At 59.4% G+C, this 454905-nt stretch carries 421 protein-coding genes and 13 pseudogenes (2 of these 434 cut by a window edge); 192 read left to right on the forward strand and 242 right to left on the reverse strand.

All coding sequences use genetic code 11. The features are described 5' to 3' along the window. Together ATI02_RS05475 and ATI02_RS05480 are read left to right on the forward strand one after the other, a co-directional pair. A protein-coding gene (locus ATI02_RS05475) for a LysR family transcriptional regulator (protein ID WP_100845677.1) crosses the window boundary here: on the forward strand, positions 1–590 show its 3' portion. Its footprint begins 310 nt before the window's first position; only the last 590 of its 900 coding nucleotides appear in the window; its start codon lies beyond the left edge, outside the window; the stop codon is at positions 588–590. A gap of 92 nt (positions 591–682) precedes the next feature. Beyond that, the gene (locus tag ATI02_RS05480; protein ID WP_100845678.1) at positions 683–1519 is read left to right on the forward strand and encodes a DUF2242 domain-containing protein; all 837 of its coding nucleotides are present in this window, start codon (positions 683–685) and stop codon (positions 1517–1519) included. Between the two features lie 359 nt (positions 1520–1878). On the opposite strand, the gene ATI02_RS05485 is transcribed toward ATI02_RS05480, so the two are convergent. Together ATI02_RS05485 and ATI02_RS05490 are read right to left on the reverse strand one after the other, a co-directional pair. Next, positions 1879–2919: an AraC family transcriptional regulator gene (locus tag ATI02_RS05485; protein WP_100845679.1), complete on the reverse strand. Its 1041-nt coding sequence runs from the start codon at positions 2917–2919 to the stop codon at positions 1879–1881. 3 nt (positions 2920–2922) lie between these two features. Continuing rightward, positions 2923–4053, reverse strand: a complete 1131-nt coding sequence (locus ATI02_RS05490) for a nitrilase-related carbon-nitrogen hydrolase (RefSeq protein WP_095189934.1) — start codon at positions 4051–4053, stop codon at positions 2923–2925. A 206-nt stretch (positions 4054–4259) separates the two neighbouring features. On the opposite strand from ATI02_RS05490, the gene ATI02_RS05495 reads away from it, so the two are divergent. Then, positions 4260–6299, forward strand: coding sequence for an NADPH-dependent 2,4-dienoyl-CoA reductase (locus ATI02_RS05495; RefSeq protein ID WP_100845680.1), 2040 nt, complete (start codon positions 4260–4262; stop codon positions 6297–6299). Positions 6300–6460: 161 nt separating this feature from the next. Next, a complete protein-coding gene (locus ATI02_RS05500; protein ID WP_100848430.1) occupies positions 6461–7387 on the forward strand; it encodes a 1-aminocyclopropane-1-carboxylate deaminase/D-cysteine desulfhydrase in 927 nt (308 codons plus the stop codon). 3 nt (positions 7388–7390) lie between these two features. Here ATI02_RS05500 and ATI02_RS05505 read toward each other — a convergent pair whose 3' ends face one another. Continuing rightward, the gene (locus tag ATI02_RS05505) at positions 7391–7939 is read right to left on the reverse strand and encodes a cytochrome b (RefSeq protein ID WP_100845681.1); all 549 of its coding nucleotides are present in this window, start codon (positions 7937–7939) and stop codon (positions 7391–7393) included. Positions 7940–8390: 451 nt separating this feature from the next. Here ATI02_RS05505 and ATI02_RS05510 point away from each other — a divergent pair, with 451 nt between their 5' ends. Beyond that, the gene (locus tag ATI02_RS05510; RefSeq protein ID WP_095191982.1) at positions 8391–9638 is read left to right on the forward strand and encodes an IS256 family transposase; all 1248 of its coding nucleotides are present in this window, start codon (positions 8391–8393) and stop codon (positions 9636–9638) included. 92 nt (positions 9639–9730) lie between these two features. Beyond that, positions 9731–10387: a hypothetical protein gene (locus ATI02_RS32375; RefSeq protein WP_157815130.1), complete on the forward strand. Its 657-nt coding sequence runs from the start codon at positions 9731–9733 to the stop codon at positions 10385–10387. 106 nt (positions 10388–10493) lie between these two features. Here ATI02_RS32375 and phnX (ATI02_RS05525) read toward each other — a convergent pair whose 3' ends face one another. Together phnX (ATI02_RS05525) and ATI02_RS05530 are read right to left on the reverse strand one after the other, a co-directional pair. After that, the gene (gene phnX, locus ATI02_RS05525) at positions 10494–11321 is read right to left on the reverse strand and encodes a phosphonoacetaldehyde hydrolase (RefSeq protein ID WP_095189930.1); all 828 of its coding nucleotides are present in this window, start codon (positions 11319–11321) and stop codon (positions 10494–10496) included. A 143-nt stretch (positions 11322–11464) separates the two neighbouring features. Next, positions 11465–12574, reverse strand: a complete 1110-nt coding sequence (locus ATI02_RS05530) for a 2-aminoethylphosphonate--pyruvate transaminase (RefSeq protein WP_095189929.1) — start codon at positions 12572–12574, stop codon at positions 11465–11467. Between the two features lie 112 nt (positions 12575–12686). On the opposite strand from ATI02_RS05530, the gene ATI02_RS05535 reads away from it, so the two are divergent. Further along, positions 12687–13547: a LysR substrate-binding domain-containing protein gene (locus tag ATI02_RS05535; RefSeq protein WP_100845682.1), complete on the forward strand. Its 861-nt coding sequence runs from the start codon at positions 12687–12689 to the stop codon at positions 13545–13547. 99 nt (positions 13548–13646) lie between these two features. Here ATI02_RS05535 and ATI02_RS05540 read toward each other — a convergent pair whose 3' ends face one another. Next, positions 13647–14525, reverse strand: coding sequence for a LysR family transcriptional regulator (locus ATI02_RS05540; protein WP_095189927.1), 879 nt, complete (start codon positions 14523–14525; stop codon positions 13647–13649). Positions 14526–14795: 270 nt separating this feature from the next. On the opposite strand from ATI02_RS05540, the gene ATI02_RS05545 reads away from it, so the two are divergent. Both ATI02_RS05545 and ATI02_RS05550 read left to right on the forward strand, forming a co-directional pair. Then, complete coding sequence (locus ATI02_RS05545) at positions 14796–16121, forward strand: MFS transporter (RefSeq protein WP_095189926.1); 1326 nt, start codon at positions 14796–14798, stop codon at positions 16119–16121. A 71-nt stretch (positions 16122–16192) separates the two neighbouring features. Then, a complete protein-coding gene (locus ATI02_RS05550) occupies positions 16193–17584 on the forward strand; it encodes an FAD-dependent oxidoreductase (RefSeq protein WP_095189925.1) in 1392 nt (463 codons plus the stop codon). 48 nt (positions 17585–17632) lie between these two features. Here ATI02_RS05550 and ATI02_RS05555 read toward each other — a convergent pair whose 3' ends face one another. Continuing rightward, entirely contained in the window at positions 17633–19024 is a 1392-nt protein-coding gene (locus ATI02_RS05555) for a type VI secretion system Vgr family protein (protein ID WP_100845683.1), read from the reverse strand. A gap of 220 nt (positions 19025–19244) precedes the next feature. On the opposite strand from ATI02_RS05555, the gene ATI02_RS05560 reads away from it, so the two are divergent. Further along, positions 19245–19949 carry a YebC/PmpR family DNA-binding transcriptional regulator gene (locus ATI02_RS05560; protein ID WP_100845684.1) on the forward strand — a complete coding sequence of 235 codons (705 nt, stop codon included), beginning with the start codon at positions 19245–19247 and terminating at the stop codon, positions 19947–19949. A gap of 57 nt (positions 19950–20006) precedes the next feature. Here the strand turns inward: ATI02_RS05560 and ATI02_RS05565 are convergent, their stop codons facing one another. Further along, a complete protein-coding gene (locus tag ATI02_RS05565; protein ID WP_100845685.1) occupies positions 20007–21320 on the reverse strand; it encodes a leucine-rich repeat-containing protein kinase family protein in 1314 nt (437 codons plus the stop codon). A gap of 102 nt (positions 21321–21422) precedes the next feature. Next, positions 21423–22562: a cell division protein ZapE gene (gene zapE / locus ATI02_RS05570; RefSeq protein ID WP_095189921.1), complete on the reverse strand. Its 1140-nt coding sequence runs from the start codon at positions 22560–22562 to the stop codon at positions 21423–21425. Between the two features lie 281 nt (positions 22563–22843). Here zapE and ATI02_RS05575 point away from each other — a divergent pair, with 281 nt between their 5' ends. The 7 genes from ATI02_RS05575 to ATI02_RS05605 all read left to right on the forward strand — a co-directional run bounded on the left by ATI02_RS05575 (position 22844) and on the right by ATI02_RS05605 (position 29292). Further along, on the forward strand, positions 22844–23365 hold the full coding sequence (locus tag ATI02_RS05575; RefSeq protein ID WP_425273599.1) for a Csu type fimbrial protein: 522 nt from the start codon (positions 22844–22846) through the stop codon (positions 23363–23365). 105 nt (positions 23366–23470) lie between these two features. Next, positions 23471–24004 carry a Csu type fimbrial protein gene (locus ATI02_RS05580; protein WP_100845686.1) on the forward strand — a complete coding sequence of 178 codons (534 nt, stop codon included), beginning with the start codon at positions 23471–23473 and terminating at the stop codon, positions 24002–24004. Positions 24005–24024: 20 nt separating this feature from the next. Then, positions 24025–24561, forward strand: a complete 537-nt coding sequence (locus tag ATI02_RS05585; RefSeq protein ID WP_095189918.1) for a Csu type fimbrial protein — start codon at positions 24025–24027, stop codon at positions 24559–24561. Positions 24562–24565: 4 nt separating this feature from the next. Continuing rightward, positions 24566–25066, forward strand: a complete 501-nt coding sequence (locus ATI02_RS05590) for a Csu type fimbrial protein (protein WP_095189917.1) — start codon at positions 24566–24568, stop codon at positions 25064–25066. 34 nt (positions 25067–25100) lie between these two features. After that, positions 25101–25889, forward strand: coding sequence for a fimbrial biogenesis chaperone (locus ATI02_RS05595; protein WP_095189916.1), 789 nt, complete (start codon positions 25101–25103; stop codon positions 25887–25889). Between the two features lie 77 nt (positions 25890–25966). Continuing rightward, entirely contained in the window at positions 25967–28324 is a 2358-nt protein-coding gene (locus ATI02_RS05600; protein ID WP_100845687.1) for a fimbria/pilus outer membrane usher protein, read from the forward strand. Then, positions 28321–29292 (forward strand): Csu type fimbrial protein, encoded by a 972-nt coding sequence (locus ATI02_RS05605; protein ID WP_100845688.1) that lies wholly within the window; start codon positions 28321–28323, stop codon positions 29290–29292. The genes ATI02_RS05600 and ATI02_RS05605 overlap by 4 nt, the downstream gene beginning before the upstream one ends. 122 nt (positions 29293–29414) lie before the next feature. Here the strand turns inward: ATI02_RS05605 and ATI02_RS05610 are convergent, their stop codons facing one another. Both ATI02_RS05610 and ATI02_RS05615 read right to left on the reverse strand, forming a co-directional pair. Further along, positions 29415–30161, reverse strand: a complete 747-nt coding sequence (locus ATI02_RS05610) for an anti-sigma factor family protein (protein ID WP_095189913.1) — start codon at positions 30159–30161, stop codon at positions 29415–29417. Beyond that, a complete protein-coding gene (locus ATI02_RS05615) occupies positions 30158–30664 on the reverse strand; it encodes a sigma-70 family RNA polymerase sigma factor (RefSeq protein ID WP_100845689.1) in 507 nt (168 codons plus the stop codon). Before ATI02_RS05615 ends, ATI02_RS05610 begins: the two co-directional genes overlap by 4 nt. A 158-nt stretch (positions 30665–30822) precedes the next feature. Here ATI02_RS05615 and ATI02_RS05620 point away from each other — a divergent pair, with 158 nt between their 5' ends. Together ATI02_RS05620 and ATI02_RS05625 are read left to right on the forward strand one after the other, a co-directional pair. Then, positions 30823–31917 (forward strand): catalase family peroxidase, encoded by a 1095-nt coding sequence (locus ATI02_RS05620; RefSeq protein WP_100845690.1) that lies wholly within the window; start codon positions 30823–30825, stop codon positions 31915–31917. Next, complete coding sequence (locus ATI02_RS05625) at positions 31914–32459, forward strand: cytochrome b (RefSeq protein ID WP_095189910.1); 546 nt, start codon at positions 31914–31916, stop codon at positions 32457–32459. The genes ATI02_RS05620 and ATI02_RS05625 overlap by 4 nt, the downstream gene beginning before the upstream one ends. Before the next feature lie 211 nt (positions 32460–32670). Here the strand turns inward: ATI02_RS05625 and ATI02_RS05630 are convergent, their stop codons facing one another. Further along, entirely contained in the window at positions 32671–33822 is a 1152-nt protein-coding gene (locus ATI02_RS05630; RefSeq protein WP_100845691.1) for a M14 family metallopeptidase, read from the reverse strand. Positions 33823–34297: 475 nt separating this feature from the next. After that, positions 34298–34639, reverse strand: coding sequence for a DUF6124 family protein (locus ATI02_RS05635; protein ID WP_095189908.1), 342 nt, complete (start codon positions 34637–34639; stop codon positions 34298–34300). A gap of 129 nt (positions 34640–34768) precedes the next feature. Here ATI02_RS05635 and ATI02_RS05640 point away from each other — a divergent pair, with 129 nt between their 5' ends. Beyond that, positions 34769–35428 (forward strand): LexA family protein, encoded by a 660-nt coding sequence (locus ATI02_RS05640; RefSeq protein WP_095189907.1) that lies wholly within the window; start codon positions 34769–34771, stop codon positions 35426–35428. Between the two features lie 39 nt (positions 35429–35467). On the opposite strand, the gene ATI02_RS05645 is transcribed toward ATI02_RS05640, so the two are convergent. From ATI02_RS05645 to ATI02_RS05660, 4 genes are all read right to left on the reverse strand, one after another. Further along, entirely contained in the window at positions 35468–37417 is a 1950-nt protein-coding gene (locus ATI02_RS05645; RefSeq protein ID WP_100845692.1) for an acetyl/propionyl/methylcrotonyl-CoA carboxylase subunit alpha, read from the reverse strand. Next, positions 37417–38232, reverse strand: a complete 816-nt coding sequence (locus ATI02_RS05650) for a gamma-carboxygeranoyl-CoA hydratase (protein WP_095189905.1) — start codon at positions 38230–38232, stop codon at positions 37417–37419. The genes ATI02_RS05645 and ATI02_RS05650 overlap by 1 nt, the downstream gene beginning before the upstream one ends. A 115-nt stretch (positions 38233–38347) precedes the next feature. Then, the gene (locus ATI02_RS05655) at positions 38348–39955 is read right to left on the reverse strand and encodes a carboxyl transferase domain-containing protein (protein ID WP_100845693.1); all 1608 of its coding nucleotides are present in this window, start codon (positions 39953–39955) and stop codon (positions 38348–38350) included. Between the two features lie 12 nt (positions 39956–39967). Further along, the gene (locus ATI02_RS05660; protein ID WP_077573652.1) at positions 39968–41131 is read right to left on the reverse strand and encodes an isovaleryl-CoA dehydrogenase; all 1164 of its coding nucleotides are present in this window, start codon (positions 41129–41131) and stop codon (positions 39968–39970) included. Positions 41132–41309: 178 nt separating this feature from the next. On the opposite strand from ATI02_RS05660, the gene ATI02_RS05665 reads away from it, so the two are divergent. Then, complete coding sequence (locus tag ATI02_RS05665) at positions 41310–43007, forward strand: AMP-binding protein (RefSeq protein ID WP_100845694.1); 1698 nt, start codon at positions 41310–41312, stop codon at positions 43005–43007. Between the two features lie 660 nt (positions 43008–43667). Here ATI02_RS05665 and ATI02_RS05670 read toward each other — a convergent pair. From ATI02_RS05670 to ATI02_RS05680, 3 genes are all read right to left on the reverse strand, one after another. After that, positions 43668–44567: a hydroxymethylglutaryl-CoA lyase gene (locus ATI02_RS05670; protein WP_095189901.1), complete on the reverse strand. Its 900-nt coding sequence runs from the start codon at positions 44565–44567 to the stop codon at positions 43668–43670. Between the two features lie 146 nt (positions 44568–44713). After that, the gene (locus ATI02_RS05675; protein WP_027614625.1) at positions 44714–45115 is read right to left on the reverse strand and encodes a MerR family transcriptional regulator; all 402 of its coding nucleotides are present in this window, start codon (positions 45113–45115) and stop codon (positions 44714–44716) included. A 198-nt stretch (positions 45116–45313) separates the two neighbouring features. Then, positions 45314–46243 carry a LysR family transcriptional regulator gene (locus ATI02_RS05680; RefSeq protein ID WP_100845695.1) on the reverse strand — a complete coding sequence of 310 codons (930 nt, stop codon included), beginning with the start codon at positions 46241–46243 and terminating at the stop codon, positions 45314–45316. Between the two features lie 185 nt (positions 46244–46428). Here ATI02_RS05680 and ATI02_RS05685 point away from each other — a divergent pair, with 185 nt between their 5' ends. Continuing rightward, complete coding sequence (locus ATI02_RS05685) at positions 46429–47658, forward strand: acyl-CoA dehydrogenase (protein WP_100845696.1); 1230 nt, start codon at positions 46429–46431, stop codon at positions 47656–47658. A 131-nt stretch (positions 47659–47789) separates the two neighbouring features. Here the strand turns inward: ATI02_RS05685 and ATI02_RS05690 are convergent, their stop codons facing one another. Next, positions 47790–49124, reverse strand: a complete 1335-nt coding sequence (locus tag ATI02_RS05690; RefSeq protein ID WP_100845697.1) for a substrate-binding domain-containing protein — start codon at positions 49122–49124, stop codon at positions 47790–47792. A gap of 189 nt (positions 49125–49313) precedes the next feature. Continuing rightward, complete coding sequence (gene xthA, locus ATI02_RS05695; protein ID WP_100845698.1) at positions 49314–50126, reverse strand: exodeoxyribonuclease III; 813 nt, start codon at positions 50124–50126, stop codon at positions 49314–49316. Between the two features lie 303 nt (positions 50127–50429). On the opposite strand from xthA, the gene ATI02_RS05705 reads away from it, so the two are divergent. The 3 genes from ATI02_RS05705 to ATI02_RS05715 all read left to right on the forward strand — a co-directional run bounded on the left by ATI02_RS05705 (position 50430) and on the right by ATI02_RS05715 (position 56544). After that, positions 50430–51080, forward strand: coding sequence for a GNAT family N-acetyltransferase (locus ATI02_RS05705; protein ID WP_095189894.1), 651 nt, complete (start codon positions 50430–50432; stop codon positions 51078–51080). 65 nt (positions 51081–51145) lie between these two features. Continuing rightward, the gene (locus ATI02_RS05710; protein ID WP_100845700.1) at positions 51146–52873 is read left to right on the forward strand and encodes an autotransporter assembly complex protein TamA; all 1728 of its coding nucleotides are present in this window, start codon (positions 51146–51148) and stop codon (positions 52871–52873) included. Beyond that, positions 52870–56544: a translocation/assembly module TamB domain-containing protein gene (locus ATI02_RS05715; RefSeq protein ID WP_100845701.1), complete on the forward strand. Its 3675-nt coding sequence runs from the start codon at positions 52870–52872 to the stop codon at positions 56542–56544. Before ATI02_RS05710 ends, ATI02_RS05715 begins: the two co-directional genes overlap by 4 nt. A gap of 135 nt (positions 56545–56679) precedes the next feature. Here ATI02_RS05715 and ATI02_RS05720 read toward each other — a convergent pair whose 3' ends face one another. From ATI02_RS05720 to ATI02_RS05755, 8 genes are all read right to left on the reverse strand, one after another. After that, entirely contained in the window at positions 56680–59223 is a 2544-nt protein-coding gene (locus ATI02_RS05720; protein ID WP_100845702.1) for a fimbria/pilus outer membrane usher protein, read from the reverse strand. A gap of 84 nt (positions 59224–59307) precedes the next feature. Then, a complete protein-coding gene (locus tag ATI02_RS05725) occupies positions 59308–60057 on the reverse strand; it encodes a fimbrial biogenesis chaperone (RefSeq protein ID WP_100845703.1) in 750 nt (249 codons plus the stop codon). Between the two features lie 72 nt (positions 60058–60129). Then, the gene (locus tag ATI02_RS05730; RefSeq protein WP_095189889.1) at positions 60130–60723 is read right to left on the reverse strand and encodes a fimbrial protein; all 594 of its coding nucleotides are present in this window, start codon (positions 60721–60723) and stop codon (positions 60130–60132) included. Between the two features lie 110 nt (positions 60724–60833). After that, complete coding sequence (locus ATI02_RS05735) at positions 60834–61481, reverse strand: response regulator (protein ID WP_095189888.1); 648 nt, start codon at positions 61479–61481, stop codon at positions 60834–60836. 22 nt (positions 61482–61503) lie between these two features. After that, a complete protein-coding gene (locus ATI02_RS05740; protein WP_100845704.1) occupies positions 61504–64668 on the reverse strand; it encodes a hybrid sensor histidine kinase/response regulator in 3165 nt (1054 codons plus the stop codon). 86 nt (positions 64669–64754) lie between these two features. Then, a complete protein-coding gene (gene pvrR / locus ATI02_RS05745; RefSeq protein WP_100845705.1) occupies positions 64755–65942 on the reverse strand; it encodes a response regulator cyclic di-GMP phosphodiesterase PvrR in 1188 nt (395 codons plus the stop codon). Further along, on the reverse strand, positions 65929–68730 hold the full coding sequence (locus ATI02_RS05750) for an ATP-binding protein (protein ID WP_100845706.1): 2802 nt from the start codon (positions 68728–68730) through the stop codon (positions 65929–65931). The genes pvrR and ATI02_RS05750 overlap by 14 nt, the downstream gene beginning before the upstream one ends. A gap of 54 nt (positions 68731–68784) precedes the next feature. Then, the gene (locus ATI02_RS05755) at positions 68785–69756 is read right to left on the reverse strand and encodes a fimbrial protein (protein WP_100845707.1); all 972 of its coding nucleotides are present in this window, start codon (positions 69754–69756) and stop codon (positions 68785–68787) included. 177 nt (positions 69757–69933) lie between these two features. On the opposite strand from ATI02_RS05755, the gene ATI02_RS05760 reads away from it, so the two are divergent. From ATI02_RS05760 to ATI02_RS05785, 5 genes and pseudogenes are all read left to right on the forward strand, one after another. Beyond that, positions 69934–71253 carry a hypothetical protein gene (locus tag ATI02_RS05760; protein WP_100845708.1) on the forward strand — a complete coding sequence of 440 codons (1320 nt, stop codon included), beginning with the start codon at positions 69934–69936 and terminating at the stop codon, positions 71251–71253. A 257-nt stretch (positions 71254–71510) separates the two neighbouring features. Next, positions 71511–71993: a MarR family winged helix-turn-helix transcriptional regulator gene (locus ATI02_RS05765; RefSeq protein WP_095189882.1), complete on the forward strand. Its 483-nt coding sequence runs from the start codon at positions 71511–71513 to the stop codon at positions 71991–71993. Continuing rightward, positions 71983–73451, forward strand: a pseudogene (locus tag ATI02_RS05770) (efflux transporter outer membrane subunit). Before ATI02_RS05765 ends, ATI02_RS05770 begins: the two are co-directional and overlap by 11 nt. A gap of 15 nt (positions 73452–73466) precedes the next feature. Beyond that, a complete protein-coding gene (locus ATI02_RS05775) occupies positions 73467–74669 on the forward strand; it encodes an HlyD family secretion protein (RefSeq protein ID WP_100845709.1) in 1203 nt (400 codons plus the stop codon). 155 nt (positions 74670–74824) lie between these two features. Continuing rightward, a complete protein-coding gene (locus tag ATI02_RS05785) occupies positions 74825–76354 on the forward strand; it encodes a DHA2 family efflux MFS transporter permease subunit (protein ID WP_100845711.1) in 1530 nt (509 codons plus the stop codon). Positions 76355–76481: 127 nt separating this feature from the next. Here ATI02_RS05785 and lpxH read toward each other — a convergent pair whose 3' ends face one another. Beyond that, positions 76482–77234 (reverse strand): UDP-2,3-diacylglucosamine diphosphatase, encoded by a 753-nt coding sequence (gene lpxH / locus ATI02_RS05790; RefSeq protein ID WP_100845712.1) that lies wholly within the window; start codon positions 77232–77234, stop codon positions 76482–76484. Then, entirely contained in the window at positions 77231–77737 is a 507-nt protein-coding gene (locus ATI02_RS05795) for a peptidylprolyl isomerase (RefSeq protein ID WP_100845713.1), read from the reverse strand. The genes lpxH and ATI02_RS05795 overlap by 4 nt, the downstream gene beginning before the upstream one ends. Positions 77738–77988: 251 nt before the next feature. Here ATI02_RS05795 and ATI02_RS05800 point away from each other — a divergent pair, with 251 nt between their 5' ends. The 4 genes and pseudogenes from ATI02_RS05800 to ATI02_RS05815 all read left to right on the forward strand — a co-directional run bounded on the left by ATI02_RS05800 (position 77989) and on the right by ATI02_RS05815 (position 83506). Continuing rightward, complete coding sequence (locus ATI02_RS05800; RefSeq protein WP_100845714.1) at positions 77989–79689, forward strand: glutamine--tRNA ligase/YqeY domain fusion protein; 1701 nt, start codon at positions 77989–77991, stop codon at positions 79687–79689. Positions 79690–79710: 21 nt separating this feature from the next. Continuing rightward, the gene (gene cysS / locus ATI02_RS05805) at positions 79711–81093 is read left to right on the forward strand and encodes a cysteine--tRNA ligase (protein WP_100845715.1); all 1383 of its coding nucleotides are present in this window, start codon (positions 79711–79713) and stop codon (positions 81091–81093) included. 373 nt (positions 81094–81466) lie between these two features. Further along, a pseudogene (locus ATI02_RS05810) lies at positions 81467–82207 on the forward strand (MFS transporter); the annotation flags it as partial. A 51-nt stretch (positions 82208–82258) separates the two neighbouring features. Continuing rightward, positions 82259–83506 carry an IS256 family transposase gene (locus ATI02_RS05815; protein WP_095191982.1) on the forward strand — a complete coding sequence of 416 codons (1248 nt, stop codon included), beginning with the start codon at positions 82259–82261 and terminating at the stop codon, positions 83504–83506. 80 nt (positions 83507–83586) lie between these two features. Here ATI02_RS05815 and ATI02_RS05820 read toward each other — a convergent pair whose 3' ends face one another. Beyond that, positions 83587–85425: a sigma-54-dependent Fis family transcriptional regulator gene (locus ATI02_RS05820; RefSeq protein ID WP_100845716.1), complete on the reverse strand. Its 1839-nt coding sequence runs from the start codon at positions 85423–85425 to the stop codon at positions 83587–83589. A 382-nt stretch (positions 85426–85807) separates the two neighbouring features. Here ATI02_RS05820 and ATI02_RS05830 point away from each other — a divergent pair, with 382 nt between their 5' ends. The 6 genes from ATI02_RS05830 to ATI02_RS05855 are packed head-to-tail and all read left to right on the forward strand — an operon-like array spanning position 85808 to position 91758. Continuing rightward, on the forward strand, positions 85808–86902 hold the full coding sequence (locus ATI02_RS05830; protein ID WP_095189648.1) for an ABC transporter ATP-binding protein: 1095 nt from the start codon (positions 85808–85810) through the stop codon (positions 86900–86902). Continuing rightward, positions 86902–88011, forward strand: a complete 1110-nt coding sequence (locus tag ATI02_RS05835; protein ID WP_100845717.1) for an ABC transporter ATP-binding protein — start codon at positions 86902–86904, stop codon at positions 88009–88011. Before ATI02_RS05830 ends, ATI02_RS05835 begins: the two co-directional genes overlap by 1 nt. Continuing rightward, positions 88008–88874 (forward strand): carbohydrate ABC transporter permease, encoded by an 867-nt coding sequence (locus ATI02_RS05840; RefSeq protein ID WP_095189650.1) that lies wholly within the window; start codon positions 88008–88010, stop codon positions 88872–88874. The genes ATI02_RS05835 and ATI02_RS05840 overlap by 4 nt, the downstream gene beginning before the upstream one ends. A gap of 9 nt (positions 88875–88883) precedes the next feature. Then, a complete protein-coding gene (locus tag ATI02_RS05845) occupies positions 88884–89684 on the forward strand; it encodes a carbohydrate ABC transporter permease (protein ID WP_100845718.1) in 801 nt (266 codons plus the stop codon). Between the two features lie 10 nt (positions 89685–89694). Further along, positions 89695–89967: a DUF2160 domain-containing protein gene (locus ATI02_RS05850; RefSeq protein WP_095189651.1), complete on the forward strand. Its 273-nt coding sequence runs from the start codon at positions 89695–89697 to the stop codon at positions 89965–89967. Between the two features lie 48 nt (positions 89968–90015). Further along, a complete protein-coding gene (locus tag ATI02_RS05855) occupies positions 90016–91758 on the forward strand; it encodes an ABC transporter substrate-binding protein (protein ID WP_042559890.1) in 1743 nt (580 codons plus the stop codon). Between the two features lie 238 nt (positions 91759–91996). On the opposite strand, the gene ATI02_RS05860 is transcribed toward ATI02_RS05855, so the two are convergent. The 4 genes from ATI02_RS05860 to ATI02_RS05875 all read right to left on the reverse strand — a co-directional run bounded on the left by ATI02_RS05860 (position 91997) and on the right by ATI02_RS05875 (position 95042). Continuing rightward, the gene (locus ATI02_RS05860; RefSeq protein ID WP_100845719.1) at positions 91997–92374 is read right to left on the reverse strand and encodes a type II toxin-antitoxin system VapC family toxin; all 378 of its coding nucleotides are present in this window, start codon (positions 92372–92374) and stop codon (positions 91997–91999) included. Then, on the reverse strand, positions 92371–92709 hold the full coding sequence (locus tag ATI02_RS05865; RefSeq protein WP_008083736.1) for a type II toxin-antitoxin system Phd/YefM family antitoxin: 339 nt from the start codon (positions 92707–92709) through the stop codon (positions 92371–92373). The genes ATI02_RS05860 and ATI02_RS05865 overlap by 4 nt, the downstream gene beginning before the upstream one ends. A 255-nt stretch (positions 92710–92964) precedes the next feature. Beyond that, positions 92965–94371 (reverse strand): heavy metal sensor histidine kinase, encoded by a 1407-nt coding sequence (locus ATI02_RS05870; RefSeq protein ID WP_100845720.1) that lies wholly within the window; start codon positions 94369–94371, stop codon positions 92965–92967. Beyond that, complete coding sequence (locus ATI02_RS05875) at positions 94368–95042, reverse strand: heavy metal response regulator transcription factor (protein ID WP_100845721.1); 675 nt, start codon at positions 95040–95042, stop codon at positions 94368–94370. The genes ATI02_RS05870 and ATI02_RS05875 overlap by 4 nt, the downstream gene beginning before the upstream one ends. 411 nt (positions 95043–95453) lie before the next feature. On the opposite strand from ATI02_RS05875, the gene ATI02_RS05880 reads away from it, so the two are divergent. From ATI02_RS05880 to ATI02_RS05905, 6 genes are all read left to right on the forward strand, one after another. Further along, positions 95454–96701, forward strand: a complete 1248-nt coding sequence (locus ATI02_RS05880; RefSeq protein WP_100845722.1) for a TolC family protein — start codon at positions 95454–95456, stop codon at positions 96699–96701. A 49-nt stretch (positions 96702–96750) separates the two neighbouring features. Next, a complete protein-coding gene (locus ATI02_RS05885) occupies positions 96751–97944 on the forward strand; it encodes an efflux RND transporter periplasmic adaptor subunit (RefSeq protein ID WP_100845723.1) in 1194 nt (397 codons plus the stop codon). A gap of 15 nt (positions 97945–97959) precedes the next feature. Next, positions 97960–101106, forward strand: a complete 3147-nt coding sequence (locus ATI02_RS05890) for a CusA/CzcA family heavy metal efflux RND transporter (RefSeq protein ID WP_100845724.1) — start codon at positions 97960–97962, stop codon at positions 101104–101106. A gap of 215 nt (positions 101107–101321) precedes the next feature. After that, positions 101322–101522 (forward strand): co-regulatory protein PtrA N-terminal domain-containing protein, encoded by a 201-nt coding sequence (locus ATI02_RS05895; RefSeq protein WP_100845725.1) that lies wholly within the window; start codon positions 101322–101324, stop codon positions 101520–101522. Positions 101523–101590: 68 nt separating this feature from the next. Next, positions 101591–101920, forward strand: a complete 330-nt coding sequence (locus tag ATI02_RS05900) for a DUF2790 domain-containing protein (RefSeq protein ID WP_100845726.1) — start codon at positions 101591–101593, stop codon at positions 101918–101920. Between the two features lie 381 nt (positions 101921–102301). Next, positions 102302–102682: a DUF6124 family protein gene (locus tag ATI02_RS05905; protein ID WP_100845727.1), complete on the forward strand. Its 381-nt coding sequence runs from the start codon at positions 102302–102304 to the stop codon at positions 102680–102682. Positions 102683–102894: 212 nt separating this feature from the next. On the opposite strand, the gene ATI02_RS05915 is transcribed toward ATI02_RS05905, so the two are convergent. Further along, positions 102895–104220, reverse strand: a complete 1326-nt coding sequence (locus ATI02_RS05915; RefSeq protein ID WP_100845728.1) for an OprD family porin — start codon at positions 104218–104220, stop codon at positions 102895–102897. Between the two features lie 489 nt (positions 104221–104709). On the opposite strand from ATI02_RS05915, the gene ATI02_RS05920 reads away from it, so the two are divergent. After that, a complete protein-coding gene (locus tag ATI02_RS05920; protein WP_100845729.1) occupies positions 104710–105177 on the forward strand; it encodes a GNAT family N-acetyltransferase in 468 nt (155 codons plus the stop codon). A 68-nt stretch (positions 105178–105245) separates the two neighbouring features. Here ATI02_RS05920 and nuoN read toward each other — a convergent pair whose 3' ends face one another. The 22 genes from nuoN to ATI02_RS06035 all read right to left on the reverse strand — a co-directional run bounded on the left by nuoN (position 105246) and on the right by ATI02_RS06035 (position 131517). Then, positions 105246–106709: an NADH-quinone oxidoreductase subunit NuoN gene (gene nuoN, locus ATI02_RS05925; protein ID WP_100845730.1), complete on the reverse strand. Its 1464-nt coding sequence runs from the start codon at positions 106707–106709 to the stop codon at positions 105246–105248. Between the two features lie 7 nt (positions 106710–106716). Beyond that, positions 106717–108249 carry an NADH-quinone oxidoreductase subunit M gene (gene nuoM, locus ATI02_RS05930; protein ID WP_095189664.1) on the reverse strand — a complete coding sequence of 511 codons (1533 nt, stop codon included), beginning with the start codon at positions 108247–108249 and terminating at the stop codon, positions 106717–106719. Positions 108250–108288: 39 nt separating this feature from the next. Next, positions 108289–110142, reverse strand: coding sequence for an NADH-quinone oxidoreductase subunit L (gene nuoL, locus ATI02_RS05935; protein ID WP_095189665.1), 1854 nt, complete (start codon positions 110140–110142; stop codon positions 108289–108291). Beyond that, complete coding sequence (nuoK, locus tag ATI02_RS05940) at positions 110139–110447, reverse strand: NADH-quinone oxidoreductase subunit NuoK (protein WP_003223790.1); 309 nt, start codon at positions 110445–110447, stop codon at positions 110139–110141. Before nuoK ends, nuoL begins: the two co-directional genes overlap by 4 nt. 3 nt (positions 110448–110450) lie before the next feature. After that, complete coding sequence (gene nuoJ, locus ATI02_RS05945; RefSeq protein ID WP_095189666.1) at positions 110451–110951, reverse strand: NADH-quinone oxidoreductase subunit J; 501 nt, start codon at positions 110949–110951, stop codon at positions 110451–110453. 9 nt (positions 110952–110960) lie between these two features. Beyond that, positions 110961–111509, reverse strand: coding sequence for an NADH-quinone oxidoreductase subunit NuoI (nuoI, locus tag ATI02_RS05950; protein WP_016987418.1), 549 nt, complete (start codon positions 111507–111509; stop codon positions 110961–110963). 11 nt (positions 111510–111520) lie between these two features. After that, positions 111521–112528 (reverse strand): NADH-quinone oxidoreductase subunit NuoH, encoded by a 1008-nt coding sequence (gene nuoH / locus ATI02_RS05955; protein ID WP_064390680.1) that lies wholly within the window; start codon positions 112526–112528, stop codon positions 111521–111523. Then, positions 112525–115239 carry an NADH-quinone oxidoreductase subunit NuoG gene (gene nuoG / locus ATI02_RS05960; protein WP_100845731.1) on the reverse strand — a complete coding sequence of 905 codons (2715 nt, stop codon included), beginning with the start codon at positions 115237–115239 and terminating at the stop codon, positions 112525–112527. The genes nuoH and nuoG overlap by 4 nt, the downstream gene beginning before the upstream one ends. 134 nt (positions 115240–115373) lie before the next feature. Beyond that, positions 115374–116729: an NADH-quinone oxidoreductase subunit NuoF gene (nuoF, locus tag ATI02_RS05965; RefSeq protein ID WP_100845732.1), complete on the reverse strand. Its 1356-nt coding sequence runs from the start codon at positions 116727–116729 to the stop codon at positions 115374–115376. Then, complete coding sequence (gene nuoE, locus ATI02_RS05970) at positions 116726–117223, reverse strand: NADH-quinone oxidoreductase subunit NuoE (protein ID WP_007920186.1); 498 nt, start codon at positions 117221–117223, stop codon at positions 116726–116728. Before nuoE ends, nuoF begins: the two co-directional genes overlap by 4 nt. A gap of 2 nt (positions 117224–117225) precedes the next feature. Beyond that, positions 117226–119010 (reverse strand): NADH-quinone oxidoreductase subunit C/D, encoded by a 1785-nt coding sequence (gene nuoC / locus ATI02_RS05975; protein WP_100848431.1) that lies wholly within the window; start codon positions 119008–119010, stop codon positions 117226–117228. Positions 119011–119083: 73 nt separating this feature from the next. Next, positions 119084–119758, reverse strand: a complete 675-nt coding sequence (locus ATI02_RS05980) for a NuoB/complex I 20 kDa subunit family protein (protein ID WP_003223809.1) — start codon at positions 119756–119758, stop codon at positions 119084–119086. 10 nt (positions 119759–119768) lie between these two features. Next, positions 119769–120182, reverse strand: coding sequence for an NADH-quinone oxidoreductase subunit A (locus tag ATI02_RS05985; RefSeq protein WP_003223812.1), 414 nt, complete (start codon positions 120180–120182; stop codon positions 119769–119771). A 647-nt stretch (positions 120183–120829) separates the two neighbouring features. Further along, on the reverse strand, positions 120830–122155 hold the full coding sequence (aceA, locus tag ATI02_RS05995; RefSeq protein WP_100845734.1) for an isocitrate lyase: 1326 nt from the start codon (positions 122153–122155) through the stop codon (positions 120830–120832). Between the two features lie 474 nt (positions 122156–122629). Continuing rightward, entirely contained in the window at positions 122630–123382 is a 753-nt protein-coding gene (locus ATI02_RS06000) for a secretin N-terminal domain-containing protein (RefSeq protein WP_100845735.1), read from the reverse strand. A gap of 257 nt (positions 123383–123639) precedes the next feature. Beyond that, positions 123640–124065, reverse strand: a complete 426-nt coding sequence (locus tag ATI02_RS06005; RefSeq protein ID WP_025108996.1) for a GNAT family N-acetyltransferase — start codon at positions 124063–124065, stop codon at positions 123640–123642. Then, complete coding sequence (locus tag ATI02_RS06010) at positions 124058–125227, reverse strand: ribosomal protein uL16 3-hydroxylase (RefSeq protein WP_100845736.1); 1170 nt, start codon at positions 125225–125227, stop codon at positions 124058–124060. Before ATI02_RS06010 ends, ATI02_RS06005 begins: the two co-directional genes overlap by 8 nt. Positions 125228–125313: 86 nt before the next feature. Next, a complete protein-coding gene (gene purB / locus ATI02_RS06015) occupies positions 125314–126684 on the reverse strand; it encodes an adenylosuccinate lyase (protein ID WP_095189674.1) in 1371 nt (456 codons plus the stop codon). Positions 126685–126811: 127 nt separating this feature from the next. Next, positions 126812–127435: a high frequency lysogenization protein HflD gene (gene hflD, locus ATI02_RS06020; protein WP_095189675.1), complete on the reverse strand. Its 624-nt coding sequence runs from the start codon at positions 127433–127435 to the stop codon at positions 126812–126814. Next, positions 127432–128556: a tRNA 2-thiouridine(34) synthase MnmA gene (gene mnmA, locus ATI02_RS06025; RefSeq protein ID WP_100845737.1), complete on the reverse strand. Its 1125-nt coding sequence runs from the start codon at positions 128554–128556 to the stop codon at positions 127432–127434. The genes hflD and mnmA overlap by 4 nt, the downstream gene beginning before the upstream one ends. Before the next feature lie 59 nt (positions 128557–128615). After that, positions 128616–129062 (reverse strand): NUDIX hydrolase, encoded by a 447-nt coding sequence (locus ATI02_RS06030; protein WP_095189677.1) that lies wholly within the window; start codon positions 129060–129062, stop codon positions 128616–128618. Positions 129063–129291: 229 nt separating this feature from the next. Further along, positions 129292–131517, reverse strand: coding sequence for an NADP-dependent isocitrate dehydrogenase (locus tag ATI02_RS06035; protein ID WP_100845738.1), 2226 nt, complete (start codon positions 131515–131517; stop codon positions 129292–129294). A 480-nt stretch (positions 131518–131997) separates the two neighbouring features. Here ATI02_RS06035 and icd point away from each other — a divergent pair, with 480 nt between their 5' ends. Then, on the forward strand, positions 131998–133254 hold the full coding sequence (icd, locus tag ATI02_RS06045) for an NADP-dependent isocitrate dehydrogenase (protein ID WP_007920207.1): 1257 nt from the start codon (positions 131998–132000) through the stop codon (positions 133252–133254). Between the two features lie 76 nt (positions 133255–133330). Here the strand turns inward: icd and cspD are convergent, their stop codons facing one another. Next, on the reverse strand, positions 133331–133585 hold the full coding sequence (gene cspD, locus ATI02_RS06050; RefSeq protein ID WP_100845739.1) for a cold shock domain-containing protein CspD: 255 nt from the start codon (positions 133583–133585) through the stop codon (positions 133331–133333). Positions 133586–133809: 224 nt separating this feature from the next. Between cspD and clpS the strand changes: the two genes are divergently transcribed. Continuing rightward, entirely contained in the window at positions 133810–134193 is a 384-nt protein-coding gene (clpS, locus tag ATI02_RS06055; RefSeq protein WP_016987405.1) for an ATP-dependent Clp protease adapter ClpS, read from the forward strand. A gap of 30 nt (positions 134194–134223) precedes the next feature. Continuing rightward, entirely contained in the window at positions 134224–136494 is a 2271-nt protein-coding gene (clpA, locus tag ATI02_RS06060) for an ATP-dependent Clp protease ATP-binding subunit ClpA (protein WP_095189681.1), read from the forward strand. A 124-nt stretch (positions 136495–136618) separates the two neighbouring features. Here the strand turns inward: clpA and ATI02_RS06065 are convergent, their stop codons facing one another. From ATI02_RS06065 to aat, 4 genes are all read right to left on the reverse strand, one after another. Next, on the reverse strand, positions 136619–137920 hold the full coding sequence (locus ATI02_RS06065; RefSeq protein ID WP_100848404.1) for an IS4 family transposase: 1302 nt from the start codon (positions 137918–137920) through the stop codon (positions 136619–136621). A gap of 1139 nt (positions 137921–139059) precedes the next feature. Then, positions 139060–139278, reverse strand: a complete 219-nt coding sequence (infA, locus tag ATI02_RS06070; RefSeq protein ID WP_002553999.1) for a translation initiation factor IF-1 — start codon at positions 139276–139278, stop codon at positions 139060–139062. 112 nt (positions 139279–139390) lie between these two features. After that, positions 139391–140098, reverse strand: coding sequence for an arginyltransferase (locus ATI02_RS06075; RefSeq protein WP_095189682.1), 708 nt, complete (start codon positions 140096–140098; stop codon positions 139391–139393). 57 nt (positions 140099–140155) lie between these two features. After that, entirely contained in the window at positions 140156–140836 is a 681-nt protein-coding gene (gene aat, locus ATI02_RS06080) for a leucyl/phenylalanyl-tRNA--protein transferase (protein ID WP_100845740.1), read from the reverse strand. A gap of 503 nt (positions 140837–141339) precedes the next feature. On the opposite strand from aat, the gene ATI02_RS06085 reads away from it, so the two are divergent. From ATI02_RS06085 to cysG, 6 genes are all read left to right on the forward strand, one after another. Further along, a complete protein-coding gene (locus ATI02_RS06085; RefSeq protein WP_095189684.1) occupies positions 141340–143748 on the forward strand; it encodes a DNA translocase FtsK in 2409 nt (802 codons plus the stop codon). A 66-nt stretch (positions 143749–143814) separates the two neighbouring features. Continuing rightward, positions 143815–144435, forward strand: a complete 621-nt coding sequence (lolA, locus tag ATI02_RS06090) for an outer membrane lipoprotein periplasmic chaperone LolA (RefSeq protein ID WP_095189685.1) — start codon at positions 143815–143817, stop codon at positions 144433–144435. Between the two features lie 152 nt (positions 144436–144587). Beyond that, complete coding sequence (locus tag ATI02_RS06095) at positions 144588–145910, forward strand: replication-associated recombination protein A (RefSeq protein WP_095189686.1); 1323 nt, start codon at positions 144588–144590, stop codon at positions 145908–145910. Further along, on the forward strand, positions 145910–146284 hold the full coding sequence (crcB, locus tag ATI02_RS06100) for a fluoride efflux transporter CrcB (RefSeq protein WP_095189687.1): 375 nt from the start codon (positions 145910–145912) through the stop codon (positions 146282–146284). Before ATI02_RS06095 ends, crcB begins: the two co-directional genes overlap by 1 nt. A 15-nt stretch (positions 146285–146299) precedes the next feature. Beyond that, positions 146300–147580, forward strand: coding sequence for a serine--tRNA ligase (serS, locus tag ATI02_RS06105; RefSeq protein WP_095189688.1), 1281 nt, complete (start codon positions 146300–146302; stop codon positions 147578–147580). Further along, entirely contained in the window at positions 147581–148975 is a 1395-nt protein-coding gene (gene cysG, locus ATI02_RS06110; RefSeq protein ID WP_100845741.1) for a siroheme synthase CysG, read from the forward strand. 116 nt (positions 148976–149091) lie between these two features. Here cysG and ATI02_RS06120 read toward each other — a convergent pair whose 3' ends face one another. From ATI02_RS06120 to ATI02_RS06155, 8 genes are all read right to left on the reverse strand, one after another. Beyond that, positions 149092–150093: a glutathione S-transferase family protein gene (locus tag ATI02_RS06120; RefSeq protein WP_100845742.1), complete on the reverse strand. Its 1002-nt coding sequence runs from the start codon at positions 150091–150093 to the stop codon at positions 149092–149094. 91 nt (positions 150094–150184) lie between these two features. Beyond that, complete coding sequence (locus tag ATI02_RS06125) at positions 150185–151186, reverse strand: glycosyl transferase family protein (RefSeq protein ID WP_100845743.1); 1002 nt, start codon at positions 151184–151186, stop codon at positions 150185–150187. After that, positions 151183–151518, reverse strand: a complete 336-nt coding sequence (locus tag ATI02_RS06130; protein ID WP_100845744.1) for a TusE/DsrC/DsvC family sulfur relay protein — start codon at positions 151516–151518, stop codon at positions 151183–151185. The genes ATI02_RS06125 and ATI02_RS06130 overlap by 4 nt, the downstream gene beginning before the upstream one ends. Next, the gene (tusB, locus tag ATI02_RS06135; RefSeq protein WP_100845745.1) at positions 151515–151808 is read right to left on the reverse strand and encodes a sulfurtransferase complex subunit TusB; all 294 of its coding nucleotides are present in this window, start codon (positions 151806–151808) and stop codon (positions 151515–151517) included. The genes ATI02_RS06130 and tusB overlap by 4 nt, the downstream gene beginning before the upstream one ends. Then, positions 151808–152164: a sulfurtransferase complex subunit TusC gene (gene tusC, locus ATI02_RS06140; protein ID WP_100845746.1), complete on the reverse strand. Its 357-nt coding sequence runs from the start codon at positions 152162–152164 to the stop codon at positions 151808–151810. Before tusC ends, tusB begins: the two co-directional genes overlap by 1 nt. A 1-nt stretch (position 152165) precedes the next feature. Beyond that, positions 152166–152558, reverse strand: coding sequence for a sulfurtransferase complex subunit TusD (gene tusD / locus ATI02_RS06145; protein WP_100848432.1), 393 nt, complete (start codon positions 152556–152558; stop codon positions 152166–152168). Between the two features lie 204 nt (positions 152559–152762). Then, entirely contained in the window at positions 152763–153467 is a 705-nt protein-coding gene (locus tag ATI02_RS06150; RefSeq protein WP_100845747.1) for a YoaK family protein, read from the reverse strand. Positions 153468–153492: 25 nt separating this feature from the next. Continuing rightward, positions 153493–153822: a DUF6388 family protein gene (locus tag ATI02_RS06155; protein WP_100848433.1), complete on the reverse strand. Its 330-nt coding sequence runs from the start codon at positions 153820–153822 to the stop codon at positions 153493–153495. Positions 153823–153956: 134 nt separating this feature from the next. Here ATI02_RS06155 and ATI02_RS06160 point away from each other — a divergent pair, with 134 nt between their 5' ends. Beyond that, positions 153957–154307: a hypothetical protein gene (locus ATI02_RS06160; RefSeq protein WP_100845748.1), complete on the forward strand. Its 351-nt coding sequence runs from the start codon at positions 153957–153959 to the stop codon at positions 154305–154307. Between the two features lie 99 nt (positions 154308–154406). Here the strand turns inward: ATI02_RS06160 and ATI02_RS06165 are convergent, their stop codons facing one another. Beyond that, entirely contained in the window at positions 154407–154832 is a 426-nt protein-coding gene (locus tag ATI02_RS06165; RefSeq protein ID WP_100845749.1) for a GNAT family N-acetyltransferase, read from the reverse strand. A gap of 149 nt (positions 154833–154981) precedes the next feature. On the opposite strand from ATI02_RS06165, the gene ATI02_RS06170 reads away from it, so the two are divergent. From ATI02_RS06170 to ATI02_RS06180, 3 genes and pseudogenes are all read left to right on the forward strand, one after another. Next, entirely contained in the window at positions 154982–155419 is a 438-nt protein-coding gene (locus tag ATI02_RS06170; RefSeq protein ID WP_095189699.1) for a hemerythrin domain-containing protein, read from the forward strand. Positions 155420–155641: 222 nt separating this feature from the next. Next, a complete protein-coding gene (locus ATI02_RS06175; RefSeq protein WP_100845750.1) occupies positions 155642–156283 on the forward strand; it encodes a lytic polysaccharide monooxygenase auxiliary activity family 9 protein in 642 nt (213 codons plus the stop codon). A 42-nt stretch (positions 156284–156325) separates the two neighbouring features. Beyond that, positions 156326–157327, forward strand: a pseudogene (locus tag ATI02_RS06180) (chitinase); the annotation flags it as partial. 130 nt (positions 157328–157457) lie between these two features. Here the strand turns inward: ATI02_RS06180 and pdxR are convergent. Beyond that, complete coding sequence (pdxR, locus tag ATI02_RS06185) at positions 157458–158921, reverse strand: MocR-like pyridoxine biosynthesis transcription factor PdxR (protein ID WP_161555380.1); 1464 nt, start codon at positions 158919–158921, stop codon at positions 157458–157460. A gap of 188 nt (positions 158922–159109) precedes the next feature. On the opposite strand from pdxR, the gene ATI02_RS06190 reads away from it, so the two are divergent. From ATI02_RS06190 to ATI02_RS06240, 11 genes and pseudogenes are all read left to right on the forward strand, one after another. Further along, positions 159110–160651 (forward strand): FAD/NAD(P)-binding protein, encoded by a 1542-nt coding sequence (locus ATI02_RS06190; RefSeq protein WP_095189703.1) that lies wholly within the window; start codon positions 159110–159112, stop codon positions 160649–160651. Beyond that, positions 160648–161859 carry an MFS transporter gene (locus ATI02_RS06195; RefSeq protein WP_095189704.1) on the forward strand — a complete coding sequence of 404 codons (1212 nt, stop codon included), beginning with the start codon at positions 160648–160650 and terminating at the stop codon, positions 161857–161859. The genes ATI02_RS06190 and ATI02_RS06195 overlap by 4 nt, the downstream gene beginning before the upstream one ends. A 47-nt stretch (positions 161860–161906) precedes the next feature. Further along, a pseudogene (locus ATI02_RS06200) lies at positions 161907–163100 on the forward strand (pyridoxal phosphate-dependent aminotransferase); the annotation flags it as partial. A gap of 209 nt (positions 163101–163309) precedes the next feature. Further along, on the forward strand, positions 163310–164089 hold the full coding sequence (locus ATI02_RS06205) for a YqcI/YcgG family protein (RefSeq protein WP_100845753.1): 780 nt from the start codon (positions 163310–163312) through the stop codon (positions 164087–164089). Next, complete coding sequence (locus tag ATI02_RS06210) at positions 164089–164928, forward strand: arginase family protein (RefSeq protein WP_100845754.1); 840 nt, start codon at positions 164089–164091, stop codon at positions 164926–164928. The genes ATI02_RS06205 and ATI02_RS06210 overlap by 1 nt, the downstream gene beginning before the upstream one ends. Continuing rightward, the gene (gene dapF / locus ATI02_RS06215; protein ID WP_238156256.1) at positions 164921–165778 is read left to right on the forward strand and encodes a diaminopimelate epimerase; all 858 of its coding nucleotides are present in this window, start codon (positions 164921–164923) and stop codon (positions 165776–165778) included. The genes ATI02_RS06210 and dapF overlap by 8 nt, the downstream gene beginning before the upstream one ends. Beyond that, entirely contained in the window at positions 165765–166727 is a 963-nt protein-coding gene (gene cysK / locus ATI02_RS06220) for a cysteine synthase A (RefSeq protein WP_100845755.1), read from the forward strand. The genes dapF and cysK overlap by 14 nt, the downstream gene beginning before the upstream one ends. A 48-nt stretch (positions 166728–166775) precedes the next feature. Next, positions 166776–167927 (forward strand): homoserine O-acetyltransferase MetX, encoded by a 1152-nt coding sequence (metX, locus tag ATI02_RS06225; RefSeq protein ID WP_100845756.1) that lies wholly within the window; start codon positions 166776–166778, stop codon positions 167925–167927. After that, complete coding sequence (locus ATI02_RS06230; protein ID WP_100845757.1) at positions 167914–168657, forward strand: SDR family oxidoreductase; 744 nt, start codon at positions 167914–167916, stop codon at positions 168655–168657. Before metX ends, ATI02_RS06230 begins: the two co-directional genes overlap by 14 nt. Before the next feature lie 48 nt (positions 168658–168705). Next, positions 168706–169620, forward strand: coding sequence for a D-cycloserine synthetase (locus ATI02_RS06235; RefSeq protein ID WP_095189711.1), 915 nt, complete (start codon positions 168706–168708; stop codon positions 169618–169620). A 107-nt stretch (positions 169621–169727) separates the two neighbouring features. Then, complete coding sequence (locus tag ATI02_RS06240) at positions 169728–170318, forward strand: NUDIX domain-containing protein (RefSeq protein WP_100845758.1); 591 nt, start codon at positions 169728–169730, stop codon at positions 170316–170318. A gap of 82 nt (positions 170319–170400) precedes the next feature. Here ATI02_RS06240 and ATI02_RS06245 read toward each other — a convergent pair whose 3' ends face one another. Beyond that, the gene (locus ATI02_RS06245; RefSeq protein ID WP_100845759.1) at positions 170401–170916 is read right to left on the reverse strand and encodes a methylated-DNA--[protein]-cysteine S-methyltransferase; all 516 of its coding nucleotides are present in this window, start codon (positions 170914–170916) and stop codon (positions 170401–170403) included. Positions 170917–171067: 151 nt separating this feature from the next. On the opposite strand from ATI02_RS06245, the gene ggt reads away from it, so the two are divergent. From ggt to ATI02_RS06270, 5 genes are all read left to right on the forward strand, one after another. Continuing rightward, positions 171068–172795 carry a gamma-glutamyltransferase gene (gene ggt / locus ATI02_RS06250; protein WP_100845760.1) on the forward strand — a complete coding sequence of 576 codons (1728 nt, stop codon included), beginning with the start codon at positions 171068–171070 and terminating at the stop codon, positions 172793–172795. A gap of 66 nt (positions 172796–172861) precedes the next feature. Continuing rightward, a complete protein-coding gene (locus tag ATI02_RS06255; RefSeq protein ID WP_100845761.1) occupies positions 172862–173395 on the forward strand; it encodes a cysteine hydrolase family protein in 534 nt (177 codons plus the stop codon). 193 nt (positions 173396–173588) lie between these two features. Beyond that, complete coding sequence (locus ATI02_RS06260) at positions 173589–174602, forward strand: lysozyme inhibitor LprI family protein (RefSeq protein ID WP_100845762.1); 1014 nt, start codon at positions 173589–173591, stop codon at positions 174600–174602. Positions 174603–174697: 95 nt separating this feature from the next. Then, positions 174698–175156: a GNAT family N-acetyltransferase gene (locus ATI02_RS06265; protein WP_100845763.1), complete on the forward strand. Its 459-nt coding sequence runs from the start codon at positions 174698–174700 to the stop codon at positions 175154–175156. 128 nt (positions 175157–175284) lie between these two features. Beyond that, positions 175285–175920, forward strand: a complete 636-nt coding sequence (locus ATI02_RS06270; protein WP_100845764.1) for a hypothetical protein — start codon at positions 175285–175287, stop codon at positions 175918–175920. Between the two features lie 35 nt (positions 175921–175955). On the opposite strand, the gene ATI02_RS06275 is transcribed toward ATI02_RS06270, so the two are convergent. The 3 genes from ATI02_RS06275 to ATI02_RS06285 all read right to left on the reverse strand — a co-directional run bounded on the left by ATI02_RS06275 (position 175956) and on the right by ATI02_RS06285 (position 178340). After that, positions 175956–177287: an IS4 family transposase gene (locus tag ATI02_RS06275; protein ID WP_100845361.1), complete on the reverse strand. Its 1332-nt coding sequence runs from the start codon at positions 177285–177287 to the stop codon at positions 175956–175958. Between the two features lie 111 nt (positions 177288–177398). Beyond that, a complete protein-coding gene (locus tag ATI02_RS06280) occupies positions 177399–177944 on the reverse strand; it encodes a hypothetical protein (protein WP_095189719.1) in 546 nt (181 codons plus the stop codon). A 96-nt stretch (positions 177945–178040) separates the two neighbouring features. After that, complete coding sequence (locus tag ATI02_RS06285; RefSeq protein WP_095189720.1) at positions 178041–178340, reverse strand: DUF7693 family protein; 300 nt, start codon at positions 178338–178340, stop codon at positions 178041–178043. A gap of 159 nt (positions 178341–178499) precedes the next feature. On the opposite strand from ATI02_RS06285, the gene ATI02_RS06290 reads away from it, so the two are divergent. Next, complete coding sequence (locus tag ATI02_RS06290; RefSeq protein WP_100845765.1) at positions 178500–179945, forward strand: SulP family inorganic anion transporter; 1446 nt, start codon at positions 178500–178502, stop codon at positions 179943–179945. Positions 179946–180129: 184 nt separating this feature from the next. Here ATI02_RS06290 and ATI02_RS06295 read toward each other — a convergent pair whose 3' ends face one another. Next, positions 180130–180642 carry a carboxymuconolactone decarboxylase family protein gene (locus ATI02_RS06295; RefSeq protein WP_095189722.1) on the reverse strand — a complete coding sequence of 171 codons (513 nt, stop codon included), beginning with the start codon at positions 180640–180642 and terminating at the stop codon, positions 180130–180132. A gap of 133 nt (positions 180643–180775) precedes the next feature. Here ATI02_RS06295 and ATI02_RS06300 point away from each other — a divergent pair, with 133 nt between their 5' ends. Next, positions 180776–181591: an AraC family transcriptional regulator gene (locus ATI02_RS06300; RefSeq protein WP_095189723.1), complete on the forward strand. Its 816-nt coding sequence runs from the start codon at positions 180776–180778 to the stop codon at positions 181589–181591. A 3-nt stretch (positions 181592–181594) separates the two neighbouring features. Here ATI02_RS06300 and ATI02_RS06305 read toward each other — a convergent pair whose 3' ends face one another. Then, complete coding sequence (locus ATI02_RS06305) at positions 181595–182488, reverse strand: DMT family transporter (protein ID WP_095189724.1); 894 nt, start codon at positions 182486–182488, stop codon at positions 181595–181597. 88 nt (positions 182489–182576) lie between these two features. Here ATI02_RS06305 and ATI02_RS06310 point away from each other — a divergent pair, with 88 nt between their 5' ends. From ATI02_RS06310 to ATI02_RS06320, 3 genes are all read left to right on the forward strand, one after another. After that, complete coding sequence (locus tag ATI02_RS06310) at positions 182577–183908, forward strand: aminotransferase-like domain-containing protein (RefSeq protein WP_100845766.1); 1332 nt, start codon at positions 182577–182579, stop codon at positions 183906–183908. Positions 183909–183960: 52 nt separating this feature from the next. After that, on the forward strand, positions 183961–184347 hold the full coding sequence (locus ATI02_RS06315) for a c-type cytochrome (RefSeq protein WP_095189726.1): 387 nt from the start codon (positions 183961–183963) through the stop codon (positions 184345–184347). Positions 184348–184463: 116 nt separating this feature from the next. Then, on the forward strand, positions 184464–184757 hold the full coding sequence (locus tag ATI02_RS06320) for a hypothetical protein (protein WP_100845767.1): 294 nt from the start codon (positions 184464–184466) through the stop codon (positions 184755–184757). Positions 184758–184844: 87 nt separating this feature from the next. On the opposite strand, the gene ATI02_RS06325 is transcribed toward ATI02_RS06320, so the two are convergent. Further along, positions 184845–185285, reverse strand: a complete 441-nt coding sequence (locus ATI02_RS06325; protein WP_100845768.1) for a phage infection protein — start codon at positions 185283–185285, stop codon at positions 184845–184847. A 123-nt stretch (positions 185286–185408) separates the two neighbouring features. Then, a pseudogene (locus tag ATI02_RS06330) lies at positions 185409–185978 on the reverse strand (chorismate mutase). A gap of 194 nt (positions 185979–186172) precedes the next feature. Between ATI02_RS06330 and ATI02_RS06335 the strand changes: the two are divergent. The 3 genes and pseudogenes from ATI02_RS06335 to ATI02_RS06345 all read left to right on the forward strand — a co-directional run bounded on the left by ATI02_RS06335 (position 186173) and on the right by ATI02_RS06345 (position 188922). Beyond that, positions 186173–187530 (forward strand): annotated as a pseudogene (locus tag ATI02_RS06335) (MATE family efflux transporter). A 96-nt stretch (positions 187531–187626) separates the two neighbouring features. Then, positions 187627–188184, forward strand: a complete 558-nt coding sequence (locus ATI02_RS06340) for a YceI family protein (protein WP_100845769.1) — start codon at positions 187627–187629, stop codon at positions 188182–188184. Positions 188185–188235: 51 nt separating this feature from the next. Next, positions 188236–188922, forward strand: coding sequence for a GNAT family N-acetyltransferase (locus ATI02_RS06345; RefSeq protein WP_100845770.1), 687 nt, complete (start codon positions 188236–188238; stop codon positions 188920–188922). 74 nt (positions 188923–188996) lie between these two features. On the opposite strand, the gene ATI02_RS06350 is transcribed toward ATI02_RS06345, so the two are convergent. From ATI02_RS06350 to ATI02_RS06365, 4 genes are all read right to left on the reverse strand, one after another. Further along, the gene (locus tag ATI02_RS06350) at positions 188997–189398 is read right to left on the reverse strand and encodes a hypothetical protein (protein WP_238156255.1); all 402 of its coding nucleotides are present in this window, start codon (positions 189396–189398) and stop codon (positions 188997–188999) included. Between the two features lie 282 nt (positions 189399–189680). After that, positions 189681–190055, reverse strand: a complete 375-nt coding sequence (locus tag ATI02_RS06355; RefSeq protein ID WP_095187490.1) for a DUF6124 family protein — start codon at positions 190053–190055, stop codon at positions 189681–189683. Between the two features lie 438 nt (positions 190056–190493). Beyond that, complete coding sequence (locus ATI02_RS06360) at positions 190494–191612, reverse strand: DmpA family aminopeptidase (RefSeq protein WP_100845771.1); 1119 nt, start codon at positions 191610–191612, stop codon at positions 190494–190496. Between the two features lie 159 nt (positions 191613–191771). Then, positions 191772–192875 carry a polyamine ABC transporter substrate-binding protein gene (locus ATI02_RS06365; protein WP_100845772.1) on the reverse strand — a complete coding sequence of 368 codons (1104 nt, stop codon included), beginning with the start codon at positions 192873–192875 and terminating at the stop codon, positions 191772–191774. A gap of 110 nt (positions 192876–192985) precedes the next feature. Between ATI02_RS06365 and ATI02_RS06370 the strand changes: the two genes are divergently transcribed. Continuing rightward, positions 192986–193759 (forward strand): helix-turn-helix transcriptional regulator, encoded by a 774-nt coding sequence (locus tag ATI02_RS06370; protein ID WP_100845773.1) that lies wholly within the window; start codon positions 192986–192988, stop codon positions 193757–193759. Between the two features lie 130 nt (positions 193760–193889). Here ATI02_RS06370 and ATI02_RS06375 read toward each other — a convergent pair whose 3' ends face one another. Further along, positions 193890–194831 (reverse strand): class I SAM-dependent methyltransferase, encoded by a 942-nt coding sequence (locus ATI02_RS06375; protein WP_100845774.1) that lies wholly within the window; start codon positions 194829–194831, stop codon positions 193890–193892. A 199-nt stretch (positions 194832–195030) separates the two neighbouring features. Here ATI02_RS06375 and ATI02_RS06380 point away from each other — a divergent pair, with 199 nt between their 5' ends. The 4 genes from ATI02_RS06380 to ATI02_RS06395 all read left to right on the forward strand — a co-directional run bounded on the left by ATI02_RS06380 (position 195031) and on the right by ATI02_RS06395 (position 198206). Then, positions 195031–195444: a response regulator gene (locus ATI02_RS06380; RefSeq protein WP_095187495.1), complete on the forward strand. Its 414-nt coding sequence runs from the start codon at positions 195031–195033 to the stop codon at positions 195442–195444. A 78-nt stretch (positions 195445–195522) separates the two neighbouring features. Continuing rightward, positions 195523–196191: an HAD-IA family hydrolase gene (locus ATI02_RS06385; protein WP_100845775.1), complete on the forward strand. Its 669-nt coding sequence runs from the start codon at positions 195523–195525 to the stop codon at positions 196189–196191. A gap of 139 nt (positions 196192–196330) precedes the next feature. Further along, a complete protein-coding gene (locus tag ATI02_RS06390; protein WP_100845776.1) occupies positions 196331–197563 on the forward strand; it encodes a M20/M25/M40 family metallo-hydrolase in 1233 nt (410 codons plus the stop codon). A gap of 340 nt (positions 197564–197903) precedes the next feature. After that, positions 197904–198206 (forward strand): hypothetical protein, encoded by a 303-nt coding sequence (locus tag ATI02_RS06395; RefSeq protein ID WP_034152534.1) that lies wholly within the window; start codon positions 197904–197906, stop codon positions 198204–198206. A gap of 133 nt (positions 198207–198339) precedes the next feature. On the opposite strand, the gene ATI02_RS06400 is transcribed toward ATI02_RS06395, so the two are convergent. From ATI02_RS06400 to ATI02_RS06435, 8 genes are all read right to left on the reverse strand, one after another. Then, positions 198340–199209 carry an oxaloacetate decarboxylase gene (locus ATI02_RS06400; RefSeq protein ID WP_016774123.1) on the reverse strand — a complete coding sequence of 290 codons (870 nt, stop codon included), beginning with the start codon at positions 199207–199209 and terminating at the stop codon, positions 198340–198342. A 230-nt stretch (positions 199210–199439) separates the two neighbouring features. Beyond that, positions 199440–200474: an arginine N-succinyltransferase subunit beta gene (astA, locus tag ATI02_RS06405; protein WP_095187498.1), complete on the reverse strand. Its 1035-nt coding sequence runs from the start codon at positions 200472–200474 to the stop codon at positions 199440–199442. Positions 200475–200535: 61 nt separating this feature from the next. Beyond that, positions 200536–201552: an arginine N-succinyltransferase gene (locus tag ATI02_RS06410; RefSeq protein WP_100845777.1), complete on the reverse strand. Its 1017-nt coding sequence runs from the start codon at positions 201550–201552 to the stop codon at positions 200536–200538. A gap of 118 nt (positions 201553–201670) precedes the next feature. After that, on the reverse strand, positions 201671–203020 hold the full coding sequence (locus tag ATI02_RS06415) for an APC family permease (RefSeq protein WP_100845778.1): 1350 nt from the start codon (positions 203018–203020) through the stop codon (positions 201671–201673). Positions 203021–203111: 91 nt separating this feature from the next. Next, entirely contained in the window at positions 203112–203864 is a 753-nt protein-coding gene (locus tag ATI02_RS06420) for an N-formylglutamate amidohydrolase (RefSeq protein ID WP_095187500.1), read from the reverse strand. Then, the gene (locus ATI02_RS06425; RefSeq protein ID WP_100845779.1) at positions 203848–205179 is read right to left on the reverse strand and encodes a type I glutamate--ammonia ligase; all 1332 of its coding nucleotides are present in this window, start codon (positions 205177–205179) and stop codon (positions 203848–203850) included. Before ATI02_RS06425 ends, ATI02_RS06420 begins: the two co-directional genes overlap by 17 nt. After that, a complete protein-coding gene (locus tag ATI02_RS06430; protein ID WP_095187502.1) occupies positions 205176–205820 on the reverse strand; it encodes a cysteine hydrolase family protein in 645 nt (214 codons plus the stop codon). Before ATI02_RS06430 ends, ATI02_RS06425 begins: the two co-directional genes overlap by 4 nt. A gap of 2 nt (positions 205821–205822) precedes the next feature. Continuing rightward, the gene (locus ATI02_RS06435; protein ID WP_095187503.1) at positions 205823–206677 is read right to left on the reverse strand and encodes a MurR/RpiR family transcriptional regulator; all 855 of its coding nucleotides are present in this window, start codon (positions 206675–206677) and stop codon (positions 205823–205825) included. 335 nt (positions 206678–207012) lie between these two features. On the opposite strand from ATI02_RS06435, the gene ATI02_RS06440 reads away from it, so the two are divergent. Beyond that, the gene (locus ATI02_RS06440) at positions 207013–207582 is read left to right on the forward strand and encodes a histidine phosphatase family protein (RefSeq protein WP_100845780.1); all 570 of its coding nucleotides are present in this window, start codon (positions 207013–207015) and stop codon (positions 207580–207582) included. Continuing rightward, positions 207582–208337 carry a precorrin-6A synthase (deacetylating) gene (gene cobF, locus ATI02_RS06445; RefSeq protein WP_100845781.1) on the forward strand — a complete coding sequence of 252 codons (756 nt, stop codon included), beginning with the start codon at positions 207582–207584 and terminating at the stop codon, positions 208335–208337. The genes ATI02_RS06440 and cobF overlap by 1 nt, the downstream gene beginning before the upstream one ends. A 13-nt stretch (positions 208338–208350) precedes the next feature. On the opposite strand, the gene ftrA is transcribed toward cobF, so the two are convergent. Then, positions 208351–209325 (reverse strand): transcriptional regulator FtrA, encoded by a 975-nt coding sequence (ftrA, locus tag ATI02_RS06450; protein WP_100845782.1) that lies wholly within the window; start codon positions 209323–209325, stop codon positions 208351–208353. 96 nt (positions 209326–209421) lie between these two features. On the opposite strand from ftrA, the gene ATI02_RS06455 reads away from it, so the two are divergent. From ATI02_RS06455 to ATI02_RS06475, 4 genes are all read left to right on the forward strand, one after another. Beyond that, complete coding sequence (locus ATI02_RS06455) at positions 209422–209850, forward strand: rhodanese-like domain-containing protein (protein ID WP_100845783.1); 429 nt, start codon at positions 209422–209424, stop codon at positions 209848–209850. A 266-nt stretch (positions 209851–210116) separates the two neighbouring features. Then, positions 210117–210896 carry an L-arginine-binding protein AotJ gene (locus ATI02_RS06460; RefSeq protein WP_095187508.1) on the forward strand — a complete coding sequence of 260 codons (780 nt, stop codon included), beginning with the start codon at positions 210117–210119 and terminating at the stop codon, positions 210894–210896. 189 nt (positions 210897–211085) lie between these two features. Further along, positions 211086–212198 (forward strand): succinylglutamate desuccinylase/aspartoacylase family protein, encoded by a 1113-nt coding sequence (locus ATI02_RS06470; protein ID WP_100845784.1) that lies wholly within the window; start codon positions 211086–211088, stop codon positions 212196–212198. 204 nt (positions 212199–212402) lie between these two features. Then, positions 212403–213119, forward strand: coding sequence for an alpha/beta hydrolase (locus ATI02_RS06475; protein WP_100845785.1), 717 nt, complete (start codon positions 212403–212405; stop codon positions 213117–213119). A gap of 3 nt (positions 213120–213122) precedes the next feature. Here ATI02_RS06475 and ATI02_RS06480 read toward each other — a convergent pair whose 3' ends face one another. Next, entirely contained in the window at positions 213123–213689 is a 567-nt protein-coding gene (locus ATI02_RS06480) for a DcrB/PsbP domain-containing protein (RefSeq protein WP_095187511.1), read from the reverse strand. A 113-nt stretch (positions 213690–213802) separates the two neighbouring features. Continuing rightward, the gene (locus ATI02_RS06485) at positions 213803–214588 is read right to left on the reverse strand and encodes a hypothetical protein (protein ID WP_100845786.1); all 786 of its coding nucleotides are present in this window, start codon (positions 214586–214588) and stop codon (positions 213803–213805) included. Positions 214589–214733: 145 nt separating this feature from the next. On the opposite strand from ATI02_RS06485, the gene ATI02_RS06490 reads away from it, so the two are divergent. Both ATI02_RS06490 and ATI02_RS06495 read left to right on the forward strand, forming a co-directional pair. Further along, positions 214734–215273 carry a chalcone isomerase family protein gene (locus ATI02_RS06490; RefSeq protein ID WP_100845787.1) on the forward strand — a complete coding sequence of 180 codons (540 nt, stop codon included), beginning with the start codon at positions 214734–214736 and terminating at the stop codon, positions 215271–215273. 62 nt (positions 215274–215335) lie between these two features. Beyond that, positions 215336–216655, forward strand: a complete 1320-nt coding sequence (locus ATI02_RS06495) for an Nramp family divalent metal transporter (protein ID WP_100845788.1) — start codon at positions 215336–215338, stop codon at positions 216653–216655. A gap of 250 nt (positions 216656–216905) precedes the next feature. On the opposite strand, the gene ATI02_RS06500 is transcribed toward ATI02_RS06495, so the two are convergent. Genes ATI02_RS06500 through ATI02_RS06510 form a run of 3 tightly spaced genes read right to left on the reverse strand, consistent with a single transcriptional unit; the run spans position 216906 to position 219487 of the window. Next, positions 216906–218087: an acetyl-CoA C-acetyltransferase gene (locus ATI02_RS06500; protein ID WP_100845789.1), complete on the reverse strand. Its 1182-nt coding sequence runs from the start codon at positions 218085–218087 to the stop codon at positions 216906–216908. 11 nt (positions 218088–218098) lie between these two features. Next, complete coding sequence (locus ATI02_RS06505; RefSeq protein WP_100845790.1) at positions 218099–218764, reverse strand: CoA transferase subunit B; 666 nt, start codon at positions 218762–218764, stop codon at positions 218099–218101. A 24-nt stretch (positions 218765–218788) separates the two neighbouring features. Beyond that, positions 218789–219487: a CoA transferase subunit A gene (locus tag ATI02_RS06510; protein ID WP_095187517.1), complete on the reverse strand. Its 699-nt coding sequence runs from the start codon at positions 219485–219487 to the stop codon at positions 218789–218791. Positions 219488–219683: 196 nt separating this feature from the next. On the opposite strand from ATI02_RS06510, the gene ATI02_RS06515 reads away from it, so the two are divergent. Beyond that, positions 219684–220559, forward strand: a complete 876-nt coding sequence (locus tag ATI02_RS06515; protein ID WP_095187518.1) for a LysR family transcriptional regulator — start codon at positions 219684–219686, stop codon at positions 220557–220559. Positions 220560–220563: 4 nt separating this feature from the next. Here ATI02_RS06515 and ATI02_RS06520 read toward each other — a convergent pair whose 3' ends face one another. The 5 genes from ATI02_RS06520 to ATI02_RS06540 all read right to left on the reverse strand — a co-directional run bounded on the left by ATI02_RS06520 (position 220564) and on the right by ATI02_RS06540 (position 225765). After that, positions 220564–221406, reverse strand: coding sequence for an NAD-dependent protein deacetylase (locus ATI02_RS06520; protein WP_100845791.1), 843 nt, complete (start codon positions 221404–221406; stop codon positions 220564–220566). A 54-nt stretch (positions 221407–221460) separates the two neighbouring features. After that, the gene (locus ATI02_RS06525; protein ID WP_100845792.1) at positions 221461–222507 is read right to left on the reverse strand and encodes a class I SAM-dependent methyltransferase; all 1047 of its coding nucleotides are present in this window, start codon (positions 222505–222507) and stop codon (positions 221461–221463) included. Positions 222508–222765: 258 nt separating this feature from the next. Next, positions 222766–223578, reverse strand: coding sequence for a hypothetical protein (locus ATI02_RS06530; RefSeq protein ID WP_100845793.1), 813 nt, complete (start codon positions 223576–223578; stop codon positions 222766–222768). A gap of 142 nt (positions 223579–223720) precedes the next feature. Then, a complete protein-coding gene (locus tag ATI02_RS06535; protein ID WP_100845794.1) occupies positions 223721–225028 on the reverse strand; it encodes an ATP-binding protein in 1308 nt (435 codons plus the stop codon). Next, on the reverse strand, positions 225025–225765 hold the full coding sequence (locus tag ATI02_RS06540; RefSeq protein WP_100845795.1) for a response regulator: 741 nt from the start codon (positions 225763–225765) through the stop codon (positions 225025–225027). The genes ATI02_RS06535 and ATI02_RS06540 overlap by 4 nt, the downstream gene beginning before the upstream one ends. Positions 225766–226070: 305 nt before the next feature. Here ATI02_RS06540 and ATI02_RS06545 point away from each other — a divergent pair, with 305 nt between their 5' ends. Genes ATI02_RS06545 through ATI02_RS06555 form a run of 3 tightly spaced genes read left to right on the forward strand, consistent with a single transcriptional unit; the run spans position 226071 to position 227880 of the window. Next, positions 226071–226337 (forward strand): DUF2790 domain-containing protein, encoded by a 267-nt coding sequence (locus ATI02_RS06545; protein ID WP_100845796.1) that lies wholly within the window; start codon positions 226071–226073, stop codon positions 226335–226337. Positions 226338–226364: 27 nt separating this feature from the next. Continuing rightward, positions 226365–226619, forward strand: a complete 255-nt coding sequence (locus tag ATI02_RS06550) for a hypothetical protein (protein WP_100845797.1) — start codon at positions 226365–226367, stop codon at positions 226617–226619. Between the two features lie 49 nt (positions 226620–226668). Beyond that, positions 226669–227880 (forward strand): cytochrome c biogenesis protein DipZ, encoded by a 1212-nt coding sequence (locus ATI02_RS06555; protein ID WP_100845798.1) that lies wholly within the window; start codon positions 226669–226671, stop codon positions 227878–227880. Positions 227881–227897: 17 nt separating this feature from the next. On the opposite strand, the gene ATI02_RS06560 is transcribed toward ATI02_RS06555, so the two are convergent. Further along, positions 227898–228359: a GNAT family N-acetyltransferase gene (locus tag ATI02_RS06560; RefSeq protein WP_095187527.1), complete on the reverse strand. Its 462-nt coding sequence runs from the start codon at positions 228357–228359 to the stop codon at positions 227898–227900. Between the two features lie 218 nt (positions 228360–228577). Between ATI02_RS06560 and ATI02_RS06565 the strand changes: the two genes are divergently transcribed. Next, on the forward strand, positions 228578–229390 hold the full coding sequence (locus tag ATI02_RS06565; protein WP_095187528.1) for a class I SAM-dependent methyltransferase: 813 nt from the start codon (positions 228578–228580) through the stop codon (positions 229388–229390). Between the two features lie 135 nt (positions 229391–229525). Here the strand turns inward: ATI02_RS06565 and pcsA are convergent, their stop codons facing one another. Then, positions 229526–230248 carry a phosphatidylcholine synthase gene (pcsA, locus tag ATI02_RS06570; protein WP_095187529.1) on the reverse strand — a complete coding sequence of 241 codons (723 nt, stop codon included), beginning with the start codon at positions 230246–230248 and terminating at the stop codon, positions 229526–229528. A 259-nt stretch (positions 230249–230507) separates the two neighbouring features. On the opposite strand from pcsA, the gene ATI02_RS06575 reads away from it, so the two are divergent. The 4 genes from ATI02_RS06575 (at position 230508) to ligD (ending at position 236374) form a co-directional block, all read left to right on the forward strand. Continuing rightward, entirely contained in the window at positions 230508–231263 is a 756-nt protein-coding gene (locus ATI02_RS06575; protein ID WP_100845799.1) for a tellurite resistance TerB family protein, read from the forward strand. Positions 231264–231426: 163 nt separating this feature from the next. Beyond that, positions 231427–232803, forward strand: coding sequence for an iron-containing redox enzyme family protein (locus ATI02_RS06580; protein ID WP_100845800.1), 1377 nt, complete (start codon positions 231427–231429; stop codon positions 232801–232803). Between the two features lie 11 nt (positions 232804–232814). Then, complete coding sequence (locus ATI02_RS06585) at positions 232815–233768, forward strand: methyltransferase (RefSeq protein WP_095187532.1); 954 nt, start codon at positions 232815–232817, stop codon at positions 233766–233768. 17 nt (positions 233769–233785) lie between these two features. Next, the gene (ligD, locus tag ATI02_RS06590; RefSeq protein ID WP_100845801.1) at positions 233786–236374 is read left to right on the forward strand and encodes a DNA ligase D; all 2589 of its coding nucleotides are present in this window, start codon (positions 233786–233788) and stop codon (positions 236372–236374) included. On the opposite strand, the gene ATI02_RS06595 is transcribed toward ligD, so the two are convergent. The 3 genes from ATI02_RS06595 to sodC all read right to left on the reverse strand — a co-directional run bounded on the left by ATI02_RS06595 (position 236375) and on the right by sodC (position 237829). Continuing rightward, positions 236375–236776: a hypothetical protein gene (locus ATI02_RS06595; protein ID WP_170947214.1), complete on the reverse strand. Its 402-nt coding sequence runs from the start codon at positions 236774–236776 to the stop codon at positions 236375–236377. Between the two features lie 81 nt (positions 236777–236857). After that, a complete protein-coding gene (locus ATI02_RS06600; RefSeq protein ID WP_016983279.1) occupies positions 236858–237172 on the reverse strand; it encodes a DUF2388 domain-containing protein in 315 nt (104 codons plus the stop codon). A gap of 135 nt (positions 237173–237307) precedes the next feature. After that, on the reverse strand, positions 237308–237829 hold the full coding sequence (sodC, locus tag ATI02_RS06605) for a superoxide dismutase family protein (RefSeq protein ID WP_095187535.1): 522 nt from the start codon (positions 237827–237829) through the stop codon (positions 237308–237310). Positions 237830–238072: 243 nt separating this feature from the next. On the opposite strand from sodC, the pseudogene ATI02_RS33225 reads away from it, so the two are divergent. Together ATI02_RS33225 and ATI02_RS33230 are read left to right on the forward strand one after the other, a co-directional pair. Beyond that, positions 238073–238831, forward strand: a pseudogene (locus ATI02_RS33225) (MCP four helix bundle domain-containing protein); the annotation flags it as partial. Between the two features lie 129 nt (positions 238832–238960). Beyond that, complete coding sequence (locus ATI02_RS33230) at positions 238961–239686, forward strand: methyl-accepting chemotaxis protein (protein ID WP_371857609.1); 726 nt, start codon at positions 238961–238963, stop codon at positions 239684–239686. A 53-nt stretch (positions 239687–239739) separates the two neighbouring features. Here the strand turns inward: ATI02_RS33230 and ATI02_RS06615 are convergent, their stop codons facing one another. From ATI02_RS06615 to ATI02_RS06625, 3 genes are all read right to left on the reverse strand, one after another. Then, positions 239740–240237 (reverse strand): hypothetical protein, encoded by a 498-nt coding sequence (locus ATI02_RS06615; protein WP_100845803.1) that lies wholly within the window; start codon positions 240235–240237, stop codon positions 239740–239742. Beyond that, the gene (locus ATI02_RS06620; protein ID WP_100845804.1) at positions 240234–241481 is read right to left on the reverse strand and encodes an AAA family ATPase; all 1248 of its coding nucleotides are present in this window, start codon (positions 241479–241481) and stop codon (positions 240234–240236) included. Before ATI02_RS06620 ends, ATI02_RS06615 begins: the two co-directional genes overlap by 4 nt. Before the next feature lie 164 nt (positions 241482–241645). Further along, positions 241646–242077 carry a nuclear transport factor 2 family protein gene (locus tag ATI02_RS06625; RefSeq protein WP_095187539.1) on the reverse strand — a complete coding sequence of 144 codons (432 nt, stop codon included), beginning with the start codon at positions 242075–242077 and terminating at the stop codon, positions 241646–241648. 538 nt (positions 242078–242615) lie between these two features. Between ATI02_RS06625 and mqo the strand changes: the two genes are divergently transcribed. Further along, positions 242616–244262: a malate dehydrogenase (quinone) gene (gene mqo, locus ATI02_RS06630; RefSeq protein WP_095187540.1), complete on the forward strand. Its 1647-nt coding sequence runs from the start codon at positions 242616–242618 to the stop codon at positions 244260–244262. A gap of 185 nt (positions 244263–244447) precedes the next feature. On the opposite strand, the gene ATI02_RS06635 is transcribed toward mqo, so the two are convergent. From ATI02_RS06635 to ATI02_RS06655, 5 genes are all read right to left on the reverse strand, one after another. Beyond that, entirely contained in the window at positions 244448–244876 is a 429-nt protein-coding gene (locus tag ATI02_RS06635) for a nuclear transport factor 2 family protein (RefSeq protein ID WP_100845805.1), read from the reverse strand. A gap of 117 nt (positions 244877–244993) precedes the next feature. Further along, positions 244994–245269, reverse strand: coding sequence for a hypothetical protein (locus ATI02_RS31935; protein WP_157815131.1), 276 nt, complete (start codon positions 245267–245269; stop codon positions 244994–244996). A gap of 169 nt (positions 245270–245438) precedes the next feature. After that, positions 245439–246017 (reverse strand): DUF4123 domain-containing protein, encoded by a 579-nt coding sequence (locus ATI02_RS06645; RefSeq protein ID WP_100845806.1) that lies wholly within the window; start codon positions 246015–246017, stop codon positions 245439–245441. Beyond that, positions 246014–248143 (reverse strand): type VI secretion system Vgr family protein, encoded by a 2130-nt coding sequence (locus ATI02_RS06650; protein WP_100845807.1) that lies wholly within the window; start codon positions 248141–248143, stop codon positions 246014–246016. The genes ATI02_RS06645 and ATI02_RS06650 overlap by 4 nt, the downstream gene beginning before the upstream one ends. Before the next feature lie 114 nt (positions 248144–248257). Further along, positions 248258–249031: an alpha/beta hydrolase gene (locus ATI02_RS06655; protein ID WP_100845808.1), complete on the reverse strand. Its 774-nt coding sequence runs from the start codon at positions 249029–249031 to the stop codon at positions 248258–248260. Between the two features lie 112 nt (positions 249032–249143). Between ATI02_RS06655 and ATI02_RS06660 the strand changes: the two genes are divergently transcribed. Beyond that, positions 249144–250088 (forward strand): aldo/keto reductase, encoded by a 945-nt coding sequence (locus tag ATI02_RS06660; protein WP_170947217.1) that lies wholly within the window; start codon positions 249144–249146, stop codon positions 250086–250088. A 6-nt stretch (positions 250089–250094) separates the two neighbouring features. Here the strand turns inward: ATI02_RS06660 and ATI02_RS06665 are convergent, their stop codons facing one another. Then, complete coding sequence (locus ATI02_RS06665; protein WP_100845809.1) at positions 250095–250988, reverse strand: LysR family transcriptional regulator; 894 nt, start codon at positions 250986–250988, stop codon at positions 250095–250097. Positions 250989–251083: 95 nt separating this feature from the next. Here ATI02_RS06665 and ATI02_RS06670 point away from each other — a divergent pair, with 95 nt between their 5' ends. Then, positions 251084–251560 (forward strand): (R)-mandelonitrile lyase, encoded by a 477-nt coding sequence (locus tag ATI02_RS06670; RefSeq protein WP_100845810.1) that lies wholly within the window; start codon positions 251084–251086, stop codon positions 251558–251560. A gap of 109 nt (positions 251561–251669) precedes the next feature. Here the strand turns inward: ATI02_RS06670 and paoC are convergent, their stop codons facing one another. The 4 genes from paoC to ATI02_RS06695 all read right to left on the reverse strand — a co-directional run bounded on the left by paoC (position 251670) and on the right by ATI02_RS06695 (position 257476). Continuing rightward, positions 251670–253868: an aldehyde oxidoreductase molybdenum-binding subunit PaoC gene (gene paoC / locus ATI02_RS06675; protein WP_100845811.1), complete on the reverse strand. Its 2199-nt coding sequence runs from the start codon at positions 253866–253868 to the stop codon at positions 251670–251672. Next, entirely contained in the window at positions 253865–254821 is a 957-nt protein-coding gene (locus tag ATI02_RS06680; RefSeq protein ID WP_100845812.1) for an FAD binding domain-containing protein, read from the reverse strand. The genes paoC and ATI02_RS06680 overlap by 4 nt, the downstream gene beginning before the upstream one ends. Continuing rightward, positions 254818–255441, reverse strand: coding sequence for an aldehyde dehydrogenase iron-sulfur subunit PaoA (gene paoA / locus ATI02_RS06685; protein WP_238156254.1), 624 nt, complete (start codon positions 255439–255441; stop codon positions 254818–254820). The genes ATI02_RS06680 and paoA overlap by 4 nt, the downstream gene beginning before the upstream one ends. 280 nt (positions 255442–255721) lie before the next feature. Further along, positions 255722–257476: an L-lactate permease gene (locus ATI02_RS06695; RefSeq protein ID WP_100845815.1), complete on the reverse strand. Its 1755-nt coding sequence runs from the start codon at positions 257474–257476 to the stop codon at positions 255722–255724. A 243-nt stretch (positions 257477–257719) separates the two neighbouring features. Between ATI02_RS06695 and ATI02_RS06700 the strand changes: the two genes are divergently transcribed. Continuing rightward, positions 257720–257929 (forward strand): hypothetical protein, encoded by a 210-nt coding sequence (locus ATI02_RS06700; RefSeq protein ID WP_100845816.1) that lies wholly within the window; start codon positions 257720–257722, stop codon positions 257927–257929. Between the two features lie 43 nt (positions 257930–257972). On the opposite strand, the gene ATI02_RS06705 is transcribed toward ATI02_RS06700, so the two are convergent. After that, complete coding sequence (locus ATI02_RS06705) at positions 257973–258248, reverse strand: hypothetical protein (protein ID WP_100845817.1); 276 nt, start codon at positions 258246–258248, stop codon at positions 257973–257975. A gap of 284 nt (positions 258249–258532) precedes the next feature. On the opposite strand from ATI02_RS06705, the gene ATI02_RS06710 reads away from it, so the two are divergent. After that, positions 258533–259612: a hypothetical protein gene (locus ATI02_RS06710; protein ID WP_100845818.1), complete on the forward strand. Its 1080-nt coding sequence runs from the start codon at positions 258533–258535 to the stop codon at positions 259610–259612. A gap of 2 nt (positions 259613–259614) precedes the next feature. After that, positions 259615–259968, forward strand: coding sequence for a DUF1428 domain-containing protein (locus ATI02_RS06715; protein ID WP_095187553.1), 354 nt, complete (start codon positions 259615–259617; stop codon positions 259966–259968). A 116-nt stretch (positions 259969–260084) separates the two neighbouring features. Here the strand turns inward: ATI02_RS06715 and ATI02_RS06720 are convergent, their stop codons facing one another. Further along, on the reverse strand, positions 260085–260279 hold the full coding sequence (locus ATI02_RS06720; protein ID WP_095187554.1) for a hypothetical protein: 195 nt from the start codon (positions 260277–260279) through the stop codon (positions 260085–260087). A 105-nt stretch (positions 260280–260384) separates the two neighbouring features. Between ATI02_RS06720 and thpR the strand changes: the two genes are divergently transcribed. After that, positions 260385–260903, forward strand: a complete 519-nt coding sequence (thpR, locus tag ATI02_RS06725) for an RNA 2',3'-cyclic phosphodiesterase (protein WP_100845819.1) — start codon at positions 260385–260387, stop codon at positions 260901–260903. Positions 260904–261139: 236 nt separating this feature from the next. Here the strand turns inward: thpR and ATI02_RS06730 are convergent, their stop codons facing one another. From ATI02_RS06730 to ATI02_RS06750, 5 genes are all read right to left on the reverse strand, one after another. Beyond that, complete coding sequence (locus ATI02_RS06730) at positions 261140–262237, reverse strand: polyamine ABC transporter substrate-binding protein (protein WP_100845820.1); 1098 nt, start codon at positions 262235–262237, stop codon at positions 261140–261142. Positions 262238–262392: 155 nt separating this feature from the next. Beyond that, positions 262393–263268: an ABC transporter permease subunit gene (locus tag ATI02_RS06735; RefSeq protein ID WP_100845821.1), complete on the reverse strand. Its 876-nt coding sequence runs from the start codon at positions 263266–263268 to the stop codon at positions 262393–262395. Next, on the reverse strand, positions 263265–264146 hold the full coding sequence (locus tag ATI02_RS06740) for an ABC transporter permease subunit (RefSeq protein WP_420875242.1): 882 nt from the start codon (positions 264144–264146) through the stop codon (positions 263265–263267). Before ATI02_RS06740 ends, ATI02_RS06735 begins: the two co-directional genes overlap by 4 nt. 29 nt (positions 264147–264175) lie before the next feature. After that, the gene (potA, locus tag ATI02_RS06745; RefSeq protein ID WP_095187559.1) at positions 264176–265318 is read right to left on the reverse strand and encodes a polyamine ABC transporter ATP-binding protein; all 1143 of its coding nucleotides are present in this window, start codon (positions 265316–265318) and stop codon (positions 264176–264178) included. Positions 265319–265693: 375 nt separating this feature from the next. After that, the gene (locus ATI02_RS06750; RefSeq protein WP_095187560.1) at positions 265694–266455 is read right to left on the reverse strand and encodes a gamma-glutamyl-gamma-aminobutyrate hydrolase family protein; all 762 of its coding nucleotides are present in this window, start codon (positions 266453–266455) and stop codon (positions 265694–265696) included. A 282-nt stretch (positions 266456–266737) separates the two neighbouring features. Between ATI02_RS06750 and ATI02_RS06755 the strand changes: the two genes are divergently transcribed. From ATI02_RS06755 to ATI02_RS06770, 4 genes are all read left to right on the forward strand, one after another. Next, positions 266738–268114 carry a glutamine synthetase family protein gene (locus tag ATI02_RS06755; RefSeq protein ID WP_095187561.1) on the forward strand — a complete coding sequence of 459 codons (1377 nt, stop codon included), beginning with the start codon at positions 266738–266740 and terminating at the stop codon, positions 268112–268114. 191 nt (positions 268115–268305) lie between these two features. Continuing rightward, positions 268306–269796, forward strand: coding sequence for an aldehyde dehydrogenase (locus tag ATI02_RS06760; protein ID WP_095187562.1), 1491 nt, complete (start codon positions 268306–268308; stop codon positions 269794–269796). A gap of 52 nt (positions 269797–269848) precedes the next feature. Further along, positions 269849–271132: an NAD(P)/FAD-dependent oxidoreductase gene (locus ATI02_RS06765; protein ID WP_100845823.1), complete on the forward strand. Its 1284-nt coding sequence runs from the start codon at positions 269849–269851 to the stop codon at positions 271130–271132. A gap of 849 nt (positions 271133–271981) precedes the next feature. Continuing rightward, a complete protein-coding gene (locus ATI02_RS06770; protein ID WP_007950154.1) occupies positions 271982–272530 on the forward strand; it encodes a type II toxin-antitoxin system RelB family anti-toxin in 549 nt (182 codons plus the stop codon). Between the two features lie 108 nt (positions 272531–272638). Here ATI02_RS06770 and ATI02_RS06775 read toward each other — a convergent pair whose 3' ends face one another. The 3 genes from ATI02_RS06775 to ATI02_RS06785 form a co-directional block, all read right to left on the reverse strand. Then, on the reverse strand, positions 272639–273232 hold the full coding sequence (locus ATI02_RS06775; protein ID WP_095187564.1) for a Fic/DOC family protein: 594 nt from the start codon (positions 273230–273232) through the stop codon (positions 272639–272641). A 2-nt stretch (positions 273233–273234) separates the two neighbouring features. After that, the gene (locus ATI02_RS06780; protein ID WP_095187565.1) at positions 273235–273726 is read right to left on the reverse strand and encodes a hypothetical protein; all 492 of its coding nucleotides are present in this window, start codon (positions 273724–273726) and stop codon (positions 273235–273237) included. Positions 273727–273991: 265 nt separating this feature from the next. After that, positions 273992–274279 (reverse strand): fructose-bisphosphate aldolase, encoded by a 288-nt coding sequence (locus tag ATI02_RS06785; RefSeq protein WP_095187566.1) that lies wholly within the window; start codon positions 274277–274279, stop codon positions 273992–273994. A gap of 670 nt (positions 274280–274949) precedes the next feature. Between ATI02_RS06785 and ATI02_RS06790 the strand changes: the two genes are divergently transcribed. Further along, positions 274950–276281, forward strand: a complete 1332-nt coding sequence (locus ATI02_RS06790) for an IS4 family transposase (RefSeq protein WP_100845361.1) — start codon at positions 274950–274952, stop codon at positions 276279–276281. A 48-nt stretch (positions 276282–276329) separates the two neighbouring features. Here ATI02_RS06790 and ATI02_RS06795 read toward each other — a convergent pair whose 3' ends face one another. Beyond that, positions 276330–276761: a hypothetical protein gene (locus ATI02_RS06795; protein WP_095187567.1), complete on the reverse strand. Its 432-nt coding sequence runs from the start codon at positions 276759–276761 to the stop codon at positions 276330–276332. Between the two features lie 163 nt (positions 276762–276924). Between ATI02_RS06795 and ATI02_RS06800 the strand changes: the two genes are divergently transcribed. The 4 genes from ATI02_RS06800 (at position 276925) to ATI02_RS06815 (ending at position 279448) form a co-directional block, all read left to right on the forward strand. Continuing rightward, positions 276925–277305: a hypothetical protein gene (locus ATI02_RS06800; protein ID WP_095187568.1), complete on the forward strand. Its 381-nt coding sequence runs from the start codon at positions 276925–276927 to the stop codon at positions 277303–277305. Between the two features lie 15 nt (positions 277306–277320). Further along, on the forward strand, positions 277321–277743 hold the full coding sequence (locus ATI02_RS06805; protein WP_095187569.1) for an HD domain-containing protein: 423 nt from the start codon (positions 277321–277323) through the stop codon (positions 277741–277743). 154 nt (positions 277744–277897) lie between these two features. Further along, positions 277898–278914, forward strand: a complete 1017-nt coding sequence (locus ATI02_RS06810) for an AbrB family protein (protein ID WP_100845824.1) — start codon at positions 277898–277900, stop codon at positions 278912–278914. 87 nt (positions 278915–279001) lie between these two features. Further along, complete coding sequence (locus ATI02_RS06815; RefSeq protein ID WP_100845825.1) at positions 279002–279448, forward strand: YMGG-like glycine zipper-containing protein; 447 nt, start codon at positions 279002–279004, stop codon at positions 279446–279448. On the opposite strand, the gene ATI02_RS06820 is transcribed toward ATI02_RS06815, so the two are convergent. The 3 genes from ATI02_RS06820 to ATI02_RS06830 are packed head-to-tail and all read right to left on the reverse strand — an operon-like array spanning position 279433 to position 283118. Then, the gene (locus ATI02_RS06820; RefSeq protein ID WP_100845826.1) at positions 279433–280458 is read right to left on the reverse strand and encodes a DUF2955 domain-containing protein; all 1026 of its coding nucleotides are present in this window, start codon (positions 280456–280458) and stop codon (positions 279433–279435) included. The genes ATI02_RS06815 and ATI02_RS06820 overlap by 16 nt on opposite strands. Continuing rightward, positions 280448–281572, reverse strand: coding sequence for an HlyD family secretion protein (locus tag ATI02_RS06825; RefSeq protein WP_100845827.1), 1125 nt, complete (start codon positions 281570–281572; stop codon positions 280448–280450). Before ATI02_RS06825 ends, ATI02_RS06820 begins: the two co-directional genes overlap by 11 nt. Then, on the reverse strand, positions 281565–283118 hold the full coding sequence (locus ATI02_RS06830; RefSeq protein WP_100845828.1) for an efflux transporter outer membrane subunit: 1554 nt from the start codon (positions 283116–283118) through the stop codon (positions 281565–281567). The genes ATI02_RS06825 and ATI02_RS06830 overlap by 8 nt, the downstream gene beginning before the upstream one ends. A gap of 120 nt (positions 283119–283238) precedes the next feature. Here ATI02_RS06830 and ATI02_RS06835 point away from each other — a divergent pair, with 120 nt between their 5' ends. After that, a complete protein-coding gene (locus ATI02_RS06835; RefSeq protein ID WP_100848435.1) occupies positions 283239–283757 on the forward strand; it encodes a transporter suffix domain-containing protein in 519 nt (172 codons plus the stop codon). A gap of 253 nt (positions 283758–284010) precedes the next feature. Then, positions 284011–284796, forward strand: a complete 786-nt coding sequence (locus ATI02_RS06840; RefSeq protein WP_095187574.1) for a DeoR/GlpR family DNA-binding transcription regulator — start codon at positions 284011–284013, stop codon at positions 284794–284796. Between the two features lie 103 nt (positions 284797–284899). Here ATI02_RS06840 and ATI02_RS06845 read toward each other — a convergent pair whose 3' ends face one another. The 5 genes from ATI02_RS06845 to moaA all read right to left on the reverse strand — a co-directional run bounded on the left by ATI02_RS06845 (position 284900) and on the right by moaA (position 291483). Further along, positions 284900–286183, reverse strand: coding sequence for an NAD(P)/FAD-dependent oxidoreductase (locus ATI02_RS06845; protein WP_100845829.1), 1284 nt, complete (start codon positions 286181–286183; stop codon positions 284900–284902). A 146-nt stretch (positions 286184–286329) separates the two neighbouring features. Continuing rightward, positions 286330–287694, reverse strand: a complete 1365-nt coding sequence (locus ATI02_RS06850; protein ID WP_100845830.1) for a glutamine synthetase family protein — start codon at positions 287692–287694, stop codon at positions 286330–286332. 419 nt (positions 287695–288113) lie between these two features. Next, the gene (gene chrA, locus ATI02_RS06855) at positions 288114–289457 is read right to left on the reverse strand and encodes a chromate efflux transporter (protein ID WP_100845831.1); all 1344 of its coding nucleotides are present in this window, start codon (positions 289455–289457) and stop codon (positions 288114–288116) included. A 92-nt stretch (positions 289458–289549) separates the two neighbouring features. Next, positions 289550–290449 carry a bestrophin family protein gene (locus ATI02_RS06860; protein ID WP_100845832.1) on the reverse strand — a complete coding sequence of 300 codons (900 nt, stop codon included), beginning with the start codon at positions 290447–290449 and terminating at the stop codon, positions 289550–289552. A gap of 35 nt (positions 290450–290484) precedes the next feature. Beyond that, the gene (moaA, locus tag ATI02_RS06865; RefSeq protein WP_100845833.1) at positions 290485–291483 is read right to left on the reverse strand and encodes a GTP 3',8-cyclase MoaA; all 999 of its coding nucleotides are present in this window, start codon (positions 291481–291483) and stop codon (positions 290485–290487) included. An 815-nt stretch (positions 291484–292298) separates the two neighbouring features. Here moaA and ATI02_RS06870 point away from each other — a divergent pair. Continuing rightward, complete coding sequence (locus tag ATI02_RS06870) at positions 292299–292757, forward strand: REP-associated tyrosine transposase (RefSeq protein WP_095187580.1); 459 nt, start codon at positions 292299–292301, stop codon at positions 292755–292757. Between the two features lie 802 nt (positions 292758–293559). On the opposite strand, the gene ATI02_RS06875 is transcribed toward ATI02_RS06870, so the two are convergent. After that, complete coding sequence (locus ATI02_RS06875) at positions 293560–294411, reverse strand: CAP domain-containing protein (RefSeq protein ID WP_100845834.1); 852 nt, start codon at positions 294409–294411, stop codon at positions 293560–293562. Positions 294412–294610: 199 nt separating this feature from the next. Here ATI02_RS06875 and ATI02_RS06880 point away from each other — a divergent pair, with 199 nt between their 5' ends. Continuing rightward, on the forward strand, positions 294611–295231 hold the full coding sequence (locus ATI02_RS06880) for a cell wall hydrolase (protein WP_100845835.1): 621 nt from the start codon (positions 294611–294613) through the stop codon (positions 295229–295231). On the opposite strand, the gene ATI02_RS06885 is transcribed toward ATI02_RS06880, so the two are convergent. Then, the gene (locus ATI02_RS06885; protein WP_095187583.1) at positions 295228–296115 is read right to left on the reverse strand and encodes a LysR family transcriptional regulator; all 888 of its coding nucleotides are present in this window, start codon (positions 296113–296115) and stop codon (positions 295228–295230) included. The genes ATI02_RS06880 and ATI02_RS06885 overlap by 4 nt on opposite strands. Before the next feature lie 103 nt (positions 296116–296218). Between ATI02_RS06885 and ATI02_RS06890 the strand changes: the two genes are divergently transcribed. Next, a complete protein-coding gene (locus ATI02_RS06890; protein ID WP_100845836.1) occupies positions 296219–297631 on the forward strand; it encodes an MFS transporter in 1413 nt (470 codons plus the stop codon). Positions 297632–297783: 152 nt separating this feature from the next. On the opposite strand, the gene ATI02_RS06895 is transcribed toward ATI02_RS06890, so the two are convergent. Further along, positions 297784–298497: a murein L,D-transpeptidase catalytic domain family protein gene (locus ATI02_RS06895; protein ID WP_095187585.1), complete on the reverse strand. Its 714-nt coding sequence runs from the start codon at positions 298495–298497 to the stop codon at positions 297784–297786. A gap of 150 nt (positions 298498–298647) precedes the next feature. On the opposite strand from ATI02_RS06895, the gene ATI02_RS06900 reads away from it, so the two are divergent. The 3 genes from ATI02_RS06900 (at position 298648) to ATI02_RS06915 (ending at position 302983) form a co-directional block, all read left to right on the forward strand. Next, positions 298648–300264: a L,D-transpeptidase family protein gene (locus ATI02_RS06900; RefSeq protein WP_100845837.1), complete on the forward strand. Its 1617-nt coding sequence runs from the start codon at positions 298648–298650 to the stop codon at positions 300262–300264. Positions 300265–300370: 106 nt separating this feature from the next. After that, positions 300371–301279 (forward strand): glutaminase B, encoded by a 909-nt coding sequence (gene glsB / locus ATI02_RS06905; RefSeq protein WP_100845838.1) that lies wholly within the window; start codon positions 300371–300373, stop codon positions 301277–301279. 201 nt (positions 301280–301480) lie between these two features. Beyond that, on the forward strand, positions 301481–302983 hold the full coding sequence (locus ATI02_RS06915; RefSeq protein ID WP_100845839.1) for an aldehyde dehydrogenase family protein: 1503 nt from the start codon (positions 301481–301483) through the stop codon (positions 302981–302983). Positions 302984–303034: 51 nt separating this feature from the next. Here the strand turns inward: ATI02_RS06915 and ATI02_RS06920 are convergent, their stop codons facing one another. Both ATI02_RS06920 and cynS read right to left on the reverse strand, forming a co-directional pair. Continuing rightward, positions 303035–303694, reverse strand: coding sequence for a carbonic anhydrase (locus ATI02_RS06920; protein ID WP_100845840.1), 660 nt, complete (start codon positions 303692–303694; stop codon positions 303035–303037). Positions 303695–303752: 58 nt separating this feature from the next. Further along, positions 303753–304220 (reverse strand): cyanase, encoded by a 468-nt coding sequence (gene cynS, locus ATI02_RS06925; protein ID WP_095187590.1) that lies wholly within the window; start codon positions 304218–304220, stop codon positions 303753–303755. A 120-nt stretch (positions 304221–304340) separates the two neighbouring features. On the opposite strand from cynS, the gene cynR reads away from it, so the two are divergent. After that, complete coding sequence (gene cynR / locus ATI02_RS06930; RefSeq protein ID WP_095187591.1) at positions 304341–305225, forward strand: transcriptional regulator CynR; 885 nt, start codon at positions 304341–304343, stop codon at positions 305223–305225. A 64-nt stretch (positions 305226–305289) separates the two neighbouring features. On the opposite strand, the gene ATI02_RS06935 is transcribed toward cynR, so the two are convergent. From ATI02_RS06935 to ATI02_RS06945, 3 genes are all read right to left on the reverse strand, one after another. After that, positions 305290–305619, reverse strand: a complete 330-nt coding sequence (locus ATI02_RS06935) for a hypothetical protein (RefSeq protein ID WP_095187592.1) — start codon at positions 305617–305619, stop codon at positions 305290–305292. Between the two features lie 510 nt (positions 305620–306129). After that, complete coding sequence (locus ATI02_RS06940; protein ID WP_095187593.1) at positions 306130–306633, reverse strand: GNAT family N-acetyltransferase; 504 nt, start codon at positions 306631–306633, stop codon at positions 306130–306132. 46 nt (positions 306634–306679) lie between these two features. Continuing rightward, positions 306680–308626 (reverse strand): DNA topoisomerase III, encoded by a 1947-nt coding sequence (locus ATI02_RS06945; RefSeq protein WP_100845841.1) that lies wholly within the window; start codon positions 308624–308626, stop codon positions 306680–306682. Between the two features lie 275 nt (positions 308627–308901). On the opposite strand from ATI02_RS06945, the gene ATI02_RS06950 reads away from it, so the two are divergent. Both ATI02_RS06950 and ATI02_RS06955 read left to right on the forward strand, forming a co-directional pair. Beyond that, a complete protein-coding gene (locus ATI02_RS06950; protein WP_100845842.1) occupies positions 308902–310308 on the forward strand; it encodes a serralysin family metalloprotease in 1407 nt (468 codons plus the stop codon). A 160-nt stretch (positions 310309–310468) separates the two neighbouring features. Next, positions 310469–310837: a DUF427 domain-containing protein gene (locus tag ATI02_RS06955; RefSeq protein WP_100845843.1), complete on the forward strand. Its 369-nt coding sequence runs from the start codon at positions 310469–310471 to the stop codon at positions 310835–310837. Between the two features lie 43 nt (positions 310838–310880). On the opposite strand, the gene ATI02_RS06960 is transcribed toward ATI02_RS06955, so the two are convergent. The 3 genes from ATI02_RS06960 to ATI02_RS06975 form a co-directional block, all read right to left on the reverse strand. Beyond that, positions 310881–312047, reverse strand: coding sequence for an SGNH/GDSL hydrolase family protein (locus ATI02_RS06960; protein ID WP_146166109.1), 1167 nt, complete (start codon positions 312045–312047; stop codon positions 310881–310883). Between the two features lie 404 nt (positions 312048–312451). Next, positions 312452–314074, reverse strand: coding sequence for an MFS transporter (locus ATI02_RS06965; RefSeq protein WP_100845845.1), 1623 nt, complete (start codon positions 314072–314074; stop codon positions 312452–312454). A gap of 134 nt (positions 314075–314208) precedes the next feature. Beyond that, positions 314209–315870 carry a GMC family oxidoreductase gene (locus ATI02_RS06975; RefSeq protein WP_100845846.1) on the reverse strand — a complete coding sequence of 554 codons (1662 nt, stop codon included), beginning with the start codon at positions 315868–315870 and terminating at the stop codon, positions 314209–314211. 133 nt (positions 315871–316003) lie between these two features. Between ATI02_RS06975 and ATI02_RS06980 the strand changes: the two genes are divergently transcribed. From ATI02_RS06980 to ATI02_RS06995, 4 genes and pseudogenes are all read left to right on the forward strand, one after another. Then, on the forward strand, positions 316004–316888 hold the full coding sequence (locus ATI02_RS06980) for a LysR family transcriptional regulator (RefSeq protein WP_100845847.1): 885 nt from the start codon (positions 316004–316006) through the stop codon (positions 316886–316888). Positions 316889–317140: 252 nt separating this feature from the next. Then, positions 317141–317461: pseudogene (locus ATI02_RS06985) on the forward strand (helix-turn-helix transcriptional regulator); the annotation flags it as partial. A gap of 68 nt (positions 317462–317529) precedes the next feature. Next, complete coding sequence (locus tag ATI02_RS06990; RefSeq protein ID WP_100845848.1) at positions 317530–318108, forward strand: LysE family translocator; 579 nt, start codon at positions 317530–317532, stop codon at positions 318106–318108. A 140-nt stretch (positions 318109–318248) separates the two neighbouring features. Then, a complete protein-coding gene (locus tag ATI02_RS06995; RefSeq protein ID WP_095187605.1) occupies positions 318249–319322 on the forward strand; it encodes an NAD(P)-dependent alcohol dehydrogenase in 1074 nt (357 codons plus the stop codon). A gap of 46 nt (positions 319323–319368) precedes the next feature. Here the strand turns inward: ATI02_RS06995 and ATI02_RS07000 are convergent, their stop codons facing one another. The 8 genes and pseudogenes from ATI02_RS07000 to ATI02_RS07035 all read right to left on the reverse strand — a co-directional run bounded on the left by ATI02_RS07000 (position 319369) and on the right by ATI02_RS07035 (position 326360). Next, positions 319369–319932 carry a GNAT family N-acetyltransferase gene (locus ATI02_RS07000; protein ID WP_100845849.1) on the reverse strand — a complete coding sequence of 188 codons (564 nt, stop codon included), beginning with the start codon at positions 319930–319932 and terminating at the stop codon, positions 319369–319371. Between the two features lie 128 nt (positions 319933–320060). Continuing rightward, positions 320061–321434: an ATP-binding protein gene (locus ATI02_RS07005; RefSeq protein ID WP_100845850.1), complete on the reverse strand. Its 1374-nt coding sequence runs from the start codon at positions 321432–321434 to the stop codon at positions 320061–320063. After that, positions 321431–322093, reverse strand: a complete 663-nt coding sequence (locus ATI02_RS07010; protein WP_047295015.1) for a response regulator — start codon at positions 322091–322093, stop codon at positions 321431–321433. Before ATI02_RS07010 ends, ATI02_RS07005 begins: the two co-directional genes overlap by 4 nt. Before the next feature lie 11 nt (positions 322094–322104). Then, on the reverse strand, positions 322105–322749 hold the full coding sequence (locus ATI02_RS07015; protein WP_100845851.1) for a tetratricopeptide repeat protein: 645 nt from the start codon (positions 322747–322749) through the stop codon (positions 322105–322107). Then, entirely contained in the window at positions 322746–323555 is an 810-nt protein-coding gene (locus ATI02_RS07020) for an SDR family oxidoreductase (protein ID WP_100845852.1), read from the reverse strand. The genes ATI02_RS07015 and ATI02_RS07020 overlap by 4 nt, the downstream gene beginning before the upstream one ends. Beyond that, positions 323542–324215 (reverse strand): annotated as a pseudogene (locus tag ATI02_RS07025) (iron-containing redox enzyme family protein). Before ATI02_RS07025 ends, ATI02_RS07020 begins: the two are co-directional and overlap by 14 nt. Then, positions 324212–325693 (reverse strand): AMP-binding protein, encoded by a 1482-nt coding sequence (locus tag ATI02_RS07030; RefSeq protein ID WP_100845853.1) that lies wholly within the window; start codon positions 325691–325693, stop codon positions 324212–324214. The pseudogene ATI02_RS07025 and the gene ATI02_RS07030 overlap by 4 nt, the downstream one beginning before the upstream one ends. Then, on the reverse strand, positions 325683–326360 hold the full coding sequence (locus ATI02_RS07035) for a thermostable hemolysin (protein WP_100845854.1): 678 nt from the start codon (positions 326358–326360) through the stop codon (positions 325683–325685). Before ATI02_RS07035 ends, ATI02_RS07030 begins: the two co-directional genes overlap by 11 nt. Positions 326361–326569: 209 nt before the next feature. Between ATI02_RS07035 and ATI02_RS07040 the strand changes: the two genes are divergently transcribed. From ATI02_RS07040 to ATI02_RS07070, 5 genes and pseudogenes are all read left to right on the forward strand, one after another. After that, positions 326570–327124: a cytochrome b gene (locus ATI02_RS07040; protein WP_100845855.1), complete on the forward strand. Its 555-nt coding sequence runs from the start codon at positions 326570–326572 to the stop codon at positions 327122–327124. Between the two features lie 284 nt (positions 327125–327408). Continuing rightward, complete coding sequence (locus ATI02_RS07050; RefSeq protein ID WP_095187614.1) at positions 327409–328407, forward strand: hypothetical protein; 999 nt, start codon at positions 327409–327411, stop codon at positions 328405–328407. Between the two features lie 172 nt (positions 328408–328579). Beyond that, a pseudogene (locus ATI02_RS32595) lies at positions 328580–328792 on the forward strand (cytochrome B); the annotation flags it as partial. Between the two features lie 215 nt (positions 328793–329007). Continuing rightward, the gene (locus ATI02_RS07065) at positions 329008–329223 is read left to right on the forward strand and encodes a DUF4287 domain-containing protein (protein ID WP_095187615.1); all 216 of its coding nucleotides are present in this window, start codon (positions 329008–329010) and stop codon (positions 329221–329223) included. Positions 329224–329236: 13 nt separating this feature from the next. After that, positions 329237–329716, forward strand: a complete 480-nt coding sequence (locus ATI02_RS07070; protein WP_095187616.1) for a GNAT family N-acetyltransferase — start codon at positions 329237–329239, stop codon at positions 329714–329716. Between the two features lie 279 nt (positions 329717–329995). Here the strand turns inward: ATI02_RS07070 and ATI02_RS07075 are convergent, their stop codons facing one another. Together ATI02_RS07075 and ATI02_RS07080 are read right to left on the reverse strand one after the other, a co-directional pair. Next, on the reverse strand, positions 329996–330733 hold the full coding sequence (locus tag ATI02_RS07075; protein ID WP_095187617.1) for a carbonic anhydrase: 738 nt from the start codon (positions 330731–330733) through the stop codon (positions 329996–329998). 416 nt (positions 330734–331149) lie between these two features. Beyond that, positions 331150–331344: a hypothetical protein gene (locus ATI02_RS07080; RefSeq protein WP_100845856.1), complete on the reverse strand. Its 195-nt coding sequence runs from the start codon at positions 331342–331344 to the stop codon at positions 331150–331152. A 580-nt stretch (positions 331345–331924) separates the two neighbouring features. Here ATI02_RS07080 and ATI02_RS07085 point away from each other — a divergent pair. The 4 genes from ATI02_RS07085 to ATI02_RS07100 all read left to right on the forward strand — a co-directional run bounded on the left by ATI02_RS07085 (position 331925) and on the right by ATI02_RS07100 (position 335287). Next, positions 331925–332287: a DUF6124 family protein gene (locus ATI02_RS07085; RefSeq protein ID WP_100845857.1), complete on the forward strand. Its 363-nt coding sequence runs from the start codon at positions 331925–331927 to the stop codon at positions 332285–332287. A gap of 137 nt (positions 332288–332424) precedes the next feature. After that, positions 332425–333966, forward strand: a complete 1542-nt coding sequence (locus ATI02_RS07090) for a phospholipase effector Tle1 domain-containing protein (protein ID WP_100845858.1) — start codon at positions 332425–332427, stop codon at positions 333964–333966. Further along, positions 333966–334619: a DUF2931 family protein gene (locus ATI02_RS07095; RefSeq protein WP_095187621.1), complete on the forward strand. Its 654-nt coding sequence runs from the start codon at positions 333966–333968 to the stop codon at positions 334617–334619. Before ATI02_RS07090 ends, ATI02_RS07095 begins: the two co-directional genes overlap by 1 nt. Positions 334620–334630: 11 nt before the next feature. Then, positions 334631–335287, forward strand: coding sequence for a DUF2931 family protein (locus ATI02_RS07100; protein ID WP_095187622.1), 657 nt, complete (start codon positions 334631–334633; stop codon positions 335285–335287). A 195-nt stretch (positions 335288–335482) separates the two neighbouring features. Here ATI02_RS07100 and ATI02_RS07105 read toward each other — a convergent pair whose 3' ends face one another. Genes ATI02_RS07105 through ATI02_RS07115 form a run of 3 tightly spaced genes read right to left on the reverse strand, consistent with a single transcriptional unit; the run spans position 335483 to position 337826 of the window. Continuing rightward, on the reverse strand, positions 335483–335962 hold the full coding sequence (locus ATI02_RS07105; RefSeq protein ID WP_095187623.1) for a YbaK/prolyl-tRNA synthetase associated domain-containing protein: 480 nt from the start codon (positions 335960–335962) through the stop codon (positions 335483–335485). Positions 335963–335978: 16 nt separating this feature from the next. After that, the gene (locus ATI02_RS07110) at positions 335979–336737 is read right to left on the reverse strand and encodes a sulfite exporter TauE/SafE family protein (RefSeq protein WP_095187624.1); all 759 of its coding nucleotides are present in this window, start codon (positions 336735–336737) and stop codon (positions 335979–335981) included. A gap of 3 nt (positions 336738–336740) precedes the next feature. Further along, on the reverse strand, positions 336741–337826 hold the full coding sequence (locus ATI02_RS07115; protein ID WP_095187625.1) for a TauD/TfdA family dioxygenase: 1086 nt from the start codon (positions 337824–337826) through the stop codon (positions 336741–336743). A gap of 109 nt (positions 337827–337935) precedes the next feature. Here ATI02_RS07115 and ATI02_RS07120 point away from each other — a divergent pair, with 109 nt between their 5' ends. The 3 genes from ATI02_RS07120 (at position 337936) to ATI02_RS07130 (ending at position 344983) form a co-directional block, all read left to right on the forward strand. Beyond that, complete coding sequence (locus ATI02_RS07120) at positions 337936–338868, forward strand: LysR family transcriptional regulator (RefSeq protein ID WP_095187626.1); 933 nt, start codon at positions 337936–337938, stop codon at positions 338866–338868. Positions 338869–339402: 534 nt separating this feature from the next. Next, complete coding sequence (locus ATI02_RS07125) at positions 339403–340560, forward strand: HD-GYP domain-containing protein (protein WP_100845859.1); 1158 nt, start codon at positions 339403–339405, stop codon at positions 340558–340560. A gap of 43 nt (positions 340561–340603) precedes the next feature. After that, a complete protein-coding gene (locus tag ATI02_RS07130; protein ID WP_100845860.1) occupies positions 340604–344983 on the forward strand; it encodes a response regulator in 4380 nt (1459 codons plus the stop codon). Between the two features lie 245 nt (positions 344984–345228). Here ATI02_RS07130 and ATI02_RS07135 read toward each other — a convergent pair whose 3' ends face one another. Next, complete coding sequence (locus ATI02_RS07135; protein WP_100845584.1) at positions 345229–346602, reverse strand: transposase; 1374 nt, start codon at positions 346600–346602, stop codon at positions 345229–345231. A gap of 143 nt (positions 346603–346745) precedes the next feature. Next, positions 346746–347024, reverse strand: coding sequence for an isochorismate lyase (locus tag ATI02_RS07140; RefSeq protein WP_100845861.1), 279 nt, complete (start codon positions 347022–347024; stop codon positions 346746–346748). A 66-nt stretch (positions 347025–347090) separates the two neighbouring features. Here ATI02_RS07140 and ATI02_RS07145 point away from each other — a divergent pair. Further along, positions 347091–348253 (forward strand): IS3 family transposase gene (locus tag ATI02_RS07145; protein WP_100845154.1). Its coding sequence is split into 2 segments (ribosomal slippage): positions 347091–347346 and positions 347346–348253, totalling 1164 coding nucleotides; the frame shifts between segments, so codons are not numbered across the junction. 142 nt (positions 348254–348395) lie between these two features. Here ATI02_RS07145 and ATI02_RS07150 read toward each other — a convergent pair. The 4 genes from ATI02_RS07150 to ATI02_RS07170 all read right to left on the reverse strand — a co-directional run bounded on the left by ATI02_RS07150 (position 348396) and on the right by ATI02_RS07170 (position 352758). Next, on the reverse strand, positions 348396–349643 hold the full coding sequence (locus ATI02_RS07150; protein WP_095191982.1) for an IS256 family transposase: 1248 nt from the start codon (positions 349641–349643) through the stop codon (positions 348396–348398). Between the two features lie 429 nt (positions 349644–350072). Further along, positions 350073–351179 carry a DNA alkylation repair protein gene (locus ATI02_RS07160; RefSeq protein ID WP_095187632.1) on the reverse strand — a complete coding sequence of 369 codons (1107 nt, stop codon included), beginning with the start codon at positions 351177–351179 and terminating at the stop codon, positions 350073–350075. A gap of 2 nt (positions 351180–351181) precedes the next feature. Next, positions 351182–351787, reverse strand: coding sequence for a glutathione S-transferase (locus ATI02_RS07165; protein ID WP_100845863.1), 606 nt, complete (start codon positions 351785–351787; stop codon positions 351182–351184). 62 nt (positions 351788–351849) lie between these two features. Then, complete coding sequence (locus ATI02_RS07170) at positions 351850–352758, reverse strand: MurR/RpiR family transcriptional regulator (protein ID WP_100845864.1); 909 nt, start codon at positions 352756–352758, stop codon at positions 351850–351852. 402 nt (positions 352759–353160) lie between these two features. Here ATI02_RS07170 and ATI02_RS07175 point away from each other — a divergent pair, with 402 nt between their 5' ends. The 3 genes from ATI02_RS07175 to ATI02_RS07185 all read left to right on the forward strand — a co-directional run bounded on the left by ATI02_RS07175 (position 353161) and on the right by ATI02_RS07185 (position 355712). Next, positions 353161–353565 carry a TraR/DksA family transcriptional regulator gene (locus ATI02_RS07175; protein WP_007935965.1) on the forward strand — a complete coding sequence of 135 codons (405 nt, stop codon included), beginning with the start codon at positions 353161–353163 and terminating at the stop codon, positions 353563–353565. A 606-nt stretch (positions 353566–354171) separates the two neighbouring features. After that, positions 354172–355395 carry a methyl-accepting chemotaxis protein gene (locus ATI02_RS07180; protein WP_371857610.1) on the forward strand — a complete coding sequence of 408 codons (1224 nt, stop codon included), beginning with the start codon at positions 354172–354174 and terminating at the stop codon, positions 355393–355395. A 113-nt stretch (positions 355396–355508) separates the two neighbouring features. After that, entirely contained in the window at positions 355509–355712 is a 204-nt protein-coding gene (locus ATI02_RS07185; protein WP_095187635.1) for a hypothetical protein, read from the forward strand. A gap of 6 nt (positions 355713–355718) precedes the next feature. Here ATI02_RS07185 and ATI02_RS07190 read toward each other — a convergent pair whose 3' ends face one another. Further along, the gene (locus ATI02_RS07190; protein WP_095187636.1) at positions 355719–355955 is read right to left on the reverse strand and encodes a DUF2789 family protein; all 237 of its coding nucleotides are present in this window, start codon (positions 355953–355955) and stop codon (positions 355719–355721) included. Between the two features lie 50 nt (positions 355956–356005). After that, positions 356006–356281: a hypothetical protein gene (locus ATI02_RS07195; protein WP_095187637.1), complete on the reverse strand. Its 276-nt coding sequence runs from the start codon at positions 356279–356281 to the stop codon at positions 356006–356008. A 402-nt stretch (positions 356282–356683) separates the two neighbouring features. Here ATI02_RS07195 and ATI02_RS07200 point away from each other — a divergent pair, with 402 nt between their 5' ends. The 3 genes from ATI02_RS07200 (at position 356684) to ATI02_RS07210 (ending at position 358505) form a co-directional block, all read left to right on the forward strand. Next, positions 356684–357154 carry a hypothetical protein gene (locus tag ATI02_RS07200; RefSeq protein ID WP_095187638.1) on the forward strand — a complete coding sequence of 157 codons (471 nt, stop codon included), beginning with the start codon at positions 356684–356686 and terminating at the stop codon, positions 357152–357154. An 8-nt stretch (positions 357155–357162) separates the two neighbouring features. After that, on the forward strand, positions 357163–357360 hold the full coding sequence (locus ATI02_RS07205; protein ID WP_095187681.1) for a hypothetical protein: 198 nt from the start codon (positions 357163–357165) through the stop codon (positions 357358–357360). A 128-nt stretch (positions 357361–357488) separates the two neighbouring features. After that, positions 357489–358505, forward strand: coding sequence for an ABC transporter substrate-binding protein (locus ATI02_RS07210; protein WP_095187639.1), 1017 nt, complete (start codon positions 357489–357491; stop codon positions 358503–358505). 89 nt (positions 358506–358594) lie between these two features. On the opposite strand, the gene ATI02_RS07215 is transcribed toward ATI02_RS07210, so the two are convergent. Together ATI02_RS07215 and ATI02_RS07220 are read right to left on the reverse strand one after the other, a co-directional pair. Next, on the reverse strand, positions 358595–360727 hold the full coding sequence (locus tag ATI02_RS07215; RefSeq protein ID WP_100845866.1) for a TonB-dependent receptor: 2133 nt from the start codon (positions 360725–360727) through the stop codon (positions 358595–358597). A gap of 92 nt (positions 360728–360819) precedes the next feature. Then, positions 360820–361206 (reverse strand): DUF2946 domain-containing protein, encoded by a 387-nt coding sequence (locus ATI02_RS07220; protein WP_100845867.1) that lies wholly within the window; start codon positions 361204–361206, stop codon positions 360820–360822. 93 nt (positions 361207–361299) lie between these two features. On the opposite strand from ATI02_RS07220, the gene ATI02_RS07225 reads away from it, so the two are divergent. Further along, positions 361300–361740, forward strand: coding sequence for a DUF3995 domain-containing protein (locus ATI02_RS07225; protein ID WP_095187642.1), 441 nt, complete (start codon positions 361300–361302; stop codon positions 361738–361740). 135 nt (positions 361741–361875) lie between these two features. Here the strand turns inward: ATI02_RS07225 and ATI02_RS07230 are convergent, their stop codons facing one another. The 7 genes from ATI02_RS07230 to ATI02_RS07260 form a co-directional block, all read right to left on the reverse strand. Beyond that, on the reverse strand, positions 361876–362238 hold the full coding sequence (locus tag ATI02_RS07230) for a Na+/H+ antiporter subunit G (protein ID WP_100845868.1): 363 nt from the start codon (positions 362236–362238) through the stop codon (positions 361876–361878). Further along, a complete protein-coding gene (locus ATI02_RS07235; protein ID WP_007910754.1) occupies positions 362235–362513 on the reverse strand; it encodes a K+/H+ antiporter subunit F in 279 nt (92 codons plus the stop codon). Before ATI02_RS07235 ends, ATI02_RS07230 begins: the two co-directional genes overlap by 4 nt. Beyond that, a complete protein-coding gene (locus ATI02_RS07240) occupies positions 362510–362998 on the reverse strand; it encodes a Na+/H+ antiporter subunit E (RefSeq protein ID WP_100845869.1) in 489 nt (162 codons plus the stop codon). The genes ATI02_RS07235 and ATI02_RS07240 overlap by 4 nt, the downstream gene beginning before the upstream one ends. After that, positions 362995–364674, reverse strand: coding sequence for a monovalent cation/H+ antiporter subunit D (locus ATI02_RS07245; protein ID WP_100845870.1), 1680 nt, complete (start codon positions 364672–364674; stop codon positions 362995–362997). Before ATI02_RS07245 ends, ATI02_RS07240 begins: the two co-directional genes overlap by 4 nt. Beyond that, positions 364671–365015, reverse strand: coding sequence for a Na+/H+ antiporter subunit C (locus ATI02_RS07250; RefSeq protein ID WP_007910763.1), 345 nt, complete (start codon positions 365013–365015; stop codon positions 364671–364673). Before ATI02_RS07250 ends, ATI02_RS07245 begins: the two co-directional genes overlap by 4 nt. Next, positions 365015–367933 (reverse strand): monovalent cation/H+ antiporter subunit A, encoded by a 2919-nt coding sequence (locus tag ATI02_RS07255; RefSeq protein ID WP_100845871.1) that lies wholly within the window; start codon positions 367931–367933, stop codon positions 365015–365017. The genes ATI02_RS07250 and ATI02_RS07255 overlap by 1 nt, the downstream gene beginning before the upstream one ends. Positions 367934–368151: 218 nt before the next feature. Further along, on the reverse strand, positions 368152–369090 hold the full coding sequence (locus ATI02_RS07260; RefSeq protein WP_100845872.1) for a DMT family transporter: 939 nt from the start codon (positions 369088–369090) through the stop codon (positions 368152–368154). Positions 369091–369175: 85 nt separating this feature from the next. Between ATI02_RS07260 and ATI02_RS07265 the strand changes: the two genes are divergently transcribed. The 3 genes from ATI02_RS07265 to ATI02_RS07275 all read left to right on the forward strand — a co-directional run bounded on the left by ATI02_RS07265 (position 369176) and on the right by ATI02_RS07275 (position 371832). Next, positions 369176–369739, forward strand: a complete 564-nt coding sequence (locus ATI02_RS07265; RefSeq protein WP_095187649.1) for a type II toxin-antitoxin system RelB family anti-toxin — start codon at positions 369176–369178, stop codon at positions 369737–369739. Positions 369740–369873: 134 nt separating this feature from the next. Then, positions 369874–370209 (forward strand): hypothetical protein, encoded by a 336-nt coding sequence (locus tag ATI02_RS07270; RefSeq protein WP_100845873.1) that lies wholly within the window; start codon positions 369874–369876, stop codon positions 370207–370209. Between the two features lie 213 nt (positions 370210–370422). Further along, positions 370423–371832, forward strand: coding sequence for an FAD/NAD(P)-binding protein (locus ATI02_RS07275; RefSeq protein ID WP_100848436.1), 1410 nt, complete (start codon positions 370423–370425; stop codon positions 371830–371832). Between the two features lie 205 nt (positions 371833–372037). Here ATI02_RS07275 and ppnN read toward each other — a convergent pair whose 3' ends face one another. Next, positions 372038–373411 (reverse strand): nucleotide 5'-monophosphate nucleosidase PpnN, encoded by a 1374-nt coding sequence (gene ppnN, locus ATI02_RS07280; RefSeq protein WP_095187651.1) that lies wholly within the window; start codon positions 373409–373411, stop codon positions 372038–372040. Between the two features lie 225 nt (positions 373412–373636). On the opposite strand from ppnN, the gene ATI02_RS07285 reads away from it, so the two are divergent. Further along, entirely contained in the window at positions 373637–374164 is a 528-nt protein-coding gene (locus tag ATI02_RS07285) for a DUF3087 domain-containing protein (protein WP_100845874.1), read from the forward strand. On the opposite strand, the gene ATI02_RS07290 is transcribed toward ATI02_RS07285, so the two are convergent. Continuing rightward, positions 374161–374547, reverse strand: a complete 387-nt coding sequence (locus tag ATI02_RS07290; protein WP_095187653.1) for a DUF2784 domain-containing protein — start codon at positions 374545–374547, stop codon at positions 374161–374163. The genes ATI02_RS07285 and ATI02_RS07290 overlap by 4 nt on opposite strands. Before the next feature lie 133 nt (positions 374548–374680). Here ATI02_RS07290 and ATI02_RS07295 point away from each other — a divergent pair, with 133 nt between their 5' ends. Together ATI02_RS07295 and ATI02_RS07300 are read left to right on the forward strand one after the other, a co-directional pair. Next, a complete protein-coding gene (locus tag ATI02_RS07295; protein ID WP_100845875.1) occupies positions 374681–375379 on the forward strand; it encodes an AzlC family ABC transporter permease in 699 nt (232 codons plus the stop codon). Continuing rightward, on the forward strand, positions 375376–375690 hold the full coding sequence (locus ATI02_RS07300; RefSeq protein WP_100845876.1) for a branched-chain amino acid transport AzlD family protein: 315 nt from the start codon (positions 375376–375378) through the stop codon (positions 375688–375690). Before ATI02_RS07295 ends, ATI02_RS07300 begins: the two co-directional genes overlap by 4 nt. A 97-nt stretch (positions 375691–375787) precedes the next feature. On the opposite strand, the pseudogene ATI02_RS07305 reads toward ATI02_RS07300, so the two are convergent. The 5 genes and pseudogenes from ATI02_RS07305 to ATI02_RS07325 all read right to left on the reverse strand — a co-directional run. Then, a pseudogene (locus ATI02_RS07305) lies at positions 375788–376690 on the reverse strand (IS4 family transposase); the annotation flags it as partial. Between the two features lie 106 nt (positions 376691–376796). After that, positions 376797–377069: a hypothetical protein gene (locus tag ATI02_RS07310; protein ID WP_095187656.1), complete on the reverse strand. Its 273-nt coding sequence runs from the start codon at positions 377067–377069 to the stop codon at positions 376797–376799. Positions 377070–377405: 336 nt separating this feature from the next. Next, entirely contained in the window at positions 377406–378086 is a 681-nt protein-coding gene (locus ATI02_RS07315) for an SOS response-associated peptidase (protein WP_095187657.1), read from the reverse strand. Positions 378087–378133: 47 nt separating this feature from the next. After that, the gene (locus tag ATI02_RS07320) at positions 378134–378976 is read right to left on the reverse strand and encodes an ABC transporter permease (protein ID WP_100845877.1); all 843 of its coding nucleotides are present in this window, start codon (positions 378974–378976) and stop codon (positions 378134–378136) included. A gap of 61 nt (positions 378977–379037) precedes the next feature. Then, the gene (locus ATI02_RS07325) at positions 379038–380024 is read right to left on the reverse strand and encodes an aliphatic sulfonate ABC transporter substrate-binding protein (RefSeq protein ID WP_100845878.1); all 987 of its coding nucleotides are present in this window, start codon (positions 380022–380024) and stop codon (positions 379038–379040) included. A 293-nt stretch (positions 380025–380317) separates the two neighbouring features. Here ATI02_RS07325 and ATI02_RS07330 point away from each other — a divergent pair, with 293 nt between their 5' ends. From ATI02_RS07330 to ATI02_RS07340, 3 genes are all read left to right on the forward strand, one after another. Next, positions 380318–381265: an ABC transporter substrate-binding protein gene (locus ATI02_RS07330; RefSeq protein WP_100845879.1), complete on the forward strand. Its 948-nt coding sequence runs from the start codon at positions 380318–380320 to the stop codon at positions 381263–381265. Positions 381266–381396: 131 nt separating this feature from the next. After that, on the forward strand, positions 381397–382296 hold the full coding sequence (locus ATI02_RS07335; protein WP_100845880.1) for a polysaccharide deacetylase family protein: 900 nt from the start codon (positions 381397–381399) through the stop codon (positions 382294–382296). A gap of 110 nt (positions 382297–382406) precedes the next feature. Continuing rightward, the gene (locus tag ATI02_RS07340; RefSeq protein ID WP_095187662.1) at positions 382407–382649 is read left to right on the forward strand and encodes a DUF1652 domain-containing protein; all 243 of its coding nucleotides are present in this window, start codon (positions 382407–382409) and stop codon (positions 382647–382649) included. A 3-nt stretch (positions 382650–382652) separates the two neighbouring features. On the opposite strand, the gene ATI02_RS07345 is transcribed toward ATI02_RS07340, so the two are convergent. Both ATI02_RS07345 and ATI02_RS07350 read right to left on the reverse strand, forming a co-directional pair. Next, positions 382653–383015 carry an NUDIX hydrolase gene (locus ATI02_RS07345; RefSeq protein ID WP_100845881.1) on the reverse strand — a complete coding sequence of 121 codons (363 nt, stop codon included), beginning with the start codon at positions 383013–383015 and terminating at the stop codon, positions 382653–382655. Positions 383016–383243: 228 nt separating this feature from the next. Continuing rightward, a complete protein-coding gene (locus ATI02_RS07350; RefSeq protein ID WP_095187664.1) occupies positions 383244–383483 on the reverse strand; it encodes a hypothetical protein in 240 nt (79 codons plus the stop codon). A 183-nt stretch (positions 383484–383666) separates the two neighbouring features. Between ATI02_RS07350 and ATI02_RS07355 the strand changes: the two genes are divergently transcribed. Both ATI02_RS07355 and ATI02_RS07365 read left to right on the forward strand, forming a co-directional pair. Further along, complete coding sequence (locus ATI02_RS07355) at positions 383667–384002, forward strand: hypothetical protein (RefSeq protein ID WP_095187665.1); 336 nt, start codon at positions 383667–383669, stop codon at positions 384000–384002. 353 nt (positions 384003–384355) lie between these two features. Further along, positions 384356–384961 carry a DUF6338 family protein gene (locus ATI02_RS07365; protein WP_100845882.1) on the forward strand — a complete coding sequence of 202 codons (606 nt, stop codon included), beginning with the start codon at positions 384356–384358 and terminating at the stop codon, positions 384959–384961. A 128-nt stretch (positions 384962–385089) separates the two neighbouring features. On the opposite strand, the gene ATI02_RS07370 is transcribed toward ATI02_RS07365, so the two are convergent. Then, positions 385090–385974, reverse strand: a complete 885-nt coding sequence (locus ATI02_RS07370; protein WP_100845883.1) for a LysR substrate-binding domain-containing protein — start codon at positions 385972–385974, stop codon at positions 385090–385092. 158 nt (positions 385975–386132) lie between these two features. On the opposite strand from ATI02_RS07370, the gene ydiJ reads away from it, so the two are divergent. Then, positions 386133–389159, forward strand: a complete 3027-nt coding sequence (ydiJ, locus tag ATI02_RS07375; protein ID WP_100845884.1) for a D-2-hydroxyglutarate dehydrogenase YdiJ — start codon at positions 386133–386135, stop codon at positions 389157–389159. On the opposite strand, the gene ATI02_RS07380 is transcribed toward ydiJ, so the two are convergent. The 3 genes from ATI02_RS07380 to ATI02_RS07390 all read right to left on the reverse strand — a co-directional run bounded on the left by ATI02_RS07380 (position 389092) and on the right by ATI02_RS07390 (position 391919). Next, positions 389092–389781 carry a paraquat-inducible protein A gene (locus ATI02_RS07380; protein ID WP_100845885.1) on the reverse strand — a complete coding sequence of 230 codons (690 nt, stop codon included), beginning with the start codon at positions 389779–389781 and terminating at the stop codon, positions 389092–389094. The two genes, ydiJ and ATI02_RS07380, sit on opposite strands and share 68 nt — an antisense overlap. After that, positions 389778–390374 carry a paraquat-inducible protein A gene (locus ATI02_RS07385; protein WP_095187670.1) on the reverse strand — a complete coding sequence of 199 codons (597 nt, stop codon included), beginning with the start codon at positions 390372–390374 and terminating at the stop codon, positions 389778–389780. The genes ATI02_RS07380 and ATI02_RS07385 overlap by 4 nt, the downstream gene beginning before the upstream one ends. A 153-nt stretch (positions 390375–390527) precedes the next feature. Beyond that, a complete protein-coding gene (locus ATI02_RS07390; protein WP_100845886.1) occupies positions 390528–391919 on the reverse strand; it encodes an aldehyde dehydrogenase family protein in 1392 nt (463 codons plus the stop codon). 105 nt (positions 391920–392024) lie between these two features. Here ATI02_RS07390 and ptrR point away from each other — a divergent pair, with 105 nt between their 5' ends. Next, positions 392025–392903 (forward strand): putrescine utilization regulator PtrR, encoded by an 879-nt coding sequence (gene ptrR / locus ATI02_RS07395; protein ID WP_095187683.1) that lies wholly within the window; start codon positions 392025–392027, stop codon positions 392901–392903. A gap of 39 nt (positions 392904–392942) precedes the next feature. On the opposite strand, the gene ATI02_RS07400 is transcribed toward ptrR, so the two are convergent. From ATI02_RS07400 to ATI02_RS07420, 6 genes and pseudogenes are all read right to left on the reverse strand, one after another. Further along, entirely contained in the window at positions 392943–393566 is a 624-nt protein-coding gene (locus tag ATI02_RS07400) for a glutathione S-transferase family protein (protein WP_100845887.1), read from the reverse strand. A gap of 43 nt (positions 393567–393609) precedes the next feature. Then, positions 393610–394203, reverse strand: a complete 594-nt coding sequence (locus ATI02_RS31940; protein ID WP_146166099.1) for a hypothetical protein — start codon at positions 394201–394203, stop codon at positions 393610–393612. Positions 394204–394581: 378 nt separating this feature from the next. Beyond that, on the reverse strand, positions 394582–395829 hold the full coding sequence (locus ATI02_RS07405; protein ID WP_095191982.1) for an IS256 family transposase: 1248 nt from the start codon (positions 395827–395829) through the stop codon (positions 394582–394584). 178 nt (positions 395830–396007) lie between these two features. After that, on the reverse strand, positions 396008–396985 hold the full coding sequence (locus ATI02_RS07410) for an IS5 family transposase (RefSeq protein ID WP_100845888.1): 978 nt from the start codon (positions 396983–396985) through the stop codon (positions 396008–396010). Positions 396986–397234: 249 nt separating this feature from the next. Continuing rightward, entirely contained in the window at positions 397235–398860 is a 1626-nt protein-coding gene (locus ATI02_RS07415) for a methyl-accepting chemotaxis protein (protein WP_100845889.1), read from the reverse strand. A gap of 73 nt (positions 398861–398933) precedes the next feature. Then, positions 398934–399240 (reverse strand): annotated as a pseudogene (locus tag ATI02_RS07420) (transposase); the annotation flags it as partial. A 379-nt stretch (positions 399241–399619) separates the two neighbouring features. Between ATI02_RS07420 and ATI02_RS07425 the strand changes: the two are divergent. From ATI02_RS07425 to ATI02_RS07445, 5 genes are all read left to right on the forward strand, one after another. After that, entirely contained in the window at positions 399620–400315 is a 696-nt protein-coding gene (locus ATI02_RS07425) for a hypothetical protein (RefSeq protein ID WP_146166100.1), read from the forward strand. Positions 400316–400319: 4 nt separating this feature from the next. Next, positions 400320–400628, forward strand: coding sequence for a hypothetical protein (locus tag ATI02_RS07430; RefSeq protein ID WP_100845891.1), 309 nt, complete (start codon positions 400320–400322; stop codon positions 400626–400628). A gap of 539 nt (positions 400629–401167) precedes the next feature. After that, complete coding sequence (locus ATI02_RS07435) at positions 401168–401596, forward strand: hypothetical protein (RefSeq protein WP_244196546.1); 429 nt, start codon at positions 401168–401170, stop codon at positions 401594–401596. A gap of 75 nt (positions 401597–401671) precedes the next feature. Beyond that, complete coding sequence (locus ATI02_RS07440; RefSeq protein ID WP_107647042.1) at positions 401672–402082, forward strand: hypothetical protein; 411 nt, start codon at positions 401672–401674, stop codon at positions 402080–402082. Positions 402083–402274: 192 nt separating this feature from the next. Further along, positions 402275–402601: a hypothetical protein gene (locus ATI02_RS07445; RefSeq protein ID WP_146166101.1), complete on the forward strand. Its 327-nt coding sequence runs from the start codon at positions 402275–402277 to the stop codon at positions 402599–402601. A gap of 272 nt (positions 402602–402873) precedes the next feature. On the opposite strand, the gene ATI02_RS07455 is transcribed toward ATI02_RS07445, so the two are convergent. Then, positions 402874–403917: an LLM class flavin-dependent oxidoreductase gene (locus ATI02_RS07455; protein ID WP_100845894.1), complete on the reverse strand. Its 1044-nt coding sequence runs from the start codon at positions 403915–403917 to the stop codon at positions 402874–402876. Between the two features lie 153 nt (positions 403918–404070). Continuing rightward, complete coding sequence (locus tag ATI02_RS07460; protein ID WP_003225754.1) at positions 404071–404556, reverse strand: flavin reductase family protein; 486 nt, start codon at positions 404554–404556, stop codon at positions 404071–404073. Between the two features lie 333 nt (positions 404557–404889). On the opposite strand from ATI02_RS07460, the gene ATI02_RS07465 reads away from it, so the two are divergent. Further along, complete coding sequence (locus ATI02_RS07465) at positions 404890–406287, forward strand: purine-cytosine permease family protein (RefSeq protein WP_238156227.1); 1398 nt, start codon at positions 404890–404892, stop codon at positions 406285–406287. On the opposite strand, the gene ATI02_RS31945 is transcribed toward ATI02_RS07465, so the two are convergent. Next, on the reverse strand, positions 406275–406523 hold the full coding sequence (locus ATI02_RS31945) for a hypothetical protein (protein ID WP_107647043.1): 249 nt from the start codon (positions 406521–406523) through the stop codon (positions 406275–406277). The two genes, ATI02_RS07465 and ATI02_RS31945, sit on opposite strands and share 13 nt — an antisense overlap. A 15-nt stretch (positions 406524–406538) precedes the next feature. Between ATI02_RS31945 and ATI02_RS07470 the strand changes: the two genes are divergently transcribed. Beyond that, entirely contained in the window at positions 406539–407639 is a 1101-nt protein-coding gene (locus tag ATI02_RS07470; RefSeq protein ID WP_100845896.1) for a polyamine ABC transporter substrate-binding protein, read from the forward strand. Positions 407640–407762: 123 nt separating this feature from the next. On the opposite strand, the gene ATI02_RS07480 is transcribed toward ATI02_RS07470, so the two are convergent. From ATI02_RS07480 to ATI02_RS07495, 4 genes are all read right to left on the reverse strand, one after another. Beyond that, on the reverse strand, positions 407763–408737 hold the full coding sequence (locus tag ATI02_RS07480; RefSeq protein WP_095191369.1) for a TerC family protein: 975 nt from the start codon (positions 408735–408737) through the stop codon (positions 407763–407765). Between the two features lie 387 nt (positions 408738–409124). After that, positions 409125–409589 carry a hypothetical protein gene (locus tag ATI02_RS07485; protein ID WP_100845897.1) on the reverse strand — a complete coding sequence of 155 codons (465 nt, stop codon included), beginning with the start codon at positions 409587–409589 and terminating at the stop codon, positions 409125–409127. Between the two features lie 208 nt (positions 409590–409797). Then, entirely contained in the window at positions 409798–411510 is a 1713-nt protein-coding gene (locus ATI02_RS07490) for an amidase (protein WP_100845898.1), read from the reverse strand. Positions 411511–411636: 126 nt separating this feature from the next. Next, on the reverse strand, positions 411637–412425 hold the full coding sequence (locus ATI02_RS07495; RefSeq protein ID WP_095191367.1) for an AraC family transcriptional regulator: 789 nt from the start codon (positions 412423–412425) through the stop codon (positions 411637–411639). Between the two features lie 84 nt (positions 412426–412509). Between ATI02_RS07495 and ATI02_RS07500 the strand changes: the two genes are divergently transcribed. Together ATI02_RS07500 and ppk2 are read left to right on the forward strand one after the other, a co-directional pair. Beyond that, positions 412510–413508, forward strand: coding sequence for a bile acid:sodium symporter family protein (locus ATI02_RS07500; protein WP_095191366.1), 999 nt, complete (start codon positions 412510–412512; stop codon positions 413506–413508). Between the two features lie 106 nt (positions 413509–413614). Further along, entirely contained in the window at positions 413615–414448 is an 834-nt protein-coding gene (gene ppk2 / locus ATI02_RS07505) for a polyphosphate kinase 2 (RefSeq protein ID WP_100845899.1), read from the forward strand. A gap of 422 nt (positions 414449–414870) precedes the next feature. Here the strand turns inward: ppk2 and ATI02_RS07510 are convergent, their stop codons facing one another. Continuing rightward, a complete protein-coding gene (locus tag ATI02_RS07510; RefSeq protein WP_100845900.1) occupies positions 414871–415476 on the reverse strand; it encodes a LuxR C-terminal-related transcriptional regulator in 606 nt (201 codons plus the stop codon). Positions 415477–415590: 114 nt separating this feature from the next. Between ATI02_RS07510 and ATI02_RS07515 the strand changes: the two genes are divergently transcribed. Next, positions 415591–417216, forward strand: a complete 1626-nt coding sequence (locus ATI02_RS07515; RefSeq protein ID WP_100845901.1) for an ATP-binding response regulator — start codon at positions 415591–415593, stop codon at positions 417214–417216. A 1-nt stretch (position 417217) separates the two neighbouring features. On the opposite strand, the gene yecR is transcribed toward ATI02_RS07515, so the two are convergent. The 5 genes from yecR to ATI02_RS31950 all read right to left on the reverse strand — a co-directional run bounded on the left by yecR (position 417218) and on the right by ATI02_RS31950 (position 421212). After that, the gene (gene yecR / locus ATI02_RS07520) at positions 417218–417526 is read right to left on the reverse strand and encodes a YecR family lipoprotein (protein ID WP_100845902.1); all 309 of its coding nucleotides are present in this window, start codon (positions 417524–417526) and stop codon (positions 417218–417220) included. Positions 417527–417598: 72 nt separating this feature from the next. Then, positions 417599–417874, reverse strand: a complete 276-nt coding sequence (locus ATI02_RS07525; RefSeq protein ID WP_100845903.1) for a hypothetical protein — start codon at positions 417872–417874, stop codon at positions 417599–417601. Positions 417875–418384: 510 nt separating this feature from the next. Further along, positions 418385–419557 (reverse strand): cystathionine gamma-synthase, encoded by a 1173-nt coding sequence (locus ATI02_RS07530; RefSeq protein ID WP_100845904.1) that lies wholly within the window; start codon positions 419555–419557, stop codon positions 418385–418387. Continuing rightward, entirely contained in the window at positions 419554–420930 is a 1377-nt protein-coding gene (locus ATI02_RS07535; RefSeq protein WP_100845905.1) for a pyridoxal-phosphate dependent enzyme, read from the reverse strand. Before ATI02_RS07535 ends, ATI02_RS07530 begins: the two co-directional genes overlap by 4 nt. Positions 420931–421050: 120 nt before the next feature. Then, the gene (locus ATI02_RS31950; protein WP_157815132.1) at positions 421051–421212 is read right to left on the reverse strand and encodes a hypothetical protein; all 162 of its coding nucleotides are present in this window, start codon (positions 421210–421212) and stop codon (positions 421051–421053) included. Positions 421213–421354: 142 nt separating this feature from the next. Here ATI02_RS31950 and metE point away from each other — a divergent pair, with 142 nt between their 5' ends. Both metE and ATI02_RS07545 read left to right on the forward strand, forming a co-directional pair. Then, positions 421355–423643 carry a 5-methyltetrahydropteroyltriglutamate--homocysteine S-methyltransferase gene (gene metE, locus ATI02_RS07540; protein WP_100845906.1) on the forward strand — a complete coding sequence of 763 codons (2289 nt, stop codon included), beginning with the start codon at positions 421355–421357 and terminating at the stop codon, positions 423641–423643. Positions 423644–423850: 207 nt separating this feature from the next. Beyond that, a complete protein-coding gene (locus ATI02_RS07545) occupies positions 423851–424357 on the forward strand; it encodes a GNAT family N-acetyltransferase (RefSeq protein ID WP_100845907.1) in 507 nt (168 codons plus the stop codon). Here the strand turns inward: ATI02_RS07545 and ATI02_RS07550 are convergent. The 9 genes and pseudogenes from ATI02_RS07550 to phnD form a co-directional block, all read right to left on the reverse strand. Next, positions 424341–424487 (reverse strand): annotated as a pseudogene (locus ATI02_RS07550) (histidinol phosphatase); the annotation flags it as partial. The gene ATI02_RS07545 and the pseudogene ATI02_RS07550 overlap by 17 nt on opposite strands. 111 nt (positions 424488–424598) lie before the next feature. Further along, entirely contained in the window at positions 424599–425534 is a 936-nt protein-coding gene (locus ATI02_RS07555; protein ID WP_095191356.1) for a Ppx/GppA family phosphatase, read from the reverse strand. 270 nt (positions 425535–425804) lie between these two features. Beyond that, the gene (gene phnX, locus ATI02_RS07560) at positions 425805–426632 is read right to left on the reverse strand and encodes a phosphonoacetaldehyde hydrolase (RefSeq protein WP_100845908.1); all 828 of its coding nucleotides are present in this window, start codon (positions 426630–426632) and stop codon (positions 425805–425807) included. A gap of 74 nt (positions 426633–426706) precedes the next feature. After that, positions 426707–427576 carry a LysR substrate-binding domain-containing protein gene (locus ATI02_RS07565; protein ID WP_100845909.1) on the reverse strand — a complete coding sequence of 290 codons (870 nt, stop codon included), beginning with the start codon at positions 427574–427576 and terminating at the stop codon, positions 426707–426709. Positions 427577–427586: 10 nt separating this feature from the next. Beyond that, positions 427587–428882 carry an MFS transporter gene (locus tag ATI02_RS07570; RefSeq protein WP_100845910.1) on the reverse strand — a complete coding sequence of 432 codons (1296 nt, stop codon included), beginning with the start codon at positions 428880–428882 and terminating at the stop codon, positions 427587–427589. 131 nt (positions 428883–429013) lie between these two features. Continuing rightward, positions 429014–430105 carry an iron-containing alcohol dehydrogenase PsrA gene (gene psrA, locus ATI02_RS07575; RefSeq protein WP_095191352.1) on the reverse strand — a complete coding sequence of 364 codons (1092 nt, stop codon included), beginning with the start codon at positions 430103–430105 and terminating at the stop codon, positions 429014–429016. A gap of 109 nt (positions 430106–430214) precedes the next feature. After that, positions 430215–431033 carry a phosphonate ABC transporter, permease protein PhnE gene (phnE, locus tag ATI02_RS07580; RefSeq protein ID WP_100845911.1) on the reverse strand — a complete coding sequence of 273 codons (819 nt, stop codon included), beginning with the start codon at positions 431031–431033 and terminating at the stop codon, positions 430215–430217. Positions 431034–431035: 2 nt separating this feature from the next. Then, entirely contained in the window at positions 431036–431827 is a 792-nt protein-coding gene (gene phnC, locus ATI02_RS07585; RefSeq protein ID WP_100845912.1) for a phosphonate ABC transporter ATP-binding protein, read from the reverse strand. Beyond that, positions 431824–432690 (reverse strand): phosphonate ABC transporter substrate-binding protein, encoded by an 867-nt coding sequence (phnD, locus tag ATI02_RS07590; RefSeq protein WP_100845913.1) that lies wholly within the window; start codon positions 432688–432690, stop codon positions 431824–431826. The genes phnC and phnD overlap by 4 nt, the downstream gene beginning before the upstream one ends. 109 nt (positions 432691–432799) lie before the next feature. Here phnD and ATI02_RS07595 point away from each other — a divergent pair, with 109 nt between their 5' ends. The 3 genes from ATI02_RS07595 to map all read left to right on the forward strand — a co-directional run bounded on the left by ATI02_RS07595 (position 432800) and on the right by map (position 434740). Then, positions 432800–433657: a LysR substrate-binding domain-containing protein gene (locus ATI02_RS07595; protein WP_100845914.1), complete on the forward strand. Its 858-nt coding sequence runs from the start codon at positions 432800–432802 to the stop codon at positions 433655–433657. Positions 433658–433724: 67 nt separating this feature from the next. Further along, a complete protein-coding gene (locus tag ATI02_RS07600; protein WP_007918027.1) occupies positions 433725–433952 on the forward strand; it encodes a ParD-like family protein in 228 nt (75 codons plus the stop codon). Next, positions 433949–434740: a type I methionyl aminopeptidase gene (map, locus tag ATI02_RS07605; protein ID WP_100845915.1), complete on the forward strand. Its 792-nt coding sequence runs from the start codon at positions 433949–433951 to the stop codon at positions 434738–434740. The genes ATI02_RS07600 and map overlap by 4 nt, the downstream gene beginning before the upstream one ends. A gap of 208 nt (positions 434741–434948) precedes the next feature. Here the strand turns inward: map and ATI02_RS07615 are convergent, their stop codons facing one another. Next, a complete protein-coding gene (locus ATI02_RS07615; RefSeq protein ID WP_100845916.1) occupies positions 434949–435842 on the reverse strand; it encodes an alpha/beta hydrolase family protein in 894 nt (297 codons plus the stop codon). 31 nt (positions 435843–435873) lie between these two features. After that, positions 435874–436671: a crotonase/enoyl-CoA hydratase family protein gene (locus ATI02_RS07620; protein ID WP_100845917.1), complete on the reverse strand. Its 798-nt coding sequence runs from the start codon at positions 436669–436671 to the stop codon at positions 435874–435876. Between the two features lie 149 nt (positions 436672–436820). On the opposite strand from ATI02_RS07620, the gene ATI02_RS07625 reads away from it, so the two are divergent. Further along, positions 436821–437396 (forward strand): TetR/AcrR family transcriptional regulator, encoded by a 576-nt coding sequence (locus ATI02_RS07625; protein ID WP_100845918.1) that lies wholly within the window; start codon positions 436821–436823, stop codon positions 437394–437396. An 81-nt stretch (positions 437397–437477) separates the two neighbouring features. After that, entirely contained in the window at positions 437478–438203 is a 726-nt protein-coding gene (locus ATI02_RS07630) for a transporter substrate-binding domain-containing protein (RefSeq protein ID WP_100845919.1), read from the forward strand. Between the two features lie 280 nt (positions 438204–438483). Here the strand turns inward: ATI02_RS07630 and ATI02_RS07640 are convergent, their stop codons facing one another. The 5 genes from ATI02_RS07640 to ribBA form a co-directional block, all read right to left on the reverse strand. Further along, positions 438484–439638, reverse strand: a complete 1155-nt coding sequence (locus ATI02_RS07640) for an ABC transporter ATP-binding protein (RefSeq protein WP_100845920.1) — start codon at positions 439636–439638, stop codon at positions 438484–438486. Between the two features lie 16 nt (positions 439639–439654). Beyond that, the gene (locus ATI02_RS07645) at positions 439655–440464 is read right to left on the reverse strand and encodes an ABC transporter permease (RefSeq protein ID WP_007918021.1); all 810 of its coding nucleotides are present in this window, start codon (positions 440462–440464) and stop codon (positions 439655–439657) included. Between the two features lie 6 nt (positions 440465–440470). Beyond that, positions 440471–441406: an ABC transporter permease gene (locus ATI02_RS07650; RefSeq protein WP_100845921.1), complete on the reverse strand. Its 936-nt coding sequence runs from the start codon at positions 441404–441406 to the stop codon at positions 440471–440473. Beyond that, entirely contained in the window at positions 441403–442428 is a 1026-nt protein-coding gene (locus ATI02_RS07655) for an ABC transporter substrate-binding protein (RefSeq protein WP_100845922.1), read from the reverse strand. The genes ATI02_RS07650 and ATI02_RS07655 overlap by 4 nt, the downstream gene beginning before the upstream one ends. 305 nt (positions 442429–442733) lie before the next feature. Then, positions 442734–443843: a bifunctional 3,4-dihydroxy-2-butanone-4-phosphate synthase/GTP cyclohydrolase II gene (gene ribBA / locus ATI02_RS07665; RefSeq protein ID WP_100845924.1), complete on the reverse strand. Its 1110-nt coding sequence runs from the start codon at positions 443841–443843 to the stop codon at positions 442734–442736. A 68-nt stretch (positions 443844–443911) separates the two neighbouring features. Here ribBA and ATI02_RS07670 point away from each other — a divergent pair, with 68 nt between their 5' ends. Next, a complete protein-coding gene (locus tag ATI02_RS07670) occupies positions 443912–444208 on the forward strand; it encodes a DUF1330 domain-containing protein (protein ID WP_100845925.1) in 297 nt (98 codons plus the stop codon). A gap of 123 nt (positions 444209–444331) precedes the next feature. Here the strand turns inward: ATI02_RS07670 and ATI02_RS07675 are convergent, their stop codons facing one another. The 7 genes from ATI02_RS07675 to ATI02_RS07705 form a co-directional block, all read right to left on the reverse strand. Beyond that, positions 444332–444895, reverse strand: coding sequence for an NUDIX hydrolase (locus tag ATI02_RS07675; RefSeq protein ID WP_095191049.1), 564 nt, complete (start codon positions 444893–444895; stop codon positions 444332–444334). Between the two features lies 1 nt (position 444896). Beyond that, entirely contained in the window at positions 444897–445649 is a 753-nt protein-coding gene (locus ATI02_RS07680) for a GntR family transcriptional regulator (protein WP_095191048.1), read from the reverse strand. Between the two features lie 58 nt (positions 445650–445707). Then, positions 445708–446097: a carboxymuconolactone decarboxylase family protein gene (locus tag ATI02_RS07685; RefSeq protein ID WP_007968634.1), complete on the reverse strand. Its 390-nt coding sequence runs from the start codon at positions 446095–446097 to the stop codon at positions 445708–445710. A 136-nt stretch (positions 446098–446233) separates the two neighbouring features. Then, positions 446234–446719, reverse strand: a complete 486-nt coding sequence (locus ATI02_RS07690) for a flavin reductase family protein (protein WP_095191047.1) — start codon at positions 446717–446719, stop codon at positions 446234–446236. A gap of 12 nt (positions 446720–446731) precedes the next feature. Beyond that, positions 446732–448213: an aldehyde dehydrogenase gene (locus ATI02_RS07695; RefSeq protein ID WP_100845926.1), complete on the reverse strand. Its 1482-nt coding sequence runs from the start codon at positions 448211–448213 to the stop codon at positions 446732–446734. Beyond that, positions 448210–449043, reverse strand: coding sequence for an alpha/beta fold hydrolase (locus ATI02_RS07700; RefSeq protein WP_100845927.1), 834 nt, complete (start codon positions 449041–449043; stop codon positions 448210–448212). Before ATI02_RS07700 ends, ATI02_RS07695 begins: the two co-directional genes overlap by 4 nt. Positions 449044–449074: 31 nt before the next feature. After that, entirely contained in the window at positions 449075–449665 is a 591-nt protein-coding gene (locus ATI02_RS07705) for an amino acid synthesis family protein (protein ID WP_100845928.1), read from the reverse strand. A gap of 461 nt (positions 449666–450126) precedes the next feature. Between ATI02_RS07705 and ATI02_RS07710 the strand changes: the two genes are divergently transcribed. Further along, complete coding sequence (locus ATI02_RS07710; protein ID WP_095191043.1) at positions 450127–451170, forward strand: WD40/YVTN/BNR-like repeat-containing protein; 1044 nt, start codon at positions 450127–450129, stop codon at positions 451168–451170. Further along, positions 451167–453551, forward strand: a complete 2385-nt coding sequence (locus ATI02_RS07715; protein ID WP_095191042.1) for an efflux RND transporter permease subunit — start codon at positions 451167–451169, stop codon at positions 453549–453551. The genes ATI02_RS07710 and ATI02_RS07715 overlap by 4 nt, the downstream gene beginning before the upstream one ends. Before the next feature lie 178 nt (positions 453552–453729). Here the strand turns inward: ATI02_RS07715 and ATI02_RS07720 are convergent, their stop codons facing one another. Next, positions 453730–454449, reverse strand: coding sequence for a FadR/GntR family transcriptional regulator (locus ATI02_RS07720; RefSeq protein ID WP_008088045.1), 720 nt, complete (start codon positions 454447–454449; stop codon positions 453730–453732). Between the two features lie 187 nt (positions 454450–454636). Next, on the reverse strand, positions 454637–454905 hold the 3' end of the coding sequence (locus ATI02_RS07725) for an IlvD/Edd family dehydratase (protein WP_100845929.1). The gene runs 1468 nt beyond the window's last position; only the last 269 of its 1737 coding nucleotides appear in the window; its start codon lies off the right edge, out of view; its stop codon occupies positions 454637–454639.

The raw sequence follows: 454905 nt of genomic DNA on the forward strand, positions 1-454905 counted from the left end.
TGGTGATGCCGGTCATGAACGAGTTCATGGCCCTGTATCCGCAGATCGAGCTGGACCTGGATCTGACTGATCGCATGGTCGATGTGGTCGAAGAGGGCTTCGATGCGGTTATCCGAACCGGTACACCGCGTGACTCGCGACTGATGGCACGACCGTTGGGTAAGTTTTACATGGTGCTGGTGGCCAGTCCCGCCTATCTGCGCGAGCGCGGTGTGCCGCAAACGCCCGGCGATCTTGCTGACCACGCCTGTCTGCGCCACACCTTCCATGCCACCGGAAAACTGGAGCCCTGGCCTTTGCGGCGGGAGCCGTTTACCGCGGAGCCATTATTGCCGGCGCGGCTTGTCAGCACGTCCATCGAGGCCGTCAGTCATGCGGCATTGGCCGGTATGGGCATTGCCTGCCTGCCGGACTTCATGACGCATGACGCGGTCGCTGAAGGGCGCCTGCAGCGGGTACTGGATGGGTATCTGGAACATACCGGTCAATTCTGGGTGTTATGGCCCTCGAGCCGCCACGCGACGGTGAAGTTGCGGGTTTTCATCGATCATTTATCGGCGCGACTTTTTCCCGACACTGAAGGTCGATAGCGTTGTAACTGTTTCAAGACACTAATCCATACGCCGCGGGGCCGCGATCTGTTGCACAATACGCCCCGGACTGTTTTCCCTCAGGATGTTCAATGTTGATTTCCACTCCCCTGCGTGTTGTCGGGTTGGCGCTGTTGTTGACCGCTGTTGCCGGTTGTTCGAAAGACAAGCCGATGTATGAGCATGAGAACTTCGATGACTCCGGTACGTTCTCGCGCAATTATCCAGTGACCGACTCGGTCAGCTGTGAAGCGGCCCGTCGCGCATTGCTCAGTCAGGGTTACATCATCACCAGCAGCGACCCGAAAGTGATCAGCGGCCACAAAAGTTTCCAGCAGACCGGCGATACTCACATGGAGATCAGCTTCAACGTGGTCTGCGCCGATGACGGCACTGCCGGGCACCATGCCACGATGTTCGTCAACGCCCTGCAGGATCGGTACGCGCTGAAGAAGACCAACAACTCGGCCAGCCTGGGTGTTGGTGTGCTGGGTTCGGTGTCGATGCCGATCGGCTCCTCCGACGACTCGATGGTCAAGGTTGCCAGCGAGACGGTGACGGCGCAAAAGTTCTATGAGCGCTTCTTTGCGCTGGTCGAGCAGTTCCTGCCGGCAGAAACCAAAAAAGCGGCGCATATCGAAGAGAAGCCGAAGACCGATCTTGGCATGCCTGAGCCGAAAGCGGCTCCGGCAAACCTGACGCCTGCTGCAGAGCCCGCTCCCGCCCCGGCGGTCACCGCACCTGCACCTGTCGAGACCGCTCCGGTGACCTCAGAGCCGGTAGCGCCACCCGCGGAATCGACGCCGATCACGCCTGCACCGAGTGCAGAACCTGCGCCGGCCACGGAAGTCATCACGCCACCGGCCAATCCGACGGACATCCCGCCGCCGTCCGAGCCGATTCCGGCGATGCCTGCCTCCGGCCAATAATCCAGAGACCCAATCCCCGTGTGGGAGCGAGCCTGCTCGCGAAGGCGTCAGTCCATCCGATATTGAGGTGGTTGAAAGAACGCTTTCGCGAGCAGGCTCGCTCCCACATTGATTTGTGTCTGATCAAAACATCTTCTTACGAAAAATCCCCGCGATAAATTCCTGACCGCCTGCTACGTTTTATCCATGAAGGCCGGATTTCATTTTTCCTTCACACGGGCACGTTATGCTCGGGACAAATCGAAGAGAGCAGTAGGGGGATTACGCAATGGATGACTATCAAGAAGAACTGCTCGAGTACCAGGCGTATGAACTGGATCAACCAGAGCCGGCCGAAGACGCCACCGAGCTTTAAAACCTCAGGCGGTTTTGCGATGGCTGCGGCGGAATTCGCCGGGTGTCTGTCCGCTCCAGCGTTTGAAGGCTCGCTGGAATGCTTCGGCTGAGGCAAAGCCCAGCAGGTAGGCGATTTCGCCGAACGCCAGTTCGGTGTCGCGGATGTAAGTCATCGCCAGGTCACGTCGAGTGTCATTGAGGATCGCGCGAAATTGCGTGCCTTCCTCGGCCAGTTTGCGCCGCAATGTCCAGGTTGGCAGCTTCAGGCGTGCCGCCACTTCTTCCAGGTCGGGTTCCCGGCCCCCATTCAATAGCGGTCCGAGCAACTGCGTGATGCGTTCGCGCAGGCTGCGGGTGCGGGTCAGTTGCTCCAGTTCCCGTTCACACAACTGGAGTAAATGCTTCCAGGTGCTTGGGCAATGTTCGGGATTGCGCTGCGCCAGGCTGCTCAGGCTCAGGCGCAGTTGATTGCGCTCGGCGCCAAACTGGATCGGGCTGTCACCCAGCACGCTGTAAGCATCGCGGTAATCGGGTGCGTCGAATTCGATTTCAATGCGCTCGGCCTTGAGCGGTTCGCGGCTGACGCTGGACAACTGATGCAGCCAACCGGCGATGATCGAGTCCACTACAAAGCGGTTATAGGCGTTATACGGGCTGATCGAGTAGAAGCGCAGCCAGGCGCCGTTGGTGTCCTCATGGAAACTCGACTGGCCACGGTAGTTGGAGCCGTAGAGGGGCTCGAAACGGATCAGGCAACGAGCCGCTTCACGCACGGTGGGTGCCTGTGATGCGGTGACGCCGGCCAGCCCCGCTTGACTCAGGCGACTGAGCAGACCCATGCGCAGGCCCAGCGCCGGATCAGCCGTCAGTTGAATCGCGCCATGGCCCAAACGCATATAACGCGGAATCGACAGCCGGGCCCCTGCCTCGGTCAGTCGGGCGGCGTCCAGACCATATTGTTCCAGCAACGGTTGCGGATCGCTGTCATGACTGCGCACGGCATCGGCGAGGCTATCGACGAAGCCCACCGACAGATCCCCGAGGCGCATCGGCAACGGCTTCATGGCTTACAACCAGATATTCAGCAAGCGCGCGCCACGGGCATCGCCATCGGCGAACTGTTGACCGTTGCTGCTGAGGAAACTTTGCCCCGAACCGGGCTTGTCCCAGAATTGCCCACGCAGGAATACACTCATGCCGGCAATCGCCCGACTGCTCGGCGGTTGCGCGGTCAGCGTCAGGCGATGCCAGGCCTGGCCCTCGCTGATTTCACCGGGTTTCAGGCTGACTGAACTCGGTGTACTGGAACCTTTGTAGCCCCCCCACGGTTTATTCCACACCCCGTGGCCGACCACGAACGCCGGCACGGCGACCAGTTGTGCGCCTTGTTCGTCGAGTTTTCGATAGTTGTCCGGATACCAGCTGTCGCTGCCGATCAGCACGCCAAGGCGCCCGGCCGGTGTGTCGACCACGTTGATCGCGTGCTCATCTTCGGCTTCGATCACGTCACGCTGTTCGAAGATCGGATGCATCTGCCGCTGTGGTTGACCGAGCGGCAAGCCATCACGGCCGAACACCACGCTGCTGTTGAACAGCGAACCGCTGCCGGGTTTGAGCTGGCCATCACGGATGCTCGGCTCGGGCAGCACGATGGAACCCGCCACCAGCGTGACGTGAAACTCCTTGGCCAGTCCGCCGAACAGCGCCTGATAATCCTTGGCCATGGCTTTGGATTTCATACGCAGATGGGCGTCATCCAGGCGGCTGCTGCCTTTTGCGCCGAGCCAGGCACGGGCAAAGAGCAGCGGATTGCTGGCTGCCAGCCAGTTCATCGCTTCGGCCAGAGTCGGGGCCTGATACAACTCGTCTTTCTCGCCGCTGATCATCAGCCAGGTGCCGACATGTTCCGGCAACACCACCACGGTTTTGTCATTCAACAAGCCCTGATCCTGCGCTTGCTGCAAATACGCGGCGAGTTTGCGGTGCAGGCGTTCGGAGCTTTGATAGTCGGTGGGAAACAGTTCTGGCTGGATGCCGAGCAGATTGCCCCGGTCGCCGGGCGTGCCTTCATCAACCGCGAGTTTGATACGCAGGTCCGACAGATAATGCCCCGCCGGCCGGTCCGCCGCCCACATGGCGTAGGTGGTGAGGGCAGCCACGATGGCCATGGAAAAAAACAGGTACAAAAGTTTGCGCATGAAAACCAACAACGACCGGGTACAGGGTGTGATGCCTAGGGTAGGGCCCATGGTCTTGCTTGCCAAGGGGCGCTGCGCATTTTGATCATTAAGTTGTCAGTTACGGTCATTGAGTGACAGCGATGCGACTCTTAGTCTGTCGAGCATGACTGACGGGGGACACAGAGCTCCCGCATTTTCCGTGATCGCTCGTTGTGGAGTTACCGATGACCGCCGCTCATTACCCGCACCTGTTGGCCCCGCTGGACCTGGGATTCACCACACTGCGCAACCGCACCCTGATGGGCTCGATGCACACCGGCCTTGAAGAGAAACCAGGTGGTTTCGAGCGCATGGCGGCGTACTTCGCTGAGCGTGCCCGTGGCGGTGTCGGCCTGATGGTCACCGGCGGTATCGGCCCGAACGACGAGGGCGGTGTGTATTCCGGCGCGGCCAAACTGACCACCGAGGAAGAAGCGCTCAAGCACCGCATCGTCACCCGTGCAGTACATGAGGCGGGCGGCAAGATCTGCATGCAGATTCTTCACGCCGGGCGTTATGCCTATAGTCCGAAACAGGTAGCGCCAAGCGCGATTCAGGCGCCGATCAACCCGTTCAAGCCCAAAGAGCTGGACGAGGAAGGCATCGAGAAGCAGATCAGCGATTTCGTTACCTGCTCGGTGCTGGCACAAACCGCCGGGTATGACGGCGTCGAGATCATGGGCTCGGAAGGGTATTTCATTAACCAGTTCCTTGCCGCGCACACCAACCACCGCACTGACCGCTGGGGTGGCAGCTACGAAAACCGTATGCGCCTGCCGGTGGAAATCGTGCGCCGCGTCCGTGAAGCCGTGGGTCCGAACTTCATCATCATCTTCCGCCTGTCGATGCTCGATCTGGTCGAGGGCGGTAGCTCTTGGGAAGAGATCGTCACCCTGGCCAAAGCCATCGAGCAGGCCGGTGCGACCATCATCAACACCGGCATCGGCTGGCACGAAGCGCGAATTCCGACCATCGCCACCAAGGTGCCGCGTGCGGCGTTCAGCAAGGTCACGGCAAAACTGCGTGGGTCGGTGAGTATTCCGCTGATCACCACCAACCGCATCAACACTCCGGAAATCGCCGAGCAGATTCTGGCTGAGGGCGATGCCGACATGGTCTCGATGGCGCGGCCGTTCCTTGCCGACCCGGACTTCGTCAACAAGGCTGCTGAAGGTCGTGCCGACGAAATCAATACCTGCATCGGCTGCAACCAGGCGTGCCTCGACCATACCTTCGGCGGCAAGCTCACCAGTTGCCTGGTCAACCCACGCGCCTGTCACGAAACCGAACTCAACTACCTGCCGGTGCAGCAGATCAAGAAAATCGCCGTGGTCGGCGCCGGGCCTGCCGGGTTGTCCGCTGCCACTGTGGCCGCCGAGCGTGGGCATCAGGTGACCTTGTTCGATTCGGCCAGCGAAATCGGTGGCCAGTTCAACATCGCCAAGCGCGTGCCGGGCAAGGAAGAGTTTTTCGAGACCCTGCGTTACTTCAACCGCAAGTTGCAGACCACTAACGTCGAGGTGTGCCTGAACACCCGCGTCGACGTGGCGAAACTGGTTGAAGGCGGCTATGACGAAATCATCCTTGCCACCGGCATTGCGCCGCGTCTGCCGGCGATTGCGGGCGTCGACAACGCCAAAGTGCTGAGCTATCTGGACGTGATCCTCGAACGCAAACCGGTTGGCAAGCGTGTGGCGGTGATCGGCGCCGGCGGTATCGGTTTCGACGTCTCGGAATTCCTCGTCCATGAAGGCGTGGCCACCAGTCTGGATCGCGCCGCGTTCTGGAAAGAGTGGGGCATTGATACTCAACTGGAGGCTCGCGGTGGTGTGGCTGGAATCAAAGCTGAGCCGCACGCGCCGGCCCGTGAAGTGTTTCTGCTGCAACGCAAGAAAACCAAAGTGGGCGACGGCCTGGGCAAAACCACTGGCTGGATTCACCGTACCGGTTTGAAGAACAAGCAAGTGCAGATGCTCAACAGCGTCGAATACCTGAGCATTGACGACGAAGGCCTGCACATCCGCATCGGCGAAACCGGCGAGCCGCAGCTGCTGGCGGTGGACAACATTGTGATCTGCGCAGGACAGGATCCGCTGCGGGAACTGCAGGACGGGCTGGTCGCAGCCGGGCAGAACGTCCACCTGATCGGCGGCGCGGATGTGGCGGCGGAGCTGGATGCCAAACGTGCAATCAACCAGGGCTCGCGTCTGGCTGCTGAATTGTAAGCACCACGGTATCCCCCTGTGGGAGCGAGCCTGCTCGCGAAGGCGTTGTGTCAGTCAACATTTGCATTGACTGACAATTTACTTTCGCGAGCAGGCTCGCTCCCACAAGGGCACTGTTTTTGGCTGTTAAGATGGCGGTTCATGTTTCGGAACTGCCATTCATGCTTTTCCCTTCCTGCGACTGGCTTCCCCAAGCCCCTCTCAACCTTCTTCATCTGGACTGGCTCACCAACGCCGGCATCGAAGTGGCGATCCTGCGCCTTGATCAGATCGACCCGCTGATCAGCGGCAACAAGTGGTTCAAACTCATCGAACACCTGAAAGCTGCCGACCGTGCCGGCGCTGAAGGCATCATCAGCCTTGGCGGGGCGCATTCCAATCACCTGCATGCTTTAGCCGCGGCGGGCAAGCGTCTCGGGTTCAAGACCGTGGGACTGCTGCGCGGCCATCCGCAGGAAACGCCCACGGTGAAGGATCTGCAAGCATTCGGCATGCAGCTGCATTGGCTGGGTTATGGCGGCTATCGGGCGCGGCATGAGCCGGGTTTCTGGCTGCCGTGGCAGGCGCAATATCCGACGCTGCAGGCGGTACCGGAGGGCGGCGGCGGACTGCCCGGGGCCCTGGGTTGCGCAGCGCTCAAGGTGCAGGTCGATGCGCAATTGAGCGATCTGGGCTGGAGCGATTACCACGGCTGGTGGCTGGCTTGCGGTACGGGGACGACCTTGGCCGGGCTGGCCCTTGCCGAGGCCGGCGCGCATCCGGTGTACGGCGCGTTGGCTGTGCCTGACGATCACGGCGTGGCGTCGCAGGTCGAGGCGATCATTCGCGAAGCAGGGCTGGCCACGGTGGATTACGAACTGATCGACGCCAGCCGGGGTGGTTTTGCGAAGGTCGATCCCGCGTTGCTCGGGTTTATCGACAGCACCGAACAAGCCAGTGCAGTGCCGCTGGAGCCGTTGTACACCGGCAAGGCGTTACTGGCGCTCAAGCAGCAGGTCGACGCGGGCCTGTTCGCCAGCGGCACGCGACTGATCTTCGTGCATACCGGCGGTTTGCAGGGGCGGCGCGGGTTTGCGGCCACCCCGTGAGCGTCAGCCGCGTTTGGGCATCATCCGCAGCAACGTGTTATCGCGCACCACGTAATGATGATAAATCCCTGCCAGCGCATGCAGCCCGATCAGCCAGTAACCCGCCGTGGCGATCAGCACATGCCAGCCTTCTACCTGTTTGGCGAACGCCTTGTCCTCGCTCACTAACAACGGCAGATCAAAGCCATAGAACATCACCTGATGGCCCTCGGCGCTGGTGATCAGCCAGCCGAGAATCGGCATGCTGATCATGAACAGGTATAACGCCCAGTGCATCAGCCGCGCCAGCAGGGTTTGCCACTGCGGCGAGGCCGGGAAGATTTTTGGCGCCGGGCCGACGCTGCGGGCCAGCAGGCGAAACCACACCAATACGAATACGGTCAGGCCGAGCATGTAGTGGGCTTCTTTGATCAGCGTGCGCCCACCGCTACCTTTGGGGAAGATACCGCGAAATTCCATGCTGGCGTACACCAGCACCAACAACACCAGCATCAACCAGTGCAGCAGAACCGATACGGTGCTGTAGCGAGATTCGGAACTTGTCCACGGCATACGGTGTTTCCTCACAGATCAGGGTCGAAACGGGCCGTTCTTGGCGACGGCATGCTTTAACTGTAAACCCAAAGGCTTGTTTTTGCCTTGAGCGGTGTTTTTATTTTTTGAGTGCTGTGAGTTGTATATTTTTGGACGTGAGGTATCGGGTTGGAGCGTTTATTAAGTTTGTATTAATTTGTTGTGGGCGGTCTTTTGAGTTGGGGGGTGGTGTAACGGCTTGTTGTTTATATTCTGTAGTTTACTTTGGCTTGAGTGGTTTTGGTGGTCTGGTTATTGTGTGGACAGGTCCTGGGGTGTTGTAGGTTCTCAAGGAATTTTAATGTCGTTTAATTATATATTTAATCAGGTGTACTAATGTTTTCTAAAAAAAATCAGAACGCATATATTGTAAAAAGGGGGGGTGTCAGAAATTTTGTGTTCGGGCATAACATGAGTAAGAGGTGCATGTATGCCAACCAAAAAGAAACCCCTGCGTGACCTACCAAAAATCCCCAAGGAGCTGCTCGAAGAGTTCGGTGAGGGGCTGATTACCGCAGAGGCTATTGAAGACGCTTCTGCGGCCTTCAAGAAGGCCTTGATTGAGCGAGCATTGAGTGCCGAGCTCGGTCACCACCTGGGGTATCCGCCGGGCGCGCAGCGCCCAGAGGATGAAACCAACCAGCGCAATGGCAAAACGGGCAAGACGATTTTGACGGGGGATGGCCCGCTGCGGCTGGAGATTCCCCGTGATCGGGATGGCAGTTTTGCCCCCATTCTGATCCCCAAGCATGAGCGGCGTTACACCGGTTTTGATGACAAGATCATCGCCATGTATGCCCGAGGCATGACCGTTCGAGAAATCCGCGCTTTCCTCTCTGAGCAATACGGGACGGACGTTTCCCATGACTTCATCAGCTCAGTCACGCACGAGGTGATGGAGGAAATTGGTGCGTGGCAACAGCGACCGCTTGAGCCGATGTACCCAGTCATTTTCTTCGATGCGCTGCGGGTCAAGATCCGAGAAGAAGGCCTTGTCCGCAACAAGGCGATTTACTTGGCGCTGGGTGTTTTACCCGATGGAACGCGCGATATTCTTGGTATCTGGATCGAAAACACCGAGGGTGCGAAGTTCTGGATGAAGGTCTTCAACGACCTCAAGACCCGCGGCGTAGAGGACGTGCTGATCGCCGTGACTGACGGTCTCAAAGGCATGCCAGAGGCGCTAAGCGCAGTATTTCCGGCAACAACGCTGCAAACATGCATCGTCCACTTGATCCGCAACAGCCTCGATTACGCGGCGTGGGACAAGCGCCGTGAGCTGGCCAAGGCGCTAAAACCGATCTATCAAGCCATCAACGCAGAAGCGGCTGAGGAAGCACTGGATGCCTTTGAAAATGGCCCTTGGGGTAAGCAATACCCAACGGTGGTGGCGGCCTGGAGACGAGCCTGGGATCGAGTGATTCCATTTTTTGTCTTCCCGCCTGCCATTCGAAAAGTGATCTATACGACCAACGCTATCGAAAGCATCAACGCTCAGCTACGCAAGATCATCAAGACCCGGGGCCACTTCCCGACGGATGACGCAGCGACCAAGCTGATCTGGCTTGGGCTGCGTAACATCACGGCAAACTGGGGCTCGGCGGCTCATGACTGGAAGAGTGCGATGAACCAATTTGCGATTCTGTACGGAGATCGATTTATCAGGCCGACCTGGTAAAACCCGGCCTGCCTGACGGCAGGCCATTACCGGCCCGCACACAAAAAATCTGACACTCTCTAAAAAGGGCAATGGCCAAGAAGCCTGTGACCATGCCTAAACCTGTCGTCAAGCCAAACCCTGTAACCAAACCTGCGCCGACCAAGCCAGTCGCTCCGATCAAACCACCGGTCAAGCCAGTCGCTCCGATCAAACCACCGGTCAAGCCAGTCGCTCCGATCAAGCCACCGGTCAAGCCCATTGCACCAGTCAAACCGCCAGTCAAACCGCCAGTCAAGCCTGTTGTGCCGGTCAAGCCCCCAGTCAAACCCGTTGCGCCAGTCAAACCACCGGTCAAACCGGTTACGCCGACCAGGCCTGCCAAGCCTGGCGAGACTACTCCACCTGTTGAAGTGAAGCGGCCGCCAATGCCTTGGCCGACCATTAACTTCAATATCGACCCGGTTGCCCTGGCGACACTTATTATCAGCCTGGGTGGCGTTGTTAATGCGGATGGCTCGACTTCGCTGCCCGATGGCAGCCTGATCGATGCCGATCAAAATTCGCTGAAAGGCCCGGATGGCGTTATTCACCATCAGGACGGACGCGTCGAATTTCCCGATGGACGGATTGTCTGGCCGGATAGTACGATCGAATATCCTGATGGGCGTATTGTTTGGAAAGACGGAACAGAAAAACTTCCAGATGGCAGTATCAGGTACACGGACGGTTTGGCTTACGATGCGGCAGGTAATCTGATTTCGGAATAATTTAAATATTCTTTAATGTGTCAAAGTTCGTGATTTTTTGCACCACGGCAGAAAAAAGAAACACCGCGGACTTGTCCTCAAGTCAGCGGTGCTTCTTGTTTTTCAGTTAGAAAGTTTGTGGCATCTCACCGTTGGCCAGACGCTTGTTGATGTCGGCAATCACTTCCGGCAGGTCGGTGATGGTGTCAATCATGTAGTGCGGGCGCGAACCTTCGAACAGGGCGTGGATACGCTTGCGTTCGCTGGCCAGTTCGTCGCTGCCCAAGGCACGGAAACCCTCGTAATCGAGCCCCAGCGCATTACCCGAGCAGATCAGCGCCACAGTCCACATGCCGGCGCGGCGGCCCTCGAGGATGCCCGGCACGGTATCGTCGATCTTCACGCAGGCCGCCACATCGTCGATACCCAGCGCAATCACGTTGGCCAGTGCCTGCGCCGGCCATGGGCGGCCGTTCGGCACTTCGTCGGTGGCGACGACGTGGTCGGCGATATAGCCGTTGGTCGCGGCCAGTTCGACGACTTTGTCCATCACCTGTTTCGGGTAGCCGGAGCAGGAACCGATCTTGATCCCTTGCTGGCGCAGGTTAGCGATGGTTTCGAGGGCGCCGGGAATCAGCGCCGAATGCTCGGCGATTTTTTCGATCTGCAGCGGCATGAAGCGGTTGTAGATCGCGGTGACGTCATCGTCGGTCGGGGTGCGGCCAAACGCCTTGCGATAACGCTCCGCCACCTGCGGCTGATCACACAGGGTGCGGATGTGATCCCACTTGCCCATGCCCATAGGCCCGCGCGCTTCTTCGATGGAGACCTGAACGTCGAATTCAGCGAAGGCTTCGACGAAGATCTGGGTGGGTGCGAAAGAGCCGAAATCGACCACGGTGCCGGCCCAGTCGAGGATGGCGGCTTGCAGCTTGGTTGGGTTTGCGTAGTTCATGGCAATCAAATTCCTGAGTTGGCAATGCAATTCAAACTGTGGGAGCGAGCCTGCTCGCGAAGGCGTCGTGTCAGTCGACATCAATGTTGAATGTGCGACCGTTTTCGCGAGCAGGCTCGCTCCCACAGGGATTGGTGGTGTTCTTAGATCTCGAGCACTTCCATCTCGCGCAGCACTTCACCTACCGCCGCGACTGCTTCGCGCATTTGCGCCGGGCTGACGTGGCCGATACAGCCGACGCGGAAGGTTTCGACCTGGGTCAGTTTGCCGGGGTAGAGGATGTAACCCTTGGCCTTGACCCGTTCGTAGAAGTCCTTGAACTGATAGCGCGGGTCTTCCGGCGCATGGAACGTGGCGATGATCGGCGCCTGAATCGCTGTTGGCAGGAAGCTGCGCAAACCGAGTTTGGCCATCTCTTCCATCAGCGCCTGACAGTTGGCCGCGTAGCGCGCATGCCGCGCCGGCAGGCCACCTTCTTCGTTGTATTGCAGCAAGGCTTCGTGCAGCGCGGCGACCACATGGGTTGGCGGGGTGAAGCGCCATTGACCGGTTTTCTGCATGTAGGCGTGCTGGTCAAACAGATCCATCGCCAGCGAGTGCGAATTGCCTGCTGCAGCGGCCAACGACTCTTTGCGAGCGAAGACGAAGCCCATTCCCGGCACACCTTCCAGGCATTTGCCGGAGGCGGCGATCAGCGCATCGAACGGCACGGTCTGCGCATCTACCGGCAGCGCGCCGAAGGAGCTCATGGCATCGATGATCAGGCGTTTGCCGTGTTGCTCGATAACCTGGGCAATTTCCGCCAGCGGATTGAGGATGCCGGTGCTGGTTTCGCAGTGGATCAGCGCGACGTGGGTGATATCGCCATCGGCGCGCAGCAGACGATCTACGTCGGCGGCAGTGGTCGGTTCGTCTTCAGCGGTTTCGAAAGTGCTGAAGGAGCGGCCGAGCACTTCGCAGATTTTCGCCAGACGCTTGCCGTAGGCGCCGTTGATCAGCACCAGCACTTTGCCGTCGCGTGGCACCAATGTACCGATCGCCGCTTCGACCGCAAAAGTGCCGCTGCCCTGCAACGGCACGCAATGGTGAGTGGCGGCGCCGTTGAGGATCGCCAGCAGTTGCTCGCAAAGGCTGGCGGTCAGTTGATTGAAGCGGTCATCCCATGACCCCCAGTCGACCATCATCGCCTGGCGGGTGCGGGCCGAAGTGGTCAACGGGCCGGGAGTGAGCAGGATGGGTTCGGCGATACTCATTCGTGTGTCCTCGGGAAGCGCTGTGGGATGAAGCTACGGGGCATACGTTGCAATTCGCCGTTGCATCAATCAAATTGTTTGTTGTTATGCCAGCCATCAGTGAGGGTTATTCATGAACCTGTTTCAACTCCGCGCGTTCGATGCCGTGGCCCGTGAAGGCAGCTTCACCCGTGCTGCTGCCCGCTTGTTCATCAGTCAGCCTGCGGTCACCGGGCATATCAAGGCGCTGGAGGAGCACTACCAGATCACCTTGTTGCGGCGCACCGCACGACGGGTGGAACTGACCGAGGAGGGCACCAAACTGGCGGCGATCACTCGGGCCATGTTTGGTCTGGCGGAAGAGGCGCAGGCGATGCTCGAAGCCAATCGACAATTGCTCACCGGGCGACTGGAGGTGGCGGCGGATGGCCCGCACATGGTCATGCCGATGCTGGCGAGTCTGCGTTCGCGGTATCCAGGGATCACGGTCAATCTGCGTCTGGGCAATGCGCAGGAAACCCTTGCCGCGCTGTTATCCGAGCACGCGGACGTCGCCGTGCTGACCGAAGTCGAGCCGCGCAAAGGCTTGCACCTGCAAGCGCTGAGCGAGTCGCGGATTTGCGCCTTGGTGCCGGCCGGGCATCCGTGGGCGGTGCGCTCTTCAGAGGTGAAGCTCAAGGAACTGGATCAGGTGATCATGGTGCTGCGCGAGCCGAGTTCGATCACCCGGCGCACCTTCGATCAGGCGTGTACGCAGGCTGCGGTTAATCCGCGAGTGTTGCTGGAACTCGATAGCCGGGAAGCGGTGACGGAAGCGGTCGCCGCAGAACTGGGCGTCGGCGTGGTGTCCTCCGTGGAAGTCAGCCACGACCCGCGCGTGGTGGCGATTCCGATTGTCGGCGAGGGGCTGGTAAACCGGCACATGATTGGCTGCATGGAGCGGCGGCGGGAGTTGCGGCTGATTCAGGCGTTCTTCGACTTGGCGCCAGTCTGAGACACCGCGGCGCCTCATTCGCGAGCAGGCTCGCTCCCACACTGGTCTTGCGGCATACACAAATCCCCTGTGGGAGCGAGCCTGCTCGCGAAGGGGCCATCACTGTTTCACAAGGCTTTCGCGAACCATATCGAGAAACGTCGCCACCACCCGTCGCGAACTCTGCTCACGCAAGCACACCAGTGTCTCGGTCAAACGCCGGGTGCAATCGGTAATCGGCAACGCACAGACCCGCGAGTCCGCACCAAACTCCGCAGCCGAAACAACCCCCACGCCAATCCCCACCACCACCGCCTCACGCGCCGCTTCCCGGCCTTCGACCTGAATCGCCGGACGAATGCGAAACCCGGCGCGGGCCATTTCCTCTTCCAGCGTCTGTCGCGTCACCGAGCCGTGCTCGCGCAAGACCAGCGGCGTGTCATCCAGATCCGCCAGGCAGATCGACTCGCGCTCGGCCCACGGATGATTGCGCGAAACGAACGCCACCATCGGGTCGTTGCGCAATGGCACGCTGAGCAAACGTTCATCACTGACATCACGCCCCAGTAGCGCCAGATCGGCCTGATAGTTGAACAACCGAAACAGCGATTCATCGGTATTGCCCGTCTCGATCTTCACGCTGATCCCCGGATAGCGCTCGCAGAACCGCGCGATCTGCGGCAACACATGCACCGGCGCATCCACCGCCAGAATCAGGCTGCCGGTCTGCAAGGCCTGGGATTCCTGAAGCAGTTCCTGGGCTTCGGCTTCAATCACAAACAGGCGCTGAGTAATCGTCAGCAAGCGTTCGCCGAGGTCAGTCAAACGCACGGAACGTTTATTGCGATGAAACAATAAAACGCCGAAGCGTTCTTCCAGTTTGCGCACCTGGTCGGAAATCGCCGGTTGCGTGAGGAAAAGCCGCTCGGCGGCCCTGGTGAAGCTTCCATGCACGGCCACGGCGTGAAAGGCTTTGAGCTGGGCGTGGGACACCGACATGAGGCCTCCAGTAACAAGCTGAGCTTATGAGTGAAATACGATAAATCGATTTTATTTATTAAACAGTAATTGCTTTGATCCGCTCACGCCATCGCTGACTGCCCGTTCGTGCAGCAACGCTGGCGATGAGCCTGTGCGTGCAACAGCAGGACTCATCTGACCGGTATCGCCATAGGGATGGGGTGATATCGCAGTGCTCAACAATAAAAAAACACAGGCGTTTACTTAACGATTCTGCCGGCACACTCACACCCTGAGGTCAGAACCACAATGAACAAGCACATCGGCACCATTGCGCGTTGGCGCATGCAGATTTTCGCTATCACCTGGCTCGCGTATGCCGCTTTCTACTTCACCCGCAAAGCGTTTTCGGTGGCCAAACTGGGCATCGGCGAAGACCCGACCTTCATGCTCGACAAGATGACGATGGCCAATCTGGATGCCATCTATCTGGCGGCTTATGCCATCGGCCAATTCACTTGGGGCATGCTCGCCGACCGCTTTGGGCCCAGGGTCGTGGTGCTCGGTGGTTTGCTGATTTCCGCTGCGGCGGCGCTGGTGATGGGCAGTTTCGCGACGTTACCGATCTTCGCCACCTGCATGTTGATCCAGGGGTTGGCGCAGTCCACGGGATGGTCGGGGTTGTGTAAAAACCTCGGCAGTTTTTTCCCCTCCGAGCAGCGCGGGCGAGTGCTCGGGTTGTGGAGTTCCTGCTATGCGTTTGGCGGTCTGGTTGCCTCGCCGTTCGCCGGATGGTGGGCCTATACGCTGGTCGGTAGCTGGCACGCGGCGTTTATTTCCAGTGCGGCGGTGGTCGCGGTCGTGGCGGTGTTGTTCTTTATTTTTCAACGTAACAAACCGGAAGACGTCGGCTTGCCGGCAGTGGAGCCAGAGCCGGAACTGAGCGCTGAAGAGACCGAAGCCAACAGCAAACTCAGCGTTTGGGAGCCGTTGAAGGAGATCCTGCGCAACCGCACGGTGTTGGTGCTGGGTCTGGCGTATTTCATGTTGAAACCGGCGCGCTACGCGATTTTATTGTGGGGCCCGGTGATCGTCTTCGAGCAGATGCCCAGTGTCGGCAAGGTGGGGGCGGCGATTATTCCGACCTCGTTTGAGCTGGCCGGGTTGCTCGGGCCGATCATGATCGGCCTGGCCTCGGACAAACTGTTCGGCGCCCGGCGCATGCCGGCCTGCGTCTTGAGTCTGCTGGCGTTGACCGTCACCCTGGCACTGTTCATGGGCGCCTTGCAGACCGGCAGTGTGTTGCTGGTGGTGGCGTTGCTGTTCGTTATGGGCCTGACCCTGTACGGCCCGGACTCGATGATCAGCGGCGCGGCCGCCATCGACTTCGGCAAAGCCAAGGCCGGCGCCACCGCCGCTGGATTCGTCAACGGTTGCGGTTCGGTCGGTGCGGTGCTCGGCGGTTTGCTGCCGGGTTATTTCGATACGGTGACGGTGTTCATCGTGTTCGCCGGTTGCGCGCTGTTCTCGGCGCTGGTGCTGATTCCGCACTGGAACAGCCGTCCGGTCGGCGTGATGGAGCCGCGCGCGTCCATCCCCAATAGCCCGTTGACGATCAAACCTCTGCGTTCTTGAAACCCCTTGCCTCGCGGCCTGCTGCAACGTTCGCGGCAGGCTGAGTCGTGGCCATTTGACTGGAGAATCCCATGAGACCGTTTTGGCTGGAGCAGGCCTTGCAGGCCGACGCATCCGAAACCTGCCCGTCGCTGCAAGGCGAAGTACGCAGCGATGTGTGCATTGTCGGCGGCGGTTACACCGGGTTGTGGACGGCGATCATGCTCAAGCAACAGGACCCGGAACTGGATGTGCTGTTGATCGAGGCCGACATCTGCGGCGCCGGTGCCAGCGGGCGCAATGGCGGTTGTGCGCTGTCGTGGTCGGCGAAATATTTCACCCTTGAACGCTTGTTCGGCGTCGAGGAAGCCGTGCGACTGGTCAAGGAATCCGAGCGCAGCATCCACGCCATCGGTGAGTTCTGCGAGCAATACGGCGTCGATGCCGATTATCGGCTCGACGGCACGCTTTACACCGCCACCAACCGTGCGCAGGTCGGTTCGACCGACGCGGTGATCGCGGCGCTGGAGCGCAACGGCATCAACTCGTTCAGCCAGCGCCCGGTCGCCGACGTGCAGCGCATGGCCGGTTCGAGCAAGCATCTGGAAGGTTGGTTCTCGCCGGCCGCCGCCAGTGTGCAACCGGGCAAACTGGTGCGCGGGCTGCGCCGGGTGGCGTTGCAACTGGGTGTGAAGATCCACGAGAACACGGCGATGACAGGGTTGCAGGAGGGCCGTCCGGCGCGCCTCCAGACGCCGAACGGCAACGTTGTCGCCGACCGTGTGGTGCTGGCGATGAACGCGTGGATGGCCCGCGCCTTCCCGCAGTTCGAGCGCAGCGTGGCAATCGTTTCCAGCGACATGCTGATCACCGAACCGCGCCCGGACCTGTTACAGGACATCGGTTTGACCAGTGGCGTCACCGTGCTCGATTCGCGGATTTTTGTGCACTATTACCACAACACCCCGGACGGCCGGATCATGCTCGGCAAGGGCGGCAACACCTTCGCCTATGGCGGGCGGATGCTGCCGGTGTTCGATCAGCCATCACCGTATGCCGGGTTGCTCAAGCGCAGCCTTGGCGATTTTTTCCCGGCGTTCGCCGACGTCAAGGTCGACGCAACCTGGAACGGGCCGTCCGATCGCTCGGTGACCGGTTTGCCGTTCTTTGGCCAGATGAGCAACAGCGGCAATGTGTTTTACGGATTCGGTTATTCCGGCAGCGGCGTTGGCCCTTGCCACATGGGCGGGCAGATTCTCGCGTCGCTGGTGCAGGGAGTGGACAACCCGTGGACGCGCTCGCCGCTGGTCAATGGGCCGCTGGGTTACTTCCCGCCGGAACCGATCCGCTATCTCGGCTCGTTGATGGTGCGTAACGCCATCCGCCGCAAGGAGCGTGCCGAAGACCATGGGCGACGGCCCCGGCATCTGGACGTGCACCTGGCGAAATTCGCCGCGGCGGCGGGCAAGGCCGACAAGGGTTGAGTCCCATCAGCAGTGAGTCTGTGTGGCGATGCCTCAGGCGGGGCAACACTATGTGCCGTTGAGCAGCCAATCAAGCAGCAAGCCGTTGTCCCGCGCAGCCAGTGTTTCGCGCGGCGCCGGATTGCGCGAATGGCCCAGGCATACAATCGGCCGGTCAGGATCGCTGTCGAGGAAGCTCACCCACACTTCACTGCCGGCGCAGGGCAGTTCAGCGGCGGCCATTCGGCCATTGGCGCAGGTCATGGCGATGGGCAGCCAGATTGCGTCGGATTCGACCGCTGGCGAGTGTTCCGACGGCCACAGCCGGACAGCGATGCGCCCGTGCTCGTCAAGGCGCGCCGGTTGCCCCGACGCGCCGATGACCTGCGCCAGGTGATACCCGGCGATGCTCGGGCGCAGTTGTTTGAGCGGGGGGCGAAAGTCGGTTGACCAGGGTTGTGCGGTGAAGTCGTTGTAGTAGCGATGCACGGTGGGCGTCGGGTCGAGAATCGATGGATGTTGCCCATGGTGGCGTAATGAGGTGATCCGCCATTGCTCATTGAAGTGGCTGATCGGATGCTCCGAAACCTGCAATAGATGCCCGCAGCGCAAACCGACGCAGTCGCTGCGACCATGGAATGAGCGATGCAGACAACGTTGTCGCTCCAGATGGCGACGACTGCGTTGCTCGTCATGGCGGTGTTCCGGTGCCGGCATCGGCGGCCGTGGCGTTGACGCGGTCTGATTGGCCGCATCCTCGGCCGGCGCCTTTTGCCCTCGATTGCGCACAACGTGCAGGGTGGGGATGGGCGCGGCGTGGTGATGCTGGTACAGCGCGCTGACGCTGGGTGAGGGTGTTGGTTCGTCGACCGTGAATGGCAGCAGTGTCGGCGTTTGCGGCAGACTCAGGCTGTCATCGGCGAACACAACGGTGTGGCCGCTGGCGTGATGCTCGAAGTGGTAGTGGATGCCTTCTTCTTCGCACAGCCGTTGCAGCAGCGCCAGATCGCTTTCCTCGTACTGGATGCAAAACGGTCGTGCGGGATAATGGCCCACGGTCATTTCAATGCGGTAGCTGTGCGCCGGCAAGGCGTTTTCGTCGAGCAATTGCTGAATAATCTGTGGCACGCTCAGTTGCACCAATACCCGTCGCCTTTCTGGTTGTGCCAACGTCTGCAGGTACGGCACCAACGTCAGCCGGTAGCCGATTCGATACGTCCCGCGGTGTTCGCAACGGGCGCTGTGGATCATGCCGTGGACCCCGTGATGGTCGTCCAGTTGCACATAGGCCGTCTGCTGCAACAGCGTAGCTGTCGCCATGGCCGGGGCCAGGCCGATCAGTTCGATGTCGAAGCGAAAAGGCTGGTTGAGCGCTTCTTCACCGACAAAACGCAACACGGGCAGGCGCAAGCCGCTGTCGATCAGGGTCAGGGTGAACGGACTTTCCTTGTCATTGAGCATTCGCACAGGCTCTGTCAGGCAATACGGGCCTCAGAGAGTACGAAACCGCGGCGCTGAATAGTCATCGCAAAAGGGTTTTTCAGAATCGCCCTACGAGCTCTGGCGAAGATGTCGATTTCACATTGGATTTTTTGGTCGATTGCCGACTTTAGGCCGTATAAACTTGGCGCCACGCGTCGGCCAATAGATGTCTCGGCGCCACAGATCAAGAGAGTGAGTAATGGGCGCACAGTGGAAGGTTAAACACAAAGAAGCGGCAGCCAACGCCAAGGGCAAGATCTTCGGCAAACTGGTGAAAGAAATCACCATCGCTGCCCGCAACGGTGCCGATACCGCCACCAACGCACACCTGCGTCTGGTGGTCGATCAGGCCAAGAAAGCCTCGATGCCCAAGGAAACCCTGGACCGCGCGATCAAGAAAGGCGCGGGTCTGTTGGGCGAAACCGTGCAATACCATCGTGTGACCTACGAAGGTTTTGCACCGCATCAGGTTCCGTTGATCGTCGAGTGTGTTACCGACAACATCAACCGCACCGTCGCGGAAATCCGCGTGGCATTCCGCAAGGGCCAACTGGGCGCTTCCGGCTCTGTCGCCTGGGACTTCAACCATGTGGGCATGATCGAAGCCTCGCCGGACACCCCGGACGCCGATCCGGAAATGGCCGCGATCGAAGCCGGTGCCCAGGATTTCGAGCCGGGCGAAGACGGCGCGACCCTGTTCCTGACCGATCCGACGGACCTCGACGCCGTGCAGAAAGCGCTACCGGAGCAAGGCTTCACCGTGCTGTCGGCGAAACTCGGCTACCAGCCGAAAAACCCGGTGAGCGGCCTGAGCGACGAGCAAATGGCTGAAGTTGAAGCGTTCCTCGAAGGCCTCGACAACCACGACGACGTGCAGGACATGTTTGTCGGTCTGGCTGGCTGATTTGTTTTATTTGTAGCACTGTCATCGCGGGCTTGCCCGCGATTGACCGCGTAGCGGTCACGGCTTTTTCAGTACCGCAACCACTTCACTGAACCCCGGTCGCCCCGGCACATCCGCCTGACAGCAACGCCGCTGCAGTTCCTCCAGCTCCCCACGCCGCTCATCACTCAACCCTGAGTCGATCCGCGCGAGCAACTCCCCAAGCAAAACCCCGAACGCGCGCACCTCAATGCGTTGCAGCGCCCGTGTTTCGACGTTGTCCGTGGTGGCATGGAACGACGCCGCGCCGAAATCCCCCAGCAAACAGTCCCCCTGATCATTCAACAGAATGTTGTGCCCGTAGAGATCGCCGTGGGTGATGCCTTGCTGATGCAGATGCTCGGCCGCCGAGGCGATGCCCTTGGCAATGCGCAGCACCACATCGGCGCTGAAGCGGCAATCCTCGGCGTACACATCCCGTGAGCAGGAGGCCAGGCTTGGCAACCCCGCCAGGTTGCGAAAGCTTGGATCAATCAGTTGCATCACCAGCCCCTGCTGTCCGTCGGGGTGGCCAGTGATGCGGCCTTCAACCCGGATCAGGTTCGGGTGCAGCCCGGCGGTGATGCAGGCGTTCATTTCGTGCAGCGGCGAGCCGTCGCTGGTCATCTCGCCTTTGTACAGCTTCACCGCGACTGGCTGCCGTGAACCATCGGCGCGCTGCCAGATCGCCCGGGAAATCACCCCGGAAGCGCCTTCGCCCAGTTGCTGCTCCAGGTGCAACGCCGACCAGTCGATCTGCGGCGTGGCTTCAAGGGCGGCGGCGTCGGCTTCGGTTTCCAGCGGATTGCCGGCGTAGGCCAGCCACGTCAGGCGCGGCAACGTCAGCAGCTGTTGCGGCAGTTCGGTGAGGCGGTTGGCGGCGATGCGGATCAGTTCCAGCCGGTTGCAGTTGCCCAGCGATGGCGGCAGCGATTGCAGGCGATTGCCGGCCAGCATGAGTTTCTGCAAGTAAGGACGTTCGCCCAGTTCGCCTGGCAGGGTCTCGATGCAGTTGTCGGTCAGAATCAGCCAGCGCAGCAGCGGTGGCAGGGCGGCACCGGGCACATTGACGATGCGGTTGGCCTTGAAGCCGACCATCGTCAGTGCGGCGCATTGGCCGAGGCAGGCGGGCAGTTCGCTGAACTGGTTGTCGGAGCAGAACAGTACGCGCATTCGGGTCAGTCGATGCAGGTCATCCGGCAGACGGTTCAAGTTGTTGCCGCTGAGGTTGAGCACCTCCAGAGAGTCGGCCAGATCAAAGATCTCCGGCGGAAATTCGGTCAGGCCGCAGGACAGATCCAGCCGCGTGATGCCCGACAACTCGCCGGCGCGCAATTGAGCAAGGGTGTGCATGAAGTTCTTCGCAATAGAGGGGTCGCAGGAATGGCCGACATGATAGCGGTAGATGCCTGCTCAGCGCAGAGGAAACCCTGTAGGCGCTGCCGAAGGCTGCGCCTACAAAGGGTGCGGTGCTGTGGTCAGATCCTGCAGTTGCCCCAAGCGGCTGCGCGTGCGGGCCAGATCGATCGCGTTGCCCGCCAGACTTTCGCCCAGCGGCAGTGTGCCGAGCAGGCTCAGGTGTTTGTCCTGATCGTAGAGCACGTCGATCAGATTGATGAAGCGCTGTTGCGCAGCGATCGAGCATTCAGCCAGTTCCGGTAGATCGTCGATGATCCAGTGGTCGAACCGCCGACACAGTTCCAGATAGTCCATCACTGCAGTTGGTTCTTCGCACAGATCAGCGAAGGTAAAACCGACGCGCCGGCCCTCGCACACACGTGCCTGAATCTGCCGGGTGCCGACCGTTAACGGCAGGGGCGGTGCATTCTGCGCCGGCAGATTCAGCGCCTGACGTTGAGCCGGTGTGGCCGGCCACAGGTAGCGTCCGTGGGTGAAAACCTGATGTGCGTGATTGCGCGCCTGACTGCGGTAATCGTGGGGGCCGCCGACTTCCATGATCTGCATGCGCGAATTGATCAGCTCGATCACCGGTTTGAACCGCGCGTGATAAAGCGGATTCGGCAGCAGGCCTTCCGGGGCATAGTTGGAGGTCACCAACAACAGAATCCCGCGCTGGAACAGTGCCTTGAACAACCGTGTAATCAGCATTGCATCGCCGATGTCATGCACATGGAATTCGTCGAAACACAGCACCCGACAGTCCTGCAATAACTCATCGAGCGTGAGGGCGAGGGCATCGTCCTGTTGGCGATGGCGGAACATGCCCTGATGCAGTTGGGCAAAGAATTCATGGAAATGCAGGCGCCGTTTCTGCTCCATCGGCAGGGCCTGGAAAAAGCCATCCAGCAGCCAGCTCTTGCCGCGTCCGACGGCACCGTACAGATACAGGCTCGGCGGTTTTTGCGCTGCGCCGCCGAACAACAGACTGGCCTGCTGCGCCATGCAATCGATGACGCGCTGCTGGCTCTGGCTGAGGATGTAACCCTGATCGTGGGCTTTGTTTCGCATGTAATCGCGGATCAACCGGGCACTGGCGTCATGGCCGGCGCTGGCGGGCAGACCTTTGCCGAACAAACGGCGCAACGCCAGCCAGCGCTGGGTCAGTGGCGAACGTTTCGGCGGGTGGGTGGGCACTCTGCGGTCACTCCGTATGCGTCAAACCGGCTCTGGGGCGCGGCAGCGTAGTGTAACCAGACGCACCGTCAGCCTTCTACCGCAGCCGCCCGAGAGTGGGCGGTCACTGAACAATAATGTGCGGCGTGTAGAGGAATTTTCAGCAACTGGATTCTCCGCATTGCCAACCTTTCGAAACATATCCCGGCGTTTGCGTGGATCCAATCGACTGGCGCAATCGCAGTCCGTTGCTAACCTGAAACACAATAACGACGACGCGAGCACCGACAAGGAAGGGCGCAGTGAATGTACGTGTGGTCATGGGCCTGCTGGGTGTGTGTGTTGCACCTGTATACGCGGCGGATCTCCAGGTCGAAGTACGGGTCGACGTGCAGCGCGGCTGTCAGTTGATTGGCCAGCAGCGCGAGGCCGGTATCGAACAACTTGGCGTGCTCGATTTCGGCAGTACCGCGCGCCTTGACGATCCTGCAGGGCCGCTGGGGGCGGCGTTGACCAATCAACGGCTGCCGCGCCTGGAATGCAACCCGGACACGCCGTATCAGATGCGTGTCGATGGCGGTTTGCATGGCGGCGTCGGCGAAGTTCGCTACATGGCCGGCGCGGCTGACAGCCAGCCGATTCCGTATCGCTTGTATCAGGACGCCGCGCGACGGGTGCCGTTGGTGGTGGATGTACCGGTCAGCGGTCGGGTGCCGGACAGCGGCACTGTGGAGTTGCCCTTGTACGCGCGGATCGAGCGCCTGGCGCAAGTGCCCAGGGTCAGCCGTTACTCCGATCTGGTGAAAGTGACGGTCACCTGGTGATCGCAAGGTTTTAACCGGCAATCCGCTGGATTCGGGTTGTTCATGGAAGGTGTTCAGCGATGAACGTGATGGTGAGTCATTCCTCAAGGAGCAGGGGCGGACACAATGACAGGCAGACACTGGATGGTCATGGCGGCAGGCACGCTGCTGTTGCTCGCGGACGAAGCGCAAGCGGCGGTCAGCGGGCAGATAAATGCGCGGCTGATCCTGATCGCCGGCTGCGAAGTGACCAATGCCAGCGATCCCTCCGGCCCGGTCAGCGACCTGGGCAAGCTTGATTTCGGCCGGCAGGGCCCGACCTGGGACGCGCCGATCAAGGCCAGCCTCGATGGCGATAGCAGCGGCAAACTCAACGTCGCCTGCAACCCCTCGGTCACCGGTTTCACCGTCACCATCGACGGTGGTGCCCACGGTGACGGCACCACTCGGCGCCTGAGCAACGGCCGCCAGACCCTTCCTTATCAGCTGTTCCTCGATGCCTCCGGCAACCAAAGCTACAGCATCGGCCAGCAACACAATTTCGCTGTCACCAGCGGTGCGCAGATACCCATTCCGGTATTTGGCTCGGTGGTGGCGAATACCCGCGCGGTTCCGGCAGGGGTCTATACCGACACCCTGACGGTGACGCTCGACTGGTAACCCCGTAGAGGACGGACACCATGCGTACGTTTGCATCAAGGATAGGTTTGTCGCTGCTCGGCCTGACGCTGGTTTCCAGTGCCAACGCCGCCACCACTGTCACCGGCCAGATCACCTCCAGCCTGATCCTGATCAGCAGCTGTCAGGTCAACGGCGCCGGCGGCTCCACGGGGCTGAACTTCGGTGCGTTGAACTTCGGCACCGCCAACAGCCTGTTCACCACCGCCACCGGGCAAGTGTTGGGCGGCGGCGGCGGGGCGTTGTCGATTCTGTGCTCGAGCGGCACCACGCCGACGGTCAAGGTGCGTGCCGGCTCCCACGACGGTATGTCGCCGGGCGGTACGCGCGCGCTGTACGACGGTGTCGCCAACTACGTGCCGTATGACTTGTATACCGATGCCGGGCATTCGCAGCTACTGGCGATCGACGGCACGATCAATCTGGCGGCCAGCACCGGCGTGGCGCAAACGGTGAACATCTACGGTCAGGCAGTGGGCAAGGCCGGTTTACCCGCCGGGACCTACACCGACACCGTCGCTGTTGAACTGACGTTCTGATGCCATGCGCCGTCAAGGCTGCATTGCGCTGCTCCTGCTCTGTGCGGGCAGTGCGCCGCTGCCGCTGACAGCAGCGACCAATCAGAGCTTTCAGGTCAGCGCTACGATCACGGCGGGGTGTCTGGTGGTGGGTGGGGTGTCGAACTATGGCGGGCTGAATTTCGGTTCGCGTTCGGCCCTGGCCACCGGCACGGTGCAGGTCGCACTGACCGGCGGTGTGCAGTTGCAATGCACACCGGGGGTGACATTGAACATGAGCGTCGATGGCGGCCAGTACAACAGCAGCGGCCGGCACATGCAGGTCAGCAGCGGCACTGCGCGGGTGGCGTATGCACTGTTTCGCGACGCCGCGTACAGTCAGAGCCTGGGGATTGGCCAGAGTGTGGCAGTGGCCTATAGCGATGCGAACAACATCAGCCTGCCGATTTACGGTCAGGTGCAATTGCCCGGCAATCAGCCGGGGGGGACGTACAGCGACGTGTTGCAGGTGCAGCTGTCGTGGTAGGGCGAAATTTGAATGGCCGACAAGGAGCAGGTAGATGGGGGCAGTTATGTCACGGCATTCGTGGGTGCAGTGCGCGATGTTGGCGCTGGTCATGCTCGGGGCAGGTCACACGCAGGCAGCCAGCTCGGTATTGATCTGGCCGATTGATCCGGTTCTTGAGGCCGACCAACAGGCCAGCGCGCTGTGGCTGGAGAACCGTGGTAACGAAACCGCCAATCTGCAGATTCGCGTCTTCGCCTGGAGCCAGAACGGTTTTGCAGAGCAGTACCAGAATCAGCGCGACGTGATCGGCAGCCCGCCCGTGGCGAAGATCGAACCGGGGCAGAAACAACTGGTGCGCCTGACCCGAACCAAAGACGTACCCCCCGGGCAGGAACTGGCCTATCGAATCATCATCGACGAAATCCCTTCCGCACAAACGGCCTCCGCCGAGGGTGGCAAGACTGCAGCGGCCATTCGCTTTCAAATGCGTTATTCAGTGCCGCTGTTTGCCTACGGCGCGGGGCTGTGGAGCAAAGAGGACAGCACTCGGCCGCGAGATCCCAAAGGCATCGGCCTGCCGCAGTTGAGCTGGCGCACGGTGGCGGTCGATGGTCGACCCTACGTGGAGGTGCGCAATCAGGGTGCGGTCCATGCCCGGCTGACCGATGTGGCGATCAAACAGGGTGGGCAGAGCAAGCCATTGGCTGAAGGCCTGCTGGGTTACGTGCTGCCGGGCGCAGTGATGCGTTGGCCGGCACCGGGTTCTCTGGCCGGCGATTCAGCGTTGCAGGTGCGGGTCAACGGTGCGACGCAGGTGCAGAGCGTGACTCCGTCGCGGTGATTGAGTCGAGCCCGGGTCTTTGACGTCGAGCAAGCAGTGTCAGGAGGATTGAGTCCATTGACGGATGTAAAGCGCGTATGAGCCCAGGATGGGCTCGCCGTATTCGGCGTCCGTTGTGGCTCGTGACCGGCGCGTGTTGCCTGGTGTTCGTTCAACCATCCGGGGCCGGCGAGCTGCCGCCGCCTCCGAGCGGCATGGAGGCCGTGAGTGATGCACAGCTGTTTCTGGAACTGGTCGTCAACCAGATGAATACCGGGCGCGTGGTGGCGGTGCAGCAGCGCGGCGGGCGGCTGTTCCTGCCGGCCACGGCGTTGCGCGAGACCGGGATGAAATTGCCCGATAGCCTTGGCGCGGAAGTCGATCTCGACAGCCTGCCGGGGCTGCACAGCGAGTACGACAGTGTCGGTCAGCGGTTGCTTCTCGACGTACCGCCGGACTGGCTGCCGGAGCAATTGATCGGCAATCGCCAGGCCTATCCACGAACCCCGGCGCTGAGCAGCTTCGGCGCGCTGTTCAACTATGACCTGTACCTCAACGACACCGACGATGCCGGCACCTATCTGGCGGCGTGGAACGAAGTGCGCCTGTTCGACAGCTGGGGCACGTTGTCCAACACCGGGCAGTACCGGCGCACCTTGTCCGGTGATTCCGTCAGTACGCTGAACAACGGCTACCTGCGTTATGACACCACGTGGCGTTACTCCGATGACGAGCGAATGCTCACCTACGAGGCCGGCGACGTGATCAGTGGTGCGTTGCCCTGGAGCAGTTCGGTACGCCTGGGCGGCGTGCAGTTCTCCCGGGATTTCGCGGTGCGTCCGGATCTGGTGACCTATCCATTGCCGCAATTTGCCGGCGAAGCGGCGGTGCCGTCCTCGGTGGATCTGTTTATCAATGGCTACAAGTCCAGCAGTGCCGACCTGCAACCGGGGCCGTATACGCTGACCAACATTCCGTTCATCAACGGCGCTGGCGAAGCGGTGGTGGTGACTACCGATGCGCTGGGTCGGCAGGTGTCGACCACGGTGCCGTTTTATGTCACTAGCAGCTTGCTGCAAAAAGGCTTGAGTGATTTTTCCGTGGCCGCCGGCACGTTGCGTCGCGACTACGCCCTGAAGGATTTCAGCTATGGTCCCGGCGTAACCTCCGGTAGTTTTCGTTACGGCGTCAGCGACAGTTTCACCCTCGAGAGCCATGCTGAAGCCGCTGAAAATCTCACCCTCGGCGGGCTCGGCGGCAACCTGCGCCTGGGCAATTTCGGTGTGCTCAACAGCGCCATCAGCCAGAGCCGTTTCGAGGGCGACGGTGGCGAGCAGTTAAGCCTCGGTTATCAGTACAGCAACCAGCGTTTCAGCTTTTCCTGGCAGCGCCTGCAACGTCACGATCAATACGCCGACCTGAGCGTGGTCGACAGCCCCTACATCAGCCTCAGCCGCCGCAGCGAACAGGCCACCCTGAGCCTCAATCTCGAGCGCTGGGGCAGCCTCGGTGCCGGTTATTTCGACGTGCGCGCGGCCGACGATTCGCGCACGCGGCTGCTCAATCTGAGCTGGAGCAAACCGCTGTGGCGCAACAGCAGTTTCTATCTGTCGGCCAATCGTGAAATCGGCGACAGCCATTGGGCAGTGCAGGCACAACTGGTGATTCCGTTCGATCTGCGCGGCAGCCTGGCGATCAGCAGCGAACGCAGCAAGACCGGGCAAACCCAACAGCGGGTCAACTACAGCCGCGCGGTGCCATCCGAGGGCGGGGTGGGGTTCAATCTGGGTTACGCCAAGGGGGACGGCGCCGATTACCGTCAGGCTGACGTGACCTGGCGTCTGCAATCGGTGCAGTTGCAGGCCGGGGTGTATGGCACATCGGAGGCCGAAACCCGTTGGGCCGATGCCAGTGGTTCGCTGGTATGGATGGACCGGCAGGTGTTCGCCGCCAACCGCATCGACGATGCTTTTGTCGTGGTCAGCACCGATGGCTTCGCCGACATTCCGGTACGCTACGAAAATCAACAAGTGGGGCAGACCGATAAAAACGGTCATCTGTTAGTGCCGTGGAGCAGCGCCTATTACCGCGGCAAATACGAAATCGATCCGCTGAACCTGCCGGCCAATGTGCGCAGCCCTAATGTCGAGCAGCGTATTGCGGTGCGGCGTGGAAGCGGTTATTTGCTTGAGTTCCCGCTGTCCCGAGTGATTGCCGCAAGCATCGTTCTGGTTGACCCTCAGCAACGTGAATTGCCGTTGGGCGCAGGCGTACTGCATGAGCAGAGCGGCACGCGCACGGTGGTTGGTTGGGATGGTCTGGTTTATCTGGAAAACCTGCAGGCGCAGAACGCGCTGCAAGTGACCCTGGCGGATGGCAAAACCTGTCAGGCGCAGTTCAATGTCGACATGAACCAGACTCAGGTGCCGCTGATCGGCCCGTTGGTGTGCCAATGATCGGCGCCCGTTTGTTTCTGTGGCTGGCGCTGATGCTGCCGGGGGCGGCGCAGGCCCTGTGTTCAGTGGTCGGTACAACGCCGGCGGCATTCGGTTCAATCAGCTCGATTGCGTTGCGCACCACATCGCAGCCCAGTTCGACACTCAATGGCGGTTTGAGCTGCACCGGTTCGCTGTTGTCGCTGCTCACCAGCAACGATCACTTCTGGGGAACAGTCTCTTCGGCCCAAAGCGGATTGCTCGGGCCGAGCGGCGATGTGATCAATTACACGATCTACGCCAACAACAGCACCAGTTACCCGCTGACCCGCGGCACCGCCTTTGACTTCGCCCGTAACGGCATCATCGATGCCTTGGGATTGCTTGGGGGGACGACGCCGAAAACCGTGCCGCTCTATTTGCGGACGACCATCGGCAGCAATGTCGCTGCGGGGGTGTACACCGAAACCCTGAGCATTTTCTGGAACTGGAATTACTGTTCGGGGATTGGCATCGGCAGTATTTGTCTGGGACGTGATATCAACAGCGGAACATCCACGTTGACGGTGAACCTGACGGTTTCCAACGACTGTACGATCACCGCGCCGAATATCGCCTTTGGCAGCGCCCCGGTGGTCAGTGCCTTCACACCGGTAACCGGGCAGACCATCAATCTGGCCTGCACCAAGGGCAGCGCCTACACCGTAGGCTTGAGCGACGGGCAGAACCCGGTGAGTGTCGGTGGGCGACGGCGAATGATTTCCGGGAGTAACTACCTGGCCTATGACATCTTCAAAAGCGCCGGCACCACACGGTGGGGCAGTGTGGGTGGCGCACGTCGTGCGAGCACCGATGCCGAGGTCAATCCGGGCAACGGGCTGGGCACTGGCAGCCAGATTTTCAATTTCAACGCCAAGATCTACACCGACCAGACCACACCGCCGGCGGGGACGTATCTGGACAATGTGGTGCTGGATGTCGGTTTCTGAGCTGGCACCGCACGACCCCCTGTAGGCGCTGCGGAACGCTGCGATCTTTTGATCTTGATTCTAAAAAACAGGATCAAAAGATCGCAGCGTGCCGCAGCTCCTACAACGGTTATGCAGTATTTTCAGAACTGCTTGAGCAGTGTGGCGGCCGGTGTATCAACCGGGCTGACAATCGCATAGTTATAGCCGCCCCCCGACCAATATTCGGCGCGCAAATCCCCATCACTGCGGCTGCCCCGAGGCAGAAAGGTGTTTTGCGGCCCAGGTGGCCGCACATAGAAACTCACCCTGTGCCCGCTGCCATCCTCATACATCACCATCGCTGCCGGCCCTTCATCGGTACTGAGCAGGCGTCCACTGACGGGCTCAAAACCGGCCGACTTCAGATCGGGCAAGCGACCCGCCTGAGTGAAATAGCGGTCGAGCCAGCGCTGCATATCGCCGTCGCCGTCGACCTTGTAATCGGCCGGCAACAGGCCTTGCTGGGCAATCAATCGATACGCCTGCAAGGCGTCGGTCATCGGCAGCACGGAGGAGCGCACGAGGGTCATTTCCCGGGCCTGCCAGCCGCTGAAACCGCCGACGCTCACCGCAATCAGCAACACCGCGGCGCTGGCCAGATGGCGGCGTGACTGCTGCTTGCGGCGCTGGCGAATCATCGCCGGATCGAGCGCCGGATTGGCCGGTTGCTGCAACGCGCCACTGAGGGCTGCGCGCAGTTGCTGGGCATCTTGTTGCCAGGCGCGCACTTGCGCGGCTGCATCCGGATGACTGGCCAGCCAGGTTTCCAGCACACGCCGGTCGGCGTCGCTGAGTTGGTGGTCGACGTAAGCGTGCAGGTCACGCTCGCTGGGAGGCAGGCTGATCATTTGAGTATCCGCAAAGAAGGGCTGTTGATTTCGCCTTCGCTGAGTTGGCGCAAGGCCTGGCGGGCGCGGGACAGGCGCGACATCACGGTGCCGATCGGGGCGCCGAGAATCTCGGCGACCTCTTTATAGGAAAGGCCTTCAACCGAAACCATCAGCAGCAGGGCGCGCTGTTCGGTAGGTAATCGGTCGAAGGCTTGCAGGGTCGATTGAGCGATCACGGTGCGCTCGACCGACGGTTCGGCATCGTCGCGACCGGTGAAAAATTCGAGCATCCGCGCATAGCGGCGCGAGCGGCGATGAGCATCGAGAAACTGTCGGTAGAGGATCGAAAATAGCCAGGCGCGCAGGTCGCCGTCGGCGCGTTTGTCGCCCCAACTCGACAGGGCCCGTTCAAGGCTCGCCTGCACCAGATCGTCGGCGCTGCTGCTGTTGCGCGTCAGTGACACGGCAAAGCGGCGCAATCTGGGAATGATTTCTCTCAACTGTTCGTCGAATTCGCTCATGAGTTTCTGCAAGTCACTACGCTGTGGACTAGGGAGACGTCCGTCGCTGGAGGTTATTCCACGATCGGAAAAATAAATACCGGGCCCGTGGAATAAACCTTGCTGGGGTGCGTCTTGCTGATTCTTCCTACTTGTGGCCGATGGCCCTGGAGTTATTCATGGTTGATCGCACTTCACCCACAGGCGGGCCGCAGCGTCCGCCACTGAGTGCCGCGAGCCTGATAGTGCGTCTTGGCGGCATTGCCGTCGTGGTCGCCGCCGTGGCCGGGGCGTTTGCCTACGTGCATGGCAACTTCGACCCACAACGTCTGACGCCCAAAGCGCTGGTCGATGTGCTGGAGAAGAACAACGGCGTGCATCCCGGATTTCGCCGCAATCACGCCAAAGGCGTGTGCGTGATCGGCCATTTCGAGAGCAGTGGCGAGGCGCGGGTGTTCTCCACCGCGCAGGTGTTCAACGAGCCACGCACTCCGGTAGTGGGGCGTTTTGCATTGCCGGCGGGCAATCCTTATGCACCGGATAGCGCCGTGCCGATTCGCAGTCTGGCGCTGCGTTTCACCCAGGCCAATGGTCAGCAATGGCGTACCGGCATGAACAGTATGCCGGTGTTCCCGGTGGGGACGCCTGAGGCGTTTTATCAATTGCAGCAGGCGCAATCGCCAGATCCGGCCACGGGTAAACCCGATCCGGGCAAGGTTCCGGCGTTCTTTGCCGCGCACCCCGAAGCCGTACCGTTCCTGACTTGGGTGAAGACCGCGAAGCCGTCGGCCAGTTACGCTACCGAAACCTACAACAGCGTCAATGCGTTTTATCTGGTGGACGCCAGCGGGGAAAAACAGGCCGTGCGCTGGAGCATGACACCGCTGGCCCAGGATGCTGCAGGTGCCACCGCCCCTGAGGGCAGCGACTTTCTGGAAAAGGATCTGGTGCAGCGCTTGGCTGCCGCGCCACTGCGCTTTGCGTTGAATATCACCTTGGCCAATCCCGATGATCCGGTGAACGACGCCAGCAAAACCTGGCCCGCCGGACGTAAGGTGTTGAACGCCGGCACGTTGGTGCTGGACAAGACCCAGCCGCAACTGAGTGGCGAGTGCCGCGATATCAATTACGACCCATTGGTGCTGCCGTCCGGCATTCAAGGCACCGACGACCCGTTGCTCGCCGCACGTTCGGCCGGTTACGCCGATTCCTATCTGCGGCGCACCAGCGAAGTCAGCCAGTTGCCCGCCGCCAAACAGGAGGCTCGCCCATGAGCACGCAACCGACACATTTCGCCCTGTTGGCGCGACTGCTGCACTGGCTGATGGCGGTAATGATCATCGCGATGCTGTTCATCGGTGCCGGCATGGTCACTTCGGTTTCACAGCGTCATGAATGGCTGATCCATCTGCACAAGCCGTTGGGCATCGCGATTCTGGCGCTGGTGATCGTGCGGATTGTGGTGCGCTTGGCGACGCGCCAGCCGCCGCTGCCGGCGGACCTGCCGGACTGGCAGGTGTTCGCGGCCAAGGCATCGCACCTGTTGCTCTACGGCTTGATGCTGGTGCTGCCGCTGCTCGGTTGGGCGATGATCAGCGCATCGGGTGAGCCAGTCATGCTCAGCACTTCGCTGCAATTACCGTCCATTGTTCCGGCCGATGCGCAGTTGTTTGCGTTGCTGCGCAAAGCGCATGGCTATCTGGCGTATCTGTTGTTCCTGACGGTGCTGCTGCACTTGGCGGCGGCGCTGTTCCATGGCTGGGTGCGTCGCGACGAAGTGCTCTCCAGCATGTTGCGTGGGCGCGATCGCGATTAACCCGTTGGGGCGGCGCATTGTGTGGATGCGCCACTTTCCCCGGCGCCACGGCGTTGATGCCTGCACCCAGCAGGCACACGCCGTACCAACCGGCCCATGCGGTTGTGCGAAGTACACATTGCCCACGGCAATACCGCAGGCAACGGCGAACAGCCGCACCACGCTAGATCGCAGACAAGCTGCGATCTTTTGGTATTGCGAGGGCAGAGGTTCAGCGCAGCGTACCGACCATGTCGGCAATGGTGGTCAAAACATCTTTACCCAACTGCATTGAGCGTTTGCCCGACCAACCGGTGTGCGCATTCGGTGCGTCGTCGTGATCCTTGAAGGGCATTTCCAGCGTCAGCGACAGGCAATCGAACTTCTGGCCGACGCTGTTGCATGCCAGCGTCATGTTGGCCTGGCCTGGTTCGTCGCGGGTGTAGCCATACTTGGTCTGGAAGTCTTTGGTGGTGTGCTTCAAGTGGCTGCGGAAATGCTCTTCGAGTTTTTCCAGCCGTGGTGTGTACCCCGGATTACCTTCGCAACCGGCGGTGAAAACGTGGGGGATTTCCTCATCGCCGTGTACGTCGAGGAACAGATCGACGCCGTACTTTTCCATCTGCTGCTGTACGAACAAGACCTCAGGGCTGACTTCCTGACTGGCACTCTGCCAGGCGCGGTTGAGGTCCTGACCCATGGCGTTGGTGCGCAGGTTACCGTGGAAGGCACCATCGGGGTTCATGTTCGGCACCAGGTAGAGGTCGGCACCGGCGAGCAATGTGTTCAGCACCGGGTCATCGTTTCTTTCCAGACGTTCGATCACGCCTTCCATGAACCATTCGGCCATGTGCTCACCGGGATGCTGCTGGGCGATGATCCAGACCTTGCGCTGACCCTGCGCACCGCTGCCTTTGCGCAGCAGCTGGATGTCGCGCCCCTCGACGCTTTTGCCGGTGGCCAACAGTTCGGTGCCGGCTTTGGTCAGCGCCTGCTCGATCAGCCAGTCGTGGCGACCACGGCTGTAAGGTTCGAAATAGGCAAACCAGGCGTGAGTCTGCGTGGCTTCAAGCGAGAAGCGCAGGCAGTCGCCTTCGAATATGGTCGGTACGCGGAACCAGTTGACGTGGTCGTAGGAGGCCACGGCTTGATAACCGGTCCAGGCCTTGTTGTACGAAGACTGGCTGGCGTTGTTCAGGCGAAACCAGTGTTCCTGGCCGACATGCAGGCCGCTGGCCTTGAAGTGGAACCACTGGAAATGCGCGCTGCGCATGTCTGGTCGAATGGCCAGAACCGGGTTGAGCGGATTACTGATGTCGATGACTTGGATATTGCCGCTGTCGAAGTTGGCGCTGATGTCGAACGAAGATTTGGCCACGGTCATAATCGGTTCCTGAATATGATTTTTATGGCGGCTACTTTAGCAGGCTGGGGTGAAACGGAGGAGAATCGCGGGGGTGTTGGCGGGGGCGTCCTCCATGACGCGGACGCAGCTTAGTGTCTGTGCGATTGATTCTCAAGTGCTAATTACCATTAGTTTGCCCCAATGGCGCCGAGCTTCTCTTGCCAAGCGATATTCTTTTGATATTATCCGCGCCATCGAATTTGCAACATCAAAGACTTCATTAGCCTGAAGACATAAGCCCGAAAAACGGGCAAAAAAAGACCCGGCAAAAAGCCGGGTCAAAAACCGTGATTAGCCTGATGAGGAGATAGTCCAGAAGACCGACCTAAGGTCTCTGGTCCATCGACTGATCTCGCGACCAGCTGCATGCAATAATAATCATTATCATTTGCAAGTCAAATGATTTTATCTGCTCGATTGGAAAATTCTTTCCTGTCCTCTCGAAATCTCTTCGTCACGCTTCTTCTTCGCCATCAAGCGAATGGTCGACCATCGCCCGCGCCATATCCACCATGTGTACTACCGAAAACGCCAGATCGCGACTTGCGCCTTGCAGGTTTTCGGCTGCCTTGAACGCGGTAGCGGCTGCGCAACGCAACAGATCCGAGGCATGCACCAGGGCTTCTTCACCGCTGAGGTGACGCCTGACGTCAAAAAAACGCTCATCAACCTCGGGTTCTGACACAGTTGGTTTCAAGTAGTAGTCCAGCGCACGCTGTGCTGCGGCGTTGCCTTGTGGCGAGGTGAAAGTGGTGTCCATCTGCAGGTCGGGCAAGTCTTTGCAGCTGATATTCATGGTGAAAGGTCACTCCTTGGTCGATTCAAATCCGTGATCTCAGAATAGTACGATTCGTAATTGTGACTTGAATTTAAATACTACAATATGTGTTTTGTCGGTCGAAGACGTACGCGTAAGGTGCCGCACATGGATAAATGGATTGAGTTGGTCAAGGCCAAGATGAGTGAACTCAAAATCACTCAAACAGAGCTCGGAGAGCGCGTCGGCATGTCCCAGGGCGGCATCGGCCATTGGCTGAACAAGCGGCGGGAACCGGGCATCACGGAAATGAATCGCGTGCTGCAGGCGCTGGGCATGGATTTTCTGGAGGTGGTGCTGGTGATCCGCGAGCCCCTGGACACGCCGGACGACGATATGCCGCTGGCGCAGAAATACAACCCGTACTTTCGCTACCCGGTCAGTGACTGGCGTACCCCCTGCGAGGCACGGGAGAGTGAACCGACGTCCTACGCCCCGACGCAAAGCAAACAACGCTTCGAACTGACGGATTACCACGCCCGAGGTGCGGCGTTCTGGCTGACAGTGACGGGTGATTCGATGACTGCGCCCACCGGCTCGAGCATTGCCGAAGGCATGCTGATTCTGGTAGATCCGGAGGTGGAAGCGCTGCCCGGAAAGCTGGTCATCGCCCAGTGGCCGAACAGCGATGAGGCGATTTTTCGCAAGCTTGACGAAGAGGGCGGCCAGCGTTATCTGGTACCGCTCAATCCGACCTGGCCCAAAGCCCTGTTCACCGACGAGTGTCGAATCATCGGCGTTGTGGTTCAGGCAACGGCGCGTTACTAGTCAGATCGATCCTCGCCAAGCGTAGGATCGATCCTTGATTCACACTTCTTCCAATTCGACCAAAGCGCTGCCTTCGCCGACCATCTCACCTTCCTGGCAATACAGTGCTTTGATCACGCCTGCGTGTGGCGCGCGGATGCTGTGCTCCATCTTCATCGCCTCCAGCACCACCAGTTGCGCACCGGCCTCAACCGATTGCCCGGCCTCAACCAGCACTCGCACGATGCTGCCATTCATTGGCGCGGTCAATCCGCCCTGATGACTGTGGCCGGCTTCGACGGCATTGATCGGATCGTACGACTCAATGCGCCGCAACTCGCCTTCCCATTGCAGATACAGTGAATTGCCCTGACGGATAGCGCGCAGGCTACGACGCACGCCGTCGCGCGCGACAACCAGCGCTTCAGCCGAGAGTTTGGCGTCGCCACCGGCTCCCAGCGTCAGCGCCCGATCCTGGCCCTCGCAACTCAAATGCAGGGCGATTTCTCGCGGCAGGCCAGCACGCAAACCGCAGCCCGTAACCCACGGCGAACCCGGATCATCCGCCCGGGAAACCTGCGGCAGACTCTGCGCAAACGCCTGCGCCGCCGCGTTCCAGAACGCATCACTTAACTCGCCCGGAGCCGGCAACAGTTGCTCCTGATAACGCGGGATAAACCCGGTATCCAGTTCCGCTGCGGCAAACGCCGGGTGCGCAATGATCCGCCGCAGGAAATTGATATTGGTTTTCAACCCGCCAATTGCAAATTCATCGAGCATGCTCAACAACCGCAGGCGCGCCTGTTCACGGTCCTCGCCCCAGGCAATCAGCTTGCCGAGCATCGGGTCGTAAAACGGCGAAATCTGATCACCTTCCTCAACGCCGCTATCGACTCGACGTCCCGGCCCTTCAGCCGATTCACGATACAAATCCAGGCGTCCGGTAGCGGGCAGGAAGTCATTCGCAGGATCCTCGGCATACAGACGCACTTCAATCGCATGCCCATTCAAAGGCACCTGATCCTGAGTGATCGGCAGCGCTTCGCCACGGGCGACGCGAATCTGCCACGCCACTAGATCCAGACCGGTGATAGCCTCGGTAACCGGGTGCTCAACCTGCAGCCGCGTGTTCATCTCCATAAAGAAGAATTCGCCACGCGAATCGAGCAAGAACTCCACGGTGCCCGCGCCGACATAACCAATCGCCTGCGCCGAACGCACGGCCGCTTCACCCATCGCCCGGCGCAGTTCCGGGGTCAGGCCCGGTGCCGGGGCTTCTTCGACAACTTTCTGGTGGCGGCGCTGAATCGAACAATCACGCTCATTGAGATACAGGCAGTTGCCATGCTGATCGGCAAACACCTGGATCTCCACATGGCGTGGCTTGAGCAGGTATTTCTCCACCAGCATCCGCGAGTCGCCGAACGACGACTGCGCTTCTCGTTGAGCGGAGGCGAGGGCTTCGGCCAATTGGCTGACCTCCTCAACCACTTTCATGCCTTTGCCGCCACCGCCAGCCGTAGCCTTGAGCAGCACAGGATAGCCGATACGTTCGCAGGCATCGCGGAAGGTATCGAGGTCCTGCGCTTCGCCGTGATAACCCGGCACCAGCGGCACACCCGCGGTTTCCATCAACGCCTTGGCCGCAGATTTGCTGCCCATCGCGTCAATGGCCGAGGCCGGCGGGCCGAGGAATATCAGGCCCGCCGCTTCGATAGCGCGAGCGAACCCGGCGTTCTCGGACAGAAAGCCATAACCCGGATGAATCGCCTGAGCGCCGCTGGCTTTGGCCGCCGCGATCAGTTTGTCGATTTGCAGATAACTGTCGGCCGCTTTGCTGCCGCCCAGGTCCACGCGAATGTCCGCCTCACGGCTGTGCCGCGCTTCGCGGTCGGTGGCGCTGTGCACGGCAACAGTGGTCAGGCCCAGGGCTTTGGCGGTGCGCATGACCCGGCAAGCGATTTCGCCACGGTTGGCCACCAGCAGGGTGGTGAGAACAGGTGCGCTCATCAACGCGGCTCCTTGGTGGTGGTTGCGGCCTGCCAGTTCGGCGGACGTTTTTGCAGAAACGCGCGCAAACCTTCCTGGCCTTCGGGGCTGACGCGGATACGGGCGATGGCGTTTTCGGTGTAGCGGCGCAGGGCCGGGGTCAGGGCGCCGTTGCCGACTTCACGCAGCAAGTCTTTGCTCGCACGCATCGCGGCTGGGCTGTTGAGCAGCAAATTGTCGATCCACTGTTCGACCTGTTGCTCAAGCTCCGCGACCGGATAGCTGTCGGACAATAAACCTATTTCCCGCGCCCGCTGACCGCCAAAACGTTCGGCGGTCAAGGCGTAACGACGTGCCGCGCGCTCGCCGATGGCTTGCACCACGAACGGGCTGATCACCGCTGGCGCCAGACCGATGCGCACTTCCGACAGGCAGAACTGCGCGTCATCGGCACCAATGGCCATGTCGCAGCAACTGATCAGGCCCAGCGCGCCGCCGAACGCTGCGCCTTGCACCACGGCCAGGGTCGGGATTTTCAGCTTGGCGAGGTTGTACATCAGCTCTGCCAGTTCGCGGGCGTCGTCGAGGTTGGTGTGGTAATCGAGTTCGGCCGATTGTTGCATCCACGCCAGATCAGCGCCGGCGCTGAAGTGCTTGCCGCGCCCGCGCACCAGCAGAAAACGCAGGCTGGCATCGCTGGCGACCTTGTCGAGGGCGAGGATCAGTTCGCGGATCATCTCGGCGTTGAAGGCGTTGTTCTTTTCAGCGCGGTTGAGCCACAGCGTCGCGAAACCCCGTGGGTCGCTCTGCAGTTCGAGGGTGTTGAAATCGCTCATATTCATCCGTCTCCACGTTTTCTGTGGGAGCGAGCCTGCTTGCGAAGAGCGATTGCGCGGTAAGACAGATGGACCGCGCTGAAGCTTTCGCGAGCAGGCTCGCTCCCACAAAAAATCACATCCGGAACACGCCGAAGCGGCTCGGTTCGATTGGCGCGTTCAGCGACGCGGACAAGGCCAGGGCCAGCACATCGCGGGTCTGCGCCGGGTCGATGACGCCGTCGTCCCACAGCCGGGCACTGGAATAGTAGGGGTGACCCTGTTCTTCGTACTGGTCGAGGATCGGTTGCTTGATCTCGGCTTCCTGCTCGGCACTGAACGCCTGGCCGCTGCGCTCGGCCTGTTCGCGCTTGACCTGCACCAGTACGCCGGCGGCCTGTTCGGCGCCCATTACGCCAATCCTCGCGTTCGGCCACATCCACAAGAAGCGCGGGTCGTAAGCGCGACCGCACATGCCGTAGTTACCGGCGCCAAAGCTGCCACCGATGATCACAGTAAATTTCGGCACCTTGGCGCACGCCACCGCTGTCACCAGTTTTGCGCCGTGCTTGGCGATGCCGCCGGCCTCGTATTTCTGGCCGACCATGAAGCCGGTGATGTTCTGCAAAAACAGCAGCGGGATGCCGCGCTGGCAGGCCAGTTCGATGAAGTGCGCGCCTTTTTGCGCGGCTTCGGCGAAGAGGATGCCGTTGTTGGCCAGAATCGCGATCGGGTAACCGTGCAGATGCGCAAAGCCGCAGACCAGCGTGGTGCCGAACAGCGCTTTGAATTCATCGAACACCGAACCGTCGACCAGTCGCGCAATCACTTCGCGTACATCAAACGGTTGCTTGGCATCGGCCGATACCACGCCGTACAACTCGTCGCTGGCGTACAGCGGAGCGATCGGAGTGCGCTGTTGCACTTCGCCGAGCTTGCGCCAGTTGAGGTTGGCGACACTGCGGCGGGCGAGGGCGAGGGCGTGTTCGTCGCTCTCGGCGTAATGGTCGGCGACCCCGGAAATCTTGCAATGCACATCGGCACCGCCCAGATCCTCGGCGCTGACCACTTCGCCGGTCGCGGCTTTCACCAGCGGCGGGCCGGCGAGGAAAATCGTCGCCTGATTGCGCACCATGATCGCTTCGTCAGCCATCGCCGGCACATAAGCACCGCCGGCGGTGCACGAGCCCATGACCACGGCGATTTGTGGAATGCCCATCGCGCTCATGTTGGCCTGGTTGAAGAAGATCCGCCCAAAGTGCTCGCGATCCGGGAACACTTCGTCCTGTCGCGGCAGGTTGGCGCCGCCCGAGTCCACCAGATAAATGCACGGCAGACGATTCTGTTGAGCGATGGTCTGCGCGCGCAGGTGCTTTTTCACGGTCAGCGGGTAGTACGAACCGCCTTTCACCGTCGCGTCGTTGGCGACGATCATGCACTCGACGCCTTCGACCCGGCCGATCCCGGCAATCACCCCGGCGGCCGGTACGTCTTCACCGTAAACGGCGTGGGCGGCCAACTGGCTGATTTCCAGAAACGGCGAGCCCGGATCGAGCAAGCGGTTGATGCGCTCACGCGGCAGCAGTTTGCCCCGCGAGGTGTGACGTTCCTGAGCTTTTGCGCCGCCACCCTGCGCCACTTGGGCGAGCAGGGTGTGCAGGGCGTCGACCTGTTTGAGCATCGCCGCGCTGTTGGCGGCGAACTCCGCTGAACGCGGGTTGAGCTGAGTGTGCAGGGTAGCCATGGCCAGCTCCGTTTAGCGGGTTTCGTTGAACAGTTCGCGACCGATCAGCATGCGACGGATCTCACTGGTGCCTGCGCCGATTTCGTACAGCTTGGCGTCACGCAACAAGCGCCCCGCAGGGAATTCGTTGATGTAACCGTTGCCGCCGAGAATCTGGATGGCGTCGAGGGCCATTTGTGTGGCGCGCTCGGCGGTGTAGAGGATCACGCCAGCGGCGTCCTTGCGGGTGGTCTCGCCACGCTCGCAGGCCTGGGCCACGGCGTAGAGATAGGCGCGGCTGGCATTGAGCTGGGTGTACATGTCGGCGACTTTGCCCTGGATCAGCTGGAATTCGCCGATGCTCTGGCCGAACTGTTTGCGGTCGTGGATGTACGGCACGATCAGGTCCATGCACGACTGCATGATCCCGGTCGGGCCGCCGGACAGCACGACGCGTTCGTAGTCGAGGCCGCTCATCAGCACTTTCACGCCACCGTTGAGCACGCCGAGGATGTTCTCTTCCGGCACTTCGACGTCATCGAAGAACAGCTCGCAGGTGTTGGAGCCGCGCATGCCGAGCTTGTCGAATTTGTTGCTGCGGCTGAAGCCTTTCCAGTCGCGCTCGACGATAAATGCGGTAATGCCGTGCGGGCCTTTTTCCAGATCGGTCTTGGCGTAGATCACGTAGGTGTTGGCGTCCGGGCCGTTGGTGATCCAGGTCTTGCTGCCGTTGAGGACGTAGCGGTCGCCGCGTTTGTCGGCACGCAGTTTCATCGAGACCACGTCGGAACCGGCGTTCGGCTCGCTCATGGCCAGTGCGCCGACGTGCTCGCCGCTGATCAGCTTCGGCAGGTATTTGCTTTTCTGTTCGTGGTTACCGTTGCGGTTGATCTGGTTGACGCAGAGGTTGGAGTGCGCGCCGTAGGACAACGCCACCGAGGCCGAACCACGACTGATTTCTTCCATCGCGACCACGTGCGCCAGATAACCCAGGCCAGCGCCGCCGTACTCTTCCGGCACGGTGATGCCGAGCAAGCCCATGTCACCGAATTTACGCCACATGTCGGCGGGGAACAGGTTGTCACTATCGATCTGCGCCGCGCGCGGGGCGATCTCTTTAGCGACAAAGGACTGAACCTGATCGCGCAGCATGTCGATGGTTTCACCGAGGGCGAAGTTCAGGGATGGGTAGCTCATGGGTCACCTTTTGGCTTTTTTGTAGGGTGGGGAGAAGGCTGTTTCAGTTCTCACCTTTACGTTAACGTAAGCCTGTGATGATTGGCTGTCAATCAACCTTTACGTTAACGTCAACTTGAGCCAGAGTAGGGGCAGTTCAAGATTGCTAAACCCACTAATAAAGACAATAGGGGTCGTCATGGATCAACCCGGTGCAAACCCGCAGCGCAGTTACACCCGCGGCTCCCAGGACCAAGCCTTGCTGGCGATGACCATCGGGCAGAAGTTCGCTCAGACCGTCGCGCAATACCCGGACGGCGAGGCGCTGGTGGTGCGCCATCAGCAGTTGCGCTACTCGTGGCGGCAACTGGCCGATGCGGTGGATCTGAATGCCAGAGCCTTGCTTGCACTGGGTCTACAGACGGGGGACCGGCTCGGTATCTGGGCGCCGAATTGCGCGCAGTGGTGCATCACGCAATTTGCCACGGCGAAAATCGGCGTGATCCTGGTCAACATCAATCCGGCCTACCGCAGTTCCGAACTCGAATACGTGCTCAAGCAAGCTGGCTGTCAGTGGCTGGTGTGCGCCGGGGCGTTCAAGTCTTCCAACTATCACGGCATGTTGCAGGGATTGGTGCCCGAACTGGCCGAACAATCCATCGGTGAGTTGCGCAGTGAGCGCCTGCCGGACTTGCGCGGCGTGATCAGTCTTGACGCCCAGCCGCCATCAGGTTTCCTGCCGTGGTCGCAACTGGCCGATCTGGCCGTTACTGTCTCTCCAGAACAGCTGCGTGAACGCAGCGACAGCCTGCACTTCGATCAACCCGTCAACATCCAGTACACCTCCGGCACCACCGGTTTCCCCAAGGGGGCGACCCTCAGTCACTACAACATTCTCAACAACGGTTACATGGTCGGTGAAAGCATCGGTCTGACGCCGCTTGATCGCCTGGTAATCCCGGTGCCGCTGTATCACTGCTTCGGCATGGTCATGGGCAACCTCGGCTGCATCACCCACGGCAGCACGATGATCTACCCCAACGACGCCTTCGATCCGTTGCTGACGCTGCAAACCGTCGCCGAGGAAAAAGCCACCGGCCTGTACGGCGTGCCGACCATGTTCATCGCCATGCTTGATCAGCCACAACGCACCGAGTTCGATCTGTCGAGCCTGCGCACCGGGATCATGGCCGGTGCCACGTGCCCGATCGAAGTGATGCGCCGGGTCATCAGCGAGATGCACATGAGCGAAGTGCAGATCGCTTACGGCATGACCGAAACCAGCCCGGTGTCACTGCAGACCGGCCCGAACGACGAACTGGAGTTGCGCGTGACCACCGTCGGCCGCACCCAGCCGCAACTGGAAAGCAAGATCATCGACGAGGCCGGCAACCTGGTCCCGCGCGGCATCATCGGCGAACTCTGCACCCGCGGTTACAGCGTGATGCTCGGCTACTGGAACAACCCGCAGGCCACCGCCGAGGCCATCGATGAAGCTGGCTGGATGCACACCGGCGACTTGGCCAGCATGAATGACGACGGCTACGTGAACATCGCCGGGCGTAACAAGGACATGATCATCCGTGGTGGCGAGAACATTTATCCGCGTGAGCTGGAGGAGTTTTTCTTCACGCATCCGGCGGTGGCGGACGTGCAGGTAGTCGGCATTCCGTGTTCGCGTTACGGTGAGGAGATTGTTGCCTGGATCAAGTTTCACCCCGGCCACAGTGCTTCGGAGCTGGAGCTGCAAACCTGGTGCAAGGAGCGCATCGCGCACTTCAAGACGCCACGGCACTTCAAGTTCGTCGACGAGTTTCCGATGACGGTGACGGGCAAGATCCAGAAGTTCAGGATGCGTGAGATCAGTATCGAAGAACTACGCGAAAAGCTCGCCTGACGAGGATTCAATGTGGGAGCGAGCCTGCTCGCGAATGCAGTGTGTCATTCAGCGCAGATGTGTCTGATACACCGCTTTCGCGAGCAGGCTCGCTCCCACAAGGGATATTCAGTGAAAACACAAATCGCAGAAAGCACAAAGGGGAGCCGAAGCTCCCCTTTAATTTTGTCGTCGCGTGCTCTTTTTTATTATTGAGGGGCGGTCTGTTGTTGTTTTTGGCAACCGTGGCCCTTTACCGCTGTTTTTGGCGACCCCCATCCGGGGTCAAGAGCAAACGTATTTTTTTGAGCGCTGATCTACTTTCTCGCTAAGCGATCCAACCGATTCGGGAGCTACCTGAAGGTAGTTTTATTGTTCTCTGCCCGGTTGCGGGTCACTCCTGAGAGCACCCTGAAAAGCACACCTTCTCCAAAAAAATCTGTTAGCTGCGTCTCTGCCGTGTTGTTTTTGTTATGTCAGAGTCGGTACGTCTTATTTTTATTGGTTTGCTGCTTTTTATTCTTGTTATGCCATAGAGATAGCAGAACGCGTGCCAACTTTATAAAAGCCTTATAAATCAAGGATTTGTGATTTTTGTGGGATTTTTCATTCAGGCAAAGCCAGACAATTTGTTTCCGTGTTACTCGCTTGTGCCCACATTTCACTCGCGGCGGTAACACCTCACTGTGCGCGGCGAGCCTTGGCCACGCGCGAACCGCTCGGTCGACCGAGCACGGCGCTGATTTGCTGACCCGCAGCAATCAAGGCGTCCAGATCGATACCGGTCTCGATGCCCAAGCCATTGAGCAGGTACACCACGTCCTCAGTAGCAACGTTACCGCTCGCACCTTTGGCATACGGGCAGCCGCCGAGGCCGGCAATAGAGCTGTCGAACACACTGATGCCTTCGAGCAGGCTGGCGTAGATGTTGGCCATGGCCTGGCCGTAGGTGTCGTGGAAATGCCCGGCGAGTTTGTCCCGTGGCACTTGGGCCGACACCACTTCGAACAGACGACGAGTCGCGCCCGCAGTGCCGGTGCCGATGGTGTCGCCCAGGGACACTTCATAGCAGCCCATCGCGTACAGCTCGCGTGCAACCATCGCCACTTGTTCCGGCGCGACTGTGCCTTCGTATGGGCAGCCGAGCACGCAGGAAACGTAACCGCGCACGGTAACGCCGTGCTGTTGCGCCGCTTCCATGATCGGCGCAAACCGCGCCAGGCTTTCGTTGATCGAGCAGTTGATATTGCGCTGCGAGAAGGCTTCGGACGCGGCGGCGAATACCGCAACCTCCTTGACCCCGGCCGCGACCGCATCTTCGAACCCGCGCAGGTTCGGTGCCAGCGCGCCATAGGTGACGCCGGGTTTACGCTGGATTTGCGCGAACACCTCGGCGGAACCGGCCATCTGCGGTACCCACTTCGGTGAAACGAAACTGCCGACTTCTATATAGCCAAGACCGGCGGCGCTCAGCGCATCGACCAGTTGCACCTTGTCGGCGACGCTGATGGGTTGCGCTTCGTTCTGCAGGCCATCGCGCGGGCCGACTTCGATCAGGCGTACTTGGGAGGGGAGGGACATTGGGCAGACCTGTGCTTTTGAATTCGAGGTGACCCCCTTGTGGGAGCGGGCTTGCTCGCGAATGCGCAGTGTCAGGCGACAAATGGGTATCTGATACACCGCATTCGCGAGCAAGCCCGCTCCCACCGGGGAAATGTTGTGTCCAATTACTGCGCTATTTGCTGGCTCTTGAGCGTCTGCTCCAACGCCTGCACACAGCGCTCTTCGGCGGTATCGAGTTCCAGCTTCATTTGTTCGATGTCGAGCAACTGTTGCTCCAGCTGTTCGCGGCGCTCGCCGATTTTCGCCAGCATGCTGTTGAGCTGTTTGGTGTTACCGCTGGACGGGTCGTAGAGTTCGATCAGCTCGCGACATTCGGCCAGCGAAAAGCCGATGCGCTTGCCGCGCAGGATCAGCTTCAGGCTGACCTTGTCGCGGGGCGAATAGATGCGTTCCTGGCCACGTCGCTCGGGGCTGAGCAGGCCTTGCTCTTCATAAAAGCGGATCGCCCGGGTGGTGATGTCCAGCTCGCGGGCGAGGTCGGAAATGCTGTAAGTCTGGCTGCTCATGAAAGCGCTCGGAAAAAGGTCTTGGCGCTAAGCTAATGGCGAGTTGACGTTTACGTCAAGCGGGATGATTTGTGTTGTATTTGATGGCCCCTTCGCGAGCAAGCCCGCTCCCACAGGTTGATTGCATTCCATCTGGATGAACGCGGTCAACTGTGGGATCGGGCTTGCTCGCGAAGAACGATGACGCGGTAAAAAGCCTTACACCTTATCCAGCTTCTTCTCATGCGCCGTCACCTGCTGGCACAACTCAATCATCTGCTCGCGCATCCAGCGGTTCGCCGGGTCTTGATCGGTTCTTTCATGCCAGTACAAGTGCGTCTCCACCGGCGGCACATCATTGACCGGCAGATTGAACGCGTGCAGTTCATGCCGCCGGGCAAAACGCTCCGGGACGGTCATGACCATGTCGGTCTGCTGCATCACCTGGGACGCCATCAGGTAATGCTGCGAGCGCAGGGCGATCTTGCGCTGAATGCCCATTTTGCCCAGTGCCAGGTCGACATAACCCAGGCCACTGCGACGGCTGGAAATATGGATATGGGTCAGCGACAGATAATCATCCAGCGACAGTTTTTCCTTGCCCGCCATCGGATGGCCCTTGCGCATCGCGCAGACGTAGCGATCTTCCATCAGCTTGACGTGGCGCACCTGTGGGTCGGTGTTGAGTGGCGCGTCCACAGCAAAATCCAGACGCCCGGCCGCCAGTTCCTTGGTGGTCTCGCGACGTTTCGACAGGAAACTTTCGATGATCACCGTCGGTGCCAGGCGGCGCAGGCGTTGGAACAGCGGCGGCAAAATCACCGCCTCGGTGAGGTCGGTCATGCTGATGCGGTAGGTCTTCACTGCCTGTGCCGGGTTGAAAATACGGCTTTCCTGAACCGACACCCGCAGCAGCGACAGCGCGTTGCGCACTGGGCCAATGATGTTCTGAGCCATCGGGGTTGGCACCATGCCTTGGGCTGTGCGCACGAAGAGCGGGTCGTTGAAGGTTTCGCGCAACCGCGCCAATGCGTTGGACACCGCCGGCTGAGTGATACCGACAATCTGCCCGGCGCGCGTCAGGTTGGCTTCGGTGTAGATCGCGTCAAAGACGATGAAAAGGTTGAGGTCGACCTTGCTCAGATTCATAACGCGGCTTCTCTTGTTATTAACGGCGGTGTTTTAGGGGCTGGCAATCAGCCGATCATATATCGGTGATGAATGTTTATACACGCCGAGAATAGGCTAGGTAAATTATCAGCGCTGTTCTAGCATCGATTGCATGACTTAAACAACCTCTGCTCAAGAACTGCCTCAACCATCGGGAGCTGCTCATGGATTTCGCTTATTCGCCCAAGGTGCAAGAACTGCGTGAGCGCGTAACCGCGTTCATGGACACTTACGTTTACCCGGCCGAAGCCGTGTTCGAACGCCAGGTTGCCGAAGGCGACCGCTGGCAGCCGACAGCGATCATGGAAGAGCTCAAAGCCAAGGCCAGGGCTGAAGGTCTGTGGAACCTGTTTCTGCCAGAGTCGGAACTCGGCGCCGGCCTGACCAACCTCGAATACGCGCCATTGGCAGAAATCATGGGCCGCTCGCTGTTAGGCCCGGAGCCGTTCAACTGCTCGGCGCCGGACACCGGCAACATGGAAGTGCTGGTGCGTTATGCCAACGAAGAACAGAAACAGCGCTGGCTCGAACCGCTGCTGCGCGGCGAGATCCGCTCGGCATTCGCCATGACCGAACCGGATGTCGCTTCTTCCGACGCCACCAACATGGCCGCCCGCGCCGTGCGCGATGGCGACGAGTGGGTGATCAACGGCAAGAAATGGTGGACCTCCGGCGCCTGCGATCCGCGCTGCAAGATCCTGATCTTCATGGGCCTGAGCAACCCCGATGCGCCGCGCCACGCCCAGCACTCGATGATCCTCGTGCCGGTCGATACCCCCGGCGTCAAAATCGTCCGGCCGCTGCCCGTGTTCGGGTACGACGATGCGCCGCACGGTCACGCCGAAGTGCTGTTCGACAACGTGCGGGTGCCGTACGAAAACGTCCTGCTGGGTGAAGGACGCGGTTTCGAAATTGCTCAGGGCCGGCTTGGCCCGGGCCGTATTCACCACTGCATGCGTTCGGTCGGCATGGCCGAGCGTGCGCTGGAATTGATGTGCAAACGTTCAGTGAACCGCACCGCGTTCGGCAAACCGCTGGCACGACTGGGCGGTAACGTCGACAAGATCGCCGACTCGCGGATGGAAATCGATATGGCGCGTCTGCTGACGCTGAAAGCCGCCTACATGATGGACACTGTCGGCAACAAAGTGGCGAAAAGCGAGATCGCACAGATCAAGGTGGTCGCACCCAACGTGGCGCTGCGGGTGATTGACCGGGCGATCCAGATGCATGGCGGGGCAGGTGTGTCGAACGATTTCCCGCTGGCTTATATGTATGCGATGCAACGTACTTTGCGTTTGGCTGATGGCCCGGACGAAGTACACCGTGCGGCGATTGGCAAGTTTGAGATCGGCAAGTATGTGCCGAAGGAAATGCTGCGTAGCGGTCACTAAGACCGCGTCGCCCCCTTCGCGAGCAAGCCCGCTCCCACATTCAACCGCATTCCAATTGGAGGAATGCGATCAAATGTGGGAGCGGGCTTGCTCGCGAAAGGGCCTGAATATTCAACCCATCAACGTCAGGCTCAATAAATCCATACCTCCACCCGCCGATTCTTGATCCGCCCCTCATCGGCACTGTTGGTCGCCACCGGCATCTGCGCGCCAAAACCGCGCACCTCGCGCAGCACCACACCGTGCTTGACCAACTCGCGCCGCACCGCCATCGCCCGCAACTTCGACAACAAATCTGCCCGCGCCGGATCGTCCTTGGCATCGCCAAACCCCACCAGCGTCACCGCTCGCTCGGTTTTGTCATGACGCTTTATATAGTCGAGCACCCGCGCCAGATCCTGGCGCGCCTTGTTGTCCAGGCTGGCGCTACCTTCCTCGAAGCGGAAGTTCACGGTAAGACGCTGGGCGTGACGGCTGAGGGATTGATAACCCTCGGGCATCAGCGCATTCGGTGCGACGGTCATTGCCTGCACGGTCTGACTGATAAAACCGTTGGCCGCGACAATCGTCTGGCCCTGACGACTTTGTGCGAACACCACCAACGCCTGCGCCCACTGATTTTTGCTGTCCGGCGGCAGATAGAAGAACAAACGGCGCGACAGCGGATAGTCTTCGGTGGCGATCAGACTGTTGAGCGGCAGCATCGACTGCGACGCACCATCGGCAATCGCCAGCGCTTTGGCCTGGCGCACGTAAGGCAAACCGATAAAACCAATGCCTTGGGGATCGGCGCTGACAGCGTCGGACAATTGCTCGCTGGATTCAAACCTTTTCGCAGCGCTACTCAGATTTTTCCCACGACGACTGAGGACCAACTCCTTAAACGTATCGTAGGTGCCGGACTGATCATCGCGTGCGTATAAATGAATCGCGCCGCCACGACCGCCAAGGTCTTCCCAGGTTTTTACCTCGCCACTGAATATCCGCGCCAGTTGTTCGGTGTCCAGTTGCTGCAGCGGATTGTCGGGGTGAAGGATGATTGCCAGGCCATCGATGGCGATGACTTGCTCGGCGGCGGGGCTTTTCAGATCACCCAGTAATTGCAGGGTCTGTAGCTCACTGTCCTTGATCTCGCGGGAGGACGCGGCCAGGTCGGCGCTGGCATTTTTCAACGCGGTGAAACCGGTGCTGGAACCGTGGGCGGCGACTTCAACGACCACGCGTTGACCTTCGCTGGTCTGGCCGGCGATGCGCAGTTCGTTGGCGGTGTCCGGGGTTTCGCGGTGGATTTTTTGCAGGCCTTGCTCGCGTAGCAAACCCTCAACCAGCGCCGGACCCAGTTCGGCACCGATGGTGTTCGACCCCTGAATGCGCAGTGCCGGGCCGTTTTCAGGGATGGGTAGGGCAGCGGCAGAGACCGTCAGCCATCCACTCAAGAGAAAAACGCACAAAACACGCAGGGTCATGCCGGCACCGAATCAAGCCAAGGGGATTGCCGGGGAGATTAAGTCAGAAAAGTTACTTGAAGATGACAACGATCTAAATGTGGGAGCGAGCCTGCTCGCGAAGCGGTGGGTCAGTTACAAAAATGTATCTGACAGACCGCGTTCGCGAGCAAGCCCGCTCTCACAAGGGGATTTCAGGTGATTCGAAGATCAGCTCAGTTCAAGCCAGATCGGCGCGTGATCGGACGGTTTTTCCATCCCGCGCAATTCGTAGTCGACACCGGCTGCCTTCACTCGCGGCAGCAAACCATGGGACGCCAGAATCACATCGATGCGCAGGCCGCGCTTCGGCTCATCCTCAAAGCCACGGCTGCGATAGTCGAACCAGCTGAACATGTCAGTCACGTCAGGGTTGAGGTAGCGGTAACTGTCGGTCAAGCCCCAGTTTTTCAGGCGGGCCATCCACTCGCGCTCTTCCGGCAGGAAGCTGCATTTGCCGGTTTTCAGCCAGCGCTTCATGTTGTCCGGGCCGATGCCGATGTCGCAGTCTTCCGGGGAAATGTTCACATCGCCCATCACCACCAGCGGCTGTTCGTTGTGGAACTGGCTTTCCAGCAGGGTTTGCAGATCGTTGTAGAAGCGCTGCTTGGCCGGGAATTTGGTCGGGTGGTCGCGGCTTTCGCCCTGAGGGAAATAGCCGTTCATGATCGTCACCGGCACGCCATTGGCATCGGCGAACGTGCCCCAGATGAAGCGGCGTTGGGCGTCTTCTTCGTCGGTGGCGAAACCTTTGTGGATGGCAATCGGTTCCTGGCGCGAAAGGATGGCCACACCGTAGTGACCTTTCTGGCCGTGGAAATACACGTGGTAGCCGAGGGCGCGGACTTCTTCGAGCGGGAACTGGTCGTCGTGGACCTTGGTTTCCTGCAGGCCGATCACGTCTGGCTGGTGTTTTTCGATCAGCGCTGCCAGCTGATGCGGACGGGCGCGCAGTCCGTTGATGTTGAAGGAAACGATCTTCATGGTCGGCAGTCCTGGCAAAAGGGCGATGCTAGCTGACATGTGGGATGGGGGCCAGTGTGGGGTGGGAGAAATCATTTTGGCCTGTGGGATTTGTATTGCCTGGGAGGGCCTCTTCGCGAGCAGGCTCGCTCCCACAGGGATGCGCATTCCAAATGTGGGAGCGAGCCTGCTCGCGACGAGGCCGGCAAAATCGATGAAGATCCCGAGTTGGTCTATACCTGTGGGGGAACTGCGCCGCCATCAAAAGGTTCGTACCAACAAGAGCGCAGTCATTTGAGCCGTGCCCCGGGGAGAATCCACGTCATGCCTGAAACCCAGACCGCCATCGCCGACATTCACATGCTCGATCGCGGCTACTCCCGCGAAGCCCGATCCCTGCTGTATCAGGCCTACCGCCACGAGCCGACTTTCGGTTACCTGTTCGAAGCCGAGCGCCCCGGCTACGAGCAGCGAGTGCGGGCAACGGTGCGTGAATTGGTCAAGCAACACTTCCTGCAGGATCTGCCCGCTATCGGCCTGCTGGTCAACGACCGCCTGATCGGCATCGCCCTGATCGCGCCTCCGCAGCGTCGTCTGGGGATTACCGAAAGTTGGGCATGGCGCCTGCGCATGGTGCTCAGCACCGGCTTTCGCTGCACCCGTCGCTACCTGGAATATCACGATGCCGTCTCTGCCTGCGTGCCGAGCGACTCGGTGCACATGCTGCCGCTGCTGGGGGTTCATCCGCAGTTCCAGGGCAAACACTTCGGTGAGCAGTTGCTGACGGCGGTACACAATTGGTGTGCGGTCGACGAAACCTCGCAAGGCGTGGTGCTCGACACGGGCAACCCGCGCTACCTGGAATTCTATAAACGTCAGGGTTATCAGGAGATTGGCGAAGTTGCCGTCGGCCCCGTGCGCGAACACGTGTTTTTCCACGCCAATCCGCAGGTGTTACAAACTGCAACAGCATAACAATCGAACTTCTTGGGAAATTTCCGCTTCTATTACGCTCCCAAGCCCGTGATAGCATTCGCGCCATGAAGTTTCCAGGAAGATTTACCAGTGGCGTGCTCATGCTGTTATCCAGCTGCACGGCGCTGGCGCAAAGTGAATTGGACGTGCGGATCAAACCGTCCAACGATGAACTTAAAGCCAATATAGAAGGCTATATTGGCAGCCTCGGCGACCGTGACGAAGAAGCCTTGCTGCGCTTCAGTCGCGGTGCCGAAGAGCAGGCGCGCAAAGCGGCTCAGGCGTTGGGTTACTACCAGCCGCAGATCGACAGTGACGTGAAGGGCGGCGACAAACCGCGCCTGGTGCTGAACATCGATCCCGGCGAGCCGATTCGCCTGCGCAACGTCACCATTCGCGTCGACGGCCCGGCTGCCTCCTTTAAATCCTTTCGCGTGCCGAAAGCCGACGTGCTCAAGCCCGGCGCGGTGCTCAACCATGGTCGCTACGAAGACGCCAAGCGACTGATCCAGAATCAGGCCTCGCGCTTCGGCTATTTCAGCGGCCATTTCACTAGCCAAAAGCTCTTGGTCGACCCGCGTGCCGGCGTTGCCGACGTTGAGTTGATCTACGAAAGCGGCCCGCGTTATGCGCTGGGCAACGTCAGTTTCGAGGGCGACACGCCGTTCGACGAAGACCTGCTGCAACGCATGGTGCCGTTCAAGGCCGGCGACCCGTATGACTCCGAACTGATCGCCGAACTCAACCGCGATCTGCAATCGAGTGGCTATTTCGAAGGCGTGCGGGTCGACGCCGCACCGACTGCTGCAAAAAATGACGTGATCCCGGTCGACGTCAAACTCGATACGCGCAAGCCACGCACCATGGGCCTGGGCCTCGGTTACTCGACCGACGTCGGGCCACGGGTCAAAGCCAACTGGACGCGCCACTGGGTCAATCCGCAGGGTGACAGCTACGGCTGGGAGGCCGAATTGTCGGCGCCACGGCAAAACGTCGGGCTGTTCTATGACATACCGCTCGACCCGCCACTGACCGACAAATTGCGTTGGGCCGGTGGTTATCAATTCGAAGACATCGAGGGTTCCGATACCCTGAGCAAACTGCTGACCTTCGGCCCGGAATGGCACAGCAAGTTGCCCAGCGGCTGGCAACGGGTGATCTCGCTGAAATGGCAGCGTGAGGAATACGAGCTCGGTGATGACTCGGGTTTGAGTACCTTGCTGATGCCCGGCATCAGTTATTCGTACCTGAAAAGTGACAACCGCATCGACCCGCACAACGGCTATCGCCTGACCTTTGAAAGCAAAGTGGCGAAAGAGGGCATCGGTTCGGACAACAACCTTTTATATGGCACGGCATTGGTCAAAGGCCTGACCACGGTGTTCGACAAACACCGTTTCCTCGGTCGCGTGCAGGTCGGTGGCAGTGCCACCAACGGTTATAACTCGGTGCCGCCGTCGCTGCGGTTCTTCGCCGGTGGCGATCAGAGCGTGCGCGGTTACGATTACCAGAGCCTGTCGCCGGAAAACGCCAAGGGCGACCGCATCGGTGGTCGCTACATGGTCGCCGGCAGCGTCGAATATCAATACTCGGTCGCCGAAAAGTGGCGGGTCGCGACCTTCGTCGATCAGGGCAACTCCTTCAACAAACTCGAACTGCCGAACCTTAAGACCGGGGTCGGTATTGGTGTGCGCTGGGTCTCGCCGGTAGGGCCGATCCGCCTCGACCTGGCCCACGCGCTGGACGACGATGGCGGCATCCGGCTGCACTTTTCCATGGGGCCTGAGCTGTGAAGCGTGGTTTGAAAATAACGGCACTGACGCTGCTGGCGCTGGTGTTGTTGATTGTCTTGAGCATCGTTGCGGTGCTGGGTACACAGGCTGGCAGCCGTTGGGTGCTGGGTCTGGTGCCGGGCTTGAGCGTGGAAAATTTCCAGGGCCGCCTCGGCGGGCAGTGGAGCGCCGATCACTTGCTGTGGCAGCAGGACAGCAGCCGCGTCGAGTTGCAGAAGCCGATTTTCGCCTGGTCGCCGCTGTGCCTGACGCGCATGACCCTGTGCATCGAGCAGCTCAAGGCTGATCAGGTCACCCTGCAATTTCCGCCGAGTGAAGAGACCACCGAAAGCGGCCCGATCAAACTGCCGGATCTGCAATTGCCGGTAGCCATCGAGCTGGGCGACGTACAGGTCGGCAGCCTGTTGTTCAACGGCAGCGAACAGCTCAAAGGCCTGCAACTGGCGGCGCACTGGACTGCTCAAGGTCTGCAGATCGACAGCGTGAAATTGCAGCGCGACGACCTCAGCCTGAATCTGTCCGGGCTGCTCCAGCCTACTGGCAACTGGCCGCTGAACATTGCAGGCGACCTGACCTTGCCGTCGCCGGGCACCGGCCCATGGACGCTGGCGTTGAAAGTCGACGGCGATCTGTTGAAAACCCTCAACCTGCACGCCGACAGCCGTGGCTACCTCGACGGCCAGTTGAGCGGTGAACTGCAACCGCTGGTGGAAAACCTGCCGGCCAAGGTGCGGATTACTTCCGAGGCGTTCAAGCCGAGCGCCGACCTGCCAGACACCCTGCAACTCAATCAACTGGTGTTGACCGGCGAAGGCGACCTGAAAAACGGTTACCAGCTCAACGGCAACGCCACACTGCCCGCTGATAAAGGCCCGGTCGCGCTGTTGCTCAAGGGCAAAGTCGACGCCAGCGGCGCACAGATTGCCGGTCTCGACCTGACGGCCAACGACAAGCAAAGTCTGAAACTCACCGGCAGCGTCGATTGGAGCAAAGGCATCACCGCGCAGGCCAATATCAACTGGCAGGATTTCCCGTGGCATCGGCTCTATAACGAAATCGACGAGCCACAAGTGGTTTTGCGTACTTTCACTGGCGAAGTCTCCTACACCGACGGCCAATACCTCGGCAACTTCGCCGCTGCACTGGATGGCCCGGCGGGCGCGTTTGCTCTGAGTAGTCCGTTCAGTGGCAGCCTGAAACAGATCGCCTTGCCGCAATTGAAAATGCAAGCCGGACAGGGCAAGGCCGAAGGTCATGTGAACGTACAGTTTGCTGACGGTATTGCCTGGGACACGGCGCTGGATCTGTCGGCACTCAACCCGGCGTACTGGGTCGCGGAGCTGCCGGGCACCTTGGCCGGACCGTTGAAAAGCAAAGGCGAAATGAAGAACGAGCGCCTGAGCCTGACCGCCGACCTCGATCTGAAAGGTAAACTGCGCGGCCAACCGGCGATTCTGCAAGCCAAGGCTGACGGCGCCGGCGAGCAGTGGAACCTCAACGCCCTGCAAATCCGCCTCGGCGACAACAGCATCACCGGCAAGGGCAGCCTGCAACAGAAACTCACCGGGCAGATCGACATCAAGCTGGCGCGCCTGGCTCAGCTCTGGCCAGAGCTGCGTGGGCAGATCAATGGCCGCGTCGACGTCGCTGGTACGTTGAAAGCACCGCAAGGCAAACTCGGTCTGCAAGGTTCGCAACTGGCGTTCCAGGACAATCGCCTGCAAAGCCTCAACCTCGACGCCACGCTCGACAGTGCGCAACGGGCGAAAATTGATCTGAAAGGCTCAGGGATTCAGGCCGGCGACACCAATCTGGGCACGCTGACCGCCAGCGCCCAGGGCGACATCAAGAACCAGAAACTCAACCTCGACCTGATCGGACCGAAGCTGAAACTTGCCCTCGGTCTGGACGGCAATCTGGACAAGGGCAACTGGCGTGGTCGCCTGGCCAGCGGTGACATTCAGGCCGGTGGCCAAGACTGGAAACTGCAAAACCCGGCCAAACTCGAGCGCCTGGCCGACGGCAAAATCAACTTCGGCGCGCATTGCTGGATGTCCGGCAGCGCCAGCCTGTGCGGTGAAGATCAACGGCTGATGCCCGATCCGAAGCTGCGTTATCACCTCAAGCAGTTCCCTATCGAAAGTCTGGCGCAATGGCTGCCCAAGGATTTCGCTTGGCAGGGCAAACTCAATGCCGACCTGCAACTGGATCTGCCGGCCAGCGGCCCGAACGGTGTAGTCAGCATCGACGCCAGCGGCGGCACCTTGCGCATGAAGGAAAAGGATCAGTGGCTGGACTTCCCGTACCAGACCCTGAAACTCACCAGCAAACTCACACCGAAGCGCGTCGACACTGAACTCAACTTCGTCGGCGGTAAACTCGGCGAGTTGATGGTGCAGGCGCAGCTCAATCCGCTGCCGAAAAACAAACCGCTAAGCGGCTCGTTCCGCCTCAGCGGGCTGGACCTGTCGGTGGCGCGGCCGTTTGTGCCGATGGTTGAAAAACTCACCGGGCGTCTGAACGGCAGCGGCACGCTTTCCGGTGGCCTGCTCGCGCCATTGGTCAACGGCACGGTGCAACTCAGCGACGGCGAAGTGTCGGGTGCCGAGTTGCCGATGGAGCTGCAGAATCTGCAACTTACCGCTGTGATTGCCGGCGAATCGGTACGCCTCGACGGCGGCTGGAAAAGCGGCAAGACCGGGCAGGGCAGCCTCACTGGCAATGTCGCCTGGGGCCAGGCATTGATCGTCGATCTGGCGCTCAAGGGCACGCAATTACCGGTCACGGTCGAACCGTACGCCAAGCTCGAAGTGGCGCCGGACCTGAAAATTTCCATGGCCGGCGACGAGCTGAAAATCGCCGGCAAAGTGCAGGTGCCCAGAGGCGAAATCACCGTGCGCGAATTGCCGCCATCCACGGTGAAAGTCTCCGACGACACGATTATCGTCGGTGCGCAGACCGAAGAAGGCAAACCGCCGATGGCGATGAAAATGGACATCGACGTGGTGGTCGGCGAAGACAAACTGGCCTTCGCCGGATTTGGTCTGACCGCCAACGTGCAAGGTCATGTGCACATCGGCGACAACATGGACACCCGTGGCGAGCTGTGGCTCAACGACGGCCGCTACAGTGCCTACGGCCAGCGCTTGTCGGTGCGCCGTGCGCGTCTGTTGTTCGCCGGCCCCCTCGATCAGCCGTATCTGGACATCGAAGCGATCCGTCAGACCGACGACGTGATTGCCGGTATTCGCCTGAGCGGCAGCGCCGAGCAACCGACCACGCAGATCTTCTCGGAACCGGCGATGAGCCAGGAGCAGGCATTGTCTTACCTCATACTCGGCCGTCCGCTGAGTACCAACGGCGAAGACAACAACATGCTCGCGCAAGCGGCGCTGGGCCTGGGCTTGATGGGCAGCGCCGGGGTCACCAGCAGCCTGGCCAAGGATCTGGGGATTCAGGACTTCCAGCTCGACACGGCGGGCAGCGGCGATGCCACCAGCGTGGTGGCCAGCGGCAATATTACCGAGAAGCTCAGTTTGCGTTATGGCGTGGGCGTGTTTGAGCCGGCCAGCACCATTGCCCTGCGTTACAAGCTGAGCAAGAAGGTCTATGTCGAAGCGGCGAGTGGCGTGGCCAGTTCGCTGGATATCTTTTACAAGCGCGATTTCTAGACCGTAACAGGTTATTTGAATCGAGGCGCAGCCTTCGCGAGCAGGCTCGCTCCCACATTCGATCTGTGCCAGGCATGGATTTGTGTTCGCTCGAAATCCCCCTGTGGGAGCGAGCCTGCTCGCGAAAGCGTCTTCTCATTCATCGATGATGCTGAGGTTGCCGACCTCTTCGCGAGCAGGCTCGCTCCTGATTTGATCTTTGGAATGGCACACCAGCGAGGCCCGCTCGTAGTTCAGCGCCTTGTTGCGTTCCGGCAAGGCATAAGGCGCCTCACACCGCTGGCCCTGCCAGTTGATGGTCAGGGTACCGGCGTCGGCTTCTACCAGCGCCAGTGCCTTGCCGCCCGGGTCGGAGATCGCCAGTTGCTTGCCGGCGCTGTCCTCCAGCGAGGCGCCAAACGGGATCGGCTGGTGTTGCGCGTCGAACAAGGCGAACTGCACGCGGCGTCCGGTCTTGCTGGTGTAACGCGCCAGCACCACCGCACCACGGCGTGGCACCACTTGCCGGGTCGCATTGTCGATCTCGATATCGCCGCCCAGATCGCGGGTGTCGAGGTTGATCCAGTTCACGCGATAGGGCTGCGCATTGGGCACCACGGCGAAGCCGTTACTGCCGGTCTTGGCCCCGGTGAAACTGCCGATTTTCACCCCTTCCACGCCTTCGACCTGCGCCAGCGCGAATGTCTCGCCTACGGTTTGTCCAAGGTTGATCCCGCCGCCGTGGCCGACGATCGAACCTGCCAGATTCAGGTTCTGCGAGTTATAGCCGCGTCCCTGGCTGTAACCGGCACTGATGTCCATCACCGAGGTGCGGGTGCTGAGGTTGACCGAGCCAGAGCTGCCGCCGGTGCTGCTGCTACCACCTTGCACCGAATAGTAAGTATCGCTGTCTTCCGTCAGGTAACCATTGATGCCCACTTGGGTGCTGTCGGTGGCTTTCTGTGTGCTCGCGGAAACAAAGGCACGGGGTGCACGAGGTTTCGAACCCAGCGGGAACGACAGCGACAGGTTGACCAGTGTGTCGTTGTTCGCCGGCCCATAGTTGCCGATATCCTTGGAGTAGGTGGCGCCGAGGTTGTAACTGACTTCGCCCCAATAGTTGCTGTAACCCGCCGACAGGCTTTGCGAGCCGCCGCGCCCCCAATAGCGCTGGTCACTGGCGTTGAGGTAGATGCTGCCATATTGCTGATCACGTCCCAGGCTCTGGTTGACGGTCAGGTCGGTGCGGGTTTTCGAGTTGCCCGTGCGTTTTTCGCCCTCGTGGCTCAGTTCCTCGACGTGGTCGCTGAGGGTGCGATAGCCCTCGGTCGAATAGCGATAGGCGGCGAGGGTGAAGCTGGTGTCGGTACCGGTGAACGTCTTGGCGTACAGCGCGCGCAAACTGTTGCCCTTGACCACTTGGCCAAAGGTACGACTGGCGGAATGGGTGACGTCGAGCGACACGGCACCAATCGGCGTATTGCGCCCCGCGCCCACGGACAACGCCTGGAAATCCTCGGTCGCCTGCACGCCGACGATGCCGGACAAGTTGCTGCTGATGCCATAGGCCAGCGTGCTGCTGACAAACTGCGGCGACTGTTGATCATCGCTGTTGCTGTTGTATCGGCCGGCCGAGACGCTGTATTTCAACTGACCCTGGCGCACCATGATCGGCAGGCTGGAAAACGCCTGCACCGTCACCCGGCGCTGACCATCGGCCTCGATGATCGTTATTTCCAGATCCCCGTTGGAACCGCTCGGATAGATATCGCTGATCTCGAATGGGCCCGGTGGCACGTTGGCGCTGTAGAGCATGTAGTTGTTCTGCCGAATTTCTACGGTGGCGCTGGACTGCGCAATCCCGCGAATCACTGGCGCATAGCCGCGCTCACTGTCGGCGCGCATGCCATCGTCAGAGGCCAGTTTCAGGCCGCGATAGCGCACGCTGTCGAACAGGTCGGCGTCGGAGAAAATATCGCCGGCACTGAACTGGCCTTTCAACGCGGTCAGGTCATGTTGCAGATAGCTGCGGTTGCTCTTGAAGGTGCTTGGCTGGCCCGTACTGCTGTTGAAGTTGGACTCGTTGCGCAGGCGCCAGCCACCGAAGTTGATGCCGTTGCGCAGGCCGATGTTATTGGAGATCGTATTGGCCGTTTGCGTGCTGTTACGGTTGCTGCTCAGCTGATAGTTGATAAACGCCGCAGGCACGCCGTCGTCCCACAGCGCCGGGTCGACATAACCCCGTCGGCCGCGCTCCATGGCGCTTTGCGGCACGCTGACCATCAGGCGCAGGCGCGGCACGTCGTAACGCACGCTGGCATGCTCGATCAGCGCGGGCAGGTCGAGGCAGGCCTGCGGATCGTCAGCATCCAGTTTGCCGCTGGCCTGCAACTTGGCTATGTCGACGCCCAACTGCTGGACCATTTCCAGGGTCAGGCAGGCCTGGATCTTGCCGTTGCCGGGGTGGCGACGGAAGTCGATGTCGCGACGACCGACCAGCGCGTCGTTGCTGTAGAGGTCAACCCGGTAGTTGCCGGGCAGGACGCTGTTGCTGGCGAGCAGCGATTGCACATCAACGGTCGACGCGGCGCCTTGCAGAAACGACGTGTTGAACTGTTCATCGCCGTCAGCCTGGCACGCCGTGCTGATGGCCGAGGCGATCAACAACGATGCCAGGCCGTCGCGTTTGAGTAAAAACATGCATGAACCCTATATCACCTCCGATACGAACTAACGGAGCGAAGAGAAATACAGTGAAAGTGTGCGATCAGAGCGATTCGCGAGTTATGGCGTTTCTTTCTTTGGACTGGCGCTGGTGTCAGCGCTATTGGAAAGTTGCGCGGTATAACGATCTTGGGCACCATAGTCGTTAATGCTGCTGAACAACAAATTTGCCGCATTAGTTGAATGAAGTTGTTTGAGGTCGAACTCTTTGCGTTCGCCGGGGGCGATCATCATCGAATCAAACGGGTGCTCGCTGAGTGCGCCGGATTGCAGGGTGATATCGGCAATCGACACGTGATAAAGACCGGGGTTGTTCACCACCAGCACGCTTTTGCCGGCGCGCTCGGCCAGGCGCCAGGTCAATTCACCCGGTGCCAGATAGGCGTTTTTTTTCAGACCGGCCGGACGGAAGAACACCTTGATGCGCTGGCGTACAGCAAGTTGCAGGGTGTTCTGGGTCTTCGCGTTCTGGGGGATTTCCTGCACGTTGAGCCAGACCACCGATTCGCGGTCGGTCGGCATGCCGGTGCCTTCGTAGATGACCCGCAGTATTTGCTGTTCGTCGCCGCTGACGCGCACCAACGGCGGTGTGACTGCAAACGGCACGGAAGCGGATTCGCTGGCATCGGTGTCGATCCACGACTGGACCAGAACATCTGCACCGCTGTTACGCACGGTGATGCCGGCTTCCTTGTGCTGGCCGTCGAAGATCAGGCGGGTGCTGCTCAGGGAAATGCCGGCCGTGGCCTGATTGACCACGAACAGGCCCAGCAGGCCTGCGCAAAAGGACAATGAGTGACGATAAAACATGATGGTTACCGCGCAAGTGATTGAAAGCGCGGGGCCGGGCGGCCCCGCACTGGGCTCGAGTATTCGCGCGGGTTATTCGTATTGCAGGGTGAACGGCAGGGTGGCATCGCCGCGACCGGCAACAGCCAGTTTCGGGTCAACCGTGGTGACGTAGGCGGCCGAAAATTTCAGCGTGGTATTGCTGTCCTGCAGGGTGTTTTCGATCTTCGCGGTGGCTGGCGAGCTCAAGTCGATCACGGCACCATTGGCGTCGAGCAAGGCGATACCGATGCCTTTTGCAGCCCCCAGGCCGCTGATCAGTCGCAGCACTTTAGTGCCAGGTTCGATGCCCGAACCGGCGCCTTTGGTCGGTTCGAAGAGCATCGCAACCTTGGTCCCGGCATTGCAGTTGATCTTCATGTCGAAGTTCTCGACGCTCAACGTGCCGTTGCCTTTAGGTGCGGTGGCGGTGCCCATGTCCTTGATCGACACTTCACCCATGGCGACCGAAATGGTCTTGTCCTTGCCAGCGCTTTCAACCGAACAGGCGTCGTTGTTGATGGTGCCGGTGAAGTTGATGGTGCCGCTGCCGGCCTTGGTCGGGGTCACTGGCGGGTCGGCTGCCAGGACATTGCCGGCGGCAGCGAAGATCGAAAGTGCGAGAAGCGTTCGGGACAACTTTTTCATGTTGCTTTTTCCATTGGTGGGGTTAAAGCAACACAATAAAACTCGTTTTACCGATGGAACATCAGACGATTCCTAGATGCGCGGAAGTTGTAGCGGAGTGTCCTGTTTTATCAGCTGAACAAGTTGCGTTCTATGCAATAAGTCAACAGTTCCTGGTCGCTGCTGACTTCCAGTTTGCGCATCGCCGAGATTTTCTGCGTGCTGATGGTTTTTGCACTTCTACTTAAGTTACGGGCAATGTCGTTGACGCCCTGGCCCTGAACGAACAAACGCAGGATTTCATGTTCCTTGGGCGACAGCCTTGAGAAACGTTCATCCAGATCAGCACCGTCGTTCACCACCGATGTCGGCGCGGGTACCTGCCAGCGCACCGGGCTGCCCTTGGCAATCGCTTTGAGGGCGGTCTCGATTTCGTCGTGCAACTGGTTTTTCTGAATGACTGCCAGCACACCCAGCTCCTGCAGGCGCGTCAGGATCAACGGATTGGAAATCATGGTCAGCACCAAAACCCGAACCTTGGGAAAGTGCCTTATCAGGTACTCCACCAGTTTCAGGCCGTCACCGTAGGTCGAATCGGCAGGCATGTTGAAGTCGGTGATCAACAGATCTACAGGCTTGGTCTCCAGCAGCTTGATCAGTTCATCGGAGCCGACGGCTTCGCCCACCACGCGAAAGCGTTGGTCACGCTCGACCAGTTCCCGCACCCCCAGCAGCACGATGGGATGATCATCGGCAATGACAACGTTGAAGGTTTCCATGAGTGATTTATCCAGAGTGAAGTTATTCGAGGGAGTCGAGCAGATCTTGCAGCCGCGTCAGATTTTGTCGCACCGCCACGGCCAGAGCGGGCGTCACGGCCATGCCGGTCAAGCGACATTCCAGCTCGACAAACGCGCTGGCCAAGGCATTGATCTGCACGGCCCCTAGCGCCCCCGCCATGCTGTGCAGTTGCTGCGCCACGCTGTTGGCGTCGGCCGCATCCAGTGCCGCCAGGGTGGTCTGAATATCCTGGCGCAGGGTGGTGACAAACAACTCGCGCATTTTTGCAGATAGCGACGGCGGGGCATCGATAACGGGTGCCACAGCGATTTTGCAATGCTGCTCAAGTTGCGTGCGCAGGGTAGCGAGGTTCAGCGGCTTGACCATCCACGCGTTCATGCCGACGGCGGCGCAGCGTTCGCCTTCTTCGCGCAGGGCGTTGGCGGTGACGCCGATGATCGGCAGCGTCGAGTCCTGCTGGCGTACAGCCTCGGCGAGTCGGTAACCGTTCATAACCGGCATGTTGACGTCGGTCAGCAGCAGATCGAAACGACGGGGCGCCCACTGTGCCAGAGCCTGTTCGCCATTCGCAGCGACGATCACCGTGCAGCCGAGGGCTTCCAGTTGCTCCCTGATGATCGCCGCGTTGATCACGTTGTCTTCAGCCACCAGCACCTGCAGATTCAGTGGGCGGGTCTTTGCCTGCAACGCGGCGGGGCGCTGCGCATTGGCGCCGTGTTGTGCCAGATAAATCGCCCAGGCAATTGCGCGCACATCGTCGGCGTCGACTGCCCAGTCTGCACCGCTTGGCTGCGCCGGATTGGGGCCGCCCGCAATGGCGACGATCCGCGGCCCGCTCCAGTGCGGAGCGTTGTCGAGAGGCGTGAGGTCCACCAGCAGCGCCGAGGATGGTGGCCTCTCGGTCGTCACCGAGCGGCAATCCAGACCAAAACGGTTGAGCCAGGCCATCAGGTGCAGCGCCAGTTCGCTGATCGGTGCACGTACATAAACGGCGGGGCTGCCGGCCTCGAACGCGGGACAGTCGGCCAATGCGCCCGGCACGTTCTCCAGCGCGAGTTGCAGGGTAAAACTGCTGCCCAGCCCCGGTTCGCTGACCACGCTCAACTGGCCGTGCATCAACTCGCACAGCCATTTGCAAATGGCCAGGCCCAGACCCGCACCGGCCTGGCTGTCGGCATCGTTGACCTGATAGAACGGGTCGAACAATTGCTGTTGCTGCGCGGGGGAAATCCCCACCCCCGAATCGCTGACCTGCCACTGAACTTGGGCGTTGCCGGCGGCGTTTTGCAGCACGCGTACGCGCAGGACCACGCGGCCGTTGTCGGTGAACTTGATCGCGTTGCTCAGCAGGTTGTTGAGGATCTGGCGGATGCGCAACGGATCACCGCGCAGTCGATCCGGCAAGGTCGAATCGATGCAGGCATACAGTTGCAGGCCTTTGGCGCGGGCGAATGCGCTGTAAGTACGCACAACCTCTTCAGTCAGCTCCAGCGCGCAGAAGTCCTGAAGCTCAAGGGTCATTTGCCCGGCCTCGATCTTCGACACATCCAGCACATCGCTGATCAGCTTGAACAGGCTGGCGGAGGAACGCTGGATGGTGTCCAGATAATCCTGCTGGCGCGGGGCGAGCGGTGTCAGACCGAGCAATTCGAGGGTGCCCAGCACGCCGTAGAGCGGGGTACGAATTTCATGGCTCATGGTGGCCAGGAAGCGGCTCTTGGCCTGGTTGGCCGAGTCGGCGGCCTGACGGGCTTCTTCCAGGGCGGCGGCGTCTTCGATATGCCGGGTCACGTCATGCAACGCACACAACCAGGCATCCTGGCCTTGATAGCGCGTCGAGACGAAAGCCAGATGCAGATGCCGCCCGTCGATCTCCAGATCGGCATGGCCGGACTCGCTGTGTGACTTGAGCAGGCTCATCAAACGGCTGCTGTCGTGCCATTGCTGGGCGCGCTGGTTTTCCAGGAGCACGTGGTGATCGCTGCGGCGAATCACACAGAGGCCGGTCGGTGCGGTGTCGATCACCGCACGGCTGAAGGCCTCGCTTTCGGCGATGCTCGCGTGCGCACTTTGCGCGGGGATGATCACGCGTGCGGTGTACCAGCGGTTGATGGCCCGACCGCAACCAAGCAACGCCAGCACCACCGCCACGAGGCACAGCAATGGCCACAGCGCATAGCTGAGAAAACTGCGCAGGCTGATGACGTAGATCGCTGTCCAGTGTTGCGCGCCGGGGCTGCTCAGTTTGAACACCAGGCCGTCGCGGTCGACATTTATTCCATCATCCAGTACCTGGGTGGACCTCGGTGCGCCGGTCAAAACCACGCCGGCCGGGGTGATCAAGGTGAAGTCATCGTAAATCGACCACTCCATCAAGCGCTCGATGTTGTTCACCTGAGACAGTTTCAGCAACGTGCCGAGCACCACCCAGGAATCGGCGCCCTCGATGGCCTGTATAGGCTGGAGCAGATTGATCCTGACGTAGGCCAGCAGCGTCGGCGTTGCCTCGTTGTCCTGAGTAGACGGGTAGGGCACCCAATGCACTTGATGATCAGCGACTGATGACTGCTCGCGTGCATGCTGGTTCACCTGGCTCATGACTTGGGCAAACGCGCCGATCTGCATCGGGCCGGCACCGCGCAAGCGCCCGGCGGAGGGCACAGCTACATCGAAATTGTCGGGACCATTGAGCAGGATCACTTGCGGCGACTGATAGTGCGATGCCGCCCAGAACGCGCTGTAGTAGGCGGCCAGATAACTGCCCAGTGCGAAAACCTTGGGGTATTGGTCGGCGGCGATTCTGTTCGGATCGATCTTTACACTGAACGGCAGTGAAAACGGCAAGCCGCGACCTTCATAGATATTCGGGCCTTCATCGGGCAGCAGCTTTTGCGAATAGGTGGGCAACACCACCAAAGGGAAATATTGACCCTTGGCACTGGCCTGGGAGATATCGCGCAGGAACACTTCCTGCTCATGGATATTTTCCATCAACCGGGCGAAGTGAAACTGCAGAGTGTCGCGCTGCTCTTCGAGCATGCGCAGCACCCCCAGATAGCTGATGCCCAACAGCAGCAACACCAGCGCGCCGAGCAACAACAGACTTTTGTTCAAGCGCAGCGAACTGCTGGCCAGTTTGTCCAGAAATGCATTGGTATGCGGCATTACAGCGCCTGACCAGCGGTGATGGGGCAGCCTTTGGACACGGTGACCTCGGTAGCGAGCGACGTTCAACAATAGCCACGTGCCGCTCAGTAGGCAGTCGCTGGCCCGTCGTGGGTCAGCAAGTGCTGGAACTGGTCGGCTGAAACGGCGTGGGAGATCAGGAAACCCTGAACCTGAGTGCAGTCGATTTTACGCAACAGAGCAAGTTCTTGTGCGGTTTCTACGCCTTCGGCCACCACCGTCAGGCCCAATTGGCGACCGAGGCTGACAATGCTGGTCAGCGCCTGCGCGAGTTCGGCGTTGGCGTTGCAGCCTTGCACCAGCGCGCGGTCGATTTTCAGTTCGGTGAACGGCGCCGACACCAGGTTCATGTACGAGCTGTAGCCCTTGCCGAAGTCGTCCTGCGACAGACCGAAACCCTTGATCCGCAAGCGGCACGCGCCGGCGTAGAAGTTGCTGATGTCGTCGGGCACCGAGCACTCCATCAACTCGAAACAGATCCGCGCGGGCAAGCCTTGATGGGCAAGCACGAAAGCGAGGATGCGGTCGGGCAGGTCGTGGCTGTTGAGCAGGTGCGTGGGCAGGTTGACCGAAACCGGAATGTCATAGCCCTGTTCGCGCCAGGTCGCTTGGGCGGCGATCGCCTGTTTCAGTACGCACCAGAGCAACGGCTCTTCGAGACCGAACGCAATCAACGCCGGCAAAAATACCCCGGGCAGCAGCGTGCCATGTTCAGGATGATTCCAGCGTACCAGCGCTTCGGCGGCGACGATCCGGCCATTGTTCAAAGCCTTCTTCGGTTGAAACCAGGCTTGCAGTTCACCGTTGTCCAGGGCGTTGCAAATACTCTGGCGATCGATGCCGGGATGGATCGCCGCCGGGACGTTTTGGCGCAACGCCTGCAATTGATCGATCAGGCAACGCAGGGCGGCTGCGTTCACTGGTTTGGAAATCAGCCCGATGACTTTCACTTGCAGGTTGCTCGCCACCAGGCTCGCGCCCATCAGCATGCGTCGTGAGGCGGCGCTCATGATCGCCAGTGCCGGGCGCGAACGTTGGGCGGCGAGGCCCTGAATAAATTGCACACCGTCCATGCCCGGCATCAGCAGGTCGGTGAGCACCAGATCGAAGTCGCGGTGTTTCAGGCAGTCCAGTGCTTCTTCGCCGTCCTTGGCGCACGCCAGATCGAAGTCACCCAACTCGCTGAACAGGTTCTGCAAGTACAGGTGCTGGAAGGGGTGGTCTTCGACAATCAGAATGCTACAGGGCTTCATGGGCGACTCGTTCGTAGGGAGCCAGGACAGCGAACAAGGCTCGTAGCGTAAAAGGTTTGACCAGGCAGTGATTCATGCCGGCAGCCAGGCACAGCGCGTCCTCACCGCGCAGGGCGTTGGCGGTCGCGCCGATGATCGGAATGCTGCAACCGAGGCGCCGCAGGGCTTTGGCCAGTTCGTAGCCGTTGAGGCGGGGCATGTTGACGTCAGTCAGGACGATGTCGAACGCAGCGTCGGGCCAGAGCGCCAAGGCCTCTTCGCCATCGCTGGCCAGCGCCACCGTGCAGCCCAATTCTTCGAGCTGATCGCGCAGGATCAACTGATTGATGACGTTGTCTTCGGCCACCAGAATGTGTAGGCGCAACGGACGCATCGCGTGGGTTTCACTGTCTTGCGGGCGGTGAACGATCTGGCCGCTCTGGGCCTGGCGAACGGCCCGTTGAATCGCCAGCAGATCATTCAGATTGACCTGCCAGCCGTCGCCGCTGAACTGCGGCTCATGGGCGCCGTCACCGCTGGCCAGTACGCGCGGCCCACGCCATGCCAGGTTCGGGCGCTGTCCGAAGGCTGCGGGATACAGCTCCAGCAGCAGCGCCGTCGAATCCGGCTCGATGCTATCCGGTGCGCCGATATGCGCGCGGGCGCCCCAGCGGCGCAACCAGCCACTGATGCTGTCGGCCAGTTCGCGCACGGGCGAAACGACATAGACGAGGTCCGCGGCCAAGGGCGGCAAAGCAGTAGAGGGAGCGTTGCCGCAGCGTTGCTCCAGCGGCACGCTGAGGGAAAAACTGCTGCCCAGGCCCGGCTCGCTGACCATGCGCAGGGTGCCATTCATCAAGTGCGTCAGGCGCAGGCAAATGGGCAGGCCGAGGCCGGTGCCGGCGACCACGTTGGTGTTGCCGGCGGTCTGGTAGAACGGCTCGAAAATAAACGCCTGATCGTCATGGGCGATGCCTTTGCCGGTGTCGGAAACCTGCCATTGCAGGCACACGCGTTCGCCTTCGCGAGCGAGCAGTCTGACCCGCAATACCACGCGCCCGGAATCGGTGAACTTGACCGCGTTGCTCAGCAGATTATTGAGGATCTGCCGTACGCGGCTGACATCGCCCAGCAGGCAATCGGGCAGTTGCGGATCGAGGCAGGCATAGAGTTGCAGGCCTTTGCTTTGCGCGGCGGCGGCATAGCCTTGCACCACTTCGTGCACCAGTTCCGGGACGGAAAACTCGCTCAGCTCCAGCGCCAGTTGCCCGGCCTCGATCTTCGATACATCGAGCACGTCGCAAATCAACTGCAGCAACGTCGCCGATGATCCCTCGATCGCACGCAGGTAACTTTTCTGCTGAGTGTCCAGATGCGTGCGCGCGAGCAATTCCAGGGTGCCCAGCACACCGTAGAGCGGGGTGCGTATTTCGTGGCTCATGGTTGCCAGAAACAAGGTCTTGGCTTCGTTGGCGGCATCGGCCGATTGGCGCGCCTGTTCCAGCGCTGCTTCGATCTGTCGCCGAGCGCTGATGTCACTGAACGCACAGAGCAAGACGTCTTCACCTTTGTAGCGGGTCGGCGCACAGCTCAGGTACAGGTGACGACCGTCGGCAGTCTCGAAGTAATCGGTCAGGCACGGCGAGTGTTGGTCGAACGCATCACGGATCCAGCCAGCGCCCAGTTGCTCGCTGCACTGGCCCAGCCATTGCCGGGCGAGGGTGTTATCCAGCACCACTTGGCCGTCACTGCGGCGCAACACGCATAGCGCCACGGGGGCGGTCTGAATCACGTCGCGGCTGAACAGTTCGCTTTCCACCAGCGCCTGAATGCGCTGGATCGCCGGGGTGATGAAACGATGTTCCAAGCGTCGGACCAACAGGCACACCAGGCTGATACTCAACACGCAGAACAGCAGCGCGCCGAGCATTTGTGGCCACAGGGCGCGCAGTACCGCCAGCAAGTCGATGGAGTAAGTCAGCTGCCAGTCCGAGGATTTCAGCTGCTTGCGCAGCACCAATTGCTCGGGCAGCCAGCCATCGCCGACGAAGCCGAAAAAATCCTGTTGTCGCAGCAACGGCAGGTGCTGTTCGGGCGGTGGTTTGTGGCTGTTGCTGAACAGCGGTTTGCCTTGTGAGTTGAACATGGTGAACTCGCCGGCACTGTGGTCGCTCAGGGCGCTGGAGACTTCGCGGTCGTCCATTTCCAGGCCGAGCCAGCCGGAGTTGATATCGCGCGCGTCTAGACGAATGAAGATGTATAGCTGCGAGTGGCCGTCGGCGGCATGGGTCAGCCACAGTTCCGACAATGTCGCCGTGAGCTTGAGCGCTTCCAACTGATCCAGCGTGGCCTGTGGCAAACCGACGACCAGCGGCGTCGCGTTGTATAGCCGCAATACATGACCGCCATTGCTGACATACAGCAGATTGAGCTGCTTGGCTTTCAGGTAATCGCGCATGCGCTGGGTCAGCCAGATGCTCCATTGCTTGCCCGGCGTTTGCCCCAGCAGCAGACGGATTTCTTCTTCGGAAACCGGCACGTTTATTTTCGCCTTACGTGTGGCCGACAGGCTCAGGCTTTCCAGCAGCGCTTCACGGGTGGTGAAAAACGTATGCGCCTCAGCGATGGCGCTGCTCATGTAGCTGCGCCGCTGGGAAATCTCATTGTTGAAGGTAAACAGCAGGAAACTGTAGACGCCGCCGAGAATGCCCACCAGCAGCACCAGGGCAAAAATGCGCAGCAGACGCCGCGCCGCATGGGGCGAGGACAGGAGCGGGCTGATCTGATGGAGGTAGTTCTTCAATCTCATCCCGGCACTCTAGGGAGGGCCGGGAGCGGGGAAAATCAGACGATCCTTAGAATGCTAAAGGTAGTTGACGATGAAGGTGACTTCGGTGTTCGCGCTGCCGGCCTTGAGTTCGCCCGTGGGCAGACGGTAGTACGCAGCGGTTAACGGGATCTTGAAGTCGGTGCCAGTGGTGGTGAAGGCGTTGAACGGGTAGGTGGTATCGAAGGCGATCGGCTGCCCGACATCGTTCATCAATTGCAGGCCGATGCCGCTGGCGGTGGAGGTGCTATTGAGCGCAACGATGCCCTTGGTCGCGTCGATGACGGGCGTGGTGGCCTTGAGCGAATAGGTGACTTTCTTGATGCCGGTCTGGCACTGATTCAGGGCAATGTCGAAGCGCACGGTGCGGGGTTTGGCGCCCGCGTCGCTAAAGTCCTGGAGTTGATAGTCATCTCCCATCGCGACAGGGACGGACGGGGTCTGGCAGGAGGCCGCATTCAACACCAACGCGTTGGCCAAATTGAAGTTATTCAGAATCAGTTCGCCGGCTTTCAGACTGCCGAGGTTGCCGGCCGGTATCGTGATCTGCGCCGCCAACGGGCCTGACTTGACGATTTCCAGGCGGATCGAGCCTGACATCACGCCGTAGCCTTTTGGGGCGACCGAAAAGAGCGAGGGCTCATAGCGATCCAGCATACCCATCCAGATACGGAACGACAGCCCGGTCTTGCCCAGCGGGAAGGTCGTGACGCTACTGGTCGGGGAGCCAAACGCGGGATTGACCGCTATTCCGTAGAAAGAGCTCGCATTGCACGACCAACTGTGCGAGCTCGATTGCTGCGCGGTTTCCTGATAAACCACCGTGCCATCCGGTGTGTCGGCGGGGATGGTCAGGCCGCCATTGGCCAGGCTGCCGCCATAACTGAGCGTTTGCGTGGAAGGGGAACTGTTGAAGCTACAATTCGCCGCCATTGCGTCCGTTGCACATGCCAGCAACGTCGCCACGGCAAGAGTGAGCAGGGGGCGCTGCAGAGTTATTCGCTTCATGAAAAGGGCTATACGTGTCGGCCAAAGAGCGGCGTACGTTAAACACGCCGTTTGCCGATGGACATCAGGCGATTCTTAGAACACGCTCCCGCGTCTGCGCAATCGCGGCGATGTATTAGACTCACCAAAGCCTGAAACCGTGCAGGTTGTGCGGCCCCGGCGCAGCAGGGAGGTCATATGGTCCGCTTGAGTATGGTCTTGCTCGGTCACGACTTTGTCCGCAAGCGTTGGTCCGCGCTGGCGCTGACGGGCATTGTCTGGGGCGCGGCCGGTGTGGGCATCTTCATTGATGCGTTGGACGGCGTTCTGTATTTCCCGCTGCATCTCTTCGGCTATCTGTTGTTGCTCGAAGCGCTGATCCTGCTGCTGGTGCCGGCACCGCAAGCCGGGACCGCTGCGGCCCTGCGCAGAGGGCGAGGACTGGCTTTTCTCTTGCTGGGACTGCTGATCGTCGACCGGCAACATGTCGCTGGACTGATTCTGGCGGTGCTGTTTGGCGGGGCTTTTCTGCTCGATGGCGGTTTTCGGCTGGCGGCGGCGCTGGTGGTGCGCTTTGTCGGTTGGCAAGTGTCGCTGCTGGCGGGGTTGTTCGAAATCGGCTTTGGCGTGTTTATCCTTGAGCCGTATCCGACGCTGTACAAGGGCACGGTGCCTTTTTGCATCGGCATGAGCCTCTTTCTCACCGGTTGCGCCTTGTTGCGGCAAGCCGTGCGCTTCAAAAACCAGCTGCCGCTGACCCGTACTGCTGCAGTGAGTGCGCCGACCAGCAGCGCCGCGTTAGTGATTCACGTCTGGACCCCCAGCGGCACCGTCGACGACACCTTGGTGCGCAATCGTCTGCTCAACCGCTACATCGCGGCGGTCGACATCAACGGCGTGATCTCCGCCGGCCATGCGGCACTGGAATGCGGCCCGGACATTTACATCAGCCATTACCCGCAGGATGACATTGATCGTTCGGCGGGGGATTTCGTGCGCTTGCTGCGGGCGACGCCGAACAACGATGTTGCCGGCAGGTTTTTGCCGGATTATGCCGGCGAGGTGGCGGACTGGTGTCCGTCTTCGGTGCAGGTCAGTTTTGCCCATTACGACGCCCGGCGACTCCATGCGTTCTGGGCGGACTATCGGCAAAACAGCACTTACAATCTGACCAGTCGCAATTGTTCCAGTGCTGTCGCTCATAGCCTCGAAGCGGCGCTGGAAGGGGCGATGAACCGGGGGCATTCGAGCATGCTGGATTTTGCCCGCGTCATCTTCAGCCCTGAGTTCTGGATCGCCGCGCAAGTGCGCAAACGCGCCGAGGCGATGGCCTGGACGCCCGGACTGGTGCTCGACTATGCGCGAGCGTTGCATGCTGCGATCGAACCGGCACCGCCGGGCTGGCACAGTATTTATGCGGTGGTCAAACGGGGCTGTGGCTATGCGGCCACTGCCTTGCGCGGGCGTGAGGTGCATCCCGTTCAGCCGCCATCTGCGCATCCTTCCGACGAATCCTGACCGACGTTACACCGAGTCGCTGCCTTCGCGAGCAGGCTCGCTCCCACATTGGATCTCTGAGCAACGCGGAATTTGTGTTCACTGGAGATCTCCGGTGGGAGCGAGCCTGCTCGCGAAGGCGTCAGCGCGGGCGCCGCAAAAACCCAGCCCATTGGTCAACTAATTGCAAAGCCACCTAACTATTACGTTGACATTCGCTGCCTAGGCAGTAACATCTCGACATACATTCACTGCCTAGGCAGTTATTAGGTGAGCAAATGAAGCATTTCACCCCGGACGAATTCAAACACTGCCATCTCGGCCTGTTGCTGGGCCGTGCTGCGCTGCTCAAGGACCGGATCATCGACACCCACATGGAACCCCACGGCATCACCGCCGCGCAGTTCAAGGTGTTGATCATCATGGCCCAGTTCGGCGTCGACACTCCGGCCGAACTGTGCCGGCACCTGTCGCTGGACAGCGGTTCGATGACGCGCATGCTCGATCGTCTGGAGCAGAAGGGCTTTCTGGCTCGCCACCGCAGCGAAGGCGATCGCCGTCAGGTGCAACTGAAACTGACCGAACAGGGCCAGCAACTGGCCGATCGCCTGCCGCACATCGGCGCCGATGCGATGAATGAACTGGCCGGCGCCGTCACTCCGGACGAGTTGAAGACCCTGGAATACATCCTCAAGAAAATTCTGCTGGCAGCCGGTGACCCAATCACCATCCAGCGCTTAGGTGAACACAATGAGCGGTAAAACCTTGCGCAGCAGCCTGACCCTGGTGCTGTCGGCAATGATCCTTGCCGGTTGCGCCAACTACAGCGGCCTCGACACCCAAGGCCAGAACCTTGATGCGCAAAGCCTGAAAGTCGGCCAGTCGCTGAACGGCGTGACCCTGTCGTCGGCCGCGTGGCCGAAAAGCGACTGGTGGACCAGCCTCGGCGATCCGCAACTCGACGGCTTGATCCGCGAAGCCCTGCACGACAACCCGGACATGCAGATCGCCGCAGCCCGCGCCCATCAGGCCAGCGCCGCCGCGTATGCCGCCGATGCCGCGCGTTATCCGACCCTAGACGCCAGCGCCGGTATCAGCCGTTCGCGCCTGGCCAAGGATCAGGATCCGCGAGGGCAGGGCGATGCCTACGCCACCGTGCGTAATGTCAGTGCCGGCTTCAATTACAACTTCGATCTGTGGGGCGGCCAGCGTGATGCCTGGGAAGCCGCACTCGGTCAGGCCCGTGCGGCCGAAGTCGATCGTCAGGCTGCACAGCTGACCCTCGCCGCCGACGTCGCTCGCGCTTACAGCGATCTTGGTCAGGCGCACATCGTTTATGACCTCGCGAACGAAGACCTCAAGCGCACCAGGCAAATGCTCGATTTGAGCCAGCGTCGCTTGAGCTCGGGGATCGACAGCCAGTATCAGTTCCAGCAAACCCAGAGCCTGGAAGCCAGCTCCGAAGCCAGCCTGATCGATGCGGAAAAACGCTTGAACAGCGCGAAAATCGCCTTGGCCGTGTTGCTCGGCAAAGGCCCGGATCGCGGCAATGAAATCGCCCGGCCGAAAGTGCTGCAGGCCAGCGCCGTGGCCGTACCGTCGGTGCTGCCGGCAGAACTGCTCGGTCGTCGCCCTGATCTGGTCGCCGCGCGCTGGCGTGTAGAAGCGGCGAGCAAAGACATCGACTCGGCGAAAACCCGGTTCTATCCGAACCTGAACCTCACGGCCTCGGCCGGTGCCGAGTCCCTGTTGGGTGATGCGATGTTCGGTTCGGCCAGTCGCTTCTTCAACATTGCCCGACCATTTCGGTGCCGATCTTCGATGGCGGTCGCTTGCGCGCCAACCTCGATGCGCGCGACGCCGATTACGATCTGGCGGTGGCGCAGTACAACAAAAGTCTGGTGAAAGCACTGGGCGATGTCAGCGACACGATCAACCAGTTGCGTGACATCGGCCGGCAGATCGGCGCGCAGCAACACGCCACCGACATTGCTCAGGATTCTTACAACACCGTCGTCCAGCGTTACGGTTCCGGCATCGGCAACTACCTGGACGTGCTCAGCATCGAGCAGCAATTGCTCCAGGCCCAGCGCCAACTGGCCACCCTCAATGCCGAGCAGATCGACCTGTCGATTCAACTGATGCAAGCGCTGGGCGGCGGCTTTCAGGGGCAGACCCTGACCGCAGCCAACGCCACCCCAGCCACGTCGCACAACTAATTCAAGGTATTTGTCATGGCCACTGCCGAAAACACTCAAGCTCAAGACAACACCCCCGACACCGGCAATCCGCGCAAACGCAAAGTGATGCTGCTGGCGCTGACCGTTATCGTCCTCCTCGCGTGTGCGGGCGTCTGGGCTTATCACGAATTCATCGGGCGCTTTAACGAAAGCACCGACGACGCCTACGTCAACGGCAACGTCGTCGAAATCACCCCGTTGGTCACCGGCACCGTGGTCAGCATCGGTGCCGACGATGGTGATCTGGTTCACGAAGGTCAGGTGTTGATTAACTTCGACCCGAACGACGCTGAAGTCGGCCTGCAAAGTGCCAAAGCGAAACTGGCGCGCACCGTGCGTCAAGTGCGTGGCTTGTACAGCAACGTTGATGGCATGAAAGCCCAGGTCAACGCGCAACAGGCCGAAGTGCAGAAGGCGCAGGACAATTACAACCGCCGGAAAAACCTGGCGCAGGGCGGGGCGATTTCCCAAGAAGAACTGTCCCACGCTCGCGATGACCTGACCTCGGCGCAAAACGCCCTGGCCAATGCCAAACAACAGCTGAAAACCACCAGCGCACTGGTCGACGACACCGTGGTGTCGTCGCACCCGGACGTGATGTCGGCTGCTGCGGATCTGCGTCAGGCCTACCTGACCAATGCGCGCAGCACCTTGATCGCGCCGGTCACCGGCTATGTGGCCAAACGCACCGTGCAGCTCGGTCAGCGTGTGCAACCGGGTACTGCGCTGATGGCGGTGATTCCACTGGATCAACTGTGGATCGACGCCAACTTCAAGGAAACCCAACTGCGTGACATGCGCATCGGTCAGCCGGTCGATATCGAATCCGACATCTACGGCAGCGACTTGAAATACAGCGGCACCGTCGACAGCCTCGGCGCCGGCACCGGCAGTGCGTTTGCCCTGCTGCCTGCGCAGAACGCCACCGGTAACTGGATCAAGATTGTTCAGCGTGTGCCGGTGCGCATTCACATCAACGCCGAAGAACTGGCCAAGCATCCGTTGCGCGTCGGTCTGTCGACCAACGTCGAGGTCAATCTGCATGACCAGAGCGGCCCTGTGTTGGCTCAGCAGCCGCCGCAAAAAGCGTCGTTCAGCACCAACGTCTATGACCGTCAACTGGCCGAAGCCGACGCGATGATCGCCCAGCTGATCCACGACAACAGCGCTGCGGCCAGCAAAACCGCGCAACGCTGAATCTTTCCCTGTGGGAGCGAGCCTGCTCGCGAATGCTGCCTGACATTCAACATAGAAGTGGTCTGACACACCGCTTTCGCGAGCAGGCTCGCTCCCACAAAGGGCAGTTGCATCTGTAACAGATGCGGCGCTAATCAGGTTCCATAGGATTCACAATGAGCAATAACGCCTCTTTCACGCCGCCCAGCCTGTTGCTCAGCACTATCGGCCTGTCGCTGGCGACGTTCATGCAAGTGCTCGACACCACCATCGCCAACGTGGCGTTGCCGACGATTTCCGGCAACCTTGGGGTGAGTTCGGAGCAGGGCACCTGGGTGATCACCTCGTTTGCCGTGAGCAACGCGATTGCGCTGCCGTTGACTGGTTGGTTGAGCCGGCGCTTCGGTGAGGTGAAGCTGTTTCTCTGGGCCACGATTTTGTTTGTGCTGGCCTCGTTTCTCTGCGGTATCTCGACCTCGATGCCCGAGCTGATCGGCTTTCGCGTGCTGCAAGGCCTGGTGGCCGGGCCGCTGTACCCGATGACGCAAACCCTGTTGATCGCCGTGTATCCCCCCGCGAAACGGGGGATGGCTTTGGCGTTGCTGGCCATGGTCACGGTGGTTGCGCCGATTGCAGGCCCCATTCTCGGAGGCTGGATCACTGACAGTTACAGTTGGCCGTGGATCTTCTTCATCAACGTGCCGATTGGCATCTTTGCGGTGATGGTGTTGCGTTCACAACTGGCCAAACGTCCGGTGGAAACCAGCCGTCAGCCGATGGACTACGTCGGTCTGATCACGCTGATCATTGGCGTCGGCGCGTTGCAGGTGATCCTCGACAAGGGCAATGATCTGGACTGGTTCGAATCGAACTTCATCATCATTGGCGCAGCGATTTCGGGGATCGCGCTGGCGGTGTTCGTGATCTGGGAAATGACCGATCAGCACCCGGTGGTAAATCTGCGTTTGTTCGCCCACCGCAATTTCCGTATCGGCACACTGGTGCTGGTGTTGGGTTATGCCGGGTTCTTCGGCATCAACCTGATCCTGCCGCAGTGGCTGCAAACGCAAATGGGCTACACCGCAACCTGGGCGGGTCTGGCCGTGGCGCCAATCGGCATTCTGCCGGTGCTGCTGTCACCGTTTGTCGGCAAGTACGCGAACAAGTTCGATCTACGTTTGTTGGCGGGGCTGGCATTTCTGGCGATTGGCCTGAGCTGCTTCATGCGCGCCGGGTTCACCAACGAAGTGGACTTCCAGCACATCGCCCTGGTGCAGCTGTTCATGGGCATTGGCGTGGCGCTGTTCTTCATGCCGACCTTGAGCATTCTGATGTCGGACTTGCCGCCGAGCCAGATTGCCGACGGCGCGGGCCTGGCGACTTTCCTGCGGACATTGGGCGGCAGCTTCGCGGCGTCGCTGACCACGTGGATCTGGATCCGCCGGGCAGACCAGCATCATGCGTACATGAGCGAGAGCATCAGCACCTATGAGCCGGCCACCCGTGAGACGTTGAATCAACTGGGCGGGGCGAGTCACTCGGCTTATGCGCAGATGGATCAGATCCTGACGAGTCAGGCGTACATGCTCTCCACCGTGGATTACTTCACGTTGCTGGGGTGGGGGTTTATGGGGTTGATTCTGATTGTGTGGCTGGCGAAGCCGCCGTTTGCTGCCAAGGCCGGGCCGGCGGCCAGCGGTCACTGAGTAAAACGCGGTCAAAAAAGTGGGAGCGGGCTTGCTCGCGAAAGCGGTGTGTCATTCAGTAGAGATGTCGACTGAACCACCGCATTCGCGAGCAAGCCCGCTCCCACATTGGTTTTGTGTTTGAGCTTTAGGGAGCGGGGGCGGGCAGGGCTGGCGGCGGGGCGAAGTCGAACGGCGCTAACGCATAGCCGTTCTCATCCACCTGCAACGCCCAACCCTGCCGATCCCAATCCCCCAGCACAATCCGCTTCGCCGCTTGCTCACCAAGCTGCAACTTGTGAATCGCCGGGCGATGGGTGTGCCCGTGAATCAGGGTTTTCACGCCAAACGCCTGCATGATCCGCGGAATCTCCTCCGGCGTGACATCGACAATGTCATTGGCCTTCATCCGCGTCTGCGCCTTGCTCTCGCTGCGCAGTTTGCGCGCCAGTTTATGGCGGCTGCTGAGCGGCAGATTGCGCAGGATAAACAGCGTGATCGGATTACGCAGATAACGCCGCAGCTTCATATAGCCGACGTCGCGGGTGCACAGGCTGTCGCCGTGCATCAACAGCACCGGCTCGCCGTAAAACTGCACGACACTCGGGTCCTTCAACAACGTGCAGCCGGCCTGTTTGCAGAAGGCCTTGCCGAGCAGGAAGTCGCGATTGCCGTGCATCAGAAAAATGGCCGTGCCGCTGTCGCTCAATTCGCGCAGGGCCTGGCAGATGGAACGCTGGAAGGGCGTCATGGCATCGTCGCCAATCCACGCCTCGAAGAAGTCGCCCAGAATGTACAACGCACTCGCCGAGCGGGCGCGTCCGGCGAGCAAATCCAGAAACGCCCGGGTAATGTCCGGGCGCTCCTCTTCCAGATGCAAGTCTGAAATCAGCAATATCACGCTTCGATGATCTCGGCTTTCTCGATGATCACGTCGTCTGCTGGTACGTCCTGATGGCCGGCCTTGGAAGTGGTCGAAACACCTTTGATCTTGTCGACAACGTCGGTGCCGGCAGTCACTTTACCGAACACGGCGTAGCCCCAGCCCTGAACGTTCTTGCCGCTGTGGTTGAGGAAGGTGTTGTCGGCAACGTTGATGAAGAACTGCGCAGAAGCCGAATGCGGCTCCATGGTGCGCGCCATGGCAACGGTGTATTTGTCGTTGGAAAGACCGTTGTCAGCTTCGTTCTGGATGCTTGGACGCTTGTCTTTCTTTTCTTTCATGCCTGGCTCGAAACCGCCGCCCTGGATCATGAAGTTACCGATGACGCGGTGGAAAACGGTGTTGGTGTAGTGACCGGCGTTAACGTACTCGATGAAGTTGGCGACGGTGATCGGCGCCTTGTCAGCGTTCAGTTCGATGACGATGTCGCCATGATTGGTGGTCAATTTAACTTGAGTCATGATCGCTACTCTTTATAAGGAATTCGTGGTTATCGGACATTGAGCCCCAAAACCGGTTCAGCCTGCTTTGGCCAAGGTGCGCAGTTTAGCGTGACAGGCGCGAATTTCGAGGCTGTTTTTCAATTCCTGGTGATTAAATGCGCTCCTTTATAGGGCCTGCTCTGTCAGCCCCTTGACAGCATCGGCTATGATAGCGGCTTTGTTTTGTCTGGCCCCTCTCTGCGGCCGCGCACATGTAAGTCAAGGATCCTATGAGCAAGCCCACTGTCGACCCTACCTCGAATGCCAAGTCCGGCCCTGCCGTGCCGGTCAATTTCCTGCGGCCGATCATCCAGGCAGACCTGGACTCGGGCAAGCACACACAGATCGTCACCCGTTTCCCGCCTGAGCCCAACGGCTACCTGCACATCGGCCACGCCAAGTCGATCTGCGTGAACTTCGGCTTGGCCCAGGAGTTCGGCGGCGTCACGCACCTGCGTTTCGACGACACCAACCCGGCCAAGGAAGACCAGGAATACATCGACGCGATCGAAAGCGACGTCAAATGGCTGGGCTTCGAATGGTCCGGCGAAGTGCGCTACGCCTCGCAGTATTTTGACCAGTTGCACGACTGGGCCGTTGAGTTGATCAAGGCTGGCAAGGCCTACGTCGACGACCTGACCCCTGAGCAAGCCAAGGAATACCGTGGCAGCCTGACCGAGCCGGGCAAGAACAGCCCGTTCCGCGACCGTTCGGTTGAAGAGAACCTCGACTGGTTCGCCCGCATGCGCGCCGGTGAGTTCCCGGACGGCGCCCGCGTGCTGCGCGCGAAGATCGACATGGCCTCGCCGAACATGAACCTGCGCGACCCGATCATGTACCGCATCCGCCAGGCCCATCACCACCAGACCGGTGACAAGTGGTGCATCTACCCGAACTACGACTTCACCCACGGTCAGTCGGACGCCATCGAAGGCATCACCCACTCGATCTGCACCCTGGAATTCGAAAGCCATCGTCCGCTGTACGAGTGGTTCCTCGACGCCTTGCCAGTGCCGGCGCACCCGCGTCAGTACGAGTTCAGCCGTCTGAACCTCAACTACACCATCACCAGCAAGCGCAAGCTCAAGCAACTGGTCGATGAAAAGCACGTCAATGGCTGGGACGATCCGCGCATGTCCACGCTGTCGGGCTTCCGCCGCCGTGGCTACACACCGGCTTCGATCCGCAACTTCTGCGACATGATCGGCACCAACCGTTCCGATGGCGTAGTCGATTTCGGCATGCTCGAGTTCAGCATCCGTCAGGACCTGGACGCGAACGCCCCGCGCGCCATGTGCGTGCTGCGTCCGTTGAAAGTCGTGATCACTAACTACCCGCAAGACCAGGTCGAGAACCTCGAACTGCCGCGTCATCCGCAGAAAGAAGAACTTGGCGTGCGCAAGCTGCCGTTCGCCCGTGAAATCTACATCGACCGCGATGACTTCATGGAAGAACCGCCAAAGGGCTACAAGCGCCTGGAGCCGAACGGCGAAGTGCGCCTGCGCGGCAGCTACGTGATCCGTGCCGACGAAGCGATCAAGGACGCCGACGGCAACATCGTCGAACTGCGTTGCTCGTACGATCCGGACACCCTCGGTAAAAACCCGGAAGGCCGCAAGGTCAAAGGCGTGGTTCACTGGGTGCCGGCCGCTGCCAGCGTCGAGTGCGAAGTGCGTCTGTACGATCGCCTGTTCCGCTCGGCCAACCCTGAGAAGGCCGAAGACAGCGCCAGTTTCCTCGACAACATCAACCCTGACTCACTGCAAGTGCTGACCGGTTGTCGTGCTGAGCCATCGCTTGGCAATGCACAGCCGGAAGACCGTTTCCAGTTCGAGCGCGAAGGCTACTTCGTTGCGGATATCAAGGACTCGAAACCAGGTCAGCCGGTATTCAACCGTACCGTGACCCTGCGAGATTCGTGGGGCCAGTGATTCAGCGTCAAGGAAATTAACGTGCTGACGATCTACAACACGCTCACCAAGAGCAAAGAAGTCTTCAAACCGCTGGATGGCAACAAGGTGCGTATGTACGTGTGCGGGATGACCGTGTACGACTACTGCCACCTCGGCCACGGCCGCAGCATGGTCGCGTTCGACCTGGTGACCCGCTGGTTGCGGTTCAGCGGTTACGACCTGACCTACGTGCGCAACATCACCGACATCGACGACAAGATCATCAACCGGGCCAACGAGAACGGCGAGTCGTTCGAAGCGTTGACCGAGCGCATGATCGCCGCGATGCACGAAGACGAAGCGCGCCTGAACATCAAGAAGCCGGACATGGAGCCGCGCGCCACGGATCACATTCCGGGCATGCACGCGATGATCCAGACCCTGATCGACAAGGGCTACGCCTACGCCCCGGGCAATGGCGACGTGTACTACCGCGTCGGCAAGTTCATGGGCTACGGCAAGCTGTCGCGCAAGAAGATCGAAGACCTGCGCATTGGTGCGCGGATCGAGGTCGACGAAGCGAAGGAAGATCCGCTGGACTTCGTGCTGTGGAAAGGCGTCAAGCCAGGCGAGCCGAGCTGGGAATCGCCGTGGGGCGCCGGGCGTCCGGGCTGGCACATCGAGTGCTCGGTGATGTCGACCTGCTGCCTGGGTGAGACGTTCGACATTCATGGCGGCGGCAGCGATCTGGAATTCCCGCACCACGAAAACGAAATCGCCCAGAGCGAAGCGGCCACCGGCAAGACCTACGCCAACGCGTGGATGCATTGCGGCATGATCCGCATCAATGGCGAGAAGATGTCCAAGTCCTTGAACAACTTCTTCACCATTCGCGACGTGCTCGACAAGTACCACCCGGAAGTCGTGCGTTACCTGCTGGTGTCGAGCCACTACCGCAGTGCGATCAACTACTCGGAAGACAACCTCAAGGACGCCAAAGGCGCACTCGAGCGTTTCTACCACGCGTTGAAAGGCCTGCCGAACGTGGCGCCGGCCGGCGGCGAAGCCTTCGTCGAGCGTTTCACCACGGTGATGAACGACGACTTCGGTACGCCGGAAGCCTGTGCGGTGCTGTTCGAGATGGTTCGCGAGATCAACCGTCTGCGTGAGAGCGATCTCAATGCAGCGGCCGGTCTGGCTGCACGTCTGAAAGAGCTGGCCAGCGTGCTGGGTGTGTTGCAATTGGAAGCCGATGACTTCTTGCAGGCGGGCGCTGAAGGGCGTGTCGATGCGGCTGAAGTGGATGCGCTGATTGCGGCGCGTCTGGCGGCACGGGCCGGTAAGGACTGGGCTGAGTCCGACCGTATTCGTGACCAGCTCACCGCGATGGGTGTTGTGTTGGAAGATGGCAAGGGCGGCACGACCTGGCGTCTGGCTGACTGATCGCCTTACCGGTTACAGACAAAACCCGCCTTGTGCGGGTTTTTGTTTTTTAGAATCAAAAGATCGCAGCCTTCGACCTGTCACGAAGAAGAGCCCCTCACCCTAACCCTCTCCCGGAGGGAGAGGGGACTGATTGGGGGATGTTTAAAAGATGCGCCGACTTGAACGTGCTGCTTTGAATCCATAATCGACTGGTTTTTTCAGGTCGATGGATGACTCGAGACACCTCGGTCGGCTCCCTCTCCCTTCGGGAGAGGGCTGGGGTGAGGGGGTTGCTTTTGCGCTACGCGTAGGTCTTGATGTCTGACTCCGCCAACATGGGCGGCAGCGCGTTCAGCAGGATGCAGCTCAGCGACGAATAAATGGAGGAACCATGGCCAATCACTATCGCGAACTGTTCACGACACCCGGTGCCACCGGGCTAGTGCTCGCGAGCTCCATTGCCCGATTGCCACAGGCAATGATCGGCATTGGCATCATCACCATGCTGGTCCAGCAAACAGGCGTGTACTGGCTGGCCGGCGCCGTCGCCGGCACGTTTACCCTGGCCAATGCGCTGCTCGGCCCGCGCATCTCGAAACGGGTTGATCAGCATGGCCAGAGTCGCGTGCTGCCCATCGTCACCGCCTTCAGCATCGTCATGCTGCTGGCGCTGATCTTCGCTGTTTACATGAGGGCTCCTGCCGCATTGTTCTTCGTGCTTGCCGCGCTGGCGGGAACGATGCCGAGCATGCCGTCGATGATCAGGGCTCGCTGGTCGCAGCTGTTTCGTGGCAAACCGCAGCTGCACACAGCGTTCTCTCTGGATACGGTGCTGACCGAACTGGCTTACATCATCGGTCCGCCGCTGGCGATCGGTTTGAGTGTGAGCTTTTTCGCCGAAGCCGGGCCGCTTGTCGCGGTGGCGCTGTTGGCCATCGGGGTGACGGCGTTTCTCCTGCAGCGCCAGACCGAACCGAAAGTAGTCTTGGGCCACAAGAGCCACACCGGTTCCACTTTACTGATTCCCGGCGTTCGCACCATCGTGCTGGCGTTGTTGGCGATGGGGGTCATTGGCGGAGCAATCGATGTCGCCGTTGTGGCGTTCGCCAATGCCCAAGGCTGGCCAGCGTCGGGGGTGTCAGAAATTTTGTGTTCGGGCATAACATGAGTAAGAGGTGCATGTATGCCAACCAAAAAGAAACCCCTGCGTGACCTACCAAAAATCCCCAAGGAGCTGCTCGAAGAGTTCGGTGAGGGGCTGATTACCGCAGAGGCTATTGAAGACGCTTCTGCGGCCTTCAAGAAGGCCTTGATTGAGCGAGCATTGAGTGCCGAGCTCGGTCACCACCTGGGGTATCCGCCGGGCGCGCAGCGCCCAGAGGATGAAACCAACCAGCGCAATGGCAAAACGGGCAAGACGATTTTGACGGGGGATGGCCCGCTGCGGCTGGAGATTCCCCGTGATCGGGATGGCAGTTTTGCCCCCATTCTGATCCCCAAGCATGAGCGGCGTTACACCGGTTTTGATGACAAGATCATCGCCATGTATGCCCGAGGCATGACCGTTCGAGAAATCCGCGCTTTCCTCTCTGAGCAATACGGGACGGACGTTTCCCATGACTTCATCAGCTCAGTCACGCACGAGGTGATGGAGGAAATTGGTGCGTGGCAACAGCGACCGCTTGAGCCGATGTACCCAGTCATTTTCTTCGATGCGCTGCGGGTCAAGATCCGAGAAGAAGGCCTTGTCCGCAACAAGGCGATTTACTTGGCGCTGGGTGTTTTACCCGATGGAACGCGCGATATTCTTGGTATCTGGATCGAAAACACCGAGGGTGCGAAGTTCTGGATGAAGGTCTTCAACGACCTCAAGACCCGCGGCGTAGAGGACGTGCTGATCGCCGTGACTGACGGTCTCAAAGGCATGCCAGAGGCGCTAAGCGCAGTATTTCCGGCAACAACGCTGCAAACATGCATCGTCCACTTGATCCGCAACAGCCTCGATTACGCGGCGTGGGACAAGCGCCGTGAGCTGGCCAAGGCGCTAAAACCGATCTATCAAGCCATCAACGCAGAAGCGGCTGAGGAAGCACTGGATGCCTTTGAAAATGGCCCTTGGGGTAAGCAATACCCAACGGTGGTGGCGGCCTGGAGACGAGCCTGGGATCGAGTGATTCCATTTTTTGTCTTCCCGCCTGCCATTCGAAAAGTGATCTATACGACCAACGCTATCGAAAGCATCAACGCTCAGCTACGCAAGATCATCAAGACCCGGGGCCACTTCCCGACGGATGACGCAGCGACCAAGCTGATCTGGCTTGGGCTGCGTAACATCACGGCAAACTGGGGCTCGGCGGCTCATGACTGGAAGAGTGCGATGAACCAATTTGCGATTCTGTACGGAGATCGATTTATCAGGCCGACCTGGTAAAACCCGGCCTGCCTGACGGCAGGCCATTACCGGCCCGCACACAAAAAATCTGACACTCTCCGATCTTTTGATCTTCGCTGTTAACCGCCCATCTGCCGCAACCGCTTATAAAGCGTATTGCGACTAACCCCCAACCGCCGCGCCAAGTGCGAAATATTCCCCCCGGCCGCCTTCAACTCCCGGTTCAAGGCTTCAACATCATTCAGATCCAGCCCCAGCGGCTGCACGCTCTCCACCGGCTCCATCTCCAGATCGACAAAAAAATCATCCGGCAAATGCTCCGGCCGCACCGGTTGCTCCTCAGCCATCGCCAGCGCCACCTGCATCACGCTGCTGACCTGACGCAAATTCCCCGGCCATGGATGCTTATCGAACAGTTCCAACACTTCGCGACTCAACCCCGCCCACTGCGTCGGTTCACGATGCTGCTCCCACAGCCGTTTGAACAGCGCCTCTTTGTCACTGCGCTCTCTCAAGGGCGGCAACTCCAGGGTCAAGCCACCGATGCGGTAATACAAATCCTCGCGAAACCGCCCCAATTGCACCTGCTCCCGTAGCGAGCGGTTGGTCGCCGAGATGATCCGCAGATCCACCGGGAACAGCTCACTGCTGCCCACCGGCTGCACACAACGCTCCTGCAAAACCCGCAACAGCCGCGCTTGGGTCGGCAGCGGCATGTCACCGATTTCATCGAGCAACAGCGTGCCTTTGTCGGCTTTGCGAATCAGGCCGATGCTGCCTTTCTGGTTAGCACCGGTAAACGCGCCTTTCTCGTAGCCGAACAGCTCGGATTCCACCAATTCGGCGGGGATCGCCGCACAGTTGACGGCAATGAACGCTTGTTTGCTGCGCGAACTGGCCTGATGCAGGGCTTTGACGAAGACTTCCTTGCCGACCCCGGTTTCACCATGGATCAGCAGCGGAATGTCTTTTTCCAACAGGCGCTCAGCCTGGCGCACCGCTTTTTCCACACGGCTGTCGCCAAAGTGCAGGGTGTTCAGACTGATCCCTGTTGAAACGGCGGGTTTAGGCTCAGCAGTAAACACTCGCGCCTGAATCGACGCCTGTTTCGGCCGCTTCAGCAAACACTGAAAACGGTTACGCCCGGAGGTCTGCAAGGCGAACGGCAAACCTTCAGGCTGATTGATCAACTCCAGCAACGACACCTTGAACAGGCTCTCAACGCTGACCCGCGACAAGCGCACGCCCAACAGATTGTCTGCGCGGCGATTGGCCGACAGCACCTGGCCACTCTCATCGAAAATCAGCAACCCGGCCCATTGGCTGTCGAGGTTGTTCAACCCGGTGTTGAAGGTCAGTTGAAAGTGCTGGCCATGAAACAGGTTGAGGATCAGCCGGTTCTCCACGGTCTGGCTCATCATCTTGACCATGCCCAAGGTGTGCGAGGGCGGTAGATAGCTGTCGCTGGACACGTCGAGCACGGCGATGACCTTGCGCTCGGCATCGAAAATCGGCGCGGCGGAACCGGTCATGAAGCGGTTGGCCTTGAGGAAATGCTCATCGTGTTCAATGTGTACCGCCTGCTCACAGGCCAGCGCGGTGCCGATGGCATTGGTGCCACTGCAGCGTTCCATCCAGCTTGCACCCGCCTGAAACCCCCGGGCCAGACTGGGTTCGATAAAACGCTGCGTGCCCCACGACGTCAGCACCTGGCCCTGATGGTCGGCGAGCATGATCAGGCAGTTGGAATTACTGAGGATGTTCTCGTAATACGGCAGCACTTCCTGGTGGGTGGTCTGCACCAGCGAGTGCTGACTGTCGAGCAATTGCGCAATGCCGGCGGCGGGCAGTTGATCGAAGGCCGGGGCGCTTTGATGGTCGAGACCAAACGCGCGGCAGCGTTGCCAGGAACTCTGGATGATCGCGTCGTGGGACAGCGGCGGGGCAGGTGCGGCCATGGCGGTCAGCCTCTGATGCGGCGATTTTTATTGTTGTTATGAACCCATCTCTTGAACACAACACAGATCCCCATGTGGGAGCGAGCCTGCTCGCGAAAGCGGTCTATCAGACACAATTGCATCGACTGACACACCGCTTTCGCGAGCAGGCTCGCTCCCACAGGGATCTGTATCGTCTTCAGGATCGGGCAAAAAGCGTTCATAGAGTGTTGTTCACTATTGTTCATTGTCAATCGCCCAACTGTTCAAATGTGTTCAGCTCTGAACGCCGTTTCCCTACTGTTTCAACGATTTTCACGACAAATCAACCACTTGCCATTTCTGGCACGAATGTCGCTCCCGTGCACAGGTCGCTTGACTCCAATAATAAAAAGGCCGAGCCATGTCACTCACCCTGGAGCACGTCTGCCGTACCGTCGAAGGCCAGACCTGGATCGACGATGCGTGCCTGAAATTCGAACCCGGTTCCTTCAACGTTTTGCTCGGGCGCACCTTGTCCGGCAAGACCAGCCTGATGCGCCTGATGGCAGGTTTAGACAAGCCCGACAGCGGCCGCATCCTGATGAACGGCGTCGACGTCACCCAACGTCCGGTGCGGTTGCGCAACGTGTCGATGGTCTATCAGCAGTTCATCAACTACCCGACGATGACCGTGTTCGAGAACATCGCCTCGCCCCTGCGTCAGGCCGGTGTGTCGAAAGAGATCATCCACAGCAAAGTGCAGGAAACCGCGAAGATGCTGCGCATCGAGAAGTTTCTGCAGCGCTACCCGCTGGAACTTTCCGGGGGACAGCAGCAACGCACGGCCATGGCCCGGGCGCTGGTCAAGGATGCCGAACTGATCCTGTTCGACGAGCCGCTGGTCAACCTCGACTACAAACTGCGCGAAGAACTGCGTCAGGAAATGCGCGAGCTGTTCAAGCTGCGCCACACCATTGCGATTTACGCCACCACCGAGCCCAACGAAGCGTTGGCGCTGGGCGGCACCACGACCATTCTTCACGAAGGCCGGGTGATCCAGAGCGGCCCGTCGACCTCGGTTTACCACCAGCCGCAAACCGTGCTGGCCGCCGAGTTGTTTTCCGAACCGCCAATCAATCTGATGCCGGGGCGAATTGCCGGCAATGAAGTCAGTTTTGCCAACTTCGTCCACTTCCCGTTGAACGTTGACCTGCGCCCGGTGGGCGAGGGCGAGTTCCGCTTCGGCGTGCGCCCCAGCCATATCTCGCTGGTGCCGAGCAACGATGACGATCTGGAATTGGCGGTCACCGTCGAAGTCGCCGAGATCAGCGGTTCGGAAACCTTCCTGCACGTGCGCAACGAGCATTTTCTGCTGGTGCTGCACCTGCCTGGCGTTCACGAATACGACGTCGATGCGCCGATCCGCATCTATATCCCGACCCATAAACTGTTCGTTTTCGATGCGCAGGGCCGTCTGGTGCAAGCACCGGGCCGGCGCGTCGCGAGGGTTGCCTGATGGCCGAAATCCGTTTGCAACACCTCGCCCACAGCTACAGCAAAACCCCCGGCGGCGCGGAGGATTATGCGATCCGCGAAATGGATCACGTCTGGGAACAGGGCGGCGCCTATGCCTTGCTTGGACCTTCGGGTTGCGGCAAGTCGACCTTGCTCAACATCATTTCCGGCCTGCTCAGCCCCTCGCAGGGTCATGTGTTGTTCGACGGCAAAGCGGTCAACGACCTCTCGCCGGAGAAGCGCAACATCGCTCAGGTTTTCCAGTTTCCGGTGGTGTACGACACCATGACCGTGTTCGATAACCTCGCGTTTCCCCTGCGCAATCAGGGCATGGCCGAGGCGAAAGTACACAGCAAGGTGCAGGAAATTGCCGAGGTCCTCGACCTGCAAAACCTGCTGAGCAAAAAGGCCCGCAACCTCACCGCCGACGAGAAACAGAAAGTCTCCATGGGTCGTGGTCTGGTGCGTGACGATGTCTCGGCAATCCTTTTCGATGAACCGCTGACGGTGATCGATCCGCACCTGAAGTGGAAACTGCGGCGCAAGCTCAAGCAGATCCACGAGCAGTTCAACATCACCATGGTCTACGTCACCCACGATCAGCTGGAGGCCTCGACCTTCGCCGACAAGATCGCGGTGATGTACGGCGGCCAGATCGTTCAGTTCGGCACCCCACGGGAATTGTTTGAGCGGCCGAGCCACACCTTTGTCGGCTACTTCATCGGCAGCCCCGGCATGAACCTGATCGAAGTGCAGCCGCAGCCCGGCGGCGTCGGTTTCGCCTCGACCCACCTGCCGTTGTCCGACGCCATGCAGCGGTATATCGAACACGGCCAGTGGAAAAATCTGAAGGTCGGTATCCGCCCCGAGTTTATTCACGTGTGGGACGAGCCGTTTGACGACGCGATGCAGGCCAGGGTCGTACACGTCGAAGACCTCGGCACCTACAAGATCATGACCCTCGACCTCGATGGCGCGCCGCTGAAAGTGCGTCTGGCGGAAGACAAACCGGTGCCGCAGGGCACCGCTTACATCAGTTTTCCGGCGCAGTGGCTGATGGTCTATGCCGATGAGTTTCTGCTCGAAGCCGACGAAGAGGTGCAGCCATGAACAAGGTGCAGAACAACAAGGCCTGGTGGCTGGTGTTGCCGGTGTTCCTGCTGGTGGCGTTCAGTGCGGTGATCCCGATGATGACCGTGGTCAACTATTCGGTGCAGGACATCTTCGACCAGTCCAGCCGTTATTTCGTCGGTGCCGACTGGTACAAGCAAGTGCTGCTCGATCCGCGTTTGCACGACTCGCTACTACGGCAGTTCATCTACTCGGCCTGCGTCTTGTTGATCGAAATCCCGCTGGGCATCGCCGTCGCCCTGACCATGCCGACCAAGGGCCGCTGGTCGTCACTGGTACTGATCATTCTGGCGATTCCGCTGCTGATTCCGTGGAACGTGGTTGGCACCATTTGGCAGATCTTTGGCCGCGCTGACATCGGCCTGCTCGGTTCCAGTCTTAATGCCATGGGCATCAGCTACAACTATGCGGCCAACACCATGGACGCCTGGGTCACGGTGCTGGTGATGGACGTCTGGCACTGGACTTCATTGGTGGCGCTGCTGTGCTTCTCCGGGCTACGGGCGATTCCCGACGTGTATTACCAGGCCGCGCGAATTGATCGGGCTTCGGCCTGGGCGGTGTTCCGCCACATTCAGTTGCCCAAGTTGAAGAGCGTGCTGCTGATCGCGGTGATGCTGCGCTTCATGGACAGTTTCATGATCTACACCGAGCCGTTCGTGCTCACCGGCGGCGGGCCGGGTAACGCCACGACCTTCTTGAGTCAGACGTTGACGCAAATGGCCGTAGGCCAATTCGATCTCGGTCCGGCAGCGGCTTTCTCGCTGGTGTACTTCCTGATCATCCTGTTGGTGTCCTGGCTGTTCTACACCGCCATGACGCACTCCGACGCCAACCGCTGAGGCCCGGCCATGAGCAAAAGAAAGCTGATTCCGTTGCTGGTCTACATCTTGTTCCTGCTGGTGCCGATCTACTGGCTGCTGAACATGTCCTTCAAGAGCAACACCGAAATCCTCGGAGGCCTGACGCTTTTCCCACAGGATTTCACGCTGGCGAACTACAAGGTGATCTTCACCGATCCCAGTTGGTACACCGGTTATCTGAACTCGCTGTATTACGTCAGCCTGAACACGGTGATTTCCCTGAGTGTGGCGTTGCCGGCAGCCTATGCGTTTTCCCGCTATCGTTTTCTCGGCGACAAGCACTTGTTCTTCTGGCTGCTAACCAATCGCATGGCGCCGCCGGCGGTGTTTTTGCTGCCGTTTTTCCAGCTGTATTCGTCGATTGGCCTGTTCGACACGCACATCGCCGTGGCACTGGCGCACTGCCTGTTCAACGTGCCGTTGGCGGTGTGGATTCTGGAAGGCTTCATGTCGGGTGTGCCGAAGGAAATCGACGAAACCGCCTACATTGATGGCTACAGTTTTCCCAAGTTCTTCGTGAAGATTTTCATCCCGTTGATCCGCTCCGGGATCGGCGTCACGGCGTTTTTCTGCTTCATGTTTTCCTGGGTCGAGCTGCTGCTGGCGCGCACGCTGACCTCGGTCAACGCCAAGCCGATCGCGGCGGTGATGACGCGCACGGTCTCGGCTTCGGGTATCGACTGGGGCGTGCTGGCGGCGGCGGGGGTGTTGACCATTCTGCCGGGCATGCTGGTGATCTGGTTTGTTCGCAATCACGTGGCCAAGGGCTTTGCCCTCGGTCGGGTCTGAGGAGCTGATGATGGAATGGATGAGTTGGACGACACCTACAGCCGCATTCTTTATCGTCATCGGCCTGATTCTGGCGGGTATGACCACGTGGGAATTGCGCTCGCCGAGCATTCTGCGGCGAGGTTTTCTGCCGATTGCCACCACCCGTGGCGATCGCTTGTTTATCGGTCTTCTCGGCAGCGCCTACCTGCATTTGCTGGTCATCGGCGCCACCGACTGGAGCATCTGGGTCGCGTCCGCGTTGTCCCTGGTGTGGCTGTTGGCTGTGATGCGTTGGGGCTAGTCGAGTCGCTCGACAATCGTGCCCCGAAATCCTAAACAGGAGGTCTCTATGTTCGACAAAAACAATAAGCTGCGACATAGCATTTCATTGGCAGCCATGCTGGCACTCAGTGGTTTGAGCGCATCTGCCTGGGCCGATGCCTACGAAGACGCCGCGAAAAAGTGGATCGGCAGCGAATTCAAACCGTCGACCCTGACGGCCGAACAGCAGCTGGAAGAATTGAAGTGGTTCATCAAGGCGGCCGAGCCGTTTCGCGGCATGAACATCAAGGTGGTTTCGGAAACCCTGACCACCCATGAATATGAGTCCAAGGTGCTGGCCAAGGCCTTCACTGAAATCACCGGGATCAAGCTCACCCACGACCTGCTGCAAGAAGGCGACGTGGTGGAAAAAATGCAGACGGTGATGCAGTCCGACAAGAATATCTACGACGGCTGGGTCAACGACTCGGACCTGATCGGCACGCACTTTCGCTATGGCAAGACCGAATCGATCACCGACCTGATGGCTAACGAAGGCAAGAACTTCACCTCGCCGACCCTCGATCTCAAGGACTTCATCGGCATCTCGTTTACCACGGCGCCGGACGGCAAAATCTACCAACTGCCCGACCAGCAATTCGCCAACCTTTACTGGTTCCGTGCCGACTGGTTCGAACGGGCGGATCTGAAAGCCAAGTTCAAGGAAAAGTACGGCTATGAATTGGGCGTACCGGTGAACTGGTCAGCCTATGAAGACATCGCCAAATTCTTCAGCGAAGACGTCAAGGAAATCGACGGCAAACGTGTTTACGGGCACATGGACTACGGCAAGAAAGACCCGTCGCTGGGCTGGCGCTTCACCGATGCCTGGTTCTCCATGGCCGGTGGCGGCGACAAAGGCCTGCCCAACGGTCTGCCGGTGGACGAGTGGGGGATTCGCGTCGAGGACTGCCATCCGGTCGGTTCCAGCGTGACCCGCGGCGGCGACACCAACGGTCCGGCGGCAGTGTTTGCCACCACCAAATACGTCGATTGGCTCAAGGCCTACGCGCCACCGGAAGCGGCGGGCATGACCTTCTCCGAGTCGGGGCCGGTGCCATCCCAAGGCAACATCGCCCAACAGATTTTCTGGTACACCGCGTTCACCGCCGACATGACCAAACCCGGCCTGCCGGTGGTCAACGCCGACGGCACGCCGAAATGGCGCATGGCGCCGTCGCCTAAAGGGCCGTATTGGGAAGAGGGCATGAAGCTCGGTTATCAGGATGTGGGGTCGTGGACGTTCATGAAATCCACGCCTGAGAAACAGAAACTCGCGGCGTGGCTGTACGCGCAGTTTGTGACCTCGAAAACTGTTTCGCTGAAAAAAACCATTGTCGGTCTGACACCGATTCGCGAGTCGGACATCAACTCGCAGGCCATGACCGATCTGGCGCCGAAACTCGGTGGTCTGGTCGAGTTCTACCGCAGCCCGGCCCGCGTGCAATGGTCACCTACCGGCACCAACGTGCCGGACTACCCGCGTCTGGCGCAATTGTGGTGGAGCCATATCGCGGAAGCAGCGAGCGGCGAGAAAACTCCACAGCAGGCGCTGGATGGCTTGGCGAAAGATCAGGACGCGATCATGACGCGTCTGGAACGCTCCAAGGCCCAAGCCACTTGCGCACCAAAAATGAACCCGGAGCGGGATGCTCAGTACTGGTTTGATCAACCGGGCGCACCGAAACCGAAACTGGCGAATGAGAAGCCGAAGGGTGAGACGGTGAGCTACAACGAACTGCTGAAATCGTGGGCGGATGCGCGTAAGTAAACGCTGAAATGTGAAAGGCAAACGGCACCGCGAGGTGCCGTTTTTTTTGGCGCCTGATCTACCGCTTTCGCTTGCAGGCAAGCTCCCACAGGTTTCTGAGTCACTCACAAATTCCGAGTGCACCCGAAACCACTGTGGGAGCTTGCCTGCAAGCGATTCGGTCTGACATTCAACATTGTTATCGACTGACCCGCCGCCATCGTCAACAGGCTGGCTCCCACAGGTTCAGGGGCGGTGGTTAGACTAAAACAGCCAGATCGGTGTACCGAGCAACCAAAGGATCAGCTGTGAGCAACTTCATCGGTTCGGTCATTGCTGTGGCCACGATAATGCGGTCAAACGGATCACGGTGATGGTGCTCAAGATCCTTAACGGCGATGGCGTGCTCTGCAGTCACTGGCAGTTCGATAAAGCCACTGTCGAGACAATATTGGCGGACTTCTTCCAGATCAACATTCAGCTTGCCGAGCCCGACCTTGATCGCCATTTCCCAGAAGGTGGCGGCGCTGATGTAGATTTCGGCGGCGTTCTCAATCAATTTTCTGGCTTTGCCGGACAGTCTGGCGTCATCACTGAGCGTCCAGAGCAAAATGTGCGTGTCGAGCAGAAGCCTCATACTTGAGTGCCCTCAAATGCATCAAGCATGTCATCGGGCAATGGTGAGTCGAAATCGTCGGGCAACACCAGTTTGCCTTTCATTGCGCCAATACGCTGAGCGCTGGGTTTTCCTACGGGAACGAGGCGGGCCATCGCCCGCCCATGCTTGGCAATCGTGATGACTTGGCCAGCAGCGGCATCATCGACGAGTTTGGATAAATTGTTTTTGGCTTCAGCCAGCGGAACGATGATCATCAGCTCACCCCTGTATTCTGGACAAATATAGCCAGAATATTTCAACGCTGCCAAACCATAGACTTCTTCAGCCCATTCGCAAACGATATCCCTGTTCATTTTTAGCCTCTCGTCGGTTTTCCATCTGCCATGCCTCCACCATAGAGCTATGTACTCAAACTGGCTGTAGGACAAAACGGAGGTTGCGGCGAGAGCTTTCGGCGTTTGTGTGGGGACGGGAGCAAATCGGTAAAAAATCGTACGAAAATATCGGCCGACACGATGTCCGAAAATCTATGTAGGAGCTGTTGCAGGCTGCGATCTTTTGATCTTGATTTAAAAACAAGAGCAAAAGATCGCAGCCTGCGGCAGCTCCTACACGGATGATTCGGTGGTGGGGAAGCCCAGGCGGAACACAGTCATTACCCCCGGCAAACTCTTAACTTCCGCCACGCCCTGATGCAGGCTCATGATCGAGCGCACGATCGCCAACCCCAATCCGGTGCTGCCCTGCGATCTTGAGCGACTGCTATCAACGCGGTAGAAGCGGTCAAACAGATACGGCAAGTGCGCCGCTTCGATCCCGGCGCCGGGATTGCTCACTAGCAACGACGTGTGCGTCGCCCCTTGTTCTATCAACAACGTGACGGTTTTCCCGTTGGGGCAGTGCCGCAAAGCATTCGACAACAAATTGGAAATCGCCCGCTGAATCATCAGCCGATCACCCAGCACCGTCGCGCTCCCGACCACGTTCAAATGAATGCCCTTATCCTGCGCCGACAACGAAAACATCTCCGCCACTTTCGTCACTTCAACCTTCAGCGCCACCGATTCAAACGGCGCCAGCGCCGACGGATGACTCACCTGCGCCAGAAACAACATGTCCGACACTATCCGCGCTACACGTTCCAGTTCTTCGGTGCATGACACCAGCACATCCTTGTATTCCTCCACCGAGCGCTCGCGGGACAAGGTCACCTGCGCCTTGCCCATCAGGTTATTGATCGGCGTGCGTAACTCATGGGCCAGATCATCAGAAAACTGCGACAACTGCTGCACCCCGGCATCCAGCCGATGCAGCATGAAGTTGATGCCGTGCGCCAGTTCGCTCAGCTCCTGCGGCATGTTCACCACTGACAGTCGATGATCCAGATCTTGGGTCGAGACCATCGCCGCGACTTTGCGAAATTCGCGCATCGGCGCCAATCCGCGTTGCACCGCGCCCCACGCCGTGAGGCCGATGAACACCAGCAACAGCGGCAAGGCAATCAGCGTCGAGCGCAAGTAGGCGCTGAGCAACGCCTCATCGTGGGCGTTATCCACCGACAACAGCACTGGCACGCTGTTGCCGTCCTTGAGGCGAATCAGTTTGGAGGCGGTGAGGAATTTCTTCCCGTCAGTGTCGGTGCTGTCGCTGTAGGCCAACTGATCTGTGGTCGCGCGAACCGCCTTCAATTCAACCCGTGGATCGGCCAGGCCAGAGCCGGATTTGAGCAGCGGCGAGCGTTGATTGAGGCGGTCGTAAATGGTCAGCGTGAGGTTGTCGTGGCCCATTACCTGATCGAGCAAAATATGTGGTTTACCGCTGATTTCGTTGGCGTCGACGTACAGCGACAGGCTGTGTTCGACCTGTTGCATTTTCTTTTCAAGGCTGTCTCTGGAAAGCGCATTCAGTTCATGGGTCAGGGCGAAATAAGCGAGGATCGCCAGAAACACCACCAGCAGCGCACCGAGAATACTCACCGTCAAACCCAGGCGCATCGACAGGCTGGCGGGCTTCATTCGCGCGCCTCCAGCACGTAGCCGACACCGCGCAGGGTGTGAATCAACTTATTGTCGAACGGCTCATCGATCTTCGCCCGTAACCGGCGGATCGACACCTCGACCACGTTGGTGTCGCAGTCGAAATTCATGTCCCATACCAGCGAAATGATCTGCGTGCGGGTCAGCACTTCGCCGGACTGGCGCATCAGCAGATGCAGCAGGGCGAATTCCTTGGTGGTCAGGTCGATGCGCTGCGCGCCGCGAAACGCGCGATGACGGCCCGGGTCGAGTTCCAGATCGGCGACTTTCAGCACTTGCGGTACCGGGATGTTTTCGCTGCGGCGCATCAATGTGCGCACCCGCGCCAGCAGTTCGGGGAACTCGAACGGTTTGACCAGATAGTCATCGGCGCCCAGATCGAGGCCGCGAATCTTGTCGGCCAGACGTCCGCGCGCGGTGAGCATCATCACTCGCGTGGAGTGAGTGCGGCGCAGTTGCTCCAGCACGCCCCAGCCGTCGAGTTCCGGCAGATTGACGTCGAGAATGATCAGGTCATAAACCTGTTGTTGCGCCAGATGCAGGCCGTCGGCGCCAGTGGCGGCGCGGTCGACGATATAACCACTTTCGGTCAAACCCTGATGCAAGTATTCGGCAGCTTTAAGCTCGTCCTCGATCACAAGGATTCGCATGATCTATCACCACTTTTATTTAATGGATATTTAATTAAGGGTGGCCGGGAAAGTTATTGTTTTTGTAGGGACTTCCGGGTGGAGTCAATAACTGAGTGAGGTGCACGGTAAACGCTGTAGTGGCTACAGGGTCAACGTTTGACCTCTTTAATTCGGCCATCTGCGACAGCCTGTCGCAGCAGGGAGATGCAAATAGCTATGTATTGCGTTCAGGCAAGTGCTGTTGGGCGGATAACTTCGGCGTATTTGTTTCCATGTATTGCATAGTTGCGTTGCGTACTGTGCATGCTAGAGCAAAATAACTTCCTGCAACCGTGGATAACGGATTTGTAATCTTCCAGTCACCTTGTCGATAAGTTCAAAACCCTACCGTGGCGGCATCAAAGATTCTTGATTAAAGGAAGTCTTCCATTGCCCGGTTTAACAGAACTGATGGCGCGATCACGCCTGAAAAAAATAGCCAGCGGCATTCTGTTGTTGGCCAGCACCAACCTTGCCAGTGCCTCGACTCTGACCCTCGAACAAGCCCTGCAATCGGCATTCGCCGGCAACCCGGATCTGGCCGCTGCCCAATGGGAAATCGGCATCGCCGAGGGTGACCGCAAACAGGCTGGCCTGATCCCCAACCCTGAAGTCTCGTGGGAGGCCGAAGACACCCGCCGCGATTCGCGCACCACCACAGTGATGCTCAGCCAGCCGATCGAACTGGGCGGCAAACGTGGTGCCCGCATCGATGTCGCCAGCCGTGCACAGGACGCCGCCGGCATTGAGCTGGAGCGCAAGCGCAATGCCTTGCGCGCCGATGTGATTCAAGCGTTCAACAGCGCCCAGACTGCGCAACAGCGCTTGCAGTTGTCCCGCCAATCCATGCAATTGGCCGAGCACGGTTTGCGCGTTGCGCAAGGACGGATTGAGGCCGGCAAATCCTCGCCCGTCGAAGGCACACGGGCGCAGGTGCAACTCTCGGAAGTGCGCCTTGAGCTGAGCCGCGCCGAACGTGACCAGGCCAACGCCTACCAACAATTGGCGCAGGTCATGGGCGCACCGTTGCCGACCTCGACAAATGTACAAGCCGCCACGCAAAGGCTCGCCGTCGTGCCACCGCCAGCCCGACTGCTTGATCGTCTTAACGAAACCGCCGAGTTGCGTCTGGCCAAACTACAGATCGATCAACGCGAAGCGTCGTTGGGCCTGGAAAAGTCCCAGCGTATCCCCGACCTGACCGTAAGCCTGGGCAGCCAATACAGCGAAACCGAGCGCGAACGGGTCAACGTGGTCGGACTGTCGATGCCGATTCCGCTGTTCAACCGCAATCAGGGCAACGTGCTGGCGGCGGCGCGGCGTACTGATCAGGCGCGGGATCTGCGTAACGCCACCGAGCTGCGTTTACGCACGGAGATCCAGACCACGTTGGCGCAATGGCAGACCGCCAACGGCGAAGTCAGCGCGTTCAACCAGACCATCCTGCCCGCCGCGCAACGTGCGGTGGACAGCGCCACGCGCGGTTTCGAAATGGGCAAGTTTGGCTTCCTCGATGTACTCGATGCGCAGCGCACGCTGATCGCCGCGCGTAGCCAATACATCCAGGCCGTCAGCGAAGCCACCGACGCCCGCGCACGCATCGAACGGATCTTCGGCGAGCTCGCCGTCAGCCCTTGAATTTCATCTTTTTGAGCACTGCGCGATGGCACGGCGCAGAGGAGTTTCCATGGACAAAAAACTGATTGTGGTCGCTGCGGCGACGTTGGCGCTGGGCATTGGTGTGGGCTCGATGTGGTCGGGCAATGCCTCCATCGACGCGCATGCCGACGAAGCGGCGGATCACGCCGATCATGCGCAGGAGGGCGCCGCCGCTGAAAGCGAGCATGACGAAGAAGGGCACATCGAACTGACCGCCGAGCAGATCACCGCCGCCGGCATTCAACTGGCTGAAGCGAAACGGCAAAACATCAGCCTCGGCTTGCCGTTCCCCGGCGAAGTGCGTTTCGACGAAGATCGCACCGCCCACGTCGTGCCGCGTGTGCCGGGCGTGGTCGAGGCGGTGGCGGTCAACCTCGGGCAAATGGTGAAGAAGGGCCAGTTACTGGCGGTCATCGCCAGTCAGCAGATCTCCGATCAACGCAGCGAGCAGGCGGCAGCGCAACGCCGTTTGGCCTTGGCGCGCACCACCTATGAGCGCGAAAAGAAGCTGTGGCAGGACAAGATCTCCGCCGAGCAGGATTTCCTTCAGGCGCGCCAAGCTTTGGAGGAAGCCGAAATTGCCGTCAGCAACGCCCGGCAAAAAATTAGCGTGCTCAGCGGCAGCGTCGTCGCCACCGGCGGCAATCGCTACGAATTGCGCGCGCCGTTCGATGGTGTCGTGGTGGAAAAACACCTGACGCCGGGGGAGGTGGTTGATGAAACCACAGCGGCCTTCACGCTCTCGGATTTGTCGCGGGTGTGGGTGACGTTCGGCGTTTCACCCAAGGACTTGACCAAGGTGCAAGTGGGCAAAGCCGTCACCGTCAGCGCGCCGGAATTGAATGCGCAAGTCACCGGCAGCGTGGCCTACGTCGGCAGTCTGCTTGGCGAGCAAACCCGCACGGCGACCGTGCGCGTCACCCTGGAGAACCCGCAAGGCTCGTGGCGCCCCGGCCTGTTCGTCACCGCGCTGGTGGCGACCGACAGCCGTCAGGCGCAAGTCGCGGTGCCGGAAACCGCAATCCAGACCGTCGAGGACAAACCCACGGTGTTTGTGCGCACCGACGACGGCTTCAAAGCGCAAGCGGTGGAACTGGGCATTCGCGCGGCGGGGCAGGTGGAAATCACCCAAGGCCTGGAGGCCGGCGCGCAAGTCGCCAGCGCCGGCAGCTTCGTCCTCAAATCGGAACTGGGCAAAGCCTCGGCCGAGCACAGTCATTAATTCTGGAAGGTCCCCATGTTCGAACGCCTGATCCAGTTTGCCATCGAGCAGCGCATCATCGTCCTGCTCGCCGTTCTGCTCATGGCCGGCCTCGGCATCGCCAGTTATCAGAAACTGCCGATCGACGCCGTGCCCGACATCACCAACGTCCAGGTGCAGATCAACACCGGCGCCGCCGGGTTCTCGCCGCTGGAAACCGAGCAGCGCATCACCTTCCCGATTGAAACCGCGATGGCCGGTCTGCCGGCACTCGAACAGACCCGTTCACTGTCGCGCTCCGGCCTGTCGCAAGTCACGGTGATCTTCAAGGACGGCACCGACCTGTTCTTCGCCCGCCAATTGGTCAACGAGCGCTTGCAGATCGCCAAAGAGCAATTGCCCGAAGGCGCGGAAGCGGTCATGGGACCAATTTCCACCGGCCTCGGCGAGATCTTTTTGTGGACGGTCGAGGCGCAGGAGGGCGCTCTCAAGGATGACGGTAGCGCTTACACGCCGACCGATCTGCGGGTGATTCAGGACTGGATCATCAAGCCGCAATTGCGCAACGTGCCGGGCGTGGCCGAGATCAACACCATCGGTGGTTTCGCCAAGGAATATCAGATTGCCCCGGACCCGAAACGCCTGGCCGCGTACAAGCTGACCCTCACCGATCTGGTCACCGCGCTTGAGCGCAACAACGCCAACGTCGGCGCCGGTTACATCGAGCGCAGCGGCGAGCAGTTGCTGATTCGTGCGCCGGGCCAAGTGGCGAGCACCGAGGACATCGCCAACATTGTCATGGCCAACGTCGACGGCACGCCGATCCGCATCAAGAATGTCGCCACCGTGCAAATCGGCCGCGAACTGCGCAGCGGCGCGGCCACGGAAAATGGTCGTGAAGTGGTGCTTGGCACGGTGTTCATGCTGATCGGCGAGAACAGCCGCACGGTCTCGCAAGCGGTCGCCAGCAAGCTCGAACAGATCAACAAATCGTTGCCCAACGGCGTGATCGCCGTGCCGGTTTACGACCGCACGCACCTGGTCGACAAAGCCATTGCCACGGTGAAGAAAAACCTCATCGAAGGCGCGATTCTGGTGATCGCGATTCTGTTCCTGTTCCTCGGCAACATCCGCGCGGCGCTGATCACGGCGATGGTGATCCCGCTGTCGATGCTGTTCACCTTCACCGGCATGTTCAGCAACAAAGTCAGCGCCAACCTGATGAGCCTCGGCGCGCTCGACTTCGGCATCATCGTCGATGGCGCGGTGGTGATTGTCGAAAATACCCTGCGCCGACTCGCTCATGCGCAGCAGCACCATGGGCGATTGTTGACGCGTGCCGAGCGTTTCAAGGAAGTGTTTGCGGCCGCCAAAGAAGCACGGCGGCCGCTGATTTTTGGCCAGTTGATCATCATGGTCGTGTACCTGCCGATCTTCGCCCTGAGCGGCGTTGAAGGGAAAATGTTCCACCCGATGGCGTTCACTGTGGTGATTGCGTTGCTCGGTGCCATGCTGTTGTCGGTGACTTTTGTCCCGGCGGCGATTGCGCTGTTCGTGACTGGCAAGGTCAAGGAAGAAGAGGGCGCGGTGATGCGTGGCGCACGTCGCGTTTATGCGCCGGCCCTGGCGTGGGTGATGTCGCATCGCGCCGTCGCTGTGGGCGCGGCGTTGGGCGTGATTGTGCTCAGCGGCGTGCTCACCAGCCGCATGGGCAGCGAGTTTGTGCCGAGCCTCAGTGAAGGCGATTTCGCCCTGCAAGCCTTGCGCGTACCGGGCACCAGCCTGACGCAATCGGTCGATATGCAGCAGCGTCTGGAAACCCTGATTCTGGCCAGGGTGCCGGAAGTCGAACGCGTCTTCGCGCGTACCGGCACGGCGGAAATCGCCTCCGACCCGATGCCGCCGAACATCTCCGACAGCTACGTGATGCTCAAACCGAAAGCGCAATGGCCGGATCCGGGCAAGTCCCGCGACACCCTGATGGCCGAACTGCAAGCCGCCGCCGCGACTTTGCCGGGCAGCAACTATGAGCTGTCGCAACCGATTCAACTGCGCTTCAACGAGCTGATCTCCGGCGTGCGCAGTGACGTGGCAGTGAAGGTGTTTGGCGATGACATGGACGTGCTGAACGCCACGGCGGCGAAGATTGCAGCGGCCATGCAGAAGGTTAACGGCGCCTCTGAGGTGAAGGTCGAGCAAACCACCGGGTTGCCGGTGTTGACCATCAACATTGATCGCGACAAAGCGGCGCGTTACGGGCTGAACGTGGGGGATGTGCAGGACACCATTGCCGTGGCAGTGGGCGGTCGTCAGGCCGGGACCTTGTATGAAGGGGATCGGCGTTTCGACATGGTCGTGCGTTTGTCCGATGCCATGCGCAAGGACATCGACGGGCTGTCGGCGCTGTTGATTCCGGTGCCGGCGGTAAATGGTACGGCCAATCAGATCGGTTTCATCGCACTGCAAGACGTCGCCAGCCTCGACCTGGTGCTGGGGCCGAATCAGGTCAGCCGCGAAAACGGCAAGCGCTTGGTGATCGTCAGCGCCAACGTGCGCGGGCGGGACATCGGTTCATTCGTTGCAGAGGCGGGCGAAGTGATCGAACGTGAGGTGCAAGTCCCGGCCGGTTACTGGACCAGTTGGGGTGGGCAGTTCGAACAACTGCAATCAGCAGCCAAGCGCTTGCAGATCGTGGTGCCGGTGGCGTTGCTGCTGGTGTTCGGCTTGTTGTTCATGATGTTCAACAATCTCAAGGATGGCTTGCTGGTGTTTACCGGGATTCCGTTTGCGTTGACCGGGGGCGTCATGGCGCTGTGGTTGCGCGATATTCCGCTGTCGATCTCGGCGGGCGTCGGGTTTATTGCGTTGTCCGGGGTGGCGGTACTCAACGGCTTGGTGATGATCGCGTTCATTCGCAATCTGCGCGAGGAGGGGCGGTCGCTCACTGAGGCGATCAACGTCGGTGCGCTGACGCGATTGCGCCCGGTGTTGATGACGGCGCTGGTGGCGTCGCTGGGCTTCATCCCGATGGCGCTGGCGACCGGCACGGGTGCGGAAGTGCAGCGGCCGCTCGCAACCGTAGTGATCGGTGGAATCCTGTCCTCCACGATCCTCACGTTGCTGATCTTGCCGGCGCTGTACCAACTCGCCCATCGCCGGGATGAGGACACGGTCTCCACATAATAGGTGATCCCCCTGTGGGAGCGAGCCTGCTCGCGAAGGCGATCTGTCAGTCAACAATGATGTGACTGAACCACCGCTTTCGCGAGCAGGCTCGCTCCCACAGGGTTTCCGTGCGCTGATCCGGGAGATAACGGATATGTAATTTCCCCGCCACCGTCACGATAGGTTCGGATTGTTACCTTGATCCCGTCAGCTACTTAAACGAGGAATCAAACATGAAATTCGCTCAGATCAGTGCCTTCACCGCCGCCCTGGCGCTGTCTTCCCTGGCCATGGCCGAAGGTGGCGGCGACCGCACCTTCGAAAAAATGATGACCGCCAATGACCGCTCCGTAGAGCTGTTTGTCGCCCGGGAACAGGCCCGCGACCCGGTCGTCGTCAATGACAAGAAAGACGACAAGGCTCAAGACCTGTAAACGCAGCCACGCTGGAACAAGCCTGGCATCGCGCATCGATGCCGGGCTTTTTTATGGAGGAATTGAACATGAAGTTGATCAAGTGGATGGTGTTCGCCGGGGTGATGGCGATGTCCATTAATGTGCTGGCCGAGGGCGGTGGTGACCGCACGTTTGAGCGCGCATTCAGTGCCAACGCCAAAGCCATGGCGCAATACGCCGCCAACCAGGGCAAAGCGCCGCCAGTGGTGAAGGATTACGCGTACGGGATGAAGCTGGATGTGGTCAAAGTGGTGAGCGTCATCAAGCCGCCGGCGACTTGCGCCGTCGTCCCCACTGCCATGACCTACGAAGATTCGAAGGGTCAGCTCAACACCCTCAGATACACCGTGGCCGGCGATTGCCGCCAGCGCGGGTGATCTGGCAAAGATCAAAACACGGGGGGATTTCGATATGACGATGTGTATTTCGATTCGGGATGTTTAAAGGTTGTGTGGGAAATACAGAACCTTCCCACAATGTTTTCAGGTTGTCCGTCGGACGTCGGCTCTCTAGGCTGTGAACGTCGCTGCCCAATCAGCGATCGGGATTGGAACCCCGGAGAACGTATCAGCGCCAAAGCGTCTTTCATGACGTATGCTTGCGCACCTTCATGGTGTGCACGCTGTTATGGCGGCTGTGCGCGGGAGACTTCGAGTCTGCCGGGTTTCTCCGTTCCCCGGGTTCCAACCTGCGTACAGCTGCCACCCCTTCGCGTGGAACCGAATGGGTCAGCTCCAACGTTCAGAAGGAGAAACAACATGAAAAAGCCAACACCCAATCCGCCCGAAACAACCGTCCCTGCGGACGCCAATACAACGTCCCCCTACGCTGGCGAAGACACCCGCAAACTCCACGAAGCCGCCGACCGCGCCCTCGACTTTTACCTCAAACCCACGGCAGCGATCATGACCACGCCCTACGTCCAGAACCAGATGTTCCAGGTCAATCCGAAGGCCGACACCGAATCCCTGCTGGCCAACGCCAGCGAATCCCTGGGCTCGGCCAGCGTCATGCTCGGCGACTTCGCGGCGCTGCTGCAAGGCACGCATCGCAAGACGTTGCTGGGGATCGCCCAAGTCGTCATGCTTGGTGAACTGGCGGTGAACAGGGCGCTGGATAACGTCGAGCCCAGCGCATAATCGTGTGGGAGCGAGCCTGCTCGCGAAAGCGGTGAGTCAACCGACGATGGCGTTGGCTGTGCCGACGTCTTCGCGAGCAGGCTCGCTCCCACAGGTTTTGGCGTTGCGTTGAAGTCCGGACATAAAAAAGGCGCCCCAAAGGACGCCAAAAAATTCACCTCTTTCCAAAGGAGCAAGGAGCTTCCAAAGGTGAATGTGCATTGCTCGTGAACTCAGAGAATCGCCAACGGATACTCGACAATCACCCGCACTTCATCCAGATCCGACTCGAACGCCGTGGCGCGAGTGGTGGCCTGGCGCAAGCGCAATGACATGTCCTTCAACGAACCGCTCTGCACCACGTATTTGACTTCGATATCCCGCTCCCAGCGCTTCTGATCGGTCAGCGGATTACCTACTGCATCGCGGCGCATGTACACGGCGTTGGCGTTGGAATAGTCGGCGTCGGTGCCGCGCGCGTAGCGGGTCATGAACGACAAGCCCGGTACGCCGTAAGTGCTCATGTCGAGGTCGTAGCGCACCATCCATGAACGTTCCTTGGGCGAGTTGAAGTCGCTGTACTGGATGGAGTTGTCGAGGAAGATCGAGTCGGACTGGCGCAGGTAATCGAAATCGTCGTTGCCGTTGTTGCGTTGGTGCGAGAGGGCGACGGAATGCGCGCCGAGTTTTACCCCGACACGGCCGCTCCAGATGTTGTTGTCGAACTCGCCGAGTAGTTGTTTGCCCTCGTCGACTGCCTTGTAGTAATTCAAACCACCAAACAGTGACAAGTCATCCGACAGCGGATACGTCCACGCGGCGCCGGCGTAGTACTGATTCCAGGCATCCTTGAGGCGACTGGAGTACAGGCTGAAACTGAGGTTTTTGTTCAGCACATAATCGCCGCCGCCGTAAGCGATCCACGGCGAATTGACCGGGCCGGCATAGAAGGTCGCGAAGTTCTCGCGCATGTCGCTGGACACCGGTTGGCTCATCGCGTGCAGTCGACCGCCCTGAACCGACAGGCCTTCAATACTGGTGTTGGTCGCCGTCACCCCGCGAAAGCTTTCTGGCAGCAAACGAGAGTCACCCGCCGCCACTACCGGGTTGGCCGGGAACACGTCACCGACCTTGACCACCGTATCGAATGCCCGCACTTTCGCCGCGCCCCCGACCTTGGTGTATTCGTCCCGCGCCTCGCCGTCACTGTTGACCGGCAGCACATCAAACGAACTGCGCCCACCGTTGCGCCCGTCACCGGTGTCGAGTTTCAAACCGATCATCGCAAACGCATCAACACCGACCCCGACGGTGCCTTGGGTAAAGCCGGATTCGAACTTGCTGATCACCGCATGCGACCAGGCTTCGGAATAACCGTTGCCGGTCGGGCTGGACTGGCCGTTGCGGTGCTCACGATTGAAATAGAAATTACGGTTGAGCACCGTCAGGCTGCTGCCTTCGATAAAGCCTTCGGCTTTTTCTTCTGCAAACACCATGGACGGCCCGGAGCCAACCACCACCGCTAAAGCGGCCATCGACATTTTTGTATTGTTAACCATCAAACACTCCTTGGGTTCGGCAGAACGGGAACGTGCTTCGGCGTGGGTTTTATTGTTCGACGGGCATGGGGCTCGTCGGCATGGTCGCCGGGGGACATCGTTGCAAGCTGCGGATAACGCCAAGGTGATGAGGGAATTACAATTTCGTCATGTGGGTGTACCTGGAGTTTGTGAGTTCCACACAAACCTGTGGGAGCGAGCCTGCTCGCGATAGCGGAGTGTCAGGCACTGAGGATGGTGGAAGTGCCGACGCCTTCGCGAGCAGGCTCGCTCCCACCAAGCGACTTCGCGATTGACGTACTGGAACAATTCACAGCACTATCGCCCCATGAACACCCAAAATCGAATGACCATGATGTGCTCCTGCATGACCGCTTCCGGCGGGCCATAAGGTCATACGTGTTTGTCATTTGACGTGTACCCGAAGCCCCGCCAGCAATGGACGGGGCTTTTTCATTTCCTGTCTGCACATGGCTCATGGAGAGAGATATGTTCGAGATCAGAAGAGCCACCACGAATGACGCCCAAACCGCATTCGACATACGACGCTTGGCGATCAGGCATCAATGCATCGGTGCCTACACCGAGCAGCAAATGCACGACTGGACCAAGGGCTCGGCTGAGGACGGTTACGACACGCTCATGGAAAAGCATTTCTATCTGGGCTGGGTTGAGGACGAGCCAGTGGCAACCGGAATGCTTGATCTGGAGTATCGTGAAATCGGTGCAATCTTCATTCATCCGGATTTCATGCAGCGCGGACTGGGCAAACAGGTTCTGCACTTTCTTGAAGATCTGGCGAGGGCGCTGGGGCTGACAGAGGTCTGTCTGGACGCGACGTTGAACGCTGTCGATTTTTACCGGCGTTGCGGTTACATCGGCGAGGGGAGTGCGATTTATCAATCGCCTTCGGGTCTGCAACTGGCGTGTGTGCCATTGGTGAAAGCGTTGCGATAAAGATCAAGAGACCGCACAAAAAAAACGGCACCCGAAGGTGCCGTTTTCATGTGTAGCCAGCCGAGCGATCAGCCCGCCAGGCCCGCCTGCTGAACCAGCGTCAGCAATGGCTGCGGGTAAACGCCGAGGAAGAACGCCACCAGGGCGATGGCCAGCAGCATCACGCCGCCCGCCTTCTGTTCCCAGTGCAACTCGGCATCGTGGCGACGCAGGTTCGGCTCGATCAGGTACAGGGTGACCATCACGCGCAGGTAGTAGAAGACGCCGATGGCGCTGCCCAGTACCAGCGAACCCACCAGCCACCATTGGTGCGATTCGACACCGGTGGCGATGATGTAGAACTTGCCGATGAAGCCCGCGGTCAGCGGGATACCGGCCAGGGACAGCATCATCACGGTCAGTACGGCGGTCAGGTACGGACGGCGCCAGAACAGGCCGCGGTACTCGTACAGCGCGTCGGCGTCACGGCCGTTGTACGGCGAGGACATCAGGGTGATCACGCCGAACGCGCCGAGGCTGGTGATCACGTAGGTGACCAGGTACACGCCGATGGCTTCCACCGCCAGACCCTTGCTCGCCACCAGTGCAATCAGCAGGTAGCCGAAGTGCGCGATGGACGAGTAACCGAGCAGACGCTTGAGGTTGCTCTGGGTCAGGGCCAGCAGGTTACCGAACAGGATCGAAGCGACGGCGATCACGCTCAGCACGTCGCTCAGTACGCCACTGCTCGCGGCAGGGGAGATCTGGAACAGACGCACCATCACCGCAAACACGGCAACCTTGGACGCAGTCGCAAGGAACGCAGCGACCGGTGCCGGAGCACCTTCGTAAACGTCCGGCGTCCACAGGTGAAACGGTACCAGCGAAAGCTTGAACGCCAGACCGATCAGCATCATGCCCAGGCCCAGTTGTGCCAGCGGGCTAGGCAGACCGGTCGCGGCCAGGGCCTGACCGATACCGACGAAGCTCAGCGAACCGGCGTCTGCGTACAGCAGCGCCATACCGAACAGCAGGAACGCGGAACCGGCGGCCGACAGCACCATGTATTTGATGCCGGCTTCCAGCGAGCGCTTGTTGAAGAAGGCGTAAGCCACCAGACCGTAGACCGGCACCGAGAGCAGTTCCAGACCGATGAACAACCCGGCCAGGTGCTGCGCGCTGACCAGAACCAGACCACCGGCGGCGGCCATCAGGATCAGCAGGTACAGTTCTTCACGGTTGCCCGGGTAACCCGAGCCGCCATCGCCCAGATAGGCGTGGGCGAGGGTGACGCAAGCGAGGGTGGCGACCAGGATCAGCGCCATGTACAGGCAGGCGAACGCATCGATCTGCAGCAATGGGGTCACGGCCAGAGGCGCGACTTTCAAGGCAGGCAGGATCGACAGCAAGGCCAGGTTCAGACCGGCGACCGAGATCAGGAAGGTCTGCGAGTGATTGCGGCGCCAGGCGATTGCCAGCATCACCACGATAATGGTGAGGCTGGTGATCAACAGTGGCGCAAGCGCAATAAAGTGTTGAATCGTGAATTCCATAGCGCTCTTACCGGGCCGAAGCGAGTTGAGTGAAGGCGGTGCCGAGCCACTGCTGTACGCCATGCATCGTGGCGGCAGAAGTGTCGAGGAACGGTTGCGGGTACACGCCGATGTAGATCAGCAACACCGCAAGGCCCAACACCATGATCAGTTCGCGAGCGTCCATACCGTGCAGAATCGAATCCGATTTCGACGGACCGAAGTACGCACGGTGGATCATGATCAGCGAGTAGACCGAACCGAACACCAGACCGGAAGTGGCAATCGCAGTGATCCAAGGCCAGCTCGCGAAAGAACCGATCAGGATCAGGAACTCACCGACAAAGTTACCCGTGCCCGGCAAGCCCAACGACGCGGCTGCAAAGAACAGGCTGATCGCCGGCAGGTAAGCAATACGCGACCACAGACCGCCCATCTCACGCATGTCACGAGTGTGCAGACGCTCGTACAACTGACCGCTGAGGATAAACAGTGCGGCTGCCGAAACACCGTGCGCCAGCATCTGGATCACTGCACCTTGCAGGGCCAGTTGGCTGCCGGAGTAGATGCCGATCAACACGAAGCCCATGTGGGAAACGGAAGAGAAGGCGATCAGACGCTTGATGTCGGTTTGCGCGAACGCCAGGAACGCACCGTAGAAGATCCCGATCAGACCGAGGGTCATGGCGATCGGCGCGAACTCGGCCGAGGCATTCGGGAACAGCGGCAGGGCGAAACGCAGCAGGCCGTAAGCCGCGGTTTTCAGCAAGATACCGGCGAGGTCGACGGAACCTGCGGTCGGCGCCTGGGCGTGCGCATCAGGCAACCAGGAGTGGAACGGTACAACCGGCAGCTTGACCGCGAAGGCGATGAAGAAGCCGAGCATCAGGATGTACTCGGTGGTCATCGACATCTTGGTTTTCAACAGGTCGGCGTAGTTGAAGGTAATCACGCCAGTGTTGTTGAAGTTGACCAGTACCAGACCGAGGATCGCCACCAGCATGATCAGGCCGGAAGCCTGAGTGAAGATGAAGAACTTGGTTGCTGCGTAGATCCGGGTTTTCTTGCCGTCCGAAGAACTGTGACCCCAGAGCGCGATGAGGAAGTACATCGGCACCAGCATCATTTCCCAGAAGAAGAAGAACATGAACAGGTCGAGGGCGAGGAACACGCCGACAACACCGCCCAGGATCCACATCAGGTTCAGGTGGAAGAAGCCAACGTGACGTTGAATCTCTTTCCACGAGCAGAGTACCGAGAGGATACCCAGCAGACCGGTCAGCAGGATCATCAACAGCGACAGGCCGTCGAGGGCCAGGTGCACGCTGATGCCGAAACGCGCGATCCAGATGTGCTTGAACTCAAGCGCCCAGGTCGGATCGGCGCCAGGCGCCGGGGCAAATGAATAGTTGCCGGTTGCCCACAGCCAGAGGCCGATCGCGAGCAACAGGGACATGGTGATCAGCGCAATCCAGCGGGGCAGGGTAGCGCCGAAGCGCTCACCCATCCAGCACAGCAGGCCGCCGATGAAGGGGATCAGGATTAGCCAAGGCAGAATCATGACGGGCTCGTTTCCTTTCGCAAATTCGCAAGGTTCATATCAGACCGCTACCAGCACGATGGCGCCAATAACCAGCACGGCACCAGCAGCCATCGAAGCAGCGTACCAACGCAGTTGACCGGTCTCGGTGCGGCTCAGGGCAGTGTGACCACCCTTGGCCATACGCGGGATCAGACCGATGGTCTGGTCGAGTGGGTCTTTGCGCAGGATGTGGCTGATCGCAAGGTACGGCTTGACGAACAGTTTGTCGTAGATCCAGTCGAAGCCCCAGGCAGCGAACCACCAGGCCGACAGGAAACGCCCGACGCCGCTGTTGGCAATCGCCGTGACGAAGCGACGCTTGCCGAGGAACAGCAGGGCCGCCAGCAGGATACCGGCCAGGGCGATGGCGCCCGACGCAATTTCCAGACTGTGCTTGGCTTCGCCACCGGCATGGCCAACGCTTTCTGGCAGTACGCCGTGCAGCGGTGGAACGATCATGGCGCCGATGAACGTCGACAGCACGATCAGCACCGACAGCGGCAACCAGTGAGCGATACCGTGACCGGCGTGCGCTTCAGTCTTGGCTTCACCGTGGAACGTGATGAAGATCAGGCGGAAGGTGTACAGCGAGGTCATGAACGCGCCGACCAGACCTGCGTAGAGCAGACCGTGGTTGCCGCTGGCGAACGCTTCCCAGAGGATTTCGTCCTTGGAGTAGAAGCCTGCGGTTACCAATGGCAAAGCAGCCAGTGCCGCGCCGCCGACGATGAAGCTGGCGTAGGCCAGTGGCAGTTTCTTCCACAGACCGCCCATCTTGAAGATGTTCTGCTCGTGGTGGCAGGCAACGATCACCGCACCGGAAGCAAGGAACAGCAGCGCCTTGAAGAAGGCGTGGGTCATCAGGTGGAAGATCGCGCCATCCCATGCGCCAACGCCCAGCGCCAGGAACATGTAGCCGATCTGGCTCATGGTCGAGTAGGCGAGGATACGTTTGATGTCGGTTTGAACCAGAGCGGCGAAACCGGCGAGTACCAGCGTCACACCACCAACGATGCCGACCAGGTGCAGGATGTCCGGCGCCAGGGTGAACAAACCGTGGGTACGCGCGATCAGGTAAACACCTGCGGTCACCATGGTCGCGGCGTGGATCAGTGCCGAAACCGGGGTAGGACCGGCCATCGCGTCCGCGAGCCAGGTTTGCAGCGGCAGTTGCGCCGATTTACCGACCGCACCGCCCAGCAGCATCAGAGTCGCCAGGGTGATCCAGAAGTCGCCGACCTGGAATTTCTGCGGTGCCAGCACCAGCAGTTCCTGGATGTTCAGCGTGCCCACTTGCTGGAACAGGATGAACAGGCCGATGGCCATGAACACGTCGCCGATCCGGGTCACGATGAAGGCCTTGAGTGCGGCGTTACCGTTGTTGCGGTTGCTGTAGTAGAAACCGATCAACAGGTACGAGCACAGGCCCACGCCTTCCCAGCCGAAGTACAGGAACAACAGGTTATCGCCCAGGACCAGGAACAGCATGCTGGCGATAAACAGGTTGGTGTACGAGAAGAAGCGCGAGTAACCCGCTTCACCGCGCATGTACCAGGAGGCGAACAGGTGGATCAGGAAACCTACGCCTACCACCACGCCGAGCATGGTGATCGACAGGCCGTCGACGTAGAGCGCGAAGTCAGGCTTGAAGCCTTCCACCGCCATCCACTGCCACAGCACCAGGGTGTAGTGACCGCCTTCGGGAGGCGCGACGTTGAATTGCCAGATGACGTAGGCGGTGACAATCGCCGACAAGCCAATGGAACCCACGCCGATCAGCGCCGAAAGGTTTTCCGACCAGCGTCCACGAGAGAACGACAGCAGCAGGAACCCGATCAGGGGGAATACGAAAGTCAGAAAGATTAGGTTCATCCGCGCATCTCACTGGCAGCGTCGATATCGAGCGTGTGGAAGCGGCGATACAGTTGCAGCAGGATCGCCAGACCAATACTGGCCTCGGCAGCTGCAAGGCTGATCACCAGGATGAACATGATCTGTCCATCCGGCTGGCCCCAACGGGCGCCCGCAACGATGAAGGCCAGTGCAGAGGCGTTCATCATCACTTCCAGACTCATCAACACGAACAAAATGTTGCGGCGGACCATCAGGCCGACCAGACCAAGGCAGAACAGGATGCCGGCGACGGCTAAACCATGTTCGAGAGGGATAGCAGGCATGTCTTACTCCTTCGCCTCGTTGCGGCCCAAATGGAACGCCGTGACGGCTGCAGCGAGCAGCAGCATCGAGGCGAGTTCGACCACCAGCAGATATGGGCCGAACAGGCTGATGCCCACGGCTTTCGCGTCTACGGTGGTGTGGCCGATGGCCTGACCGCTCTGGTGAGCGAACAGCACATACAGCAGTTCGGCCAGCAGCAGCGCGGCAAGAATCACCGGCCCTGCCCAGATGCCGGGCTTGAGCCAGGCGCGTTCTTGCTGAACTGCGGCGGGGCCGAGGTTCAGCATCATCACCACGAACACAAACAGCACCATGATGGCGCCGGCGTAGGCGATCACTTCCAGCACACCGGCGAACGGCGCGCCGAGTGCGAAGAAGGTCATGGCCACGGCGATCAACGAGATGATCAGGTAGAGCAGGGCGTGCACAGGGTTGGTGTTGGTGACCACGCGAAGCGTGGCCACAACCGCGATACCCGATGCGAAATAGAAAGCGAATTCCATCGTTCTTCCTTAAGGCAGCAAGCTCTTCACGTTGATCGGTTCGGCTTCGTTCTGTGCAGCGCCTTTCGGCTTGCCAGCGATTGCCATACCTGCAACACGATAGAAGTTGTAATCAGGGTTTTTGCCGGGGCCGGAGATCAACAGATCTTCTTTCTCGTACACCAGGTCCTGACGTTTGAACTCGGCCATCTCGAAATCCGGAGTCAACTGGATTGCGGTGGTCGGACAGGCTTCCTCGCAGAGACCGCAGAAAATGCAGCGCGAGAAGTTGATACGGAAGAAGTCCGGGTACCAGCGACCGTCTTCGGTTTCAGCTTTCTGCAGCGAGATGCAACCCACCGGGCAAGCCACGGCGCACAGGTTGCAGGCTACGCAACGTTCTTCGCCATCGGGGTCACGGGTCAGGACAATGCGACCACGGTAGCGGGGTGGCAGGTAGACCGCTTCTTCCGGGTATTGCAGGGTGTCGCGCTTGCGAAAGCCATGGCCGAAGACCATGACCAGGCTGCGCAACTGGGTACCGGTACCCTTAACGATGTCGCCAATATATTTGAACATGGGTCAAATCCTCACTGAACCGCAACCGCGGGCGTGTTCCACAACACAACCGCAGCGGTCACCAGCAAATTGATCAGGGTCAGTGGCAGGCAGAATTTCCAGCTGAAGTCCATCACCTGGTCATAACGCGGACGCGGGATAGAAGCGCGCAGCAAGATGAACAGCATGATGAAGAACGCGGTCTTCAGGGCGAACCACAGGAACGACAGTTGCGGCAGGATGCCGAACGGACCGTGCCAGCCACCGAAGAACAGGGTGACCAGCAGCGCCGAGATCAAGATGATGCCGATGTATTCGCCAACGAAGAACATGCCCCATTTCATGCCGGCGTATTCAATGTGGTAACCGTCAGCCAGTTCCTGCTCCGCTTCCGGCTGGTCGAACGGGTGACGGTGAGTCACGGCGACGCCAGCGATGAAGAAGGTACAGAAGCCGAAGAACTGCGGAATGATGAACCACAGGTTCTGCGCCTGGTACTCGACGATGTCGCGCATGTTGAACGAGCCGACCTGCACCACGATGCCCATCAGGGCCAGGCCCATGAACACTTCGTAGGACACGGTCTGCGCCGAGGCACGCAAGGCACCCAGCAGGGCGAACTTGTTGTTACTCGACCAGCCGGCGAACAGCACCGCGTAGACCGACAGACCGGCCATGGCGAAGAAGAACAGCAGGCCGATGTTCAGATCCGCCACACCCCAGGTCGGGGTGATCGGGATAATCGCAAAGGCGATCAGCAGGGCGGACATGGCCACCACCGGCGCCAAAGTGAAGATCACTTTGTCGGCAAACGGCGGGGTCCAGTCTTCCTTGAAGAACATCTTCAGCATGTCGGCGGCGATCTGGAACATACCAAACGGGCCAACGCGGTTCGGACCGTAACGGTCCTGCCACCAGCCCAGCAGGCGACGTTCGACAAAGCTGAGCAACGCGCCTGCAACCACCACGGCCAGCAGAATCACGATAGCTTTGACGACCGTCAGGATCACATCGATCACTTCAGGGGTGAACCAGGTCATTGCGCTGCCTCCTGCAGACCGTCGACGGATACGCCGGCGAATGCCGGTGGAATGCCGGCGATGCCCGCAGGCAATGCCACCAGACCTGCGCCCAGTTCTTCATTGATACGCAATGGCAGACGCAGGGTCTGGCCGGCCACGTTCAGGCTCAGCAGGGCACCGTCGTTGACGCCCAGGCGATCCGCTTCAGACTTGGCCAAAGCAACATAAGCCGCCGGAATGCGTTCCTGCACCGGAGCGGCTTTCGACGAATTCTCGTCGCTACCGAACAGGTGATAGAACGGCACGGCTTGCCAGGTGCCCGGCGCCGGGTTGAATGCGCGCGGAGCGGCAGCGAACCAGTTCAGCGAATCGCCAGTGCTTTCGATCAGGCGGGTGCCCGGGTCGCCAGCGCGGATGTGACCACCGACTTCGTCCTGGAACTTGTTCCAGGCTTGCGGCGAGTTCCAGCCCGGCGACCAGGCGAATGGCACCTGCTGACGCGGCTCAAGCGAACCCGAGTAACCTTCCATGGAGAAGGCGAACGCGGTGTCTTTGTCTTGCGGGGTGCGCGGTTCGTGAACGCTGATGTCGGCGCGCATCGCGGTGCGACCGGAGTAACGCAGCGGCTCACGCGCCAGTTTCAGACCCTTGATACGGAACGCGGCCGACGGTGCTGCGTCGACGATACGCGCCAGTTGCGCGGTGCTCGAAGCAACGGCAGCGGTGACGTGGTCGAGTTGCGTCCAGTCGATCGGCTGGTTCAGCAGGGTCGCGCGCAGGGCGTGCAGCCAGCGCCAGCCTTCGTGAACCAGAATGCTCGCATCCAGATATTGCGGATCGAAAACCTGGAAGAAGCGCTGAGCACGACCTTCCTGGCTGACCAGCGTACCGTCGCCTTCAGCGAAGCTTGCGGCTGGCAGAACCAGGTGCGCGCGGTCGGTGGTCGCGGTTTTCTGATGGTCAGCAACGATCACCACTTTCGCAGCGTTCAGTGCGGCATCGACCTTGTCTTTGGCGGTGCGGGTGAACAGATCGTTTTCCAGCACGACGATCGCGTCAGCCTTGCCGTCAATGACGGCTTGCAGTGCCGCGTCGACCGATTCGCCACCGAGCATGGCCAGACCGAGGCTGTTGGCTTCCGGCACGATCAGGCTGATCGAACCGTTCTTCTCGCGCAGTTTCAGTGCTTTGGCGATGTTCGCGGCGGCTTCGATCAAGGCTTTGGAGCCCAGCGAAGTACCGGCGATGATCAGCGGACGTTTGGCCGCGAGCAGGGCGTCGGCGATGCGCTGAGCCAGTTCCAGTGCTTCGGCGTCCAGACCTTCAACGGCCGGGGCGCTGGCGTCCAGTGCGTGAGCAACGGCGAAACCGATGCGCGCCAGGTCGTCCGGAGCAGCGTGTACGCATTCTTCAGCGATGTCGTCGAGCTTGGTTTCCGCCAGGCTGGCGATGAACAGCGGGTTCAGCGCGTGCTGACCAATGTTCTTCACCGCAGCGTCGAGCCAAGGCTGAACGCGCATGGCTTCGGCCATGTCTTCAGCTTTGCCTTTGACCGATTGACGCAGCGACAGCGCCATACGGGCGGCGGTCTGGGTCAGGTCTTCACCGAGGACGAAGATGGCGTCGTGGTCTTCGATGTCGCGCATGTTCGGCACTGGCAGCGGGCTGTCTTTGAGCACTTGCAGAACCAGACGGATGCGCTCCAGTTCGGAGGCTTCGATACCGGAGTAGAAGTGCTCGGCGCCCACCAGCTCACGCAACGCGTAGTTGCTTTCGAGGCTGGCACGCGGTGAACCGATACCGACGATGTTGCGACCGCGCAGCAGATCGGCAGCCTTGTCCAGCGCAGCATCCAGTCCAAGCTTGGTGCCGTCGGCCAGCAGTGGCTGACGTGGACGGTCGGTGCGGTTGACGTAGCCATAACCGAAACGGCCACGGTCGCACAGGAAGTACTGGTTCACCGAACCGTTGAAACGGTTTTCGATACGGCGCAGTTCACCGTAACGTTCGCCCGGGGAAATGTTGCAACCGCTGGAGCAGCCATGGCAGATGCTCGGCGAGAACTGCATGTCCCATTTACGGTTGTAGCGCTCGGAGTGAGTCTTGTCGGTGAACACACCGGTCGGGCAGACCTCGGTGAGGTTGCCGGAGAACTCGCTTTCGAGGGTGCCGTCTTCAACGCGACCGAAGTACACGTTGTCGTGGGCGCCGAACACACCGAGGTCGGTGCCGCCGGCGTAATCCTTGTAGAAACGCACGCAGCGGTAGCAGGCGATGCAGCGGTTCATTTCGTGGGAAATGAACGGGCCCAGTTGCTGGTTCTGGTGGGTGCGTTTGGTGAAGCGATAACGGCGCTCGTTGTGGCCGGTCATCACTGTCATGTCTTGCAGGTGGCAATGACCGCCTTCTTCGCACACAGGGCAGTCGTGCGGGTGGTTGGTCATCAGCCATTCGACAACACTGGCGCGGAACGCCTTGGATTCATCATCGTCGATGGAGATCCAGGTGTTGTCGGTGGCAGGCGTCATGCAGGACATGACGATGCGACCACGGGTGTCGTTCTCGTCGGTGTACTGCTTGACCGCGCACTGGCGGCAAGCCCCGACGCTACCAAGCGCGGGGTGCCAGCAGAAATATGGAATGTCGAGGCCCAGCGACAGACATGCCTGTAACAGGTTGTCTGCCCCGTCGACTTCGAGCGCTTTGCCGTCTACGTGGATAGTGGCCATGGTTCAAAGGTCTTCGTTGGCCCGGTGTCAGCGGGCGTGGCTAATGGAATCTTGTTATCCGTGCGAATCAAACCAGCCTCGAAAGGCGTCATCGCAGGAGATGAAGGGCACGGGCCCTAAACCTTATTAAGCGTTTACGCGCCGATTACGATCGGCCTTGCCAGAGGCGGGACGGCGGCGCTGACAGGCGCTATACCGGCTTCGAACTCTGGACGGAAGTATTTGATCGCACTGCCCAACGGCTCCACGGCACCCGGTGCGTGAGCACAGAAGGTTTTGCCTGGGCCGAGGAAACCGACCAGACCCAGCAGGGTCTCGATGTCGCCCGGTTGACCCTCGCCATTCTCGATGGCCATCAGCAGCTTGACGCTCCATGGCAAACCATCACGGCACGGGGTGCAGAAGCCGCACGACTCACGGGCGAAGAACTGCTCCATGTTGCGCAGCAGCGAGACCATGTTGACGCTGTCGTCCACCGCCATCGCCAGGCCGGTACCCATACGGGTGCCCACTTTGGCAATGCCGCCGGCGTACATCTGTGCGTCGAGGTGTTCTGGCAGGAGGAAACCGGTACCGGCGCCACCTGGCTGCCAGGCCTTGAGCTTGTAACCGTCGCGCATGCCACCGGCGTAGTCTTCGAACAACTCGCGACCGGTGACGCCGAAAGGCAGTTCCCACAGGCCCGGGTTTTTGACTTTGCCGGAGAAGCCCATGAGCTTGGTGCCCATGTCTTCGCTGCCTTCGCGGGCCAACGATTTGTACCAGTCAACGCCGTCGGCAATGATCGCCGGCACGTTGCACAGGGTTTCGACGTTGTTCACGCAAGTCGGCTTGCCCCACACGCCCACGGCGGCAGGGAAGGGCGGCTTGGAGCGCGGGTTGGCGCGGCGACCTTCGAGGGAGTTTATCAGTGCGGTTTCTTCACCGCAGATGTAACGCCCGGCGCCGGTGTGGACGAACAGTTCGAAATCAAAACCGCTGCCGAGAATGTTTTTACCCAAAAGGCCGGCGGCCTTGGCTTCTTCCACGGCACGGTTGAGGTGCTTGGCGGCGGTGGTGTATTCGCCCCGCAGGAAGATGTAGCCACGGTAGGTTTTCAGCGCGCGGGCACTGATCAGCATGCCTTCGATCAGCAGATGGGGCAGTTGCTCCATCAGCATGCGGTCTTTCCAGGTGTTCGGCTCCATTTCATCCGCGTTGCACAGCAGGTAGCGGATGTTGATGGATTCGTCTTTGGGCATCAGGCCCCACTTCACGCCAGTGGGGAAGCCTGCACCGCCGCGACCTTTGAGGCCTGCGTCTTTCACGGTCTGGACGATGTCGTCCTGGGCCATGTCGGCGAAGGCTTTGCGCGCAGCGGCGTAACCGTTCTTGGCCTGGTATTCGTCGAGCCACACGGCTTCGCCGTCGTCACGCAGACGCCAGGTCAGCGGGTGAGTCTCGGCCGAACGCTTGATGCGGTTGGCCGGGCCGAAAGATGTCAGGGTCATACGTAGCCCTCGAGCAGTTTGGCAACGCCAGCAGGCTGCACGTCGCCAAAGGTGTCGTCGTCGATCATCAGCGCCGGTGCCTTGTCGCAGTTGCCGAGGCAGCAGACAGGCAGCAGGGTGAAACGACCGTCGGTGGTGGTCTGACCCAGGCCGATGCCCAGATTGTTCTGGATTTCGCTGACCACCGACTCGTGGCCGCCGATGTAGCAGACCATGCTGTCGCAGACGCGAATGATGTGGCGGCCGACCGGCTGACGGAAGATCTGGCTGTAGAACGTCGCCACGCCTTCAACGTCGCTGGCCGGGATGCCGAGGATCTCGCCGATCGCGTACAAGGCGCCATCCGGCACCCAGCCGCGTTCCTTCTGAACGATCTTCAGGGCTTCGATCGACGCCGCGCGCGGGTCTTCGTAGTGATGCAGCTCGTGCTCGATGGCCGAGCGCTCGGTTTCACTCAAAGTGAAACGGTCTGTCTGGATAAGCGTGCTGTTCATGCTTAGCGGTCCACGTCGGCCATAACGAAGTCGATACTACCCAGGTACGCAATCAAGTCCGCGACCATGCTGCCTTTGATCACCGAAGGGATCTGTTGCAGATGCGGGAAGCTCGGAGTACGGATCCGGGTACGGTAGCTCATGGTGCCGCCGTCGCTCGTCAGGTAATAACTGTTGATGCCCTTGGTCGCTTCGATCATCTGGAAGGATTCGTTGGCCGGCATGACCGGACCCCACGAAACTTGCAGGAAGTGCGTGATCAAGGTTTCGATGTGCTGCAGCGTGCGCTCTTTCGGCGGCGGCGTGGTCAGCGGGTGATCCGCCTTGTACGGGCCTTCCGGCATGTTGCGCATGCACTGGTCGATGATCTTGATGCTCTGGCGCATCTCTTCGACGCGAACCATGCAGCGATCGTAGGCATCGCCGTTGGCGGCCAGCGGTACTTCGAATTCGAAGTTCTCGTAGCCGGAGTACGGGCGCGCTTTACGCAGATCGAAGTCGCAACCGGTCGAACGCAGGCCGGCACCGGTGACGCCCCATTCCAGGGCTTCTTTGGTGTTGTACTGGGCAACGCCGATGGTACGACCCTTGAGGATGCTGTTCTGCAGGGCAGCCTTGGTGTATTCATCGAGGCGTTTTGGCAGCCACTCAACGAAGTCTTTCACCAGTTTTTCCCAGCCGCGCGGCAGATCGTGCGCGACGCCGCCGATGCGGTACCAGGCCGGGTGCAGGCGGAACCCGGTAATGGCTTCGATCACCGTGTACGCCTTCTGGCGGTCGGTGAAGGTGAAGAACACCGGAGTCATCGCGCCGACGTCCTGGATGTAAGTACCCAGGAACAGCAGGTGGCTGGTGATCCGGAAGAACTCGGCCATCATGATGCGGATGACGTCGACCTTCTCAGGCACTTTGATGCCGGCCAGCTTCTCGACCGAGAGCACGTACGGCAGGTTGTTCATCACGCCGCCGAGGTAATCGATACGGTCGGTGTACGGGATGAAACTGTGCCACGACTGACGCTCGGCCATCTTCTCGGCACCACGGTGGTGGTAACCGACATCCGGTACGCAGTCGACGATTTCTTCACCGTCCAGTTGCAGAATGATGCGGAACGCACCGTGCGCCGAAGGGTGGTTCGGGCCGAGGTTGAGGAACATGTAGTCCTCGTTCGTCCCGGAGCGCTTCATGCCCCAGTCTTCAGGACGGAAACGCGCGGCTTCTTCCTCAAGCTGTTGCTTGGCGAGGTTGAGGCTGAACGGATCGAATTCGGTGGCGCGCGCCGGGAAGTCCTTGCGCAGCGGGTGACCTTCCCAGGTCGGCGGCATCATGATGCGCGACAGGTGCGGGTGGCCTTTGAAGTCGATGCCGAACATGTCCCAGACTTCACGCTCGTACCAGTTGGCGTTCGGCCAGATACCGGTAACGGTCGGCAAGCTGAGGTCGCTCTCGGACAAGGCGACCTTGATCATCACGTCACTGTTACGCTCCAGCGACATGAGGTGATAGAACACGGTGAATTCAGCGTCGCTCGGCAGCCCTTGACGCTTGGTGCGCAGACGCTCGTCCACGCCGTGCAGGTCATAGAGCATGACGTACGGCTTGGGCAGGTTGCGCAGGAAGGTCAGGACTTCGACGAGTTTGGCGCGCGCCACCCACAGCACCGGCATGCCGGTGCGGGTCGACTGAGCGGTGAACGCTTCGGCGCCAAAACGGTTGTTCAATTCAACGACCACATCCTGGTCGTCTGCCTTATAAGGCGGGATGTACAGAGCGCTGCCTGTAGTCATGGTTATTTTTTCGCTTTCGGTCAACGTAAAGAATGAAGCCAGCTTCTCGTTTCTTTGTCAGAACAGATCTGGATCAGACTTCGTCAGGGCTGCGCAGGTTAGTGACTGCGATTCGCTGTTCGCGGCGCTGTTCCTTTTGCGAAGGCATGTCGGCGCGATAAACGCCTTGATCACCGACGACCCAGGAAAGCGGACGACGCTCCTGTCCAATCGATTCCTGCAACAGCATCAAGCCTTGCAGAAATGCTTCCGGACGAGGAGGGCAGCCAGGTACGTAGACGTCCACGGGCAGGAACTTGTCCACCCCTTGAACCACAGAGTAGATGTCGTACATGCCACCGGAGTTAGCGCACGAACCCATGGAGATCACCCACTTCGGCTCGAGCATCTGCTCGTAGAGACGCTGGATGATCGGCGCCATCTTGATGAAGCAGGTACCGGCGATAACCATGAAGTCGGCCTGACGCGGCGATGCCCGGATAACCTCGGCGCCAAAGCGCGCGATGTCGTGGGGCGCCGTGAAGGCGGTGGTCATTTCCACGTAGCAGCACGACAAGCCGAAGTTGTACGGCCACAGGGAGTTCTTACGTCCCCAGTTGACCGCGCCACTCAGCACGTCTTCCAGCTTGCCCATGAAAATGTTTTTGTGAACTTGATCTTCTAACGGATCGGAAACGGTTTCCCGCTCGCCAATCGGATATTGCTCGTTAGGAGCATCGGGGTCGATCCTGGTGAGATTGTATTGCATTGCCAAAGCCTCATTGTTTCAGCTTCGCCTGCCGCTTGCGACGAGCTTCCGGAGCCCAGTCAAGGGCGCCCACTCGGAACAGGTAGACAAGACCTGCCAACAGAATTGCTATGAAAACGAGAGCTTCGACGAATCCGGTCCAGCCGCTTTCGCGGACGGACACAGACCATGCAAAGAGAAAGAGGGCTTCGATATCGAAGATCACGAAGAGCATCGCGACCAGATAGAATTTGGCTGAGAGCCGCAAGCGGGCGCCACCGGTAGGTAGCATGCCCGACTCGAACGGTTCGTTTTTGCTGCGGCCCCAGGCTTTTGACCCAAGGAGGCTGGAGACACCGAGCATGAAGGCACACAGGCCGACGACACCCAGAAGGAAAATGGCAAAGCCCCAGTTGTGGGCCATGAGTCCTGTCGCTTCGGGCATGCTGGTAATCCTTAACAGAGAGCAAAGGTCTCTGAGCTTGATAAAGAAATAAGGCAGTGACGATATGTCGCAGCAATCAATCGCGCTGATTTTATGGCTAAACACCCTGCAAGTAAAATTCCTATAGCGAAATTATTTATTGGAATAAGGACATAGCGCACCTCCGATGCCCCACAGCCCAAGCATAGCGGGCATTAGCCGGGTTTCTGCGAATTATGTTTTGTGCGAGATGTAACGAACATAGTTGCGGCTAAATGATAATTGATATCGTTTGGAGTGGTTTTGTAAGTGTTTAACGGGATGTCAGTTGGGAAGTTGTCTTACTTGCACGTTACTGCAAGTAGCGGTGGCGAGCGTTTTACCGGTTTTTTGTGATGCGGGTACTGGTCTGGATCAATGTTTTGTCTCGCAGGCTTAAGAGAGAACCTGTGGGAGCGAGCCTGCTCGCGAATGCAGTGGGTCAGTCACTACGTGTGCAAGCTGGCACAACGCCTTCGCGAGCAGGCTCGCTCCCACAGGGGATTGATGGTGTCTGGAGATTATCTCGGGCAAAAAAAACGCCCCGAACCAGTCGGGGCGTCAGTCTTGCGGCTCTGCGGTTAGCTTTCTATACGATCCGCAAAGGCCGTTTGCTCAGGCGAAGCAGATCAGTGGAACTGTTCTTCTTCAGTCGAACCGGTCAGTGCGGTTACCGAGGACGAGCCACCCTGAATCACGGTGGTCATGTCGTCGAAGTAGCCGGTGCCCACTTCCTGCTGGTGAGCCACGAAGGTGTAACCCTTGGAGGCGTCAGCGAATTCCTGCTCTTGCAGCTTCACGTAGGCAGTCATGTCGTTACGGGCGTAGTCGTGCGCCAGGTTGAACATGCTGTGCCACATGTTGTGAATGCCGGCCAGGGTGATGAACTGGTGCTTGTAGCCCATGGCGGACAGTTCGCGCTGGAACTTGGCGATGGTCGCGTCGTCCAGGTTTTTCTTCCAGTTGAAGGAAGGCGAGCAGTTGTACGACAGCAGTTGGTCCGGGTATTCCTTCTTGATCGCTTCAGCAAAGCGACGGGCTTCGTCCAGATCCGGCTTGGCGGTTTCGCACCAGATCAGGTCGGCGTACGGTGCGTAAGCCAGGCCACGGGCGATTGCCTGGTCCAGACCGGCACGAACCTTGTAGAAGCCTTCCTGGGTACGCTCGCCAGTCACGAACGGCTGGTCGTACGGGTCGCAATCGGAAGTCAGCAGGTCCGCAGCGTTCGCATCGGTACGGGCCAGAATGATGGTCGGTGTACCGGCAACGTCAGCAGCCAGACGTGCAGCGGTCAGCTTCTGTACGGCTTCCTGGGTTGGCACCAAAACCTTGCCGCCCATGTGGCCGCATTTTTTCACGGAAGCCAGTTGGTCTTCGAAGTGAACGCCGGCGGCGCCTGCTTCGATCATGCTCTTCATCAGCTCGTAGGCGTTCAGAACGCCGCCGAAACCGGCTTCGGCGTCAGCCACGATTGGCGCGAAGTAGTCGATGTAGCCTTCGTCGCCCGGGCCTTTGCCGGCTTTCCACTGGATCTGGTCAGCACGACGGAACGAGTTGTTGATGCGCTTGACCACGGTTGGAACCGAGTCCACCGGGTACAGCGACTGGTCCGGGTACATCGATTCGGCGGAGTTGTTGTCCGCAGCAACCTGCCAGCCCGACAGGTAGATGGCCTGGATACCGGCCTTGACCTGCTGAACAGCCTGGCCGCCGGTCAGGGCGCCCATGCAGTTGACGAAATCTTTCTCTGGGCGGAAGGACGGCTTGGCACCCTGGGTGACCAGGTTCCACAGCTTGTCGGCGCCCATTTTTGCAAAGGTGTGCTCAGGTTGAACCGAGCCACGCAGACGGACGACGTCAGCAGCGGAGTAAGTGCGTGTCACGCCTTTCCAGCGCGGGTTTTCAGCCCAGTCTTTTTCAAGGGCTGCAATTTGCTGTTCGCGTGTCAGTGCCATGGAGATAAACCTCGTCGCGTCTTTTATGAAAAGTTGTTCTGCGGTGGAAAATTCCTGCGCTCGCTGACCAGAAGCTTAGGTGGTCAAGTCGGATTCGGCGGGGTAGGCGACGGGATGAACGACAGGCTCGAGGGGAAGTGAGCAGGTAGTGGCGGACTGCGAGCGCATTCGGGCGTCGTGGGCCTTTATACGAACTACAGTGTGATGCCGGGTTACCTAATTACGCTTCCGTCCCTCGGGACAACTTCGTTCCAGTCGGCAACCTCGTCAAACACACCTTGTGGGCGGTACAGACACGAAACGGTTCGCGGGGTAGGTGCGAACATCACTTCGAAGGCCCTTGCCAGGGCCTCTGATTAGCGGGAGCGAGGCCATCATGCCTTCGCTTTTTTAACCCGTCAAACGTTTTGTAGTGCTTTTTTTCAAGCACTACATCTTTCGTCTAATACGACTAATCAGTCAGCTTTCGGTGCTTTAGTCCAAGGCGTCGACTTTCACCTTCAGTGTCATGTCATCCCGGCCTTGAGTCGAGTAGCTGCGGGCCAGGCCCTGTTTGTCGGCCTGAGTCTGGCGATTCACGCCGGCCAGGGTGATCCACTCGCCGAGGCGTCCGCTGACTGTTGTGTCGGTGCTTTGCACGTTCACTACATCAGGACGTTCCTGGCTCATGCGGTCACGGTTGGTACTGATTGCCAGATGAACGATGTCGCCGGTGACGCTGGCCGTCACGTAAAAACCCTGGGTGACGTTGCGGTATTGAGTCTGGCTGCTGTAATCGCCATAGGAATTGCTCTGGCTGCTGGTGATCGGCACGCTCTTGCCGACCTGGATCAGCGCTGGCATGCCGTCGGTGGCTTGCACTTGCTGGACGCCGCCGTCACGTGTGGCGGTGCTGCGACTGATGATTCGCGTCTGCGCACCGTTAACCGAATAACCTTCGTCGCCACGGCCGTTGTTTTCGTTGGTGTCGACAGTGATCAGCAGGCGTTTTGGCGCGGTGTCGAGCTGGGTGATCAGTGCCTTGAGTTCCTCAATCTTGTCCGGCTCGGCTTTGACGATCAGTTGATTGCCATAGGCGCTGACCTGGCCGTCCTTGCCGATGAAGTCCTGCGCCATCGGCAGCATATCGGCGCTGGTGCGGTACTTGAGGGGGACGACTTCTGTGGCTGCCATCACCGAAAAACTGCAAGCGAGCAGCAGGGTGGTGAGCAGGGTGCGTAGGGACATGTCCGTTATCTCCGCTTTCGAAAGGCTTGATATTGCCAGTTTGTCGGCCCGGGGTGGGGCAAGTTGAATCGTAGACAGCAAAACGCCCCGGCATCCGAGAATGGCAGGGCGTTTTGTGGTGTTCTTGCTGGCCTCTTCGCGAGCAGGCTCGCTCCCACAGTAGATCTCCAGCGGACACAAATTGTGCGTCAGGCACAGATCCAGTGTGGGAGCGAGCTTGTTCCGGGCGGCGTTCCGACGAAAGCCGCGCCGCGGTCTTAAGCCGAATGACGAACCATATCGACATGCGGAATCCCTGCTTCCAGGAATTCCTCACTGACCAGGCTGAAACCCAGGCGCTCGTAGAACGCCGTGGCCTGCACTTGTGCGCTGAGCATCTGCTGCTTCAGGCCGCGCGCTTCTGCTTCAGCGATGACCGCTTGCATCAGTGCGTCACCGACCTTCATGCCGCGCCAGTCTTTCAGCACCGAAACCCGGCCAATGTGCCCGTCGGGCAGCAGGCGCGCAGTGCCGATCGGAAAGTCGCCTTCAAACGCCAGAAAATGCACAGCGGTCGCGTCATCCGCGTCCCATTCCAACTCAGGTGGCACCGATTGTTCGGCGATGAACACCGTTTCACGAATGCGCCGGATCTCGGCGATGTCCTTCTGCCAGTCTGCGACACGTACGCGAATTTTATTCATCAGCGAACCCCAGGCTGCCTTGCTTGACCAGTTCGCACAGCAGGCCGCGACCGTCTTCGTCGTTCAGCCACTCGCCGAGGTTGTCGGTGTGCAGGGCGTCTGCGGCGCAGATCAGCTTCAGCAGCTCGCGCAGTTTGCCCGGCAGATAACGGCTCTGGCCGCTGGCGAACAGCAGCAGGTCGTCATCGACTTCCGACCAGGCCAGGCGCGCGCTCGGGTTGCGGATCAGCACGGCGCCATCTTGCAGGGCGCTGAGGAAGTCTTCTTCTTCGACTTCTTCCGGGCCGACGACCAGTTCCGGGTAGCGCGGCTCGGTCATGTACTGGCCGAACCAGGTCAGCAGCAGGCGCTCGTCGCTCATGTGTTCGGCGAGCAGGCTCTTCAGGCGATCCAGTGCATCGTGCTGAATCTGATGTGGGTCAGCGGCTGGCTGAGCGTCTGCGTCGGTGTAGCGCTCTTCGTCAGTCAGGAACTGGCTGAGGAAGTCGGTGAAGTGGGTCAGCACTTCAGAGGCGCTTGGTGCGCGGAAGCCGACCGAGTAGGTCATGCAGTTATCCACGGCTACGCCGCAGTGGGCCAGGCGCGGTGGCAGGTAGAGCATGTCGCCCGGTTCCAGAACCCACTCTTCGGTTTCGTGGAATTCGGCGAGGATGCGCAGGTCGGCGTGTTGCAGCAGCGGGCTCTCGGAATCGCACATCTGGCCGATTTTCCAGTTGCGCTTGCCATGACCTTGCAGCAGGAACACGTCGTAGTTGTCGAAGTGCGGACCCACGCTGCCACCCGGGGCGGCGAAGCTGATCATCACGTCGTCGACGCGCCAGGTCGGCAGGAAGCGGAAGTTTTCCAGCAGTTCGCTGACTTCCGGTACGAATTGGTCAACCGCTTGAACCAGCAAGGTCCACTCTTTTTCCGGCAGCTTGCTGAATTCGTCTTCAGCGAACGGGCCGCGACGCAGTTCCCAAGGGCGCTCGCCGTGCTCGATCACCAGGCGCGATTCGACTTCTTCTTCCAGGGCCAGGCCGGCCAGTTCGTCGGCGTCGATCGGGCTTTCGAAGTCAGGAATTGCCTGACGGATCAGCAGTGGCTTTTTCTGCCAGTAGTCACGCAGGAATTCGCGTGCTGTGAGGCCGCCCAGAAGTTGAAGAGGAATATCGGAATTCATATGTAACCTATTGAAAAAAAGCACTTTTCAGACGGGAATAAAAACGCCCGGCGCTGCCGGGCGTCTCAAACGATTAAAACGGTCGATCAGATGCGTTTGGCTTGCGCTACAGCGTTACCGATGTAGTTGGCCGGAGTCAGTTGCTTGAGCTCGGCTTTCGCTTGGGCTGGCATCTCCAGGCCATCGATGAAAGTCTGCAACGCTTCAGGGCTGATGCCCTTGCCGCGGGTCAGTTCTTTCAGCTTTTCGTACGGGTTTTCGATGTTGTAGCGGCGCATCACGGTCTGGATCGGCTCAGCCAATACTTCCCAGCAAGCGTCGAGGTCGGCAGCAATCTTCTGCTCGTTGAGCTCCAGTTTGCTGATGCCTTTGAGGCTGGCTTCGTAAGCGATCACGCTGTGAGCGAAGCCGACACCGAGGTTACGCAGTACGGTGGAGTCGGTCAGGTCGCGCTGCCAGCGGGAGATCGGCAGTTTGCTCGCCAGGTGCTGGAACAGCGCGTTGGCGATGCCCAGATTGCCTTCGGAGTTTTCGAAGTCGATCGGGTTGACCTTGTGCGGCATGGTCGACGAGCCGATTTCGCCAGCGATGGTGCGCTGCTTGAAGTAACCCAGGGAGATGTAGCCCCAGATGTCACGGTCGAAGTCGATCAGGATTGTGTTGAAGCGCGCAATGGCGTCGAACAGCTCGGCGATGTAGTCGTGCGGCTCGATCTGCGTGGTGTACGGGTTGAAGCCCAGGCCCAGTTCGTCTTCGATGAAGGCGCGGGCATTGGCTTCCCAGTCGATCTGCGGGTAGGCCGACAGGTGCGCGTTGTAGTTGCCGACGGCGCCGTTGATCTTGCCCAGCAGCGGCACGGCAGCGACCTGAGCGATCTGACGCTCGAGACGGTAAACCACGTTCGCCAGTTCTTTACCCAGAGTGGTCGGCGAAGCCGGCTGACCGTGGGTGCGCGACAGCATCGGCACGTCAGCGAAACGGATGGCCAGTTCGCGGATGGCGTTGGCGGTCTGGCGCATCAGCGGCAGCATCACGTCGTCACGGCCTTCGCGCAGCATCAGGGCGTGGGACAGGTTGTTGATGTCTTCGCTGGTGCAGGCAAAGTGGATGAACTCGCTGACCTTGGCCAGCTCCGGCAGCTTGGCCGCCTGCTCTTTGAGCAGGTATTCGATCGCTTTGACGTCGTGGTTGGTGGTGCGCTCGATCTCTTTGACGCGCTCGGCGTGCTCCAGCGAGAAGTTTTCAGCCAGTTCATTAAGAACGGCGTTGGCCTCGGCGGAAAAGGCTGGCACTTCCGGGATACCGGCGTGAGCGGCGAGGCGCTGGAGCCAGCGCACTTCAACCAGAACGCGGGCACGGATCAGGCCGTACTCGCTGAAAATCGGGCGCAGGGCCTGGGTTTTGCCGGCGTAGCGGCCGTCAACAGGGGAAACCGCAGTGAGCGAAGAGAGCTGCATGGGGTGTTCTCGGACAGTCGGGCAACGAAATGGGGCGCGTATCATACATGAAAAAATCCGCCGGTCCGTTGCCAACTGACCGGCGTATTACGCGTTACAGACTACAAAGCTTTTATTGCGCGGCGATTTACTCGCTGCGCATCAACGGATACAGCTCTTTGAGCAGCTTGCGTCGGCTGACCACCAACTGCCAGCGATGCCCGCCGAGTTGGCGCCAGAGGCGCGCAGAACGGATGCCAGCCAGGAGCAGGGCGCGGATTTTCGACGCATTGCTCGGCTGCTGCAGGTTGCGCATGTCGCCATGCACCTGAATCCGCTGGCGCAGGGTGCTCAGGGTGTCTTGGTACAGCGCGCCGCAGGCAGCGACCACGTTTTCGTGGGCCGGGCCGAAGTGTTCGACCTGCGACTGAATCTGCGGCAGGCGCTTGCCGATGGTGTCGAGCATGTCGTTGCGCTTGGCCAATTGGCGCTCAAGACCGAGCATCGACAGGGCATAACGCAGCGGCTCGCGCTGCAAGGTGCTCGGATCACGCTCAAGCGCGCCGATCAAGGCGCGATAGCCTTCGCGCAGGTTGATATCGTCGCCGCCGTACACGTCCAGTGTGTCTTTCGGATCGCGCACCAGCAGGCTGCCGAGCATGCAACTCAGGCCGGCTTCATTGGTTTGCCCGGTCTTGGCGATCCGGTCGACCAGCACGGCAGCGAGAAACACGCCGCCCAGCGCCGTCAGTTGCTCCTGAGTCGGGCTCATGCCTGGCCGCTCCACGGCTCGGCGACTTCGATCACGCCGCCACCGAGGCAGATTTCACCGTCGTAGAACACCACCGACTGGCCTGGCGTCACCGCGCGTTGCGGTTCGTCGAACACGGCGCGGTAGCCGGTGGCGGTTTTTTCCAGGGTGCAGGCCTGATCGCTCTGGCGATAACGCACCTTGGCGGTCAGGCGCAGCGGCTGGCTCAAATTGATCGGGTTGACCCAATAGATTTCCGAAGCGAGCAGGGCGCTGGAAAACAACCATGGGTGGTTATTGCCCTGGCCGACGATCAGCTCGTTGTTGTCCAGATCCTTGCGCAGCACGTACCACGGCTCGTCGCCAGCATCTTTCAAGCCGCCGATGCCAAGGCCCTGACGCTGACCGATGGTGTGGTACATCAAGCCATGGTGACGGCCAATGACTTCGCCTTCGGTGGTCTTTATCTCGCCCGGTTGCGCCGGCAGGTATTGCTTGAGGAAATCGCTGAAGCGACGCTCGCCGATGAAGCAGATCCCGGTGGAATCCTTCTTCTTGGCAGTCGCCAGCTCGTATTTCTCGGCAATTGCCCGAACTTCCGGCTTCTCCAGTTCGCCGACCGGGAACAGGGTCTTGGCAATCTGTTCACCGCCGACGGCGTGCAGGAAGTAGCTCTGATCCTTGTTCGGATCGAGGCCTTTGAGCAGTTCGGTGCGGCCATCGATGTCGCGGCGGCGCACGTAGTGGCCGGTGGCGATCAGGTCGGCGCCGAGCATCATGGCGTAGTCGAGGAACGCCTTGAACTTGATCTCGCGGTTGCACAGGATGTCCGGATTCGGCGTGCGACCGGCCTTGTATTCGGCGAGGAAGTGCTCGAACACGTTGTCCCAGTATTCAGCGGCGAAGTTGGCGGTGTGCAGCTTGATACCGATCTTGTCGCACACGGCCTGAGCATCCGCCAGGTCGTCCATGGCGGTGCAGTATTCCGTTCCGTCGTCTTCTTCCCAGTTCTTCATGAACAGGCCTTCCACTTCATAGCCCTGCTCGATCAGCAGGAGAGCGGAAACGGAAGAGTCCACGCCGCCGGACATGCCGACAATGACGCGCTTCTTGGATGTGTCAGAAGGGGCTGGATCACGCATAGGGATTCAATGAGTGTCTTGAAAAAGGACGCGATTCTATCAGGCTCACGGCCTCAAGGCTAAAGAGAAGGGCGGATCAGTTCGAGGCCGAAGTGATGCCCGGCCAGATAATCATCGATGCAACGGATGATCAGCTCGCTGCGCCAGTTGTCGCGTTGGGCGATTAATTCGTCACGGGTCAGCCACTTGGCGCCGACGATGCCGTCGTCGAGTTGATAATCCGGGTGGTGTTTTATGGCTTTGGCGGCGAAGCAGACACGCTGATAAGTCACGCCATTGCTGGGGGCTGTGTAGAGGTAGATGCCGATCACGCTGGTCGGCTCGACGTCCCAGCCGGTTTCTTCAAGGGTTTCGCGGATGGCGGCTTCGATCAGGGTTTCGTCCGGATCAAGATGACCGGCGGGCTGGTTGAGCACGTTACGCCCGGCCTTATGCTCTTCGACCATCAGGAAGCGGCCGTTGTCTTCGACGATGGTGGCGACGGTGATGTGGGGGAGCCAGTCCATAAACCTTCCTCAATTTATTGGTTGAAACCCAATCCCTTGTGGGAGCGGGCTTGCTCCGGGCGGCGTTCCGACGAAAGCGGTTTGTCATTCAAAGTCTTTATTGGCTGAACCGACGCATTCGCGAGCAAGCCCGCTCCCACATTGGTTTGTATTTCAAAGATAAATGGGTGCAAACGCCACAAAAACAAACCCCGGCACTCGGCCGGGGTTTGTTTACAGCGCTACAACCTTAAACCAGCGCAGCAATCGCCGCGTTGAGGGTTGCGCTTGGGCGCATGGCCTTGCTGATCAGCTCGGCGTTGGCGTGGTAGTAACCGCCGATGTCCACTGGCTTGCCCTGAGCGGCGTTGAGCTCGGCAACGATGGTTGCTTCGTTCTCGGTCAGCGTCTTGGCCAGCGTCGCGAACTGCGCTTGCAGTGCAGCGTCTTCAGTCTGGGCGGCCAGGGCCTGAGCCCAGTACATCGCCAGGTAGAAGTGGCTGCCGCGGTTGTCGATGTTGCCGACTTTGCGCGATGGCGACTTGTTGTTGTCGAGGAACTGGCCGGTAGCCTGATCCAGCGTCTTGGACAGCACCAGTGCTTTCGGGTTGTCGTAGTTCACACCCAAATGCTCGAGGGATGCCGCCAGCGCCAGGAATTCACCCAGCGAATCCCAGCGCAGGAAGTTCTCTTCGACCAGTTGCTGCACGTGCTTCGGAGCCGAACCGCCAGCGCCGGTTTCGAACAGGCCGCCGCCGTTCATCAGCGGCACGATCGACAGCATCTTGGCGCTGGTGCCCAGTTCCATGATCGGGAACAGGTCGGTCAGGTAGTCGCGCAGTACGTTGCCGGTCACCGAGATGGTGTCCTTGCCTTCGCGAGTGCGCTGCAGGGTGTACTTCATTGCGTCGACCGGCGCCATGATCTGGATGTCCAGACCGGCAGTGTCGTGATCCTTCAGGTAAGCCTGAACTTTCTCGATCACTACGCCATCGTGAGCGCGCATCGGGTCCAGCCAGAAAATAGCCGGAGTGCTGCTTGCGCGAGCGCGGTTGACGGCCAGTTTCACCCAGTCCTGGATCGGCGCGTCTTTGGTCTGGCACATGCGGAAGATGTCGCCGGCTTCAACAGCCTGTTCCATCAGCAGGGTGCCCTTGCTGTCGGTCACGCGAACCACGCCGTCAGCCTTGATCTGGAAGGTCTTGTCGTGCGAGCCGTACTCTTCGGCTTTCTTCGCCATCAGGCCAACGTTTGGCACGCTGCCCATGGTGGTCGGATCGAAAGCGCCATTGGCTTTGCAATCTTCGATCACGGCCTGGTAGATGGTGGCGTAGCAACGATCCGGGATCACAGCCTTGGTGTCGTGCAGCTGGCCGTCGGTGCCCCACATCTTGCCGGAGTCACGGATCATTGCCGGCATCGAGGCGTCGACGATGACGTCGCTCGGCACGTGCAGGTTGGTGATGCCTTTGTCGGAGTTGACCATCGCCAGCGAAGGACGAGCGGCGTAGACCGCGGCCATGTCAGCTTCGATCTGCGCCTGTTGCTCGGCCGGCAGGGCTTTGATGCGCGCGTACAGATCGCCGATGCCGTTGTTCAGGTTGAAGCCGATCTCGGCCAGCACGTCAGCGTGCTTGGTCAGTGCGTCTTGATAGAACTCGGCAACGATCTGGCCGAACATGATCGGGTCGGAGACCTTCATCATGGTCGCTTTCAGGTGCACCGACAGCAGCACGCCTTGGGCCTTGGCGCTTTCGATTTCAGCAGCGATGAACGCACGCAGGGCGTTTTTGCTCATCACGGCGCAATCGAGGATCTCGCCAGCCTGCACGGTGGTTTTTTCTTTCAGGACGGTGGCGGTGCCGTCTTTGGCGATCAGTTCGATCTTCACAGCGTCAGCGGCGTCGATCAGGGCAGCTTTTTCGCTGCCGTAGAAATCGCCGGTGCTCATGTGAGCGACGTGAGACTTGGAGTCTTTGGCCCAGGCGCCCATTTTGTGCGGGTGCTTGCGAGCGTAGTTTTTAACCGACAGCGGAGCGCGACGGTCGGAGTTGCCTTCGCGCAGAACCGGGTTCACGGCGCTGCCCTTGACCTTGTCGTAACGTGCCTTGGCGTCTTTGTCGGCGTCGCTGGTGACGGTTTCCGGGTAGTCCGGCAGGTTGTAACCCTGAGCCTGCAGCTCTTTGATCGCGGCTTGCAGCTGTGGCACCGAAGCGCTGATGTTCGGCAGCTTGATGATGTTGGCTTCAGGCGTAACGGCCAGGTCGCCCAGTTCGGCGAGGTGGTCGGCTACGGCTTTGTCGCCCAGTTGCTCGGGGAAGCTGGCCAGAATACGCGCTGCAAGAGAGATATCGCGGGTTTCCACGGCGATATCGGCCGAGGCGGTGTAAGCCTCGATGATCGGCAGCAGGGAATAGGTGGCGAGGGCTGGAGCTTCGTCGGTGAAGGTATAGATGATCTTCGAGCAGGTGGGCATATTCGGATTAACTCTCTCTTCTTTGCTAAAGCGTGCGCAGAAACTCGAGGGGCGCCGGGTAAGCGCGTTCGTTCAAAGTCATCCATGAACCGAATGTCGAGAATCTTCGCGGTGATGTTGGGTGCATCGTTGAGCGTCAAGCAGTCGGACTGCGGTAACAACCCGACCAATCAGGCGGAAAGTCTCGTGCTAGAGAGGCCAGCCGTCGTGACCCTGTGGTCAGCGGGCGGCATTATACATAGGTAGCTGGCAATCTGCCGATGGTTCATATGCAACGATTCTCGTCCATTGGTCTAAAGGTCGCAGGGCGGGGTGGGGCGTAGAGTCGTCGCCAATGCTTGAGTTTGGCGCTTTTCCCTTTGCTTTCAGGCTTGTACGAAACGAGATGTAGGCGCGCCACGAACAGAGGGTTTGCGTGTTGATTTAACTGGGTTACGCTCGAACCAAGCCAGATGTTCAATCCAAACAATGGAGTTCAGCATGGGTTACAAGAAGATTCAGGTTCCAGCCGTCGGCGACAAAATCACCGTCAATGCAGACCATTCTCTCAATGTTCCTGATAACCCGATCATCCCCTTCATCGAAGGTGACGGCATTGGTGTCGACATCAGTCCGGTGATGATCAAGGTTGTCGATGCTGCAGTTCAAAAGGCATACGGCGGTAAACGCAAGATTTCCTGGATGGAAGTCTACGCCGGGGAAAAAGCCACTCAGGTTTATGACCAGGACACCTGGCTGCCTCAGGAAACCCTGGATGCAGTGAAGGATTACGTGGTTTCCATCAAAGGCCCGCTGACGACCCCGGTCGGTGGCGGCATCCGCTCGCTGAACGTGGCCCTGCGTCAGCAACTCGACCTGTACGTCTGTCTGCGTCCGGTGCGTTGGTTCGAAGGTGTGCCAAGCCCGGTGAAAAAGCCTGGCGATGTCGACATGACCATCTTTCGCGAGAACTCCGAGGACATCTACGCCGGTATCGAATGGAAGGCCGGTTCGCCGGAAGCTACCAAGGTCATCAAATTCCTTAAAGAAGAAATGGGCGTCACCAAGATCCGTTTCGACGAAAACTGCGGCATCGGCGTCAAGCCGGTTTCGCTGGAAGGCACCAAGCGCCTGGCACGCAAGGCTCTGCAATATGTGGTCGATAACGACCGCGATTCGCTGACCATCGTGCACAAAGGCAACATCATGAAGTTCACCGAAGGTGCCTTCAAAGAGTGGGCCTACGAAGTGGCCGCCGAAGAGTTCGGCGCGACCCTGCTCGACGGCGGCCCGTGGATGCAGTTCAAGAATCCGAAAACCGGCAAGAACGTTGTGGTCAAAGATGCCATCGCCGACGCCATGCTCCAGCAGATCCTGCTGCGCCCGGCCGAATACGATGTGATCGCGACCCTCAACCTCAACGGCGACTACCTCTCCGACGCCCTGGCGGCCGAAGTGGGCGGTATCGGTATTGCGCCGGGCGCCAACCTGTCCGACACCGTGGCAATGTTTGAAGCGACTCACGGTACTGCGCCGAAGTACGCCGGCAAGGATCAGGTCAACCCGGGTTCGCTGATTCTCTCGGCCGAGATGATGCTGCGCCACATGGGCTGGACCGAAGCGGCGGATCTGATCATCAAGGGCACCAACGGCGCCATCAGTGCCAAAACCGTGACCTATGACTTCGAACGATTGATGGACGGCGCCAAGCTGGTTTCGTCGTCGGGCTTCGGGGACGCGCTGATTTCGCACATGTAAAATGCAGGCACACAAAAACCGCCTGACTCGATGAATTGAGTCAGGCGGTTTTTTATGGCTGAATTTATGGTGTCAGTCAGGCCGTGACAGTTTGCGGGGCGACAGCAGGTGTAAACGTTTCTGCAGTCGCAGCGGCGCTGATGTCGATGGCATGCAGGCCTTTTGGACCCTGGATAATTTCGAATTTGACGGCTTGTCCGGCCTTCAGGGTTTTATAACCATCCATTTTGATGGCCGAGTAATGGGCAAACAGATCCTCATTCTTGCCGTCCTCGACAATAAAACCGTACCCTTTGGCATTGTTGAACCATTTCACCTTGCCGACAGCCATGCTCAAATCCCTCTGCAACAGACTCCATCGCTGGAGTATCATCCAAGTCATCCGCAATCTAATCCGTTAAAAGGATTGACTCCGCGGATCTTTTTTACCCACTGTGGGCTCTATTGGTTGTAACACCGTTTTCCCGATAGTCAAGGTGACCGGGCAGTCGGAGTTGAAAACGTGGACAACCGCCCCCACCACTGTATTTGCACAACTGACGAACCTTTCTTTCCATGCATGCAATCAGCCAGATTCGACTAACATTCAATCAGGATCGCCCGCTTCTCCAAAAGGATCTTCCAGAGGAGCACGACGACGATTCGGCAGGCGTTGCTGTTCAGGAAGCAAAGCCTGCGTTACAGGCGCCGCCGATGTACAAGGTGGTTTTGTTCAACGATGACTACACACCGATGGATTTCGTCGTCGAAGTGCTCGAGGTGTTTTTTAACCTGAATCGCGAGCTGGCGACCAAGGTCATGCTGGCCGTCCACACAGAAGGACGGGCAGTATGTGGAGTGTTTACCCGCGACATCGCCGAGACAAAGGCCATGCAGGTCAACCAGTACGCCAGGGAAAGCCAGCATCCGCTACTCTGTGAAATCGAGAAGGACGGTTAATCGCCGACCACTTGGGTATGAGGTGAAGCTATGTTAAACCGCGAGCTCGAAGTCACCCTCAATCTAGCCTTCAAGGAGGCTCGTTCGAAACGTCATGAATTCATGACCGTCGAACACCTTTTGCTGGCCCTATTGGACAATGAGGCTGCCGCCACCGTTTTGCGTGCCTGCGGCGCAAACCTCGACAAACTCAAGCACGACCTGCAGGAGTTCATCGACTCCACCACGCCATTGATCCCCGTTCATGACGAAGATCGCGAAACCCAGCCAACCCTGGGCTTCCAGCGTGTACTGCAACGTGCTGTTTTCCACGTACAGAGCTCGGGCAAACGCGAAGTAACCGGCGCCAACGTGCTGGTTGCCATCTTCAGTGAGCAAGAGAGTCAGGCAGTGTTCCTGCTGAAACAGCAGAGCGTTGCGCGCATCGATGTCGTCAATTACATCGCACACGGCATTTCCAAAGTGCCGGGGCATGGCGATCACTCTGAAGGTGAACAAGATATGCAGGACGACGAGGGCGGTGAGTCTTCTTCTTCAGGCAATCCTCTGGATGCTTATGCCAGCAACCTCAACGAACTCGCGCGTCAGGGTCGAATAGATCCGCTGGTCGGCCGTGAGTCGGAAGTCGAGCGTGTCGCGCAGATTCTTGCGCGTCGGCGCAAAAACAATCCGCTGCTGGTCGGTGAAGCAGGCGTGGGTAAAACCGCGATTGCCGAAGGCCTGGCCAAGCGCATTGTCGACAACCAGGTTCCGGATCTGTTGGCCAACAGCGTTGTTTACTCCCTCGACCTCGGTGCTCTGCTCGCGGGCACCAAGTATCGCGGTGATTTCGAGAAGCGCTTCAAGGCGCTGCTCAATGAACTGAAAAAACGTCCGCAGGCGATCCTGTTCATTGACGAGATCCACACCATCATTGGTGCCGGCGCTGCGTCGGGTGGCGTGATGGATGCCTCGAACCTGCTCAAACCGCTGCTGTCGTCTGGCGACATTCGCTGCATCGGCTCGACCACGTTCCAGGAATTCCGCGGTATCTTCGAGAAGGACCGTGCCTTGGCGCGGCGCTTCCAGAAAGTCGACGTCGTCGAGCCGTCGGTGGAAGACACCATCGGCATCTTGCGCGGGCTCAAGGGGCGTTTCGAGGCGCACCACAGCATCGAGTACAGCGATGAGTCGTTGCGCGCTGCCGCTGAGCTGGCGTCGCGTTACATCAATGACCGGCATATGCCCGACAAGGCCATTGATGTCATTGACGAGGCGGGCGCCTATCAGCGTCTGCAGCCAGTCGAGAAACGCGTCAAGCGTATCGAAGTGGCGCAGGTCGAAGACATCGTGGCGAAGATCGCGCGGATTCCACCTAAGCACGTCACCAGTTCCGACAAGGAGCTGCTGCGTAACCTGGAGCGTGATCTGAAGCTGACGGTGTTTGGTCAGGACGCGGCGATTGATTCGCTGTCGACTGCGATCAAGCTGTCCCGTGCCGGTCTCAAGTCGCCTGACAAGCCGGTCGGTTCGTTCCTGTTCGCAGGGCCTACCGGTGTCGGTAAAACCGAGGCTGCGCGGCAATTGGCCAAGGCGTTGGGGATCGAGCTGGTGCGCTTCGACATGTCCGAGTACATGGAGCGTCACACCGTATCGCGTCTGATCGGTGCGCCGCCAGGCTATGTCGGCTTCGATCAGGGTGGTCTGTTGACCGAAGCGATCACCAAGCAGCCGCACTGCGTACTGTTGCTCGATGAAATCGAGAAGGCGCATCCGGAAGTCTTCAACCTGCTGCTGCAGGTGATGGACCACGGCACGCTCACCGACAACAACGGGCGCAAGGCGGACTTCCGCAACGTGATCGTGATCATGACCACCAACGCAGGCGCCGAAACGGCCGCTCGTGCTTCGATCGGTTTCACCCATCAGGACCACTCGTCTGATGCGATGGAAGTGATCAAGAAGAGCTTCACGCCGGAATTCCGCAACCGTCTGGATACCATTATCCAGTTTGGTCGCCTCAGTCATGAGGTCATCAAAAGTGTGGTGGACAAGTTCCTCACCGAACTTCAGGCGCAGCTGGAAGACAAGCGTGTTCTGCTTGAGGTTACTGATGCGGCGCGTAGTTGGCTGGCGGCCGGTGGTTATGACTCGGCAATGGGCGCTCGCCCAATGGCGCGTCTGATCCAGGACAAGATCAAGCGTCCGCTGGCGGAGGAGATTCTGTTTGGCGAACTGGCCGAGCATGGCGGTGTGGTGCACATCGACATCAAGGATGGTGAGTTGACGTTTGACTTCGAGACTACCGCTGAGATGGCCTGACGGCCTGTTGTAAGTGAAAGGCGCCTTCGGGCGCCTTTTTGTTGTCTGGGGTTTTTGGGGGTTGGGTGTATATCCGTTGCTGCGGTAACGGCTTCTTAGGGTTCCGCCCTGACGGCCATCCCTTTCAAGGTCTTTTAGTTTTGGCAGCCTTGATTACTCTGTCCGTTGAAACATGCGCATGCACCGCCGTGCCTTGGACCCATGTCTTGGGCTTAGGCACTTTGGGGCCACGGGGGCTTTTCGCAACTTGTTTGGGTTGGATGTTGCTGGCCAGCTCTAGTAAGCGCTGGGCCAGTTTTTCCAGAGGAATGACGGGAAGATATTCCGAAGGCAGCGCAATCTGCATTCCCTCATAACCACTCCTGACCTGAACCGCCAAGTGATAGATCGAGGCTTCCCAGCCGTCAGGCTGGGTATCCCGGTGAGCTTGCTCGACGCTTCGTTTGAGGACGGCCAGGACGTTGTAGGCCAACACCGCAGTGGCGAACCCGAGTAAGGCAGCCTTTGGGCTGCCAAGAGTTTCGATTTCACTTTCCAGGATCGCTTCCAGTCGCTGGAACATGCCTTCAATGCTCCAGCGACGGCGATAGAGTTGCGCGATCTGCTGTGCGCTGACGCTTTGGGGTAGATTGCTCCAGAACATCAAGCTGCTGTCACCCGAGTCTGTTGGCGAATGAAGCGTCAGTTCGACACGCCGACATTGGTAACCGCCTCTGACCTGGATGATCTGCTCACGCACAGTGCCTGTTTCCACAGGCACGGGTTCTTGCCACTCACCCTCTTGAATCAGGCGTGGATGTTTGGCTTGCTGACGAATGACAAAGGATGTCTGGACCTGCTCACAAGCCTCCATGACCGGGAGCGTGCAATAGAGTCGATCAGCCAGCCACACTTGGCCTGGCTCGGCATTGGCCAGTAGAGGCAGCACGCAAACACGCTCGCTTGCGTAGGCATCCTCACACGCCTGAAGGTCGATGACCTGATCGAGATCGGGGTCGTAAACAACCACCGAAAAGCCAGGACGAGCGGCGCCTCGCTCATGGCGTAGAGCGCCCAGACGTTTCTCAGTGGAAGCCAAATGATTGCCGTCCACCACTCGAAGCTGCCAGCCCGGCAACGTTTTGGTGCAGCCCAGCTCCTTGATGGTCGGAGTCAGACGTTGCGCACAACCTGTGACCAGAGCGCGTAACAGCGCAGGTTCAGTACGACTGATCTTGTCGTAGAGGGCAGCCAAACTGACAGGAAGATCTTCCAGTTGCCGCGCGGCGGCGTGCAGGGATGGCTTCAAGCCCAATGAAACAAGGGACATCAGCTTGATGATGGTCGAGAACAGTAGCTCACGAGAATACTGCCGTTGCCGATGCTCTTCGAAGACCTGATCAATCCACTCAGGCGCAATGGCCTGCTCCAGCGCCAATTTGGCCATGACACTGGCAGGTGCTTTTTTCTCGAAACGCGCTAGAACATCGGCCCACATCGTTCGGGTCCTCCTGGCTGAAGTATCAGGGGATTTTACCTAAGACCTTGAAAGGGATGGCCCTGACGGCGGGTCACTTTTGGCAAACGCCCCAAAAGTAACCAAAAGGTCTGTGCCCTGACGTACGGCCCTCGCTGTGGCTCGGGTTCCTTCGCTGCGGGATTGATCCGGGCGCATCGCCTCCGGTTTGCTTCGCTGCACCTCCTCTCGATGTGTTTGGCTGCGCCAAACGGTCGCTGCGCTCCCATCCCCGGATCAATCCCTCCACTCAGCCTTCCGACGGGCTCTAAGATCAAGAGCGGTACTCGAGCTTGCGCTCATTGTGTTGAGTGGGGCGGCATGCGCCGCGTGCGGGGGTGTACTTATTTTCCTTTTGGAGCTGGCTTGCCAGCGATGGCGGCCTGACAGCCGACCAAGTTCTGACGGATGTACTCACTCCCACTGTGGGAGCTGGCTTGCCAGCGAAGGCGGCCTGACAGCCGACCAAGTTCTGACGGATGTACTCACTCCCACTGTGGGAGCTGGCTTGCCAGCGAAGGCGGCCTGACAGTCGACCAGGCTCTGGCGGTTGTACTCAACCCCACTGTGGGAGCGAGCCTGCTCGCGAAGGCGGCCTGACAGCCGACCAATCTCAGGCAGATGTAATCAACTTACCTTTAGGCGCTGCCGAAGGCTCGGGCCGCGATCGGACGATCTTTTGATCTTGCTTCGCGTCGCGAAGGCTTTTGACGTTGCTTTTGATCTCCAGGCCCATCGGCAGGCCGAGCGGAGGTGTTCATCCGGGGGGTAGGCGCGTAGCGCCGTGCGGCGCAGCCGCACACATCGAGAGGAGGTGCAGCGAAGCAAACCGTAGGCGATGCCCCCGGATGGACACCGTAGCGAGGGAACACTGAGCCTAAGCGAAGTGCCGTACGTCAGGGTAAAGCCTTTTGGGTTACCTTTTCGGCGTTTGGAAAAGGTGACCCGCCGTCAGGGCGGAACCCTAATCAGCAACACCCGCAGCAACGGATATACACCCGCAACCCAAAAAAACAAATCCCAGACAAACAAAAACGCCCGGCAAAGCCGGGCGTCTTGTATTGACTTGATTAACGAGCGCGGTAAGTGATCCGCCCTTTGCTCAAGTCATAGGGCGTCAGCTCGACGCGCACTTTGTCACCGGTAAGAATACGAATGTAGTTCTTGCGCATCTTGCCGGAAATATGCGCGGTTACGACGTGCCCATTTTCCAACTCCACACGAAACATGGTGTTGGGCAGGGTGTCGACGACAGTGCCTTCCATTTCGAAGCTGTCTTCTTTCGACATGCAGTAAAGCCCTCGGTATCCAATGAATGGCCCGGTGCAACTGCGCCAGGCAAAAGCGGCGTGCATTGTGCCCGAAAAATGGGGTTTACGCCAAGGGGTTTACGGCTTGGGTTTAGTTGAGGATGACCCAGCGCTGATTAATCAGCAATTCAATGGGGCGATATTGCGTCTTGTAGTTCATCTTTTTGCAGTTCTTGATCCAGTAGCCGAGGTATACCGCCTCAAGCCCGAGACGTTGGGCCTCGGCTATTTGCCAGAGGATGGCAAATCGGCCAAGGCTGCGGCGTTCTTCGGCCGGTTCGTAGAAGGTGTACACGGCTGACAGCCCGTTCGGCAGCAAATCGGTTACCGCCACGGCGAGCAACCGTCCGTCGAGTCGGAACTCGTAAAAGCGCGAGAAGGGCAGGTCACGCACCAGAAAAGTCGAGAATTGATCACGGCTCGGCGGATACATGTCGCCGTCGGCGTGGCGCTGTTCGATGTAGCGCTGGTACAGGTCGAAATACTCTTCGCTGAACTGGGGCTTGGCGGGGCGTACCTGCAAATCGGTATTGCGTTTGAAAATCCGTTTCTGCTGACGATTGGGAATGAATTGCGCTACCGGAATGCGCGCAGGCACACACGCATTGCAGTTCTGGCAATGGGGCCGATACAAATGGTCGCCGCTGCGACGAAAGCCCATTTCCGACAGGTCTGCGTAAACATGCACATCCATGGGCTGGCTCGGGTCGAGAAACAGGGTCGTGGCCTGCTCCTCGGGCAGATAACTGCAAGAGTGGGGCTGAGTGGCATAGAACTTCAAACGCGCCAACTCGGTCATGATCAACCCTCGGGATAAGCTGGTGAATTAAGTGTAAGCCACGCGCGCAAAAGTCGCTCAGCAAACCCAGGTGGCAAGATTGGGTTGATCCAGATGCCGGGCCAGATACTCGGCGAATTCGAGGCGCGGAATCGCCCGGGCGCCGAGACTGTGCAGGTGATCGGTCGGCATCTGGCAATCGATCAGCACGAAGCCCGAGGATTTCAGATGTTTTACCAATGTCGCAAAGCCGAACTTGGAGGCATTGTCGGCGCGGCTGAACATCGACTCACCGAAAAACAACTGTCCCATCGCCAGGCCGTACAGGCCACCAACCAGTTCACCCTGATCCCAGACCTCCACCGAATGGGCAAAGCCGCGTCGATGCAGCTCAACGTAGGCATCCTGCATGGCTTCTGTGATCCAGGTGCCATCGGCGTAGTCCCGTGGCGCGGCGCAGGCGCGGATTACTGCATCGAAGTCCTGGTCGAAGGTCACTTGGTAGCGCTGCTGGCGCAGCAGTTTTCCCAGGCTGCGCGAGACATGCAGTTCGTCGGGAAACAGCACGGTGCGAGGGTCAGGCGACCACCAGAGAATCGGCTGGCCTTCGGAAAACCACGGAAAGCAGCCATGGCGATAAGCCTGAATCAGACGATCAGCGGACAGGTCGCCACCCGCGGCGAGCAATCCGTTGGGGTCGCGCATGGCCTTTTCCAGTGGCGGAAAAGTCAGGGAGTTGCGTTGTAACCAAGTCAGCATGGCATCCAGGCTTGCAGAAGGGGAGGGCGGTGAGGGCGGTGCAGCCCGCGCTAAAGTGTGCCGTTAAATGACACGAATGTCGTGCCGATCCTGCGCGACGCAGGTCGTGTTGCAACTTGGCGAGCTCGACGCGGTCGTAAGCGAGCGCTGCGGGCTGGCCTGCAACCGGTCATCAACAGCTTCGCTACGTTCATCAAATACAGCTCATAAGCCTTTGTCACAAAAGGTAATGCATGCTCAAATTGCTTCGCAGGTTGTGTGCGCTTGGCTATGCTCAATGCTGGGCTTTGAAGCATGGCATCAGACGTACAAACCCGTACAATGCCGGGCTGTTACAGAATATTCGCTGGGCGTCGTGTTTATAGCGGTATTTATAAAATCGGCAGCACAGTGTTAAAAGTAGTCTCAGTTGTGCCCGTCAATTTTTTTACCTGCCTGGATTGGGCAGTTTTTTATCGTCATTCAATAGATGGACGCGCCTCGGGCGCAGGAAAAGTAGCGTTTTGAAGAAATCCACCGAAGCACCAAAAACAGTCGTTCCGCTCTGGCGTCAGCAATTGCACTACCGGCTCAAGGAAGGTGCATTGATCGCCATTGGCGCCTTGTGCCTGTTCCTGATGATGGCTTTGCTCACCTACGGCAAGGACGATCCGGGCTGGAGCCACAACAGCAAGATCGACGACGTACAGAATTTCGGCGGCCCGGCGGGCTCCTACAGCGCCGATATTCTGTTCATGGTGCTCGGTTACTTTGCTTATATCTTCCCGTTGCTGCTGGCGGTCAAGGCGTATCAGATCTTCCGCCAGCGCCACGAACCGTGGCAGTGGAGCGGCTGGCTGTTTTCCTGGCGCCTGATCGGTCTGGTGTTTCTGGTGCTGTCGGGTGCCGCGCTGGCACATATCCATTTCCACGCCGCCACCGGTCTGCCCGCTGGCGCCGGTGGTGCGCTGGGTGAAAGCCTTGGCGATCTGGCCAAGAATGCGCTCAACATTCAAGGCAGCACGCTGCTGTTCATTGCCCTGTTCCTGTTTGGCCTGACGGTGTTCACCGACCTGTCGTGGTTCAAGGTGATGGACATCACCGGCAAGATCACCCTCGACCTGTTCGAACTGTTCCAGGGCGCGCTCAATCGCTGGTGGTCGGCGCGTACCGAGCGCAAGCAACTGGTCGCGCAACTGCGGGAAGTCGATGATCGCGTCCACGACGTGGTCGCCCCGACCGTCACTGACAAGCGTGAGCAGGCCAAGGTCAAGGAGCGCCTGATCGAACGTGAGCAGGCGCTGAGCAAGCACATGTCCGACCGCGAGAAACAAGTGCCACCGGTCATCGCCCCGGCACCGGCCAAGGCGCCCGAGCCGAGCAAGCGTGTGCAGAAAGAGAAGCAGGCGCCGCTGTTCGTCGACAGTGCGGTGGAAGGCACCTTGCCGCCGATCTCGATTCTCGATCCTGCGGAAAAGAAACAACTCAATTACTCGCCGGAATCCCTGGCAGCGGTCGGCCACTTGCTGGAGATCAAGCTCAAGGAATTCGGCGTCGAAGTTACGGTGGATTCGATCCACCCAGGCCCGGTGATTACCCGTTACGAAATCCAGCCTGCCGCCGGGGTAAAAGTCAGCCGTATCGCCAACCTCGCGAAAGATCTCGCGCGCTCCCTGGCCGTGACCAGTGTGCGGGTGGTCGAAGTGATTCCGGGCAAGACCACGGTCGGTATCGAGATTCCGAACGAAGACCGGCAGATCGTGCGCTTCTCCGAAGTGCTGTCGACGCCTGAGTACGACAACTTCAAATCGCCGGTCACGTTGGCCCTGGGCCACGACATCGGCGGCAAACCGGTGATCACCGACCTGGCGAAGATGCCGCACTTGCTGGTGGCCGGTACGACCGGTTCCGGTAAGTCGGTGGGTGTGAACGCCATGATCCTGTCGATCCTGTTCAAGTCTGGCCCGGAAGACGCCAAACTGATCATGATCGACCCGAAGATGTTGGAACTGTCGATCTACGAAGGCATTCCGCACCTGCTGTGCCCGGTGGTGACCGACATGAAGGATGCCGCCAATGCCCTGCGCTGGAGCGTCGCCGAGATGGAGCGTCGCTACAAGCTGATGGCGAAGATGGGCGTGCGTAACCTGTCCGGCTTCAACGCCAAGGTCAAGGAAGCCCAGGACGCCGGCGAGCCGTTGAGCGATCCGCTGTACAAGCGCGAAAGCATTCACGACGAAGCGCCGCTGTTGCAGAAGCTGCCAACCATCGTTGTGGTCGTCGACGAATTCGCCGACATGATGATGATCGTCGGCAAGAAGGTTGAAGAACTGATCGCCCGTATCGCCCAGAAAGCGCGTGCGGCCGGTATTCACTTGATCCTGGCGACCCAGCGGCCGTCGGTGGACGTGATCACTGGTCTGATCAAGGCCAACATTCCGACCCGTATGGCGTTCCAGGTGTCGAGCAAGATCGACTCGCGAACCATCATCGACCAGGGCGGCGCCGAACAATTGCTCGGCCACGGTGACATGCTCTACATGCCGCCGGGCACCAGCCTGCCGATCCGGGTTCACGGCGCGTTCGTTTCCGACGATGAAGTCCACCGTGTGGTCGAAGCGTGGAAACTGCGCGGCGCACCGGAATACAACGACGACATCCTCAACGGTGTCGAAGAGGCGGGCAGTGGTTTTGAAGGCAGCAGCGGTGGCGGTGACGGTGATGATCCGGAAGCCGATGCGCTGTATGACGAAGCCGTACAGTTCGTGTTGGAAAGCCGTCGTGCCTCGATCTCCGCGGTGCAGCGCAAGCTGAAAATCGGCTACAACCGTGCCGCCCGGATGATCGAAGCCATGGAAATGGCCGGCGTCGTCACATCAATGAACACCAACGGTTCGCGTGAAGTTCTGGCCCCTGGCCCGGTACGCGACTGAGCCCAAAAGCAACAGGCGGGACAATGATGTCCCGCCGCTCTCCCACGAGTATTCAAGAGGACTCCCATGCGTCTTATCCGCATGCTGCTGCCAGTACTGGCTCTGACCACATTCACGGCCCACGCCGATGACAAGGACGTGGCTCGTCTGACCCAATTGCTGGAAACATCCAAGACCCTGAGTGCAAACTTCTCGCAGCTGACCCTCGACGGCAGCGGCACTCAGTTGCAGGAAACCACCGGTGACATGACCCTGCAGCGTCCGGGCCTGTTTTACTGGCACACCAATGCGCCGGCCGAACAGACCATGGTTTCCGATGGCAAAAAGGTCACCCTGTGGGATCCGGATCTGGAACAGGCGACCATCAAGAAGCTCGACGAGCGTCTGACCCAGACCCCGGCGCTGCTGCTGTCCGGTGACGTGTCGAAGATCAGCCAGAGCTTCGACATCAGCGCGAAAGAGGCGGGCGGCGTGATCGACTTCACCCTCAAGCCGAAAACCAAGGACACCCTGTTCGACAACCTGCGCCTGTCGTTCCGCAACGGTCTGCTTAATGACATGCAACTGATCGACAGCGTCGGCCAGCGCACCAACATCCTGTTCACCGGGGTGAAGGCCAACGAAGCCGTGCCGGCGTCGAAGTTCAAGTTCGACATCCCCAAAGGTGCCGACGTGATCCAGGAATAAGCTCCAAAACCCCTTGTGGGAGCGAGCCTGCTCGCGAAAGCGGTATATCAGTCACCTTCAATGTTGAATGACAAATTGCTTTCGCGAGCAAGCCCGCTCCCACAACGGCCATCTGATCGACCGGATTCAAATAGAGGTTTCAACGCTACGTGATGGATCTGTTTCGCAGTGCACCGATTGCCCAGCCACTGGCCGCGCGTTTGCGTGCGACCAATCTGGATGAGTACGTCGGTCAGGAGCACGTGCTCGCTCGCGGCAAGCCTCTGCGTGAGGCGCTGGAGCAGGGTGCCCTGCATTCGATGATCTTCTGGGGCCCGCCGGGCGTTGGCAAGACCACGTTGGCGCGGTTGCTTGCGGAAGTCTCGGATGCACACTTCGAAACGGTCTCGGCGGTCCTCGCCGGGGTCAAAGAGATCCGTCAGGCCGTTGAAATCGCCAAGCAGCAGGCCGGCCAGTACGGCAAGCGCACCATTTTGTTCGTCGATGAAGTGCACCGTTTCAACAAATCCCAGCAGGACGCGTTCCTGCCGTATGTCGAAGACGGCACGCTGATCTTCATCGGCGCCACTACCGAAAACCCTTCGTTCGAACTGAACAACGCGCTGTTGTCGCGGGCGCGCGTCTACGTGCTGAAAAGTCTCGACGAAGCAGCGCTGCGCAAATTGGTGCACCGCGCGCTCACCGAAGAGCGCGGTCTGGGCAAGCGCAACCTGACGCTGAACGACGAAGGCTTCCAGATGCTGCTGTCCGCCGCCGATGGCGATGGCCGGCGCCTGCTCAATCTGTTGGAAAACGCCTCCGATCTGGCCGAAGACGACAGCGAGATCGGCACCGAGCTGCTGCAAAGTCTGCTCGGCGACACGCGCCGGCGTTTCGACAAGGGCGGTGAAGCGTTCTACGACCAGATCTCCGCGCTGCACAAATCGGTACGCGGCTCCAACCCCGATGGCGCGTTGTACTGGTTCGCACGGATGATCGACGGCGGTTGCGATCCGCTGTACCTGGCCCGGCGCGTGGTGCGCATGGCCAGCGAAGACATCGGCAACGCCGACCCGCGCGCGCTGAGCCTGTGCCTGGCGGCGTGGGAAGTGCAGGAGCGCCTCGGCAGCCCGGAAGGCGAGTTGGCCGTGGCGCAGGCCATCACCTATCTGGCCTGCGCGCCGAAAAGCAACGCGGTGTACATGGGCTTCAAGAGCGCTTTGCGCGCCGCCGCGGAAAACGGCTCGCTGGAGGTGCCGCTGCACCTGCGCAACGCGCCGACCAAACTGATGAAACAATTGGGTTACGGCGACGAGTACCGCTACGCCCACGACGAGCCGGACGCCTACGCCGCCGGCGAAGACTATTTCCCGGAAGAGCTCGACCCGATCTCGTTCTACCAGCCAGTACCGCGAGGCCTGGAATTGAAGATCGGCGAGAAGCTCAACCACCTCGCTCAACTTGATCGTTTAAGCCCTCGGCAACGGAGAAAATAGTGCTTCCATTGATCATTGCGGTCTCCGCCGGCGGGGTTGCCGGCACCTTGTTGCGCTTCGCTACCGGCAATTGGGTCAACGCCAATTGGCCGCGGCACTTCTATACCGCGACGCTGGCCGTTAATATCGTGGGCTGTCTGCTGATTGGCGTGTTGTACGGCCTGTTTTTGATACGCCCGGAAGTGCCGATCGAGGTGCGTGCCGGGTTGATGGTCGGCTTCCTCGGGGGGCTGACGACTTTTTCATCCTTTTCACTGGATACGGTGCGCCTGCTGGAAAGCGGGCAAGTGTTGCTGGCCCTCGGCTATGCGGCACTCAGCGTATTCGGCGGGCTGCTCGCGACGTGGGCCGGCCTGTCCTTGACCAAACTTTGATAACGAGAAACCGACATGCTCGATTCTAAACTGTTACGTAGCAACCTTCAGGACGTAGCGGACCGCCTGGCTTCCCGTGGCTTTGCCCTGGATACCGCGCGCATCGAAGCGCTGGAAGAACAGCGCAAGACCGTCCAGACCCGCACCGAAGCACTGCAGGCTGAGCGTAACGCGCGTTCCAAATCCATCGGTCAGGCCAAGCAGCGCGGCGAAGACATCGCGCCGCTGATGGCGGACGTCGAGCGCATGGCGGGCGAGTTGAGCGCCGGTAAAGTCGAGCTGGACGCAATCCAGACTGAACTGGACTCGATCCTGCTCGGTATCCCGAACCTGCCACACGAATCCGTTCCGGTCGGCAAGGACGAAGACGACAACGTTGAAGTGCGCCGCTGGGGCACGCCGACCGCGTTCGACTTCGAAGTGAAAGACCACGTGGCGCTGGGCGAGAAGTTCGGCTGGCTGGACTTTGAAACCGCCGCCAAACTGTCCGGCGCGCGTTTCGCCCTGTTGCGTGGCCCGATCGCCCGTCTGCACCGCGCACTGGCGCAGTTCATGATCAACCTGCACGTCAACGAACACGGCTACGAAGAGGCGTACACGCCTTATCTGGTTCAGGCCCCGGCGCTGCAAGGCACCGGTCAACTGCCCAAGTTCGAAGAAGACCTGTTCAAGATCGCTCGCGAAGGCGAAGCCGATCTGTACCTGATCCCGACCGCCGAAGTGTCGCTGACCAACATCGTCGCTGGCGAAATCGTCGATTCGAAACTGCTGCCGATCAAGTTCGTTGCGCACACGCCGTGCTTTCGCAGTGAAGCCGGCGCGTCGGGTCGTGACACTCGCGGCATGATCCGTCAGCACCAGTTCGACAAGGTTGAAATGGTTCAGATCGTTGAGCCGTCGACCTCGATGGAAGCGCTGGAAGGCCTGACCGCCAACGCCGAAAAAGTTCTGCAACTGCTTGGCCTGCCTTACCGCACCCTGGCGCTGTGTACCGGCGACATGGGCTTCGGCGCGGTCAAGACTTACGACCTCGAAGTGTGGATCCCGAGCCAGGACAAATACCGCGAAATCTCGTCGTGCTCCAACTGCGGCGACTTCCAGGCCCGCCGTATGCAGGCGCGCTTCCGTAACCCGGAAACCGGCAAGCCTGAGCTGGTACACACCTTGAACGGTTCCGGCCTGGCGGTCGGTCGTACCTTGGTTGCGGTGCTGGAAAACTACCAGCAGGCCGACGGTTCGATCCGTGTGCCGGACGTGCTGAAGCCGTACATGGGTGGCCTTGAGGTTATCGGCTAAATGAAATATCTGCCGCTGTTTCACAACCTGCGCGGCAGTCGTGTGTTGGTCGTCGGTGGGGGGGAAATTGCCTTGCGCAAATCCCGCCTGCTGGCCGATGCCGGTGCGCTGCTGCGGGTGGTCGCACCTGAAATCGAAACGCAACTGCGTGAGTTGGTTGTCGCCAGTGATGGCGAGTGCCTGTTGCGCGGTTACGTTGAGGCGGATATGGACGGTTGCGTGCTGATCATCGCCGCCACCGACGACGAAACGCTTAACGCACAAGTTTCCACCGACGCCCATCGGCGTTGTGTGCCGGTCAACGTGGTCGACGCACCTGCCCTGTGCAGCGTGATCTTCCCGGCGATCGTCGATCGCTCGCCACTGATCGTCGCGATCTCCAGCGGCGGCGATGCGCCGGTGCTGGCGCGATTGATTCGCGCCAAGATCGAAACCTGGATTCCCTCGACCTACGGCCAACTGGCCGGTCTCGCCGCGCGTTTCCGTAATCAGGTGAAAAGCCTGTTTCCGGATGTGCAGCAGCGTCGCGGTTTTTGGGAAGACGTGTTTCAAGGGCCGATTGCCGATCGGCAACTGGCCGGGCAGGGCGCCGAAGCTGAGCGCCTGTTGCAGGCGAAGATTGATGGCGAAGCCGACATCACCACGGGTGAGGTGTATCTGGTGGGAGCAGGGCCGGGTGACCCGGATCTGCTGACCTTCCGTGCGCTGCGTCTGATGCAGCAGGCCGATGTGGTGCTGTACGACCGTTTGGTCGCGCCGGCCATTCTTGATCTGTGCCGTCGCGATGCCGAGCGGGTTTACGTCGGCAAGCGTCGCGCTGAGCATGCGGTGCCGCAGGATCAGATCAACCAGCAACTGGTCGATCTGGCCAAGGCCGGCAAGCGTGTGGTGCGCTTGAAGGGCGGTGATCCGTTTATCTTCGGCCGTGGCGGCGAAGAGATCGAAGAGCTGGCTGCCCACGGCATTCCCTTCCAGGTGGTGCCAGGCATCACGGCGGCGAGCGGTTGTGCGGCGTATGCCGGGATTCCGCTGACTCATCGTGATTACGCGCAGTCAGTGCGCTTTGTCACCGGGCACTTGAAGGACGGTTCCACCGATCTGCCATGGGCCGACCTCGTCTCTCCGGCGCAGACGCTGGTGTTCTACATGGGCCTGGTCGGATTGCCGGTGATCTGCGAGCAGTTGATCAAGCATGGTCGTGCGGCGGATACCCCGGCGGCGTTGATTCAGCAGGGCACCACGGTCAACCAGCGGGTCTTCACCGGCACGCTGGCCGATTTGCCGAAGATGGTGGCGGAGCATGAAGTGCATGCGCCGACACTGGTGATCATTGGCGAAGTGGTGCAACTGCGCGAGAAGCTGGCGTGGTTCGAAGGGGCTCAGGCGCAGGTCTGAGAACCGAGTTGCCCCATTCGCGAGCAGGCTCGCTCCCACATTGGATCTGTGTCATTCACAAATCCCCTGTGGGAGCGAGCCTGCTCGCGAAGAGGCCTTCAAAAACGCTGAGTAACTCAGCCCCGGCGCCAAATCCCTTTCCCAGCCAACCGCGTCCGATCATGCGCCGCAGTGAAATCCTGCTCCGGCCCCTTCGGCACAACCCCCGTCGGATTGATGGTCTTGTGGCTGCCGTAGTAGTGATTTTTGATGTGCTGGAAATCCACCGTTTCGGCAATCCCCGGCCACTGATACAGCTCGCGCAACCAGTTCGACAGATTCGGATAATCGGCAATCCGCCGCAGGTTGCACTTGAAGTGCCCGTGATACACGGCATCGAAGCGAATCATTGTGGTGAACAGGCGCACATCCGCTTCAGTCAGGTATTCACCACTCAGATAACGGTTGGCACCCAGCACCCGCTCCAAGTGATCGAGTTCGGCAAACACCTCGTCGAACGCTTCTTCATAAGCCTGTTGCGACGTCGCGAACCCGGCGCGATACACGCCATTGTTCACCGCCGGGTAAATCCGTTCATTCAGAGCATCGATCTCGCCACGCAGCGCAGCCGGGTAGAAGTCCAGATCATTGCCAGTCAGATCATCGAACGCACTGTTGAACATGCGGATGATCTCCGCCGATTCGTTGCTGACAATGCGCTTTAGCTTTTTGTCCCACAGCACCGGTACGGTGACGCGACCGGTGTAGTCGGGCGTGTCGGCGGTGTAGCGCTGGTGCATGAAATTGAAGTGGTCGAGCTTGTCGCCGGTGGAGCCGAGCGTCGTGTCGAAGGTCCAGCCGTTTTCCAGCATCAACCAACTGACCACCGAAACGTCGATCAGACGTTCCAGACCTTTGAGTTTGCGCAGGATCAGCGTGCGATGCGCCCATGGACAGGCGAGCGAAACGTAGAGGTGATAGCGCCCGGCCTCGGCGGCAAAACCGCCTTCACCGCTCGGACCAGGCTGGCCGTCGGCGGTGACCCAGTTGCGTCGTTGCGCCTGTTCGCGCTGGAACGCGCCGTCCTTGCTGCTCTCGTACCACTTGTCCTGCCAGTGGCCATCAACGAGTAAACCCATGTTCAAGACTCCTGAAACCAATAAGCGTTGGAGTCGAGTCTATTCGCATGAGTTCGAACAAAAAGCGCAAAGATCGGGCGTGAATGATCGGTTAAATCGATTTGTCTCGTGCGGCCCAATACTGCTCGGCGGTGTCGAACGCTTGGTCGCGGCTTTGGCCAAGGCCTCGCAGCGCCAACGCCATCGTCGAGATCAAGGCCATTTGCGGGTAGCTGTCGACCACTTCTCCGCGCCACACCGCTTTCAAATGCTCGACGTCCAGCGAGGCCGGTTTGACGTGGCGCTGGGCTGACAATTGCGGCCATTCCTCGTCCCAGCTCTCGCCGCCGCTGGTGCCATAGAGATGGCTGTCGGCATCCGGGTTGATCTCGATTTCGCCGCCATCGCCCTTGACCACAATCGCCGTGTCGCCGAGCAAACCGCTGGCATCACGGTGTACGGCTTGGTAACCGGGGTGGAAGATGCTTTGCAGGCCGCAGCGCGCACCCAGTGGATTGAGAATCCGTGCCAGCGAGTGGATCGGTGAGCGCAGCCCCATGGTGTTGCGCAGATCAATCATCTTTTGCAGTTGTGGCGCCCAGTCCATCAATGGCATGAACGCCAAGCCTCCGTTATCCAGCGCCGTGCCGACTTGCTGCCAGTTACGGCACAACGGGATGCTCAGCTCGCCCAGCAGTTGCTCGGTGTACAACCGCCCGGCGGTGTGTGCGCCGCCGCCATGCATGAAGATGCGTACGCCGTTCTGCGCCAGGCACTTGGCTGCCAGCAGATACCAAGGCAAATGGCGTTTCTTGCCGGCGTAGGTCGGCCAGTCCAGGTCGACGTTCAGCGCTGGCGCCTGCAACCGCTCGCGCAGGGCCTCGGTGAAACCGGCCATTTCTTCGGCGCTTTCTTCTTTATGCCGCAGCAACATCAGAAACGCGCCGAGCTGGGTGTCTTCGACCTTGTCGTCGAGCACCATGCCCATGGCTTCGCGAGCTTCTTCGCGGGTCAGATCGCGCGCTCCGCGCTTGCCCTTGCCAAGAATCCGTACGAACTGAGCGAACGGGTGCTCGGCAGGTGTTTCGAGGGTCAGCGCTGGATAGTCAGTCATAAGCAATTCGTCGGTTTGGGCAGGCCCGCCAGTTTTGCGGCGAGTTTGGCAGGGGTGCCTTTGAACAGTCGGTTCAGGTGCAGGCTATTGCCTTTTTCGGGGCCAAGTTTCAGCGCGGTGTATTTAATCAACGGCCGGGTCGCCGGCGACAGCTGGAATTCTGCATAGAAGCTGCGCAGCAGTTCGAGGACTTCCCAGTGTTCCGGGGTCAGCTCGATGTCCTCAGCGGCGGCGAGGGCGCTGGCGACCTCGCGTGACCAGTCGCTGAGGTCGACCAGAAAGCCATCCTTATCCAGTTCGATGGCGCGGGCGCCGACGGTCATCGAATTCATAGCCAGCTGTTGACCTTGTCGTGGTGGATCGACAGTTCGATAAAGGCCGGATAGTCGATGGCTTGGGCCCAGTCTGGAGTCTCTACGGCGCGGGCTTGTGCATCTTCCGCCAACACGAACAGTTTTACCTGTCCGGTTTGCAGCGCGGCGAACGGCGCGGTGCCCGGTTGCAAGGCATATACCGCGTCGCCACAGAGCAGCAAGGCGTCGGCACTGCCGATCACGCGCAGGCAACTGGTCAGGCGATCGTCGCCAAACGGGGAATGAGACAACACATGCAAAGTCGACATCAGAGGGTGATCACCTGGTCGTAACGGTCAATAAGGGCGGTGATTTGCTCGGCGGCGAGCGGTTGCGCTTCGTCCAGCGACAGCGTGTTCAGGCCACGGCTGGTGGCGCTGTCGGTGCAATAAAACAGCTCTTCAACGCCGAACATTGGCAGCGCTTGCAGGTTGGCGCTCAGGTCTTTCTGTTGCAGGGCCTTGGCATTTTGCCCGGCGGCCAGTTGCAGCACGCCGTCATCGAGAAACAGCAGACCGATCGGCAGATCGAAGGCACCGCCGGCCAGTACGATGTCCAGCGCTTCGCGGGCGCCGGGGCCGGACCATGGCGATTGGCGGCTGATGATCAACAGGGATCTGGCCATTTCACGCGCCTCCGAAACAGATCAGGCGGTCAGCGTCTTGTACCGCGTCATGCAACTGGCCGAGGCCGGACAATTCCCACGGTGCGCTGACGGACACGGCGTCACGCTGATAGCGCTTGGCTTCTTCGTCATTCAACACACCACGGCGCAGGGCTGCAGCGATGCACACCACGCCGTCGAGGTTCTGCTCGCTGATGAAAGCGCGCCATTGCTTGGGCAAGTCCAGTTCGTCTTGCGGCGTAACTACCGCATCGGAGGCGTTGTAGACGCCGTCCTGATAGAAAAACAACCGGACAATCTCATGCCCACCGGCCAGTGCAGCCTGCGCAAACAGCAGGGCACGGCGCGAGGAGGGCGCATGAGCGGCGGAAAACAGCGCGATGGCAAACTTCATGACGGACTCGGTCAGCAAAACTGCGGCCATGATAAAGCTTTATCGAGGCAGCCGCGAAACCCAAGTTGCTTCTGGCTATAACCCTGTAGGAGCTGTCGAGTGAAACGAGGCTGCGATCTTTTGATTTTGCTTTTTAAAAACAAGATCAAAAGATCGTCCGATCGCGGCCCGAACGTGCCGCAGCTCCTGCAGGGGCATCGTGTTTCAACGGGGCATGTAGCCGAGTTGCCAGCGTCGCGGAATGGCCAGTGACAGCGCACCTACTGTCGCCGCGAGCAGCCCGCTGACGAACATCGCCTTGAGCCCCAAATGGTGTTCCAGCACCGCGCCAAGAATCGCGCCGATGAACATCCCGCTCCACGGCACCAGTTGCACGCGCCAGCCGCTGCGCCGCTCGCCGAGCATCCACCGGCCCAGTCCACGACCAAACCGCGACAACGCCCCGGTGACATAGGTCAGCCCGACCGGCAGACCATTCACCTCTTCGACCGACGCATTGAGCATGCCCATGGCGATGATCGCCGCCAGCAGTGCCGGCAGTTGCGAGTCAAACGGCCAGGCTGCCGCGGCGCAGAGCAGGGTGGCGATGCACAGCAGCAGCGGCAGCGCCCGTCGTCCGCCGAGGCGCGCGACAAGCACGCCCAGGGCATTGCCGACAATAAAAGTCGCGACAAGAATCACCAGACGCACGGTCAGCCCGAGATCGCCATCACTGATCGCCACTGCCAGCCGCGTGGTGTTGCCACTCATGAACGAGACGAAGTCGCCGCTGGCCATGAAACCGATGGCGTCGGTCATTCCGGCCAGCACCGACAGGCTGGCCACCAGCGCCAGCCCCACGCGGCCACGCCATTTCTGCGTGTACAGATGGCCGGGACTGGCGCGGTGAGTCGAGGCGGAAGGCAGCATCGTCAATTGTTTCCTTGAGCGGCGGTTACGGTTCTATTCCATACAGGTCGCAATACTCCAGCCACTCCATGCCGGCCATTTCCGCTACTTCGCGGTGCACCTCAAGACGCTGGGCCTGATATTCCTCAGGCGAATCGGCCGTCAGTTTCAAAGTCAGTTCCCAAGCAAACAACCCGAGGCTTTCTGCCTCCTCCTCAAAGGCTTCGTGCAGGCGTTCTTCGCGATACTGCGCCTGGGTTTCACCCTTGGCTTGGGCCAACAGCGGATTGAGATGATCAAGCGTTTCGCGCAATTCGGGGCGTTGATCGAGAAACAGTTGCAGAGCGTGTTCATGTCGCTGATCGGTAGGCGCCATGGGTTTTCCTTGTGAGGCTGATGACCTTAGGTTGCCGCAGCGGCCTGCGCGTGTCGCGCTATAAATGCAGTAAAGCAGAACGATTACTGCTGCTGCGGTGATACAGTCCGCTTTTTTCTGAATGAGCCAATGCAATGCGAATTCTGATGGTGGCGCTGGCCGCGACGGTGCTGGCCGGTTGCGCGGGTTCGGTGATGGACGATGCTCGCACTAAAACTCCCTACAAAACCCTGACCTCGGACAAGCCTGAGAAAGTCGTCGCCCAGTGCGTGCAATTCGCGTGGCAGGACGAAGCAGTGTTCGGCGTGGATGCCGGGGCTTATCTGCAACCGGGCAAGAAGGGCGGTTCGACGGTCTACACGCGTTCGGCGGAGTCGTTTGTCGATGTCAGCACGCAGGCGTCGGGCACGGCGTTGAGTTACTACGCGCAGAAGGACGATTTCGTGGCCAAGCGTCGTTTGGCGGCGTTGGCGACTTGCCTTTGATGATGTGTTGAGGCGGCTTGCGTCTTCGCGAGCAGGCTCGCTCCCACAGCAATGCATTTCAAGGTGGGAGCAAGCCTGCTCGCGAAGGGGCCGTCAAATTCAATCCATCAAGCGCTTCTGGAAAAAATGCCGCTTGTGCCCCGGCGGATAATCGACGATCTCGCCAAACTGGCTGAACCCCAGCTTCTGGTAAAACCCAGGCGCCTGAAAGTCGAAGGTGTCCAGCCACATGCCCTGGCAATTCTTCTCTCTGGCCAACGCTTCGGCCATGGCCATCAGTTCCGAGCCAATGCCCCGTCCCCGGCCCTGTTCGGGCACTGACAGCAACTCAATGAACATCCACTGAAAAATCACACGACCATACAAGCCGCCAAGGATTGCATCGTGGTCATCGCGCACCATGAGGGCGAACGGTTCTGACTTTGAGCCGCCCGTTTTGGCATCGTTATACGCAATCAGGGGCAAGAGTATGGCTTGGCGTTGTTCGTCGGTGGGGTTGTGCGACAACTCGATACGCAAGTTCATGCATGACTTCCTTGTGGTGAGAACCCGCAGCCTATCCTGTGCAGGGGGCGTCCTCCAAGCCCCTCTGTAACTCGGTGGAACCGCCGCGCTCGCGCTGCGGTCTAGCTTTTTACAGCGTCATTCCAGAACGCGGTTGATGAGGACACCCCATGAACATTTTCGAAGCTCTTCGCGAAAGCCATGACCGCCAGCGCACCTACGCCAAAGCCCTGATCGAGACCAGCGGCGATACGCCGGAGCGCGTCGAGGCCTACAAACAGCTCAAAGCCGAACTGCAAGCCCACGAAACCGCCGAAGAACGCCACTTCTACATTCCGTTGATGGAATTCGACAACGGCGTCGATCTCAGCCGTCACGCCATTTCCGAACACCACGAGATGGACGAGATGATGGAGGAGCTGGATGAGACCGAGATGTCGAGCCCGGCGTGGCTGGCCACTGCGAAAAAGCTCTCGGACAAGGTCCATCACCACCTCAAGGAAGAAGAGCAGAAGTTCTTCCAGATGGCCGGCAAGTTGCTCAACGAAAAACAGAAAGAGCAGCTAGCCGGAGCGTACGAAAAGGAGTTCCAGGCTCAATTGCCGTGAGTCGCCGATGCGCGACTTAGTGACGTCGACCTGTACGCCTTTGGCTATGCGTTGAGTAGGAATCGCCACAATGTACTGTGTTTATATCCAGTATTTTTGGTGTTTGACCCATTGTGTCCATCATGGCTGCGACAAAACCGCCGATGGACAAAAAATCCCCCTCCGTTAGCGTGAAGACCTCTCCTCGGAAAGGAGAGTTCTTAAATCAACGGAGTGAAAACCATGAATCAACCACAACCACAAGCACAAACCCAACTGCGACACGGTCGCGTCGTCTCCCCGGCGAGCCGCGGTGCGGTCGCCATCGAGCAAGGATTGCTCGGTGCCTGGCAGGTCAATGAAATGGAAGGCGGCAAGAACTTCCCGGCACTGGCGGCCGGGCCGTTTCCGGCGCCCTACGAAACCGACTCTGCCAGTGTCGCGCCGCCGGCTGACGGCTACATCCTCAGCGGCGGCAAGACCGATCCGCGTGATTGCGTGAACTTCACTGATGAAGAGCTGAGCAAGAAGCTCGGGCGTCCGTTCTCTTGGCCGCTGCTCAATGTCACCGCGGGCCAGACCCTCGAGGTCAAATGGGAATACACCGCGCCGCACACCACCCGTGGCTATCGCTGGCTGATTACCAAGGATGGCTGGGACCCGAAACAGCGCATCAGCCGTGCGCAACTGGAAGCGCAACCGTTCTTCGAGGACTTCTACACTCAGGTGCCTTATTACAGCCATTCGGCGGAGCTGAAGGCCAAGGTCAACCATTCGGTGAAACTTCCGGCGAACAAGAAGGGGCATCACGTCATCGTGCTGATGTGGATCGTCGCCAACACCGGCAATGCCTTCTATCAGGCCTTCGACGTCGACTTCAAATAACGGAGCAACGCGCCAAATCCACAGGTTCTGAAGGATTAGAACATGTCAAAAATCGACTTCTCTTTAATGCAAAACCCGGCAACTGATGTGGCGTCGCTGATGCCGAGCATTGCCGGTAAAAAGATCCTCATGGGCTTCTGGCACAACTGGCCGGCAGGACAGAGTGATGGCTATCGGCAGGGCCGGTTTGCCAGCATCGCGCTGGAGGATGTGCCCAAGGAATACAACGTGGTCGCCGTGGCCTTCATGAAGGGCAGCGGAGTTCCGACCTTCAAGCCGTTCAACGTTTCGGATGCCGAGTTCCGCCGTCAGGTCGGCGTGCTCAACAGTCAGGGGCGGGCGGTGCTGATCTCCCTTGGCGGAGCCGATGCGCACATCGAACTGCGCAGCGGGCAGGAACAGCCGCTGGCCAACGAAATCATCCGTCTGGTGGAGACCTACGGCTTTGATGGGCTGGACATCGATCTTGAACAGAGCGCGATTGATTTCGCTGCCAACAAGACCGTTCTGCCAGCCGCGCTGAAACTGGTCAAGGATCACTACGCCGGCCAAGGCAAGCACTTCATCATCAGCATGGCCCCGGAGTTTCCGTACCTCACCAGCAACGGCAAGTACGTCGATTACCTGCAAGCGCTGGAAGGCTACTACGACTTCATCGCCCCACAGTTCTATAACCAGGGTGGCGACGGGGTCTGGGTGCCGGAGGCCAACAACGGCGCCGGCGCGTGGATCGCGCAGAACAACGATGCGCTGAAAGAGGATTTCCTCTACTACCTGACGGAAAGTCTGGTGACGGGCACGCGGGGTTTCACCCGGATTGCCGCCGACAAATTCGTCATCGGTCTGCCGGCCAACGTCGACGCAGCCGCCACCGGTTACGTGATGGACAAGACTGTGGTGGGCAATGCGCTCAAACGGTTAGCGATCAAGGGGCATCCGATCAAGGGGCTGATGACGTGGTCGGTCAACTGGGACAACGGCGTCAGCAAGGACGGTGTGCCGTACAACTGGGAGTACAGTCGGCGTTACGGGCCGCTGATTCATGGCGCCCGAACAGTGGGGCAGGAAACGGATGACGCGTTGTCGCGCGTCGCTCGTTAGTCGCACATAAAGAAGCCCGGTAGCGCTGCCGGGCTTTTTTGCGTGGGCCAGGCAAGCAAGGCTCGGATGTGAGTCATGGCGGGGCGGGTTGTTTATCCGATTGGGCGTGCTCGGTACATTGAGTGAATGACTTGATGAGATCCAGCAAGCTGGCAGCTGCCTGGTTGATCTGTGAATCTGTAAGCGCCGCGTAGCCAATCAGAACGCCGGGTTTGACCGCGTGACTGCTGGTGAATGCGCAGACCGGTTGCAGGCAAAGGTTGAAAAGGGCAGCCCGTGTGCAGAATTCTCTTTCATCAATATCTGCCGGTAACCGGAGCACAAAATGTAATCCGGATTGCTCGCCAGAAATGTGCAGATCAGGGTTTTCTCGCAGCTTTGAGATCAGCAAATCTCGTCGATGTTGATACGTCTGTCGCGAGATGCGCAAATGTCGTACATATTTTCCGGTGCAGAGAAACTGGTTGAGTGCGAGCTGACCCAGTATGCCTGGCGTTTGGCCGGTGTCTTCGATGAGGTTGATGACTTTCTTCTGCAAATGTTTGGGAATAACCATGAAGCCCAGACGAAAGTTGCTGAACAGGGTTTTATTGAAGCTGCCGCAGAAAATCACCCGGTCGTGTGTATCTATTGATTTGATGGCGGGCAAGGGCGCACTGCCATAGTTGTACTCGCTGTCGTAGTCGTCCTCGATGATGATCGCATTCGCGGCGGTCGCCCAGGCCAGCAGGGCCTTGCGGCGCTCCATGCTCATGCAGACGCCCAAAGGCGCCTGATGAGAGGGCGTGACATAAATGGCCTGAACTTGACTGGCTGGTGACAGCGCTTCAACGATCAGACCTGCATCGTCCATTGGAATATCGATGATTGTGTTGCTGGAGCAATTGAATATCCGCCTTGCCCAGTAATAGCCGGGATCCTCCATGGCGACGACTGCCTCTTTTCCCAATACCCGGCTGATAAGGTCGAGGCAGTGTCTGATGCCATGGGTAATCACGATGTCTTGAGGTGAGCAGTCAATCCCCCGATAGATCTGGATATGGTCGCAAATGGACTTGCGCAAGTTCTCGTCACCCCCAAGTGATGAGGCCGATACTGCGGTGGCGAGGTCTTTGGCGGATGGTGTGCATAACGACTTTAGATCTTTTTCTTCGAGCAATCCCGGATCGGCCAGTCTGGCAATAAACGGAACATACGGCTGTAAATAAGTGATGGACGCCGGTGAATCAGATAACCGGTGAGTATCAAGTTCGACTTGCAGTTCCTTCGTTCTGGCTGCCGCGATCATGTCGTCCGGCAATGTCGCACAGACAACCGAGCCGGCACCCTGCTTGCGAATGATGAAACCTTCTTCGCGTAATTGATCGAAAACTGTTTCCAGGGTCCCTCGTGAAACTCCCCATCTTTGCGCAAGCGTGCGCGTGGAGGGCAGCGCTTCGCCGGATTGGAGTCGACCGGAACTGATCAGGTGTTCAAGGAAACGGCACAAAAGCTGATGTTTGGTGGACAGCGAATGTTCAGTCAATTCGAACGGCAAGACTAGGTCGAGGCCAACTGGCCGCTTACCTCTGGTCATAGTGGTACACACCAAAATCCATTTAATGGATCTTCATCTTATCGCGGCATACAAATACGCTCAACGCCGCTCAAGCTAACGCGTTGAGGGGTGGCGCGCGAGTCATTGGGGTCAAGAGAAACTGGATTGGTATAGGGATATCGACGGCAATGACTGCTTTTGAAAAACTGTCAACACTCAATAAGACTAATCATCGCGAGCCGCAACTAAAGATTGCGATAGTCGGAGGGGGGGCAACAGCGATTAGTGTAATTGATGCGTTGCAGCGAGACGTAAAGCTGAAAAGTATGGATGTTGCAATTACCCTTTTTGAGCCTGACAAGAAAATCGGTCCAGGTCGCGCTTATCAAAACGATGGTGATTATGGATTGATTAATCGCCAGGCCCGATTCATGTCCGTGAAAAGTGATGATCCCCGGCACTTTGTAGGGTGGGTCACTCATAAATATGGAAGTGCATTGGCGCAACTTGATTTCTTGCCCCGTCACTATTTTGGCGAGTACTTGTCTGATTGTTTTGCCGAGCAAGTGGCGCTGGCGCGCGACCTGAAGCGTCCGATTCGGGTGATCGGGCAAAAGGTCACCAGCTTGACGATGCACGATGACAAAGCGGTCGTCGGTGTGGAAAACGGGCCGCAGCAAGTATTTGACCGTGTGATTCTGTGCATCGGTACCGCTGAGCCGGCGGATATCTTCTCGTTGGCCTGTTCCCAGAACTACATCGGCAATCCGTATCCGATGTGGACCAAATTTTCCGCGATTGGCGGCGACGATCAGGTGGCGATCATTGGTTCCAGCCTCTCAGCTGTCGATGCGGTCCTGGCCCTGAATGCCCAGGGACACCGTGGGAAGATCGTCATGCTGTCGCGCAATGCTTTGCTGCCAGCGGTGCGCATGCCGCATCACGACTTCACTTACAAGGTCATCACCCGCGAACGTATCGAAGAGCTGCGTGATGAAGCAGGGATGATCTCCTGGTCGAAATGGCTTGGCCTGATCACCTTCGAACTGACTGCCCAAGGGGTGGATCTGGAGAAGCTCAAGGCTGAACTGGCGCCTGGTCAACTGCCTTTCGAGCGGCTGGAGCGCCATCTTCAAGCGTCGACCCGCGGCGAAAAGTGGCTGTCCATTCTGATTGATATTGCCAACGACTACGTCGAGCTGGCCTGGGATAGCCTGAGTGCGGGCGATCGCAGTTATTACATGGCCAACTATCATTCGATTTTCATGAGCCTGTGCAACCCGATGCCTCCGGCGACGGCCAACAAATTGCGCAATATGCTCGAATCCGGGCACCTGGTGATTCGTCCTGGCCTGAAGGGCGTGGAACTGAGCCCCGGTGGCGGTTTTGTCCTGAATTACCAGGCAGGCGCTTGTCATTCCGACTGGGTGATCAACGCCACGCGATCTGAAACGGGTGGTGTCGGGCAGACAGGTACCGAGCTGGTGTCCTCGATGGTCAACAATGGCGTCGCTCAGCACCATCCGTTTGGTGGGCTGCACGTGTCATTCGGCTCGCACAAGGTAATCGACCGCAGTGGCAAAGCCAGCGACGCTATTTATGCCCTGGGCCAACTGGCTGCCGGTAACCACTACTACACCAGTTCACTGGCCATGATCACACGTCAGATCGACCGGGTCCTGCCGCATTTGCTGACTACTGATCAATACCTCAAGGAGCTTTCTGCGTGAAGTCCAGCAGCCCCGTCATCCTGTTGCCTGCAGCTTTATTGGCGGCTGTCATCGTGCCGCAGCTCGGACTCGGCCTGATGACCCCCACCGTGGCAAAACTGGCTGAGGAGTTTCGAGTCCCTCATGAGGCGATTCAGGAAACGTTCGTTGTTTACATGATCGGGTATGCGTTGTCGGTGGTATTGGCAGGTATTCTTGCCGATCGTATCGGAGCCCGTCGCGTACAGATTTCGGGGTTGCTGATTTGTGCTGCCGGGTGCCTGCTTGCAGCGCTCTCGGACTCCTTTTACCTGTTTGCGGTTGCGCGTTTCATGCAGGCCCTGGGAGGTTGTGTGGGAACCGTAACGACCAGACTGATCGTGAAATCGGATTATCCGGAAAGCAAACGACTGCGAATTCTCACCACCCTTGCCTCGGCGATCGCACTCACGCCATGTATCGCACCGTTGCTCGGCGGCATGCTGTTACCTTCGATAGGATGGCGCTGGATGATGGGCGGTGTGGGGATCTTCAATCTCGCGGCATTGGTGCTTTTCTGGCAGGTCGACACCTCTCCGGGGGCATCGGATTCGACGGGACGCAGCATCATTGCTGTTTATGCCGACAACTTCAGAAATGCGGATTATCTGGCATACGCTGCCGGCATCAGTCTGGTGTGGATGAGTTACTTCGTGTTCCTGTCCTGTTCGACTTATGCGCTGCAGACGGAACTGGGCCTGTCCAGCCTGGGTTACGGCGCGGTGATCTCCCTGTGCGCCGTCGGTTATGTGATTGGCAGTACGCTGGCGCGAGTCTTGAGCGCCAGGTGGGAGTTGAACGAGATCCTGCTGCTTGGAAGCAGAGTAGGCATGGCCGGGTGCATTTTGCTGGGCATTCTGTTGTCGATGTTTGGCAGTGGGCTGCCGGCGCTGCTGATTCCAATGGTGTTCATTCTGTTGTCGGTCGGGATGGTGATTCCCGCGACTCAGGCCGGGCTATTGAAGAGTGTCAGCCGCGATATCGGTATTTCCTCCGGGCAGTTTTTCTTTTTCCAGATGGCTGCGGGGGCCGGTTACGGTTGGCTGGTCAGTTCCTTTTCTGAACTGGGCGTTCGTGGCCTGGCACTGTTTATCGCCATTCCGATTGTCGTGTTATTCGTTTTCCTGAATATGTCGCAGGCACTGTCGAAGTCCCCGGAAAAACAGTTGAAGGCAGTCTCTCGGAGTTGAGATTGTTGTTGCTGCGACCCTGATAAAAAAAACAAGGAAGTGTAGTCGTGCAGTATCTGAAATCGCTGAAGTTGAACAGTGTGTGTTATGACATTCGTGGCCCGGCACTGGAACAGGCCAAAAAGATGGAGGAGGACGGCCAGCGCATTCTCAAGCTGAACATCGGCAATCCGGCTCCCTTCGGTTTCGAGGCGCCCGAGGAGATACTCCAGGATGTGATTCGTAATTTGCCCACGGCGCAAGGTTACAGTGACTCCAAAGGCTTGTTCAGCGCACGCAAGGCAGTCATGCAGTACTGTCAGCAGAAGCAGATCGAGGGCGTCGGCGTCGACGATATCTACCTGGGCAATGGCGTCTCCGAGCTCATTGTGATGTCACTGCAGGCGCTGCTGAACAATCGCGATGAAGTACTGGTGCCTGCACCGGATTATCCGTTGTGGACCGCCGCGGTGAGTCTTGCCGGCGGTAATGCGGTGCACTACATGTGCGACGAACAGCAGGACTGGTGGCCGGACCTCGATGACATGCGGGCCAAAATCACCCCCAACACCCGAGCTCTGGTCATCATCAACCCCAACAATCCCACCGGTGCGGTGTACCCGCGAGACGTGCTGCTGGGAATGCTGGAGATCGCGCGCCAGCACAATCTGGTGGTGTTCTCCGACGAGATCTACGACAAGATTCTCTACGACGAGGCTGTGCACATCAGCACCGCGTCGCTGGCGCCGGACCTGCTGTGCCTGACCTTCAACGGGTTGTCCAAGTCGTACCGGGTGGCCGGGTTTCGCTCCGGCTGGCTGGTGATTTCCGGGCCCAGACAGCATGCCGCCGGCTACATCGAAGGCATCGACATGCTGGCGAACATGCGCCTGTGCGCCAACGTTCCGGCACAACATGCGATCCAGACCGCGCTGGGGGGGTACCAGAGTATCAATGACCTGGTCTTGCCTCAGGGGCGCCTGCTCGAACAGCGCAACCGGGTGCATGAACTGCTCAACGCTATTCCTGGCGTCAGTTGCGTCAAGCCGATGGGCGCGCTGTACGCGTTTCCAAGGCTCGATCCGAAAGTTTGCCCGATCAAGGATGACGAGAAGTTTGTCCTCGAGCTTTTGATGTCGGAAAGGCTGCTGGTCGTCCAGGGCACCGCGTTCAACTGGCCCGCTCCCGACCATTTTCGCGTGGTCACGTTGCCGGCATTGCCGGACATCGAAGACGCCATGGCGCGGATTCATCGATTCATCAGCAGCAAGTCGGTCAACAACCTGAGCGTTCGCCGAATGTCGAATAACGCCCGGCACCTGTGGCCGGTCTTCTGAATCCAAACGCAGATCAAACAAGCAAGTTGTCATGCCAGACGTAAGTTCGTGGCAGGTGTGACAGCGCAAAGTGTCAGACGGCTGGATGCCACGCTCGGCCAACTCTCTAAGTTGTGCAGCATAAAGGAATGGGTATGCGGAACTTTGATGCGCAGGTTTCTTATCGGGTCATGCTTTCTCAAGATGAGGTTAATCATCATGGAAGCCGTTGGGAGAAAGAGGCCTTGAGTGAGCTGGAAGAGCGACTTGGGGCAGGTTCCGACTTTCCCTGCATCTTTTCCAAGAACGCATTCAAGAAGTCTTCGATCAAGTTTGTATTTGTCGACGCTTTGGATGCCCAGGGGCTGGCGAAACTGGCTGAAGGCTTGAAAGAGTATGTAACGCTTTCCAGAACATGGAGTGGTTCAATCGAAGACGCTTATCCGCTGATCGTGTTCTTTTCAAAGGACGCGATATCGGCCAGTACTGCGCAGGAGTATCAAGCCGCCGGGTGGGGGGTGCTGCAGAGCCTGCACTGGCTGGATGAAAGCCCCTGGCCGGACAGCGTCGATGTCGACCCGGAGTCACCGTTCTGGTCGATGTGCTTTGCTGGAATGCAACTGTTTGTGAATATGAGTTCTCCCGCACACACAGTACGCAAGAGCAGAAACCTGGGCTCCAGATTTGCGCTGGTGATTAACCCGCGTGAACGCTTCGATGTATTTGCCGGCGATACCGTGGGCGGACGTAATGTTCGCGCCAATATCCGCAAACGCATCCTTAAATATGATTCGTTGCCCCACGCCTTGCAATTGGGCGGTTTTGGATCTGGCGCCAAAGAGTGGTGGCAATACGGTTTGATTGAAGAAAATGCAGAGCGCACGGATGTTTGTCCATTCAAACATTCCAGCCATGAAAATAAAGAGGAAGCCTGATGTTCAAGTTGATTGTATCCAACGGCAGAGTGGCAGACCGCACGGCATTTACCCGCGTCGGTGCCTTGAAGGCCGCGTCGGCACTTGAAGCCAGGTATGGTGTGGTGCCGCTGTATATCGGTGATGGCCGGTGCGAGCCGGCTGCCGATGACTGGACAGTCAGTCTGCCGGCGGGACGTGAGCAGATCGACGCACTGCATCGCGCCGTGGCCTGTGCGGTAGAGGAGCAGCTACTCACGGTGGTCATCAACGGAACGTGCCCGGCCAGCCTGGGCAGCGTACCTGCGGTGGCGAGACATTACCCGGACCTTTGCCTGGTGTGGATCGATGCCCATGGTGACTTCAATATCCCGACGACCACGGACACGGGCTACCTGGGCGGGATGGTGGTGTCTGCATTATGTGGTCTCTGGGACAGCGGCTGTGGCGCCGGCATCCGTGCGCAGAACGTCATTCTGGTCGGCGCGCGCGACATCGACGGGCAAGAGCAGCGTCTGCTGAGCGCCAATAATGTGCGCACGCTTTCCCCGCAGCAGGCAACGGCTGAAGCCGTGCGCAGCGCTATCGGCCAATCACAGGTCTGGGTGCACATCGATTGGGATTCGCTTGAGCCTGGCTACGTGCCCGCCGATTACGCAGTGCCCGGGGGTCTGCTGCCGCAACAGCTCGCGGCGATCCTGGGAGCGATTCCGCTCGAGCAGATCGTCGGCCTGGAAATCGCCGAGTTCAATGCATCCTGCGATGCGGCGACGGCACAGCGCGCGACCCGCTGCATCATCGATATCGTTGACCCGATCCTGTCCAAAGCGTGTCTTGAGGCGAGTGTGTGCCATGCATAAACCGGCTGATGCTGCCCGGCTGCGTTTCAGCAAGATGCACGGTGCGGGCAATGACATGATCATTCTGGATCTGCGTGATGCGCAGGATCCGTCGCGCGAATTGTGCAAGTACCTGGCTAACCGCCATAAAGGTATCGGCGCCGATATGGTCCTGGGTGTCAAGGCCGCGCGCAATCCGTCGTCCGTTGCCTCGTTCGATATCTGGACGGCGCAGGGCGAGTCCTCCCGGCAATGCGGCAACGGCGCGCGGTGTGTCGCCGCCTGGCTGGTTCGGGCAGGCCTGACGGATGCGTCCGAGTTCACCCTCGACAGTCCTTCCGGTACCCACAAGGTCCGGGTCATGGAGGACGGCAACTATCAGATCAGCATGGGCGCGCCGAATTTCTCGCCCGCCGCCATCCCGGTGTTCGGCTTCGACGAAGCGCAGTCGGCTTATCAACTCGAACTCGCCGGGCAACACCTGGAGTGTTCGGCGGTATCGATGGGCAACCCGCACGCGGTGATCGAAGCCGAGCGCAATCAGTATGAGATTCCTGCTGTCGGTAGTGCCCTGCAAAACTCCGGGTATTTCTCCCCTGACGTCAATGTCGGATTCGTGCAGTTGCAATCCCGGAACAGGATAAAACTCAAGGTCTACGAATTCGGCGCTGGCGAAACGCTGGCCTGCGGCAGCGGTGCCTGCGCGGCGGTCGCGGTGTTGGCGCGGGCCGGGCGGGTCGACAGTTCGGTCGAGGTCGAACTGCCCGGCGGAACCCTTGAAGTCACCTGGGAGCGTGGCTTGTCCGCGATGTACCTCTCTGGCCCTGCTGAATTCGTATTTGATGGAGAACTCGCTCATGCCGTTGTATGAAAGCATTCTGGACACGATCGGCCGTACGCCAATCGTCAAGCTGCAAAGGCTCGCCCCGGAACACGTCAGCATTTATGTGAAGGTCGAGTCGTTCAACCCCGGTGGTTCGGTCAAGGACCGACTGGCGCTGGCTGTGGTACTCGACGCCGAAGCCAGGGGCCTCTTGAAGCCTGGCGATACGATCGCCGAATGCACTTCCGGCAATGTCGGCATTGCGCTGGCGATGGTTGCCGCGGCGCGTGGCTATAACTTTGTGGCGATCATGTCCGACAGTTACTCGATCGAACGGCGCAAGCTGATTCGTGCCTATGGCGGCAAGGTTCTGCTGTTTCCTGCTCACCTGGGCAGCAGCGGCGGCAACCAGATTGCCGATGAACTGGCGCACAAGTTTGGCTGGTTCAGATCCCGACAATTCGATAACCCGGCCAACCCTTCCTATCACCGTGAAACCACCGCCACCGAAATCCTCGGTGATTTTGCCGGTAAACGCCTGGATTACTTTGTCACTGGTTTCGGTACCAGCGGCACCCTGACCGGCGTTGGCCAGATGCTGCGAGTCGCGCGACCTGCCGTGCAGATCGTTGCCGCAGAACCGGAAAATGCCGCGTTGCTGTCGGGCGGCACATGGGGCGTGCACCAGATCCAGGGGCTCGCGCCCAACTTCACGCCGACCATCATGGACAAGACTGTCATCGATAAAGTCCTGACCGTGAACGAGTACGATGCGCGCGACACTTCGCAGCGTCTGGCCAGGGAGGAGGGGATCTTCGTCGGCATTTCCTCGGGCGCCTCGGTCGCCGCAGCGTTGAAGGTTGCCGAAACCGCAGCGGCCGGTTCAGTGCTGCTGGCCATGCTGCCGGATACCGGTGAACGTTATCTCTCGACCTTCCTGATGGACGGCATCGCCGAAGATTCCGACGATGACTGGTTGCAGTCGCTCAAGCCGTAACAGGCAACCGGTTACTTGGCGAAGCAGGCGCTCTAAGGGATTAGCATCATGGTGGAAACTCTTCCGGCAGCAGATTACATCGAGTTCGCGCGCCCGTTTCCAATGCATCGTGGAGGTGTACTGGAAGATTTCAGGCTGACGTATGAGACGTTCGGACAACTGAATGATCGTCGCGACAACATCGTCCTGGTCCTGCCCGGCATGTCCGCCAACAGCCACGTCTGCAGTGTCGTCCGCGATCCTGAGACAGGCTGGTGGGAGGACTTTGCAGGTTCAGGCAAGCCGATCGATACAGACCGCTGGTATGTGATCTGTTTCAACTACCTGGGTGGTTGCAAGGGCTCGACGGGGCCGATGTCCACCGAGCGCGCGAGTGGCAAACCTTACCAGTCGCGCTTTCCCGAACTGAGCATCGAAGACATCGTCGACACGATCGTCATGGCCGTGAAAGCGCTGGGCATGGAGGAAGTGAACTGCCTGATCGGTGCTTCGATGGGGGGTATGTGCGCGCTGGCCCTGTTGACCCGGCATCCGGGTTTTGTCCGGCATCACATCAATTTGTGCGGTGCGGCCAGTTCGCTTCCCGTGTCTACAGCCTTGCGTTCATTGCAGCGGGAAGCCATCCGCAGTGATCCGCTTTGGGCCGGTGGGGAGTATTCGCCGGATGCGCGTCCGGTCCACGGCATGACGCTGGCCCGCAAGATCGGCCTGTTGAGTTACCGCTCCGGCGTGCAATTGAATCGCCGTTTCAGCCGCAGCGATCAGTCGGCAGGAAAATCCGCCGGCATGACCCACGACTTTGAAGTCGAGGACTATCTGCAGGCCAATGCCTGGCGATTCGCACGGGATTTCGACCCCAACAGTTATCTGCAGTTAAGCCGCGCGATTGATCTCTATGCCTGTCTGAAGCAGCCGCAGGGCGGTTTTCAGACTGCCGGGCTGGAGCAGGTTCTGGTGGTCGGCGTCGAGAGCGACACGCTGTTTCCTGTCGCGCAACAGCAGTACATCGCTCAAGGGCTTGAGCAGGATGGTGCAGAGGTGACCTTTGTCCGGCTCGATTGCCCGGACGGGCACGACGCCTTTCTGACCGATCTGCGGGCGTTCGGGCCGCTGCTGGAACATTTCATGAATCGTATTGGTTCCGTCCTCCCAGCGGGCAGGTCGGAGCGTTGTCTGGAGTTGCACGATGAACGATTTTGACAAGGTTGCATTAGTGACCGGCGCCAACCGTGGCATCGGTTTCGAGGTGGCACGACAACTGGCCGCCGAGGGGGTGACTGTGGTGCTCAGTGGCAGGAATTACCAGGCTGTCGCTCAGGCGGCCGATGCGCTGATCGCCGTGGGGCTCAAGGTGTTCCCGTGCCTGCTGGATGTCACGGATGAAGACAGCATCGCCTCGGCCGTCAGACTGATCGAGGCGAAGTTCGGTCGACTGGATATCCTGATCAATAACGCCGCGATCCGTATCGAGTCCTACGGGCTGAACCCGTCGCAACAGCCACTTCAACAGTGGCGACAGACGTTTGAAACCAATCTGTTCGGCATGGTCGCGGTGACCCAGCATTGTCTGCCGCTGATTCGCCAATCTGCGGCCGGACGCATCGTCAACGTATCCAGTCTGCTGGCATCGCTCACCACGCATACCAATGTGGACTCATACGCCTATTCACCCATGTTCAAGTCCTTGCCGGGCTACAGCGCCAGTAAAAGCGGGGTGAATTCGTGGACGGTTCACCTGGCTTACGAACTTTGCGACACGCCCGTCAAGGTCAATGCGGTGCATCCCGGCTACACCAAAACCGGCATGAATGACGGCGCCGGTGATCTCGACGTGCAAGAAGGTGCGCGGACCAGTGTCGCTCTGGCGCTGATCGGTGCAGATGGCCCCACTGGCACTTACCGCCATCAGGACCGCGTGATTCCCTGGTAAGTCGTTGCTGTTTTTCTGCTTCTAACTGTTCAGTAGAAAGGATTCTTCATGATTAAGCTTGCACTCGTCACCGATAAGCCGAACTTGCACATTGACTACGACATGCCGCCATTGCTGGAAGCCTGCAAGCAACTGGCGATCAACGCCGATGTGTGCTTCTGGGATGATCAGTCAATCGATTGGGCAGCCTACGATGCGGTGTTGATCCGCTCACCCTGGGACTGCATTGAAAACCTCGACGGTTTTTTTGCCTGGTGCGACAAGGTGCATGCACTGACTTGCCTGTTGAACGTGCCGTCCGTGGCCCGGTGGGGATTGAACAAACTGTACCTGAAGGACATTGCTGCGCACGGCGTGCCGATTATTCCCAGTGTGTTCCTGGCGCCCGACGATGCCCCCGAGGGTTATCTGGCTGATTTTCTCGAGGCGAACACCGACAGCCACGAATTTGTCGTCAAACCGACGATCGGCTCGTATTCGCGCGGGGTGAAAAGGTTTGTCCGCGCCGGTTCCGAGGCCGCGCTGGCGCACATCCGCGCCCTGCAAAAGCGCGGTTCGCACGTGATCATTCAGCCGTACATCACCACCATCGACACCTACGGCGAGACAGACCTGACCTTCTTCGATAACACGTTCAGCCATTCCATCCGCAAGGGCGCCATGCTCATGGCGGACGGTACGGTGAATGTGCCGACCCCCGAGTTTCGCCAGCCGCGCGAGGCGGATGCAGAAGAGCAGGCGGTAGCGCTATCGGCGCTGGTGGCTTCTGCCGAGGTACTCGGGCTTGAGTTGCCGTTGCTCTACGGCCGGGTCGACGTGATCCGCGACTATGACGGTCGGCCGATGATCATGGAAATGGAGATTTGCGAACCCTCGCTCAACCTGCCATTTCGGGCTGACAGCGCGATGAACCTGATCGAAGGTGTGCTCAAGCGCATTGACAGGCGCCTGGTCGATCTTTGAAACATCCGTGAACGCCAATAAACAAGCCCGACCGCATTGCCGGGCTTTTTTTGTGCGCGCGATTACCCGAATATGGGCGTTTTCCGATGGCACAAGGATCAGGCGTCATGACCAAGACAGCCGAGCGGGTCAATATTGTCGACACTCAGGTGTTGTCCCACGACTGGTACCTGTTGAAGAAAATCACCTTTGACTACCTGCGTAACAACGGTGACTGGCAGCGGCAGACACGCGAGGTCTATGACCGTGGCAATGGTGCGGCGATCCTGTTGTTCAATCGCGAAAAGCGCACGGTGGTGCTGACCCGCCAATTCCGTCTGCCGGTGTTCGTCAACGGTCACGATGGATTGCTGATCGAAGTGGCAGCCGGGCTGCTGGAAGGTGCGGCGCCGGAACAGCGGATTCGCGACGAGGCCGAAGAGGAAACCGGCTACCGTGTGCACGACGTGAAGAAGGTATTCGAGGCTTACATGAGTCCCGGTTCGGTGACCGAGAAACTGCACTTTTTCATTGCCGAGTACGACGCGCAATCAAAGGTCAGCGAGGGCGGTGGCCTGGAAGAAGAAACCGAAGAACTGGAAGTGCTGGAATGGGGTTTCCATGAGGCGCTGGCGGCGTTCCAGCGCGGCGAGATCTGCGACGCCAAGACCATCTTGCTGTTGCAGTATGCGGCGATGAACAATCTGTTCGCCCGATAAAGCAAAGATCGCAGCCTGCGGCAGCTGCATTGAAATACGTTCCCTCTGTAGGAGCTGCCGCAGGCTGCGATCTTTTGATCATCTAAAACAACTCCCCAGTCCTGCCTGCCGCCGGCCAGTCACCACCCTCCAGCACCAGCAACCGCTCTTTTGCCTCCAGCCCACCCGCAAACCCGGTCAACTTCCCCGACGCGCCAATGACCCGATGACACGGCGCCACAATCGAAATCAGATTACGGCCATTCGCCGCTCCCACCGCGCGCACGGCTGTCGGATTTCCGATCTGCTCGGCGATCTGGCTGTAAGTGCGGGTTTCGCCAAACGGAATGGTCAGCAACGCCGCCCAGACCTTTTTCTGAAAATCAGTGCCGACAAAGTCCAGCTCCAGATCGAAGCGATCACGCTTCCCGGCAAAATATTCTTCAAGCTGCTGCGCGGTTCGCTGCAGCAGCGGATTGTCCGGCGCTTCGCTCATCGGACCGAGGCGCACCCGGTTCGGTTTGTCGTTTTCCCAGAGGATGGCCGCCAGTCGTGATCCGTTCGCGACCAGCTTCAAATCGCCGACCGGTGAGGGCAGGGTGATGAACGTAAAAGACATGCGAGCAATCTCCGGACAGGCACGGCAACAGCGCCCAGCATACTGCCTGATCAGAGAGGCGCAAACCGCAAACCCGACCATACTGCTTGTTGCTCCGGAAGCGTTCCACCTCTGCTTTGCACAGCCCCTAAAACAAAAAAGAGATCGACTCATGAAGTACGAACCTTTGGCCAAATCGCTGATAGCGACCTCACTGGCACTCAGTTGCCTCATGGCTCACGCCGCCTCGGTGGCACCGGTTGCCGCTGAAAACGGCATGGTGGTCACCGCACAACATCTGGCCACGCATGTCGGCGTCGATGTGCTGAAAAGCGGTGGTAACGCCGTGGATGCGGCAGTTGCCGTCGGTTATGCGCTGGCGGTGGTGTATCCCGCAGCGGGCAACCTCGGCGGTGGCGGTTTCATGACCATTCAACTGGCGGACGGGCGCAAGACCTTCCTCGACTTCCGCGAAAAAGCCCCGCTGGCGGCGACTGCCAACATGTATCTGGACAAGGACGGCAACGTCGTTCCGGATCTGAGCACCCGTGGTCACCTCGCGGTGGCGGTGCCGGGCACCGTGTCGGGTATGGAGCTGGCGCTGAGCAAGTACGGCACCAAGCAGCGCAAAGAGATGATCGCCCCGGCGATCAAACTGGCTGAAGACGGTTTTGAGTTACAGCAAGGCGATGTCGAGTTGCTGGAATATGCCACGGACGTATTCAAGAAGGACATGCGCGATTCCGGTTCGATCTTCCTCAGCAACGGCGAGCCGATGCAGGTCGGGCAGAAACTGGTTCAGAAAGATCTGGGCAAAACCCTGCGCACCATTTCCGAAAAGGGTGCCGACGGTTTTTATAAAGGCTGGGTGGCCGACGCCATTGTCACCTCCAGTCAGGCCAACAAGGGCATCATCACCCAGGCCGACCTCGACAAATACAAAACCCGTGAACTGGCACCGGTGGAGTGTGACTACCGTGGCTACCACGTCGTTTCGGCGCCACCGCCAAGCTCCGGCGGGGTGGTGATCTGCCAGATCATGAACATTCTCGAAGGCTATCCGATGAAGGATCTGGGCTTCCATTCAGCCCAGGGCATGCATTACCAGATTGAAGCCATGCGCCACGCGTATGTTGATCGCAACAGCTACCTCGGCGATCCGGACTTTGTGAAAAATCCGATCGAGCACCTGCTGGACAAGAACTACGCGACCAAACTGCGTGATGCCATCCAGCCGCAAAAGGCTGGCGTCTCTGCCGAATTGAAACCGGGCGTCGCGCCTCATGAAGGCAGCAACACCACCCATTATTCGATCGTCGACAAGTGGGGCAACGCGGTCTCGGTCACCTACACCCTTAATGACTGGTTCGGCGCGGGTGTGATGGCGAGCAAGACCGGGGTGATTCTCAACGACGAAATGGACGACTTCACGTCCAAAGTCGGCGTGCCGAACATGTACGGTCTGGTGCAGGGCGAGGCCAACGCCATCGCACCGGGCAAGGCGCCGCTGTCGTCGATGAGCCCGACCATCGTCACCAAGGATGGCAAGGTGGTGATGGTGGTCGGCACGCCGGGCGGCAGCCGCATCATCACCGCTACTCTGCTGACCATGCTCAACGTCATCGACTACGGCATGGGCCTGCAGGAAGCGGTCGATGCGCCGCGTTTCCACCAGCAATGGATGCCGGAAGAAACCAACCTCGAAGACTTCGCCGCCAGCCCGGACACGAAGAAGATCCTCGAAAGCTGGGGTCATAAATTTGCCGGGCCGCAGGACGCCAACCACATCGCTGCGATTCTGGTCGGCGCGCCGTCGCTGGGCGGCAAACCGGTCGGCAAAAACCGCTTCTACGGCGCCAACGATCCACGCCGCAATACCGGGTTGTCACTGGGTTACTGAGAGGCGTAAAAAGGGGGCGGGCGTATGTCTGCCCCTGTCTTCAGTATCGATCAAGGAAGTCACACCATGACCACCGCATTACTGATCATCGACGTCCAGCGCGCAGTGTGCTCGGGTGAATACCAGTGCCACGACATCCATCGCGTGATCGAAACCATCAACGCCCTCAGCGCCCGCGCGCGCCAGGCCGGGGTGCCAGTGGTGCTGATTCAGCATGAGGAAAAGGACAGCCCGCTGGCCCATGGCGCCGAAGGCTGGCAACTGGCCGATGGACTTGAAACGTCCCCGCAGGATTTGCGCGTACGCAAGACCACACGGGATTCGTTCTACCAGACTGACCTGCGCAAACTGCTGCCCGGAGAGGATTTCGAACGATTGGTGATCTGCGGCCTGCAAACCGACTACTGCGTCAACGCCACCGTGCGCCAGGCCCATCAACTGGGCTACGACGTGGTGCTCGCCTCAGACGCGCACTCCACCGTCGACAACGGCAACATGAGCGCCGAAGACATCATCGCCGAACACAACAAGGACCTGGCGCACCTGACCGGCTCCGTGGCGCGGATCGATGTCAAACCCGCCGCCGATATCGTGTTCTGACAACACCCCCTGGAGGAGTGAGCCTGCTCGCGAAAGCGTTCTGTCATCCGAGACATCATCGACTGACCGGACGCTTTCGCGAGCAGGCTCGCTCCCACGGGGTTCGCGTTTTCCAGAAACCGTTGAGTACACCGAGGATTTCCGGCAGCAGCACTGGCATACTGCCCGCCGCCTGAAGAATGGAATCCTCTCGATGCTCGCTTTCACCTTCCGTCACGCCTTGACGCTGACTTCTCTCGCGTTTGCCTCCGTTATTCACGCCAGCAGTTTTAATTGCGTCAGTGCTGCCAGCAAGACTGAAAAGGCCATCTGCAGCACTCCGGATATTTCAGGCCTTGACGATAAACTCGCAGAGCGTTGGCGCTCGACCCTGGCCAAAGTCCCTAATCCCAAAGTCCTCAAGACAGATCAACGGCAATGGCTGAAAAATCGCAACGCCTGTGGCGACTCGGCGGCCTGCTTACGCCGAGCGTACCTGATGCGCCTTGCCGAACTTGAACACGCCACTGAGCCGTTCAGTTGGGACGCGACCTGGCAACTCATTCCGCCGAGTTCTTCAACATCGGCCACGGTGATCACTCAGCGTCGTGATGCCACGCACATCGCCTTCGACATCACGGCGGGTGAGGGTGCCAATTCCGGGGATCTGGAGGGAGTCGCCACGCTCAAGGGCGATGAAGCCTTTTACAGCGAAGGCGAATGCAACCTGAGTTTCACGCCCGTCAATGGCGTGCTGGATATCTCGCCAGTTGGCTCGGGTGGCTATTGCAGCGCCGGCATGGGCGTGTACTACACCGGTCGGTTTGTCGCCTCGCAGCAACCGTTGGCGCTTGATTACGACATGCTCAGCCTTGGCCTGGCGCGAACGCCAGAAGAAAACCAGGCCCTGCACAAACTGCTCAAGGATGACTATCAGAGACTGGTGGAGTTATCCGGCTCTTTGATGGCCGGTGAGCCTTCAAGCGATGTGCCAGGTAGTCAGGTCGCGCAAATGTGGATGCGCGGTCTAGGCGCCACCGGCATCGTCATGCATTCAACTGACGCGCGTTTCTGGGTGTTGTTACAGACCTACGATGCCAAAGGCCAAGCGTTCCTGCGCTATTACACCAACGCGGCGCAATGGAAAACCCGTCTACCCGATGCCCTGCAAGCCTGGAATGAAAGCAAGAAGAGCTATCAGGATCTCCCCGTGGAGTTCACGCCCTGAATCCATGGCCATGCATCGCTTGTTAGCGGTAAATCCAGCGCACTTGACTGACAGCGCTATGCTGGTTCGAGCATTGATTTCAACGGATGACGGCCATGACTATTCAGGCACTACGGGCGAACGCGACCCATCTGGACGCAGTGGCGCCATTGTTCGACGCCTATCGCTGTTTCTACGAACAACCGTCGAACCTTGAACAATCACGAGCGTTCATCGCCGAGCGCATGGCCGGCAACGAATCAGTGATTTTTCTCGCTCAGGATGACAAGGCTGAAGTGCTGGGCTTTGTGCAGTTGTACCCGACGTTTTCCTCCATCGACGCCCATCGCACCTGGCTGCTCAGTGACCTGTTCACCACGCCTGCCGCCCGTGGTCGCGGGGTCGGCAGACTGTTGATGAACACCGCACGAGACTTCGCGCTGCAGACCAATGCCAAAGGTCTGGTGCTGGAGACCGCGACCGACAATGTCACCGCGCAGGGTTTGTACGAGTCGCTGGGGTATGTGCGAGATACGGGTTACTACACCTACCTCCTCGATTTGCGGCAGGGCTGAGCAAATATTTTTCTCGAATTGCCGAATTCAGGCTTTCCCCAGCCGACCACTCTCTCTAGAATCCGCCCGGCCTTTGTAATGGAGGCGCATTGCCATCATTCGGCATTGTTCATAAAGGGACGGACATCATGCAATTTGGGAAAATTCTGGCGCTGGGCCTGGTGCTCGCGCTGGGCGGTTGTGCCAGTTTCACCAAAGACGAAGTGGCGCCGGTGACAATGCCGTCGATGGCCAACTACGCCAACAAGCCTGACGTCTACGTCGATTTCGACTTCTATCAGGGCGAGCCGAAAAGTGCTTCCGCCACAGAAGTGCCGCAGGCACGCGATCAGCTCAAGCCGCAGCTGCAAAAAATTCTGACCGATTCCGGTCTGTTCGGCCGTGTCACCCTGGACGAGTTCCAGAAGCAGCCGGGCGACTACAATCTGCGCCTGAAGGTCTACAACCATCCGCCGAATGCCGGTTCGATGGTGCTGGCCTACATCAGTGGTTTCAGCATGATGGTAATCCCGGCTTATGGCACCGATCAGTACACCATGAGCCTGGAAGCCTTGGATGGCCAAGGTCAGGCACTGACCACCGCGAGTAATCACGACGCGGTCGGCACCTGGATTGGCATCTGGTTTATCCCGTTGATGGGCAACACGACGAACAAGGCCGTGACCGACACGTTCACCCGTCAGGTCAACGCGCTGCTCAAGCAAGTGGTCGAGACCAACAGCCTGAAGTACTCGGCGCTGGAAACCCGCATTCCACGGGCCTAAGCCAAAAAAAGAGCCGCGATTGCGGCTAATGCCAGTCAGTTAAGCTGACTGGCATTTTTGTTTTTGATCGGATACTTCGGCGATTTGAGCCTGATTGCCCGAGGATAAATGCGCTCCTCGCGTCGATGTGGCAGGACATAATGCGGGGCTGAGGCATGCAACTCTGCGAGATATTTGGGGATGTTCCCCGAACGATCCGCAGAAACGCCGTTGATAAACCCCAAGATCGCCCAAGTGCACGCGGTGAAGCTCAGTTCGCATGGATGGATGCCTGGACAATGGCGGCTCATCTCCACCATCTGATAACGCAACAGGTTGTAGCCCAACAACACGCCCCACAGTTCCTGCTCAATCATTTCGGGCGTCTTGCTGCGCAGCGTATAGCTGCTGTTCAGCAGGGTCTGCTTCATTTCTCTAAACCCTAACTCGATCTCCCATCGCTGGCTGTAGAGATCGACGATTTCGTCGGACGGGAAGCGTAATGAGTCGGCCATCGACGTCAGTATCTGACAAACCTTGCCCTTGACGGTTTTGCTCAGAAGCCGCGCAGTCAGGCGCTCCGGCAATCCAGGCCATTGCTTGCGGGCCTGCGGCGAAGTACTCAACGAGACCACAGCATCGTGGCGCCCCAAACGCTGAAGCACTTCGTACTGCGAGCCTTTTTTCAGCGGCATCAACCAATGTCGCTCGATGCCTGCTTGCTGCCATTGATGCAGCAACCCCAAGGAATAAAAGCCGCGATCGAACAGCGTCAGCGAGTGATCGGGGGTGGTTTCGATCAGTTGCTCCGCCAGTTTCATCTCGTTGCTGCGATAGCCGTCAAACGCGCTGCCAATCAGTAAGTGACTGGTCAATTCCATTTGGCAAACCATGCGCACCTGAGGAAAACCAGTATCGCCATGCTGGTTGCTGGCGGAGTCGTAACGCGCACGGTTTTCCGGTGTATCGGGCGTACGCCAGACGACGCCGTCGACACCCAGCAAGCGCAACCCGGCCCAGGTCGGATGACTGGCCGCTTCATGCCAGCTTTTCTGAGTCAGATCGAAGACTTGTCGTACGGCCTCGCTGCCCAGCCGCTGACGGGCTTGGACTACGGCGCTGGGCGCGACCAGCGGACGTTGCCCAGGCAGCATGATGTTCATGCGACTGACCACATCCCACGCCGACATGCGTCGAAAAAACGCCATGGAGATGACGCACCAAAGCATCATTTCCAAAGGTAAGCGTCGCCTGCGCAAAGTGGCTACACCGGCCTGCTCCAATGCCTGTTCGACCAGAGATGGATCAAGCAACGAGTCCAACCCTTCGAGGGAGTTGGGAGTCGAGACGAAGTTGTGGGTGAGTTCCAGTGCCCGAGCCAGACGCATAAAAAAATCCGATGCCTATTCAGGCATCGGATTTTGATTTCTTGCGGCCAAAGGTCAAGCAAAAGGGCTTAACTGATCAGCATTACGCGATTGCGGCTCTTTTTTTGTCTGTTACTTCAATGCCTGAATAAACTGCGGATCGCTGTACAGTTCCTTCAGCAGGTCACGCAGCATCGGGTTGTAAGCGTTGACCGCGTTCGGGATCGCAATGAAGCCGAAGAAGCTGCTGCTCCACTGGCTGCTGACATCCTTGGTCGCGTCGTACACCACATCGTTGCCGTTGAGCAGGGTGAAGCGCGCAGCCAGCTTGCCGTTACCCGTGCCCATGCCAGCGGTCAGTTCATTCTTCACCACCAGCACTTTCAACTGCCGCTGAGCTTGCGGATCCAGCAGGCCAGCCTTGCGCAGTTCTTCGGTGATCGCATCCTGAATGTGCGCCGGGATGCTGCCGGACGGCGAACGGACTGGGTTGGCGCGCACCATCAGTGAACCTTCACCGGACTCGGCAGTGACCTGAGGATTGCTGATCGCGTGCAGCGGCGGAGTTTGTTTGAGCTTCTGGACGTTTTCGTAGTTCGGCTCGTAGCGGAGCATGGTCATGCCACAACCTTGCAGCAACAGCGCCAGCATCGGGATCAACAACAACGACTTCTTCACGGCAGTTCCTTGCGTGGGAATGTAGGGGCGCGAATTATGGGCAGAGTGCCATCATCGAGCAACCACCCCTGCATATTCACTGGCGATGGGTCCGTTTCAGCCTCGCCCAGTCAGCAGTTTCTCGATCTGCGCCAATTCCCACGTACTGAGCAGACTCACCGGGTCCGTGCCATAACGCTGCCACGTCTCAAGTGCGCCTTCATGGCCGTCGGCGTTGCGTGCATATTCACAGTGATGCAAGCGCTCACCTTGAAAATCCAGCAGCAGATACCAGCCTTCGATATGGACCGCGACCAGTCCGGCCTCGGTGCGCGCTTCGCAACTGAATGCGAGCACACCCAGCGCAGCTTCACGCAAACGCTGGCAAACCTCGCGGGCGGTGAGCAATGAAGACATGTTTGAACTCTATGTATGCACAAGCGCGCCAGCATAATGCGCCAGCCGCCAAGTGTCAGCGATCACTGGCCCGATCCCGGACAATTCCGTAACATCCTCAACCCTCTTTTTTCGCGAACATCGCAGGCCGTGCTCAGCGGCCGCTCAATCAGGTAAGCCATGAAACCGATTCGTCTGCGCGCTGATGTCCTGGCCGGACTCACCACCTCGTTTGCCCTGTTGCCCGAGTGCATTGCGTTTGCGCTGGTGGCCCACCTCAACCCGCTGATGGGCCTGTATGGCGCTTTCATCATTTGTACGCTGACGGCATTGTTTGGTGGCCGGCCGGGGATGGTTTCCGGCGCGGCGGGTTCGATGGCGGTGGTGATCGTCGCGCTGGTGGTGCAACACGGCGTGCAATATCTGCTGGCGACGGTGCTGCTGGGCGGTCTGATCATGATGGTGTTCGGGCTGTTGCGCCTGGGCAAACTGGTGCGCATGGTGCCGCATCCGGTGATGCTCGGCTTCGTCAACGGCCTGGCGATCATCATTGCGCTGGCGCAACTGGAGCATTTCAAAAACGGTGAAGACTGGCTCAGCGGTACGCCGTTGTACCTGATGACCGGGCTGGTGCTGTTGACCATGGCCATCGTCTACATTCTGCCGCGCCTGACCCGTGCGGTGCCGCCGGCACTGGTGGCCATTCTGGGGGTGGGCCTGCTGGTCTACCTGTTCGGCCTGCCAACCCGCACCCTCGGCGACATGGCGCACATTGCCGGCGGTTTGCCGACTTTCGCCTTGCCGGACATTCCGTGGACCTGGGAAACCCTCGGCATCATTGCGCCTTACGCGATCCTGATGGCGTTGGTCGGTCTGCTGGAAACCCTGCTGACCCTCAACCTCACCGACGAAATCACCGAAACCCGGGGCTACCCGGATCGCGAGTGCGTGGCGCTCGGCGCGGCGAACATGGTCTCGGGTGCATTCGGCGGCATGGGCGGTTGCGCGATGATCGGCCAGACCGTGATCAACCTGAGCTCCGGCGGGCGCGGGCGTCTGTCCGGCGTAGTGGCTGGCGTGCTGATCCTGTTGTTCATCCTGTTTCTGTCGCCGCTGATCGAGCGCATTCCGCTGGCGGCGCTGGTGGGGGTGATGTTTGTGGTGTCGCAGCAGACATTCGCCTGGGCCTCGTTGCGGGTGTTGAACAAAGTGCCGCTCAACGATGTGCTGGTGATTATCGCCGTGACCACCATCACCGTGTTCACCGACCTGGCCACCGCCGTGCTCTGCGGGATCATCATTGCCGCGCTGAATTTCGCCTGGCAGCAGGCCCGCGAGTTGTACGCCGATGAACATCTGGAAGCCGACGGCAGCAAACTCTACCGCTTGCACGGAACGCTGTTTTTCGCCTCGACCACGCCGTTCCTGAATCAGTTCGACCCGGCCAATGACCCGGCGCGGGTGACGCTGGATTGCCGGCATCTGAGCTTTGTCGACTACTCGGCGATTGCCGCACTGAAAACCCTGCGTGAGCGTTACGAAAAGGCTGGCAAGCATTTGCAGGTGTTTCACCTGTCGGAACGCTGCAAAAAACTGCTCAAACGCGCCGGCGTCGCTCACGACTGAAGCGCTTTTGCAGGAGCAACTCAATCCCTGTGGGAGCGGGTGTTTACCGATTTCATGTGCACAGCAAGGCCATTGTAGGAGTGAGCCTGCTCGCGATAGCGTCGCAACAGTCAGCCTCTTTGTAGACTGACACAGCGCCATCGCGAGCAGGCTCACTCCTACAGGGTTGTGTGTGGCCCGGATTTCAGATCGCCGGGAAATCAATATCGGTCAGCGCCGCATTGTTCAGATAGTTGGTCAGCGACTGCACCGCCACCAGCGCAATCACTTCAATGATCTTGCTGTCATCGATCCCGGCAGCGCGGGCGACTGCGATCTGCTCGTCGCTCAAGTGACCACGACTTTGCGTGATTTGCTGGGCGAGGGTGGCGTAGGCGTTAAGTTCGCCCTGACGCGCAGCGACGATGTCCTGCGCCGACAGCCCGGCCTTACTCGCAAAGAAGGTATGGGCCGACAGGCAATAATCGCAACCGTTGACCTGTGACGTGGCGAGGTAAACCGCTTCTTTCTCCTTGGCGCTCAGCGAAGTTTTGCCGAGGATCGTCGAAGCTTGCAGGTAGGTTTCGAGGGCTACCGGTGCCTTGGCCAGTGTGCTGAACACGTTGGGCAGAAAACCGATTTTCTTCTTCACGCCTTCCAGCACTGGGCGGGTGGTGTCGGGGGCGGATTCGAGGCTGATAGCGTTGATGCGGCTCATGGTGATTCTCCGAAAGACCGGCTCGAAGTGCGCCGGCGATGGAGGTGATGTTAATCAGCACGTCTGGTGCTTTGGCTGCGGATCGTCGAGGATATGCGACAGATCGTCCAGACATGCAGCTGAAGGAGTCACTATGGATCGCCTTTCCACGTTGCTCAGCCATTTCGCTGTCCATGCCGGCACGTTTCACAGCGGCGATTTTTGCGGCGTCAGCGCTCATGAGGGCGAGCCGACTGGGCATGTCCATCTGTTGCAGGCCGGCGAGTTGTTGCTCAAGCCGGGCAACGAGCGCGAGGTCAGGCTCAACGAACCATCGCTGATCTTTTTCCCCCGACCGTTTCCCCATCGCATGTCGGCCGACGAGTCCATGGACACCCAACTGGTCTGCGCAACGCTGACGTTTGACGGTGGCTCAGGCAATGCCTTGGCGGCGGCTCTGCCGGACTGTCTGGTGCTCAAACTCAGCGAGATACCCGAGTTGGGCGCTACCCTGGAATGGTTGTTCACGGAAGCTTTCGAAGGTCATTGCGGGCGCGTGGCGGTGATGGATCGGCTGTTCGAGTTGCTGGTGATTCTGCTGTTACGTCATCTCATCAGCAGCCGCGATCAACAACCGGGAATGATCGCCGGGCTGGCCGATCCGCGCCTGTCCCGCGCCTTGAACGTGATGCATGAACAACCGGCCAAGCCATGGAGCGTGGCCGAATTGGCGACGGCAGCCAATCTGTCTCGCGCCGGATTTGCCGAGCAGTTTCGTCGCGTCGTCGGCCAGCCCCCGGCGGACTATCTGCTGAGCTGGCGCATCAGCCTCGCGCAGAAACGTCTGCGCGAGGGCCGGCCAATGGCGCTGATCGCGCAAGAGGTCGGTTATGAAAGTCCTTCGGCACTGGCCCGAGCGTTTCGCCGCAAGACCGGGCTCAGCCCGCGGGAGTGGAAGACCGGCGTCTGAACGTTAACGGGCAAATTTCTTCGCCCCGGCTACACACAGAATGACCCCAAGCGTTACCGCCAGCATGCCGATACTGACCTGTTCATGCAGCAACGTCGCAGCCAGCGCCAGGCCGAAAAACGGCTGCAGCAATTGCAGTTGACCGACTGCCGCAATCCCGCCCTGGGCCAGGCCGCGATACCAGAACACGAACGCGATCAGCATGCTGAACAGCGAAACGTAGCCCAGACAGACCCACGCCGACACGCTGATACCGCTGAACGACGGTGGGGCCAGCCACAGGCTTGCGACTGCCATCGGCGGCAGCGACAGTACCAGCGCCCAACAGATCACCTGCCAGCCACCGAGGGTGCGCGACAGTTTTGCGCCTTCGGCATAACCCAGACCACACACCAGAATCGAAGCCAGCATCAACAGGTCACCGGTAGGCGAGGCGGACAATCCCTGCGACAAGGCAAACCCGACCACCAGCGCACTGCCCAGGATCGAGAAGAACCAGAATACCGGGCGCGGACGCTCGCCACCGCGCAAGACGCCAAACAGCGCAGTGGCCAATGGCAGCAAGCCGACAAAGACGATCGAATGTGCCGATGTCACGTGCTGCAAAGCCAGCGCCGTCAGCAGCGGGAAGCCGAGCACGACGCCCAATGCCACAATGAACAATGAAAACCACTGATCTCTGGCCGGTCGCCGCTCACGGAACAACCACAACAGGGCAACGGCCAGGACGCCGGCAATGGCGGCGCGCGCGACGGTGAGAAACACCGGGTCGAACTCCAGCACTGCCAGGCGCGTAGCCGGCAGCGAGCCGCTGAAGAACACCACGCCAATAAAGCCATTGATCCAGCCGCTGGTTTTTTCCAGTGCCGGGTTGCTCACGTTTGAAGTCCGTTCCATACGATTCACACTCATTGTGGGTTGCTTTGAGAGAATCCTATGATCGAGAATCAGGACAATCAAAAAATTGTCATGGATACATCCCGACATGTCCCGCTCTCGTTACAAGACCCTCGTCGACACCTACGCCGCCGACATTCGCACTGGACGTCTGGCGCCCGGCACACGTCTGCCGACACACCGGCAACTGGCCACGCAGGAAGGGCTGGCGCTGGTCACGGCCTCGCGGGTGTACGCCGAGCTTGAGGCGATGGGGCTGGTCAGCGGCGAAACCGGGCGCGGCACCTTTGTGCGCGAAACCTCGTTATCGCCGGGGCAGGGCATTGATCAGAAGGACGTGGCGGTCGGCATGATCGACCTCAATTTCAACTACCCGTCCTTGCCCGGTCAGGCCGATCTGCTGCGTACGGCGTTGCGGCAATTGGCATTGTCCGGGGACCTGGAATCGCTGCTGCGTTATCAACCCCATGCCGGCCGCCAACGCGAGCGGGCGTCGGTCGCGCGTCATTTGCTGAGCCGTGGCATTAGCGTCGAGGCCGAGCAAATGCTGATCGTCAACGGCGCCCAGCAAGGCCTCGCGGTGACGTTGATGGCGTTGCTCAAACCCGGCGATGTGATTGCGGCGGATGCGCTGACCTATTCCGGGTTCAAAGTGCTGGCCGAAGCGCTGCATCTGGAAGTGTTGGCGATCCCGGTCAGCGACCACGGGCCGGATCTCGTGGCACTGGACACACTCTGCCGCAGCCGCTCGGTGCGCGCCGTGTACAGCATGCCGACGTTGCACAACCCGCTGGGCTGGGTGATGCCGCTTGAGCAGCGCGAGCAACTGGCCTCGATTGCCCGCCGGCACGATCTGACGATCATCGAGGATGCGGCCTACGCCTTTCTGGTGGAAAACCCACCGCCAACACTGATCGAACTGGCGCCGGAGCGCACGGTTTACGTGTCGGGTCTTTCCAAGAATATCGCCACCGGTCTGCGCGTCGGCTTCATCGCCGCGCCCGTGCCCATGGTGCCGGCACTGGAGCGCATCATCCGCGCCACCACCTGGAACACCCCCGGAATAATGACCGCGATAGCTTGCGGCTGGCTTGATGACGGCACCGTCACCGTGCTTGAAGAACAAAAGCGCGACGACGCCAGGGCTCGTCAGGCATTGGCCGCCGAATTACTGAAGGGGCTGCCCTGCATCGGACACCCGTGTTCCTATTTTTTATGGCTACCGCTGCCGGAAGACGTGCGCGCCGACCAGATTGTCGTGGAGTTGATGCACGAACAGATTTCAGTGACCACCGCCGAGCCGTTTTCAGTGTCGACACACACGCCTCACGCGATTCGCCTGGCGCTGGGCTCGGTGGACATGGACGTATTGCGCCAGGCGTTGATCACGGTCAGAAAGGTCGTTGGTGCTTATCTGTAAAACACAAAGTGTTAGCCTTGCCCCAATTGCACGACACCGCTTGGATCGCCTGATGAAAAACACCGCTTCACTGTGCCTCGCCCTGACTCTCACCGCAGGCCTGCTCGGCAGCGCCGCCCACGCCGCAGGCGACCCCGAGGCCGGCGCGAAAATCTTCCCGCGTCTGTGCGGCGGTTGCCATCAGGTTGGCGAGTCCGCGCGGCCGGGGTTCGGCCCGCAACTCAACGGCATCATCGGCCGACCTGCCGGGACTTCGGCGAACTATGTGTATTCCGATGCGATGAAAAACTCAGGCGTGACCTGGGATCACGAAACGCTGAAGGCCTATCTGAAGGATCCGAAAGGCGTGGTACCGGGCACGCGGATGATTTTCTGGGGGCTGAGTGATGAGGAGAAGCTCGAAAATCTGTTGGCGTATCTGCAGACGTTCCCGCAATAACAACCCGCGCGATCCCCTGTATGTGCTGCCGCAGGGGGATAGTGGTCATGTGAACCAACTACCCTGCGCTAGCCTCTACACTGCTGTATCCATTTCGCCCAATCGAGGAACACACCATGAAGTCTTTGTTATTGGCAGCTCCCATGCTGCTCGCCAGCGCAATGGCCCACGCCGCTATCCCTCAACTAAACGCCACGTGCCCCGGCAACATCGAAGTGCATGCCGATGAGGGCGGGCCAATCTATATCAATGGCAAGGAGGGCAAGTTGAAGAAGTTCAACGAGAACTACTTTGAAGCCAAGGGCGCGGGGGTGACCATTTCGTTGAGTATCAATCCTGATGGTTCGCCGGCAGTGTCTTACACCGGGAAGAACCGGGCCAACGGTGTGTGCGAATTGAAAAAGAATTGAAGGGCCGTTGATCCAGCGTTCCGGCAGACATGAAAAAGCCCGGCTGATCAGGCCGGGCTGTTTATTTGTTACCTTGGAACCGTTGGTTCAAGCGTTGCGACTTTCAAGCAAACGATCGGAGCCACCTTCGGCTACACGGCGTTCGATCAGACGATCCGAACCACCCTCAGCTACACGGCGTTCGATCAGACGATCCGAACCTCCCTCAGCCACACGGCGCTCGATCAGACGATCCGAACCTCCCTCAGCCACACGGCGTTCGATCAGACGATCCGAACCACCCTCAGCCACACGGCGTTCGATCAGACGATCCGAACCACCCTCGGCAACACGGCGTTCGATCAGACGATCGGAGCCACCCTCAGCCACACGGCGTTCGATCAGACGATCCGAACCACCCTCAGCCACACGACTTTCAATCAACCGATCCGAGCCGCCTTCAGCGACCGTGGTGTGAGCCGCGGTTGCGGCAAAAGCGTTAACTGCGAAAACCGAGAAAGCGATGCTGAGAAGGATTTGGCGTTTCATGATCGTGTGCTCCGGGGTGTTGTAGGTGGGTATGGAGCCGATCTTACGCCGCGGATTTTTTATGAGAACTTCATTGACGTGATGGTGACTATCAACGCCAGCGATGGTTACCTGAGCGCCGGATTACGGGGACGTCGGCCGAATGCACAGCTCACCGGTGGCGCGCACCAAAGCCAACTCATGCAGCGCATCGTGGGTCAGACCCGTGCGCGCCTTGGCCAGCCAGACCGGGCAATTTTGATCATGGCGATAAGGCAAGAAGTCGGCGTATTGCGCAAGCAACCGGGTTTGCAGCTCATCCAGGTGCGGGCGGATCTGCTTGCCCAGATCCGGGCGCGGCGTGTCCGGCGCGGCACCGGCCGCCTGCCATTGCGCGAGCAAACCGTACTGCACCAGTTTGTTGGCCTCCATTTGTGCGGCGATCAACTGTGCCACCTCCTCCGGGTCGAGCTTGCGCTCGGAGGCGAGCGTGCGGGTATTGGCAATGACTTGCGCTTCACGGGGGCTGTCCTAGATCGGCTTGCCACTGTCCCATTTGGTCAACGCAACCAGATCGCCGATGTTCAGGCGTTCGTTTAATGTCGTGAGCAAGGGCTTCAGGGCCTCCGGAGCCGGAGCAGACGTTGCAGCGTGAGAGCTGCTGGCAAGCAGAGCGAGAAAAGCGCTGGTCAGCAGTTTTGGAAAGCGGGGCATGAACAGAACCTCAATGGATGGCATTAACGGGATTTTGTTTACCACAGCCGTGAATGGACAACCACATAACCATGCCAGTTACACAGGCAATGAACGCAACAATCAACGCCCGGCTGAAATGATAATTGCCCCCCGCCGCCCACTCACCGAAGCTATCCTTCATCACCTCACATCGTCGAGATGGATCTCTTTCAATGCAAACCCCCAGCGTCACCCAACCGCTCTGGCAAACCTACCTGCTGTTTCTGGCGCCGATGGTGCTGTCCAACTTTCTGCAATCGATGTCGGGTACGGTCAACAGCATCTACATCGGCCAGATGCTCGGCACTCAGGCGCTGGCGGCGGTGTCGGGCATGTTTCCCGTGGTGTTCTTTTTTATTGCGTTGGTGATCGGCCTGGGCGCGGGCGCCGGGGTGTTGATCGGGCAGGCGTGGGGCGCGCGCGAGCCGCACATGGTCAAGGCGATTGCCGGGCGACGCTGTTGCTCGGGGTGCTGATCGGGTTGGTGGCGGCGGTGTTGGGCAGTGTGTTTGCACGGCAGGCGTTGACCGGTTTGGGCACGCCGGCGGATGTGCTGGATGATGCGGAGGCCTATGCCCACGTGATGATGTGGATCTTGCCGTCGCTGCTGGTGTTTGTGCTGTTCACGCAGTTGCTGCGTGGGGTGAGCGACACGCTGTCGCCGTTGCTGGCGCTGGTGGTGTCGACCTGTGTCGGGCTGGCGCTGACACCGGCGTTGATTCGTGGCTGGTTCGGTTTGCCGCAACTGGGGATCCAGAGTGCCGCGTTCGCGGGGCTTGCGGGTAACCTGGCGGCGATGGCGTGGCTTTCATGGCGGCTGATTCGCAAGGGCCATCCGCTGGCGCCGGATCGGGCGTTTTTTGCCGCGCTACGCCTCGACGCAGCAATTCTCGGCAAGGTCCTGCGCATCGGTCTGCCGACCGGCGTGCAGATGATTGTGCTGTCGTTGTCGGAGCTGGTGATTCTGGCGCTGGTCAACCAGCACGGCTCGCAAGCCACGGCGGCTTACGGCGCGGTGACGCAGATCGTCAACTATGTGCAGTTCCCGGCGTTGTCGATTGCCATCACCGCATCGATCCTCGGCGCGCAGGCCATCGGGGCCGGGCGGCTGGAACGGATGGGGCCGATCCTGCGCACCGGTCTGTTGATCAACGTGTGCCTGACCGGTGGCCTGATTGTGCTCGGTTACCTGTTGTCGCACTGGTTGCTCGGTTTGTTCCTGACCGAGGATTCGACCCGGGCGATGGCCGAGCATCTGCTGCACATCATGTTGTGGAGTCTGTTGGTGTTTGGCTTCCAGGCGATCATCGGCGGGATCATGCGCGCCAGCGGCACGGTGCTGGTGCCGGTGGTGATTGCGATTGTCTGCGTGGTCGGCGTGCAGTTGCCGGCGGCGTATTGGCTGGACGGCCAGTATGGCTTGCAGGGTGTGTGGATGGCGTTTCCGGTGGCGTATCTGGGCATGCTTGTGTTGCAGACCCTGTATTACAAACTGGTCTGGCAGCATCAGAAGATCGAACGCCTGGTTTGAACCTTGTAGGTCGAGTATTCGGGGGGCTGGCGTAACAGCCGGTTGTTTGCTTAAGTCAATCGAGTCCCTCGACGGCCGCGCTGCCCGGAGAATGCCATGTCGATCCGATTGCTGCTGGCTGCCATGTTGTGCCTGTGCGCCACTCCTGCCGTGCAGGCCGTCGAGTACACCCGCGTCAACACCACCGCCAGTCAGATCAGCTTCACTTACAACCAGATGGGCTCGCGGATGTACGGCACCTTCGGCAAGTTCGAAGCGACGCTGGACTTCAACACCGATGACCTCGCCAGCGCCCATGCCACCTTGCACATCGACCTCAACAGCATCGACGCCGGCAGCGAAGACGCCAACACTGAACTGGTGAAACCGGCGTGGTTCGACACGCAGCAATTCCCGGTGGCGCTATTCGAATCCAGCCAGTTCACGCAAGTGGCCGAGAACCGCTACCTGATCGCCGGGCAACTCACCCTCAAAGGCATCACCCGTGCGGTGCAGGTACCGGTGACGTTGAAGCCCGACAGCGCAATCGGCATTTTCGACGGTGAGTTGCTGCTCAAACGCGACGAGTTCGGCCTCGGCGCGGGGGAGTGGGCGGATACCGTGGTGTCCAGGGACATCGCGATCAAGTTCAGGGTCGTGGCGCCCCAGCAGTGAGGTCACCCCACAAGGTATGATGTCGCGGTTTTCCGCCGGAGTTCAGCCGCCATGCCACGCATCACCCACTACAAGTCCCCATGCCCCGAAGGCGTCAACAGCCAGATTCTGCAAATGGTCGTCGACTACCTGACCGACATCAGCGCCGTAGGCCTGGGCCCGAGCAACCTGTTGTACAACGTCTATCAGTACGCGGTGGGCTATGAGGTGCACCTGTATCTGGAGGCGTTGAACGGCGAGAAGGGCACTGAGGTGGAATTGCTGGTTGCGACCGATGATGACAACCCGGAGCAGGTGATCGGCTTCCTGTTATACCTGCCGGTGCAGGGCGATTGGGAGGCGTGCAGCGTCGCCTACATGGCCGTGCGCGAAGGGCATCGGCGTCAGGGCGTGGCGCGGACGATGATCGCTGAAATGGTCGGGCGTTATCCCCACGCCGAACTGGCCTGCACCGTCGGCAAGGTCCCGTATTTCGAGGCGCTGGGCTTTGAAGTGATCGGTCAACGCGAGACGCAAGTGCTGATGAGCACGCGGCATTACCGCAGCAACGGCTTGCACGGGTTCATCGACACCATGCCGATCTACCGTTCGCTGGAGGTGCAGCAGATCCACACCTATTTGCTACAGAAAAACGGCAAACGGGCGATGCTCGATGCCGAGAAACAGCGTGACCGGCATCTCGATCAAACCACCCGGCATACCGAAGAATTTGTTCGTCAGCGGCTGACCGTGCACTGAGTGCTGAAGCGCAGACTATTTCCAAATAGCTGATCCCCTGCAGGAGCTGCCGGCGGCAGCTCCTGCAGAGTCGGTCAATCTGGCATCGAGCGAATAATGTCGGCCAGGTCATCCTTGGTTATTTCATTGGCTTTGATGGCGGCGGCGATGTCTTTTTTGGAAAGCGGGAAACGCTTGAAAATTTCTTTCAAATTGTCCGAATCAACATTGGCCACCCAGAGTGGATCAATAAAGGAACCGCCATACTCAGGTTTCATCGGTACTTCTTTGTGGGCAATAGCACCTTTATGGTTGAGATAAACCACATAGCGATCATGCCCTTCAGGAAAGCTTTTATCGTGATAGAGCATGGTCCCCAGAGGCAGGACATAGTAATTCTCGTCGCCATTCGGACCTTCGATCAGCAACGGTTCTTCAATTTTGATCATTTTCATGACATGACGGTTTGAAGCATCGCCAAGCATCAGAAAAGCCATAAAAATCGCACTGACCAATAGAACTGCCACCACCCACAGACTAAGTTGTCTGTTCGTAAAAATAATCCTTATCACTTTGCGCCTCGGCATTCCCTTCGAGCATGGCCGGTAAATCAACGTGCATGAAAATTCTTGCGGCGTATTGATCAGGTCGACGCTCTGCGTGGAATGATCGACAACAGGTTATCCACGGAACTTGCGGATTGAAATAAAAAACGCGACCCCTGACGTTGGGGCGCGTTTTCTTGGCTTGTCTTGGGAAAACTGTGGTGAGGGCGTTGCCTAAGGTTGCAGTTCCACGTGATCGAGGGCCTGGTTGACGGCCAGTTCACCCAGCATCACGACTTGGGCGATGCCCAGAGCGGTTTTGCGATGGGAGGGCGGCAGGGTTGCGGCGAAGTTGTTGAGCATTTCGCTGGCCGAGCCGAGGGTTTCGCTGGCGTTGGCCAGCAGGGATTCGGTGTTGTACCTGGGGTTGGCGAAGTACATGGACTCCGGCTCGTTGGCACTGGACATGATGCCGGCAGTGGGATTGAGGTAGTAATCGAGGGCGCGGTCGGCGGCTTCGTGGAGTTTTTTGCTGTCGACTGAAGCGTAGGGGGATGTAGTGTCGGTGCTGGCTTCGGATTCTGGCGGGTTGGGTGTTGGTTTTTTCATGGTGTTCTTCTCTCTCTAAGCTGTGGAGCTGACCCATTCGGCTTCCGGTCGAATGGGTGGCAGCTGTACGCAAGGCTGGAAACCCGGGGAGCAGAGAAACCCGGACGACCCGAAGGTCCCCCACGCACAGCCGCCATAACAAAGTGCACACCAAAAAGGTGCGCAATCATACGTCATGAATGGCGCTTTTGCGTTCTGCAGTCCCACGGGGTTTCCAGTCCCGATCGCTGAATTGGCAGCGACGAGCACAGGCTAGAGACCTGACGTCCGACGGACAACCTGAAAACATTGTGGGAAGGTTCTGCAAATTCGAAACAACCTTTAAACATCCCGAATTGAAATACGCAGGACGCTGCGGTGGGTTGCGATCTTTTGAGCTGGTTTTTTAACATCAAAATCAAAAGATCTCAGCCTGTGGCAGCGCCTACAGAGGCGCGTTTAACGGGCGCCGGGCCAGCCGGCCTTGTCTAGGGCGGCGAGCAAGGTGGCGGCATCCAGCCCTGGCACCGAATGCCCGTTGCCATCGGTGCTTTCGCTGGCGAGCAGGGCGTTGATGATGGCTTCTTCAACCGCTTCGGTCGCCGCCAAAAACAACTCGCTGATGTGGTCGTTGTTGACCATGCGCAAACCATCACAGGTCGGCGCACCTTTGCCTTCGTAGGCGGCGGGCGGGACGTGAGCGTTGCCGGTGGCGAAAGCGATGAAGATGTCGCCGCTGTGGTCTTCGTTGCCACCGCCGGTGCGTGCCAGACCAAGGCTGGCACGCTGCGCCAGGCGTGTGCATTGATGGGGCAGTAACGGCGCGTCGGTGGCCAGGCAGACCACAATCGAACCCATGCCCGGATGCGGCAGCGAGGCCCGGAGAAACGGCGAATCGACCTGCTCCATATAGCGCCCGACCGGGTAGCCATCGACGCGCAATTCACTGCGAATGCCGTGGTTGGCCTGGACGATCGCGCCCACCGTCCAGCCGCCCTGAGCGCTGCTCAATTGGCGCGATGCGGTGCCGATGCCACCCTTGAATTCATGGCAGATCATGCCGCTGCCACCGCCCACGGCACCTTCCTGTACAGGCCCGTCGACGGCGTTGTGCAGGGCTTCAGCGACATGCTCGGGCTGGACGTGGAAACCGTTGATGTCGTTGATCAGGCCGTCATAGGTTTCCAAGACCACCGGCATGTTCCAGTAGAGACGGCCGTCGTCCGGTTGTCGCTGGCGATCGAGGGCGATCAGCGCATCACGCACCACGCCGAGGCTGTGGGTGTTGGTGAAGGCAATCGGGCTGGTCAGCAACCCGGCCTCGCGAATCCACTCAAGTCCTGTGGCATCGCCATTGCCGTTGAGTACATGCACCCCGGCGAAACACGGTTGCTGGTTGGTCGAGCCCAAGCGCGGTTCGATCAGCGTGACGCCGGTGCAGATGTCACGACCGGCGCTGCTGCGACCGCGCACGTTGCTGTGGCCGACGCGCACGCCGGGCACATCGGTGATGGCGTTGAGCGGGCCGGGGGTGAGTTGGCCGATGCGGATGTTGAGGTCACGGGCACGTGGTTTCATGGGTTTCTGTCTCTCTAAAAAATGCAGGGTTGTTCACCGCCTCTGTGGGAGCGAGCCTGCTCGCGAAGGCGTCGGCACTTTCAATACATTCAGTGCCTGATCCACCGCTATCGCGAGCAGGCTCGCTCCCACCGGGATTTGTGAAATGTTCAAAAGGGTTTACTGGCCGTTCTTGACCTTGCTCCACACCCGCGTACGCACGCGCTCGATGGCTTTGGGCAGCGGCTCAAGGGTGTAAAGGGTTGCCATGGCAGCGGCAGACGGATAAACCGCCGGGTTGTCGCGTGTGGCTGCAGCCACCAGCGGCGTGGCCGCGCGATTGCCGTTCGGGTACGACAGGTGATCACTGACCGGCGCAATCACCTCCGGGCGCAGCAGGTAATCGATAAAGGCCAGGCCTTGCGTCCGGTTTGGCGCGTCCTTGAGCAGCACCAGCGTGTCGAACCACACCGGCGCGCCTTCCTTGGGCAGGCTGTAGGCGATCTTCACGCCGTTGCCGGCCTGCTCGGCATTGGTCTTGGCTTCGAGCATCGCCCCCGACCAGCCAGCGGCCACGCAGATGTTGCCGTTGGACAGGTCGCTGATGAATTTCGACGAGTTGAAGTAGGCAATGTGCGGGCGCAGTTTGAGCAGCAGCGCCTCGGCTTTTTTATAGTCTTCGGGATTCGTGCTGTTGGGCGGCAACCCCAGATAATGCAGGGCCACCGGGAGCATTTCCGACGGCGAATCGAGCATCGCCACGCCACACTGCCCAAGCTTGGCTAGGTTGTTTTCGTTGAACACCAGATCCCACGAATCCACCGGCGCCTTGTCGCCCAGTGCGGCGCGCACTTTATCGACGTTGTAGCCGATGCCGTTGGTACCCCACAGGTACGGCACCGCGTATTGATTGCCCGGATCGTTGTTGGCCAGTCTGGCCAGCAGCTCATTGTCGAGGTTCTTCCATCCCGGCAGTTGATCGCGCGGCAACGGGGCGAGGGCGCCGGCCTTGATCAGCGTCGGCAGGCTGAAGTTGCTCGCCACCACCACGTCATACCCGCTGCGGCTGGTCATCAATTTGCCTTCCAGCACCTCGGCACTGTCGAAGGTGTCGTACACCGGTTGAATGCCGCTGTCGCGCTGGAAATCGTGCAGCGTGTTCGGGCCGATGTAGTCGTACCAGTTGTAGACATGCACGCTTGGCGCATCGGCGGCGTTAGCGGCTGTTACCGCGCCAAGACAGGCGAGCAGGCCCAAGTTGATATAGCCACGATGACGAAGCATGATGCGGCACTCCTGGCCTGTGCAGGCCGGTGATGAACAGGAGTGGTCAGCCTATCGGCCGGACCTCGCCTGACCCATTCCCATCATGGGTTACTCAAAAGGGGTAGTGCGTGGACGCGTTGTTGCAGGAGTTGCCGGTGCATCAAAGCCTGGCACGGGTGTTTGCCGGTGTCGGGCAGGACGGTTTCTGGCGCGCGCTGGTGGACACCTTGCGCTTGCTGGTGCCGTTGGACAATGCGCTGGTGGCGCTGATGAAAGCCGGTCAGGCGCCACAATTGCTGATCGACTTCGACAGCAAGGGCCGCGTTGACGAGCAGCAAGAACTGGCCAGTTACAGCGCCGGGATGTACCTGCTCGATCCGTTTTATCAAGCTGCCACCACCGGCATAACCGATGGTTTGCACAGCCTGGCCTCGGTGGCGCCGGACCAGTTTCTGCACAGCGAGTATTACCTGAGCTACTTTCGTTCGGTGGTGGGCGAGGACGAGTTGCAGTTCATGATCAATGTCGAGGGCGGCGTGCTCGGCTTGTCACTGGGGCGGGCGACGACGTTTGATCTGGTGGAGCAGGGCAGGCTGTTGTGCGTGCGCGATTGGGTGCTGGCGGCCATGCGCCGGCATGTGCAGTTGTTGCCGCCGCAGGGGGCGGTGGCTGAGGTGGTGGTCGGCGATCTGGCGACGTTGCTTGATCGGTTTGATGCGCGGTTGACAGAGCGCGAAGTCGAAACGGCGCGGCTGATTCTGCAAGGCTTTTCCAGCAAGGCGATGGCCCAGCAGATGGGCATTTCGCCGGAGACCGTCAAAGTCCATCGGCGCAATCTTTACCACAAACTCAGTGTCACCGGGCATGGCGAACTGTTTGCGCTGTTGCTGCGCCCTCACTAAAGATCATCGGGCGTGCACATAAACCTGTGGGAGCGAGCCTGCTCGCGAATACGGTAGATCAGGCAACATCACTGGCGACTGACAGACCGCTTTCGCGAGCAGGCTCGCTCCCACGATGGAGTTTGTAGTGTCAGGTGGTGCGTTGGAAGACCAGGGCCTTGAGGCCGCTTTCAGGGTCAATATCCGGGAACTCTGGCGGATTCTCGAGGCGCTGCTCAAAGCGCAGACTCGGCGCCTCCTGCGTCACGCCGTCAATCAAAAAGTCCGAGCCGAACGCCGGATCATTCATGCACGCCAGCACCACACCCTCAGCCGTCAGTAACTCCGGCAAGCGGCGTAGCACCCGCTGGTAATCCTTGGTCAGCAGAAAACTGCCTTTCTGGAATGACGGCGGGTCGATGATCACCAGATCATACGGGCCGCTATTGATTACCTTGCCCCATGACTTGAACAGGTCGTGGCCGAGGAAACTGACTTTGCTCAGGTCATGCCCGTTCAACCGATGGTTGTCGCGGCCACGGCTCAGTGCCGCGCGGGACATGTCCAGGTTGACCACATGGCTGGCACCGCCCTCGATGGCCGCCACGGAAAAGCCGCAGGTGTAGGCGAACAGGTTCAGCACGCGTTTGCCGTTAGCCTGTTCGCGCACCCAGTTACGCCCGTAACGCATGTCGAGAAACAGCCCGGTGTTCTGCTTGCGGCCCAGATCGACGCGGTATTGCAAGCCGCCTTCGACGATGGTCATCTCGTCGATCTCGTCGCCCAGCAGCCATTCGGCAGTGCTTTGCGGCAGGTAACGATGCTGGATCAACAGGGTATGCGCGTCGGACTGCTGCCACTGCGCCGACCCGCTGATGTCCAGTAACAAGCGCTTGAGGTCTTCCAGCTGTTCAGGGGCTGGCTCCTTGAACAGCGACACCAGCACCACGCCTTGCAACCAGTCCACCGTCAGTTGTTCCAGCCCCGGCCAGCAGCGCCCGCGGCCATGGAACAGGCGGCGGGTTTCGCTCGGTGCCGCCGCGAGCGCAGGCAACAAATGGGCGTGGAGAGTGGCGAGGGCTTCAGGGTTCATCGGTCACGGTCGGCAAGCAAAAGGGCCGGCATTTTAACCACAATTACCCCGTTACGAACGCTTGTCGCGAACGGACTATTACGACGTTTGAGAAAAGACCTGTATCAAAAATGAATTTCTGCAAAGCGCGCTGCTCATACCAGATAAGCAGCGGATTCAAGCCGCTAAATCGTTAATGCAATTCAGGGAGTGCAGTTTCATGTGCCCAACATCGACGGCGAGCGCGCACCTTCCTGACGGATTGATTCTGGTAGTTGAAGACGATCCGTTGATTCTGGAGTTTCTCTGCGAAATTCTTCAGGAGGAAGGTTTCAAGGTCGAGCCGCAAACCAGCGCCGACGCCGCATCAATCTATCTGGAAAAGCACGCGCAGCAAGTGGCGCTGTTGCTGACCGACATCACCATGCCCGGCACCCTCAATGGCGCCGACCTGGCTAACCTGGTCGGCGACCGCTGGCCGGACAAACCGGTGATGGTCATGTCCGGTTATGAAACGCCGGAAACCTCCGGGGTCAAGCACCCCGTGGCGTTTATCAAAAAGCCCTGGGCGATCGGTCAGTTGCTCGACTGTGTAGACAGCGCGTTCAAGTCCAAGGCACCGCGCCTGCACTGAGACACTGGGTTGAAGCGCCGGGCAAATGCTACATTGCCCGGCCAATCTGCCCGGCCCCTTGCCAGAGGATGTGACCTTTTGTCTGCTCACGATAAAGTCTTCGACCGCGCGTTCGGCGCGTTCCTGTTCGACATGGACGGCACCGTCCTCAACTCCATCGCCGCCGCCGAGCGGATCTGGTCAGCCTGGGCCGTGCGCCACGGCGTTGACGTAGCGACGTTTCTGCCGAGCATTCATGGTGCGCGGGCGATCGATACGATCAATCGCCTGAATTTGCCCGGCGTTGATGCCGAGGCACAAGCGGCCTTCATCACCGAAGCGGAAATCGAAGACGTTGAAGGCATCGTCGAAATTCCCGGTGCTGCCGCGTTTCTCAACAGCCTGCCTGCTGATCGCTGGGCGATGGTGACATCGGCACCACGGGATCTGGCGTTGCGGCGCATGGCGGCGGCGGGAGTATCGGCACCGGCGGTGATGATTACCGCTGAGGACGTAACGGCCGGCAAACCCGACCCGGCCGGCTACCGGCTCGCGGCCAGACGCCTCGGTGTGGCGCCCGCCGACTGCCTGATCTTCGAAGACGCCAGCGTCGGTATCCAGGCTGCCGAAGCCGCAGGCGCCGCGTTGCTGATTGTCACCACTACGCATCAACATCCGCTCGACACCCCACACGCGACGCTGGCCAGCTATGACGGACTTGGCGTGCGTGTCGACGGCGAAGGGCAACTGCATCTGCACGCTGATTGATACCGCAGCATTGCTGCGCGAACCGTTGGCTCGCGCAGGTTGTTCGGTATCGCCGCGCACGATGTCGCATCCGGTATAGAGCCTTGTGTCGATGTCAGGTACGGTTTCAGTACCCCTGACGCGAAACAAGGATCGATTCATGACGTGCTCATTTTCCCGCTCCCTGCTGGCCGCGAGCCTCGGCCTGACACTCGCTTTCGGCGCCGCCACGGCTTTCGCCGAACCGCACAAACAAGTACTCGCCGACGCCGAACAGTACCAGCCCGAAGCACTGAAGCTGCTGGAGCGGCTGGTCAATATCGACTCCGGCTCCGGCTATGAACCGGGGCTCAAACAAGTCAGCGACATCGCGATCGATGAGCTGAAAAAACTCGGCGCGACGATCGAGCGGGTACCCAACACGCCGGAAAAATCCAACCACGTACTGGCCACGCTCAAAGGCACCGGCAAGGCAAAAATCCTCCTGATGGCGCACATGGACACTGTGTTCAAGGAGGGTTCGGCGGCCGAGCGGCCGTTCCACATCAAGGACGGTCGCGCCTACGGGCCTGGCGTGATGGACGACAAGGGCGGCATCGTTGCCGGCATCTATGCGCTGAAAGTCCTGAAAAACCTCAACTTCAAGGACTACGCGCAAATCACCTTCCTGCTCGACGCCAGCGAAGAAACCGGCTCTGACGTCGCCACCGACCTGATCAAGAAAACCGCGAAACGGCACGACGTGACCCTCAATCTGGAACCGGGTCGTCCGGCCGACGGCCTGGTGGTGTGGCGCAAGGGCAGCGCCACGGCGTTGGTTGAGGTCAAAGGCAAAGCTGCGCATGCCGGTGTCGCTCCGCAATTGGGGCGCAACGCGGCGATGGAGGCGGCGCACCAGATTCTGCAACTGGGCAAACTGGGTGATGAGGCGAAGAAAACCACCATCAACTTCACCGTGCTCAATGCCGGCGATCGCACCAATGTGATTCCCGATCAGGCCACGGCCAAGGCTGACGTACGCGCGGCGGTGCCGGAGGAGTTCGACCGGATCGAGAAGGATCTGGCGCGGGTGTCTCAGGACAAGCTGATCCCCGAGACTGAAGTGAAGACCACCTTGCAACGCGGTTTGCCGCCGATGCCACAAACGGCCGAGTCCGATCGCCTGATGGCCATGGCTCAGGGGATTTACGGCGAAATCGGCCGCAAATTGACCGAGGAGGGCAGCGGTGGCGCGGCGGATGCGAGTTTGTCGGCCGGGGTTGGCACGCCGACGCTGGATGGCTTCGGGATTGTCGGCGGCAATATTCATACGCCGGAAGAGTACGCGGAGGTGGCGAGCGTGGCGCCGCGGATTTATCTGTTGTCGCGGATGATTATGGAGTTGGCCAAGTAGACGATCAGGCCGGGTCCGTGATCGTTCCCACGCTCTGCGTGGGAATGCCTCAAGGGACGCTCCGCGTTCGGCTTTGTGTGGGACGCAGAGCGTCCCGGGCTGCATTCCTACGCAGAGCGTGGGAACGATCATTATGTGTAAAGGATGTACCGGTCTCTACAGTGAGGGTTTTTTGTGGGAAAAGTGGAAGTCGCGGGCATCGTACAAAAAATACCGAAAAATCTGACAGAAGCCCTCGTTGCGCCCTTTGAGCGCGGCTCTTATAGTTTCGGCTCGCAGAAAGCTCTGCGACGATCTTGGCCGGTCGAATACAGAACCTGACTTTTCTGGAGTGAACTCTATGACCGACCAAGTAATGCCCCGCTTCCTCCCCATCGACACCTACGACGCCGAATCCCCGGTGCTCTTCCTCAATACCCACTCAGAACTCAGCGACATGGCCGCCTGTGCGATGCACCGCTTTGTGGTCGTGCGCGATCTGGCCGACACCTTTGCCAGCCTCAACCTCAAGGGCATTTCCGATTGTGATCTGACGCGGGTGACCAGCGCAGTGCATCTGTTGATGCGCGAGGGCTGTGCGATTCTGAATGTGATTCAAGCGCGGGCGGTGCAGCGGGAAGAGGCTTACAAGACGCCGGTTTAGCGCTGTAGCGGCAGACGCCTTCGCGAGCAAGCTCGCTCCCACATTTGATCTGCGTCGAACACCCGTTCCGTGTTCACTACAAATCCACTGTGGGAGCGAGCCTGCTCGCGAAGAGGCCGGTGCAGCCAACGCATCACTCCTTTACGCTCATATATTCCTTGGCCCAGAGAATGTATTCCTCCGGCTGGGTATAGGTGTGCGTCAGTTCGGTGGCGCTCAGGTCGGACGCCTGGGTAAAGATCTGTCGCTGTTCGCGCAGGCTGTCGTAGGTCGCCTTGATCGCCGCAAAGTAGGCGCCATGGCCGTCGATGGTCACGCGCACGCCCAGTTCGGCCAGGCGCTTGTCGTCGCGCAGTGCCGGGTTGCCATAGGTGACCAGCATCAGTGGCACGGTCAAGTGCTCGGCAATCTGTTCCAGCTGATCGAAATCCTGTACCCCGACCATGCAAATACCGTCAGCGCCTGCGGCTTGATACTGGCGGGTGCGGCTGATGATTTCCTGATTCGGCAGGATGCCGGCGTTGGTACGGGCGATGATCGCCATTTCCGTGTCGACCCGGGCTTCCAGCGCTGCGCGGATCTTGCCGACGCCTTCGGCGACCGTGATCAGGTCGGTGGATTTACGCCCGAATTGCGCTGGCAGCAGGGTGTCTTCGATGGTCAGGGCGGCGACGCCGGCGCGTTCCAGTTCGACGATGGTGCGCATCACGTTGAGGGCGTTGCCGTAGCCGTGATCGGCGTCGGCGATTACCGGCAACTGGGCGACGCGGCCGATGCGGGTGGCCTGTTCGGCGAACTCGCTGAGGGTGATCAAGGCGAAGTCCGGCGCGCCCAGCACCTGCAGTGAGGCCACCGATCCGCCGAGAATGCCCACTTCAAAACCCAGGTCAGCGGCAATGCGCGCAGACATCGGGTCGAACACCGAAGCGGTGTGATAGCAGGTGTCGGAGGCCAGCAACTGACGGAAGTTACGGCGCAAATCTTGATGAGAAAGCCTGGTCATACGAGTTCCACCAATACAAAGGAATGGAACGGCTTGAGCAAAGGTGTCAACGCCGAAGAGTGAAAAGGCTATCACGCGGATGGGTCAAGGATCATGACGAATTTGCAAGGGGGCGGTTTGCCGCGGGGTTTATGCTGAAAGGTTTCATCAGGAAGGTGAAATTTCATCTTTGACGACGATTTGACAACCTCCCTCGCCACGCAGGTTTATGGAACCCTGGGGGGCGGGGCTCAGGCCGCCACAGCCTGCTGCTGTTGATTGGGCAACATCACCGCCCTTACCGAGTTCCCCGGCTGCAGTTGCAGGCGTTTGGCTGTCAGGCGGTCGATCACCAGGCTGCTGCCGACGCGACGCGCCTGGGCAACGGTGATGCGGCAGTTTTCCAGACGCCGGTTGTGGATCAGCCACAGCGGTGCCTGTTCGTCCGGGGTGCCGAGGCTCAAGGCCAGTTCCAGGCTGTCGCGTACGGTGCGGATGTTGCGCACCGGCGCTTCGATCACCGGGCCGCCGTCGAAAATGTCGATATAGCCCTTGTGCGCAAAACCCTCGCCCTGAAGGATTTTCAGCGCCGGCTCGGTATTGGGATGCGCCTGACCGATGGCCGCCTGCGCCTGTTCGGTGAGCATGCAGGTGTACAGCGGTTGGCGGGGCATCAGTTCGGCGATGAATGATTTGTTGCCCAGCCCCGACAAATGATCGGCATGGCTGAAATCCATCTGAAAAAAGTGTCGACCCAGGCTGTCCCAGAATGGCGAGCAACCCTGTTCATCGGCGCTGCCGCGCAACTCGGCGATCATTTTCTCGCCGAACAGGTGCGGGAACTCGGCGACGAACAACAGTCGCCCGAGGGACAGCAACCGGCCATTACTGCCGTGGCGTTGGTCGTGGCCGAGGAACAACGAGCACAATTCCGATTCGCCAGTCAGTTCGTTGTTGAGGAACAGCGTCGGAATCTGCCGTTGAATGCCCAGATCCGGCGCCGAACTCACGGTCAGGCCGACCCGGTAGTTGTACCAGGGTTCACGCAGGCCGACCGCGCCGCTCAGGGCGCTGACACCAACCACGCGCAGGTCATCGTCTTCGAGCACGAAAAGGTAATCGGCATCGGCACGCTCCACCTGCCCGGCGAACGCGCGTTGTGCCCAACGCACCCGGTGAGCCAGGCGATCTTCGTTGGCCGGCAGTGTGGTAAACCCCGGGCCTGCCTGTTGTACCAGGGTCATCAACGCTGGCAAATCACTGACTTTGACCGGACGGACAATCATGCTGAAACTCCTTCTGCGCACCTGTTCGGGTACTGTCGTTGACTGCGTAACCGGGCGCGGTTCACAGGGCAATCAGCCGGATCGGGCTGCCATCGGTCACGTTCAGCGCCGCACACATTGCCGGGGTGAGCGACAGCGGTTGTCCGGGTTGCCAATCGAGTTCGGTGACGATGGCCCGGTAACCATGCAGCGCGTCGTTACTGAGCAGATAGCGGCCACGGGCGTCGATCTGCGGTTGCTGTTGCACAGTGGCCGTTTCGCTGCGGGCGATCGAACGAATGTTCGCCGTGCGCGCATACAGGGTCGGGCCCGCGTCGAAGAGGTCGATGTAGCTGTTGGTTTCAAAACCTTCGCGCTCAAGAATGTCGAACGCTTCCTGCCCGTCCGGGTGAATACGCCCGATGCAGTCTTGCGCCGCTTGCGGCAGCATCGGCACGTAGATCGGGTATTGCGGCATCAGTTCGGCGAGGAATGCACGGCTTTGCAAACCACACAGGCGCTCAGCTTCGGCGTAGGGCAGGTCGAAGAAGTGTTTGCCCAGTGCATCCCAGAACGGCGAATGACCGTTTTCGTCGCTGTAACCGACGATTTCGGTAATCACCGCTTCGGCGAAGCGCTGCGCGTGGGCCGCGATGAACAGCAGGCGCGCCCGTGAGAGCAATTCGGAAAACGGTGTACGCACCAGCGCTGCGTCGATGTGGAAACCGCGCAGCAGGGTGTGGTCGTTCAGATCGTGGCACAACGAAAGGGCCGGCACGCCGTGCTCGATGTTCAGCTCTCGCGAAGCACTGGTGAAGTGGCGGTTGCGCAGGCTGTAGAACGGCTCGTCGAAACCGGCGGTGGCGAGAATCTCCGAGCAGCCGAGCAGACGCCGGCTATCGAGGTCTTCCAGCACGAAGAAGTAATTCTGCGGGCCGTTGGCCTGCGCCTCGCTGTCGAACGACGTACAGGAGCCGGCGATTTTCTCGCGCAGGCGTTCGCTGTCATCCGGCAGCGACGTCACGCCTACCAGGCTGTCGCGAGCCAGTTGATGTAACTGAGGCAGGTCGGTTGGCTCGACTGGGCGTAAGACCAGCATGGATGTACTCCTGTATCAAAAGGTTCGGCGAATTCGCCGCACCTGACTATCACTGTCGGTGTCCACGCGTTAAATCGGCGGTCGCCTGATTTGTTGTCAGACGCCGCTCTTTTTCTTGTCAGCCGTTGCTCGGGTCAGGCAGCGCAGTACTGGCGCCGAGCTTGTTGAGGAAGAACAGGTACACCAGGCCCAGAGCAATCCAGATCAGGCCGAGTTTCTGCGCATCGACGCCCATGTTGTACATGATGGCCGCGACGATGATGAAGCCGATCACCGGGCAGATCAGATGGCGCACGACCTGACCGGATTTTTGCCGACGCCAGTAGTAGTTGATCACGGTCAGGTGCAGCAGCATGAAACCGCTGAGTGCGCCGAAGTTGACCAGCGATGTCAGGGTGTCGACCGAATTGATGAACAGGTAGCAGATCACCAGCGACAGCACCGCCACCAGATAAATGCTCAGGTAAGGCGTGTTGTGTTTCGGGTGCACCCTGGCCAGCACTTTCGGCAGTTTGCCGTCGCGGGCCATGCCGAACAGCAGGCGCGACACGGCCGCTTGCGAAGTGATTGCCACGGCCACGCCCCAGGCCAGCGCAGTCGCCACACCGGTCAGGGTCGCGAGCCAGCTACCGGCAGCGATTTCGGCAATCTCATAGAACGCGGTGTCAGCGGATTTGAAGCCCATGCCCGCTGCCAGATCAGTGGCAATCCAGGTTTGCGCGACGAAAATCACGCCCATTACCACCAGCGTGATCAACGCGGCCTTGCCGACACTGCGGCCGGGGTCGCCCTTGATCTCTTCGGCGAGGGTGGAAATGGCATCGAAGCCGAGAAACGACAGCACCGCAATCGACACCGCTTGCATCAGCAGGGCGAAATTGAAGGTTTGCGCGTTATATAGCGGCGCCAGGGTCAGCTCGCCGTTGCCGCCACCGTTGTGCAGGGCATTCCAGGCGTAGAACAGGAAGATGCCCAGCACCACCAGTTGTGCCAGCAGGAAAATGATGTTCATCCGCGCGGTGAAGGTGATGCCACGCAGGTTGACGTAGGTCGCGCTGACCAGGAACGCCAGAATGAAGCCGACTTTCGGAATGTCCGGATACAAGTGGTTGAGCGCCATCGCTGCATACACATACAGCAGTGGTGGAATCAGCAGGTAATCAAGCAGCATCAGCCAGCCGGCGATGAAGCCGACGTGTTGATTGAGGCCGCGTTGTGCGTAGGAATACACCGAACCTGCAATCGGAAAAGCCTTGGCCATGCTGCCGTAGCTCAACGCCGTGAACAGCATCGCCACCATTCCGATGATGTACGCCAGCGGCACCATCCCCGGTGCCTCGGCGTTAACGTAGCCATACACGCCGAACGGGGCGATGGGGATCATGAAGATCATCCCGTACACCACCAGGTCCGTGAGCGTGAGGCTACGTTTCAACTCTTGTTTGTAGCCGAATTCTTCAATTTCCATGAAGCGCAACTCCTTGTCAGCCATCGATTGTTTTTTAGTTCTTCTATCGGTAATCCGTTACAGCATCAGCAGTCTTTACAGGCGTTTTCTGTTACAGCAATGGCGCGAGGTATCCGGCCCAGCGCGTTACGTCTTGCGGGCTGCGCAGCAAATCGTTGCGCACCTCGACGAGCACCGAATCCAGACCCCGGGCATCACCGTGCACCGGCACCGTCATGTCGCCCAGCGGATCAATCCTGTACGGCTGATTGCCGGCGGTTTTCAGCGGATGTTTGTCCAGGCCGTCGAGCACGCGCCGGGCGTAAGCCTGGGCCTGACCGAACAGCACGCCGATTTCCAGCGTTCGTGGCTGGCCGTAATACACAGGGGTGAAGCTGTGAATGCCGACGATGCGCACCGGTTGACCCTTGGCGATGCGCTCGTCGATCAACGTTTGCAAGCGCGCATGAAACGGTTTGAACAGGGTCTGATGGCGATATTCGCGGGTGGCTTCGTCCAGCTCGCGATTGCCCGGCACCTGGTAAATTTCGCTTTGCGCCGGAATGCTGTCAGGTGCATGCCGTGGTCGATTCAGATCAATCAGCAGGCGCGAATAGTTGGCGCTCAACAGCGTAGCGCCGAGTGTTTCCGACAACTGTTCAGCCAGTTGCAGCGCCCCGATGTCCCAGGCGATGTGTTCACGGGCGGCGGCATCGTCCAGGCCCAGGTTGTTCAGGGCCTCGGGAATGTAGGGACTGGCGTGCTCGCACACCAGAATCAACGGGTGCGTCGAGTCGGCGCGGCTCAGGTTGTAGACCGGTCGGGTGTACAACCCAAGCTCGGCGGATTCAGTACAGGCGTGCATAGTGCTCACACAGGTCAGCGGGCGAGAGCTGTTCCGTCAGCGCCAGTTCCTCGGTTTTCAGGGCGTGATAGGTGTCGAGCAACGGCTTGGGCAGCCATTGATTGAAGGTGCCACTGTTGCGCAGGCGATCCAGTGCCTGCGCCAGCGAGGCGGGCAGGGCGACAATGCCCCGGGCCTTGCGTTGCTCGTCGTTGAGTGAATCGGGAATTTCATCCGTGATCGCGTTCAGCGCCAGACGCTGTTCGATGCCCAGGCGTCCGGCGATCAGCAGCGCAGCCATCGCCAGGTGTGGCGAGGCGGTGGCATCCATGGCGCGAAATTCCAGGTTGAACTGTGTCGCTACGGCTTTGCCGCCCAGCGTCACGGTCGGGCAGATGCGCAACGCGGCTTCGCGGTTCTGCTGGCCGAGGCAGGCGTAGGACGCGCTCCAGTGATGCGGCTGCAAGCGCTCGTAGGAGACTGGCGTCGGCGCGGTAAACGCACACAGCGCCGGAAGATAGTGCAGGATGCCCGCCGCCCAATGCTGGCCGAGGGTCGACAGGCCGTTGCTGGTGCCAGCGTCGTAGAGCATCGGTTGACCGGCCAGATCAAGGAGGCTGACGTGCAGGTGCACGCCATTGCACACCGCCTGCTCGGCCGTTTTCGGTGCGAAGCTCACATCCAGGCCCATTTGCCGGGCGATCTCGCGGGTGATCTCGCGCACGTTCACTGCGCGATCCGCCGCTGCGACGCCAAGCGTTGGGCGGCAGGTGATTTCGTATTGATGCTTGCCGTATTCGGGCAGGAACATTTCCGGCTCGACACCACCGGCGCGCAGGGCGGCGAGCAGCCAGCCGCCGAACTCGGCGCCCTGCCGCTGGGCTTGCAGCGAGAACGCCAGGTGTTCGGCAAAGCCTGCATGCAAGTTGAATTCATGTTCGAACGCGGCATTGACCTGCAAGCCCAGCGCGTCGCGGTAACGCTCGATTTCATCGCGCAACAATGTGCGCGGGCAGGCACCCCAAGGGCGGCCATCGGTTTCGCGGATATCGCCGTGAATGAAATCCAGCGCTGGCGCATCGGCATCCGGCCCGTTGCTGACGGTGACGCGGCTGCTCAGATCGGGAATCAGGCGCAAGTCACCATAAGCGCCCCATGGATTGGTCGAAGCAATGATGTCTTGCGGCGTCAACGCACTGTTGGCCGGGACCCAGCCGCAACCGCCAGCCTGGTAGTGCTCAAGCTCGTCTGTGGGAAACGAGCGGCCACGGGTGATGCCGATCAGGTCGGTGGTGACGATGGTGGTCATCGGCAGCGGCGTCAGGCGTGCGCTCATGGCCGCATCTCCTGCAACCGGCCGATTACGGTGTCGGTGTCGGTAATCCAGCAGTAACCCTTGATCGCATTCAGGCAGGCGTGATGTCGGGCTTCGTTGTAGGTGGCGCAGGCGTCTTCGACCAGCGTCACCAGATAACCACGGTCGGCGGCGTCGCGCACGGCCATGTCGACGCACTGGTCGGTGACGATGCCGGCGATGATCAGGTGGCGGGTTTCGAGGTTGCGCAGCACGTAGTCGATGTTGGTGGAATTGAACACCCCGGACGAGGTTTTCGGCAGAACGATCTCGTTTTCCACCGGGGTCAGGTCTTCAATGATCCGCGCCTGCGTGCTGCCCTTGGGCAGGTGCATGTCCGACAGCTTGTGATCCAGCGAGCGGTCGCGACCATCGGCCGTCAGGCTTTCGATGATGGTGTGCAGCACGTTTTGCCGCGCCTGGCGAAAGGCACTGAGCAACCGGCGTTGATTGGGCACCACCTGCATGTGCGCGCGGGTCAGGAAGTACTCGCCTTCCGGGCCGTTCAGGTGCGGGTCGAACTGTGGTTCGAGCCAGGCACGCTGCATGTCCACCAACAGCAACGCGGTGTGGTCGGTGACAAACGGCAAATCCCGCGGCGAGCGGTGGGGAAGGCTGAACATCCTTATTTATCCTCCAGCAGGTGGGTGTTGAAGTCGTTGCGCAGGGCGTCTATGCCTTCCAGGCGATCGGCCAGATTGTCAGTGCGCAGGGTCAGGCAGGCGATCAGCGCTTCGACCTGCGCCAGCGCCGGCACCATGGTGTCGAACGGCGACGCCGATTCCACCGGGGCGCTGATGATCAGGTCGGCCAGTTCGCGCAGCGGCGAGGCGTAGATGTCGGTGAACAGCACCACGCGCGCATTGTTGTTTTTCGCGGCACTGGCAACGCGCAGGGCTTGGGTCTGATAGCGGCGGTAATCGAACACCAGCACGACGTCCTGACGTTGCAGATCGAACAGGCGATCAGGCAGTTGCGCGTTGTCCTCCAGTGCAAAACAGCCGGGGCGCAGCAGGCGCAGGTGATTGAGCAGGTAAGTCGCCATCAGGCTGCTGAAGCGTCCGCCAAAGCAGTAAACCTGATGCCGGGCATCGAGCAGCCAGTCGGTGAGGATGCGCACATCTTCGGGTTGGGTCAGCGATTGGGTTTCGACCAGCAGGCGATGGCTGTCAGCCAGATAGTGGCTCCAGGCATCGTCCTTGTGTTGTTGCGCGCGGGGTTGCAGCAAGGTGCGCGGCGAACGCAGGCGATGATCCATGTCGCTGAGCAGGGCATCCTGGAATTCGGCATAACCGCCGAAACCGAGTTTTTTCACCAGCCGCACGATGGTCGGATCGCTGACGCCTGCATGTTCGGCCAGACGCGCCATTGGCCCCAGACCATTGCGTGGGTATTGATCGAGCAAGGCGCGGACGACTTTGCGCTCCGACGGCGTAAGATCCAGGCCGGGATCGGTGATCAGGTCTCTGAGTGGGGGCATCCGGGCTCCTGCTGGATGAGGGGGGGGTGTCGAATTCGCTTCACAATCCGTTAAAACAGTATTTATGTAACTGGTACTACATGTCTAGTGAATTTTTTGTCGCGTTTAAACAGCCCCGGAATGGGGCAAGGTGCCCGTGGCACAAGGGTTACACCGAAGTCGATTGGCTTTGTAGGCAATTGCCCATGACAGTGTCGGAAATTGCCGATTTTTTCGCATTGAGAGGGTCGACACTGTTGCATCGAACAGGCCATGAGCCCTCGGTTTACGGCACAATTGTCGGTGGACCGATCCTGCGCCGCTGATTTTCATGATTTTCGACCGAGTGATTCATCGTGCATAGCACCCGTTTGTCACTGATTTGCCATGCGCGAACCGTCGCACAAAAATTGGCGTGTTTTCCTACGAATGAACCCGTTGAAAAGAGCCCGTTGGCGGCTGACACGCTGGCCGCGCATTTCGGCTCGCCGCACCGGCTGATATGCGGCCCGGAATTGCGTACCCGCCAGACTGCTGCGTGGATGGGCGCCGACGCGCAAATTGACCAGGCGTTGCGCGATTGCGATTGGGGGCGCTGGCACGGTCAGTCCATCAAGGCTTTACAGCGTGCCGAGGGCGCGGAGTTACAGGCCTGGCTGGAGGATCCCCACGCCACCCCGCATGGCGGTGAGTCGGTTGCGCAGGTGTGCGAGCGCGTGGCGGTGTGGCTGCTCAGCGTGCAATCCACGCCGGGGCATGTGGTGGCGGTGACGCACCCGTTTGTCATTCGCGCGGCAATGGTTCAAGTGATGCAGGGCGCGGCGTTCCATGACCTGGATGTCGAACCGTTGTCGGTGCTCGAACTGCGCTTCACCGGGCGCTGGCGGCTACGCTTGCCCGGTCTTGATCTGCAAGGAGCACGCTGATGAAACAACTGTTGGTGATCGGCATCGGCGCCGGAAATCCGGATTACGTCACGATGCAGGCCGTGAAAGCGCTGAACCGGGTAGACGTGTTCTTTCTCTTTGACAAAGGTCAGAGCAAGGACGCGTTGATCACGTTGCGCCGGGACATCTGTGAGCGCTACATCACAGACCCGCACTACCGCTTCGTCCAGGCCCCCAGCCCGGAGCGTGAGCGCGGTGAGGTCGACTACACCGCCAGCGTCGACGAGCTCAACCGCGCCAAGCAGCAAACCTTCGAGCGCCTGATCAATGAGCAATTGGCCGACGGCCAGTGCGGCGGTTTTCTGGTGTGGGGCGATCCGGCGTTGTACGACAGCACCCTGCGTATCCTGCAAGCGATTCTCGCGTCTGGGCGCTGTGCCTTCGAATATGAAGTGATCCCCGGAATCACCAGCGTTCAGGCGTTGGCCGCGCAGCATAAAGTGCCGCTGAACACGATTGGCCATTCAATTGAAATCACCACCGGCCGGCGTCTGGCAGCAGGGCAGGTGAGCGCGGCGGACAGTCTGGTGGTGATGCTCGATGCCGACGATGCCTATCAGCAAGTGGCGGATCGGCAAACGCAGATTTACTGGGGCGCCTATCTGGGTACGCCGGATGAGATTTTGCTCAGTGGCAAACTTGAGGAGGTGGCGGACGAGATCGAGCGGGTACGCCAGGCGGCGCGGTTAAAGCATGGGTGGATCATGGATACCTATCTGTTGCGCAAGCCCTGAATTGGCGGTGCTCTCAAGAATGGGCAATAGCCTCCCGGCCAAACCGCTCCCGATACACCGACGGCGGCACGCCGACCACGCTGCGAAACGCCACGCGAAAACTCTCCACCGAACGATAGCCACAGCGCAGCGCGATCTGTTCGGTATTGTCGCTGGAGCTTTCCAGCAATTCGCGGGCGCGAGCCAGCCGTTCATGTTGCAGCCAGGCTTTGGGCGACTGCCCGCTGGCCTCGCTGAAACGCCGCAGAAAGGTACGCTCACTCATCGCCGCCTCACTGGCCAGATCGCGCACTTCCAGCGGTTCATGCAGGCGTTCGCGGGCCCATTGCATCACCCGTGACAGATCATTGCGTGGCGTCGGGCTGACCGGCGTCGGTATGAACTGCGCCTGACCGCCGGTGCGCTGCGGCGACATGACCAGGCGCCGCGCCACCGAGTTGGCGACCTGCGTGCCGAAATCCCGCGCCACCAGGTGCAGACAGGCGTCGATCCCGGCCGCGCTGCCGGCCGAGGTGATCAACTGGCCCGAATCGACGTAAAGCACGTCAGGATCAACCGCAATCATCGCAAAGCGCTGAGCCAGTTCTGCGGTGTAACGCCAATGAGTGGTGGCGCCGTGGCCATCGAGCAGGCCGCTGGCCGCCAGCACAAAGACCCCCGAGCAGATCGACAGCAGCCGCGCACCACGGGCGTGGGCCTCGCGCAGGGCGGTGAGCAGCGCCGGCGGCACTTCAGCGTGACGGTCACGCCAGCCGGGAATAATGATGGTGCGCGCCTGTGCCAACAAATCGAGGCCACCATCGGCCAGCACCTGAATGCCGCCCATGGCCCGCATCGGCCCTTGGTCGACCGCCACAATGCAGTGCTCGTACCACGGGAAATCGAATTCCGGCCGGGCCAGACCGAACACCTCCACGGCAATGCCGAACTCGAAAGTGCAGAGGCCATCGTAGGCCAGAATCGCGACCAGTCCTGGTGAAGTAGGCATTTGGCGGAAAATTCCCGGTGACTGTCTTGTGCGCCACTGTAGCGCTACGCGGCGACTGGATAAAGTCTGTTCACACCCACACAGGAGCAACACCCCATGAGCAGTCTGGTTCGCGAAATTCCTGCCGCACCGTCGGCGATTGCACTGATGCATTTCAGCAATCGTCTGACCTTCGAAACCGATTGTTCCGACGTGTTCAGCAGCCAGCAAGCGGGCGAAACCGATTTTGTCCTGATCGACGTGCGCGGCCCCCTGGCTTTTCAGCGTGGGCATGTGCCGGGGGCGATCAACCTGCCCACGCGCTTGCTGAGCGCTGAGGCATTGAAGCGCTACCCGATAACCACGCTGTTTGTGGTCTATTGCGCCGGCCCACATTGCAACGGCGCCAACAAGGCGGCGGTGAAATTGGCGGCGCTGGGTTATCCGGTCAAGGAGATGATCGGCGGCGTGACCGGGTGGCTGGACGAGGGATTTGAATTAAGCGTGGCGCAAGCTGCCAAGACGCCCATCGGTTGCAACTGCTGAAACCCAGACCCCGTGTAGGCGCGCGCCTACACGGTTTTTTTGTACTGTTTGAGGGCTTGTCCTACAGCCTTTGCACCACGACGGCGCACCTGTTGATGGCGGTCAATCGACTCGCCGATCTTTTGTAAGTATTTGTCGCTTAAACACAATTTGCCCTGTGCGCGCCGCCATAGACTGCCGACCACTTCGGATTTTGCAGCCAAATGGCCATGCCGAACGCTGAATCGAAAGCTGCCAATAAAAGCCTCCGCACACAGGAGTTATAAATGAAGAAGCTAGTGATGTTTGGTGCCCTGGCACTGTCGATGTTGTCCCTGACCGCCGTGGCCGAAGACGCCAAGCCGATCCGCATCGGTATTGAAGCCGGTTACCCGCCATTCTCGATGAAAACCGCTGACGGCAAACTCGCCGGTTTCGATGTCGATATCGGCGATGCGCTGTGCGCGCAGATGAAAGTCAAATGTACTTGGGTCGAGCAAGAATTCGATGGTCTGATCCCGGCGCTGAAAGTGAAGAAAATCGACGCGATCCTGTCTTCGATGACCATCACTGACGATCGCAAGAAAAACGTCGACTTCACCATCAAGTACTACCACACCCCGGCGCGCTTCGTGATGAAGGAAGGCTCGGGTGTCAAAGATCCGCTGACCGAACTCAAAGGCAAGAAAGTCGGCGTGCTGCGTGCCAGTACCCACGACCGCTACGCCACTGAAGTGCTGGTGCCGGCCGGGATCGAGCTGGTGCGTTACGGTTCGCAGCAGGAAGCCAACCTGGACATGGTATCGGGTCGTATCGACGCGATGCTGGCCGACTCGGTCAACCTGAGCGACGGCTTCCTGAAAACCGACGCCGGCAAAGGCTTCGAATTCGTCGGCCCGACCTACGAAGACGCCAAGTACTTCGGCGGCGGTGCCGGCATCGCCGTGCGCAAGGGTGACAAAGAGCTGGCGGACAAATTCAACGCCGCCATCACCGAAATTCGCGCCAATGGCGAGTACAAAAAAGTCCAGGACAAGTACTTCGACTTTGACGTTTACGGCCATTAATACGCCGTAGAAAAAAGTGGCCCCCGTTGATGCGGCGGCCACTTTTTTTGTGCCCATGATTTATCCTGCAGCACACATTTTCCAATGTAGGAGCTGCCGCAGGCTGCGATCTTTTGATCTTGATCCTGAAAAACAAGATCAAAAGATCGCAGCCTGCGGCAGCTCCTACAGAGTTCGCGGAGTTTTCTTATGCAACGCATCGACCATCTGCTGCCCTGGAGCCACTTGGGCAGCGAACGCTCCCTCAGCGTATTCCGTTACGGCGCCGGCACCCGCAAGGTGTACATCCAGGCCAGCCTGCACGCCGATGAATTGCCGGGCATGCGCACTGCGTGGGAACTCAAGAAACGCCTCCACGAACTGGAACAGCAAGGTCGTCTGCAAGGCGTGATCGAACTGGTACCGGTGGCCAACCCGATCGGCCTGGACCAGCATCTGCAAAGCGCGCACATGGGCCGCTTCGAACTGGGCAGCGGCAAGAATTTCAACCGTGGGTTTGTTGAACTCAGCGCGCCAGTGGCAGCGTTGATCGGTGATCGCCTGGGTTCTGATACCGACGCCAACATCGCGCTGATCCGCCAGACCATGATCCAGGTCTTCGATGATCTGCCGGCCCCGGCCTCACAACTGCAAGCCCTGCATCGCTTGCTGCTGCGCCACGCCTGCGATGCCGACATCACCCTTGACCTGCATTGCGATTTCGAAGCATCGATCCACCTTTATGCGTTGCCTCAGCATTGGCCGCAGTGGCAGTCACTGGCGGCGCGCTTGAAGGCCGGCGTGGCGTTGCTGTGTGAAGATTCCGGCGGCAGTTCATTCGATGAATCCTGCTCAACGCCGTGGCTGCGACTGGCACGAGCCTTCCCGGGCGCGGCCATTCCTGCGGCCAACCTCGCCACCACGCTGGAGCTCGGCAGCATGGGCGACACCCGGGTCGATCAGGCCCAAGCCAATTGCGAGGCGATTCTCGGATTTCTCGCCGAGCAGGGTTTCATCAGCGGTGAATGGCCGGCGGCGCCCAACGAGTGCTGTGAAGGCATGCCTTTCGAAGGCACCGAATACCTGTTCGCGCCGCACCATGGCGTGGTGAGTTTCCTGCGCGATGCGGGCGAGTGGGTGGAGAAGGGCGATGCATTGTTTGAGGTGGTTGATCCGTTACAGGATCGCGTGACTACTGTGCGCGCCGGGACCAGTGGCGTGCTGTTTGCGATTGATCGCGGGCGGTACACCGAGCCCGGAATCTGGCAGGCGAAAGTGGCGGGGCGGGTGCCGTTTCGCACGGGCAAGCTGACTAACGACTGACGATCTTCACTGGATCTGCAGGCCTCATCGCTGGCAAGCCAGCGCCCACCGTGTCCGCGTCGTACACAAAATGGGTGACTTGCGCAAAAACCTGTGGGAGCTGGCTTGCCAGCGATGGCGGTCTCGACAGCACCACTGAATTTGGATCTTCGACCCAGAGTGTTAGGCTCCCCCCGAACCCGACACTCTGTGAAGGAAGGCTTTATGTTGAAGGCGTTTGCCCTGTTGACCCTCCTGGCGTCCACCGCCGTCCAGGCTCAAACCACCCTGCAAAGCGATCTGCCGCTTAGATACATTGCACAGGTTCACCCTGATGCCGATCCGCGTCCGCTGGTGATTTTCCTGCACGGTTATGGCAGTAACGAAGCCGATCTGATCGGCATGAAATTCCAGTTGCCGGCGCACTACAACTACCTCTCGGCGCAGGCGCCGCTGGCGTTGGGCGAAGGGCGCTACCAGTGGTTTCGCAAGAAAGGCGAAGGCGCCTACAACGGCGAGACCGATGATCTGAAGGCCAGCGGCCAGAAGTTGCGGGATTTTGTCGCACAAGCGGCGAAGAAATATCACGCGGCCCCCGACAAGGTGTACCTGATCGGTTTCAGCCAGGGCGCGATGATGACTTACGAGGTGGGCCTGCGTCCGCCGATGGCCGTGGGCGGTATTGCGGCATTGAGCGGACGGTTATTGCCGGTGTTGAAAGCTGAACTGAAGAGCGAGCAACAACCGCTGCCGTTGAACATCTTCATCGGTCACGGCACTGCCGATAATCGGGTGCCGTATCACGACGGTACCGAGGCCGCTGCGTTACTCCAGAAACGGGATTACAAACCGCAGTTTCACGCCTATCCCGGCGTCGGCCACAGCATCAGTGCGGCCGAACTGCGGGACTTGAACGCCTGGTTGCAGCAAATCAACCCTTGAGAATCACTGTTCTTTGAGGATGGTTTTTACCAGGGCATCGTGACCTTTCTTGTCGCTGACCCGGGAGATTACCTGGACCAGCGCCATGCGCGTTCCCGAACCGGCCATCAAGGTCGTGTTGAGGGTCTGGCCGCCGCCCTGCGTGGCAGTGCTGTCGACCTGACGCAGGCCAAGGCCGGTGCCTTTTTGGGTCAGGCTTTTCTCACTGAGTTTGTTGAAGTCCGGTAGCGCTTTGCGCTGGGCATCGATGAAGTCAGAAACGCTGCCATCGAGAAACGCGCTGTCGTTGTCCTTGACGTTATTGCCTTCAGGAACCTGGTTTTCGGCGGCGATGACCACGGTTTTAGTGGTCTGGTTGGTGTACATCGTGCCAGTGGCACCGGTCGGACTGGCCGGCAACGGATCAGCGACAAAGCCCTTGGGCAGGGTGAAAGTGAACTTGCCGCCGAGCATCGAAACCTTCTCGGTGGCGGCTTTTTCCTTGGCCTTGGCGGCCTGAGCGTTGATGGCGCCGAGACCGGCGACAGCCGCCAGCAACAGGACGACGGCTTTCTTGCTCAACAATGTCATTCGAATCTCCGGGAAGTGGTCAGGCCAGGCGGGCGATCATCCCATGCACCGGCTTGTCACTCCAGCACGGCTCGCCTGCACCGGGTGATTGAAGTGAACGCTTACCTGTGGCGTCAACCTTCAGTGGTCCGCGCGGTTCTCACAGGGGCCGGTTTGGCCAGCAATTTACGCGTCACGCCGAGCATGGCCACCGACACCGCGACGCCTATGGCAAACCCGCTCAGGCCAAGACTCGGCAGCGTCAACGCCGAGACCAGACAAAACGCCGAAAACGAATACATCCCGGTCGCCGTCGCCCGCAACAGCGCGGCAGTAAACGCCGGGCCACGGGTCTGCTGGGAAAACACCGCCATCACACTGCCGAGCACCGGGAATACCGCGAGCAGGCCGCTCCAGCGTTCGCCGACAGTGCTGGCCAGCAGGGTCACCACCAGCGTCAGCGCAGCGCCGGCGATCATCCGCCAGAGCAGTTTGTCCGACTTCGGTGCCGGGCCGTTCAGCACCGGCTGCACCTCGGGAAACAGGTAGGGCGCCGCCAACAGGGCAACGGCCGCCGCCGCCACGGAGAACGGCAGCGATGCCGGAATCAGCGACAGTATCAGCGCCAGCGTCGCCCAGACTGCCAGAGAAAAACTCAGTGCCCACGGCCAGTTCGCCCGCTGCGCGACCTGTGCGTAGGTGATGCAGAACGCAATCATCGCGAACATGGCCGACAGCGCCGCGACCGCCGATTGCGCGGCAAACTGCGGCCCCTGTTCGATGGCGAGGAAAAACAGGATCGGCCCGACCACCACCGGCAACCCCGACAGCCACCCGGCCACGCTCGGTCCCCAGCGCTTGCCGGCCAGCGATATCAGCAACAGAAAACCGGGGATCAGCAACAGTTTGAGGATCAGCACGCAGGTGTCTCCGTCGGGTGAGAGACGGCTACGGTAGCATCGCGGTCAACGTATTGCTGCCTATGTGAGTGATTTTTGTATACAAAGTATCGAGGCCATACCGGCTATGCTTTGCCTGTATGGGTTTGCCGGAGTCAATGGCGTGATGAACAGAACACAGAATGTCTTGCGTGGGTGCTGCGCTATAACCTTGTGGGCCTTGCTGGTCGCGCCTGCCTGGGCCAACTGGCAGGACGAAGTTCCCGGCGCCAGGATCATTGGCAGCGGCGACTTCAGCGTGTTTGGTTTCGATGTTTACAACGCAAGGTTGTGGAGTACTGCGCAGCCGCTGGCGGACGGGCAGCCTTTCGCGCTGGAGTTGATCTATCGCCGAAAGATTTCCCGCGACGATCTGGTCGAAGCCAGCGTTGATGAAATCAAGCGTCTGAATGGCGCCGCTGTCACCCCGGCACAACTGGCCGGCTGGCAGACGCAGATGCAGCAGGCGTTCGTCGATGTCCAGGCTGGCACCCGCATCACCGGAGTGTATTTACCGGGGCAGGGCGCACGTTTTTTTGTTGGCCAGCAGTTGCAGCATGAGATCGCCGACCCGCAGTTCGCCCGGGCATTTTTTGATATCTGGTTGAATCCGCGTACGCGCAATCCTGAACTGCGCCAGCAGTTGCTGGGCGTGACGGGGTCTTGAGCTTTCATCAAAGGGGTTGAAACGTCTAAGCTGCGTCTTTCGACTTGTTTCTGGATGTGTGCGTGAAATTCAGCTTGCCCAAAATCGCCACCGCGCCGTTTTGCCCGCCGGAAGTGGCCGGCAGTGTTGCGGTGGATCCGACCGCCTCGTTCTTCAAGCGTGTGCTGCGTTTCGCCGGCCCCGGTTTGCTGGTGTCGATCGGCTACATGGACCCGGGCAACTGGGCGACCGCGATCGAGGCCGGCTCGCGTTTTGGCTACAGCCTGCTGTTCGTGGTGTTGTTGGCGAGTCTGGCGGGCATGGTCGTGCAGTGCCTGTGTTCGCGCCTGGGCATCGCCACCGGGCGTGATCTGGCGCAATTGTCCCGCGAACGCTACAGCACCCCGACGGCGCGGCTGCAATGGATATTGGCGGAGATTTCGATCATCGCCACCGACCTTGCCGAAGTCCTCGGCTGTGCGCTGGCGTTTCACTTGTTGCTCGGTTGTTCACTGTCCTTCGGCATTGCCCTGACCGCATTCGACACGTTGCTGGTGTTGGCCCTGCAGAACCGTGGCTTCCGTCGGCTGGAAGCAATCATGCTAGTACTGGTCGCGACCATCGGCGTGTGTTTATTCGTTGAACTGGTGCTGATCAAGCCCTACTGGCCGGACGTCGCCCAAGGCTTCAAACCGTCACTGGCGGCGATCAGCGATGCCGCGCCGTTGTACCTGGCGATCGGTATCCTCGGGGCCACGGTGATGCCGCATAACCTTTACCTGCATACGTCCATCGTGCAGACACGGATGATCGGCAAGGACCTGGCGAGCAAGCAGGATGCGGTGAAACTGGCGCGCATCGACACCATCGGTTCGCTGGCACTGGCATTGTTGGTCAACGCGGCGATTCTGATTCTCGCAGCGGCAGCGTTTCATCAGTCCGGGCACACCGACGTGGTCGATATTCAAGATGCCTATCACTTGCTCGATCCGCTGGTCGGCGGTGCGCTGGCCAGTGTGTTGTTCGGCGTGGCGTTGCTGGCCTCGGGGCAGAGCTCGACCTTTACCGGAACCATCGCCGGCCAGGTGATCATGGAGGGCTATCTGAATCTGCGGATTCCCTGCTGGCAGCGGCGCTTGATCACCCGTGGGTTGGCGCTGATTCCGGCGTTTATCGGTGTGTGGCTGATGGGCGATAACGCGGTGGGCAAGCTGCTGGTGTTGAGCCAGGTGGTGTTGAGTTTGCAGTTGCCGTTTGCCCTGTATCCGCTGATTCGCATGACTAATGACCAGCAATTGATGGGGCCGTTTGTGAACCGCTGGCCGACCCGGGTGTTGGCGTGGGGGTTGTTTGCGGTGATCAGTGGGGCGAACGCGTGGTTGATTCTGCAGTTGGCTGGCTGACTGGGAGTTTTGTGCTGGCTGGACTGACGCATTCGCGAGCAAGCCCGCTCCCACAGTGGTTGGTGTTATTCACAAATATTGTGTACACCCACCAACCCTGTGGGAGCGGGCTTGCTCGCGAAGGGGCCTTCAAGGCCAGCCTGTAAAATCCAGACAAAAAAAGACCCGGTGCAACGCAAACTGCACCGGGTTTTTGTTGCCGGCAAACGGCGGATGTCGTGGATCCGCCGTCCACCGTTGAACCTCTTGCTTAACCGCGTTCCAGCGCCAATGCCACACCCTGACCGCCGCCAATGCACAGGGTCGCCAGACCTTTCTTCGCATCACGCTTGATCATCTCGTGCAGCAGCGTCACCAGCACTCGGCAGCCCGACGCACCGATCGGATGACCGAGGGCGATGGCGCCGCCGTTGACGTTGACCTTGTCCAGATCCCATTGCAGATCCTTGGCCACCGCCAGCGATTGCGCGGCGAAGGCTTCGTTGGCTTCGATCAGGTCAAGTTGACCAATGTCCCAGCCTGCCTTGTCCAGGCAGCGGCGGGTGGCCGAGACCGGGCCGATACCCATGATCGCCGGGTCGACGCCGGCGTTGGCATACGCAGCGATTTTCGCCAGCACCGGCAGACCGAGCGCCTTGGCTTTCTCGGCGCTCATCAGAATGACCGCAGCGGCGCCGTCGTTCAGCGACGAGGCGTTACCGGCCGTGACGCTGCCGTCTTTCTTGAACGCCGGGCGCAGTTTCGCCAGGGATTCGGCGGTGGTGGCGCCACGCGGTTGTTCGTCGACCTGAAACGCAACCGGATCGCCCTTGCGCTGCGGAATCAGGATCGGGGTGATTTCCTCAACGAAGCGACCGGCCTCAATGGCAGCGGCGGCTTTCTGCTGCGAGGCGGCAGCGAAGGCGTCCTGCTGCTCGCGGCTGATCTCGTACTTGTCGACCAGGTTCTCGGCAGTGATGCCCATATGGTAATCGTTGAACGCATCCCACAGGCCATCGCTGATCATGGTGTCGACGATTTGCGCGTGACCCATGCGCAGACCGGTGCGTGCGCCCGGCATCACGTAGTTGGACAGGCTCATGTTCTCCTGACCGCCAGCAATGATCACATCGGCATCGCCGCAACGGATCGCTTGCGCGCCGAGGTGCAGGGCCTTGAGGCCCGAGCCGCAGACCTTGTTCAGGGTCATGGCCGGCACGGCGTGGGGCAGGCCGGCCTTGATCGCGGCCTGACGCGCCGGGTTTTGGCCAGCGCCGGCAGTCAGCACCTGGCCCATGATCACTTCATCGACCTGGGCACCGTCCAGACCGGTCTGTTCGAGCAACTGGCGGATCACCGCCGCGCCCAGATCGACTGCGGATACCGAGGCCAGGGAACCCTGGAAACTGCCGATCGCGGTACGCGTGGCGGCAACAATGACAACGTCTTGCATTTTCGACTTCCTCACTGGGCAGCGAACTGCATTTCCGGTACGTGATCCGGGACGATCAGTTTACCAGCGGTCTTGGCGACGATTTCCTCGACGCTGACGCCAGGTGCGCGTTCCTTGAGGACAAAAGCGCCATTTTCGATTTCCAGGTAGGCCAGGTCAGTCAGCACACGTTTAATGCACCCGGCGCCAGTCAGCGGCAGGCTGCACTTGGATAACAGTTTGGACTCACCGTCCTTGGACGCGTGGGTCATGATGACGATGATGTTGTCGGCGCCAGCCACCAGATCCATCGCGCCGCCCATGCCCTTGACCAGTTTGCCGGGGATCATCCACGAGGCGATGTTGCCTTCGACGTCGACTTCAAACGCGCCCAGCACGGTCAGGTCGACATGGCCGCCGCGGATCATCGCAAAGGATTCAGCGGAGGAGAAGATCGACGCGCCAATGCGCGCGGTCACGGTTTGTTTACCGGCGTTGATCATGTCGGCGTCGATGGTTTCTTCAGTCGGAAAAGGGCCCATGCCGAGCAGGCCGTTTTCCGATTGCAGCATGACTTCCATGCCTTCGGGGATGTAGTTGGCGACCAGGGTCGGAATGCCGATGCCGAGGTTCACGTAGTAGCCGTCCTGCATTTCGCGGGCGACGCGCTGAGCCATTTGTTCGCGGGAAAGTGCCATGTTGTTATTCTCCGTCAGCCTGAATTATTTGCGGATGGTGCGCTGTTCGATGCGTTTTTCGAACGTGCCGCAAATGACCCGATCGACGTAGATGCCCGGGGTGTGAATGTGTGCCGGGTCCAGTTCGCCGGGTTCGACGATTTCTTCGACTTCGACCACGGTGATCTTGCCGGCAGTGGCGGCCAGCGGGTTGAAGTTTTGCGCGGTGTGACGGTAGATGACGTTGCCGAAATGGTCGGCTTTCCAGCCTTTGACGATGGCGAAGTCGCCGGTGATGGATTCTTCCATCAGGTATTTGCGACCGTTGAACTCGCGCACTTCTTTGCCTTCGGCAACCGGGGTGCCGACGCCGGTGGCGGTGAAGAAGGCCGGGATGCCGGCGCCGCCCGCGCGCATTTTCTCGGCGAGGGTGCCTTGCGGGGTCAGGATGACTTCGATTTCGCCTTTGAGCAGTTGCTCTTCGAACAACTTGTTTTCGCCGACATAGGAGGCGACAACCTTGCTGATCTGGCGGTCGGTCAGCAGTACGCCAAGACCGAAACCGTCGACGCCGCAGTTGTTGGAAACCACGGTGAGGTCGCGGGTGCCTTTGCGCTTGATCTCGGCGATCAGGTTTTCCGGAATGCCGCACAGACCGAAGCCGCCGGCGATGACGGTCATGCCGTCTTCCAGCCCGGCGAGGGCTTCCTCGTAGGAACTCACGCGCTTGTCGAAACCTGCCATATGCACCTCTTTTATTATTTGCGGGCGGCTGGCTAGCCGAATGACTGGAGTGTCGCACCGGTGGATATATTTGTTAAGTTGATTTTTAAGGTTGATTGATAGATAAAACTCAATAGTCACGTTGTGGCGTGCTGCTTTGATCGTTCCAACGCTCCGCGTGGGAACGATCATGTACCGAGAGTCCCGAGGCTTCAATATGACCATCAAACAGATCCGCGCCTTTCTGGCGGTCGCCCAGAGCCTGAGTTTCGCCGTGGCCTGTGAGCGTTTGCACCTGTCGCAATCAGCCCTGAGCCTGACCATCAAGGCGCTGGAGGAGGGCCTGGGTGGCCGCCTGTTCAGTCGCAACACCCGCAACGTCGCGCTGACGGCGGAGGGTGAGTCGCTGCTGCCACTGGCCAGGCGCCTGATCGCCGACTGGGACAACGCCGAAGACGAAATGCGCCAGCGCTTCAGCCTACAGCGTGGGCGGGTGACGCTGGCGGCGATGCCGTCGTTTGCCGGTAATTTGCTGCCGCCGATTCTCAAGACTTTTCGCGCGCGGTATCCAAACGTCAACGTGACGGTGAATGACGTGATCAACGAGCAAGTGCTGGAGATGGTTCGCGACCGACAAGTGGAGTTGGGTGTGGCGTTCGAACCGATGCAGAACACCTCGATGACGTTCACGCCGCTTTATATGGATCGTTTTGTCGCGGTGGTGCCGCAGGATTCGCCGCTGGCGGATCGTGCCGAAGTAGATTGGCAAACCTTGTTGCAGGAACCGTTCATCACCTTGCAGCGACCATCGACGGTGCGGGTGATGCTCGAAGAACACTTGCAGGCCCGAGGCATGAAGCTGCCGGTGGAGTTCGAGAGCCATCAGTTGGCGACGGTCGGGCGAATGGTCGCCAGTGGGTTGGGGGTGAGCGCGGTGCCAGCGCTGTGTGCCGAACAAATGCAGGAATTGGGGGCGCATTGCCTGACGCTCAATGACTCGGTGGAGCGGGCGATTGGCGTGCTGACCGAGCCGGGGAATGAGTTGTCGGCGGCGGCGCAGGCGTTGTTCGATATTCTTAAAACCGAACATTGAATATTCAGGAGGTCAGGCGTTGTGTCAGCAGCGGCAGAAGCTGTTCGCACGCCCCTTCAATCTTCAAATCCAGCAAATCATCCGCCCGGGTCTTGCCCAGATTGATCGCGATCAACGGCTTGCCACGGTCGGCGATCACCCGGCACAGACGAAACGCCGAATACGCCATCAACGAAGAGCCTACCACCAGCATCCCCGCCGCATTCTGCGCCGCTGCCATGGCGCGGGCCGCCGTGGCCTGTGCGACGTTTTCGCCGAAAAACACCACGTCCGGCTTCATCCGTTCACCGGCGCAATGCGGGCAGTGCGGTACCTGAAACCGCGCCTCGAATGCCGGGTCGAGCAAGGTATCGCCATCCGGCGCCTGCACCGCATCGACGCCCGCCAGATACGGGTTGTGCAGTTCCATCAAGCGCTGAATCGCATCCCGTTCGCTGCGCTGGCCACAATCCAGGCACAGCACGCGATGCAAACTGCCATGCAATTCGATCACGTCATGACTGCCGGCTTGATCGTGCAGGGTGTCGACGTTTTGCGTGATCAACGCGCTGATCCGCCCATGACTCTGCAAACTGGCCAGCGCCTCGTGCGCCGCATTCGGCCGCGCCTGACGCACCCGCGGCCAGCCGAGCATCGCCCGTGCCCAGTAGCGACGGCGCGACTCGGGAGCTGCGAGGAATTCCTGATACATCATCGGCTGCCGGCCTCGGCGCACACCGTCGCTGTCGCGGTAATCGGGGATGCCCGACGGCGTGCTGATGCCGGCACCGGTCAGTACCAGAAAGTCGCCATCGGCCATCGCCTGTTGCAGCGTGTCGAGGTGTTCGCGGATCGGGCTGTCGAGCATGGTCAGCGCTCCGGGGAGGACGGTGCCAGCAGGTTAGCACGCGATCCGCGTGACTTACTTGCGCGCCTCCAGAATCAGGTTGAACGGTGTTTGCGTGGCGCGTCGGAAGTGTTTGAAACCCGCCTCGCTGAACACTTTGCGCAAACGCATTTCACCGGCCTGTGCGCCGAGGCCGAGGCCGACTTCCTGAGAGAGTGAGTTGGGTGTGCAAATGAACGTCGACGCCGCATAAAACAGGCGCCCGACCGGGTTGATGTTGTCATCCAGCGTATCGTTGGCGAATGGCTCGACCAGCAACACCGTGCCGTCGTCCTTTAGCGAGTTGTAGGCGTGGCGAGCCGCGCCGACCGGGTCACCCATGTCGTGCAGACAATCGAAATAACAGATCAGGTCGTAATCGTCGCCAGGGTAGTTTTTCGCCGAGCCCTGGAAGAATTTCGCCCGGCTGCTGACCCCGCCTTCCTCGGCGCGTTGGGTCGCAACGGTGATGGATGGCGCGTGGTAATCGAAACCGCTGAAGCGCGAATTGGGGAACGCCTGAGCCATGATCACCGTCGAGGCGCCGTGGCCGCAGCCGACGTCGGCGACGTTGGCGCCGCTCTCCAGTTTGGTCACCACGCCTTCCAGCGCCGGTAGCCATTCGGCGATCAGATGGCCTTTGTAGCCAGGGCGGAAGAACCGTTCGGTGCCGGTGAACATGCACGGATGATGATCGCCCCAGGGCAGGGCGCCATTGCCGCGCATGGCTTTGACCAGTTTGTCCTTGTCGTGGAAAAACGACGCCACCACGCCGAGACCGCCGGCGACGTACACCGGCGAGTCCTCAACCGCCAGCGCCAGCGCCTGTTCTTCTGGCAGGCGGAACTGGCCGTCGTGGTGCTCCATGTAGCCGGACGCCGCGTGGGCGCTGAGCCATTCGCGCACCAGACGCGGGTTGCAGGTGGTTTTCGCCGCGAGGGCTTCGGGGCTGATCGGTTGACTGTCGGCCATCGCCCGGTACAACCCGAGCTCTTCACCGACGATGACATTGGCCAGCATCGCCGCGCCGCCCATGTCGTTGACCAGTTTGCCCATGAATTCGTTGAGTCGGGCCTCGTCCATCATGCGTGCTCCTGAAACAGGATCACAGTCCGGCGGCGTTGAGGGTCGAGGCATGCGCCACCGGGCGGTGGTCGGGGATACAGGCAGGGCGTTCGCTGCGCCCTGCGGCCCCCTCGACTGGGTAATAACAGAGTCTAGCGCGGTAACGGAGCCATGCTGCTTTTTAGGCGGGGTATCAGGTCGATGAAGTCAACCTGCTGGCGAATGCTGGCTGCCAGCGGTTGTGCAGGGCTTTTGGAGGCGTTTCACTTGATGGGTTCAGGCGCAATAGTTGATTTGCCCATCTTTCAGTCCCATTTTCATATGCTCTGCGTCGAGTACCAATGCGTCGAAGCACAGCTTAGCGACAATGAGATCCTTGGAAGGGTCTTTGAGAAGAACCAGCTCTCCCGTTTGGGACAGGTAGGCTGCAGAGCGCCAAATGTAAGCTGCGCGAACGTCTGTGTTTGTCTTGTCGAACGTGTGCGTGCCTGATTTGAGCTTGTCGGAAATAAACAGGTTTACCTGGATTTGCTCAAATCCAGAGGGTGTTTCGACCGTTTGATAGGCGATCAACGAAATATATCCCTCTTGGGCGGAGTGGGTGACGTAAATTGTTTCAGCTTCAAAGGAACTGGTGATGCCCCCACTAAGTTCGGCGGTGAAAGTCTGAGCGCTGTTGATCAATTCCTCCTGTACGCCCTCCAGCGCAAGTTTTCCGTCGCTGACAATAAATTTTTCGTCGGCCTTGAACTGGAACTCACCGGTCACTTTCTGCTGCGCCCCGAAGTATCGCAGAGTCAAACTGCCCTCTTTGGCCGGGAGCATGAGGAAATGGTAGATAAGATTGGCGCTTGCCTCACTATTGCCGCTTCCCAACGCGAATGTGGCCGGTTCACCTGAAGTCGGAAGCTTGTCAAGAGCGACATTGAACAAGAAGCCTCGGGCATCTGTTCCGATCTTGTCAGTGGCGGATATATACAAATGCGTCGAGTTTATTTTGCAAGACAAATGATCGGCGGCTTCGAAGTCTTCCAGGTTGTAGAGTTTCGCCGTCACTTGCCCTTTAGTCGGTAGCGTGTTCGTACTCATGATCTGTATCCCGAAGGCTTATGGAAAATCCAGTCTATAGCTCACTGACGCGTCACGAACCTGTCAAAGTTGACAGGTATAAACACCGAGCTGGTTATTCCAACGCTCCAGATACTTGCACTTAACGTAGCCTTCCACTGACTCAAACCTGCCGCTCAAGCCGCAGTTGCGCACAAAGCCCGCCCCCCTCGCGATTGCTCAGGGTCAGTGAGCCACCCAGGGCTGCAGCCAGTTGCTGGGCGATGGCCAGCCCGAGGCCCGTGCCGCCGGTGTCGCGGTTGCGCGAGTTTTCCACGCGGTAGAACGGTTGCATGACCTGCGCCAGTTCCTCTTCGGCGATCCCCGGGCCGCGATCGAGGATTTCTACCGACAGTCCGTTCGCCGCTGTCTCGACCCGCAGTTCGGCGGCACCGGCAAATTTCAGCGCGTTATCGGTGAGGTTCACCAGCACCCGGCGCAAGGCTTGCGGGCGGGTGTCGATCACCGCATGGCTTTTGCCGTGAAGCTGCACATCCTTGCCCATGTCCTGATAGTCGAACACCAGGCTGTCGAGGAACGAATCGAGATCGATGCGCCGACTTTCCTCGGTCGAGCCGTGGATGCTGCGAGCGTACGCCACGCCTTCACGCACCAGATGCTCGATCTCACCGAGGTCATTGCACAGTTTGTCTTTCTCGACCGAATCGTCCATGAACTCCGCACGCAATTTCATCCGGGTGATCGGCGTTTGCAGGTCATGGGAAATCGCCGCGAGCAGTTGCATGCGCTCCTTCAGATACGCGGCGATGCGCGCCTGCATCGCATTGAAGGCGCGCGCCGCGTGAACCACTTCGGTCGGGCCGCGCTCGTCCAGATTGACCGGGTGGGCGTTGGGGTCGAGGCTTTCCACGGCGTTGGCGAGGCGGGCGAGGGGACGGAGGGCGATGCGCACGGCCAGCCAGGTGCAGGCGATCAGCAGCGCCAGTTGCCCGAGCAGCACCGCCGGCAGCCAGGGCGACAGCGGCGGCATGGCCGGACGCACATCGATGGTCAGCGGGCTGCCGTCGCGCAGGCGCAAATGCGCCTGAAAGTGCCGTTGCGGCCCGGGGATATCGGTGAAGGTCAGCGGGTATTCGTCGCCGATGGCCGCTGTGATCGAGGTGACGGCAACCGGCACATCAGCCGAGCCCAGCGCCGGCCCCGCCTGGCCCGCGCTCAACAAATAGGTGTAATGCGCCCGGGTCAGCCGTTCGATCCAGGCGGGCCGTTCTGCGGCGGGCAAGCGGTCGAGAATGGCAATCGAGGTCGAGACGTCGGTTTCGAGGTTGTTGAGCATGGTGCTTTTGGCGCTTTGGTAGCGCTCGTAATACTGCGCACCGAATGACAGCGCCTGGGCGAGGATCAGCCCGATCAGGAAGATCAGCGACAACCGTGAGGCCAGCGTGCGCGGCCAGTGCAGGGTGCCGCTCATGCCGACGCCCCGAGGATCTCCACCGGCAACGAAAATACATAGCCTTCGCTACGCACGGTTTTGATACAGGCCGGCTCGCGTGCATCGTCGAGCAGACGCTGGCGCAGGCGGCTGACCAGCAAATCGATGGAGCGGTCGAACAGGTCAGCGTCGCGCCCTTGGGTCAGATTGAGCAGTTGATCGCGGCTGAGCACCCGCTGCGGGTGATCGAGGAATACGCGCAGCAAACGGTATTCGGCGCCACTGAGGGCGACCATCGTGCCGTCCTTGTCCAGCAGATGACGCGCCGAGGTGTCCAGTTGCCAACGACCGAACGCCAGCAAGCGCCCGGCCTCGGTGACCACCAGATTCGGCGGCAGCATCCGTGTGCGTCGCAGCACGGCGTTGATCCGCGCCAGCAGCTCACGGGCGGCGAAGGGCTTGGTCAGGTAATCATCGGCGCCCATTTCCAGGCCAATGATGCGATCGGTTTCATCGTTGCGCGCGGTCAGCATCAGCACCGGCGTGGCTTTGTGTTTGCCCACGCGCAACTCGCGGCATAACTGCAGCCCATCGTCGCCCGGCATCATGATGTCGAGCACGATCAGGTCAACGGTGTTGGTGTCGAGGAAGCTGCGCATTTGCCGGCCATCGGCGACCACGGTGGTGCGCAGGCCGTTTTTCTTCAGGTAATTGCCGACCAGTTCGCGGATCTCGCGGTCGTCGTCGACGATGAGAATGTGATCGACATGCTCCATGGGGGCAAACCTCTATCAAGGGGGATGGGTTGCAGTCTATCGAGCCTGTGCCGGCTCGCCTGCCTGGCTTTGTATTGCAGTGTATCCGGCACCACGTGCGATACACGGCGAAGCAAAAAGGCGAAATTTCCAGGGTTCTGTATCGCTGTGTATCTGCGCCCGGCACAGATACACAGCGATCGATAGCGGCCATTTCCTGACACATGGGCGATACCTCGCAAGCCTCAAATAGGCCCCATCGAGGCCTACCCACACCGCCTCGGCTCAACCAACGATTGACTCATTGAAGCCTTGAGGAATATGCCATGAATACTAAATCCGTGATCGCCGCCTGCCTGTTCGCCGCCGTGAACATCTGCACCCTGTCGGCCCGCGCCGAAGCGGCCAATGTCACCCCGCAAACCTACACCTACGGTACGCACCTGGACATCCAGAAAGTCCTCTCGATGAAAGAGGACACCTCGGTGAACTGCGGCATTGTCGAGGCACGCATGACCTACCTGGATTCGGCGGGCAAAACCCAAGCGCTGGATTACCAAAAGTTTGCGGATAACTGCCTCGGCGAAAACTGAGTCATCAACCCTTTCAGGAGCCTCACCATGAACAACGTATCGCGCTTTTTGACTGTTGTTGCTTTCGCTTTCGCAAGTGCAGCCGCCCATGCCAATGCTGCGGTTGAACAGCATAGCTGCCCCGGGGGCACTTGCTTGCAACTGACGCCGCTGACCAAACAGGGCGCCGATGCCTTGATCGCGGCCGACGGTTCCAGCCGCACGCGACAAGGACAAATGGTTGCCGAAAACGGCGCCAGTCGCACACCGCAGGGGCAGTGGCTGCAAAGCCAGAGCGCTTGAGTCCATCGCCACAAAGGTTCTGGGTTCACATTCGTAAAGGGTGATCTTCATGTATCTCATCGCTTTCCTCGGTGGTCTCTTGACCCTCCTCAGCCCCTGCATCCTGCCGGTGGTGCCGTTTCTGTTTGCCGGGGCGAATCGCAGCCGTGCCTCGATCCTGCTGACCCTCGGCGGCATGGCCCTGACCTTTGCCTTGGTTGCCAGCCTGGCCGTGGTGAGCAGCGAATGGGTGATTCAAGCCAGTAACAGCGGCCGCCACATCGCGCTGATCGTGATGGTGTTGTTCGCCCTGTCGCTGATTTCTGCGCGCGTTGGAGATTGGCTGACGCGGCCGTTTGTCATGCTCGGCAACCGTCTCGACCCAGGGACGCGCAAGAAGGCCGGCCCGACGGGGTCGATCATGCTGGGTGTCGCCACCGGTCTGTTGTGGGCTCCGTGCGCCGGGCCGATCCTTGGCGTGATCCTCACCGGTGCGATGCTGCAGGGCGCCAATGCACAGACCAGCCTGTTATTGCTGGCGTACGGCGCGGGCAGTGCCTTGTCGCTGGGGACGCTGATTTTCGCCGGTCGTGGGCTGGTCAACCGCTTGAAACCATCGATCCCGTTCACCGGTTGGTTGCGCCGGGGTGCCGGTGTTGCGGTGCTCGCTACGGCGGCGGTGATTTCTACCGGTGCCGATAAAACGCTACTGGCCGGCACTTCCTCCGAAGGCGTCGCCAGCCTCGAAAAAAGCGTGCTGGAAAGCGTGCCGAAAGTGGTCGACTACGTTGTCAGCAAGGTTCGTGCGGAGTCGATGATGGATAACAGCAAAGGCGCGATGCCGTCTCTGGCGGGTGCGGTGCAATGGCTGAATTCATCGGAACTGAGCGCCGAGTCGCTGCGCGGCAAAGTGGTGCTGGTGGATTTCTGGACCTACGACTGCATCAACTGCCAGCACACCCTGCCGTATGTCAAAGACTGGGCGAAGAAGTACGAAAAGGATGGTCTGGTGGTGATCGGCGTACACACCCCGGAATACGGCTACGAGCGGATCATCGACAACGTCAAGGATCAGGTGAAGAAACTCGGCATCACCTACCCGGTGGCCATCGACAACGACTATGCGATCTGGCGCAATTTCGATAATCAGTACTGGCCGGCGCATTACCTCATCGACGCCAAAGGCCAGCTGCGTTACAGCCACTTCGGCGAAGGCAGTTACGCGGCGCAGGAGCAAATGATTCAACAACTGCTGCAAGAGGCCAAAGTGCCTGCAGCCTGATCGTTGAATTCAATGGCTCAGAGGTCACGCACCATGAGCCATTGGTCGTTGTCCCAGGCGCGAAAACGCTCCATGACTTGCCAGCCGCGCTTGGCGTAGTACGCCTGTTTGGTCTGCGTATGCAGATAAAGACGTGGCAGACCGCGTTGTGTTGCCTCCCGACAAATCCCTTCGATCAACTGCTCCGCCAGACCTTGCCCGCGAGCGGCGGGATCGACGAATACACAGGCCAGCCAAGGGCCAAGATCGGGGCGCTGAGCAAGATCGTCGCGGGCCAGCGCCGCGCCGCCCACCAGCCGTTCACCGTCCAGCGCAACCAGACAAGACCAGTCGCCATTGCTTTGGCCCTCGGCAAATTCCCGCTGCCACTCGCTCAAGGGCTGATGGGCATATTCGTAATCAAATTGCTGATGGATCCAGGCGGCATAGGTGTCGCTGTGCTGCATGCACTGACTCAGCCATTCGAGGCGGATAGACATTGGCGGATTCCATTCGTGAAGTTCGCCCGCATAGAAGCTGATCAGCACAGGGGTTGGCAACTTCTCAGTGTTTCGCGCGCTTTACAAAACCCTTCCACTCATCGGCCAGATCACTGTTTTGCGGGCCTGGCAGACGACCGGCAAGGACGTCGGGCAGCCTCGGCGCGATAGTGAGCGAACAGGGTTATTGTCGGCCACCGGTTGCGGAGCACCCATCGATGAGTCCCCCAATTGATCTGAGCGCTTTGAAAGAACGCCAGAAAGTCGCCTGGGCCAGTGGCGACTATGCCTTGATCGGCACGACGCTGCAGATTGTCGGCGAGAACCTCGCCGAAGCCTGCGACCTGCGCTGTGATGAGCAAGTGCTGGACGTTGCGGCCGGCAACGGTAACGCGACGCTGGCGGCGGCACGGCGCGGTTGTCTGGTCACTTCCACCGATTACGTTGCGGCGCTGCTTGAACGTGGCCAGGACCGCGCGCGGGCCGAGCATCTGGACGTGACTTTTCAGGTCGCCGACGCCGAAGCGTTGCCGTTTGCCGACGGCAGTTTTGCTGCGGTGTTGTCGACGTTCGGGGTGATGTTCGCCCCGGATCAAGCCACCGCTGCCGCCGAACTGGGGCGGGTTTGCCGACGCGGGGGGCGGATCGGTCTGGCCAACTGGACGCCGGAAGGCTTCGTCGGCCAGATGTTCAAGACCCTTGGCCGGCATCTGCCGCCGCCAGCCATTGCGCAACCGCCCTCAAACTGGGGCACGGAAGTGTGGTTGCATGAGCACTTCAAGGATAAGGATTTTGTCGTGCAGGTGACTCGCCGCAGCTTCAACTTCCGCTACCGCTCGGCGGCGCATTTCATTGATATCTTCCGCCATTGGTACGGGCCGGTGCACAAGGCCTTCGCAGCGCTGCCGCCGGAAAGCGGTCAGGCGCTGGAAAGTGATCTGGCGGACTTGCTGAACCGGTCGAACCGGGCGGGGCAGGACTCGCTGGTGGTGCCCAGTGAGTATCTGGAGGTGGTGATTACCAAGCGCTAGTCCAGATTAACAACATCTCCCTGTGGGAGCGGGCTTGCTCGCGAATACGGACTGCCAGTCACTGAATAAGTCGACTGAACCTGCGCATTCGCGAGCAAGCCCGCTCCCACAGGGGGAATGTGTTGTATCTGGGGACTACTTCACCTGCGAGCGATCAAACCACTCCAGCGCCGTACGCCAGATGCAGATCCCCAGGAAGTACGCCGACATCAGCAACCACAAACCCATCACCATCGGGTTGATCACCGGGTGATTGAGCACCAGCGACAGGCTGCACAGCAACCAGATCGCCGTCACGGCAATATTGATCGGCATGAACCGGCGCACGCGGAAAGGGTGCAGGAACTTCATCCGCGTCACCGTCAGCAGCGCCAGCCCGATCACGGTCAGGAAGGTAATCCACGGCCCAGGCCCGATAATGTAAAGACACAACGCAACCACGTTCCACGCGGCCGGGAAACCGACAAAGTAGTTGTCCTTGCTCTTCATGTTGACGTTGCAGAAGCAGAACAGCGATGACACCAGAATCAGCGATACCGTCAGCAACAGCGTGTAGTCGGGTAGCGGAATGTAGCGATAGATGAACAGTGCCGGAATGAACACGTAGGTCAGGTAATCGATCACCAGATCGAGGATCGAACCGTCGAAACTCGGTAGCACCGATTGCACATTGACCTTGCGCGCGAGTGCGCCGTCGAGGCCATCGACGATCAGCGCCACACCCAGCCACATCAGGCAATGGACGGGCTGGTTTTCCAGCAGGGCGAGGGTGGCCAGAAACGCCGTGACCACGCCGGTCGCGGTAAAACCATGGGCGCCCCAGGCCTTGAGCCTGGCAATGTGGACGGTTGATATCACGGGGGCGTTCTCCAGAAAGTGAAGCTAGCCGGTTATCACCCTTGAGTTGCAAGGATGCCGGCAAACCGGGTCGGGTTGCAGCTATCGACCGGTTTGGCCGGGATAAGGTTCACCCTCCTTGAATCTTAGCTGGCCTCGGAAAAAATACGCAGGCGAAATCGGCAGGCTTTATCGGCCTCAGCCAAACGGTGTTGGCGCAATGGCCGCAGGGGTCTATCGTTGCCAGACGCAGTCAATGCCAATGCCTGAGGATGACGTCATGAACACCAGCGATTTGCTTGAACAACTGCTGCGGGGCCAGGCCTCGGCAGGACAACAAAGTGGCGCCTCGGCCGGTGGTGGGCTGGGTGGTCTCGGTGGATTGCTGGGCGGTTTGCTCGGTGGTGCCGATTCCACTGGCACTCGCGGTGGCTCTCCTGCGGGTGGGCTTGGCGGACTGGGCGGTCTGCTCGGTGGGCTGCTCGGCGGCGGTGCTGGCGGCTTGGGTGGCGCACTTGGCGGTGGTGGCACGCAAAGTCGTTCTGGCGGGACCAATTATGCGGCGCTGGCGTCGCTGGGCATGATGGCGTACCAGGCGTATCAGGCCTGGCAGCGCAGCCAGGCCAGTGCGGCACCGCAACAGACGCCGCAAACGGCCAATCTGCTCGCCGGCCCGGAAATCGAAGAACACAGCCACGCCGTGCTGCGCGCATTGATCGCGGCCGCCAAGGCAGATGGCCGCATTGACGAGACAGAAAAGCACCTGATCAGCAGCGAAATCGGCAAACACACCGATGATCCGCAATTGCAGCAGTGGCTGGACGCCGAAGTCGCCAAACCCCTCGACCCCAATGAGGTCGCACAATCCGCCAACAACGACCCGGCAGTGGCCGCCGAAATGTACCTGGCCAGCGTGATGCTGGTGGACGACCAACAAGACGCCGAACGCAATTATCTGGATGAACTGGCGGCGGCGTTGCAGATTGATCCTGAGTTACAGGTGCATCTGGAGCAGCAGGCCAAAGGCACGGCTTAACCCGGTACCGATGATCTCAGCCTTCGTCCGTAACTCCAGGGGCGGAGGCTCGCCGTCCGTCCGGGCAATTTTCACGTCGATTGAATTTTTGGCACGCAGCGCCTCTCTGCTTCTGTAGAGACGTACGAAACAGCGTCCTGCCAAACCGACCGAGAACATTGCCATGACTGTCCTGACACGCCTGCAAGCTGCGCCTGCCCAACCACAAGCGATAGATCCCGCCGGAAATATTCGTGGCATTTATCAAGCGCTGCTGCGCGAAGACAACCCACACGCCCTCGCGCGCGCATTCCTGACTGAACAGCTGAAATGTGCTGCAGAGTTGCCCGAGGAGCTGCCAGAAGATCCATCCACCTGGTACGCCTGGGTCGCTGCGCATTGTGCCGATGTTGCCCGGCAATACGCCGATTACCTGCAACAACGCAAGGCCGGCGGGCCACGGCAATTCTTCAGCAGCAAGGCGCATGCGCTGTACTTCTTGCAAGCGGTGGCGCCGACCAAGCGGGTTGACGGCGCCTGGTTATATGGCTTGTTGCAGCATTGGCGCGACCCGCGTTTCAGCGGCTTGCTCTGCACCTATCTGGAAGAACTCGGCGAGGGCAATCCGGCGCAAAACCATGTGGTGATCTACCGCAAACTGCTCGCTGAACACGATCTGGAAAACGCCAGCCCCCTCGACGATGAACGTTACCTGCAAGGGGCTTTGCAATTGGCGCTTGGTGTCTGCGGCGATGAGTTTTTGCCGGAGGTGATTGGCTACAACCTCGGCTATGAGCAATTGCCTTTGCACTTGCTGATCAGCAGTTACGAACTCAGTGAGCTGGGCATCGATCCTTACTATTTCACCCTGCATGTGACCATCGACAACGCCAGCACCGGCCATGCGCAAAAAGCCGTGCAAGCGGTGCTGGATCTGTTGCCGCTTGAGGCTGATCGCGCCGATTTTCTGCGCAGGGTATCGCTGGGTTATCGACTCAATGATCTGGGGCTGGGCAGCCGCGCGATCATCGAAGGGTTCGATCTGCACAGCGAATTGCTCGCGATGCTCGAACGCAAGTGCCCGTTCGCCCAGCACATGCACTCGGACTATTGCCGCTTTGAAGGCAAAACCGTCAACCAGTGGCTGGCCGAGCCGCAGCATCTGCCCGGTTTCCTGCAAGCACTGCAGGATAAAGGCTGGATCAAGCGCCACGAAGACCCCCAGAACAGCCGTTTCTGGCAGTTGATCGATGGCGACGGCGCGGCGATGTTCGGCGTGTTCAGTGCCTACGAAAAACAATTGGTGCACGACTGGATTGCCGGTGACTGGAAACCCGCGAAAAAAGCCGCGGCGTTGCGTCGACACGCGCCGGTCAATGCGCCCATCGAGGTGCCCGAACAGGATCCCGATGTACAGCAGCTCAACGAGGCGCTGCATGGGCAGGACGGCCACGCACAAATGGCGATCCTGATCCCTTGGCTTGCGCCGGCACGGCACGCGCATCCTGCCGGACTGCTCGCCACCCGCCGGTTCATCGAACTGAAATCTCGTTTGCCATAAGGACATCCTCAATGAATCAGGAAGAACAACTGTCCACCCACGATCTCGCCCTGCTGCATTTGGGGCGGCGTTTGCAGGCTGATGGTTACCGTTTCATCACGCCGACACCGCTGACCCATCAGCGTGTCAACCAGCGCGACGAGGGCCAGTTTGCTGACTCCCTGCGCGATGTCTTTGGTTGGTCGCGCCCCTTCGAACCGGGACTGTTGTCTGCTGACGAGCAACGGCAGTTACAGGAAGCTCAAGTCATCGATACCTACGAAGGCCATCTGAAAAGTCGTGTGCGCTGGTCGAGCCTGGATGATCTGCTGTTTGTCCATTCGGCGTTTCCCACCGACGCGGCCGACTCGGTGTTTTTCGGCCCGGATACCTATCGATTCGCGCAAGTGATTCACGCTCACTTGCAACAGAATTTCGCGCCGATCCACCGCGCCGTGGACATCGGCTGCGGTGCGGGTGTCGGCGCGATTCTGATCGGTCGCGCCCGCCGCGAAGCGCAAGTGCTGGCGCTGGATATCAACCCCGCCGCGCTGCGCCTGACCAAAATCAACGCGGCACTGGCAGACGTTGCCAGCGTCGAGGCGCACGCCAGTGACCTGCTGCAAGGGGTCGACGGCGAATTCGATCTGATTGTCGCCAATCCACCGTACATGGCCGACCCGGCGGAGCGTGCTTACCGCCATGGCGGCGGCACGCTGGGCGCAGGCCTGTCGCTGCGCATCGTCGAGCAGGCACTCAACCGGCTGACCCCCGGCGGCTCGTTGCTGCTCTACACCGGGGTGGCGATGGTCGATGGCCGCGATCCGTTTCTCGACACGGTGCTGCCGCGGCTGGATCAAGCGCGGTTCGGCTGGACGTACCGGGAAATCGATCCTGATGTGTTCGGTGAAGAGCTGCTCAATCCCGGTTATCAACGGGTCGACCGAATCGCTGCGGTGGTATTGACCGTGACTCGGACAGGCTGAAACCAGGCAGGTGCGCCATGAGCAGAAACCTCGACGACTACAACCGCATGCGCGATTTCTCGGCGACGTCGGAGCCGGCCGCCGTCAAGCGTTCGGGCAAGAAGACTGCTGCGGAACACGCTCTGCAGTTCTGCATCCAGAAACATGACGCCTCGCACCTGCATTACGACTTTCGCCTGGAACTCGATGGGGCGCTGAAAAGCTGGGCGGTGCCGAAGGGGCCGTCGCTCGACCCCAAGGTCAAGCGTCTGGCGGTGCATGTCGAAGACCATCCGCTGGACTACGCGACGTTCGAAGGCAGTATTCCCGAGGGGCATTACGGCGCCGGTGATGTGATCGTGTGGGATCGCGGCGTGTGGATTCCGCTGGAGGATCCGCAGCAGGCGTACGCTAAGGGCAAGCTCAAATTCGAGCTTCAGGGCGAAAAACTCGCCGGGGTCTGGAATCTGGTGCGCACGCACATGCCGGGCAAGAAGGAAAACTGGTTTCTGATCAAGCATCAAGACAATGCCGCCCGCCCGCAGGATGATTACGACGTGTTGGTCGCCGAGCCGGACAGCGTGCTGAGCGAACGCACTCTGGTCGATAAACCCAAGCTGGTGGCCAGGCAGGAGAAGACGCGGCCCAAGTCTCGCAAGGCGGCGTCGGGCAAGCTTGCGGGCGCACACAAGGCGAAAATCCCGGCGCAGCTCAAGCCGCAACTGGCGACGCTGGTGGACAGTGCGCCGCAAGGGGAGTGGAGCTACGAGATCAAGTTCGACGGCTACCGGATCATGGCGCGGATCGATCATGGTCAGGTGCAACTGTTCACCCGCAATGGTCACGACTGGACGCACAAGTTACCGAAACAGGCCCAAGCGCTTGTCGCACTGGGCCTGGAATCGGCCTGGCTCGACGGTGAAATGGTGGTCGCCAATGAACACGGCGTGCCGGACTTTCAGGCCCTGCAAAACGCCTTCGATTCCGGTAAAGGCACTGACATCCTCTACTACCTGTTCGACTTGCCGTACCTCAACGGTGTCGATCTGCGCGAAGTGCCGGTGGAGGAGCGCCGCGCGGCACTGGCCACGGTGCTCGGCGCGCATGAGCAACCGTTGTTGCGCTTCTCCGAAGCCTTCGATGAAACCCCGGAGGCGTTGCTCAACAGTGCCTGCCAGATGCAGATGGAGGGCCTGATCGGCAAGCGTCTAGGCTCGGCTTATGTATCGCGGCGCAGCGGCGACTGGATCAAGCTCAAGTGCAAACACCGTCAGGAATTCGTGATCGTCGGCTATACCGATCCCAAAGGCTCGCGCAGCGCCTTCGGTGCATTGCTGCTGGGCCTGCATGATCGCGACAGTGGCGAATTGCGCTACGCCGGCAAGGTCGGCACCGGGTTCAATGAAACCACGCTGAAAAGCATCCTCGCCCGGCTCAAACCGTTGCAGGCGAAGCAGGCCGCGATGGTCAATCCGCCAAGCGGCTTTGAAGCCAAAGGCGTGCATTGGCTCAAACCGAAGTTGCTGGCAGAGGTGGCGTTCGCTGAAATGACCAAGGACGGTTCGGTGCGCCACGCCGTGTTCCATGGTTTGCGCGATGACAAACCGGCCAAGGACATCAGCGAGGAGCGAGCGAAGCCCGTGAAGACTCCCCAAAAGAAGAGCGCCGCAAAGAAACCGGCGAAAAAAGCCGCCGCCAGCAAGCCGCCGACAGCCGAAACCGCGCCATCGCAACTCGGCCTGGCCAACGGCAAAGTGCGCATCACCCACCCGGACCGGGTGATCGACGCCGTCAGCGGTACCACCAAAATGCAACTGGCCGAGTATTACGCCAGCGTTGCCGAATGGATCCTGCCGCAACTCAAGGATCGCCCGGTGGCGCTGGTGCGGGCGCCGGATGGCATCGCTGGCGAATTGTTCTTCCAGAAGAATGCCGAGCGCCTGGCGATCCCCGGCATTACCACGCTGGACAAAGATGTTACCGGCCAACCGGTGATGCTGATCAACAACGCCGAAGCGCTGATCGGCGCGGTGCAGATGAGCACCGTCGAACTGCACACCTGGAATGCCACCACGGTTGATCTGGAGAAGCCCGATCGCTTCGTCCTCGATCTCGATCCGGACCCGGCGCTGCCATGGAAAAGTATGGTCGAAGCTACCGCGCTGACGCTAACGGTGCTGGATGAACTGGGGCTCAAAGCCTTTCTCAAGACCAGTGGCGGCAAGGGTATTCACTTGGTGGTGCCGCTGACCCGCAAACTCGGTTGGGACGAGGTTAAAGACTTCAGTCACGCCATTGTCAGTCACATGGCCAAACTGCTGCCGGATCGATTTTCGGCGGTGTCCGGGCCAAAAAATCGTGTGGGGCGAATCTTCATCGATTACCTGCGCAATGGCTTGGGCGCCACCACCATTTGTGCTTATGCCGCGCGTACTCGCGAAGGCCTGCCGGTGTCCGTGCCGCTGTTTCGCGAAGAGGTGGCCGAGATCAAGGGCGGCAATCAGTGGAACGTGCACAACGTCCATGAGCGGCTGGCGGAGGTCGGTGATGAGCCGTGGGCGGACATGAAGAAAACCCGTCAGAGCATCACCGCGGAGATGCGCAAACGGGTCGGCATGAAAAAGTGATCAGGTGTCGCGCAGCAAGTCGTGCGCGTTGAGCAATTCGAAGGCGATTTGCGGGTGATTTTCCAGACCTCGGCGAATCGCCGCCGGAATGGCCTGGCGTGTCTTGCGGCACAGGCCGGGCAACTCATCGATCTGTATGGCAATGCCGCGCATCGTGCGCACTTCATTGAAACCGGGTGCGACATCAACGCGAATGCCCAGTTGCTCATACATGCGCTGTTGCAGATGCCTGAGGTCAGCCAGGTCCTTGAGCGTTTCCAGGCGCGCGAGCAAGCGTTTCTCTTCCTCGCGGGTCAGGCGCAGGATGCGCAAATCCGCGCCGGGCATCTCCAGCAACGGGTCGCGCCCGCAAATGCAGGCGCCGGGCGGGCAGGGTGAGCGCAGGGGCGCGGAAGTCGTCATGGCCTCCATCATAGAGGCCGTCGGACAGTTTTGCCTATCAGCCTTGAGCTGCCATCCATCGGCGGCCGCGTTCCTCTCGGCTTACTGATTCAGCCCCTCGTAATGCACCAGAATCGCATTGGCCAGGTCTTCATCGCTGGCATTGATGCCGGGATTGTCCTGACGAACCTGTTGCAGCACCGACTCAAGATAAACCCCACGAATGGCCCCGCCACTGGCGACAAATGCAGACAGGTCGTCACGGGCCGGAATCACCATTTTGTGATCCTTGAAGGTCGAGTACAGCGACGCGGAGACACCCGCCGAAGTCGCGACATCGCCCGCATCGACACGGGCCAGTGCGGAACCGACCGGCAGGCATAAGAGTAAAGAAGAAACGAGCACTAACTTGCGCATGACGGTATTCCTCCACAAGCGCGAAGCAAAAGGGAAGTACTACATAATGTGAGAGGGGCTCGGAGGGTGGTAGTTCCGTGTCGATGATCGGATGGCGTCGGGCAACGCCATTGCGGGTTGCCCGATTTGTTGCGCTCAGATCACGCCACAGGCCATGCGGTCGCCGCCGCCACCCAGCGGTTTGGGCATGTCGGCATGGTTATCACCGCCGGCATGGATCATCAGCGCGTGGCCTTTGATCTCGGCAATTTTCTTCAGGCGCGGCGCCAGCACCGGATAACTGGCGACGCCGTCAGCCGTCACGTAGACCGCCGGCAGGTCGCCCAGATGCCCGTCAGCGTAAGGGCCCAGATGCTTGCCGGTTTTCTGCGGGTCGAAATGGCCACCGGCCGCGAGTGCGGCGCCTTTGACGCCATCTTTCATGCCCGCCTCGCAGCTGCCGTTTTCATGGACATGAAAACCATGCACACCGGCCGGCAGGGATTTCAGGTCAGGCGTGAACAGCAAGCCATACGGTGTCTCACTGATGGTGACAGCCCCGATTGCCTGCGGCGCACCCTCGGCGCTGACCAGATTGATGGCGACTTTTTCGCTTGCCGCTTGCGCGGTGCCGATCGCCAGAGTGCTGACTAGACCCAACCATAGTGCGCGTTTCATAAGCGTTCCTTTTTGCTGCACGAGTGTTCAGAAGGCCGACTTAATAGCCTGTACGCATTAACGGGCGATGAAGGCTGCCGACGGCATTGCAATGTGAGACTCGGTGCACAATCCGAAAGTTTTGCCGGTGTTGCCTGCCAGCCCGGACATTCGCTGACACGTTGCGTCGCGGCAGATTGGCGCAAATAGGCTTAACTCAAGGTCTGACAAGCGCTTTGCAGCGTGCCCAGGGAGAATTTCACGGTGTCGATCAAACTGCGTTTAGTGTTGCTGATTGTTACCAGTCTGCTGACAGCCTTGATAGTGAGTCTGGTCAGCTACGTGGGTAATCTGCGGATGGCGTCGGCGGTCAGCGACAACGCAGTGAGCATGAGCGCGCTGCGCAATCACATGGAAGCCGACATGATGCACGACGCCCTGCGCGCCGATGTCTATTCGGCGCTACTGGTGGGGTTGGGCAAAAGCACCAGTTCGGCGACCGAGGTGCGTGATTCGATCAATGAACACGCGGGACACTTTCGCGAAGTGCTCGATGACAATCTCAAATTGCCGGTCAACCCGACGTTGCGCTCGGCGCTGGAACAGATCAAACCGAGCCTCGACACTTACATCGACACGGGCGAGCGGATTGTCGGACTGGCGCTGGACAGCCCGGAAACGGCGCAGCAACAACTGGGCACCTTCAACACAGCGTTCAGCCAGCTCGAAGAACAGATGGCGGCGTTAAGCGAATTGATTGAAACCAATACGCGGCAGACCAGCCAGGGCACGGAAACGGCGATCCGCAATGCCAACATCGCCCTTGGCGCAGTGCTGATCGTCAGTCTGCTGTTATTGCTGGCACAAGGGCGCTGGGTGATGTCGAGCATCCTCGGGCCGCTCAGATCCGCCAGTCGTATTGCCGAGAGCATCGCCCACGGCAACCTCAGCGAACCGATTGCCGAGCCCTCCGGCAAGGACGAAGCCAGCGTATTGATTCGCACACTGGCGACCATGCAGCGCGATCTGCGCGACATGATTGATGTGGTGCGGCGCAACGCCCACGGCGTCAGCGGCATGAGCGAACAACTGAGCCACGGCTGCCACCAGGTCGCCGACAGCAGCCAGCAGCAAAGCGTCGCGGCCGGCACCATGGCCGCTGCCGCGAGCGAGATGACCGCGAGCATCGAGGAAATCACCCGGCATGCCGAACGTGCACTGGGCATGGCCAATCAGGCCGAATCATTGGCCAAAAATGGTGGGCAGGTGATCCATCAAGTGGTCAGCGACATGGACGATATCGCCCGTTCGGCGCAACAGTCGGCGCAGGTGATCCGCACGCTGGATCAGGAATCAGAAGCCATTTTCAACATCATCCAGGTGATCAAGAGCATCGCCGACCAGACCAACCTGCTGGCACTCAACGCCGCCATCGAGGCTGCCCGGGCGGGCGAGCAGGGCAGGGGGTTTGCGGTGGTGGCGGATGAAGTGCGCAGTCTTGCCGCCCGTACCAGCGCTTCAACCCAGGAAATCGCCGCGATGGTTGCGCGCATTCAGCACAGCACGCGCGAGGCGGTCAGCAGCATGGAGGCCGGGGTTGCGCAGGTCGACAAGGGCATGGCGGTGACAGCTGATGTTGAACGGGCGATTCGCGAGATCCTTGAGGCCACATTGAGCACCACGCAACTGGTCAACGACATCACCCGCACCATTGGCGAACAGAGTCAGGCCAGTAACGAGATTGCCCATCAGGTGGAGATGATTGCGGGGATGTCCGAAGGCAATAGCCGGGTGATCGGGCAGACGGCGAATACCACGGATGAGCTGTCGAGCCTGGCGGGGCAGTTGGCGCAGTCGGTGGATCGGTTTCGGTTGTGAATATTATTCGTAAGCAAACTAGCTGATTTTTTCACCGCCGCCACTTTATCGATTTAATCGATTTGGACCGTTGTCTGTATGTCCAGGCGGAAGTTGTAGTGCCTGGAAAAACGCCTTTTCAGCACATTATTAATTTCTACGAAGGGCGCTTTTTTTCTGTTACATACATAAGCTTTTTTGGGGCTGTGGTTGATCAGAAACTCTTCACCGTGCGTAGCAAGCAAAAACTCGATAGTCGACTCTAGTTGATCGAGTGCGTGGCTTTGCCAATTACTTCGCCCCCAATCCTTTAGCTCTATGAGGTACATCGCAGCATCGGTGGTGAGCATGCAGTCGCAGCGTCCTCGACCAGCCTCCTCGTGGTCTTTGATGACGCACTTGTCGATTGCTGTAAAAGTGACACGCTTTCGACTCGGGTTTTTTACAGTGGCGATCCACTGTTCTCGATGATTGAGAGCAACGTAAGCGACTTCTGAGGGTTGATCGTCGCAAAGGCCAAACTCTAGATCGTCGAAGGGGCCTGTCTGGCACTCGCTATCGAGAAAATTCACGCCTCCAGTTCCTCCTCGATATCCAGGAGACGATCAAACATGTCATTGCCTTCGCGAAGCGACTCGTTGAGATAATTGCTATCAGAAGGAATACCTTCAGCCATTGGCAGCTTTGCAATGCTTCCTGTCTTTTCATCGGCTTGGTAGATAGCCAGATCATCTGCATCAAGCAAGACTTGCAGGGGAATTACATTGGCAAGCTTGGCGATCAGGCTACCATCACGAGTTTTTTTCAGAATATTGTCGTAGAGCTGTTTGCCTTGCACTGCAATGGTCAGGTAATTCACTACATAAGGGCTGTGGGTCGTCAGTACTAACTGGTTGTTAGCGCCTTGATTGCTAATCTCAAGAAGGCTTTGCAGAACGCTCCATTGTGAGGTTGGGTAGAGATTCTGCTCAGGCTCTTCGACAATGTTGATGAAAGCCGTCTTGTTGAATTGCTTGGAAAGCGTAGATATCAACGCACGCTGCTGTTCGATGGTCAGATTCTCGGTGAGAAGCTTTGAGGTCTCTTTGCGGAACCGCTCCAACTCTTTGGAACTCATCGTGTCCGGTCGGTGAGCTATGGGCTCAAACACGCGTTTGGCCAGGTACTGACTCACCAAGTGAAGGGGGACGGCAGATTGGAAGCCGCTGGAGGCGTCAGCCAACTCCAGCGTGTAGGCGGACTCACTGATGCTCAAAGTGTTTTTGAGCAGATCGTATTTGAGATCAGCATTGTTAATCGGGAGAGAAAGGGAGCCTTTTATGTTTTCCTTTGCGTAGTTAAATTCTGCTAGGAACTCTGTAAGTGATGGGGAGTAGAGCCGTAGCTCCTCAGGATTCTTCAGATAGGAAATGAAGTTTCGCTCGGCAGGCACATACATGATCTGAGGCAGGTGATATTCCTTTGCCTTGGACTTGGTGATGTGCATTTGGCCTCGAGCGTACTTGATCGTGAAAGCATCACCTTCGTAATCGATTTCTGTTTTGTTTCTCTGATCGGCTGAAACGTAGTTTTCTAGCCGGTGGTAGCTCAGAAATGTTTTTGTGAGTCGATCATTTTCCTCGAACCAGCTTTTATCGTAATCACCGCGTTCCAGGGCTTTTTCGATCCATGAAAAGGTCGAGTAAAGCTTGGCTAACGTGCTTTTTCCTGAGCCCTGATTACCCACGAACACGGTCACGCGCTTGAGCTCTATCCAGCCATTGTTTTTCACACCATCACGGATAGGGCCAAAGTGCTTGACGCGTAGGCGAGGCATTGATTACTCCAAAAGGTTGAGCACATACGGTAATGCTGTGAAGCATATCAGGGAGAGGGGTAAAGGGGAGGCGCAAATGAAACCGGATGTGGAACGAGTGAAGCCTGATGTCATGGCCAGTGAAAAGCTCTGCCCGCTTCCATTGGCAGAGCTTTTCGTATCAATCAGAATTTGAACGCCTGCCGCCCCACCAACAACCACTTGCCATTCTGCTTCTGCCAGATCTGGAAGTTCTCGATCTCGGTCGGCACCACTTCAGTGCCCTTCAGCGCCTGCGCGGAAAAGTGGTGACGCACCAGCGCGGTGTCGCCGGACAGGGTGATGGTCTGTTTTTGCATCTCCAGGGTCTTGAACGCGCTTTTGCCGGTTTCGATGTCGGCGATGAATGCTTGTTTGTCCTGAATTTTGCCGCTGGAGTGGCCGTAGGTGAGGTTTTCGGCCGTCAGCGCATTCAATTCGGTGATGTCTTTGTGCAGCATCGCCTGGGTCAGATGATCGACCGCTTGGGCAACCTGCTTTTCCGCCGGGGCAGGGGCGGCCATCGCGTAACCGCTGAAGGCGCAGAGAAAGCCGATCAGGAGTCGGGTCTTGGTCATGGGTATTTCCTTGTTGTTATGGGGGTTGATGACTGATCGATTCAAAGTCTTAAGTCATCAGTCATCAGTCATCGTACAACGTAGCAGGTTACTCATTAAGTACACAACGCCGGTAATTCGTCCGGTTGAGGAAGGGGTAAAAGCGAGAGATGATCGGCAAGGACGTGTGTCGGGGTCATGTTCGGCACTTGGCAGCCGATAAGTACCGCAGCGGAAAAAGACTCTCAGGTCGGGAACAGACGCGCGGGTTTGCCCTGACGTGATATTCTTCGCGCCAACTTGGTTTGACCTTATTCAGTTTGCTTGCCTAACGGGCGGGCTGACGGAATCCCTGTCGCTCAAGTAGCTGAGCCAATAATGATAAGAAGTCAGTTCAGAAGGGACATTAACTGAGGTCGATGCAACATGTCGGCCTTGTGTGCCCACCCGTCAATATTGAAGTGTGAAGGACCTGCGACCCTAGCCTGAGTGTCGCAAGAAGAGGGCCTCACACGTACAACAGCGGCGGGCGGAAGGCGTTTTATCATAGGTGCAACAGATGTTTAAAAAAGTGAACACAGCCTTGCTAGGGCTGGCTTTGTCGATGGGGCTGACCTCCGTTCATGCGGCAGAGGCCAAGAAAGTCGACGTACTGCTGATCGGCGGCGGCATCATGAGCACCACCCTGGGTGTGTGGATCAATGAGCTGGAGCCAAGCTGGTCGATGGAAATGGTCGAGCGCCTCGACGGCGTCGCCCTGGAAAGCTCCAACGGCTGGAACAACGCCGGTACCGGTCACTCGGCTCTGGCTGAGCTGAACTACACCCCGGAAGACGACAAAGGCAACGTCACGATCCCGAAAGCCGTCGAGATCAACGAAGCGTTCCAGGTTTCCCGTCAGTTCTGGGCCTGGCAAGTACAGCAAGGCGTTCTGAAAAACCCTCGCTCGTTCATCAACACCACTCCGCACATGAGCTTTGTGTGGGGCGATGACAACATCAAGTTCCTGAAAAAGCGCTACGAAGCCCTGCAAGCGAGCCCACTGTTCGCCGGCATGCAGTACTCCGAAGACCCGGCTGTGATCAAGAAGTGGGTCCCGCTGATGATGGAAGGGCGTGACCCGAACCAGAAAATCGCGGCCACCTGGAGCCCGCTGGGTACCGACATGAACTTCGGCGAAATCACCCGCCAGTTCGCCGGTTACCTGCAGACCAAGCCTAATTTCGACTTGAAACTGTCCAGCGAAGTACAGGACATCACCAAGAACGAAGACGGCACCTGGCGCGTCAGTTACAAAAACCTGAAAGACGGCACCAAAACCGAAACCGACGCCAAGTTCGTGTTCATCGGCGCGGGCGGCGGTGCACTGCACCTGCTGCAGAAGTCGGGCATTCCTGAAGCCAAGGAATACGCTGGCTTCCCGGTAGGCGGCTCGTTCCTGGTGACCGAGAACCCGACCATTGCCGAGCAACACCTGGCCAAGGCCTACGGCAAAGCTTCGGTGGGCGCACCGCCGATGTCGGTTCCGCACCTGGACACCCGTGTTCTGGACGGCAAGCGCGTCATCCTGTTTGGCCCATTCGCGACCTTCAGCACCAAGTTCCTCAAAGAAGGCTCGTACCTGGACCTGCTGACCAGCACCACCACCCACAACATCTGGCCGATGACCAAGGTCGGCATCAAGGAATACCCGCTGGTCGAGTACCTTGCCGGTCAACTGATGCTGTCGGATGAAGACCGTCTGAACGCGCTGAAGGAATACTTCCCGAACGCCAAAGCCGAAGACTGGCGCCTGTGGCAAGCCGGCCAACGCGTGCAAATCATCAAGCGTGATGAAGCCGCTGGTGGCGTGCTGAAACTGGGCACCGAAATCGTCGCTGCACAAGACGGTTCCATCGCCGGCCTGCTGGGCGCCTCGCCGGGCGCGTCGACCGCTGCACCGATCATGCTGAGCGTGCTGCAGAAAGTCTTCAAAGACAAAGTCGCGACCCCAGAATGGCAAGCCAAGCTGCACCAGATCGTTCCAAGCTACGGCACCCAGCTGAACAGCGATCCAGCCAAAGTGGCTGCAGAGTGGGCTTACACCGCTAAAATCCTCGAACTGCCGACGCCTCCAGTGATCGGTCAGGCTGCTGCTCCGGCTGCACCTGCAGCTGAAAAAGCTGAAGCACCGAAGGAAAATGCTGCACGTGATATGGCGCTGTAACCAGACGCCTGACACACAAAGCCCACTGAACCGGCGACGGTCAGTGGGCTTTTTTGTGGCGCAAGTTCTGAACGCTGAACCACGTAGGTGTTGCCGTAGGCTGCGATCTTTTGATCTTGTTTTTTAAAGGGTCAAGATCAAAAGATCGCAGCCTGCGGCAGCTCCTACATGAGATTGTGCCGAGATCAGGCTTTGGTGGCAGCCAGATACTTTCCAAGCCGCCGCCCCATCTCTTCCCCCAACGCCTGCAACCCGCTCAACGGCCGCACCATCACTTCAAACTCGACAATCTTCCCGTGCTCATCAAAGCGAATCATGTCGATGCCTTTCAACTCCTTGGCGCCCACCTTGGCACTGAACTCCAGCACCACATTCAAGCCATCCGCCGTCACCAGTTCGCGGTGGTACTCAAAGTCTTCGAACACCTCGAAAACGGTGTTGAGGATCATCGTCACCACCTGTGCGCCGGGGTAGGGTGTGTGGGCCATTGGCGAACGGAATACGGCGTTTGGATCAAGCAGGTCGGGCAGGGCGCGCAAGTTGCCGGTGCGGATCATCTCGTGCCAGCGCTTGAGGGATTCGGCGGCGTTGGCCTGTAGATTCAGTTCGGGCATGGTCCACTCCTGGATTTTTTGTTGTTCTTCACGGGTCGGCAATGACTGTAGATCAATGCTGCAAATTTGGAACCTTGCTGTAGCGATCTGAATATCGGCACATGCGCGAAAAAAGGATCAGATTTCATCTGATCCGTATTTTTCAGTTCTATCTGCGTCTGTTACCCGCTCAGTCACAAGCCCAAAATACCCCGGCAGTTCGGTCATTCGCGACAGCTCTTCATCCCGAAGCGCGCGGTGCACCGCAAGTTCAGCATTAAGGAGAGCTACATGAGAAAGATGGGGTTTTTTCTGGGTGGGTTTCTGGCGCTGACCATTCTGATTGGTGTGCTCGCGACCATTTCTCCTGTTTGATGTGCAGGTGCGATTGGCGGCGTCTTGAACGGTTGCCAAGCCTATGCAGGTGCCGTGCGCGAATCATGATCTAATGCCGCGCCCTGCACCTGCAATCGGTATTGGTATTGATACCAAAGGGTTTGCACGAGTTGCTCAGGCGTGCAGGCGTTTTCGATTGAACGCTAAATTCGGCAGCGGATGACCTGGAGTGTTCTTCAACGGCGTTCTAGCCGAGTGCCTCTCCTGAAGGCCAGCCACTCACCCGCGCATTCGATCCACCCGCCGGATCCGCCGGATACACAATCAACGAGTGGCCATTACCGGCCTCGGCGATGAGCTTGCTGGCCGGGCCGAAGATCGCGGCGCGTTCCTGCGGTGTGCAGGTGGGCAGGTAGACGCGCAGCACTCTGGGATCGTAGAAACGAAACACCAGAAGGTTGCCATCGGCATCGGTGACGCGCAGCAGGGTGCGGAAGTGGCCGCGCAAGTCGTCCAGCGCCACCTGCGCAGGAGCCATCACGAAACAGCCCCAGCTCTGCCCCCAGCTGTCCTCCAATATCTCCCAGGTGTAGGCCTGCTGCGGATCGAGATGCAGCAGATAGGGCGCCGCTGCAGACAGGCTTGGCGCGAGTTCGCCCGCATACAGGCAGGCGAACTCAGCCTGGCTATTGCGCACCAGCGATTCGATGCGTGGATCGCGAGCGCCGTCGAGCAAGGCGTAGACCTTCGGGGCGTCCGGGCGCGAACCCTGGGGCCAGAATTCGGCGCTGAACCATTCACGAAGGCTGGGGCGGAACTGGGTCATTTGTTGCAGATCTCGCAGAACGGCACGCCGGTTTTAGCGGCTGTTACCAAGGTTTGCGCTTGCAGGTCCTGCTGAAGAAGTCGGGTCTCGGCAACCCTTGGCGCAGCAGCCTGCGAGGCCTTGGCCGTGACCGTTGCCAAGGGCGCGGGCGTGTTGAGCGGTGCGCTGGCGAGTTTCTTTCCGGCAACATCGGCATCGGCGGGCGTCAACGCTATCGGCAGTTTGATCGCGATCCCGGTTCCCACCCCCGGCGCACCCCCGGTATTGATCTTCACTTCCGCCCCGCTGATGGTCACACCGCCAGCATCAACCTTCACAAAACTCCCACCAGCCTTGGCGGTCAGCTCCATGCCGCCCTCAACCACAACCTTGTCGCCCGCGTGGTAATGAATCTCCGTCCCGGCCTCGACAAACTGCGCCGTGCCCACTTTCACATGCTGGGTCACACCGACTGTCAGGTGATCATCCGCGCGCATCTCACTGATACGATCCAGATGCGTAATCCGGTGCTCTTCCACCTTGAACTCGCTCAGGGTGTTGGCTTCAACCGTGTCATGCCGCTCATTGCCGACCCGAATCTTTTGGTCGTGCTCGATGTTTTCGTCCCAATCGCGCTGGGCGTGGATGTAGATCTGTTCCACACCCTTTTTGTCTTCGATGCGGAATTCGTTGTAGCCCTTGCCGCCCGGTGAGCTGAGGGTTTTGAAGGTGCTGCGGGTCTTGTTGGCCGGCAGGTCGTAGGGGACGACGTTTTCCTTGTGGTACAGGCAGCCGGTGACGAGTGGCTGGTCGGGGTCGCCTTCGAGGAAGGTGACGAGGACTTCCATGCCGATGCGCGGGATGGCGATGCCGCCGTAGGCGGCGCCGGCCCAGCCGCTGGCGACGCGCATCCAGCAGGTGGTTTTGTCGTCGCCCTGGCCGTCGCGGTCCCAGTGGAACTGGACCTTGATGCGGCCGTATTGGTCGCAGTGGATTTCTTCGCCTTTCGGGCCGGTGACGATGGCGGTCTGGCTGCCGAGGACTTTCGGTTTCGGGTGTTCGAGGGCAGGGCGGTAGTGCGCGTCCCACGGGGTGGCGAGGAAGCTGTTGCGGTAGCCCTGGTGGAAGTCGCTTTTGTTGTCGGTGACGTCGCTGGTGACGTTTTCGCCGAGCACTTGCGGCTGTTTGCCTTCGTGGAAGACTTCCAGCAGCAGCCACATATCGTTCCACTCGGCGCGCGGGTGTTCGGCGAGGGTCAGGAAGTGGCCGCTGGTGAGGGTCGGCTCGTCACCTTTGCCTTCGGCGAGTTTGTAGTCGCTGCGATGGCGTTCCAGCGCGCGGGTGGTGAGGAACTTGCCGCGCTCGCGTGTGGTGAAGCGGCCGGGGTAGTCGTAATCCTCAAGGTCCGGGGCGAACTCGGATTTGACCGCGCCTTCGGGCAGGATCTTCGGTTTTTCGAAGTCGTAGTCGCGGCGGCTGACGCGGGTGGTGCGGGTTTCCAGGCGCAGGTTGAAACGCTTGATCACCGGTTTGTCGGCGCTCATGCCGGAGTCTTGCTGGTAGCTCACGGCCTTGAGTTTGCGGAACACCGTTTGGTCGTCGCCGAACACCAGTTTGTGGCCGCTGCTGCTGTGCTGGAAGTGGAAGTGAATGCCTTCCTCTTCGCACAAACGCTGGATGAAATGCAGGTCGGATTCGTCGTACTGCACGCAGTAGTCGCGCTCCGGGTATTCGGCGCTGAGCTGGAAGCTGTAGGCGTCGGCAAGGATGCCGCGATCTTCCAGCACCCGGGCGATGATCTTCGGCACCGTGAGCTGCTGGAAGATCTGCTGGTCGTGGTTGTGCCGCAGGTACGCCAGTTGCGGCACCAGGCTGATGCTGTAGCGGGTCAGGGTCTTGCCGGAGTCACCTTGCTCGATGCGATAGACCAGGCCATGAATCTTGCCTTCGCCGGTGGCGCCGAAGGTCAGCACGCCGGGCTTGTGCAGCAGCTCTTCGAGTTTCAGGTCGGGACGGGCGCTGACCAGTTCTATCTCGAACCGGAAAGGCTGGTTGAGTGCCTCGCGACCTTCAAAGCTCAACACTTGCAGGTCGGTGGACGCTGATTCGAGCGCGAAGCTGATGTGGGTAGCGTTTGCATCCAGCATTGCCTGACTCCTTCCGTGGAAAGCTTTGCGGATGGTGCAGGAATACCAAAGTGCTATCAAGGAGTTTTAAACGAGGTTAAACGCCAACATTAAACTCGAATTGCCGTGCAACGCTCATTGCCGGTTCAACGCATCCCCCATCCATTGCAGGTACTGCGCTCGCTCGGAAATCGAGTTATGCGCCGAATCGGGTACCACCCTGAGGGTGGCCACGCCTTTGGGGAAATTCTCCAACAAGCGTTGGGTGCTTTGCCGAGGGATCACCTCGTCTTCACTCGCCGCCAGCAATAACGTCGGCACGCGGATATGCGCTGCATACTGGCCTGATTCAAAGCGATCCTTGAGCAACCATTTCACCGGTACCCACGGATACTGTCGGGCAGCGATTTCTTCGAGGCTGTTATACGGCGTCACCAGAATCAGTTGTTGCACCGGGCGCTGGCTGGCCAGACGTATGGCGACGCCCGAGCCGAGGCTGCGCCCGATCAGCGCAATCTGCGGATGACTGGCATACACCTGATCAAACAGCGCCAACGCATCTTCGGCAATGGTTTCTTCGGACGGTGACCCACCGCTGCCACCGAAACCGCGGTAATTCATCAGGTACACCGCGTAATCGGCAAACGCCTCGGCAAACTCCGGCAAATTGCGCGACACGTCTTCGGCATTGCCACCAAAGTAGATCAGCGCCCGTGGTCCGGCATGCTCGCGGGTAGTCACCCAGACATCCGCATCCGGCATCGCCAGTTTCAACCGCGCATCGGCCGATTCAACGGTTCCGGGCTGCGGGAAATAGATCAGTGAACGCTGGAAAACGAACAGCGCCGCGCACAGCAGCAGATACGCGGCGACGAGCCATGCGACGAGTGACATCAGGATTCGGGACATTCGGCTACTTTTAACGGGGTGTGCGGGTTCGTTGTCGCAGTGTAGTCCAGCGGTTGCACCGGACAGCATACGCACACAACGTGCAACAGATCCACGCAGCAGGGGAACCAGCATGAGCCACACTGAGGGTTACTCCCGTCGCCGACTGCTCACGCTGGCCGCCGGGGTGTCGGCGGTCTTCACCTTTGAACGGGCGCTGGCCACTGCCACATCGTCCGCCGCGCCCGGAGGCCAAACCATGCAGACCCGTGCCATCCCATCAAGCTCCGAGCCACTGCCCATGGTGGGCCTGGGCACCTATCGCGGTTTTGATGTTGCACCGGGCGATCCGGCTTACAAGCAACTGCCGGCGGTGCTCGACGAACTGTTCGCCAAGGGTGGCACCGTGGTCGACAGCTCGCCCATGTATGGTCGCGCCGAAGAGACCACGGGTGAACTGCTGTCGATCCACGAGCCACGCTCGCCGGCCTTTCTGGCCACCAAGGTGTGGACGCGGGGCCGCAAGGAGGGCATTGCGCAGATGGAGCAGTCATTCAGCCTGCTGCGCACTGAGCGCATCGACCTGATGCAGATCCACAATCTGCTCGACTGGCAAACCCACCTGCCGACCCTGCGCGAATGGAAGGCCCAGGGGCGCATTCGCTACATCGGCATCACGCATTACACTCCCTCAGCCTATGACGAAGTTGAAGCGGTGCTGAAGGCCGAACAGCTGGATTTCCTGCAGATCAATTACGCGCTCGACGACCGTGGCGTGGAAAAACGCATCCTGCCGCTGTGCCGTGAGCGCGGTGTGGCAGTGATCTGCAACCGGCCGTTCGGCGGCGGAGGTTTGCTCGCCCGGCTCAAGGGTAAACCGCTGCCAGCGTGGGTCTCGGACGTGCAGGTCAACAGCTGGCCGCAACTGGCACTGAAGTTTCTGCTGGCGCATCCGGCGGTGACGTGCGTGATTCCCGGCACCGGCAATCCGCGTTACATGGCTGATAACGTCAAGGCCGGGCTCGGGCCGATGCTCACCGACGCGCAGCGTCATCAGTTGATTGCGTTGCTCGGCTAGGTCGAGTCAAACGCGATAGCGCAACGCTTCCAGCAACAACGCGAATGCCGGCGCCGCCTGGCGTCGGCTCGGGTAGTACAGGTGATACCCGGCAAACGTCGGGCACCAGTCCTCCAGCACCTGCACCAGACTGCCATCCGCCAGATGTGGCGCGACGAGGTTTTCCGGGATATAGCTCAGGCCGAAACCGTCCAGTGCCGCATCGAGCAGTGGGTAGACACCATTCAAAGTGATCTGGCCCGACACCCGCACCTTGAGGCTCTCGCCATCCTTTTCGAATTCCCAGGTATACAGCCCGCCATTGGTGGGCAGGCGCAGATTGTTGCAGGCGTGGTCGGTCAGGTCGCGGGGCGTTTGCGGGGCGGGGCGCCTGGCGAAGTAGGCGGGAGAACCGATCACCGCCATGCGCATGTCCGGGCCAATGCGCGTAGCGATCATGCCCTGGGCGACGTCCTCGCCCAGACGTACACCGGCATCGAAGCCTTGTCCGGCGATGTCGACGAAGCCATAATCACAACACACCTCGACGGCGATGTCCGGGTACTTGGGCAGAAATTCCTTGAGCACCGGGCGCAGCAGCCAGTCCAGTGAATGGTCGGTGGCACTGATACGAATTCTGCCCGCCGGGGTTTCGCGCAGGTTGCTCAGGGCGGCAAGTTCCAGTTCGATCTCTTCGAAGCGCGGGCCGATGGTCTGCAGCAGGTGTTCACCGGCCTCGGTAGGGGAAACGCTGCGGGTGGTGCGAGTCAGCAGACGCAGGCCCAGGCGTGCTTCAAGGGCGCGGATGGTATGGCTTAACGCTGATTGCGAGACGCCGAGTCGGGCGGCGGCTTTGGTGAAACTGCGCTCGCGCGCCACGGCGAGGAAGGCGAGCAGGTCACTGGCGTTTTCCCGAAGCATTGATGAATTACCTGCATAAGTTTTTTCGAATTCTAGTTGATTATCTGAAGAGTCATCGTCGGTAAAGTTCAGGCATCACTTTTGGAGAGACCGCCATGAACCCGATTGCAGCTTCTGCTTTGACCCTTTCCTTGCTCGCCGCCGACGCTCAGGCCAATGAAGCGCCACGGGTGACCGTCACGCCCAATGGATCCCAACCTTCGGCCCGTGGCCCGGCGGATTGGTTCACTGGAATTGTGCGGGTCGATGCGCCGTTCAAAGGCTCGGATGAGGCACGGGTCAGCGGCGCCACGGTGACGTTCGAACCGGGGGCGCGCACGGCTTGGCACACCCACCCGCTGGGGCAGACGTTGATTGTGACGGCGGGGGCGGGTTTGGTGCAGGAGTGGGGGCAGCCGGTGCGTGAAATTCGTCCGGGGGATACGGTGTGGATCGCGCCCGGCGCTAAGCATTGGCATGGCGCGACGCCGACTACGGCGATGACGCATATCGCCATTGCTGAAGTGCTGGATGGCAAAGTGGTGGAGTGGATGGAGCAGGTGAGCGAGGCGCAGTATCCGCACACTGACTAAATCCGACCCGTGTAGGAGCTGCCGCAGGCTGCGATCTTTTGATCTTGTTTTTTAAAAGACCAACATCAAAAGATCGCAGCCTGCGGCACCTCCTACAGTGGCGGTGGGGTCAGATCATTTCGGGTAGTGACGAGAGAATCTTGTCCAGCGTAATCGGATACTCCCGCACCCGTGCCCCGGTGGCGTTGTAGATCGCATTGGCCACCGCCGCACTCACCCCGCAAATCCCCAACTCACCTACACCCTTGGCCTTCATTGGCGAAGAAATCGGATCCGTCTCATCAAGGAAAATCACCTCCTGATGCGGGATGTCGGCATGCACCGGCACCTCATAACCGGCCAGATCATGGTTAACGAAGAATCCAAGCTGCTTGTCCACCGCCAGTTCTTCCATCAAGGCCGCGCCCACGCCCATGGTCATCGCACCGATCACCTGGCTGCGCGCCGCCTTCGGATTGAGAATCCGCCCGGCGGCGCACACCGCCAGCATGCGCCGCACGCGCACTTCTCCGGTCGCAGCGTCCACTGCGACTTCAACGAAATGCGCGCCAAACGTCGACTGCTGATATTGCTCGGCAAGGTCGGCAAATTCGATGCTGTCCTCAGCCTGCACCACGCCATTTTCCGCCGCATGACGCAACGGCACACTTTTGCCGCCGGCCCGTACCTGACCGTCGACAAACTCGGCCTCAGCGGCCGCCATACCCAATTTGCCGGCCACCGTTTCGCGCAGTTTCACACACGCGGCATACACCCCGGCGGTGGAGCAGTTGGCGCCGAATTGCCCGCCGGAGCCGGACGACACCGGGAAATTCGAATCGCCCAGACGCACCACGACATCCTCCAATGGCACGCCCATCATCTCGGCCGCCGTTTGCGCGATGATCGTGTAGCTGCCGGTGCCGATGTCGGTCATGTCGGTTTCTACGGTGATCTTGCCGTCACGCTCCAGCCGCACCCGCGCGCCGGATTTCAACAGCAGGTTGTTGCGGATCGCCGCGCCGACGCCCATGCCGATCAGCCAGCGGCCCTCGCGACGTGAACCGGGTTGCGGGTTGCGCTTGTCCCAGCCGAATTTCTCGGCGCCGGTTTGCAGGCATTCGATCAGTTGTCGCTGGGAGAACGGCCGCTCGGTTTTCACCGGGTCGACCTGGGTGTCATTGAGGATGCGGAACTGCACCGGATCGAGGTTGAGCTGTTCGGCCATTTCGTCCATGGCGATTTCCAGCGCCATCAGCCCCGGGGTTTCGCCCGGTGCGCGCATGGAGTTGCCTTCGGGCAGATCCAGCGGCGCCACGCGCATGGTCACCAGGCGGTTTGCGCCGGCGTAGAGCAACTGGCTCGGTTGTGCCGCGACTTCGACCTTGCCGTCTTCCAGATTGCCCGACCAGCCTTCGTGGGCGATGGCCGTGAGTTTGCCGTCCGCCGTGGCGCCCATACGGATGCGCTGGATAGTGGCGGGGCGGTGTGTGGTGTTGTTGGCCATCTGTGGCCGGGCGAGCGCGACTTTCACCGGTCGATTGGCCATGCGCGCACCGAGGGCCGCGAGGATCGCGTCGGCGCGGATGAACAGTTTGCCGCCGAAACCGCCACCAATGTATGGCGAGATCAAGCGGACTTTTTCCTTGGGCAGGCCGAGGGTTTCGGCGATGTCGCTGACGCTCCAGGCGATCATCTGGTTGGACGTCCACAGGGTCAGTTGATCGCCTTGCCAAGCGGCCAATGTCGCGTGCGGCTCCATCATCGCGTGGGACTGATCGGGCGTGGTGTAAGTCTGGTCGAATTGCACCGGGGCAGCCGCGAACGCCGTGGCGAAATCGCCGTGTTTGACGTCCGGCAGCTCTTCTTTCTGTTCGACACCCTGATCGCGCACGCTGGCCAGATCGAACTCGCCCTTGGCCGTGACGTAATCGACTTTGATCAGTTGCGCTGCGGCGCGGGCCTGTTCAAAGGTTTCCGCCACCACCAATGCAACGGCCTGGTGATAGTGCTGAATGTCCGGCCCGGCCAGCAGATGCGCCGAGTTGTATTTGCCCTTGCCGAGCTTGCCGGCGTTGGCTGCGGTGACGATGGCCAGAACCCCGGGCGCGGCTTTGGCTTGTGCCAGATCGATGTTGGCAATGCGGCCCTTGGCGATGGCCGAGCCGACCATGAAACCGTAAGCCTGATTGGCCACCACATCATGCTGCTCGTAAGCGTAAGGCGCCTGGCCGCAGGTTTTCAGTTTGCCTTCGATGCGGTCGGTGGGCTTGCCGATGACCTTCAATTGGTCGATCGGGTTGGTGGTGGCGGGCGTGTCGAATTTCATGCGTCTTCCCTCGCTTGCGCCAACACCGAGCCAAGCGTGCGCTCGACCAGGGTCAGTTTGAATTGGTTGTCGTGGGTCGGCGTGGCGCCGTCGAGCAGGCGCTCGCTGACGGCTTTCGCGCCTTTGGCCAGCAACGCATCGGCGGCTTCCACCCGCCACGGTTTCGGCGCGATACCGCCGACGGCGACGCGGCCGCTGCCGTCCTTTTGCAGGATCAGGCCGACGGAGACCAGGGCAAACGCGTAAGACGAACGATCACGCACCTTGTGATAAACGTGGGTGCCGCCGACCGGTGCCGGCAGGGTCACGGCGGTAATCAGTTCGCCGGCGGTCAGGCTGGTTTCGATATTCGGCGTGTTACCGGGCAACTGATGGAAATCGACCATGGCGATGCTGCGGGTGCTGCCGTCCGGTTTGACCGTTTCAATCTGCGCATCGAGGGCGCGCATGGCGATGGCCATGTCGCTGGGGTGGGTGGCGATGCAGGCGTCGCTGACGCCGATGATCCCCAGTTGCCGACTGACCCCGCCAATCGCCGCGCAGCCACTGCCGGGCTTGCGTTTGTTGCAGGCTTGATTCGTGTCGTAGAAGTACGGGCAGCGGGTGCGTTGCAGCAGGTTGCCGGCGGTGGTCGCCATGTTGCGCAACTGCCCGGAGGCGCCTGCGAGCAAGGCGCGGGAGAGCAAGGCGTAGTCTTTGCGCACGCGGGTATCGGCGGCCAGATCGGTGTTGCGCACCAGCGCGCCAATGCGCAAGCCGCCCTCGGGCGTCGCTTCGATCTGATCCAGTCCAAGGTGGTTGACGTCGATCAGGTGCAGCGGAGTTTCGATGTCGAGTTTCATCAAGTCCAGCAGGTTGGTGCCGCCCGCGATGAACTTCGCGCCTTCGACTTGCGCGGCTTGCACAGCGGCTGCGGCAGGGGAGTTGGCGCGGCTGTAATTGAACGCTCTCATGCCGGCACCTCCGCGACTTCAGTGATGGCTTCGATGATGTTCGAGTAGGCGCCGCAGCGGCAGATATTGCCGCTCATGCGTTCCTGGAATTCAGCGGCGATCAGTTGTGGCGACTCGGTCAGGCTAGGGCTGACATGGCTGGGAATGCCATCGCGGATTTCCTGGATGACCGCCACCGCCGAACAGATCTGCCCCGGCGTGCAATAACCGCACTGATAGCCATCGTGTTTGATGAACGCCGCTTGCATCGGATGCAGGTTGTCCGGCATGCCGAGGCCTTCGATGGTGGTGATCTCGGCTCCCTCGTGCATCACCGCCAGGGTCAGGCAGGCATTGATCCGCCGGCCATCGGCGATCACCGTGCAGGCGCCGCACTGGCCGTGGTCGCAGCCTTTTTTGCTGCCGGTCAGGTGCAGGTGTTCGCGCAGGGCGTCGAGCAGGGTCGTGCGGTTGTCGACTTCAAGGGCCTGGGGCTTGCCATTGACTTGAATGGTTACTTTGCTCATGGCCGATTGCTCCAGATTGGCCGCGTAGGCCTTGAGGCTGATGAAGGGGGGCATTGCGAACGCCGTCGCGGTCACGGCGCCGAGGATCAGAAATCTACGTCTGGAAATCGGCATGGTTCGATTCCTTTTTCTCTCAATCAGGCGGCAGGGTTGCGAATGGCCCATAGGGGCGCGCCGGCATGCTTGCCAGTCTCGTTCTAGGAGTGACCGCTGAAGGGAGGAAAAGGTTTTTGCGGATTTGCGCTATAGAGTTATGCGCATGGCTCATGAATCTGGCTGGCCACACAAAACCAATGTGGGAGCGGGCTTGCTCGCGAAGAGGCCGGCAGATCCAACATTTTCGTTGGCAGAGCAAATGCCTTCGCGAGCAAGCCCGCTCCCACAGGGATTGTGTTTAATGCCCGCCGACGACCATGTGGGTAAATGGCGCGACATAAGCCTGCAACGTCACCAACCCACCTACCAGGATCGCCAGCACAATCGAGTGGAAGAACACATAGCGCAGAATCTCGCCCTCATGCCCGTACCATCGGGTGGCGGTGGAGGCGACCACAATCGACTGCGCATCGACCATTTTGCCCATCACCCCACCGGAGCTATTGGCGGCGGCCATCAATACCGGACTGATCCCGAGCTGTTCCGCCGTCACCCGTTGCAAGCCGCCAAACAGCACGTTCGAGGCGGTATCCGAGCCCGTCAACGCCACCCCCAGCCAACCGAGTAACGTGCCGAACATCGGATAGAAAACCCCTGTCGCCGCGAACGCCAGGCCCATGGTCGCATCCAGCCCCGAGTAACGCGTGAGAAACCCCAGCGCCAGCATCGCCGCAATGGTGATCAACGAAAACCGCACCACCCATAGCGTGCGCAGGTACTGCTTGATCAGTTGCGGAATCGAGTACCCCATCAGCAGGCCGCCGACAATCGCCGCCAGCAGGATGCCGCTGCCGGTGGAGGTGAGCCAGGTGAACTTGTAGACCGCTTCTTCAGCCTTCGGCGCGGCCACCACCGGCGGGACTTTTTCGATTTGCAGATGCAGATTGGTGAAGGTGATGGCCGGGGCGAAAATCGGGTTGGCCTCGCGCAACGGTTTGCCTTGCGGATCGAGCTTGGCCGATTGCGTGACCGGGTCGATGGCGGGGCGGGTGTCGAACATGTTCTTGAAACCTTGGGTGCCCCAGGCAAACACGAACACGGTGAGGATGATCCACGGCATCCACGCGCGCATCACTGCCGGGCGCGCCTGATCGCTGAATGCGGCGCTGGCGGTGACTTGCTCTTCGTCGACTTTGGAGTTGTCGACCCGCCCAGACAGCGCTGCCGAGGTATGGATGGTCGCGGGTTTCCAGACCTTCAAGAACAGCGTCAGACAGGCCATGGAAATCAGCGCGGCGATCACATCCACCAGCATCGGCCCGTGGTAGTTCGACACCAGAAACTGCGGCACCGCGAAACTGACGCCAGCCACCAGAATCGCCGGCCAGATCTCCAGCATCTTGCGCCATCCGGCAAAGGCCCAGATCAGCCAGAACGGCACCAGCACCGAGAAGAACGGCAACTGCCGACCAACCATCATCGACAGCTCCATCTCATCCAGCCCGGTGACTTTGGCCAGGGTGATGATCGGCGTGCCGAGTGCGCCGAAAGCCACTGGCGCGGTATTGGCGATCAGTGCCAGACCGGACGCAGCGAGTGGCGAGAAACCCAGACCAATCAGAATCGCTCCGGTCACCGCCACCGGTGTGCCGAACCCGGCCGCTCCTTCAAAAAACGCGCCGAAGCAGAAGGCGATCAGCAGCAACTGCAAGCGACGGTCATCGGTGATCCGCGCCAGTGAATCCTGCAGCACTTTGAACGAGCCGTTCTCGGTGGTCAGGCGGTGCAGAAAGATGATGTTGAGGACGATCCAGCCGATCGGCAGCAAGCCATTGGCCGCACCAAACAACGCAGCGGAACCGGCCATGCTCGCCGGCATGCCGAAGGCGAAGATCGAGATGAGCAAGGCTGACGCCAGCGCCAACAGTGCGGCCAGATGCGCCTTGACGTGGAAGAACGCCAGCGCGGCGAGCATCACCACCACCGGCACCGCGGCCATGAGTGTGGAGATCAGCGGATTGCCGAACGGATCGTAGATTTGCTGCCAGACCATGGTCCACCTCTGCTTTTTATTCTTGAGGGCGCAGGTCCGTTGCGTAGGTGTCGTCGAGAAGCAGTATAGGTGGCATTTCACCGCTGTTCGGCCAGGTCGGGCGAGGCGATAAACGGTCATTGATGGCCACTGAATCAAAGTCTTTTTTTCGAGTCGTATCTGCGGCTGCGCGCACTGAGCCCCGGAGGCAAAGGCAGCGCTGGCCGATTCCGTCGTCAAGACCTTGGTTTAGGGAAGTATTGAATGAAGCGCGCAACAACGATGCTGTTGACCGTAACCGCCGCCGTATTGCTCGGCGGCTGTGTGGCGGATTTTGATGATGACCACCGCCATGGCGGCCGGCATTACGACCGCGATCATGGGCGTAATCATGATCATGACCGACGTTGGGATGACCGCGATGACGACCGCCGCGATGGCCGTCGCTATCACCGCGACCGCGATGATGACTGATTGAACAAGAGAGGGCGTTCGCGCAAAGGAACGCCCTCGATTTTCAAGAAAAACGAGCGCTCGTCTGGACGCGGGATCGCGCAGGCACGGAGGCCTCGATGTCCAGCAAATGGGTGGCGAGAATGTCGCTCAGAAAACGGAACTGGTCGTTGAGGCCGACCACTTCATTGCTGAAATGATTGGTGGCGGCGGGCATCAGCAGGGCTTCGAAATCTTTGTTGAACACCAGCGTCTGCGCCTTGCGGTTGACGACGTGTTGCTCGTAGTAGTTGCTGCCGAACACCGGGAAACTCACGGAGAGTGCGATGGTGTGAATCATGATGTGAACGCCTCGTTGTGGTTCGGATGGGGTAATCGTGCCTTCGCCGGCCTGCGGGCGGAAGGCAATCGTCGCGATGGTGAATATCGACGGTATTGATGGTCGGGATTTTTGGTGGTTTTGCTGGCCCCATCGCGAGCAGGCTCGCTCCCACATTTGAAATGCGTTCCCCTGTGGGAGCGAGCCTGCTCGCGAAGGGGCCCGCCCAGCCACAACCAGACAAACGGCCCACCACCGGCACCTATACTCAAATCTGTCTCTCCTGTTTCAAGGACACCCCCACCGTGAACCTGCGCGCGCTGGTCGTCGCCGCACTGTTTCTGCTGGCCGGCTGCGCCACCTCGGCGCGGGCCCCGGTGACAGCGCCAGCGGTGGTGGTTTCACCCGCGACCTGGCAGCAGATCGACCGCGAGATCGTCAGCGCCTCGCAACAATCCACCGAGCAGGTCAAGCTGTTCGCCCGTGGCTCGATGGAACATTGGCGCACTCGCGTCTATCAGCAAACTGAAGAAAATTTCATCCCGTGGTTCAGCAGCTACTGGACCCAGGAATGGCTGTCGATGAAAGTCAGTTGGTACACGATCAGTGCCGGCGGCGAGCAGGACGCATCGGCCAAGCGGCTGGCTGCGTATCTGCTTGATCAATATCAGGAAAAAGTGCTGGCGCCGGTGGCGGTGGAGATCGATCCGGATGCCATTCTCGGCCAGGCCACGGCGTTCTATGCGCAGTTGATGGCGCAGCAGATGCCGCTCATCGCCCAGCGTCACGGCGTGCCGGTTGCCCAGCTCAACGGACGTTTGCAGAAGATCCCGGCCATCGCCCTCGGCCCACCGCCGGCGCGGGATGCCTCGTTGTACAAGGTCATCAGCACCGAGCCGTTGAACACGCTGCCGGCCTACGCCGCATTGATCGACAAGATCCACACCGATGGCGGCGCCAAAGGCATCGCCTCGACCGACGCCGGCATGGCTCCGGTGGCCAAACGCGCCAGCCAACGGATGGAAGCGGAAATGGCCCCGCGCGGTGCCGCCAGTGCGGTGGCGGCAGCGGCGGGCAAACTGGCCGGGGCGATGATTTCCGTGGGAGTAATGGGCATCCGCGCCATCCTCCAGGCCAACGACCGCCCCGACAGCGAGGCGCTGATCCGCAGCAGCCTGGGCAACACCTTCGACAAGGCCTGGCTGAAACTGGTGCAGAACCCGACGACGGGAGTGATGGCCGGCACGCTGCATATCGCCGGGCAGGTCGAGCGCAATCTGGGTGGGGGTGAAGAACCGTCGGTCGGGCTGGGCGTGAATCGTGTCGAATGGCAACCGCCGCAATCGACTACCCAGCAGATAGAACCCACCGTACAAGGAGAATAATCATGGCTTACATCGATATTTTTGTAGCGCCCGTGCCGACTGCCAATCGTGAACCGTACAAAAAACATGCTGAGATTGCTGCGGTACTCTTCAAGGAATACGGCGCCCTGAGCGTGGTTGAATGCTGGGGTGATGATGTGCCGGACGGCAAGCTCACCTCGTTTCCGATGGCGGTAAAACTCAAGGAAGGCGAAACCGTAGCCTCCGGCTGGCTGATCTGGCCAGACAAAGCCACGCGCGATGCCGGCATGGCGAAAATGATGGACGACCCGCGCATGCAACCGGACGTCAACCCGATGCCGTTTGATGGGCAGCGGATGATCTACGGCGGCTTCCAATACCTCATCGAACCGTAAACCGAACAAAAATCCTCTGTGGGAGCAGGCTTGCTCGCGAAAGCGATCTGTCAGAAAAAATGACTTTGGATGACACACCGCCTTCGCGAGCAAGCCCGCTCCCACAGGTTTTGTGTTCACTCGGCTGAGGGTGTGATTCGGCAGCTTTTGCGTTGACGAATTTCTTCGTCGCTTGGTCGTTCACGGACGAATTCGAAACGCGGTTCACCTTCGCTGTAATGCACCAGCCAGCCCCATTCCAGCTCCTGTTCATCCTGCCCGGGATGCGGTGGTCGGGCCCACCACGGTTCTTTGCTGAGGATCTCGCGCATGGCGGCCTCCGTTTGATGGCAATCCTTGAACTATAGACTTGTGTGGCGAGTCGTCAGAAAGAGACGGGTAGAATCGGCGATCACGAACCTTAAAGGAGCCAGGCCATGATGGATGAAAAGCGGCTGTTCTTTGCCCTCGACTGCCCACCGGCACAGCGCAAGGCGATTGCTCAGTGGCGTAGCGAGTTGGGTTTGCGAACCGGCAAACCAGTGCCAGCGGATAACTTCCATCTGACGCTGCTGTTCCTCGGCGCAGTGCCGTTGGCGCAGATCGGCGAAGTCTGCGAAGCCGCCGGTAAAGTGCGCACGCCGGGTGAGCCTTTGCGGATTTCACTGGATCGTTTGCAGGTCTGGCATCGCGCCGGGGTGTTGTCGTTGGCGCCGGAGCAGGCACCGCAGGCGCTGCTGCGCCTGGTTTATGCACTGGAGCAGGCCATGTTGCCGTTCGGTTTTGAAGAGCCATCGCACGAGTTTCGCCCGCATCTGACCCTGGCGCGGGACTATCGCGCGCCGGAACCGGAGTCCGCCACGCCGGCGGAATTCTTCCTGCGCGCCGAACGTTTTGCCCTGTTCGAATCGCACAAGGGCCGCTACCGGATTGTGCAGGACTGGCCGCTGGCCTGAGGTACAAAAAAAGGCGCCCGAGGGCGCCTGAAATTCACCTGAGCCGAGGGAGCCAGGTGAGGCCGTTCATCTGCAGGGTGCAGCGGTGGTAAGGCGCTGCGTGAACGGAAAAGCACTGCACAAAACCAGTGTGGGAGCGAGCCTGCTCGCGAAAGCTGTGGATCAGGCAATGAATGGGTTAAGTGTGCCGACGCCTTCGCGAGCAGGCTCGCTCCCACAGTTGATTTGCGCTTGAATCACTTGCCGAGTTTCACCCGGGTCCAGCCGCGGGTCATGATCCGCTGGGTCGCAATCGGCTGATCCGGCACCGCATACAACGTCGCCATCACCGCTTGCGATGGATACGAGCCCGGGTCGTTGCGGATCGCTTCGTCCACCAGCGGTGTGGCGGCCGAGTTGGCATTGCTGTAGCCGTTGCTGTTGGTGATCTCGGCGATGATGTCCGGACGCATCAGGAAGTCCATGAACAGGTACGCGTTGTCGACGTTCGCCGCATCGCGCGGGATGGCGACCATGTCGTAGAAACTGCCGGCGCCTTCCTTGGGAATGCTGTAGTCGATCTTCACCTTGTTGCCCGATTCTACGGCGCGGGCCTTGGCCTGCAGCACGTCACCGGAATAACCGACGGCCACGCAGATGTTGCCGTTGGCCAGATCCGAGATGTACTTCGAAGAATGGAAGTACGCCACATACGGGCGGATTTTCATGAACAGCGCTTCGGCTTCGAGGATGTGCGCCTTGTCCTTGTCGTTCACCGGATAGCCCAGGTAGTGCAGGGCGGCCGGAAGCATTTCGGTCGGCGAGTCGAGGAAACTGATGCCGCACGCCTTGAGCTTCTCGGCGTTCTCCGGCTTGAACAGCAAGTCCCAGGAGTTGGTCGGGGCGTTGGCGCCGAGCACTTCCTTGACCTTGTCCGGGTTGAAACCGATGCCGATCGAGCCCCACATGTACGGGAACGCGTGAGCGTTGTCCGGGTCACTGGCGGCGGCATTTTTCAGCAGCACCGGGTTGAGATTTTTCCAGTTCGGCAGCTTCGATTTGTCCAGCGGCTGATAGACGCCGGCCTTGATCTGCTTGGCCAGGAAACTGTTGGACGGCACGACGAGGTCGTAGCCGGATTTGCCCGCCAGCAAACGCGCCTCAAGGGTTTCGTTGCTGTCGAACACGTCGTAGGTCACGCGGATGCCGGTCTCGTCTTCGAACTTCTTGACGGTGTCCGGCGCGATGTAATCGGACCAGTTGTAAACACGCAGCACCTTGTCGTTGGCCTGGGCGCCCATGACCATTGCGCCCATTAAGGACAGTGTCAGCAGAGTCCTGCCAAACATTTTCATCGGTACAACTCCATTCTTTTTATTCAAAAAACACAAAGCCAAAACCTGGTCGACTGCCCCGTTTATGTAGGAGCTGTCGAGTGAAACGAGGCTGCGATCTTTTGATCTTTCACATCAAGATCAAAAGATCGCAGCGTGCCGCAGCGCCTACACAGTCAGGCGGTGGCGGCGCGTTGCGGTTGCTGCCACGACTCGTTCGCTGTCTGATCCATCGCTTCCTGAATCGCACGTTTGCGGTTGGCCTCGGCCTTGCGACCGAAGTACCACACGAGGAAGGTCACCAGCGACACCGCCAGCAGAATCAGACTCGCCACGGCGTTGATCTCAGGCTTCACGCCCAGACGTACCGCCGAGAACACTTCCATCGGCAACGTCGTCGAGCCTGGGCCGGAGACGAAGCTGGCCAACACCAGGTCATCCAGCGACAAGGCGAACGACATCATCCCGCCCGCCGCCAGCGATGGGGCGATCATCGGAATGGTGATCAGGAAAAACACCTTGAACGGTTTCGCTCCCAGATCCATCGCCGCTTCTTCAATCGACAGGTCCAGTTCACGCAGGCGGGCGGAGACTACCACCGCCACATAGGCTGCACAAAACGTGGTGTGGGCGATCCAGATGGTGACGATGCCACGCTCCTGCGGCCAGCCGATCAACTGCGCCATCGCCACGAACAGCAGCAACAGCGACAGACCGGTAATCACCTCAGGCATCACCAGCGGCGCGGTGACCAGACCACCAAACAGCGTGCGGCCCTTGAAGCGGGTGACGCGCGTCAGCACGAAGGCGGCGAGGGTGCCCAACGCCACTGCGGCAACCGCGGTGTAGCAGGCGATTTCCAGCGAGCGCAGCACCGAACCCATCAGTTGCGTGTTGTCGAGCAGGCCGACGTACCACTTCACCGACCAGCCGCCCCACACCGTCACCAGTTTCGAGGCGTTGAACGAGTAGATCACCAGAATCAGCATCGGCAGATAGATAAACATCAAGCCGAAGATCAGCATGAACTTGGAAAAACCGAAGCGTTTCATCCCCGTGCCTCCATCTCTTTGGCCTGGCTGCGGTTGAACAGCAGAATCGGCACAATCAGGATCAACAGCATCACCACCGCCAGGGCAGATGCCATCGGCCAGTCGCGGTTATTGAAGAACTCTTGCCACAGCACGCGGCCGATCATCAGCGTCTCCGGGCCACCCAGCAGTTCCGGAATCACGAACTCACCGACCACCGGAATGAACACCAGCATGCAGCCTGCAATAATGCCGTTCTTGGCCAGCGGCACGGTGATTTTCCAGAAGTTGTTGAAGTTGCTCGAACCCAGGTCCGACGCGGCTTCCAGCAAGCTGCCATCGTGCTTCACAAGGTTGGCGTACAGCGGCAACACCATGAACGGCAGATAGGCATAAACCACGCCGATATACACGGCTGTGTTGGTGTTGAGGATCTCGATCGGGTGATCGGTGAGCCCCGTCCACATCAGAAACCCGTTGAGCAAACCGTTGTTGCTGAGGATGCCCATCCACGCATACACGCGGATCAGGATCGCGGTCCAGGTCGGCATCATGATCAACAGCAGCAGGACGTTTTGCGTTTCCTTGCCGGTTTTGGTGATTGCGTAGGCCATCGGAAAACCGATCACCAGACACATCAGCGTGCTCAGTGCGGCGACCTTCAACGAACCGAGGTAGGCCGACAGATACAGCTCGTCTTCGCCGAGCATGCTGTAGTTACCGATGTTCAGCAGCAGCTGGAATTTCTGTTCGGCGTAGGTGTAGATCTCCGAGTAGGGCGGGATTGACAGTGCGGCTTCCGAGAAGCTGATCTTCATCACCAGAAAGAACGGCAGCATGAAGAACAGGAACAGCCAGATGAACGGAATGCCGATCACCAGTTTGCGTCCGCTGGGCACCAGGCGCAGGAATTGCTGATTGAAGGTTCTCATGAGCGCAGTACCACGCCGCTGTCGTCTTCCCACCAGACGTAGACCTTGTCGTCCCAGGTTGGCCGCGCGCCACGGCGTTCGGCGTTGGCCATGAACGACTGGACGATTTTGCCGCCGGGCAATTCGACGTAGAACACCGAGTGGCCGCCGAGGTAGGCGATGTCATGCACCTTGCCTTCGGACCAGTTGTAGCGGAACTCCGGTTGGGTGGTGCTGACGAGCATTTTTTCCGGGCGGATCGCGTAGGTGATCGACTTGTCCTGCACCGAGGTGCTGACGCCGTGGCCAACGTAGATCTTCTGCTGCAAATCCGGGCTGTGGATGATGGCGTGGCCCTCAAGGTCTTCCACCACAGTGCCGTCGAAGGCGTTCACGTTGCCGATGAACTCGCAGACCATGCGGCTGACCGGTGCTTCGTAAATATCGACCGGGCTGCCGATCTGGGCGATCCAGCCCAGGTGCATGATCGCGATGCGCTCGGCCATGGTCATGGCTTCTTCCTGGTCGTGGGTCACCATCACGCAGGTCACGCCGACGCGCTCGATGATTTCCACCAGCTCAAGCTGCATTTGCGAGCGCAGCTTTTTATCCAGCGCACCCATCGGCTCATCGAGCAGCAACAGCTTTGGACGCTTGGCCAGCGAGCGGGCGAGGGCGACGCGCTGGCGCTGACCACCGGACAACTGATGCGGTTTGCGTTTGGCGTATTGGGTCATGTGCACCAGACGCAGCATCTCTTCCACACGGGCGTCGATTTCGCTGGCCGGCAAACGGTCCTGCTTGAGGCCAAAGGCGATGTTCTGCGCGACGGTCATGTGTGGGAACAGCGCGTAGGACTGGAACATCATGTTGATCGGCCGCTCGTAGGGCGGCATGTCGGTGATGTCCACGCCGTCGAGCAGAATCCGCCCTTCAGTCGGGCGCTCGAAACCGGCCAGCATGCGCAACAGAGTCGATTTGCCCGAACCGGAGCCGCCGAGCAGGGCGAAGATTTCGCCCTGATGGATCTCCAGGGACACATCGTCCACTGCCACGGTTTCGTCGAACTTCTTGGTCACGCGATCGACTTTCACCAGAACCTTTTTCGGTTGCTGATGACCTTCAAGAGCCTTCCTGTAAGTGCTGGAGGCGTTTGCCATGTGAAACTCCCAACAGGTTTCAGTCGCCAGGCCAATGTGGCCTGGCTTAAAAGTGGATTGCAGAGCGGTTCGGGATGTCTGTCAGCTATGGCGCAGAACCTGTGGGAGCGAGCCTGCTCGCGAAGACGGCGTGTCAGTCGACATCATTGTTTGCTGATACACCGCTTTCGCGAGCAGGCTCGCTCCCACAGGAGAAATGCGTTTACCTGACTGGCATTACCCGCACCGATCCGGCTTGTTCGGCGCCGCCGTCCTGGCTGCCTGGGTCGTACTTGTTGTTATTACGATGTGTTGTTTTCACGGATGACGGATGCGCAAACGCACAGCCGCCGACCCCGTGGGGGCAGTAAACAGTTTTAAAAATCCTGGGTTGTGTCAGCGCTTGCTGCGTTGCGCCGCCCGTTGCCGGCAAGCCTGGCCGAATGCCTGGAAAATCTTCAGGTAGTTCGGGTTGTCCAGCACCTGCCATTCCGGGTGCCATTGCACGCCGAGGGCAAAGGTCGGGCTGTGCTCCACCGAGATCGCCTCGATCAGGCCATCCGGCGCTACCGCTTCGGCGCGCAGGCCGGGCGCGAGGCGGTCGATGCCCTGACTGTGAATCGAGTTGACCTGGAACTCGCCCGGCAACGCCAGCGCCTCGAACACGCCACCACCAAGCACGCTGACCGCATGGGCTGGTGCGTATTGCACGGCCACGTCCGGGCTGTCGGCTTCGCGGTGATCGAGCATGCCCGGCAGCTCATGCACCTTCTGATGCAGGCTGCCGCCGAAGGCCACGTTCATTTCCTGGAAGCCACGGCAAATGCCCAGCACCGGAACGCCCGCGGCAATGGCTGCACGCAATAAAGGAAGGGTGGTGGCATCCCGCGCCGGATCGTGATCCGTGCCGGGGGCGCTGGCCGGGCCTTGATAGTGGAAAGGTTCCACATTCGAGGGCGAGCCGGTCAGCAGCAGACCGTCGAGTTGACCGAGCAGGTCTTCGATTTCAGTCAGGTTGCCAAGGGAAGGAATGACCACCGGCAACCCTTCAGCGCCAACGCTGACAGCACGTACGTACTTGTCGCCGCTGATGTGATAGGGGTGCAGGCCAATCTGTTTGACGCACGCAGTAACGCCGATCAATGGCTTGAATGCCATTTTTATTCACCTCGAAGTTTGACACTTGAACGAGCTTTTCCGGAGCTTAGCCTCGTTGATTTTAATTAACAACTGCCATGTAAAAAATTCTAAACGCCGTTCATCAAATCGTTACGGTTTCCGGGCGTCTGGCGCCTGTGGTGGCACGAGAGTGTTAAAAAAGGCCCTAAAAATAAAGGCTGAGCGGCCAGCTGTTCGCTATTGACTTCACTTTGCCGTTCGGGTTGACTGGCTCGGCGAAACAGCAGTGAACATAATAATTAACAGCTAAATAGGTGCATCATGTCGGTCCCTCTGCGTACCGTTCAACTCAACGAAGCAAACGCATTCCTTAAGAAATATCCTGAGGTTTTGTACGTCGACCTTCTGATTGCGGATATGAACGGTGTGGTGCGCGGCAAGCGCATCGAACGCACCAGTCTTCATAAGGTTTACGAGAAAGGCATCAACCTGCCGGCCTCGCTCTTCGCCCTCGACATCAATGGCTCCACGGTGGAAAGCACCGGCCTGGGCCTGGACATCGGCGACTCTGACCGCATCTGCTACCCGATCCCCGGCACCCTGAGCATCGAGCCGTGGCAGAAGCGCCCAACCGCACAATTGCTGATGACCATGCATGAGCTCGAGGGCCAGCCGTTCTTCGCCGACCCGCGTGAAGTGCTGGCCAACGTCGTGCGCAAGTTCGATGACATGGGCCTGACCATCTGCGCCGCGTTCGAACTCGAGTTCTACCTGATCGACCAGGACAACGTGAACGGCCGTCCGCAGTCGCCGCGTTCACCGGTGTCCGGCAAGCGTCCGGTGTCGACTCAGGTCTACCTGATCGACGACCTCGACGAATACGTCGACTGCCTGCAAGACATCCTCGAAGGCGCGAAAGAGCAGGGCATCCCGGCTGACGCCATCGTCAAGGAAAGCGCCCCGGCGCAGTTCGAAGTCAACCTGCATCACGTCTCCGATCCGATCAAGGCATGCGACTACGCGGTCCTGCTCAAGCGTCTGGTGAAGAACATCGCCTACGACCACGAGATGGACACCACCTTCATGGCCAAGCCGTATCCGGGCCAGGCGGGCAACGGTCTGCACGTACACATTTCGATCCTGGACAAAGAAGGCAACAACATCTTCGCCAGCGAGGATCCCGAGCAGAACGCCGCGCTGCGACACGCGATCGGCGGTGTGCTGGAGACCCTGCCTGCGCAAATGGCGTTCCTCTGTCCGAACGTCAACTCGTACCGCCGCTTCGGCGCACAGTTCTACGTGCCGAACTCGCCGAGCTGGGGCATCGACAACCGCACCGTTGCGGTACGAGTGCCGACCGGTTCCGCCGACGCCGTGCGTATCGAGCATCGAGTCGCCGGTGCCGACGCCAACCCGTACCTGCTGATGGCCTCGGTGCTGGCCGGTATTCACCACGGCCTGACCAACCAGATCGAACCGGGCGCCCCGGTGGAAGGCAACAGCTACGAGCAGAACGAACAGAGCCTGCCGAACAACCTGCGCGACGCCCTGCGCGAGCTGGACGACAGCGAAGTCATGGCCCGCTACATCGACCCGCTGTACATCGACGTGTTTGTCGCGTGCAAGGAAAGCGAGCTGGCCGAGTTCGAAAACTCGATCTCTGACCTTGAGTACAACTGGTATCTGCATACGGTGTGATTTGCAGAACCAACACCGACCCAATGTGGGAGCGGGCTTGCTCGCGAATGCGGTGTGTCATTCAAAGCAATGTTGCCTGACACGATGCTTTCGCGAGCAAGCCCGCTCCCACAGGGGTTCGGTTACCAAATTTTGATGAGTGGGCGATCGTCCACCGTCACCCCAATTTCCCCCCTTGTCGAGCCACAACAATGACTACAACCCGCAACGACTGGGAACAGCGCTTCCAGTCCCTGACCCTCGAATCCCGCGCCTTCATCAACGGCGAATACCGCCCGGCGATCAGCGGCGACACCTTCGAATGCCTGAGCCCCGTCGACGGCCGTTTCCTCGCCTCCGTGGCCAGCACCGACGAAGCCGACGCCAACCTCGCCGTGGAAGTCGCGCGCCAGTCTTTCGAATCCGGCGTGTGGGCGAAAAAAGCCCCGGCCGAGCGCAAGCGCATCCTGATCCGTTTCGCCGATCTGATCCTGCAACACCAGGAAGAACTGGCGCTGCTGGAAACCCTCGACATGGGCAAACCGATCAGCGACTCCATGAGCATCGACATCCCGGCGACCGCCAACGCGATCCGCTGGAGCGCCGAAGCCATCGACAAGATCTACGACGAAGTCGCCGCGACCCCGCACGACCAACTCGGTCTGATCACTCGCGAGCCGTCCGGTGTGGTCGCCGCGATCGTGCCGTGGAACTTCCCGCTGATCATGGCCAGCTGGAAATTCGCCCCCGCGCTGGCCGCTGGTAACTCGTTCATCCTCAAGCCTTCGGAAAAGTCGCCGCTGACCGCCATCCGCATCGCGCAGTTGGCGTTGGATGCCGGCATTCCAAAAGGCGTGTTCAACGTCCTGCCAGGCTTCGGCCACACCGTCGGCAAGGCGCTGGCGTTGCACATGGACGTCGACGTGTTGGCCTTCACCGGCTCCACGGCGATTGCCAAACAACTGATGATTTATGCCGGGCAAAGCAACATGAAACGCGTCTGGCTCGAAGCGGGCGGCAAGAGCCCCAACGTGGTGTTCGCCGACGCACCGGACTTGCGCGCGGCAGCACAAGCGGCGGCCGGCGCCATCGCCTTCAACCAAGGCGAAGTCTGCACTGCCGGTTCGCGCCTGCTGGTCGAGCGTTCGATCCGCGAGCAATTCATTCCGCTGCTGGTGGAAGCATTGCAAGCGTGGAAACCGGGGCACGCCCTCGACCCGGCAACCACCGTCGGCGCCGTGGTCGATCAGCGTCAACTCGACAACGTGCTGCGCTACATCAGCATCGGCCGCGAGCAGGGCGCCGAGCTGATCGCTGGCGGCCAGCGCACTCTCGAAGAAACCGGTGGCCTCTACGTGCAACCGGCGATCTTCGATGGCGTGACCAACGCCATGACCATCGCCCAGGAAGAAATCTTCGGCCCGGTGCTGTCGCTGATCACCTTCGACACCGCTGAAGAAGCGCTGCAGATCGCCAACGACAGCATCTTCGGCCTCGCCGCCGGCGTCTGGACCAGCAACCTGAGCAAGGCGCACACCTTCGCCCGCGGTTTGCGCGCCGGCAGCGTGTGGGTCAACCAATACGACGGCGGCGACATGACCGCGCCGTTCGGTGGTTTCAAACAGTCGGGCAACGGTCGCGACAAATCGCTGCACGCGTTCGACAAGTACACCGAACTGAAAGCGACCTGGATCAAGCTCTGATTTTTCTAAAGCGGTGGTCGCCTTCAATGGGCGACCCTCGGAGAACAATAATATGAAACAGCAACACGTAAACAGCTACTACGCCGCCACCCGCAACGAAGTCATCGACTTCCCGATTCTGGAAGAAGCGGTGGACTGCGATGTCTGCATCATCGGCGCCGGCTACACCGGCCTGTCCTCGGCACTGTTCCTGACTGAAGCCGGCTACAAAGTGACGGTGCTGGAAGCGGCGAAAGTCGGCTACGGCGCCAGCGGCCGCAACGGCGGTCAACTGGTCAACTCCTACAGCCGCGACGTCGACGTGATCGAAGAGCGCTACGGCGACAAGACCGCCGAAATCCTCGGTAGCATGATCTTCGAAGGCGCCGACATCATTCGTTCGCGCATCAAGGACTACGACATCAAATGCGACTACCGCCCGGGCGGCATCTTCGCAGCGATGAACAAGAAACAACTGAATGGCCTGGCCGAGCAGAAGAAAAACTGGGAACGCTACGGCAATCGCAATCTGAAGATGCTCGACGCTGCGGACATTCGCAGGGAAGTCGGCTCCGACGCCTACGTCGGCGGCCTGCTCGACTTGCAGGGCGGCCATGTTCACCCGCTGAACCTGGCCCTCGGTGAAGCCGCCGCGATCACGCGTCTGGGCGGGAAGATCTACGAGCAATCCGCTGCCGTGGAAATCACCTACGGCGAGCCGAATGTCATCCGCACCGCCAAAGGCCTGGTACGCGCCAAGTACCTGCTGATCGCCGGCAACGCTTATCTGCCGCAAGGCCTCGACAACCGCGTGACCGCGAAAAGCATGCCGTGCGGCTCGCAAATCGTCGTCACCGAACCGTTGACCGAAAAGCAGGCACGCAGCCTGATCACCAACAACTACTGCGTCGAAGACTGCAACTACTTGCTGGATTACTACCGCCTCACCGCCGACAACCGTCTGCTCTACGGCGGCGGCGTGGTCTACGGCGCGCGTGAACCGGACGACATCGAACAACTGATCCGCCCGAAGATCCTCAAGACCTTCCCACAGCTCAAGGACGTGAAAATCGACTACCGCTGGACCGGCAACTTCCTGCTGACCATGTCACGCATGCCGCAATTCGGCCGCATCGAGAAAAACGCCTACTACATGCAAGGCTACAGCGGCCACGGCGTCACTTGCTCACACCTGGCCGGCAAACTGATCTCGGAAATGATCCGCGGCGACGCCGAACGCTTCGATGCGTTCGCCTCGCTGCCGCACATGCCAATGCTCGGCGGCCGCACCTTCTCCGCACCGCTGACAGCCCTCGGCGCCGTCTACTACTCGCTACGCGACCGCTTCGGCCTCTAAGTTACCTCCCCGGCGGCGGCCCCAAGACCCCGCCGGTTTTTACCTGATACACCAAAACTCTAATTGTGGGAGCTGGCTTGCCAGCGATGACGGCCTGACAACCTCCACAAAGCCAACTGACACAAAAGAGATCCAACTGTGGGAGCGAGCCTGCCAGCGAAGAGGCCAGCCCAGCCACCATCCCTCCCACAGAAACACCACAAACCCTGTGGGATTCTGGCTTGCCAGCGATGACGGCCTGACAACCCCCACAAAGCCAACTGACACAAAAGAGATCCAACTGTGGGAGCGAGCCTGCCAGCGATGAGGCCAGCCCAGCCAACATCCCTCCCACAGAAACACCACAAACCCTGTGGGAGTCTGGCTTGCCAGCGATGACGGCCTGACAACCTCCACAAAGCCAACTGACACAAAAGAGATCCAACTGTGGGAGCGGGCCTGCCAGCGAAGAGGCCAGCCCAGCCACCATCCCTCCCACAGAAACACCACAAACCCTGTGGGAGTCTGGCTTGCCAGCGATGACGGCCTGACAACCTCCACAAAGCCAACTGACACAAAAGAGATCCAACTGTGGGAGCGAGCCTGCTCGCGAAGAGGCCATATCAGCCAACATCCATGTCGCCTGACACACCGCTTTCGCGAGCAAGCCCGCTCCCACAGTCACTGTATTACCAAGGCAAGAAAGACTTTTCCCCCACCACCCATCGAACCTGCTGAGCAACACCAGCAAACGTGATTTAATAGCCGCCTTTCACGGTTCCGGGACACGGGAGCAACGTGATCCGCGCCCCGGCGCGTCACCCGCCACCCACCCCCATCACCCTTAAGTACTCTTCACATAAGGCAGTCATGGATACGGGTTCTCGACTCAAACTAGTACGCGAAAGCTACAAACTCTCCCAGCGCGAGCTGGCCCGGCGTAGCGGCGTGACCAATGCCACCATCTCCCTGATCGAACAGAATCGCGTCAGCCCCTCCGTCAGCTCCCTGAAAAAGCTGCTCGAAGGCATCCCGATGTCCCTGGCCGACTTCTTCACCTTCGACCAACCGCCGCGCGAACACCAATATGTCTTCCGCGCCAATGAACAACCCGACCTCGGCCGCCACGGCCTGCGCCTGCTGCTGATCGGCGCCTCCGTGCCGAGCCGCCAGATGCGCTTGCTGCGCGAGCAATACGCACCGGGCGCGAGCTCCGGGGAAGAGCCGATTGTGCATGCGGAAGGTGAGGAGTGTGGGCTGGTGACGCGGGGGACGGTTGAGTTGACCGTGGATGGCTCGGTGAGTGTTTTGAATGCCGGGGATGGGTATTACTTTCCGACGACGTTGCCGCATAAGTTCCGGAATATTGGGGCGGATGAGGCTGAGATTATTAGTGCGAATACGCCGGCGAATTTTTAGTTTTGTATTGCTACTTCTTAGTCAATATTATTGGCATCTGATTTGACTAATTAGATGCCAGGTTTATTTTGCTAAGTAAACATGGCATCTTTCTTTTTTCTATTGTGCTTATATAGGCTCTAAGATATCCATGAAGATTTCTTTTAGTGCTTTGTGGTCGGTGGTGTAGGCGCTTATGTTAGCTGATATCCACTGGTCACTGTCTTCTTGCCAGCGAATCGAGTACTTTGCATCTTGCGCAATATACTCAAACAGAATTCTCTGTGTTCGGCCGTTGCCTTCACGAAATGGGTGAATGATATTCAGCTCGCCATAATGGTAGGCAAGGCGATCAGCAGTATCTTCCAAGCTCCAGAATTTTTCCTTATTCTGAAAGTCGAGATTTATAGCTTGAAAAATTTTCAGCGCTTCGGCTTCGATGCGCTCTGGAGCACAAAATCGGGTGGTTCCTTTCCATATGCCAACTAGACGGAGCTCTCCAGCCCATTGATAGAGGGACGAAAAAAGGGTTTTGTGGATATATTTCATCGTGGCAAGGCTGTAGGGGCTTTTTTGCTCGCTTATCAAAGCGATATTGAGCTTGGTGGCTTCGCGCTCAGCAACCTCCAGTTCGTTAATGTCGGTGATGTCTTTAATGTTTTTGAGGCAGTCGGTACCTTTTATGAGATAGGGGTCGCTTTCAGAGATTTGATATCTGTCCATAGTTAATTGTTCTCCAGAATAATACCTTCCAGCTTGGAGCTGGCTATAAAATTTCGCACCTTGTTTTTCTCAAAAATCGACTGGGCGCTGAGTTCGTCTGGAGACGAAAAAAGCCGCAGCATATCCAGTAGCATCTTCGTAACGGTGGATTTCTTTTTTCGGTTTGTAGGTCGGCCAATCTCTTTTGCGATGAGTTCTTGAAAGGTATAGACGTCAACGCTGCTACCTTTCCAGGTATCATTTTCAATGTACGTGTTTATGTCTGCTGGATGTCGTCGCGTCCATGCGGTCACTGATTTGATTAATCTCTGCGCTTCCCTATGGGTCTGGCACTGAAAGTTAGCGCCGAATGTAGATTTCAGTAATTTATTGATTTGCGCAATGCTTATTGATTCCAAGCGAGGGTAGTCACTAGAGAGAAGTATTTCCTTGATTTCATCAGATTGTGAATTCACGATATTTTTTGGCCTGGTCACGTTCGCATTCAGATTCAAGAATAGCTCATCATTTCCTGTTCCTTGCTTTGTGCGCTAATTAGCAAGAAAAAGTAAGATTCTGAGTCGCAATACAGGTAGTTATTCACGCGCTCCCTCCATTGTCCATGATCATGAGTAATGCCGAACCTATCAAATCATCAGTGCAATTTCCATCTCTTGCTCGAGTCAGGCTGACAGCCTGACGAGCCAAGAGGAGGTCACGTTAAATCGGTAGCATTGGTTCCGCAAAAATACGGCTTTCAAGCTCTGGAATGTTGAAAGGCTAAATGGGGGTATCAAACCCCCGCTGCTCTATTACCCGAAATACATCACTGACATCCTGCACCATGATCCTGGCGATGTTGGTCACGGTGTTGATGTCGTGTTCGGCGTAATCGGGGAGGCTGGTGCAGGCGATGAGGTCGAGGTATTTGAGTACGGCGTTTAGGCGTTCGGCCAGGCAGGCATGGAGTTCACGCAGTGGGGAGTCGGCGTCGATCAGGAGGACGGGGTGGTCGGTGGCTGGGTGAGACATGTGGGCGTAGTGGTGGAGAGGTTTTTTGATCGTCATTAGGAATGGTCTCTCAATAAAAAATGAGCCACCGTTCTGCTGCGAAACATAATGGGTGGCGGCTGTGAGCAGGTTCGCAGACCGAGGAGAAACCAGACTCGGCAGACTCGAAAGTCTCCCGCACACAACCGCCATAAAACGTAATGCTGGCGAATTTTGCCAGAATTGTCGTTAGACGGTGTTATCCAATTTCTCCTTTGGGCTGCGAAACCCATCGCCAACTGCGGTCAGCGACAGCCCCACTCTAGGCAGCAATTCCTGCCGCCACAACCGACCTGTAGGACGCAAACCCGACCCTGTGGCGAGGGGATTTATCCCTGATCGGCGACGCAGTCGTCGTAATCCGTGGCCTGCGGCGTGTCTGGAGAAATGAGCTCGCCGGTTTGGGGCCGCTTCGCAACCCATCGGGGATGAATCCCCTCACCACAGGGGGTGTTTTCCTACGCGTTTTTCAGACTTCAAATTCGGTCGAATCTCAAATCATGGCTTTGCATGTTGATACAGGGCTGCTTCGCAGGCCAGCGGGAGCAAGCGCCCTCGCCACAATGAATGTGTTGATGCACGAAAAAGGGACACCCAGCGGTGTAATGCTGATCAGTTAAGCCCTTTTGCTTGACCTTTGGCCGCAAGAAATCAAAATCCGATGCCTGAATAGGCATCGGATTTTTTTATGCGTCTGGCTCGGGCACTGGAACTCACCCACAACTTCGTCTCGACTCCCAACTCCCTCGAAGGGTTGGACTCGTTGCTTGATCCATCTCTGGTCGAACAGGCATTGGAGCAGGCCGGTGTAGCCACTTTGCGCAGGCGACGCTTACCTTTGGAAATGATGCTTTGGTGCGTCATCTCCATGGCGTTTTTTCGACGCATGTCGGCGTGGGATGTGGTCAGTCGCATGAACATCATGCTGCCTGGGCAACGTCCGCTGGTCGCGCCCAGCGCCGTAGTCCAAGCCCGTCAGCGGCTGGGCAGCGAGGCCGTACGACAAGTCTTCGATCTGACTCAGAAAAGCTGGCATGAAGCGGCCAGTCATCCGACCTGGGCCGGGTTGCGCTTGCTGGGTGTCGACGGCGTCGTCTGGCGTACGCCCGATACACCGGAAAACCGTGCGCGTTACGACTCCGCCAGCAACCAGCATGGCGATACTGGTTTTCCTCAGGTGCGCATGGTTTGCCAAATGGAATTGACCAGTCACTTACTGATTGGCAGCGCGTTTGACGGCTATCGCAGCAACGAGATGAAACTGGCGGAGCAACTGATCGAAACCACCCCCGATCACTCGCTGACGCTGTTCGATCGCGGCTTTTATTCCTTGGGGTTGCTGCATCAATGGCAGCAAGCAGGCATCGAGCGACATTGGTTGATGCCGCTGAAAAAAGGCTCGCAGTACGAAGTGCTTCAGCGTTTGGGGCGCCACGATGCTGTGGTCTCGTTGAGTACTTCGCCGCAGGCCCGCAAGCAATGGCCTGGATTGCCGGAGCGCCTGACTGCGCGGCTTCTGAGCAAAACCGTCAAGGGCAAGGTTTGTCAGATACTGACGTCGATGGCCGACTCATTACGCTTCCCGTCCGACGAAATCGTCGATCTCTACAGCCAGCGATGGGAGATCGAGTTAGGGTTTAGAGAAATGAAGCAGACCCTGCTGAACAGCAGCTATACGCTGCGCAGCAAGACGCCCGAAATGATTGAGCAGGAACTGTGGGGCGTGTTGTTGGGCTACAACCTGTTGCGTTATCAGATGGTGGAGATGAGCCGCCATTGTCCAGGCATCCATCCATGCGAACTGAGCTTCACCGCGTGCACTTGGGCGATCTTGGGGTTTATCAACGGCGTTTCTGCGGATCGTTCGGGGAACATCCCCAAATATCTCGCAGAGTTGCATGCCTCAGCCCCGCATTATGTCCTGCCACATCGACGCGAGGAGCGCATTTATCCTCGGGCAATCAGGCTCAAATCGCCGAAGTATCCGATCAAAAACAAAAATGCCAGTCAGCTTAACTGACTGGCATTACACCCAGCGGTGTCCCTTTTTATGTGCGCTAAACATCCGTTACTTCGCCTTCCAATGCCCACCGCCACTTTCACAATCAATCTTCGCCTGCCCCAGATTCTCCGCGCCGTAGTAATACGTGGTCACCTGCGCGCCCTCCGGAATATTCAACGCTTTGGCGTTTTTGTCCTTGCTGGTGGAGTGCGGGTTGGCGAGGGATTCCTGGGTGAGGGTGGCAATACAAGTGGCCTTGTAGTGGTCATCGCACTGCTGGACCTTTTTCTTGACGGCGTTGACCATGTCTTTGCTTTCGTTGCTGCACGACCAGTCGATGGCATTGACGGGCATACCTTCGTATTCGTAGCAGCTATGGCCGGATACGGTAGGCACGGAGGCGCTGGAGGAGCGGGTTTCGACGTCGCAGCCTTCGGCCATGACGCAGGTGGGGATGACGCAGAACGTGGCGAGCAGAAGCAGGAATCGAATGTTCATCGGGCTTTCCTCTTCAAGGGCGCCGGTTCTGATCAATGTTTGGGCGCTTAAGGTTTCGAGATAGCGCAGAGGAGGAGGTTCCATCAGGTTTTTGATTTGCGCTGGTCGCGTAGACTGAGAAACAATCGGACACATCTAGCGCCCAAGGATTGGAATATTGCCCATGATTGAAATTGGCAGCCGCAACAACGCTCCTACGCCGCAGCACTCCACCCACGACGTCTACATTTTCAACATCGACCTGTCCCGAGCGGCCACGCCTTTCTGCTTCGAACAGTCGACGGCCGGAGGGCATGGTGGGCAGGGCGGTGCGCGCTGGTTGGCGCTGGATGAGCTGGACGCCTGGCCCGGTGAGTGGCGTGAGCATTTGAAGAAGGCTGATTGTGCCTGGGTCGCTGAGTTGATCGATGCGCATCCGGGGGCGGATCAGGCGACGTTGGTCGGCATGATTCTCAAGCAACACGCCGAGCCGGTCGGTCGGTTGAAAGCGATTGGCGGCTGGCTTAAACGCAACATCCATGTCGGCGGCCGGTACGGCGTTTAATCCGAGGAGATTTCCATGACTCAAACACTCGAACGCGCCATTGCCATCGCCGCCACCGCGCACGCGGGGCAGGTGGACAAGGGCGGGGCGCCGTACATTTTGCATCCGCTGAAGGTGATGCTGCGCATGACCTCGCTGGAGGAGCGCATCGTCGCGGTGCTGCACGATGTGGTCGAGGATTGCGCTATCAGCCTGGATGACCTGCGCAAGGAAGGCTTCAGCGAAGAGGTGCTGACGGCCATTGCGTCGGTGACCAAAGTGCCGGGCGAGTCCTATGAGGAATTCGTCGAGCGTGCGGCGCAGAACCCGATTGGCCGGGTGGTGAAACTGGCGGATCTGGAAGAGAACAGTGACCTGTCACGGATCGCCTCGCCAAGTTGGGAGGATCTGGAGCGGATTGAGAAGTATCGGCGCGCGATTGGACGGTTGCGCTCATAAAAATGGACACGCCCCTGTAGGAGCTGCCGAAGGCTCGGGCCGCGATCGGACGATCTTTTGATCTTGATCTTCAAAAAAGATCAAAAGATCGCAGCCTGCGGCAGCTCCTACACGGTATGTGTGTCGGATCAGTTGAATAGCCAGGAAGGCGAATATGAAATCGATTCTGTGTCTGTTGATTGCCGCCGGTTTCGGTGCGGTGTTGGAATCTCTTGGCGTACCGCATGGCTTGCTGTTGGGTTCGATCCTTGTCACGGCACTGGTCGTGACCAAGTCAGGTTTCGCACCGGCAACGCCTTATGGCTTGGGCTACATCCAGGTCACCCTGGGCATCGCCACCGGGCTGATGTTCGAGGCGTGGGACAGTGCGACGGCGTCGACGATGTTGCCGAGCCTTGGTGTGTTGCTGCTGTGTCTGACGGTGCAGATTGCCCTGGCCGGTTGGTGGCTGACGCGTGGGGCAGGGTGGAATCGAACTGATGCACTGTTGGCGGTGTATCCGGGGGCACTGGCGGCGGTGTTTGATTTGCTCGAGTCGGAGAAGGCGTCGAGCAAAGTCATCATCGTGCACCTGATGCGATTACTGCTGATTACCGTGCTGGTGAGCTTTTTGATTCCGGGGCAGGTGTCGGTGGCTGCTGTTGATAGCGATCCGTTGACCACCGGCATGGCGTTGACGGTTTTCTCGGTGATCGGCTTGAGCGTCGTGCTCGGTCGATTGCTGCTGGTGATCGGCGTGCCGGCGCCCTTCATGCTCACGGCGATCATCATCACCGCAGTCTTTGTAAAAGCAGGCTGGTTGCACGGTTTTCACATGCCCGACTGGAGCTTGAATCTGGCGGCGCTGATTCTCGGCGTGCGCATCGGCTCGCGGTTCCAGGGTTTGGGCGTCAGGGAATTGGGCCTGCATGGCCGCACGGCACTGGTCTCGGTCGGGCTGATGATTGTGGTGGCGGCGGTGTTTGCAGAGGTAGCGGCGCGGTGGTTGGGCAGCGATCCGTTGTCGCTATGGCTGGCGTACATGCCGGGGGCGATCGAGACGATTGCGATTGTCGCGTTTGCCGGCGGGCTGAATGTGGTGTTTATCCTCACTCACCACTTGGCGCGGATGGTGCTGCTGCATTTTGCGCCGGCGTTGTTGGTGCAGGTGCGGCGGGTGCGGGAGGGCTAGGGTGAGGGGCTCTTGACCCTGCGTCTTGAACTAGACTTCCTGACTACCCCGCACCACCGCCAACCCCAGGCCCCGCCGGAGGCAATCATGAATCGTCTAACGTCCATCGCGCTGATGACCGCTGCCCTCTACGCCACTCAGGCCAGCGCCGAATCCGTCGTCCCGCTTAAAGGCCAGACCTCGCAACAAACCCAGATCGACATCAACGACTGCCACTCCATCGCTTCGACTTCAACGACTTCAACGCCCCAAGCGGGTGGTCGTCTGAAGGGGGCCGCTGTCGGTGCCGCCGCCGGAGCAGCAGGTTCTGAAGTCCGCGGCCGTCAACACGACGAGGTTTATGACCGCGTCGACGATGATCGCAAACAGGATTACCGACAGAACCGTGCCCAGCAAACCGCCGCAGCCGGCGCGGTAGTCGGTGGGTCTCGACAGCGGCAAGAGCGTCGCGCGCAGAACAAGACCAACGCAGCGGCGAGCTCCAGTGCCTACACCGGGTGTCTGCAAGGGCGCGGCTATCAGGTCACGCCTTGACGCTGGGGTTTGTGCGCTTCGAGCAGGTGCATCATCAGCGCGCTGTAAAGCGTCACCAGAATGAACAGGCCCATGCGCACGGCGAAGGCTGTGTAGACGTCTTTGCCGGCGGCACTGTCCTGTACTGATTGGCCGAGCAGGATGATCATCGTCACCAGGGTGTTGAGCCAGAAGCCCGGACTGAACCGCGTCGGACTAAGGCGATAGAGTTTGCGTGCCAGCCACAGCCCGAACAGCAGCATCCACAAAAAGAACATCCACAGGTGCACGAACAGGCTCAAGCCACACCAGAGCAGCACTGCCAACACACCGGCGAGCAGGGTGGAGCCAAGCAATTCACGGCCGGCGTGATGGGTCTGGGTGGTGGAGCTTTGTTGGCCGAGGCTGACGGCTTTGAGGATGATCGGCATGTAACTGGCCGGGTCGCTCAGGGCCAGCAGAAACGTCGGCAGCACGATCAGCGTGGCGCGCAGGGCTACGCGCGGGACTTCGTCGGCAGGCATGGCCGGTGGCTTGGGCGGGACGGGGCTATCAGGCCGCTCAGGAAACAGCGCGTGGCTGACACCGACCACCGCCACCGCCAGTAACAGGCCTTTGACGAGGGCGCCGATGACCGCCACTGCCAGATCGAATTCGGCAAACCCGGCGGCGGAGATCATGGTCATGCCGATCACCAGAAACATCACGATCAGCGCGTTGCCACCGCGCAAGCCAAAGCGAAACACCAGAAACAAACCGAGGCCGATCAACAGCACGCCGCTCACCGGGTAATAACGCAGCAGCGGCACCAGCAGCAGGCCGATGCTCGTCGTCAGCGCCGCGACCAACGCCAGCACCAACGCGCCTTTCAACGGCAATGGCCGCGGCAGACTGGCCAGCAGCAACACCGCCAGCACTGGCGAGATAAACGCCAGCGGCAACGCCAGCGCATAACTGGCGGCGGTGCACAGCGCGGTGCCGAACGCCAGGCGCAAGGCCCGCTGCGCCGGGACGCTGCGTTCAGTAGGCATACGACAGCCAGCTCATCAGGCCGAAAAACAAACGCCCCAACGGATTGAGCGGATTGCCCTCGGTAGGAAAGGCCATGACTTCAGCCTGGCCGCCGGCACGAATCGCGCGGCTGTCGACGAGGCGTTTCTTTGCCTCTTCCGTGAACTCGATGATCACCGGAAAACGCTGCGCCGGACGCAACCAGTCACGGCTGTTCTGAATGCTCGGCAGGGTGCCCGGCGCCGGGGTCTGGCCGACGCTGACACCATAGCCGACGCTGCGCACCCGGCCGTCGAGGACTTCGCCGGGCAGCGCATCCAGAACGATCGAAACCGGCGTTCCGGGCTGCACGCGGCCGAGGTTGTTCTCGGTGAGGTCGGCGCTGATCCACACGTCATGAATCGCGATCAAGGTCATCAGCGGGCTACCGGCGGCGGTGAACTGGCCGACGTCGGTGCGCAGATCAGTGATCAACCCGGCCGAACGGGCGCCGATGCGGGTGTTGGCCAAGTCCAGTTCAGCTTTGGCCAGTGCCGAGGCAGCGCTGCGCAACTGGGCGTTGGTGTCGGTGTTGCCGCCTTCCTGCTCTTGTGCGCGCTGTACTTCGGCGCGGGCAGCGGCGACTTGGGCGACCGCTTGTTCGCGGTTGGCTCGCGATACCTCAAGAAGACGGACAGAGACGGTGCCCGGGTCCTGTTTGTACAAACCTTCCAGACGTTGATTGTCCTGCCGCGCCTTGAGTTCATTGGCTTGTGCTGCTCGCAACGATGCCTGCGCCGAGGCGATGCCGGCGGTGCTGGCGCCGACCTGACGACGGGTCGATTCCAGATCGGCTTTCGCCCGATCCACGGCGATTTGCAGCGGCTGCGGGTCGAGTTCGAAAAGAATATCGCCAGCCTTCACATCCTGATTGTTGCGCACGTTGACCCGGATCACCCGACCGGCGACTTCCGCCGCCACCGGAATCACGAACGCACCGACCCGCGCCTGCTGGGTGTAGGGCGTGTAGCGGTCGGCGAGCAGGTACCAGGCCAGGCTCAGTACGATCAGCAATAGCACCCAGCGGATGCCTTTTTTTGCCGGATCAGCCTGGGCAGGCGCGGGGGCCGGGGCGGGTGGCGCGGCTTCAGTCATGACGGGTTACCTGCGATGGAAGGGGATACGCCGGTTGGGCGGGCGGCGCGCTGAGCAAATCGCCCCAGTTAGTGCGTTGCTGCATCTGTTGCCGGGTCGGCTCATCGACCTGCGGCGCATGGCTTTGCCAGCCGCCGCCGAGGGCTTTATACAGGGCGATCAGGTTGCTCACGGCGTTGCTGCGGCTGACCAGATAGTTGTCCTGCAATTCGAGCAGGGCGCGTTGCGCGTCGAGCACCCGCTGAAAGTCGGAATAACCTTCGCGGTATTGCGTGTTGGCCAGCACCAGCGAACGACGCGCAGCGCCTTCGGCCTCGCGCAGAATGCGTTCGCGCTCCAGTGCTTTGCTCAAGCCGCTGGCGGCATCGTCGGCTTCGCGCGCAGCTTGGCGGACCTTGTCGCGATAGGTTTCGATCAGTTGCTGCAAACGCGCGTCCTGCACCCGTATGTTGTTGCGGATGCGGCCGTAATCGAAGATGTTCCAGCGCAGGCTCGGGCCACCAATCAGATCGAGACTGCGCGGCGTGGCGCCGAGGGTATCGCTGGACCAGACGATGCTGCCGAGCAAGGTCAGCGACGGATACAGATCGGTTTCGGCGACACCGACCAGCGCCGATTGCGCAGCAACATTCAGTTCCGCCGCGCGTATGTCCGGACGACGCAACAGCAGGTTGGCCGGGACGTCTTGCAGCACGGCGCGATCGAGTAAGGGAATCAGCCCCGGTTGCTCGGCCAGCAACGCCGCGCCACCGGGTGGCTGGCCGACTAAAACCGCCAAAGCGTTGCGGGTGCGCAGGACTTGATCTTCGAATGCGGGGAGGCTGCTGAGCGTGCCGAGGTATTGGGTTTTCGCCTGTTGCAGGTCGAGTTCGGCCGTCTGGCCGCTGTTGAAGAGTTTTTCGGTGATTTCAAAATTGCGCTTCTGCTGGACAGCGTTTTCCCGGGCGACGCGCAGGCGTGCTTCGGTGGTGCGCAGGGAGAAGTAGGTGTCGGCGACTTGCGCGCGCAGCAGCACGAGAGCGTCTTCGTAGTTGGCCTGGGCGGCGAAGTAACTGGCGTCGGACGATTCGATGGCGCGGCTGAAGCGGCCCCAGAAATCCAGCTCCCAACCGACATCGAACGCGGCGCTGTGTTGCCAGAAATGAAGATCCTGCGGGTTGTTGCCGCCGGACTGATGGCGGTCGACATACAGGCTGTCGACGCCGACCTGTTGCAGTTGCGGGTAGCGCCCGCTTTCGGCTATGCCCAATTGGGCGCGAGCTTCAAGCACTCGCAGCCCGGCGATTTTCAGGCTGCTGTTGTGCGCATCGGCTTCGGCAATCAGTCGATCAAGCACGGGGTCGGCGAACACTTGCCACCATTGGCGCAGATCCGTTTGGGCGGCACGTTCGCTGGCTTGTTCCAGCGCCGCGCTGTTCCATTGCTTGCTCCACGTCTCGGCGGGAGGCTCAAAGTCCGGCCCCAGGCGCACGCAGCCGCTGAAACTCAAGGCGACAAGCAACAACAGATGACCGGGCCGCGTCAGCGGGGCTGTTGTCGAAGGCATTGCGTTATGTCCCTGACCCGCAAATATCAGTGGAGCATAGACGGCGAATTGCAAATTGTTCGGGCGAATCTGCTGCTACGCTTTTCAGGCATCAGCCCCCACCCAAACAGGTACGAGACCATGGAAACTGCTCAAGATCCGCTGACACCGGCTCCCGCTGCCACCTGGCGCTTCAAGGTCGGTGTGGCGATCATCTGCCTGATGCTTGGCTCGTGGCTGATGGTGCCGTTGGCCGCCGCCCTCGATGTACCCGGCTCGAAAGTCGCGGCGCTGACCGGCGTGCTGTTCATCAGTAACAAGGTGTTGTTGCTGGTGGTCATCGCGGTGATGGGCAAGGCCGGGTTCGCTGAACTCAAACGCACGATTGGCCGGCATGTCTCGGGGATGCTGCCGACGCCTGTCGCGGAAGTCTCGCCGCTGCGGCATCGGGTGGGCGTGGTGATGTTTTGCCTGCCGTTGCTCACCTCATTTCTGGAACCGTATTTCGACAACTTCTGGCCGGGGCTGAGGCCCAATCTGTGGCAACTGCAATTGCTTGGGGATCTGATGTTTATTGGCAGCTTTTTTGTGCTCGGCGGGAATTTCTGGGAGAAGGCGCATGCGTTGTTTGTGCGTACCGCGCGGGTGGTGTCGGTTTGATGCCTCAGGCGTGACCCAAGGCAATCGCGAACGACACGACGATCATGCAAGCAAACGCGAAATTGAGATTCATAAGGTGGTCATCCTGAGCCTGTTGAGGGTGGGGCCATTCTGAACAGGCTGAATGCAAAGGAAAAATTCGCCTTGCTGATTCCAGTGATCGAAACAATTGATACCTGCCTGTTTGTGTTTGCCCGAGGCTTTGGCTAATCTCAGCGAAAACCTGCAATTACAAGCATAAACAGGCATAACCATGCACGATCATTCGGTTACCGAACTCCCATCCCTGCGTCGGCAGAAAATCCTCCTGATCCTCGAACGCGACGGCAAGGTCATGGCGTCCGAGTTGAGCCAGCACTTCGCCGTGTCCGAAGACACCATCCGCCGCGACCTCGCCGAACTGGATAATGCCGGCCTGGTGCAACGGGTACACGGTGGTGCCTTGCCAAGGCCGAAGGACACCGGCAAGGACTACTTCACCCGCATCAGTGAAACCGATGAGGTAAAGACGCGCCTGGCGCAACTCGCCGCCGGGCGGGTGAAGGATGGCCAGATCGTGCTGTTCGACTCCGGCACCACCACGTTGCAGATTGCGCGGTCATTGCCAGCGGATATCCGCATCACAGCGGTGACCACCTCGCCGATGACCGCCATCACCCTCGCCGAATACAAGGGCATCAAGGTGATTCTGGCGGGCGGGCAGTTGAACCTGGCGACCATGTCGGTCAGCGGTCACGAAACGGTGCGTCTGCTGCAAAGCATCAAGGCTGACCTGCTGTTTACCGGGGTGTGCGCGATTCATCCGGAAGTGGGACTGAGTTCGCTGTATTTCGATGAGGTGCCAGTGAAGCAGGCACTGTTCGACAGTGCTGCGCAGGTGATCGCGGTGACCACGGCGGACAAGCTTGGCGCGGTCGAGCCGTTCGTGGTGACGCCGTGCACGCGGGTGCATACGCTGATTACCGAGCGACATCTGGCGTCGGGAAGTGTCGAGGATTACCGGCGGTTGGGGATTGAGGTGGAGCAGTTGCCGGATTGAGATTTTTACTGATGCTGCCGGCCTCTTCGCGAGCAGGCTCGCTCCCACATTGGAGTGCATTTCAAATGTGGGAGCGAGCCTGCTCGCGAAAGGGCCAGTGCAATCAACGCAACTTTTCGAGCATCTGGTAGTACCACATCCCCGCCGCCAACAACGGGTTACCCAGCAAATCCCCCATCGGCACGCGAATGTGCGGGCACGCTGCAAACGTATCGAACTGCTCCATCTGCCCGGTGATCGCCCGGCTCATGATTTCGCCCATGATGTGCGTGGTGGCGATGCCATGCCCGGAGTAGCCCTGGCAATACCAGACGTTGTCCGAGAGCTTGCCCAGTTGCGGGATGCGGTTGATGACGATGCCCATCGCGCAGCTCCACTGGTAGTCGATCTGCACGCCTTTGAGCGCCGGGAAGGTTTGTTCGATGCACGGGCGCAGTTCGGCGGCGATGTCGCGTGAATCCTTGCCGCTGTAGTTGGCGCCGCCGCCGAACAGCAAGCGGCCGTCGGCGGTGAGGCGGTAGTAATCGAGGACGAAACGGCAGTCGTACACCGCCAGATCCTCGGGGTTGATTTGTCTGGCCAGATCGCCCAGCGGCGCGGTGGTGACGATGCCACCCATGGCCGGGAAGATCTTGCCCTTGAGCTGCCCCGGTTCGAGTTTGTGATAGACGTCACCGGCCAGCATCACCTGATTGGCATCGATCTGACCGTGAGCGGTTCTCACGCCAGGCGTATCGCCGTGAATGATCTCCAGCACTTCGCTGTTTTCAAAAATCAGCGCACCGAGACTTTCCGCCGCCCGCGCTTCGCCGATGCACAGGTTGAGCGGGTGCAAATGCATGTTACGGGTGTTCTTGATGGCGCCGTGGTAGAGGTCGCTTTGCAGCAGATCGCGCACCTGGCTGCGGTCGAGCAGGCTGACGTCATCACCCAGTCCGCGTCGCACGGCTTCTTCGTAATCGCTGCGCAGACCGGTCATGTGGCTCGGTTTGTACGCTGCGTGCAGGTGACCGTGTTTGAGGTCGCACGCGATAGCGTATTTCTCGACGCGCTGTTTGATGATTTCGTGCCCGCGCCAGCGCAGGTGCCAGATGAAATCATCGACCTCGTCGCCCAGTTTCGGGCGCATCTGTTTGCGCATCGCAGCGTCGCCGGAGAGGCTGCCGGTGACTTGGCCACCATTGCGCCCGGTAGCGCCCCAGCCGATTTTGTTGCTCTCGACGATGGCGACTTTCAGGCCTTTTTCGGCGAGTTCGACGGCGGTGGCGACGCCAGTGAAACCGCCGCCGATGATCACCACATCGACTTTGTGCCGACCTTGCAGCGTCGGGTAGTCGGTGTCCTGGTTGAGGGTGGCGGTGTAGTAGGAATTGCAGCGTTCAGTCATGTCAGTGTCCACACAAAATTCGAGTTCGGTACGCGGTCCCTTGTGGGAGCGAGCCTGCTCGCGAAAGCGGTTCGTCAGTCACCCAAATGTTGAATGTGACGACGCCTTCGCGAGCAGGCTCGCTCCCACAGGGGAGATGTGAATATTCAGGCTTCGGTCAGATACCAGCGCCAATCCTGCTCACCCACTTCAGCCATGAACTGCCGGTATTCGGCACGCTTCACCGCCAGATACACCCCCAGAAATTCCTGCCCCAAGGCATCGCGCGCCCACGCTGAATTTTCCAGTGCCTGCAAAGACGTCAGCCAATCCGTCGGCAGCAACTCCTTCGCCTGCGCATAACCATTGCCCTCGACCGGAGCGCCCGGATCAAGGTCTTCACGAATGCCCCGATGAATGCCGGCGAGGATCGCTGCCGCCGCCAGATACGGGTTGGCATCGGCGCCGCAGATGCGGTGTTCGATGTGCCGGGTGTTGGCCGGACCGCCCGGCACGCGCAGGCTGACGGTGCGGTTGTCGACGCCCCAGGTCGGCGCCAAAGGCGCGTAGCTGTTGGCCTGGAAGCGACGATAGGAATTAGCGTTTGGGCAGAACAGCAGCAGCGTATCCAGCAACGACGCGAGCATGCCGCCAATTGCCGTGCGCAGCAGCGGCGTGCCAGCTGGATCCTCGGAAGCGAACAGATTGCGTCCTTCGGCGTCGGCGAGGCTAACGTGCATGTGCATGCCGGTACCCGCCAGATCATCGAACGGCTTGGCCATGAACGTCGCTTGCATGCCGTGCTTGTGCGCCACGGCTTTGACCAAGCGTTTGTAGCGCACCGCCTGATCCATCGCTTCCAGTGCATCGCCGTGTTCGAGGGTGATTTCTACCTGACCCGGTGCGTATTCCGAGATCGCCGTGCGCGCCGGAATACCGTGCAGTTTGCAGGCGCCGTAGAGGTCGGCGAGGAACGGCTCAATCTGCTCCAGCTCACGTAAACCGTAGACCTGGGTGTGTCGCGGTCGACCGCCGTCGGCATCCAGCGCCGGTTGCGGACGGCCGTTGTGATCGCGTTTGGCGTCGAGTAGATAGAACTCCAGCTCGCAGGCCATGACCGGGTGATAACCTTCGGCTTTGAGCGCGTCGACCACCTTGATCAGCAGATGGCGCGGGTCGGCGATGCTCGCCGGCAGGCCCTCGGTCGGGTGCATGCTGACCTGCACGGCGGCAGTCGGAATCTGCCGCCACGGCAAGCGCACCAGACTGCCCTCCAATGGATAGGCGCGGCAGTCGATGTCGCCGACATCCCAGACCAGACCGGAGTTTTCCACGTCCTCACCCTGAACGGTCAGACCGAGAATGGTGCTGGGCAGCGGGCGGCCGCTTTCATATACGGCGAGCAGTTCTTCACGGTGCAACAGCTTGCCGCGTGGCACGCCGTTGGCGTCGAGGATGAACAGCTCGATCATGTCGATATCGGGGTTCTGTTCAAGGAACAGGCGGGCGTCTTCGATGGCTGCGAATTTCATGGTCAATCACTCACGATGGCGCCGCACAGGCGCGCAGATTCGGGCCGGACGCAGCGCGGCAATAGGCGCATGCGTCCTGGCAGGGATATCAAGAAGCAGGGGGCTGTCGCGTGTTTTAACGGACGCGATCAGACAGGCAGGGCGATATCCGGCGGGCGTGCGGAGTGACGCAGCTTGGAGCGGCGCAGGGCCATGGGGAGATTGACGATGCGATTCATACGCGGCCCCTGTGACAGAGGGCGCGCAGTGCAGAGACGTTCAACGATTTTGGTTGTTGTGGTGACGTGCTCATAACGCGTGTTTCCGTTGGCGGAAAACGTCGGTGGCGGGCCTGACCCGCCGACCGGTGTGCCCGGATAGTAAGGGGCAATCTGCGGGCGTGTAAACGACTGATTCCGAATCGGTCGCGCTCGCGGCATTCAGCGCAGCAGATGAAAGCCCAGCCCGACAAGGGCGCAAACGATCAACACTTCAATCACGCCGCGTTTGAAAACGAACAGCGCCAGCGCCGCCATAACTGCCAACGCTATCGAAAAAACATCCGGCGGCCCGGCGAAACCGCTCGGCCAGAACACGTGATAAGCGAAGAAGCACGCTAGGTTGAGAATCACCCCGACCACCGCTGCGGTGATGGCTGTCAGTGGTGCGGTGAACTTCAATTCGTTGTGGGTCGATTCCACCAACGGCCCACCGGCGAGGATGAACAGAAACGAAGGCAGAAAGGTGAACCACGTCACCAGCGTCGCCGCCACGGCGCCAGCGGCGAACGCATGCTCCGCGCCGAATGCAGGTTGCACATAACCGCCAATGAAGCCGACAAACGCCACCACCATGATCAGCGGCCCCGGCGTGGTTTCGCCAAGTGCCAGGCCGTCGATCATCTGCGTTGGCGTGAGCCAGCCGTAATGCCCGACGGTGCCCTGATAGACGTAAGGCAGCACCGCATAAGCCCCGCCAAAGGTGAGCAACGCCGCTTTGGTGAAGAACCAGCCCATCTGGGTGAAGGTGCCGTCCCAGCCGAACAGCGCGGTCAGCAAGGCCATGGGCAAGCACCACAGCGCCGCGCCGATCAGCGCCAGACGCCACAGCTTCGGCAGGCTGAAGCGTGCGTGGTCGGGTGTCGGCGTGTCGTCGTCGATCAACGCCGGGCCGAAAGACTTTGCACTGCTGCGCTGGCCGCCGTTATCAAACCGCAGCGGCGCCAGGCGCCCGCCGAGATAACCGATCAGCGCGGCGCCAAGCACGATCAGCGGGAACGGCACATTGAAGGCAAAAATCGCCACGAACGAGGCGCCGGCAATCGCCCATAACCAGGCGTTTTTCAAGGCCCGCGAGCCGATGCGATGGGCCGCGTGCAGCACAATCGCCGTCACCGCCGGTTTGATCCCGTAAAACACCCCGGCCACGGCCGGCACATCACCGAAGGCGATATACACCCATGACAATGCAATCAGGATGAACAGCGACGGCAGCACAAACAGCACGCCCGCAATCACACCGCCCCAGGTGCGATGCAACAACCAGCCGATGTACGTCGCCAGTTGCTGGGCTTCCGGGCCGGGCAGCAACATGCAGTAGTTGAGGGCATGCAGAAAACGCCGCTCGGAGATCCAGCTTCGGCGCTCCACCAGTTCCTGATGCATGATCGCGATTTGCCCGGCAGGGCCGCCGAAGCCGATGCAACCGAGCTTGAGCCAGAAGCGCCAGGCCTGGCGCAGGGTGACGGGATCAGGGCGGGGAAGGTCCTCTGGCGTAGTGCTCAAGTGCGGCTCCTGAGTCGAATCATGGCGGAGCCGCTATCTAAGCAGGCTTTTGTTAAATCCAATAGCGCTCAGACAAGGCTGTGACTGGCCGATCAACTCAGGACGTAATCGACGGGCATCATGGTCGGTGGCAGTTGCGCAACCCCCAGTTCAGCCAGGATGTCGCGCTCGATGGTGCGCACCAGGGCGTCGGTTGGCAGGTCGTTTTCATCGCGGCCGAAGGGATCTTCCAACTCATCGGCAATCGCATCCAGACCGAAAAAGGTATAGCTGACAATCGCGGTGAACAGGGGCGTCAGCCAGCCCAGCGGTTCGGCCATGGCGAACGGCAACAGGATGCAGAACAGGTAAATCGTGCGGTGCAGCAGCAAGGTGTAGGGGAAGGGCAGCGGCGTATTCTTGATCCGCTCGCACACGGCTTGAGCCTGCGTGAGGCTGGTCAGGTGATTGGCCAGCAGCATGTAACGCCATTCGCTCAGTGCTCCGGCCTGTTGCAGATCGGAGCATTGTTCGCCGATCCGGTGCAGGATCTGTGCGCTGTAGTCCGGCAATTGGGCGTCGGGTTTCGGGGTGACCCACGCACTGCTGGCCGCCGCTTCGTCCTCACGCCGCAGCCGCGCGTTGAGGGCGTGGGCGAAGCCGACCAGGTTGAGCAGCAGCGGCGGGCGTTGATCCGACTCGCTGAGAATCCGGGTTTCGCGAATGATCGAGCGCACATGCACGATCACTTCGCCCCAGGCCTTGCGTGCTTCGTACCAGCGGTCATAGCAGGCGTTGTTACGAAAACTCATGAAAATCGACAGCGACAAGCCCAGCAACGTGAACGGCGTGGCGTTGACCTTGGTGAAGCTGCTGGGGTGGAGGATTTCCACCAGCACGATGGCCGACGCCAGCAAGGTGACCATCAGCGTGCGCAGGGCGATTCGCTTGGCAATCGAACCCTTGAGGGTAAACAGGATGGCGAACTGACTGACCTTGGGTCTGATGATCATGCTGGGCGATCTCGATTACGCGAGGATGTGACGGTTCAACCGCCGGTCATGTTCATGAATCGCACGACCTGTACGTCGTCGTTCACTTCAAAGTTATGCCTGTAGGGCTTGAGCTTCATCGCTTCGATGATGGCTTTGTCCAAACGTTGCGGCTGCCCCGGATGGGCGCGCAGCACCGCTTTCAGGTCCAGCGAATGCTCGTTACCCAGACACAGTAGCAGGCGACCTTCGACGGTCAGCCGCACCCGGTTGCAGGTGCCGCAGAAATTGTGGCTGTGCGGGGAGATAAAACCCAGGCGAATCTGCGGCGCTTCGGCCAGCCGCCAGTAGCGCGACGGGCCTTGGGTCGATTCGGCGGAGTCGATCAGGGTGTAGCGCTCGGCGATCTTTTCCCGCACCTGCGCGCTGGAGAAAAACGATTCGGCGCGGCTGTGCTCACTGATGATCCCCAGCGGCATTTCTTCGATGAAAGAGATGTCGAGCTGGCGGTCGATGGCAAAACTCACCAGATCATTGATCTCTTGATCATTGCGGCCCTGCATCACCACGCAGTTGAGTTTGGTGCGCGTGAAACCGGCCTTGCGCGCGGCATCGATGCCCTCGATGACCTGCGCCAGATCGCCGTTGCGGGTCATCTGTTTGAAGCGCTCGGGGTCGAGGCTGTCGAGGCTGATGTTGAGGCGTTTGACCCCCGCGTTGAATAACGGGGCGGCCAATTTGCCCAGCTGTGAGCCGTTGGTGGTCAGGCACAACTCGCGCAGGCCGGGCAGGGCGGCGATCTGCTCGCACAGTTGCACCACGCCGGGACGGATCAGCGGCTCGCCGCCGGTGAGGCGAATCTTGCGCGTGCCCAGCGCGACGAAGCTTTGCGCCAATTGATAGATTTCTTCCAGCGTCAGCACTTGCTGGCGCGGCAGAAACTGCATGTCCTCAGCCATGCAATACACGCAGCGAAAATCGCAACGATCGGTCACCGACATGCGCAGGTAGTCAACGCGGCGGTTGAAGCCATCGATCAAGACGCGCTCTGACATGACAGCCTCGCAGGAGTGAAAAGTCCGCATTTAACGGAGGGAGTGGATGCAGGGTATGGGCAACTTTGGCAAGCGTCCAATCACTATTAATGAATGGCTGATTGATAGGGTCGATGATCAAGTGTTTTTAGCGGATCAATGCCTTTCCATCTTTGCAAGTGTCTGCATTCAAAGGGTTTTAATCGGTGGTAGGTGCTTTCGATAATGGGGTTTCAGATAGCGATCGGACAATAATTGGTATCGGCTCATATACTTCCCCCGGCAAGTGAAATGACTACTTTTTTGAAGCTGAAAATTGTCAAAGGCATCAGGTCAATGTAGTCAGACACAAATCTCGTTTCCACCGTCATTCCCTAGTGGGAGCGGGCCTGCTCGCGAAGGCGTCAGGTCAGGCAACACCGATGTTGAATGTGCCGCCCCCTTCGTGAGCAAGCCCACTCCCACTCTGACTGTGGCCAGACACAAATCTCGTCCCCACCGTCATTCCCTAGTGGGAGCGGGCTTGCTCGCGAAGGCGTCAGGTCAGGCAACACCGATGTTGAATGTGCCGCCCCCTTCGTGAGCAAGCCCACTCCCACTCTGACTGTGGTCAGACACAACTCTCGTCCCCACCGTCATTCCCATGTGGGAGCGGGCTTGCTCGCGAAGGCATCAGGTCAGGCAACACCGATGTTGAATGTGCCGCCCCCTTCGTGAGCAAGCCCACTCCCACATTCGTTCTGTGGCGCAGACACATTCTGCCAATAAACAACTCCTGCGCATTGTGGTCGCTGATCTAGCCTTTTCCTGGACTCAACCATGAAGAAGGCAAAGGAATGCCCGAACGCTTTTCATCACATCGCCTGCGAACCGGCCGACATAGCGAGGACAACCGCATTTATCTTCTAACCGCCAATACTGTGGGGCGGGAACCGGTATTCAAGGATTACAGACTCGGCCGGTTGGTCGTGCATCAGTTTAAGCAAGCACAGGAGGAGGGATTCGCCGACACATTGGCATGGGTTGTCATGCCCGATCATTTCCACTGGCTGATCCAGTTGCAAAAAGGAACGCTGGGCCAATTGATGTGCCAGGCCAAGTCCTTGAGCACCCGGTCAATCAACCAGATGAGCGGACGAACAGGAAGCCTTTGGCAGCAAAGCTTCCATGACCATGCACTGCGGCGAGAGGAAGATCTGGTGAAGCTGGCCCGATATGTAGTAGCCAACCCCTTGAGGGCAGGCCTGGTGGAAAAACTTGGTGACTATCCCTTATGGGATGCGATTTGGGTGTGATCTTTGGTCACCTGCAATCGAACCGGCTTGCTCGCGAAGGCATCAGGTCAGGCAACACCGATGTTGAATGTGCCGCCCCCTTCGTGAGCAAGCCCACTCCCACTCGGACTGTGGCCAGACACAAATCTCGTCCTTACCATCATTCCCATGTGGGAGCGGGCTTGCTCGCGAAGGCGTCAGGTCAGGCAACACAGATGTTGAATGTGCCGCCCCCTTCGTGAGCAAGCCCACTCCCACCCTGGCTGTGGCCAGACACAACTCTCGTCCCCACCGTCATTCCCTAGTGGGAGCGGGCTTGCTCGCGAAGGCGTCAGGTCAGGCAACACCGATGTTGAATGTGCCGCCCCCTTCGTGAGCAAGCCCACTTCCACCCTGACTGTGGCCAGACACAAATCTCGTCCCCACCGTCATTCCCTAGTGGGAGCGGGCTTGCTCGCGAAGGCGTCAGGTCAGGCAACATCGATGTTGAATGTGCCGCCCCTTCGTGAGCAAGCCCACTCCCACCCTGACTGTGGCCAGACACAAATCTCGTCCTTACCATCATTCCCATGTGGGAGCGGGCTTGCTCGCGAAGGCGTCAGGTCAGGCAACAGCGATGTTGAATGTGCCTGCCCCCTTCGTGAGCAAGCCCACTTCCACCCTGACTGTGGCCAGACACAAATCTCGTCCCCACCGTCATTCCCATGTGGGAGCGGGCTTGCTCGCGAAGGCATCAGGTCAGGCAACAGCGATGTTGAATGTGCCTGCCTGTTCGTGAGCAAGCCCACTCCCTCCTATGATCGCCGGTGCTTCTGGGGCTTATTTACTGAGCACCAAACATCGCAGTCCAGTAAATCCCCGCATCGCTTTTCGGGTCGGTCGCGTAAGCGGCGCCCAGTTCCTTGTATTGCGGGTTCATCAGGTTGGCGCAGTGGCCGGGGCTGGCGAGCCAGCCATCGATGACTTTGCCCACGGTGTCCTGACCGGCGGCGATGTTTTCACCGACCAGTTGGCCGCTGTACCCTGCCAGTTCGGCGCGGTCGCCGGGGGTGCGGCCGTCGCGGTCCTTGTGGTCGAGGTAGTTTTTGTTGGCCATGTCACGGCTGTGATCCTGGGCGACCGTGCCCAGCGTCGCGTTCCAGGCCAGCGGTGCGGCAGCAGCGAAGGCCTGGCCACCGCACTGGCGTGGCTGGCTGCGAGCGGCATTGAGTTGCTCAAGCAATTTCTGCCCTTCACTTTGCGCATCGCCAAGCCTGGCCGACAGCAGGGGGCGCGCCAGCACGATGCGCCAGTCGCGATCAGCGCGGCTGACGCCGACGTCGACGAACTGCGGATCGAGCACCACCTGACAGAAACTCTCCTGAATCGCCTGCATCGCCGACGCCGCATCGCGCGGGCCGTTGAGGGTGATTGCCTGCACGTTAACCATCGGGTAACTGGCACTGGCCATGGCTTGCTGCAAATTGACAGCCCCACTGGCCGGCAGCCGCAGTCGCGGATCGGCCGACAGCGGCGGCAGTTCGCTGGAGGCCTGGCTGCCGCAGCGTTGCGGTTCGCTGCGGTACTTGTTGATGGACTCGATCAGTTGCGACTCGTCGCTGGCCATGGCCGAGGCGGCAAACGCAACGCCCACAGACAACGCGGCAAAGCGCAAAACAGATGGCATGAAACGCATGGAAATCTCCCTTGGGCGCAATGCGCCCATGATGCGCGAAACGCCCCCGGTGGGTGCAATGTCTTTTTCTTCCTCGCACAGTTTTTTCTACGGAACGCTGCGCGTAATTTTGCCGTCTACACTCAGTCAAGACCCCGGAAACCGGGCGTCTCCCCTACGTAACACGTTGCCCGAATCGGGCTCTGCCGGAAGAACTGACATGGGATTGAAGTGGTTGGCTGGCTGTTTCGCATTAACCCTTTTGGCTGGCGCTGCATGGGCTACCGATCAAGCGCCGATCAAGGCCAAGGCCGAAGAAAAAGCCCAAGTGCTGGAAGAGAAAGCCGCCGATAAAGTCAGCGCTGCACCAGCGCCGAAATCCGAAGCGATCACCCCGACCGAAGTGCAGGCGGTTGACCCCGCCGGTGCCGCGCCGCTGGACGATCCGATCACTTGTCTGGCGCGCAGTATCTACTGGGAAGCCAAAGGCAAGGACACCCCGGAGATGGAAGCCGTGGCCAGCGTGGTGATGAATCGCCTCGGCCATGAAGGTTTTCCCGACACCGTTTGTGCAGTGGTCAAACAGGGTTCGGAAACCAAAAGCTGCCAGTTTTCCTGGTGGTGCGACGGGCGTCCCGATCAGGTCAAGGAAGATGCCGAATACGCCTTGGCCAAGGAAGTTGCCGGCAAGGCGCTGAACCGTCAGCTCAAGGATCGCACCCAAGGTGCGCTGTATTTCCACGACCGCAATGTCCACCCGAGCTGGGCGAAGGAATACCGCAAAACCGCCGAAACGAAAAAATTCCTCTTCTACAAACCTGCCGGTGGGGATGCGCGTTAAGCGCAGACTTCCCGCACGCAGTTGCGTAACCAGCGGTGCGCCGGGTCGGCGTCCATGCGCGGATGCCAGAGCATGGACACGCTGATTGGCGGCATCTCGAAAGGCAGGGCGAAACTGTGCAGGCCGCTGCGCAGTTTGCTGGTGTGACGTTCCGGCACGGTGGCAATCAGGTCTGACTCACGGACCAGCGTCAGCGCCGCCGAAAATCCGCCGAATGAGGTGACGATGTCCCGCGTCATGCCCAAGGCCATCAACGCTTCGTCGACCGGGCCGCTGCTGCGTCCGCGTCGTGAAATGAGAATGTGCTCGCCGCCGGCAAAGCGCTTGGCGCTGATCTTGCCCGAACTCAAGGAATGCCCCTCACGTACCACACCGATCCAGTGATCCAGAAACAGGATGCGGCTGTGCAGCGTCGGATCGGTGCTGTCGTCGACCACACCGGTCTCCAGATCCACCCGACCTTCGCGCAGCGGTGTGCTGTCCTTGTCGGCCTTCTGTACAAAACGCAGGCGCACGCCAGGCGCCTCTGTTGCGACCCGGGCGAGCAGGGCGGCGGCGAAGGTTTCGACAAAACCGTCGGTGTTGCGCAAGGTGAACGTGCGTTGCAACTGCCCCGGATCCAGTACTTCGGCAGGACGCAAAACCGCCTCGACTTCCTGCACCAGATGGCTGACCCGTTCGCGCAATTCCAGCGCTCGGGGCGTCGGCACCAGGCCACGACCTGCACGCACCAGCAGCGGATCTCCAGTCGTTTCGCGCAGACGGGCCAGGGCGCGGCTCATCGCCGAGGGGCTCAACTGCAGACATTTGGCGGCGCGGGCGACGCTGCCTTCACGCAGCAGCACGTCGAGGGTGATCAGCAGGTTCAGATCCGGTGCAGGCATGGCATGGCGTTCCGTGCAGGTATTGAGTGCAAAGCATGCGTCTTGCGCCTTGTATTGTCGAGGCTCAGGCTACGGCGCATGACCTTTGCATTGTGAGTAGCCCATGCCGCGAGAACCCCTGAGCACTACCGCGCGCTGGGCGCTGACCAGCCTGGCGCTGTCGATGTTGATGCCGTCGCTGGACACCAGCATCGCCAACGCCGGGTTGCCGACACTGGCAGCGGCGTTTGATGCGACGTTTCAACAGGTGCAGTGGATCGTTCTGGCTTACCTGCTGACGATCACCACGTTGATTGTCAGCGTCGGGCGTCTGGGGGATGCCTTGGGGCGTCGGCGCCTGCTGTTAATCGGTATCGGCATCTTTACCAGCGCTTCTCTGGCCTGCGCGCTGGCGCCGGGACTCGGTTGGTTGATCGGTGCGCGGGCAGTGCAAGGCCTCGGTGCGGCAATCATGTTTGCGTTGACCGTGGCGCTGGTGGCCGATGCCGTGCCCAAAACGCGAGCGGGCAGTGCGATGGGCTTGCTGGCAACAATGTCGGCCACCGGCACCAGCCTCGGGCCGTCGCTGGGCGGGCTGTTGATGGCGCATGTCGGCTGGCAGTCGATATTTCTGCTCAATGTGCCATTGGGGCTGCTCAATGCCTGGCTGGTTTACCGTTATCTGCCGGCGGATCGCAGCGCAAGCACGCGTGTCGCGTTTGATTATCTCGGCAGCGGCGTGCTGGTGCTGACGCTGGCAGCCTACGCGCTGGCGATGACGCTCGAAGGTTATACGCTGGCGTTGCTGCTGAGCAGTCTGTGCGGCGCGGGGTTGTTCATCATGGTCGAGAAGAAGGCCAAGGCACCGCTGCTGCGCTTGTCACTGTTCGCCGACCTGCGCCTGAGCGGCAGTCTGGCCCTGACGTTGCTGGTGACCACGGTGATGATGACCACGTTGGTGGTCGGGCCGTTCTACCTGAGCCGAGGGTTGGGACTGACTGGCGCCATGGTTGGCCTGGTGTTGTCGGTTGGGCCGCTGCTGGCCGCGCTCGGCGGGGTACCGGCCGGGCGTCTGGTGGATCGCTTCGGTGCGCGGCGGGTGGTGCCGGGCGCGCTGCTGGGGCTGGTCTGCGGTTGCGGTCTGTTGGCGCTGTTGCCGATGAGTCTCGGAGTGTTTGCTTATGTGTTGCCGATGGTGGTGATTGCCAGCGGTTACGCATTGTTCCAGGCTGGCAACAACACCGGTTTGATGGCCGGGGTCAGCCAGGACCAACGCGGCGTGGTCTCGGCACTGCTGGGACTGGCGCGCAACCTGGGATTGATCACTGGCGCGGCGGTGATGGGCGCGGTGTTTGCCGTGGCCACCGGTGATCCGACCGAGGCGCCGGCCGCCGTCATCGGCAGTGGTTTGCACGCCACGTTCGGTGTCGCCACGGCGCTGATGATCATGGCGCTGATCATCAGCCGAACCCAAACCACCTGTAGGAGCGAGCCTGCTCGCGAAAGCGTCGGGACAGCCAAAGCATCCGGTGACTGAGACTGCCTGTGCCGAAAAATTATGGACACCACAAATCCCTGTAGGAGCTGCGGCACGCTGCGATCTTTTGATCTTAAAAAAGCAGGGTCAAAAGATCGTCCGATCGCGGCCCGAGCCTTCGGCAGCTCCTACACGGGGATTGCGGTGATTCGTTAGCTGGCGTGGGTACTGATGATGCTCGCCACCTGTTGCGGCTGGCAGTTGAGATACGGCGACTTCTTCAGCCAGCGCTGGTCCGGGTACCACGAAAACATGAACTGACCGTTCTTGAGTTTATCGATCACCTGTCTGGCGATCTGCGGGCGAACAGCCGGGCAACCCTGGCTGCGGCCGATACGGCCCTGACGCTTGCTCCACAACGGGTTCACATAATCGGCGGCGTGGATCACGATGGCGCGGTCACGGGCCAGGTCATTGAAGCCCGGTTCCAGACCGTCCATGCGCAGCGAATAACCGTGGGTGCCGCTGTAGCTTTCCTGAGTACGGAACAAGCCGAGGCTGGACTGATAACTGCCTTCGACATTGGAAAACTGCGTGGCGAAGTTTTCCCCGGAGTTGGAGCCGTGGGCGACGAGGTCGCGCAGCACCAGTTTTTTCCGGTTCAGGTCGAAGATCCACAGTCGGCGCTCAGTGGACGGTTGCGAATAATCGATGATCGCCAAATGGCGCGACGGCTTCGCACCGTTGTTGACCGCACACTGCATCGCGCTCAGGGCACCTTTCAGCGCCTGGGGATTGAGTTCTGGCGCGGCGTGCGCGAGGCTGGTGAAGAGAACCGGCGATGGCTTGCCGGCAGCGAAAGCTGGGCTGCTCACAACGACAAGGGTCGCGGTGCTCAGCAAAAGTCGGCGCACAAACGTCAACATTTAAAAAGTGTCCTCACTGGCTACCTATTTGGCACTTTGGCTCCTGACTCCCAGTCGTAACCTGCAAGCCCGTGTATCGAGCCTGACTGTTCAGCGCACCTGATGTAAGGTTGGCCATCATCTAGATGGCCATGGATTGGAGTAAAGCAGTTGTTCAAAAAGTACGCATGCTACTTGAGCATTTGTTTGCTCGCTGCGCCGTTTGTCGCTTGTGCCGATGAACCGCTGCCGCCGTTGCAGGCGTTGCCGACGCCAGCGGCGCCAATGCCGGTGGAGCCGCAAAGTCCGTTGCAGGCCGTGCTGATTGGTCTGTCGCAGGCGTGTCCGGCGATTGCCGCGCATCTGAATGGGCAGGCGCTGGGGCAACTGCAGGCGTTCTATCAGCAGCAGGACTGGCTGCCAGTGTGGGCCAGCGAGACCGCACGGTTGCCGGCCTTGCAGGCGCAATTGCAGCTGTTGGCCGACGATGGGCTGAACCCGAAACGCTACCCGGTGGCGCTGAACCCACCGCAGGACGGCGAATTGTGCGCCGATATCGACATCAGCCGCTCCTATCTGCAAGCCCTGCAGGATCTGCATTACGGTCGGCTGTTGCAGTCGCACTTCGAACCGCTGTGGCATGCCGACGACACCCCGCGTGACCGTCAAGCCGAATTGCTGGCGATTGCCGTGCCGGGGATGCACGACATCAAGGCCGCGTTCGATCTGGCGCGCCCGCGTCTGGCGCAGTACCAGAGCCTGCGTCACCTTTACGCCAGCCAGCGCCAGCAAACCTTGCCGCAGTGGCTAGCTGTCGCCAACGGGCCGCTGTTGCGCCCGGCGATGGAAGACAAACGTGTGCCGGAACTGGCTCAGCGTCTGTACAGTGAAGGTTATCTGACCCATGCGGTCGACACGCCGGACAACGCCTATGACGATGTGTTGGTCGAGGCGGTGAAAAGCTTTCAGACCAATCACTCGTTGCAGGCCGATGGCGTGGTCGGCCCCGGCACGATTGCCGAACTCAACATCAGCCCGCTGACCCGTCGCGAGCAGCTGCGGGTCAATCTTGAGCGGTTACGCTGGCTGGCTCAGGACATGGAACCCGACGGTTTGCTGGTCAATGTCGCCGCTGCCGAATTGACGCTCTATCGGGCTGGTGTGCCGGTCTGGCAGACGCGTACGCAGGTCGGCCGTGCTGAACGTCAGACCCCGCTGCTCAAGTCGCGGGTCACGCGTTTGACCCTGAACCCGACCTGGACGGTGCCGCCGACCATCTGGAAAGAAGACAAACTGCCGGCGATACGCAAGGACCAGACCTTCCTTAGCCGCCAGAACCTGCAAGTGCTCGACGCCAACGGGCAACCCTTGGCGGCGGCGGATATCGACTGGGACAACCCCGGCAACATCCTGTTGCGTCAGGAAGCCGGGCCGCGCAACCCGCTGGGGCAGATGGTGATCCGGTTCCCCAACCCGTTCTCGGTGTACCTGCATGACACGCCAAGCAAGGCGCTGTTCGACAAGGGGCCGCGGGCGTTCAGCTCCGGTTGTGTGCGCGTCGAACACCCGATGCAGTTGCGTGACTTGCTGTTGAGTCCGGCGGAAAAGGCCCGTACCGACACCTTGCTCGCCACCGGCAGCACCCATGAATTCCGCCTGGCTGCGCCGGTGCCGATCCTCATGACCTACTGGACCGCACAGGTCGACAGCATGGGGCATGTGCGCTATGCGCCGGACATCTACAGCCGCGACAGCGCGTTGCTGGTGGGGCTCGACGGGATACATTAATCCAAGGGCCTCTGAAACCCGGCAGGCCTGTGTGATTCAACCGCGCTGCGCAGCGTCTAGCCCCAGTGTCCCCGCGATCCCATGGGGCGAGACTTCGGAACCCGGCATGCAAACGCTGTTGAACGAGATCCTTGACGCTGTCCGGCCCCTCATCGGGCAGGGCAAAGTGGCTGACTACATTCCCGCCCTCGGCACCGTGCCGGCCAATCAACTGGGCATCGCCGTGTATGGCAACGACGGCGAAATGTATTGTGCCGGCGATGCCGAAACGCCGTTCTCGGTGCAGAGTATTTCCAAGGTGTTCAGCCTGGTGCAGGCCATCGATCATTCTGGCGAGGCGATCTGGGAACGCCTGGGCCATGAGCCGTCGGGTCAGCCGTTCAACTCGCTGGTGCAACTGGAATTCGAGCGCGGTCGCCCCCGCAATCCGTTCATCAACGCCGGCGCGCTGGTGATCTGCGACATCAACCAGTCGCGCTTCGCCGCACCGACCCTGTCGATGCGTGATTTCGTCCGGCGCCTGTCGGGTAATCCGCAGGTCATGATCGACGCCAAGGTCGCCGACTCCGAATACCAGCACCGTGCGCGCAACGCGGCGATGGCCTACCTGATGCAATCGTTCGGCAACTTCCACAACGACGTCGAGTCGGTGCTGCGCAGTTATTTCAGCCATTGTGCCCTGCGCATGAACTGCATCGATCTGGCGCGAGCCTTCTGCTTCCTGGCCAACGACGGTTTCTGCAAGCACAGCGGCGAACAGATCCTCACGCGCCGCCAGACCCAGCAAGTCAACTCGATCATGGCCACCAGCGGCCTGTATGACGAGGCGGGCAACTTCGCTTACCGCGTCGGTCTGCCGGGCAAAAGCGGGGTCGGCGGCGGGATCGTCGCAGTGGTGCCGGGACAGTTCACGGTGTGCGTGTGGTCGCCGGAGCTCAATGCTGCGGGTAATTCGCTGGCGGGGATGGCGGCGCTGGAGATGCTCAGTTCGCGGATTGGCTGGTCGGTGTTCTGACCCGACCAGACCAACACTGCAAAACCCTGTGGGAGCTGGCTTGCCAGCGATGGCGGCGGATCAGGCAACATCAATTTTCAATGTGCCGGCCTCATCGCTGGCAAGCCAGCTCCCACAGGGACAGTGGTGTTTGCGCAAGGTGTATTTCAGCGAAGAATCCTATACATTTTCCGACCGCCCTCTGCATGGTGAATCCGCTTCATGTCTCTTGCACTCGAACGTCTAGTCGCTGGCACGCCGATCCCTTTCGCTGGTAACCGCGTGACCGTGGTCAGCCCCGAACTGGCCGAGCGTTTTCGACCCGGCGACCACCTGTTGGTCGAGCAGGTGAGTGGTGAGCTGTTGCTGATTCCCGTGGCCGATCAACAGGCTGCTGCGGTGGCGATCGAACGAGCGGCAGCGGCGTTCACCGCGCTGTCGGCGGTGCCCGATGCGGCGATCAGCCAGTTCTTCGATCTGTTCGCGCAGCGTCTCGAGGCCCCGGATTGCTGGGCGCAGATCGAAGCCGCCAACCTCGCCGACATCGAGCGGGCCAAGGCTCGCGGGCGTTCGACTACGCGCTTGCTCGCCGACGAGCGCATGCGCCGCGACATGATTGCCGGCCTGCGCGCCTGGCGTGATGCCGCACCGACGCGTGGCAAAGTCATCAGCAGCGTTGAGCACGACGGCTGGAAAGTCGAGCAAGTGGTCTCGCCGTTGGGCATCGTCGCGTTTGTTTTCGAGGGGCGACCGAATGTGTTTGCTGACGCCGCCGGTGTATTGCGCACCGGCAACACAGCGGTGCTGCGCATTGGTAGCGATGCGTTGGGCACGGCGCAAGCCATCGTCACCCACGCCTTGAACCCGGCGCTGGCAGCGGCCGGTCTGCCGGTGGGTGCTGTCTCGCTGGTGGAGAGCATCAATCACGCCGCCGGTTGGGCGATGTTTGCCGATCGGCGTCTGTCGCTGGCGGTGGCTCGCGGCTCAGGCCGGGCAGTCAGTCAATTGGGCAGCATTGCCCAGCAGGCAGGAACTGCGGTCAGCCTGCATGGCACCGGTGGTGCCTGGTTGATCGCCGATCGTGAGGCTGACGCCAAACGCTTTGCGGCGGTGGTGCGCAACTCGCTGGATCGCAAGGTCTGCAACACCCTGAACGTCTGCCTGATTCAGCGCGAACGCGCAGCCGAACTGGTGCCGCTGTTTCTCGACGCGCTGCAACAGGCCGGCACTGCACGTGGTCAGGGCTGCAAATTGCACATTGTCGAGGGCAGCGAAAGTTGCCTGCCGACTGAATGGCAAGCCGCGACAGTCGAAGTCTATCGCGCCGAGGGTTATCAGACCGAAGCACTGGCCGAACCGTTGGCACAATCCGAGTTGGGCCGCGAGTGGGAGTGGGAAGAAACCCCGGAAGTCAGCCTGATGATTGTCGACGATCTGGATCAGGCGATTGCGCTGTTCAATCGTTACAGCCCGCAATTCACCGTGTCGCTGATCAGCGAAGATGCTGCGGCGCAAGAGCGCTTTTATCGCGCGGTCAACGCGCCGTTCGTGGGCAATGGCATTACCCGCTGGGTCGATGGGCAGTACGCGCTGAACAAGCCAGAGTTGGGGCTTTCGAACTGGGAAAGTGGGCGGTTGTTTGCGCGCAGTGCGATTCTTTCGGGGGACGGGGTGTTCACGGTTCGTAGCCGGATGACTCAGGTGGATCTTCGCGTAAAACGCTGATCCGGCGGACAATGATCGTTCCCACGCTCCAGCGTGGGAACGATCACTTGCTCAGGCCGCGTGGGTAGTTTGCGCGTGGATGGCACAAGTCGCCGGTTGCTCGGCCAGCGGCACAAAGGTGCGGCGGTCCGAAGACAGCGCATCAATCGAGCCGGTCTCGATGTCGTACACCCAGCCATGCAGGTTCAGCAGGCCTTTCTCCTGGGCCAGACGCACACTCGGATGGGTCTGGATATTCGCCAGTTGCGCGATCACGTTTTCGCGCACCATCGAACTCAGTTTCGCCGCGTCATTGGCATGCGGCCGCGCTTCGTTTACCACTTTTGCCGACTCGGCATGTTGCAGCCAGCCGCTGACGGCGGGCAGGTGATCCATGCACTTGCACTTCGCAATCGCCGTCATCGCGCCGCAATCGGAATGGCCGCAGATGACAATGTCGGTCACGCCAAGCACCGCCACCGCATACTCCACCGTCGCTGAAACCCCGCCCGGATGCGGGCTGTAGGACGGCACGATATTGCCGGCGTTGCGGATCACGAACAGTTCGCCGGGTTCTTGCTGGGTCAGCAGTTCCGGCACTACACGGCTGTCGGAACAGGTGATGAACAAGGTGCCGGGCTGTTGGGTGGTCGCCAGGTGTTTGAACAGTTCGGTGCGTTGTGGAAAGGCTTCGTTCTGGAATTTCAGGAAACCATCGATCAGGGCTTTCATGTGCAGGTCCTCTTCATGGTGATCGGTTGGCCCGCACACGGGGTGCGGGCCGGGCAGATCAGAACGGACGCAGGGGCAGGAATTTGCCGTCGAGGGTGACCACGGCGCGAGAGCCGCCTTCCGGGTCTTCGACTTTTTTGATGTCCAGCTTGAAGTTGATCGCGCTGATGATGCCGTCGCCGAACTGCTCGTGAACCAGCGCCTTAAGGGTGGTGCCGTAGATCTGGATCATCTCGTGGAAGCGGTAGATGGTCGGGTCGGTCGGCACGCCGCTGAGGCTGCCGCGCAGCGGGATGATTTGCAGGGCGGCGACGTCGGCAGCGTCCAGTTCAAGCTTGTCGCCGACCACTTGGGCGGCGTTTTCCGGCAGTGGGTGCTGGCCGAGCAGGGCGGCGGTGACGAAGGCCAGGCTGAGGCCGGTGCCGTCGGCCAGATCCTGCCACGACAGGTTTTTGCCTGCCTTGGCGTCGAGAATGCGGGTGGTCAGGGCCAGGCTGGTGTCGCTGTAGGCGTGGGACTGTTGCATGGTGTCACTCCTTTCAGGGGTTGGCTTGCTGTGTGGGGTTCATCTTCTGCCGTTTGACCCATAGCGTCCAAGACCCATATACAATGCTTCGCATAAGTCCTGCCTATAGATGGTTTTTGTATGTTGCTACGACATTTGCGTTACTTGCTGGCCGTGGCCGATCACGGCGGCTTCACTCGTGCGGCCGAGGCGCTGCATGTATCGCAGCCGACCCTGTCGCAACAGATTCGCCAACTGGAAGAAACCCTCGGTGTGATTCTGTTTGATCGCACCTCTCGTACGGTTAAACCGACGGATGCCGGTGAGGCCTATATCGAATGTGCGCGGCGGGTGCTGGTGGAACTGGAGGCGGGCAAGCGTGCCTTGCATGACGTCAAGGATCTGTCCCGTGGCACCTTGCGTCTGGCCATGACGCCGACCTTCATGGCCTATCTTGTCGGGCCGTTGGTGCGCGACTACACGGCGCGGTTTCCGGGGATTCATCTGCAGATTTTCGAGTTGTCGATGGATGACATTGAAGCTGGGCTGGCGGAAGACTCGCTGGACGTCGCCATTGCCTTCACCCCGGTGCGCAGCCCGGACATCGAGTGCATTCCGGCGTTTGTCGAGACATTGGGACTCATGGTGGGGCGCGAGCATCCGCTGTACGACAGCACCGCTGTACTGAAACTGGAGGCGCTGGCACAGATGGATTTCGCGTTGTTGGCGCCGGACTTCATCACACGGTTATCGGTGGACGAGTATTTCCGTCAGCAGGCGATTACGCCCAATGTGCGGATTGAGGTGAACTCGGTGAGTACGTTGCTGGAGGTGGTGCGGTGTGCGCCGATGGCGACGATGTTGCCGGAGGCGATTGCGACTGAAGACCGGGCGTTGCGCAGGTTGCGGGTCGAGAGTGAAGCACCGCAGCGGGGTGCGGCGTTGTTGCGACGCAAGAACAATTATCACAGTGCGGCGGCGCTGGCGTTCATCGACCTCGTCCTCGAAACACCTTCCCCCGTGTAGGTGATAGTAAAAAAGGGCCTGCTTCCATTGGGGAGCAGGCCCTTTCAATTATTGAAGTTATAAATCAGCAGAACCGATCAATCACCCGAACTTCATTTTTGTTCTGCATCGAGTCCCACACCTGTTTCAGCGTCTGCAGCACATTAGCGATGAAGTCTTTATCGGCCGCGGCTTTCTTGCCGACATAACCGTGGCCGCGGCGGTACATCTTCAGGCGGGCCAGCAGGTTCTGGTTGTTGCGGTCGAATTCTTCTTCACCTGCGTGGGGTGCCAGGCAGTCGATATGCACCTGGCCCGACTTGCTGATCCACAGGATATGGCTGTCGTGGCTGTCTTTTTGCGCAGCGAACATACGAGCCAGTTCTTCGATAGTCGGTTGATTGTTCAGATTCATGATATTGCCCCTTGACCAGTCTGGTGATCTTTCAAAGTTGATTCGCTAATACAGGTAGCCCATCGGTTAGTTGATCCCTGGCACCGAAACCAGGACGTCAGCGCTCGCCCGTGTGAAGTACGGGGTCATGCATCTGTTGCATGTAGTCGTGTTGAATAACTGCTACGCAATAGCGTCACAACGAGGAGAAGCAGCGAAAACCGGGAGGCTCCTTGGCGACGTTTTCAGTGTCGACCACAAGCGTCTTGAGAATTTTCGCCAGCGCTTCTCGTCCTTGTACTGGACGTTCAGGCCAGGTCAGCTTCTTCAATCTGCCTTGTGGGCAGCGTGTATCCGGAAAAAACAACTCGGCGGTCAGACGAGTTTGCTCAAGCGTGTTACCGATTTTCCCGATCGGGGAACGTCTTCATCATGCAAAAGCCAAACGACGCCGTCAACGGTTTTGTAGTGATTATTTTTGGTCACTACATATTGTCGGACAAAGCTGTTCTGGAATGAGAAAGGATCCGTTCAGATGACGGAAAAGGGGCTGCGCAGGACATAGAACGTAGACCGATAACCGTCCACTTCCCGCTGCTCTGAGGTGAATTCGCCACCGCTCAAATGCGGGATCAGCCGCGCCCAGAAGCGCTGCGCAGGCCGGTTGGCATCGATATGGAAAATCTGCCACTGACCGGGGATTCGGCTCAAGAGGGCAGAGACGACAAACTGCGCGACGCCTTGGCCACGAAAACGTCGAGCCAGAAAGAAATAGCCGATGTTGTGTTCGGCGCCAGCGATGTGGGTGTCGTTGTCTACGGTCACGAAGCCGGCAAGTTGGTTGTCGACGTGGATCAGGAACGGTCTGGTGGTTGGGTGGCGCCAGTAGTCGTCCTTCCACTGGATGCTGAAGAAGCCATGGTCGGCAAACTTCAGCGGCAGCCATTCGCTGAAGTCGTACATGTAGAACTGCATTAGATTTTCGATGGTTTGCAGTTCGTCGCGCTGGGCGGGGTGCAGTTCGACGTTAGGCATGCTTTGGCTTCCTGAAGTAACGACCTTTCAGAAACAGTAGCGTGTATTACTTTTTGGCTGCGGGTTTCGCGGCACGTTTGGTGGTGCCGGCGGTTTTGCTCCGCGTTGATTTGCGTTTCTTCTTCCACGGCGCGCCAGCCTTGCCGGCAGGTGGCGGGCCGCTGATGGTCAGGCTCAAGCCCGAGCAGCGGGTCACCTGTTTGCTCATCCACGCCGCTTGTTTGGTGACGAATTCTTCCAGGCTCATCTCGCCGCTTTGCACCATGTCCAGCGCCTGCTCCCAGATTGCCGTGGTGCCGGGGTCGGCAATCGCTCGCGGTACGGCGTCGATCAGGCTGAACGCGGCGGGTGTGGCGGCCAGGGCCTTGCCGTTTTTCACCAGATAACCACGATCCAGCAAGCCTTGGATGATCGATGCGCGGGTGGCTTCGGTGCCGATGCCGGTGGTGTCCTTGAGCTTCTGTTTGAGCAGCGGATCTTCCACCAGCTTGGCGACGTTTTTCATCGCCTTGATCAGATCGCCTTCGGTGTAGGGCTTGGGTGGTTGCGTCCACAGATCCTTGAGCTTCACAGCGGCGACGGCGCACTCGACGCCTTGACCAAGTGCCGGCAAGGTTTGCGGCGCGGGGGCTTCACGGCCTTTGGCCGGTGCCAGTGCCTCGGGCAAGGCACGCTTCCAGCCCGGTTCGATGATCTGCTTGCCGACCGCGCGCAACGCTTCAGCGGCGCAATCGAAATCGGCCTGAGTGCGATCGTATTCGTGATTGGGCAGGAACTGCGCCAGATACCGCGCGCGAATCAACGTGTAAACCGCACGGTGCTTGCCGCTCAGGCGTTCAAGGTTCTTTGCCGCTGCGGTGGGGATGATGCCGTGGTGCGCGCTGACCTTGGCGTCGTTCCACGCCCGGGATTTGCGCTGCGGTTCGAGAAAGCCCTGCAGCGCGTCGAGGCTCGGGTCGGCTTGGCGCAACGCCGCGAGAATGGCCGGCGCCTCACTGTGCTGACTCAGCGGCAGGAAACCGCAATCGCTGCGCGGGTAGGTGATGACCTTGTAGGTTTCGTAGAGCGCCTGGGCGATGTCGAGGGTTTCCTGCGCGCCGAGGCCGAGTTTCTTCGAGCAGACTTCCTGCAAGGTGCCGAGGTCGAAGGGCAGGGGCGCCACTTCGCGCATGCGCTCGGTGCGCAGTTTTACCACGCGGGCGCTGGCGGCGTTGCTGATAGCGGCAGCAGCCTGTTGCGCCAAGGCCTGATTCAAACAGCGATCCTGATCGTCGCAGACATCCGGCGGCGCTCGCCACTGCGCGGTAAACGGCGTGCCGTTGTGCAACAACTCCACATCGATCGCCCAAAACGGCACTGGCACGAAGTCGGCGATGCTGCGATCACGATCCACCACCAGCCGTAATGTCGGCGTCTGCACCCGACCGACCGGCAACACACCCTGATAACCCGACTGACGACCGAGCAGGGTGAACAGGCGACTCATGTTCATGCCGATCAGCCAGTCCGCCCGGGATCGACCCAATGCCGAGTGATACAGGCTGAACGTCTCAGCACCCGGTTTCAGCGCGGCCAAGGCCTTGCGAATCGAGGCCTCGTCCAGGGCGGACAGCCACAAGCGGCGAATCGGCCCGCGATAGCGGCAGTGCTCGACCAGTTCCCGGGCGATCATCTCGCCCTCACGGTCGGCGTCGGTGGCGATGATCAGTTCGCTGGCCTCGCCGAGCAGGCGTTTGACGGCTTTGTACTGGCTGGCGGTGCGCGGTTTGACGGTCATTTTCCATTTGTCCGGAATGATCGGCAGATCCGCCAGTACCCAGCGCTTGTAGCGTGCGTCGTAGGCATCCGGCGGCGCGGTTTCCAGCAAGTGGCCGATGCACCAGGTCACCGTGACGTCCGTTCCCAGCCAGCAGCCGTCGCCCCGGCGTCTGGCGCCGAGCACAGCCGCAATGTCTTTGGCCTGGGAAGGTTTTTCACAGAGGTACAGCCGCATAACCACCATCATCGATCAAGGTCGGAACAGGTGCACAGAATGGCCGGACTTGGCGTCAGGGGCAACTTTTATCTGTATGGATATACAGATAAAACGTTGCCGCTCATGACGGGTATTCCGGGGACGTGGCCGCACCTATCGAGAAATTGATTAGCGACCTGTTTTCACCTGTGTCAGGTTTTTCGACGATTCAAACACGCGGGAGACGGGACGATCTCGCCAGAAGATCGCCGTGGTCTGTCGACACTGACCATTCAGAAACAAGGAAGTCCACCATGGCTCAAGCCAACTCCAGAACCAGCAGCACCTATGACGAAGTCAATACCTTCAGCCACCTGTATGACCGTGGCATCGGGCTGGTCAACGGCAAACCTTCTTTTACCGCCGACCAGGCAGCCGACGAAATTCTGCGCAAAAACCTGTCGTGGGGCGATAAAAACGCTGACGGCAAAATCGACCTTAGCTACACCTTCCTGACCGAAAAACCGGCGAACTACAACCCGAAACTGGGCAACTTCAGCGAATTCAGCGCCCAGCAGAAAGCTCAAGCCGTGCTGGCCATGCAATCCTGGGCTGACGTCGCCAACGTTACCTTCACCGAAGGCAAGGGCGGTGACGGTCACATGACGTTCGGCAACTACGACGTCAGCACCGGCGGCGCCGCGTTTGCTTATCTGCCGAGTGGCGGCAGCTATGACGGCCAGTCGTGGTACTTGATCAACGATCAGTACCAGGTCAACAAGACCCCGGACATCAACAACTACGGCCGCCAGACCCTGACCCACGAAATCGGCCATACCCTTGGCCTGTCGCACCCGGGCGCCTACAACGCGGGCAATGGCAACCCGACGTACGCTGACGCCAAGTACGCCGAAGACACCCGCGGCTACAGCCTGATGAGCTACTGGAGCGAGTACAACACCGAGCAGAATTTCAGCAAGGACGGCAGTGGTGCCTACGCGTCGGCGCCGTTGCTGGACGATATCGTGGCGGTGCAGAAACTCTACGGTGCCAACTCCGAAACCCGCGCCGATAACACCACTTACGGCTTCAGCTCCAACGCCGGGCGTGATTTCTACAGCGCCACATCGGCGTCGTCGAAACTGGTGTTCTCGGTGTGGGACGGTGGCGGCGATGACACGCTGAACTTCTCCGGTTTCACCCAGAACCAGAAGATCAACCTCAATGAAGGCTCGTTCTCCGACGTCGGTGGTCTGGTCGGTAACGTGTCGATAGCTTACGGCGTGACAGTGGAAAACGCTTTGGGTGGATCGGGCAATGATCTGCTGATCGGCAACGCAGCGGTCAATCACCTGTTTGGCGGTGCTGGCAACGACATCCTCTACGGAGGCGGCGGCGCTGATGTGCTGCGGGGCGGTGAAGGCGCGGACACCTTCGTGTTCGGTGCGGCCAGTGATTCGACCATGACCGCGCCGGACTGGATCATGGATTTCACCAGCGGCCTGGACAAGATCGACCTGTCAGGGATCGCCGGTTTCGCCACGGGCGCAGCGTCGCTGAATTTTGTCAGCGGCTTCACCGGGCATGCGGGCGATGCGATTCTGACTTACTTCGCCCAGACCAATCAGACCAGCCTGATGGTTGACTTGACGGGGCAGGGTTCAGTGGACTTTGCCGTGGGTGTGGTGGGGCAAGCGGTGGCGACTGATATCGTTGCGTGATGCCTGAAAAACGGCCCTCTCCCTCGCGGAGAGGGCTACACGGGCGGCGTTCCGATGAGGGGCTGTTGAAGTTGATGGGCCGTTCAGCTGTAAAACCACCCCAAACAGAACCGATGGGCTATACCTGAACCGGTCTCTTCGCCGTATTCAGGAGAAACCCATGAAAAGCACCGGCCCCAGTCCCGTCATTGCCCTCGAACAACTTCCCGGCTGCCTGATAGTGAAATTCCACGGCATCCAGGTCGCCGCATCCTCCCACGTACTGATCCTCAACGAAGCCAACTACCCGCCGGTGTACTACGTCCCCCGCGAAGACATCGACGAAAAATATTTCGCCCGCACCGACCACACCAGCTATTGCCCATACAAAGGCGACGCCAATTACTTCAGCCTGCAGGTGCCAGGGCATGAGGGGGCGAATGCGGTGTGGACGTACGAGCATCCGAAAGTCTCGGTCAAAGACATCCAGAACTACGTGGCGTTTTATCCGGATCAGGTGAAGTTCGAGGTGATCAAGGCAGATGCCTGAAGCCAACAGCCCGCCAAAGCGCAATGCAGTGGCGGGCTGACGCTTATTTACCTTTGCGTTTGGCAGTGGTTTTGGCTTTGGCGGGCGCTGCTTTTCGGCTACGGCTGGTGTGCTTGACCGCAGGCAGCATCGAGGTGGCCGCTCGCAATGTCTGGGCCGTTGCCTGTGTACCGGACTGGGTCGCCATCAACGATTGTTCGAGCAATTGAAACGATAGCTGCGCGGCCGCTTTGGCGTCGCGCTGCACCGCTGCCAATCTGGATGAAAGCAGCGAGTCCATCTTGTCTTCGAACACGGCAGCCATGCGTTTGTATCCGGGAGCGTTCAGGTGCAGTTCGTTGATCCAGTCGTCGTCCTTGATCAGGTCTCGCAAGTCCAGGTAGTGCACGTCCGGATGGCTATCGGCGACGGATTTGAGCATTGCATTGAACTGGTCGATAAAGTCCGCGACGATTTGGCGCTGAACCTGTGGGTCCATGATGTTCTTGCGGGTCAGCGAGGGGCGAATCCACGGGCCGATAAACCGATAATTGCCAAAGTTCACGACGCCTTTACCGGTGGGAATAGCGCGTCCGTAGCCGTGAAAAATGATTTTGGTCTTGGGGCTCGCTGCCTTGACCTTTTTGATCATTTCTTCATAGGCGCCCCGGAACACCCGACCGATGGTGTCTTTGACGTAATCGGTGCGCAGCAGCGTAGCAGGAGAGGAGCTTGCGTGGTTCAGGAAGGAGGCGAACTCGTCGCCCGCAATGTCATTGCCTCCCGCGGAAAACAGGAAGAAGGCCGGTTTTGTACTCTTGATTTCGTCCAGCACTTCAATGAACTCCACCGGCTGGCGTGTCCACGCGCCTTCTTTGATTTCAGTGCCATACACCATGTTTTCCAGAGTGTCGCCGCCGGAGGCAAAGCTCTTGATCTTGTAGCCGGAGGTCAGCTTCAGCCACTTGATGATGTCCACGCCAGGCAAGTAGTCGAACCAGGAGTCGCCTTGGGCGACGACTTTCACGCCATTTGAGCCGAAGAAAAATCCATAGGTTGAATCCGCTTTCACTTTTTGCGCCGGCTGATCGTGTTGCCAGATCGCCAGATTGATTTTCGCTAATGCGTCTTCGCTTTCGTAGTTCATGTCGGCAGTCCCTTTTTTATCGGAAAGAACACGTGGTAACCGGTCGATGCCGGTTCCGTTTTCGAGTCCGAACGACGTCTTCAAGGGTGCTGCTACGTTCAGACTTTTCAGCACTTCGGGGGCTGTACGATCAATGCCTGCCTTGCAGGTTGATCGCACGGCTGAGCGTCAATGTGGAGGTCGTGGCCGCGCGCGCGATAAACGCATGCACCGGCAAGGGATCGATTTGATCCAGGCGGGAGCCGAGGGTAACGATGGCTGGGGCCGGGGCTGGGGAAACCGTGCAGTGGGCATGGAAGAATCCTCTCCGAGAGGTTCGTTCCCCCACGTCACGAACGCTTTTCTGCGTCGCGGGGCTGTGTGAGATTGATCGTAGACGAGATTTCGCCTGTGCCAAGTCTGGAAACAGATCGGGTTGACCTGTGATGAAGGATTAATACCCTCACCACAGGTTTGTGCGCGATTGGTAGGGGGCAGGTCAGTCAGATTCAGTTCTTGTCCAGGTCGATATTTTTCGTCTCGCGCAAACAGATCATCCCCACCACCAGGCTGACCCCGGTTATCAGCACCGGATACCAAAGCCCGTAGAAAATATCCCCGGTGTACACCACCAGCGCAAACGACACGGTCGGCAGGAACCCGCCAAACCAGCCATTGCCGATGTGGTACGGCAAGGACATCGAGGTGTAGCGAATCCGCGTCGGGAACAGTTCGACCATCAACGCCGCCAGTGGCCCGTAGCACATGGCGGAAATGATGATCAGCGCGACGATCAGGGCAACGATCATCGGTTTGTTGATCTGCTGCAGGTCGGCCTGTTGCGGGTAGCCGGCGAGGGTGATCGCGCCGCGCAACGCCGCTTCGTCAAAGCCGTCGAGTTGCACGTCACCAACGCTGACTTGCACGGCGCTGCCGGTCGGTGCGGCGACACTGGAGTAGGGCAGGCCCTGTTTGACCAGGAAGGTTTTGACCTTGTCGCACGGGCTGTCGAATTTGGCTTTGCCCACCGGATCGAACTGGAAGGTGCAGGTTGCTGGATCCGCCAGCACAGTGATCGGCGCCTGACGGCTGGCCTGATCGATGGCCGGGTTGGCGTAATGGGCGAGGGATTTGAAGATCGGGAAGTACAGCGCGGTCGCCAATAGCAGGCCGATCATCAGCACCGGTTTGCGTCCGACCTTGTCCGACAGCCAACCAAAAAAGATGAAGAACGGTGCACCGATGACCACGCTGATGATCAGCAAGGTATTGGCCACCGCCGGGTCCATTTTCAGGAACTGGGTGAGGAAGAACAGCACGTAAAACTGCGCCGCGTAGAAGGTCACTGCTTGCCCGGCGTTGATGCTGAACAGGGCGATCAGCACCACCTTGAGGTTTTCCCATTTGCCGAAGGATTCGCGGATCGGCGCCTTGGAGGTTTTGCCTTCCTCTTTCATCTTCAGATACGCCGGCGACTCGTGCAGGCTCAGGCGAATCCAGGTGGAAATGCCCAGCAGCACAATCGACAGCAGGAACGGAATGCGCCAGCCCCACACTTCGAATTGATCGCCAGTGAAGTAGCGGCAACCGAGCACCACCAGCAACGACAGCAGCAGGCCGAGGGTTGCGGTGGATTGAATCCAGCTGGTGTGGAAACCGCGTTTGCCGATCGGCGCGTGCTCCGCCACGTAAGTCGCGGCGCCGCCGTACTCGCCACCGAGCGCCAGGCCCTGGAGCATGCGCAGCACCACCAGAATGATCGGCGCGGCGATGCCGATGCTGGCGTAGGTCGGCAGCAGGCCGACGCAGAACGTCGCCACGCCCATCAGGATGATGGTCGCCAGAAAGGTGTATTTGCGCCCGATCATGTCCCCCAGCCGACCGAACACCAGCGCCCCGAAAGGCCGCACGACAAACCCGGCGGCGAAGGCCATCAGCGCAAAGATGAACGCCGTGGTGTCGTTGACCCCGGCGAAGAACTGCTTGCTGATGACTGCCGCGAGGGCGCCGTAGAGGAAGAAGTCATACCATTCGAACACCGTCCCCAAGGACGAGGCGAAAATGACTTTCTGCGTGTCGTTGCGAGTGCTGGCGTCGCTCGCGACGTCCAGCGGCTGAACGTGTTCTGACATATCGGTATCCCTCACAGTGATTGTTTTTGTTGTTCCACTGGTGTTGCGTGTCCGGGTGATGCGCGATGCCTTGAATCTGCTGTTGATTCCTGTGGGAGCGAGCCTGCTCGCGAAGGCGTCGTGTCAGTCAACGTTTATGTTGAATGTGCTACCGCATTCGCGAGCAGGCTCGCTCCCACATTTGGACTGTGTACAGGTCCAGCCAGGATCAGTTGTGCAGCCTTCTCGGCAATCATCAGCGTAGGCGAACAGGTATTACCCGAGGTAATGCGCGGCATGATCGACGCATCGGCGATGCGCAGGCCGGGAACGCCGTGAACGCGTAACTGCGCATCGACCACCGCATCGCCGTCATTGCCCATGCGACAAGTGCCGACCGGATGGAAAATCGTCGTGCCGATTCTGGCCGCTGCTTCGTGCAGTTGCGCTTCGCTTTGCAGGCTGTCGCCGGGCAGATATTCCACCGGTTTGAACGCTTGCAGGGCCGGGGCGCTGACGATGCGGCGAGTCAGGCGGATGGCGTCGGCGGCCACGCGCAAATCTTCGGGATGGCTTAGATAATTGGGTTGAATCAGCGGCGCTTCCTGTGGATCTGCCGAGCGGATTTCGATGCGGCCACGGCTCTGCGGACGCAGATCGCAGACTGAGGCGGTAAAGGCGGGAAAGCTGTGCAGCGGCTCGCCAAAACGCTCCAGCGACAGTGGCTGCACGTGATATTCCAGATTCGCCGAGGTCTGCTCCGGCCCGGATCGCGCAAACGCCCCGAGCTGACTCGGTGCCATCGACAACGGCCCGCTGCGGTCATACAGATAACGCAGGCCCATGCCCATCTTGCCCCACACGCTGCCGGCGATCTGGTTGAGGGTGCGGGCGTTTTCCAGTTTGTAGATCAGGCGCAGTTGCAGGTGATCCTGCAGATTGCCGCCCACCCCCGACAGCTCATGAATCACGCCGATGCCGAGGCGCTCAAGCAGCGGGCGCGGGCCAATCCCCGAACGCTGCAGAATGCTCGGCGAACCGACAGAACCGGCGCACAACACGATCTCCTTGCGCGCCTTGAAGCTTTTCACCTGGCCTTCGTGTCGGGCGCTGACCTTCGAGGCGCGACCGCCCTCCAGCACAACACGATCCACCTCAACCCCGGTCAACACCGTCAGATTGGCGCGATCACGCACCGGTTTTAGAAACGCCTTCGCCGCGTTCCAGCGCACCCCGGCCTTCTGGTTGACCTGGAAGTAGCCACAACCTTCGTTGTCGCCCTGATTGAAATCCTCGATGGAGGCAATGCCGCTCTGTTCGGCCGCACTGCGAAACGCGTCCAGAATCGGCCACGACAAGCGCTGTTGCTCGACCCGCCACTCACCCTTGGCACCGTGAAATTCAGCCGCGCCGGCAAAGTGGTTTTCGCTTTGTTTGAACAGCGGCAGCACGTCATTCCAGGCCCAGCCCGGATTGCCTTCGGCCGCCCAGCCGTCATAGTCGCCGGCCTGGCCGCGCATGTAGATCATGCCGTTGATGGAGGAGCAGCCACCGAGGACTTTGCCGCGCGGATAACTCAGGCTGCGACCTTGCAGACCGGGTTGCGCCTCGGTCTTGAAGCACCAGTCGGTGCGCGGATTGCCGATGCAGAACAGATAACCGACGGGAATGTGAATCCAGGCATAGTTGTCGCGTCCGCCGGCTTCGAGCAACAGCACGCGCTGTTGCGGATCCGCCGACAGCCGATTGGCCAGCAAACACCCGGCGGGGCCGGCGCCGACCACGATGTAATCGTATTCATCGAGGGAAGTCTGCATTCCCTGACCTCGCTTTTTGTTTTTATTGTCGGACACTCTAGTTGTTAGCTTTCGTCAAAAGAATGTTAGTTTTTGCGCAGCCGCTGTGCGTTTTTAAACAGCCTCGACTGACCTTAGCTGACAAGGACTTCTCATGTTCGACTGGAACGACCTGCGGTTCTTTCTCGAGTTGCAACGCAGCGGCCGCCTGCTCACCGCCGCCCGCCGGCTAAATACCACCCACGCCACCGTCGCCCGCCACATCGAGGCCATCGAAAAAAGCCTCGGCACCGCGCTGTTCGTCCAGCACGCCCAAGGCTACGAAATGACCCCGGCGGGGGAGGCGCTGCTCAAACACGCCGAAGCCATGGAAAACGTCGCGCTGCTGGCCCAGGAGGAAATCACCCAATCCACCGCACCACTGGGCAAAATCCGCGTCGGCGTTACCGAAGGCCTAGGTATCAAATTCCTCGCCAGCCGCATGATCGGCCTGTTCGAGCGCTATCCGGGTCTTGAGGTGGAGTTGGTGGCGGTGCCGCGTTTCGTCAGCATCCTCAACCGCGAGGCGGAAATCAGCATTCATCTGGAGCGCCCGGCAGCAGACATGCTGGTCACGCGCAAACTCACCGACTACCGCCTCGCGCTGTATGCCAGTCAAAGGTATCTCGACAACGCACCGTCGCTGAGTAGCCGCGAAGACCTCGGGCGGCATGCGTGGATCGGGTATGTGGATGATTTGCTGTTCAGTCAGGAATTGATGTTCCTCAACAGTTTCTGCCGCAATCCGCGCGTGGTGTTTCACAGCACCAGCGTCATCGCCCAACAGGAAGCCGCGCGTTCGGGATTGGGGATCGCGGTTTTGCCCTGCTACATGGCTGCCGCCGATCCGGATCTGGTGCCGTTGCTGCCCGACGAAAGCATCGAACGCAGTTACTGGATCAGCACCCGGCGCGAGTTGCACAAGTCGGTGCGGTTGCGGGTGGTCTGGGATTATGTGGTGGGGTTGTGTGAGGCGGAGCAGGGGTTGTTGCTTGGATAACCCAGCCAACCTGAATTCCCCTGTGGGAGCGAGCCTGCTCGCGAAGGCGTCGTGTCAGTCAACGCTAATGCTTAATGATCCACCGCTTTCGCGAGCAGGCTCGCTCCCACAGGATTAGTGTCCGGGAATGATTGGAGTGTAAATTCCGGGCTTGATTAATATATGGATATCCGTATATTCGTCCGTCCATATGTTCGGTACACTTCTATGATCACGCCTCCCGAAGTCTTCAAAAGCCTGGCCGACGAAACCGCCCGGCAGGCTCGCGATTACTTGATGGCTTACCACGAACAAGAAATCAGCCTGCAAACCCTCGCACAAGCCTGCGGCACCGACCGTTTTCGCCTGACCCGCGCGTTCAAGGCTGCCTATGGTCTGGCGCCGCATGCCTGGCTGATCCAGTTGCGCCTCAGTCGTGGCCGGCAAATGCTCGCCGCTGGCGTGCAACCGGTGGACGTCGCCAGCCGTTTGGGTTTTGCTGACCAAAGCCACTTGGGCCGCTGGTTTGTGCGCGCCTACGGCATCACTCCTGGCGCCTATCAGCAGCGTGCCGGCGGCAGCATCCGGCGCTGAACAAACGTTCAAGACCGCCGCCCACCACACCCGCCACAGTACGCCCTGACTTTCAAAAGGGCCGTGCCATGCTTGCGTTCATCCTCTTTGCCTTCGTCGCCTCCATCACTCCGGGCCCGACCAACCTGATCGTGCTCAGCACCAGCGCCCGCCGTGGCTGGCGACCCTGCCTGCCGATCATTCTGGGTGCGGGCGTGGGGGCGGCGTCACTCGTGTGGGTCGCCGGGGCCGGCGCCAGCACGCTGATGTTGCCCGGTGTGCGTCCGATCATCAGCGGCCTCGGGCTGTGCTGGATGCTGTGGCTGGCGTGGCAGATTTTCAGCGCACCAGTCACCGCCATCCAGCCTGAGGCCGGTGAAGAAAAAACCGAGCTAGGTCTGATCGGTGCGGCATTGCTGCAATGGGTCAATCCCAAGTCCTGGATGATGGCCATTGCCGTGATCAGCGTGTTCACCGCTCAAGGGCAAGGGCTCAACGCACTGTGTCTGGCGTTTTTTCTGGTGTCGCTGCCGTGTCTGGCGCTGTGGGCGCTGCTTGGCCGAGGCGCGGCGCGATGGCTCAGCAATCCTGAGCAGTTGCGCTGGTTGAACCGGATCCTCGCGGTGCTGCTGGTGATTTCATCCGCTGCCGCGCTTTTGCGCGGGTAATTGAGCTGCGTTCAATCGAGGCCGCTGCGCTGGGTGCGATCCCGCAAGGGTTGACCGTGATCAACCTTGTGTCGGTTAAGTCGGCGCAGTCTCCAATAGGTGCTGCACTCACTTCAACCACCCGCGCAGGAGCTTCGCTCATGGCCATGATGAAAGCGGCGATTTTCGTTGAAAAGAACCGCATCGTGCTGGATGACAAGCCGATTCCCGAAGTAGGCCCGCTGGACGCGCTGGTGCGCATCACCACCACCACGATCTGTGGCACTGACGTCCACATCCTGCGCGGCGAGTACCCGGTGGCCAAAGGCTTGACCGTGGGTCACGAACCGGTGGGGGTGATCGAGAAACTCGGCTCGCAAGTGCGCGGCTTTGTCGAAGGTCAGCGGGTGATTGCCGGCGCCATTACCCCCAGCGGCCAAAGTTATGCCTGCCTGTGCGGCTGCGGCTCACAGGACGGGCCCGACACCCGGCACGGCTTTCGCGCCGCCGGTGGCTGGAAGTTCGGCAACATCATTGATGGTTGTCAGGCGGAGTATGTGTTGGTGCCTGATGCATTGGCCAATCTGTGCCCGATCCCCGACGGGCTGAGCGATGAACAGGTGCTGATGTGTCCGGACATCATGTCCACCGGGTTCTCCGGCGCAGAGCGCGGCGAGGTCAGTATCGGCGACACCGTGGCGGTGTTTGCGCTGGGCCCGATCGGGCTCTGCGCGGTGGCCGGAGCACGGCTCAAGGGCGCGAGCGTCATCATCGGTGTCGACGCAGTGGCCGAGCGCATGACGGTGGCGCGGCAGTTGGGCGCGACCCACGTGGTCAATTTCAAGGACGGCGACGTGGTCGAGCAAATAATGGCGTTGACCGACGGGCGCGGTGTGGATGTGTCCATCGAAGCCTTGGGCACTCAAGGCACGTTCGAGTCCGCATTGCGGGTGCTGCGCCCCGGCGGGCGGCTGTCGAGCCTTGGGGTTTACGCGTCGGATCTGCGCATTCCCTACGATGCCTTTGCGGCGGGGCTGGGCGATTACAGCATCGTCAGCACCCTGTGCCCCGGCGGTAAAGAGCGCATGCGCCGGTTGATGGCGGTGGTGCACAGCGGTGGCGTCGATCTGTCAGCGCTGGTGACCCACCATTTCAATCTGGACGATATCGAGGCGGCGTATGAGCTGTTCGGCCATCAGCGCGATGGCGTGCTGAAGGTGGCGATTACCCCTTGATCTGACGCGCCCCGTGCCGTTGGCCGGGGCGGGTTGCGCTGCGGTATTACAGAGAGAGGCGATGGATGACCTGGTGGCTGTCGTCGGGATCACCATGGGTTTCAAAACCCAGCGATCGGGCCAGGTCGCGCATGGCCGTGTTGCTTGCAGAATCCACCGAGTACAAATGTTTGAAACCATTGTCGCGGGCGGCCGTGATCAGGTGCTCCATCAGCAAGGTACCCAGGCCCAGATGCGCCCATTCATCGCCCACCGTGACGGCGCATTCCCCGTCTTGTTCGCCTGTGGCGGCGTAACGGCTGATGCCGATCTCGATCAACTCACCGTTTTCGTGAGCCAGAGCGATGAAGGCTGCGCGCTGCTTGCCGTCGACGTCCATCAACTGATTGAGCAGGGCGGTGCCGGGCTCGCTGATCTGCGCGAGAAAACGCATGTGCCGGGACTCGGCGGACAAACGCTTGATGAAGGCGTATTCACGCTCGCGATCCTTGTCCGCCAGTGGGCGGATCAACACGTGCCGGCCATCCTTGAGCGATTCGATCCAGTATTCACCGCTTTGCGCGGCATAGGCGGCCGACGCGCGGTCGTTGTGGTCTTTGACAGTGAGCATGAGGTGAACCTCCAGCGGGGGAACGATCAACGTACGGGGCGTACGCTAATCTCTGTTCTACGCCGATGTGGTCACCAATAGCTGATCTGGATCAGATCCCGACGTGAGGTCGTGGCTTGTCTGGCTGTTCAACGGGTGCCGTCGGGGATCGACAACGTCGCCCGCAAGCCACCTTCAGCCCGATTGACCAACGTAATCCGCCCACCTAGCCGCATCGCGATGGTGTTGACGATGGTCAGCCCCAATCCCGCGCCCTGAGCATTGCCACGGCTGTAGAACCGTTCAAACAACCGCTCTCGATCTTCCTCGTCAATGCCCGGCCCCTGATCCTCGACACTCAAATGGCAGAAACCATCAGCCTGAGTCAGCGTCACGGTGATCACGCCGTGTTCCGGGGAAAAGTTGGCGGCGTTGGTGATCAGGTTGTTCAGAGCGATGTCGATGGCGGCGTTGCTGGCCATGACGTGCAGCGCTTCGGCGCTGTCCTCGAAGGCCAGCTCCAGCTGTTTGCTCAGCAACCACGGTGTCAGTTGCACCAGGCTGTTGCGCACGGTTTCGCTGAGGTCGATGCGTTGCAGCGGCGGCGGGTTGGGTTTGGGCTCCAGGCGCGCCATGGTCAGTAACTGATTGACCAGACGGCTGGTGCGGTCGACGCCCGAGATCAGAAATTCCAGGGATTCACGGCGTTCCTGTTCGGTGCCGGCCTCCAGCAGGTTTTGCGCATGCACCCGCAACACCGCCAACGGCGTGCGCATTTCGTGGGCGGCGTCGGCGATGAAGCGCCGTTCGCGGCCGAGCACTTCCTGGATCTGCGCGAGCATGCGGTTGAGTGCCGCCTGCATCGGTTCCAGTTCGCTGGGCAGCGGCGTCAGTTGCAGCGGTTCCAGCGAGCCGCTGTGGCGCGCACGCAGGGTCGCCGCCATGTTCGCCAAGGGCTTGAGCCCCCAACCGATGGCCAGCCAGACCATCGCCGCCAGAATCAGGCTGCCGAGCACGTTCGGCCACAGCGTGTGACGGACGATACGGTCGACCAGATCGGCGCGCACATCGTCGCGCTCGCCGACCCAGATGCGCAGGCCATTCTGCTTGTCTTCGAGCATGAACGCCCGCCATTGCCGACCCTTCAAATCCAGCACATCGCTAAAGCCTGGCTTGGTCGGCGGGGCGGTGAAGGAGGGTGCGCTGGCGGTGTGTACCAGCACCTCATCCTTGGGATTCCACACCTGAAAGGCGATCTTGCTTTCGTAAGGATGGCCATCGACCCGTGGCTTGGCTTCGCCGAGGGCCTGATTGAACGCCTGATACAACTGCGCATGTTCGGTACTGGCCATCGGCATGCGCATCACGCCTTGCAGCAGGCGGGCGTTCTGCGCCAGTTGCGCGTCGTAGACTTCGGCGATTTCGTGGTTGCTGTCATGCACGTTGAACACGCTGAGCACCGCCAGACCGGCGAGCAACAGGCCGATGATCAGCGTCAGCGTGCGGCGACGAATCGAGGTCATCGCCGCTCCTCCACCAGATAGCCCACGCCACGAATGGTGCGGATCAGGTCGGTGGAGAACTTCTTGCGCAGGTGATGGATGTGCACTTCCAGGGTGTTGCTTTCGGCTTCTTCGTTCCAGCCGTAGAGCAACTGGATCAGTTGATCGCGGGTCATCACCCGGCCAGGCGGCGAGAGCAATTCGTGCAGCAACTGATATTCCTTGGGCGTCAGCGCCACGGGCTGGCCCTGATAACTGACCTGCTGGGTGCCGGGGTTGAGGCTGATGCCGGCGTGTTCGATCAGCGCCTGAGCGCGCCCGGCGCTGCGTCGCAACAAGGCACGCAAACGCGCCTTGAGTTCAGCCAGATCGAAGGGTTTGACCAGATAGTCGTCGGCGCCGGCATCGAGCCCGGCGATACGGTCTTCGGTGGCATCGCGGGCGGTGAGGATCAGCACCGGCAGGTTCGAACCGCTGTCGCGCAAACGGCGCAGCACTTCGAGGCCGTCCATGCGCGGCAAGCCAAGATCGAGCACCGCCACGTCAAAGGTCTCACTGAGCAGCGCATGCAACGCGCTGCTGCCGTCCTTGAGCCAATCGACGGTGTAACCCTCACGCCCCAGCGCCTGATGAATGCCCTCACCGAGCGCCACGTCATCCTCAATCAGTAATAAACGCACGCGGACTCCTGTCAGTCGAGTTTCTTGTTGACGTCCACCAGCAGGGCGGCGATCTCTTTGCGGCGCCCGGCGTCGGCGCTTTCCTGGCCTGGACGCGGCGCGGCTTGCAGGGCTTTTTGCAGCGCCGCTTTGGCTTCAGCGTAGCGTTTCTCACGGTAGAGGTGATCACCCCAGAAGTACAGGCTGTCGATGCCGTTGGGATTGAGTTGCAGCGCCTGCTTGAGCAGTTGCTCAGCCTTGTCGCTGTCGCCGAAACCGATCGGCCAGCCCGGCACCCGGTCGTACAGCGCGGCGAGGCTGGTGTAGGCCGAACCTTGCAAGGCTTTGGGATCAAGGGTCAGGGATTTTTCCAGATCAGCCTTGGCGTCCTTGGCTTTGCCCAGCGCACCCAGTCCGCCCTCGGCACCGGCCCAACTGCTGGTGACGATGCCTTTCCAGATCCACGCTTCGGCCACGGCCGGGCGTTGCGTGGTGAACGCCGTGGTTTCGCTGGACAGTTGCTCGAAAGCAGCGGCGCGCTGTTTTTCCGCGACTTCGTATTGAATGTGCGCCCAGCTCTGCTGGATGCCAGTGAGGCGTTGTTGATCGGCGGAATCCAGCGCCCAGACGCTTTGACTCAGGGTGGCCAATAACAGGCATGCGGACAGTTTTTTCATGGTTTGAGGGTCTCGTTGTCGGGTTTTTCGCTGAAGCGGCGGATCAGTGGCAACTGCTTGCGCAGGCCGCGATCAACCAGATGCGGCAATAGATTGTTGAGGCGCACGAAGAAGCGTTCGGGCCAGCCCAGATACAGATCGCGGCGGTCGCCGGCGATCGCGTGCAGAACCGCCGAAGCCACGGTTTGCGGGTCGTCGACGTTGGCTTTCAGTGCATCGTTCAAGGCTTGCGCCGCGCTGCTGTTCATCGACGTGCGGGTGGCGCGGGGCGCGACGTAAAGAACGCTGACCCGCGTGTCAGCCAGCTCCCGGCGCAGCGCTTCGGAGAAACCGCGCAAGGCAAACTTGCTCGCGCAGTAACTGGCATAACCGGCATAGCCGATCGAGCCATAAGTGGAGCCAACATTGACCACCATGGCGCTGTCCGCCTGCTTGAGCAGCGGTAACAGCAGTTTTGTCAGGCAGATCGGCGCACTGACATTCACCGCCAGCATGGCGTTGATGTCGCTGTCATCGAGCTGTTCGAGCATGGCGAAGTGGTTGACCCCGGCCGCGTTGATCAGCAGGTTGATGCCACCGATGCCTTCAGCGGCGGCCAGCACTTTGCGTCGGTCGCTGAGGAAGGTCAGGTCGGCGCCGATCCAATACAGATTTTGCGGATAACGCTCAAGCAACGGCAGCAGCGCTTCCTGATGCCGGGCCACGACCAGCACCCGCGCACCGGCGGCGCACAAGGCACTGGCGATGGCCATGCCGATACCGCCACTGGCGCCGGTCAGGACAACACGCGCTTCATGCAGCTGCATGTTGAGCCTGCACTTCACGCGGCAAGCCACGGAACATATCGGTGTACAGGCGATACACGACTTTCGAGGCGTGGATCACCGCCGCCTGATCTTCGGGATCCTCCAGTTTGTTCATCAGTCGGCGGTAGGTCTGCATGTGTTCGATGTCCAGCGAGCCGTGGGAGCTCAAATAACTGAACGCCGTTTCCGGCAACGCCAGACGCTCACGAATGCTGCCCGCCGCGTGGGTGGCCAGGGCAATGCTGGTGCCCTCAAGCACATTGACCATGCCGAACAGCCCCACCGGATTGCCCCGGGCGATCAGGTCGTAGAGGAAGCTGACCATCAACTCGATCGACAGCGACGGCTGACCATCACTCACCGCATCACGATCACCGCCACAGGCGGCAATGTCGTTGAGCACCCACTGTTCATGGCCGTATTCATCCTCGATGTACTCGCAGACGGCTTTGCGCAACCACTCCAGACGTGTTGGCAAACGTGCGCCGCAAGCCATCATCAGCGGCACGGTGTGGCGCACGTGGTAATAGGCCTGGGCGAGAAATTCCCGATAGCTCTCAAGGCTGACCTTGCCTGCAGCGCATCAACGATGATCGGCAGGTTGAACAGCTCGTGGCGTTCCTGCTGTGTGGCTTCTTGCAGGGTGTCGAAAAAACTCATGATGCGGATGCCTCGCAGATAACGGATTCGGTTAATTGGGTGTGGTAATGCGCGACGATGGCTTCGCGGCGCGGGCGGCCATTGGCGGTGAGCAGGCCATTGGCGGCGCTGAAGGGGTGGGGTAGGCGTGTCCAGCGACGCACCTGGGCGTAATCGGGCAAGGCTTCGTTGGCTTCGGCGACGGCGGCGGCCAGATCCGCGTCGCTGCAATCGGCGCGGTGCGGCCAGAGCAGGGCGTGGTTGTGCGGCATCGCCTCGCCATAGACGAACGCCTGGGCAATGTGGCGGCGCTGGGTCAGTTCCGACTCGACCCATTCCGGGTTGACGTTGCGCCCGAAACTGGTGACGAACTGATGCTTCTTGCGGCCCTTGAGGTAGAGAAAACCTTCCGGGTCGAACTCGCCCAGATCGCCGCTCGGCCACCACTCTTCGGCGTATGGCGCATCCCCCAGATAACCCAGCAGCGGCGAGCCCTTGATCAGCACTTCGCCGTCCTCGGCCAGCCTTACTTCAACATGCGGCAACGGCCGGCCAACGCTGCCCGGACGCCGTGCACCGGGGCGATTGAGGCAAACCACCGAAGCGCATTCCGACAAGCCATAACCTTCATAAACCGGCAGGCCGACCCGTTGCGCGCGGTGCAGTAAATCCTCGGACACCCGTGCGCCTCCGACGGCGGCAAAGCGCAGCGTTTGCGGGTCGAACGCCTTTTGTTCGGCAGCGCTGACCAGCATCAGCAACAGCTGCGGCACCAGAATCAGACTCTCCGGCGCACGGCTGGCCAGATAGCCGAGCAGGCGCGGCACATCGACACCGCTGGCGCCGTGAATGCCGAGGGTTTTCTGGCTCGGCAGGCTCAACATCGCACCGGCATACAGCGCCGCATAACAACCGAGGTTTTCCAGCAGAATCGCCAGCGGCAGCAGACTCAGATGATGCTCAGGATTAGTCGGCTCGCTCGCCTGATGCAGCTCTCGCGCCACCCGCAACAAACTGTCGGCACTCAGGCACACGCCTTTGGGCGTGCCGGTGGTGCCGGAGGTAAACGTCAGTTTGGCGGTGCCAGCGGGCATACGACTTGGGCCGCTGAATGTGCGGCACCAGAACTCGCCGTTTTTCACATAACCGCCATTGCGCAGTTCGGCCTCAAGCTCCGGCTCGGCAATCACCCGTTCAGCCTGACTCAGCTCCAGACAATGGGCGCGTTGCGCCGGGCTGAAAAACGGCGGCAGCGTCACACAGGTCAGGCCTTCGAACAGCACGGCCAGATCCCAGAGCATCGCGTCGACGCCGTTATCCAGTGCCAGTGCGACAACTTGCACGTGTTCATCGCGCAAGCGCTCCTGGCGATACAGCACCTCGGCGTACAGGGTCGTGTAATCCATTTTCAGCGTATCGCCCCACAGCGCGACCGCGTTGTCGTTGCGCCCGGCATGGCTGCGCAGGGTTTCCTGAAAACGTTGCAGTTCAAGCGACATGGAAAGCTCCTTCAATCGAAGTCGGCAATCCCAGCCGGTTGAACAGTCCGATATTGCGCAAATGGATGAACCCGGCGCGGATGTTGCCGACGTGTACCCACGGTTTGCTTTCGTAATAACTGCCCCAATGTTGACGCTCGTCACCCAGTCGCTCCGGGTCTGCGGCGCACAATGTCACTGGATTCAGGCCGAGACGATGGAAGCTGTTGACCAGCCCGATGTTGCCGGTGAACGTCACCCACTCCAGACCGCCCATGGCCAGCAAATAGGTGATAGCGATGATGCTCAGACGCGCACTGCCGGTGTCGCTGGCCGCGAGGTTGCCGACTTCGACAATCGCGGTGCGGTCCACCGGGCGATCCGCCGCCGCGCTGATCAGCGGTTCGATCGGCTCATCCAGGTAGCGCTCAAGAAACAATGGCTGCAGATGGGCGCGACGTACACCGGCCACCGCGCACAGTTCACCTGCGGCGTTGTGCATGCCGAACAGCTCCGGCATGAAGTGACGAATATCGGCACCGTGGGCCTTGCGAAAGCGCTGCTGAATGAACGTCTCGAATGCCGTTCGTTGCCCGTCATCCGGCAAGGTATGGGTCAGCATCATCTGCGGCGTTTCGGTTTGGCCGAAGTGCAGGGGCAGGGGGATGTTCCAGTCGAAATCGGGCATGGGCAGAACGCCTCCCTCAATAGGTTTGAGGGGAGTATCCAAGCCATTTCTTAACGAAGTCTGAAGGTGAAAGAAGGTTAATCCACGGGCCGATCTTCAGACTGTCTTAAGACTGGCCGGGCAGGGTGACACCGTCGGTTCGCCCGGCCAAAGGAACGTGACCGTCGACCGCTCCGACCGTCACACACGACAATCACGAGGCGCTACTTATGACCCGCGACAACGCCGTAAACCGTTATGGAAAACTTTCAATCACGATGCACTGGCTGATGCTGGCGCTGTTCGTCGGCGTTTACGCCTGCGTTGAAATCAAAGGCTACATGCCCAAGGGCAGCGAAGCGCGCGGCCTGCTGATGGGCTTTCACGGCCTGTTCGGCGCCAGCATCTTCGCCCTGGTGTGGATCCGCCTGCTTGGTCGCCTGACCCCGCGCCCACCGATCACCCCCAAACCCCCAACCTGGCAGACCGGCATCGCGCACCTGATGCACCTGGCCCTCTACGGCCTGATGATCGCCACCCCGATCCTCGCCTGGCTGATGCTCGCCGCCGGCGACAAACCGTTCCCGTACTTCGGCTTCCACGTACCGGCCCCGGTCGCCATCGACCCGGACTTCGCCAAACGCCTGAAGTACTGGCACGAACTGATCGGCAGCAGCGGTTACTGGCTGATCGGCCTGCACGCAGTGGCGGGGCTGTTTCACCATTATTGGGTGCGCGATAACACGCTGGTGCGGATGCTGCCGGGCCGCACAGGCACACGCTGACCTCTTTGTGGGAGCGAGCCTGCTCGCGAAAGCGGTGTGTCATCCGATGATGATGTTGGCTGACACGACAACTTCGCGAGCAGGCTCGCTCCCACAGGTTTTTGCGGCGTCCGGTAGGGGGCAGTTGCCGGATCCGCACTTCGCGTCCACGCTTAGGCCTTGCCGACGCGCGCATGCTTGAATGTGTAAGGAGTTAAAAAGGGGCATCCCGCGAATTAAAAGACAACGGCCGTTTAATTAACTACTAGCATTGTGATCAGGACTGGATAGCAACGGACTTAGCTATGAAAAAGATCAGCATCGCTATTTTGATAATGGCCACCGCAGCCGGTAGTGCGCACGCCTTCAAATTAAACCCAATGAACAGATATATCGTTGCGCCCCAAGGTACTGCTGCAGATCATTTTTCGGAACCGGTACACGAAAGAATTACACGTTTGGCACGTGAGCGGTTTGTAAAACGCTGCGTTGAGGAAACCCCGAACGATGCTGTTTGCAAGTTAAACAGCAGTCCTGATGCCGTTATTCAAGACTCACTCATACGTGGCGTATGGTGGAATGATGACCCGAACCAAAGTCTCTATAGAATTTCAGCTTTGACTTGGGTGGGGCATATGTGGGATGCGAAGAGGCGAGCAAACAACTCTGCTTACACCATCGATTCAAGGTACAAGATGCATTACCGCAGCCATTACGGCGATATGCAGTTTTTACACTCAATGGCGTCGGCGGATGGCGAGAAAGCCGTCGATACAAAACAGAAAATCCTTATGTGGGCCGAGTTTGCCTATCGCATGGCGACGAATGAGCTGAAGCCTGCAACTCACTTTAAAGCTGTGAAAATAGAAAATCTGAACCGTTACTTTGCCCGTCAGGCGGATTGGCAACTTAGCTACATCATGCAGCCCAAGTACCATCTGGAAGACACCCCCAACGACTTTGCCGATCACGCGCTGGGTTCATTGCTGCATATGGTTGAAGACTCCTATTCTGCCGCTCATATCGAACGAGACTATGCAGCAACCAAAGCGTGCCCCACAGGGCATATTAAACGGTTTCTTGCCTATACACATCAGGACTCGGCAAAACACGGCGCCGCAGATACTTGGGCGGCATATAAAAGCTCAGGACAAGCCGAAATGCCAGTTGATGTCAGTGCGCAACTGATCTGGTTCGCCCGTCGTAAGGCCGATTGGGCAAAGGAAGTCGCACCTTATCTGGATAAAGTCGTGTACTGCACAGAAGAGGCCACGGAGGTCGCTGATTCGGGTATCTACCATTAGGGAAAGTAATCAGTTCGTTGTCATGCAGAAATAAACGAAGTGCGGTAGACGTGAGAGTCAGGAGGCTTAATCCTGGATTTTGATGTACCTCCACGTGATCTTTCTATCATTCTGCACTGGCGGATGCGGATGCGGATGCGGATGCTGTTCGTCGGCGCATTTGTCTGCGTCGAAACCACCGGCCTGGGAGATCTGCATCTCGCAGTTGATGCTCTTGGCCTTCTATGACCTGATGATCTCCACCCCGGACTTCGGCAAATGCCTGAAGTAGTGGCACGAACTGATCGGCAGCAGCGGTTACTGGCTGATTGGGCAGCACGCGCTGGCGGGGTTGTTTCATTATTATTGGGTGCGCATGCTGCCGGGCCGCACAGGCACACGCTGACCTCTTTGTGGGAGCGAGCCTGCTCGCGAAAGCGGTGTGTCATCCGATGACGATGTTGGCTGACACGACGCCATCGCGAGCAGGCTCGCTCCCACAGGTTTTTGCGGCGTCCGGTAGGGGGGCAGTTGCCGGATCCGCACTTCGCGTCCACGCTTAGGCCTTGCCGACAAGGAGCGTCCGCCGACCCTCCGTCGCGAACCAACGGAGCGTGCAGCATGAGCGAAGACAACAAAGTAAAAGGCCCGGCGTCGTACTTCCCCTCCATCGAGAAAAAGTACGGCCAACCCATCGACCACTGGCTGACCCTGCTCGCCAGCGTCACCGACAAAAAGCACATGGTACTGGTGGCATGGCTCAAGGAAGAACACGGTATGGGCCACGGGCATGCCAATGCGCTGGTTGCGCATCATCTGGCCAGCGGCAAAAAGTGAGGGCAGGGCAGTGATGAATTTCTCCCACCGGCCAGTGACCGCCGACGACGTCAAAACCATTTGCGGCTTTCCTCAAGGCGAGCAAGAGCTGTTCTTCATGTTCCCGAAAGCAAACTTCCCGCTGACGGAAGAGCAGATGCACACCGCGATCAGCCAGCGCTTCGACTCCACGGCTTTTCTGGCAAACGGCGAGTTCGTCGGTTTCGCCAACTTCTACCGTGCTGAGTACGATGGCATCTGCTGCATCGGCAACGTCATCGTCGCGCCATACGCTCGCGGGCAAGGTGTCGCGCGATACATCGTCGAAACCATGACCACGCTGGGTTTCGAAAAATACCAAGCCAAGGAAGTGCAACTCTCCTGCTTCAACGAAAACACCGCAGGATTGTTGCTCTATCCGAAACTCGGCTTCATCCCGTTTTCCATCGAAGAACGACCGGCGCCGGGTGGCAGGCGATCAGCCCTGATCCACATGACACACCACAAAACCTGAGCAACCCGCGAAACCTGTGGGAGCCGGGCTTGCCCGCGAAGGCGTCCGCCCAATCCCCCATCACTTCCAGAACGAACCAGCCGGGAGCGCTCAGCGATCAGACTTCGTATCCATCGCATCCAGCTGGCACTCATCGTCGGTGCCTTCCAGGTGCTCCTTCGCAGTACCAGATGAGGTCGCCCGAGGTGAGCTGCGGCCACTGCGCAATTCAGAGGAAGACCTGCAGCCGTAGCGTTTGCAATCGAAAGCGGCCATGGCCAGGCTGACGATTATTTGTTTTCAGGTAAAGAACTCAACCTCTCCACCCATAAGCTTATAGATAGCGCCTACGATTTTTATTTTCCCATCCTGCTCAAGCTTGTTCAGGGTCGGGCTATGTTGACGGATATCGGCCATCGTCATTTTGATGTTGGTGCGGGCAACGGAATCGACAAACTCATAGTTGTCAGCTGTACGCTCACCTTCGTATACCGTTTCAGCAATTGCCGGTTTGATTTTGCTCAGCAATCCAGTCAGGTTTCCCAGTTCGGCATTGGCAATTGCACCCTTCACTGCACCACAGGAGGTATGCCCCATCACCACTACTACCTTGGCCCCTGCTAGAGCACAGGCAAATTCCATACTGCCGAGAATGTCTTCGTTTTCCACATTGCCAGCCACGCGGCAGTTAAACGTTTCACCAATACCGGCATCCAGCAGGATTTCCGCCGGGGCGCGCGAATCAATACAGCTTAAAATTACCGCTGACGGATACTGCCCGTTTTGACTGGCGCGCTTTTGCGCCAAATAGTCATGCTTCTGCCTTTTGCCTTCACGGAAACGCAGATTGCCGGATCTCAGGCTTTCAATGACCTCATCCGGCGTCATTTTATCTCGCTCTTCTTTGCTGAGCGCTGCAGCAAAAGAGACTGAAGGCATAGTTAATCCGGCCACTCCAGTAATCGTTAATGCTGAAAGGGCCGCTCCGCGCTTGAGCAGCATGCGGCGGGATGGGTGTTGCGGGTCAGCTTTATTCATTGTTCATTTCCTGGATTGTGGCAGTGGGACAAATTAACCCAAGATGCAGAATGCCGTCAGCAGTATTTTCGAAAACACGAAAATGTCGATCGAAGAGGTTACCTGGGAAGAAGCTTCTGAGTGGAGGTGGTAGGACTTATGGTGGTATCCAGGGCCACTCCGAAAAGGGTGAAGCTGGGATCAAAAGCAGCAGCATTCAGCCACCTTGTCGTGGTGGGTGCGAATGCCATCTGGGGCGACCGGCGTTCAGCAGCTGCCGAAGTCGAATCGATGCTGCGCTCAGCGCAGAGCGCAACCAACCCGACCCACCTCGGCAAATTCAATTGAGTTTCAAGTTTTGCATCGAGCCGCGGCGCCTGCCTGAGCCTGTAAACCACCCGCCGTGCGCAGTTGGCTCGACCCTGCGGCCGTCGCACTTAGCGATCGTACTTTGTAATCATCTTTTCCAGCTGTTTGACAATTTCAGGGTCGCGCTCCTTGAATTCGTTTTGGAACGCTTGCTGGGCAGCTTCATCCGCGTCGAAGATGTTGTCCGAAAAACCGCGGCCTTCAGGCGTTTCGGCAAAAATGCTCTGGGCCTGCCCGCGATGACGCAGGCCCAGCCCCCGCAAGTCCCAAACCGACCACAAATCCCTGTGGGAGCGGGCTTGTCCGCGAAGACGTCAGCCCGACCAAAAACGCTCCCAAGTCTGGTCCGGCCGATGTAGGAGTGAGCCTGCTAGCGATGGCACCGACCCAGCCCCCGCAAGTCCCAAGCCGACCATAAATCCCTGTGGGAGCGGGCTTGCTCGCGAAGACGTCAGCCCAGTCACCTGATCAACCTCTGACCGAAATAAACAATAAAAGCACCACTGTTTAAACGAAGCCTCAAGTAACCACCGAAACCCTACAACGCCTTGCGCCGTTACCTACGACTAAGCCAGAATCCGCCGGCTTGTGCGCCTGGTACTCCCCCCGTAACTTGATTCCCGTCACTGCTCATCAGTGATCGGGTCTGCAAGCCCGCCGGAAAGCCAGTCGCACAGCCCTGCCAAAGGACGCTCATTTGCGTCCGTTCAATGGCGGCTTTGTGCGGGAGACCCTCGGGTCTGCCGGGTGCCTGGTTTCCCGGTCTTGCAGACCCGCGCATAGCTGCCACCCATCATCTGCAAGTGATGTTGGTAGCTCCTAATGAAAATCAGGAGTTTCACCATGTTCAAACCAACACCCAACCCGCCAGAAACCGACCCCACATCCCCCTACGAATCCCCCGATTCCAGGAAATTTCACGAAGCCGCCGAACGCGCCCTCGACCATTACCTCAAACCCGCCGACCACATCATGGCCAGCACCAACGAGCCCGAGCGCATGTACTTCGCCAACCCGAAGTACGACACCGAATCGCTGCTCGCCAACGCGAGCGAAACCCTCGGCTCCGCCAGCGAAATGCTCAACAACTTCGCCGCCATACTCAGCACCTCCCACCGCAAAAACGCGCTGGGCATCGCGCAAGTCGTAATGCTCGCCGAACTGGCCGTAAACCAGGCTCTCGATAAAGTCGAAATCCCCAAGTAACCCCCACCACGACGAGGGGAAACCCTCGTCGCACCACGCGGTCTCAACCAGGCTGGCACACGGCCACGCCTTGCGCCCCCCAGCCTCGGCTGTCACCCTTCGGCCCGTTCTCAAGGATCAGAACAAGGAATCACGGATTGAGCGGCTACGTCCCCAACCCCCCGAAAAACCGTCGCTACGAAGAAGCCAAACCCGTCGATATCCACGCCCAGCACTGGGCGGAATACGAAAAACACGGGAAAGAACCCGCGCCCGAGCCTGAGAAAATCGGCATCGCGCTGCGGATTGGGGTTTTCTTTGATGGCACGGGTAACAACGCGAATAACGCCGCCGCAGGTTTGCTTTGTGGCGCGCATCATCCGATTGCTGCCAAAGATATCGATGCTAACTGCAAGCCGTATATGAGCGATCCGGATAGCAGTTACGGTAATGACGTCAGTAATGTGAAAAGGCTGAGTGATCTGTATGACGCTCCTGAAGTAGCCGAAGGCGAGGGGCTGCGAAAGCAGGCATTCCGTATGGTGTATGTCGAAGGCATCGGTACCCGATCAGGTGAAGAAGACAGCACCCTGGGAGCTGGCGCCGGGCGCGGGGAAACAGGTGTTGCCGGTCGCGTTCAATCGTCGTTTGTGCTCATCGAACAACGTATCAATGAAGCAGTGAAAGAAAATCCGGGGAGTGAAATTGTCTCATTGACCTTCGACACTTTCGGATTCAGTCGCGGCGCGGCAGCCGCTCGGCACTTCGCAAATGAGATCGTGCGTGGCAAACAAGGCCCGCTGGGCGAAATCTTACGAAGTAATTCTGATGTCTTCAGTTCGTCCTTCGTTGATCAATACCACAGCGATATCAATATGGGCTTCATAGGTTTGTTCGACACGGTGCCGTCAATTGCTGGCTGGTCCAATTTGGGCAACATCAAAAGCGCTGTAGCACCAGGTATCAGGCTTTACCTCGACCGACGCTTTTTCACCGATGTTGTCCAACTGGTTGCTCGGGATGAATGCAGAGGTAATTTTGCCCTCAGTCGCGTGGCGATGGACCATCCAGAAATTGTCCTGCCCGGTGTGCACTCCGATATTGGTGGTGGCTACCTCGAAGAGGCTGAAGAGTGCGTACTCATCAGCCCAATGCAAACTCTTGAGGTGTCCATTAATACGGATGTCGCCACCACATCGATCTACCAGGATGCGGTGAAGGTGAGAAGCCAGTGGCTAAGCAAAGGCTGGCCCTCCGAAATGCTGGAGATCGTTACACCACCGGCACTCCTGATGCCAATCGACCCGCAAGATCGATTGGGTCCACGCGTTAAGCGAGTCTATGCTGCCTTGCAGCTAAAACGGCCGGTGAGCGGAATGCTGGCTAGAGTTTGCCTGCGCGTAATGCATCAACAGGCAAAAGCCAAGGGAGTGCGTTTCAACGATATTCCCGAGACCCCTGAGTTTGTAATTCCTGCAGAACTTCAATCCATGTGCGATCGATTTGTCTCTGGTGACTACAGCACCACGCTGAAAGAGGAGCAAGTGCTCCAGCTAAAGTACATTCATACATCCGCGAACTGGAACCACCCACTTGGGCGAAGAGATGGAAGTGGCTTGCGGGCTGTATATATCAACGCCCCCACGGCAGATGCAATTCGAATAAAACATCCACATGTACCTGACTGGACGCTTTGGTAATGAAGTTATTCGCAACCTTGCTTTGCATACTGTTTGTTGCTGGTTGTCACGCTGACCCGCTATCAGCAAAAAACGACCCCAAATCCCCATGGTGGGAACTCGGCTTTACCGAGCCTAGATATATGAAAGTCTGGGTTGAGGACACCTCCGTCGAAGACATCAAAGGAAAGACGCTCCTACACACTGGCGGCGGATCCGCCTCGGGCGGGCAGCCAGAAGACGGAACAGAGTCTGCGCGAGGCTGGCACGGCTTGGGCAGCTCCGCCAAAGCGGTGGTGGGCGCTGATCTCCCCAAACGAATCTTCGTTCGCTGGCAATCCATCGTAGAGCCTCAAACCTATAGTGTTTGGATCGATATACCCGAAGAAGCCAGGCAATTGATGCTGACTTCGGTCAACCAACGCTGCTCGAAAACGCCAGAGAAAAGAGCTACCTATGTTTCTTCGGTTTATCTGGGCTTGGCGCCCGGTGGCGTTGTGCAAGTGTGGGTAAGAGACTCATGTCACGATCCGGTCAAAGTCGCGAAAGCTCAGGCCGAAATCGAGCCGTTGGGGCCGAGTCAGGGGAAAACCCAAGGACGATATGCGTATCCCGTCAGTGAAAAGTCGAAGCGCTATATCGAGAAGTGGGGCATTCCTTACGGAAGTTGGTAGACGATAAACCAATGAAATTAAGCATCACGCTGCTATGCATATTGTTCTTGGCCGGTTGCCAATCTGCAGATCCGCTATCAGGCAAAAACGATCCCAAAGCCGAGTCGTGGGAACTCGCGTTCACCGAACCTTATTACATGAAGGTGTGGGTTGAAGACAGCGCCGTCGAGGATATAAACGGCAAGCTGTTCAAGCGCACGGGAGGAGGTACGGCCGCAGGCGGGGAACCGGAAAATGGAAAGGAATCCGCCCGAGGCTGGCATGCTGTGGGCGCTGCCTCAAAAGCGGTGATCGGCGTTGATCTGCCCAAACGCATTTACGTGCGCTGGCAATCCATTGTCGAACCGCAGACTTATAAGGTTTGGGTGGATGTGCCTGAGGAGGCTAGGCAAATGATGATGGCTTCCGTTAATCAGCGATGTCCTGAAACTCCAGAGGAACAGGCCAGCTATAGCGCGTCTATCTACTTGGGCTTGGCTCCCGGTGGCGTTGTGCAGGTTTTTGTTCGGGATTCATGCCATCGCCCGACCAAAGTGGCAAAGGCCCAAGCCGAGATCGAACCGTTAGGCCCTGGTCAGGGCAAGAACCAAGGGCGTTACGCGTACCCGGTCAGTGAAAAATCCAAGCGCTATATCGAGAAGTTCGGCATCCCTTACGGAAGTTGGTAAGCGGTGGACCAATGAAGCTAAGCATCACGCTGCCATGCGTCGAAAGGAGCCTTTCGTGAATGGCGACTATTGCCCGATTGCCCTCGTCCCCGAAAAGCCGCTTCTCGCCGATGGCTACAGCCCAGGAGACTGATTTATTTTCAAGATCCGTTTTTTAAGAAGTTTGAAAATAAATCCGTCCCTGAAAACATCTGCTCAAGCCTGGCTGATATCCAGCAATCGAGGCATGGCAATCGCCAGATAATCCTTCGTATCGAGCACCATCGACGCGTCCAGCCGGCCCGCGTTGAAGGCTATTTCAGCGTAGCCAGTGGTCAAGGCCGGATCGACGATCAATTGAATCCGCTCATCGAAAACAAAAGGAGGGATGGCGCCGATCCGGCAACCGGTCAGTTCCATGGCGGTTTCGGCCTTTACCAGCTCGGCTTTTTTTCCGCCCAGGGCCGCGCCGACTTTCTTCATGTCCAGCTTCTGGTCGCCCGGCAGGATCACCAGGGCATAGGGTTCGGCCTGACCCTTGAGGGAGCAAAGCATGGCCTTCGCGCCCTGGCCGGGCTCGGTGCCACGGATTTCGGCGACGCGCGCCGACTGGCCCTCGGCATCGTGCATCAACACCCGGTAGGAGGCTGAGCGGGCATCGAGTAGTGCCACGAGGCGATCGAACATGGGGTGCATGGAGTTTTCCTCTGGTTTACAGGAACAGGTCGTAGGACAGTTTGCTGATCAGAATCACCAGCAACACCAGGAACAGAGCCCGGACAAAGGGCACACCTTTATGAACCGCCAGCCAGGTGCCGGTGAGCGCGCCCAGGATGTTGAATGCCGCCATGGGGATTGCGATCAGGTAGAGCACGTTACCCGTCGGAATGAAGAACATCAGTGCCGCTACGTTGGTCGCGATGTTCACTAGCTTGGCCGATGCCGAGGCATGAAGAAAGTCAAAGGCGAAGCAGCGGATAAACAGGAAGATCAGGAAGCTGCCAGTGCCGGGACCGAACAGACCATCGTAGAAACCGATGGCACCGCCGATGATGATCGCCAGCAGTTTTTCCTTGGTACCGATGCGCATGGGTTTGTGCAGGGCGCCGAAATCCTTTTTCCAGAAGGTGTAGATCGCCATCAGTACGATCAACACCAGCACCGCCGGCCGGATCATCGACTGGGGTACGAACGACACCGTGGCGGCTCCGAAGAAGGCCATGACAAAAGCCGCGCAGGCGGCGGGGATCACAAGACCCCAGTCGATCACCACCTTGCGCACGAAGGACCGGGCCGCGAATGCGGTGCCGCAGGCGGCCGCGACCTTATTGGTACCCAGCAGTGCCGCCGGTTGAGCGGTGGGCAGCACGTTGAACAGTGCGGGAATCTGGATCAGTCCGCCGCCGCCCACCGCCGCATCGATCAGGCCGGCGGCGAAGGCGAACACGCAAAGGATGACAATATCGACCATGAATCAGGCTCTGACTATATAGGGTTGATCTGGGTCCAGCGGCACCACGCGTGCCGGATCATTGACCCCGAAGACACGTAACATCCAGCGATCACGGCCGTCGTAGCGGGGTGTAAAACCATCCCGGGCATGCAGGGTTTGCTGGTTCTTGAAGATCAGCATGTCGCCGGGTTGCAGCAGTATGTGGTGCACGACATCGGCATGATTGGCGGCGGCGGCGAACAGTTGGAGGGCGAACTGCGCATTGGCGCAGGTCGTTTCGACACTCGCTTTGTTGTAGCGGCAATACAGGCCATCGGTTGCGCTTCTGTACAGCAAGGGCACGTTTTCCAGCACATTCCCGTGTTTGCCGAAGGAGGCAGGCCGGCGAACGGTGAATTTCGGCCGTGACATTTCTTCTTCGACCCAGGTCGGCAGAATGGCCAGCACCTCGTCAATGGCGACGATGCGCGTCGGTACGTCGAGCTCGCAGCGCAGGCCGGTCAGGGTCAGGTACTCCGGACAGGCCGACAGCTGCGAGACGGGTTCGCAGGTCAAAGGCAGGTGAGGGTTGTCGACATGCATGTCCAGATCCGCGCGCGAGCCATAGGAGCTCTTTTCGGTCTCTCGCTTTTGCTTGGGCGAAACGTGACGGAACACGGTGTCGCTGCTTTCACCCTCGTACGCCAGCGGACGGGTTTGCAGCGTTTGCAGCACGGACAAAATAGCCCCGGCCAGCGTCGACAGGTTCTCGATACCCGGCTCCAGGTCATAGGGCGTGGCGGGCAGTTGCGGGTCCAGCGGCAGCCCCCTGACGATCATCGCCACTTCACGGGACTTTGGAAAATTGCGTAGCTGCTGAATTTTCTCGGTGGCCAGGACACTTTCCAGCAACTGACCCAGGACCGGCATGTGGCGGATACCCGAGGCGCTATCGGTCACGTCCAGCGATGCCAGACCGGCCTGAAGTGTGCGTTGTTCTTCGAGCGACAGATGAATTTGCGGTATCTCCCGTCGGATCGAAGTCACTGATTGTTTTTCCAGCCATTCATGAATGACTTCATCAACACAAGCTGCAGCTTTCCCGATTTCTATATCCAGCTTCGACACGTCCGTGCGCTCCTGTTTGCCCAATCCTTGTGGGTTGAACGGGAAGGTTAACGGAAGGGACTTTTTTGTGTTGCAATGCCGCGTTGTGAAAAGTGCAATGAGGTGGACAGTGGCACTGAATATGTTGGGCGAACTTGAAGCTTTCGCGACCGTGGCTCGCAAGCGCAGCTTCGTCGCCGCGGCACGGACGCTGGGGCGCTCCCCCAGCGCACTGACCCGCGCCGTTCAAGCCCTGGAGGAAAGTGTGGGGCTCAAGTTGTTCATTCGCTCGTCCAATGCCGTGAGCTTGACCGAAGCGGGTGAATGCTTATTGCCCCACGCGTACAAAATGCTCGATCTGCAACGTGAGGTGGATGAAGACCTGGCCGGCCTCAGCGGCCTGGCCTCCGGCTGGATCCGTTTTTCCGCCCCCGAGCTTCTCGGGCACGGGGTATTGCCCCGGTTGATCGCGCAATACTGCGAGCGTTATCCAGACGTAAAAATCGATGTGATTTTCACCGATGAGATCATTGACCCGGCCAAGAGCAAGCTGGACTTCTCGATTCGCGGCGCGTTTCCACAATCCAGCGAATTGATCGGCTTTGCGCTCTGGAGTTACTCACGTTATCTGTATGCCAGCCCCGACTACCTGGAGCGCAACGGCATGCCCGACTCCATCGAGGCACTGGAGTCGCACTCGCTGATCCTGCATACGGCGCCACGGATTCTCAAGGATTGGAATTTTCGCAGTGAGCAGCAGGCCATCAGCTTTCGGGTTCATCCAAAATTTCGTTTCAGCTCCGGTCTGGCGGTATTTCAGGCAGCCCTGGCAGGCGTCGGGATCGCCCGCTTGGCGGACTGGATGGCGGAGCCCGAAGTGGAAGCGGGGCGCCTGTGCCGGGTTTGTCCTGAGTACAAACTCACCTCCAGCAGCGGCGAGAGCCCACAGATGCACGCGGTATACCCGGCCGGAAATTTGCCGCTGCGGGTGAAGGCATTGATGGAGATGATCCGTGACTTGGGTGAAAGCCTCGAATGTAAACGCGGCTCAGCACTGATATGAGGTTACGGGGCGTTTAGCCCAGCCCGGTTACTGTGCAGTTGATCAGACGCTGACACGCTGAAACCCACCCTCGGCTACCGCAGACGAGCATCGACGAGCTGCTACGCCGAGGTTTTGTATTAGAGCGTCATTGACGCGATGGGGCTATCGACGCCAGCAATGGGGGAAACGCCGGAAAATGCCGCCCCATGTCGGCGCAGTCGCTGACGGAGCGTAATTCCCCAAATACCAATGCTCACTGTGGGAGCGAGCCTGCTTGCGGCGGCGTAGTGTCAGCCAACATCAATGGAAGCGCTGAGCTCATCGCGAGCACACTGGGTTTTTGATGTTTACGGGACGGCGTCATGAGCGCTTGGCCGATTGTTGCGTCCACCGGTTGAATCCACAGCCAATAGCAGACATTCGATTGAGTGCCTCTTCGAACCAACCTGCCGATCTTCAGCTAGCGATTGCGGCGTTTCTAGCTACGCTTGCCAGCAAGAGACTGGCGTAAGTACGCCAGCTCTTGAATTGCGGACTCGGGAGCCAACATACATGGATAGCATGCAGGACGTTTACCCATCAGCTACCGTTCTGGTGGTCGACGATACACCCGATAACCTGATGCTGATCGCAGAGTTGCTCAAGGACAAATATCGGGTCAAGGCCGCCAACAGCGGCGAAAAGGCCCTGCGCCTGCTACAGGCAGACCCGCTTCCCGACCTGATCCTGCTGGACATCATGATGCCGGGCCTGTCCGGTCATGACGTTGCCGAGCAGCTCAAGCTTGACGTTCGCATTCGCCACATACCGATCATTTTCCTGACCGCCATGACCGCTATGGAGGACGAGATTCGCGGCTTGAGCCTCGGTGCTGCGGATTACATTACCAAGCCGATCATTCCCCCGGTTCTAATGGCCCGGGTCGAGACTCAGATCAAGCTCAAGGCCGTTGCCGATTTCCTGCGCAATCAGAACGATTTTCTGGAGCAGGAAGTGCAACGGCGCACCCGCGAGGTGATCGCCATCCAGGATGTCACGATCCACGCCATGGCCTCGCTGGCTGAAACCCGTGATAACGAAACCGGCAACCACATTCGCCGCACCCAGCACTACATCAAACGCCTGGCTGAACTGTTGCGCAATCACCCGCGCTTCCGGGACTTCCTCGACGAGGACACCATCAAACTGCTCTTCAAATCGGCACCGCTGCACGATATCGGCAAGATTGGCATTCCTGATCGCATCCTGCTGAAACCGGGACGGCTGACCGCCGAAGAGTTCGAGATCATGAAAACCCACACCACATTGGGACGCGACGCCATCCAGCACGCCGAGGATCAGTTGGGAATAAACGTCGACTTCCTTCATCTGGCCAAGGAAATTGCCTACGGCCACCAGGAAAAATGGGATGGCAGTGGCTATCCACAAGGCGTGGCCACCGATGACATCCCGATCAGCGCCCGATTGATGGCCGTGGCGGATGTCTACGATGCGCTGATCAGTCGCCGCGTGTACAAGCCCGGCATGCCTCACGAGCAAGCGGTGAAAATCATCCGCGAAGGCCGGGGCTCGCATTTTGATCCGGACATCTGTGACGCGTTTCTCGCCAATGCCGAACAGTTTCGCGCAATTGCCGAGCGATTTGCCGACAGCGACCAGGACATGGCCAGGCAGTTAGCCCTGCTTGAGCAAATTGCTGATCGTTCCTGAGCCCCGCGCATCACTCTGCACATCCAGCTGAAAGAGGCCGTTTATGAACAGACTGTTCGAGATGCTCGAGCGCCTGTCCCTGCGCAGCAAATTGATCATCGGCTTCGCGGCGTTGATGACATTGATCCTGATACTCGGCGTGCAAAGCCTGCGCACCCAGTATTCGCTCAGGCATGAAATGCAGCAGCTGTACCAACAGGATCTTGCCGGTATCCAGCATGTGCAGGAAGTTCGGGTGCAACTACCGCATCTGTTGCTGGCCATGCAACGGGCGATCGCGACCAATAACGCCGACATCCGCATCAGCGCCAGGGCGCAGATGGACCACGCCCAAGAGCGCCTCCTCGAAGCGTTGGCGCAGGTGCGTCCAACACTGCGCAGACAGAGCAGCATCAGCAGCCTGCTGGAATTCGAACGGGTATTACAGCGTCTGCAAAAAGATGGCGATGAAGCGTTGGAGTTCGCCGGCAAGGGTTCCTTGGGTCAAGCCTTGATGTTGCTCAACAGTAAGGATTTTCTTGCGTTGGAACAGGGCGGCGACGGGTTGCTCAACCAGATCGAGAAAAACAAGGAAGCCGACATCCACGATACGGCGAAGAACCTCGCTGAGTATGCCCAGCGCAGCAGCATGATCACCTATATCTTGCTGTTGGGCGGTTCAACGTTGGCTTTGCTGTTGACCTGGCTGGTCAGCTATTCCATTCGTGTGCCGCTCAACCGCGTCCGCGTGGCGGTTGATGAATTGGCGTCGGGCAAGCTGGACAGCCAGATCCCCCACACCGACCTGCGCAACGAAACCGGCGACTTGGCGCGGGCCATTGCCACGCTGCAAGTGGAGGCTTGTCAACTTGAACGCCAGCGTTGGGTGAAAGGCCATGCCTCGCTCCTGCAAGTGGATCTGCAACAGGCAGAGACGCCACATCAGTTGGCCCAGGCTTTTTTCAGCCGCATCGCGCCCCGTTTGGGCATATGCCAAGGGGCGCTTTACGTGCTTTATGAGGGCGCTTCGCGCCTGCAATTAGTCGGCGATTATGCGGTGGACAGTGAGCACCCGTTGCCCGCCGAGCTTGAACTCGGTGAGGGGTTGCTTGGCCAGTGCGCACTGGATCGCCAACCCCGTCAGCTTGAGGATCTGCCCGAATCGTTCTGGCATGTGCGCGCGCAGTTGGGCGCAGCAGCCGCCAGCCATCTGATGGTGCAGCCGGTGCTGCGTGGCGAGCGCCTGCTCGGGGTTGTGGAAATGGCTGGCTTTCACTCGCTGGAGGAGAAAGAGGCGTTGCTCTTGCAAGAAGTCCTGCCCAGGCTGGCCGGTGCGATGGCCATTATGGAACGCAGCGAGGCAGCCCAAGCGCTGCTGCAGGAAACACGGCGCCAGGCTGACGAAATGGGCGCGCAAACCTTGCTGCTGGAACACCAGGCCAGAGAGCTGGAGGCCCAGCAGGCAGAACTGCGCGCCACCGAGGCCTGGTACCGCGGCATCATCGAGGCAGCACCGGACGGCATGTTGGTGCTGGGAGCCGACGGCCGCATCCTGATGACCAACCCGCAAATGGACACCTTGTTTGGTTACGCCACCGGCGAGCTGATTGGCGCCAGCATCGAGCGTCTGGTACCGCAGGCTGCCCGCGAGCGGCATGTCAGGTTACGCGACGGCTTCATTGCCAGCGGCGGAACCCGGCAGATGGGCGGCGATCTGGACGATTTGAGCGGAGTACGCAAAGACGGCAGCCTGTTCTCTGTGGAAATCGGCCTTTCCCATTTGCCCCGCCTCGAGGGGCGTGGCGTCTGCGTGTGTGCCTCGGTGCGCGACGTGAGTGAACGCCGGGCGATGGGAGCCAGGCTGCGAACTGCCAGCGATCGCCTGAACCTGGCACAAGAGGCCGGTGACATCGGGTTATTCGACGTCGATCTGGTCAGCGGCACAAACTATTGGACTCCCCAGCTTGAAACACTGTTCGGACTTGAGTCTGGCGGCTTCGGTGGTTCGTTGGCGCACTGGAAGGCGCTGGTGCATCCCGAGGATGTGGCGCGAGTCAGCAGCACGTTCGAGAACGCCGTTCAGAGTGGCGATGATCGCGTCGAGTTCGACTTCCGGATCGTGCGTAAAAACGATGGGCAGGTGCGCACGTTCCGCTCGCTGAATCGCTTCTCACGCACGCCTGACGGCAAGCCATTGCGCGCAACCGGCATCAACATCGACGTCACCGCACTGGCAGAGGCTAGGGCTGCAGCGGAAGAGGCCACGCTGGCCAAGAGCGAGTTCCTCGCCAACATGAGCCATGAGATCCGAACACCGATGAACGCCATCATCGGCATGAGCCACTTGGCGCTGCGTACAGAACTGGATAAACGCCAGCGCAACTACATTGAAAAGGTGCACCGATCAGCGGAGAACCTGCTGGGAATCATCAACGACATCCTCGACTTCTCCAAGATCGAGGCCGGCAGGATGAGCCTCGAACACGTGCCTTTCCGCCTGGAGGACGTATTCGACAGCTTCACCTCGATGATTGGCCTGAAGACCGAGGACAGGGGCCTGGAGTTGTTGCTCCAGATCCCGCCCGACTTGCCCACGGCACTGCTGGGCGATCCTCTGCGGTTGGGGCAAGTGCTGATCAACCTGGGCAACAACGCAGCCAAATTCACCGAGCACGGCGAGATCGTGGTCGGTGTGGAAGAAGTGGGGGCGCACACGGACAGTGTGCAACTGCATTTTTGGGTCCGCGACACAGGCATTGGCATGACCGTCGAGCAGTGTTCACGCCTGTTTCAGTCATTCAGCCAGGCGGACAGTTCGATCACCCGCAAATACGGTGGCACCGGGTTGGGGCTGTCTATCTCGAAGAAACTGGTGGAGCTGATGGCCGGCCGAATCTGGGTCGAAAGTGAACCGGGGATCGGCTCTACATTCCATTTCCAGGTGCAACTCGGCGTGCAGCAAAACGTTCTGCCGCGTCGCATGTTCAAAGCCGGCGAACTGCTTGGTATGCGGGTACTGGTCGTGGATGACAACACCAGTGCCCGTGAAATTCTCTCGGGCATGGCACGCAGCTTTGGCCTGGAAGTGGATGTCGCGCAGAGCGGTAGTCTGGCGCTGCGCATGTTGGCCGACGCCGAGCACAAGGTATTGCCTTACGATCTGGTCTTGATGGACTGGCGGATGCCCGGCATGGATGGCATGGAGGCCGTGAGCAGAATGCATTCCGCCAGTCTGATGCGCACACCATCGGTCATCATGGTGACCGCTTTTGGCCGCGAAGAAGCCCGCGAAGAAGCCGAACGCCAGGGCCTCCAGTTGCCGGTGATACTGACCAAACCCGTTACGCCGTCCTCGTTACTCGAAGCCATCGGTGTCGTGCTGGGCAGAGAGACGAACAGCGATACTCGGGCTGGCGAACGCTCCCTACAAAATGCCGATACCGTCGCCAGTCTCAAGGGAGCGCGGCTGCTTCTGGTCGAAGATAACGAACTGAATCAGGAATTGGCCAGCGAGCTGCTGGAAAGTGTCGGAATACGCTTGCGACTCGCCACGCACGGCCAAGAGGCCTTGGATATCCTCGGCGAGGATGGCGACTTCGATGGCGTGCTGATGGACTGCCAGATGCCAGTGATGGATGGCTACACGGCCACCCGGCAAATTCGCCAGCAACCGCGCTTCAGCACTCTGCCAGTGATCGCCATGACCGCCAACGCTATGGACGGTGACCGCGAGCGTGCGCTCGAATGCGGCATGAACGACCATATCTCCAAGCCACTGAATGTCGAAACCATGTTCGCCACAATGGCAAAGTGGATCAAGCCACGAGCCGCTCAAGCACCGCTGAACGCAGTCTTTGCCGATGGCTTGCCAGATCGTCTTGAGGGCATTGATCTGGCGGCGGGTCTCGCCACCTGCATGGGGCGGCGGGATCTCTACTTACGTCTGCTCTGCAAGTTTCGCGATACTCAGACAGACTTTGCCGGGCAATTCCAGGCCGCACGAATCGATCCGGATCCTGGTGCCGCGGGACGGCTGGCGCACAGTTTGCGCGGCACCGCCGGCAACATCGGCGCCAAGGCTGTGGCGCAGGCTTGCACGTTGTTAGAACAGGCCTGCCAGAACGGCGAGCCGGCTACGGTAGTGCAAGCGCTAGCGATGCAGGTCGAGCATTGCTTGCTCCCGACCCTGGCGGCTCTGGCCGACCTTAAAACAAACACACCGGCCTCCATGGATGGCTACCCGCTGGACGACTCGGCAATCAGGGAGCAACTGAGCAGGCTTATTGTTCTTTTGGACGAAGGTGATACGGCGGCTTCGGACGTGCTGGTGGCACTGCGCAATATGCCACTCGATCGAGCGTTGGCAGAACGGCTGGCACTCGCCGCGGCGCAGGTGGAACTGTTCGACTTTGATCGCGCCTTGCAGCTCATTCAGGATAAATGAGTTGGGTAGCAGGTAGCCGCTAACCATTAACTGCAGTTGACCGATACTGGCCGATTTTTGCCTGTCACCAACGGCAGCAACCGACCGATTCTGTTGAAAAAGTCGGATTTTCAAATGGCCTGAACTCAGGCACGACCACCACCGGAGAACCTACTCACCACATTGAGTGGTTTTTCGGCCCTTCGGTGACCTTTGCTGCTCTGTTATTGGGTTAATTTGAGGTTTTTTGCTTGGTGCAGGCGCACCTATCCCGTGACTGGTGGCCCTTGAGATGAAAATTTGGCCAGCCGTCGCAGGTTCTGCACCGCAGCGGCCAGCGTGAATTCATCCGTCGCGCCACTCATGCCACGTAGCCGCAGGCGATCCAATTTCAGGATGCGCTTGAGGTGGGCAAACAACATTTCGACCTTTTTACGTTCGTGGCGAGAGCGCTGATATGCCGGCGTTGCTGCAATGCGCCGAGCCACATCGCGAGCGGCTTCATGGACGCTGCGAGCGATCTTGCGGAACGCAGTGTTCGGGCAGCACTTGGCTTTCATCGGACACGTAGCGCAATCGGTCTGCCGGGATCGGAAGATGATGGTGTTGGCTTTGGTGACGTGTGAACGCTCGTTTTTGAAGGCTCGCCATTCGCTGCGCAATGGGTTGCCGGCTGGGCAGCGGTATTCCTCGGCCTCTTCATTCCAGTGGAAATCGTTACTCGAAAAGCTGTCGTTCTTGCGCTCAGTTTTGTCCCACACCGGCACATGCGGCTCGATGTCTTTTTCCTCCACCATCCAGGCCAGCATCGGCGCGGTACCGTAAGCGGTGTCGCCAATGAGGCGTTCCGGCTTGATGTCGAACAGCGCTTCGACCCGTTCGATCATCGTCTTGGTGCTCTCGACTTCTGCGGTTCGATGAGCCGGTGTGGGTTCCACATCCATGATCACGCCGTGCTCGGTATCGATCAGATAATTCGTGGAGTAAGCGTAGAAAGCTGGGCCGCCTGGAGCAGCGGTCCAACGGGCCTGAGGATCCGTCAGCGACAGGCGCTTCGGTAGCGTTTCGGCCAGAGCCTCTTCATCGAGCGCCTCAAGATACTCACGCACGGCGCGAGTGGTCAGGGATGGATCGCTCCAGTTGACCTGTTCATCTCCCGGTACGCCGCGCTGCCGACTCGCATCCGCCTTGATGATGCTGGCGTCCACGGCAAAGCCTTCACCTTTGACCAAGCCTGCGTCCATGCAACGACGCAGCACTTCATTGAACAACCAGCGAAACAGATCACTGTCCCGAAAACGGCCGTGTCGATTTTTGGAAAAGGTCGAGTGGTTGGGCACTTCATCTTCAAGGCTCAACCGGCAGAACCAGCGATACGCCAGGTTCAAATGGGCCTCTTCGCACAACCGTCGTTCGGAGCGGATGCCATAGCAGTAGCCGACGATCAGCATGCGGATCATCAGTTCAGGATCAATCGACGGACGTCCAATCGGGCTATAGAAATCGGCGAGGTAATGGCGCAGGTCACTCAGATCGAGACACTGATCAATGCTGCGCAGAAGATGATTGGCTGGGATGTGATCTTCAAGGTTGAACGAGTAAAACAGCCGCTCCTGCCCACTCGATAACTGTCCCATCATGCTCTGTGATCCCCCGCCGGCCAATGAAGCAATTTTGCCGCAGGTCAGACAGGGGAGCTACTTTTTCAACAGAATCGGCCGATTGCTGCCTGTCATGACTGACCGAAATCGACTACTCACGGCAGACAGCCGGGCCACTGGTCTCAAGTGTCATCTTGTTGAGCAGCCCAGTGCTTCATCTCTTCTGCAATGAAGTGATTCACCAGGTCGCTGTACATTTTCTCGATTGCATCCGGATTCAGGCCCTCCGCCTCTGCCCACTCGCGTCGAGTTAATAGCATGGCTTTGAACCGCTCTGGCGCACGAACTGAAGTCGCCGAGGTCTTGAACTTCGAGGCTGCGAGTACGTAGTGAAAGCGCTTGCCCAGCAGTTGAATGACAACCTGATCAAGGGCATCGATCTCGCGCCGGATTTCCTCCATGCTGTAGTGGTCTAATGAAACCGGACACCCATTTAGGCGAGAATGCTCGCCAGATCGAGGTGTCAGATGACCAAACAACGCCGTTCCTTTTCTGCTGAATTCAAGCGCGAGGCTGCCGACCTCGTACTCAAACAAAACTACAGCTACATCGAAGCCAGCCGTTCACTCGGCATCGGCGAATCGGCCCTGCGCCGCTGGGTTGATCAGGTTCAGCAGGAGCGCCAAGGCGTCACTCCACAGAGCAAAGCGCTGACTCCGGAACAGCAGAAAATCCAGGAGCTGGAAGCCCGGATTGCCCGCCTTGAACGGGAAAAATCGATATTAAAAAAGGCTACCGCGCTCTTGATGTCGGAAGATCACGAGCGTACGCGCTGATCAATCAGCTGAGCGTCCATGAGCCGATTGATTGGCTGTGCAAGGTGTTTGAAGTCACCCGTTCGTGCTACTACGCCCAGCGCCTTAGGCGCCGAACACCTGATGTCGAACGGCTGCGGTTGCGCAGCCGGGTGAGCGAGCTGTTCTCGCAAAGTCGCAGTGCTGCGGGCAGCCGCAGCATCCTGTCGCTGATGCGTGACGACGGTGAGCAGCTCGGTCGATTCAAAGTGCGCAGCCTGATGCGCGAGCTTGAACTCGTCAGTAAACAGCCCGGATCACATGCCTATAAACGAGCGACAGTTGAACGGTTGGATATCCCGAACATCTTGAATCGGGAGTTCGATGTTCCGGCACCCAACCAGGTGTGGTGCGGCGACATCACCTACATCTGGGCCCAGGGGAAATGGCATTACCTGGCTGTCGTGCTGGATCTTTGCACACGCCGGGTAGTGGGCTGGGCGTTGTCGGAAAAGCCGGACGCCGATCTGGTTATCAAGGCGCTGGATATGGCTTACGAGCAACGAGGCAAACCTCAAGGCCTGCTGTTTCACTCGGATCAAGGGTCACAGTATGCGAGTCGTCTATTTCGCCAGCGGCTGTGGCGTTATCGGATGCGCCAGAGCATGAGCCGGCGGGGAAATTGCTGGGACAACGCGCCAATGGAGCGCGTGTTTCGCAGCTTGAAAACGGAATGGATACCGACCACGGGTTACAGAACGGCTCAAGAAGCCCAGCGCGATATCAGTCACTTCTTGATGCATCAGTACAACTGGGTTCGACCCCATCAATTCAACGGTGGGTTGGCGCCAGCTCGGGCCGAAGAAAAACTTAACGTCGTGTCCGGGATTAGTTGACCACTACAATGCCTGAACACGCTTCTGGCTGCAAATGATTGATGACTTCCATGTAGGGGGACTCCGTTTGTTGAAAAATCTTGAGAGTGTCAGATTTTTTGTGTGCGGGCCGGTAATGGCCTGCCGTCAGGCAGGCCGGGTTTTACCAGGTCGGCCTGATAAATCGATCTCCGTACAGAATCGCAAATTGGTTCATCGCACTCTTCCAGTCATGAGCCGCCGAGCCCCAGTTTGCCGTGATGTTACGCAGCCCAAGCCAGATCAGCTTGGTCGCTGCGTCATCCGTCGGGAAGTGGCCCCGGGTCTTGATGATCTTGCGTAGCTGAGCGTTGATGCTTTCGATAGCGTTGGTCGTATAGATCACTTTTCGAATGGCAGGCGGGAAGACAAAAAATGGAATCACTCGATCCCAGGCTCGTCTCCAGGCCGCCACCACCGTTGGGTATTGCTTACCCCAAGGGCCATTTTCAAAGGCATCCAGTGCTTCCTCAGCCGCTTCTGCGTTGATGGCTTGATAGATCGGTTTTAGCGCCTTGGCCAGCTCACGGCGCTTGTCCCACGCCGCGTAATCGAGGCTGTTGCGGATCAAGTGGACGATGCATGTTTGCAGCGTTGTTGCCGGAAATACTGCGCTTAGCGCCTCTGGCATGCCTTTGAGACCGTCAGTCACGGCGATCAGCACGTCCTCTACGCCGCGGGTCTTGAGGTCGTTGAAGACCTTCATCCAGAACTTCGCACCCTCGGTGTTTTCGATCCAGATACCAAGAATATCGCGCGTTCCATCGGGTAAAACACCCAGCGCCAAGTAAATCGCCTTGTTGCGGACAAGGCCTTCTTCTCGGATCTTGACCCGCAGCGCATCGAAGAAAATGACTGGGTACATCGGCTCAAGCGGTCGCTGTTGCCACGCACCAATTTCCTCCATCACCTCGTGCGTGACTGAGCTGATGAAGTCATGGGAAACGTCCGTCCCGTATTGCTCAGAGAGGAAAGCGCGGATTTCTCGAACGGTCATGCCTCGGGCATACATGGCGATGATCTTGTCATCAAAACCGGTGTAACGCCGCTCATGCTTGGGGATCAGAATGGGGGCAAAACTGCCATCCCGATCACGGGGAATCTCCAGCCGCAGCGGGCCATCCCCCGTCAAAATCGTCTTGCCCGTTTTGCCATTGCGCTGGTTGGTTTCATCCTCTGGGCGCTGCGCGCCCGGCGGATACCCCAGGTGGTGACCGAGCTCGGCACTCAATGCTCGCTCAATCAAGGCCTTCTTGAAGGCCGCAGAAGCGTCTTCAATAGCCTCTGCGGTAATCAGCCCCTCACCGAACTCTTCGAGCAGCTCCTTGGGGATTTTTGGTAGGTCACGCAGGGGTTTCTTTTTGGTTGGCATACATGCACCTCTTACTCATGTTATGCCCGAACACAAAATTTCTGACACCCCCGGCATACATGCACCTCTTACTCATGTTATGCCCGAACACAAAATTTCTGACACCCCCAAAATCTTGGGACTTCACCGTCCTTTTCCGACCGATTCTGTTGAAAAAGTCCACCTTGGTTTCCATGGCAGAAAAGTACGCGTCTGAGATTGAAATCCTCACTTTTGGCTGAGGCTTCCGGGCTCAGATTTCACGTAGCAACGTGCAAAAGTTGCATTTTCCCCGGTCAATATCCGGGCAGTTGAGAGGAGCGACTTTTTCAACACAATCGACCGATAGCAGTCCTTCATGAATAGCTGCTCAATATGGGCCGAAACTGACCCACCCTTGATTTCGCACCTGTTCAACCCTTTCCAGCCCCACTCAATCTCTTTATGGCGTCATCCCGCAATGATGTTAAACGCGGTAGCTGCCAACACTTCCCCATTAACCATCACTCTCACCCCATGCCCCCCAACAAAATGCTTACGCGTCGTAAAATCCTTAATCACTTGGCGCCGTCCCACCACCACACTCCCAAACCCCGCCAACACCACCGTCTTCAACTTGAAAACCTTCCCCGAAACCCCGCCATTCGCCTTAACATAGTCAATCGCATAATCAATCACCAACCTCTGCTCCTCAGCCACCGTCGACTTCACCACAAACGACAACGTAATCGCTTCCCCCAGTCTCACCACCGCCGGCTCAACCTTCACATCCAGCAACTCAACCTCAGGCTTCCCGCCAGCGCCAATCACCGTCAGCGCCCGCAAATCCCCCTGTTTGATCAAACTGCGCAGCGCATGCTTCGCAATCCAGGCGGTGTGTTTGTTCTCCAGCGACCAACCTTCAATCGTGTCGAGCACCCATTCCGGATGCACCTTCGTCACGTCATTCAAATGATTCGCCACGGACTTGCGCACGTACAAGCTCTCATCCGCCTTTAATCGATCCAGTATCCCGGCGGCCAATTGCGGATCAGCCTGTATCGGTTCCAACCTAAAGGACCACGGCAGGCGAGGGCGGCTGCCTTCGCTGACGAGGCGGCGGACGTGGTGGTTTTCGTCTTGGGTCCAGTCGTGCATTTGTTCCAGAGAGCGTTCCAGGTCGCTGCGCAGGAAGTGGCGGATGGCGAATTCGGAGGAGCCGAAGGTGGTGAAGTATTTCAGGGCGTCCATGGAGGTATCGAAGGCGTGCGCGCCGTAGCTGGCGACGTAGTGCGGCAGGCACATGCTGACGAATCCGCTGTTCAGGCGTGGGGCGAGTTCGCGCAGGACTTCGAGGGAATCTTCGTAGTCCAGCGGCAGCACGGCGTGCAGGCTTTCGCTGACGCGGGCCATCCGCTGCATCACCGACAACTCAGCCAGTCCATCATTGGCATGCTTCAAAAACGCCTTGGCCTTAAACGCCGGATACACGGCGCTCATTTCTGTGGCGATGTGTTGCAAACGCTCAGCGTTAAAGATCTCTTTCAGTGCCGGTGCCGCGGTTTCAGGTGCGCTCATGGTCAGGTCATCGGCGTGCTGACGAACGCTTCAAGCGTTTCAGCGTAGGCGGTGTAGCGGGCGATGTGCGGATAGCGCGCCACATCGATCTGGTCGGGGACGACGAGGTCGGTGAAGCTCCAGGCGACGGCGAGGCTGATGCCGGCCTGGCTCAGGGTGCCGTCGGTGGGCAAACCGGTTTTTTCGAGTTCGTGTTCAAGCGCAGTAAACGCAGCGGCGAGTTGGCCTTCGACACGTTCGACCCACGGTTGGTATTGATTGTCGGCCGGGCGCAGGTTGCGTTCGTAATAGAGTTGCACGGCTTTTTCGCAGGCGGCGAGGCTGAGGCCGATCAGGCGCAGGGCGTGGGCGCGTTGGCTCAGGTCTTTCGGCAGCAGGCTGTTGCCGGCGACGGTTTCGAGGTAGTCGAGGATGAGGGTCGAGTCCATGAGGACGACGCCGTCGTCGAGGATCAGCGTGGGCGCTTTGACCACCGGGTTGATCTGCTGGAATTGCTCGAAGTGGCGGAACACCGAGACGGGCTCGTGTTCGAGGTCGATACCGAGGCGTTTGGCGGAGATCGCCACGCGGCGCACGTAAGGGGAGTCCAGCATGCCGATCAGTTTCATGACGCGTTCCTTCAAGTCAAACCGGTGGGGTAGGCATAACCTAGCGGAGGTTGGCGGAAATGTCAGTCGTCGAATCCGGCCTGTTCGTGAATCTCATCGACATTCAGTTCGAGTCGATAGGCGACGGCCACGAACAACGCCTGGCACAGGCACAAGGTCGCGCTCAATGAACGAAAGGCGAGGGCGCTGCCTTCGTTGACCAGCAATACGCTGTTCGCGCCTTTGGCCAGTGGTGAGAGGTGGCTGTCGGTAAGGATCAGGGTGTTGGCCTGCTGCTGGCGGGCGTAGTGCAGGCAGTGTCGGGTTTCCTTGGCGTAGGGGGTGAAGCTGATGGCGATGACCAGATCGCCTGCGCGCACGCTGCGCATTTGCTCGCGATAACTACCGCCAAGCCCGGAAACCAGGTGAATGCGCTTCTGCGTGTGTTGCAAGTTGTAAACGAGGTAATCGGCGACGGCGAAGGAGCGGCGCACGCCGACGACATAGATGTTGTCGGCGTGGGTGATCAGGTCGACGGCTTTTTCGAAGGCGATGTCGTCGAGTTCGCGGCCCAGGCGTTCGATGCCGGAGCGGGTGGCCTCGATGCATTCGCGGGCGAGGTCGCCGTCGCTGGCTTGCTGCGACTGGTCGGCGATCATGTTGCGGATGCGTTGCTGGTAGTTCTGCACCGGCGAGGCTTTGTGGGTGTAGGCGGTGCGGAACAGTGCCTGCATCTCGCTGAAACCGCTGAAGCCGAAGCGCTGGGAGAAGCGGACGATGGCGGACGGGTGGACTTCGCACTCACGGGCGATGTCGCTGATGCGGTCGACCATGATCCGGTCGCTCTGCTGGCTCATGTAGCTGGCGATGCGTTTGAGCTGGCGCGGCAGGGTTTCGTATTCTTCGGTGATCAGTTGCAGCAGACGCTCGGCAGTGATCGGGGGGCTGGCGAGGGTGGGCTCGTCGGAGGCCGGCAGATCGGGGCTTGGCATAAGTCATCCTTTGGGCACAGCGTGCTGGTTTGGCCTGATATTAGTGGGGCTTTGCCGGGTCTGCCTGGCTGAAACGATGCACTGGCGCATGAAAAAATCGCCACAAGGACGCCGCTCGGTTAGCCGTTTGTCTTCTATATACAGCCGCTCGACTGAATTTCTTGCTATAAACGCACTCCGATGACCGCTGTGGTGCCTGTGTCAGAGCATTTTCCGGGCGTTGTCGGACAAATTCCCTGTATTTACAGTTGCTGATGCCTGAAACGGGCCTTAGACTGCCGCCCCTCGTAAATTGAGTGCCGGGTGGCGTTTGCAATAAACGATGCCTTTTCGTCGACCGGACACGGTTCGCCGGAACGCTCCCTATTTCGCCTTAATGCACGTTTTTTTATAGAGATATCAATGACAAAGGACAAGTTGCTGGCCATGCCGGCAGATGACTACATGAATGCAGAGCAACACGCTTTCTTCAGTGAGCTGTTGCAGAACATGAAAGTCGAAACCCACGAGCGCATTGAGCAAAACCGTATCGCCATCGAAAGCCTGGACACTCCGGCTGACCCGGCGGACGCGGCTTCGGTTGAAGAAGAGCGCACCTGGCTGGTCAACGCGATTGATCGCGACCAGCGCATGCTGCCGCAACTGGAACAAGCCCTTGAGCGCATCAAGGAAGACAGCTTTGGCTGGTGCGACGACAGCGGCGAGCCTATTGGCCTGAAACGTCTGCTGATCAGCCCGACCACCAAGTACTGCATCGAAGCTCAAGAGCGTCACGAGCAGATCGACAAGCACCAGCGTCAGGCCTGATTCTGTACGGTAACCCATGAATGTGGGTTACCCCGAAAAGATCGCAGCCTTCGGCACCTCCTGGATGGAGTTGCAGGGGCTGCGATCTTTGTTTTTGCTCGTCTGCGATATTTCCCGTCGTTCCATTGACCTGACACAGACCCCACGACTAACGGACCATGGATAATGGCGTTCTAGTGGCGTTTAATGCAGTCACAATAATGAGAATAAGCGTGGGGTGTTGATATGACGAGAGATGGATCTCTGGTTGGGGCTTTGCCTGCACCAGTGCTTTTGCCGAAAAACCGCTGGATCGCACCGACTCTGCAAAGCATCGCCCTGATGCTGTTGCTCGCCGGCATGACGCTGGGTGAGTGGTCGCTTTACATTGGCATGCCCTTGGCGGTGCTGATTGTCTGGCTGCCGCGCCTGCGCTCCCGAGCAGTCCCCGATGTACAGCCTGCCGACACTGGCAGCGCCATTTGCGAACTGACCCGTGACCTTTCCTACACCACCAGCCATAACGCCTTGTCGGCTGCTGGCGTGGCGTTTTCGGTCAAGGAGCTGGCGAGCAAACTGGAATCGCAACTCGATGCCGCCGCGCGGATTGTCAGCAATGCCGAGGTGATGATCGCCACCGAACATGCGACGTCTCAGTTGAGCCGCGAAGCGCTGGCGGCAGCCAGTGAGGCGCATCACAGCAGTGCGGCGGGGCGAACCGAGTTGGTCGACTCGATCGCGCGCATGCACCAGCTCAGTCAGCGCGCCAATGCCAGTCGCGAACTGATCGAAGCCTTGAGTCTGCGCAGTGATGACATTCAGCGGGTGACGCTGGTGATCCAGTCGATTGCCAGTCAGACCAATCTGTTGGCGTTGAACGCGGCGATTGAAGCGGCGCGCGCCGGTGAACATGGTCGCGGGTTTGCCGTGGTGGCGGATGAGGTGCGCGGGCTGGCGGCCCGAACGGCGTCGGCCACGGGGGAAGTGGGCGAGATGGTCGCCGACATCCAGCAACGCACCGCACAAGTCGTGGAGCAGATCCGCGAGCTATCGAGCGACTTGCAGACGGGCGTCGAACAGGTCGAGCACACTGGTCAGCACTTGGAAAACATCGCACGCCTGGCGGCTGGCGTGGAAGGCCAGGTCGGCGAGATCGCCCGGGGCGCCGAGACCAATCGCGAACAACTCGATAGTCTGTTCAAAGCCATCGAGCAGATGCGCAGCGATCTGGCGATCAGTGATCAACAGACCCGTCGCCTCGCCGAAGCGGCAGTGCAGATGGAAGGGCAGGCGGAAACCATCAGCGAGCGCCTGGCTGAAGTCGGTCTCGATGATTACCACCAGCGTATTTATGACCTGGCGCGCGAAGGGGCGAGCCAGATTGCCGCGCGGTTCGAGGCGGATGTCGAGCAGGGACGGATCAGCCTTGAGGATCTGTTCGACCGTCAGTATGTGCCGATCGCGAATACCCAACCGGCCAAGTTTCAAACCCGCTTCGACCGTTATACCGATCAGGTTTTGCCGACGATTCAGGAACCGCTGTTGCCGCGTCACGAAGGTCTGGTGTTTGCCATCGCCTGCACGCAGCAGGGTTATGTGCCGACGCACAATCAGGCATTCAGTCAGCCGTTGACCGGGGATGTTCAGGTCGATGCGGTCAACAATCGCACCAAGCGCAAGTTTGCCGATCGCACCGGAATTCGCTGTGGCAGCCATCAGCAACCGGTGTTGTTGCAGACCTACACGCGTGACACGGGCGAGTTGATGCACGATTTGTCGGTGCCGATCATGGTCAAAGGCCGGCACTGGGGCGGGTTGCGGTTGGGCTATAAACCGGAAAGTCCGCGCTGATCGATTGTTACGTTTGATGCAACGAATCTGTGCACGGCGGTTGCTGTTTCCTCTGTGGCGAAATCATTAATATGCCTACATAGTTAGGTTGCTAATGAAATTGAGAGGTCAGCATGCAGTGCAGAGTGGATGTTGCCGTGATGATCGGCAGTGGCGTGCCCGCCGGTTTGCGTGCGATGGGGCAAAGCGTTTGCTGGGTCGTCTTACTCAATGGCGAGCGGCGCGGCACTGCGTTTGCCAGTCGCGACGAGGCCGAGGAGTGCAGGGCTGCGTGGCTCGCCCGTTTGCAAGCCGAGCCGGGAGACAGCCTGCACTGATCAGGGTTATTTGTCGTGGTGCAGACGCAAGTTGAGTTCATCGACCACCACGGCTTCTTCGCCATCACCCCGTAACCATTCCTTCAGCAGTTGTGCCTGTGACGGCGTCCAGAAATCGGCGTCGATCAGTTTGATGTCGGCGTCCAGTTGATGGGTTTCGATGAAGTCGTCGATTGCTGTGCCTTCCGAAGGCAGTCCCAGTTGATCAAACAGGGTTTTCAGATCGTAAGTCGGCAAATCCATCATGTGCTCCTTGTTGGTTTGCGCCGGTATGGCGCAGTCACTCACTCTCTTTATCTGAGGCAACTGCTGGCCAGGAGTTCGATTTGCAATTCAAGTGAACGGGCGAGTGCGCAAGCCTCGTTGTGATCCTCTCTGAAACCTCTTACGCGTCCTGTGGACTTTTCCTTTATGTGAAAGAAGGCATTGCCCGCCGGCACCACTTGAAAGCGCGGAGTCTGCTGGTTTTCTGCCGGCTCCGGAAAATCCTTCAGTGTGCTGACATGCAGGATCAGCGGCGATTTGAGGCGGGCGTCAGTGGCCCTGGCAGAGTGAGTAAGCGTGCACATGTGAAGTCCTTTTCATCAGTAGGCCGATATTTACTGGCCGTTTCGGGTAGTCGTGAGGAGCATCGCTGCTCTAGAATCGCCAGTACCTGTTGACGACAGGGCTTATCTAAAGCAATTTTTCGCGAGCGATATGTCGGAAAAGTGCTTTTTTTCGTGAGAATTGTCCCTAAAGTTTGTAGTCAGCTATCTCTGAGAGCATGTGAGGAATTTTCCTGCGAGCTTTGGCGACTCAGGGATGAGTTTCGCGAGTGACAATCCAGTAGTCTTGCAACCCTCGCGTTGAACGAGCTTTCTGCTGCGTTCGGGTTTTTTTGAGTCATTTGGCAGTTCCATCGGCCTGGCCGTATTTTTGCCGTGCGCGTTTTCCGTGTGCGGTTCTTTTTCAGATGTGGGGATGTTTCTTTGGCAGTCAGTAACCTCGATATGCATGCTTTGTTTGTGTTGGGTGATTTGCGCGCAAAGCTGGTCAAGCTGTTTCAATCACGTTTTGTTTACATCACCGAGCAGAACGCCGAAGGCATTTATGTAGCCGAAATCGACACCGACAGTGCTTTGGTGGTCGATGACAAACCGGGGCTCAAGCTCAAGGTCGGTGATCATTTCAGTGCGTCGGTCTTGCCCAGTCGTGAAGGCGGCAAGCTGGATATCCGTTTTCGCGAAATCAAACTGACGGTCTATGGCATCGGCGACTACGCCTTCGTCGACACCGCTGACGGCCACGCGATCCTGTTCAAGGAAGGTCACAGCGTCGTCACCGTGTTCGCCGCCAATGAGCAATTGCAGGAAGGCCTGACCAAAACCCTGAAAGCCGTCACCGGCAAAGCCGCGAAGTGGCGCAAGGGCGAACTGGCGACCTTCAAGGCCAGCGAGTGACCGGCGACATGAGTCGGGCCGACTTCCATTCGCAACACCTCGACAGTGCGCGAGAAGAGGCCCTGCGTCTGTTCGCTGCCAAGGCCGAGAAGCGGGGCGCCTGGCTGGGGTGGGTGGCTGCGCAGATCTACTCCCTGCGTCCAGCGGAATACGCCAGCATGGTCAGACGCGAGCTGCAAAGCTTGCAGGAAAAGTCTGATTCGTAACCTCGTCCGGGATTGGGCCCGGAAAAAGCAGGAACCTCGGCTACAGTCAGTTGACTGAGTATTCAGAGGCTTGCGGTCTTCTGTCAGGCCAACCTGCTATTGCTGTGAACAGCACGAGGTGCAAAAGCATGAACGGATTTCGACGGTTGCTGGCCGCGGGCCTGGCCACATTGGCTTTGCTGACATCAGCGCAATCGGCCATGGCGGCACAGACACCGATCCATTTTGCCGACCTGAACTGGGAAAGCGGCAGCCTGATCACCGATGTTCTGCGGATCATCGTCGAGAAGGGTTATGGATTGCCAACCGACACCTTGCCCGGAACCACCATCACCCTGGAAACCGCGCTGGCCAACAATGACATCCAGGTGATTGGCGAGGAGTGGGCCGGGCGCAGCCCGGTGTGGGTCAAGGCGGAAGCCGAAGGCAAGGTGGTGAGCCTGGGCGATACGGTCAAGGGCGCCACCGAAGGCTGGTGGGTGCCGGAATACGTGATCAAGGGTGATCCGGCCAAGGGCATCAAGCCGCTGGCACCGGACTTGCGCAGTGTCAGTGACCTGAAAAAGTACAAGGACGTGTTCAAGGACCCGGAAAACCCGAGCAAGGGGCGCTTCCTCAATAGCCCGATCGGCTGGACGTCGGAGGTGGTCAACAAACAGAAGCTGACAGCTTACGGTTTGCAGAACGACTACACCAACTTCCGCAGCGGCTCGGGCGCGGCGCTGGATGCCGAAATCAGTTCGTCGATCCGTCGCGGTAAACCGGTGCTGTTTTATTACTGGTCACCCACGCCGTTGCTGGGCAAGTTCAAACTGGTGCAGCTGGAAGAGCCGCCGTTTGATGCCGAGGCCTGGAAGACGCTGACCGATGCCGATAATCCCGATCCGAAACCGACCCGCTCGCTGGCGTCGAAGCTGTCGATCGGGGTGTCTACGCCGTTTCAGAAGCAGTATCCGGAAATTTCCGAGTTCTTCAGCAAGGTCGATTTTCCGATCGAGCCGCTGAACAAGGCGTTGGCCGAGATGAGCGAGAAGCACACGGCGCCGCGTCAGGCAGCAGAAGCTTTCATGAAAGCGCACCCGGATGTGTGGCAGGCATGGTTGCCGAAGGATGTGGCGGATAAGGTGTCGGCTGATTTGAAATAAGGGTTGAGACTACCGGCCTATTCGCGAGCAAGCCCGCTCCCACAGGGGATTGCATTCCAAATGTGGGAGCGGGCTTGCTCGCGAAGCTTCTAGAATTTCGTTTGCACCGCTAACTCGAAGGTGCGCGGCGTACCCAAATAGTACGCCGGCGAAACATGTGCAAACTCGGCGTACACCTCGTTGGTCAGGTTGCGTACCCGCCCGGTGACGGTGGTGTGTGAATCAACCTTGTAGCTGAGGAAACTGCCAAACAACGTGTAAGACGGCACGGTCATGGTGTTGGCGTTATCGGCAAACACCGACGCCACGTAACGCGCATCAACCCCACCTTGCCATTGCGGCGAAAAATCATAGGTCAGCCACAGGTTGCCGACCCGATCCGGCACGTTGGTCGGTGTGTTGCCTTTGCGCGATACCACTGCACCTGCGGCATTCTTTTCAGTGAAGTCATCGTATTGCGCGTCGACCCAGGCGAAATTGCCCTCGGCCAGCAGTTTGTCGGTGATGCGCAATGAGCTGGCAATCTCGATGCCTTTTGATGTCTGCTGACCGACCGGGATGCTGCTGGTCGGGTCCAGGGGATCGGTGACGGCGAAGTCCTTGCGCTCGATGGTGTAGGCCGCCACCGTTGCCGAGCCACGGCCGTTCAGATAGTCGAACTTGCTGCCAATCTCCCATTGCTTGCCGGTCGAAACGTCAAAGTCCTGCGTGCCGTTCGGTTGCTCGGCAGCGGTGCTGTATTGCACGTAGACGTTGGCTGATGGAATGAACTGATACGTCAGGCCGGCGCGACCAGTGACCGGTTCCCAACGGCGCTTGAGGTGACGCGGATTGCTCGCGGTCACGGCGCGGTGGTTGGTTACGTCGAGGCCGATGTCGTCGTAGCGCAGACCGGTGAGCAGCGACAGTTTGTCGGTCAATGCCAGACGGTTTTCCACGAACAGCGCTTTGGTGGTGACCTCGTTAGTCTTGTCGCTGATCAGGGCCGGGTGGGTGCCGGGAATGTCGTAGAAGCGCCCCGGCCGATAGTTGTTCGGGTTCACCGTATTCGCGTTTTTGATGTTCAACGGATAGTTGGTGGTCTGATTGACCTTGTACTCAAAGCCACCCGACCACGTCGTATCCAGACCGAACAGCGTGTTGTCATGCCGCAGTTCGAACTGGTTGCCGTTCTGCTCGCCCTGATGTCGCACCTGATACGCCGTCGAGCGGTTTACCGCCGAGTTGTCGGCGTTGTACTGATAGGTTTCGAGGTTGCGGTAGTCACGCTGGCTGTCGAGGTGGTACAGCGTGTTGCGCAGGGTGGTGCTGTCGTTGATCCGGTAGTCGATGATCGAACGCACCCAGATCGTCCGCTGTTCATAGCGACCGTCCGCGACGTTGTAGTTGTTGAAGCGGTTGTGTTTATCAATCTTCAACTCGCCGGCCTTGGGATTGAGTACAGGCGTGCCCCAATACGGACTGTCCTCGTGCTCATCCTGATATTCCAGGGCAAGGGTGTGCGACAGGTCCGGCGTCAGGTCGCTGAGTAGCGAAAACGCCACGCTCCAGGCATCACGCTCTTGCCGGTCGATGTAGCCGTTGCTGGTGTTGTGGCTGACGTCGAGTCGCGCGTAGTGCTGCACGTCGCTGCTCGGGTCGGTCAACGCATGGTTGAGGCCGAAGGCGGTTTCGGTGGTGTCATGGCTGCCGTAGCTGACACGGCCCTCAACCGCCCGTTCGTCGCGGGTTGCCAGTTTGGTCACGTAATTCAACGACCCACCGACAGAGCCAGCGCCGTTGATCAGCGACGACGGACCGCCGACCAGTTCAACTCGATCGTAAATCCATGCATCCACGGGGCGGGCGAGGCCGCCGGACACGTTGATGCCGTTAAACATCTGCGTGATCTGGCTGCTGGTGAAGCCACGATAGGAGACGAAGCCGCCAAAGCCAGGCGGTGCGCTGGCGTTGACCCCGGGCAGCGTGTTGGCGGCATCCTGGAAGTTTTGCGCGCCGTGGCGTTCGATGTCGTTGCGATTGGCGATGGCGACCGAGGCGGGCGTGTCGCGCACGCTCAAACCGAGGCGCGAGGCCATGCCGCTGGATTGCTCCAGGCTCAGGCCCGGCTCGGTGCCGGACTCGCCGTCAATGGTGATAGGCGCCAGATCCACGGTGGATTGCGCCCAGACGTTAACGGACAGGCAGCCACACAGGCTCGCCAGCAAAGTGAGTTGTTTCATGATTGAATCCTGAATGCTTGTCTAGGAATCAGCGCACAGGCAAACGCCGCGCGTTGGCGCAGTGGGCTGACAAATCAAAAAGGCAAGAACACTCAGGCGAGCGGGGGCGCGCGAGGGTTGGCCGAGGGCCAGGTAAAGCGGGCAGGGAGGTCGGCACTGACGATGGGCGCCAGCGGCGGGCTGTGTTGTTCCGGCAGGATCGCCAGGGTCACGCTGGAGTTGAACGCCGGGCCCATGCCACCGATGGAGCACAACGGGCAACCGAACGCTTTGGACAGGGTTGGCAGTTTTTCTTCGGAAGGATTGGAGGTGAGCGGCGCTTGTGTCGCCGGGTCCACCGTACAGAACTGGCCGCCGATACCGTTGAGCTGCATGCCGACCATTTGTCCGTGACCGATGCTGCAGGCGAACACGTTGAACAGGACGCAGCAATAAAGCATCCAGGCCAGCAGTGAGCGATCGGAACAGGAGAATTTCATGGGGCGGCACTTTACCGTACCGCTGATCGGTCGTGCACTTGAAAAAAAGCCGACTAGGATGATTTGTTCAAATCCCTTTCAAGGATTTCAACCATGACCTTTGTGTTGGCTCAATGGCTGGTGACAACGTTCGCGGTAATCGCCCTGGTGCATGTGTACTGGGCGCTGGGTGGGCAGTGGGCGGCGGTGGCGGCGGTGCCGCAAGTGCCGGTGGAAGGTTTTGTCAAAACGATGCGCCCGGCGTTCAAGCCGTCGGGCTGGATCACGTTGCTGGTGGCGGGGGCGTTATTGGTGATTGCCGCGCTGGTGTGTTTGCGGGTCGGCTGGGGAATGCCGGCAATGCATCACAAAGCGCTGCAATGGGTGATCAGTGCGATTGCATTGTTGATGTTTGCCCGGGCGATTGGCGATTCGCATCTGGTGGGGTTTTTCAAGGAAGTGAAAGGGTCACGGTTTGCGCGGCTGGATACCTGGGTGTATTCGCCGTTGTGTCTGGGCTTGGGGGCGGGGTTGTTGGCGGTGGCTTGGGTCTGAGTCTGATAGGGATGTGTGTGGTTGGCAGGGCAGGCCTCTTCGCGGGCAAGCCCGCTCCCACAGGGGATCGCATTCCAATTGTGGGAGCGAGCCTGCTCGCGAAGAGGGTGGACCCGGCAACACAAAACTGCTGGGTCAGCTACCGCTTTCCGTACGGCGGCTGCTGACCTCTGCCGGCACATCATCCCCGGCCATACGTTTGCGGAACAACGCCGCCCGCGCCAGCAGCAACGTGGTCACCGGCACTGTGATCGCCAATAGAATCGGGATCAGCCAGGCATGCAGCACCGGCCCGGATTTCAACGCTGAAAAGCAAATGATCGACGCCAGTGCCACACACCACGCCCCCAGCGTCGACGCCAGCGCCGGTGGGTGCATGCGCTGGAAATAATCCTTCATCCGCAATAATCCGGTCGCGCCAATCAGGGCGAACACGCCGCTGAGCACCAGCAGGATCGCCACCGGAATCTCAACCCAAACAGACAACTCCGCGTTCATTCGATCACCTCGCCACGCAGCAGGAATTTCGCCAGGGCAAATGAGCCGACGAAGCCGAACAGCGCGATCAGCAGCGCCGCTTCGAAGTAAGTGTCACTGGAGTAACGAATGCCCAGGGTGAGCATCATCAGCATCGCGACGATGTACAGATAGTCCAGCGCCAGTACCCGATCCTGCGCCGAAGGCCCTTTGAACAGGCGGACCAGGGTCAGCACCATGGCCAATGAAAACAGGAACAGCGTCAGCAGGATTGCGTTCGACAGTAATGGGCTCATTCGAAAATCTCCATCAGCGGCCGCTCGTAAGTGCTCTTGAAGTGCTCGATGAATTGCGCCTCGTCATCCAGATCCCAGACATGCAATAACAGAATGCTGCGATCCAGCGCCAGCTCTGACCACACCGTACCGGGCACTACGGTGCAGATCATCGCCAGCGTCGCCAGGCCGTGGGCATCGCGCAGCTCGAGCGGCACTTTGACGAAGCACGAACGAGGGGGGCGGCGGCCGGCGTTGAGCACGCCCCAGGCGACGATCAGATTGGACATCACCACGTCACGCCCTACGATCATGAACAGGCGCAGAATCGTTCCCGGACGGCGAATGCGCACCTGTTTAGGACGCAGTTTGCGCATCATCAACGGTGCCGCGAAACCCAGTATGGCGCCGAGCAGCAGATTGCCGGGGCTGATCGACAGGTTCAGCGTCAACCACAAGACGCACAGTGCGATGGACAGCAACGGGGCAGGAAATACACGTTTCATGGCTGCACCTCCTGCAAGGCTGTCCGGGCTTCCGGGCTCGGTACGGCGCGGGTGCCGAGCACCGCCATCACGTATTGCTGCGGGTTGTTCAGCGCGTCGGCAGTGGCCTGGGTGTAGCGCAGCAGCGGTTCGGCCTTGAAGGTCAGAGCGATGCTCAATCCCAACAGCAGGAAAATCGGCGCGCATTCAAGCTTGCGCAACAGCGGTGAAGGGCGCTCCTCTGGCGTCCAGAAGCGCTGGATGCCCAAGCGCGAGAACGCCATCAAAGAGGCCAGCCCGGACAGGATCAGCAGCGCCAGCAACGCCCATGCGGCGTTGGAAATCGGCGCCCCGCTGCCCAGCCCCAGTGGATTGAGCAGCGCGCCGATCAGACTGAGCTTGCCGATGAAGCCGGACAACGGCGGCATGCCAATGATCAGCAGGGCGCAGGCAATGAAGCTCAAGCCGAGGAACGCCATGGTCCATGGGATGACCTGACCGACCACGGCTTTCTGTTCGTCGTCGAGGTTGATGCCCTTGGGCGGTTGCAGGGATTCCTGCGGTCGTGGCAGCAATTCGCTTTCATCTTCCAGCGGGATTTCGTTGGCCGAGCGCGAACGCTCGATCAATTCGGCCAGCAGGAACAGTGCACTCAACGCCAGTGTCGAGCTGACCAGATAGAACAGCGCCGCACCAATCAGGTTCGGCTGGGCGAAACCGATGGCCGACAGCAAGATCCCCGCCGACACCAGAATGCTCAGGCTGGCCATGCGCTCCAGACGTTGGGCGGCAATAATCGCCAGCGCCGCGCAGGCGATGGTCGCCATGCCGCCGTAGATCAGCCAGTCGCCACCGAAGAACGCCGAAGCCCCGGCCTGGCCGGAGAACAGCAGCGTCCACAGGCGCAGAAGGGTGTAGACGCCGACCTTGGTCATGATCGCGAACATCGCCGCCACCGGGGCACTGGCCGAGGAGTAGGCCGGCACCAGCCAGAAGTTCAGCGGCCACATACCGGCCTTGGCCAGGAACGCTACCGCCAGAATCCCCGCGCCAGCGTGCAGCAAGCCACGGTCGGCTTCCGGCACCAGCGGGATTTTCAGCGCCAGATCGGCCATGTTCAGCGTGCCGGTGACGCCATAGATCAATGCCGCGCCAATCAGGAACAGTGAGGAGGCGAGCAGGTTGATCGAAATGTAATGCAGCCCCGACGACACCCGCGCCCGGCCCGAGCCGTGCAGCAACAAGCCATATGAAGCGGCGAGCAACACTTCGAAGAACACGAACAGGTTGAATAGATCCGCCGTGAGGAATGCGCCATACAGGCCCATCAGCTGGATCTGGAACAATGCGTGGAAGCTCGACCCCGCGCCATCCCAGCGTGCCATCGCAAAGAGCAGGGCGCTGACGCCGATGATCCCGGTGAGTACCAGCATCAACGCCGACAGGCGATCGACCACCAGCACGATGCCGAACGGCGCCTGCCAGTTACCCGGCAGATACACGCCGATGGAGCCCGGCACGCCGGTGGTCTGCGTCCATTGCAGCAGCATGACCGAGATAAACAGGCCGACGAGGCTGGAGAACAGGTTGATTTTCGCCTTCAGCGGCCGGTGCTTCTCACCGAGCATCAGCATGACGGCAGCGGTCAGCAGCGGCAGCAGAATCGGTGCGGCGATCAGGTGAGTCATCGCCATCATTCTTTAGGCTCCCGGCCGTCAACGTGGTCGGTACCGGTCAGACCGCGCGAGGCAAGCAGAACGACGAGGAACAACGCGGTCATGGCGAAGCTGATGACGATCGCGGTGAGGACCAGTGCCTGTGGCAGCGGGTCGGTGTAATGCAGCAGGTCTTGGGTCACGCCATCCTTGATCACCGGCTCCTTGCCGATGAACAGGCTGCCCATGCTGAAGATGAACAGGTTGACGCCGTACGACAGCAGGCACAGGCCCATGACCACCTGGAAGGTCCGGGGCCGCAGGATCAGCCAGACGCCGGATGCGGCGAGCACGCCGATGGCGATTGCGATGACTTCTTCCATCAGACGGCTCCTTTGCTGGCGACGGACTTGGGCAGAGACGCGGTCTTGTGGCCACGCACCGATTGGTGGGCGAGGGCAGTCAGGATCAACAGTGTCGAGCCCACGACCACGGCATACACACCGATATCAAAGAACAGCGCGCTGGCGACATGGATGTCACCCAGCAACGGCAAGCTGAAATGCCAGGTGTGGGTGGTGAGGAACGGATAGCCGACCACCATCGCCCCGAGCCCGGTGGCGGTGGCGAACAGCAACCCGGTGCCCATCCAGCGCAGTGGCCGCAGGCTCATTTGCGCCTCGACCCACTGCGTACCGGCCACCATGTATTGCAGGATGAACGCCACCGACATCACCAGTCCGGCGACGAAACCGCCGCCCGGTTGATTGTGGCCACGCATGAACAGGTAGAACGACACCACCAGCGCAATCGGCAGCAGCAGGCGCACCAGCACCGCCGGCACCATCATGAAGCCGAGTGCGGTGTCACTGGCCGAACGCGGGTTGACCAGATCGGTGACCACGTCGGGCGCCAACAGACGTTGCTGGGCTGGCAGTTGCAGGCTTTCTTTCGGTGGGCGGAAGCGGCGCAGCAGCGCGAAAACGGTCAGCGCCACGGCGACCAGTACGGTGATTTCGCCGAGGGTATCGAAGCCCCGGAAGTCCACCAGCATCACGTTGACTACGTTGCTGCCACCGCCCTCGGGCATGGCGCGGCTGAGGTAGAACGAGGAAATGTCATTTGGCGTCTGCCGCGTGAGCATGGCGTAGGACAGCAGCGCCATGCCGCCACCGACCGCAATCGACAGCAGCAAGTCGCGCAGACGACGAATTCGCGCTTTGCGCAGGCTGCTCGGCAGTGGCGTGACTTCTTCGATCCGCCGTGGCAACCAGCGCAAACCCAACAGGATCAGCACGGTGGTCACCACTTCGACCGCCAGTTGCGTCAGCGCCAGATCCGGTGCGGAGAACCAGACAAAGGTCACGCAGGTCATCAATCCGCAGACGCTGACCATCGTCAGTGCCGCGAGACGGTGATACTTGGCTTGCCACGCGGCGCCGAGGGCGCATGCAATCGCCAGCAGCCACAGGGTGACAAAGACGATGGAGCCCGGAATCTTCGGTCGGTCACCCCAGCTCAGGGTGCTGTGCAGCATCGGGATCAGGCCGGCGAGCACCGCTGCCAGCACCACGAGGAACAGCTGCATCTGCAGACGCCGAGTGCCAAGTCGGCGCTCTACCCGTCGTGCCAGGCGCATCATTACCACCAGACTGCGTTCGAACAGGCGCTTGCCGTTGAAGCGACCTACCAGTGGCGGATATTTGAAGCGGCCCTGTCTGAACTGATTGCGCAGCAACAGGTAGAGCGCGATGCCGCCAGACATGGCGATCAGGCTCATGATCATCGGCGCGTTCAAACCGTGCCAGATTGCCAGGCTGTATTCGGGCAAGGTGCCGCCGACTACCGGCAACGCTGCAGCGGCCAGTAAGGGGCCGACGATTTGTGCCGGGAAAATCCCCACCAGCAGGCAGGCGAATACCAGCAGTTCGACCGGCGCGCGCATCCAGCGCGGCGGTTCGTGCGGGGTGTGCGGCAAGTCGGTGGCCGGCGGGCCGAAGAACACGTCAACGGTGAAACGCAGCGAATAGGCGACGCTGAAGGTGCCGGCGATGGTCGCGACAATCGGCAACGCAGCTTCGACCCACGCCGTGGCGTTGATGAACACGGTCTCGGCGAAGAACATTTCTTTCGACAGGAAACCGTTGAGCAGCGGTACGCCCGCCATCGAGGCGCTGGCGACCATGGCCAGCGTCGCGGTGAACGGGATCAGTTTGATCAGCCCGCTGAGTTTGCGGATGTCGCGGGTGCCGCTTTCGTGGTCGATGATGCCGGCGGCCATGAACAGCGAGGCTTTGAATGTGGCGTGGTTGAGGATGTGGAACACCGCAGCGACGGCGGCCAGCGGACTGTTCAGGCCCAGCAGCAGCGTGATCAGGCCGAGATGGCTGATGGTCGAGTAGGCGAGCAGGCCCTTGAGATCGTTCTGGAACATCGCGCAATAAGCGCCAAGTAACAAGGTACACGCGCCGGCGCCGCTGACGATGTAGAACCATTCTTCACTGCCGGACAGCGATGGCCACAGACGCGCGAGCAGGAAAACCCCGGCCTTGACCATGGTTGCCGAATGCAGGTACGCGGAGACTGGCGTTGGCGCCGCCATGGCATGGGGCAGCCAGAAGTGGAAGGGGAACTGAGCACTTTTGCTGAGTGCGCCGATAAGAATGAGGGGTAAGAGGATGGGGTAGAGGGCATGTGCGCGAATCTGATCGCCGGCGGCCAGGACCTTGTCCAGGTCATAGCTGCCGACGACATGGCCGAGGATCATGACCCCCGCCAGCAGGCACAACCCACCGGCACCGGTGACCATCAACGCCATGTAGGCGCCGCGACGGGCGTCGGCGCGGTGGTGCCAGTAGCCGATCAGCAGGAACGAGAAGAGGCTGGTCAGTTCCCAGAAGAACACCATCTGGATCAGGTTGCCGGAGATCACCAAGCCGAGCATGGCCCCCATGAACGCCAGGAAAAACGCGAAGAAACGCGGCACCGGATCGTCCGGCGACATGTAATAACGGGCATATAAAGAGACGAGGGTGCCGATGCCGAGGACCAGCATCGAGAACAGCCAGGCGAAGCCGTCCATGCGCAGAACGAAGTTCAAGCCGAGGCTGGGCAGCCACATGAACTCTTCGCGGATCACGCCGCCGTGGGCGATTTGCGGGTACAGCATTGCCACCTGAACGGTGCCGATCAGAGCGACCAGGCCTGCCAACAGGGATTCGGTATTACGCGCGTTGTGTGGCAGCACCGCTGCCAGACAGCTGCCAATGAATGGCAGAAGCAGTAGAACTATCAGGGACATAGGCTTCTAATCTGCGGAAGTTTGTGAAGCATCATACGTGCCAGCTCCCCGATCACCAAACGCCAGGATGTCTCAGAATCCTACAAAGTAGTCTGGATATTTGTGTTTGGCCGTGTTTCAACGGCGAAAAAAGAGCGCAGCCTTCGGCAGCTCCTACAGGAAAACGCATTCCAATAATGTAGGAGTTGCCGAAGGCTGCGATCTTTTGATCTTTGCTTTCAATTGCCGTTGTCGTTCTCTAGTGCGCCTTCAATTTCAACGGCAGCCTTACCCTTGGTCTTCAACTCACTGACAATCACCGCCGCCACAATCAACCCGGCGCCCACCAGCGCAATCGCCGGCAACCGTTCTCCGGCAAGTCGCCCGACAATCCCGGCCCAGACCGGCTCACCGGCATAGATCAACGTCGCCCGAGTCGGCGAAACACTCTTCTGCGCCCAGTTCATCGCCACCTGAATCGCCGCACTCGCCGCGCCGAGGCCCAGCGCAGTCGACAGCAGCAACCAGGAAAAATCGGGAATCGCCTCTCCAGTCGGCACCACCATCAAGAATGACAACACCGACGTCGTGGCCAGTTGCACCACGGTCACCCGGCGTACATCAACCTGGCCGGCGTAGGTGCTGATCAGAATGATCTCGGCGGCAATGGCGATGGCGCTGATCAGGGTAGCGATTTCACCGGGACTGAAATTCAGCGACGCCCCGGACGGCCCAGACAACAGCATCAACCCGGTAAACGCGAGCATGATGCCAATGCTCGGCATCAAACCTGGTCGCCGCCCCAGCACCAGCCATTGCAGCAAGGGTACAAACGGCACGTACAGCGCGGTAATGAACGCCGACTGACTGCTTGGAATCGTCTGCAGTCCCACCGTCTGCAAGCCGTAACCAAGCATGATCGCCACGCCGATGAAGGCGCCGGCTTTGAGTTCAAACAAGGTCAGTTCGCGCAGGTGGCGCCAGGAAAACAGGGCAACGATGGCGGCAGCGGCGGCAAAGCGCAGGCCGACGAAGAACATCGGGCCGCTGACGGTCATCGCGTGCTGCACCAGCAGAAAGGTGCCGCCCCAGACCATGGTGATCAGCACCAGCACACACTCGGCTTTGCTGAAACGGGAGAAACGAAGGGAGGTATCGGGGCGATTCACTGACGTCATGTCCTTGCACGCTGGAGAAAGAGCGACGCACAATGCGCCAAATGTTGCGCAGTATACTGCCCAGCCCCAGCGAGTGAGCAATATAGTGCACAAAGATTCCAGTCAACGAGCCTCCGTCCTCCAACACGTCAGCCAGAATGTCCGGCGTCTGCGCCATGCCGCCGACATGAGCCAGACCGCACTGGCGGAAAAGTCCGGGGTCAGTCGGCGCATGCTGGTGGCGATCGAGGCGGGTGAAAAAAACGTCAGCCTGACCACCCTTGATCGCGTTGCCGAAGCGCTCGACGTTGCCTTCAGCGACTTGATTCAGGCGTCCGACGCCCGTGATCCGAGCCGGATCAACGAGGTGGCGTGGGCCGGCGTGATTCCCGGCAGCAAAGCGGTATTGCTGTCAAAAGCCAGCGCGACCCGCGAAGTCGAGCAATGGGAGTGGTGTCTGCAACCAGGCGAGGTCTACCCCTCGCAACCGGATGCCGATGGCTGGAGTGAGCAGATCTATGTCTTCGAAGGCTGTCTGACGTTAATGCTTGGCGAGCAACCGCAGCACATCAGCGCGGGCGAGTTCTTCATGTTCGCCAGCAACCAGCCGCACGCCTATCGCAATGATGGGGAAGTGGCGACGCGGTTTGTTCGTAATGTGGTGATTTGATTGCCGAATGCCGTTCGTCGGGAAAGAGGTTGAACCTGTAATTTCTGACAGTAGACAGAAAAGTACGTTGAGTGCCAAATCCATATCGCGTGCCTCGTCTTGGTGCACGCATAAACATAAAGAAGGAGTTGGATATGGCACGCTTGAAAGCACTAATAATTAAAGAAGCGGAAAATGGAGAAATCAAACTGTCGGACGTTCCTGCTCAGGGTGCAACGGCGATTATTGAGGTTTCTTCTTATATAGAACATGCCTCTAGAGTTGAGGTCTATGCCAAAAATCAGGGAAAGCTACATCTCTTGGCGGAACAGCAATCTTTTGAGCCAGTGGGAAGTAAATACCAGGTTCTCATTCCCAAGGCGAAGTTGCTGGACTTGCTCGGCTCGAGCAAGGAGCTTTGTTACCTGATCTATGACATTCACGAAAATGAAAACGAATCGGAATCCGTTTTCTACAATATTTTCCATTGATACAAACTGTCTTCTAGAGGTATAGGCCTCAGCTGCCGGGGCCTATTTTAGTTTCTACAAAGTTTGTTTCCTGCAGGTAGCGATCTTTTTGCTGCGTTTGCCGTAAACGTTTCTGATGCTTTCATTCTCCCTTCTCAAATGATTAATCTGGCGCGACAGCGGCAGAAATCGAATAACGAGAGCGGCATGAACGGCACGTCAAAAGAACGTTCCATGGTTCTAAAAAAACAAGCAGACATCCTGATCATCGGCGGCGGCCTCAGCGGCACGATGCTGGCGGCGCAATTGCTGCGCTTGCCGGGTCAGCGAAAAATCCTGATCATTGAGCCGCATGCCGAACTGGGTCGGGGCGAAGCGTATAGCGCGGTTGAACTGGGCCATACGCTCAATGGCAACGCGGCGCGGATGAGTGTCGATCCGGATAATCCCGATGATCTGACGCAATGGCTGACTGAGTACATTGCAGCGGGTGGATGGCCCGAGTCTAGCGAGCAGCAGGTGTCCGTCAGTGAATTGTTCCCGCCCCGCGGATTGTTCGGGGTCTATGTACAGCAGCGTCTAGCCGAAGCGCGGAAGGTCGGCGAGCAGTGGGGTTCGACCGTTGAGCATCTCTGCACAGAAGTCGTCGACCTGCAATCCGACGCGGATTCGGTGCAGTTGACGTTAAGTGACGGTCAACTTTTACGTGGCGCATTCGCAGTACTCGCCACTGGCATGTTTCCCGCCGCACGCACCCCGCAAAAACAATCCAGCGGCCTCAATGCCGCCGCCCTCGATCCGTGGGATGTCGCGGCCATGAGCCAACTCGATCCGCAATCGACGGTGCTGATCATCGGCTCTGGCCTGACCATGGTGGATGCCGTGGTTTCGCTGGAGCAGGCCGGGCATCGCGGGCCGATCGAAGTGTTTTCCCGTCACGGCTTGCTGCCCCATGTACGGCGGCAACCGCCGTTTTGGGTGGACTTCCTTGCTGAGGATCACAGCATTCGCTCGCCCCGACAATTGCTGCGTGAAGTGCGTCGGCATTGCCGTGAGGCCATCGCTCAGGGCATTGATTGGCAGGCGCCGCTGGACACGGTGCGTGCACACATCGGGCGACTTTGGAGTCAGGCGACTGACGTTCAGCGTCGACAATTCGTACGCCATGTGCGGCCGTGGTGGGAAAGTCATCACCACCGTTCGCCACCGCTGAGTGCGCAGTTGGTCGAGCGGTTGCAGGGCGAAGGGCGCTTGCGGATTCAGGCGGCTTCTTTCAAAGGGCTTGAGACGTGCATTGAGGATGGTGTGAGTATTCGCATTCGGCGCCGTGGTGAGGCTGAAACCGGTGTCGTTCATGGCGCTGCGCTGATCAACTCCAGTGGCATCGAGTATGACTGGCGTCGGGTGGCGCGACCGTTGCCGCAGCAGTTGCTGGCGCGGGGATTGGTGCGACCGGGGCCGTTGGCGTTGGGGATCGCGGCTGCGATTGATGGTGCAGTGCTGAACGAACACGGGCAGGCAGCGAATCGGTTGTTCGCCATGGGCCCGCCGTTGCGCGGAATGTGGTGGGAGAGTACGGCAGTGACGGATGTGGCGTTACAGGCGAAGGCGTTGGCGGTGCGATTGGGTGCTGAGCAGGGCTGAGGATTGAGGTTGCTGATCAGGGCCTCTTCGCGGGCAAGCCCGCTCCCACAGTGTCTGCGTCGTATACGTGATTTGTGACAACGCTGAAACCTGTGGGAGCGGGCTTGCTCGCGAAAGCGGTGGGTCAGTCAACCGTTAATTGGCTGACACGGCCTCTTCGCGAGCAAGCCCGCTCCCACAATGGGATTGTGGGGTGGCTGAAAGCTTACGCGACCACTCGATAACACGGCACATACGCCGCGCCGCCCGGCAGTTTCATGCGGTGTTGGGCGACGAAGGCTTTGAGCAGCGCGTCCAGCGGTTGCATGATCGCTGCGTCACCGCGGATCTGATACGGGCCGTGTTCTTCGATCAGGCGAATGCCCTTGTCCTTGACGTTACCGGCAACGATTCCGGAGAACGCCCGGCGCAGGTTGGCCGCCAGTTCATGGGGTGGCTGGTCGCGGTGCAGTTTGAGGTCGGCCATGTTTTCGTGGGTCGGATCGAACGGGCGCTGGAAGCCTTCGTCGATTTTCAACAGCCAGTTGAAGTGAAACGCATCGTTGCGTTCGCGGCGGAACTGCTTCACCACTTTCAGACCCGTCGTCATCTGACGGGCTACTTCGGCCGGATCGTCGATGATGATTTCGTAGTGTTGCTTGGCCGCTTCGCCAAGGGTGGCGATGACAAAAGCGTCGAGTTGCTCCAGATACGGCGCCGCGTGCTTCGGCCCGGTCAGGATCACCGGGAACGGCAGGCCGGCGTTGTCCGGGTGCATGAGAATGCCCAGCAGGTAGAGGAACTCTTCAGCGGTACCGGCGCCGCCCGGGAAAATGATAATGCCGTGGCCAACGCGGACGAAGGCTTCCAGACGCTTTTCGATATCCGGCAGGATCACCAGTTCATTGACAATCGGGTTCGGCGCTTCGGCAGCGATGATGCCCGGTTCGGTCAGGCCCAGGTAGCGACCGCCGTGAATGCGCTGTTTGGCGTGGGCGATGGTCGCGCCTTTCATCGGGCCTTTCATTACGCCGGGGCCACAGCCGGTGCAGATGTCGAGGCTGCGCAGGCCCAGTTCGTGGCCGACTTTCTTGGTGTATTTGTATTCTTCGGTGTTGATCGAATGGCCGCCCCAGCACACGACGATTTTCGGCTCGACGCCGGGGCGCAGGGTGCGGGCGTTGCGCAGCAGATGAAAAACGTAGTCGCTGATGCCTTGCGAGGTGCTGAGGTCGATGCGCTGGCTGTCGAGTTCGTTTTCGGTGTAGACGATGTCGCGCAGGGCGCTGAACAGCATTTCCCGGGTGCTGGCGATCATTTCGCCGTCGACGAAGGCATCGGCCGGGGCGTTCAACAGCTCCAGGCGCACACCGCGATCCTGTTGGTGAATGCGGATTTCGAAATCCTTGTAGGCTTCAAGGATGGTCTTGGCGTTATCCACATGGGCGCCGGTATTGAGGATGGCCAGGGCGCACTGACGGAAGAGGGTGTAGGTGCTGCCGGATCCGGCTTCGCTCAGTTGCTGAACTTCACGTTGAGAAAGGGTTTCCAGGCTGCCTTTGGGGCTGACCGAGGCGTTGATTACGTGTCGTTGGGTCATGCAATGATCCTTAAAACGATGTCATTCCCAAACCAGGCGGATGGCATCCGAATAGTGTGTATCCATGAATGAAGATGGCACGATCTGCGCTGTACCGCCATGTCCCCGTTGGACGCTGAAAAGATGAAAAGGAGCCCCAGCATAGCTAAATCCCTCGGTAAGGCGATAATGCGCAGGCCTGTTTTTGCATTGCACCTTTTTTCTCGCTCAAGGAAGTCATTACAGATGTTCGAGATTCAGCCGATGGACGCCGTCACCTTTCGCCAGCAGACCCGGCGCAGCACGCTGATTGTTGCGGTGTTGTTTTTGCTGCTGGCGATGTTGTTTTCAACGGCGGCGGTGGCGCTGTTTGGCGAACCCGGCGGCGATAATCTGCGGTTCAATGTCGGCGGCGTGTTTGTGGCGTTCCTGCTCACGGCAGCGTTGTTGCGCGGACGTTTCTGGAGTCAGACCTGGATGGCTCCGGCGGTATATAGCTGGCGGCTCAAGCGCAATTTGATGAGCGTGACCAATGTGATGCACCAGGTGACGGCGGCGGTGGGGAAGAATGATCCGACGGCGATGAAGGTGTTGCGCTTCTATCACTTGGGTTTGACGCAAATGCATGAGTTGGACGGCAACTCCAGCGATCATGCGCAATTGCATCGGGAAGTCGAGCAGCATAAGGAGCGGATGCAGGCACTGGGTCTGGACATTGACCAGCCACGCCTTGATCCGGCGTGGCTGCAAGCCTTGAAACCCGTTTCGCGTTAAAACGGAATGCGGCTCGCCCGGCGCAGCTTCCACGAGCGGATCAACCGTCCGTATACCAACAGATTGACCGCCAGCACCACACTGCCCAACACCAGTTGGATCTCTGGGGTCAGACCCGCCGGGTAGATGACCGGCCAGATGTAATGCTCGATGAAGCCGCCGGCGTATTCGGTTTGCCCGGCGGCGTGGCGCATCAGATTTTCCCAGTAGGTCAGCGGGCAGGTCAGATGTAATACCTCAACCGCAACGCCCCACGCGGCAGCGGGTAAATGCAGCCACATCAGCCGTGGCCACTTGAGCACCAGCAGCCCGCCGAACAGCACGAACAGAATAAACAGCAGATGAAACAGCACCAGCCCGTCGGCTGCGATTCGGTACAGCATGTCGTCTCCCTGACGCGTTTGTGATGAACGCTATGTTACGCGCAGGGCATGGACAATTGCGCAAGATTGTTCAAGCCAGAACCGGCTGTCTACTGGCACAGTCGTCGACCGTTTCCCCAGGTTGAAGAGCGTTATGTCTGACTCACTTATGCCGCGCAGTGCGTTTCTTCGTGGCGCCGCGGCGATCATGCCGCTGTCCCTGGCCACCGCGCCGTGGGGCTTGCTGGCGGGTTCCATGGCGATCGAAGCCAATCTCACGCCGCTGCAAGGCCAGGGCTTGTCGAGCATTGTCTTTGCCGGCGCCGCGCAACTGGTGGCGATCGGCATGCTCAAGGGCGGTGCCGGGATTTTCTCGATTCTGCTGACCACCGTGCTGCTGACTTCGCAGCATTTGTTGTACGGGATGAGCATGCGCTCGGTGATTTCGCCGCTGCCGGGCCGCTGGCGCATCGGCTTGGGTTTTCTCCTCACCGATGAACTGTTTGCGTTGACCAGCCAGCACGACCGTCAGCAGTTCAATCGTTGGTATGCGTTGGGGGTTGGCCTGACGTTCTACATCGCGTGGAACCTGTTTACGCTCGCCGGGATTGTTCTGGGCAGCAGCATTCCGGGGCTTGAGCACCTGGGCCTGGACTTCTCGATTGCGGCGACCTTCATTGCGCTGATCACGCCGGTGGTGCGCAACGTACCGACGGTGGTCTGTGTGGCGGTGTCGTTGTTTTGCTCGGTGCTGTTCAGTTATTGGCAGTGGGGTTCGGCGCTGGTGCTGGCGGGGCTGGCCGGGATGACCGCGGGATTTGTTTGCAACAAGCTGTATCGGGGGCGCACATGATGGTCTGGGCAGTGATTGTCGGGATGGGGATTCTGGTGTTCCTCAACCGCTATGTCTTTCTGGAACCGCGTTTGCCGCTGCGGTTAAGCAGTAATGCCCGGCAGTTCCTGGGCTTTGCGGTGCCTGGAATGTTGACGGCAATTTGCGGCCCTATCGTGTTCCTGCCGGAGAAACAGTTGAACTTGCAGTGGGATAACCCGTATTTGCTTAGTTCGCTGGTGGCGATTGGACTGGTGGTGTACACGCGCAGTACGTTGCTGAGCATGTTGTTGAGTATGGCGGTTTTCTTTTTACTGCGCTGGTGGTTGTAAGCCGGCAAGAAAAATGTTCTACGCTTGAAAGATGATTGTTTTCGATAAAGCGAGGTGGACATGACGACCGAAGAGGTAGATGAGCCTACCGAGGAAGAGTGTAGATCTTGGCCGGCAACGACGTCATGACTGTTTTTACTTTGCCTTGAATTTCATAACTGACTTCACGCGCCTCCCAGTGTGTAGGAAGAGTCGGATTTCGCTTTCTGGCTTGCGGCGACACGTTCATACGCACCAAACGATCATGCTCGTTGTAACGGGCTACCTCCTCGCAAACCAATCCCTTTTTTGCCGGAATCAGCCAATGACGGTGACTGCCGTCGCCGCTCAGGCTGAGCATGAGATCGGCGCTCCAGAACCCTTTATCGAACAGCGTCACGGAGTGGTCGGGGATCTGCTGCAAAAACTCATCGGCCAGACGCATTTCGCTGCGTCGGTAAGGGCTAAGCTGTGCATCCAGGATCAGGTGTGAACGCACATTCATCAGCGCCACCAGGCGCAGCATGGGAAAGGGAGTCTGGCGGTCGGTCGAGGTGTTTCCAGAACCGAAATGGTCTCGCAACTCCGGTGTATCCGGCGTGCGCAGAAGCGCACCATCGACTGCAAATACTTGCAGATCCTGCCAGGCATCATCGGGATAGCGCTGCGCGCCCCATTGAGTACCCGTTTTGCGAAACAACCACTCAACCGGGTCGGCCCCCAGCCGCTTGCGGGCTTCGGTTACACCGCTACGGGCCAATAGATGGTCAGAAGCCAGACCTTGGGCGCAGATGTTCAAACGTCGGGCGACCTCATGAACGGGCTCGTCGCGAAACAATGCCATGCCGAGCACCAGCCAGAGCACTTGGTCGGCAGGCAAGCGACGCCGTCGGATAGTGGCCTGGCTGGACAGATCCAGCGCAGACGCGACCCACTCGATGGGAATATTTTGAGTGAATGTGCTCAAGTCACAGAAGTTGAAAAGGTCGCCGAGGTCGAGCAAGTCCTGTTGAACAGACATAAAAAATCCGATGCCAGAGATCTGACATCGGATTTTCGAAGAAGCCCGGCGAGGATTCAAATGCTTAAGTGAGCAGCATTACCGCAGAAGCGGGGCTTTTCGCCTTTCAAAGGTCTTCCAGCTTGGTGAAATCGGGGTGTGCTGCCCGGTAACCCAACGTTTTGTCGATCCAGGCATTGAGCTCGTTGACCATTACCGGCGCGTGGCCGGGATATCCCTCGAGGGTGGTGCGCAAGATGCGTTCGATGTCCGGGACTGAGCGCAGGTTTCGGGTCTTGATGTAGTGGCCGATAAAACAGTCGAGTTGAAAGCGTTCTGTCATGGACAGATAGATACATTCCAGGCCGTTCACCCGATTGATTGCAAAATCGTCGCGCAACTTAGTTCTCTGCAAGGCTTAAAAAGAGTTGTAGGGAATTTCCTTGTTTGTTGACTCGCAGGTCAACTGGTATGCCAAATGGAAATGCGGCGCGCATGCTATCCGTAGTGCATCTAAATGTATGTATGACGGTTGAAATGTCAGACAGGCGGTTAGTTCGCTCAAACGACTGTTTCATCAACGCTGTCTCAGGTCTGAAACACCTCCTGTAAAGATCACGTATCACCCAGTAGGAGCTGCCGCAGGCTGCGATCTTTTGATCTTGCATGTTGAAGATCAAAAGATCGCAGCCTGCGGCAGCTCCTACAGGGATAAACGTGCAGTGCAGGTGAATTTTCAGGCGAATTTGGCGATCAGGTCGGCGCCTTGATTGCGAGCATTGCCAACCGCTTTGTCGACCTTGTGCCATTCGAACACCTCAGTGCCTTCCCCTTCGAACAGCAGCATTTGCTCGGCGCGCTCTATGGGGGTAGCGGGGTCGAGCCATTCGCTTGCGAGCTCTGAGTTGAATACCACCGGGCGTCGATCATGAATATCAAGCATGCCGCCCACGCTGTCGGCAGTGATGATCACGAAACCATCGTGGTCTCGGGCATCCGTGCCCGGTGTCGGAAATTGTCCGATCCCGGCGCAGAAAACCGGCCCGCGATCCGCCCGACGGATCAGCCACGGTTGTCGGATTTTCTCCTCGGTATCGACCCATTCGAACCAGTTGTCCACGGGCACGATCAAGCGGTGACGCCAGATCGCGCGAAAGAACGCGCCGTGGGCGACTTTCTCCACGCGCGCATTGATCGGTGCAGGGCGCTCTTTTGCCCAGTGCGGGCGCCAGCCCCAGCGCAGGTTGTCCGCATGCAGGTGCTGTTGGTGCTGATGGAGAACCGCCAGAGCAGTGGTCGGCGCGGCGTTGTAGCGCGCCAGTGGAGCGTCGCCGACATGATTGATCAGCGCATCGGGAATGCTCAGCACCGCGACAAAGTCGTGAATGCCGCGGTACTGCGAGAGTCTTCCGCACATCGGCTGAATCTCCGGTTGGATAATGTCAGCGTAGTTGGCTCTTTGCCTTACTCCTGTGCGTCCTGACCAGTGAACGTGTCGCGCCATCTCAGCGAGCGCCGTTCGAGTGCGGCGAGCAAGCCGTCGCTGAGTTTGCCGAGCAACGCGAGCACGATGATCGCCGCCAGCACGATGTCTGGACGTGATGTTTCACGGCCGTCACTGAGCAAGTAACCCAGGCCTTTGGTGGCCGCGATCAGTTCGGCCGCGACAAGAAACATCCACGCCAGACTCATGCCGCTGCGCAGGCCGGTGAACAAGCCGGGCAGGGCCGCCGGCAGCAGAATCCGGCTCACCAGTTGCAGGCGGCTGAAGCCGCAGATATGGCCGACTTCCACCAGTTTTCGATCAATGTTGCGAATCGCCGCGACCACGTTGACGTACACCGGAAAGAACGCGCCGATGGCAATCAGGACGATTTTCGAGGTCTCGTCGATGCCCAGCCACAGCAGCAACAGCGGCACCCAGGCCAGGCTCGGGATCGAGCGCAACGCGGCGAAGGTCGGCTCCAGATAAGCCTCGGCTTCGCGGCTCAGACCGACCCACGCGGCAAACACCAGTGCGAGGCCGGCACCGATGGCAAAACCCAGCAGCACGCGAATCAGGCTGGCGCCGATGTGTTTCCACAAGGCGCCTTCGGCGAGGTCGGTGAGGGTCAGGGCGATGTCGCTCGGCGCCGGCATTTGATAGGACGGCAGCCAGCCGATGCGCACGATGATCTCCAGCGCGACGACAATCAGCAGCGGCAGGGCCACGCCTTTGAAGCGCCGTTGCCATGTCGGGTTGAGAGGAGACGGCTGCCGTCGCGGCACGGCGAGTGGCGCGGGCAGGTCTTTGCTGTGAGTAGTCATGGCTTGGGCTCCGCTCACGACGAATCCGCGACGCGCGCGGATTCGGGATGAGTCTGTTCGATTACTGGCGGGCGACGGCTTGCTGCACGCCACTGTCGAGCAATTGATCGATGACTTGATCGACATTCACGCCACGGCGCACCAGTTCTTCGGAAACCAGAATCGGCGCGGCCGCTTTGGAGGCGACGACATCGCTGGCGGTCAGTTGCGGGGTGCTCAGGTCAGTGCGCGACAATTGGAGCTTGGCCACGTCCAGCGGCAGGCCGGATTCCTTGGCCAGCAGGTTGGCGAATTCATCCGGGTTTTTCAGTGCCCATTCGCGGGCCTGCTCGTAGGCCTTGATCACGGTTTCGATGGTCTGCGGATGCTCCTTGGCGTATTGCTCGGTCACGCTGACCACCCCATAACTGTTGAACGCCGGGTTGCGGTACAGCAGGCTCGAGCCAGCCTGCACCTGACTGGCCGCCATGTGCGGATCGAGGCCGGCCCAGGCGTCGACATCGCCTTTTTCCAGCGCGGTGCGGCCGTCCGGATGTTGCAAATGCACCAGTTCCACGTCGTCCTTTTTCAGCCCGGCCTGTTGCAGGCTGCGCAGGGTAAACAAATACGGGTCGGTGCCCTTGGTGGCGGCAATCTTCTTGCCTTTGAGGTCGGCGATGCTTTGGTACGGCGAGTCTTTGCGTACGACCAGCGCGGTCCATTCGGCGCGGCTGTAAACGTAAACCGATTTGATCGGGCTGCCGTTGGCACGGCTCAACACCGCGGCGAGGCTGGCACTGGAGGCGAAATCGACGCCGCCGCTGTTGAGGTACTCCAGCGAGCGGTTGCTACCTTGGCTCAGTACCCAACTGACTTTGGTTTGCGGCAGGGCTTTTTCGAGGAAACCAAAGTGTTTAAGCACCAGGCTGACGGGTGAGTAATAGGCGTAGTCAAGGTGGACTTGCGCCGGGGCAGTTTCGGCGGCGTGAGCAAGTGGTTGCAGACTCAAGACCATCGCACTGGTGGCCAGCAGCGTTTTGAGGTGGAAAAACGGACGTGACAGTTTCATGGGGTGCTCCGGCAAAGGCACAGTTTCTTATGTCCAAAAAGATATTTTTGTCGAATGCTTCCTGCATGAATGGAATATTGCAGGCTCTGTGCCATGTACGCCGAAAGCCCGTTTTACAAGGGTTAAGGCGAGGTTCATAGAGGTTTCAGTGTTGCTGCGCCAACAGTCTGGTGCGCCACTGTTGCCTGGTAAACACTTGATCTCTGCAGTGATGAGCTTATGCATTAATCGAATTTCAATGTGGTCAATTAAGAGCGTTATGGTCTATGCATTCTCCATTCGCAGGATTCGCCATGAAGCTTTCCCGTCTCCTACGCCATGCGTTGACCGCTGCACTGTTTGCCTCGCCGCTTTCTTATGCTGCCGAGTCTTTGCTCTTGCACGTTGGCGACCAGAACTACTACAACATTCGCGCCTCGGTGGAAGCCTCGGGGGTGTTGAAAGACGCGCCATACACGGTGGACTGGAAACATTTCCAGGCGGCCGCTCCGCTGGCGGAGGCGTTGCAAACCGGAGCGCTGGATCTGGGCTTCCTTGGTGATTCAGGTTTTTTGTTTCTCGCCGCGAAACAGGCGCCGGTGAAACTGATCGGGGTGTCGCGGCAGAACCCGGACACCATCGCGTTGCTGGTGCCGAAGGATTCGCCGGTGAAAACCATTGCCGACCTCAAAGGCAAGAAAGTCGCTTACTGGCCGGGCGCCTGGAGCCAGCAACTGACTTTGCGCGCACTGGAGCAGGGCGGTTTGCCTGAGAACTACGTCGACTTTGTCAAACTGATGCCGATCGATGCCGCCGCCGCTTTACCGCAGGGCAGCATTGACGCCTTCCCGGTGTGGGAACCGTACATTTCCCAGCAGATCGTGTTTTCCGGTGCGCGTCCGATCCTGACCGCGAAGAACCTGATGCCGGGCCTCAGCGCGATCGCGGCGTCCGCACCGTCGATTGATAGCAAACGTGCAGCGATTGCCGATTTTCTCGCGCGTGTGAAGCAGGCGCGCGCGTGGGTCGATAGCCACACCGACGAATACGCTGACCTGTGGGCGAAAAAAGCCAATCTCGATCAGGAGGTTTCGCGGCACTGGCTGCGCCAGGCACATATGACCGTCGGACCGGTTGATCAGCAGGCCGCGACGGACCTGCAAAGCACTGCCGACTTCCTGTCTAAGGTAAAAGCCTTGCCGGCACCGCTGGCCACGGCGGGGATTATCGACACCTCGTTTCAGCGGGCACTGGCTCACTGAACGAGCGCTGGAACCAAACCCTGTGTACCTTATCCAACTCCGGCTCGCAGAACCGGGCGCAGGGATGGATAAAGGCGAGGGAGTTTTGCCAATCGACAACATGACCGCAGTGGTCAGGCTCAAGGCAAAACATGACATCCGGATTCAGACTTCTTTGTGCAGCGGCGATGGTGTTGGGACTGGCCGGCTGCATCGCCGCGCCCGTCGAAATGACCGCGCAAACCGAAACACGCCTGAGAGCTCAGGCCCCGGTGCGTTTTCTGCTGACCTTCGACGATGGCCCCAGCGCCTCGAGTTTCTGGAACCCATCGGCGGCGGTGCTCGACAGCCTCAAGGACAACCCCGTGCAACCGGGCATCAAAGCGGTGTTCTTCGTCCAGACCCGTGCGCCGCGAGCCGGCAACAGTGAGATTGGCCGCAGCATCATGCGACGCGAGCACGATGAGGGGCATATCCTCGCCTTTCACACGGCGACTCACTGGCACACCAATCATCGCTCGCTCGATCCGCAGGAGCTTGAAGAGTCGCTGCGCAACGGCACGGCCGACATTGCCACCATCACCGGCGCGCAGCCGACGTTGTTGCGCCCGCCATTCTGGAACTTCGACAAACGCACCTTCGCGGCCTATCAGCAGCATGGCTTGCACGTGTTGTTGACGGATCTGAGTGCCAATGACGGCAAGATCTGGGGCTTCAATGCCAGCCCGCGGCGGCGGGCGAATATGCTGCTGCAGCTTTCGCAAGTGCGGGAACGCATTGCCCTCGGCGAATTTCCGACGGTGGATGGCGTGATTCCGGTGGTGGTGACCTTTCATGACCTCAATCGATATACCGCTCGGCATACTCGCGAATACCTGCAAATCCTGCTCGATAGCGCCGCAGCCACCGGCGTAAGGCTGGCGGACAAGCCGTTCTATGACGATCACGCGGCATTGGAGAAGGCCGCCCTGGCCCGAACCGTTCAGCAAAGTTCGCAGGACGTGCAGTTGCCGGGCATCTGGAACTGGATCTGGGATCATGGCGCGCACTGACGGGTCGTGCGAAAAACGTGATCGAGTTGGCGTTTTCGAGGCGAGCGGGGCGCCACTCGCTCATCTATGCTGTCTGGATTGATCGACCCATCGCCTGCGAGGCGTCCGCCATGCTTGCCATCGCCGACATTTGCCGCATTGTCGAATCCGGCTTCCCGGCACTTAAGTGCGACTGCACTCAAGTGGAGCAAGGGTTGCTGCGCATCAAGGTGTATGAGCCTGAGAGTGGGCGGGTCGAGTTGCTGCTCAATGGCGTTTCCCCGGAACATCTCGTCACTGTCCGTGACATCTCCAACTTTATCGGTGAACTGCGCACGGAAATGAGCGCGGGCCGCAGGGCGTTTGCCGGTTAAATCTTACAAGCGCCGTTGAAAGGCCTGGACGATGCGCAAGGTCGCCTCGCTGGTGTTCAGATTGTGTACGGTGTTCAGTGGGTGCCACATACAATCGATTATCTCGTTTTGCGGGCGTACTTGATCAATGTTGGTCACCGAGGCCTCATAGACGTGATGTCGCGTGCCGCCGGTTTGCAGTTCCATCAGATACAACACACCGTCGGCATCCAGTCCGGTTTCTTCCTGCAACTCGCGCACGGCAGCGTCCGCTCGGGTTTCCCCTGGCTCGACTTTGCCGCCGGGCAAGGTCCAGCGGCATCGGGGTTTGCGCACCAGGAGAATGTGTCGATCCTGTTCGCAAATGACGGTCGCGCGTACTTTCATCTGTTACCTGTTTACTGCTTGTCACAAAATAGAAATAAAACTGCAATATTCGAGCCGAGCCTTTGTTTATAGGTTCCTTGGGGGTTGGAGCTTGTGCTCTTAAGAAAAGTGCCGGGTCTTTGGCGGGCGAGGGCAGCGGTGCCTGTCGGCACTTTGGCGAAATCGGCGTGCAATGAAAGAGCCCCGGTTTGTACCGGGGCTCTTGTGGGTGGGCGGGCCTGGTCAGTGTCAGTGGACTTTTATTCGGCTGATGGCGCGTGCCTTCACTTCCTTGGCATACAGTTGCAGCCGTTCTTCATCGCTTTGCAAGACTTCGCAGGATCTCAGCACTGCCTGGGCGTCCGCTTCGTTGCCGGACTTGCGCAGTTGTTCGGCGATGCGCTTGAGGTCGACTGCCGACCAGCGCAGATCCGATGCGACGCTTTGCAGGTCGCGCTGAAGTTCGTGTTCGTATTCATTGAGCCGCATGATCACCTCCGGAGCATTCTCGGTAAAACAGAGTAGTCGGAATTTTTGCCGGGCGCGTGTAGCTCGTCGTCATTGCGCTTAAGGGTTGTAAAAAATTGTCCAGTCTTGACCGCAGGCGTGATGCCACGATGGATGTGTGCCCGGTTAGGCGGTACATTCGCTTTTTTTTAGCAGGAAAACATTATGCGGATATGGATCGGGGGTCTGGCGTTGGCCATGTTGGCGGGGTGCTCGTTGCCGACTTCGTTGGTGCCGGGTGAGCCGAATGTCAGCAAGACCAGCGGCAAAGCGCCCAAAGACTATGCCGCGTGTGTCTTGCCGCTATGGCAGCAGGATGTTGCCAAAACCACGCAGACATCGATTTCCAATGGTTACCGCATTACTGCGCCAAGCATTGTTACGGCTGACGAGATCCTCGACATCGTAAAATACAAGGATGGCAGCCGGGTGTCGTTGTATCAGGGGCCGCCGTGGGCCAAGTCCGGGTCGTTGCGCAAATCGGTACGCGATTGCTTGTAACCCCCGTTGTCGACGCAAAAAAAGCAGAAACCGGATTCACGGTTTCTGCTTTTTTTTGACTTTTTTCAGGGGTGGTCAGTCTGAAATGTCGGTCAGCGCGATGGTCGCGAAGTTGCCTTTATTCTCGCGGTGATCCTGAATCCAGTCTTGCACTTGCTGGCCGAATTGCGGCGGCGCGTTGCGCCCGACCTTTCTTGCGATGTCGAGAATGGTTGGCTTGGCGAGGGCCTCTGGTTCTTGGTCTCGGGTAATGACCTGTGACAGTTGGCTACGAGCATTTTTTCAGCGTGCACTAGGCTTTTGAGTGCCAGCCCTCAAACGGGGGCGGCAGGTCTTTCAAGGAGCCGCAGATCATGGATGATCTGGTCAAAGACGTTATTCCGTTGCTGCAGTACCTCATACCCGGATTTGTCTCTACCTGGATTTTTTATACGCTCACTGCATTCAAACAACCTGACACGTTTGGGCAGATTGTGCAGGCGTTGATATTTACGTTTGTGATTCACGGGGCAGTAACAGGTATTGGTGTGGTCTGTCTGTGGGTGGGGGCGAAGGGGCTTTCTGTAGGGATATGGGATGGAAAGGCGCAGACGTCATGGGCATTCTTTTCTTCGCTGATACTTGGATTGCTGTCCTGTTGTCTGGCTACCAATGACAGGTTGCATGGCTGGTTGCGTCGCAGAAACGTAACGAAACAATCTTCCTACCCGAGTGAATGGTTCTGCGCATTTGCGCAATTTGATCGGCTCATCACCCTGCATTTGCATGACGAAAGGCGCGTCGCTGGCTGTCCGGCCGAGTGGCCGCCGGAGTCAGCCAATGGGCAGTTCCTGATCCATAATCCGCGCTGGCTCGATGCCAGTGGCCAAACGACGCCTTTTGGTGCTGAGTTTTTGCTGATAGATTCCGCGAAGGTTAAATGGGTTGAATTCAGCCCGGCATCAGAGGGTTCGTCATGACCGCCAGAGCTATGCAGTTAATGCCAAAGAAATACGAATATCTATTCTTTGGGCCCGACGGAAAACCTTTGGAAAAACCACTTTTCAAGGGGCCCAGTGCGCCTCCACCGCTAAAGCGCTGATACGTATCAGAGCGTATCCACCAACCAATCCCGAAACGCCTTTAGTGACGGCAACGCTTCGTTACGCGGCGGATACACCAGATAGTAGCTGCGACGGCTGGTGATCGGCTCACCCAGTTGCAGCAGTTCGCCATTAAGCAGTTCATCCTCCACCAGAATCCGCGGCACCAGGCCGACACCAATGTTGGCCCGCACGGCTTGAATCAGGTGCGAGGTCATTTCAAAGCTCGGGCCGATGCGCATGCTGCGGTGCGGCAGGCCGTGATAAGTGAACCACTCGGCCCAGGCCTGGGCGTTGCTGCTGACGTTGAGCAGCAACTGGCCGGTGATGTGTTGCTCGGCATTGTTGCGCTCGGCGGCCGATAGCTGCGCACTGGCGATCACCACCAGTTCTTCGGTATGCAAGGGCAGGGCCGTCAGCCCCGGCCATTCACCGCCCCCGACACAAATCGCCGCGTCGATTTCGCTGGTATCAAAGTCGATGGCTTCGATGCGCGAATGCAGGTGTACGGTCATGCCCGGGTGGGCGGTGTAGAAGTCCTTGAGTCGCGGCAACAACCACTTCGAACCGAAAGTCGGCAGCGTCGCCAGCCGCAAGCTGTGGATTCCCGAACAAAACGCCATGGCTTGCAGGGTCGCGCTGCGGATCTGTCCGAGGGCTTCGGCGAGTTCGCGTTGATACATGCGCCCGACATCCGTCAGGACGACTTTGCGTCCCTCCCGATTGAACAGGCGCATGCCCAGCATCTTCTCCAGAATCTGCACCTGACGGCTGACCGCACTTTGTGTCAGCGACAGTTCATGGGCGGCGCGGGTGTAACTTTCGTGGCGCGCGGCGGCTTCAAAGGCCAGCAATAACGACATGGAGGGGGTGAGCGTTCGCGGATTCATTCGTAAAAGTCATTAATAGCGGGTCGAATTTATGCTTGTCCCGTTGTCCTTCAGCAATGAACATGGGCGGCATGAGATGGCGGAGCCTGACGCAATCATTCGTTGCGTACAACTGTTCACCGCCGCACGGCCCGATTTTGACCGAGATACCCTGACCGATGATTGCCCAGCTGTCGCCCGCTACCGCTCTGACCACCGATTATCAGCAGTTCCTCAACGCCCTGAAGGCCAGTGGATTTCGCGGTGAGATCAGCGCTGACTACGCCAGTCGTGTGGTGCTGGCCACCGACAACTCGATCTATCAGCGCTTGCCGCAGGCCGCAGTGTTTCCCATGGACGCCGATGACGTGGCGCGGGTTGCACGACTGATCGCCGAACCGGCTTATCAGCAAGTGGTCATTACCCCGCGCGGTGGCGGCACTGGCACTAATGGCCAATCGTTGACCGACGGCATCGTCGTCGACTTGTCGCGGCACATGAACCGCATTCTGCAAATCAACGTTGAAGAGCGCTGGGTGCGGGTGCAGGCCGGGGTGGTCAAGGATCAGCTCAACGCCGCATTGAAATCCGCCGGGCTGTTTTTCGCCCCGGAGCTGTCGACCTCCAACCGCGCCACCGTTGGCGGCATGATCAACACCGATGCCAGCGGCCAGGGCAGTTGCACCTACGGCAAGACCCGTGACCACGTCCTCGAACTCGACATGATCCTGCGTGGCGGCGAGCGCCTGCACGGTTTGCCGCTTGAGGAAAACGAGCTGGCCGCACAGTGCGCCCGTGAGGATCGGGTCGGCGAAGTCTATCGTTGTGCGCGGCAGATCATTGATGAGCAGGGCGAACTGATCAAACAGCGTTTCCCCGACCTCAACCGTTGCCTGACCGGTTACGACCTGGCGCACCTGCGTGAAGCCGACAACCGCTTCAACCTCAACAGCGTGTTGTGTGGCGCCGAAGGCTCGCTCGGCTTTGTGGTCGAGGCGAAGCTGAATGTGCTGCCGATCCCCAAACACACGATGCTGGTCAATATTCGTTACGCAGGGTTCATGGACGCCTTGCGCGATGCCCGCGCACTGATGGCGCTCAAGCCACTGTCGATCGAAACCGTGGATTCGAAAGTGTTACTGCTGGCGATGCAGGACATCGTCTGGCACGGCGTGGCCGAGTATTTCCCGGAGAGCGCCGGGCGGCCGACGCTGGGCATCAACCTTGTCGAGTTCTGCGGTGATGATCCCGAAGATCTGCAGCGCAGGGTCGAAGCCTTCATCGAGCACCTGGCCAGTGACCGCACTGTCGAGCGACTCGGCCACACCCTGGCCGTTGGTCATGCGGCGGTGAACAAGGTCTACGGCATGCGCAAACGCGCGGTCGGGCTGCTCGGCAACGTTGCCGGTGAAGCGCGGCCGCAGCCGTTTGTCGAAGACACCGCCGTGCCGCCGCAGCACTTGGCCGAGTACATCGCCGAACTGCGCGACTTGCTCGACAGCCACGGTTTGCAGTACGGCATGTTCGGCCATGTCGATGCCGGCGTGCTGCACGTGCGGCCGATTCTCGACATGAAAGATCCGCAGCAAGCGGCGCTGGTGCGCCCGGTCTCCGATGGCGTCGCGGCGTTGACCCAACGTTACGGCGGCCTGCTGTGGGGCGAGCATGGCAAAGGCCTGCGTTCGGAATATGCGCCGGCGTTTTTCGGCGAACTGTATCCGGCACTGCAAGCATTGAAAGCGGCGTTTGACCCGTTCAACCAGTTCAACCCTGGGAAGATCGCTACCCCGGCCAATACCGGCGCGGCGCTGTTGAAAATCGACGAGGTGACCCTGCGTGGCGAGCTGGATCGGCAGATCGACGAGAAAGTCTGGCAGAGCTACGGCGCCGCCATGCACTGCAATGGCAACGGCGCCTGCTACAACTTCGACCCGGACGATGCGATGTGCCCGTCCTGGAAAGCCACCCGCGAACGCGCGCAATCGCCCAAGGGCCGCGCGTCGTTGATCCGCGAGTGGCTGCGCCTGCAAGGTGAGGCGGGGGTTGATGTGTTGTCGGATGCGATTCGCCGACCGGCATTTTTCAGCACATTCTGGCAGCGCTGGCGCAACAGCCGCGCACAAGCGGCGGACTTCTCCCATGAGGTCTACGACGCCATGGCCGGTTGCCTGGCGTGTAAATCCTGCGCGGGGCAATGCCCGGTGAAGGTCAACGTGCCGGAGTTTCGTTCGCGGTTTCTTGAGCTGTATCACAGCCGTTATCTGCGTCCGGCGCGGGACTATCTGATCGCCTCGCTGGAATACACCATCCCGCACATGGCGCGGATTCCGGCGCTGTACAACGGCTTGATGGGCGCCTCGTTGGTTCGCGGCATGCTCGAACGCGTCGGCGGCATGGTCGATGTGCCGTTGCTCAGCCGTTTCGATTTCCACGCGGCGATGCGGCGTTGGCAGGTGCAACCGGCGACAGTGTCGACCTTGTCTGCGCTGACTCCGGCGCAACGCGAACGCAGCGTGGTGCTGGTACAGGATGCGTTTACCCGCTATTTCGAAGCGCCGCTGCTGGCAGATCTGCTCGAACTGATTTCACGTTTGGGTTATCAGGTTTATCTGGCGCCGTTCAGCGCCAACGGCAAGCCGCTGCATGTGCAGGGCTTTTTGTCGGCGTTCAACCGTGCGGCGTTGCGCAACGCGCGGCAGTTGCGTGAGCTGGCGGACATTGGCGTACCGCTGGTGGGGCTGGATCCAGCGATGACCCTGGTGTATCGCCAGGAATATCAGAAAGTGCCCGGCATGCAGCAATGCCCGGAAGTCGCTTTGCTGCAGGAATGGCTGCTCGAGGTCATGCCGGAACAGGCCCGCCAGAGCAGTGCCGAGACGTTCCGGTTGCTGGCGCATTGCACCGAGAAAACCAATGCCCCGGCTGCCACTCGGCAATGGGAGCAAGTGTTCGAGCGGGTGGGGTTGAAACTGGCGACTCAGGCCACCGGTTGCTGCGGGATGTCTGGCACCTATGGCCACGAGGCGCGTAATCGCCAAACGTCGGCGGTGATCTACGAGCAATCCTGGGCCCGACAAATCGATGCGCCCGCAGAAAAGGGCGAGGCATTGGCCACCGGCTATTCGTGCCGCAGTCAGGTCAAGCGCCAGTCGGATCAGGCGTTGCGCCATCCGTTGCAGGTGCTGCTGGCGGTTCTGCGTCGCTGAGCGGTTCGTCGTCCGGGGCGTTGTCCCAGATCAGGCGCGGGTCGAAGCTCATTGCCGAGAGCATGGTGAACACCACCACCATGCCGAAAAACAGGATGCCCGGGCGCGGTTCGATATCGCCCAGCGCCTGGAATTTCACCAGCGCCGCGACCAGAGCCACCACCAGCACGTCGAGCATCGACCAGTAGCCGATCAGCTCGACGAAGCGGTACAGCTTCGACCGCTCGCGGCGTGCCCAGCCGCTGTCGCGTTGCACGGTGATCAGCAGCAGCGTCAGGGCGACGAACTTGACCCCCGGCACCGCGATACTGGCGATGAAGATGATCAGCGCGATGTCCCAGGCGCCGTGCTGCCAGAACTCGAGCACGCCGCTCATGATCGTGCTGTCGGAGCCACTGCCGAGCATGGTGGTGTTCATTACCGGCAGCAGGTTCGCCGGGATATAGAACACCAGCGCCGCGAGCAAGTAGGCCCAGGTGCGGGTCAGGGAATTGATCTTGCGCCGATGCAACGGGGCGTCGCAGCGCGGGCATTCGTGCGGTTCGTCGCTCATGTCGCAGGCCAGGCCGCAACTGTGGCAAAGGCACAGGTCGAGTTCGCTGGCGGTCGGTGGTCGCTTCATGAGATGTCCCAGAGGTCACGGATATCGCGGCCGGCAATGCGGATCATCATCAGGCTCAGCACGGCCAGCGCAAACAGGCCAATGCCGGGCAAGACATCGAGCAGTCCGGCCAGTTTGAACACCGCCACCATAGCCCCCAGCAAGCACACCTCAAGCATGCTCCACGGGCGCAACGTTTCCAGCCAGCGCATGCACACCTTGAATCCCGGCGCGCGTCGGGCGCTGAGGGCGTAACTCAGCACCCAGATCAGCAGCACCAGTTGAAAGGCCGGAGCGATGATGATCGAGATCGCCGCGACCATCGCCATGAAGGTGATTGGTCCCTGACTCAACGCCAGCACCGAATCCCACAGCGTTGCGCTGTTTTTCAGGCCTTTGAGGCTGATGCTCATCACCGGATAGAAGTTGGCGAACAGCCACAGCACCGCAGCCGTGAATGTCAGGGCCAGACGCTGTTCAACCGTCAACCCGCTGAAGCGCTGCAGTACACCGCCGCAACGCTGGCAGAGGGTCTTCTGATGTTTGGCGAGCGCGACTTTTTCGTACACGCAATCGCAGTGCTCGCAGATGATCAGGTGTTCGGTGTTGACCATGGACAACGGGCCTTCAGGGCAGGAACCCGTTCACTATAGACGCTGATGCCTGTGTAGGCGCTGCCGCAGGCTGCGATCAGTTGATCTTGAAAAACAAAATCAAAAGATCGCAGTCTGCGGCAGCTCCTGCAGGAGACGGTGCAAAGGCTTGGATTATTTGCGATCCAGCCACACAGTCTGCGCGTTGCAGAACTCGCGCACACCGAAGTGCGACAGCTCACGGCCGAAGCCGCTTTTCTTCACGCCACCGAAGGTCACGCGTGGGTCGCTGGCGGAATAGCCGTTGATGAACACGCCGCCGGTTTCCAGTTCGCTGGTCAATTGCTGGGCCAGTTGCACGTTGGCGGTGTACATCGTTGCGGTCAGGCCGAACTCGCTGTCGTTGGCCAAAGCGATGGCATGCGCGCAATCGCGGGCGGTGATGATCGAGGCGACCGGACCGAACAGTTCCTGTTTGAACGAGGTCATGCGGTCGGTGACGTTGGCCAGCACGGTGGGTTCGTAGTAGTTGCCCGCACCTTCAACCTTGCCGCCACCCAGCAGCAGGGTCGCGCCTTCTTCAAGGGTGTCGCGCACTTGTTGATCCAGTTCGTCACGCAGATCAAAACGCGCCATCGGGCCGATGTAAGTGTCGGCGGACAGCGGATCGCCAACCTTCAGTTTGCGTGTGGCTTCGACGAATTTGCGGGTGAACTCTTCGACTACGCCTTCTTCGATGATCAGACGCTTGGCGGCCGCGCAGACCTGGCCGGAGTTCTGGTAACGCCCGATCACGGCGGCCTGCACGGCTTCATCGATATCGGCATCGTTGAGCACGATAAACGGATCGGAGCCGCCGAGTTCCAGCACGCATTTCTTCAACGCGGCACCAGCCTGGGCGCCGATGGCCATACCGGCGCGGACACTGCCGGTCAAGGTGACGGCGGCGATACGCGGGTCAGCGATGGCGCTGGAAACACCTTCCGGAGTGACGTTGAGCACTTCAAACACGCCTGCTGCAAACCCTGCGCGGGTAAACGCGTCACGCAGCAAATAGGCGCTGCCCATCACGTTCGGCGCATGCTTGAGCACATAAGTATTGCCGGCGATCAGCGCCGGGACTGCACCGCGCAGCACTTGCCAGATCGGGAAGTTCCACGGCATCACCGCCAGAATCGGGCCGAGCGGACGGTATTCGATGCGCGCCTTGCCGCCTTCGACTTGAGTCGGTTCGGCGTTGAGCATGGCCGGGCCGTGTTCGGCGTACCACTCGCAGAGCTTGGCGCATTTTTCGATCTCACCACGAGCCTGGGCAATCGGCTTGCCCATTTCCAGGGTGATCATGGTGGCCATTTCTTCGGCGGTTTCACGCAGAGCGCCGGCCAGCGCAGTGAGGGCCCGGGAGCGATCCTGCAGCGGCTTGCGTTTCCACTTGCCAAAGCCGAACGCGGCACGGGTCAGCGCAGCGTCGAGGGCTTCTGCAGATTCAAACGCGTAGGCAGCGATCTGCTCGCCGGTGGCGGGGTTGATCGAAATGGCGTGGGTCTGGCTGGAAATCTGGCTCATGGCTTTTCATCCTGCGTGTTCAGTGAATGGGCCTAGAGTAGGGTGGTGTTTGTTTTCTGGAAACTGAATAATAAAGATTGTTTCTTTCACGATTGGAGAATGACTGTGGATCTGGTGCAGCTGGAAATCTTCAAAGCCGTTGCCGAGCACGGCAGCATCAGCGCCGCTGCGGCGCAGATCCATCGCGTGCCGTCGAACCTGACCACGCGGATCAAACAGCTTGAGCAGGATCTGGGCGTCGATCTGTTCATTCGCGAGAAAAGTCGTTTGCGTCTGTCACCGGCCGGATGGAGTTTTCTCGAGTACGCACGGCGCATTCTCGACCTGGTGCAGGAGGCCCGGGCCACTGTGGCGGGGGAAGAACCGCAAGGTGCGTTTCCCTTGGGCTCACTGGAAAGCACGGCGGCGGTGCGCATCCCCCAATTGCTCGCGGCGTACAACCAGCTCCATCCGAAAGTCGATCTGGACCTGTCCACCGGGCCGTCCGGGACGATGATCGACGGCGTACTTTCCGGGCGCCTTGCTGCTGCATTTGTCGACGGCCCGGTGCTGCATCCGGCACTGGAAGGTGTGCCGGCGTTCGAAGAAGAGATGGTCATCATCGCGCCGCTCAATCACGCTGCAGTCCAGCGCGCGGCGGATGTGAATGGCGAGAATATTTACGCGTTCCGCTCCAATTGCTCTTACCGGCATCACTTTGAAAAGTGGTTCAGCACCGACGCCGCCGTGCCCGGCAAAATCTTCGAGATGGAGTCTTACCACGGCATGCTCGCCTGCGTCAGCGCGGGCGCCGGGCTGGCGCTGATGCCGCGCAAAATGCTGCAGAGCATGCCCGGCAGCGCAACGGTGAGTGTCTGGCCATTGGCGGCGGATTTTCGCTATCTGACCACTTGGCTGGTGTGGCGGCGGGGCACGGTGTCGCGCAGTCTGAGCATGTTTGTGCGCTTGCTTGAGGCGCGTGGGGTCGTGCGTGCGGGCGATTGACGCCAGGCTTCGGCGAGGCATAAGGGGACATGACGCGACTCACGGCGTGCCGTTGCGCCCGTGCAGCAGATAGCCGGGCCGTTGGCTCAAGCGCTCGTAATAGGCGTTAACCGCCGGCAGGTGCGGATGCTGCAGCGGGGTTTCGAACCAGCGATTGACCGACAGCCCGATAGGAATATCAGCGAGCGAAAACTGCTCGCCGCTGATGTAGGCGCCTGTTTTCTCCAGCTGTTGGTCGAGGATTTTCATGGTTTTGGACCACTGCTCGATACCGTTGGCCAACGCCGCGCGATCCTGATGGTCGGGTGACTTGTGCACCAGCGATACAAACGCATACGACCACGAGCGGTTCAGCTCCGATGCCTGCCAGTCGATCCACTGATCGACCCGCGCCCGGTCTCGCGCGTCAGTCGGGTAAAGGTGCGTGCCTTCATAACGCGCCACCAGATAACGGATGATCGAATTGGATTCCCACAGGGTGAAATCACCGTCCTGAATCACCGGTACCATGGCGCAGGGGTTCAATGCGAGGAACTCAGGCGTATCGGTGGATTTAAAGCCCGAGCCCCAGTCTTCACGCTTGAAAGGAATCTGCAATTCGGCGCACGTCCACAGCACTTTACGCACGTTGATCGATGAAGCTTTACCCAATACTCGCAACATAGTATGTCCGTTGAGAAAAACGCGGCATGAAATATATAAAGCTTCACAATCGAATAGCTTTGGAAATTAATATTTTAGTTGGGGGCTGGGCCATGGATGAATCAACAAGGTGAGAGATTGATTTTTCATCTTCTCTTATTGACCTTATAAGTGATATTTCAATTGAGTTAATTGACTTTCCTGATCTTTCATATGCTGAGTTCAGCTGGTGGTCTAATTCGGCCTTCGCTAAAGCTGTACTAGTTATTGCTCGGTCTTTGAAGTCTGATATCAGGGCTAGCCAATATTTTTCGGCGTAGGAGCTTGCTCGGTCAGAAATGTTAAGTTTGTTAATATGAAAGATTAGATTTCGACGATCTCTACGGCTGAGCTTTCCACTTGCAGATGTTACAAAGTCAAGTGTGGTTGGTTCCTTTTTGACCCTTATTATCGGTGCGCCAATAAAGCAGTCTAGATATGGGTGGATTAGGCGTGGAGGATATTGTTTGAAAGTAGGGCGTGTTCTAATGATTTTTCGAAATTTGGTAGAAATAAATTTTTTCTGGTGTTTTGTGTTAGTTTGTTTTTGAAGGAGTTTTTTCTCGTGCTGAGGGAAGGTTTTAGTTTGCTGAAGAACTCCCCCTTTGCCGATTGGCATTTATTGCAAGCGGGAATAAGATTCTCAGTTAGTATAGAGAACTCGGGGAAGGCTTCTATGTTCCGCGGTAAATAATGATCAAGGGTGACATTGCTCGGGAGTCCGCAGTAGGGGCAGGATCCCAGTGCTTTGTTGGCTTTATTTCGGAAGTTGTCGATGTGCGAAAAACATTGTGCTTTACTGTCATATAGAGCGTAAAGAGCTTTGGCTGTTTTTAGAGTGAATTTTCGAGTACACAGTTGCGCCTCAGGAAGGTCTACAGAGAATTTATAATCGATAAACGACCGTCTAAGGAAGGTCTGAAGTACCCACCGATTTGAGAGTGTCAGATTTTTTGTGTGCGGGCCGGTAATGGCCTGCCGTCAGGCAGGCCGGGTTTTACCAGGTCGGCCTGATAAATCGATCTCCGTACAGAATCGCAAATTGGTTCATCGCACTCTTCCAGTCATGAGCCGCCGAGCCCCAGTTTGCCGTGATGTTACGCAGCCCAAGCCAGATCAGCTTGGTCGCTGCGTCATCCGTCGGGAAGTGGCCCCGGGTCTTGATGATCTTGCGTAGCTGAGCGTTGATGCTTTCGATAGCGTTGGTCGTATAGATCACTTTTCGAATGGCAGGCGGGAAGACAAAAAATGGAATCACTCGATCCCAGGCTCGTCTCCAGGCCGCCACCACCGTTGGGTATTGCTTACCCCAAGGGCCATTTTCAAAGGCATCCAGTGCTTCCTCAGCCGCTTCTGCGTTGATGGCTTGATAGATCGGTTTTAGCGCCTTGGCCAGCTCACGGCGCTTGTCCCACGCCGCGTAATCGAGGCTGTTGCGGATCAAGTGGACGATGCATGTTTGCAGCGTTGTTGCCGGAAATACTGCGCTTAGCGCCTCTGGCATGCCTTTGAGACCGTCAGTCACGGCGATCAGCACGTCCTCTACGCCGCGGGTCTTGAGGTCGTTGAAGACCTTCATCCAGAACTTCGCACCCTCGGTGTTTTCGATCCAGATACCAAGAATATCGCGCGTTCCATCGGGTAAAACACCCAGCGCCAAGTAAATCGCCTTGTTGCGGACAAGGCCTTCTTCTCGGATCTTGACCCGCAGCGCATCGAAGAAAATGACTGGGTACATCGGCTCAAGCGGTCGCTGTTGCCACGCACCAATTTCCTCCATCACCTCGTGCGTGACTGAGCTGATGAAGTCATGGGAAACGTCCGTCCCGTATTGCTCAGAGAGGAAAGCGCGGATTTCTCGAACGGTCATGCCTCGGGCATACATGGCGATGATCTTGTCATCAAAACCGGTGTAACGCCGCTCATGCTTGGGGATCAGAATGGGGGCAAAACTGCCATCCCGATCACGGGGAATCTCCAGCCGCAGCGGGCCATCCCCCGTCAAAATCGTCTTGCCCGTTTTGCCATTGCGCTGGTTGGTTTCATCCTCTGGGCGCTGCGCGCCCGGCGGATACCCCAGGTGGTGACCGAGCTCGGCACTCAATGCTCGCTCAATCAAGGCCTTCTTGAAGGCCGCAGAAGCGTCTTCAATAGCCTCTGCGGTAATCAGCCCCTCACCGAACTCTTCGAGCAGCTCCTTGGGGATTTTTGGTAGGTCACGCAGGGGTTTCTTTTTGGTTGGCATACATGCACCTCTTACTCATGTTATGCCCGAACACAAAATTTCTGACACCCCCACCGATTTTTCATGCCCTCGCTACTTGAGGTTTAAAAAACATGAGGCGGTCGAAAAACAGGCCTTTCCTATCCTTAATTCATGGTTCTTTCCTCTAAACGCGCTGCTTCAGGGCGATCAGCCTGCATTACAGATGCATCTCGCCCATACCCATCAACCGTTTTCGCACCATCCACAGATTCGACAACGCGAACAACGTCGTCTGCTGCGCGATGTTTTTCGACAAACCACGAAAACGCACTTTCGTATAGCCGAATTGGCGCTTGATCACGCGAAACGGATGCTCAACCTTGGCCCGTACCTGCGCTTTCGCGTATTCGATCTTGCGTCGCATACGGCCGATCAAACTCTTTTTGGTGTGCTTTTTATAGCTGCTCGGACGCGCGGCAATCGACCAGATCATCTTGCGATCCTGATGTTCAGGACGCTTGTCGACTCCGGTGTAACCCGCATCGCCGCAGACATAAGTTTCCTCGCCATGCAGCAATTGATCGACCTGCGTCGCGTCCGCCACATTGGCCGCCGTGCCCACCAGGCTATGGACTAAACCCGACTCGGCATCGACGCCGATGTGCGCTTTCATCCCGAAGAAATATTGGTTTCCTTTCTTGGTCTGATACATTTCGGAATCGCGTTTGCCGTCCTTGTTCTTGGTCGAACTCGGTGCATGAATGATCGTCGCATCGACCACGGTGCCTTGGCGCAGCATCAAACCACGATCCCCCAGATAGTCATTGATGACCTGCAAAACCCCGCCCGCCAACTCATGTTTTTCCAGCAAACGCCGGAAGTTGAGGATCGTCGTTTCATCGGGAATCCGATCCATACTCAACCCCGCGAACTGGCGCAGAATCGTCGTTTCATAAAGTGTTTCTTCCATCGCAGGATCGCTGTAGCCGAACCAGTTCTGCAGCAGATGAACCCGCAACATAGCCATCAACGGATACGCCGGACGGCCACCTTCGCCCTTCGGATAGTGTGGATCGATCAAGGCAATCAGGCCCTTCCAGGGCACCACCTGATCCATCTCGATCAGGAAGCGCTCGCGGCGGGTCTGCTTACGTTTACCGGCGTACTCGGCATCGGTGAAGGACATCTGTTTCATCAGACTCAACCGTTCGATTCGTGTGAGAAGGGGTATTTCACCAGAGATGGAAGTCTTTTTCAGACTGGGGCCACCTGCTCGCCCGGGAGAGTTGTGCGGTGTTGGAGGTCATTCAGTGGCGGACAGGGCAAGGGCAATAACCGCTCAAGATTCCAGCGGTCTTGTGCATTGATCGGATACAGGCCAGCGGCCCGACCGACGTCAGGGTGATTAACGTCGGGCGGCCGCAGGCCAAGACTGAAGCGGCTGTTAAACCTTGAAACGCGCAACCAAGCGATTCAGCTCAATCGCCAGATTGGCCATCTCACCGCATGCACTGGCGGTCTGGCTAGCGCCCGCCGAGCTCTGGATGGACAGCTCGCGAATGCTGGTCAGGTTCTGGTCGGCCTCACGGGCCACTTGGGCCTGCTCTTCAGAGGCGGTGGCGATCAGCAGGTTGCGCTCGTTGATCTGGGTAATGGCCTGAGCGATCTGCTTGAGCGAAACATCCGCATTCTGCGCCACTGAGATCGAGTTGTTGGCCATCTCCGTACTGATGTTCATCGCGCTCACCGCTTGGGTCGAGTCCGCCTGAATCGCCGTGATCATATCCTCGATTTCCTGGGTCGACTGCTGGGTTCGGTGGGCCAGTGCCCGTACTTCATCGGCCACCACCGCGAACCCGCGTCCTTGTTCGCCAGCGCGCGCGGCTTCGATGGCCGCGTTCAGTGCCAGCAGGTTGGTTTGCTCGGCAATGGCCCGAATCACTTCAACCACTTTGCTGATGTCCTGCGCCCTGCTGGACAAGGCCTTGACCTGCTCACCGGTGCTGGACACGTTGCCGGCCAGGCCTTCGATGGCTTTCAAGGTCTGCGCCACGTTCTCGATACCGGAGCGGGTGAACTCCATGGACTCGCGGGAAGATTGCGCGGCGGCTTCGGCATTGCGTGCGACCTCGTCCACTGCGGCGCTCATTTCAGTCACCGCCGTGGCCGCCTGATTGACCTCGTCGTTCTGCTGTACCAGCCCGCGGCTGGCGTCTTCCGTCACCGCCATCATTTCTTCCGAGGCCGAAGCCAGTTGGGTAGAGGAGTCAGCGATGTGGGCGATGGTTTCCCGCAAATTCGCCTGCATCTTCGACAGTGCTGCCAACAGGCGACCGGCTTCATCGCGGCCACTGGCCTCAATGTTCCTGGACAAGTCACTGCCGGCGATGCGTTCAGCCACTGCCAGAGCATCACTGATCGGCGAAGTGATGCTGCGGGTCAGCACGGTGGCCAGCACGATGGTGAGCAGCACGGTAGCCGCCAGCAGGGCAATCACCAGCGTCACGCCACCGCCGTAGACAGACGAGGCATTGATACCCGCACGCTTGGCCCCCTCGTCGTTGAAGTCCGAGAATTTGTCCATCGTCTCCTGCAGGGCGTTGGTCATAGGGGCGATGCGGGTATTGATCCAAGCGATTGCAGCGGCATTATCACCGCTTCGCAGCAGCGGCTCCAACCCATCCAGCAGTTTGAAGTACTCCTGCGCATCGGTTGCGACCGCCTGGTACAGCTCCCGCTCCGCCGACCCCGAGATCAAAGGAACGTAATTGGTGAGGGTGCTCTGGAGAGAGTTTCGATAGCCGCTCAAGGCAGCGATTTGGGTTTGCCGTTTCTGCTCATCGGTTGTCACAGTAATGCGGATGCTTTCCAAACGCAGCCGCAAGGTACCCGCCTTCATCTTACCGATCTCACGAATACTCGCCATCCAGTTTCTTTCTACATCTTGTTCGGACTCTCGGAGCTTGCCCATTTGCAGCACAGCGACAATGCCCAGTGCAAAAACCACCAGGATAATGAGTGAGAAAAATACCGCAGCCCTTGGAGCGAGGTTCATTGTCCTGACGTTCATTTTTACTCTCTTATAAAAACTATCGGTAATTCGTAGCTGTCATTCCACGCTATCGACTGAAAGTCATAGAACTATAGCCATTGATCACGCCCAGAATCTCTGCCGCCAGCTCGTGCTTTTCCAGCAGGCGACGGAAGTTGAGGATGGTGGTTTCGTAGGGACGCGCTCCAAGCTCAGCCCAGCAAACTGGTGCAGATAGTAGTCTCGTACAGTGCCTCTTCCATCGTTGGGTCGCTGTAGCCGAACCAGTTTTGTATCAGATGGACACGTAGCATCGCCATCAGCGGATAGGCCGGACGACCACCATCACCCTTCGGGAAGTACCGCTCGATCAAAGCAATCAAACTCTTCCACGGCACCGCCCGCTCCATCTCGATCAGGAACTACTCTTTAAGGGTCCGCTTGCGTTTGCCGGCGTACTCGGCATCGGCGAAAGTCATTTGCTTCATCGGAAAACTCGGCGGGTGGAGTCTGTGTTTTGCCAAAATCAGGAAGTCTTCTTCAGAGTGTCCTTAAGGAACTGATGAAAACGGGACAGACCACGTTTATAAAGTATTCTGAGGCACTTGGTCTGTCCCGATTTTGCGCCCGTTTCGGCGCGAGGCAATTGACGAAGATAAAAACGTGAGCGTAAGAAGAAGTGGGGACGGAGCACGTTTAGAAAGCACTCCGAAACCGTGGTCTGTCCCCGTTTTCACTCCTCATGCTCAGTACTTGGCGCTTGGAGGGCAGGGCAGGCAGCTGGACTCGCGTATTTCGTTGAGCATCAAAGCTGATCTGCAAGCCTATATTCTGCAAAACCTGACAGAGTCGTCGATTTTGCAGCAGGCGCAGGCAAAACTTGCCCTTCAGGCTCAAGGTGTTTCGCCCGAAAAGGCTGGCTGGATTTCGATGCTGGCGAGCGCGGCCGCCGGCAGCATGTTGATGATCAAAAATGGCGTGAAGAATACGTTGGGTGGTTCGGAGACTAAAACGATATCGGTCGATCCGACCAAGGCAGTCAAAGGTTCGCCGGAATTTGACGAACTGAATAATCCTCGCCCGAACGCTCAATATGAGCTTTCCAATGGCACCAGCTTCAGCACGAATGGCTCTGGTTTTGTCGACAACATTACTTTCCAGCCTGTGTTGGTCAAAGTCCCGCGAGATTCGCGACAGACAGCTGTCGGTAAAGAAGGGCTGCCGACTGACGTGGGTGGGCATATCCAGGCCTGCTCGCTAGGAGGTACGTGTGACAGATACAACCCGCAGGACAGTAATTTCAAAAATTCGTCTTACAAACGCTTTGATAATGAGTTGCGAGTCTCGCTGAAGGGCGGTAAGGCAATTGGGCCAGTCAGCGTACAATTTCAACGTTCTGACGCAGGCTCTGCAAGGCCTGACTCGATGGTTGTAAAGTACACAATTGATGGTGAAGCGAAAACAAGGCGCTTCCAGAACAAGAAAGGTGGATAGCGTTATGAAAGAACAACTGGAAATTTTGAATGATCTGGCTTCATTGATTTATGCAGAAGCGCCGGAGTCTTGTGAGGAGATTACCTATAAAGCAGAATCTGACGTTGAGGAGGGCTGGGTTGAATCAAGCTTTTCTTATCGTAAAGAAGGTGTTCGGCATTCGGTATTCCTGTCCGACGATTGTGAGTCCAAAGCTTCGGAACTGGTTTCCAGGTTGAATGAAGTGATGTATGCGCATGCGGGAGGCAGATGGCGCTGTTTTGTTATGAAATTCGACAGTGATCTCAAAGTCTCCACCGACTTTGAGTATTGAGAGTCATGAAAGCGGGCGGTCGCCAGATCGTCCGCTTTCATCGTGTAAATGACTGGATGGTTTACCTGAACGCCGGTAAGAATGGATTGGGACAGACCACGTTTAGAAGGTATTTCGAAAACATGGTCTGTCCCTGAGGGATCCCCACAAATCCACTGCAAGCTCTCCCAGTCTTGGCTGCCTCCGAACTCTATGCACCTAGCCAGTATTCCAGGCCAAGCCGCCACAATCAAAGCACTCGTCGTTCTCTAGAGATAAATGGGGAAAGACCACGTTTAATGTAGTTGACTGAAATAACACGTAAAAATTTTCCGTCATTTGAGCCTTGCGGCGCGCTAAGCTTTCAGTTCGACCAATTGAAAGGATTCATCGATGCCGCGTAGACCCTGAGTTTTGATACCAAGCGTGCCACTGCACTTGATTCAGAGAGAAAACAATAGGTTTGTGTGTTTTTTTACCGAGGAAGATTACCTTTTTATTTGGAACTTTTGGTCGGGCAGGCTTCTAGAAATTATTGTGATATTCATGCGTGGTGTTTAATGAACAATCACATTCATATGTTAGTCAGTCCTCATAATGGCAACAGCGCAAGAATGAACGATATTTGTTGTGCTGTTATCGATATATCGAAAATGAAACCCGTCAGAACGGAAATGGTAAATCATCCGGCGGAATATCTGTGGTCAATTTACCGTGTTAACGCACAATCAGAGCGATTACACATTGTTACCCCTCATGCTCAGTATTTGGCGCTTGGTGGGCAGGGCGGGCAGGGCGGGCAGCCGGCAGATGCTTACCGCGAACTGTTAAAAAATGACTTAAAATCAGAATTGGTTGACCAGATTCGTGACGCGACCAATGGAAGTAATGTTTTTGGTGGTTCAAAGTTTGCTGTTCATGTCGAGGCAATGATCGGTCGTCGGGTGCAGCGAGGGAGCCCGGGACGGCCAAAAAAATCGACCATCTAGTGAAAACGTGGTCTGTCCCCCGTTTTCCCTGGAACAGCTATTTTTGTATGGTGCCAGCAGAGGGGGGCTATAATTATGTCGTTATCGGCAATGATACTTTCATCAGAAAAGTTGAGCGTAGAAGATTTTAAAGAAGTCATCCTGGCCCAGGGTGGGTTCGTGAGTTCCGGTAAGCCTTTTCGGGGCAGCGTTGGCGAAGGTGATTCGAGCATATGGTTGGCCTGGCACTCAAAAGATGTACTAGACGAGTTTTATGATGCCGAAGATCAGCAAGCGTGGCAGGATGCCTTGGGGGGTACTCCGCAGATAATGATTGAGATTAACCTGGATCATACTGAACATGCGAAATTAATGTACCTGGAGGTTTTTTTGAGTTTTGCGAAAGCTTGGTCCTGTATTTTATATGACGTGGATGACGCTGTGCTTTCCCGTGGTTCGGTTTATGAAAAATACAAGCGCCTTGTGGGCGGTGTAAGAGGCGTGTAGTAATAGAGATGGCGCGCCGTTGAAGTTACGATACTCAAATAATAGGCTTGATGGTTTATGAGTGTTCGTGGATTTTATTGAGTTTGCTGGGCGGGTTCAGGGCAGTAGCAGTGGGCTTTATTGTTAACGGCTGTGCGGGGTAGAGGGCTGGTTGTGCCGGATATTATAAGTTATAAAGAGATCATGCAGCGGATGTTTTACTACTATCCTGTTTACTGTCGGAATAAGATCAGGCGGAACAAAAAGGCCGGATTTTCTTGGGTTGAAGGCGAACTTGAAGTGGGCTATGCGTTAAATGAGATGGAGGAAAGTTTTGTTAATCCAGTAGAAAATCTTATGCTCCAAACTGCAGGGCTTGTGCTCTCGGCAGGAAGGGAGCCCGAGGTTGCTTTCGATATTGCTTCTGCGGATATAAAGAAGATTATTGATGCGCACGGATTGGAGTTTCTTATGTCGCAGTTGTCTGATCAAGATGCCCGTCAGGTCAAGTCGGACTTACAGCTGTTGGACATTATTTAACGGTTTCTGAAGTCAGGTAGACTGATCGCCGGGGCGGGTGGTCCGTATACTCACTATGCCAATAGCTTGATCACATTGAGAAAAATTGGCCAAGACCTTTACGAGATCGTTGATCTTGAAATGTTCTACCGAAGTTTTGGGTGGTGTGCTGTTTTACGAAATGGACAATACGCACCTCCCGGCAACTTCTGGGACGAAGAGCCGACTCAAAACTAAAACGCCCCGAACACTGTCGGGGCGTTTTTATGTGCCGTGTTCAATCAGTAAGGCATTTAGCGAAACGCCGGCACCACGTGCTTGATAAACAGCTCCAGCGATTTCTTCTTCTCCTCATGCGGCAGGCTGTTATCACACCAGAAACTGAACTCATCCACCCCCAGCTCCTGGTAGTACCTGATCCGCGGAATGATCTCTTCCGGCGTACCAATCATCGCCGTCTTGTGCAGGCTTTCCAGCTCAAACTCCGGACGCCCGGCGAACTTCTCTTCCGGGCTCGGGGCGAGGAAGCCATTGACCGGCGTCTCCTTGTTGCCAAACCACGCATCGAACGTGCGATAGAAACGTGAGATCGCTTTCGCGCCGACTTTCCAGCCATCAGGATCGTCGGCGGTGTGTACGTGGGTGTGGCGCAGCACCATCAATTGCGGGCGCGGTACGTCCGGATTGTTGTCCAGCGCAGTCTGGAATTTGTTCTTCAGGTCGAGGACTTCTTCGTCGCCTTTCATCAATGGCGTGACCATGACGTTGCAGCCGTTGGCCACGGCGAAGTTGTGCGAGTCCGGGTCGCGGGCGGCGATCCACATCGGCGGGTTCGGCTTCTGGATCGGTTTCGGCACGCTGGTGGAGGTGGGGAATTTCCAGATGTCGCCGTCGTGGGCGTAGTCGCCTTGCCACAGGGCGCGGACCACCGGGACCATTTCCCGCAAGGCCTGGCCACCGCTTGATGCGGGCATGCCACCGGCCATGCGATCGAATTCGACTTGATAGGCGCCGCGGGCCAGACCGACTTCCATGCGGCCGTTGCTGATCACGTCAAGCAGGGCGCATTCACCGGCGACCCGCAACGGGTGCCAGAACGGCGCGATGATGGTGCCGGCGCCGAGGTGGATGGTGGTGGTTTTGGCCGCGAGGTAGGCCAACAGCGGCATCGGGCTTGGCGAGATGGTGTATTCCATGGCGTGGTGTTCGCCGATCCACACGGTGCTGAAACCGCCGGCCTCGGCCATCAGGGTCAGTTCGGTCAGGTCTTCGAACAGTTGGCGGTGGCTGACGCTTTCGTCCCAGCGTTCCATGTGGATGAACAGGGAAAATTTCATGACGCTTCCTCGGATCTTTTGTTGTTGAGGCTACGTGTGGGAGCGGGCTTGCTCGCGAATGCGGTGGATCAATCGAAATCTCTGGTGGCTGACACATCGCTTTCGGGAGCAAGCCCCCTCCCACAGTGGGTCTGTATGGGGCTGGAGTTTTGCTCAGGCCAGCACGGGCAGGGCGCCCATCTTGCCGTGGCAGTACACCAGCGGCCCGGTGTGCTGCTCGGGGACGATCAGATTCTTCACGGCGCCGACCATGATGGCGTGGTCGCCGCCTTCGTATTCGCGCCACAACTCACACTCGATGATAGCCGTCGCGTTGGCCAGGATCGGGTTGCCCAGTTCGCTCAACGTCCATTCGATGCCTTGCGCCTTGTCCTTGCCTTTACGGGCGAAGGCATAGGCTTCGCTTTGCTGGCCGCCGGACAGAACGTGAATCGCAAAGCGTTTATTTTTGATCAGTACGGGATAGGAGTCAGAACTGTAGTTGGGGCAGAACAGCACCAGCGCCGGGTCCATTGATAGCGAACTGAAGGCGCTGGCGGTCAGGCCGACAATCTGACCGTCATCGTCCAGGGTGGTGATAACGGTTACGCCGGACGGAAACGAGCCCATGACTTGTTTGTAGATGGCGGCATCGATCATTGGACAGTCCTCGGGTGATGTGACGCTGTTTTTATGTGTTTGTTGGTCTGATGGTATACCGCAATTTAATCTTTGCAAGGGCTTTTGAGCTGAACCGATAAACGTGCCGCGTTCGTCGGAAACTCAACGTTTACGGGCTTTTTGGCTATTGGGTAGGCCAGTGTTTCAGCGAGGATGACGGATCAGATAGCGCCGTAAATTACGGATCAGTCTTGTGAAAAGTTTGGAATACCATAATATGGTTCGCATCTGAGGGGCGACCAAAGAGTCCTCCCGGTTTGGCTTCATACAACGATAAGAACAGACAAACTCGAGTTCATGCATAAGTCCCAGATGTCCCGGCAAGATCCGTTGATCGAGAATCACACGGTCGACTACGTCCCACTCGCGGAACGCCACGGGAAGGCCCGCGACCTTTTCACGCTTTGGTTCAGCACCAACATTGCGCCACTGCCCATCGTCACCGGCGCGATGGTGGTTCAGGTGTTCCATCTCGATTTGCTCTGGGGGCTGCTGGCAATTGCGCTGGGGCACATGATCGGTGGCGTGGTGATTGCCCTGGCATCGGCGCAAGGCCCGCGCATGGGCATTCCGCAAATGGTCCAGAGTCGTGGCCAGTTCGGGCGCTACGGTGCGCTGTTGATCGTGTTCTTTGCGGCGATCATCTACATCGGGTTCTTCATTTCCAACATTGTGCTGGCGGGTAAATCGATCGTCGGCATTGCGCCGTCGGTGCCGGCACCGCTGAGCATTCTGATGGGTGCGCTGGCCGCCACGGCCATTGGCGTGATCGGCTACAACTTCATTCATACATTGAACCGCATCGGCACCTGGGTGATGGGCAGCGCCTTGCTGGCCGGCTTCATTTATATCTTCGCCCATGACTTGCCGGCGGACTTCCTGACTCGAGGCAGCTTCAACCTGTCCGGCTGGCTGGCGACGGTGTCGCTGGGGATTATCTGGCAGATCAGCTTTTCGCCGTACGTGTCCGACTATTCGCGTTACCTGCCGGCGGACATCGGCATTGTCAAACCGTTTTGGGCGACTTATCTGGGTGCAACGCTGGGCACGATTCTGTCGTTCAGCTTCGGCGCTGTCGCAGTGCTGGCGACGCCGGAAGGTACCGAAGCGATGGCAGCGGTCAAGCAGTCCACCGGCTGGCTGGGACCGATTCTGATGGTGTTGTTCCTGCTCAATATCATCAGCCACAACGCCCTTAATCTGTATGGCGCAGTGCTGTCGATCATCACCTCGATCCAGACCTTTGCCAGCCAATGGACACCGAGCATCAAGGTGCGGGTGGTGCTGTCGAGCGTGATCCTGGCGGGTTGCTGCGTGGTCGCGCTGGGCGCGTCGGCGGATTTCATTTCCGAGTTCATCGGTTTGATTCTGGCGCTGTTGCTGGTGCTGGTGCCGTGGGCGTCAATCAACCTGATCGACTTCTACCTGATCAAGCGAGGCTGCTACGACATCAGTTCGATCTTCCGTGCTGACGGTGGGATTTACGGGCGCTTCAACCTGCACGCGATCGTGGCGTATTTCATTGGCATCATCGTGCAGTTGCCGTTCGCCAACACTTCACTGTACGTCGGGCCGTACGCCAATCTGGTGGAGGGTGCGGACCTGTCGTGGCTGGTTGGCCTGGTGGTGACGGTTCCGTTGTATTACTGCCTGGCGACGCGTGGCCAGACTCAGCAGAGCAGGGCGGTCAGGTTGGGTTATACCGATTGATCGACGTCTGCAGTACAAGCAATGCCCGGCCAATCGCCGGGCATTGTTGTTTCCGCATCTCGGCGGACATTCAAATTGGCCACATCTATCCCCTTTTGGCCAATCGCCCACTGTGCTCGCGCTACGCTGTCAGCAAGAATCGAAGCCATAACTAAACGCTGAACCTTTTTGCCCTCGGCGACCTTTAACGCCGCTGCCGTGTACAGAACATAAAAACCATCGAACTCACGTCGCATTCTGGGGAAACAACCATGGTCACGATGAAACGTATTCTGGGTGCCACCGTGTGTGGGCTGACGCTACTGGCCAGCGCCGTCCAGGCCGAGCAGCGCGAGCTGCGGGTGTACAACTGGGCGGATTACATTCTGCCGTCCGTACCCAAGGATTTCGCTGCGAAAAGCGGTATCAAAGTGACCTGGGACACCTTCGACACCAACGAATCCCTGGAAGCCAAGCTGTTGACCGGTAACTCCGGGTATGACCTGGTGGTGCCGTCGAACCAGTTCCTCGATACACAGATCAAGGCCGGCGTGTTCCAGAAACTCGACAAGTCCAGGCTGCCGAACTGGAGTCATCAGGATCCAGAACTGTTGAAGCTGCTCGACAAGAACGACCCCGGCAACCAATACGGTGTGCCGTACATGGTTGGTACCGTGCTGATCGGTTTCAACCCGGCCAAGGTCAAGGCCGCGCTGGGCGACAATGCGCCGGTGGACAGTTGGGATCTGGTGTTCAAACCCGAGAACATGGAAAAACTCAAATCCTGCGGCGTGGCGATGCTTGATTCGCCGTCCGAGATCCTGCCGCTGGCCCTGCATTATCTGGGGCTCGATCCGAACAGCCAGAACCCCGCCGACTATGAAAAAGCCAAAGAGTTGATGCTTAAGGTTCGCCCCTACGTGACTTACTTCAACTCGGCCAAATACATGACCGACATTGCCAATGGCGATATTTGCGTAGCCATCGGTTATTCCGGCAGTTTCTACCAGTTCGGCAACCGCGCCAAAGAGGCGGGCAACGGCGTAGTGGTCGACTGGCGCTTGCCGAAGGAAGGCGCGCCGATCTGGTTCGACACCTTCGCCATTCCGAAGAGCGCGAAGAACGTTGCCGAGGCTCACGAGTTCCTCAATACCTTGCTTGATCCGAAGGTGATCGCGCCGATCAGTGATTTCCTCGGTTACCCGAACGCGAACAAGGATTCGATGGCGCTGATCAACAAGGAAATCACCGGCAACCCGAACCTGACGCCGACCCCCGAAGCGCTGAAAAACCTCTACGTGGTGCAGCCACTGCCGCAAAAACTTGAGCGCGTGCGCACTCGCGTCTGGACCAGCATCAAGTCAGACAAGTAACAATCACCGCCATTCAAATGTGGGAGCGAGCCTGCTCGCGAAAGCGGTGGGTCATTCATCTTTGATGTTGACTGGCCCGACGCCTTCGCGAGCAGGCTCGCTCCCACAGGGTTTTGTGGGGTTTCATTCAGTTCGGTGTTCGGCATCTTTGGTCATGACCAAGCTAAGCAAGACTGAGCCGAAGATCACGCTCCCAACCACCGCCAGCGACCACTCTACCGGCATGTGCACCCACGGCATCAACACCATCTTGCCGCCAATGAATACCAGCACAATCGCCAATCCGTACTTGAGCAGATGAAAGCGGTCGGCCATGTCCGCGAGCAGGAAGTACAGCGCCCGCAGGCCCATGATCGCGAAGATGTTCGAGGTGAAGACGATAAACGGGTCAGTGGTGACGGCGAAAATTGCCGGGATGCTGTCCACCGCAAACATCAAGTCGCTGGCCTCGATCAACACCAGCACCAGAAACATCGGCGTGGCCCAGCGCACGCCGTTCTGCAACACGAAAAAGCGTTCGCCATGAAAGCCTTTGGTGATCCGCAAATGCCCGCGCACCCAACGCAGCAGCGGGTTTTTGTCGAGGTCCGGTTGTTGTTCGGCGAACATCAACATCTTGATCCCGGTGAAGATCAGGAACACGCCGAAGGCGTACAGCAGCCATTCGAACTGCGACACCAGCCAAACCCCGGCGAAGATCATCACGGCGCGCATCACAATGGCCCCGAGCACGCCGTACAACAGCACCCGGCGTTGCAGCTCCGGCGGTACGGCGAAGTAGCTGAAGATCATCACGAAAACGAACATGTTGTCGATCGACAGCGACTGCTCGATCAGATAACCGGTCAGAAACTCCAGACTCTTTTGTCTGGCGATTTCAGCGCCGAACGCACCGTGCAGGTACCACCAGAGCAACGCCGCAAAACTCAATGCCAACAAGCACCAGGCGATGACCCAGGACAAGGCTTCGCGGACCGAGACCCGGTGCGCCTTGCGTCCACCGAAGACAAACAGGTCCAGGGCAAGCATGGCAAGGACGAAGATGATAAAGGCGCCCCACATCCACGGTTCGCCGATATTGATGTTGTTGGCTGGCATGTCACGCCCCCTGTCTCGGTGTTGTATTCAGGTCAGACGAGGCCATGCTAGCGACGCGTTTGCCGCAAAGAAAAATCGTTTATTTCTCGGGTAGAGTTCGTTAAAAACGAATTGTCGGCGCAACGTCGCGCGTCGATCCTTGTTCACTGGTTTGCGCCCCCTCGGCGCAACGCTTGCGGAGGATGTGCTGGAGGCATGGGCGGGGCGCTGAGCACGTACATAATGTCCACGATATAAAAGCAAGCTGACGCTCATGAACGATAGTTCAGCGAAATAAATGCAGCAAAAACGATAGGTGAGATATATCGAATGCCAAACACTGCAAAAGACAAGCTTTCCGTTTGGCATTCGCAATGGTCGATTGCTTTAATGTGACGGGCCTGTTTTTCAAATGTCTCCGGTTTTTACCAGATAGAATTCACCTGCCACTTCGTATTCCGAGTCCATATTAAGGACTTTAAAGTGAAACGTGCCTTCAATTGTGCCTTTTTGTGCATCTCGAGTGAAAGTGATGCTGCCTTCGTGGGCACGTTTGGCGAGATCACGCACAACTAACATTGCCCCTACCGTCGCGTTGTCGTTATCGATTGCATATGTGCCACTCTGCAGGTCGCGGGGCATGCCAAAGAGGATGCCCAATCGAGCTCCAGAGTCATCGATCGCACTAACGACGACGCGGGTTTCGTTGGACGCGTATTTAAACCGGGAGGGATGGAATTTATCGAAGGGAGGTGTTGGAGGTGTGAACACCGCTTTGAAATATGATTCTTGTGTGTTTTTTTCGCCCGAAGTTCGCAGGGGCTGAAGGTTTTCATCAAATCCAAACACGGCGAGATCTATGATTTCAGTCATGGCTAACGTTCCTGAGTAATGAGTGGTTTATTGCTTGTGGGTGAATGGCTGAATAGCCAAGCCCCAATAAAACATTACTCTTTACTTGGGCGTCGTTGCGACTGTCAGATATGACAGTTGCTACTTAGTCTGATTTATGCTTTCGACTTCAGGTTGTTGCAGCCGCAGGCGGATTGAAGCCTGCCAGGCTCCAATCCCCGCGATCTGATTATTTGCCTGCCGACAACGGCGGCGTGCGCGGTGGCACCAAGCGTCTGGAACCGGTCGACTCGAACGCCGAAGCCAGGCGTAACAGCGCCGAGTCGTCGTAGGCGCGACCGGCGAAGGTCAGCCCGACCGGCATGCCGATGTCGGCCATGATGCCCATCGGCACGGTGACGGTCGGCACGCCGAGGTGACGGATTGCCAGATTGCCGTTGGCCACCCAGACGCCGTTACTCCAGGCAATGTCCGCCGATTGCGGATTGATATCGGCATCCGCCGGGCCAACGTCGGCGTTGGTCGGGAACAGCACCGCATCGAGCTTGAGCGAGTCCATCCAGTCTTCCAGATCGATTTTGCGGGTCTTTTCCAGGCCGCGCAGGCCGTCGGGCAGGGTCGGAATCTGATCCCATGGGGTGATACCGCGTTCGGCCATGCGTACGTATTCGTCCATGCCGGCGGCCAGATCACCTTCGCGGTTGGGCAACGTTCCAGGGTCGTGCGGGAAGATCTTCGGTCCGTCGACGTCGGCCAGACGGTTCAGTTTCGGATCGCCGTTGGCGCGCAGGAAATCATCGAACGCCCAGGCCGACAGGTCCCACAATTCGTGATGCAGAAACGCCTCGGAGACGATGCCGCGATTGAACACGGTTGGCGCGCCGGGACGGTCGCCTTCGCAGTTGGAGACCAGCGGGAAATCCACTTCGATGACCTCGGCACCGGCGGCTTCCAGCGCGGCGCGTGCCTGTTTCCACAGCTCGATCACCGACGCACGGGTGTTGATGCGTTGCCCGGTCGGGCCACCGATACCCGGCGCTTCGCTGGTGCCAGCCTCGGGGTCGGCATTGATGTACATCTTTGGCACGCCCAGGCGTTTACCCGCCAGTGCATCGGCGGTCACCGCAAGTTCCGCGTAGGAAGCCGGGCGCAGCGAGGCAACGCTCGGAATCGCCACCCAGGGTTGCAGGCGCCACAGATCGCCGCGCTTGTCGGCATCTTCGGCAACCACCACGTCCAGCACTTCGAGCAAGTCCGCCATGCTCCGGGCGTAGGGCACGACCACGTCCATGGTCGGCGTCAGCGGCCAGTTGCCGCGCACCGAAATCACCCCGCGCGACGGTGTGTAGGCGCACAAGCCATTGTTCGACGCCGGGCCACGGCCACTCGACCACGTTTCCTCGGCGAGGCCGAACGCGGAAAAACTGGCGGCGGTGGCGGTGCCGGCGCCATTGGACGAACCGGAAGCGAAGGGCGCCGTCAGGTAGTCAGCGTTGTACGGGCTCTCGGCCCGGCCATAGACGCCGCGCTGCATGCCGCCATTGGCCATCGGCGGCATGTTGGTCTTGCCCAGGCAGATCGCCCCGGCGGCGCGCAGTCGCTCGATGGTGAAAGCATCGCGATGGGCGACCAGATCGACAAACGCCGGGCTGCCCGACGCAGCGGTCAGGCCTTTGACCAGATAACTGTCCTTGGCGGTGTAGGGAATGCCATCCAGCGGGCCGAGTGTCTGGCCTTTGGCTCGGCGCTCGTCGGCAGCCTCGGCTTCTTTGAGGGCTTGCGGGTTGCGCACCACCACAGCATTGAGTGCCGTGTCGGTGTTTGTGCCGTCGTAAGCGTCGATCCGCGCCAGATAAGCCTGCACCAGCTCCACCGAGGTGGTCTGACCAGCTTCGAGGGCAGCGCGCAATTGGGCAATGGAAACTTCAGTGACTTCGATCATGCTGTTACCGCCGACAGGTTCGCTAAAGGAGGGGTCATCATTGTTATCGTCAAAAATCCTGATGGGCGAAACTCTACCCTGAACTTTGCCGATTGGCATGTGCTAATTCGATAAATATCGACAAACTCAACGGAAAAATTCCCCGGGCGTCTCACCGAACTGTTGGCGAAATGCAGCGATGAACGCCGACGTCGAGTCATACCCGCAGGCCAAAGCCACGTCGGTGACGCGTTCGCCCCTCTCCAGCGGCGTCAGTGCTCCGAGTAGACGCAGGCGCTGGCGCCATGCGCGAAAAGTCAGACCTGTGTCGCGCAGAAACAGGCGGCTAAGGGTTTTTTCGGTCACGCCGAATTTCTCGCTCCAGTGACTGAGTGTGGTGGGTTGTTCCGGATGCTGCTCAAGACTCTGATAGATCTGGCGTAAGCGGCTGTCTTGCGGCAGTGGCAACATCAGGTCGATTTGGGGTGCGTCGGCCAACTGATCGAGGATCACCTGGGCCAGGCGACCGTGCGGGCCGCCTTGGTCATACTCGACAGGAATCTGACTAAAGGCGCGGATCAACTCACGCAGCAAGTCGCTGACGCCGAGCACATGACAGCGCTCGGCCGCCCATCCGGCGACGCTGCAATCGATGTACAGGCTGCGCATTTCGGTGTGCGGTGAACTGAAGACCCGATGCGGCACGCCTGCCGGAATCCACACCGCGCGTTCGGGCGGGGCGACGAAGCGTCCGGCGCTGGTCTGCACTTCGAGCACGCCCTGAATCGCGTATGACAATTGCACCCACGGATGACTGTGGCGCCGGGTCAATGCCCGATTGGGCAGCGATTCTGTGCGGCCGTACAGCGGGCGTGGCAGGCTGGGCAGTCCGGGAATACTGCGTCTGACGCTTTTGTCGTGTCCTTTTGGCGGCATCTGGCGGTTCTTCGGCGTTAGTCGGTAATTGCCCGTCACGTTAGAGTCGCAATCACGTACTGGCAACCCCCGGATGAGCAAACCATGACCCGCCCAAGATTCTTGCCCGACAACTTCACCCTGACCCTGATCGGCGTTGTGCTGCTGGCCAGTTTTCTGCCGGCCAGTGGTCAGGTCGCGGTCGGTTTCGGCTGGCTGACCAACATCGCCATTGCGCTGCTGTTTTTCCTCCACGGCGCCAAGCTCTCGCGTGAATCGATCATCGCCGGCGCCGGCCACTGGCGCCTGCATCTGCTGGTGTTTGGCCTGACGTTTGTCCTGTTCCCGCTATTGGGGCTGGCGCTGAAACCGCTGTTGTCCCCGTTGATCGGCGACCCGTTGTACATGGGTATGCTTTACCTCTGCGCGTTGCCGGCCACGGTGCAGTCGGCCATCGCCTTTACTTCGCTGGCGCGGGGCAATATTCCCGCTGCGATTTGCAGTGCGGCGGCGTCCAGCCTGTTCGGGATTTTTCTCACGCCGCTGTTGGTGACACTGCTGCTCAACGTCCACGGCGACGGCGGTTCGACCCTCGACGCGATGCTGAAAATCAGTGTGCAACTGCTGCTGCCATTCATCGCCGGGCAGATCGCCCGGCGCTGGATCGGCGCGTGGGTAGGGCGTAACAAGAACTGGCTGAAGTTTGTCGATCAGGGCTCGATTTTGCTGGTGGTCTACGGCGCATTCAGCGAAGCGGTCAACGAAGGTATCTGGCATCAGATTCCACTCTTCGAGCTGTTGGGGTTGGTGGTGGTCTGCTGCATCTTGCTGACGCTGGTATTGGTGGCATCGACGCTGCTGGGCAAGGCGTTCGGTTTCAGCCAGGAAGATCGCATCACCATTCTGTTCTGCGGCTCGAAAAAGAGCCTGGCCACCGGTGTGCCTATGGCGCAGGTGTTGTTCGCCGGTAGCACTATCGGCGTACTGATTCTGCCGCTGATGCTGTTCCATCAGATCCAGCTGATGGTCTGTGCGGTGTTGGCGCAGCGCTACGCAAAACGCCCGGAATCGGTGCCGGAACTGATGGCGCAGGTCGATCCTTGATCCGTTGACCTCATCGCAGGGGCGCACGTACAGCACTGTCATTGGCCGAACACAGGCTTCGCACCTACGCTGTTGAGCTACCGATAATTGAATGAGGTCTTGGGTCATGGCAAAGGTAAAGGGCAAGGACAAGAAAAAAAGCGCCAGACAACCGACCCTTGAGCCAGCAAAGCTGAAAAACAAGGACTACCTCGAACATCTGCGCCGCTTGCACATCGAGGTGGTCAAGTTGCAGGAATGGGTCAAGGCCAAGGGCATCAAGGTGTGCATCGTTTTCGAAGGGCGCGACGGTGCCGGCAAGGGCGGGACGATCAAGGCGCTGACCGAGCGCATCAGCCCGCGGGTGTTCCGTGTCGTCGCGTTGCCGGCGCCGACTGATCGCGAAAAAAGTCAGATGTATATCCAACGCTACCTGCCGCACTTGCCGGCCGCCGGCGAGGTGGTGATGTTTGATCGCAGTTGGTACAACCGCGCCGGCGTCGAGCGTGTGATGGGTTTTTGCACTGAAGAACAGGTGGCCGGTTTCCTCAAGGCGGTCCCGGCGGTGGAGCGTGCCATCGTTGATTCCGGCGTGATCCTGCTCAAGTACTGGCTCGAGGTCAGCGAGCAAGAGCAGACTCGGCGCCTTCAGGCGCGTATCCGGGACGGGCGCAAGATATGGAAACTGACGCCCATGGACCTCAAGTCCTACAGCCGTTGGTATGACTATTCACGCGCGCGTGATGCCATGTTTGCCGCAACGGATTCCGAGCACGCTCCATGGCGAGTGGCTGATTCGAACGACAAGCGCCGGGCACGCCTGAACATCATCACCGATCTGCTCAGCCACATCCCTTACGAGGACGTGGAGCGTGAGTCGGTAACACTGCCAAAACGCCAGAAGCCTGCGGGCTATCGGGAGCCGGATTACCCCTACAATCGTGTGCCGGAAAAATTCTGAAGGGGCGGCTGGAGCATCCGCTCCAGCCATGGCCGTGTATCAGCGTCGATGCATTCGCGGCTGGATCTGCTGGGTGGGCACGATGCCCGACCCTGTTCGATTGTTGCCACCGTTCACTGACGATTGGTTTTGCGCGTCGCGTTCATCTCTACTGCCATTGTCGTGGCAAGACGATCCGCCCAGACAGATGGCGATGGCGAGCAGCAAGAGCGGGCTTATCGATGGGTACATGGCAATCTCCATCACTTGTACGTCAAGCGACCTGGATTCCGGTCCATGGAGTTTTATCAAGAAGGGGGCGCGTAGTGCGCAGAGATGTGCAGCGGCTACGCGTTCTCAAAGCATAGGCGATGGTCGGGACCTCCTGTCAGAAAGTCGCGGCAGATGGCTTGGTGAATGGGGGGCAATCGACAAGGTGCCACTCAACCGGCCCCGGTATATCGCACGGCTGCTGCCGCCCGGGAGGGTACGTTCAACGCGCGCAGCAACGAAGACACGTGAATCCTCACCGTAAACGGCGAGATATCCAGCGCCCGGGCAATTTCCTTGTTGGTCTTGCCCTGAGCGATCAGCCGTAACACCTCCTGCTGACGGGGCGTGAGGGCGGCGCCGGTTTCCAGCCGCAGCAAGCCTGACGGGGCAAACTTCACCAGCACTTCACCTTCGCGGATCGCCAGGATCGCTTGGCCGATCTCCTCCGGGGCAATGTTTTTGCCGATGAAACCGTCGATGCCCGCCGCCATGACTTCGCTGATCAGCGCCTCATCATCCACCATCGACACCACGATCAGCGTGGTGCGCGGCAGGCGTCGGCGTAGTTCGGCGAGCTGGCTGACGCAGGTGAGGCCGGGAAAACGCAGATCCAGAATCAGGCTGTCCGGCTCATCACCGCAGGGCAACAGCGCCATTACGGCGTCCAGGTCGCCAGCTTCTTCAAGACTCGCTTCGGGCAGCAGACGCTGGACAGTGCGCAGCATGGCCTCGCGAAACATCGGGTGATCGTCGGCTATGATGATTCGGTATGTCATGGCGTGACCCTCCCTGGGTCAGGCGTTGTTCTTGGCAAGCACCTTAGCACTGGGCGCAAGGGTTGCCTGTAGGCTCATTCCGAATATGACGATTGCGACACAAGGACGTTAATCATGAAGTTCGAGAAAAACACCGAACTCGATCAGGCTAACCTGCGCATCATCATCGCCAGCATTGCGGTGGTCTACATCGGCGTACTTGGCTTTTTGCCGGGCCAGCGCTTCGATACCTACCTGCCGGTGATTACCTATATTGGTCTGTTTTTGCTGGTCTCAATCGTGCTGCGTCAGACGATAGTGCGCTGGCCGGGGCATTACCCGGCGCGGCGGATTTTCGCCATGGTCCACGACTACACCGGTACCTGTTTCGGGCTGGTGGTGGGCGGCGAGGCGGCGTTGCCGCTGTACGCGGTGATTATCTGGGTCAACCTCGGCAATGGTATGCGTTACGGTTCGCGCTATCTGGCGATTGCCACGGTACTGGCGTTGTTGGCCTTGCTGGTGGTGTATCGCCTGACGCCGGTGTGGCAGGCGCAACCGTTCATGGTATTGATGCTGATGATCACCAGCACGGTGATCCCGTTCTACGCGCACCTGCTGCTGGAGCGCACGCGCAAGGCTTCCGAAGAAGCGGTCGCGGCCAATCTGGAAAAATCACGCTTTCTCGCCCAGGCCAGCCATGACTTGCGTCAGCCGATTCACTCCATCGGCCTGTTTACCGCGTGTCTGCGTGAGTCGCGGTTGGGGGATGAGGAGCGGCGGCTGGTCGACAACATCGACCGTTCGCTGCTCAATGTGTCGCAGTTGTTCCGCTCGATTCTCGACCTGTACACCCTCGATAACGGGCGGATTCTGCCAAAACTGCAAGCCGTGAATCTGGGCGAGTGGCTTGCCGATCTGATTCGCCAGAACGCCGAAGCCGCACGTTGGGCAGGCGTGGAATTGCGCCTGCGACCTTGTGAACGCTGGGTTCGAACCGACCCGGCGCTGCTCGCGACCATGGTGCAGAACGTGCTGTCCAACTGCTTCAAATACGGCGCGCACCAGCCGGTGCTGATTGGCGTGCGCAAGCGCGGGGCAGGACTGGCCATTGTCATCCATGACCGCGGCAACGGCATCGCCGAGGAGCATTTGCCCAAGGTTTTCGAGGAGTTTTACCGGGTTCGTCAGGTGCGCGACAAAGATGTCGAAGGCGTGGGGCTGGGCCTGTCGATCGTCAAACGTCTGGGGCAGTTGATCGGAGTCGAAGTCGCGCTGCGCTCACGACTCGGGCGGGGTACGGCTGTCACCTTGTCTGGCTTGCCATTGGCGGCGCCGCAGCAGATGCAGATCAACCGCGATGACGCACGACAAGTCGGCCTGTTGACCGGGCTGAAGGTGTGCCTGGTGGAGGATGACCACAACGTGCTGATGGCGACCTCGGCGTTGCTGGAACGTTGGGGCTGTGAGGTGCAGGCCGAACTGAGCGGGCGGGATTTGACCACCGATTGCGACATCATCGTCGCCGACTTCGATCTTGGCACCCATGCTACGGGTATCGAGTGTATTGACGACGTGCGCCGCCAACGCGGCTTTGCGGTGCCAGCGATGATCATCACCGGGCATGACATCGAAAAAATACAGGCGGCCTTGCACGACCGCCAAATTGCCATCCTGTCCAAACCGGTACGCCCGGCCGAGCTGCGCGCGACCTTGCGTGCCCTGCGCGACCGGCAAACCGAGCCGGTCGAGGAGGTTTAGCTCAACGCTTGCAGAGATAGTCCTGAGTGATGGTGGTTTGCAGACAGTTGTACTGGCCCATGGTGCGGCAGATGTTTTTCTCTGAGCCGGTGACCTCGGCATTTTTGTAGCCCCAGGTCTTGCAGCGTTGCGCGGCGACGGTCAGGCCTTGTTCGGCGCTGGTCTGGCCACTTTCGAACTGGCCCAGTTCATAGGAAACCTGGACGACGCCATCGTTTTTGCTGCCGCCTGTGGCCTCCCATTGTTTCGGCGTGGCGCAGCCGGTCAGGAAGAGCGCGGTGAGGGTGAGTGTTGCGATCAGGGTTTTCATGATGGGACGTAGTCCTTTACCGAGGCGGGAGAGTTATTGAAACGGAATTGGCGAAGCGCCTTTGGGCAGGCACTACAGGGGCGGCTTCATCATGCCCATGCTGGCCACGGCGATGATGACGCCGCTGGGCAATTCACAGTTGTATTCCCCGGCCGGGGTGTAGGCGGTGTAGTAGGTGAGGGTGCTGTCGTTGCGGATGTTGTCGATTTTCGAGACCGGTTTTCCGATAACGGTTTGCGCGCGTTCTTTCATGCTGGCTTCGGTGGGTTTGACGGTCTGGCACCCGGCGATGCCGAGCAGCAGGGCACTGACGACAGTCATTTTGCAGAGGGGGATATGCAGTTTCATGGTATTTCTTCCTTGGTGTTGTTCTGATTTCCAGGCACAACGATCCTGAGCACCGCCAGGTGGCAGTGTTGAGGAACATCGAGGGTTGCGAGGGAATATAGCGCCGGGTGGCGGAGCGGTCGATTAGCACAAATGTGCTAGTGCGCAGCGGGAATGGACGGGTGTTAGGCGCTTCCCTTCCTGCACGTTCTGCGCAAAGCTCAATTCAGTCTAAAAACCCTGCGCCGCCTCCGTAACCGTTTGCTAGGCTCAAAGGTGTAGGTGAAGACGCAGACTGATGCGCAAACGGATAGCAAGGGGACGTGGGGCGCGTTCCGAAGGGTGCACGGTTAGAAAGATCTCCGCGCTGAGATCCAGCCCTTATGCCGTGTGAAGCAGCCGAGGCCGTACTTTTCAATTTCGCCCGGTACTGTGAGAAGCCTGATAAACCTTGTAAGCCAGAGACCAGCGCTGGCCGCCTACTCGAACCAACAAAGCCCGCATCGTGCGGGCTTTGTCGTTCTTGCAGGTCTAGATTTTCGACAGCGCGTGCGCCAGATCAGCGCGCAGGTCGTCGATGTCTTCAACACCCACCGACAGACGCACCAAGCCGTCACCGATGCCCAGTTTAGCCCGGGTTTCAGGCGGAATGGTGGCGTGGGTCATGATCGCCGGGTGCTCGATCAGGCTCTCGACGCCCCCCAGGCTTTCGGCCAGCGCGAAGATTTCCACGTTCTCCAGGAAGCGCCGCGCGCCAGCCAGATCCGTATTCAGATCAACAGAAATCATCCCGCCGAAACCGCGCATCTGCCGCTTGGCCAATTCATGCTGTGGGTGCGACACAAGGCCTGGGTAGTAGACGCGTTTGACCTGCGGTTGCTGTTCCAGCCACTGCGCCAGATCCAGGGCGTTGCTGCAATGCCGCTCCATGCGCAGCGCCAGAGTCTTCACTCCACGCAACGTCAGAAACGCGTCGAACGGCCCGGAAATCGCACCGACCGCGTTTTGCAAAAAGCCCAGTCGTTCGGCCAGTTCTGCGTTCTGCCCGACCACGGCGATGCCGCCGATGACGTCGGAGTGCCCGTTGAGATACTTGGTGGTCGAGTGCAACACGATGTCGAAACCCAGTTCCAGCGGACGCTGGATATACGGGCTGGCGAAGGTGTTGTCGGCCACGCTGATGATCCCGCGGGCACGGCAGATGCGCGCGATGGCAGCCAGATCCGACAGGCTCAGCAGCGGGTTGGTCGGCGACTCGACGATGACCAGGCGCGTGTCGTCCTGCAGCGCCGCTTCAAACGCCGACAGGTCAGTCAGATCGACGTAGCTGAAACGATGTCCGGCGCTGCGCTGGCGCACCTTGTCGAACAGGCGGAAGGTGCCGCCGTACAGGTCATTGCCGGAGATAACGTGCGACCCGGCATCGATCAGTTCGAGGACCGTGGAAATCGTCGCCAGCCCGGACGCGAACGCAAACGCCTGAGTGCCCCCTTCCAGATCCGCCACGCAACGCTCCAGCGCGAAGCGCGTCGGGTTGTGCGAGCGGCCGTAGTCGAAGCCCTTGTGCACGCCGGGGCTGTCTTGCAGGTAGGTGGAGTTGGCGTAGATTGGCGGCATCAGCGCCCCGGTGGTCGGGTCAGGCTCCTGCCCGGCATGGATCACTCGGGTCGCGAAGCCTTGGGAATTCTTGTCGTGCTGACTCATGCGAGGGATCTCCGTAATTGGTTGAGCATGTCGGTGCGAGTGATCAGGCCATGGAAGCCAGAAGCGTCGGCGATGATGGCGACGAGGCCGCGGCTGAGCACCGATTCCAGCTCAGAGAGGGGCGCACCGGGGGCGAGGGTTTGCAGTTTGTCGGTCATCACGCTGGAGACCGACTGGCTGAAACGCGCGGCATCTTCGTGAACGGCCAGCAGAATGTCCGATTCGTCGATCACGCCGACCAGTGCCTTGCCTTCAACCAGCACCGGCAGTTGCGAAACGTCCGCCAGTCGCATGCGCTGGAACGCGGTCAGCAAGGTGTCGTCGGGACCGACGCTGATCACCCGGCCATCCTCGAAACGTCGGGCGATCAGATCGCGCAAGTCGCCGTAGCCCTTGCGCTGCAACAAGCCCTGATCGGTCATCCATTGGTCGTTGTAGACTTTCGACAAGTAGCGCGTGCCGGTGTCGCAAACGAAACTGACCACGCGTTTTGGCTCGGTTTGTTCGCGGCAGTAACGCAGCGCGGCGGCGAGCAGGGTACCGGTGGATGAACCACCGAGAATGCCTTCGGCACGCAGTAATTGACGGGCGTGATCGAAGCTTTCTTCGTCGCTGATCGAATACGCGTGGCGCACGCTGGAGAGGTCGGTGATCGACGGAATGAAGTCTTCGCCGATGCCTTCGACCGCCCAAGAACCGGGGGTTGGCAGCGAGTCGTCGCGGCTGTATTGCGCCATCACCGAGCCGACCGGATCGGCCAGGACCATTTGCAGATCCGGTTGTACGCGTTTGAAGAATCGCGTCAGCCCGGTCAGCGTGCCGGCCGAACCCACACCGACGACGATGGCGTCCAGGTCATGTTCAGTCTGTGCCCAGATCTCTGGCGCGGTGCTGCATTCATGAGCCAGCGGGTTGGCCGGATTGTTGAACTGGTCGGCGAAGAACGCGCCGGGAATGTCTTTCGCCAGTCGTGCGGCGACGTCCTGGTAATACTCGGGATGGCCCTTGCCGACATCGGAACGGGTGATGTGTACTTCGGCGCCCATGGCCTTCAAGTGCAGGACTTTCTCGGTGGACATCTTGTCGGGCACCACCAGCACCACGCGATAACCTTTGGCGCGGCCAACCAGTGCCAGACCCAGGCCGGTGTTGCCGGCGGTGGCCTCGACGATGGTGCCACCGGGTTTGAGGCGGCCATCACGTTCAGCGGCATCGATCATCGCCAGACCGATGCGATCCTTGATCGATCCACCGGGGTTTTGTGATTCGAGTTTGAGAAACAGTGTGCAGGGGCCGGTATCGAAGCGGGTCACTTGTACCAGCGGCGTATTGCCGATCAGCCCAAGTACGGCAGGGCGTGAATCCTTTGACATCTCTTCACCTCTTTGTGGTGTTGATCGCGTTCCATTCGCGGGGAATAAGCTCGCGTGCAACATAGGCTCAGACCGGGGCCGTCGCAACCTTTAGTCGCCCGCAAATACTGCCATTTCGATCTAACGATAGAACAAAAACACGGCGCGCACGGGCACGCTTCGAGCGCGTTTATATAGACGCGCCATCGAGTATTCAAAGGGCGTCTTCGTCATCACGAACCGCTTGATCTGCGGATAAATATCCTGCAGTGCAAACCGCTTCAGGATCGGAATGTCGCGCATGGGCAACAGCGTTGTTCGAGCAGAGGCAGCGATGACTTTATCATGAGTAAAATTTGTGATCATCGCGATTAAATTGAGTTTGTCTCACTCGCTTGCGCTGCCGACAATGGCTGCCATCAACAGAACATTGGAGTTGTTTGTTATGGCACTGGCCCATTCCCTTGGATTTCCGCGCATCGGTCGCGACCGCGAACTGAAAAAGGCGCAAGAGGCGTTCTGGAAAGGAGAACTGAACGAGGCCGGGCTGCGTGAGGTCGGGCGCGATCTGCGCAAGGCTCACTGGGACTTGCAGCAACAGGCAGGCATCGAGCTGCTGCCGGTCGGCGACTTTGCCTGGTACGACCAGGTCCTGACGCACTCACTGATGTTCGGCGTGATCCCTGAACGCTTCCGTCCGCACGATGGCAAGGCCAGTCTGCAAACCTTGTTCAGCATGGCGCGCGGCGTCAGCGACAGTTGCTGCGGTGGTGCCCACGCGCAGGAAATGACCAAGTGGTTCGACACCAACTATCACTACCTGGTCCCGGAATTCAGCGCGGATCAACAGTTCCAGCTGGGCTGGGAGCAGTTGTTCGAAGAGGTCGAAGAGGCTCGCGCGCTGGGCCACAACGTCAAACCGGTGATTATCGGTCCGCTGACGTATCTGTGGTTGGGCAAGGCCAAAGGTGCCGAGTTCGACAAGCTCGAACTGCTCGATCGTCTGCTGCCGCTGTATGGTCAGATCTTTGCGCGTCTCGCCGCCCAAGGCGTGGAGTGGGTGCAGATCGACGAGCCGATTCTGGTGCTCGACCTGCCGCAGGAATGGAAAAACGCCTTTGAGCGTGCCTACAACCAGATCCAGCGTGACCCGCTGAAGAAACTGCTCGCCACTTACTTTGGTGGTCTGGAAGAAAACCTCGGTCTGGCCGCCAACTTGCCCGTTGATGGTTTGCACATTGATCTGGTGCGCGCACCGGAGCAATACCCGACCATTCTTGATCGTCTGCCGGCCTACAAAGTGTTGTCCCTGGGCGTGGTCAACGGCCGTAACGTCTGGCGTTGCGATCTGGAAAATGCCTTGGCGACTTTACGCCATGCCCATGAGCGTCTGGGTGAGCGCCTGTGGGTGGCGCCGTCCTGCTCGCTGCTGCACAGCCCGGTGGATCTGGGGCGTGAAGACAAGCTCGATGCCGAGCTGAAAAGCTGGCTGGCCTTTGCCGTGCAGAAGTGCGAAGAAGTGGCTGTTCTGGCGCAAGCGGTCAATGAACCTGAAGCGCCGAAAGTGCTGCGCGCACTGACTGAAAGCCGTTCGGTACAGGCGGCCCGTGCTGCCTCGCCGCGCATTCACAAACCGACCGTTCAGGCTCGTGTCACCGCGATTACGGCCAAGGACAGTCAGCGTCAGTCGCTGTTCGCCCAGCGCATCGTCAAGCAGCGTGCCGGTCTGGATCTGCCACTGTTCCCGACCACGACGATCGGTTCGTTCCCGCAAACCGCGTCGATCCGTCTCGCTCGCCAGTCGTTCAAGCAAGGCAAACTCAGTAAAGGCGAGTACACCGAAGCCATGCACAGCGAGATCCGCCATGCGGTGGAAATCCAGGAGCGTCTGGGCCTCGACGTGCTGGTGCACGGTGAAGCCGAGCGTAACGACATGGTCGAGTACTTCGCCGAGCAACTCGACGGGTATGTATTCACCCGTTTCGGTTGGGTGCAAAGCTACGGCTCACGTTGCGTGAAACCGGCGGTGATCTTTGGCGACCTCAGCCGTCCGAAAGCCATGACTGTCGAATGGATTCGCTACGCTCAAGGCCTGACCGACAAGGTCATGAAAGGCATGCTGACCGGTCCGGTGACCATGCTGATGTGGTCGTTCCCGCGTGAAGACGTCAGCCGTGAAGTGCAGGCCCGCCAATTGGCGCTGGCGATTCGCGACGAAGTGGTCGATCTGGAAGCTGCCGGCATCAAGATCGTGCAGATCGACGAAGCGGCGTTCCGTGAAGGCCTGCCGTTGCGTCAGGCGCAGTGGCAGCCTTATCTGGATTGGGCGACGGAAGTATTTCGCCTGTGCGCCTCGGGTGTGCGCGACGAGACCCAGATCCACACGCACATGTGCTACAGCGAGTTCAATGATGTGATCGAGTCCATTGCAGCAATGGACGCCGACGTGATCACCATCGAAACCTCGCGTTCGGACATGGAGTTGCTGGAGGCTTTCGAAGCCTTCGCTTACCCGAACGACATCGGCCCGGGCGTCTATGACATTCACTCGCCACGGGTGCCGGATGCCTCGGAAATGGTCAATCTGCTGCGCAAAGCGGCCAAGCGGATTCCGGCCGAGCGGCTGTGGGTCAACCCGGATTGCGGTTTGAAAACCCGTGGCTGGCCGGAGACCGAAGCGGCGTTGGTGCACATGGTCACCGCCGCCCGCCAGCTGCGCAAAGAGCTGGCGTAACACTCTGGCTGCATGAAATACAACACCTGTGGGAGCGAGCCTGCTCGCGAAAACGTCCGGTCAGTCAACATCAATGTTGGATGATCTGCCGCCTTCGCGAGCAGGCTCGCTCCCACAGGGTTTTGTGTAAGGCATGAGATTCTGGATGGCCTCACGGGACTTGTTGTTGCTACTGTGGCCAGCCGCAGTCCAGGTGTTTACCGCTACATGAGTCATCAACCGATTATTCAGGCCGTGTCCGACGCCGACATTCCTGAAGTTCTTGATTTTGTTCTAAACGCCCGCGCCGAGCTTTTTCCCAAGCTGAGCGCGACCGGCATGCCTGATGATCTGGCGCGGTTCGCCGAGGTTTATCTGCGTGGGGCAGGGCGTTTTCTGATTGCTCGCCAGGCGGGGCAGATCGTTGCCTCGATTGGCTATCTGCCATACGACCGACGTTTTCCGAACCTTGATTATGCCGACCGTAACGTGGTGGAAATCGTGCGCCTGTTCGTCGTGCCTGCACAACGGCGATCCGGGTTGGCGGGCGCGTTGTATCGATCACTCAAAGACCTGGCACTGGCCGACGGAGTTGAGGTGATCTATCTGCACACCCATCCGTTTCTGCCGGGCGCCATCGCGTTCTGGCAACGGCAAGGTTTCGAGATCATCGACGTCGACGCTGACCCGATCTGGCAAACAACTCACCTGCACAACGTCATAAGTGAAATCTGAGAATCTGCGCCCCATCAAACGGCTCCGTCAGGTAATGCGCCCTGACCCCGAGCGGCTTCTGTAAGCGCTGCGGTGTCAGCATCTCCAGCGGCTCGCCTAACGCCACCCGCCGCCCGCGTTCCAGTACCGCCTGAGGTGTCGGCGCGTGCTGGAAGGTCAGGGTGCTGCCGCAGTTTTTGATCATCAGCTCCGATCGTCGATCAGCGCCGCTGAAGGGTGGACGAATCTGTCGTGGCGAGGATCAGTGCTGGCTCATCAAACCGTGCAACACGCCTAAACGCAGACCCGGTTCGGAGGGCAGCATTTGCGCAATGCCGAACACTTTGAACGCCGCCAGCATCAACACCAGCCCACCGGGCAGAATGCTCTGGCGGTGTGGTTGCAGGCCGGCGAGCTTGAGCTGTTGCACGTTGTTGACCTTCAACAGCAGCAGCGACAGGCGCAGCAGTCCGCCATAGGTGATGCCGTCCTGACCGAAGTCGTTGAGGTGGTTGGCCTTGAGCACTTTGGCAAGCATGCGCGCGGTGCCGGAGGAGCCGATGGTCTGCTGCCAGCCCTGAGCACGATAGCGACGAGCAACTTTTTCAAACTGCAGGATGGCGAAGCGTTCGGCTTCCTGTAACGCGCCGGCGGACACATCGCCGCTGCGAAAGAACCGCGCGCTCAAAGTGCCGCTGCCGATGGCGATGCTCTCCGTCAATAAAGGTTGCGAGCCTTGGCCGAGGATCAGCTCCGTGGAGCCGCCGCCGATGTCGACCACCAGGCGCAGGTCTTCGGCGTTCGGCAAGGCGTGGGTCACGCCGGCGTAGACCAGCCGCGCCTCTTCATGGCCGCAAATGACGTCAATGGGAAAACCCAGATGCCGTTCGGCACTGGCCAGAAACAGTTGCGAATTGTCGGCTTCGCGCACCGCGCTGGTGGCCACCGCACGGACTCGACCGGCCTGGAAACCGCGCAGCTTCTTGCCGAACCGCGCCAACGCCTGCCAGCCACGATCCAGGGCCAACGCATCCAGCGCGCCGCCATCAAAACCCTCAGCAAGTCGCACCGGTTCACGCAGGGTTTTCACTTCCTGAATCTGCAAGCCTTTGCGGCTTCGCACTGACTGGCCGATCATCAGGCGAAAGGCATTCGAACCCAGGTCGATGGCGGCAAACAGCGAGGCGTCTTCTTTCATGGGAATCCTTGCAGAGCATCTGTCGCGAGGCTCAAGACGGTTTGCGAGGATTCTGCCGTGATCTTGATGACATCCTGATGACGGGGCAGGGGCGGTTCAATGAATGTGTGGCTGTCATGACACTGTCATTATCCGGCGTCTATGCTGAGGCCAATACACCGCGTGTTCTTAAAGTTTTTGCTGCCGACTTTGGCAGCTTTTTTTTGTCCGCGATTTGAGCGAGGCACCTGATCGTTCCCACGCGGAGCGTGGGAACGATCATGTAGGTGATTAGCAGGCTTGCGGGGTCTCGCCTCGGGCCAGGCGCGCATTGATGTCTTCGATCACTTCGGGCAGCTCGGCGATGGTGTCGATCAGATAATGCGGGCGCGAGGGGGCGAATATCTTGCCGATCCGCGCACGTTCTTCCGCCAGTCGATCCGACGGCAATGCCTTGTATTGCTCATAGGTCAGGCCCAGTGCGTTGCCGGAACAGGTCAATGCCACCGTCCACATGCCGGCGGCGCGCCCTTCGAGAATCCCCGGCCAGGTGTCGTCGACCTTGACGCAGGCCGCCACATCATCGATACCCAGAGCAATCACGTTGGCCAAAGCCTGCGCCGGATATGGTCGGCCATTCGGCACTTCATCGGTGGCGACGACATGGTCAGCGACGTAGCCATTTTCCCGCGCCAGTTCGACAACCTTGGCCATCACCACCGCCGGGTAACCCGAGCACGAACCGATTTTCAAACCCTTGTCGCGCAACGCCGCAATCGCCTCGAGCGCGCCCGGGATCAACGCCGAATGCAGGGCTATTTTCTCGATCTGCAGCGGCATGAAGCGTTCGTAGATCGCCGTCACATCGTCATCGCTCGGCACGCGGTCGAATGCTGCACGATAACGCTCGGCAATCTGCGGCAGGTTGCACAGGGTTCGGATGTGATCCCATTTGCCCATGCCCATTGGGCCGCGCGCTTCTTCCAGCGATACCGCGACGCCGAACTCGGCAAAGGCTTCGACGAAAATCTGCGTCGGCGCGAACGAGCCGAAATCGACAACGGTGCCGGCCCAGTCGAGGATCGCGGCTTGCAGGTGAGTCGGTTGTTGGTACTGCATGGTCAATCTCCGTTTTCAGGTAAGCGTGGGCCGTCCCTCGGCAATGAGGTAGGCGGTTCAAGGGGCAGTGCTGATCAGGTCAGCGGTGGATTGGAATCAAACAGTTCGGCAATCACTGGCCGGTTCCTGCGGATGCCGAGGCAGCACAGGTGGTATTCGATGAAGAACGGGTGATCGACAAAGGTGATCGGCGTGGTGCCGGGGGTTTCGGCGTACTCGACCGCCGAGACAAACCCGATGCCGATGCCCTTGACGATGGCGTGCACGATGGCTTCGCGGCTGTTCAGGTGCATGACGCAATCGAGTTCGATGTCGAGGCGCTTGCAGCTTTCTTCCACCAGTTGCCGGGTGCGCGCACTTTTCTCGCGCATTACCCATTTTTCGCCGCTGATCTCGCTGACGTGAACTTGCGCCTGACTGGCCCACGGATGGTCATCGCGGACCACGGCAATGATCGGGTAACGGTGATACAGCCGCGTGTGGAAGCGCTCATCGAATTCCGACAAGGCCAGAATCGCCACGTCGATATCGAAGTTGAACAGCCGCGCCAGAGTGTCTTTTTCCGAGGAAAACGAGGTTTCCAGTTCGATATCCGGATGGCGCTGCATCAACTCATACGTCAGGTTCATCGCAATCGGGGGCGACACCGCGCCGAGGCGCAACATGCCGGTCTTGCGCTGCTTGAAGCTCTGCAACAGTTGCACGGCTTCATCCTCCTGGCCGAACAGGCCTTGGGTGATGGCGTAGAGCTTGTGCCCGGCGGCGCTCATTTCGATGTAGCGGCCACGCCGATGGAACAGCTCGACCGAGAAGGTGTTTTCCAGCGCGTTGACCTGCTCGCTGACGGTCGGCTGGCCGACGCTGAGAAACTCGGCAGCCAGGGTAAAGCTGCCGGTCTTGGCCACCGCATGAAACGAACGCAACCACTTGTGATACTGGTACATGCAAGCCCCGTCAGCGTCGGATGAACAATGCCACTGCTGCGCTGCACAGGCAGGCGCTGGTGACCACTATGAAGATCAGAGACGTATTTGCCGTAGTGTCAAGCAGACGCCCGATCAGTGGCTCGGCCAATCCGGCGAACAGGTAAGAGGAAAAGTTCATGATCCCGGTCGCCGTACCGGCGCGTTTGGCCCCGACCAGATCCGGGCACAGCGCCCAGAAACTCGACGCCGGGCCGTAGACGAAGAAGCCGCAAAGGAACAGCGCGACCAGACCGATTACGCTGTGTGGCGGCAGGCTCCACATCCACAAACTGGTCGCAGCACCCAGCACCATATAGAGCATGATCGCCAGATAACGCTTGGAACCGAACAGCTTGTCCGACACCCAGCCGTTGCTCAACGCGCCGACCGCCATGCCAACGGGGAGGGCGACGGTGATCCATTTCGGATCGATCAGGCTGTCACCACTTTTCCAGTCGGCGCCAAGAAAGTGCACCGGCACCCAGACGATCAAGCCGTAGCGCGCCGCGTTCTGAAAGCCCAATGACAGTGCGGCGATCAGCAAGCGAGGGTTCTTCAGCACCGCTTTATAACGTTGTGCCGAGGATTCGACTTCGCCCTGTGCCGCTTCCTGATGTTTGTCGTCAGCGTTGGCCACACCGGTGTCGGCCACGGGCTCGAAGCCCAGATCCTGTGGCCGTTCGCGGGCAACCAGATAGAAAATGATCCCGCCGGCAAGCATCAGCAGCACTGGCAAACGGAAGATCCAGCGCCATTCCAGTTGCAGCACTTCAAGCACGACGATAGAGGTGACGTACGACAGAACCGACGCGCAACCGGCGGCGAAGGTGTAGAACCCATAGACCTTGCCGCGCTCGCCCGCAGCCCACCAATTGGCAATCAGCCGCCCGCCCGGCGCCCAGCCCAAGGCCTGAAAGTAACCGTTGACGCCCCACGGCAGAATCAGGCTGGCAAAGCCGCCGGCAAAACTGGTCACCCAATTGGCGCCGCAGGACAGTACTGCGCCGAGGGTCATGATCTTCCGGCCACCGAACTTGTCGGCGAGGTTGCCGTTGATGGCCTGGCCGATGGCGTACGCCCACAACATCGCCGCAGACGCCCAGCCGAGGGTTTCCTTGCTCAGACCGAACTCGGCCTGAATCCCCGGAATGGCAAACCCGAAGGTCTGCCGGCCGGTGTAGAAAAACAGGTAACAGAACATCGCCGCCAGCAGCATGCGCCACTGCGCGACCCGGAACGAGGCAGAACGTACGGCGAGACCAGGCATTGTTTCGGCACGATTCATGATCTTTTCCTTATTGTTGTGGGTTCCCGCCGGGTGTCGACGGCGGGTGCACTCTTTTTCGGTGCGACAGGAAATCACCGCAGCGTTTGACGCCGCCGGCTGTGCTTGGGTGGTTCAGGTTTCGGGCGAAATCAGGCAGCTTGCGAACCGATGAAGTTCTTGCCGCGCGCGCCTTGCATCGCCAGGTGAATGATGTCTTCGGCGTCCTGTGCCGAGACGCCGTAGTCGGCGAATTCAGTCTTCACGCCCAGAGCATGGAGGAACTCGCGCAACTGCTGTTGAGCCTTGGGCAAATCCTCGCCGAAGACCCGCTGCAGTGTGCGGTCGCGGGTGACGTCGTGACCCCAGGCCAGACCCAGTACCAGCGGCAGGGTGAAGGAACAGGCGATGCCGTGGGGCAAACCGTGACGCAGGGTCATTTCGTAGGAAATCGAATGCGCCAGCGCGGTTTTGGTGTTGGAAAATGCCAGCCCGGCCTTGAGCGCGGCCAACGCCATGCGCGTGCGCAGTTCCTGGCTGGACAAGTCTTTTTGCAGGCTCGGCAGGCACTCGAGAATGTCTTCAATCGCCGAGATCGCGAAGGTATCCGAGACCGGGTTGGCGTTCACATTCCAGATTGCCTCCAGTGCATGGGACAGTGCGTCGAGCCCGGTGGAAACGGTCACGCCGGCCGGCACGGTGAGCATCAGTTGCGGATCGATGATCGCCACGCGCGGCCAGGTGCAATCCAGGTGCAACGAGTATTTCTTCTGGCTGGCGCTGTCCCAAATGGTCGCCCACGGCGTGACTTCGCTGCCGGTGCCGGCCGTGGTCGGCGCGGCGATCAGCTGTTTGCAGTGTGGCGGGGTAAACGGTTTGCCGGTTGCCAGCAGTGTCAGCAGCTCATCGAAACGTCCTGACTCGGTACCGACGATCAACGCCTTCGCGGTATCAATGGCACTGCCGCCACCGACGGCCAGGACCACGTCACAGCCGCCGGCCTGCTGCCAGAAGTTCTCGTAGGTGCTGCGTAGATGCGCGACATCGGGATTGGGTTGCACATCTTCGAAAACATAGACCAGACGCTCACCGAGCAGGGCTTGCAGGCGATCCACCAGCCCCAGCCCACGCGCCTCGGGAAAGGTCACGAGGGCAACGGTTTGCTGCTCGGTAAGGGCGGCAAGTTCTTGCAGGCTGCCCCAGCCGAAGCGGGTGTCGACGGGGTTTTGAAAACGGGCAGTCATGGTGGATCCTTCTTGTTGTTGTCGTGTGGGCACATACTCTGTGGCGCCCGACAACGGCACAAATCGATAAATCGCAGGTTTGAATCGGCTGGGCCGATAACAGCGCTACTTAAACGGATGAACCGCTCTGGATCGACGCCCGCAGCCGGCTCGAAACGGCATCGGCGACGATCACCATGAACGTGATGACGATGATGCAGGTCGCGGTTTCCTGATATTTGAACAGTTTGAGGCTGCTCACCAGTTCGAAGCCCAGGCCGCCAGCGCCGACCATGCCCAGCACCGTTGCCGAGCGCAGGTTCACTTCGAAGCGGTACAGGATCACCGCAATCCACGCAGTGATGACTTGCGGCAAAACACCAAACACGATCACCTGTAGCGGCCGAGCACCGGTCGCTTGCAGCGCTTCAATCGGGCCTTGGTCGATCTCTTCGATGCTCTCGGCGAAGAACTTGCCGAGCATGCCCACGCCATGCAGCGCCAGCGCCAATACGCCGGGGAACGGGCCGAGCCCGACTGCCGAGACGAAGATCAAGGCAAGGATCAGTTCGTTGATGCTGCGGGTAAAATTCAGTGCCTGACGGGTGGCGTGAAACAGCCAGCGGTTGCGGCTCAGATTGCGTGCGGCGAGAAACGACAGCGGAATCGCCAGCAACACCCCGAGCAGGGTGCCCCAGATGGCGATCTGCAGGGTTTCTACTGCCGGCGCCAGCAGTCGCGGGAGGATGCTCAGGTCCGGCGGAAAGGTGCGCGAGAGAAAATCACCAATCTGCGGCAACCCGGCGGCCAGTTCGCCGAGGCTCAGTTGCGCGCCTTGGGCGCTCCAGTCAAGCGTCCACAGCACGATCAGGACAACACCGGCGGTGGTCAGCCAACTGCGCGGGCCACGGGGACGAACGCCGACCCACTGATAGTTTTGCGATTGCATGCTCAGGCCCTCGAAGCAGTGCGATAGGACAGGGTGGTTTTCGGGAGCTCTGCGCAAGATTCCGCCAATTGCCCCGGATAGATTCGTGCCAGATCGGCGTCGGTCATGCTCGACGCTTTGCCATCGAACACCAGGCTGCCGTGCGCGAGGCCGACCACGCGGTCGCCGAACTCGCGGGCGTATTCGACCTGATGCAGATTGCACAGCACGGTGATGCCCAGCTCGCGAGTGGCGTCGCGCAGGTACTGCAACACCAGGCGCGCGGTTTTCGGGTCAAGGCTGGCAATCGGTTCATCGGCCAGAATCACCTGCGGTCGTTGCGCCAACGCGCGAGCAATGCCGACGCGTTGCTTCTGCCCACCGGACAGCGAATCCGTGCGCTCGCCGGCCTTGTGCGCCAGTTCGACACGCTCCAGGCATTGCATCGCCAGCGCCACATCGTCACGGCGAAACAGTTGCAGAATCGAGGTGAGCGTACTGACCGAACCGAGGCGTCCGGTCAGTATGTTTTTCAAGACGCTCAAGCGCGGCACGACGTTGTGATGCTGAAAAATCATCGCCACTTCGCGGCGCAGAACGCTGGTGTCAGGGCAGGCGAGGGCGTCGATGCCGGCCACGGTCAACGTGCCGCTGTCGGCCTGCGCCAGGCGATTGATACAGCGCAGCAAGGTCGACTTACCGGCGCCGGACTGACCGAGCACCACGACGAATTCGCCGGCCGCGACCTCCAGGTCAATGCCACGCAATACCGGGTTGCTGCCGTAGTGTTTGCTCAGTTGGCGGATGCTGATCATTTCATGCTCCGCAAATCGAGATCGAGCACCTTGGCGGTTTCGCGCACCACGTCATAGGACGCGTCGGTGGTGGGTTGGAAGCCATTGAGCACACCCTGATCACCCCACGGCACGTCCTTGATCGAGGCCAGTGCGTCGGCGACTTTCTTCTTCAACTCCGGATCGAGCGCCTTGCGCCAGACCATCGGCGATTCGGGAATCGGCTTGGAACTCCAGACAATTTCGAAGTCATCCTGCTTGACCACGCCTTTGGCCACGGCGCTGGCGAAGATGCGGTCAGCCACGGCGGCGGCGTCGACTTTCTTGTTCTTGACCGCGAGGATACTGGCGTCGTGGGAACCGGAGAAAATCACGCGTTTGAACAACGTGTCCGGCACAAACCCGGCCTGCTCCAGTCCTGCTTTCGGGAACAAATGACCGGACGCCGAGCTCGGGTCGACGAACGCGAATGTATGGCCCTTGAGGTCGGCCAGCGTATGAATGCCGCTGTCCTTGCGCGCCAGGATCACGCTTTTGTAAGCGCTCTGGCCGGTCTTTTTGGTCACCGCCACGGAGAACGCTTCGACTTCGGCTACCGAGGTCGCCAGCACGTAGGAGAACGGGCCGAGGTAGGCAACGTCGAGTTTGCCCGAGCGCAGTGCTTCGATGATGCCGTTGTAATCGGTGGCCACGAACGGCACCACCGGCATGCCGATTTTGGCTTGCAGATCGTCGAGCACTTGTTTGCTCGATTCGATCATCGCCTGGGAGTCTTCCGAAGGGATCAGGCCAATGGTCAGTTTGTCCTTGGCCCAGCCCTGGCTGGCACTCAGGGCAAGTACGGCAAGGCTGGCGGCACGCAGAAACTGGTTAATTGTTTTCATGGCATTCCACGGTGTGGTTGGGAGTTGCCACAGGCTAGGTCTGTCACGTGACAGTCATTCAATCAATTCAATATGCGAAACCGCAGCTAACTATTGATGGAGTCTATGGATGTCGAGCGCCAAATTGCGGGCCTTTCTCGCCGTCGCCCGCCACGGCAGTTTCAGTGCCGGGGCGCGGGCGTCGGGGCTCAGTCAACCGACACTGACCACGCAGGTGCAAAGTCTGGAGCGACAGCACAACGTCGAACTGTTTCATCGGCGTGGGCGGCGGATTGAATTGTCGGATGTCGGGCGGCAGTTGCTGCCGATCGCGCAACGGCTGGCCTTGCTGGAACTGGAAGCGCACAACCTGCTGCGCGACTCCGGACGGCTCGACAGCGGCCAGCTCAAGGTCGGTGCGGTGGGGCCGTTTCATGTGATCGAAATGGTCGACAGTTATCTGCAACAGCATCCGAATATCGACGTGTCGATCCGCGTGGGTAACTCAGCGCAAGTGTTGTCGGATCTGGAAAATTACGTCACCGACATCGCTGTGCTGGCCGGGCGTCAGGATGATCCGGCGTTGTGTTCAGTGCGTTATGCGCGGCACGCGATCATCTTGTTCGCGCACCATGAGCATCCGCTGGCCAATCGCGGCAGCGTGCGCCTGGAAGAACTGGAAGGGCAACGGCTGCTGCAACGTGAGCCCGGTTCGACCACGCGGCTGGTGCTGGAGCAGGCGCTGAATGCGGCGCAGGTAAAACCGCGCATCGCCATGGAAATCGGCAGTCGTGAGGCACTGCGTGAAGCGGTGGTGCGCGGGTTGGGGCTGGGTGTGGTGTCGGAAGCGGAGTTCATCGCCGACCCGAACATCCGCACGATCAGAATCGAGGGCGAAGAGCTGTTCACCGAGACGTATCTTTATTGCTTGGCAGAACGGCGTTCCAGCCGGCTCATTTCGTCGTTTTTCGATGCGGCGCTCGGCTGAGGGTTTGCAATCTCTGACGAGGCTTGGCTAATATACGTTCCATATACACATCGTATCGGATTCATATATGGGCATCGTAAAGATTTCAGAGGACATGCACGAGAACCTGCGAATCTCCAGCAACGCCCTCAGCCGCTCGATCAACGCGCAGGCCGAGCACTGGATGCGCATCGGCATGCTCGCCGAACTGCACCCCAACCTCGACCACAGTGCGATCTGCCGCTTGCTGATCCGCGCCGAACAAAATGGCGGGCTCGACCTGCAACAACTGACTCAGGAAGCCGTCAGCGCATGAGAAACCAGATCAAGATCAACACCCCGGCCGACATCGCCCAATCGCGCGCTGCCGGCAAACTCGCCGCCGAAGTACTGGCGATGCTGGTGCCGCACATCAAGGCCGGCGTGACCACCGATGAACTGGATCGGCTGTGCAACGACTACATCGTCAATGTGCAGAAAGCGGTGCCGGCCAACGTTGGTTATCACGGTTTTCCGAAAACCGTCTGCGCCTCGGTCAACGATGTGGTGTGTCACGGCATTCCGTCGGGTACGCCGTTGAAGGACGGCGATATCGTCAACCTCGACATCGCGGTGATCAAGGATGGCTGGTTCGGCGATACCAGCCGCATGTACGTGGTTGGCGAAGCCACACCTGAAGCACAGCATTTGATCAAGACCACTTACGACGCCATGTGCGCGGGTATTCGCGCGGTTCGTCCGGGCGCGACCCTGGGCGACATCGGCCATGCGATCCAGAGTCTGGCGGAGAACGAAGGCTTCAGTGTGGTGCGCGAGTATTGCGGGCACGGGATTGGCAAGATCTACCACGATGAGCCGCAGATCCTGCACTACGGCTTCCCTAATCAGGGGATGAAGCTCAAGGCCGGGATGATCTTTACCATCGAGCCGATGCTCAATGCGGGCAAGCGCCATGTGAAGAACATGCCGGATGGCTGGACGGTGCTGACCAAGGATGGCTCGTTGTCGGCACAGTGGGAGCATATGGTGGCGGTGACGGAGACTGGCTTCGAAATCCTCACCGCCTGGCCCGACGACATCGAAGGCTATTCCCCGATCACCTAAACACCACAAAACCCCTGTAGGAGCGAGCTTGCTCGCGAAGAGGCCGTGTCAGTCAACATCAATATTGAATGACACACCGCATTCGCGAGCAGGCTCGCTCCCACAGTTGGAATGCATTCCTGTAGGAGCTGTCGAGTGAAACGAGGCTGCGATCTTTTGATCTTGTTTTGAAGCAAGATCAAAAGATCGCAGCCTGCAGCAGCTCAGGTTATGTGGTGTGTGCAGGGACGCTTTGCAGCCAATCAAGCACCTCATCCCACAACGGCTGTGCGCTTTCGCGGAAGTAACCCATGTGCCCGTACGGTTTGCTGCCCCGTGGCGGCTGCAGATCCAGCAATGTCAGCGGTGCATTCACCATGGCTTTGACAAACGCATCGCGCGAACGCGGCGGCGCCCACGGATCATCGACCGACGTGGCGAAAACGCATGGCGTTGTGACCTCGGCGTAGAGCGCATGCAGATGGCTCATCTGGGGGTCGTCGAAGTAGTAGTGGGGGAATTTGCACCAGCGTTTCCAGTCGTTGTAAACGCCCAGCGGCAAATCATCGCCCATGCCCAGCATGCTCCAGGCCATGTAGCCTTTGCGGGCGACAATCACCGGCAGCACAAACGTCCACATCAGACGGATTTTCCAGGCCTCGGTTCGGGACATCCAGCCGCTCCACCCCGCGCCACTGCCCAGGGTGTAGCAAGCTGTCAGGGCGGGGTGATTGGGCAACAGACCAATCGCATGACCACCAAACGAATGGCCGACCCAATACAGCGGCAATACTTCCTGGCTTAGCAGATCCACTGCCGCCGCCAGATCCTGATAAGCCCAATCCAGATAAGACATCTCAAAGCCTTTGAGCGAAGCCGGTTTCGACTCACCGATGCCCCGGTAATCGAGGGTCAGCACGTGAAAGCCCTGGCGCGCCGCGTGCTCGGCAAAACGCCGATAAAAGCGCTGCTGGACCCCGGTGGCACCGGCCATGATCAGGTTACCTTTGACGACGCTCGCTGCGCCGTAGCGCTTGGCGGACAACGGATAACCATCGCGGGCAATGAGGGCGATGTCCTGTCTCTGGATCGATTCGGCAAAGGCTGCGGCCATGGTGTTCATGAAATTGTTCCGAGTGAGTTGAGCAAAGCCTTCAGCGACCTTTGAACTGCGGTTCGCGCTTTTGCATCATCGCCATGACGCCTTCGCGGACATCCTCGGTTTTGATCAGGGCCAGCAGTTGTTCATCAAGCTTCGACAGTGCCGCATCGTCTCCCTGATCCTGCGCCAGAAACGCCGATTGCAGCGTCGCCAGAATCGCCAGAGGCGCAGCCTTGGCAATGCGTTCGGCGTATTCGATGGCGCGTGCCAGAGTCTGGCCGGGTGCGACCACTTCGGTCAGCAGGCGCATGTGCAGGGCGGCATCGGCATCGAACTCTTCCGCCGTGAGCATGTAGCGCATGGCGGCGGTCCAGCCCGCTGCGCGGGTGAAGCGCACGGTGGAACCGCCGGCGGGAGAGATCCCGCGCAACACTTCCAGATGAGCGAAACGGGCATTGGTGGCGGCAATGCTGATATCGGCGTTGAGCATCAATTCGATGCCCGCCGTCCAGCAAATGCCTTCAATGGCAACCACCACCGGTTTACGCCTGCGCGGTTTGGAAACGCCCCATGGGTCGATGCCTTCTTCAGGATACTTGAAGGCGCCTGACACCAGTTTCGGCGTCAGCTCCATCAAGTCCAGGCCTGCGGTGAAGTGCTCGCCATGCGCGAACAGCACGGCGCAGCGGAGTTCGTCATTGCGCTCATACTCGCCGATGGCCAATGCCAGGTCCGTCAGCATTGCACTGTCGAATGCGTTGCGTTTGCCGGCGCGATCCAGACCGATCAAAAACAACTGACCGCGTTGTTCGCGGGTGACTCGGCCGGGGCCACTGTTGGCTTCGTTCATCTCTGCTCTCCCTGATTTTTTGTCGGCGGCCAGTTACTGACCATCTGTTCGGTAAATAGAAACTAAACGAACAGTTGGTAACCGTCAAATTGAGAAGGGCAGGCTTATGTCATAGAATCACCGCCAGTTATCCGGATCAGGAAATACTCGTGCGACCGTTGAAAATCCCCCGTGAAGAGCTGCTTCTGCGGTGCGCCAATACCTTCAAGCGCCTTGGCTATCATGGCACCACCATGGACGTGCTTGCGTCCGCTTGCGGCTTTACCAAGGCTTCGTTCTATCACCACTATCCGAACAAGGAGGCCTTGCTGCGTGACGTGCTCGACTGGACGCATCAGGTCATCAACCAGACCCTGTTTGCCGTGGCCTTCGACGAAAAACTCACGCCACAAGAACGCCTGAGCAAAATGGGCCGCAAGGCGGCGCGGCTGTTTCAGGATGACTCGATTGGTTGCCTGATGGGCGTGGTGGCGGTCGATGCGGCGTACGGTAAAAGTGAATTGCTGGAGCCGATTCGCGGCTTTTTCGATGCATGGGCCAAGGCGTTTGCGCATTTGCTGGAAGGTCGGGTCGATGAAGTCCAAGCCTTGCTGACCGCTCGACAATGGGTGGCGGATTACGAGGGGGCGATTCTGCTGGCGCGGGTCTATGGTGACGCGGCTTACATTGATGCGGTGACGCGTCGTGCGCTGGAACATTTGAGTGCCTGTCAGGCACCGACATAAGGCTTCCCCGCTGTGTGTTGTGTCCTCGACAGTGTCAGCCACGACGCACACTGACTTTTTATCCAATCAGGGAGCAACACCATGAGTGCAATCACCCCGGCCGTGATGGCCGATCTCGCGCCCGACGGCGTGCTGCATGCCGCCATCAATTTTGGCAACCCGGTGCTGGCACAGCGCGGGGCAGACGGTGCGCCGCAGGGTGTTTCGGTGGCATTGGCCAAAGCATTGGCTGCCGAGTTGGGTGTCGAATTGGAGCTGCGCACCTTTGATGCGGCGGGCAAGGTTTTCGCGGCGCTGGAGGAGGGCGTGTGGAACCTGGCATTCCTCGCCATCGAGCCGGTGCGTGAGGCGCAGATTGCGTTCAGCGAGCCGTACGTGATTATTGAAGGGACTTATCTGGTCGAAGCGCAGGCACCATATCGCAACGTCGAGGACCTCGATCAGCCAGGATTGCGACTGGCCGTTGGCAAAGGCGCGGCCTACGACCTGTTCCTCAGTCGCACGCTGCAGCACGCACAATTGGAGCGTGCCGAAACCTCGGCGGGTGCCGTTGACCTGTTTATTGAGCAACACCTGGATGCCGCCGCCGGTGTCCGTCAGCCATTGCAGAAAGTCGCGGATGCCGACGCGCGTTACCGCGTGCTGGACGGCGCGTTCACGGCGATTCGCCAGGCCATGGCGGTGCCCCGTGGGCGGGAGGCAGGCGCAGCGTATGTGCGGGCGTTCGTCGAGCGCAAGAAGGCTGAAGGGTTTGTCGCTGCAGCGCTGGCCGAGAGTGGGCAGGGCGATGTGACGGTCGCGCCTTGAGACCAAAAAAAGAGCCACCGCGGCCCGACGCTTGGGTGGCCCTGAGGGGGACATTCTTGAAATGACGGCAGACCCTGTGGGAGCGAGCCTGCTCGCGAAGAGGCCGTGTCAGTCAACCTTAACGTTGAATGACACACCGCATTCGCGAGCAGGCTCGCTCCCACATTTGGAATGCATTCCTGTAGGAGCTGTCGAGTGAAACGAGGCTGCGATCTTTTGATCTTGTTTTTTCACAGCAAGATCAGAAGATCGCAGCCTTCGGCAGCTCCTACAGGGGGTTTCAGTGGGAACCGGCGGCTTTGTTGAGGTCGCTTTCGCTCCATTCGGTGTAGACGCAGGCATCAGCCGTGGCCCAGCGCACTTGTACCGGGTCGCCGGCCTTGAGCGGCATGCCCGCGGCTGACAATGCTTTCACCGTCATTGAGGTGCCGCCCGAGGTGACCACGCTGCAGGTCTGGCTTTCGCCGAGAAACAGCACTTCTACGACCTTCGCTGAAACCTCGTTCCAACCCGATGGCAACGGTTCGCTGATCGCTTGCGCCACGCTCAACGCCTGCGCTTTTTCCGGCCGCACCATCAGCAACACATCCTGATCGGTGTGCAACCCAGCGGTCAGGCGAATCGACAATGACTGTCCTTCAAACGAAGCCGCCGCATTGCCCTGCGCCTTGAGCTTGAGGAAGTTCGAGTTACCGAGGAACGAGGCGACAAACGCATTCGGCGGATTCTGATAAAGGTCATAACCACTGCCCAATCCAACAATCTTGCCGTGACTGAAAATCGCGATGCGTTGCGACAAGCGCATGGCTTCTTCCTGATCGTGGGTCACGTAAACGATGGTGATGCCCAGACGACGATGCAATTGGCGCAATTCATCCTGCAAATCCTCGCGCAGTTTTTTGTCCAGCGCGCCGAGCGGTTCGTCCATCAGCAGAATGCGCGGTTCGTAAACCAGCGCCCGGGCAATAGCCACGCGTTGTTGCTGGCCGCCCGAGAGTTGCGAAGGGCGGCGATGGGCGAATTGCTCAAGCTGCACCAGTTTCAGCATCGCATCGACACGCTTTTCACGTTCGGCGGCCGCTAGTTTGCGAATCGCCAGAGGAAACGCAATGTTGTCGCGCACCGACAGGTGCGGGAACAGCGAATAACGCTGAAACACCATGCCGATGTCACGCTTGTGCGGAGGCACATTGACCAACGATTCACCGTTGACGAGGATCTCGCCACTGCTCGGCGTTTCAAACCCGGCGAGCATCGACAGCGTGGTGCTTTTGCCCGAGCCGCTGGAGCCGAGAAAGGTGAGGAATTCACCGTCCTTGATGTCCAGCGAGATGTTGTCCACGGCGGCAAAATCGCCGTAGTGTTTGTTCAGTTTGCGCAGGCTGACCAGGGGTTTGTCGTTTTGCTGGGATGCGTCTTTGATCACGGCACTCATGTCGTACTCCTGGCGCTCAGGCGCTGATTTCGTTGCGCCGGCGCAATGCGGCGGCGATGACCATGACCAATACCGACAAGCCAATCAGCAGCGTCGAAGCGACGGCGATCACTGGCGTCAGGTCCTGGCGCAAGGTGGTCCACATTTTCACGGGAAGGGTTTGCAGGGTCGGGCTGGCCATCATCACGCTGAGCACCACTTCGTCCCACGAAACGAGGAAGGCGAAGAGGGCGCCGGCAACCATGCCCGGACGGATCGCCGGAAACGTCACCTTGAACACCGCTTGCAGGCGCGAGGCACCGCAGATCACCGCCGCGTCTTCAATCGACTGATCAAACAGCTTCAGCGAGTTGATGATCGAGATGATAGTGAACGGCAGCGCGACGATCACATGACTGACGACGAAGGCGAACATCGTCCCGGTGTAACCGAGCTTGAGGAACAGCGCGTACACTGCTACGGCGATGATCACCAGCGGCACGATCATCGGCAGGGTGAACAAACCGTAGAGCATTTCTCGGCCTGGGAAACGTCCGCGCACCAGCGCAAACGCCGTCGGCAAACCGAGGGCCACGGCGCAGATCGTAGTCAGCACAGCGACCTTTAGGCTGGCGGCAGCGGCGTTCATCCAGTCAGGGTTGGAGAAGAACTGGCCGTACCATTTCAGCGTCCAGCCCGGCGGCGGGAATACCAGCCACTGTGACGAGCCGAACGACAGCAGCACGATGAACACGATCGGCAACAGCAGGAACAGACCGATCAGCCCGGTGGTGGCGTAGAGGCCGAAGCGCATGCGGCGGCTCATCGCATTGGGAGTCAGGAGCATGTCGGCTTACCTCGCGTTACTGGCGCCAACCGGGGATTCCGGCTGAAGCTTCAGGTAGAAGTAGAACAGCACCAGAGTGATCGCGATCAGCAACGCAGCGCCGGCACTGGCCAGGCCCCAGTTGAGAAACGATTGCACCTGCTGAATGATGAACTCCGGCAGCATCATGTTCTGCGCCCCACCAAGCAGTGCCGGGGTGACGTAGTAACCGAGCGACATGACGAACACCATCAAGCCACCGGAGGCCAGACCCGGCCGGCACAGCGGCAGGAACACCCGGAAGAAGTTGGTCCACGGACTGGCACCGCAAATCGAACCGGCCTGCAGAATCATCGGGTCGATGGCCTGCATGGTCGCCTGCAACGGCAGCACGATGAACGGGATCATGATGTAGCTCATGCCGATCACCACGCCGGTGAGGTTGTGCACCATTTCCAGCGGTTGATCGATGATGCCCATCGCCATCAAGGCCTTGTTGATCACACCGGACGCTTGCAGCAGCACCAGCCACGAATAGGTGCGGGCGAGCAGGCTGGTCCACATCGACAGCAGCACGATGTTGAGAATCCAGCGCCCCCAGCCGCGCGGCACCAGAGTGATCGCCCAGGCCAGCGGAAAGCCCAGCAACAGGCTGAACAGCGTCACCAGCCCGGCCACCGAAAAGGTGTTGAGCAGTACTCGGGCATACGCCGAGTTGGCGAACAGTTGTTCATAGTTGCCAATGCCCGGCGTCGGTTCGAGCACGCCGCGCAACAGCAGGCCAATCAACGGCGCCAGAAAGAACAGGCCGATGAATAGCAGCGCCGGGGCGAGGTTGCCGGCGCCGCGCCAGCGTTGTTTGAAGGACATCGCAATCGCCTGTTTTCCTTCGGCCGAACCGGCAGCGCTTGCGGCGCTCCCGGTGGCAGTGGAGGGACGGGACGCCGTGGCTGCCATTTTCATTTGACCAGCCATTCGTTCCACCGTGTCGCGATGGCCTGGCCGTTTTTGGCCCAGTACGCGAAATCAAGAGTGATCTGATCCTTAGCGTAGGCAGTCGGCAGGTTGGGAGCCAGCGTCGAATCCAGACGCTCCACACTGTCGAGGTTGACCGGGGCGTAGGCGGTCAGGTTGGAGAAGTCAGCCTGGCCCTTGGCGCTGCTGGCGTTGGCCAGGAACTTCATCGCCGCGTCCTTGTTTTTCGAGCCCTTGGGGATGACCAGAATGTCGGCCATGACCAGGTTCTGCTTCCAGCTCACACCGACCGGCGCGCCATCTTCTTGCAGGGCGTGAATGCGGCCGTTCCAGAACTGGCCCATGCTCGCTTCACCGGACGCCAGCAGTTGCTGCGACTGCGCGCCGCCGCCCCACCAGACGATGTCTTTCTTGATGGTGTCGAGTTTCTTGAAAGCGCGATCCAGATCCAGCGGGTAAAGCTTGTCGGCGGCGACGCCATCGGCCAGCAGCGCCAGTTCGAGTACGCCCGGGCTTGGCCATTTGTACAGGGCGCGTTTGCCGGGGTAGGTCTTGGTGTCGAACAGCGCGCTCCAGTCCTGCGGTTTGTTGGCGCCGAGCTTGCCCTCGTTGTAGCCGAGGACAAAGGAGAAGAAGAACGAGCCGACGCCGTGGTCGCTGACGAAACGCGGGTCGATCCTGTCGCGCTGGATGACGTTGAAATCGAGGGGTTCGAGCAGGCCTTCAGCGGCGGCGCGCAAGGCGAAATCGGCTTCGACATCGACCACGTCCCATTGCACGTTGCCGCTCTCGACCATGGCTTTGAGTTTGCCGTAGTCGGTTGGGCCGTCCTGCACGACGGTGATGCCGCTGGCCTTGCTGAACGGATCGGCCCAGGCCTGTTTCTGCGCATCCTGGGTGCTTCCGCCCCAACTGACAAAATTCACGCTTTCGGCGGCCATTGCAGCCTGGCCGGTCACGCTGAGCAGTCCCGCAAAAAAGATCGCGGTTGCAGCTTTGTTCAACACCATTTTCACGCCCTCATTGTTGTGTTTTTGAGCGGGCCTTGCGTTGTTGCCCGCCTGTCGGGAGCAGTAGATGGACGTCCGTTGGAGTGTCCGGTCTATGGAATATCATATTATGGTATTCCAAACTTTGTGCAAGCACTTTGCCTTACCGGTTATCTGGCGGATCTGCTTTTTTGTGGCTTGAAATGCGAAACACTGTGGGAGCGAGCCTGCTCGCGAAAGCGGTGGATCGGCCAACATCTCCAGCGACTGAAACCCTGCTTTCGCGAGCAGGCTCGCTCCCACACTGGATTTGCGGCGGTCTCGGGTTATTCGGTGTAGGGGATGCTCTCAACCACTTCCAGGTCATAACCAGTCAACCCGGCGTACTTGAGCGGCGGGCCGAGATGGCGCAGCTTACCCACCCCAAGGTTCTGCAGAATCTGCGCCCCGGTCCCCACCTCCGAATAAATCCGCGATTGCGAGCGGCTGAATTGCCGTGGCGGTTGGGTCAATTGCGGCACCCGTTCCAGCAGCGCCTGCGACGATTCATGATTGGCCAGCACCACGACAACCCCATGCCCCTCGGCCGCGACCCGTTGCAAAGCGGCCCACAACGTCCAGTTGGTCGGCCCGCTGTACTCGGCGCCAACCAGATCCCGCAGCGGATCGATCACGTGCACGCGCACCAGCGTTGGCTCTTCGCGACGCAAATCGCCCATGACCATCGCCATGTGCACGCCGCCCTCGATGCGATCCTCAAAAGTGATCAAACGGAACGTGCCGTGCACCGTCGGCAGCTCACGTTCGCCAATCCGCTCGATGGTGTGTTCGGTGCTCAGCCGGTAGTGGATCAGGTCGGCGATGGTGCCGATCTTGATCCCGTGCTTGCGTCCGAACACTTCCAGATCCGGGCGACGAGCCATGGTGCCGTCGTCGTTCATCACCTCGACGATGACCGATGCCGGGGTGAAACCGGCGAGGCGGGCCAGATCGCAACCGGCCTCAGTGTGCCCGGCGCGGGTCAGCACGCCTCCTTCCTTGGCGCGCAGCGGGAAGATGTGACCGGGCTGCACCAGATCTTCGGCGCGGGCATCTTTTGCCACGGCGGCGGCAACCGTACAGGCGCGGTCGGCGGCGGAAATACCGGTGGTGACGCCGACCGCCGCTTCAATCGACACCGTGAACGCGGTACTGAACACGCTGCCGTTGCTGGGCACCATCTGCTCCAGACCCAAACGCTGACAGTGATCGTCAGTCAAGGTCAGGCAGATCAGGCCACGCGCTTCACGGGCCATGAAGCTGATCGCCTCGGGTGTGCAGCAATCGGCGGCGAGTAACAGGTCGCCTTCGTTTTCCCGGTCTTCGTCATCGACCAGCAGCACCATTTTGCCGAGGCGATAATCTTCGATGATTTCTTCGATGCTGTTGAAGGCCATGCTGGACTCTCAGGGTTTGTTGGAAATATATTGGTATACCATAATACAAAATCAACAAAGAGGTCACTATGAAGGCGTACTGGATTGCTCACGTGGATATAGCCGATGCCGATCACTACAGCCAATACACCCAGCGCGCGCCGGCAGCCTTCGCCGCGTTCGGCGCGAAGTTTCTGGCCAGAGGCGGGCGCAGCGAGGCGATGGAAGGGCGCAAGACGCCACAGCGCAGCGTGGTGATTGAATTCGAAAGCTATGAAAAGGCTGTGGCGTGCTACCGGTCAGCGGCGTATCAAGAAGCGAAACGTTATCGCGAAGAATGGGCTAGGGCGGAAATCATCATCGTCGAGGGCATTGTGCCACTTTAAGCAACACCACTAAACACTGTGGGAGCGAGCCTGCTCGCGAAAGCGGTCGTTCATTCAACATTTTTATCGACTGACACGACGCCTTCGCGAGCAAGCCCGCTCCCACAGCGGCGAAGGTGATCCTCAGCGGATAAAGTGGATCTTGCCGCTGTCGTCATTGCCCATGTAGATGCCATACACCCCGGCCTGGCGCTCCTCGATATAGCGTTCGAGGATCTGCCGGATCGCCGGGTAATAGATCTGTTCCCACGGGATGTCTTCGGGGGCGAAGAATTTATAGTCGAGGGTTTCCGGGCCGTACTGGCCGGTGATCTCCAGCGCGCTGGCGCGGAAGATGATGTACACCTCGCTGATCTTCGGCACGCTGAAGATCGAGTACGGCGAGACGATTTCCGCACGCACACCGCTTTCTTCCCAGACTTCACGCAGCGCCGCCTGTTCGGTGGTCTCGCCGCTTTCCATGAAACCGGCTGGCAGCGTCCAGGTGCCCGGACGTGGAGGGATCGCCCGTTGGCACAGGAGGTATTTGCCGTCCTGCTCGATGATGCAGCCGGCAATGATCTTCGGATTGACGTAGTGGATGTAGCCGCAGCCGCGGCACATCAGGCGCTCGTGCGTATCGCCCGGCGGCACCTGCTGACCGAGGTCAGGGCCACCGCATTTCGGGCAATAGCTCGGGCTGGACATGTCAGTGACCTATACGAGGTTCTTTCAGCGCAATGGGCAGGGTGATCGCAGGCACGGCGCCTGTTTCTTCCTGCTTGCGCTTGAGGTAATCGAGAGCGACAGCAGCCGCGGCACGCACGTGATCGACGCACGCCTGATGCGCCGCCAGTGGATCGCCACTCTTGATCGCTTCGACCATTTTTTCCATCTCATGGTTACTCGCGCCGCGACGGTTTTGCTGAGACACCGAAGTCGCCCGCAGGTAACTGATGCGTGCCTGCAACTGACGCAGTTGCGTGGCCGCGACATGGTTGCCCGAGCCTTCGAGCAGCACGTCGTAGAAACCCTGCACCGAATCGATCACCTGCTGCAACTCGCCGTCCTTGAGTGCCTTGCGGTTGTCATCGAGGGCTTTTTCCAGGGCTTTGATGTCCTTGGCTTTGGCGCGCAGGGTGAACAGCTGCACGATCAAACCTTCGAGCACGCAACGCAGCTCATAGATATCAACGGCATCGGCCAGTGTAATGATGGCGACGCGCGGGCCCTTGGCGTCGGCGAACTCCACCAGACCTTCGGATTCGAGGTGACGCAAGGCTTCGCGCACCGACGTGCGGCTCACGCCCAGGCGATCGCACAGATCGCGTTCGACCAGACGATCCCCTGGCATAAGCTGGAAATTCATGATCGCGCTACGCAGTTTATCCAGCACGATTTCGCGCAGGGTAACGGGGTTGCGATTGACCTTGAAGCTGTCGTCGAGTGGCTGGCGTTTCATGGGGTCCGCTCTTTACTGTGGCTGTCCATGCCAGACGGGCATCAAAACAGCCGAGGGGTTAACTGGAGGCCTCGGCGTCGGCTTCGGCGAAGGCTTCACGGGCGAGCCGGAAACTGTCCACGGCCGCCGGGACGCCGCAATAAATGCCGACCTGAAGCAGAATTTCGCGTATTTGCTCACGACTCAGGCCGTTACGCAAGGCGCCACGCACATGCAGCTTGAGTTCGTGCGGACGGTTGAGCGCCGAGATCATCGCCAGGTTGATCATGCTGCGCTCCTTGAGCGACAACCCCTCGCGACCCCAGACATGGCCCCAGCAGTATTCGGTGACCATCTCCTGCAAGGGACGGGTGAAGTCGTCGGCGTTCTCGATCGAGCGCTGTACGTAGGCTTCGCCGAGCACCTGGGTGCGGATCTTCAGGCCTTTTTCGTACTTTTCGTTACTCATCATTCCTCCAATCCACAGGTGTTCCCTGTGGGAGCGAGCCTGCTCGCGAAGGCGTCGTGTCAGTCGATGCAAATGTTGAATGATCAACCGCTTTCGCGAGCAGGCTCGCTCCCACATTGGCAATCGTGTCTGGCTGTCAGGCCAGGGTTGGCAACGGGCCCAACTTGCCCTTGTGATAAATCATCGGCGTCACCGGCTGCGCGGGCAGGATCAGGTGCTTCACTGCGCCAACGATAATCGCGTGATCGCCGCCATCGTATTCCCGCCACAACTCGCACTCGATGATCGCCGTGGCCTTGGCCAGAATCGGGTTACCCAGTTCGCTCAAATGCCACTCAATGTCCTTGGCCTTGTCCTTGCCTTTACCGGCGAAGGCATAGGCCTCGGCGGTCTGCTCGGCGGACAGCAAATGGATTGCGAATTTCTTGCTGTCACGCAGCACCGGGTAGGTGTCGGAGGCATAGTTGGGGCAGAACAGCACCAGTGCCGGGTCAATCGACAACGCGCTGAAGGCGCTGGCGGTGATGCCGACGATGCCGCCATCCGGGTCGAGGGTGGTGACCACCGTGACGCCGGACGGGAACGAGCTCATGACGTCTTTGTAAATGCCGGGTTCGATCATTTCGCAGGACTCCTAGCGCATCACAAACGGATCAGGCATGGGCGCCTGAGAAAGGTTGATCCACACCGTTTTCAGTTCGGTGTAGGCCAGCACCGAGTCGATGCCGCTTTCGCGTCCATAGCCACTGTTCTTGAAGCCGCCGATGGGCGCCATGGCCGACACCGCGCGGTAAGTGTTGACCCAGATGATCCCCGAACGCACATCGCGAGCGAGGCGATGAGCGCGACCGAGATCGCGCGTCCAGATGCCGGCGGCGAGGCCGAACTGTGAGTCGTTGGCGATCGCCAGCGCTTCTGCTTCATCTTTAAAGCGCATCACCGACGCCACTGGTCCGAAGACTTCTTCCTGCATGATCTTCATCGAACTGCGGTCGCACTCGAACAGCGTTGGCTCATAGAACCAGCCGTCGCCGAGATCTGCCGGGCGCTTGCCGCCCGTGCGCAGACGCGCGCCTTCAGCGATGGCATCGGCGACCAGACCTTCAACCACCGCCAGTTGCTGCGCGGTGGCCATCGGGCCCATTTCGCTGTTGTCTTCCTGCGGATTGCCGATGCGAATGCGCTGGGCGCGTTCAACCAGTCGATTGACGAATTCGTCGTAGATTTCGTCCTGCACCAGCAGGCGCGAACCGGACACGCAACTCTGACCGGACGCGGCGTAGATCCCGGCAATCGCGCCGTTGATCGCGCTGTCCAGGTCGGCGTCGGCGAAGATGATGTTCGGCGACTTGCCGCCCAGTTCCAGCGACAGCTTGGCGAAGTTCTCGGCGCTGCTGCGCACCACATGCCGCGCTGTGGCCGCGCCGCCAGTGAAGGCGATCTTGCGGATCAGCGGATGGCGGGTGAGGGCGGCGCCGGTGCTCGGGCCGTAACCGGTGACGACATTGACCACGCCCGGCGGAATTCCGGCTTCGAGGGCCAGACGCGCCAGCTCCAGAATCGTCGCCGAGGCGTGTTCGGACGGCTTGATCACAATCGTGTTGCCGGCGGCGAGGGCCGGGGCCAGTTTGATTGCAGTCAGATACAGCGGGCTGTTCCACGGAATGATCGCGGCGACCACGCCCATGGCTTCGTGCACGGTGTAGGCGAACAGATCCGGTTTATCCAGCGGTAGCGTGCCGCCTTCGAGCTTGTCGGCCAAACCGGCGGTGTAGTGGAAGAACTCCGGCAGATAGCTGACTTGACCCCGGGTTTCGCGGATCAGCTTGCCGTTGTCGCGGCTTTCCAGTTGCGCCAGTTGTTCTTTGTTTTCTGCGATCAGGTCACCGAGGCGACGCAGCAACTTGCCGCGTGCGGTGGCGGTGAGGCCACGCCAGGCCGGGCTGTCGAAGGCCGTCTGCGCGGCTTGCACGGCGCGTTCGACGTCGGCTTCGTCAGCATCGGGCAGTTGCGCCCATGGCTTGGCCAATGCCGGATTGAGGCTTTCGAAAGTCTTGCCGGAGAGGGCGTCGACCCATTCTCCGCCGATGCACATCTGGAAGCGTGCGAGTGTCATGCAACGATCCCCTTTATTTGGTTTTGTCGGGAGTGTGCGAATTCGAGAAATTCCAGCAGCGTCTGGTTGACCAGACGCGGCGACTCTACGGGCATCATATGCCGTTGCTCGGGCAGCACGGCAACCTTCGCGCCGGGGATGCATCGGGCCAGTTGCTCGGCCATTTCCGGGGTGGAACCGGGGTCGAGTTCGCCAGTGGCGATCAGCGTTGGCGCCTGAATACTGCCCAGGTCGTCGACGCGGTACATGTCTTGGGTGGCGAACAATTCGTAAGTGGTCAGATAACCCTGCGGATCATTGCCGGCCAGGGTCTGGCGGATCGCGGCGATCTGCGCTGGGTTGGCCGCCTGATACTCGCGGCTGAACCAGCGTGACAACGCGGCTTCGGCATTGGCGTCCGGGCCATGTTCGGCCGCTTGCGCGGTGCGTGCGATGACGCCGGCGCGCTGCTCTTCGCTGCGGTTGAACACACTGTTCAAGACCACCAGGCTTTGCAGGCGCTGCGGGTAATGCAGGGCAAACGCCCGCGCTACCAAGCCACCCATGGAAAACCCGATCACCGCTGCCTCAGGCAGATTCAAATGATCAAGCAGCTCCAGCAACTGATCGGCGTAACCAAGCAGGTGGGTGCTGCTGGCCGGTCGCGGGCTGGCGCCATGGCCGAGCATGTCGTAGGCGATCACCCGGTACTGGCTGGACAGGCCGACAATCTGCCCGCCCCACATTTCTTTGTTCAGGCCCACGCCGTGGATCAAGACCACGGGCTGGCCTTGGCCGGTCGCCAGGTAACTGGTGCCAGCCGGGGTGAGTTCAGCGGTGAGCCGAATCATGGAGCGCTCCTGCAGTGCCTTTTTATTGTGATTACTGGGCTTTTTCGGCGGCCAGTTCTTCCAGATCGATGTAGCGGTTGCCGATGCGCGGGTGCAGGCGGCCACCGTCGGCGCAACCCAGCACGACAACGATTTCGTCGGCGCGCGGCGCGTCTTCGATCTGCATTTCCAGGGTGATGTAGTGCGAACGCAGGCCTTCGTCGTCCTTGTGCATCATCGGGATCTGGATCGAAGTGCCCGGGCCGCCGCGCTTGTTGGTGAAGCTCAGGTAGCTCTTGGCCTTGACCGCTTCGCGGTAGTGGTTGCCGAAGCGCAGGGTGTGGATCACGGCGGAAGCGTGTTCGATTTCGCCGTCAGCGCCGACCACGGCTGCTTTACCGTAAGCCTCGATCTTCTCTGCGCCGCCGATGATGGCGACCAGACGTTCAACCATCATCGCGCCCAGATCCGAGCAGTTGGCACGGATCTGCGGCTTGAGGTCTTCAACAAAGCCGTTACCCACCCAAGGGTTTTTCATCACGACAGCGAGGCCGACCATGGTCACTGGCTCGTCGGTGGCTTTGCCGCCTTCGATGAAGGTTTCTTCGACATAGCTGACGATCTTGCGAATTTCGAAACTCATGAGCTGCTCCGTTGGGGGATTGAGAGTGTCTGTGCGCCTGATGGTATACCATAATACCGATCGTGCAAGTCCCCCGCACAAGATTTGCCGCATCCATCCGGCGAATGGCGCTGCATTCACCCGTCACCGCAGATCCCCCAAACACCGCTAACCCCTGTGGGAGGGGGCTTGCTCCCGAAAGCGGCGGATCAGGCGACATTTATAGTGGCTGACACCCCGTCTTCGGGAGCAAGCCCCCTCCCACAATGGAATTCACTGGCGACAGGAGCCTGCATCCGGTTAACAAAAGATAACGTGGCGCCGATTGTCAGACGTTTCTAAAGCCCGATAGGATGAGCCAGCTTCCGAAGTGGCTCTGGATTGCGGGTTTGAGGACTATGCTTCTGACCAGCCATCAGCGGAGCACACTTGCGGCGCCCTTGAAGGCCAATGGCCTAACAATAATAAATAGGGGAAGGTCTATGAGTCGTTGCCGCCCGCCGGCGTTACGCAACACCGCGTTGCTGGCCACAGCACTCGCGCTGCTGGGCTTTGCCACGTTGTCGGCACCTGTGATTGCCGCCGAGGCTCCGGCCGACGTGGTCTATGCCAGCGCATCCGCCAAAGCTGCAAAAAGCCTGATTCTCGATGTTGTCCACGCCGGAGCACGGCTGGTGGCGGTCGGGGATCGCGGGCACATTCTCTATTCCGATGACCAGGGCAAGACCTGGACTCAAGCCAAAGTGCCAAGCCGGCAACTGTTGACGGCTGTGTATTTCGTCGATGACAAACACGGCTGGGCGGTCGGCCACGACGCGCAGATCCTCGCCAGCGAGGACGGCGGTCTGACCTGGACCAAACAATTTGAAGACCTCAAACGCGAATCGCCGCTGCTCGATGTCTGGTTCAAGGACGTCAACAGCGGCCTCGCCGTGGGCGCTTACGGCGCTTTGCTGGAAACCACCGACAGTGGCAAGAACTGGCAAGACGTCAGCGATCGCCTCGACAACGAGGACCAGTTCCACCTCAACGCCATCGCCGCTGTAAAAGACGCCGGGCTGTTCATCGTCGGTGAGTCGGGCAGCATGTTCCGCTCCGCCGACTGGGGCCAGACCTGGGAAAAACTCGAAGGCCCGTATGAAGGTTCGCTGTTCGGTGTGATCGGTACGGCGCAACCGCAGACACTGCTGGCCTACGGCTTGCGCGGCAACCTCTACCGCTCCACTGATTTCGGCAGCAACTGGGAACAGGTTGAGTTGAAGGCTGCTCGCGGCGCGCTGGAGTTCGGTCTGTCCGGCGCCACGCTGCTCGAAGACGGCTCCATCGTCATCGTCGGTAACGGCGGCTCAGTGATCAGCAGCAGCGACAACGGCGAAACCTTCAGCGTGTTCAACCGCCCGGATCGCATTTCCCTGTCGTCGGTCACCGCCGCTGGCGACGGCAACCTGATTCTGACCGGGCAGGGTGGCGTTCACACCACCCTGCCAAACGGCGCCGAGATTAATAATAAGAAGGCGGGGCTATGACTTCCTTGATCACTCCTCAGCAGGAAAAAGCGACGCTCCTCGAACGTCTGATTTTCAACAACCGCCCGGCCGTGATCCTGATCTGCCTGGTGGTGAGCATTTTCCTGTTCTGGCAGGCCACGCTGATCCGGCCGTCCACCAGTTTCGAAAAAATGATCCCGCTGCAGCATCCGTTCATCGAGAAGATGATGGAGCACCGCAACGATCTGGCGAACCTGGGCAACACCGTGCGCATTTCGGTGGAGGCCACTGACGGCGACATCTTCTCCAAGGAGTACATGGAGACGCTGCGTCAGATCAACGACGAGGTGTTCTACATCTCCGGTGTTGACCGCTCCGGCCTCAAGTCACTGTGGAGTCCGAGCGTACGCTGGACCGAAGTGACCGAAGAAGGTTTTGCCGGCGGTGAAGTGATCCCGCAGAGCTACAACGGCTCGCAGGACAGCCTCGATCTGCTGCGCAACAACGTGCTCAAGTCCGGTCAGGTCGGGCGGCTGGTGGCCAACGACTTCAAGTCGAGCATCGTCGACATCCCGCTGCTGGAGTCCTACCCGGACCCCCAGGATCAAGGCAAGTTGCTGGCGCTGGACTATCGCAAGTTCTCCCATGAACTTGAAGACAAGATCCGCAACAAGTTCGAAGCGCAGAACCCCAACGTCAAGATCCACATCGTCGGTTTCGCCAAGAAGGTCGGCGACCTGATCGACGGCCTGGTGATGGTGGTGTTGTTCTTCGGCATCGCCTTCGTCATCACTCTGATTTTGCTGCTGTGGTTCACCAACTGCGTGCGCAGCACCATCGCGGTGTTGAGCACGACGCTGGTGGCGGTGGTCTGGCAACTCGGCTTGATGCACTTTTTCGGCTTTGGCCTCGATCCGTATTCGATGCTGGTGCCGTTCCTGATCTTCGCCATCGGTATCTCCCACGGCGTGCAGAAGATCAACGGTATCGCCCTGCAATCCAGTGAGGCGGACAACGCCCTGACTGCCGCACGCCGCACGTTCCGGCAGCTGTTCCTGCCGGGGATGATCGCGATTCTCGCGGATGCGGTGGGTTTCATCACGCTGCTGATCATCGACATCGGCGTGATCCGTGAGCTGGCCATCGGCGCGTCAATCGGCGTGGCGGTCATCGTCTTCACCAACCTGATCCTGCTGCCGGTGGCGATTTCCTATGTCGGCATCAGCAAGCGTGCGATCGCCAAGAGCAAGAAAGACGCAAACCGCGAGCATCCGTTCTGGCGCCTGCTGTCGAATTTCGCCAGCCCGAAAGTTGCACCGATCTCTGTCGCCCTGGCGCTGATCGCCTTCGGTGGCGGCCTCTGGTACAGCCAGAACCTGAAAATCGGTGACCTCGACCAAGGCGCGCCGGAGCTGCGTCCGGACTCGCGCTACAACAAGGACAACAACTTCATCATCAGCAACTACTCGACCAGCTCCGACGTGCTGGTGGTGATGGTCAAGACCAAGGCTGAAGGTTGCTCACGCTTCGAAGCCATGGCGCCGATCGATGAACTGATGTGGAAGATGCAGAACACCGAGGGCGTGCAGTCGGCGATCTCGCTGGTGACCGTGTCCAAGCAGATGATCAAGGGCATGAACGAGGGCAACCTGAAGTGGGAAACCCTGTCGCGCAACCCCGACGTGTTGAACAACTCGATTGCCCGGGCCGACGGTCTGTACAACAACAGTTGCTCGCTGGCGCCGGTGCTGGTGTTCCTCAACGATCACAAGGCCGAAACCCTCGATCGTGCGGTGCAGGCGGTGCAGGAGTTTGCCAAGGACAACAACAAGGACGGTCTGGAATTCATCCTCGCCGCCGGTAACGCCGGGATCGAAGCGGCCACCAACGAAGTCATCAAACAGGCCGAACTGACCATCCTGATCCTGGTGTACATCTGCGTGGCGGTGATGTGCATGATCACCTTCCGTTCCTGGGCCGCGACCCTGTGCATCGTCCTGCCGCTGGTGCTGACCTCGGTGCTGGGCAACGCGCTGATGGCGTTCATGGGCATCGGCGTGAAAGTCGCGACCTTGCCAGTGGTGGCGCTGGGCGTGGGGATTGGCGTGGACTACGGGATCTACATCTACAGTCGCCTGGAAAGTTTCCTGCGGGCCGGTCTGCCGTTGCAGGAAGCCTATTACCAGACCCTGAAATCCACCGGTAAAGCGGTACTGTTCACCGGTCTGTGCCTGGCCATCGGCGTGTGCACCTGGATCTTCTCGGCGATCAAGTTCCAGGCCGACATGGGCCTGATGCTGACCTTCATGCTGCTGTGGAACATGTTCGGTGCGCTGTGGCTGCTGCCGGCACTGGCGAAGTTCCTGATCAAACCGGAGAAACTGGCGGGGCAGAAGGGCAATTCGTTGTTTGCTCACTGATCTGCAGGGCTGAAACGACAAAGCCGCAACCTTCAGGTTGCGGCTTTTTTACATCTTATGATCCACACAAAACCCTGTGGGAGCTGGCTTGCCAGCGATAGCGGACTAACATCCAACAGCAATGTTGAATGCTAAGCCCTCATCGCTGGCAAGCCAGCTCCCACAGGTTCTTTGGTGTTCAGGAGAGTTCTGTGCCAAGCACAACGCTGAGCGCACTACGCGCATCATCCAGCTGCACCAGCGTTGCATGGCGGGCGCCAAGGGCATCACGGTTTTCGATGGCGGTAAGAATCGCCTTGTGCCGAGGCAACGCCAACTCATGCAGATTCGGCCGCTGGTTCGAATGCTTCAACGCCTCGGCAATCGCCACCGACAACATGTTGCACAGGTTCGCCAGCAAGTCGTTGTGGGTCGCATCGGCAATCCGGCTGTGGAAATCCAGATCCGGTTGCAGCAAGGCTTCCGGCGTCGGCGCCGCTTCCATGCGTTGGTAGGCTTCGCCGATGGCGGCGATGTCGGCATCGGTCGCATGCTGGGCGGCGAGGGCGGCCGCGGCGGGTTCGATGATGCTGCGCACACTCGTCAGGACGTTGAAGAACTCGTTCTGCGGGCTGCTTTGCATCAGCCAGTGCAGCACGTCCGGGTCGAGCATGTGCCATTCGCGGCGCGCCTTGACCACCGTGCCCACCCGAGGCCTGGAGTAGACCAGACCCTTGGCCACCAGCACCCGCGTGGCTTCGCGCAATACCGGCCGGCTGACCGCGTACTCCTCGCACAGCAAGGCTTCGGCGGGCAGTTTGTCGTCGGGCTTGAAGCGTCCGGAGACGATCTGCATGCCCAGTTCCTGGACGATGCGCGAGTGCATGCTTTTGCGGTCGGAGGGTTTGCGGTAATCCATGGGGAACGGCGCGATCCTGAGCGATGGAGATGCCGCGCATCATAGCAGGCACCAGACAATCTTGAGGCAGACACAGAAGCCAAATGTGGGAGCGAGCCTGCTCGCGAAGGCGGTATATCAGTCAAACAGGTGTCGACTGACACTCCCTCTTCGCGAGCAGGCTCGCTCCCACAGGGGAATTGTGTTGTCAGTGGGAATGACGCGGCACTTCAGCCCCACGGCAGCCGACCAAAAAGTCAAAGTCACAGCCCTGATCCGCCTGCAATACATGGTCGATGTAAAGCTGACGATACCCACCCACCAACAATTGCTGGGGCGGCTGCAGGTCAGCCATGCGCGCCGCCAGCTCAGCATCCGGAATATCCAGATGCAACCGGCCAGTGGCGCAGTCGAGTTCGATCCAGTCGCCTTCCTTCACCGTCGCCAAAGGCCCACCCGCAGCCGCTTCTGGAGCCA

It is taken from the genome of Pseudomonas baetica (assembly GCF_002813455.1).
GTDB lineage: Bacteria > Pseudomonadota > Gammaproteobacteria > Pseudomonadales > Pseudomonadaceae > Aquipseudomonas > Aquipseudomonas baetica.

Excerpts from the sequence above, each read along its gene's own strand:
- ATI02_RS05480 (WP_100845678.1), top strand. The coding sequence starts at position 683 with ATGTTGATTTCCACTCCCCTGCGTGTTGTCGGGTTGGCGCTGTTGTTG.
- ATI02_RS05485 (WP_100845679.1), bottom strand. The coding sequence starts at position 2,919 with ATGAAGCCGTTGCCGATGCGCCTCGGGGATCTGTCGGTGGGCTTCGTC.
- ATI02_RS05490 (WP_095189934.1), bottom strand. The coding sequence starts at position 4,053 with ATGCGCAAACTTTTGTACCTGTTTTTTTCCATGGCCATCGTGGCTGCC.
- ATI02_RS05495 (WP_100845680.1), top strand. The coding sequence starts at position 4,260 with ATGACCGCCGCTCATTACCCGCACCTGTTGGCCCCGCTGGACCTGGGA.
- ATI02_RS05500 (WP_100848430.1), top strand. The coding sequence starts at position 6,461 with ATGCTTTTCCCTTCCTGCGACTGGCTTCCCCAAGCCCCTCTCAACCTT.
- ATI02_RS05505 (WP_100845681.1), bottom strand. The coding sequence starts at position 7,939 with ATGCCGTGGACAAGTTCCGAATCTCGCTACAGCACCGTATCGGTTCTG.
- ATI02_RS05510 (WP_095191982.1), top strand. The coding sequence starts at position 8,391 with ATGCCAACCAAAAAGAAACCCCTGCGTGACCTACCAAAAATCCCCAAG.
- ATI02_RS32375 (WP_157815130.1), top strand. The coding sequence starts at position 9,731 with ATGCCTAAACCTGTCGTCAAGCCAAACCCTGTAACCAAACCTGCGCCG.
- phnX (WP_095189930.1), bottom strand. The coding sequence starts at position 11,321 with ATGAACTACGCAAACCCAACCAAGCTGCAAGCCGCCATCCTCGACTGG.
- ATI02_RS05530 (WP_095189929.1), bottom strand. The coding sequence starts at position 12,574 with ATGAGTATCGCCGAACCCATCCTGCTCACTCCCGGCCCGTTGACCACT.
- ATI02_RS05535 (WP_100845682.1), top strand. The coding sequence starts at position 12,687 with ATGAACCTGTTTCAACTCCGCGCGTTCGATGCCGTGGCCCGTGAAGGC.
- ATI02_RS05540 (WP_095189927.1), bottom strand. The coding sequence starts at position 14,525 with ATGTCGGTGTCCCACGCCCAGCTCAAAGCCTTTCACGCCGTGGCCGTG.
- ATI02_RS05545 (WP_095189926.1), top strand. The coding sequence starts at position 14,796 with ATGAACAAGCACATCGGCACCATTGCGCGTTGGCGCATGCAGATTTTC.
- ATI02_RS05550 (WP_095189925.1), top strand. The coding sequence starts at position 16,193 with ATGAGACCGTTTTGGCTGGAGCAGGCCTTGCAGGCCGACGCATCCGAA.
- ATI02_RS05555 (WP_100845683.1), bottom strand. The coding sequence starts at position 19,024 with ATGCTCAATGACAAGGAAAGTCCGTTCACCCTGACCCTGATCGACAGC.
- ATI02_RS05560 (WP_100845684.1), top strand. The coding sequence starts at position 19,245 with ATGGGCGCACAGTGGAAGGTTAAACACAAAGAAGCGGCAGCCAACGCC.
- ATI02_RS05565 (WP_100845685.1), bottom strand. The coding sequence starts at position 21,320 with ATGCACACCCTTGCTCAATTGCGCGCCGGCGAGTTGTCGGGCATCACG.
- ATI02_RS05580 (WP_100845686.1), top strand. The coding sequence starts at position 23,471 with ATGACAGGCAGACACTGGATGGTCATGGCGGCAGGCACGCTGCTGTTG.
- ATI02_RS05585 (WP_095189918.1), top strand. The coding sequence starts at position 24,025 with ATGCGTACGTTTGCATCAAGGATAGGTTTGTCGCTGCTCGGCCTGACG.
- ATI02_RS05590 (WP_095189917.1), top strand. The coding sequence starts at position 24,566 with ATGCGCCGTCAAGGCTGCATTGCGCTGCTCCTGCTCTGTGCGGGCAGT.
- ATI02_RS05595 (WP_095189916.1), top strand. The coding sequence starts at position 25,101 with ATGGGGGCAGTTATGTCACGGCATTCGTGGGTGCAGTGCGCGATGTTG.
- ATI02_RS05600 (WP_100845687.1), top strand. The coding sequence starts at position 25,967 with ATGAGCCCAGGATGGGCTCGCCGTATTCGGCGTCCGTTGTGGCTCGTG.
- ATI02_RS05605 (WP_100845688.1), top strand. The coding sequence starts at position 28,321 with ATGATCGGCGCCCGTTTGTTTCTGTGGCTGGCGCTGATGCTGCCGGGG.
- ATI02_RS05610 (WP_095189913.1), bottom strand. The coding sequence starts at position 30,161 with ATGATCAGCCTGCCTCCCAGCGAGCGTGACCTGCACGCTTACGTCGAC.
- ATI02_RS05615 (WP_100845689.1), bottom strand. The coding sequence starts at position 30,664 with ATGAGCGAATTCGACGAACAGTTGAGAGAAATCATTCCCAGATTGCGC.
- ATI02_RS05620 (WP_100845690.1), top strand. The coding sequence starts at position 30,823 with ATGGTTGATCGCACTTCACCCACAGGCGGGCCGCAGCGTCCGCCACTG.
- ATI02_RS05625 (WP_095189910.1), top strand. The coding sequence starts at position 31,914 with ATGAGCACGCAACCGACACATTTCGCCCTGTTGGCGCGACTGCTGCAC.
- ATI02_RS05630 (WP_100845691.1), bottom strand. The coding sequence starts at position 33,822 with ATGACCGTGGCCAAATCTTCGTTCGACATCAGCGCCAACTTCGACAGC.
- ATI02_RS05635 (WP_095189908.1), bottom strand. The coding sequence starts at position 34,639 with ATGAATATCAGCTGCAAAGACTTGCCCGACCTGCAGATGGACACCACT.
- ATI02_RS05640 (WP_095189907.1), top strand. The coding sequence starts at position 34,769 with ATGGATAAATGGATTGAGTTGGTCAAGGCCAAGATGAGTGAACTCAAA.
- ATI02_RS05645 (WP_100845692.1), bottom strand. The coding sequence starts at position 37,417 with ATGAGCGCACCTGTTCTCACCACCCTGCTGGTGGCCAACCGTGGCGAA.
- ATI02_RS05650 (WP_095189905.1), bottom strand. The coding sequence starts at position 38,232 with ATGAGCGATTTCAACACCCTCGAACTGCAGAGCGACCCACGGGGTTTC.
- ATI02_RS05655 (WP_100845693.1), bottom strand. The coding sequence starts at position 39,955 with ATGGCTACCCTGCACACTCAGCTCAACCCGCGTTCAGCGGAGTTCGCC.
- ATI02_RS05660 (WP_077573652.1), bottom strand. The coding sequence starts at position 41,131 with ATGAGCTACCCATCCCTGAACTTCGCCCTCGGTGAAACCATCGACATG.
- ATI02_RS05665 (WP_100845694.1), top strand. The coding sequence starts at position 41,310 with ATGGATCAACCCGGTGCAAACCCGCAGCGCAGTTACACCCGCGGCTCC.
- ATI02_RS05670 (WP_095189901.1), bottom strand. The coding sequence starts at position 44,567 with ATGTCCCTCCCCTCCCAAGTACGCCTGATCGAAGTCGGCCCGCGCGAT.
- ATI02_RS05675 (WP_027614625.1), bottom strand. The coding sequence starts at position 45,115 with ATGAGCAGCCAGACTTACAGCATTTCCGACCTCGCCCGCGAGCTGGAC.
- ATI02_RS05680 (WP_100845695.1), bottom strand. The coding sequence starts at position 46,243 with ATGAATCTGAGCAAGGTCGACCTCAACCTTTTCATCGTCTTTGACGCG.
- ATI02_RS05685 (WP_100845696.1), top strand. The coding sequence starts at position 46,429 with ATGGATTTCGCTTATTCGCCCAAGGTGCAAGAACTGCGTGAGCGCGTA.
- ATI02_RS05690 (WP_100845697.1), bottom strand. The coding sequence starts at position 49,124 with ATGACCCTGCGTGTTTTGTGCGTTTTTCTCTTGAGTGGATGGCTGACG.
- xthA (WP_100845698.1), bottom strand. The coding sequence starts at position 50,126 with ATGAAGATCGTTTCCTTCAACATCAACGGACTGCGCGCCCGTCCGCAT.
- ATI02_RS05705 (WP_095189894.1), top strand. The coding sequence starts at position 50,430 with ATGCCTGAAACCCAGACCGCCATCGCCGACATTCACATGCTCGATCGC.
- ATI02_RS05710 (WP_100845700.1), top strand. The coding sequence starts at position 51,146 with ATGAAGTTTCCAGGAAGATTTACCAGTGGCGTGCTCATGCTGTTATCC.
- ATI02_RS05720 (WP_100845702.1), bottom strand. The coding sequence starts at position 59,223 with ATGTTTTTACTCAAACGCGACGGCCTGGCATCGTTGTTGATCGCCTCG.
- ATI02_RS05725 (WP_100845703.1), bottom strand. The coding sequence starts at position 60,057 with ATGTTTTATCGTCACTCATTGTCCTTTTGCGCAGGCCTGCTGGGCCTG.
- ATI02_RS05730 (WP_095189889.1), bottom strand. The coding sequence starts at position 60,723 with ATGAAAAAGTTGTCCCGAACGCTTCTCGCACTTTCGATCTTCGCTGCC.
- ATI02_RS05735 (WP_095189888.1), bottom strand. The coding sequence starts at position 61,481 with ATGGAAACCTTCAACGTTGTCATTGCCGATGATCATCCCATCGTGCTG.
- ATI02_RS05740 (WP_100845704.1), bottom strand. The coding sequence starts at position 64,668 with ATGCCGCATACCAATGCATTTCTGGACAAACTGGCCAGCAGTTCGCTG.
- pvrR (WP_100845705.1), bottom strand. The coding sequence starts at position 65,942 with ATGAAGCCCTGTAGCATTCTGATTGTCGAAGACCACCCCTTCCAGCAC.
- ATI02_RS05750 (WP_100845706.1), bottom strand. The coding sequence starts at position 68,730 with ATGAGATTGAAGAACTACCTCCATCAGATCAGCCCGCTCCTGTCCTCG.
- ATI02_RS05755 (WP_100845707.1), bottom strand. The coding sequence starts at position 69,756 with ATGAAGCGAATAACTCTGCAGCGCCCCCTGCTCACTCTTGCCGTGGCG.
- ATI02_RS05760 (WP_100845708.1), top strand. The coding sequence starts at position 69,934 with ATGGTCCGCTTGAGTATGGTCTTGCTCGGTCACGACTTTGTCCGCAAG.
- ATI02_RS05765 (WP_095189882.1), top strand. The coding sequence starts at position 71,511 with ATGAAGCATTTCACCCCGGACGAATTCAAACACTGCCATCTCGGCCTG.
- ATI02_RS05775 (WP_100845709.1), top strand. The coding sequence starts at position 73,467 with ATGGCCACTGCCGAAAACACTCAAGCTCAAGACAACACCCCCGACACC.
- ATI02_RS05785 (WP_100845711.1), top strand. The coding sequence starts at position 74,825 with ATGAGCAATAACGCCTCTTTCACGCCGCCCAGCCTGTTGCTCAGCACT.
- ATI02_RS05795 (WP_100845713.1), bottom strand. The coding sequence starts at position 77,737 with ATGACTCAAGTTAAATTGACCACCAATCATGGCGACATCGTCATCGAA.
- ATI02_RS05800 (WP_100845714.1), top strand. The coding sequence starts at position 77,989 with ATGAGCAAGCCCACTGTCGACCCTACCTCGAATGCCAAGTCCGGCCCT.
- ATI02_RS05815 (WP_095191982.1), top strand. The coding sequence starts at position 82,259 with ATGCCAACCAAAAAGAAACCCCTGCGTGACCTACCAAAAATCCCCAAG.
- ATI02_RS05820 (WP_100845716.1), bottom strand. The coding sequence starts at position 85,425 with ATGGCCGCACCTGCCCCGCCGCTGTCCCACGACGCGATCATCCAGAGT.
- ATI02_RS05830 (WP_095189648.1), top strand. The coding sequence starts at position 85,808 with ATGTCACTCACCCTGGAGCACGTCTGCCGTACCGTCGAAGGCCAGACC.
- ATI02_RS05835 (WP_100845717.1), top strand. The coding sequence starts at position 86,902 with ATGGCCGAAATCCGTTTGCAACACCTCGCCCACAGCTACAGCAAAACC.
- ATI02_RS05840 (WP_095189650.1), top strand. The coding sequence starts at position 88,008 with ATGAACAAGGTGCAGAACAACAAGGCCTGGTGGCTGGTGTTGCCGGTG.
- ATI02_RS05845 (WP_100845718.1), top strand. The coding sequence starts at position 88,884 with ATGAGCAAAAGAAAGCTGATTCCGTTGCTGGTCTACATCTTGTTCCTG.
- ATI02_RS05850 (WP_095189651.1), top strand. The coding sequence starts at position 89,695 with ATGGAATGGATGAGTTGGACGACACCTACAGCCGCATTCTTTATCGTC.
- ATI02_RS05855 (WP_042559890.1), top strand. The coding sequence starts at position 90,016 with ATGTTCGACAAAAACAATAAGCTGCGACATAGCATTTCATTGGCAGCC.
- ATI02_RS05860 (WP_100845719.1), bottom strand. The coding sequence starts at position 92,374 with ATGAGGCTTCTGCTCGACACGCACATTTTGCTCTGGACGCTCAGTGAT.
- ATI02_RS05865 (WP_008083736.1), bottom strand. The coding sequence starts at position 92,709 with ATGAACAGGGATATCGTTTGCGAATGGGCTGAAGAAGTCTATGGTTTG.
- ATI02_RS05870 (WP_100845720.1), bottom strand. The coding sequence starts at position 94,371 with ATGAAGCCCGCCAGCCTGTCGATGCGCCTGGGTTTGACGGTGAGTATT.
- ATI02_RS05875 (WP_100845721.1), bottom strand. The coding sequence starts at position 95,042 with ATGCGAATCCTTGTGATCGAGGACGAGCTTAAAGCTGCCGAATACTTG.
- ATI02_RS05885 (WP_100845723.1), top strand. The coding sequence starts at position 96,751 with ATGGACAAAAAACTGATTGTGGTCGCTGCGGCGACGTTGGCGCTGGGC.
- ATI02_RS05890 (WP_100845724.1), top strand. The coding sequence starts at position 97,960 with ATGTTCGAACGCCTGATCCAGTTTGCCATCGAGCAGCGCATCATCGTC.
- ATI02_RS05895 (WP_100845725.1), top strand. The coding sequence starts at position 101,322 with ATGAAATTCGCTCAGATCAGTGCCTTCACCGCCGCCCTGGCGCTGTCT.
- ATI02_RS05900 (WP_100845726.1), top strand. The coding sequence starts at position 101,591 with ATGAAGTTGATCAAGTGGATGGTGTTCGCCGGGGTGATGGCGATGTCC.
- ATI02_RS05905 (WP_100845727.1), top strand. The coding sequence starts at position 102,302 with ATGAAAAAGCCAACACCCAATCCGCCCGAAACAACCGTCCCTGCGGAC.
- ATI02_RS05915 (WP_100845728.1), bottom strand. The coding sequence starts at position 104,220 with ATGGTTAACAATACAAAAATGTCGATGGCCGCTTTAGCGGTGGTGGTT.
- ATI02_RS05920 (WP_100845729.1), top strand. The coding sequence starts at position 104,710 with ATGTTCGAGATCAGAAGAGCCACCACGAATGACGCCCAAACCGCATTC.
- nuoN (WP_100845730.1), bottom strand. The coding sequence starts at position 106,709 with ATGGAATTCACGATTCAACACTTTATTGCGCTTGCGCCACTGTTGATC.
- nuoM (WP_095189664.1), bottom strand. The coding sequence starts at position 108,249 with ATGATTCTGCCTTGGCTAATCCTGATCCCCTTCATCGGCGGCCTGCTG.
- nuoL (WP_095189665.1), bottom strand. The coding sequence starts at position 110,142 with ATGAACCTAATCTTTCTGACTTTCGTATTCCCCCTGATCGGGTTCCTG.
- nuoK (WP_003223790.1), bottom strand. The coding sequence starts at position 110,447 with ATGCCTGCTATCCCTCTCGAACATGGTTTAGCCGTCGCCGGCATCCTG.
- nuoJ (WP_095189666.1), bottom strand. The coding sequence starts at position 110,951 with ATGGAATTCGCTTTCTATTTCGCATCGGGTATCGCGGTTGTGGCCACG.
- nuoI (WP_016987418.1), bottom strand. The coding sequence starts at position 111,509 with ATGTTCAAATATATTGGCGACATCGTTAAGGGTACCGGTACCCAGTTG.
- nuoH (WP_064390680.1), bottom strand. The coding sequence starts at position 112,528 with ATGACCTGGTTCACCCCTGAAGTGATCGATGTGATCCTGACGGTCGTC.
- nuoG (WP_100845731.1), bottom strand. The coding sequence starts at position 115,239 with ATGGCCACTATCCACGTAGACGGCAAAGCGCTCGAAGTCGACGGGGCA.
- nuoF (WP_100845732.1), bottom strand. The coding sequence starts at position 116,729 with ATGACCCTGACATCTTTCGGCCCGGCCAACCGCATCAAGCGTTCGGCC.
- nuoE (WP_007920186.1), bottom strand. The coding sequence starts at position 117,223 with ATGAACAGCACGCTTATCCAGACAGACCGTTTCACTTTGAGTGAAACC.
- nuoC (WP_100848431.1), bottom strand. The coding sequence starts at position 119,010 with ATGACTACAGGCAGCGCTCTGTACATCCCGCCTTATAAGGCAGACGAC.
- ATI02_RS05980 (WP_003223809.1), bottom strand. The coding sequence starts at position 119,758 with ATGCAATACAATCTCACCAGGATCGACCCCGATGCTCCTAACGAGCAA.
- ATI02_RS05985 (WP_003223812.1), bottom strand. The coding sequence starts at position 120,182 with ATGCCCGAAGCGACAGGACTCATGGCCCACAACTGGGGCTTTGCCATT.
- aceA (WP_100845734.1), bottom strand. The coding sequence starts at position 122,155 with ATGGCACTGACACGCGAACAGCAAATTGCAGCCCTTGAAAAAGACTGG.
- ATI02_RS06000 (WP_100845735.1), bottom strand. The coding sequence starts at position 123,382 with ATGTCCCTACGCACCCTGCTCACCACCCTGCTGCTCGCTTGCAGTTTT.
- ATI02_RS06005 (WP_025108996.1), bottom strand. The coding sequence starts at position 124,065 with ATGAATAAAATTCGCGTACGTGTCGCAGACTGGCAGAAGGACATCGCC.
- ATI02_RS06010 (WP_100845736.1), bottom strand. The coding sequence starts at position 125,227 with ATGAATTCCGATATTCCTCTTCAACTTCTGGGCGGCCTCACAGCACGC.
- purB (WP_095189674.1), bottom strand. The coding sequence starts at position 126,684 with ATGCAGCTCTCTTCGCTCACTGCGGTTTCCCCTGTTGACGGCCGCTAC.
- hflD (WP_095189675.1), bottom strand. The coding sequence starts at position 127,435 with ATGAGCCCGACTCAGGAGCAACTGACGGCGCTGGGCGGCGTGTTTCTC.
- mnmA (WP_100845737.1), bottom strand. The coding sequence starts at position 128,556 with ATGCGTGATCCAGCCCCTTCTGACACATCCAAGAAGCGCGTCATTGTC.
- ATI02_RS06030 (WP_095189677.1), bottom strand. The coding sequence starts at position 129,062 with ATGGACTGGCTCCCCCACATCACCGTCGCCACCATCGTCGAAGACAAC.
- ATI02_RS06035 (WP_100845738.1), bottom strand. The coding sequence starts at position 131,517 with ATGCCCACCTGCTCGAAGATCATCTATACCTTCACCGACGAAGCTCCA.
- icd (WP_007920207.1), top strand. The coding sequence starts at position 131,998 with ATGGGTTACAAGAAGATTCAGGTTCCAGCCGTCGGCGACAAAATCACC.
- cspD (WP_100845739.1), bottom strand. The coding sequence starts at position 133,585 with ATGGCTGTCGGCAAGGTGAAATGGTTCAACAATGCCAAAGGGTACGGT.
- clpS (WP_016987405.1), top strand. The coding sequence starts at position 133,810 with ATGCATGCAATCAGCCAGATTCGACTAACATTCAATCAGGATCGCCCG.
- clpA (WP_095189681.1), top strand. The coding sequence starts at position 134,224 with ATGTTAAACCGCGAGCTCGAAGTCACCCTCAATCTAGCCTTCAAGGAG.
- ATI02_RS06065 (WP_100848404.1), bottom strand. The coding sequence starts at position 137,920 with ATGGCCAAATTGGCGCTGGAGCAGGCCATTGCGCCTGAGTGGATTGAT.
- infA (WP_002553999.1), bottom strand. The coding sequence starts at position 139,278 with ATGTCGAAAGAAGACAGCTTCGAAATGGAAGGCACTGTCGTCGACACC.
- ATI02_RS06075 (WP_095189682.1), bottom strand. The coding sequence starts at position 140,098 with ATGACCGAGTTGGCGCGTTTGAAGTTCTATGCCACTCAGCCCCACTCT.
- aat (WP_100845740.1), bottom strand. The coding sequence starts at position 140,836 with ATGCTGACTTGGTTACAACGCAACTCCCTGACTTTTCCGCCACTGGAA.
- lolA (WP_095189685.1), top strand. The coding sequence starts at position 143,815 with ATGCGTCTTATCCGCATGCTGCTGCCAGTACTGGCTCTGACCACATTC.
- ATI02_RS06095 (WP_095189686.1), top strand. The coding sequence starts at position 144,588 with ATGGATCTGTTTCGCAGTGCACCGATTGCCCAGCCACTGGCCGCGCGT.
- serS (WP_095189688.1), top strand. The coding sequence starts at position 146,300 with ATGCTCGATTCTAAACTGTTACGTAGCAACCTTCAGGACGTAGCGGAC.
- cysG (WP_100845741.1), top strand. The coding sequence starts at position 147,581 with ATGAAATATCTGCCGCTGTTTCACAACCTGCGCGGCAGTCGTGTGTTG.
- ATI02_RS06120 (WP_100845742.1), bottom strand. The coding sequence starts at position 150,093 with ATGGGTTTACTCGTTGATGGCCACTGGCAGGACAAGTGGTACGAGAGC.
- ATI02_RS06125 (WP_100845743.1), bottom strand. The coding sequence starts at position 151,186 with ATGACTGACTATCCAGCGCTGACCCTCGAAACACCTGCCGAGCACCCG.
- ATI02_RS06130 (WP_100845744.1), bottom strand. The coding sequence starts at position 151,518 with ATGAATTCGATGACCGTCGGCGCCCGCGCCATCGAACTGGATAAGGAT.
- tusB (WP_100845745.1), bottom strand. The coding sequence starts at position 151,808 with ATGTCGACTTTGCATGTGTTGTCTCATTCCCCGTTTGGCGACGATCGC.
- tusC (WP_100845746.1), bottom strand. The coding sequence starts at position 152,164 with ATGGCCAGATCCCTGTTGATCATCAGCCGCCAATCGCCATGGTCCGGC.
- tusD (WP_100848432.1), bottom strand. The coding sequence starts at position 152,558 with ATGAAGTTTGCCATCGCGCTGTTTTCCGCCGCTCATGCGCCCTCCTCG.
- ATI02_RS06150 (WP_100845747.1), bottom strand. The coding sequence starts at position 153,467 with ATGCTGCCTTCCGCCTCGACTCACCGCGCCAGTCCCGGCCATCTGTAC.
- ATI02_RS06155 (WP_100848433.1), bottom strand. The coding sequence starts at position 153,822 with ATGGCGCCTACCGATCAGCGACATGAACACGCTCTGCAACTGTTTCTC.
- ATI02_RS06160 (WP_100845748.1), top strand. The coding sequence starts at position 153,957 with ATGCGAATTCTGATGGTGGCGCTGGCCGCGACGGTGCTGGCCGGTTGC.
- ATI02_RS06165 (WP_100845749.1), bottom strand. The coding sequence starts at position 154,832 with ATGAACTTGCGTATCGAGTTGTCGCACAACCCCACCGACGAACAACGC.
- ATI02_RS06170 (WP_095189699.1), top strand. The coding sequence starts at position 154,982 with ATGAACATTTTCGAAGCTCTTCGCGAAAGCCATGACCGCCAGCGCACC.
- ATI02_RS06175 (WP_100845750.1), top strand. The coding sequence starts at position 155,642 with ATGAATCAACCACAACCACAAGCACAAACCCAACTGCGACACGGTCGC.
- ATI02_RS06190 (WP_095189703.1), top strand. The coding sequence starts at position 159,110 with ATGACTGCTTTTGAAAAACTGTCAACACTCAATAAGACTAATCATCGC.
- ATI02_RS06205 (WP_100845753.1), top strand. The coding sequence starts at position 163,310 with ATGCGGAACTTTGATGCGCAGGTTTCTTATCGGGTCATGCTTTCTCAA.
- ATI02_RS06210 (WP_100845754.1), top strand. The coding sequence starts at position 164,089 with ATGTTCAAGTTGATTGTATCCAACGGCAGAGTGGCAGACCGCACGGCA.
- dapF (WP_238156256.1), top strand. The coding sequence starts at position 164,921 with ATGCATAAACCGGCTGATGCTGCCCGGCTGCGTTTCAGCAAGATGCAC.
- cysK (WP_100845755.1), top strand. The coding sequence starts at position 165,765 with ATGCCGTTGTATGAAAGCATTCTGGACACGATCGGCCGTACGCCAATC.
- metX (WP_100845756.1), top strand. The coding sequence starts at position 166,776 with ATGGTGGAAACTCTTCCGGCAGCAGATTACATCGAGTTCGCGCGCCCG.
- ATI02_RS06230 (WP_100845757.1), top strand. The coding sequence starts at position 167,914 with ATGAACGATTTTGACAAGGTTGCATTAGTGACCGGCGCCAACCGTGGC.
- ATI02_RS06235 (WP_095189711.1), top strand. The coding sequence starts at position 168,706 with ATGATTAAGCTTGCACTCGTCACCGATAAGCCGAACTTGCACATTGAC.
- ATI02_RS06240 (WP_100845758.1), top strand. The coding sequence starts at position 169,728 with ATGACCAAGACAGCCGAGCGGGTCAATATTGTCGACACTCAGGTGTTG.
- ATI02_RS06245 (WP_100845759.1), bottom strand. The coding sequence starts at position 170,916 with ATGTCTTTTACGTTCATCACCCTGCCCTCACCGGTCGGCGATTTGAAG.
- ggt (WP_100845760.1), top strand. The coding sequence starts at position 171,068 with ATGAAGTACGAACCTTTGGCCAAATCGCTGATAGCGACCTCACTGGCA.
- ATI02_RS06255 (WP_100845761.1), top strand. The coding sequence starts at position 172,862 with ATGACCACCGCATTACTGATCATCGACGTCCAGCGCGCAGTGTGCTCG.
- ATI02_RS06260 (WP_100845762.1), top strand. The coding sequence starts at position 173,589 with ATGCTCGCTTTCACCTTCCGTCACGCCTTGACGCTGACTTCTCTCGCG.
- ATI02_RS06265 (WP_100845763.1), top strand. The coding sequence starts at position 174,698 with ATGACTATTCAGGCACTACGGGCGAACGCGACCCATCTGGACGCAGTG.
- ATI02_RS06270 (WP_100845764.1), top strand. The coding sequence starts at position 175,285 with ATGCAATTTGGGAAAATTCTGGCGCTGGGCCTGGTGCTCGCGCTGGGC.
- ATI02_RS06275 (WP_100845361.1), bottom strand. The coding sequence starts at position 177,287 with ATGCGTCTGGCTCGGGCACTGGAACTCACCCACAACTTCGTCTCGACT.
- ATI02_RS06285 (WP_095189720.1), bottom strand. The coding sequence starts at position 178,340 with ATGTCTTCATTGCTCACCGCCCGCGAGGTTTGCCAGCGTTTGCGTGAA.
- ATI02_RS06290 (WP_100845765.1), top strand. The coding sequence starts at position 178,500 with ATGAAACCGATTCGTCTGCGCGCTGATGTCCTGGCCGGACTCACCACC.
- ATI02_RS06295 (WP_095189722.1), bottom strand. The coding sequence starts at position 180,642 with ATGAGCCGCATCAACGCTATCAGCCTCGAATCCGCCCCCGACACCACC.
- ATI02_RS06300 (WP_095189723.1), top strand. The coding sequence starts at position 180,776 with ATGGATCGCCTTTCCACGTTGCTCAGCCATTTCGCTGTCCATGCCGGC.
- ATI02_RS06305 (WP_095189724.1), bottom strand. The coding sequence starts at position 182,488 with ATGGAACGGACTTCAAACGTGAGCAACCCGGCACTGGAAAAAACCAGC.
- ATI02_RS06310 (WP_100845766.1), top strand. The coding sequence starts at position 182,577 with ATGTCCCGCTCTCGTTACAAGACCCTCGTCGACACCTACGCCGCCGAC.
- ATI02_RS06315 (WP_095189726.1), top strand. The coding sequence starts at position 183,961 with ATGAAAAACACCGCTTCACTGTGCCTCGCCCTGACTCTCACCGCAGGC.
- ATI02_RS06320 (WP_100845767.1), top strand. The coding sequence starts at position 184,464 with ATGAAGTCTTTGTTATTGGCAGCTCCCATGCTGCTCGCCAGCGCAATG.
- ATI02_RS06325 (WP_100845768.1), bottom strand. The coding sequence starts at position 185,285 with ATGAAACGCCAAATCCTTCTCAGCATCGCTTTCTCGGTTTTCGCAGTT.
- ATI02_RS06340 (WP_100845769.1), top strand. The coding sequence starts at position 187,627 with ATGTCGATCCGATTGCTGCTGGCTGCCATGTTGTGCCTGTGCGCCACT.
- ATI02_RS06345 (WP_100845770.1), top strand. The coding sequence starts at position 188,236 with ATGCCACGCATCACCCACTACAAGTCCCCATGCCCCGAAGGCGTCAAC.
- ATI02_RS06350 (WP_238156255.1), bottom strand. The coding sequence starts at position 189,398 with ATGGCTTTTCTGATGCTTGGCGATGCTTCAAACCGTCATGTCATGAAA.
- ATI02_RS06355 (WP_095187490.1), bottom strand. The coding sequence starts at position 190,055 with ATGAAAAAACCAACACCCAACCCGCCAGAATCCGAAGCCAGCACCGAC.
- ATI02_RS06360 (WP_100845771.1), bottom strand. The coding sequence starts at position 191,612 with ATGAAACCACGTGCCCGTGACCTCAACATCCGCATCGGCCAACTCACC.
- ATI02_RS06365 (WP_100845772.1), bottom strand. The coding sequence starts at position 192,875 with ATGCTTCGTCATCGTGGCTATATCAACTTGGGCCTGCTCGCCTGTCTT.
- ATI02_RS06375 (WP_100845774.1), bottom strand. The coding sequence starts at position 194,831 with ATGAACCCTGAAGCCCTCGCCACTCTCCACGCCCATTTGTTGCCTGCG.
- ATI02_RS06380 (WP_095187495.1), top strand. The coding sequence starts at position 195,031 with ATGTGCCCAACATCGACGGCGAGCGCGCACCTTCCTGACGGATTGATT.
- ATI02_RS06390 (WP_100845776.1), top strand. The coding sequence starts at position 196,331 with ATGACGTGCTCATTTTCCCGCTCCCTGCTGGCCGCGAGCCTCGGCCTG.
- ATI02_RS06395 (WP_034152534.1), top strand. The coding sequence starts at position 197,904 with ATGACCGACCAAGTAATGCCCCGCTTCCTCCCCATCGACACCTACGAC.
- ATI02_RS06400 (WP_016774123.1), bottom strand. The coding sequence starts at position 199,209 with ATGACCAGGCTTTCTCATCAAGATTTGCGCCGTAACTTCCGTCAGTTG.
- astA (WP_095187498.1), bottom strand. The coding sequence starts at position 200,474 with ATGATTGTCCGTCCGGTCAAAGTCAGTGATTTGCCAGCGTTGATGACC.
- ATI02_RS06410 (WP_100845777.1), bottom strand. The coding sequence starts at position 201,552 with ATGCTGGTCTTACGCCCAGTCGAGCCAACCGACCTGCCTCAGTTACAT.
- ATI02_RS06415 (WP_100845778.1), bottom strand. The coding sequence starts at position 203,020 with ATGGAAATTGAAGAATTCGGCTACAAACAAGAGTTGAAACGTAGCCTC.
- ATI02_RS06420 (WP_095187500.1), bottom strand. The coding sequence starts at position 203,864 with ATGCACGCCTGTACTGAATCCGCCGAGCTTGGGTTGTACACCCGACCG.
- ATI02_RS06425 (WP_100845779.1), bottom strand. The coding sequence starts at position 205,179 with ATGAGCGCACGCCTGACGCCGCTGCCGATGACCACCATCGTCACCACC.
- ATI02_RS06430 (WP_095187502.1), bottom strand. The coding sequence starts at position 205,820 with ATGTTCAGCCTTCCCCACCGCTCGCCGCGGGATTTGCCGTTTGTCACC.
- ATI02_RS06435 (WP_095187503.1), bottom strand. The coding sequence starts at position 206,677 with ATGCCCCCACTCAGAGACCTGATCACCGATCCCGGCCTGGATCTTACG.
- cobF (WP_100845781.1), top strand. The coding sequence starts at position 207,582 with ATGAAACAACTGTTGGTGATCGGCATCGGCGCCGGAAATCCGGATTAC.
- ftrA (WP_100845782.1), bottom strand. The coding sequence starts at position 209,325 with ATGCCTACTTCACCAGGACTGGTCGCGATTCTGGCCTACGATGGCCTC.
- ATI02_RS06455 (WP_100845783.1), top strand. The coding sequence starts at position 209,422 with ATGAGCAGTCTGGTTCGCGAAATTCCTGCCGCACCGTCGGCGATTGCA.
- ATI02_RS06460 (WP_095187508.1), top strand. The coding sequence starts at position 210,117 with ATGAAGAAGCTAGTGATGTTTGGTGCCCTGGCACTGTCGATGTTGTCC.
- ATI02_RS06470 (WP_100845784.1), top strand. The coding sequence starts at position 211,086 with ATGCAACGCATCGACCATCTGCTGCCCTGGAGCCACTTGGGCAGCGAA.
- ATI02_RS06475 (WP_100845785.1), top strand. The coding sequence starts at position 212,403 with ATGTTGAAGGCGTTTGCCCTGTTGACCCTCCTGGCGTCCACCGCCGTC.
- ATI02_RS06480 (WP_095187511.1), bottom strand. The coding sequence starts at position 213,689 with ATGACATTGTTGAGCAAGAAAGCCGTCGTCCTGTTGCTGGCGGCTGTC.
- ATI02_RS06490 (WP_100845787.1), top strand. The coding sequence starts at position 214,734 with ATGAACAGAACACAGAATGTCTTGCGTGGGTGCTGCGCTATAACCTTG.
- ATI02_RS06500 (WP_100845789.1), bottom strand. The coding sequence starts at position 218,087 with ATGCAAGACGTTGTCATTGTTGCCGCCACGCGTACCGCGATCGGCAGT.
- ATI02_RS06505 (WP_100845790.1), bottom strand. The coding sequence starts at position 218,764 with ATGGCACTTTCCCGCGAACAAATGGCTCAGCGCGTCGCCCGCGAAATG.
- ATI02_RS06510 (WP_095187517.1), bottom strand. The coding sequence starts at position 219,487 with ATGGCAGGTTTCGACAAGCGCGTGAGTTCCTACGAGGAAGCCCTCGCC.
- ATI02_RS06515 (WP_095187518.1), top strand. The coding sequence starts at position 219,684 with ATGACCATCAAACAGATCCGCGCCTTTCTGGCGGTCGCCCAGAGCCTG.
- ATI02_RS06520 (WP_100845791.1), bottom strand. The coding sequence starts at position 221,406 with ATGCTCGACAGCCCGATCCGCGAACACCTCGACACGCTGCAACAGGCG.
- ATI02_RS06525 (WP_100845792.1), bottom strand. The coding sequence starts at position 222,507 with ATGGACGAGGCCCGACTCAACGAATTCATGGGCAAACTGGTCAACGAC.
- ATI02_RS06530 (WP_100845793.1), bottom strand. The coding sequence starts at position 223,578 with ATGAGTACGAACACGCTACCGACTAAAGGGCAAGTGACGGCGAAACTC.
- ATI02_RS06535 (WP_100845794.1), bottom strand. The coding sequence starts at position 225,028 with ATGAGCGGCACCCTGCACTGGCCGCGCACGCTGGCCTCACGGTTGTCG.
- ATI02_RS06540 (WP_100845795.1), bottom strand. The coding sequence starts at position 225,765 with ATGGAGCATGTCGATCACATTCTCATCGTCGACGACGACCGCGAGATC.
- ATI02_RS06545 (WP_100845796.1), top strand. The coding sequence starts at position 226,071 with ATGAATACTAAATCCGTGATCGCCGCCTGCCTGTTCGCCGCCGTGAAC.
- ATI02_RS06550 (WP_100845797.1), top strand. The coding sequence starts at position 226,365 with ATGAACAACGTATCGCGCTTTTTGACTGTTGTTGCTTTCGCTTTCGCA.
- ATI02_RS06555 (WP_100845798.1), top strand. The coding sequence starts at position 226,669 with ATGTATCTCATCGCTTTCCTCGGTGGTCTCTTGACCCTCCTCAGCCCC.
- ATI02_RS06560 (WP_095187527.1), bottom strand. The coding sequence starts at position 228,359 with ATGTCTATCCGCCTCGAATGGCTGAGTCAGTGCATGCAGCACAGCGAC.
- ATI02_RS06565 (WP_095187528.1), top strand. The coding sequence starts at position 228,578 with ATGAGTCCCCCAATTGATCTGAGCGCTTTGAAAGAACGCCAGAAAGTC.
- ATI02_RS06575 (WP_100845799.1), top strand. The coding sequence starts at position 230,508 with ATGAACACCAGCGATTTGCTTGAACAACTGCTGCGGGGCCAGGCCTCG.
- ATI02_RS06580 (WP_100845800.1), top strand. The coding sequence starts at position 231,427 with ATGACTGTCCTGACACGCCTGCAAGCTGCGCCTGCCCAACCACAAGCG.
- ATI02_RS06585 (WP_095187532.1), top strand. The coding sequence starts at position 232,815 with ATGAATCAGGAAGAACAACTGTCCACCCACGATCTCGCCCTGCTGCAT.
- ligD (WP_100845801.1), top strand. The coding sequence starts at position 233,786 with ATGAGCAGAAACCTCGACGACTACAACCGCATGCGCGATTTCTCGGCG.
- ATI02_RS06595 (WP_170947214.1), bottom strand. The coding sequence starts at position 236,776 with ATGACGACTTCCGCGCCCCTGCGCTCACCCTGCCCGCCCGGCGCCTGC.
- ATI02_RS06600 (WP_016983279.1), bottom strand. The coding sequence starts at position 237,172 with ATGCGCAAGTTAGTGCTCGTTTCTTCTTTACTCTTATGCCTGCCGGTC.
- sodC (WP_095187535.1), bottom strand. The coding sequence starts at position 237,829 with ATGAAACGCGCACTATGGTTGGGTCTAGTCAGCACTCTGGCGATCGGC.
- ATI02_RS33230 (WP_371857609.1), top strand. The coding sequence starts at position 238,961 with ATGGCCGCTGCCGCGAGCGAGATGACCGCGAGCATCGAGGAAATCACC.
- ATI02_RS06620 (WP_100845804.1), bottom strand. The coding sequence starts at position 241,481 with ATGCCTCGCCTACGCGTCAAGCACTTTGGCCCTATCCGTGATGGTGTG.
- ATI02_RS06625 (WP_095187539.1), bottom strand. The coding sequence starts at position 242,077 with ATGACCAAGACCCGACTCCTGATCGGCTTTCTCTGCGCCTTCAGCGGT.
- mqo (WP_095187540.1), top strand. The coding sequence starts at position 242,616 with ATGTTTAAAAAAGTGAACACAGCCTTGCTAGGGCTGGCTTTGTCGATG.
- ATI02_RS06635 (WP_100845805.1), bottom strand. The coding sequence starts at position 244,876 with ATGCCCGAACTGAATCTACAGGCCAACGCCGCCGAATCCCTCAAGCGC.
- ATI02_RS06645 (WP_100845806.1), bottom strand. The coding sequence starts at position 246,017 with ATGACCCAGTTCCGCCCCAGCCTTCGTGAATGGTTCAGCGCCGAATTC.
- ATI02_RS06650 (WP_100845807.1), bottom strand. The coding sequence starts at position 248,143 with ATGCTGGATGCAAACGCTACCCACATCAGCTTCGCGCTCGAATCAGCG.
- ATI02_RS06655 (WP_100845808.1), bottom strand. The coding sequence starts at position 249,031 with ATGTCCCGAATCCTGATGTCACTCGTCGCATGGCTCGTCGCCGCGTAT.
- ATI02_RS06660 (WP_170947217.1), top strand. The coding sequence starts at position 249,144 with ATGAGCCACACTGAGGGTTACTCCCGTCGCCGACTGCTCACGCTGGCC.
- ATI02_RS06665 (WP_100845809.1), bottom strand. The coding sequence starts at position 250,988 with ATGCTTCGGGAAAACGCCAGTGACCTGCTCGCCTTCCTCGCCGTGGCG.
- ATI02_RS06670 (WP_100845810.1), top strand. The coding sequence starts at position 251,084 with ATGAACCCGATTGCAGCTTCTGCTTTGACCCTTTCCTTGCTCGCCGCC.
- paoC (WP_100845811.1), bottom strand. The coding sequence starts at position 253,868 with ATGAAATTCGACACGCCCGCCACCACCAACCCGATCGACCAATTGAAG.
- ATI02_RS06680 (WP_100845812.1), bottom strand. The coding sequence starts at position 254,821 with ATGAGAGCGTTCAATTACAGCCGCGCCAACTCCCCTGCCGCAGCCGCT.
- paoA (WP_238156254.1), bottom strand. The coding sequence starts at position 255,441 with ATGCCGATTTCCAGACGTAGATTTCTGATCCTCGGCGCCGTGACCGCG.
- ATI02_RS06695 (WP_100845815.1), bottom strand. The coding sequence starts at position 257,476 with ATGGTCTGGCAGCAAATCTACGATCCGTTCGGCAATCCGCTGATCTCC.
- ATI02_RS06700 (WP_100845816.1), top strand. The coding sequence starts at position 257,720 with ATGAAGCGCGCAACAACGATGCTGTTGACCGTAACCGCCGCCGTATTG.
- ATI02_RS06705 (WP_100845817.1), bottom strand. The coding sequence starts at position 258,248 with ATGATTCACACCATCGCACTCTCCGTGAGTTTCCCGGTGTTCGGCAGC.
- ATI02_RS06715 (WP_095187553.1), top strand. The coding sequence starts at position 259,615 with ATGGCTTACATCGATATTTTTGTAGCGCCCGTGCCGACTGCCAATCGT.
- ATI02_RS06720 (WP_095187554.1), bottom strand. The coding sequence starts at position 260,279 with ATGCGCGAGATCCTCAGCAAAGAACCGTGGTGGGCCCGACCACCGCAT.
- thpR (WP_100845819.1), top strand. The coding sequence starts at position 260,385 with ATGATGGATGAAAAGCGGCTGTTCTTTGCCCTCGACTGCCCACCGGCA.
- ATI02_RS06730 (WP_100845820.1), bottom strand. The coding sequence starts at position 262,237 with ATGAAAATGTTTGGCAGGACTCTGCTGACACTGTCCTTAATGGGCGCA.
- ATI02_RS06735 (WP_100845821.1), bottom strand. The coding sequence starts at position 263,268 with ATGAAACGCTTCGGTTTTTCCAAGTTCATGCTGATCTTCGGCTTGATG.
- potA (WP_095187559.1), bottom strand. The coding sequence starts at position 265,318 with ATGGCAAACGCCTCCAGCACTTACAGGAAGGCTCTTGAAGGTCATCAG.
- ATI02_RS06750 (WP_095187560.1), bottom strand. The coding sequence starts at position 266,455 with ATGGCATTCAAGCCATTGATCGGCGTTACTGCGTGCGTCAAACAGATT.
- ATI02_RS06755 (WP_095187561.1), top strand. The coding sequence starts at position 266,738 with ATGTCGGTCCCTCTGCGTACCGTTCAACTCAACGAAGCAAACGCATTC.
- ATI02_RS06760 (WP_095187562.1), top strand. The coding sequence starts at position 268,306 with ATGACTACAACCCGCAACGACTGGGAACAGCGCTTCCAGTCCCTGACC.
- ATI02_RS06765 (WP_100845823.1), top strand. The coding sequence starts at position 269,849 with ATGAAACAGCAACACGTAAACAGCTACTACGCCGCCACCCGCAACGAA.
- ATI02_RS06770 (WP_007950154.1), top strand. The coding sequence starts at position 271,982 with ATGGATACGGGTTCTCGACTCAAACTAGTACGCGAAAGCTACAAACTC.
- ATI02_RS06775 (WP_095187564.1), bottom strand. The coding sequence starts at position 273,232 with ATGGACAGATATCAAATCTCTGAAAGCGACCCCTATCTCATAAAAGGT.
- ATI02_RS06785 (WP_095187566.1), bottom strand. The coding sequence starts at position 274,279 with ATGACGATCAAAAAACCTCTCCACCACTACGCCCACATGTCTCACCCA.
- ATI02_RS06790 (WP_100845361.1), top strand. The coding sequence starts at position 274,950 with ATGCGTCTGGCTCGGGCACTGGAACTCACCCACAACTTCGTCTCGACT.
- ATI02_RS06795 (WP_095187567.1), bottom strand. The coding sequence starts at position 276,761 with ATGAACATTCGATTCCTGCTTCTGCTCGCCACGTTCTGCGTCATCCCC.
- ATI02_RS06800 (WP_095187568.1), top strand. The coding sequence starts at position 276,925 with ATGATTGAAATTGGCAGCCGCAACAACGCTCCTACGCCGCAGCACTCC.
- ATI02_RS06805 (WP_095187569.1), top strand. The coding sequence starts at position 277,321 with ATGACTCAAACACTCGAACGCGCCATTGCCATCGCCGCCACCGCGCAC.
- ATI02_RS06810 (WP_100845824.1), top strand. The coding sequence starts at position 277,898 with ATGAAATCGATTCTGTGTCTGTTGATTGCCGCCGGTTTCGGTGCGGTG.
- ATI02_RS06815 (WP_100845825.1), top strand. The coding sequence starts at position 279,002 with ATGAATCGTCTAACGTCCATCGCGCTGATGACCGCTGCCCTCTACGCC.
- ATI02_RS06820 (WP_100845826.1), bottom strand. The coding sequence starts at position 280,458 with ATGCCTACTGAACGCAGCGTCCCGGCGCAGCGGGCCTTGCGCCTGGCG.
- ATI02_RS06825 (WP_100845827.1), bottom strand. The coding sequence starts at position 281,572 with ATGACTGAAGCCGCGCCACCCGCCCCGGCCCCCGCGCCTGCCCAGGCT.
- ATI02_RS06830 (WP_100845828.1), bottom strand. The coding sequence starts at position 283,118 with ATGCCTTCGACAACAGCCCCGCTGACGCGGCCCGGTCATCTGTTGTTG.
- ATI02_RS06835 (WP_100848435.1), top strand. The coding sequence starts at position 283,239 with ATGGAAACTGCTCAAGATCCGCTGACACCGGCTCCCGCTGCCACCTGG.
- ATI02_RS06840 (WP_095187574.1), top strand. The coding sequence starts at position 284,011 with ATGCACGATCATTCGGTTACCGAACTCCCATCCCTGCGTCGGCAGAAA.
- ATI02_RS06845 (WP_100845829.1), bottom strand. The coding sequence starts at position 286,183 with ATGACTGAACGCTGCAATTCCTACTACACCGCCACCCTCAACCAGGAC.
- ATI02_RS06850 (WP_100845830.1), bottom strand. The coding sequence starts at position 287,694 with ATGAAATTCGCAGCCATCGAAGACGCCCGCCTGTTCCTTGAACAGAAC.
- ATI02_RS06860 (WP_100845832.1), bottom strand. The coding sequence starts at position 290,449 with ATGATCATCAGACCCAAGGTCAGTCAGTTCGCCATCCTGTTTACCCTC.
- moaA (WP_100845833.1), bottom strand. The coding sequence starts at position 291,483 with ATGTCAGAGCGCGTCTTGATCGATGGCTTCAACCGCCGCGTTGACTAC.
- ATI02_RS06870 (WP_095187580.1), top strand. The coding sequence starts at position 292,299 with ATGCCCGAACGCTTTTCATCACATCGCCTGCGAACCGGCCGACATAGC.
- ATI02_RS06875 (WP_100845834.1), bottom strand. The coding sequence starts at position 294,411 with ATGCGTTTCATGCCATCTGTTTTGCGCTTTGCCGCGTTGTCTGTGGGC.
- ATI02_RS06880 (WP_100845835.1), top strand. The coding sequence starts at position 294,611 with ATGGGATTGAAGTGGTTGGCTGGCTGTTTCGCATTAACCCTTTTGGCT.
- ATI02_RS06885 (WP_095187583.1), bottom strand. The coding sequence starts at position 296,115 with ATGCCTGCACCGGATCTGAACCTGCTGATCACCCTCGACGTGCTGCTG.
- ATI02_RS06890 (WP_100845836.1), top strand. The coding sequence starts at position 296,219 with ATGCCGCGAGAACCCCTGAGCACTACCGCGCGCTGGGCGCTGACCAGC.
- ATI02_RS06895 (WP_095187585.1), bottom strand. The coding sequence starts at position 298,497 with ATGTTGACGTTTGTGCGCCGACTTTTGCTGAGCACCGCGACCCTTGTC.
- glsB (WP_100845838.1), top strand. The coding sequence starts at position 300,371 with ATGCAAACGCTGTTGAACGAGATCCTTGACGCTGTCCGGCCCCTCATC.
- ATI02_RS06915 (WP_100845839.1), top strand. The coding sequence starts at position 301,481 with ATGTCTCTTGCACTCGAACGTCTAGTCGCTGGCACGCCGATCCCTTTC.
- ATI02_RS06920 (WP_100845840.1), bottom strand. The coding sequence starts at position 303,694 with ATGAAAGCCCTGATCGATGGTTTCCTGAAATTCCAGAACGAAGCCTTT.
- cynS (WP_095187590.1), bottom strand. The coding sequence starts at position 304,220 with ATGCAACAGTCCCACGCCTACAGCGACACCAGCCTGGCCCTGACCACC.
- cynR (WP_095187591.1), top strand. The coding sequence starts at position 304,341 with ATGTTGCTACGACATTTGCGTTACTTGCTGGCCGTGGCCGATCACGGC.
- ATI02_RS06935 (WP_095187592.1), bottom strand. The coding sequence starts at position 305,619 with ATGAATCTGAACAATCAACCGACTATCGAAGAACTGGCTCGTATGTTC.
- ATI02_RS06940 (WP_095187593.1), bottom strand. The coding sequence starts at position 306,633 with ATGCCTAACGTCGAACTGCACCCCGCCCAGCGCGACGAACTGCAAACC.
- ATI02_RS06945 (WP_100845841.1), bottom strand. The coding sequence starts at position 308,626 with ATGCGGCTGTACCTCTGTGAAAAACCTTCCCAGGCCAAAGACATTGCG.
- ATI02_RS06950 (WP_100845842.1), top strand. The coding sequence starts at position 308,902 with ATGGCTCAAGCCAACTCCAGAACCAGCAGCACCTATGACGAAGTCAAT.
- ATI02_RS06955 (WP_100845843.1), top strand. The coding sequence starts at position 310,469 with ATGAAAAGCACCGGCCCCAGTCCCGTCATTGCCCTCGAACAACTTCCC.
- ATI02_RS06965 (WP_100845845.1), bottom strand. The coding sequence starts at position 314,074 with ATGTCAGAACACGTTCAGCCGCTGGACGTCGCGAGCGACGCCAGCACT.
- ATI02_RS06975 (WP_100845846.1), bottom strand. The coding sequence starts at position 315,870 with ATGCAGACTTCCCTCGATGAATACGATTACATCGTGGTCGGCGCCGGC.
- ATI02_RS06980 (WP_100845847.1), top strand. The coding sequence starts at position 316,004 with ATGTTCGACTGGAACGACCTGCGGTTCTTTCTCGAGTTGCAACGCAGC.
- ATI02_RS06990 (WP_100845848.1), top strand. The coding sequence starts at position 317,530 with ATGCTTGCGTTCATCCTCTTTGCCTTCGTCGCCTCCATCACTCCGGGC.
- ATI02_RS06995 (WP_095187605.1), top strand. The coding sequence starts at position 318,249 with ATGGCCATGATGAAAGCGGCGATTTTCGTTGAAAAGAACCGCATCGTG.
- ATI02_RS07000 (WP_100845849.1), bottom strand. The coding sequence starts at position 319,932 with ATGCTCACTGTCAAAGACCACAACGACCGCGCGTCGGCCGCCTATGCC.
- ATI02_RS07005 (WP_100845850.1), bottom strand. The coding sequence starts at position 321,434 with ATGACCTCGATTCGTCGCCGCACGCTGACGCTGATCATCGGCCTGTTG.
- ATI02_RS07015 (WP_100845851.1), bottom strand. The coding sequence starts at position 322,749 with ATGAAAAAACTGTCCGCATGCCTGTTATTGGCCACCCTGAGTCAAAGC.
- ATI02_RS07020 (WP_100845852.1), bottom strand. The coding sequence starts at position 323,555 with ATGCAGCTGCATGAAGCGCGTGTTGTCCTGACCGGCGCCAGTGGCGGT.
- ATI02_RS07030 (WP_100845853.1), bottom strand. The coding sequence starts at position 325,693 with ATGTCGCTTGAACTGCAACGTTTTCAGGAAACCCTGCGCAGCCATGCC.
- ATI02_RS07035 (WP_100845854.1), bottom strand. The coding sequence starts at position 326,360 with ATGCCCGATTTCGACTGGAACATCCCCCTGCCCCTGCACTTCGGCCAA.
- ATI02_RS07040 (WP_100845855.1), top strand. The coding sequence starts at position 326,570 with ATGACCCGCGACAACGCCGTAAACCGTTATGGAAAACTTTCAATCACG.
- ATI02_RS07050 (WP_095187614.1), top strand. The coding sequence starts at position 327,409 with ATGAAAAAGATCAGCATCGCTATTTTGATAATGGCCACCGCAGCCGGT.
- ATI02_RS07065 (WP_095187615.1), top strand. The coding sequence starts at position 329,008 with ATGAGCGAAGACAACAAAGTAAAAGGCCCGGCGTCGTACTTCCCCTCC.
- ATI02_RS07070 (WP_095187616.1), top strand. The coding sequence starts at position 329,237 with ATGAATTTCTCCCACCGGCCAGTGACCGCCGACGACGTCAAAACCATT.
- ATI02_RS07075 (WP_095187617.1), bottom strand. The coding sequence starts at position 330,733 with ATGAATAAAGCTGACCCGCAACACCCATCCCGCCGCATGCTGCTCAAG.
- ATI02_RS07085 (WP_100845857.1), top strand. The coding sequence starts at position 331,925 with ATGTTCAAACCAACACCCAACCCGCCAGAAACCGACCCCACATCCCCC.
- ATI02_RS07095 (WP_095187621.1), top strand. The coding sequence starts at position 333,966 with ATGAAGTTATTCGCAACCTTGCTTTGCATACTGTTTGTTGCTGGTTGT.
- ATI02_RS07100 (WP_095187622.1), top strand. The coding sequence starts at position 334,631 with ATGAAATTAAGCATCACGCTGCTATGCATATTGTTCTTGGCCGGTTGC.
- ATI02_RS07105 (WP_095187623.1), bottom strand. The coding sequence starts at position 335,962 with ATGCACCCCATGTTCGATCGCCTCGTGGCACTACTCGATGCCCGCTCA.
- ATI02_RS07110 (WP_095187624.1), bottom strand. The coding sequence starts at position 336,737 with ATGGTCGATATTGTCATCCTTTGCGTGTTCGCCTTCGCCGCCGGCCTG.
- ATI02_RS07125 (WP_100845859.1), top strand. The coding sequence starts at position 339,403 with ATGGATAGCATGCAGGACGTTTACCCATCAGCTACCGTTCTGGTGGTC.
- ATI02_RS07130 (WP_100845860.1), top strand. The coding sequence starts at position 340,604 with ATGAACAGACTGTTCGAGATGCTCGAGCGCCTGTCCCTGCGCAGCAAA.
- ATI02_RS07135 (WP_100845584.1), bottom strand. The coding sequence starts at position 346,602 with ATGATGGGACAGTTATCGAGTGGGCAGGAGCGGCTGTTTTACTCGTTC.
- ATI02_RS07140 (WP_100845861.1), bottom strand. The coding sequence starts at position 347,024 with ATGGAGGAAATCCGGCGCGAGATCGATGCCCTTGATCAGGTTGTCATT.
- ATI02_RS07150 (WP_095191982.1), bottom strand. The coding sequence starts at position 349,643 with ATGCCAACCAAAAAGAAACCCCTGCGTGACCTACCAAAAATCCCCAAG.
- ATI02_RS07160 (WP_095187632.1), bottom strand. The coding sequence starts at position 351,179 with ATGAGCGCACCTGAAACCGCGGCACCGGCACTGAAAGAGATCTTTAAC.
- ATI02_RS07165 (WP_100845863.1), bottom strand. The coding sequence starts at position 351,787 with ATGAAACTGATCGGCATGCTGGACTCCCCTTACGTGCGCCGCGTGGCG.
- ATI02_RS07170 (WP_100845864.1), bottom strand. The coding sequence starts at position 352,758 with ATGCCAAGCCCCGATCTGCCGGCCTCCGACGAGCCCACCCTCGCCAGC.
- ATI02_RS07175 (WP_007935965.1), top strand. The coding sequence starts at position 353,161 with ATGACAAAGGACAAGTTGCTGGCCATGCCGGCAGATGACTACATGAAT.
- ATI02_RS07180 (WP_371857610.1), top strand. The coding sequence starts at position 354,172 with ATGATCGCCACCGAACATGCGACGTCTCAGTTGAGCCGCGAAGCGCTG.
- ATI02_RS07185 (WP_095187635.1), top strand. The coding sequence starts at position 355,509 with ATGCAGTGCAGAGTGGATGTTGCCGTGATGATCGGCAGTGGCGTGCCC.
- ATI02_RS07190 (WP_095187636.1), bottom strand. The coding sequence starts at position 355,955 with ATGGATTTGCCGACTTACGATCTGAAAACCCTGTTTGATCAACTGGGA.
- ATI02_RS07195 (WP_095187637.1), bottom strand. The coding sequence starts at position 356,281 with ATGTGCACGCTTACTCACTCTGCCAGGGCCACTGACGCCCGCCTCAAA.
- ATI02_RS07205 (WP_095187681.1), top strand. The coding sequence starts at position 357,163 with ATGAGTCGGGCCGACTTCCATTCGCAACACCTCGACAGTGCGCGAGAA.
- ATI02_RS07210 (WP_095187639.1), top strand. The coding sequence starts at position 357,489 with ATGAACGGATTTCGACGGTTGCTGGCCGCGGGCCTGGCCACATTGGCT.
- ATI02_RS07215 (WP_100845866.1), bottom strand. The coding sequence starts at position 360,727 with ATGAAACAACTCACTTTGCTGGCGAGCCTGTGTGGCTGCCTGTCCGTT.
- ATI02_RS07220 (WP_100845867.1), bottom strand. The coding sequence starts at position 361,206 with ATGAAATTCTCCTGTTCCGATCGCTCACTGCTGGCCTGGATGCTTTAT.
- ATI02_RS07225 (WP_095187642.1), top strand. The coding sequence starts at position 361,300 with ATGACCTTTGTGTTGGCTCAATGGCTGGTGACAACGTTCGCGGTAATC.
- ATI02_RS07230 (WP_100845868.1), bottom strand. The coding sequence starts at position 362,238 with ATGAACGCGGAGTTGTCTGTTTGGGTTGAGATTCCGGTGGCGATCCTG.
- ATI02_RS07235 (WP_007910754.1), bottom strand. The coding sequence starts at position 362,513 with ATGAGCCCATTACTGTCGAACGCAATCCTGCTGACGCTGTTCCTGTTT.
- ATI02_RS07240 (WP_100845869.1), bottom strand. The coding sequence starts at position 362,998 with ATGAAACGTGTATTTCCTGCCCCGTTGCTGTCCATCGCACTGTGCGTC.
- ATI02_RS07245 (WP_100845870.1), bottom strand. The coding sequence starts at position 364,674 with ATGATGGCGATGACTCACCTGATCGCCGCACCGATTCTGCTGCCGCTG.
- ATI02_RS07250 (WP_007910763.1), bottom strand. The coding sequence starts at position 365,015 with ATGGAAGAAGTCATCGCAATCGCCATCGGCGTGCTCGCCGCATCCGGC.
- ATI02_RS07255 (WP_100845871.1), bottom strand. The coding sequence starts at position 367,933 with ATGTCCCTGATAGTTCTACTGCTTCTGCCATTCATTGGCAGCTGTCTG.
- ATI02_RS07260 (WP_100845872.1), bottom strand. The coding sequence starts at position 369,090 with ATGACGTCAGTGAATCGCCCCGATACCTCCCTTCGTTTCTCCCGTTTC.
- ATI02_RS07270 (WP_100845873.1), top strand. The coding sequence starts at position 369,874 with ATGGCACGCTTGAAAGCACTAATAATTAAAGAAGCGGAAAATGGAGAA.
- ATI02_RS07275 (WP_100848436.1), top strand. The coding sequence starts at position 370,423 with ATGGTTCTAAAAAAACAAGCAGACATCCTGATCATCGGCGGCGGCCTC.
- ppnN (WP_095187651.1), bottom strand. The coding sequence starts at position 373,411 with ATGACCCAACGACACGTAATCAACGCCTCGGTCAGCCCCAAAGGCAGC.
- ATI02_RS07285 (WP_100845874.1), top strand. The coding sequence starts at position 373,637 with ATGTTCGAGATTCAGCCGATGGACGCCGTCACCTTTCGCCAGCAGACC.
- ATI02_RS07290 (WP_095187653.1), bottom strand. The coding sequence starts at position 374,547 with ATGCTGTACCGAATCGCAGCCGACGGGCTGGTGCTGTTTCATCTGCTG.
- ATI02_RS07295 (WP_100845875.1), top strand. The coding sequence starts at position 374,681 with ATGTCTGACTCACTTATGCCGCGCAGTGCGTTTCTTCGTGGCGCCGCG.
- ATI02_RS07300 (WP_100845876.1), top strand. The coding sequence starts at position 375,376 with ATGATGGTCTGGGCAGTGATTGTCGGGATGGGGATTCTGGTGTTCCTC.
- ATI02_RS07315 (WP_095187657.1), bottom strand. The coding sequence starts at position 378,086 with ATGTGCGGAAGACTCTCGCAGTACCGCGGCATTCACGACTTTGTCGCG.
- ATI02_RS07320 (WP_100845877.1), bottom strand. The coding sequence starts at position 378,976 with ATGACTACTCACAGCAAAGACCTGCCCGCGCCACTCGCCGTGCCGCGA.
- ATI02_RS07325 (WP_100845878.1), bottom strand. The coding sequence starts at position 380,024 with ATGAAACTGTCACGTCCGTTTTTCCACCTCAAAACGCTGCTGGCCACC.
- ATI02_RS07330 (WP_100845879.1), top strand. The coding sequence starts at position 380,318 with ATGAAGCTTTCCCGTCTCCTACGCCATGCGTTGACCGCTGCACTGTTT.
- ATI02_RS07335 (WP_100845880.1), top strand. The coding sequence starts at position 381,397 with ATGACATCCGGATTCAGACTTCTTTGTGCAGCGGCGATGGTGTTGGGA.
- ATI02_RS07340 (WP_095187662.1), top strand. The coding sequence starts at position 382,407 with ATGCTTGCCATCGCCGACATTTGCCGCATTGTCGAATCCGGCTTCCCG.
- ATI02_RS07345 (WP_100845881.1), bottom strand. The coding sequence starts at position 383,015 with ATGAAAGTACGCGCGACCGTCATTTGCGAACAGGATCGACACATTCTC.
- ATI02_RS07350 (WP_095187664.1), bottom strand. The coding sequence starts at position 383,483 with ATGCGGCTCAATGAATACGAACACGAACTTCAGCGCGACCTGCAAAGC.
- ATI02_RS07355 (WP_095187665.1), top strand. The coding sequence starts at position 383,667 with ATGCGGATATGGATCGGGGGTCTGGCGTTGGCCATGTTGGCGGGGTGC.
- ATI02_RS07365 (WP_100845882.1), top strand. The coding sequence starts at position 384,356 with ATGGATGATCTGGTCAAAGACGTTATTCCGTTGCTGCAGTACCTCATA.
- ATI02_RS07370 (WP_100845883.1), bottom strand. The coding sequence starts at position 385,974 with ATGAATCCGCGAACGCTCACCCCCTCCATGTCGTTATTGCTGGCCTTT.
- ydiJ (WP_100845884.1), top strand. The coding sequence starts at position 386,133 with ATGATTGCCCAGCTGTCGCCCGCTACCGCTCTGACCACCGATTATCAG.
- ATI02_RS07380 (WP_100845885.1), bottom strand. The coding sequence starts at position 389,781 with ATGAAGCGACCACCGACCGCCAGCGAACTCGACCTGTGCCTTTGCCAC.
- ATI02_RS07385 (WP_095187670.1), bottom strand. The coding sequence starts at position 390,374 with ATGGTCAACACCGAACACCTGATCATCTGCGAGCACTGCGATTGCGTG.
- ATI02_RS07390 (WP_100845886.1), bottom strand. The coding sequence starts at position 391,919 with ATGAGCCAGATTTCCAGCCAGACCCACGCCATTTCGATCAACCCCGCC.
- ATI02_RS07400 (WP_100845887.1), bottom strand. The coding sequence starts at position 393,566 with ATGTTGCGAGTATTGGGTAAAGCTTCATCGATCAACGTGCGTAAAGTG.
- ATI02_RS31940 (WP_146166099.1), bottom strand. The coding sequence starts at position 394,203 with ATGCCAATCGGCAAAGGGGGAGTTCTTCAGCAAACTAAAACCTTCCCT.
- ATI02_RS07405 (WP_095191982.1), bottom strand. The coding sequence starts at position 395,829 with ATGCCAACCAAAAAGAAACCCCTGCGTGACCTACCAAAAATCCCCAAG.
- ATI02_RS07410 (WP_100845888.1), bottom strand. The coding sequence starts at position 396,985 with ATGAAACAGATGTCCTTCACCGATGCCGAGTACGCCGGTAAACGTAAG.
- ATI02_RS07415 (WP_100845889.1), bottom strand. The coding sequence starts at position 398,860 with ATGAACGTCAGGACAATGAACCTCGCTCCAAGGGCTGCGGTATTTTTC.
- ATI02_RS07430 (WP_100845891.1), top strand. The coding sequence starts at position 400,320 with ATGAAAGAACAACTGGAAATTTTGAATGATCTGGCTTCATTGATTTAT.
- ATI02_RS07435 (WP_244196546.1), top strand. The coding sequence starts at position 401,168 with ATGAACAATCACATTCATATGTTAGTCAGTCCTCATAATGGCAACAGC.
- ATI02_RS07440 (WP_107647042.1), top strand. The coding sequence starts at position 401,672 with ATGTCGTTATCGGCAATGATACTTTCATCAGAAAAGTTGAGCGTAGAA.
- ATI02_RS07445 (WP_146166101.1), top strand. The coding sequence starts at position 402,275 with ATGTTTTACTACTATCCTGTTTACTGTCGGAATAAGATCAGGCGGAAC.
- ATI02_RS07455 (WP_100845894.1), bottom strand. The coding sequence starts at position 403,917 with ATGAAATTTTCCCTGTTCATCCACATGGAACGCTGGGACGAAAGCGTC.
- ATI02_RS07460 (WP_003225754.1), bottom strand. The coding sequence starts at position 404,556 with ATGATCGATGCCGCCATCTACAAACAAGTCATGGGCTCGTTTCCGTCC.
- ATI02_RS07465 (WP_238156227.1), top strand. The coding sequence starts at position 404,890 with ATGTCCCGGCAAGATCCGTTGATCGAGAATCACACGGTCGACTACGTC.
- ATI02_RS31945 (WP_107647043.1), bottom strand. The coding sequence starts at position 406,523 with ATGCGACGTGAGTTCGATGGTTTTTATGTTCTGTACACGGCAGCGGCG.
- ATI02_RS07470 (WP_100845896.1), top strand. The coding sequence starts at position 406,539 with ATGGTCACGATGAAACGTATTCTGGGTGCCACCGTGTGTGGGCTGACG.
- ATI02_RS07480 (WP_095191369.1), bottom strand. The coding sequence starts at position 408,737 with ATGCCAGCCAACAACATCAATATCGGCGAACCGTGGATGTGGGGCGCC.
- ATI02_RS07485 (WP_100845897.1), bottom strand. The coding sequence starts at position 409,589 with ATGACTGAAATCATAGATCTCGCCGTGTTTGGATTTGATGAAAACCTT.
- ATI02_RS07490 (WP_100845898.1), bottom strand. The coding sequence starts at position 411,510 with ATGATCGAAGTCACTGAAGTTTCCATTGCCCAATTGCGCGCTGCCCTC.
- ATI02_RS07495 (WP_095191367.1), bottom strand. The coding sequence starts at position 412,425 with ATGCCGCCAAAAGGACACGACAAAAGCGTCAGACGCAGTATTCCCGGA.
- ATI02_RS07500 (WP_095191366.1), top strand. The coding sequence starts at position 412,510 with ATGACCCGCCCAAGATTCTTGCCCGACAACTTCACCCTGACCCTGATC.
- ppk2 (WP_100845899.1), top strand. The coding sequence starts at position 413,615 with ATGGCAAAGGTAAAGGGCAAGGACAAGAAAAAAAGCGCCAGACAACCG.
- ATI02_RS07510 (WP_100845900.1), bottom strand. The coding sequence starts at position 415,476 with ATGACATACCGAATCATCATAGCCGACGATCACCCGATGTTTCGCGAG.
- ATI02_RS07515 (WP_100845901.1), top strand. The coding sequence starts at position 415,591 with ATGAAGTTCGAGAAAAACACCGAACTCGATCAGGCTAACCTGCGCATC.
- yecR (WP_100845902.1), bottom strand. The coding sequence starts at position 417,526 with ATGAAAACCCTGATCGCAACACTCACCCTCACCGCGCTCTTCCTGACC.
- ATI02_RS07525 (WP_100845903.1), bottom strand. The coding sequence starts at position 417,874 with ATGAAACTGCATATCCCCCTCTGCAAAATGACTGTCGTCAGTGCCCTG.
- ATI02_RS07530 (WP_100845904.1), bottom strand. The coding sequence starts at position 419,557 with ATGAGTCAGCACGACAAGAATTCCCAAGGCTTCGCGACCCGAGTGATC.
- ATI02_RS07535 (WP_100845905.1), bottom strand. The coding sequence starts at position 420,930 with ATGTCAAAGGATTCACGCCCTGCCGTACTTGGGCTGATCGGCAATACG.
- ATI02_RS31950 (WP_157815132.1), bottom strand. The coding sequence starts at position 421,212 with ATGCGCGACATTCCGATCCTGAAGCGGTTTGCACTGCAGGATATTTAT.
- metE (WP_100845906.1), top strand. The coding sequence starts at position 421,355 with ATGGCACTGGCCCATTCCCTTGGATTTCCGCGCATCGGTCGCGACCGC.
- ATI02_RS07545 (WP_100845907.1), top strand. The coding sequence starts at position 423,851 with ATGAGTCATCAACCGATTATTCAGGCCGTGTCCGACGCCGACATTCCT.
- ATI02_RS07555 (WP_095191356.1), bottom strand. The coding sequence starts at position 425,534 with ATGAAAGAAGACGCCTCGCTGTTTGCCGCCATCGACCTGGGTTCGAAT.
- phnX (WP_100845908.1), bottom strand. The coding sequence starts at position 426,632 with ATGCAGTACCAACAACCGACTCACCTGCAAGCCGCGATCCTCGACTGG.
- ATI02_RS07565 (WP_100845909.1), bottom strand. The coding sequence starts at position 427,576 with ATGTACCAGTATCACAAGTGGTTGCGTTCGTTTCATGCGGTGGCCAAG.
- ATI02_RS07570 (WP_100845910.1), bottom strand. The coding sequence starts at position 428,882 with ATGAATCGTGCCGAAACAATGCCTGGTCTCGCCGTACGTTCTGCCTCG.
- psrA (WP_095191352.1), bottom strand. The coding sequence starts at position 430,105 with ATGACTGCCCGTTTTCAAAACCCCGTCGACACCCGCTTCGGCTGGGGC.
- phnE (WP_100845911.1), bottom strand. The coding sequence starts at position 431,033 with ATGCAATCGCAAAACTATCAGTGGGTCGGCGTTCGTCCCCGTGGCCCG.
- phnC (WP_100845912.1), bottom strand. The coding sequence starts at position 431,827 with ATGATCAGCATCCGCCAACTGAGCAAACACTACGGCAGCAACCCGGTA.
- phnD (WP_100845913.1), bottom strand. The coding sequence starts at position 432,690 with ATGAAAACAATTAACCAGTTTCTGCGTGCCGCCAGCCTTGCCGTACTT.
- ATI02_RS07595 (WP_100845914.1), top strand. The coding sequence starts at position 432,800 with ATGTCGAGCGCCAAATTGCGGGCCTTTCTCGCCGTCGCCCGCCACGGC.
- ATI02_RS07600 (WP_007918027.1), top strand. The coding sequence starts at position 433,725 with ATGGGCATCGTAAAGATTTCAGAGGACATGCACGAGAACCTGCGAATC.
- map (WP_100845915.1), top strand. The coding sequence starts at position 433,949 with ATGAGAAACCAGATCAAGATCAACACCCCGGCCGACATCGCCCAATCG.
- ATI02_RS07615 (WP_100845916.1), bottom strand. The coding sequence starts at position 435,842 with ATGAACACCATGGCCGCAGCCTTTGCCGAATCGATCCAGAGACAGGAC.
- ATI02_RS07620 (WP_100845917.1), bottom strand. The coding sequence starts at position 436,671 with ATGAACGAAGCCAACAGTGGCCCCGGCCGAGTCACCCGCGAACAACGC.
- ATI02_RS07630 (WP_100845919.1), top strand. The coding sequence starts at position 437,478 with ATGAGTGCAATCACCCCGGCCGTGATGGCCGATCTCGCGCCCGACGGC.
- ATI02_RS07640 (WP_100845920.1), bottom strand. The coding sequence starts at position 439,638 with ATGAGTGCCGTGATCAAAGACGCATCCCAGCAAAACGACAAACCCCTG.
- ATI02_RS07645 (WP_007918021.1), bottom strand. The coding sequence starts at position 440,464 with ATGCTCCTGACTCCCAATGCGATGAGCCGCCGCATGCGCTTCGGCCTC.
- ATI02_RS07650 (WP_100845921.1), bottom strand. The coding sequence starts at position 441,406 with ATGAAAATGGCAGCCACGGCGTCCCGTCCCTCCACTGCCACCGGGAGC.
- ATI02_RS07655 (WP_100845922.1), bottom strand. The coding sequence starts at position 442,428 with ATGGTGTTGAACAAAGCTGCAACCGCGATCTTTTTTGCGGGACTGCTC.
- ribBA (WP_100845924.1), bottom strand. The coding sequence starts at position 443,843 with ATGGCCTTCAACAGCATCGAAGAAATCATCGAAGATTATCGCCTCGGC.
- ATI02_RS07670 (WP_100845925.1), top strand. The coding sequence starts at position 443,912 with ATGAAGGCGTACTGGATTGCTCACGTGGATATAGCCGATGCCGATCAC.
- ATI02_RS07675 (WP_095191049.1), bottom strand. The coding sequence starts at position 444,895 with ATGTCCAGCCCGAGCTATTGCCCGAAATGCGGTGGCCCTGACCTCGGT.
- ATI02_RS07680 (WP_095191048.1), bottom strand. The coding sequence starts at position 445,649 with ATGAAACGCCAGCCACTCGACGACAGCTTCAAGGTCAATCGCAACCCC.
- ATI02_RS07685 (WP_007968634.1), bottom strand. The coding sequence starts at position 446,097 with ATGAGTAACGAAAAGTACGAAAAAGGCCTGAAGATCCGCACCCAGGTG.
- ATI02_RS07690 (WP_095191047.1), bottom strand. The coding sequence starts at position 446,719 with ATGATCGAACCCGGCATTTACAAAGACGTCATGAGCTCGTTCCCGTCC.
- ATI02_RS07695 (WP_100845926.1), bottom strand. The coding sequence starts at position 448,213 with ATGACACTCGCACGCTTCCAGATGTGCATCGGCGGAGAATGGGTCGAC.
- ATI02_RS07700 (WP_100845927.1), bottom strand. The coding sequence starts at position 449,043 with ATGATTCGGCTCACCGCTGAACTCACCCCGGCTGGCACCAGTTACCTG.
- ATI02_RS07705 (WP_100845928.1), bottom strand. The coding sequence starts at position 449,665 with ATGAGTTTCGAAATTCGCAAGATCGTCAGCTATGTCGAAGAAACCTTC.
- ATI02_RS07710 (WP_095191043.1), top strand. The coding sequence starts at position 450,127 with ATGAGTCGTTGCCGCCCGCCGGCGTTACGCAACACCGCGTTGCTGGCC.
- ATI02_RS07715 (WP_095191042.1), top strand. The coding sequence starts at position 451,167 with ATGACTTCCTTGATCACTCCTCAGCAGGAAAAAGCGACGCTCCTCGAA.
- ATI02_RS07720 (WP_008088045.1), bottom strand. The coding sequence starts at position 454,449 with ATGGATTACCGCAAACCCTCCGACCGCAAAAGCATGCACTCGCGCATC.